This window comes from Bacillus sp. UNCCL81, assembly GCF_900112535.1.
Lineage (GTDB): Bacteria > Bacillota > Bacilli > Bacillales > Bacillaceae_G > Gottfriedia > Gottfriedia luciferensis_B.
This window is the reverse complement of the sequence record NZ_FOMF01000002.1, coordinates 363020-824392: the sequence shown is the minus strand read 5'-3', so window position 1 is coordinate 824392 and position 461373 is coordinate 363020. Positions and strand designations below refer to the sequence as shown.

The 461373-nt window shown below is 31.8% G+C and carries 426 protein-coding genes, 10 pseudogenes and 1 other annotated feature (1 of these 437 running past the window's edge); of the genes and pseudogenes, 171 read left to right on the top strand and 265 right to left on the bottom strand.

Translation table 11 applies throughout. The features are described from left to right. From metA to thrB, 4 genes are all read left to right on the top strand, one after another. On the top strand, nt 1–839 hold the 3' portion of the coding sequence (gene metA, locus BM319_RS04050; RefSeq protein WP_091021373.1) for a homoserine O-acetyltransferase MetA. The gene continues 67 nt to the left of window position 1, outside the view; the window shows 839 of its 906 coding nt (coding positions 68–906); the start codon falls outside the window, past its left edge; the stop codon is at nt 837–839. A 130-nt stretch (nt 840–969) separates the two neighbouring features. Beyond that, nucleotides 970–2274: a homoserine dehydrogenase gene (locus BM319_RS04045; protein WP_069032552.1), complete on the top strand. Its 1305-nt coding sequence runs from the start codon at nt 970–972 to the stop codon at nt 2272–2274. Then, nucleotides 2267–3325 carry a threonine synthase gene (gene thrC, locus BM319_RS04040; protein WP_217492988.1) on the top strand — a complete coding sequence of 353 codons (1059 nt, stop codon included), beginning with the start codon at nt 2267–2269 and terminating at the stop codon, nt 3323–3325. The genes BM319_RS04045 and thrC overlap by 8 nt, the downstream gene beginning before the upstream one ends. Next, nucleotides 3322–4230 carry a homoserine kinase gene (gene thrB, locus BM319_RS04035; protein WP_069032554.1) on the top strand — a complete coding sequence of 303 codons (909 nt, stop codon included), beginning with the start codon at nt 3322–3324 and terminating at the stop codon, nt 4228–4230. Before thrC ends, thrB begins: the two co-directional genes overlap by 4 nt. 354 nt (nt 4231–4584) lie before the next feature. Here the strand turns inward: thrB and BM319_RS24985 are convergent, their stop codons facing one another. Next, nucleotides 4585–4719: a hypothetical protein gene (locus BM319_RS24985; protein ID WP_091021372.1), complete on the bottom strand. Its 135-nt coding sequence runs from the start codon at nt 4717–4719 to the stop codon at nt 4585–4587. 147 nt (nt 4720–4866) lie between these two features. Here BM319_RS24985 and BM319_RS04025 point away from each other — a divergent pair, with 147 nt between their 5' ends. Beyond that, nucleotides 4867–5241 (top strand): hypothetical protein, encoded by a 375-nt coding sequence (locus BM319_RS04025; RefSeq protein ID WP_069032555.1) that lies wholly within the window; start codon nt 4867–4869, stop codon nt 5239–5241. Nucleotides 5242–5253: 12 nt separating this feature from the next. On the opposite strand, the gene BM319_RS04020 is transcribed toward BM319_RS04025, so the two are convergent. Next, nucleotides 5254–5814, bottom strand: coding sequence for a 3D domain-containing protein (locus tag BM319_RS04020; RefSeq protein WP_025671360.1), 561 nt, complete (start codon nt 5812–5814; stop codon nt 5254–5256). Between the two features lie 628 nt (nt 5815–6442). Here BM319_RS04020 and BM319_RS04015 point away from each other — a divergent pair. The 5 genes from BM319_RS04015 (at nt 6443) to BM319_RS03995 (ending at nt 14242) form a co-directional block, all read left to right on the top strand. Next, nucleotides 6443–8224 carry a M3 family oligoendopeptidase gene (locus BM319_RS04015; protein WP_069032556.1) on the top strand — a complete coding sequence of 594 codons (1782 nt, stop codon included), beginning with the start codon at nt 6443–6445 and terminating at the stop codon, nt 8222–8224. Nucleotides 8225–8372: 148 nt separating this feature from the next. Beyond that, the gene (locus BM319_RS04010) at nt 8373–10112 is read left to right on the top strand and encodes an ABC transporter ATP-binding protein (RefSeq protein WP_286143674.1); all 1740 of its coding nucleotides are present in this window, start codon (nt 8373–8375) and stop codon (nt 10110–10112) included. Beyond that, nucleotides 10093–11928: an ABC transporter ATP-binding protein gene (locus tag BM319_RS04005; RefSeq protein WP_091021370.1), complete on the top strand. Its 1836-nt coding sequence runs from the start codon at nt 10093–10095 to the stop codon at nt 11926–11928. The genes BM319_RS04010 and BM319_RS04005 overlap by 20 nt, the downstream gene beginning before the upstream one ends. 11 nt (nt 11929–11939) lie before the next feature. Continuing rightward, nucleotides 11940–12587, top strand: coding sequence for a nitroreductase family protein (locus BM319_RS04000; protein WP_069032559.1), 648 nt, complete (start codon nt 11940–11942; stop codon nt 12585–12587). Between the two features lie 266 nt (nt 12588–12853). After that, nucleotides 12854–14242, top strand: a complete 1389-nt coding sequence (locus tag BM319_RS03995; RefSeq protein WP_069032560.1) for an APC family permease — start codon at nt 12854–12856, stop codon at nt 14240–14242. A 48-nt stretch (nt 14243–14290) separates the two neighbouring features. On the opposite strand, the gene pepF is transcribed toward BM319_RS03995, so the two are convergent. Next, nucleotides 14291–16102, bottom strand: coding sequence for an oligoendopeptidase F (gene pepF / locus BM319_RS03990; protein WP_091021369.1), 1812 nt, complete (start codon nt 16100–16102; stop codon nt 14291–14293). Nucleotides 16103–16319: 217 nt separating this feature from the next. On the opposite strand from pepF, the gene BM319_RS03985 reads away from it, so the two are divergent. The 4 genes from BM319_RS03985 (at nt 16320) to BM319_RS03970 (ending at nt 19557) form a co-directional block, all read left to right on the top strand. Continuing rightward, a complete protein-coding gene (locus BM319_RS03985; protein WP_091021368.1) occupies nt 16320–16841 on the top strand; it encodes a hypothetical protein in 522 nt (173 codons plus the stop codon). 34 nt (nt 16842–16875) lie between these two features. Next, a complete protein-coding gene (locus tag BM319_RS03980; protein WP_069032563.1) occupies nt 16876–17754 on the top strand; it encodes an ABC transporter permease subunit in 879 nt (292 codons plus the stop codon). After that, entirely contained in the window at nt 17751–18806 is a 1056-nt protein-coding gene (locus BM319_RS03975) for an ABC transporter permease subunit (RefSeq protein WP_091021367.1), read from the top strand. Before BM319_RS03980 ends, BM319_RS03975 begins: the two co-directional genes overlap by 4 nt. Nucleotides 18807–19038: 232 nt before the next feature. Beyond that, complete coding sequence (locus BM319_RS03970) at nt 19039–19557, top strand: hypothetical protein (protein ID WP_025569095.1); 519 nt, start codon at nt 19039–19041, stop codon at nt 19555–19557. Between the two features lie 172 nt (nt 19558–19729). Here the strand turns inward: BM319_RS03970 and BM319_RS03965 are convergent, their stop codons facing one another. Then, the gene (locus BM319_RS03965) at nt 19730–20194 is read right to left on the bottom strand and encodes an NUDIX hydrolase (RefSeq protein ID WP_069032566.1); all 465 of its coding nucleotides are present in this window, start codon (nt 20192–20194) and stop codon (nt 19730–19732) included. A gap of 214 nt (nt 20195–20408) precedes the next feature. On the opposite strand from BM319_RS03965, the gene BM319_RS03960 reads away from it, so the two are divergent. Both BM319_RS03960 and BM319_RS03955 read left to right on the top strand, forming a co-directional pair. Then, nucleotides 20409–20849 carry an NUDIX hydrolase gene (locus BM319_RS03960; protein ID WP_025569093.1) on the top strand — a complete coding sequence of 147 codons (441 nt, stop codon included), beginning with the start codon at nt 20409–20411 and terminating at the stop codon, nt 20847–20849. 202 nt (nt 20850–21051) lie between these two features. Next, nucleotides 21052–21555, top strand: coding sequence for a CcdC protein domain-containing protein (locus BM319_RS03955; protein ID WP_025569092.1), 504 nt, complete (start codon nt 21052–21054; stop codon nt 21553–21555). A gap of 134 nt (nt 21556–21689) precedes the next feature. On the opposite strand, the gene BM319_RS03950 is transcribed toward BM319_RS03955, so the two are convergent. After that, nucleotides 21690–22457 (bottom strand): HipA family kinase, encoded by a 768-nt coding sequence (locus BM319_RS03950; protein WP_069032567.1) that lies wholly within the window; start codon nt 22455–22457, stop codon nt 21690–21692. A 221-nt stretch (nt 22458–22678) separates the two neighbouring features. Between BM319_RS03950 and BM319_RS03945 the strand changes: the two genes are divergently transcribed. The 19 genes from BM319_RS03945 to recQ all read left to right on the top strand — a co-directional run bounded on the left by BM319_RS03945 (nt 22679) and on the right by recQ (nt 40598). Further along, entirely contained in the window at nt 22679–23164 is a 486-nt protein-coding gene (locus BM319_RS03945; RefSeq protein WP_025569090.1) for an AraC family transcriptional regulator, read from the top strand. Nucleotides 23165–23594: 430 nt separating this feature from the next. After that, the gene (locus BM319_RS03935) at nt 23595–24278 is read left to right on the top strand and encodes a hypothetical protein (protein ID WP_025569008.1); all 684 of its coding nucleotides are present in this window, start codon (nt 23595–23597) and stop codon (nt 24276–24278) included. 218 nt (nt 24279–24496) lie between these two features. Further along, nucleotides 24497–24871: a DnaJ family domain-containing protein gene (locus BM319_RS03930; protein WP_025569009.1), complete on the top strand. Its 375-nt coding sequence runs from the start codon at nt 24497–24499 to the stop codon at nt 24869–24871. A 168-nt stretch (nt 24872–25039) separates the two neighbouring features. After that, nucleotides 25040–25903 (top strand): AraC family transcriptional regulator, encoded by an 864-nt coding sequence (locus BM319_RS03925; RefSeq protein WP_025569010.1) that lies wholly within the window; start codon nt 25040–25042, stop codon nt 25901–25903. A gap of 76 nt (nt 25904–25979) precedes the next feature. Next, entirely contained in the window at nt 25980–27056 is a 1077-nt protein-coding gene (locus BM319_RS03920; protein ID WP_025569011.1) for a Gfo/Idh/MocA family protein, read from the top strand. A 21-nt stretch (nt 27057–27077) separates the two neighbouring features. After that, on the top strand, nt 27078–27824 hold the full coding sequence (locus tag BM319_RS03915; RefSeq protein ID WP_025569012.1) for a sugar phosphate isomerase/epimerase family protein: 747 nt from the start codon (nt 27078–27080) through the stop codon (nt 27822–27824). A 43-nt stretch (nt 27825–27867) separates the two neighbouring features. Further along, the gene (locus BM319_RS03910) at nt 27868–28584 is read left to right on the top strand and encodes a ThuA domain-containing protein (protein WP_029715355.1); all 717 of its coding nucleotides are present in this window, start codon (nt 27868–27870) and stop codon (nt 28582–28584) included. 24 nt (nt 28585–28608) lie between these two features. Further along, nucleotides 28609–29577 (top strand): sugar phosphate isomerase/epimerase family protein, encoded by a 969-nt coding sequence (locus tag BM319_RS03905; RefSeq protein ID WP_029715356.1) that lies wholly within the window; start codon nt 28609–28611, stop codon nt 29575–29577. Between the two features lie 40 nt (nt 29578–29617). After that, entirely contained in the window at nt 29618–30646 is a 1029-nt protein-coding gene (locus BM319_RS03900) for a Gfo/Idh/MocA family protein (protein ID WP_091021366.1), read from the top strand. A 558-nt stretch (nt 30647–31204) separates the two neighbouring features. Next, nucleotides 31205–32050 carry a protein-glutamine gamma-glutamyltransferase gene (locus BM319_RS03895; RefSeq protein ID WP_025569015.1) on the top strand — a complete coding sequence of 282 codons (846 nt, stop codon included), beginning with the start codon at nt 31205–31207 and terminating at the stop codon, nt 32048–32050. 380 nt (nt 32051–32430) lie between these two features. After that, nucleotides 32431–33387, top strand: a complete 957-nt coding sequence (locus BM319_RS03890; RefSeq protein WP_029715357.1) for a LacI family DNA-binding transcriptional regulator — start codon at nt 32431–32433, stop codon at nt 33385–33387. A gap of 280 nt (nt 33388–33667) precedes the next feature. Next, complete coding sequence (locus tag BM319_RS03885; protein ID WP_353615537.1) at nt 33668–34285, top strand: pyroglutamyl-peptidase I; 618 nt, start codon at nt 33668–33670, stop codon at nt 34283–34285. Next, nucleotides 34278–35021 (top strand): 5-oxoprolinase subunit PxpB, encoded by a 744-nt coding sequence (gene pxpB / locus BM319_RS03880; protein WP_091021364.1) that lies wholly within the window; start codon nt 34278–34280, stop codon nt 35019–35021. The genes BM319_RS03885 and pxpB overlap by 8 nt, the downstream gene beginning before the upstream one ends. Next, entirely contained in the window at nt 35008–35766 is a 759-nt protein-coding gene (locus BM319_RS03875) for a 5-oxoprolinase subunit PxpA (protein WP_091021363.1), read from the top strand. The genes pxpB and BM319_RS03875 overlap by 14 nt, the downstream gene beginning before the upstream one ends. 4 nt (nt 35767–35770) lie before the next feature. Further along, the gene (locus BM319_RS03870; protein ID WP_091021362.1) at nt 35771–36715 is read left to right on the top strand and encodes a 5-oxoprolinase subunit C family protein; all 945 of its coding nucleotides are present in this window, start codon (nt 35771–35773) and stop codon (nt 36713–36715) included. 2 nt (nt 36716–36717) lie between these two features. Beyond that, complete coding sequence (locus tag BM319_RS03865; protein ID WP_049813563.1) at nt 36718–37221, top strand: ankyrin repeat domain-containing protein; 504 nt, start codon at nt 36718–36720, stop codon at nt 37219–37221. Between the two features lie 83 nt (nt 37222–37304). After that, a complete protein-coding gene (locus tag BM319_RS03860) occupies nt 37305–38021 on the top strand; it encodes a pseudouridine synthase (RefSeq protein ID WP_091021361.1) in 717 nt (238 codons plus the stop codon). Further along, a complete protein-coding gene (locus tag BM319_RS03855; RefSeq protein ID WP_025569195.1) occupies nt 38005–38445 on the top strand; it encodes a YaiI/YqxD family protein in 441 nt (146 codons plus the stop codon). Before BM319_RS03860 ends, BM319_RS03855 begins: the two co-directional genes overlap by 17 nt. 41 nt (nt 38446–38486) lie before the next feature. Beyond that, entirely contained in the window at nt 38487–40598 is a 2112-nt protein-coding gene (gene recQ, locus BM319_RS03850; protein ID WP_069032580.1) for a DNA helicase RecQ, read from the top strand. A gap of 65 nt (nt 40599–40663) precedes the next feature. On the opposite strand, the gene BM319_RS03845 is transcribed toward recQ, so the two are convergent. After that, on the bottom strand, nt 40664–42265 hold the full coding sequence (locus BM319_RS03845) for a glycoside hydrolase family 10-like protein (protein ID WP_091021360.1): 1602 nt from the start codon (nt 42263–42265) through the stop codon (nt 40664–40666). Between the two features lie 316 nt (nt 42266–42581). Between BM319_RS03845 and BM319_RS03840 the strand changes: the two genes are divergently transcribed. Next, nucleotides 42582–45752, top strand: coding sequence for an ATP-binding cassette domain-containing protein (locus tag BM319_RS03840; RefSeq protein ID WP_091021359.1), 3171 nt, complete (start codon nt 42582–42584; stop codon nt 45750–45752). A gap of 803 nt (nt 45753–46555) precedes the next feature. Continuing rightward, nucleotides 46556–47137: a MerR family transcriptional regulator gene (locus tag BM319_RS03835; protein WP_091021358.1), complete on the top strand. Its 582-nt coding sequence runs from the start codon at nt 46556–46558 to the stop codon at nt 47135–47137. Between the two features lie 707 nt (nt 47138–47844). On the opposite strand, the gene BM319_RS03830 is transcribed toward BM319_RS03835, so the two are convergent. Both BM319_RS03830 and BM319_RS03825 read right to left on the bottom strand, forming a co-directional pair. Beyond that, nucleotides 47845–48627 carry an ABC transporter permease gene (locus BM319_RS03830; RefSeq protein WP_091021357.1) on the bottom strand — a complete coding sequence of 261 codons (783 nt, stop codon included), beginning with the start codon at nt 48625–48627 and terminating at the stop codon, nt 47845–47847. Further along, nucleotides 48620–49525 carry an ABC transporter ATP-binding protein gene (locus BM319_RS03825; RefSeq protein ID WP_069032585.1) on the bottom strand — a complete coding sequence of 302 codons (906 nt, stop codon included), beginning with the start codon at nt 49523–49525 and terminating at the stop codon, nt 48620–48622. Before BM319_RS03825 ends, BM319_RS03830 begins: the two co-directional genes overlap by 8 nt. A gap of 138 nt (nt 49526–49663) precedes the next feature. Between BM319_RS03825 and BM319_RS03820 the strand changes: the two genes are divergently transcribed. Continuing rightward, nucleotides 49664–50224, top strand: coding sequence for a TetR/AcrR family transcriptional regulator (locus BM319_RS03820; RefSeq protein ID WP_091021356.1), 561 nt, complete (start codon nt 49664–49666; stop codon nt 50222–50224). 966 nt (nt 50225–51190) lie between these two features. Here the strand turns inward: BM319_RS03820 and BM319_RS03815 are convergent. Continuing rightward, nucleotides 51191–52096: a DMT family transporter gene (locus BM319_RS03815; protein WP_069032638.1), complete on the bottom strand. Its 906-nt coding sequence runs from the start codon at nt 52094–52096 to the stop codon at nt 51191–51193. 450 nt (nt 52097–52546) lie between these two features. Between BM319_RS03815 and BM319_RS03810 the strand changes: the two genes are divergently transcribed. Further along, nucleotides 52547–53098 (top strand): NADPH-dependent FMN reductase, encoded by a 552-nt coding sequence (locus BM319_RS03810; protein ID WP_069032587.1) that lies wholly within the window; start codon nt 52547–52549, stop codon nt 53096–53098. A gap of 64 nt (nt 53099–53162) precedes the next feature. On the opposite strand, the gene BM319_RS03805 is transcribed toward BM319_RS03810, so the two are convergent. Continuing rightward, nucleotides 53163–53783: a trimeric intracellular cation channel family protein gene (locus BM319_RS03805; protein ID WP_069032588.1), complete on the bottom strand. Its 621-nt coding sequence runs from the start codon at nt 53781–53783 to the stop codon at nt 53163–53165. 172 nt (nt 53784–53955) lie between these two features. Between BM319_RS03805 and BM319_RS03800 the strand changes: the two genes are divergently transcribed. The 7 genes from BM319_RS03800 to BM319_RS03770 all read left to right on the top strand — a co-directional run bounded on the left by BM319_RS03800 (nt 53956) and on the right by BM319_RS03770 (nt 60511). Further along, nucleotides 53956–55167 carry a serine hydrolase domain-containing protein gene (locus BM319_RS03800; RefSeq protein WP_091021355.1) on the top strand — a complete coding sequence of 404 codons (1212 nt, stop codon included), beginning with the start codon at nt 53956–53958 and terminating at the stop codon, nt 55165–55167. Between the two features lie 199 nt (nt 55168–55366). Further along, entirely contained in the window at nt 55367–55951 is a 585-nt protein-coding gene (locus tag BM319_RS03795; RefSeq protein WP_069032590.1) for a phosphatase PAP2 family protein, read from the top strand. Nucleotides 55952–55978: 27 nt separating this feature from the next. Then, nucleotides 55979–56653, top strand: a complete 675-nt coding sequence (locus BM319_RS03790) for a response regulator transcription factor (protein ID WP_069032591.1) — start codon at nt 55979–55981, stop codon at nt 56651–56653. Between the two features lie 100 nt (nt 56654–56753). After that, nucleotides 56754–57983, top strand: coding sequence for a sensor histidine kinase (locus BM319_RS03785; RefSeq protein ID WP_175495547.1), 1230 nt, complete (start codon nt 56754–56756; stop codon nt 57981–57983). A gap of 29 nt (nt 57984–58012) precedes the next feature. After that, nucleotides 58013–58645 carry a VTT domain-containing protein gene (locus BM319_RS03780; RefSeq protein ID WP_091021352.1) on the top strand — a complete coding sequence of 211 codons (633 nt, stop codon included), beginning with the start codon at nt 58013–58015 and terminating at the stop codon, nt 58643–58645. 157 nt (nt 58646–58802) lie between these two features. After that, a complete protein-coding gene (locus BM319_RS03775; RefSeq protein ID WP_091021351.1) occupies nt 58803–59375 on the top strand; it encodes a hypothetical protein in 573 nt (190 codons plus the stop codon). A 32-nt stretch (nt 59376–59407) separates the two neighbouring features. Continuing rightward, nucleotides 59408–60511 carry an MGDG synthase family glycosyltransferase gene (locus BM319_RS03770; RefSeq protein ID WP_069032595.1) on the top strand — a complete coding sequence of 368 codons (1104 nt, stop codon included), beginning with the start codon at nt 59408–59410 and terminating at the stop codon, nt 60509–60511. A gap of 81 nt (nt 60512–60592) precedes the next feature. On the opposite strand, the gene BM319_RS03765 is transcribed toward BM319_RS03770, so the two are convergent. Then, nucleotides 60593–61294, bottom strand: a complete 702-nt coding sequence (locus tag BM319_RS03765; protein WP_069032596.1) for a polysaccharide deacetylase family protein — start codon at nt 61292–61294, stop codon at nt 60593–60595. 554 nt (nt 61295–61848) lie between these two features. Here BM319_RS03765 and BM319_RS03760 point away from each other — a divergent pair. Together BM319_RS03760 and BM319_RS03755 are read left to right on the top strand one after the other, a co-directional pair. Further along, nucleotides 61849–62169, top strand: coding sequence for a YbjQ family protein (locus tag BM319_RS03760; protein WP_088011817.1), 321 nt, complete (start codon nt 61849–61851; stop codon nt 62167–62169). Nucleotides 62170–62678: 509 nt separating this feature from the next. Beyond that, a complete protein-coding gene (locus tag BM319_RS03755) occupies nt 62679–63590 on the top strand; it encodes a hypothetical protein (protein WP_139226480.1) in 912 nt (303 codons plus the stop codon). An 80-nt stretch (nt 63591–63670) separates the two neighbouring features. Here the strand turns inward: BM319_RS03755 and BM319_RS03750 are convergent, their stop codons facing one another. Next, nucleotides 63671–64060, bottom strand: coding sequence for a helix-turn-helix domain-containing protein (locus BM319_RS03750; RefSeq protein WP_175495546.1), 390 nt, complete (start codon nt 64058–64060; stop codon nt 63671–63673). 302 nt (nt 64061–64362) lie between these two features. On the opposite strand from BM319_RS03750, the gene BM319_RS03745 reads away from it, so the two are divergent. The 14 genes and pseudogenes from BM319_RS03745 (at nt 64363) to BM319_RS03670 (ending at nt 83932) form a co-directional block, all read left to right on the top strand. After that, nucleotides 64363–65076 (top strand): site-specific integrase, encoded by a 714-nt coding sequence (locus BM319_RS03745; RefSeq protein WP_091021349.1) that lies wholly within the window; start codon nt 64363–64365, stop codon nt 65074–65076. A 24-nt stretch (nt 65077–65100) separates the two neighbouring features. After that, a complete protein-coding gene (locus tag BM319_RS03740) occupies nt 65101–66000 on the top strand; it encodes a tyrosine-type recombinase/integrase (protein ID WP_091021348.1) in 900 nt (299 codons plus the stop codon). Between the two features lie 269 nt (nt 66001–66269). Continuing rightward, a pseudogene (locus tag BM319_RS03735) lies at nt 66270–66934 on the top strand (SpoVR family protein); the annotation flags it as partial. 364 nt (nt 66935–67298) lie between these two features. After that, nucleotides 67299–67691, top strand: coding sequence for a hypothetical protein (locus BM319_RS03730; protein WP_091021347.1), 393 nt, complete (start codon nt 67299–67301; stop codon nt 67689–67691). A 65-nt stretch (nt 67692–67756) separates the two neighbouring features. Then, nucleotides 67757–68587 carry a hypothetical protein gene (locus BM319_RS03725; protein ID WP_091021346.1) on the top strand — a complete coding sequence of 277 codons (831 nt, stop codon included), beginning with the start codon at nt 67757–67759 and terminating at the stop codon, nt 68585–68587. Between the two features lie 691 nt (nt 68588–69278). After that, nucleotides 69279–70082, top strand: coding sequence for a DUF2705 family protein (locus tag BM319_RS03715; protein ID WP_091021344.1), 804 nt, complete (start codon nt 69279–69281; stop codon nt 70080–70082). 13 nt (nt 70083–70095) lie between these two features. Next, entirely contained in the window at nt 70096–70746 is a 651-nt protein-coding gene (locus BM319_RS03710) for an ATP-binding cassette domain-containing protein (RefSeq protein ID WP_091021343.1), read from the top strand. After that, entirely contained in the window at nt 70724–71434 is a 711-nt protein-coding gene (locus BM319_RS03705) for a hypothetical protein (RefSeq protein ID WP_091021342.1), read from the top strand. The genes BM319_RS03710 and BM319_RS03705 overlap by 23 nt, the downstream gene beginning before the upstream one ends. A 376-nt stretch (nt 71435–71810) precedes the next feature. Beyond that, nucleotides 71811–72443, top strand: a pseudogene (locus BM319_RS03700) (SpoVR family protein); the annotation flags it as partial. Nucleotides 72444–72973: 530 nt separating this feature from the next. After that, nucleotides 72974–79987 (top strand): DNRLRE domain-containing protein, encoded by a 7014-nt coding sequence (locus BM319_RS03695; protein ID WP_091021340.1) that lies wholly within the window; start codon nt 72974–72976, stop codon nt 79985–79987. A gap of 20 nt (nt 79988–80007) precedes the next feature. Next, entirely contained in the window at nt 80008–80673 is a 666-nt protein-coding gene (locus BM319_RS03690) for a hypothetical protein (protein WP_091021339.1), read from the top strand. 362 nt (nt 80674–81035) lie between these two features. Next, nucleotides 81036–81668, top strand: a pseudogene (locus tag BM319_RS03685) (SpoVR family protein); the annotation flags it as partial. Between the two features lie 224 nt (nt 81669–81892). After that, a complete protein-coding gene (locus tag BM319_RS03680; RefSeq protein WP_175495545.1) occupies nt 81893–82792 on the top strand; it encodes a peptidase MA family metallohydrolase in 900 nt (299 codons plus the stop codon). A 921-nt stretch (nt 82793–83713) separates the two neighbouring features. Further along, nucleotides 83714–83932 (top strand): hypothetical protein, encoded by a 219-nt coding sequence (locus BM319_RS03670; protein ID WP_091021337.1) that lies wholly within the window; start codon nt 83714–83716, stop codon nt 83930–83932. Nucleotides 83933–84334: 402 nt separating this feature from the next. Here the strand turns inward: BM319_RS03670 and BM319_RS03665 are convergent, their stop codons facing one another. Continuing rightward, a complete protein-coding gene (locus BM319_RS03665; RefSeq protein ID WP_091021336.1) occupies nt 84335–85528 on the bottom strand; it encodes a hypothetical protein in 1194 nt (397 codons plus the stop codon). Between the two features lie 247 nt (nt 85529–85775). After that, nucleotides 85776–86909: a nucleoid-associated protein gene (locus BM319_RS03660; RefSeq protein ID WP_091021335.1), complete on the bottom strand. Its 1134-nt coding sequence runs from the start codon at nt 86907–86909 to the stop codon at nt 85776–85778. A 140-nt stretch (nt 86910–87049) separates the two neighbouring features. On the opposite strand from BM319_RS03660, the gene BM319_RS03655 reads away from it, so the two are divergent. The 7 genes from BM319_RS03655 (at nt 87050) to BM319_RS03625 (ending at nt 97477) form a co-directional block, all read left to right on the top strand. Then, a complete protein-coding gene (locus BM319_RS03655; protein ID WP_091021334.1) occupies nt 87050–87259 on the top strand; it encodes a hypothetical protein in 210 nt (69 codons plus the stop codon). Between the two features lie 126 nt (nt 87260–87385). Beyond that, nucleotides 87386–87637 (top strand): hypothetical protein, encoded by a 252-nt coding sequence (locus BM319_RS03650; RefSeq protein WP_091021333.1) that lies wholly within the window; start codon nt 87386–87388, stop codon nt 87635–87637. Nucleotides 87638–88284: 647 nt separating this feature from the next. Further along, on the top strand, nt 88285–88950 hold the full coding sequence (locus BM319_RS03645; RefSeq protein ID WP_091021332.1) for a hypothetical protein: 666 nt from the start codon (nt 88285–88287) through the stop codon (nt 88948–88950). 1035 nt (nt 88951–89985) lie between these two features. Continuing rightward, on the top strand, nt 89986–92040 hold the full coding sequence (locus BM319_RS03640; RefSeq protein WP_091021331.1) for an AAA family ATPase: 2055 nt from the start codon (nt 89986–89988) through the stop codon (nt 92038–92040). After that, complete coding sequence (locus BM319_RS03635) at nt 92037–93338, top strand: HNH endonuclease family protein (RefSeq protein ID WP_091021330.1); 1302 nt, start codon at nt 92037–92039, stop codon at nt 93336–93338. Before BM319_RS03640 ends, BM319_RS03635 begins: the two co-directional genes overlap by 4 nt. A gap of 540 nt (nt 93339–93878) precedes the next feature. Further along, complete coding sequence (locus BM319_RS03630; RefSeq protein WP_175495544.1) at nt 93879–96182, top strand: P-loop NTPase fold protein; 2304 nt, start codon at nt 93879–93881, stop codon at nt 96180–96182. A gap of 239 nt (nt 96183–96421) precedes the next feature. Further along, nucleotides 96422–97477 carry a PM1201 family protein gene (locus tag BM319_RS03625; protein WP_091021328.1) on the top strand — a complete coding sequence of 352 codons (1056 nt, stop codon included), beginning with the start codon at nt 96422–96424 and terminating at the stop codon, nt 97475–97477. 300 nt (nt 97478–97777) lie between these two features. Here the strand turns inward: BM319_RS03625 and BM319_RS03620 are convergent, their stop codons facing one another. After that, nucleotides 97778–98617: an HNH endonuclease gene (locus tag BM319_RS03620; RefSeq protein ID WP_091021327.1), complete on the bottom strand. Its 840-nt coding sequence runs from the start codon at nt 98615–98617 to the stop codon at nt 97778–97780. After that, nucleotides 98610–100109, bottom strand: a complete 1500-nt coding sequence (locus BM319_RS03615) for an AAA family ATPase (RefSeq protein WP_091021326.1) — start codon at nt 100107–100109, stop codon at nt 98610–98612. Before BM319_RS03615 ends, BM319_RS03620 begins: the two co-directional genes overlap by 8 nt. Before the next feature lie 481 nt (nt 100110–100590). Here BM319_RS03615 and BM319_RS03610 point away from each other — a divergent pair, with 481 nt between their 5' ends. Together BM319_RS03610 and BM319_RS03605 are read left to right on the top strand one after the other, a co-directional pair. After that, entirely contained in the window at nt 100591–100815 is a 225-nt protein-coding gene (locus BM319_RS03610) for a hypothetical protein (protein WP_139226478.1), read from the top strand. Nucleotides 100816–102016: 1201 nt separating this feature from the next. After that, nucleotides 102017–102247, top strand: coding sequence for a hypothetical protein (locus BM319_RS03605; protein WP_175403448.1), 231 nt, complete (start codon nt 102017–102019; stop codon nt 102245–102247). 47 nt (nt 102248–102294) lie between these two features. On the opposite strand, the gene BM319_RS03600 is transcribed toward BM319_RS03605, so the two are convergent. Then, nucleotides 102295–103362 (bottom strand): pyruvate kinase, encoded by a 1068-nt coding sequence (locus BM319_RS03600; RefSeq protein WP_069032599.1) that lies wholly within the window; start codon nt 103360–103362, stop codon nt 102295–102297. Nucleotides 103363–103570: 208 nt separating this feature from the next. Here BM319_RS03600 and BM319_RS03595 point away from each other — a divergent pair, with 208 nt between their 5' ends. Next, the gene (locus tag BM319_RS03595; protein ID WP_502686128.1) at nt 103571–104128 is read left to right on the top strand and encodes a class I SAM-dependent methyltransferase; all 558 of its coding nucleotides are present in this window, start codon (nt 103571–103573) and stop codon (nt 104126–104128) included. 68 nt (nt 104129–104196) lie between these two features. Here the strand turns inward: BM319_RS03595 and BM319_RS03590 are convergent, their stop codons facing one another. Then, entirely contained in the window at nt 104197–104613 is a 417-nt protein-coding gene (locus BM319_RS03590; protein WP_091021323.1) for a hypothetical protein, read from the bottom strand. A 175-nt stretch (nt 104614–104788) separates the two neighbouring features. Here BM319_RS03590 and BM319_RS03585 point away from each other — a divergent pair, with 175 nt between their 5' ends. Both BM319_RS03585 and BM319_RS03580 read left to right on the top strand, forming a co-directional pair. Further along, nucleotides 104789–105334 (top strand): GNAT family N-acetyltransferase, encoded by a 546-nt coding sequence (locus BM319_RS03585; protein ID WP_091021322.1) that lies wholly within the window; start codon nt 104789–104791, stop codon nt 105332–105334. Between the two features lie 566 nt (nt 105335–105900). Further along, on the top strand, nt 105901–107346 hold the full coding sequence (locus BM319_RS03580) for a DEAD/DEAH box helicase (protein WP_069032603.1): 1446 nt from the start codon (nt 105901–105903) through the stop codon (nt 107344–107346). Nucleotides 107347–107540: 194 nt separating this feature from the next. Here BM319_RS03580 and deoD read toward each other — a convergent pair whose 3' ends face one another. Next, nucleotides 107541–108251, bottom strand: coding sequence for a purine-nucleoside phosphorylase (gene deoD, locus BM319_RS03575; protein ID WP_069032604.1), 711 nt, complete (start codon nt 108249–108251; stop codon nt 107541–107543). 395 nt (nt 108252–108646) lie between these two features. Here deoD and BM319_RS03570 point away from each other — a divergent pair, with 395 nt between their 5' ends. Together BM319_RS03570 and gpmA are read left to right on the top strand one after the other, a co-directional pair. Further along, on the top strand, nt 108647–109381 hold the full coding sequence (locus BM319_RS03570; protein WP_069032605.1) for a GntR family transcriptional regulator: 735 nt from the start codon (nt 108647–108649) through the stop codon (nt 109379–109381). 170 nt (nt 109382–109551) lie between these two features. Continuing rightward, entirely contained in the window at nt 109552–110343 is a 792-nt protein-coding gene (gpmA, locus tag BM319_RS03565) for a 2,3-diphosphoglycerate-dependent phosphoglycerate mutase (protein WP_091021321.1), read from the top strand. Between the two features lie 46 nt (nt 110344–110389). Here the strand turns inward: gpmA and BM319_RS03560 are convergent, their stop codons facing one another. Beyond that, nucleotides 110390–111739: an MATE family efflux transporter gene (locus BM319_RS03560; RefSeq protein ID WP_069032606.1), complete on the bottom strand. Its 1350-nt coding sequence runs from the start codon at nt 111737–111739 to the stop codon at nt 110390–110392. Between the two features lie 107 nt (nt 111740–111846). Between BM319_RS03560 and BM319_RS03555 the strand changes: the two genes are divergently transcribed. The 6 genes from BM319_RS03555 to BM319_RS03535 all read left to right on the top strand — a co-directional run bounded on the left by BM319_RS03555 (nt 111847) and on the right by BM319_RS03535 (nt 115807). Beyond that, a complete protein-coding gene (locus BM319_RS03555) occupies nt 111847–112539 on the top strand; it encodes an SDR family oxidoreductase (RefSeq protein ID WP_069032607.1) in 693 nt (230 codons plus the stop codon). Nucleotides 112540–112606: 67 nt separating this feature from the next. After that, the gene (locus tag BM319_RS24540; protein WP_175403449.1) at nt 112607–112768 is read left to right on the top strand and encodes a hypothetical protein; all 162 of its coding nucleotides are present in this window, start codon (nt 112607–112609) and stop codon (nt 112766–112768) included. Nucleotides 112769–113027: 259 nt separating this feature from the next. Further along, nucleotides 113028–113960 (top strand): manganese-dependent inorganic pyrophosphatase, encoded by a 933-nt coding sequence (locus tag BM319_RS03550; protein ID WP_069032608.1) that lies wholly within the window; start codon nt 113028–113030, stop codon nt 113958–113960. Nucleotides 113961–114036: 76 nt separating this feature from the next. Continuing rightward, nucleotides 114037–114552: a YfiT family bacillithiol transferase gene (locus tag BM319_RS03545; protein WP_091021320.1), complete on the top strand. Its 516-nt coding sequence runs from the start codon at nt 114037–114039 to the stop codon at nt 114550–114552. Nucleotides 114553–114571: 19 nt separating this feature from the next. After that, nucleotides 114572–114889 (top strand): low molecular weight protein tyrosine phosphatase family protein, encoded by a 318-nt coding sequence (locus BM319_RS03540; RefSeq protein ID WP_091021319.1) that lies wholly within the window; start codon nt 114572–114574, stop codon nt 114887–114889. Nucleotides 114890–115111: 222 nt separating this feature from the next. Continuing rightward, entirely contained in the window at nt 115112–115807 is a 696-nt protein-coding gene (locus BM319_RS03535) for a helix-turn-helix domain-containing protein (protein ID WP_091021318.1), read from the top strand. Between the two features lie 54 nt (nt 115808–115861). On the opposite strand, the gene BM319_RS03530 is transcribed toward BM319_RS03535, so the two are convergent. Then, complete coding sequence (locus BM319_RS03530) at nt 115862–116476, bottom strand: LysE/ArgO family amino acid transporter (protein ID WP_025569135.1); 615 nt, start codon at nt 116474–116476, stop codon at nt 115862–115864. Between the two features lie 112 nt (nt 116477–116588). Here BM319_RS03530 and BM319_RS03525 point away from each other — a divergent pair, with 112 nt between their 5' ends. Continuing rightward, nucleotides 116589–116783 carry a hypothetical protein gene (locus tag BM319_RS03525; RefSeq protein ID WP_025569137.1) on the top strand — a complete coding sequence of 65 codons (195 nt, stop codon included), beginning with the start codon at nt 116589–116591 and terminating at the stop codon, nt 116781–116783. A 173-nt stretch (nt 116784–116956) separates the two neighbouring features. Here the strand turns inward: BM319_RS03525 and BM319_RS03520 are convergent, their stop codons facing one another. From BM319_RS03520 to BM319_RS03510, 3 genes are all read right to left on the bottom strand, one after another. Continuing rightward, a complete protein-coding gene (locus tag BM319_RS03520) occupies nt 116957–117481 on the bottom strand; it encodes a GNAT family N-acetyltransferase (protein ID WP_091021317.1) in 525 nt (174 codons plus the stop codon). A gap of 240 nt (nt 117482–117721) precedes the next feature. After that, complete coding sequence (locus tag BM319_RS03515) at nt 117722–118231, bottom strand: GNAT family N-acetyltransferase (protein WP_091021316.1); 510 nt, start codon at nt 118229–118231, stop codon at nt 117722–117724. A 22-nt stretch (nt 118232–118253) separates the two neighbouring features. Continuing rightward, on the bottom strand, nt 118254–119237 hold the full coding sequence (locus BM319_RS03510; protein ID WP_091021315.1) for a glutathione S-transferase family protein: 984 nt from the start codon (nt 119235–119237) through the stop codon (nt 118254–118256). A gap of 289 nt (nt 119238–119526) precedes the next feature. On the opposite strand from BM319_RS03510, the gene BM319_RS03505 reads away from it, so the two are divergent. The 8 genes from BM319_RS03505 (at nt 119527) to BM319_RS03470 (ending at nt 125157) form a co-directional block, all read left to right on the top strand. Next, nucleotides 119527–120576 (top strand): LLM class flavin-dependent oxidoreductase, encoded by a 1050-nt coding sequence (locus BM319_RS03505; protein ID WP_091021314.1) that lies wholly within the window; start codon nt 119527–119529, stop codon nt 120574–120576. A 117-nt stretch (nt 120577–120693) separates the two neighbouring features. After that, the gene (locus BM319_RS03500; protein ID WP_439097766.1) at nt 120694–121086 is read left to right on the top strand and encodes a cupredoxin domain-containing protein; all 393 of its coding nucleotides are present in this window, start codon (nt 120694–120696) and stop codon (nt 121084–121086) included. Between the two features lie 132 nt (nt 121087–121218). Next, complete coding sequence (locus tag BM319_RS03495; RefSeq protein WP_091021313.1) at nt 121219–121518, top strand: hypothetical protein; 300 nt, start codon at nt 121219–121221, stop codon at nt 121516–121518. 221 nt (nt 121519–121739) lie between these two features. Then, the gene (locus BM319_RS03490; RefSeq protein ID WP_091021312.1) at nt 121740–122906 is read left to right on the top strand and encodes an MFS transporter; all 1167 of its coding nucleotides are present in this window, start codon (nt 121740–121742) and stop codon (nt 122904–122906) included. 77 nt (nt 122907–122983) lie between these two features. Beyond that, nucleotides 122984–123832, top strand: a complete 849-nt coding sequence (locus BM319_RS03485) for a MerR family transcriptional regulator (RefSeq protein WP_069032619.1) — start codon at nt 122984–122986, stop codon at nt 123830–123832. Nucleotides 123833–124126: 294 nt separating this feature from the next. Next, the gene (locus tag BM319_RS03480; RefSeq protein WP_069034026.1) at nt 124127–124495 is read left to right on the top strand and encodes a DUF2089 domain-containing protein; all 369 of its coding nucleotides are present in this window, start codon (nt 124127–124129) and stop codon (nt 124493–124495) included. 2 nt (nt 124496–124497) lie between these two features. After that, nucleotides 124498–124884, top strand: coding sequence for a hypothetical protein (locus BM319_RS03475; protein ID WP_069034025.1), 387 nt, complete (start codon nt 124498–124500; stop codon nt 124882–124884). Nucleotides 124885–124887: 3 nt separating this feature from the next. Continuing rightward, nucleotides 124888–125157: a hypothetical protein gene (locus BM319_RS03470; protein ID WP_091021311.1), complete on the top strand. Its 270-nt coding sequence runs from the start codon at nt 124888–124890 to the stop codon at nt 125155–125157. Between the two features lie 127 nt (nt 125158–125284). Here BM319_RS03470 and BM319_RS03465 read toward each other — a convergent pair whose 3' ends face one another. After that, nucleotides 125285–126439, bottom strand: a complete 1155-nt coding sequence (locus tag BM319_RS03465) for a tyrosine-type recombinase/integrase (protein WP_091021310.1) — start codon at nt 126437–126439, stop codon at nt 125285–125287. A gap of 285 nt (nt 126440–126724) precedes the next feature. Here BM319_RS03465 and BM319_RS03460 point away from each other — a divergent pair, with 285 nt between their 5' ends. Both BM319_RS03460 and ltaE read left to right on the top strand, forming a co-directional pair. Beyond that, complete coding sequence (locus tag BM319_RS03460) at nt 126725–127732, top strand: helix-turn-helix domain-containing protein (protein WP_091021309.1); 1008 nt, start codon at nt 126725–126727, stop codon at nt 127730–127732. A 114-nt stretch (nt 127733–127846) separates the two neighbouring features. After that, nucleotides 127847–128869, top strand: coding sequence for a low-specificity L-threonine aldolase (ltaE, locus tag BM319_RS03455; RefSeq protein ID WP_091021308.1), 1023 nt, complete (start codon nt 127847–127849; stop codon nt 128867–128869). 208 nt (nt 128870–129077) lie between these two features. On the opposite strand, the gene BM319_RS03450 is transcribed toward ltaE, so the two are convergent. Further along, entirely contained in the window at nt 129078–129284 is a 207-nt protein-coding gene (locus tag BM319_RS03450) for a helix-turn-helix transcriptional regulator (protein ID WP_025568359.1), read from the bottom strand. 193 nt (nt 129285–129477) lie between these two features. On the opposite strand from BM319_RS03450, the gene BM319_RS24975 reads away from it, so the two are divergent. The 4 genes from BM319_RS24975 to BM319_RS03435 all read left to right on the top strand — a co-directional run bounded on the left by BM319_RS24975 (nt 129478) and on the right by BM319_RS03435 (nt 131251). Continuing rightward, nucleotides 129478–129609 carry a Cif family virulence factor gene (locus BM319_RS24975; RefSeq protein WP_286143673.1) on the top strand — a complete coding sequence of 44 codons (132 nt, stop codon included), beginning with the start codon at nt 129478–129480 and terminating at the stop codon, nt 129607–129609. Between the two features lie 33 nt (nt 129610–129642). Next, nucleotides 129643–129918 (top strand): nuclear transport factor 2 family protein, encoded by a 276-nt coding sequence (locus BM319_RS03445; RefSeq protein ID WP_175495543.1) that lies wholly within the window; start codon nt 129643–129645, stop codon nt 129916–129918. A gap of 217 nt (nt 129919–130135) precedes the next feature. After that, entirely contained in the window at nt 130136–130513 is a 378-nt protein-coding gene (locus BM319_RS03440; RefSeq protein ID WP_091021306.1) for a DMP19 family protein, read from the top strand. A gap of 258 nt (nt 130514–130771) precedes the next feature. Further along, the gene (locus BM319_RS03435) at nt 130772–131251 is read left to right on the top strand and encodes a PaaI family thioesterase (RefSeq protein ID WP_091021305.1); all 480 of its coding nucleotides are present in this window, start codon (nt 130772–130774) and stop codon (nt 131249–131251) included. Nucleotides 131252–131514: 263 nt separating this feature from the next. Here BM319_RS03435 and dltD read toward each other — a convergent pair whose 3' ends face one another. The 5 genes from dltD to BM319_RS03410 all read right to left on the bottom strand — a co-directional run bounded on the left by dltD (nt 131515) and on the right by BM319_RS03410 (nt 136614). Beyond that, the gene (gene dltD, locus BM319_RS03430) at nt 131515–132732 is read right to left on the bottom strand and encodes a D-alanyl-lipoteichoic acid biosynthesis protein DltD (protein ID WP_025568363.1); all 1218 of its coding nucleotides are present in this window, start codon (nt 132730–132732) and stop codon (nt 131515–131517) included. A 34-nt stretch (nt 132733–132766) separates the two neighbouring features. Beyond that, nucleotides 132767–133915 (bottom strand): D-alanyl-lipoteichoic acid biosynthesis protein DltB, encoded by a 1149-nt coding sequence (gene dltB / locus BM319_RS03425; protein ID WP_025568364.1) that lies wholly within the window; start codon nt 133913–133915, stop codon nt 132767–132769. A 32-nt stretch (nt 133916–133947) separates the two neighbouring features. After that, on the bottom strand, nt 133948–134064 hold the full coding sequence (gene dltX, locus BM319_RS03420) for a teichoic acid D-Ala incorporation-associated protein DltX (RefSeq protein ID WP_141437815.1): 117 nt from the start codon (nt 134062–134064) through the stop codon (nt 133948–133950). Between the two features lie 459 nt (nt 134065–134523). Continuing rightward, entirely contained in the window at nt 134524–135180 is a 657-nt protein-coding gene (locus BM319_RS03415; RefSeq protein WP_025568365.1) for a phosphatase PAP2 family protein, read from the bottom strand. A gap of 171 nt (nt 135181–135351) precedes the next feature. Beyond that, nucleotides 135352–136614, bottom strand: a complete 1263-nt coding sequence (locus tag BM319_RS03410) for a VTT domain-containing protein (protein ID WP_139226476.1) — start codon at nt 136612–136614, stop codon at nt 135352–135354. A gap of 580 nt (nt 136615–137194) precedes the next feature. Here BM319_RS03410 and BM319_RS03405 point away from each other — a divergent pair. From BM319_RS03405 to BM319_RS03395, 3 genes are all read left to right on the top strand, one after another. Further along, entirely contained in the window at nt 137195–138217 is a 1023-nt protein-coding gene (locus BM319_RS03405; RefSeq protein ID WP_483295438.1) for an ROK family transcriptional regulator, read from the top strand. 86 nt (nt 138218–138303) lie between these two features. Next, on the top strand, nt 138304–138684 hold the full coding sequence (locus BM319_RS03400; protein WP_025568367.1) for a VOC family protein: 381 nt from the start codon (nt 138304–138306) through the stop codon (nt 138682–138684). Between the two features lie 121 nt (nt 138685–138805). After that, nucleotides 138806–140047: an MFS transporter gene (locus BM319_RS03395; protein WP_091021302.1), complete on the top strand. Its 1242-nt coding sequence runs from the start codon at nt 138806–138808 to the stop codon at nt 140045–140047. Between the two features lie 339 nt (nt 140048–140386). Here the strand turns inward: BM319_RS03395 and BM319_RS03390 are convergent, their stop codons facing one another. Beyond that, a complete protein-coding gene (locus tag BM319_RS03390) occupies nt 140387–140587 on the bottom strand; it encodes a cold-shock protein (RefSeq protein ID WP_025568369.1) in 201 nt (66 codons plus the stop codon). 283 nt (nt 140588–140870) lie between these two features. Between BM319_RS03390 and BM319_RS03385 the strand changes: the two genes are divergently transcribed. Further along, nucleotides 140871–141338: a CarD family transcriptional regulator gene (locus tag BM319_RS03385; protein ID WP_025568370.1), complete on the top strand. Its 468-nt coding sequence runs from the start codon at nt 140871–140873 to the stop codon at nt 141336–141338. A gap of 236 nt (nt 141339–141574) precedes the next feature. On the opposite strand, the gene BM319_RS03380 is transcribed toward BM319_RS03385, so the two are convergent. Together BM319_RS03380 and BM319_RS03375 are read right to left on the bottom strand one after the other, a co-directional pair. After that, nucleotides 141575–141787 carry a hypothetical protein gene (locus BM319_RS03380; protein WP_025568371.1) on the bottom strand — a complete coding sequence of 71 codons (213 nt, stop codon included), beginning with the start codon at nt 141785–141787 and terminating at the stop codon, nt 141575–141577. 358 nt (nt 141788–142145) lie between these two features. After that, nucleotides 142146–142346 carry a cold-shock protein gene (locus BM319_RS03375; protein ID WP_025568372.1) on the bottom strand — a complete coding sequence of 67 codons (201 nt, stop codon included), beginning with the start codon at nt 142344–142346 and terminating at the stop codon, nt 142146–142148. A gap of 267 nt (nt 142347–142613) precedes the next feature. Here BM319_RS03375 and BM319_RS24970 point away from each other — a divergent pair, with 267 nt between their 5' ends. Next, entirely contained in the window at nt 142614–142793 is a 180-nt protein-coding gene (locus BM319_RS24970) for a hypothetical protein (RefSeq protein WP_286143672.1), read from the top strand. A gap of 15 nt (nt 142794–142808) precedes the next feature. After that, nucleotides 142809–142991, top strand: a pseudogene (locus BM319_RS24965) (DUF1259 domain-containing protein); the annotation flags it as partial. 132 nt (nt 142992–143123) lie between these two features. Here the strand turns inward: BM319_RS24965 and BM319_RS03365 are convergent. Next, a complete protein-coding gene (locus BM319_RS03365; RefSeq protein WP_091021301.1) occupies nt 143124–143459 on the bottom strand; it encodes a YciI family protein in 336 nt (111 codons plus the stop codon). Nucleotides 143460–143696: 237 nt separating this feature from the next. Between BM319_RS03365 and BM319_RS03360 the strand changes: the two genes are divergently transcribed. The 5 genes from BM319_RS03360 to BM319_RS03340 all read left to right on the top strand — a co-directional run bounded on the left by BM319_RS03360 (nt 143697) and on the right by BM319_RS03340 (nt 150475). Further along, nucleotides 143697–144155 (top strand): MarR family winged helix-turn-helix transcriptional regulator, encoded by a 459-nt coding sequence (locus tag BM319_RS03360; RefSeq protein ID WP_025568374.1) that lies wholly within the window; start codon nt 143697–143699, stop codon nt 144153–144155. Between the two features lie 15 nt (nt 144156–144170). Next, nucleotides 144171–146009 (top strand): ABC transporter ATP-binding protein, encoded by a 1839-nt coding sequence (locus BM319_RS03355; RefSeq protein ID WP_254664563.1) that lies wholly within the window; start codon nt 144171–144173, stop codon nt 146007–146009. Between the two features lie 190 nt (nt 146010–146199). Continuing rightward, nucleotides 146200–148815 carry a phosphoenolpyruvate synthase gene (gene ppsA, locus BM319_RS03350; protein WP_091021300.1) on the top strand — a complete coding sequence of 872 codons (2616 nt, stop codon included), beginning with the start codon at nt 146200–146202 and terminating at the stop codon, nt 148813–148815. Nucleotides 148816–148952: 137 nt separating this feature from the next. Then, nucleotides 148953–149570, top strand: a complete 618-nt coding sequence (locus BM319_RS03345) for a LysE family translocator (RefSeq protein WP_025568377.1) — start codon at nt 148953–148955, stop codon at nt 149568–149570. Between the two features lie 176 nt (nt 149571–149746). Beyond that, nucleotides 149747–150475 (top strand): type II toxin-antitoxin system HicB family antitoxin, encoded by a 729-nt coding sequence (locus tag BM319_RS03340; RefSeq protein WP_091021299.1) that lies wholly within the window; start codon nt 149747–149749, stop codon nt 150473–150475. A 71-nt stretch (nt 150476–150546) separates the two neighbouring features. On the opposite strand, the gene BM319_RS03335 is transcribed toward BM319_RS03340, so the two are convergent. The 5 genes from BM319_RS03335 to BM319_RS03315 form a co-directional block, all read right to left on the bottom strand. Continuing rightward, complete coding sequence (locus BM319_RS03335) at nt 150547–150855, bottom strand: CHY zinc finger protein (RefSeq protein ID WP_025568379.1); 309 nt, start codon at nt 150853–150855, stop codon at nt 150547–150549. Nucleotides 150856–150902: 47 nt separating this feature from the next. Then, a complete protein-coding gene (locus BM319_RS03330) occupies nt 150903–152003 on the bottom strand; it encodes an acetyl-CoA C-acyltransferase (protein WP_091021298.1) in 1101 nt (366 codons plus the stop codon). Further along, nucleotides 151999–153465, bottom strand: coding sequence for an AMP-binding protein (locus BM319_RS03325; protein WP_091021297.1), 1467 nt, complete (start codon nt 153463–153465; stop codon nt 151999–152001). The genes BM319_RS03330 and BM319_RS03325 overlap by 5 nt, the downstream gene beginning before the upstream one ends. 49 nt (nt 153466–153514) lie before the next feature. Next, complete coding sequence (locus BM319_RS03320; RefSeq protein ID WP_025568382.1) at nt 153515–154093, bottom strand: biotin transporter BioY; 579 nt, start codon at nt 154091–154093, stop codon at nt 153515–153517. 323 nt (nt 154094–154416) lie between these two features. Continuing rightward, a complete protein-coding gene (locus BM319_RS03315) occupies nt 154417–155493 on the bottom strand; it encodes a DUF3900 domain-containing protein (RefSeq protein WP_069033115.1) in 1077 nt (358 codons plus the stop codon). Between the two features lie 347 nt (nt 155494–155840). Between BM319_RS03315 and BM319_RS03310 the strand changes: the two genes are divergently transcribed. The 6 genes from BM319_RS03310 (at nt 155841) to BM319_RS24535 (ending at nt 161338) form a co-directional block, all read left to right on the top strand. Next, on the top strand, nt 155841–156761 hold the full coding sequence (locus tag BM319_RS03310; RefSeq protein WP_049813515.1) for a DMT family transporter: 921 nt from the start codon (nt 155841–155843) through the stop codon (nt 156759–156761). A gap of 84 nt (nt 156762–156845) precedes the next feature. Continuing rightward, nucleotides 156846–157057, top strand: a binding site (T-box leader). A 147-nt stretch (nt 157058–157204) separates the two neighbouring features. Then, on the top strand, nt 157205–158638 hold the full coding sequence (gene proS / locus BM319_RS03305) for a proline--tRNA ligase (RefSeq protein ID WP_091021296.1): 1434 nt from the start codon (nt 157205–157207) through the stop codon (nt 158636–158638). 41 nt (nt 158639–158679) lie between these two features. Then, nucleotides 158680–159036, top strand: a complete 357-nt coding sequence (locus BM319_RS03300; RefSeq protein ID WP_069033113.1) for a nuclear transport factor 2 family protein — start codon at nt 158680–158682, stop codon at nt 159034–159036. Between the two features lie 83 nt (nt 159037–159119). Then, nucleotides 159120–159350: an excisionase family DNA-binding protein gene (locus BM319_RS03295; RefSeq protein ID WP_025569189.1), complete on the top strand. Its 231-nt coding sequence runs from the start codon at nt 159120–159122 to the stop codon at nt 159348–159350. Between the two features lie 42 nt (nt 159351–159392). Continuing rightward, the gene (gene putP, locus BM319_RS03290; protein WP_091021295.1) at nt 159393–160868 is read left to right on the top strand and encodes a sodium/proline symporter PutP; all 1476 of its coding nucleotides are present in this window, start codon (nt 159393–159395) and stop codon (nt 160866–160868) included. A gap of 320 nt (nt 160869–161188) precedes the next feature. Next, nucleotides 161189–161338, top strand: coding sequence for a hypothetical protein (locus BM319_RS24535; protein WP_175403466.1), 150 nt, complete (start codon nt 161189–161191; stop codon nt 161336–161338). A 128-nt stretch (nt 161339–161466) separates the two neighbouring features. Here BM319_RS24535 and BM319_RS03285 read toward each other — a convergent pair whose 3' ends face one another. Then, on the bottom strand, nt 161467–161718 hold the full coding sequence (locus BM319_RS03285; RefSeq protein WP_069033111.1) for an alpha/beta-type small acid-soluble spore protein: 252 nt from the start codon (nt 161716–161718) through the stop codon (nt 161467–161469). Between the two features lie 132 nt (nt 161719–161850). On the opposite strand from BM319_RS03285, the gene BM319_RS03280 reads away from it, so the two are divergent. The 3 genes from BM319_RS03280 to BM319_RS03270 all read left to right on the top strand — a co-directional run bounded on the left by BM319_RS03280 (nt 161851) and on the right by BM319_RS03270 (nt 164307). Continuing rightward, a complete protein-coding gene (locus BM319_RS03280; protein WP_069033110.1) occupies nt 161851–162258 on the top strand; it encodes a cytosolic protein in 408 nt (135 codons plus the stop codon). Between the two features lie 277 nt (nt 162259–162535). Further along, nucleotides 162536–163441 (top strand): hydroxymethylglutaryl-CoA lyase-like TIM-barrel protein, encoded by a 906-nt coding sequence (locus BM319_RS03275; RefSeq protein WP_175495542.1) that lies wholly within the window; start codon nt 162536–162538, stop codon nt 163439–163441. Between the two features lie 86 nt (nt 163442–163527). Beyond that, nucleotides 163528–164307, top strand: coding sequence for an undecaprenyl-diphosphate phosphatase (locus BM319_RS03270; protein WP_091021293.1), 780 nt, complete (start codon nt 163528–163530; stop codon nt 164305–164307). Nucleotides 164308–164397: 90 nt separating this feature from the next. Here BM319_RS03270 and ypeB read toward each other — a convergent pair whose 3' ends face one another. Together ypeB and sleB are read right to left on the bottom strand one after the other, a co-directional pair. Then, entirely contained in the window at nt 164398–165717 is a 1320-nt protein-coding gene (gene ypeB, locus BM319_RS03265; RefSeq protein ID WP_069033107.1) for a germination protein YpeB, read from the bottom strand. 15 nt (nt 165718–165732) lie between these two features. After that, on the bottom strand, nt 165733–166518 hold the full coding sequence (sleB, locus tag BM319_RS03260) for a spore cortex-lytic enzyme (RefSeq protein WP_439097772.1): 786 nt from the start codon (nt 166516–166518) through the stop codon (nt 165733–165735). A gap of 199 nt (nt 166519–166717) precedes the next feature. Here sleB and BM319_RS03255 point away from each other — a divergent pair, with 199 nt between their 5' ends. Then, entirely contained in the window at nt 166718–167056 is a 339-nt protein-coding gene (locus tag BM319_RS03255) for a DUF3889 domain-containing protein (RefSeq protein WP_069033105.1), read from the top strand. A 1339-nt stretch (nt 167057–168395) separates the two neighbouring features. On the opposite strand, the gene BM319_RS03250 is transcribed toward BM319_RS03255, so the two are convergent. The 8 genes and pseudogenes from BM319_RS03250 to BM319_RS03215 all read right to left on the bottom strand — a co-directional run bounded on the left by BM319_RS03250 (nt 168396) and on the right by BM319_RS03215 (nt 178986). Next, nucleotides 168396–170057 (bottom strand): transglutaminase TgpA family protein, encoded by a 1662-nt coding sequence (locus tag BM319_RS03250; protein ID WP_091021291.1) that lies wholly within the window; start codon nt 170055–170057, stop codon nt 168396–168398. Further along, nucleotides 170054–171271, bottom strand: a complete 1218-nt coding sequence (locus BM319_RS03245) for a DUF58 domain-containing protein (RefSeq protein ID WP_286143671.1) — start codon at nt 171269–171271, stop codon at nt 170054–170056. The genes BM319_RS03250 and BM319_RS03245 overlap by 4 nt, the downstream gene beginning before the upstream one ends. Continuing rightward, entirely contained in the window at nt 171271–172230 is a 960-nt protein-coding gene (locus BM319_RS03240; RefSeq protein WP_091021289.1) for an AAA family ATPase, read from the bottom strand. The genes BM319_RS03245 and BM319_RS03240 overlap by 1 nt, the downstream gene beginning before the upstream one ends. A 643-nt stretch (nt 172231–172873) precedes the next feature. Next, a complete protein-coding gene (lsrF, locus tag BM319_RS03235) occupies nt 172874–173665 on the bottom strand; it encodes a 3-hydroxy-5-phosphonooxypentane-2,4-dione thiolase (RefSeq protein ID WP_091021288.1) in 792 nt (263 codons plus the stop codon). A gap of 3 nt (nt 173666–173668) precedes the next feature. Continuing rightward, nucleotides 173669–174037, bottom strand: a complete 369-nt coding sequence (locus BM319_RS03230; RefSeq protein ID WP_091021287.1) for a cupin domain-containing protein — start codon at nt 174035–174037, stop codon at nt 173669–173671. Between the two features lie 19 nt (nt 174038–174056). Continuing rightward, nucleotides 174057–175619, bottom strand: a complete 1563-nt coding sequence (gene lsrK, locus BM319_RS03225) for an autoinducer-2 kinase (protein ID WP_091021286.1) — start codon at nt 175617–175619, stop codon at nt 174057–174059. A gap of 4 nt (nt 175620–175623) precedes the next feature. Beyond that, nucleotides 175624–176557, bottom strand: a pseudogene (locus tag BM319_RS03220) (sugar-binding transcriptional regulator). Between the two features lie 488 nt (nt 176558–177045). Beyond that, on the bottom strand, nt 177046–178986 hold the full coding sequence (locus BM319_RS03215; RefSeq protein ID WP_069033083.1) for a fructose-bisphosphatase class III: 1941 nt from the start codon (nt 178984–178986) through the stop codon (nt 177046–177048). Nucleotides 178987–179338: 352 nt separating this feature from the next. On the opposite strand from BM319_RS03215, the gene BM319_RS03210 reads away from it, so the two are divergent. Continuing rightward, the gene (locus tag BM319_RS03210) at nt 179339–180133 is read left to right on the top strand and encodes a M15 family metallopeptidase (protein ID WP_091021285.1); all 795 of its coding nucleotides are present in this window, start codon (nt 179339–179341) and stop codon (nt 180131–180133) included. 252 nt (nt 180134–180385) lie between these two features. On the opposite strand, the gene BM319_RS03205 is transcribed toward BM319_RS03210, so the two are convergent. The 19 genes and pseudogenes from BM319_RS03205 to pdxR all read right to left on the bottom strand — a co-directional run bounded on the left by BM319_RS03205 (nt 180386) and on the right by pdxR (nt 197556). After that, entirely contained in the window at nt 180386–181219 is an 834-nt protein-coding gene (locus BM319_RS03205) for an MBL fold metallo-hydrolase (protein WP_091021284.1), read from the bottom strand. A gap of 146 nt (nt 181220–181365) precedes the next feature. Then, nucleotides 181366–181500: a hypothetical protein gene (locus BM319_RS24960; RefSeq protein WP_286143670.1), complete on the bottom strand. Its 135-nt coding sequence runs from the start codon at nt 181498–181500 to the stop codon at nt 181366–181368. 155 nt (nt 181501–181655) lie between these two features. Then, nucleotides 181656–182587 (bottom strand): annotated as a pseudogene (locus BM319_RS03200) (aldo/keto reductase). Nucleotides 182588–182678: 91 nt separating this feature from the next. Further along, a complete protein-coding gene (locus BM319_RS03195; RefSeq protein WP_069033080.1) occupies nt 182679–183101 on the bottom strand; it encodes a universal stress protein in 423 nt (140 codons plus the stop codon). 142 nt (nt 183102–183243) lie between these two features. Beyond that, the gene (locus BM319_RS03190) at nt 183244–184158 is read right to left on the bottom strand and encodes an alpha/beta hydrolase (protein ID WP_069033132.1); all 915 of its coding nucleotides are present in this window, start codon (nt 184156–184158) and stop codon (nt 183244–183246) included. 176 nt (nt 184159–184334) lie between these two features. After that, complete coding sequence (locus tag BM319_RS24315; protein ID WP_139226474.1) at nt 184335–184496, bottom strand: SDR family NAD(P)-dependent oxidoreductase; 162 nt, start codon at nt 184494–184496, stop codon at nt 184335–184337. Between the two features lie 316 nt (nt 184497–184812). Next, a complete protein-coding gene (locus BM319_RS03185; RefSeq protein ID WP_091021283.1) occupies nt 184813–186009 on the bottom strand; it encodes an MFS transporter in 1197 nt (398 codons plus the stop codon). Nucleotides 186010–186238: 229 nt separating this feature from the next. Then, nucleotides 186239–186532, bottom strand: coding sequence for a Dabb family protein (locus BM319_RS03180; protein ID WP_069033078.1), 294 nt, complete (start codon nt 186530–186532; stop codon nt 186239–186241). A gap of 416 nt (nt 186533–186948) precedes the next feature. After that, nucleotides 186949–187860, bottom strand: a complete 912-nt coding sequence (gene pstA / locus BM319_RS03175; RefSeq protein ID WP_091021282.1) for a phosphate ABC transporter permease PstA — start codon at nt 187858–187860, stop codon at nt 186949–186951. Nucleotides 187861–187873: 13 nt separating this feature from the next. After that, nucleotides 187874–188755, bottom strand: a complete 882-nt coding sequence (gene pstC / locus BM319_RS03170) for a phosphate ABC transporter permease subunit PstC (RefSeq protein WP_069033076.1) — start codon at nt 188753–188755, stop codon at nt 187874–187876. 87 nt (nt 188756–188842) lie between these two features. Next, nucleotides 188843–189730 (bottom strand): phosphate ABC transporter substrate-binding protein PstS family protein, encoded by an 888-nt coding sequence (locus BM319_RS03165; RefSeq protein WP_091021281.1) that lies wholly within the window; start codon nt 189728–189730, stop codon nt 188843–188845. Nucleotides 189731–189879: 149 nt separating this feature from the next. Beyond that, on the bottom strand, nt 189880–190533 hold the full coding sequence (gene phoU / locus BM319_RS03160) for a phosphate signaling complex protein PhoU (RefSeq protein ID WP_025568489.1): 654 nt from the start codon (nt 190531–190533) through the stop codon (nt 189880–189882). 25 nt (nt 190534–190558) lie between these two features. Further along, nucleotides 190559–191383 (bottom strand): phosphate ABC transporter ATP-binding protein PstB, encoded by an 825-nt coding sequence (pstB, locus tag BM319_RS03155; protein ID WP_139226500.1) that lies wholly within the window; start codon nt 191381–191383, stop codon nt 190559–190561. A gap of 452 nt (nt 191384–191835) precedes the next feature. Further along, nucleotides 191836–192813 (bottom strand): NAD(P)H-quinone oxidoreductase, encoded by a 978-nt coding sequence (locus BM319_RS03150; RefSeq protein WP_025568488.1) that lies wholly within the window; start codon nt 192811–192813, stop codon nt 191836–191838. Nucleotides 192814–192995: 182 nt separating this feature from the next. After that, nucleotides 192996–193367 (bottom strand): GntR family transcriptional regulator, encoded by a 372-nt coding sequence (locus BM319_RS03145; protein ID WP_025568487.1) that lies wholly within the window; start codon nt 193365–193367, stop codon nt 192996–192998. An 8-nt stretch (nt 193368–193375) separates the two neighbouring features. Beyond that, a complete protein-coding gene (locus BM319_RS03140; RefSeq protein ID WP_025568486.1) occupies nt 193376–194125 on the bottom strand; it encodes an ABC transporter permease in 750 nt (249 codons plus the stop codon). Nucleotides 194126–194192: 67 nt separating this feature from the next. After that, nucleotides 194193–194834 (bottom strand): annotated as a pseudogene (locus BM319_RS03135) (response regulator transcription factor). A gap of 322 nt (nt 194835–195156) precedes the next feature. Next, nucleotides 195157–195828, bottom strand: a complete 672-nt coding sequence (deoC, locus tag BM319_RS03130; RefSeq protein ID WP_025568485.1) for a deoxyribose-phosphate aldolase — start codon at nt 195826–195828, stop codon at nt 195157–195159. Nucleotides 195829–196125: 297 nt separating this feature from the next. Then, on the bottom strand, nt 196126–197556 hold the full coding sequence (gene pdxR, locus BM319_RS03125) for a MocR-like pyridoxine biosynthesis transcription factor PdxR (RefSeq protein WP_025568484.1): 1431 nt from the start codon (nt 197554–197556) through the stop codon (nt 196126–196128). A gap of 430 nt (nt 197557–197986) precedes the next feature. Here pdxR and qoxA point away from each other — a divergent pair, with 430 nt between their 5' ends. The 7 genes from qoxA (at nt 197987) to BM319_RS03090 (ending at nt 204047) form a co-directional block, all read left to right on the top strand. Beyond that, nucleotides 197987–198883 carry a cytochrome aa3 quinol oxidase subunit II gene (gene qoxA / locus BM319_RS03120; RefSeq protein ID WP_025568483.1) on the top strand — a complete coding sequence of 299 codons (897 nt, stop codon included), beginning with the start codon at nt 197987–197989 and terminating at the stop codon, nt 198881–198883. 49 nt (nt 198884–198932) lie between these two features. Further along, on the top strand, nt 198933–200876 hold the full coding sequence (gene qoxB, locus BM319_RS03115; protein ID WP_025568482.1) for a cytochrome aa3 quinol oxidase subunit I: 1944 nt from the start codon (nt 198933–198935) through the stop codon (nt 200874–200876). Between the two features lie 3 nt (nt 200877–200879). Then, nucleotides 200880–201476, top strand: a complete 597-nt coding sequence (gene qoxC, locus BM319_RS03110) for a cytochrome aa3 quinol oxidase subunit III (RefSeq protein ID WP_025568481.1) — start codon at nt 200880–200882, stop codon at nt 201474–201476. Nucleotide 201477: 1 nt separating this feature from the next. After that, on the top strand, nt 201478–201762 hold the full coding sequence (qoxD, locus tag BM319_RS03105) for a cytochrome aa3 quinol oxidase subunit IV (RefSeq protein WP_025568480.1): 285 nt from the start codon (nt 201478–201480) through the stop codon (nt 201760–201762). A 55-nt stretch (nt 201763–201817) separates the two neighbouring features. Further along, nucleotides 201818–201979, top strand: coding sequence for a YtzI protein (gene ytzI, locus BM319_RS03100; RefSeq protein WP_094030738.1), 162 nt, complete (start codon nt 201818–201820; stop codon nt 201977–201979). 361 nt (nt 201980–202340) lie between these two features. Then, the gene (locus tag BM319_RS03095) at nt 202341–203165 is read left to right on the top strand and encodes a YitT family protein (RefSeq protein ID WP_029715274.1); all 825 of its coding nucleotides are present in this window, start codon (nt 202341–202343) and stop codon (nt 203163–203165) included. A 138-nt stretch (nt 203166–203303) separates the two neighbouring features. Then, nucleotides 203304–204047 (top strand): SDR family NAD(P)-dependent oxidoreductase, encoded by a 744-nt coding sequence (locus BM319_RS03090; protein WP_025568478.1) that lies wholly within the window; start codon nt 203304–203306, stop codon nt 204045–204047. An 89-nt stretch (nt 204048–204136) separates the two neighbouring features. Here the strand turns inward: BM319_RS03090 and BM319_RS03085 are convergent, their stop codons facing one another. From BM319_RS03085 to BM319_RS03065, 5 genes are all read right to left on the bottom strand, one after another. Beyond that, the gene (locus BM319_RS03085) at nt 204137–205324 is read right to left on the bottom strand and encodes an MFS transporter (protein WP_025568477.1); all 1188 of its coding nucleotides are present in this window, start codon (nt 205322–205324) and stop codon (nt 204137–204139) included. A gap of 163 nt (nt 205325–205487) precedes the next feature. Beyond that, entirely contained in the window at nt 205488–206807 is a 1320-nt protein-coding gene (locus BM319_RS03080; RefSeq protein ID WP_091021280.1) for an MFS transporter, read from the bottom strand. A 201-nt stretch (nt 206808–207008) separates the two neighbouring features. Then, entirely contained in the window at nt 207009–207713 is a 705-nt protein-coding gene (locus BM319_RS03075; protein WP_025568475.1) for an SDR family oxidoreductase, read from the bottom strand. A gap of 335 nt (nt 207714–208048) precedes the next feature. Further along, nucleotides 208049–208624 carry a TetR/AcrR family transcriptional regulator gene (locus BM319_RS03070; RefSeq protein ID WP_025568474.1) on the bottom strand — a complete coding sequence of 192 codons (576 nt, stop codon included), beginning with the start codon at nt 208622–208624 and terminating at the stop codon, nt 208049–208051. 544 nt (nt 208625–209168) lie between these two features. Beyond that, on the bottom strand, nt 209169–210359 hold the full coding sequence (locus tag BM319_RS03065; RefSeq protein ID WP_286143668.1) for a glycosyl hydrolase family 18 protein: 1191 nt from the start codon (nt 210357–210359) through the stop codon (nt 209169–209171). A 691-nt stretch (nt 210360–211050) separates the two neighbouring features. Here BM319_RS03065 and BM319_RS03060 point away from each other — a divergent pair. Next, complete coding sequence (locus BM319_RS03060) at nt 211051–211974, top strand: LysR family transcriptional regulator (protein ID WP_025568472.1); 924 nt, start codon at nt 211051–211053, stop codon at nt 211972–211974. 64 nt (nt 211975–212038) lie between these two features. Here BM319_RS03060 and BM319_RS03055 read toward each other — a convergent pair whose 3' ends face one another. From BM319_RS03055 to BM319_RS03020, 8 genes are all read right to left on the bottom strand, one after another. After that, nucleotides 212039–216412 (bottom strand): S8 family serine peptidase, encoded by a 4374-nt coding sequence (locus tag BM319_RS03055; RefSeq protein WP_175495541.1) that lies wholly within the window; start codon nt 216410–216412, stop codon nt 212039–212041. 263 nt (nt 216413–216675) lie between these two features. Continuing rightward, nucleotides 216676–218475, bottom strand: a complete 1800-nt coding sequence (gene nagZ / locus BM319_RS03050) for a beta-N-acetylhexosaminidase (protein ID WP_091021278.1) — start codon at nt 218473–218475, stop codon at nt 216676–216678. Nucleotides 218476–219121: 646 nt separating this feature from the next. Beyond that, entirely contained in the window at nt 219122–220261 is a 1140-nt protein-coding gene (locus tag BM319_RS03045; RefSeq protein ID WP_175495540.1) for a Ger(x)C family spore germination protein, read from the bottom strand. Continuing rightward, on the bottom strand, nt 220258–221685 hold the full coding sequence (locus BM319_RS03040; RefSeq protein WP_025569214.1) for a spore germination protein: 1428 nt from the start codon (nt 221683–221685) through the stop codon (nt 220258–220260). Before BM319_RS03040 ends, BM319_RS03045 begins: the two co-directional genes overlap by 4 nt. Then, entirely contained in the window at nt 221669–222766 is a 1098-nt protein-coding gene (locus tag BM319_RS03035) for a GerAB/ArcD/ProY family transporter (protein ID WP_069033060.1), read from the bottom strand. The genes BM319_RS03040 and BM319_RS03035 overlap by 17 nt, the downstream gene beginning before the upstream one ends. Nucleotides 222767–223169: 403 nt before the next feature. Then, complete coding sequence (locus BM319_RS03030; RefSeq protein ID WP_069033059.1) at nt 223170–226433, bottom strand: Ig-like domain-containing protein; 3264 nt, start codon at nt 226431–226433, stop codon at nt 223170–223172. A gap of 932 nt (nt 226434–227365) precedes the next feature. Next, nucleotides 227366–228259 (bottom strand): PIG-L deacetylase family protein, encoded by an 894-nt coding sequence (locus tag BM319_RS03025; RefSeq protein ID WP_084006808.1) that lies wholly within the window; start codon nt 228257–228259, stop codon nt 227366–227368. A gap of 92 nt (nt 228260–228351) precedes the next feature. After that, nucleotides 228352–229431: a bifunctional glycosyltransferase family 2/GtrA family protein gene (locus BM319_RS03020; protein WP_069033057.1), complete on the bottom strand. Its 1080-nt coding sequence runs from the start codon at nt 229429–229431 to the stop codon at nt 228352–228354. 249 nt (nt 229432–229680) lie between these two features. Between BM319_RS03020 and BM319_RS03015 the strand changes: the two are divergent. After that, a pseudogene (locus BM319_RS03015) lies at nt 229681–230069 on the top strand (Lrp/AsnC family transcriptional regulator). Nucleotides 230070–230227: 158 nt separating this feature from the next. Here the strand turns inward: BM319_RS03015 and BM319_RS03010 are convergent. Beyond that, on the bottom strand, nt 230228–231181 hold the full coding sequence (locus BM319_RS03010) for a cation diffusion facilitator family transporter (protein WP_025568831.1): 954 nt from the start codon (nt 231179–231181) through the stop codon (nt 230228–230230). Nucleotides 231182–231548: 367 nt separating this feature from the next. On the opposite strand from BM319_RS03010, the gene BM319_RS03005 reads away from it, so the two are divergent. Further along, entirely contained in the window at nt 231549–232004 is a 456-nt protein-coding gene (locus tag BM319_RS03005) for a DinB family protein (RefSeq protein WP_025568833.1), read from the top strand. 245 nt (nt 232005–232249) lie between these two features. Here BM319_RS03005 and BM319_RS03000 read toward each other — a convergent pair whose 3' ends face one another. The 12 genes from BM319_RS03000 to BM319_RS02945 all read right to left on the bottom strand — a co-directional run bounded on the left by BM319_RS03000 (nt 232250) and on the right by BM319_RS02945 (nt 242575). Beyond that, the gene (locus BM319_RS03000; RefSeq protein WP_091021276.1) at nt 232250–232909 is read right to left on the bottom strand and encodes a peroxiredoxin; all 660 of its coding nucleotides are present in this window, start codon (nt 232907–232909) and stop codon (nt 232250–232252) included. A 264-nt stretch (nt 232910–233173) separates the two neighbouring features. Further along, the gene (locus BM319_RS02995) at nt 233174–233563 is read right to left on the bottom strand and encodes a YidH family protein (protein WP_091021275.1); all 390 of its coding nucleotides are present in this window, start codon (nt 233561–233563) and stop codon (nt 233174–233176) included. 110 nt (nt 233564–233673) lie between these two features. Continuing rightward, nucleotides 233674–233901 (bottom strand): sulfurtransferase TusA family protein, encoded by a 228-nt coding sequence (locus BM319_RS02990; protein ID WP_091021274.1) that lies wholly within the window; start codon nt 233899–233901, stop codon nt 233674–233676. Between the two features lie 26 nt (nt 233902–233927). Then, nucleotides 233928–235055 carry an MBL fold metallo-hydrolase gene (locus tag BM319_RS02985; protein WP_091021273.1) on the bottom strand — a complete coding sequence of 376 codons (1128 nt, stop codon included), beginning with the start codon at nt 235053–235055 and terminating at the stop codon, nt 233928–233930. Nucleotides 235056–235176: 121 nt separating this feature from the next. After that, complete coding sequence (locus BM319_RS02980) at nt 235177–235536, bottom strand: rhodanese-like domain-containing protein (protein WP_091021272.1); 360 nt, start codon at nt 235534–235536, stop codon at nt 235177–235179. Nucleotides 235537–235665: 129 nt separating this feature from the next. Continuing rightward, nucleotides 235666–235926 carry a metal-sensitive transcriptional regulator gene (locus BM319_RS02975; RefSeq protein WP_025568839.1) on the bottom strand — a complete coding sequence of 87 codons (261 nt, stop codon included), beginning with the start codon at nt 235924–235926 and terminating at the stop codon, nt 235666–235668. Between the two features lie 27 nt (nt 235927–235953). Continuing rightward, nucleotides 235954–236301 carry a rhodanese-like domain-containing protein gene (locus BM319_RS02970; RefSeq protein WP_025568840.1) on the bottom strand — a complete coding sequence of 116 codons (348 nt, stop codon included), beginning with the start codon at nt 236299–236301 and terminating at the stop codon, nt 235954–235956. 682 nt (nt 236302–236983) lie between these two features. Further along, nucleotides 236984–238144 carry a murein hydrolase activator EnvC family protein gene (locus BM319_RS02965; protein WP_069033055.1) on the bottom strand — a complete coding sequence of 387 codons (1161 nt, stop codon included), beginning with the start codon at nt 238142–238144 and terminating at the stop codon, nt 236984–236986. Nucleotides 238145–238411: 267 nt separating this feature from the next. After that, nucleotides 238412–239224, bottom strand: a complete 813-nt coding sequence (locus tag BM319_RS02960) for a VOC family protein (protein WP_069033054.1) — start codon at nt 239222–239224, stop codon at nt 238412–238414. Further along, nucleotides 239224–240336, bottom strand: coding sequence for a flavin monoamine oxidase family protein (locus tag BM319_RS02955; RefSeq protein WP_091021271.1), 1113 nt, complete (start codon nt 240334–240336; stop codon nt 239224–239226). The genes BM319_RS02960 and BM319_RS02955 overlap by 1 nt, the downstream gene beginning before the upstream one ends. A gap of 217 nt (nt 240337–240553) precedes the next feature. Beyond that, a complete protein-coding gene (locus tag BM319_RS02950) occupies nt 240554–241942 on the bottom strand; it encodes an aminotransferase-like domain-containing protein (protein ID WP_139226472.1) in 1389 nt (462 codons plus the stop codon). A 165-nt stretch (nt 241943–242107) separates the two neighbouring features. Then, entirely contained in the window at nt 242108–242575 is a 468-nt protein-coding gene (locus tag BM319_RS02945; RefSeq protein WP_091021269.1) for a hypothetical protein, read from the bottom strand. Nucleotides 242576–242770: 195 nt separating this feature from the next. Between BM319_RS02945 and BM319_RS24530 the strand changes: the two genes are divergently transcribed. Continuing rightward, nucleotides 242771–242947 carry a hypothetical protein gene (locus tag BM319_RS24530; RefSeq protein WP_175403464.1) on the top strand — a complete coding sequence of 59 codons (177 nt, stop codon included), beginning with the start codon at nt 242771–242773 and terminating at the stop codon, nt 242945–242947. Nucleotides 242948–243126: 179 nt separating this feature from the next. Further along, nucleotides 243127–243828 (top strand): FHA domain-containing protein, encoded by a 702-nt coding sequence (locus BM319_RS02940; RefSeq protein WP_025568846.1) that lies wholly within the window; start codon nt 243127–243129, stop codon nt 243826–243828. 489 nt (nt 243829–244317) lie between these two features. Here BM319_RS02940 and nagZ (BM319_RS02935) read toward each other — a convergent pair whose 3' ends face one another. The 4 genes from nagZ (BM319_RS02935) to BM319_RS02920 form a co-directional block, all read right to left on the bottom strand. Next, a complete protein-coding gene (gene nagZ / locus BM319_RS02935) occupies nt 244318–245961 on the bottom strand; it encodes a beta-N-acetylhexosaminidase (protein WP_091021268.1) in 1644 nt (547 codons plus the stop codon). 1020 nt (nt 245962–246981) lie between these two features. Continuing rightward, nucleotides 246982–248091 carry a GerAB/ArcD/ProY family transporter gene (locus BM319_RS02930; protein ID WP_029715373.1) on the bottom strand — a complete coding sequence of 370 codons (1110 nt, stop codon included), beginning with the start codon at nt 248089–248091 and terminating at the stop codon, nt 246982–246984. Nucleotides 248092–248111: 20 nt separating this feature from the next. After that, nucleotides 248112–249218 (bottom strand): Ger(x)C family spore germination protein, encoded by a 1107-nt coding sequence (locus tag BM319_RS02925; RefSeq protein ID WP_175495539.1) that lies wholly within the window; start codon nt 249216–249218, stop codon nt 248112–248114. After that, nucleotides 249211–250719, bottom strand: coding sequence for a spore germination protein (locus BM319_RS02920; protein ID WP_025569128.1), 1509 nt, complete (start codon nt 250717–250719; stop codon nt 249211–249213). Before BM319_RS02920 ends, BM319_RS02925 begins: the two co-directional genes overlap by 8 nt. A 301-nt stretch (nt 250720–251020) precedes the next feature. Here BM319_RS02920 and BM319_RS02915 point away from each other — a divergent pair, with 301 nt between their 5' ends. After that, nucleotides 251021–251812, top strand: a complete 792-nt coding sequence (locus BM319_RS02915) for a Cof-type HAD-IIB family hydrolase (protein ID WP_025569129.1) — start codon at nt 251021–251023, stop codon at nt 251810–251812. Nucleotides 251813–252029: 217 nt separating this feature from the next. Here the strand turns inward: BM319_RS02915 and BM319_RS02910 are convergent, their stop codons facing one another. The 3 genes from BM319_RS02910 to BM319_RS02900 are packed head-to-tail and all read right to left on the bottom strand — an operon-like array spanning nt 252030 to nt 254171. Then, a complete protein-coding gene (locus BM319_RS02910) occupies nt 252030–252845 on the bottom strand; it encodes an RnfABCDGE type electron transport complex subunit D (RefSeq protein WP_069032237.1) in 816 nt (271 codons plus the stop codon). Beyond that, a complete protein-coding gene (locus tag BM319_RS02905) occupies nt 252835–253740 on the bottom strand; it encodes an FAD:protein FMN transferase (RefSeq protein WP_069032236.1) in 906 nt (301 codons plus the stop codon). Before BM319_RS02905 ends, BM319_RS02910 begins: the two co-directional genes overlap by 11 nt. Beyond that, the gene (locus tag BM319_RS02900; RefSeq protein WP_091021266.1) at nt 253740–254171 is read right to left on the bottom strand and encodes an FMN-binding protein; all 432 of its coding nucleotides are present in this window, start codon (nt 254169–254171) and stop codon (nt 253740–253742) included. Before BM319_RS02900 ends, BM319_RS02905 begins: the two co-directional genes overlap by 1 nt. A gap of 442 nt (nt 254172–254613) precedes the next feature. Here BM319_RS02900 and BM319_RS02895 point away from each other — a divergent pair, with 442 nt between their 5' ends. Next, nucleotides 254614–255324, top strand: coding sequence for a DUF421 domain-containing protein (locus tag BM319_RS02895; protein ID WP_091021265.1), 711 nt, complete (start codon nt 254614–254616; stop codon nt 255322–255324). Between the two features lie 94 nt (nt 255325–255418). Here BM319_RS02895 and BM319_RS02890 read toward each other — a convergent pair whose 3' ends face one another. After that, nucleotides 255419–255883, bottom strand: coding sequence for a DUF2231 domain-containing protein (locus BM319_RS02890; protein ID WP_091021264.1), 465 nt, complete (start codon nt 255881–255883; stop codon nt 255419–255421). Between the two features lie 283 nt (nt 255884–256166). Here BM319_RS02890 and BM319_RS02885 point away from each other — a divergent pair, with 283 nt between their 5' ends. Beyond that, a complete protein-coding gene (locus BM319_RS02885) occupies nt 256167–256565 on the top strand; it encodes an alpha/beta hydrolase family protein (RefSeq protein ID WP_069032232.1) in 399 nt (132 codons plus the stop codon). Nucleotides 256566–256667: 102 nt separating this feature from the next. Here BM319_RS02885 and BM319_RS24525 read toward each other — a convergent pair whose 3' ends face one another. The 4 genes from BM319_RS24525 to BM319_RS02865 all read right to left on the bottom strand — a co-directional run bounded on the left by BM319_RS24525 (nt 256668) and on the right by BM319_RS02865 (nt 260775). Continuing rightward, entirely contained in the window at nt 256668–256964 is a 297-nt protein-coding gene (locus tag BM319_RS24525) for a L,D-transpeptidase (RefSeq protein WP_286143693.1), read from the bottom strand. A 34-nt stretch (nt 256965–256998) separates the two neighbouring features. Then, entirely contained in the window at nt 256999–258024 is a 1026-nt protein-coding gene (locus tag BM319_RS02875; protein ID WP_091021262.1) for an Ig-like domain-containing protein, read from the bottom strand. Between the two features lie 633 nt (nt 258025–258657). Beyond that, nucleotides 258658–260034 carry a class II fumarate hydratase gene (gene fumC, locus BM319_RS02870; RefSeq protein ID WP_091021261.1) on the bottom strand — a complete coding sequence of 459 codons (1377 nt, stop codon included), beginning with the start codon at nt 260032–260034 and terminating at the stop codon, nt 258658–258660. A gap of 342 nt (nt 260035–260376) precedes the next feature. Beyond that, nucleotides 260377–260775 (bottom strand): DoxX family protein, encoded by a 399-nt coding sequence (locus BM319_RS02865; protein WP_091021260.1) that lies wholly within the window; start codon nt 260773–260775, stop codon nt 260377–260379. 659 nt (nt 260776–261434) lie between these two features. On the opposite strand from BM319_RS02865, the gene BM319_RS02860 reads away from it, so the two are divergent. Continuing rightward, the gene (locus BM319_RS02860) at nt 261435–262220 is read left to right on the top strand and encodes a TMEM164 family acyltransferase (protein WP_091021259.1); all 786 of its coding nucleotides are present in this window, start codon (nt 261435–261437) and stop codon (nt 262218–262220) included. Between the two features lie 85 nt (nt 262221–262305). Here the strand turns inward: BM319_RS02860 and fabF are convergent, their stop codons facing one another. Further along, nucleotides 262306–263538, bottom strand: coding sequence for a beta-ketoacyl-ACP synthase II (fabF, locus tag BM319_RS02855; RefSeq protein WP_091021258.1), 1233 nt, complete (start codon nt 263536–263538; stop codon nt 262306–262308). A 107-nt stretch (nt 263539–263645) separates the two neighbouring features. Here fabF and BM319_RS02850 point away from each other — a divergent pair, with 107 nt between their 5' ends. Beyond that, the gene (locus BM319_RS02850) at nt 263646–264485 is read left to right on the top strand and encodes a helix-turn-helix transcriptional regulator (protein WP_091021257.1); all 840 of its coding nucleotides are present in this window, start codon (nt 263646–263648) and stop codon (nt 264483–264485) included. 188 nt (nt 264486–264673) lie between these two features. On the opposite strand, the gene BM319_RS02845 is transcribed toward BM319_RS02850, so the two are convergent. The 3 genes from BM319_RS02845 to BM319_RS02835 all read right to left on the bottom strand — a co-directional run bounded on the left by BM319_RS02845 (nt 264674) and on the right by BM319_RS02835 (nt 270679). After that, nucleotides 264674–268627: a S8 family serine peptidase gene (locus tag BM319_RS02845; RefSeq protein ID WP_091021256.1), complete on the bottom strand. Its 3954-nt coding sequence runs from the start codon at nt 268625–268627 to the stop codon at nt 264674–264676. 886 nt (nt 268628–269513) lie between these two features. After that, nucleotides 269514–269804, bottom strand: a complete 291-nt coding sequence (locus BM319_RS02840; protein ID WP_069032224.1) for an SAV0927 family protein — start codon at nt 269802–269804, stop codon at nt 269514–269516. 308 nt (nt 269805–270112) lie between these two features. Next, nucleotides 270113–270679, bottom strand: coding sequence for a GNAT family N-acetyltransferase (locus BM319_RS02835; RefSeq protein ID WP_175495538.1), 567 nt, complete (start codon nt 270677–270679; stop codon nt 270113–270115). 170 nt (nt 270680–270849) lie between these two features. Between BM319_RS02835 and BM319_RS02830 the strand changes: the two genes are divergently transcribed. Next, the gene (locus tag BM319_RS02830) at nt 270850–271650 is read left to right on the top strand and encodes a formate/nitrite transporter family protein (RefSeq protein WP_091021254.1); all 801 of its coding nucleotides are present in this window, start codon (nt 270850–270852) and stop codon (nt 271648–271650) included. Between the two features lie 86 nt (nt 271651–271736). Here BM319_RS02830 and BM319_RS02825 read toward each other — a convergent pair whose 3' ends face one another. From BM319_RS02825 to azlC, 10 genes are all read right to left on the bottom strand, one after another. Continuing rightward, the gene (locus tag BM319_RS02825) at nt 271737–272759 is read right to left on the bottom strand and encodes an NADH:flavin oxidoreductase/NADH oxidase (RefSeq protein WP_091021253.1); all 1023 of its coding nucleotides are present in this window, start codon (nt 272757–272759) and stop codon (nt 271737–271739) included. A gap of 167 nt (nt 272760–272926) precedes the next feature. Continuing rightward, the gene (locus BM319_RS02820; protein ID WP_091021252.1) at nt 272927–274561 is read right to left on the bottom strand and encodes a hypothetical protein; all 1635 of its coding nucleotides are present in this window, start codon (nt 274559–274561) and stop codon (nt 272927–272929) included. Nucleotides 274562–274563: 2 nt separating this feature from the next. Further along, nucleotides 274564–275322: an ABC transporter ATP-binding protein gene (locus BM319_RS02815; protein ID WP_254664525.1), complete on the bottom strand. Its 759-nt coding sequence runs from the start codon at nt 275320–275322 to the stop codon at nt 274564–274566. A gap of 275 nt (nt 275323–275597) precedes the next feature. Beyond that, on the bottom strand, nt 275598–277715 hold the full coding sequence (locus BM319_RS02810) for a HelD family protein (RefSeq protein ID WP_091021251.1): 2118 nt from the start codon (nt 277713–277715) through the stop codon (nt 275598–275600). Between the two features lie 290 nt (nt 277716–278005). Beyond that, a complete protein-coding gene (locus tag BM319_RS02805; protein ID WP_091021250.1) occupies nt 278006–279124 on the bottom strand; it encodes a Ger(x)C family spore germination protein in 1119 nt (372 codons plus the stop codon). Then, on the bottom strand, nt 279121–280218 hold the full coding sequence (locus BM319_RS02800; protein WP_091021249.1) for a GerAB/ArcD/ProY family transporter: 1098 nt from the start codon (nt 280216–280218) through the stop codon (nt 279121–279123). Before BM319_RS02800 ends, BM319_RS02805 begins: the two co-directional genes overlap by 4 nt. A gap of 24 nt (nt 280219–280242) precedes the next feature. Further along, nucleotides 280243–281691 (bottom strand): spore germination protein, encoded by a 1449-nt coding sequence (locus tag BM319_RS02795; protein ID WP_091021248.1) that lies wholly within the window; start codon nt 281689–281691, stop codon nt 280243–280245. A gap of 361 nt (nt 281692–282052) precedes the next feature. Continuing rightward, nucleotides 282053–283801, bottom strand: a complete 1749-nt coding sequence (locus BM319_RS02790) for an adenine deaminase C-terminal domain-containing protein (RefSeq protein WP_502686124.1) — start codon at nt 283799–283801, stop codon at nt 282053–282055. An 18-nt stretch (nt 283802–283819) separates the two neighbouring features. After that, nucleotides 283820–284152: a branched-chain amino acid transporter permease gene (locus BM319_RS02785; RefSeq protein ID WP_069032216.1), complete on the bottom strand. Its 333-nt coding sequence runs from the start codon at nt 284150–284152 to the stop codon at nt 283820–283822. Beyond that, a complete protein-coding gene (gene azlC, locus BM319_RS02780; RefSeq protein ID WP_069032215.1) occupies nt 284149–284862 on the bottom strand; it encodes an azaleucine resistance protein AzlC in 714 nt (237 codons plus the stop codon). The genes BM319_RS02785 and azlC overlap by 4 nt, the downstream gene beginning before the upstream one ends. Before the next feature lie 220 nt (nt 284863–285082). Between azlC and BM319_RS02775 the strand changes: the two genes are divergently transcribed. Next, on the top strand, nt 285083–286480 hold the full coding sequence (locus BM319_RS02775; protein ID WP_091021246.1) for an aminotransferase-like domain-containing protein: 1398 nt from the start codon (nt 285083–285085) through the stop codon (nt 286478–286480). Between the two features lie 81 nt (nt 286481–286561). On the opposite strand, the gene BM319_RS02770 is transcribed toward BM319_RS02775, so the two are convergent. From BM319_RS02770 to BM319_RS02760, 4 genes and pseudogenes are all read right to left on the bottom strand, one after another. Beyond that, entirely contained in the window at nt 286562–287041 is a 480-nt protein-coding gene (locus BM319_RS02770) for a GNAT family N-acetyltransferase (RefSeq protein WP_091021245.1), read from the bottom strand. A gap of 788 nt (nt 287042–287829) precedes the next feature. Beyond that, nucleotides 287830–287997: a nucleotide-binding domain-containing protein gene (locus BM319_RS25210; protein WP_353615538.1), complete on the bottom strand. Its 168-nt coding sequence runs from the start codon at nt 287995–287997 to the stop codon at nt 287830–287832. A 58-nt stretch (nt 287998–288055) separates the two neighbouring features. Beyond that, on the bottom strand, nt 288056–289042 hold the full coding sequence (locus tag BM319_RS02765) for a proline dehydrogenase family protein (RefSeq protein WP_069032213.1): 987 nt from the start codon (nt 289040–289042) through the stop codon (nt 288056–288058). A gap of 40 nt (nt 289043–289082) precedes the next feature. Next, nucleotides 289083–289313 (bottom strand): annotated as a pseudogene (locus BM319_RS02760) (L-glutamate gamma-semialdehyde dehydrogenase); the annotation flags it as partial. A gap of 180 nt (nt 289314–289493) precedes the next feature. Between BM319_RS02760 and BM319_RS02755 the strand changes: the two are divergent. After that, the gene (locus BM319_RS02755; RefSeq protein ID WP_069032211.1) at nt 289494–291059 is read left to right on the top strand and encodes a sigma-54 interaction domain-containing protein; all 1566 of its coding nucleotides are present in this window, start codon (nt 289494–289496) and stop codon (nt 291057–291059) included. A gap of 543 nt (nt 291060–291602) precedes the next feature. Here BM319_RS02755 and BM319_RS02750 read toward each other — a convergent pair. Beyond that, on the bottom strand, nt 291603–292823 hold the full coding sequence (locus BM319_RS02750) for a sugar efflux transporter (protein ID WP_069032210.1): 1221 nt from the start codon (nt 292821–292823) through the stop codon (nt 291603–291605). Between the two features lie 141 nt (nt 292824–292964). Then, on the bottom strand, nt 292965–293834 hold the full coding sequence (locus tag BM319_RS02745; protein ID WP_091021244.1) for a Cof-type HAD-IIB family hydrolase: 870 nt from the start codon (nt 293832–293834) through the stop codon (nt 292965–292967). A gap of 205 nt (nt 293835–294039) precedes the next feature. Here BM319_RS02745 and BM319_RS02740 point away from each other — a divergent pair, with 205 nt between their 5' ends. Next, nucleotides 294040–294945: an AraC family transcriptional regulator gene (locus BM319_RS02740; RefSeq protein ID WP_091021243.1), complete on the top strand. Its 906-nt coding sequence runs from the start codon at nt 294040–294042 to the stop codon at nt 294943–294945. Between the two features lie 74 nt (nt 294946–295019). Here the strand turns inward: BM319_RS02740 and BM319_RS02735 are convergent, their stop codons facing one another. From BM319_RS02735 to BM319_RS02650, 19 genes are all read right to left on the bottom strand, one after another. Then, nucleotides 295020–296168, bottom strand: a complete 1149-nt coding sequence (locus BM319_RS02735; protein WP_091021242.1) for a toxic anion resistance protein — start codon at nt 296166–296168, stop codon at nt 295020–295022. Nucleotides 296169–296187: 19 nt separating this feature from the next. Next, nucleotides 296188–297870, bottom strand: a complete 1683-nt coding sequence (locus BM319_RS02730; RefSeq protein WP_091021241.1) for a vWA domain-containing protein — start codon at nt 297868–297870, stop codon at nt 296188–296190. Between the two features lie 8 nt (nt 297871–297878). Continuing rightward, nucleotides 297879–298613 carry a hypothetical protein gene (locus BM319_RS02725; RefSeq protein ID WP_069032205.1) on the bottom strand — a complete coding sequence of 245 codons (735 nt, stop codon included), beginning with the start codon at nt 298611–298613 and terminating at the stop codon, nt 297879–297881. A 303-nt stretch (nt 298614–298916) separates the two neighbouring features. Further along, a complete protein-coding gene (locus BM319_RS02720; RefSeq protein WP_069032204.1) occupies nt 298917–299393 on the bottom strand; it encodes a hypothetical protein in 477 nt (158 codons plus the stop codon). A 71-nt stretch (nt 299394–299464) separates the two neighbouring features. Beyond that, complete coding sequence (locus tag BM319_RS02715) at nt 299465–301960, bottom strand: transglycosylase domain-containing protein (RefSeq protein WP_069032203.1); 2496 nt, start codon at nt 301958–301960, stop codon at nt 299465–299467. Between the two features lie 199 nt (nt 301961–302159). Then, complete coding sequence (locus BM319_RS02710) at nt 302160–303077, bottom strand: alpha/beta hydrolase (RefSeq protein ID WP_091021240.1); 918 nt, start codon at nt 303075–303077, stop codon at nt 302160–302162. A gap of 224 nt (nt 303078–303301) precedes the next feature. Continuing rightward, nucleotides 303302–303424 carry a hypothetical protein gene (locus BM319_RS24955; protein ID WP_286143666.1) on the bottom strand — a complete coding sequence of 41 codons (123 nt, stop codon included), beginning with the start codon at nt 303422–303424 and terminating at the stop codon, nt 303302–303304. Between the two features lie 315 nt (nt 303425–303739). After that, complete coding sequence (locus BM319_RS02705) at nt 303740–304360, bottom strand: ATP-binding protein (protein ID WP_091021239.1); 621 nt, start codon at nt 304358–304360, stop codon at nt 303740–303742. Nucleotides 304361–304382: 22 nt separating this feature from the next. After that, the gene (locus BM319_RS02700) at nt 304383–304763 is read right to left on the bottom strand and encodes a PAS domain-containing protein (protein ID WP_175495537.1); all 381 of its coding nucleotides are present in this window, start codon (nt 304761–304763) and stop codon (nt 304383–304385) included. Between the two features lie 442 nt (nt 304764–305205). Then, nucleotides 305206–305712 (bottom strand): (2Fe-2S)-binding protein, encoded by a 507-nt coding sequence (locus BM319_RS02695; RefSeq protein ID WP_091021710.1) that lies wholly within the window; start codon nt 305710–305712, stop codon nt 305206–305208. A gap of 10 nt (nt 305713–305722) precedes the next feature. Next, complete coding sequence (gene pucD / locus BM319_RS02690; RefSeq protein WP_091021237.1) at nt 305723–307987, bottom strand: xanthine dehydrogenase subunit D; 2265 nt, start codon at nt 307985–307987, stop codon at nt 305723–305725. Nucleotides 307988–307998: 11 nt separating this feature from the next. Next, complete coding sequence (locus BM319_RS02685) at nt 307999–308883, bottom strand: FAD binding domain-containing protein (RefSeq protein ID WP_175495536.1); 885 nt, start codon at nt 308881–308883, stop codon at nt 307999–308001. Next, complete coding sequence (locus BM319_RS02680; RefSeq protein WP_091021235.1) at nt 308876–309523, bottom strand: NTP transferase domain-containing protein; 648 nt, start codon at nt 309521–309523, stop codon at nt 308876–308878. Before BM319_RS02680 ends, BM319_RS02685 begins: the two co-directional genes overlap by 8 nt. Continuing rightward, a complete protein-coding gene (locus BM319_RS02675) occupies nt 309513–310556 on the bottom strand; it encodes an XdhC family protein (RefSeq protein WP_091021234.1) in 1044 nt (347 codons plus the stop codon). Before BM319_RS02675 ends, BM319_RS02680 begins: the two co-directional genes overlap by 11 nt. A 216-nt stretch (nt 310557–310772) precedes the next feature. After that, on the bottom strand, nt 310773–311516 hold the full coding sequence (locus tag BM319_RS02670; protein WP_286143665.1) for an SGNH/GDSL hydrolase family protein: 744 nt from the start codon (nt 311514–311516) through the stop codon (nt 310773–310775). Between the two features lie 810 nt (nt 311517–312326). Next, entirely contained in the window at nt 312327–313070 is a 744-nt protein-coding gene (locus BM319_RS02665) for a hypothetical protein (RefSeq protein ID WP_091021233.1), read from the bottom strand. 315 nt (nt 313071–313385) lie between these two features. Further along, complete coding sequence (locus BM319_RS02660) at nt 313386–313907, bottom strand: DUF4362 domain-containing protein (protein WP_091021232.1); 522 nt, start codon at nt 313905–313907, stop codon at nt 313386–313388. Between the two features lie 82 nt (nt 313908–313989). Beyond that, complete coding sequence (locus tag BM319_RS02655) at nt 313990–314169, bottom strand: hypothetical protein (protein ID WP_091021231.1); 180 nt, start codon at nt 314167–314169, stop codon at nt 313990–313992. A 389-nt stretch (nt 314170–314558) separates the two neighbouring features. Then, nucleotides 314559–315173, bottom strand: coding sequence for a hypothetical protein (locus tag BM319_RS02650; protein ID WP_091021230.1), 615 nt, complete (start codon nt 315171–315173; stop codon nt 314559–314561). Nucleotides 315174–315428: 255 nt separating this feature from the next. Between BM319_RS02650 and BM319_RS02645 the strand changes: the two genes are divergently transcribed. The 4 genes from BM319_RS02645 (at nt 315429) to BM319_RS02630 (ending at nt 319584) form a co-directional block, all read left to right on the top strand. Further along, nucleotides 315429–315584: a XapX domain-containing protein gene (locus BM319_RS02645; protein WP_025671048.1), complete on the top strand. Its 156-nt coding sequence runs from the start codon at nt 315429–315431 to the stop codon at nt 315582–315584. A 100-nt stretch (nt 315585–315684) separates the two neighbouring features. After that, the gene (locus BM319_RS02640; RefSeq protein WP_091021229.1) at nt 315685–316863 is read left to right on the top strand and encodes a NupC/NupG family nucleoside CNT transporter; all 1179 of its coding nucleotides are present in this window, start codon (nt 315685–315687) and stop codon (nt 316861–316863) included. A gap of 503 nt (nt 316864–317366) precedes the next feature. Beyond that, complete coding sequence (locus BM319_RS02635) at nt 317367–318737, top strand: glycosyltransferase family 2 protein (protein ID WP_091021228.1); 1371 nt, start codon at nt 317367–317369, stop codon at nt 318735–318737. Further along, nucleotides 318730–319584, top strand: coding sequence for a polysaccharide deacetylase family protein (locus tag BM319_RS02630; RefSeq protein ID WP_069032188.1), 855 nt, complete (start codon nt 318730–318732; stop codon nt 319582–319584). The genes BM319_RS02635 and BM319_RS02630 overlap by 8 nt, the downstream gene beginning before the upstream one ends. A gap of 122 nt (nt 319585–319706) precedes the next feature. On the opposite strand, the gene BM319_RS02625 is transcribed toward BM319_RS02630, so the two are convergent. The 10 genes from BM319_RS02625 to BM319_RS02580 form a co-directional block, all read right to left on the bottom strand. Next, on the bottom strand, nt 319707–320570 hold the full coding sequence (locus BM319_RS02625; RefSeq protein ID WP_069032187.1) for a COG4705 family protein: 864 nt from the start codon (nt 320568–320570) through the stop codon (nt 319707–319709). Between the two features lie 206 nt (nt 320571–320776). Next, complete coding sequence (locus tag BM319_RS02620) at nt 320777–321277, bottom strand: GNAT family N-acetyltransferase (RefSeq protein WP_091021227.1); 501 nt, start codon at nt 321275–321277, stop codon at nt 320777–320779. Between the two features lie 388 nt (nt 321278–321665). After that, nucleotides 321666–322037, bottom strand: coding sequence for a VOC family protein (locus BM319_RS02615; protein ID WP_091021226.1), 372 nt, complete (start codon nt 322035–322037; stop codon nt 321666–321668). Nucleotides 322038–322236: 199 nt separating this feature from the next. After that, on the bottom strand, nt 322237–322719 hold the full coding sequence (locus BM319_RS02610; RefSeq protein WP_069032184.1) for a heme-degrading domain-containing protein: 483 nt from the start codon (nt 322717–322719) through the stop codon (nt 322237–322239). Between the two features lie 12 nt (nt 322720–322731). Then, entirely contained in the window at nt 322732–323772 is a 1041-nt protein-coding gene (locus BM319_RS02605; protein ID WP_091021225.1) for an oxidoreductase, read from the bottom strand. Then, nucleotides 323759–324547 carry a DeoR/GlpR family DNA-binding transcription regulator gene (locus tag BM319_RS02600; RefSeq protein WP_091021224.1) on the bottom strand — a complete coding sequence of 263 codons (789 nt, stop codon included), beginning with the start codon at nt 324545–324547 and terminating at the stop codon, nt 323759–323761. The genes BM319_RS02605 and BM319_RS02600 overlap by 14 nt, the downstream gene beginning before the upstream one ends. Nucleotides 324548–324733: 186 nt before the next feature. Further along, nucleotides 324734–325144: a hypothetical protein gene (locus BM319_RS02595; RefSeq protein ID WP_069032181.1), complete on the bottom strand. Its 411-nt coding sequence runs from the start codon at nt 325142–325144 to the stop codon at nt 324734–324736. 181 nt (nt 325145–325325) lie between these two features. Further along, nucleotides 325326–325535, bottom strand: coding sequence for a hypothetical protein (locus BM319_RS02590; RefSeq protein WP_091021223.1), 210 nt, complete (start codon nt 325533–325535; stop codon nt 325326–325328). A gap of 639 nt (nt 325536–326174) precedes the next feature. Continuing rightward, nucleotides 326175–327293, bottom strand: a complete 1119-nt coding sequence (locus tag BM319_RS02585; RefSeq protein ID WP_091021222.1) for an RtcB family protein — start codon at nt 327291–327293, stop codon at nt 326175–326177. Nucleotides 327294–327542: 249 nt separating this feature from the next. Continuing rightward, nucleotides 327543–328097 (bottom strand): histidine phosphatase family protein, encoded by a 555-nt coding sequence (locus BM319_RS02580; RefSeq protein WP_091021221.1) that lies wholly within the window; start codon nt 328095–328097, stop codon nt 327543–327545. 202 nt (nt 328098–328299) lie between these two features. On the opposite strand from BM319_RS02580, the gene BM319_RS02575 reads away from it, so the two are divergent. Then, entirely contained in the window at nt 328300–328866 is a 567-nt protein-coding gene (locus BM319_RS02575; protein WP_091021220.1) for a hypothetical protein, read from the top strand. Between the two features lie 123 nt (nt 328867–328989). Here BM319_RS02575 and BM319_RS02570 read toward each other — a convergent pair whose 3' ends face one another. After that, on the bottom strand, nt 328990–329688 hold the full coding sequence (locus BM319_RS02570; RefSeq protein ID WP_175403432.1) for a Dph6-related ATP pyrophosphatase: 699 nt from the start codon (nt 329686–329688) through the stop codon (nt 328990–328992). 255 nt (nt 329689–329943) lie between these two features. On the opposite strand from BM319_RS02570, the gene BM319_RS02565 reads away from it, so the two are divergent. Next, entirely contained in the window at nt 329944–330180 is a 237-nt protein-coding gene (locus BM319_RS02565; RefSeq protein ID WP_069032177.1) for a hypothetical protein, read from the top strand. Between the two features lie 103 nt (nt 330181–330283). Here BM319_RS02565 and BM319_RS02560 read toward each other — a convergent pair whose 3' ends face one another. The 11 genes and pseudogenes from BM319_RS02560 to BM319_RS02515 all read right to left on the bottom strand — a co-directional run bounded on the left by BM319_RS02560 (nt 330284) and on the right by BM319_RS02515 (nt 340216). Continuing rightward, nucleotides 330284–330610 carry a hypothetical protein gene (locus tag BM319_RS02560; RefSeq protein ID WP_139226470.1) on the bottom strand — a complete coding sequence of 109 codons (327 nt, stop codon included), beginning with the start codon at nt 330608–330610 and terminating at the stop codon, nt 330284–330286. A gap of 185 nt (nt 330611–330795) precedes the next feature. Beyond that, nucleotides 330796–331269 (bottom strand): NUDIX hydrolase, encoded by a 474-nt coding sequence (locus tag BM319_RS02555; RefSeq protein WP_091021217.1) that lies wholly within the window; start codon nt 331267–331269, stop codon nt 330796–330798. Nucleotides 331270–331402: 133 nt separating this feature from the next. Next, nucleotides 331403–331764: pseudogene (locus BM319_RS25205) on the bottom strand (formate/nitrite transporter family protein). An 11-nt stretch (nt 331765–331775) separates the two neighbouring features. Continuing rightward, nucleotides 331776–332216 carry a formate/nitrite transporter family protein gene (locus tag BM319_RS25200; RefSeq protein WP_353615536.1) on the bottom strand — a complete coding sequence of 147 codons (441 nt, stop codon included), beginning with the start codon at nt 332214–332216 and terminating at the stop codon, nt 331776–331778. Nucleotides 332217–332232: 16 nt separating this feature from the next. After that, nucleotides 332233–332949 carry a sirohydrochlorin chelatase gene (locus BM319_RS02545; RefSeq protein WP_091021216.1) on the bottom strand — a complete coding sequence of 239 codons (717 nt, stop codon included), beginning with the start codon at nt 332947–332949 and terminating at the stop codon, nt 332233–332235. Between the two features lie 4 nt (nt 332950–332953). Continuing rightward, the gene (gene cobA, locus BM319_RS02540; RefSeq protein WP_069032172.1) at nt 332954–334378 is read right to left on the bottom strand and encodes a uroporphyrinogen-III C-methyltransferase; all 1425 of its coding nucleotides are present in this window, start codon (nt 334376–334378) and stop codon (nt 332954–332956) included. Between the two features lie 3 nt (nt 334379–334381). Next, nucleotides 334382–334699: a nitrite reductase (NAD(P)H) small subunit gene (locus BM319_RS02535; protein WP_091021215.1), complete on the bottom strand. Its 318-nt coding sequence runs from the start codon at nt 334697–334699 to the stop codon at nt 334382–334384. Nucleotides 334700–334725: 26 nt separating this feature from the next. Further along, complete coding sequence (gene nirB, locus BM319_RS02530; RefSeq protein WP_091021214.1) at nt 334726–337125, bottom strand: nitrite reductase large subunit NirB; 2400 nt, start codon at nt 337123–337125, stop codon at nt 334726–334728. 221 nt (nt 337126–337346) lie between these two features. Next, a complete protein-coding gene (locus BM319_RS02525) occupies nt 337347–337736 on the bottom strand; it encodes an iron chaperone (protein WP_091021213.1) in 390 nt (129 codons plus the stop codon). Between the two features lie 19 nt (nt 337737–337755). Then, nucleotides 337756–338994 (bottom strand): MFS transporter, encoded by a 1239-nt coding sequence (locus BM319_RS02520; RefSeq protein WP_217648342.1) that lies wholly within the window; start codon nt 338992–338994, stop codon nt 337756–337758. Between the two features lie 319 nt (nt 338995–339313). Continuing rightward, nucleotides 339314–340216, bottom strand: coding sequence for a flavin-containing monooxygenase (locus BM319_RS02515; protein WP_091021212.1), 903 nt, complete (start codon nt 340214–340216; stop codon nt 339314–339316). A 308-nt stretch (nt 340217–340524) separates the two neighbouring features. Here BM319_RS02515 and BM319_RS02510 point away from each other — a divergent pair, with 308 nt between their 5' ends. Beyond that, a complete protein-coding gene (locus BM319_RS02510; protein ID WP_286143664.1) occupies nt 340525–341052 on the top strand; it encodes a response regulator transcription factor in 528 nt (175 codons plus the stop codon). A 441-nt stretch (nt 341053–341493) separates the two neighbouring features. Here the strand turns inward: BM319_RS02510 and BM319_RS02505 are convergent, their stop codons facing one another. Further along, nucleotides 341494–342171, bottom strand: a complete 678-nt coding sequence (locus BM319_RS02505; RefSeq protein ID WP_091021210.1) for a response regulator transcription factor — start codon at nt 342169–342171, stop codon at nt 341494–341496. Between the two features lie 230 nt (nt 342172–342401). Here BM319_RS02505 and BM319_RS02500 point away from each other — a divergent pair, with 230 nt between their 5' ends. Then, a complete protein-coding gene (locus BM319_RS02500; protein ID WP_069032163.1) occupies nt 342402–343298 on the top strand; it encodes a LysR family transcriptional regulator in 897 nt (298 codons plus the stop codon). A gap of 57 nt (nt 343299–343355) precedes the next feature. Here the strand turns inward: BM319_RS02500 and BM319_RS02495 are convergent, their stop codons facing one another. The 16 genes from BM319_RS02495 to BM319_RS02420 form a co-directional block, all read right to left on the bottom strand. Further along, a complete protein-coding gene (locus tag BM319_RS02495; RefSeq protein ID WP_091021209.1) occupies nt 343356–343784 on the bottom strand; it encodes a protein-tyrosine phosphatase family protein in 429 nt (142 codons plus the stop codon). A 24-nt stretch (nt 343785–343808) separates the two neighbouring features. After that, the gene (locus BM319_RS02490) at nt 343809–344564 is read right to left on the bottom strand and encodes an MBL fold metallo-hydrolase (protein ID WP_091021208.1); all 756 of its coding nucleotides are present in this window, start codon (nt 344562–344564) and stop codon (nt 343809–343811) included. Between the two features lie 850 nt (nt 344565–345414). Beyond that, nucleotides 345415–346965, bottom strand: coding sequence for an acyl-CoA carboxylase subunit beta (locus BM319_RS02485; RefSeq protein ID WP_069032160.1), 1551 nt, complete (start codon nt 346963–346965; stop codon nt 345415–345417). A gap of 8 nt (nt 346966–346973) precedes the next feature. Beyond that, nucleotides 346974–347411 carry a methylmalonyl-CoA epimerase gene (gene mce / locus BM319_RS02480; RefSeq protein ID WP_069032159.1) on the bottom strand — a complete coding sequence of 146 codons (438 nt, stop codon included), beginning with the start codon at nt 347409–347411 and terminating at the stop codon, nt 346974–346976. Then, entirely contained in the window at nt 347411–348430 is a 1020-nt protein-coding gene (gene meaB / locus BM319_RS02475; RefSeq protein ID WP_069032158.1) for a methylmalonyl Co-A mutase-associated GTPase MeaB, read from the bottom strand. Before meaB ends, mce begins: the two co-directional genes overlap by 1 nt. Next, nucleotides 348431–350596, bottom strand: coding sequence for a methylmalonyl-CoA mutase (gene scpA / locus BM319_RS02470; protein ID WP_091021207.1), 2166 nt, complete (start codon nt 350594–350596; stop codon nt 348431–348433). It lies immediately after the preceding gene. After that, nucleotides 350593–352683 (bottom strand): methylmalonyl-CoA mutase family protein, encoded by a 2091-nt coding sequence (locus BM319_RS02465; RefSeq protein ID WP_091021206.1) that lies wholly within the window; start codon nt 352681–352683, stop codon nt 350593–350595. Before BM319_RS02465 ends, scpA begins: the two co-directional genes overlap by 4 nt. A gap of 292 nt (nt 352684–352975) precedes the next feature. Further along, nucleotides 352976–353944 carry a PDR/VanB family oxidoreductase gene (locus BM319_RS02460; RefSeq protein ID WP_286143663.1) on the bottom strand — a complete coding sequence of 323 codons (969 nt, stop codon included), beginning with the start codon at nt 353942–353944 and terminating at the stop codon, nt 352976–352978. Nucleotides 353945–353950: 6 nt separating this feature from the next. Next, entirely contained in the window at nt 353951–354439 is a 489-nt protein-coding gene (locus BM319_RS02455) for a dimethylamine monooxygenase subunit DmmA family protein (RefSeq protein WP_069032154.1), read from the bottom strand. A gap of 6 nt (nt 354440–354445) precedes the next feature. Beyond that, nucleotides 354446–355396 (bottom strand): heme-dependent oxidative N-demethylase family protein, encoded by a 951-nt coding sequence (locus tag BM319_RS02450; protein ID WP_091021204.1) that lies wholly within the window; start codon nt 355394–355396, stop codon nt 354446–354448. Nucleotides 355397–355921: 525 nt separating this feature from the next. Continuing rightward, nucleotides 355922–356218, bottom strand: a complete 297-nt coding sequence (locus tag BM319_RS02445; RefSeq protein ID WP_069032152.1) for a rhodanese-like domain-containing protein — start codon at nt 356216–356218, stop codon at nt 355922–355924. Nucleotides 356219–356234: 16 nt separating this feature from the next. Next, nucleotides 356235–356594 (bottom strand): rhodanese-like domain-containing protein, encoded by a 360-nt coding sequence (locus BM319_RS02440; protein ID WP_069032151.1) that lies wholly within the window; start codon nt 356592–356594, stop codon nt 356235–356237. Nucleotides 356595–356664: 70 nt separating this feature from the next. Then, nucleotides 356665–356925 carry a metal-sensitive transcriptional regulator gene (locus BM319_RS02435; protein ID WP_069032150.1) on the bottom strand — a complete coding sequence of 87 codons (261 nt, stop codon included), beginning with the start codon at nt 356923–356925 and terminating at the stop codon, nt 356665–356667. Nucleotides 356926–357441: 516 nt separating this feature from the next. Further along, the gene (gene lepB / locus BM319_RS02430; RefSeq protein WP_286143662.1) at nt 357442–357978 is read right to left on the bottom strand and encodes a signal peptidase I; all 537 of its coding nucleotides are present in this window, start codon (nt 357976–357978) and stop codon (nt 357442–357444) included. A gap of 144 nt (nt 357979–358122) precedes the next feature. Beyond that, nucleotides 358123–359766, bottom strand: a complete 1644-nt coding sequence (locus tag BM319_RS02425; RefSeq protein ID WP_091021202.1) for an AMP-binding protein — start codon at nt 359764–359766, stop codon at nt 358123–358125. Between the two features lie 213 nt (nt 359767–359979). Then, on the bottom strand, nt 359980–361236 hold the full coding sequence (locus BM319_RS02420) for a cation:dicarboxylate symporter family transporter (protein ID WP_069032148.1): 1257 nt from the start codon (nt 361234–361236) through the stop codon (nt 359980–359982). A 642-nt stretch (nt 361237–361878) separates the two neighbouring features. On the opposite strand from BM319_RS02420, the gene zwf (BM319_RS02415) reads away from it, so the two are divergent. Continuing rightward, nucleotides 361879–363378, top strand: a complete 1500-nt coding sequence (gene zwf / locus BM319_RS02415) for a glucose-6-phosphate dehydrogenase (protein ID WP_091021201.1) — start codon at nt 361879–361881, stop codon at nt 363376–363378. Nucleotides 363379–363461: 83 nt separating this feature from the next. Here zwf (BM319_RS02415) and gnd (BM319_RS02410) read toward each other — a convergent pair whose 3' ends face one another. Next, nucleotides 363462–364868, bottom strand: coding sequence for an NADP-dependent phosphogluconate dehydrogenase (gene gnd, locus BM319_RS02410; RefSeq protein ID WP_069032146.1), 1407 nt, complete (start codon nt 364866–364868; stop codon nt 363462–363464). Nucleotides 364869–365115: 247 nt separating this feature from the next. Between gnd (BM319_RS02410) and BM319_RS02405 the strand changes: the two genes are divergently transcribed. Further along, nucleotides 365116–366225: an AbrB family transcriptional regulator gene (locus BM319_RS02405; protein ID WP_091021200.1), complete on the top strand. Its 1110-nt coding sequence runs from the start codon at nt 365116–365118 to the stop codon at nt 366223–366225. A 32-nt stretch (nt 366226–366257) separates the two neighbouring features. On the opposite strand, the gene BM319_RS02400 is transcribed toward BM319_RS02405, so the two are convergent. Both BM319_RS02400 and BM319_RS02395 read right to left on the bottom strand, forming a co-directional pair. Then, complete coding sequence (locus BM319_RS02400; RefSeq protein ID WP_091021199.1) at nt 366258–367004, bottom strand: SDR family NAD(P)-dependent oxidoreductase; 747 nt, start codon at nt 367002–367004, stop codon at nt 366258–366260. A 106-nt stretch (nt 367005–367110) separates the two neighbouring features. Continuing rightward, entirely contained in the window at nt 367111–367560 is a 450-nt protein-coding gene (locus BM319_RS02395) for a MarR family winged helix-turn-helix transcriptional regulator (protein WP_091021198.1), read from the bottom strand. Between the two features lie 942 nt (nt 367561–368502). Between BM319_RS02395 and BM319_RS02385 the strand changes: the two genes are divergently transcribed. Together BM319_RS02385 and BM319_RS02380 are read left to right on the top strand one after the other, a co-directional pair. Beyond that, entirely contained in the window at nt 368503–370050 is a 1548-nt protein-coding gene (locus BM319_RS02385; RefSeq protein ID WP_069032142.1) for a bifunctional GNAT family N-acetyltransferase/carbon-nitrogen hydrolase family protein, read from the top strand. A 468-nt stretch (nt 370051–370518) separates the two neighbouring features. Continuing rightward, entirely contained in the window at nt 370519–371298 is a 780-nt protein-coding gene (locus tag BM319_RS02380; protein ID WP_069032141.1) for a nitroreductase family protein, read from the top strand. A gap of 85 nt (nt 371299–371383) precedes the next feature. Here the strand turns inward: BM319_RS02380 and BM319_RS02375 are convergent, their stop codons facing one another. Next, nucleotides 371384–371947 (bottom strand): tetratricopeptide repeat protein, encoded by a 564-nt coding sequence (locus tag BM319_RS02375; protein WP_084006714.1) that lies wholly within the window; start codon nt 371945–371947, stop codon nt 371384–371386. A 73-nt stretch (nt 371948–372020) separates the two neighbouring features. Further along, nucleotides 372021–372680 carry a class I SAM-dependent methyltransferase gene (locus BM319_RS02370; protein ID WP_286143661.1) on the bottom strand — a complete coding sequence of 220 codons (660 nt, stop codon included), beginning with the start codon at nt 372678–372680 and terminating at the stop codon, nt 372021–372023. Nucleotides 372681–372912: 232 nt separating this feature from the next. Between BM319_RS02370 and BM319_RS02365 the strand changes: the two genes are divergently transcribed. Beyond that, entirely contained in the window at nt 372913–373494 is a 582-nt protein-coding gene (locus tag BM319_RS02365) for a TetR/AcrR family transcriptional regulator C-terminal domain-containing protein (protein WP_091021195.1), read from the top strand. Nucleotides 373495–373630: 136 nt separating this feature from the next. On the opposite strand, the gene BM319_RS24515 is transcribed toward BM319_RS02365, so the two are convergent. From BM319_RS24515 to BM319_RS02355, 4 genes are all read right to left on the bottom strand, one after another. Continuing rightward, nucleotides 373631–373774 carry a DUF6440 family protein gene (locus BM319_RS24515; protein WP_175495535.1) on the bottom strand — a complete coding sequence of 48 codons (144 nt, stop codon included), beginning with the start codon at nt 373772–373774 and terminating at the stop codon, nt 373631–373633. An 82-nt stretch (nt 373775–373856) separates the two neighbouring features. Then, a complete protein-coding gene (locus BM319_RS02360; RefSeq protein WP_069032138.1) occupies nt 373857–374165 on the bottom strand; it encodes a hypothetical protein in 309 nt (102 codons plus the stop codon). 117 nt (nt 374166–374282) lie between these two features. Continuing rightward, the gene (locus tag BM319_RS24510) at nt 374283–374450 is read right to left on the bottom strand and encodes a hypothetical protein (RefSeq protein ID WP_175403431.1); all 168 of its coding nucleotides are present in this window, start codon (nt 374448–374450) and stop codon (nt 374283–374285) included. 93 nt (nt 374451–374543) lie between these two features. Further along, complete coding sequence (locus tag BM319_RS02355) at nt 374544–374870, bottom strand: hypothetical protein (protein WP_091021194.1); 327 nt, start codon at nt 374868–374870, stop codon at nt 374544–374546. A 182-nt stretch (nt 374871–375052) separates the two neighbouring features. Here BM319_RS02355 and pssA point away from each other — a divergent pair, with 182 nt between their 5' ends. Further along, nucleotides 375053–375544 carry a CDP-diacylglycerol--serine O-phosphatidyltransferase gene (gene pssA / locus BM319_RS02350; RefSeq protein ID WP_069032136.1) on the top strand — a complete coding sequence of 164 codons (492 nt, stop codon included), beginning with the start codon at nt 375053–375055 and terminating at the stop codon, nt 375542–375544. Between the two features lie 83 nt (nt 375545–375627). Here the strand turns inward: pssA and BM319_RS02345 are convergent, their stop codons facing one another. The 3 genes from BM319_RS02345 to BM319_RS02335 all read right to left on the bottom strand — a co-directional run bounded on the left by BM319_RS02345 (nt 375628) and on the right by BM319_RS02335 (nt 377598). Next, entirely contained in the window at nt 375628–375981 is a 354-nt protein-coding gene (locus tag BM319_RS02345) for a hypothetical protein (RefSeq protein WP_069032135.1), read from the bottom strand. Nucleotides 375982–376177: 196 nt separating this feature from the next. Beyond that, on the bottom strand, nt 376178–376780 hold the full coding sequence (locus BM319_RS02340; protein WP_091021193.1) for a hypothetical protein: 603 nt from the start codon (nt 376778–376780) through the stop codon (nt 376178–376180). Nucleotides 376781–377013: 233 nt separating this feature from the next. After that, nucleotides 377014–377598 carry a hypothetical protein gene (locus tag BM319_RS02335; RefSeq protein WP_091021192.1) on the bottom strand — a complete coding sequence of 195 codons (585 nt, stop codon included), beginning with the start codon at nt 377596–377598 and terminating at the stop codon, nt 377014–377016. 326 nt (nt 377599–377924) lie between these two features. Between BM319_RS02335 and BM319_RS02330 the strand changes: the two genes are divergently transcribed. Both BM319_RS02330 and BM319_RS02325 read left to right on the top strand, forming a co-directional pair. Beyond that, nucleotides 377925–378884 carry an AAA family ATPase gene (locus tag BM319_RS02330; RefSeq protein WP_091021191.1) on the top strand — a complete coding sequence of 320 codons (960 nt, stop codon included), beginning with the start codon at nt 377925–377927 and terminating at the stop codon, nt 378882–378884. An 11-nt stretch (nt 378885–378895) separates the two neighbouring features. After that, nucleotides 378896–379531 (top strand): RNA ligase family protein, encoded by a 636-nt coding sequence (locus BM319_RS02325; RefSeq protein WP_091021190.1) that lies wholly within the window; start codon nt 378896–378898, stop codon nt 379529–379531. A 214-nt stretch (nt 379532–379745) separates the two neighbouring features. Here BM319_RS02325 and BM319_RS02320 read toward each other — a convergent pair whose 3' ends face one another. From BM319_RS02320 to BM319_RS02270, 11 genes are all read right to left on the bottom strand, one after another. After that, nucleotides 379746–380060, bottom strand: a complete 315-nt coding sequence (locus BM319_RS02320) for an iron-sulfur cluster biosynthesis family protein (RefSeq protein ID WP_091021189.1) — start codon at nt 380058–380060, stop codon at nt 379746–379748. 22 nt (nt 380061–380082) lie between these two features. Continuing rightward, the gene (locus BM319_RS02315; protein ID WP_091021188.1) at nt 380083–381141 is read right to left on the bottom strand and encodes a lactonase family protein; all 1059 of its coding nucleotides are present in this window, start codon (nt 381139–381141) and stop codon (nt 380083–380085) included. 116 nt (nt 381142–381257) lie between these two features. Then, on the bottom strand, nt 381258–381923 hold the full coding sequence (gene fsa, locus BM319_RS02310) for a fructose-6-phosphate aldolase (protein WP_056465967.1): 666 nt from the start codon (nt 381921–381923) through the stop codon (nt 381258–381260). A gap of 48 nt (nt 381924–381971) precedes the next feature. After that, the gene (gnd, locus tag BM319_RS02305; RefSeq protein WP_091021187.1) at nt 381972–382865 is read right to left on the bottom strand and encodes a phosphogluconate dehydrogenase (NAD(+)-dependent, decarboxylating); all 894 of its coding nucleotides are present in this window, start codon (nt 382863–382865) and stop codon (nt 381972–381974) included. 92 nt (nt 382866–382957) lie between these two features. Next, nucleotides 382958–384952 (bottom strand): transketolase, encoded by a 1995-nt coding sequence (tkt, locus tag BM319_RS02300; protein WP_091021186.1) that lies wholly within the window; start codon nt 384950–384952, stop codon nt 382958–382960. Continuing rightward, the gene (zwf, locus tag BM319_RS02295) at nt 384953–386464 is read right to left on the bottom strand and encodes a glucose-6-phosphate dehydrogenase (RefSeq protein WP_091021185.1); all 1512 of its coding nucleotides are present in this window, start codon (nt 386462–386464) and stop codon (nt 384953–384955) included. 391 nt (nt 386465–386855) lie between these two features. Beyond that, on the bottom strand, nt 386856–388046 hold the full coding sequence (locus BM319_RS02290; protein ID WP_091021184.1) for a DUF445 domain-containing protein: 1191 nt from the start codon (nt 388044–388046) through the stop codon (nt 386856–386858). A 207-nt stretch (nt 388047–388253) separates the two neighbouring features. After that, entirely contained in the window at nt 388254–388679 is a 426-nt protein-coding gene (locus BM319_RS02285) for a GNAT family N-acetyltransferase (protein ID WP_286143660.1), read from the bottom strand. Nucleotides 388680–388769: 90 nt separating this feature from the next. Continuing rightward, nucleotides 388770–389588 (bottom strand): SPL family radical SAM protein, encoded by an 819-nt coding sequence (locus BM319_RS02280; protein WP_091021183.1) that lies wholly within the window; start codon nt 389586–389588, stop codon nt 388770–388772. Between the two features lie 19 nt (nt 389589–389607). After that, nucleotides 389608–390120 (bottom strand): methylated-DNA--[protein]-cysteine S-methyltransferase, encoded by a 513-nt coding sequence (locus BM319_RS02275; protein WP_091021182.1) that lies wholly within the window; start codon nt 390118–390120, stop codon nt 389608–389610. Nucleotides 390121–390709: 589 nt separating this feature from the next. Continuing rightward, nucleotides 390710–391282 (bottom strand): DUF1836 domain-containing protein, encoded by a 573-nt coding sequence (locus BM319_RS02270; protein WP_091021181.1) that lies wholly within the window; start codon nt 391280–391282, stop codon nt 390710–390712. Nucleotides 391283–391423: 141 nt separating this feature from the next. Between BM319_RS02270 and trhA the strand changes: the two genes are divergently transcribed. Beyond that, on the top strand, nt 391424–392071 hold the full coding sequence (gene trhA, locus BM319_RS02265; RefSeq protein WP_091021180.1) for a PAQR family membrane homeostasis protein TrhA: 648 nt from the start codon (nt 391424–391426) through the stop codon (nt 392069–392071). 36 nt (nt 392072–392107) lie between these two features. On the opposite strand, the gene BM319_RS02260 is transcribed toward trhA, so the two are convergent. The 6 genes from BM319_RS02260 to BM319_RS02235 all read right to left on the bottom strand — a co-directional run bounded on the left by BM319_RS02260 (nt 392108) and on the right by BM319_RS02235 (nt 399518). After that, nucleotides 392108–393235 carry a Ger(x)C family spore germination protein gene (locus BM319_RS02260; protein WP_091021179.1) on the bottom strand — a complete coding sequence of 376 codons (1128 nt, stop codon included), beginning with the start codon at nt 393233–393235 and terminating at the stop codon, nt 392108–392110. Then, entirely contained in the window at nt 393225–394328 is a 1104-nt protein-coding gene (locus BM319_RS02255; RefSeq protein WP_217648341.1) for a GerAB/ArcD/ProY family transporter, read from the bottom strand. Before BM319_RS02255 ends, BM319_RS02260 begins: the two co-directional genes overlap by 11 nt. After that, nucleotides 394318–395814, bottom strand: coding sequence for a spore germination protein (locus tag BM319_RS02250; protein WP_091021177.1), 1497 nt, complete (start codon nt 395812–395814; stop codon nt 394318–394320). The genes BM319_RS02255 and BM319_RS02250 overlap by 11 nt, the downstream gene beginning before the upstream one ends. Nucleotides 395815–395991: 177 nt before the next feature. Then, nucleotides 395992–397842: a PTS fructose transporter subunit IIABC gene (locus BM319_RS02245; protein ID WP_091021176.1), complete on the bottom strand. Its 1851-nt coding sequence runs from the start codon at nt 397840–397842 to the stop codon at nt 395992–395994. A 12-nt stretch (nt 397843–397854) separates the two neighbouring features. Beyond that, the gene (gene pfkB, locus BM319_RS02240) at nt 397855–398766 is read right to left on the bottom strand and encodes a 1-phosphofructokinase (RefSeq protein ID WP_069032117.1); all 912 of its coding nucleotides are present in this window, start codon (nt 398764–398766) and stop codon (nt 397855–397857) included. Further along, a complete protein-coding gene (locus tag BM319_RS02235; RefSeq protein WP_069032116.1) occupies nt 398763–399518 on the bottom strand; it encodes a DeoR/GlpR family DNA-binding transcription regulator in 756 nt (251 codons plus the stop codon). Before BM319_RS02235 ends, pfkB begins: the two co-directional genes overlap by 4 nt. 297 nt (nt 399519–399815) lie before the next feature. Here BM319_RS02235 and BM319_RS02230 point away from each other — a divergent pair, with 297 nt between their 5' ends. Continuing rightward, nucleotides 399816–400307, top strand: a complete 492-nt coding sequence (locus BM319_RS02230) for a DinB family protein (protein ID WP_084006711.1) — start codon at nt 399816–399818, stop codon at nt 400305–400307. A gap of 95 nt (nt 400308–400402) precedes the next feature. Here BM319_RS02230 and BM319_RS02225 read toward each other — a convergent pair whose 3' ends face one another. Further along, a complete protein-coding gene (locus tag BM319_RS02225) occupies nt 400403–401188 on the bottom strand; it encodes a DUF4931 domain-containing protein (protein ID WP_439097765.1) in 786 nt (261 codons plus the stop codon). A 442-nt stretch (nt 401189–401630) separates the two neighbouring features. Between BM319_RS02225 and BM319_RS02220 the strand changes: the two genes are divergently transcribed. Then, nucleotides 401631–401783: a YpzG family protein gene (locus tag BM319_RS02220; RefSeq protein ID WP_069032114.1), complete on the top strand. Its 153-nt coding sequence runs from the start codon at nt 401631–401633 to the stop codon at nt 401781–401783. 99 nt (nt 401784–401882) lie between these two features. On the opposite strand, the gene BM319_RS02215 is transcribed toward BM319_RS02220, so the two are convergent. From BM319_RS02215 to BM319_RS02200, 5 genes are all read right to left on the bottom strand, one after another. Further along, nucleotides 401883–402014 carry a DUF4023 domain-containing protein gene (locus BM319_RS02215; protein ID WP_056466015.1) on the bottom strand — a complete coding sequence of 44 codons (132 nt, stop codon included), beginning with the start codon at nt 402012–402014 and terminating at the stop codon, nt 401883–401885. 81 nt (nt 402015–402095) lie between these two features. Then, nucleotides 402096–402419 (bottom strand): DUF2085 domain-containing protein, encoded by a 324-nt coding sequence (locus BM319_RS02210; protein ID WP_069032113.1) that lies wholly within the window; start codon nt 402417–402419, stop codon nt 402096–402098. A gap of 14 nt (nt 402420–402433) precedes the next feature. Next, nucleotides 402434–402637 (bottom strand): hypothetical protein, encoded by a 204-nt coding sequence (locus BM319_RS24310; RefSeq protein WP_139116323.1) that lies wholly within the window; start codon nt 402635–402637, stop codon nt 402434–402436. Nucleotides 402638–402816: 179 nt separating this feature from the next. Further along, nucleotides 402817–403113 carry a hypothetical protein gene (locus BM319_RS02205; protein WP_069032112.1) on the bottom strand — a complete coding sequence of 99 codons (297 nt, stop codon included), beginning with the start codon at nt 403111–403113 and terminating at the stop codon, nt 402817–402819. A 179-nt stretch (nt 403114–403292) separates the two neighbouring features. Beyond that, entirely contained in the window at nt 403293–404048 is a 756-nt protein-coding gene (locus BM319_RS02200) for a sporulation protein (RefSeq protein ID WP_069032111.1), read from the bottom strand. 201 nt (nt 404049–404249) lie between these two features. Between BM319_RS02200 and BM319_RS02195 the strand changes: the two genes are divergently transcribed. Continuing rightward, entirely contained in the window at nt 404250–404690 is a 441-nt protein-coding gene (locus tag BM319_RS02195; RefSeq protein WP_091021175.1) for a cupredoxin domain-containing protein, read from the top strand. A gap of 97 nt (nt 404691–404787) precedes the next feature. Here BM319_RS02195 and BM319_RS02190 read toward each other — a convergent pair whose 3' ends face one another. Next, on the bottom strand, nt 404788–405168 hold the full coding sequence (locus tag BM319_RS02190; protein ID WP_175495534.1) for a FixH family protein: 381 nt from the start codon (nt 405166–405168) through the stop codon (nt 404788–404790). A 192-nt stretch (nt 405169–405360) separates the two neighbouring features. On the opposite strand from BM319_RS02190, the gene BM319_RS02185 reads away from it, so the two are divergent. After that, complete coding sequence (locus BM319_RS02185) at nt 405361–405825, top strand: hypothetical protein (protein ID WP_069032108.1); 465 nt, start codon at nt 405361–405363, stop codon at nt 405823–405825. A gap of 60 nt (nt 405826–405885) precedes the next feature. Here the strand turns inward: BM319_RS02185 and BM319_RS02180 are convergent, their stop codons facing one another. The 4 genes from BM319_RS02180 to BM319_RS02170 form a co-directional block, all read right to left on the bottom strand. After that, the gene (locus BM319_RS02180) at nt 405886–406509 is read right to left on the bottom strand and encodes a histidine phosphatase family protein (protein WP_069032107.1); all 624 of its coding nucleotides are present in this window, start codon (nt 406507–406509) and stop codon (nt 405886–405888) included. A 24-nt stretch (nt 406510–406533) separates the two neighbouring features. Continuing rightward, the gene (locus tag BM319_RS24505) at nt 406534–406686 is read right to left on the bottom strand and encodes a hypothetical protein (protein WP_175403430.1); all 153 of its coding nucleotides are present in this window, start codon (nt 406684–406686) and stop codon (nt 406534–406536) included. Between the two features lie 321 nt (nt 406687–407007). After that, nucleotides 407008–407865 carry an alpha/beta fold hydrolase gene (locus BM319_RS02175; protein ID WP_069032106.1) on the bottom strand — a complete coding sequence of 286 codons (858 nt, stop codon included), beginning with the start codon at nt 407863–407865 and terminating at the stop codon, nt 407008–407010. 117 nt (nt 407866–407982) lie between these two features. After that, nucleotides 407983–408447 (bottom strand): GNAT family N-acetyltransferase, encoded by a 465-nt coding sequence (locus BM319_RS02170; protein ID WP_091021173.1) that lies wholly within the window; start codon nt 408445–408447, stop codon nt 407983–407985. Nucleotides 408448–408665: 218 nt separating this feature from the next. On the opposite strand from BM319_RS02170, the gene BM319_RS02165 reads away from it, so the two are divergent. After that, nucleotides 408666–409493, top strand: coding sequence for a 5'-nucleotidase, lipoprotein e(P4) family (locus BM319_RS02165; protein ID WP_091021172.1), 828 nt, complete (start codon nt 408666–408668; stop codon nt 409491–409493). Nucleotides 409494–409614: 121 nt separating this feature from the next. Here the strand turns inward: BM319_RS02165 and BM319_RS02160 are convergent, their stop codons facing one another. After that, nucleotides 409615–410103: a hypothetical protein gene (locus BM319_RS02160; RefSeq protein ID WP_091021171.1), complete on the bottom strand. Its 489-nt coding sequence runs from the start codon at nt 410101–410103 to the stop codon at nt 409615–409617. A gap of 104 nt (nt 410104–410207) precedes the next feature. Then, nucleotides 410208–410825 carry a hypothetical protein gene (locus tag BM319_RS02155; RefSeq protein ID WP_091021170.1) on the bottom strand — a complete coding sequence of 206 codons (618 nt, stop codon included), beginning with the start codon at nt 410823–410825 and terminating at the stop codon, nt 410208–410210. 418 nt (nt 410826–411243) lie between these two features. Here BM319_RS02155 and BM319_RS02150 point away from each other — a divergent pair, with 418 nt between their 5' ends. Beyond that, a complete protein-coding gene (locus BM319_RS02150; protein WP_091021169.1) occupies nt 411244–411891 on the top strand; it encodes a 2OG-Fe(II) oxygenase in 648 nt (215 codons plus the stop codon). 561 nt (nt 411892–412452) lie between these two features. Here BM319_RS02150 and BM319_RS02145 read toward each other — a convergent pair. Then, nucleotides 412453–413322 (bottom strand): proline iminopeptidase-family hydrolase, encoded by an 870-nt coding sequence (locus BM319_RS02145; protein ID WP_091021168.1) that lies wholly within the window; start codon nt 413320–413322, stop codon nt 412453–412455. 43 nt (nt 413323–413365) lie between these two features. Beyond that, nucleotides 413366–413605, bottom strand: a complete 240-nt coding sequence (locus BM319_RS02140) for a hypothetical protein (RefSeq protein WP_091021167.1) — start codon at nt 413603–413605, stop codon at nt 413366–413368. Between the two features lie 340 nt (nt 413606–413945). Here BM319_RS02140 and BM319_RS02135 point away from each other — a divergent pair, with 340 nt between their 5' ends. Further along, nucleotides 413946–414806 (top strand): alpha/beta fold hydrolase, encoded by an 861-nt coding sequence (locus BM319_RS02135; RefSeq protein ID WP_091021166.1) that lies wholly within the window; start codon nt 413946–413948, stop codon nt 414804–414806. A gap of 107 nt (nt 414807–414913) precedes the next feature. On the opposite strand, the gene BM319_RS02130 is transcribed toward BM319_RS02135, so the two are convergent. From BM319_RS02130 to BM319_RS02100, 7 genes are all read right to left on the bottom strand, one after another. Further along, the gene (locus BM319_RS02130; RefSeq protein ID WP_069032097.1) at nt 414914–415513 is read right to left on the bottom strand and encodes a response regulator transcription factor; all 600 of its coding nucleotides are present in this window, start codon (nt 415511–415513) and stop codon (nt 414914–414916) included. Further along, nucleotides 415510–416646, bottom strand: a complete 1137-nt coding sequence (locus tag BM319_RS02125) for a sensor histidine kinase (RefSeq protein ID WP_069032096.1) — start codon at nt 416644–416646, stop codon at nt 415510–415512. Before BM319_RS02125 ends, BM319_RS02130 begins: the two co-directional genes overlap by 4 nt. Nucleotides 416647–416738: 92 nt before the next feature. Further along, nucleotides 416739–417764, bottom strand: a complete 1026-nt coding sequence (gene desA / locus BM319_RS02120; RefSeq protein WP_069032095.1) for a Delta(5) desaturase DesA — start codon at nt 417762–417764, stop codon at nt 416739–416741. An 815-nt stretch (nt 417765–418579) separates the two neighbouring features. Next, nucleotides 418580–419107: a hypothetical protein gene (locus tag BM319_RS02115; protein WP_069032094.1), complete on the bottom strand. Its 528-nt coding sequence runs from the start codon at nt 419105–419107 to the stop codon at nt 418580–418582. Nucleotides 419108–419466: 359 nt separating this feature from the next. Further along, nucleotides 419467–420156, bottom strand: coding sequence for a response regulator transcription factor (locus BM319_RS02110; protein ID WP_069032093.1), 690 nt, complete (start codon nt 420154–420156; stop codon nt 419467–419469). Nucleotides 420157–420167: 11 nt separating this feature from the next. Then, the gene (locus BM319_RS02105) at nt 420168–421259 is read right to left on the bottom strand and encodes a sensor histidine kinase (protein ID WP_069032092.1); all 1092 of its coding nucleotides are present in this window, start codon (nt 421257–421259) and stop codon (nt 420168–420170) included. 231 nt (nt 421260–421490) lie between these two features. After that, complete coding sequence (locus tag BM319_RS02100; protein WP_069032091.1) at nt 421491–422534, bottom strand: ATP synthase beta subunit C-terminal domain-containing protein; 1044 nt, start codon at nt 422532–422534, stop codon at nt 421491–421493. 376 nt (nt 422535–422910) lie between these two features. On the opposite strand from BM319_RS02100, the gene BM319_RS02095 reads away from it, so the two are divergent. Beyond that, a complete protein-coding gene (locus tag BM319_RS02095; RefSeq protein ID WP_069032090.1) occupies nt 422911–423303 on the top strand; it encodes a transporter in 393 nt (130 codons plus the stop codon). Nucleotides 423304–423473: 170 nt separating this feature from the next. Here the strand turns inward: BM319_RS02095 and BM319_RS02090 are convergent, their stop codons facing one another. Beyond that, nucleotides 423474–424010 (bottom strand): GNAT family N-acetyltransferase, encoded by a 537-nt coding sequence (locus tag BM319_RS02090; RefSeq protein WP_069032089.1) that lies wholly within the window; start codon nt 424008–424010, stop codon nt 423474–423476. A 105-nt stretch (nt 424011–424115) separates the two neighbouring features. Beyond that, nucleotides 424116–425006, bottom strand: a complete 891-nt coding sequence (locus BM319_RS02085) for a DMT family transporter (protein ID WP_286143659.1) — start codon at nt 425004–425006, stop codon at nt 424116–424118. A 155-nt stretch (nt 425007–425161) separates the two neighbouring features. Here BM319_RS02085 and BM319_RS02080 point away from each other — a divergent pair, with 155 nt between their 5' ends. Next, a complete protein-coding gene (locus BM319_RS02080; protein ID WP_091021164.1) occupies nt 425162–426136 on the top strand; it encodes a ring-cleaving dioxygenase in 975 nt (324 codons plus the stop codon). A gap of 202 nt (nt 426137–426338) precedes the next feature. Here BM319_RS02080 and BM319_RS02075 read toward each other — a convergent pair whose 3' ends face one another. The 17 genes from BM319_RS02075 to BM319_RS01995 form a co-directional block, all read right to left on the bottom strand. After that, complete coding sequence (locus BM319_RS02075) at nt 426339–429167, bottom strand: InlB B-repeat-containing protein (protein ID WP_091021163.1); 2829 nt, start codon at nt 429165–429167, stop codon at nt 426339–426341. Nucleotides 429168–429778: 611 nt separating this feature from the next. Continuing rightward, nucleotides 429779–431104, bottom strand: a complete 1326-nt coding sequence (locus BM319_RS02070; RefSeq protein WP_069032085.1) for a GntT/GntP/DsdX family permease — start codon at nt 431102–431104, stop codon at nt 429779–429781. Between the two features lie 52 nt (nt 431105–431156). Further along, the gene (locus tag BM319_RS02065; RefSeq protein WP_069032084.1) at nt 431157–431879 is read right to left on the bottom strand and encodes a GntR family transcriptional regulator; all 723 of its coding nucleotides are present in this window, start codon (nt 431877–431879) and stop codon (nt 431157–431159) included. Nucleotides 431880–431897: 18 nt separating this feature from the next. After that, nucleotides 431898–432911 carry a sugar kinase gene (locus BM319_RS02060; RefSeq protein ID WP_091021162.1) on the bottom strand — a complete coding sequence of 338 codons (1014 nt, stop codon included), beginning with the start codon at nt 432909–432911 and terminating at the stop codon, nt 431898–431900. Continuing rightward, a complete protein-coding gene (dagF, locus tag BM319_RS02055) occupies nt 432904–433656 on the bottom strand; it encodes a 2-dehydro-3-deoxy-phosphogluconate aldolase (protein ID WP_091021161.1) in 753 nt (250 codons plus the stop codon). The genes BM319_RS02060 and dagF overlap by 8 nt, the downstream gene beginning before the upstream one ends. After that, nucleotides 433653–434762, bottom strand: coding sequence for a DgaE family pyridoxal phosphate-dependent ammonia lyase (locus BM319_RS02050; protein ID WP_091021160.1), 1110 nt, complete (start codon nt 434760–434762; stop codon nt 433653–433655). The genes dagF and BM319_RS02050 overlap by 4 nt, the downstream gene beginning before the upstream one ends. Continuing rightward, the gene (locus tag BM319_RS02045) at nt 434740–435843 is read right to left on the bottom strand and encodes an amidohydrolase/deacetylase family metallohydrolase (protein ID WP_091021159.1); all 1104 of its coding nucleotides are present in this window, start codon (nt 435841–435843) and stop codon (nt 434740–434742) included. The genes BM319_RS02050 and BM319_RS02045 overlap by 23 nt, the downstream gene beginning before the upstream one ends. A 340-nt stretch (nt 435844–436183) precedes the next feature. After that, the gene (locus BM319_RS02040; protein ID WP_091021158.1) at nt 436184–436624 is read right to left on the bottom strand and encodes a GNAT family N-acetyltransferase; all 441 of its coding nucleotides are present in this window, start codon (nt 436622–436624) and stop codon (nt 436184–436186) included. 250 nt (nt 436625–436874) lie between these two features. Further along, nucleotides 436875–440972: a S8 family serine peptidase gene (locus BM319_RS02035; RefSeq protein ID WP_091021157.1), complete on the bottom strand. Its 4098-nt coding sequence runs from the start codon at nt 440970–440972 to the stop codon at nt 436875–436877. Nucleotides 440973–441475: 503 nt separating this feature from the next. After that, the gene (gene tsaA / locus BM319_RS02030; protein WP_091021156.1) at nt 441476–441934 is read right to left on the bottom strand and encodes a tRNA (N6-threonylcarbamoyladenosine(37)-N6)-methyltransferase TrmO; all 459 of its coding nucleotides are present in this window, start codon (nt 441932–441934) and stop codon (nt 441476–441478) included. Nucleotides 441935–442046: 112 nt separating this feature from the next. Further along, the gene (locus BM319_RS02025) at nt 442047–442748 is read right to left on the bottom strand and encodes a hypothetical protein (RefSeq protein WP_091021155.1); all 702 of its coding nucleotides are present in this window, start codon (nt 442746–442748) and stop codon (nt 442047–442049) included. Beyond that, nucleotides 442745–443617 (bottom strand): ATP-binding cassette domain-containing protein, encoded by an 873-nt coding sequence (locus BM319_RS02020; RefSeq protein WP_069032075.1) that lies wholly within the window; start codon nt 443615–443617, stop codon nt 442745–442747. Before BM319_RS02020 ends, BM319_RS02025 begins: the two co-directional genes overlap by 4 nt. Nucleotides 443618–443629: 12 nt before the next feature. Further along, complete coding sequence (locus BM319_RS02015; RefSeq protein WP_069032074.1) at nt 443630–444001, bottom strand: GntR family transcriptional regulator; 372 nt, start codon at nt 443999–444001, stop codon at nt 443630–443632. A 169-nt stretch (nt 444002–444170) separates the two neighbouring features. Next, on the bottom strand, nt 444171–444620 hold the full coding sequence (locus BM319_RS02010) for an S-Ena type endospore appendage (RefSeq protein ID WP_091021154.1): 450 nt from the start codon (nt 444618–444620) through the stop codon (nt 444171–444173). Nucleotides 444621–444775: 155 nt separating this feature from the next. Further along, the gene (locus BM319_RS02005; protein WP_091021153.1) at nt 444776–446077 is read right to left on the bottom strand and encodes a BclA C-terminal domain-containing protein; all 1302 of its coding nucleotides are present in this window, start codon (nt 446075–446077) and stop codon (nt 444776–444778) included. Between the two features lie 79 nt (nt 446078–446156). After that, the gene (locus tag BM319_RS02000; protein WP_069032071.1) at nt 446157–446492 is read right to left on the bottom strand and encodes a DUF3992 domain-containing protein; all 336 of its coding nucleotides are present in this window, start codon (nt 446490–446492) and stop codon (nt 446157–446159) included. A gap of 25 nt (nt 446493–446517) precedes the next feature. Further along, complete coding sequence (locus BM319_RS01995) at nt 446518–446895, bottom strand: DUF3992 domain-containing protein (RefSeq protein WP_091021152.1); 378 nt, start codon at nt 446893–446895, stop codon at nt 446518–446520. 330 nt (nt 446896–447225) lie between these two features. On the opposite strand from BM319_RS01995, the gene BM319_RS01990 reads away from it, so the two are divergent. Both BM319_RS01990 and BM319_RS01985 read left to right on the top strand, forming a co-directional pair. Further along, nucleotides 447226–448821 carry a peptide chain release factor 3 gene (locus BM319_RS01990; RefSeq protein WP_091021151.1) on the top strand — a complete coding sequence of 532 codons (1596 nt, stop codon included), beginning with the start codon at nt 447226–447228 and terminating at the stop codon, nt 448819–448821. Nucleotides 448822–448976: 155 nt separating this feature from the next. Beyond that, nucleotides 448977–449318 carry a hypothetical protein gene (locus BM319_RS01985; RefSeq protein ID WP_254664515.1) on the top strand — a complete coding sequence of 114 codons (342 nt, stop codon included), beginning with the start codon at nt 448977–448979 and terminating at the stop codon, nt 449316–449318. 71 nt (nt 449319–449389) lie between these two features. Here the strand turns inward: BM319_RS01985 and BM319_RS01980 are convergent, their stop codons facing one another. From BM319_RS01980 to BM319_RS01960, 5 genes are all read right to left on the bottom strand, one after another. After that, complete coding sequence (locus tag BM319_RS01980; RefSeq protein WP_091021149.1) at nt 449390–449677, bottom strand: hypothetical protein; 288 nt, start codon at nt 449675–449677, stop codon at nt 449390–449392. Nucleotides 449678–449850: 173 nt separating this feature from the next. Beyond that, nucleotides 449851–452934 (bottom strand): MMPL family transporter, encoded by a 3084-nt coding sequence (locus BM319_RS01975; RefSeq protein WP_091021148.1) that lies wholly within the window; start codon nt 452932–452934, stop codon nt 449851–449853. A gap of 21 nt (nt 452935–452955) precedes the next feature. Beyond that, entirely contained in the window at nt 452956–453468 is a 513-nt protein-coding gene (locus BM319_RS01970) for a MarR family winged helix-turn-helix transcriptional regulator (RefSeq protein WP_069032066.1), read from the bottom strand. 213 nt (nt 453469–453681) lie between these two features. After that, the gene (locus BM319_RS01965; protein WP_286143658.1) at nt 453682–454593 is read right to left on the bottom strand and encodes a DMT family transporter; all 912 of its coding nucleotides are present in this window, start codon (nt 454591–454593) and stop codon (nt 453682–453684) included. 14 nt (nt 454594–454607) lie between these two features. Continuing rightward, nucleotides 454608–455162, bottom strand: a complete 555-nt coding sequence (locus tag BM319_RS01960; protein WP_069032065.1) for a GNAT family N-acetyltransferase — start codon at nt 455160–455162, stop codon at nt 454608–454610. Between the two features lie 388 nt (nt 455163–455550). Here BM319_RS01960 and spxA point away from each other — a divergent pair, with 388 nt between their 5' ends. The 3 genes from spxA to BM319_RS01945 all read left to right on the top strand — a co-directional run bounded on the left by spxA (nt 455551) and on the right by BM319_RS01945 (nt 456927). Further along, nucleotides 455551–455946: a transcriptional regulator SpxA gene (spxA, locus tag BM319_RS01955; protein WP_069032064.1), complete on the top strand. Its 396-nt coding sequence runs from the start codon at nt 455551–455553 to the stop codon at nt 455944–455946. A 101-nt stretch (nt 455947–456047) separates the two neighbouring features. Then, nucleotides 456048–456461, top strand: coding sequence for an RrF2 family transcriptional regulator (locus BM319_RS01950; RefSeq protein WP_091021147.1), 414 nt, complete (start codon nt 456048–456050; stop codon nt 456459–456461). A gap of 130 nt (nt 456462–456591) precedes the next feature. After that, nucleotides 456592–456927 (top strand): IDEAL domain-containing protein, encoded by a 336-nt coding sequence (locus BM319_RS01945; protein WP_069032062.1) that lies wholly within the window; start codon nt 456592–456594, stop codon nt 456925–456927. Nucleotides 456928–457130: 203 nt separating this feature from the next. On the opposite strand, the gene BM319_RS01940 is transcribed toward BM319_RS01945, so the two are convergent. The 4 genes from BM319_RS01940 to BM319_RS01925 form a co-directional block, all read right to left on the bottom strand. Then, a complete protein-coding gene (locus BM319_RS01940; RefSeq protein ID WP_084006707.1) occupies nt 457131–458039 on the bottom strand; it encodes an SH3 domain-containing protein in 909 nt (302 codons plus the stop codon). A 217-nt stretch (nt 458040–458256) separates the two neighbouring features. Beyond that, nucleotides 458257–459732, bottom strand: a complete 1476-nt coding sequence (locus BM319_RS01935; RefSeq protein ID WP_091021146.1) for an MDR family MFS transporter — start codon at nt 459730–459732, stop codon at nt 458257–458259. 338 nt (nt 459733–460070) lie between these two features. Continuing rightward, entirely contained in the window at nt 460071–460319 is a 249-nt protein-coding gene (locus BM319_RS01930) for a DUF3243 domain-containing protein (RefSeq protein WP_025671950.1), read from the bottom strand. A gap of 155 nt (nt 460320–460474) precedes the next feature. Beyond that, complete coding sequence (locus BM319_RS01925) at nt 460475–461338, bottom strand: DegV family protein (protein WP_069032060.1); 864 nt, start codon at nt 461336–461338, stop codon at nt 460475–460477. Between the last annotated feature and the right edge of the window lie 35 nt (nt 461339–461373).

Below are 461373 nucleotides of genomic sequence, written 5' to 3'. Positions count from 1 at the left end.
TGACGAAAGAGCGAGCGGAATCACAAGATATAAGACCGCTTCAAATAGGCATTTTAAACTTAATGCCAACTAAAATTGAAACTGAGACGCAATTATTACGTTTAATTGCAAATTCACCTTTACAAGTAGATATCGATTTAATAGGTACTGAATCATACAAGCCCAAAAACGTTTCAGAAGAGCATGTTTCAAGCTTTTATAAAACAATTACACAAATTCAAAATACAAAATATGATGGCTTTATTATTACCGGTGCTCCAGTAGAGACATTGGACTTTGAAGAAGTTGAATATTGGTCGGAACTTAAAGAAATCATGGATTTCACAAAAGAAAATGTAACTTCTACATTGCATATATGTTGGGGTGCACAAGCAGGTCTCTATCATCACTTTGGAGTACCTAAATACACATTAGATAAAAAAATGTTTGGTGTTTTCGCACACTCGGTAGAGGATCGCTTTGTGAAACTAGTACGTGGCTTTGATGACGAGTATTATGTACCACATTCAAGACACACGGAGGTTAAGAAGGAAGACATCGATCAAATAGGGGAATTGAAGATTTTAAGTCTATCAGATGATGCTGGTGTCCATCTTGTCACTAGTGAGGATGGAAAGCAAATTTTTGCAACTGGACATCATGAATATTGTATTAATACTTTAAAATTAGAATATGAAAGAGATGTACAAAGAGGAGCGGAAATTGCTATTCCAAAAAACTATTTCCGAAATGATAATCCCAAAAAACAACCGATTGTACGTTGGAGAAGTCATGCTAATCTCCTTTTCTCAAATTGGTTAAATTATTACGTTTATCAAGAAACCCCTTACAATTTATAGTTTTATATTTTCAATTTCATAATTTTGTCAATTACTAAAAAAAAAATTGGAAAATTTAAAAAAGTGTTTGCTATTTTCATAAAACATTCCCATAATGGTAATATTATCAAATTTTAACGGAGGAGATCATATGAAGGACTGTATATCTATCGGCCTATTAGGACTTGGAACTGTTGGAAGTGGTGTTGTAAAAATTGTTGAAGATCATCAGGACAGATTAGCCCATCAAATCGGTTGTTCTGTTCAAGTAAAAAAGATTCTTGTTAAGGACCTTGAAAAGGAACGCTCAATTTCAATTCAAAAAGATTTATTAACGACTGATGCATATGAAATTTTAGATGATGCAGAAGTAGATGTTGTAGTAGAGGTAATGGGTGGAATTGAAGATGCTAGAAAGTACATACTCCATGCCCTTCGTAATAAAAAACATGTAGTCACAGCTAATAAAGATTTAATGGCTTTATATGGTACTGAATTACTCCGTGTAGCAAATGAGAATAAATGCGATTTATTCTATGAAGCTAGTGTTGCTGGTGGTATCCCTATTATTCGTAGTCTAGTAGATGGTTTAGCTGCAGACCGTGTAACTAAATTAATGGGAATTGTAAATGGAACGACAAACTTTATACTTACAAAGATGAGCAATGAAGGAAAAGCATATGAGGATGTCTTAAAAGAAGCACAGGAACTCGGCTTTGCAGAAGCAGATCCAACATCAGATGTTGAAGGATTAGATGCTGCGAGAAAAATGACAATCTTAGCTAAATTAGGTTTTTCAATGGATGTTGAACTAGAAGATGTGCAAGTACGTGGAATTAGTTCAGTATCTTCAGAAGACATCGATTTTGCTAAATACTTTGGTTATACAATGAAATTAATCGGTTATGCAAAGAGAAACGATAATCGAATTGAGGTTAGTGTTGGGCCAACTTTAATAGCGCATAATCATCCATTAGCATCTGTTAGCAATGAATTTAATGCAGTTTATGTATATGGTGAAGCTGTAGGAGAAACAATGTTCTATGGACCAGGTGCGGGTAGTTTACCAACTGCAACTGCAATCGTATCAGACTTAGTTGCGGTAATGAAAAATATGCGACTTGGTGTAAACGGTACAAGTGCTGTGTTACCACAATATCCAAAAGAAATTAAAGAAGATCATGAAATCTATTTTAAATCTTTCTTCCGCTTTACAGTAAAAGATCAATTAGGTTCGTTCGCTGAAATTACTTCAATTTTTACAGAATCTGATATAAGCTTTGAAAAAATTATTCAAGTTCCATTAAAGCATAAAGGTCTTGCTGAAATCATCTTAGTAACACACCATGCGTCATATTCAGCATACAAAAAAGTATTGGAAAATTTAGAAACATCTGATGTTGTCGATGAAGTACGAAGCTATTATCGAATTGCAGGTGAAGATCTTGATGTATAAAGGATTAATCGAAAAATATTCAAATTTATTACCAATAAATGAAGAAACACCAAAATTAACTTTAAATGAAGGGAATACGCCATTACTATTTTTACCTCACTTATCAGAGGAGTGGGGAATTGAATTATATGTTAAGTTAGAAGGGCTAAACCCAACAGGTTCATTTAAAGATCGTGGGATGGTAATGGCAGTTGCTAAGGCAAAGGAAGCAGGAAGTTCAGCAATTATTTGTGCATCGACAGGTAATACATCTGCTGCCGCTGCTGCTTATGCTGCAAGAGCTGGTATGAAATGTTTTGTTATTATTCCTAATGGCAAAATTGCATACGGTAAACTTGCGCAAGCTGTCATGTATGGAGCACATATCATTAGCATCGATGGAAATTTTGATCACGCATTACAAATGGTAAGAAAAATTAGTGAGTCTGAACCAATTACACTAGTAAATTCTGTAAACCCATATCGAATCGAGGGCCAGAAAACAGCTGCATTCGAAATTTGTGAGCAATTGGAAGAAGCTCCAGATATATTAGCAATTCCAGTTGGAAATGCAGGGAATATTACAGCTTATTGGAAAGGATTTAATGAATACAATTTATCAAAAGGTTATCAATTACCTAAAATGCATGGTTTTCAAGCAGAAGGTGCAGCACCAATTGTTAATAATAAAAAGATTGATAATCCCGAAACAATTGCAACAGCAATTCGAATTGGTAACCCAGCAAGCTGGGATCACGCGGTAAATGCAATTGGGCAATCAAACGGTGCAATCGATAGTGTATCAGATGAGGAAATCCTACAAGCGTATAAATGGATTGCATCAAAAGAAGGCGTATTTGCAGAACCAGGTTCATGTGCAAGTATTGCTGGAGTATATAAACAAGTACAATCTGGTGTCATCAAAAAAGGCTCAAAAGTAGTAGCCATCTTAACAGGTAATGGATTAAAGGATCCAGATATCGCAATTCAATCAAGTAAAATTGAGCCAATCCTGTTACCGAATGAAGAAAAAATTGTATTAGAACATTTACAAGGTGTGGTTTCGATATGAAAAAACTTTTACAAATAACAGTTCCTGCAAGCACTGCAAATGTAGGACCTGGTTTTGATTCGATCGGTATCGCGTTAGATCGATACTTAACAATTGAGGTTTATGATCACGATCAATATAGCTGTGAGGGATTTAGTGAATATTTAAAAGATATTCCACTTGATCATACAAATTTAATCTTAAAAACAGCAATTGATGTCGCAAAAGCAAATCATAAAACTTTGCCAACATGTCATTTAAAGCTTGAAAGTAATATTCCCTTAACAAGAGGTTTAGGAAGTAGTGCCTCAGCAATAGTAGGTGGCATTATACTAGCGAATGAACTTTGTAATCTTCAATTATCTCTAGAAGAACAGCTTAGAATCGCAACTGCAATTGAAGGTCATATGGATAATGTCGGAGCTTCACTTTATGGTGGCTTAGTTATTGGGACTTTTATAGATGGAAAAGCATATATCCAACACTCGACATTAAATAAAGTGTCAGTAGTAGCAATTATACCAAAATACGAATTAGAAACTGTTCATGCAAGAAATATATTACCTTCAACGATTCCTTATAAAGATGCTATACAATCTAGCAGCTTTAGTAATCTGTTAGTATCAGCACTATTAACGGAAAATTGGGCATTAGCAGGCGATATGATGAAACGAGATCTGTTTCACGAACCATATCGATGCAAAATTGTAAAAGAGCTAGAAACCCTAAAACAAATCGAATTACCTGAATATGTACATGGATTCGTATTAAGTGGCGCCGGTCCGACAGTACTAGCATTTGTTTCGATCGAAGGTTGTACTGAAGCAATTGACTATTTTACACGTTTATTTCCAAATTGTGATGTAAGTGAAATAAAAATAGAAAACAAAGGTGCAAAAGTAAAACATTCAATCCACTCGAATTAAAAGAAAGGCACTCAACTATGGAGAGTTGAGTGCTTTTTTATTTTTAAGATTAAATCTGAAGTGCAAATAAACAAGGTAGAGCTGCAAATAAAATCAGTGAAACTGCAAATAAAAAAGGTGAAACTGCAATTAAAATCTGTGGAGCTGCAAATAAAATAGCGGAAACTGCAATTAAATCTGTCAAGATGCAATTAAAAAAGCTAAAACTGCAAATAAAAATTGTCAAACTGCAATTAAAAAAATCGAGACTGCAAATAAAATCACTAAAACTGCAAATAGGAGCATGAATTATGAATAAACTAAGCGAAAATCACGGGAATAAACAATAAATAAGAATAAGGAATCAATAATTCTTTATTTTTCTCGTTCTTTCATATATTTTTCCGCAAGTAATTGTTTAACTTGATTATATGTCAAACCAGAATTTGCATTTTTTCTTTTCACTTCGTTTATGTCAGTTCCAGTTATCGTAAAACGTTTATCTTTCATTTGGTTTCATCTCCAAAACAAAATTATATAATCTTATTATTTATTAGTTAAATGGAAAATATCCAAAAGGATTGATTAAAAGAGCAATTAAATTAATTAGTAAGATATGTTAAAATTATAAAGATAAATAGAGTAGGAGATAAAACCATGCATGAGATTTTCTTTGGGTTATTAGGTTTCATATTTCGCTTAATATCTTGGTTTGTTATCGAAATAATCGCTCAATTTTTCTTTGATTATTTGCCAAAAAAATTTTTTGGTTATTCGTTTTATGAGAAAGATGTGGAATTGATTGAAAAGAGAATTACTATATTGAAAAAAGAAGAGTGGTTTAAACCATATGAAATGTATTTACTAGAAATATCACAAAGAAAGAGTATTCAAAGGTTAATTTTAAAAGCAAATATGCATGAAATTATATCTATTGTTGAAAAGAGAAATGAATTCTTAACTGAATTAGATCGGCGATTATTTGACCTAAATCCAAATGGAAGTAGAAATAGAAAAACGAGCCTAGATTAAAGGCTCGTTTTCTTATTTTTTATAAACTTTTACAGTAACTGTTTTAACTCCCCATTTTTGGGCATTTTTCTGACTTGGGATAAATACATCAATTTTATTTCCTTTTAGAGAACCACCAGTATCTCCAGCAATTGCATAGCCATAGCCTTCTACATATACTTTAGAACCTAAAGGAATTACTTTTGGATCAACAGAAATAACTTTTGCTTTTGGATTCTTTTTTAAATCTATGCCAGTAGCTGTTTTACCACTACATCCTTTACAGCTACCAGTGTAAGCTGTAGCTTTCATTTTAATTACTTTATAAGGTGTAGCAGCTTTAGCTGTTGTTTTTTTAGTTGTTGTTGTTTTTTTCTTAGTTGCCGGTTTAATTTGTAATACTTGATTTACTTTAATTAGGTCTGATTTTAAATGGTTCCAAGATTTAATCTGAGAAACTGTTACCTTTTGTTTTTTTGCGATAGCAGATAAAGTATCACCAGATTTAACTTTGTATGTTGCTGCGTATGTATTTGTCGTAAATCCCATTGTTAGAATAACAGTAGTAACAAAACATGTCATTAATTTTTTCATATTTCCCGCTCCTGTCCATCTTCTATGTATAATACTTTACCATGGGAATGTGACAGTAAGATTTCAGTAGTTTTATTTTATATTACAAATATATTACCTTTTTTTATAATTTTCTATAAATTCTGCATAATAACTACAGTTCATTTCGACATAGTTCCAATTTAAGAATGTTCATCCCTGATTTATGAGCAAAGATCCTTGATTTTAAAGGGCTAAAAGAGGTGAATTGAAAAGTGAATAGGAAGATAGTTAATCAGTAAAAACTGTTCAATCAGGTAATAAATAGTCTAGAAAAACATACTTTTTTAGGACAATTGAGATGGGTTTTATTAATTTAGAATTAAAAACTATGTAACATTTAGTGATGTTTTGTAATATTTGCTTTTAATTTAAGGCTAAACAGAAACTGAATTTTAGTTCTAAAAACTTCTAAATTTTACTAAAAACTAACTCAAACTGAATCGTGCTAAACATTTCTTTCTATTATAAATAGACAAAATGTACGATTACAGCAAAATTCAACAAGCTTGTGTAGGATTTAAAATTGGTAAAAGTAGTATGATTAGACTAAATATTTTGAATAATGTATAATAACAAATGTACTTAAAAAACCAAAAGGTGGGGTCGTATGTCAACAAATACATATTCACTTACATGGGATTTAGATGTTTTCTTTAAAGGAGGCAGTGAATCTCCTGAATTCGCATCATACATAATAGAAATTACCAATTTAGTAGAAAGAATTGAAAAACAAGTTTCTTTGTTTTCTGCTCCTAAAAGTAGTGATGAAGTTGAGGAATTAGCTGATATCATAGGTAATATTGAAGTAATAGGTAAGAAATTATCGCAAGCTAGTGGGTTTGTTAGCTGTTTACAAGCTCAAAATATGGCTGATCAAAAAGCTAATTTATTAAGAGGAAAGTTAACGCAGCTATATGCAACATTTTCTACGTCTTTAACAAAATTCCATAGTCAACTAACGAAAATTGAAGATTCTGTTTGGAAAGATATTTTAGAAACTGATGAGTTTAAGGGAATTTCTTTCGCATTAAATGAGCGTCGTCAAAATGCTAGTGAATTATTATCAGTTGAACAAGAGGCATTAATTACTGCCCTTTCAGTTGACGGATATCATGGTTGGGGCCAAATGTACGATACTGTTGTTGGAAAAATGCAGATCGAACATGATGATAAACTTTTATCTGTTGGTCAAGCATCAAATCTATTTTCTTCTAAGGAACGCAATGTGCGTAAAGAGATTTTTGAAAAATGGGAAGAAACATGGGGAGAAGAGTCAGATTATTTCGCTAAAATATTAAACCACCTTGCAGGTTTCCGTTTAAGTGTATATGGACAACGTGGATGGAATAATGTATTAAAAGAACCATTATCAATCAATCGTATGAGTCAAGAAACACTTGATTCAATGTGGGGTGCGATAATCGACAATAAAGCGCCATTTGTTGAATATTTAGAAAGAAAAGCTAAATTACTAGGCGTAGATAAATTAAGTTGGTATGATTTAGATGCGCCTGTGGCTGATATTGATTCTACCGTTTCATATTCTGAAGGTGCAGAATTTATATTAGATCAATTTGGTAAATTTGGTGAAGAGTTAACTAGTTTTACAAAGATGGCTTTCGAAGATTCTTGGATTGAAGCGGAGGATCGTGCAGGTAAACGTCCAGGAGGTTTCTGTACAGGATTTCCTGAAAGCAGCCAATCACGTATTTTCATGACATATTCAGGTACACCTTCGAATGTTTCAACATTAGCACATGAATTAGGTCATGCTTTCCATTCATTTGCGATGAAAGATGTTCATACACTTAATAAATATTATGCGATGAATGTTGCTGAAACAGCTTCTACATTTGCAGAAATGATTGTAGCTGATGCAGCTGTTAAAAATGCGAGTTCCGATCAGGAACGTTTAGCTCTTTTAGAAGACAAAATTCAACGAAGTGTAGCATTTTATATGAATATTCATGCTCGCTTCTTGTTTGAAACGCGTTTTTATGAAGAGCGTAAAAATGGTGTTGTAAGTAAAAATAAAATAAATGAACTGATGGAAGAAGCTCAAAAAGAAGCGTATTGTGGGGCTTTAGAAGAGTATCATCCACATTTCTGGGCATCAAAACTACACTTTTATATTACAGGTGTACCGTTCTATAACTTCCCATACACATTTGGATACTTATTCTCATTAGGAATTTATGCAAAAGCATTGGAAGAAGGAAAGAGCTATGAACAGAAATATATTGCTCTTTTAAAAGATACAGCTTCTATGACAGTTGAAGAATTAGCTCAAAAACATTTAGGTGTAGATTTAACAAAACGTGATTTTTGGGAGAAGGCAGTAAAACTATCTCTTAAAGACGTTGAAGAATTTTTATCAATCACTGAATGATAACTTTCTATGAGGAGGACTCGTTTAATTACGAGTTCTTTTCATGTTTTAAATGCCTTTATTAACATTTTTGTAGATTTATTAAAAAGAGATAAGAAAATACGGAGGGGTTTTTAATCATTACCTCTTTAGTAGGGGAGTGACTAAAGTGAATAGTTTTAAATTTTTAAAACCATATAAAATAACAATTTTCGCAAGCATAGTCTTTTTACTATTAGAATTAGTCGTTGAATTATTTCAACCATATATTTTATCTAATATCATTAACAATGGAATAGTTCACAAAGACATGGCTTATGTTACAAAATGGGGAATCGTCATGATCGTGTTATCGATCGTTGCTTTTATTGGAGGAGTATTAAATACTTTTTATGCAACTCATATTGCTCAAAGCTATTCATATACGTTAAGGAAAACATTATTTGAGAAAGTACAAACTTTTTCATTTACGACGTTTAGTTATTTACCAACTTCATCAATCATTACTAGATTGACAAATGACGTTTCACAATTACAAAGTGCCGTATTTATGAGCTTAAGAATTATTTTGAGAGCACCATTAATCGTAACTGGTAGTGTCGTAATGGCATTAATTTTGAATTGGAAGCTTTCATTTATTCTATTTTTAATTTTACCTTTTTTATTTATCTTCCTAAATTGGATGGTTAAAAAAGGTAGAAGGCTATTTAAGAATGTTCAAGATAATGTGGATATTGTAAATAGTGTGCTAAGAGAAAATTTAGTTGGAATGAAATTAATTAAGGCATTCGTACGAAATGACTATGAAAATAATCGATTTCAACATATAAATCAAAATTTAAAACAAAAAACCTCAGTTGCTTTACGAACAATGGAAATTACGATGCCAGTCATGCTTCTATTTATGAATGCTGCGGTTTTGATTGTATTGTGGTTTGGAAATAGTAAAGTACATTCACATGAAACAAATATTGGAGATATTGTTGCAATCGTAAATTATATTTCTCGTATTACTTCATCATTTACTGTTTTTTCATTTATTATTAGTGCATTTTCAAGAATGAGAGCTTCTTCTGAACGGATCGATGAAATATTAACGATTGAAGAAGACTTTGTAGAAAAGAATGAAGGAAACCAACTTACAGATCGATTGGAAGGAAAAATTCAATTCCATCAAGTTTCTTTCAGTTATCCTAACTCTGAAAAAGAGGTGTTAAAAAATATTTCATTTGTTGCATATCCTCAAACAACAATTGCGATATTGGGCTCAACAGGGTCTGGAAAAACTTCTTTATTCCAATTAATCCCTCGCTTATACGATGTTAATTCTGGAACAATCTTAATTGATGATCAAGATATACGTAAAATAAACAGTAAGCAACTGAGAGGACAAATTGGATATGTACCACAAGAAGCTTTACTATTTACAGGTACAATCAAAGAAAATTTACTAATGGGTAGAGAAAGTGCATCAGATGAGGAAGTTTATTTAGCTGCTAAACATGCACAAATTCACGATTCAATTTTGACTTTCCCAAATGGATATGAAAGTTTAATTGGTCAAAAAGGAGTTAACCTTTCTGGTGGTCAAAAACAAAGACTTTCGATTGCAAGAGCGATTCTTAGAAAACCTAGTATCTTATTACTTGATGATAGTACTAGTGCATTAGATTTAAAAACCGAAGCTAGTTTGATTGAAGCTCTAAAAAATTACGACTGCACCACATTAATCATCACTCAAAAGATCAGCACAGCAAAAAATGCAGATAAAATATTAATTATAGATGAGGGTGAGCTTGTAGAAGAGGGTACACATGAATCTTTATTAAAAAGTTCAAAATTATATAAAGCAATCTACTATTCACAATATGGAAGGGAGGAAATTCATAATGTTAAAGGAGCTAACTAAACCTTTCCAATATAAACACTTACAATTATCAAAGGAAAAGAAGAAAAAGGAAGCTTCTCGAGCAGATAACGTTTCCTCAACATTGAAAAGAATATGGTCTTACCTAGCATTAATGAAAGGTAAATTAGTTGTCGTACTTTTAATGGTTTTAGCAAGTTCTGTACTCGGTTTATTAGGACCTGTATTAGTTGGCTATTCAATCGACCATTATATTCTAAAAGATAATTTAAGTGGTTTAAGTTGGTTAATCGTTGCTTTAGTGTTTATTTACTTAGGCTATTCAGCATCATTGTTTTTACAAAATTTTTGGATGATCGATATTGCTCAAAACACTGTAACAAAAATGAGGACAGAATTATTTAATATGTTTCATAAATTACCTATGTCATTTTTTGAAAAAAGACAACATGGAGAGTTAATGAGCCGTGTAACAAATGACTTGGAAAATGTAAGTTCGACTTTAAATACATCAGTAATCCAAGTTTTTTCAAGTGTTTTAACTTTAATTGGTACGATTTCAGTGATGCTTTGGTACAGTCCAATCTTAACTTTACTGACTTTATCAATTGTTCCAGTTTTAATAATTGGTATAAAATGGATTACGCACCGTACTGGCCAACTCTATAAAATCCAGCAACGTAACTTAGGTGAGTTAAATGGATTTATTGAAGAAACTGTTTCAGGCCAAAGAATCATCAAAACTTTTTCTCAAGAAGATAAAATGATTCGAGATTTTTTAAATAAAAATGAAAAATTGAAAAACTCAGGATTTTGGGCTTTTATCTTTGCCGGATTTATTCCTAAATTCATGAATGTATTAAACAATGTAAGCTTTGCAATCATTGCAGGTATTGGTGGCTACTTTGCCTATAAAGGACATATCTCGATTGGTACAATTGTTGTATTTACTGAGTATTCAAGACAATTTACTCGACCACTAAACGATTTATCAAATCAGTTTAATACATTACTTTCTGCTATTGCTGGTGCTGAAAGAGTATTCTCAATCATCGATGAAGATATTGAAGCGATTGATGAATCCCACATAATTAACGATCAAAAAGTTATTCAAGGTGAAGTTGAGTATAAAAATGTTAATTTTTCTTATGGGAAGGATTCAAATACATTAACAAATGTTTCATTCAAAGTATCACAAGGTGAGACAATTGCTCTAATCGGACCAACTGGTGCAGGTAAAACTACAGTAGTAAATTTACTTTCGCGCTTTTATCAAATCAATAGTGGTGATATACTCATAGATGGTGTAAGTATTGGACAATATTCTAGAAAAAATTTGAGACAGCAAATGGCATTTGTTTTACAAGATTCATTTTTATTTAAAGGAACAATTCGAGAAAATATTCGCTATGGTCGTTTAGATGCAACAGATGAAGAAGTAGAAGAGGCTGCAAAGCTTGCCAATGCACATAGTTTTATTATGAAATCTTCAAAAGGATATGATACAATCTTAAATCAAGATGATCAGCAAATTAGTCATGGTCAAAAGCAACTTCTCTCAATTGCTCGAGCTATTCTAGCAGATCCTGCAATTTTAATTTTAGATGAAGCAACAAGTAGTATTGATACAATTACTGAAATTAAAATTCAAGAAGCTTTACAAAGACTAATGCAAGGCCGAACAAGCTTTGTCATTGCTCATCGACTAAATACAATTAAAAATGCTAATCAAATACTTGTTTTGAAAAATGGAATGTGTATAGAGAGAGGTTCACATGAAGAACTAATTGATAAACAAGGATTTTACTATGAATTAGTAAATCATCAAGGGATGAGTGAAGATCAGCATATACAATAAAGGGTGGAAGCATGGATTACAATTCGTTTAAAGAAATTATTCACGGAAGAAGAAGTATTCGAAAATTTACTGATCAAGCAGTATCAAATGAAATAATTGAAGAAATTATTGACTGCGCACGTTATGCTCCAAGTGATACAAACTCACAAACTTGGGAGTTTATCATTATTAAAAACACTGACAAAATTAAAAAAATTGAAGAGATGACATGGGATTCTCTACATGAAGTTGCTGAAAAAGCAAAAGAAAAAGGATTAGAAAAAGAAGGTAAACTATTAGTTCGTTCTTTTGGTCCTTATGCAACAGCATTTAGAGAAGCACCAGTTTTAATTATTTGTTTAGCAACACCTTATGAATCAAAATTCAGAACAAAAATATTTGATCCAATTGGCTTTGTTGAAAATGAAGTTTGGAAAGAAGAAGGAATTAAAAGCAGCTGCTTAGCATCACAAAACCTAATGTTAGCAGCCCATGCATTAGGCTTAGGAACATGTCCAATGACAGGTCCAGTCTTACTTGCTCAAGATAAACTAAGAACGTATTTAGAAATTGAGGAAAACCGCGAAATTAACATGGTTATTTCACTTGGATATCCATCTGAACCAGCGAAAAAACTTGCACGTAAAGAAGTTGCAGAAATTATTCGTTACGTTGATTAATAAAATTAAGTAACCCACGAGGAAATTACTCGTGGGTTTTTTGTATTTTTATAGAACAATCGACTGGATATTGAATAGAATATCTCTTCGATTAACAAAGTTCATTGCCTGCTTGATCAATAACTCGCATTTAAAGATGAAATTTTAGATCAATTCAAAATATTATATTAGTATAAAATAACGATTGAATTTATATTAATATATTTGTATAATTACTCAAGTGATTAATAAGTAGAAGAATTTTTTCTGAAAGGTGCAGTATCATCATGAATTCGACTAAAAAATTAGGGGTAATGGGTTTATCATTTTTAAGTATAAATGCAATATTAGGTTTACGTAATATTGCTTTTGCTTCAACAATCGGTCCTTCAGCTTTATTTTATTGGATTGCTGCAGCGTTAATTTATTTTATTCCAATTGGATTGATTGTAGCAGAGTTATCTACAACCTATCCAAATCAAGGCGGAATGGGTGTTTGGGTTCGAAAAGCTTTTGGCGAGAAGGCGTCATTTTTATGTTCGTGGTTTTTTTGGATTGCTAATTTTACGTATTATCCGTCACTTTTATTAACTACAACAATTGCGATTGCATATGGAATTAACCAGCCACAAATGGCAAGTCATCCTATGAAAACAGCTATTATATCTAGTATTATATTTTGGATTGTTACATTACTTACATTAAAAGGTACTAAAATGAGCGGAAGGCTTGCATCGATCGGGGCTCCACTTGGCGTATTAGTACCGGCTATTTTAATATTTGGCTTTGGATTTTATAGTATGTTTAGCGGTGAACCAAGCGCTACCCACTTTACACAAAGTACAATCATGCCAAATAATTTATCATTTGGAACGATCATGTTTTTATCAACACTAATGTTTGGTTTTTCAGGGGCAGAAATGCTAGGAACGATTGCAGGTAATGTAAGAAACCCACAAAAAACATTTCCTAGAGCAATTTTAATTACATCAATTATTATTGCATTAGTATATATACTTGCAACAGTTGCTTTCCAGTTTGTCATTACAATTTCATCTGACCAAACTGCGACGGCACTTTACTTATTTGCGGATAAAATAACTTCACAATTTGGACTGGATTTTTCACTTTCTCAAATTTTAGGAATCTGCTTTGTATTAGCATTTGTAGGATCTCTTTCATTTTTAATTTTGAATCCAAGTGTAATGATTGCTGAAAGTGCAAAAGAGGTACTTCCTAAAAATTTATTAAAAGAAAATAAAGATGGTATGCCATCAATTTTAATATTAGGTCAAGCAGCGGCAGTAACGCTAATTTTAATCCTATCTGCATTTGTACCAAGTGTCTCAAAGGCATTAAATATGTTAATTTTAATGTCAACATTGGCATTTTTTATTCCTTATGTATTTTTAATTAGTGCGTATCTTAAACTTCGTATGACTGATAAAAAAATAAACAGACCGTTTAAAATTAAAAGTAATTCACTAGCCATTTTCGTTGCACTCATTGGAATGATTTCAGTAGTTGGAACAATCGGTTTAACGCTTATTCCAGCTCCAGATACGACATTACTAGAATATTTACCTATCGTACTTGGACCAATTTTATTTGGATGTATTGGATTTATACTTTACACTAATGGAACGAAAGGTAAAAAGAAACAAATGAAAAACTAATAAAAAAACCTAAATTATTTTGAAATAATTTAGGTTTTTTTGATGTTTTTAGAAAAGAGACTCTAATTCAGTCACTAATGAACCAACATACTCAACAGCTTCCTTGATTGGTGCACTTGTTGTTAGATCAACACCTGCCATTTTTAATAGTTCAACAGGTTTTTTCGATCCACCTGTTTTTAATACTTCAATCCATGAATCAATAACAGGTTGGCCTTCTGAAGCAATTCTTCGTGAAATTGCAGTAGATGCAGTCAATCCAGCAGAATAAGTATATGGATAAAGTCCCATATAATAATGAGGCTGGCGCATCCAAGTTAAACTTGCACCTTCATCTATTTCAACAGAATCTCCCCAAAATTCTTTCAGAACATTCCCTTTAACTTCACAGAAGGTCTTCGCTGTAAGAGGCGTACCTTTTTCAGAAAGGTCATAAACTCTTCTTTGGAACTCACCTTCAAGTAAATGAGTTACAAAATTATGATAATAAGTACCTAGTAATTGCAGGATCACCCAACGCTTCATTTTTGGATCATTCGTTTGTTTTAATAAATATTGGCCTAATAACATTTCGTTAAATGTCGAAGGTGCTTCTACGAAATACATAGAAGGACGTGTATTTACAACACGTTGATATTTGTTTGCATAATAAAAATGACCAGCATGCCCTAGCTCATGAGCAAGGACAAATGCATTTCTCATCGTATCCTGCCAGCTAATTAAAATATATGGATGCACTCCATACGGACTAGAGCAAAATGCACCTGTTGATTTTCCAACATTATCGGAATAATCAATCCAACGCTCATCAAACGCTTTTTCCATAATTGAAACATAGTCAGGTCCCATAATTTCTAGTGATTTTAAAATCGTTTCTTTTGCTTCTTCATAAGTAGTGCTTGGGTTGAAATCTGGATCTAGTGGTGCTTTTAAGTCATAGAAATGTATCGTTTCAAGTCCAAGTTGTTTTTTCTTTAAGTTAGCTAGTCTACGCATATGTGGAGCTAATTCCTTAAAGATGATATTTAATTGATTATGATACATTTCTAAAGATACTTTATGATCTTCAAGTAGCATTTGCGTAACTGAGTCATAATTACGTAATTTACTTAATGCGACTTCCTTTTTTACTTGAGTAGCATAAATCGAAGCATATGTATTTTTGTATTGGGTAAGTGTTTTAGTAAAAGATTCATACGCTTGTTTACGCACTGTTTGATTTGGAGAGAATTCATATAAGTTTTCGAACATGGCAAACGAATTTTCTAATTCTTTTCCATTTTCATCTTCAAAGGAATCGAATTTTAAATCAGCGGCCTTACTTGTTTGGTAAATTCGATATGGGGCAGAAGTAACTTCACCAAGCGCAGCTAAAGCCTCTTCAGTTTCAGGGAGTAATATATGTTTTTTAGATGCAATAATTTCTTCTAATAATAATTTAAAGACCTCAATTTCATTTTCTTCCTTAATAAATCCTTCTAACATTTCGTTATTTAAATGTAAAAGCTCTGATTGAATAAACGTTAAAGTTGTATTTGCTTTTGTACTTAAGCTAGAAAATTGTAAACTATCAGATTGATTTTGAGAATCTGAACCATCTCCAGACTGACGTAAGCTTACATATGTACCACAACGAATTAATTGAAGCATAATCGATTCATAAGTTAATAAAGCCTTTTTTAAAGATTCGGCAGACTTAAGGACAGAACCTTTTAGCGATTTCGCCTCTACTAGATCATTTTCAATTAGTTCTAAAGCAACTAGCCACTCTGTACGAGTTGGATATAAATCCTCTAATTTCCATGTCATTTCTGTTGGAACCTCAGCACGTGTTAAACGTTTTACTAACATTTTTTCCATCAAATTGCCTCCTTTATTAGTAGTTGGTACGAATCTATTATACTGTATAAAAACAAATAAATGGTGGAATTATTCGATAAAATAGAAAATTATAACAATTTAACTGCACAAGCCGTCATTATTTTGATAAAATTAATTGTATTTGGTTAAAAATTTTAACTTTTATAAAAAAAAATGGAAATAAATTTTATTCCTTTGAAAGGGGTTTTTTAATCGAATGAAAAAATTTAAAATGGTCTGTTTACTAACCTTGGCAACTATCGTACTTTCAGCTTGTACTATTAAAAAGCCTCCACAAAATTTAGCTATTAAACCACAAGGTACTTATGATTTTAAAACCGTCGGGATTAAAGTAGAATCATCACTTCCTAAAAATGCTAAATTTAATCTTTTGTTTAAAGATGATGATACAAAGAAAGTAATCTACGAAACTACTATTAAAACAGATGAAAATGGTACTGCAAATAAGAAAGTTTTATTAGATACAAAAAATAAAAACCTAACTGTTTTATTATTTTTTAAGCCTGAAAACCAACCAAAAAACATTCAAGACAAATTCGGCAAATATGGTGAAAACATTCGATCCACTACAGAAGGTTATCGAGTTGGGAAAAAAAATAACCAAAAATATATATATATTAAACAGTACGGTACATTTTGGAAATTCGGTAAATTAAGTGATGGAGGTTTTCTAGTATTTAGTAAAGATAAGATAAAGCAAGAAAAGGAGGGGAAATAATACACAATTAGGCGAAAGAGATTGTGTAGAAAACATGATACAAACAAGTAGAATTATATCTAAATATCTTCTTCAGTTTTGTTTAACCATATTCGGAATTGGATTAATTACGGCTACTTCTTTTACTCTATTTTTACCAAAAGGGGAGCGACTGGTTGAGTTTTGGAATCAACTACAAATCTTTTTTTGGAGTTTTTTTTACTTCGATAATTTAGAAGTTTACTTAAAAGAATTTCAATATGCTCCTTTTTCTTCCGTATTTTTAGAGCCATATATTTATTCTTTTACGATTCTTTTATCAGCGTTTTTACTTTCAATTTTCGTGGCATTATTTATTGCTTATATAGTTAATTTAGGCCCAAAATCATTTAGAAAAATAATGAATAGTATCCTATTTTTCCTACAATCTATACCAGATGTAGTAATGATTTGCGTATTTCAAATTTTCTTTTTATGGATTTTTAATAAAACAGGCGTTAAAATTGTGGACCCAGTAAATGGCTTTGAATCGAAAGCTTACGCATTACCAATCTTCCTTGTATCAATCATTCCTACTATTCAACTTTTCCAAATGTTATTTCTAGCAATACAGGAAGAAAAAATTAGAGACTATGTAGAGTATGCAAAAGCAAAGGGACTGTCTAATTCTTGGATTATTATCCGTCATATATTACGAAATGTTGCTATTACTTTATTAAGTAATAGTAAGCTAATATTTTGGATGATGATTTCAAATCTATTAATAGTAGAGAAGTTCTTTAATATGAAGGGCTATTTTTCATTTCTATTTAATAACAGCAGTTCGCCTGAAATCTTTTTTATGGCGCTAGTTTTACTATTTATCCCATTCTTTTTGCTAGAGATTTTGTTTAAACAAATTGTTAATAGAATGAAAGGGGGACAAGCTATATGATAAAAAATAGAAAATATTTACCAATTATAATTGGAAGCTTTATCATACTTGGCTTAATCACCTTTAGTTTTATTTATACTTACTTTATTAAGGATACGATCAAACCAGCCCCTGCTTTGTTATACAATGCAGAAGGTAAATTAGTAGATACATATGGTTATCCTCCAAGTTCGAAATATCTTTTTGGTGTCGACCGATTTGGAAGAGATGTATTTTGGATGGTAATTGATGGTGCAAAATACACTTTATCCATTGCCATCGTTGTAGGACTAATGAGAGTCATATTTGGTAGTTTACTAGGCACATTTTTCGGATTCATGAATCAAAGATTATTAAAAATTATTGAACCAATTTTAAATGCATTTCGTTTTGTCCCAGCTGTAATCATTATATTTCCATTTTTTGTGAAATTAAATGACGTTCCAGAAGCAGCAAAAGAAAAAACGATTGCAATTCAAATAACACTACTAATTATTATTTCAATACCAATATTGATGAATTCAATAGGTGAAGAAGTAAGAGATTTTTTAAAAAATGATTTTATTACTAGCTCTAGAGTCATTGGTGCACGAAATGGCTGGATCCGCCGTAAACATGTCATACCATATTTAAGAAGCCGAATTCTTTTATTATTTGTACAACAGACTATTCAAACTTTATTTTTACTAACCCAATTAGGGGTTTTTAAACTTTTTATTGGTGGTGTAAAAGTTCTCTACTTAGATCTAGGTGTCGATCGGCCGATGTCACAAGCTAATGAATGGTCTGCGATGATTGGTGCTAATTACATCGAGTTATCGATTGATTCATGGGTAATCATTGGTCCAAGTATCGCTTTTATCGTTTCAATATTTGCTTTTAATCTTATTAAATTGGGAATTGAGCGCTTAATGGAAAACCAAACAGTGCAAAAAAAGAAGAAACCTCTCAGAAATGAAAATTTATATCCTGGATTAAATGATTTCGATTTTGTAAATAAAGAAAATTTAGATGAAGTTAATAGGATTTTAGAGGAAGAACCTAAAACGAATGGACAGCTTTTAACAAGATAATAGCTTAATAGAAGGCATTTGTTCTAAATTAAGAATAGAGTGAGTTAATACGAAAATGGAAATAAAGAAAATCCAACTATTGTTTGTGTTCACAGCCTTGCTGGAAATGCAATTTATAGTTTTGAAGAATTAGCAAAAAATCTAGTAAATAAATTTCATTTGATTGTGTTTGATCATTACATTTGTGGAGTTTCTAACTAATCAACTAATTACATAACAGGAGTCTAATTTTATGAAAAAAATAATTCCAGTTTTAATGCTAGTATTAGTCATATTGACTGGTTGTAATTCTGATACTATTTACACACCTCTTTATGATGGGAAAAAATTAATTATTGGTGTTATAGGAAATATTCCGAAAGTAAGAGAAGAGAATGTGAAATTCAAACATATTAATTTGGATAAAATCGAAGAAACTAAGAATCTTTCCTCGGAATTTGATGCCATAATAATAAAGAAGGAACATCTTTCTAAAGCTGCCAATCATAAATATCTAGCTATTTATCAACATTCTGGTCTTCCATTTTTCTTTATGGATTCAAAAAAATCATTTGAATTAATTATTAATGGACAAATATCCTATAAAGATGCGCCTGATATGGTTGACCAATCCTATGCCACGGGTATTTTGGATGAAAATCATTTCTGTGGATATGGACTATACAATGACAAAGTAAACGATCTTAACATAAAGGATGTATATACACGAATTTTTAAAACAATTGATTCTAGCAAATGTTTCAACGATTAAGACATAAAATATGTGAGTTTGTAGGAGTGTATTGAAATAACTACTCTGAAATATGTTAAGTGAAAAAAGCATATAGCATTCTACTAAAAGAGTGAAAAACCCAGATCTTAATTGTTCTGGGTTTTTCACTCTTTATGAATTTCCTATTCCATAAAAGCCTCTGTTGAGTTAATTATTTAATAATTGGATGTCTATTATCTTCTTCCCAATCAATTATGAATGATTTTTGTCGTGGATTTAAGTTAGTAGGAAGCTCTGTCTTTCTGAAAAATCGATGTTCTCTGCTTTCAATATCCTTTTGTTTTAATTCTCCAGTAAATTGTTTAGATAAAAAAATTATTTGAACGCTGAATGCTTTATCTCCATTAGGGTACTGAACAAAGCATTTTTCACCTGAATAGATACCAAACAACTCTAATCCCGTTACAGTAAGTCCCGTTTCTTCAAGAGTTTCCCTTTTTGCCGCCTCCTCAAAAGTTTCTCCAATTTCCATAATTCCACCTGGTATGCACCAATTGTCTTCGTCTGTTCGGTGTTGCAACAATATTTGTTCATTTTCCTCTATAATGATCCCACAACCTATAGTGAATAGGGTTTCGTTTCCAATATATTTCCTCATATTTTTGATATAATCCATGTGAAAATCTCCTTCATCGTACTAATCCTTCAAAATTCGACAGAAGGAATAAAATTTCCTTCTTTTTTAGCTAACCTTCCATTGAGCGGAATAATTGATCATTTCATCCATAGACATAAAAAAGATGCATTTATTTGAAAAAAGGTCTCTTTAAGTTTTAATAGAATATTTAAAAAGTATTATTTAGGAGTTAGATGAAGAAAGGGGAATTCTTTTGTTATCTAAGGAAAAAAATACAGAAAATAAGTTTTCACCACCCAAACATATTATTTCAGCAGCGACAATTGTAATAAATGAACAAAATCAAATTTTATTAATTAAGGGTCCACAACGAGGTTGGGAAATGCCAGGTGGGCAAGTTGAAGAGGGGGAATCATTGAAAGAAGCTGCAATTAGGGAAACAAAAGAGGAAAGTGGAATTGATATTGAAGTTTTGAAATTTTGTGGAGTATTTCAAAATGTTAGTGGATCAATTTGTAACACATTGTTTTTAGCTAAACCAATTGGTGGAAAGTTGACAACATCTTCAGAAAGCATAGAAGTGGGATATTTTCCTATTGAGGAGGCCTTAACTATGGTAACTTGGAAAAATTTCAAACAAAGAATTGAATATTGTTTGAATGAAAACAGCCATCCCTTTTATATAGAGTTTTAATATTCAACTAACAGATTTCATTATTTTAGCATACATAAAATATGACAATATCACTTTCAAAAATAGATCTTTCTCCTAATATATGAATTTCTAAAAGCTTTTCTTAATTTCGTTTTGACTTCTTATCTCTTTATCTGAGGAATATACATTAAAATGTTTAATGTTTTTCAACACTTAAAATATTACAATTGCGGGGGAATATATGAACGCTTCTTCTTTTTATATGATTGTTATTATGGTTGCTGCATTGGTATTATGGCGAAGAACGAGAGCTATGTATCACCCAATTAAAGGAAGAGGAGTTCGCCTTCTTCTCCCAATGCTATATTTACTGATCCCTAGTATTCCCATTGTTTTGAATCCGAATGCTCATGCAGCTAGCTGGGTATGGATTTGTGCACTTCTCTTTGGAGTTATTTTATCTATTCCACTTATTTGGACGACAAATTATGAACTCCGATCTGATCAACAAATCTACGCTACAAAGAACAAAAGTTTCATCGTCGTCTTTGTTATAATCTTTATTATCCGATTTGTACTTCGCGATTATTTAAAGTGGCTCGGCAATGAGACTGAGGCAGCACTTTTTATGACCGTTGCAATCGGATATATTTGCCCTTGGAGAATTATTTCATTTCTCAAGTTTCGTCAAATATATATTAAAAGAAACTATAATAATAAAGAAACCCTTCAGAAAAATATCTGAAGGGTATTTTGGTTTTTTTAATAGATTCACTCCTGATAATGAAATGTTAATAAAAATAGATATGTCTCCGAAATACTGCAGTAAAAATACCCATAATAATCATATTGATAGACGAATAATATCTTCCATCGTAACTAATTCAAATATTTTTTTACAAATGTATAAACTGATTCAGCAAGTGTTTTTTTGCGCTCCTTCAGATATTTAAAAAGTGCTACTTTGTTTTCGTTTGAAACATTCCAGTCTACTGGTATATCCTGAATAACTTCTTCGATTGAGACATCAGATAATGCTAAGATTTTTTCAATATAAGACGTTATGATGTTTAAGTCATTTAACATATCTACCGTCCAAACATGAACGATTGATTCCTTTTTAAACTTTTTGGATTTTTGAAGAGTTTCTGCATTCCATTTGTATCCTCCTGGAAAACATTTTCCATGATCAATCATATGAATGTCATACTGTCCATCTGGGTGTCGTTTTAAAAGTATATTGCTTTTAGTGCGGTCTGCATCATGCACCCAATAATCGAAAACGAGAATTCCAGCCAAAATATGGGGATTATTTAATTCATTTATAGTCGGACGAGGAGGTTTTTTTGCAAGGCCAATACAGTTATCAATAAAAAGGCTAGCAAACTGTTTACCTGGTTGGTAATGAGAAGAAAATTTTTTGGGTATTTGCTGAATTTGCTTTTCAGTCATCGTTACAATTTCAAAAGGTACAACAGGCAAATTCAACAGTTGACCTAATCTAGCGACAACATATTCGTTTACAAGTTCCCTTGTTCCATGGAAATTATTTTTACATTTAACAGCATAACGATTACCATCACTAAACAAAAATAAATGTGCAGCTTTTCCTGGTAGCGTTTCTATATATCTTATCGGTACAATCAATGATATAACTAAAACCTCCTTATTAAGTAGAACATATTACTATATTCTATATAAGTAGAAGGGTATTGGACAAAAGAATTAATGAACTAGAAGAATTTTTTTCTTTTCACTAATTTCATATTCGGTAGATGTATATGCTCTAAATTTAATTTTTGTAAGAAAAGGATTTTAAATAAAGGAAAGAGAATAAAGGACTATATTACCAATTTGGAGTTGAGAAAATGAAAGTTGTAATTAAAGAACTACCAGAATATGAGGTTGCGTTTTTTAGACGTGTCGGATCATATTTTGAACCAAATGGGGAACATTGGGATAAGTTATTAAATTGGGCAATAAATAATGAACTTTTTCCACCACAACAATCTTTCATAGGAATTTCCTTAGATAACCCAGATTTAATAGAAAGTCTAAATTGTCGTCACGATGCCTGTGTTACAATACCTGATGGTTTTGATAAAGAAAAACATGAAAATATCCAATTTAGAAAATTAGATGGAGGTCATTACGTTTTGTATCAATATTATGATTCTCCTAGTATGTTAAATAATGGATATAAATATATGTATGAACAATGGTTACCAAACAGTGAGTTTGAACCTGATTATGACCGCTATAACTTAGAATTTAGTATGAATAATCCTGCCGAAGACCCAGATGGAAAAGCTAAAGTTCATTTATATGTGCCAGTTAAAAGTCGGACAGCTTAAATAAACTAGTTTTTTAGTATTTTGAAAGACCAATTAGTAATAAAGTAAAATGATTTTCTATTAACCTAAACATCTTTTTTCATATACGATGTAAGTATTGTTATTTCTTGGAAATAATAATATAATTAAATAGAATTTAAATTAAAATTATATCCTTTGTGAAAGGGTGTTAGACTATGAATTTCACTATTTACTTTGGAAATCATGAAGATAAAGAAGTACATACAATGGATTGCTATGTAGACATTGAGGAAGAAACTGTTTCTTAAGCTAATGATCAATCTTAATAAAAATTATTTCAAGGATGCGAAAAATTTTCGTATCCTTTTTTCATTTTTAAGATTTACATTTTAAAATTTATTGTGTATGATTAAAATATAAAAGGCGAACTAATGTTCTATGTATAGATTTTAGAAGGAAAGGAACTTGCATGATGAAAAGAAATGGAGCAACTAAAAGGAATTCAAAAACACCTATTATATCCAATACAGGTTTTATAGGAGCAAGTTTCATTGATATGGAAGAATTGCAAGAAAATCAATATTATTTTACAAGGAAACATCCTTTAATTATACATGAAGTATTAAATGGACTATTGCAAGCTGCATGTGCATTATTTCAAAAACAAAAAATTCCAGCATTTATTGCGTGTGAATATTTAAGAGAGGAAAAGAAAATAGGCTTAATCTTATCAAAAAAGCCATTCGAAAAAGAAGAAGGAATTCGTTATTTTATTGAATATCTTCGTGAAATTGGTCACTTAAATAATGACAAAACAATAAGGGCTGAAATTTCAAATACTGGATTTATTGGCGTAATTTTTGTGGATTTATCGTATATTTCAAGGTTTACATTCGATACGGAAATGAAGTTGCTTTCTGCTTTCACTATTAATTTCATGGAACCGTTAAAAGAAATTTATCATCAAAATAAAATTCATTTATATATGTCAGGTGTTGAACTTCAAAAGGAAGATAAGTTAGGCTTTGTACTTTCTAAGAATCCTTATGATGAGCGGAAAGAAGCGAACTTGTATTTTAAGGAATATTTGAGAGAAAGAGGATTGTTAAAAAATTATAAAGAGAATGTGTTTATTCAAAGACATCGAGCATAAATTTTTTCATTATACTTAATTTGGTTTTAAAAATACATATAAAAACTGAGAGGGGCTGGCATGAGCGGTTCCTCTTTTTGTTTATTCAAAAAAAGTTCATAATTTTGATAAAGTTAGAAACTTACTTAAACCATTCGTTTGCATAAAATATAGAAAGGAAATAGTTAGAAAGTAACGAATAGTATAATATAGGACTAACCAAAAAGGTGGCTATAACGATGACGAATAATGGGAAATATGTAGATTGGTTAAGTGAAATTGTTAAACGTCATGAAAAAGAAGGTGGTTTTGAAGATTTACCTGGAATAGGTAAACCATTACCTAAGGAGCTTTTAAAAGATGATTTATTAACAACTGTTATTAAGAAGTCAGGCTATAAACCAGATTGGGTAATGCAACAAAAGAAAATATTCCAGAAGCTTGAAACGATTTTGATGAAGTTAAATTCTGATGAAAATAGTAAAGAAATAGCTAAAATGATCTCGGAAGTAAATGATGAAATTAAGAAATATAACTTAGGCTGTCCTTTTCCGATGCAAAGAAATTATGTAAATAAGGAAAACCTTGAGAGTCAATTGATTTATTGGAAATGAGTTTGTGAAAAAATGAACGAATTCACTATATAGATGTTTATACTTTTTTACTCGGTATAAGCATCTTTTTATTTTCTGACTTTAAAATGGGAATTCTATGAAAAAATCTATATTTAATGTTAATGTAAAATACATACATAATAAAAATAGTTGTAAGGGGGGATAAGAATGAGCGCCACTCTTGAAGTGAGGAGACTAGATCGGAATTTTCCATTTTGTTTATTTTCAAATGATGGATTGACGTTAGTTGGTCATCATTGGCATAAACTCGTAGAAATCATTTATGTACAGAAAGGCGTTTTAAAGATTGGTGTAAATGATGAGTTACTTCATTTAGAAGAAGGCGAATTTTATATCATTAATAGTGGTGATATTCATTATTTTTTATCTTCACCAAATAGTATGAGATTGGTCGTGCAATTTGATTTTACTATTTTCGAAGATGTACAGTTTTTGAAAAAAAATAATATGGAACTAATCGAATTGTTTAATTGTATTCAAAAATCTAGTGTTTTTTGGAATGAAGAAGTTAAACAGAAAATGATTACCTATTTAGAAGAACTTGAATGTGAATATATCGGCAAAAAAGAAGGATATGAATTGGCGATAAGAGCTAGATTATATGATATTTTACTTCTAGTTTATCGGGACCTACCTCATACAGAAAATAATAAACTAAACTATCCAAATAGGAAGGCTAGTTTATTAAAACTAGAAAAAATATTTCATTTTATAGAAGAGAATTATATGAATGATATTACATTAAATGATGTTGCGAATTATATCGGCTTTACCAATTCATATTTTGCAAAGTTTTTTAAAAAATACACTGGTTCTACATTTTGTCATTTTTTAAATCAATACAGAATAACGAAGGCTCAATGGTATTTATTTAATGAAGATTTACCAATTACAGAAATTGCTTATAATGTTGGATTCATTAATGTGAAAACGTTTAACAGATTATTTAAAAACGAAGTTGGTTTATCTCCAACCCAATATAAAAAAAAGACAATATTTGAGAAGTTTTAGGCAAGGTGTAAGGAAGACTCAAATGAATTATTTCTATAAACTGGAAATGTAAATAACATTTCCGGAGGTTTTTATAATGAAATTAAAAGTAGGAATAATCGGTTGTGGCGGTATAGCAAATGGTAAACATATGCCAAGCTTAGCAGTATTAGATCATGTAGAAATGGTAGCTTTTTGTGACATTATTGAAGAACGTGCTATTAAAGCGAAGGCACAATTTGGTGTAGAGGAAGCAAAGACATATACAGATTACAAGGAATTATTAGCAGATGAATCGATAGATGTCATTCACGTTTGTACACCAAATAAATCTCATTCATTTATTACAATTGATTCTTTAGAAGCTGGTAAACACGTTATGTGTGAAAAGCCTATGGCAAAAACTTCAGCAGAAGCAAAAGCGATGGTAGAAGCGTCTAAACGTACAGGAAAAAAATTAACGATTGGCTATCAAAATCGTTTTCGAAACGATTCACAATATTTAAGTGAAGTTTGTAAAAATAATGAACTAGGTGAAATTTATTTTGCAAAAGCTCATGCGATAAGAAGAAGAGCGGTACCTACTTGGGGTGTATTTTTAAACGAAGAAGAGCAAGGTGGCGGACCACTGATTGATATTGGTACTCATGCTTTGGATTTAACGTTATGGCTGATGGATAATTATAAACCTAAATTTGTAGTTGGAAACGTTTACCACGAATTATCTCATAAAGAAAACGCTGCAAATGCTTTTGGTCCATGGGATCCAAAGGAATTTAAAGTAGAAGATTCTGCATTTGGTTTTATAACGATGGAAAATGGTGCAACCGTTATCCTAGAATCGAGCTGGGCTTTAAACACTCTTGAAATAGGTGAAGCTCAAACTACACTTTGTGGTACTGAAGGTGGAGCTGATATGAGAGATGGTCTCCGAATTAATGGAGAAGCATATGGGCGACTTTACGATAAAAAAATTGATATCAACACTGGCGGCGTAGCTTTTTATGAAGGCGCAACCGATTCCGCTGAAGTATTAGAAGCGAGACAATGGATTGATAGTATCATTAATGATACAGAGCCAATTGTTAAACCTGAGCAAGCATTAGTTGTAACTCAAATTTTAGAGGCAATCTACGAATCTTCAAAATCAAAGAAACCGGTATATTTTAACTAATTAGTATAGGAGATGAAATATATGACACTACCAATTGCCCTACAATTATGGAGTGTAAAAGAGGACGCAGCAATCGACTTTTTCGGTACTTTAGAAAAAGTAGCGAAAATGGGTTATGACGGAGTAGAGTTCGCGGGATACTATGGTAAAAATGCTTCGGAAATAAAAGCTGTTTTAAACAAACTAGGATTAAAGATAGCAGGAGCCCATGTAAGTGCAGATCAAATTATTCATTATATTGATGACGTAATAGCTTTCGAAAAAGAATTAGGAAACAAATATGTTGTATGTCCTTGGGCCAATTTTACTAGTTTAGAAGAATGGAAAGAATTTGCGGAACATTTACAACAATCTGGAAACCGATTAGCTGAAGCGGGAATATCGTTAGTTTATCATAATCATGCTCATGAATTAGTCAGATTAGAAAGCGAATATATACTAGATATTTTATTAAACTCAGTTCCAACAAATCTCTTAAAAGCAGAGTTAGATACTTATTGGTTAGAATTTGCTGGTGTAGATGCGGTTGAATATATGAGTAAGTATAAAGGAAGAACTCCATTAATTCACCTGAAAGATATGGCACCATCCAAAGAGGAAAGTACTGAAGTTGGAAATGGAATTATGAATATAAAAGGAATTGTACAACAAGCAAAACTAAATTCAGCTGAATGGTTAATTGTTGAGCAAGAAGCGTTTACGAAACCACAATTAGAAAGTGTTGAAATTGGATTGAATAATTTAAAAAGGATTTTAGCTGAAGCTTAAAACGCTATTAAAATATGTAAAAAAATAGAGATGGGTGAGACATATGGTAAAAGTTACGATTTGGAATGAAAATCGACACGAACAAATTAATCCAGTTGTAAAAAGCATTTATCCAAGCGGAATACACTCAACCATTGCAACGTTCTTAAATGAAGCAGGGTATGATACTACGACAGCTACATTAGAGCAACCTGATCATGGATTGACCAGTGAAGTGCTAGAAAATACTGATGTATTAATTTGGTGGGGACATATTGCTCATAATGATGTGGAAGATCAAATTGTTCAAAAAGTTTATGAAAAAGTATTGCAAGGTATGGGATTAATTGTCTTACATTCTGGGCATTTTTCTAAGATTTTTAAAAAATTAATGGGGACTAGCTGCGATTTAAAATGGCGTGAAGCAGCTGAAACGGAAAGACTTTGGGTTGTCGATCCGAGTCATCCGATAGTAGATGGTATTGGCGAATATATTGAAATTGACAAAGAAGAAATGTATGGCGAACATTTTGATATTCCTACTCCAGATGAGCTAGTGTTAGTAAGTTGGTTTAAAGGTGGAGAGGTATTTAGAAGTGGCTGTACATTTAAAAGAGGGAATGGAAAAATCTTCTATTTCAGACCAGGACATGAAACTTATCCAACTTATCATCATAAAGAAGTTCAAAAAATTATCATTAATGCAGTAAATTGGGCGAATAAATCAAAAAGAAATTATCCTTCATATGGACATAAAGAGGCCATAGAGGCATTAACGTAAATCATAGATTGGAGCGAGAAATCGATGAAATTAGGAGTATTCACAGTATTATTTGCGGATCAATCATTTGAAGAAATGCTTGATAAAGTTGCAGATTCGGGATTAAAGGCTGTTGAGATTGGTACAGGTTGTTATCCTGGAAATTCCCATTGTCCGTTAGACCGTTTAATAGAAAGTGAGCAAGTAAGAAGAGAATATATTGAAAAAGTTGAAAAACGAGGATTAACGATTAGTGCTTTTAGTTGTCATGGTAATCCATTATCACCTGATAAAGAGTTTGCAAAGGAATCTCATGATGTACTTGCTAAAACGATTAAACTGGCTTCGCTATTAAGTGTACCAGTTGTCAATTGTTTTTCTGGAACAAGTGGTGACCATGAAGAAGCAAAATACCCAAGTTGGCCAGTAACTGCTTGGCCAAATGAGTATAGAGATGTACTAAATTGGCAATGGGAAGAAAAGTTAATTCCTTATTGGAAAGAAATGGGCAAATTTGCGGAGGATCATCAAGTGAAAATTGGACTAGAACTACATGGTGGCTTTTTAGTTCATACTCCATATACATTATTAAAGTTACGTAAAGAAACTAGTAATGCAATCGGTGCTAACTTAGATCCTAGTCATCTTTGGTGGCAAGGGATTGATCCAGTAGCAGCGATTAAAATACTTGGAAAAGAAAATGCGATTCATCATTTCCATGCAAAAGATACGTATATCGACCAAGATAATGTAAATATGTATGGTTTAACTGATATGCAACCTTATGGTGAAGTTCAAACTAGAGCTTGGACATTCCGCTCAGTAGGCTGTGGACATAGTTTGAAAGATTGGTCTGATATGATGAGCGCACTACGTACTTTTGGATATGATTATGTTGTTAGTATTGAACATGAAGACCCAATCATGTCGATTGAAGAAGGTTTTTCACGTGCTGTAAAAAACTTACATTCCGTATTGATAAACGAAGAGCCATCACAAATGTGGTGGACTTAATAAAAAATAGGTAACCAATCCAAAAAAAGTTGGTGAAAAAATGGAAAAATTAAGAGTTGCGATTATTGGTTGTGGAAATATATTTTTAATGCATGCACAACCTGCTTTCATAAGAGAAAATGTAGAATTGGTAGCGGTTTGTGATATTAAAGAAAAGCGAGCAAAAGAGAAAGCTGAACAATTCAAATGTACTTATTATACAAATTATCTAGAGCTTTTTGAGAAAGAAAATTTAGATGTTATCCATATTTGCTTACCGCATTATTTACATGCGCCGGTTGCAATTGAAGCTGCAAAGCGAAAAATCCATGTCCTTACTGAAAAGCCAATGTCTATTCATTATTCTGATGCACAAGAAATGGTAGAAACAGCAAAAAATAATGGAGTAACATTAGGTGTCATTTTTCAAAATAGGTATAATCCAGGATCAGTTTTAATTAAAGAAATGTTACAAAATGGTACGCTAGGAAAAATAAAATCTGGAAAACTATCAGTAACTTGGGACCGTTCTGACGCGTACTATTTAACTAGTGATTGGAAAGGGACTTGGGAAAAAGAAGGTGGCGGGGTAGTCATTGACCAAGCGATTCATACGATGGATTTAATGCGATGGTTCGTTGATGATGAGATTGAATATGTCGACGCGACAATTAGTAATAGAGCACATGAAATGATTGAAGTTGAAGATTGTGCAGAAGGTGTTATTAAGTATAGAAGTGGTGTAGTCACTGCCTTCCATACAATAAACTATTATTCTTATGATGCACCAGTTACGATTGAGCTGCATTGTGAAAATGGGCTTGCTAAAATGGTTGCTGACCGTGGAGTAGTCTCTTTAAAAGATGGAAGAGAGTTCGTTGCTGATAACAATCCAAATGAAACCTTTGATTATGGCAATGGCGCGAAGGGGTATTGGGGCGTTAGTCATGTAAAACAGATTAATAATTTTTATGAATCATTGAACGATCATTCTCAGTTACATATAACTGGTGAAGAAGCAATGAAAACTCAAAAGATGATTTGTGCAATCTATGAATCAGGTAAGAAAAAAGAGAGGATTTATTTATAAATAAATCGATTATTTTATCCCCAATAATTTAATAATTAAACTTATAAAAAAGTAAATGACGTAGAGGGTTATGCTACATGTCGTTTACTTTTTTTATTTTTTCACTGTATTCAATGACTAATTGACTAAATTGAATTATAGATCGTAAACAAATGAAGTCCATTATTTAGGAAATGATTTAGATGTAAAAATATCACAATTAATGCAGTTAGCAACGAAGAATCTTTTTATTTCAATAAAAATTTCATTTACCGAATTGAGTATATTTAGAATTACTACAAGAAAAACAAGCTTAGTAACATACTAAGAAAGAAATTAAATCGTTATAAAGCTTAAATGGACAGCGAGTTAAGTTGTCAAGTAACCGTTTTGTTTAATTTTCTTCATAAATTTTAATTATTTATTATTTAGGTTCTTTTCGTTAAGATTTTTGTATTCATGCTAATTAAAAAAGAACCACTAGGAAAGGTCCTTCGACGAATATACACTTAAAAACGATGATTGAATATGATGGGTATACATGGAAAACTAATACTTGATGTTGAAAAGAGGTATATTATGAATCGTTTTTCGGGATTGCCCACTCAACAAATTGACTCGGGTTCGTCTGACAGTAGTGTAAAAAAGATCATTCAACAGATGAATGAAGAACCGACTTTATTTGGATTTCGATCTGTTGAAGAGTATGAGGGGATGTTGCGAAATAACATAATTTTAAGTGCAAGAGCTATGTTTCAAAATAGAATCAGGTTTGCAGTATTTGAAAAATCTTATTGTAATCCAATGTACTGGCAATTAATGGGAACTGGCGGATTCCTATTGAGGAGAGGCGTAAGACCTTCTGACGCAATTAATGATATTTTCATTAATAGTTCATATTATGCGTTTGAATGTGCAACGGCAATGGTCATCATTTATTACCATGCGGTCCTAAATCTAATTGGTGAAAACTTATTTAATCAAATTTTTCAAAACATCTATTTATACGGCTGGCATACTGATTCTGACTTAGGTATAGGTGCCCAGTATTCTAACCGAATTTTACCTGGAGATATCGTATATTTTAATAATCCAGAATTTAATCCACTCACCCCTGAGTGGAGAGGGGAAAATGCGGTAGTTCTAGGTGATGGTACTTATTTTGGACATGGATTAGGAATATTAACAGCCGAACAAATGATTTTTGCCCTGAATAAAATGAGATGGCCAGGAGCATTTCGGTCAGCCTACCTGACTAATTCAGTTACAAGACCAAACTTTAAAAATTTGGCGGCATTATCGAATTGGCAACGAGATCATTCAAATAATAAGCATAGGAATATAGTAATCCATCATAATGAAAGTTCGATTTCATTTGATCATTATATGTATTTGTTAAACTACTTTACGAATCACTTTATGTGATGTTCAATTGTAATAAATATTACTTAAAACTATAAAAAACCAAAGTGAGGTTCTGGCAGAGTGTTTTTATTTGCTAAACCTCACTCTTTTTATAATATTTCCATTAGTTTATGCCCTAATATTCCCAATAACTTTATTACTACTTAATTTTACCATTGATGTAAAAGTGGGCAATTGAAGGTTAAATACTTCAGTGCTCACTTTTTATAAGAAAAATAACATTTCTCATTTAGGTACAAAGAGGGAAAAAAAGTAGAAAAATTTCACTTAATTTTGATAATATTAATCTAAGTTTTATATTTCATCTACATTTAATCTTAACGTAATTAAAAAAAATAGAAAAAATGGCTTTTTGGTATACATAGAATGGAGGATATGGGATGGCGGGAATAAAAGATATTGCCAAAGAAGCTGGAGTTTCCATTTCAACGGTGTCATATGCATTGAATGGTAGTCCAAAAGTAACAGAAGAAACTCGTAGCAGAATCATGAAGATTGCAAATAGATTAGGTTACGTTCCTAATGCTGCGGCAAGGATGTTAAAGGTTAAAGAAACAAAAATTATTGGGGTATTCTTAGCTGATTATGGAGGTTATTTTTACGGACCACTTTTAAGAGGAATGAGACAAGCTTTAAACGATAAAGGATATGAATTAATTGCTTGTTCTGGAGTGCAATCCCATCGACTTTTACTAGAAAAAGTAATTGATGGTGGAATCATATTAGATCAGGCTTTTTCAGATGAAGAACTTTTAGACTATGCAGAAAAAAATTATAAAATGGTAGTGATGGATCGAGAATTACAGCACAATAATATTAAAGGCGTTCTATTAAATAATAATGGTGGAGCTAAGTTAGCGATTAAAGAACTTCTTAAAAATGATGTAAAAAAAGTATATGCGGTAACAGGGCCAGAAGGATCATACGATTCAAGTAAACGTATGGAAGGTGTTAGAGAGGAGGTAGCAAATTATCCTGAAATTGAGTTAATTGAAATCGGTGGAAATTTCATGAAGGATTCAGGAGAATTAGCAGCACAACAAATCTTTTCAAAATATAATGAGCCAAGTTCAATTTTCTGTTTAAATGATGAAATGGCAATTGGGATCTATAACTATCTACAAAATACAGATTATAAAGTAGGGAAAGATGTCTATATTGTAGGTTTTGATAATATTGAATTATCACAATATGTATCTCCAAGATTAAGTACAGTATCTTATTCTACATTTGATTGGGGTTCAATAGCGGCTAAAAATTTATTGAAACTCATATCTAACGAAGTTGTTGAGAATGAGAAAATTGAAGTTTCATTAACTGTTGGTGGATCTTCTTAAGTAAATAATTATATCAGAAACTTAAGTTTTTCTTAAAGTGACTTACATTTCTCTTAAAAAGAGATGTTTAAGTTTCTTTTTTTATGTCTAATAACGAAAATTTCACATACCGTAATAGGACGAACAAAACGAAAAAAAACAGTTTTTAAGAGTAAAATTGAACAAATGACTTAAATAAAAAAGAACATATCTTGGAATTCAACCTCTTTTACTAATATGACAGGAAATTTTACTGGCTTTGTCGAAATATTGTACTATATAAATTCTACCAAAGGACTGAGTGCTTTTGAACACATTATTGTTAACTGGTTTTGAACCTTTTTTGAACTTTTCAATTAATCCTACAGAAGAAATTGTGAAAGAGTTAAATAATCAAGAGGTTGGAGGGTTTCAAATAATTGGGGCAGTTTTAGCTGTTGATTTCAGAACAGCGGGTAATGAGTTAATAAAATTGTTTCATACGTATAACCCATCGGCGGTTATCTCATTAGGATTAGCAGGTGGTCGATTTAAAATAACGCCAGAACGGATCGCCATAAATTGCAATGATGGTGCAGCGGATAATAAAGGTAATAAATATGCAGGGGCTAAAATTGATCCAGAAGGCCCGGATGGACTATTTACAACACTTCCAATTCAAAAGATTGTTAATGAATTAAACAATCACAAATTTCCAGCTGAAATATCCAATTCTGCAGGTACTTATTTGTGTAATAACGTGATGTATCAAATGCTTAATGAATTAAATAAAGTTAATAAGCAAATTCCGAGTGGCTTTATTCATATCCCAGCTTCACATGAAATGGCCGTAATTGATCAGAAATTGCCAAGTTGGTCACAAACTGATTTGACGAACGCTATTAAGCTTGCAATCGAAGTGATTGATCTAAATGACTAGCACCAAATTGGATATATGTCCAGTAGGTTGCTCTGGCTTAGTATGTTATTTAGGTGATTCCATTTCAATGGAAACAAATAAATTAGTACATGCTTTTTCAGAATATCTAAAAACTAAATTATTGACTAAAATAACAGCAGTTGTACCATCTTATCATTCCATTACGATTTTTTATGATTCAATTAACTTTTCATACAAGGAAATATACCAAGAAATAAAAGGTCATTTTAATCGTTATACTAGTTCGAAAATTAACAGAGAACATACAATTTATAAAATTCCAATTTGTTTTAGTTCCACGTTTGGGACAGAACTTCCAAAAGTAGCAGAGCATAATAAACTAAAAACTGAAGAGGTAATTCGACTTTATCTAGAAAAAATGTATCCCATTTATATGATTGGTTTTATACCCGGGTTTCCATATCTTGGCGGGTTAAATCCTAAACTAGCAACTCCTAGGCTAACAAAACCAAAAACAGTTTTAAAGGGTTCGGTTGGGATTGCTGGAAATCAAACAGGGATTTATCCATTTGAATCTCCTGGGGGATGGAATATTATTGGACGTACGCCAATTTCAATATTTTCAACGAAAAATAATGGCACAGAAAACTTTAAACCTGGAGATCTAGTGAAATTTTTTGAGATTAATATCGAAGGATTTAATGAGATTGAACAACTAGTGAAAGAGGACAACTATTCAATTAAAAAGGAAGTGCGTTTTATTGATTCACATTGATTTAAACTGTGATTTAGGTGAAAGTTTTGGAAATTACAAAATAAATGATGAACAAATTATGCCACATATTACTTCTGCTAATATCGCTTGCGGATTTCATGCAGGAGATCCGTTTGTAATTTATGAAACAGTAAAATTAGCAAAGCAATATAATCTATCAATTGGAGCGCATCCAAGTTTTCCAGATTTACTTGGTTTTGGTAGAAGAGAAATGAACTTCAGTGAAGAAGAAATATATAAATTAGTTCTCTATCAGATTGGTGCACTCTATTCGGTTTGCAAAGTAAACCAAGTTGAACTACGTCATTTAAAACCTCATGGTGCACTTTATAATATGGCAGCTACTAATCTGAAACTTGCTTTAGCGATTACAAAAGCAATGAAAAGCTTCGATCCTTCATTAGTCTTATTTGGACTTGCAAATAGCAAATTAATTGAAGCTGCAATCGAAATGAATATTCCTTTTTCTTCAGAAGTATTTGTAGATCGAGCGTATGGTGATGATGGTCTATTAGTCCCTCGTAATCAATTAAATTCGGTTCATAATAATAAGAAAGATGCCATTAATCAAGCACTTCAAATTGTAACAACTAAAACCGTATCGACAATTTCCGGTAAAGATATTCCAATTCAAGCTGATACCATTTGTATACATAGTGATTCTGACATTTCAATTAAATTAGCGATGGAATTACGTAAGGTATTTAGTGAAAATAATATATTTGTTAAGTCTATAGGAGCGTAATACTTTGAAAGAGCTTTTTGAAGTTTTACAAAGAGGTGTATCTATTTCAATTCAAGATAATGGTAGGAATGGATTTAGACATTTAGGGATACCTGTATCTGGTGCGATGGACAAGCTAGCTTATCAAATTGGAAATCTATTATTAGGAAATAAATTTAATGCATCTAGTATCGAAATTGCGATTGGTGGTACAGTCTTAAAAGCATTAAATCAGTGCTCAATCGTCATTACAGGCGGAGATTTGAAACCCACAATTAACGGTAAATTCGTTGACATGTATAAAATAATCGACATAGAAAAAGGAGAGATATTGACTTTTAACGGGGGAAATAATAGTGTTTACTCATATATTTCGGTACCCGCCGGAATTACAAGTGAATGTCACTTCGAAAGTCAGTCCTCGTATGAGCCTGCTTCTCTTGGATTAATTGTTAAGAAAGGTACAATAATTTATGGTTCAAGCACTACATATAAACTAGTAAAAAATGGACTAAAGCATGAGTATATACCAATCTATCATAAGCATAATTTGGTTCATTTTATAAAAAGTAGTCATTTTGAAAAAATACATCACCAGATAAAAACACAAATTTTATCTGAACCTCTTACAGTTGGTATCTTTAATAGAATGGGAATGTATTTAAATTCAAAAAATGCTAATTTAGAACAGTTTGACTCAAATATTTTATCAGAAGGCACTACTTTTGGAACGATTCAAATCCTACCATCTGGTGAACCAATTATCTTACTAGCAGACTCACAAACTACAGGTGGATATGCCACATTAGGTACAGTAATTTATTCAGACCTTTGGAAACTTGTACAAATGCAACAAGGAAATACAATTCAATTAATACCAGTAGATTTAGATGAGGCGAGACTTTTAAATAAAAGGCTTCATTTATTTTTAAATTATTTACAAATTGAATGTAGAAATAAGGAGAGATAAAGATGGAAAATTTACTTGCAAAGTTATTTGATGCTACGGAAAAAGGCGAAAATGAAATTGTAATTGAAATAATAAGTAACCAGCCGAATTTGATTCATGAAGAAAATGAACATGGGCTAACATTACTTGGAATCGCAGCACATTACGGTCAATATGAAGTTGTAAAAACTTTAGTAAAAAATGGTGCTCAGATCAATGAGCTTTCTCACTCAAAGCTTTCATTCATTCCACAAAACACGGCTCTCCATGCAGCTATTGCTGGTGCTAAGTCAATTGAAGTGATCGATTTTCTTTTAACTAATGGAGCAAATCCTAATATTAGCGACAGTGAAGGCCACACTCCTTTACATATCGCAGCATTTGAAGGAAACACTTCTATAGCTGAACGTTTGTTAAAAAACGGTGCTGAAATTAAAACGAATAATTCTGGTAAAACACCAATTGAAATTGCTGAAGAACGTGGTAATTCAGATTTTATCAATTTTCTAAAAGAAGTAACTTTATAAATAATTCGTAGTGTTGTGATGACTGTTCTGTCACAACACTTTTTGTTATGATAAAGGAAAGACTAGTAAAAGAGGAATAAGATTTGAGAATTAATGTTTATATTAGTGCATCAGGGTATTGTTCTAGAAGGGCAGCAGAACGATTGGTAGCTGCGGGACAGGTTAAAATTAACGGACTAACTGCTGAAAAAAACAGCATAGTAGAAGAAAACGATGTTGTACAAGTAAATGATGAAGCTATTTACTTAACGAGTGAAAAAGACTATATTATCCTAAATAAACCAGTAGGAATTACTTGTACAGGATTACAAACCGTAAAAGGGAATATAATTGATTTTGTTAATTATCCGAAGAGGATTTTTCCAATAGGTAGATTAGATAAAGATTCTGAAGGATTAATCATCCTTACAAACGACGGACCTATTGCACATAAAATTTTACATAGTGAACATGGACATGAAAAAGAGTATATTGTTACAGTCGATCAGCCGATTAATGTAGATTTTATTAATGGCATGTCAAATGGTGTACTAATCGGAAATGTTTTAACTAAAAAATGTAAAGTTGAAAAAATAGATGAATTTACATTCCGTATTATTTTAACGCAGGGCTTAAATCGTCAAATTCGGAAAATGGCAAAAAGTTTTGGATTTAAAGTGATTAAATTAAAGAGAATTCGAATTATGAATATCCATATGGAAAATCTAGAAATAGGTAAATGGAGAAAATTAACAGATAACGAACTATTTATTTTAAAAGAACAATTGAAAGAGGAAGAATCAAATGAAAATTTTAATTGATGCAGATGGCTGTCCAGTAGTTTCAGAAACAATTAAAATCGCAGCAGAATTTAAAATAAACGTTCTTTTATTATGTGATACTGCTCATATAATGCAAAGAGAAGGCGCTGAAACGATAGTAGTTTCCCAAGGTGCGGATGCAGTTGATTTTGCATTAGTAAATCGAGTTGTAAGTGGAGATCTCGTAATTACCCAAGACTATGGTCTTGCTGCTATGGTTTTATCAAAGCAAGCTTATGTATTAAATCAAAACGGCTTTCAATATACAAATGAAAATATTGATTCACTATTACATACTCGATATGTTTCAAAGAAAATTCGAAATGCGGGTGGACGAGTGAAGGGACCAAAAAAACGTCAAAAGCTTGATAATGCAAATTTCGAAAACGGCTTAAGAAAATTACTTTCTTCAATTTCTTTATAGTAAAATAGAGTTGTACAAATAAAATAAAAAAGGAGGCAAGCATGTTAACACTTGCAAGAGAAAACTTAAAAAAGTATTTTGGATATGAAAATTTTAGAGCGGGACAAGAACAAATTATTGAACGAGTTTTATCAGGAAAGCACACAGCTGGTATTATGCCAACAGGTGGTGGTAAGTCGATCTGTTATCAAATTCCAGCGACAATTCTCCAAGGAGTTACCCTCGTCATTTCTCCTTTGATCTCTTTAATGAAAGACCAGGTAGATGCATTGCATCAAGTAGGTATTCCTTCCACATTTATTAATAGTTCACTTTCTTATAATGAAGTAAATGAAAGAATGATGGATTTAAGCTATGGTGAATACAAAATCCTATATGTTGCACCTGAAAGATTAGAATCAGAAAGCTTTATCAATGAATTAAAAAGATTGCCGATCTTACTTGTAGCAGTAGATGAAGCACACTGTATATCGTCGTGGGGACATGATTTTAGACCAAGTTACTTACGTATAAAAAACTTAATACAAGAATTGCCTACGAACCCAACAATATTAGCACTTACTGCTACGGCAACTCCTCAAGTTAAATCTGATATATGTAATCAACTAGGAATAATTGAGGAAACGACGATCATTACAGGCTTTGAAAGAGAGAATTTGTCATTTAAAGTGATTAGAGGACAAAATCGATTAGATTATATTTGTAATTACATAAAACAAAATAAAAACGAATCTGGTATTATTTACGCAGCAACTAGGAAAGAAGTAGATAATGTTACCAATAAATTAAAAAACCTAGGCATTTCCGTCGGTAAATATCATGCAGGCTTAAGCGATGCAGAACGTTCAAAACAACAGGATGCATTTTTACAAGATAATATTAATGTAATGGTTGCTACAAATGCATTTGGAATGGGAATTGACAAAAGTAATGTTAGATACGTAATCCATTACCAAATGCCTAAAAATATGGAAAGTTATTATCAAGAGGCTGGAAGAGCAGGACGAGATGGATTAGAAAGTGAATGTATTTTACTTTTTACTGCACAAGACGTTCAAATTCAAAGATTTTTAATTGAGCAATCTACCTTTGAACCTAATCGATTAAAACAAGAGATTTCAAAACTACAATCAATGAAGGATTACAGTTATTGTGAAACATGTTTACAAGCATTTATTTTAAAATACTTTGGGGATGAAAGTGACCACTCTTGTGGAAAGTGTAGTAATTGTATTGACGAACGGACTGCAATAGACATTACAATTGATGCTCAAATTGTTTTATCATGCATTATTCGAATGGGCGAAAGATTTGGTAAAACGATGGTTGCATCAGTACTAACTGGATCAATGAATAAAAAATTAATAGACTTAAATTTTCATACTTTAACGACATACGGTTTATTCAAAAACCGTACATTAAAAAGTGTTGGTGATTTAATTGATTATTTAACATCGGAACAATTTATTGGCGTTACAAGCGGTAAATTCCCACTGTTAACTGTAACAAATAGGGGAAGAGAAGTACTATTAAATAAAATAAATGTAATGAAAAAAGAAGAAATCCAAGTTACTGAAAGTACAAACGTCGATAATCATTTATTTGATCAACTGCGAAGTTTACGTAAAGAAATTGCGACAGAACTTGGAGTACCACCATTTGTCGTATTTGCAGATAGTACTTTACGAGATTTATGTAAATTACTCCCAACTACTGATGAAGAATTCCTACAAGCAAAAGGTGTCGGATTACAAAAACAACAAAAATTTGGTGATCAATTTATAGAAGTGATCAAGAAGTATAAAGAAGAAAACCAAATTGAAGTAGAAACAACAAAACCAAAAGCAACAATTATTAATAAAGTTCCTTCACACAAAATATCATACGAATCTTATCAAAACGGACTTTCGATTTCTGAAATTGCAAAAGAGAGAGGATTAAATACGACTACTGTTGAAAATCATATTTTGCAAAGTGCAGTGGAAGATGATCGTTTTGATTGGGATGAAGTAGTGCCTTTTGATATTGAAAAACAAATTAAAGAAGTAATAAATACAGTTGGAAGTGAAAAACTTCGACCTATAAAAGACGAATTACCAACTGAAATTAGTTATTTTATGATAAAAGCTGTAATTATGAAATCTGCAACATAATATAAACTTTTTACACTAAAAGTATAAAGAGCTTCCTATTTTAAATGGGAAGCTCTTTATATTACCTATTTCTTGCTAGCCTTGACCTGTATTTGATTACTTTCTTTACTTTCATTATGAAGTCGATCGACAGCTGTTATTTCATACGTGTAATCTTTATCTATATTTGCTGTTGTATCTAAATATGTTGTTTTACCATTTTTTGATTTGCGAACAGTAGTTAAGATGTTCCTTGGATCATCAATGCTATCTTTATGTAATCCATCAAAACGGTATACAACATAATATGAAACATCTTGATCATTAGGGTGAGTATTCAATGTAAGTTGGATTCCATCTTTTGTTCGAGAAGCTTTTTCGAATTTTGGTTTCTTTGGAGCTTGGTTATCTAACCACGGCATTGAAGGAATTAATGCCTTTGTTCTATATAAGTCCTGGCTTAAACGATCCTTAATACCAAGTGGATTTCGATTTAAGTCTTTTATTGAAAAATGCATACTTCCTTTGATTTCAGGAATTGTACGATTTAATTCAATTTGTTTTGGTAATTCGTCAGGTAGAGCCCAAGCTGCGTTGTTATCGTTAATTTTGTAATCAGCTTGTCCAATATATAAATCAATATTCTTACCTTTTACTTCCTTCGTCCACCAATTTGCGAGTATATCGTATGCAGCAGGTTCAAATCCTATATTCCAATAGATTTGCGGAGTAATATAATCAAGATATTCTTTATTAATCCATTCTCTAGTATCTGCAAATAAATCATCATAATTTGTTTGACCAGCAGTAGTATTTGAGCCAGTAGGGTCTTTTGCTATATTTCGCCATACCCCAAAAGGACTAATCCCAAATTTGACATAAGATTTTTCTTTCTTTATTGAATTATGAAGTACTTTTACGAACTGATCTACATTGTCTCGTCGCCAATCTTCAATATTATCAAACTTTTGTTTACCATATTTTTCGTACGAAGATTGATCTGGAAATTCTTGACCTGCGATACGATATGGATAAAAATAATCATCCAAATGGACTGCATCAATATCATATTTTTTTACAACTTCCATAATCCCATCAATAATAAATTGACGTGCATCAGGATTACCTGGGTCAAAATATAATTGCTTTCCATATGGGACTACCCAATCAGGATGTTTTCTTGCAGGATGGTTTTCTGCTAAAGTATTTAAATCCTCTAAAGTCGCATCTCCTGGCGCTGTTCGTGGCATTGTAATTCGGTATGGATTGAACCAAGCATGAAATTCAATATTTCGTTTATGTGCTTCTTCAACCATAAATGCAAGTGGATCATAGCCTGGATCCTTACCTTGTGTACCAGTTAAATATTTTGACCATGGACCATAATTAGATGGATAAAAAGCATCAGCGGTCGGCTTAATTTGGACAACGACTGAATTCATTCCCATCATTTCTACATCATCTAATAGTTTAATAAACTCCGATTTTTGTTGCATTTCAGACAAACCAGTAGCAGATGGCCAATCGATGTTTACTACTGATGCAATCCAAGCTGCTCGTAGCTCATGCTTTGGAGGGATAGAGTACTGTGAAGTAGTTTCAGCATGAACATTTTGAATTTGTTGAAATAATAGAGATGCACCTACTGTAGCAGCAATCGCATATTTTCCAAGTTTTCTTTTCTTCATTAGTGTTCCACCTTACTTTCTATTAAATTAGTAGCGCTTACATAATATAAAACTATCAAAAATGGAAAGTATTGTCTATAATTTTTGAAACAAAATTTCAAAAAAATCTAAAAAATCAAGAAATTAAATTTCGATTTATTTGATACTTTTTTGAAATCCCTCAAATATAAATCATTTTATCATTCCCGATTTATAGCTTGGCTTGTCTTAAATTGGTAAAATATTGATTGAAGTATAATTGCATAAATTAAAGGTCATATAAGGAATGAGCATACATAATTTATACAAATATTACGAGACAAGAGAGGATAAGAATTTGAAAATAAGTCAATTAATTGCAAATAATATTAATAAATTAGATGCAATTTTACCTGAGAATCAGTCATTAGGAATTGCTGGATTATCTGGCTCTGGTAAAACTACTTTTTGTCAAACAATTGGTGAGGAGTCAAAGAAACGTCTAGTGTCTTTACTTCCAAAAGCTGAATATCAATATTTATTCCCAAACATAATGGAAACAAATTTTAGTGCGATTAACATGGAAGAAATGCCATTAGTACTTTTCCTAGGCAAATCATCCATTTCTACTAATCCACGTTCAACACTAGGAACACATACAGGTGTTTTTAAAGACATTCGTGTAAGCCTTGCAGAAAAGTTTAATCTTTCTCCAGAAGTTTTTTCGTTTAATAATGAATTAGGTTGGTGTCCGGATTGTAAGGGCCGCGGAATTACAAAAAATATTGAATGTAAAAAGTGTAAAGGAAACCGATATAATCAAAAAATTGAAGAATATAAAATTGAGTTATTTGATCGTCCACATTCTATTTCGGATATTAATAATTTAAGTGTAGAAACAATTTTATCACTAGCAGAGGAATTACAAATTAGTGAAGCTAAACAGCATTTACTAAACAATATAATCAAAATGAATATTGGCTATTTATCCCTAAATCGAATTACTGGAACATTATCCGGTGGAGAAATAACTCGACTTTATTTAGCAGAATTTATGGCAACTAGTGAAAATACTGTTATAATCATCGATGAAATTTCGGTAGGTCTTGACCATGATACTTTAAATAGAATATTAGCCGAGATAAAAGAATTAGGATTTAAAAATCAAATTTGGTTAATTGACCATTCCGATACTGTACTAGATGCAACAGATGATCAAGTGTTTTTCGGACCTGGAAGTGGTAAATACGGCGGAAAAATCGTTGAAGAATCTCCTCGACCTAAACCGATTTATTGGAAAAGAAACGAGATTTTCCCGAATGATTTCTATGAGTTTAAAGATCTTCATTGTCGTAATATCCAAATTCAAGATATACAAATTCCTAAAAATAGACTAGTAACATTTACTGGAGAATCTGGATGTGGTAAATCAACTCTAGTAAATGAATGCATGTCAAAAGACTTTTTAAAACGATACCCAAAAGATAAATTGGTGATGGTAGGTCAGGATCGGAACCAATCGATTACGAGTCGATCAACAGTTGCTACTTTCCTAGATATAAAGAGAAAGTTAACAAAATATAGTGAAGAAATAGATGATATTTTCCTACGTTCAATCGAGGATATCATTGAAGAACTACCGAATGAAGACATTGCACATAAGCGATTAAGCTTATTAATCAAACTTGGGCTTGGCTATCTTACTCTTGAGAGAAAAACACAAACACTATCAACTGGTGAATTTCAATGTGTACATTTAGTTTCTGAACTATTTTCTAATACAAGAAGCCCTCATACATTATTCATTTTTGATGAGCCCTCAAAAGGATTATCACAAAATATATTAAATCAATTTATCGATAGTGTTCGAGAAATTCTAAAAGATGAATCAATTTCTATTATGATGATTGAACACAATGCCTACATGTTAGAAAGCTCGGATTATATTGTTGATTTTGGAAAAAGAAAGATTACTCCCATTGAACATCTCGATGTTGTAAATCATGATGACTATTTTAATCAGATAAAACAGGATCATGAAAAGCCACAGTCGCAAATTTCATCATCACTTAAAATACAAAAGGGTGTTCAATATTTACAAGAAAATAATATAAATTATTTCAAAAATGCAGAAAACATTTATAAAGGCGGAATATTAAAAAGTCTATCATCGATGGCACGACTTATTTATGGAGAATATGAATCTGATGCTATTCTTCCTGTTATTGCAATTGATTTAGAAAGACATTTATACAGTCAATATACATTTTTATATGAAATCGGCGGCCTAATCAATCAAATCGTTGCTTCACATCCGACAAATAAGGACACAAGAAGTTTTGACTTTTATAACCAAGAAAATCATTGTCCTTCCTGTTCTGGCCGTAGAGTAATTGAGAAGTTTGATATTGATGTAGTCTTTCAAGATAAAACAGTACCATTTTGGGAAGGTTTATTACATTCTGATGTAATGGAAGTTTTAAAATATTACCAATATCCTAAATTACAATTCTTATTTGATGAAATAAAAAATGAACTTGGTCAAGACATTAGTAAAAGTTTTAATGAGATGTCAGAAGCAGAAAAACACACTTTTTTATATGGATACTATGAAAAAACTTTTTATGATAAGACTGGAAAGACACAAAGATTATGGGAAGGCTTTAATACGATTATTGGACGATATATGTCAATTTCAAAATCGGCCATCAAAGAACAAATGAAGGCTTCCAAAGAGCAAATTATCTGTCCTATTTGTGAAGGCACAGTTTTAAACCACCACAAAAAATTAATGTTTGGCAAATTAGATATTCGTGAAATCATCAATCAACCTGTAGATCAAGTAATTAATACAGTTGGACAGTTAACAGTCTTAGAAGAAATAAAATCAATTGTTGGTGGAGAAACAGCATTAACTGTAGAAGTTTCTTTACTATCTCGAGAACAACAGGTTGCTTTAAAAATGTTAGAAATAAAACAAGCAAGTTTCGTTGGATATGAAGTTGTATTACAAAATGCTTTACCGTTCTGGGATCGTGTTAAGACAAATATTGAAGAAATAAGCAATAAAAACTTAGTAACGATAACTGATTTTAAAGATATATTGGAGACCAGAGAAGATATCATAGACAAATATTTTACAAATGGTAAATTCAAAAAACTAACATATGTTTATGAAGCATTTGGATATAAAAAAATCGTTACACTAATTAATAAAGTAAAAGCGAGTAACCCTTGTCCGTTCTGTAAAGGAAAAAAAGTAATTTCTGAAGATAATTTACATGACGGTGTATATAAATTAACAATACCATGTGTTAGCTGTTTAGCTAGTGGAATCAATGAGAATGGACGCCAACAGCTTGTTGAGGGAATTGCAGTTCAAACATGGCTCACTGGTAAAGTAAGTGAAATAGTTCCTGAAAATCAATTAACTGAAGAAGTTAAAGATATACCGATATTTAATCGTATAAGAGAACTAAATAAACGTGATATGATGGCAGTTTATCAATGTTTGATTCAAAATAATTAATAAAAATAAAACTCATTTTCAAAGAACTTTTTGAAATGAGTTTTTTATTTTGTGGCTTAAAATATATGTGTCAATATAACAGGTAAAATTGTTGTAAAACTTTCATAGAATAATGTTCACAGTTTATACATGGTATAAAAACAGGATACTTAGTATGATTAATCTGTAGAAAAAAACGAATTTTTTAAAAATATATTTTTAAAATAACAATACTATATTTGAAAGTAGGAGATATAATGAATCATTTAAACTTAGGTAGAAACTTAAAAATATCAGCGGGTTTAACAGTATTTGTAATATTCTTGATGACATATCTTTTAAACTAAAATATTGTATTTTGCATATTAATTTTATCCGAAAACTCATTTGTTAAAAATACAAATGAGTTTTTTTATATTTCTTTTTTTAATAAAGAAATTATTATATCATTTCATTCGTATAATAATAGAACTGTAAATTAGAACAATGCTTTTATCAATATTATACAAAGATAACATGCAAACGAATGTTCATAGTAACTTTGATATTATTGGTTTATCTTAAGCATGCTTTTACAAAATATAAAAATCATAGAACACTATTGAACTTACTGTTTAATATAAATGCGTTTATAAATTACAATAGAAGAAATTAAATAGAGAATCACACTAAAGTAGTGATCCTCTTTTATAAAAATTCATTTATTAGCTCATCAAATCTTTCTCTTTCAATAAACTTTGATGCTAAATTCGATAAACCTTTTAATGCAAAAAGGAGATAGCATGCCAGTATAGAATATAAGCATTGTAAGGAGTGTGAGGGGTATGATAGATGGAGATGTAATAATAACTAGTACTCAAATAAGAGAGCAGTTAGAGTTGAAACCAAGCACCTTCAGAAAATATCAGGACATCTTAGAGAATGTTGGTTATACAATCAAGAAGAATAGTAGAGGACATCGACAATATTCAAATTATGATGTCTTGATCTTCGAAAAACTAATCGAATTAAGTAAGCATGATGGTATGACGTTAGAGAAGTCTGCGAGATTGATAAAAGAGCAAACCAATAGATTAATACCTCATACTGACATGATAGTCGAAGAAAAGTCTTTAAACTTAACGGAGCACCTAATACAAATAAACAATGAACACCAGTTGCATACAATTGAAAAACTAATGAATGAAATGGAAGAAAGACTTTCTAAAAAGATGGATCTACAACATAAAGAAGTATTAAAGCAACGAGAAAAGCAGACTAGCTTACTGATGCAAGAATGGAGAGAACAAAGAAAACAAGATCAACAACTGTTATTAGAAACGGCAGCCACTCAAGAAAAGAATTCATTACTAAAGAAAGTAAGTGAAAAAATGGAAGAATTAAAAAAATGGTATTTTGAAACATGAGCTTATATTACAATCTAGCACTTTCGCAGTGCTATTGTCGTTGGAATAATATTAGCCATTTGGAATTCTACACTTAATTACTGGTTTTTGGATATTCTAATGGTAAAATTAGGTATAGTAGGGCGTGGTAGGTGCCTTTCTTCTTAAAGAAGAAGAGGAGAGTGGTGGTTAGGCCTTGATATACAAGCTTTTTAATTGGTAATTAGTTAATGTAAATTTGATGTAAATCGTTATTAGGCTCACTTTTAGATGTAATTGCTTCAGGATCAAAAGAATTGCCTAATGATAAGTTAGAAGATACTCCACGTGGCTAGTTTTGCTGCTGGGTAGTTCCGAGTGAAAAAGCGATAAAATGATGATATTTACTAAGTAGACCTAAACTGCGCACCTTTCTTTTTTTAAAGAATGTTTTGCGATGTGACTTTACTGATGATGATCGTTCAACTATCACTCCAGATAGTTGAACAATACTGAAATATACTATCAAAAACTTAATATGAATTAAGTTCTTCAATAAGGTGTATTACATCAATAAGTGTTTACTATGTTTTATATTAGTTTTTAGTCGAAGGCTCAGAGAAGTCTCTCTAAGCCATTTTGGTGTAAGATTTGGAAGATTTTTTTGCAATTATCAAGTTTTCAAGTTAGTTCAACGCCTAATTGCTTAAAAATTTTTCATCCCTATTTTTCATTCGTTAGTAGGATATTTATAATGGTAAATCTTTTCGCTTAAAAACAACAACGCCCATGAAATAGAGAAGAAGGCTTAATCCAACAAGTATGAATAATTGACCTCTATAACTTCCGTTTTGAATGATGGCAGTGGAATCATAAAGAGTGATAATACTAACATTTCTAAGGAATTCCAGACTGTCATTCATTCCAGAAAGCATATTCGTTGCATAGAAAAACACTGTAAGGCCTGCACCTAGTGCTAGGGAATAGCTTGAACGGTTGAATAAACAAGATGCAAAAAAAGTAATGCTACTAATGGCTAAATTCAATACTAGAGATCCTAATGTAAGAATGAAGAATTTATTTACAGGTAATTCACCAGGCTGGACTAGCTCCGCCACACCGTATCCTACAACAAATATCAACCCGAACATTACCACTAGTGACAAAACAAAAAAGATAATACTTGTAAAAGTGTATTGCGTTCTTGTGATCGGAGTTGATAAATGAAAGGCCATGCTACCTTTATCTACTTGTTCTGCTATTAGTTTATTTCCAATAATAATCGAATAAATCATGGCAAAGATGAGGACGAAGTTTCCAAAATATTGATTTGCTACAAAGGCAATTAAGGTAGTTATATCACCTAAGGGATTTACAGGAGCATCCATGCTTGTTTGGGCAATATTCTGCATGGTTTCCGGAGTGAAAACACTCATAACAATCACTATTAACAGAGAAAGTGCTCCTGCAATAATACTGAAAACTTTTAAATTTAATTTTACTAAGCGGATAAATAAAGACTTTTTAAACATGCTCTTGATTCTCTCCTTTATAAAAACTCATAAAATGATCTTCTAATGAGTTCTTCATTTCACGAAACATTGTTACCTCTCTTTTAGACAGGGAACGTATTAATTCGTTAATTTGTTTGTCTTCTATCTCTACAGTAACCTGTAAAGTTTCCATATCGTTCTTTTTAATGACAAAATTTTCTTTTAAAATCGATTCGAAGTCTGATCGTTTTTTAAACATAATGATAAATGTGTTTTTACTAAAATGCTTAAAATCTTGAGAGTTCATTACCGAAATGATTTTACCTTGCTTAATCATCGCAATACTATCGCATGTTCCCTCAATCTCCTCAAATAGATGAGAAGACATTAGGATACTTTTACCCTTGTTTTTTTCCTGATGAATTAATTTTACAAACATCGATTGCATTAGTGGATCAAGACCTGTTGTTGGCTCGTCTAGAATAAGAATCTGAGGATCATGCATGAAAGCACAAACAATCCCAACCTTTTGTTTCATTCCTTTGGACATACGTTTTATTTGAGTTGATGGATCTAAGTCGAACATCTCTATTAACTGATTCGCCTTTGTCATGTCACCGAGACCACGCATTTTAGCTGCATGCAAAATAAGTTGTGTACCAGTCATGTTCTCAGGAAAAGCAATCTCTGCAGGTAAATAACCAAGATGTTTTTGAATCTCTTTTGGTTGATTCCAACAATCTAAATTTAAAATTGTAGCTTTTCCACTTTGGGGTTTGATAAATCCTAATAGGTGACGGATCGTCGTAGTTTTACCAGCACCGTTAGGACCTAAAAAGCCAAAAACTTCCCCTTTCTCAATTTTAAGTGATACATCAAAAATACCCTTATTGTTTCCATAATCTTTTGTAAGGTGTTGGATGTTTATTATTGTCATTTAAATCACCACGCCAATTCTGCTTTATTTATCCGACAACATGTCGTATGATGTAAGTTTATTATGGATTACTATCTCTATCAACCGACATTCGTAGTACAACTGTCGGATTTCGAGAGACAAGTTGGAGGGATAAAAATGAAAAAGAAGCCAGAGATAACTGCACAAACAAAACAAAATTTAATAGATGCCTTCTGGGAAATTTATTGCACTAAGCGAATAGAAAAAATTACAATAAAGGAAATTACAACTAGAGCAGGGTATAATCGGTCCACATTTTATGAATACTTTTCCGATGTTTACAATGTCCTGGCACAATTGGAAGACAATTTAATTTTCAAACTACAACAGTTACCTATCCAGAAATTATCCACTTCAGATACATTTCCGTTTGAAGCAATTGTGAGCATGTATTCACATCACCGCAAATATCTCATGGTCCTGTTAGGAGATCAAGGAGACCTAGCCTTTCAAGGGAGAATTAAAGCAAGCATGAAACCCATGATGAAAGAACTCCTAATTGCACGAGGAGCGACAGACAGTTTTAAGCTGGATTATAAGTTGGAATATGCCTTATCCGCTATGATAGGCGTACTAAGCTATTGGTTTAACCAAGAAAATGCTCCATCCATTGAAAAATTGATAGAGTTGTTAGGGGAACTTTCTAGTGAAGGTGTTATGAAGAAGTTAATAGGGTGAAGTTGAGTGGTATTTTTTTGGGGATATTTATTGTTGAATGCGTAAATTAATACACAAAAACATAAATGGAGAGTGTGTGAAAAGAGCAAATACATCTGATCAACAATTTGGTGTTTTTCTAAAAAAAGAAAAGAGACTTGATGCTTTAAGGCTATTATTGTGAGGTAACTCTTATTACGCAGTACGAAACGATAGCGTAATAGACCAAATATACTATATTCTATTTTGGCTATATATCAACAAACGATAATTGTTGTGCTGCTGCAGTTATAGCGTAATTATTTGCCATTCTCCAACATGATGGAAAACCCACTAAAGTGGAGTATGTATAGGAAGAATTGAGAAGACAAAAATTGCATTTGGAGTATTAAAATATTTTATGAGTTCTTAGATTGCCATTGGTATAAAAAAGAAAGCAAAATTTTTAAAAGTATTAACAAAAACAGAACATACATTCTGGTTTTGTGTTATAGATTATGGTAAAATAAGGTAGAGTAGAATTGTAAGTTGCCTTTCTTTGTAATGTAAGTCTATGTAGATATTAAATTAGGAAAACTACATAAAGTTAAAATCAGTAGTATCAAGGCTTTTTTGAAATTATGTAGGAATACTATTTCCTGATAGAAGTAACTGCTAGTCTTTCTTCGCATAGAAGGGAGGTGAGAATGTGACTGGTTATGAGATTGCAAATTTAATTATTCAATGTGTTGGAATAACTGCAACTGTAATCTTAAGCATAATCGGTATTATCATTTCTATTAGCAAAAAAAAATAACCACCCTACCCCTCGAAATGGTTGTGGTGATTATTTCTTCACTGGATCCAAGGAAAGCAACTTTCCAATTACTACTCGGAAGGGGTGTGTTCGCAGCACATCCCTTTTTAGTATATTCTTTATGACTTCATTATAGTCCTTTTAGTATAGTTTGACAATGAAGTTAACGTTCTTTTTAACTGAATGAATCGTTAATTTGCAATTTTTTCATTTGAATTTTGCGACACTTTTTTCGGTGAATTCAGTAGCAGTATTAAAGCGATACCTAAAAATGTCATAAAAATTCCTATTATTTGGGTTGGTGTTGGTTTAAAACCTGTTATGACTGTATCTAATACAATGGCCACTGCAGGATCTAAAAATGTTAATACAGCAATCATATTAGAAGGTAAAAATCGAATATTACCAAAGAATAATGCATAAATAACGCCAGTATGAACAAAACCAATAATCAAAATAAAACTCCAGTTTTCTAAATGCAAGTTTTGAAAAGAATCAAATTTAACAAAAGGAATTAAAAGTAGAAACCCTAATGTAGTCTGAAGTAAGGTCGTAAAATATGAACTTGTTTTTGTAATCCCTTTATTCACAATCATTAATAATCCATAAAAGATTGCCGCAAGAAATGCCCAAATGACACCAGATGAAAGAAATTTATCAAGTGTAAAATCAGAATTAATACCGGATAAAAGAATTGAGCCGATAAAACTACTTAAAACACCAAGTAAAGGAATTACCGTAATTTTTTCTTTATAAATTAAACTACCTAATAAGAATAAAATAACGGGAGCTAAGTAATAAATTGAAACTGAAATTGTAACTGATAAATTTTCAAATGATTTAAATAAAAATACCCAATTCATAACTAATAGGATCCCACTAAATAATGAAAGTGTTATATCTTTTTTATTAAATATTTCTTTTTTAGCTAACCCTGAAAAATACCAAACTGAAAATAAAAAAATAGTTGCAAAAACACATCTAATAAAAACTAAATCAATGGCTTTTAGGCCTGTTTTAGGAGCGACGAAACCTACTGTGCCGAAAGTAGCCATTGCAATAATGATACTAATTGTCGCCTTTTTATTTACTGTCATATTCCCCAATATGTATCACATCCATTTCATGTGTAATTTCAATATTCTGTCAAATAAGTATATACTAAACATTAGGGTTATATCAATCGAATAAATCATGGATAAGGAAATACCCTCCTCATAGGGTATTCATGTAGAAGTAAAAAGGCAAGAAGATGAGATATACTTCCTCAAAGTTTATTCATGAGGAACTAAAATGCCAGAAAGTTGAAATTTACAAGAAATCATTAGTAAGTAATTAGCTAGAAAGCTAATAATTCCTTACTAATAAGATGTTCAAAATAAATATATTTTCCAAGCCATTTAAGATTTTTAAAATCGAAGTTTTCATTAAATTCTGTTTAAATTAATAGGCAAATAAATAGAATTCATTTATACTATTATTTGTAGTTTTAAAGAATTATTGATAAAAATTAGTCAATTAAGTTTTTAATAGTGAGGGGAATTTAAATGAATATCGTAGTAGTAAATGGTTCACCAAGAGCAAATGGTCGAACTAGATTCTTAGCAAAACAAATCGCAGATTCTAATAATTTTACAAATTTAGATTTAGCATTTGAACAAGTTCCTCTTTATAACGGGGAAGCTGAACAAAAAGAAATAGAAGCAGTTAAAGCTATTAGAGAATTACTAGTTAAAGCTGATGGAATCGTTATTTGTACGCCAGAGTACAATAATGCGATGAGTGGAGCTTTAAAAAATCTAGTTGAATTATTAGGCTCTGAGCCATTTAAGAAAAAGCCAATTTCATTATTAGCAGTAGCTGGTGGTGGAAAAGGTGGTATAAACGCTTTAAATAGTATGAGAACTGTAATTCGTGGTGTATATGGAAATGCATTACCAAAACAACTAGTTTTAGATCCAGTTGATTTTGAAAATGATACAGTTGTGAAGCCTGAAGCTTTTGCAAAAGTAGCTGAAGTAATTGATGAATTAAAAGAATATGTACAAAAAGAAATTTTGTATAAAGAATACATAGAATCAAATAGTGTTTCTAAGTAATAAAAATGGTCCTAATCAATTATGGGTTAGGACCATTAAAAATAGCTTAACATCTTTGTTAAGCTTAAAGTAAATTATCATTTACATTTCTAATAGGAAAGTTTACTTTGTATCGTACAGCGATAATTCTAATTGCAGTTGTAATTAGAAAACAAATATACAAAGATTGCAGTTTAGTAAATTCACCATGTGTAAACAAAATTGTAATAGAGCCGATAATTGCTGCTATTGCATAAATTTCTTTTCGGAATACAAATGGAATTTCTCTTGCGAATACATCTCGCATAATTCCACCGCCAATTCCAGTGATTAACCCCATCGAAATAATTAAAAAAGAACCTTTTAAACCATGATCAATTGCCGAATATGAACCAACAGCAGTAAAAACACCTAAACCAATTGCATCAGTAATGATTAAAGTTGATTGGAACTGCATTGTTCGTTGATAAAATAACCATGTTACAATTGAAACGACTGTACTTACGATAAAGTATTGAGGTTTTGCGAAAGCATTCGGTACCGTTTGACCTAAAATAATATCACGTATTAACCCTCCGCCAAGAGCAGTACAAGCTGCTAAAAAAACAACACCGAATAAGTCCAATTTCTTTTGAATACCAACCAAAGTACCAGAAATGCTAGCAGCTATAATCCCTGCATAAACAAAAACCTCGAGCAAAATCATCTATTCTATCCCCTTAATTCCATTTTCTATGATTCATTTTAGCAACAGGTAAGGACTATTACAATATTAAAATAACTTTGAAAACGCTTCATTTAAAAAAATTTTTTTATATGAAAAATTTACAGTATTTTACATGAAATTCACTTGAAATTTATAGATAGGAGAGGTTAAAATGCAAAACAAAATTATACAACATAAAAATAAAATTTTATCAAAAGAAATTCAATTAATAATGGATAAATTTAATATTGTCGGGTTTCAAGCTGCTGCGGTTTTAAAAGATAAACTGATTTGGTCCGATGCTTATGGTTATCGTAATTTAGAAACAAAAGAATTAGTTACAGAAAATACGATGTTTCGAATTGCTTCTATTTCAAAACTTTTTACTGCTACTGCAATCATGCAATTAGTCGAAAGAAAACTAATCGATTTAAATCAAGATATTAGTCATTATTTAGGTTTTAAAGTAAGAAATCCTAAATTCCGTAATTCTTCAATTACCTTGAGACAAATATTAACTCATACATCATCACTTAACTCGGACGATGCTTCAAATAGTGTTTATGCTAAGTACATTAAAGATGGCCATTCAGATTTTTCATTACAACTTACAGAATTAATAGATGAAAATGGAAAGTATTTTACGAAAGAAATATGGGGGGATTGGAAACCAGGAGATCAATGGATGTATTCAAATATTGGTGCGATCATATGCGGTGCAATAATAGAAAAAGTCACTAAGTTACGCTTTGACCAATATATCAAACAAAATATTTTTGAACCTTTAGAAATGAAGAATGTAGCATTTTCGTATGCTAATTTTAATAAAAGCCATGAACTGGCAAACCTTTATGAAAAAAATAAAGATACAAACGAATATAAAGTATCAATTGATGATATTAGGCAGAGTGGATATTCTAAGAATCATTGGGACCAATACATCATCGGTAAACATGGAGGATTATTTGAACCTCAAGGTGGACTAAGGACATCCGCAGTTGAATTAAGTAAGTTTTTACGGGTACATATGTTAAGTGGGAGTTTAAATGGACACCAAATTCTTGAACAAAAAACGTCAAAATTAATGACATCAATTCAATGGTCTAGAGAAGAAAATAATCACTTCTTTAGTAAAATGGGGCTTGGTTTTCATATTAGCCACGACTTTTTACCGGGTTACAAAGAAATGATCGGGCATGCGGGTGAAGCATACGGATTAATCAGCAACTTATATTGGCATGAAGAAAAACAATTTGGAATGATATTTATTTTGAACGGATGTCAGTTTGAATTATCTGAAGATTCAAGATTAGAAGTAGAAAAAGAATTAGCAGAAATAATTTATAAACACATTATTGAAGAACGTTTATTAAATCAGCTGTAAGGTAAATAATAAGAAACTACAATTTTTTCTGTTCCATAGTGGAGTAAAAATTCCTCCATCAGACTTAATCTTGTTAAAAGGATCTATTTATCAATAGGTCTTTTTTTATTTGTAATAGAAAATCCCAATTAAATTTTCATCAATTTTTCATAAAACTTTTATATAATAATTTCCGATCAAAAAAATGGAGGAAATTTTAATGAACTACTCAATATTTAAATTAATAAATAGTTTTGCTGGCAAATGGCCTGCTTTAGATAGTGTAATGATATTTTTATCTAAATCTGCCATTTTAATCGTAATAGGAATTTTATGTTATTTATGGATTCAAAAAGGAACCGAACGTAAGTATACAGCCTTTTATATTGGTTTAACACTTATTTTAGCACTAGGTGGTAACTTTATTATCCACCAATTTTATTACCACGCGCGACCATTCGTTAATCACCATGTGACCAAATTGATTTCACATTCGTCCGACTCATCTTTTGTAAGTGATCACGGGACATTAGTATTTTCTACTGCGCTTATTTTATTGTTTAGAAAAGATCGATTAGGTTTGATTTCATTTGTTTGGGCGATATTAGTTGGTATTTCCAGAATCTTTGTTGGGGTACATTATCCATTTGATATAATTGGTGCATTTATTTTGGCTGGTGTAGTTGCAATTGTTGTTTTAAAAACATCATCGTTAACGGAACCAATAATGAAAATATTATTGAAGTTATATGAAAGAATAATAAAAAAGTTACCAAATAATAAGAAAAAGAATTTGAGTTCCTAATTAAGAACTAAATAGAGGAGACATCTTTTGAAAATTTTATTTGCTGAAGACGATCAAAAATTAGGGAAAATGACGACCCATTTGTTAAAAACACAAACTCCATTTCAAATCGAATGGACTACAAACGGAAAGCAAGCATTGGAATTAGCTATCCACTATGATTTTGATTTACTTATTTTGGACTGGATGTTACCTGAAATTAGTGGTTTAGAAATATGTAAAAAGCTTAGAAGAGATGGATTTAAAGGACCTATCTTAATGTTAACAGCCAGAGATAGTATTAATCACCGTGTTGAAGGATTAGAAGCTGGAGCGGATGACTATTTAATCAAACCATTTGATTTTAGTGAGCTTGCCGCAAGAATTAAAGTACTCAATCGAAGGAATTTTGCACCACTTCAAGATGAAGTCATCACGATTGAAGACTTAACTTATAATCGGACAAATTTTAGTTTAAGTAGAGGCAATGAACAAATTATTTTAACGCAAAGAGAATTACAATTATTTGATTTATTAGTAAAAAATAGAGGGATTGTGCTCACTAGAGAAGTTATTTTTGAAAGAGTTTGGGGAATTGAATCAGAAGTAACAAGTAATGCTGTTGAAGCGTATGTAAAAAATCTAAGAAAAAAAATTGATCTACCAAATGACAGAACTTATATAAAGAGTGTTAGAGGTGTTGGTTATACAATCGAAAAATGAGATTTCATTATTTCATCAAATTAGCAAGCGATTAACATTTTTCAATCTTAGAATTTTAATGATTTTCATTATTTTATTTAATATTTCAGTGGGAATTGTAATGTCGTTTTACATTTACTTAGACCAAAAGAGTGATCTAATCACAGTGTTAAAGCAAGAAATAAAAGAAGTAAAAATGAATGCTACTTCTCTAGGTCCAAATGATGACATTACTCAAAGAAAACATAAACGTAAAAATGTTTATTTTAATTATTTTTTAAATAAAAATAACGGATTTGAAATCTATGATGAAACAGCACCCGGGTATACAAGGGATATAGAAAAAGTTTTAAAACAGATTAATCCTATTCATAATAAAGTCGTTATTAAACGAATTGATCCTCATGATAAAGAAGAACTAAATTTAATGATTGCTGCAGAAAATGTGTATGATTCATCAAACCATTACCTTGGGACAATTTATAGTGGTAAAGATTTATCGTCGGTTATTTATTTAATAAAGCAGTTTATCAGTATCTCATTTTTGCTCTCAATCATCTTTTGTTTTATGGCATACTACTTCGGAAAGAAAATTACAAATCAGGCAATGGAACCAATTATTGCATCTTATAAAGAACAACAAGAATTCGTGGAAAATGCTTCACATGAACTAAGAACACCTTTATCAGTATTACAAGCCGGTATTGATGTATTAAGCGTTGAACAAGATCGCCTATCTGATTTCGGAAAAGAAACCTTAACAGATTTAAAAAAGGAATTAAGTGATACACGTAATCTAGTCCATCAATTACTTTTTCTAGCAAGACTTGATCATAAACAAATCGCCAAAGTGAATAGAGAAGAATTTAGAATCGATGTCTTTTCGGAACAAATTCAAAAAGCATGGCAATATAAGGCATCAGAAAAAAAACAAATAATCAAGCTTTTAAATGAAGAGAAATTTATTGTTAAAACAAATCAAGAAAGTTTAAAACAATTGATTAATATCTTTGTTGATAATGCAATTAAATACTCAAATGAGGACTATACCATTTCATTAAATTACTATGTAAAATCAGAAAAAAAAGCAAACTATTTCTATTATGAAATAAATGATAATGGTATTGGAATTCCAAAAGAGCAACAAGACAAAATATTTAATCGGTTTTATCGAATAGAAGAGCATAGGTCGAGAGATGAAGGAAATACTGGACTCGGTTTATCGATCGCAAAATCGATTATAGAGTCTTTAAATGGAGAAATTATAGTAAATAGTGAATTCGGTAAGGGAAGCAGTTTTAAAATTAAAATTCCGATTTCAAATTTATTTCAAATTAAGACAAACATATAGAGAATGATTTTTAAGGGAGTTAGAGTTATATGGAGATTATTAAAAATATTATTGATCTCATATTGCATTTAGATCAACATTTATTAACTTTTGTGCACAATTATGGGGCAATAACTTATTTCATCTTATTTTTGATTATTTTATTGGAAACCGGACTTGTTGTGACACCATTTTTACCAGGAGATTCATTAATTTTTACAGCAGGTGCACTTGCTTCCTTACATTTATTAAACTTTTTTGGATTATTAGTCCTTTTCATAGTAGCAGCAAGTTTAGGTGATTCTTTAAATTATTTTATAGGTAAGAAATTCGGTAGTAAATTAAGTAAGAGCAAAAAAATAAATACGAAATACATTCATGAAACTGAAAACTTTTACAAACAAAAAGGTCCTAAATTTATTGTATTAGCAAGGTTTATTCCGATTGTTAGAACTTTTGCTCCGTTTGTAGCAGGGATCGGTGAAATGAACTATTCAAAATTTATTTCATATAACATTTTCGGAGCGACGCTTTGGGTTGGACTAATGGTATCGATTGGTTACTTTTTTGGTAATATTCCTTTTGTTAAAAATCATTTTGGGCTATTAACGATTGGGATTATTTTCGTATCAATCATTCCAATATTAATCGATGTAATTAGAAAATTTATTAAGAAAAAATAAATTGAATCTAAACAAATGAATCAATTTTAGGAAAACATAATACTATTTTCATTAAATTTTCACTTTTATTTTGTACATTAGTTTGTATATAAAAGGAGGAGAAAATGGATTATGTGTTTGCTAATATTTTTTCAAAATTTGAAAGGAACAAATCAAAATGATTAGTAATTGGATAAAAAATAAATCTGAGAGAAAATTAATTTATATAGCATTAGCAATTTCAATCATAATTTTTGTCATTGCAGGGTGGAAAGTTTCGCATCGTACTGAATTATTAACGAATATGGGACCTCATATACAAAATGGAATCCAAAATGGTTTTCATAAAATAAATCCTTTAAAAATGTATGCGAAAGATAAAGGTTCCCTTGGAAGAATAGGTGTATTTGCCGCATTTGTTCTCTTTCCGCTTTATTTTTTAATTAGATTTAAAAAATTAAATGACAAAAAACAATTTAAGAAATTCTTAGGTAAATTATTGAAATGGTGCAAGTTAATACATGTCCCAATCGCGTTAATTACTTTTGCTTTAATTACAGTACACTCTGTGATTATGACTTTTTTTGAATGGAAAACAGATGCTGTTTATATTTCAGGTGTTATAACTTATTTGCTACTACTTCCATTAGGAATATTCGGTTTTTTAAGATATAAACGAAAAGATAAAAACTGGCATTACTATCTTTCATTTGCAGTTGTAATCTCAATGTTAATTCATACATTCGTTTAATTAATTTGTCTATTCAAAAGAGGTTGATTAGTATGGTATTGCAACCAAAAATACTTGTCGTTACATCGAGTTTTGGAAATGGGCATAAAGAAGTATCAAAAGCGTTAAAAAGTGAGTTTGAACATATTAACTTTAACGATGTAACAATAATTGATATATATGAAGAAGCATATCCAACAATAAATGTATTTGCAAAAAATATTCATTTGCAATTATTCCAGCATGCCCAAACAATTTATAAATGGTTCTTTTATGGGACTGAGAAATTATTCAGCACAGTCATTTTTGACAGGCTTTTAGAATTATGCGGAAAGAATATAAAAAGTATTCTTCAAAAAGAGAAGCCTGATATTATCATTACTACGTTTCCAGTTGGATCTGTAGCAAAATGGAAAAAATATTCTTCACATCCTTGTAAATTATATACAGTAGTTACAGACTATTATATTCACCGTTCATGGATTCATAATGAAATCGATCGATACTATATAGCGACGGAAGGATTAATACATCAAATGGTGAATTTAGGTGTTTCTCTATCGAAAATATTTGTATCTGGGATACCTCTTCGCCAAGAATTTAAAGAAATAGATTTTTTAAATGAAGGTACAAGTAATTCGAAATCTAACGATCAAATATTAATAGTTGCTGGGGCAGTTGGATTATTAAAGGATGTAGAAAAAATGGCCAAGCAGTTACTTGTTGAAACAAAACTTAAAGTAGCAGTTGTTTGTGGCTATAATCACATCCTTTATAATAAATTAAGTAAGTTAAATGAAGAATACAAAGATCGACTACAAGTATTTGGCTACGTAAATAATATTCGTAATTTGTATAAAAAATCTGATCTCTTAATTACCAAGCCTGGTGGTATTACATTATCAGAATGTATTGCATGTAATTTACCGACAATCCTATATAAACCAACACCAGGTCAAGAAAAAGAGAATTCCCGAATATTTGAAAATGCGGGTGCTTCAGTAACAGTAAAGTCGTTAAATGAATTAACTTTTTATATTAATCGAATTCTTTTCAAATCAAATCATTTAGAACAAATGAAATCATCATTAACTGCATTAAATAAAGGATTTAGTTCTCAATTAATTGTTAATGATATTTTTAGTTCAATTTCTTAAAATTTTATGACTAATAACTTTATAAATATGTAAAAACACCACAAGGTATAGAGTTTCCTTGTGGTGTTTGGGTTTAATTAGCTAATGATCAATCCTAACAAATTGATATTGGTTTTGTAAACAATATCCAATAAATCTCTCTAATGCTTTTATTGTATGAATAGGAGCATCCTCATCTGCACCAAATGTATCTCCATTATCATGTAATAAAATAATTGCTCCTGGTTTCGTTTGATTTAACAAAAGAGAATAAATGCCTTCACTTCCTTTTTTACTACTCCAATCATTTGCCATGACAGACCATAAAATAATTTTAAGCTTTTTCTGAAATAGAAGTGGCAGTGAAACTAACCCCCAAGGTGGTCGATAGTAAATTGCATCACTGTTCGTTATTTTCTTAATAATACTTGCAGTCTTTTCGATTTGATTATTTAAATGTTTTGGACTGAGAAACCAATTACATTTATGTTTATAATTGTGTATTCCGATTAAGTGACCATCTTCATGTATCCTTTTAATGATCGCAGGATACTTTTCTGCCTCTGATCCTAATACAAAAAAAGTTGCTTTAATTGAATGACTTTGGAGTAAATCTAAAAGTAAAGTCGTATAAACTGGATGGGGACCATCATCAAAAGTTAAAGCAATGCGTTTTTGATTATTAATTGAAACTGTATGTATTGAAAAAAATTTAAATAAACGTGTTAGTAAACTCGGGATTGGACCATAAAGGATAAATAATATTACAAGTAAACCACCGATTATGACGAAAATTCTTAGCATAAATTCTCCTTAAACTACCTTTAAATAAAAATGATAATATAACATTATTATAGTCCAATTTACATTTTGTTGGTAATTAAATGTAGAAAATATTATGATGAAATAAGATTTCGCTATGGTTTAAAAGATGAATTAAATCAACTTCGAAAATGCAGATCTGATTTAATTATTTATTTAGATGCTGAATTTGAAACTCTTGAATGAAGAAAACAAAATGATTTGTCAAAAAGAAGAGGTTCATTTGACCAAAATATGAAATTATATCAATATGAAAAAGAGTGGTATAAGCAGTTTAACACTAAATTTATTGATGTAAATGACAAGGCATCAATTGAAGTAGAAAATCACTGTTGGAAATGTTAACGAATAATAATTTTCTAAGATATGAATTTATCTCTAGTATAAAGGGATTAAAACTATTACATAGAATTAATACATTATACGTTTCAAATTTTCCATTTTTAACTAATGAAATTTAAAAATGGGATTGAAATACATTCACAAAATTGAATAAATATATTTGTGTGAAGAATAAAAATTTTGAGGTGAACAATATGATCGTAGTTACAACTGAAAATATTGAAGGGTATAAACTAGTTGAAGTAAAAGGTCCTGTATTTGGAGTAATTGTACGTAGTAGAGGACTGGGTGGCGATATTTTAGCTGGTCTAAAAAGTCTTGTTGGTGGAGAAATCAAACAATACACTGCAATGCTTGAGGATGCAAGAAAAGAAGCGATGGATCGAATGACTAAAAATGCTAGTGAAATGGATGCAAATGCAATTATTATGATGCGCTTTGATTCAGGTGAAATAGGGCAAAACATGAGTGAAATTGTAGCATATGGAACCGCTGTAGTAGTCGAGAAAATATAATAAAAAAACCTTGTAATTTCAAGGTTTTTTTTATTTCACTTTTTATAGAATTAAATATAAATAAAAAAAGTGCGGACAATTTCACGGACAAGTTTACAAGAAAACCGTATGAAAAATCCCCATTAAGAAACGCTTTGCGTATCCAGTAAAAAACAAATCTCATAAAAGAGAATTAGCACTGAATTGCAAAAATAAAATTGTTTATCTAGCTTCAAGGGTTAAACTATATATTCTTTTTTTATAATTTATTAACCTATGATTCTTCCGAATTTCAGATCACCTTTATTATTTAATTAGGAGGAAATAGGAAAATGAATAAGGTAGACCGCATTGAAATTAAACTAAATTCAGAACTATCAAATTGGTTTACAAAGTATTGCAAACTAAACGGGACAAACAAAACCAAAAAAATAGCTTCGTTAATAGAAAATTTTCGAGAAAGAGTTGAAAAACAGGAACTTAAAAGTACACTTATGTACAATGAACCTCCAGATTCAAACGTAGAAGGATTGGAAAACTTATTTAAAGAAGAGGTACTGGTTAATTCTAGGGGACAAATAGATGAAAATAAGCCTATTCAACTTATTGAAATTCCTATTAACAAAGTATTTACAAATAGGGATAAACCTAAATCATTTACCAAAAGTGTTTTAAAAAGATACGAAATTGAGGCAATAAATGAGAAGCATTATCTTTATTGTCCTTTATGTAAATCATGGTTACAAGCCAGAACTTTCCGGCAGTATCACTCCAAAAGAACTCATAAAATGTTGCCCGAATTAATTTATCAGGATAATCTATCCCACATTATTGCGGAATATAGAAAAGCAATTTTAGTAGGATCTATTAATATTTCTTGTGGAAAACTTGTTCAAATTGAACAAAAAAAATCATCCGAAAATTATAGTAAGTTAATAGACCCTATTAAGTTCGAAATTGTAGAAAGAACAAAAATCATTGATCGTATAGGAGTATCAAGAGATACTTTTCATAGTTATGTAAATGCACTTGAAGCAAGTGGATGGGAATTTATTAAAATAGGTCCTTACAGACAATATAATGTTAAAGATTTCAATTTAATGATTGAATTGAAAACTCTTTTTGATTCAGGTAAAGGCAAAAACCAATACTCTAAAAACACTATTTCACTTGAAGAATGTGCCGAAAAGGTTGTCTTAGGTCATATTAGAGTTCACGGTGGGAATAAAGAGAAAAATAAATTAGAAGCACCCTATTCTTCATATAAAAAGTATAAAATAAAAAATTATATCCCATGTCCACTATGTGAAAATTGGAAAAGCTATAGTCATTTTGGTAATCATGCTAAAAAAGAGCATGGTACAACTACTTTAGAAATCTTTAGGGAAAATCGTGAGAAAATCGATGCGATGTATAAAAAGAGAATAATGAAAACCCTCTAGTTAAACTTAGTTGTTAAAAAATTCAACAATAAAAATTTAATACTACAAGTTAAAAAGCTGGACCATGATTGGTCCAGCTTTTAGTTAATTATTGTGTTTTTCTTCTTCTTTCCTCCAAACCTGTAACGGTCAATCCATTTGTTTTTCACATAAACTTCAACTTCATCCCGAGGAAACAACCACTTCCGACCATATCTCAGACTTGGGAATTCTGGATCATATAAGAATTCCTTATCAATGGTTACCCAACATAGTTGTAAATATTCACAAAGTTGTTGGCTATCCATTAGTAAACTTTGGTGCTCTAATTTGTCTAAGCGTTCATTCATTTCTTTTACAAATAATTCTTCCATTTTTTTTTCATCAAAATCAAATTTAAAATTAAACAATGTACCAATCCTTTCCAAAATAAAAGAATTAGCATGGGAAAATATGACTAAAATAATAATCCAATCAAATAAATGGAACACTTATCAATCCAAACCCATGCTTCGCTTGAGTACTAGACCGATAGGCCCTAATATTCAACTTTTTTTCGTTCATAACTTTACTTTTATTTTTCTTATCTTCATCCCTTCGCTAGAAATTACACTATTTATTTTATTGAAAGTTCAGAAAAAATATGACGGTCGAATGGTAAATGTTACAAATTAATAAAGAATTATCTTCTGATAAAATAAATATAACGGATAATCATTTAATAAAGCTTATAATTTGGCAAGTACTATCTATAATCTTGATATGAAAAAAAATCTGGTAAAGGAGATAATTGATGGCGAATATAAGAAAAAGAAATAACACCTATGAATATCGTATCTATTTGCCCAAGGATCCTTTAACGGGGAAACGGAGGGAAATTACAAAAGGTGGCTTTAAATCGAAATCTGAAGCTAAAGCTGCAGCTTTGCAGATTGAGTGGCAGATAGAGAACGGTACTTATTTATCAGAAACAAATGTTACATTTTCACAAGTTTTTGATGATTGGCTTATTTCTTACAGGACTTCTAATGTAAAACCTGGTACTATTCATAGTAAAATGAACATTATTAAAGCACATTTTTTACCCGTTTGGGGTACATATCCAATTCAGAAAATTACCAATAAAATGTTTGATCAAAGAATGAATGAATTGGCAAAAAATCATAAGGTAAGTACTTTAAGAAATATCAAAATTGCGGGAAATTTAATTTTTAAGTATGCACTTAAATATAAAATAATAAAAACTGATCCATCCTCAGGATATGAGTATCCAAAAGAGCAAACTACAGTTGAAGAATTAGAAAAAGATGTGGGGTCCGTTATCTTTTTGGAAAAAGAAGAATTAAATCAATTTCTTGAAACTGTATTTAATTTTGGAGATTACCCTGATTTCCCATTATTTGCAACGCTGGCCTTAACAGGTATGCGAATAGGGGAAATACGAGCTTTAAAATGGACGGACGTTGATTTTATGACACTTAAGTTAAGGATTACCAAATCTATTTAAGATACAGGCAAGTTAGGCGAATATATCATAAATACACCTAAAAATGGGAAATCACGTACAATTGATATTAATGAAGAATTAGTGTCAATTTTACAAAAACATAAAATAGAACAAGATAAAATAAAGTTACTAAATCACCGTGTATACAAGGATAATAATTTTATATTTCCTGACCAGAACGGTTACCCGTTAACATATAAAACTGTCAGGGGGCATTTAAATAAATATATTAAATTAGTAGGGATTGATAAACATATTACACCACATTGCATTCGGCATACGCATGCTTCCTTATGCATTGAAGCTGGGGCAGATTACAAATATATTCAGGAACGATTAGGTCATAGTGATATTACGATTACGATGAACACATACGGACATCTAACAAAAGGATTAGAGGAGAAAGAGTCCGAAAAGGTTTTTAGATTGTTGGAAAGTGTTATACCTGTTCACAGCGATGAACGGAACTCAAGCTATTTAGATAGAGTACAAGTTGCAAAAGAGTTAAAGGTAGGCACAACAACTATTGGCGATTGGTCAGTAGCCTTAGAAAAAAGCGGATGGGAATTTAAAACGATTCGTTATAGAGGGAAAGATAAGAGGTTATATGGAGATGAAGATCTAAAAATCATTACACAAATGAAAACAATTCTTTCAAATGATCGAAGTTTAACGATAAAAGATGTATGTGCCATTGTTGTACAACAGAGGGTTAAAACATCTTCAAATAAATCACTAGAAACAACTGACAACGATAAAGAAGTATCAGCAGAAACTAGTGGTTTATTTCTTGAATTAAAAGAAGTAATACAAAAAATATCTCAGAAAATCGCAAATGGTGAATTGAATTCTGAAGAGATTTACCAATTTAAAAAGCTTCTAACGCATGAGGAAAATAAAATAAAAGGTTATGAACTGGCTTAAACGAGATAGTTTGACTGAGAATATCGTTGGGCATAAAGAAAATAAGTTCTTCTGTGGTATAAAAATATGAGAAAACTCGACTATATAATCGAGTTTTTTTATTTGGAAATTTTTTATCAATTGAAATGATTTTCTGAAATGAGTAAATTTTTTTTTTGCAAGAGGTATTGACAATATTTTTTCTACTTCAATTATATTATTACAGCAGATGAATGAGGGTAGAACATTTGAACAATAATTTAATTTAATTTAATGAGATGAAATGCCTATTTTGGCCACAACTTGAAATGAAATTATGAAACAAGGCTGGGCAAGTTACTGGCATATAAGAATTATGCGTGAACTAAATCTTGATTCAAATGAAGCAATTGAATACGCAAAGCTTAATGCAGGAGTAGTTCAGCCATCAAAAACAAGTATTAATCCGTACTACTTAGGACTAAGAATGTTTGAAGATATTGAAGATCGATATAATAATCCAACGAAAGAAATGAAAGAATTAGGAGTAAAACCTGGTAGTGGTCGAGAAAAAATGTTTGAAGTACGTGAGTTAGAATCTGATAGTTCATTTATACGAAACTACTTAACGAAAGATCTAGTTATGCGCGAAGATATGTATTTATTCCAGCGACAAGGTAAGGAATATAAAGTTACTGATAAGGCATGGGAAAACGTCCGTGATCAACTTGTGGTTAGTCGAGTAAATGGAGGATTCCCATATATCGTTGTTCAAGAGGGGGATTACTTAAAAAATGGAGAGCTTTATTTGAAGCATTCCTATGAACATATGGAACTTGATGTGAAGTATGTTGAGAAGGTAATGCCTTATATTCATCAGTTATGGGGTAGAGGGGTTCATTTGGAAACGAATATAGAGAATAAGTCAGTGTTGTTTAGTTATGATGGGAAGAATATTCATCGGAAGTATATTTAAAGCCACCTTTTTTAGGTGGTTTTCTTTATGTATTAGAAAGTATAGAATTTTTTTAATAAGTGAACCTAATTCAAATACCACGAAAAAACCTCACGAAATTTATGTGAAAAAGTACACAACAAAAAAGTTATCTTTATTTGATTTTTACAAAGCGCCTAACATAAAAAATGGATTAAGAGACACCTGCGATCGATACAGTAAATCCTAGTTTTTATAGTCTACGAACTGAATGACGGAATATTAGTAATATAGTCCTATATTTAGAGTTTTTAAAAAAAAATACTTTTATAATATATGAATATAATTTATTATATTTTAAGACAGCAAATTACCAAAAAAAGGAAAGAATGGGGAAAAATGTAAAATGAATATTAAAAAAATAGTAGTTTCTTCAGTTTTAGTTGGGAGTGTTTTAATTCCAACTGCTGCATCCGCAGCGTACCAAGCTTACGTAGGGTATAGGTTGCCTGCATATTCTGCTAATAACTATACTGGTACTCATACTAAAGTAACTGATGAAAGATACTTACAAAATATTGTAGAAAATACTGATGCAAGTGGTTCAGTAAACTTTTGGGCAACGGATGAAAATCACAATGCAATATCAGCAAAGTATGCTCAGAAAGATAATAATATTTCAACAAAGCTTAATTTTACCACGGCTAACAACAAAGGCGATCAGGTAGCGATGGGTATGGAGAATCCGGACTGGTCAACTCAAATAGCTTTTGTATCTGGTAGAGTAGACTTTAAGTAATAAAACCTAATGGTTTTTTGCTGTCTCTTGAACTACTTAAAATTACTTAAAAAGAGGGAGATTATTTGAGAAACTTGATCTTGATAGAGATTAATAATTGTATTAATAGAAGGGAATTCAAATTCATTTTTGCTATTCTACTAATTTTGTCATGTACTTCTTTCTTTATTGATAGTATTGCTTTTTATGGACAAGACCTTTCTTTTATTAGATCTTCAGCTGAACAGTCATTGATTCAAAGTACATATTCTACCTTTTTGTTAAGTACTTTGTTGATTTTACTTCCTCTTTTATCTTCTAGTATTTATGCAGATTCATATTATACAGATTATAAAAATGGAGTATTGAAAAATATACTTTCCAGGATTGATCATAAAAGTTACATTAAATCAAAAGTAATCGTAATTTTTATAATGACTTTTATAACCTTTTTTATTTCTTTAACTATAAATCAAATTTTAGTAATGATTTCATTTCCCTTAGAAGGTTTCGATAATAAATTCAGCCTACCGGCATATGATTATGGGATACAAAATTATAGCAACCAAGTTCTTTTTGATTTATTAAGGATGAATCATCCATTGCTATATAATTTCTTAAATATATCAATTATAAGCTTATTTTCAGGGATTATTGGGGTGTTATCTTTTTCCATATATTTTATTAATTCTAACAACAGAATCACAAATATTATTATGGTTTTTATTGTATACATTATCTCAGAGCTATTTTTTTCATATATGCATGCTTCATATTTTAGTTTATATAATCAATTAAAACCAGGCTCGGAAAGTTCTATAACTACATTAGTAATATGGTCAATTGGTTTACTGGTTGTAAGTATTTACATACTGTACACAAAAGGTAATAAGCTTGGAAAGGAATTTGGGGATTGAAGACCAAAATAATTGCATACACACCATTCTTTTTGTTAAAGAAGATCATTTTTAATCGAATTTCATATTCATTAATAATACTATTCTTTGCAATTGGAAGTTTTTCAATAGTAAAATTTAGTAATTTAAATCCAATGGATATTTATAAGAGTATGTACAGATTTAATATTTGTTTATTGTTACTTATACCGGGGTTTTTACTTTTAAATAATAGTGTTTCATTTTATTTTAATAATTCAAGGTTTTTAACAAGATATACCAAACTTTTCGAATGGTGGAGAGATAGAAGTCTTATTACCGGGATTTTGGCCTTTTTTTATTCTCTAATTACTACTGCCATATTTTCAATACCAGTACTTTTAAACTCAGAACAGAAAGTTGTAACATTTATTTTTCTAAGTTTTATAATTCAATTTTTTGGTTATGTTTTTTTAGGCATTGTTTATAACATAATTAATTATTATTTGAATATGTATTTTACTCTTTTATTAATATTATTTTGTTTAATCTCACTAAAAATAGTTGAAAGTTTAAACAATAACTTTAATCCGATATACAAAATTATGTACTTAACTTATAAGAATAATTTCATACTAAACGTGAATGATTATTTAAATACAGGTAGTTTGTCGGTGTCGATATTAATTTCTTTTTATGTAGGTTTTTTAGTAATAAAAGATAAGGATATAAAATGGAGGTAATTGATATTAGAAGTAGAGAGTATTTTAACATTAAGACTATTTTAATCTCAATATTAATTGCAACTCTATTAGGTATAAATGGAACTCAAAAATTAGTATTTATGTCAGATAACATTTTTGACCTTTTTTTAATTACCTATGGTTCAGTACAAATTGAAACAATAAAATATGTTGTACCCGTACTTTTTTGGTGTGCACCTCAGCTTTATCTTTTACTACTTCTAGGAAATTTCATTCCAAATAAAATAAATAATTTTGGTATTTATTTATTTACACGTACTACTAAGAGAGGTAGTTGGTTGCATAAACAAATTTTTAAATTATTTTTATATAACTTAGCCTATACCTTTACCCAATTTATAACCTTGTTTATCGTAGGTATAGTACATGGAATGCATTTTGAACAAAGCGAAATAGTAAATCTTTCAGTGGTCTTTTTTACAGTAACTTTTCAGTTTTTTTTAATATTAATACTTTCAAACTATATAAGTATTATATTAGGCAATTTACATGGTATTGTAACTGTTATATCTATTAATATTCTAACACTTTTATTTTCAGGATACTTATTCGAGTTTTCTATTAAGTATATTTATATATTAAAGTATATTCCCTTCACGCAGAGTATTATAACCTGGCACGATGGATGGATTCCTAAGAGCGAAAGAAATGAACTGATAGAATTTTATATTCCAAATTACCATATTACATTCTCGTTTTTTTATATTGTTACATTGGTACTAATACTATTAATTTTATTTACAAAGAAAATTAAAAAAATGGATATAATGTAGGAGTGAAAAACCCTTGAACTATATAGAAGTAAATGAATTAAGTAAAAAAATTAAAAATAAAGTAATTCTAGATAATATATCTCTGCAGTTAAAAAAAGGGGAGATTTATGGTTTTTATGGTAGAAATGGTTCTGGTAAAACTATGTTTTTTAGAACAATATGTGGGCTAATAAAGCCAACAAGTGGATCAATAACAGTTGATGGAAAGACTTTACATATTGACGTTTCTTTTCCAAGTAATTTAGGGGTAATTATAGAAACACCGGGATTTTGGCCATTTTATAGTGCTTATGAAAACCTTTTAATTCTATCGAAAATTAAAAAACTTATTACACCAGAAGAAGTTAAAGATTCTATAGAAAGAGTAGGGTTAGACCCTAACGACCCAAGTCCAGTGAAAAACTACTCATTAGGTATGAAGCAAAGACTAGGGATTGCACAGGCTATTATGGAAAAACCAGACCTGATTATATTAGATGAACCTACTAATGCGTTAGATGAAGATGGTGTTGAATTAACAAGACAAATTCTTTTAAGTGAAAAAGAAAGAGGAGCAACTATATTGTTAGCGAGTCATAACAAGGAAGACTTGAATATATTGGCTGATAAAAAATATAAAATGGTAAATGGGAAGCTATATAATGACTCAAGTGAGGCTGGATAAAAAAATGACTTTTGTTTTAAAACATAAATATACCGTTGCAATATTAATAATGATGATATTAAGTATAGTTTTTGGCATTATGACAAGATTATCATATATTGACAATACCGATTTAAAAGAAATTAGTATAAAGAATGATTACCAATTATCGCTTGATGAAGGTACATTTGCAAATATTTATTTTGATAACAATTTAAGGGAATTAGATCATTATCAACAAAAAGCAGATGCTATTGTCAAAGTAAAGCTATTAGACGAAAGGACTTATAAAAGTCAATCAACATTATCAAAAGTAATTATTGAGGAAAGTTTTAAGAACAGTACTTTAAAAAAAGGCCAATCGATTTTTGTGTATGAGCCTAGCTTTTTTTTATTGGACCGTTATCAATCTCTTGCAGGTTACAATATTATGGAAAAAGGAACTAGTTACATCCTTTTTTTAGAAAAATTGAAAGCCCCTGTTGATTACAATTTTAGTAAGCGTGAAAAAATATCTTTTAAGCCAATTTCCACATATTATAGTAAATTCCCTCTAAAGGAAATGGGAAAAAAGACTGATATATTACCGAATAAAGAATTTAGATATTCAGATATTAAGAGTTATGAAATTCTAACTAAAGATAAAGTGATCTTGAATAATTATATTAAACTTAAGACATCTGTTATTAACAACTATAAAAGAATTTAGTAATATTATTTATGAGTTGATCTTACATTTTTTTATGTTAATTAAACAAAATAAGTAAAAAAATACTTCTATATACTAAATAGTTAATATAATTACTACTAAACTTCCGTGTAACATAGAAAAGAGCGTGCTAAATAAGTCGCAGCCAAACAAAAAAAGTGCCATATGAAATGCACCTCTAATTGTTAGTCGTAACTAACAATTGGAGGTGCATTTTTTATATTTGTTCCAGATCATCGTTGGGAAATAGAATTTTGACTGATGTAGCATTTTCGTTTTTTTCATAGATTATCTAGTTAATCTTGTTCAACTAAACTGCCATTATGTTGAATAAGGAATGGTGAATTTTTATAAAAAAGAAGATCTTTAAGAGAAACAAGGCTGGGCAAGTTATTGGCATATAAGAATTATGCGTGAACTAAATCTTGATTCAAATGAAGCGATTGAATACGCAAAGCTTAATGCAGGAGTGGTTCAGCCATCAAAAACAAGCATTAACCCGTATTATTTAGGACTAAGAATGTTTGAAGATATTGAAGAGCGATATAATAATCCTACGAAAGAAATGAGAGAATTAGGTGTTAAACCTGGCAGCGGTCGAGAAAAAATGTTTGAAGTACGAGAGTTAGAGTCTGATAGTTCATTTATACGAAACTACTTAACGAAAGATCTTGTCATGCGTGAAGATATGTATCTCTTCCAGCGACAAGGTAAGGAGTATAAAGTTACGGATAAGGCATGGGAAAATGTAAGAGATCAACTCGTAGTTAGTCGAGTAAATGGGGGATTCCCTTATATTGTAGTTCAAGAAGGGGATTATTTAAAAAATGGGGAGCTTTATTTGAAGCATTCTTATGAACATATGGAACTTGATGTGAAGTATGTTGAAAAGGTAATGCCGTATATACATCAGTTGTGGGGTAGAGGAGTTCATTTAGAGACGAATATTGAGAATAAGTCTGTGTTGTTTAGTTATGATGGGAAGAATATTCATCGGAAGTATATTTGAATTTCAATTATTGGAAGCAATAAAATGTAAGATCCATCAAGGATAGATAAAATTCAGTATGTAAAGAACTCTCTTATTTAATTGGGTAATTGGTTAAACAAGGGAGTTTTTTTGTGCTTTTTTGTAATTAGATAAGAATATATTCTAAAAATATATGCCCAACTTATCATATCTAATAGTTTCATAAAACAAATTATAAAATGAAGGAATATTAACTTTATATAAAAATTAAAATAATATTAAATTTTGATTTACTCGTTTTAATCATATTTATTTCATATGAATACTAGTTAGAAAGAAATTACATATATTTCTATTTTACTAATATTTCTTCTAGAACACTGGTGTTAATGGTTTTCAAAGAATTACATTCATTTCTGTTAAATTATTACTGTTGTATTAAAAATATTAAAAAAAATATAATGAAAAAGGTTTAAAAATCATTATAGGGGAGTCGGTTGATTATAAGTTAACCTAGATTTTTTGCACTTATATATTATAAATAAAAATTACACCAGGAGAAGAGTGACATGAAGAATTATACTCTGAGAATATTAACAAGACTAGTTCTTGTTGTTTTTATTCTGAGCTCATTACCAATTAAGATTTTAGCAACTGAATTAGATGTAAAAGTAGATGATAATGGATCAAATAAAGAATATTTGATACCTGCAAAAAATGCATATGCAAGTAATATAAAAACTTCTATGGAAGCGCCAACAGAACAACAAACAGGTGAAATAGTAGAAGAACGTACTGAGAATACGAAAACTTTTTATAATGGAAATGGAAAATATACTGAGAAGATATATTTTGAACCAATTCATACAAAAGAATCTGGAGAGAAAACATTTGAAGATATTTCTCCAGATTTAAAAGAAGATGAATTGAAAACAAATATTGTTACAACTGAAAATACTGCTATTGATACAGAATTTCTTCAAAAAATGGATAATGGAAAATATGCAAATTTTTCAAATAAAGGGCATTCTATGTCTTTATCAATTTTGCATGCTTCAGGAGAAAACAAAACAACATTAGACGCTAGTGATGTTGAAGCAACTTTTGTTGAAAATAGTAATAAAATTGTTCACAATGGGATTTTTCCACAAATTGATTTACAAAACTATACATTTAATCAAAATACAAAAGAAGATCTAGTCCTACACAAATATGATGGGTATCATATTTTTACATTTAAGATCCAAACAGACTTAAAAGCTTCGATTGATGAAGCTGGCAACATTCAAATGAAAGATAAAAATGATAAAAAGATTTTCGAATTACCGAAACCCTTTATGTCAGATTCTAACTATAATGAGGGTTCTGGTGATGCGGTGACATCAGACAAAGTAAATTATGACATTAAAGAAACAGAAGATGGTTATATATTAACTTTGAATGCTGATAAAGAATGGTTAGCTAGTCCTGATAGAGTGTTTCCTATTTTTATAGATCCCACTACATCCGTAACGGATTCATCTGATTCATTCGTAATGAGTGCTTATCCTACAACCAATTATTCTAGTACTTCTTCAAAATGGGATTCTGGACTAGGAGAATATATCTTAAAAGTAGGTTATTATGACAGTACAACAGGTACATGCTATGCATTTTTAAATCAGCCATTACCTGAAATTGATGGTTTAACTGTTACAAGTGCAACGTTTAATGCATATGTCACTCATAGTGCCTCTTCGAGTGCAACTGATTTATGGTTAGATCGAATAACACAGTCATGGTCAAATTCTTCAGTTACTTGGAACACTAAACCAAGTTCAACGAATTTAGGAAAAGACACAGTAACAGCGAATTCTTGGGCCAGTTTTGATATCACTGGAACAGTTAAAAGTTGGCAACAGGGAACTTTAACTAATTATGGTCTAAAATTACACACAAACGGAAATGGTCAATCTTACTGGAAAAAGATTGTATCTACTTCAAACTCAAATAATAATCCATATTTATCTGTTAATTACACAATTCCAACACCTGTAGTACCAAAAGGAACAGCTTTTTCATCTGGAAATGGTACTGGTTATGTAAGTTTAGATTGGGACCCAATTCCTGGTGCGACTGGATATAATGTGTGGATTTATAATGGAACAGATTATGAAAAATTTCCTGTAGGAACCGCAACAAGTTTTACTACTAAGGATAAGAATATTTGGCCAACTGCATCATCTGTAACAAGTGGGCGAAGAGCTTTATATCATACCGCAAATTCAGGCGGTCAAGAATTACCTCTTGATCCTTCATACCTTTATAAAGCATCAGGAGGAGCATATCCTACAAATAAAAACTACTGGTTCCGTATTTCGGCAATCTATCCGTTGGGTGAAAGTGTAATGTCTAACCCGTTTACACCAACAATTCCAGATTTACAGGTACCTGCTCCTCCGACGGGAACATCATACTCAAATGGAAACGGAACAGGATATATTGATTTTAAGTGGAATTCGATACCTGGGGCTACAAGCTATAATATATGGCTTTTTAATGGAAAAACTTATGAATCTGTAAATGTAGGAAACGTTACTTCGTGGTCAACAAAAGGGAAGAAATATTGGCCAACTCAAACTGAGATTAACGCAGGGAAATACGGATTACATTTAAGTGATAGTTTAGGCGCAGAATTACCTGTGGACCCATCAAAAACTTATGCAAACGCTGGAACGACTTATGCAACTTCTAAGCGATATTATATAAGGGTTAGTGCAGTTAACTCATTGGGGGAATCCGTCTATTCACCTACGTATTTTGGACCAACAGTTCCTGATTTATTAGTTCCAGCTCCCCCAACTGGAAGAGCATATACAAATGCTACAGATAGTCAAACTGGCTATGTGAACTTAAATTGGAAAAAAATCACTGGAGCGACAGGTTATAAAGTATGGGTTTACAATGGGAAAGACTATGAGTCATACGATGTAGGAGACACAGATTATTGGACTACACAAAATAAAGGAATCTGGCCAACACAAGCTGAAATTGATTCTGGTGTCAAAAATCTTCACCATCCTAAGCAAGCAACAGATCCATTCTATGGTGGACAAGATTTACCACTTGAACCATTTAAACTTTATGCAAAGAATGGTACAACTTATGCTACAAGCCCATATTACTATTTTAGGGTTAGTGCTTATGATGGAAATGGAGAAACAGTATTTTCTTCAACATATTATAGAACCGTTATTGGTCAACAAGTTCAAATGTTAGGTTTAGAAGATTATTGGTCTTACGCTTCCATACCAGGAGGTCAAGTAAATAGTTCGACTGGTAACTTTATTACAACAGATAATGATTTCTCAATAGGTGGCAAAGGGCCGGGTATATCTATTGATAGAACCTATAATAGCAACTCTAAAAGTTCTGGGTTATTTGGAAATGGGTGGCAAAGTAATTTAGATATTTCATTAACAGTTGATGGGAATAATGTACAATATGTTGATGAAGATGGGACATTATTGACATTTGTTAAAAATGGTACAGCATATGATGCGCCTACTGGAGTTTATTTGACATTAAAAGATAATGGTACAAATTTTACACTTGAGGATACAGATCAAACAGTTACAACTTTTGACAAAACAACTGGAAAAGTAATCAAAGTTGAGGACGGATATAAGGTTGCTACAACTTATAGCTATGATACAGATGGAAACTTAAAATCAATTACAGATTCATCTGGTCGCAAACTTGATTTTGATGTACAGAATGGATTAATTAAGTCTATTTCATTACCAGCAAGTAGATTATTAAAATACGACTATGATGAAAATAATAATTTAACACAGGTTACTGGTACTAATGGCGAAGTAACTAAGTATGATTACAATGCTTTAAGTCAATTGGAAAAGATTCATTCTCCAGTTGAAACTGAAGGCCATTCTGTATCATCTTTAATAAATTATATGGGTGACCGTGTATCAAATGTACAAGATGAATTAGGGCATGATTATCAATTAAACTATGATATTACTAATCGTAATTTAACGGTTACTGAACCTGATGGTACGAAGAATCAGTTTTGGTATAACTTAGATGGAAATCCATCATCAGTCATTGAAGATCTTGGTGGGTTAAATATTACCACTAAAACTGAGTACGAAGGAAATAACTTAACTAAGTCATTTGATCCTAATGACTCTAATTCACAAACACCAACTGAATCAAATGTTTATGATGCAAAGGGTAATGTAACAAAATCGACTACTAGTTACGGTACTGAGGACTATAAATATAATAGTAACAATGACGTTACTTCATATACAGATACTGAAAATAAAAATTTCACAACAACATATGATAATCAGGATGCCATTTCAGAGATTGACCAAGGAAATACAGTCGCGGGATACTCTAAATTTGATCAATATGGAAATGTGTTAGAATCTAGCGACGATTTAAGTTCGGGAACAAATTTGTTAACAAATAGTAGTTTTGAGAATGGAATTACTGGCTGGACAGTTGTAAAATCGAATGATAATGGCACAATGGTTAGTGATACCATTGGATCTGGTGGAATTAAGGGTAATAAATCTATTAAACTATCAACAATATCAACTAGCCCAAGCCAGATGGGATTTATCTATGCATACCAAAATGTGAATAATATTAAAGAAAATACTTCTTATACGATAAGTAGTGACATTAAAACTAACTTAACCGATTCGAATGCGTTTTATAATATTTATTTCTATAATGCAAGTGGAACCAAAATTAGTTCAATTGATAATCGTTCTAGTCAGTTAAAAGGGGCTCAAAATTGGACGAATAGACAATTTACATTTAAAACGCCTTCGGGTACAACTAAAATAGGAATATTCTTAGAAATTGATCATTATACATTAGCAGGAACTGGGGATGCATGGCTTGACAATGTTCAACTAGAAAAATCAGAAGTGCAATCGATTTATAATCCTGTGGAAAACGCAGGATTTGAGAATGGAGTTACTAGTTGGACCGGTACTGGCGGAACAAATGATACAGTAGAGCAATTTGAAGAAGATAATTCTTTAAAAATAGTTCGTTCAAGTTCTACAGCTGCTACAAATGAATATAAGCAAACAGTTTTAATCGGTCAGAAATCAAATGATAAACCAATTGCTCTAGCAATCACTGGAATGTCAAAATCAGCAAATGTACTTGTAAATGGTACGAAAGATTCTACTAAATATGCTTTAAAATCTGTTATTCGTTATACTGATGGGACGAGTTCAACAATAACTGCTAGTTTCTTAGATGGTACAAATGAATGGAATAGAGCATATAAAGAAATCAATGCCTCAAAACCTGTATCAAGTGTTGACTTATCTATCGTGTTTGGTGGGAATTTCACAGGGACTGCTTGGTTTGATGGGATAAGATTAATTGAAGGTAAATATTTAACGAATTCAACTTACTATAACGGTGATTATCTTGAAACCAGCACAGATGCAGATAATAATGTAACCTCATTCCAATATGATACGTACGGAAACAAGACAGTAGAAACTGATGCTAAGGGAATTACTAAATCATACGAGTACGATAACGGTAACCAACTTCACAAAGTTTTCTTAAATAATAACACCACTATTATTCAATATGATTACAATTTAGATGGTACCTTAAAAGATAAGCAAATTAGCAATTTTGGTAAAGATCAAAATTATCATTATGAATATGACGATAATGGCAATTTAACTACAACAAAGGGACCTTTGGGTGACATTACTACTAATAAATATGATGATAAAGATCAATTAACTGAAACTACTCTACCGAGTGGTTCAATAATCTCAAAAACATATGACAAAGTAGGAAATGTAAAAACTGTATCCTCAAATAACGAGCTATCTTTTAGTTATGATTATGATAAAAATGGAAACCAATTGACTGTAAAAAACGAAAAAAGTGGGGAAGTTACATCTAGTTTCTATGATACAAAAAACCGTGTTATTAGCCAAACTAAAGGAAGTACAGATCAGACATGGATTTATCCATCTAATTCAGATAAATTATCCAGTACTTCATATTCAAGAAATGAAGTGGTAATTGATAGCACAAGTTTCACTTATAATAGTTTAGACCAGAATACGAAAGTAACGAATGGAACTAGTAGTTATTTCTATAATTATGATGAACTTGGAAATGTGCGTTCTTATTTTTCTGGAAACAATACTGTTTCAAATTATTATTATAATAATCGTAATCTAGTTGATTCTTTAAATATAACTTTAGATAATGGTAATACTTTGTTAAAAGAATCTTACGAATATGATGAAAATGGAAATCGTAAAAAAATTCTTTTGCCAAATAGTCAATCTATTGTTTATACCTATGATTCATTAGACCAACTTAAATCAGAAGAATACCCTGATGGTACTCTAAAAGAGTATATTTATGATGGATTCGGAAATCGTAAGTCAATAAAAGTGACAAAAAGCGGAAATGTTTCTGAAACAATTTCTGAATTTAATGATGAGAATCAACTAATTAAATACGGAAACGATGATATTTATTATGACCTTGATGGAAATAGAAAATCTGATAATAATTATAATTATAAGTGGAATACTTTTGGACAATTAATATCGGTTACAAAAAAATCAGAGACTGATCCATTTGTCACATATGAATATGATGATCAAGGACGTCGCACGAAGAAGACACTAAATGGAACTATAATAAATTACTTCTATGATGGTGATAGTAATAATGTTTTATATGAATCAGATAGTAGTGGAAATATTTTACGTTCATATGTGTATTCAGAGAGTGGCGAACGCCTTTCAATGAAAACTCAGGGACAAACATTCTATTATCATTACAACGCTCATGGAGATGTTATTGCTTTATCTGATGATAATAAAAATGTTGTTGTAACTTATTCCTATGATGCATGGGGGAATGTATTAACATCCACTGGAGCAGGTTTAGCAGCTGAGAACCCTTACGGTTATGCTGGCTACATTTTCGATAAAGAGTTAAAAATGTATTACCTAATGGCAAGATATTATAATCCAGAACAGGGTGTATTCTTATCTCTTGATCCTCATCCTGGCGATGATGATGACTCGATAACTCAGAATGGTTATACTTATGGTGATAATAATCCAGTTATGCTTACGGATCCTGATGGTGATCGAGCGAGATATAACTACGGTGCACACGAGCGTGGTGAAACTGCATTTCAAATAGGTTGTACAATTTGGGATATGAAACAACATCCTGACAAGTACTGGCCTAAAAAAGTAAGTAAAAAAAGAAACCATAGTGTTTATACTTTAGTAGAAGATGGTAAAGTAGTTTATGTTGGAAGGACAAAAAATACAAAAAGCAGAAAAAATGCACATAAAAAAAATCATCCTAATGCTACATTTAATGTGGTTAAATCAGGTTTAAGTTACAAGGAAGCCAGAGGATTAGAGCATCGGCTTTACTTGAAAAATGGTGGGAAGGCCAAATTAAGAAATAAAATTAGGCCAATTTCAAAAAAGAACAAGAATTACTCAACTTATATGCGGGCTTCAAGAGGTGTATATAGATCATTTAGATAATTCTCTGAGGAGTGAATATTATGGATAAAACTGTAGTAAGTGAACTAAGTAAAAAAATTCAACAATTATTAACTTTAGTAGAAGGAGATGAAAAGATAAATTTATTACAAAATGTAATATTAAACTCATTGAATTATGACCAACGAAAAAATAATGGATTAATATTTACTGACGTTAAAATAAAATCAAAAAAACTTCCGAAATATCATAATGAAATATATATTGGACAAGTATATGAGATATTCTTAGAAGATATAGAGAGGTATTCTTATGGTTTGGTCATTAGTGGGAATATAAAAGAGGACAAGTACTCAGATATATTAATTGCTTATATTGATTCTTTTTCAACGAAGCAACTTTCAGTTGATGATATATTCAAACTAATTGAACAGAAAAAATTTATAATGATAGCAAATACTGGCTATCATGCTATTCGAAATTATTTTTGGAAATTAGTTAGTGAATATTCATACTCAGTGTTTACACAAGATGAATTAAAGGTAATACCTTATTCAACAAGATTTATGGATAAATACTACATGAGTATTGGCGTGAGTGATGAGGAAATAGCAAATTGTATTATTATACCAGAGGATGAGGCCCTTAAAATAAAGAATCCTTTGGGAATTATTGGTGATAGAGTGATAACTAAATTATTAACTGAAATATACCAAAATAATTATTAAGAACCATTTTATAAAAAATGTGTTGTATGTTTAAAGGGCTGTCCCATAAGTAGTTTAACTGACATATGGGACAGCCCTTTTGAATACCAAAAATTACAAGGCCATTTTATTAATGGACCTTAACAAATCTGAACTTGAATACATAAAGATAAGAATTATTTGTTTGGATAATAGAGCTTAATTTTACATAAACAACTTAACGCAGGAATAGTTCAGCATTCGAAGAATGCTTTAATAAACAAGCAATGAATTACTGGAACAAAATGTAATAGTTGGCAGTGGTCAAGAAAAATATAACTATACGAGGCAAAGCTGTAGTTTTAAGTTTAAATAGGTTATTAACTGAAGATCTTTGAGAGAAACAAGGCTGGGCAAGTTATTGGCATATAAGAATTATGCGTGAACTAAATCTCGATTCAAATGAAGCAATTGAATACGCAAAGCTTAATGCAGGAGTAGTTCAGCCGTCAAAAACAAGCATTAACCCGTATTATTTAGGACTAAGAATGTTTGAAGATATTGAAGAGCGATATAATAATCCTACGAAAGAAATGAGAGAATTAGGTTTTAAGCCTGGCAGCGGTAGGGAAAAAATGTTTGAAGTTCGAGAATTAGAGTCTGACAGCTCATTTATTCGAAACTATTTAACTAAAGACCTCGTAATGAAAGAAGATATGTACTTATTCCAGCGACAAGGTAAGGAATATAAAGTTACCGATAAAGCATGGGAGAATGTGCGAGATCAACTTGTAGTTAGTCGAGTAAATGGAGGATTCCCTTATATTGTAGTTCAGGAAGGAGATTATTTAAAAAATGGTGAGCTTTATTTGAAGCATTCTTATGAACATATGGAACTTGATGTGAAGTATGTTGAGAAGGTTATGCCTTATATTCATCAGCTGTGGGGCAGAGGGGTTCATTTGGAGACGAATATTGAGAATAAGTCTGTGTTGTTTAGTTATGATGGAAAGAATATTCATCGGAAGTATATTTGAGCCACCTTTTATAGGTGGTTTTCTTTATGTTTAGAAAGTGTAGAATTCTTTTTCGGTAAGTGGACCTTATGTAACTAAATGGCAGGTTAGTTGCATAAGAAAAGCTAGGTAATTCGTTATAATTAACGAAAATCTAGTGCAGGTTATTTAAATTTAATGGTAAAATGGGAATATTCTTACATTTATTAATACTATTATCCCTGAAACTTACGAGGTTTTGCAAAATGAAAAAACTTATTAAAACTTTCAGTATCACTTTATCAAGCATAATACTTATTTTAGTTTTATTTGTCATTGGTGTGGGTGTTTTTATTCACAAAACTTTGGAGAAAAAAACTCATGAAAACATACCTTATATTCAATCGATTAGAATGTTTCTGACTGCGAATTTTGAGGGTAAAACTGAAAAGGCATTAAAAGAAAATAGATTAAAAGAAAAATATCATAATATTACTATTTATTATCCAAATGATTTTTCAGAACTCATTCCAATAACGAACGAAACATTAGATTGGGCGATCAATAAAAACAAAAAAGTCTTTGGAACAGTAGAAGTAAAGCCTGTTGATCTAATCGTATTTAAAGATAAAAAAGAGTTACAGGAGTTAAGTGGTCTTATTGATGTGTCAGGGTTTTATTCGGATTTTGACAAATTAATAGCAATAAAGTACGACGATATAGAATCGATTTTAGAAAGAAACGAAACATCACTATATTTCTTTCAAAAGTCTATCTTACATGAGTACACTCATTATATATTTAGTCAAATGGTAGCAGATTCAAAAGCTGGTGCCTCAGCTTACCCATTATGGTTTAACGAAGGTATATCTGAATATATCGGAAATGATAAAACAATCGTAGAGCCTTCCAATTTCAAAGTAGTATCTTTTGATTCATTATATGATGGGGAACAGTGGCAAACAGCAAGATTTCAAGATGGCACAAATGTATATATGGAAAGTTACTTCGCTATAAAATATCTTGTAGATAACTATGGAGAAGGAATTATAAAAGAAATAATAAATTTAACTAACTCAACAGGGAAATTTGAGGAAAGTTTCGAGAAAACAACAGGAATAACTCTTTTTGATTTGGAAGATAAATTTATGTCATCCTACAAATGAAAGATATGACTCCTTATGTAACTAAAGCATGCATTAGTTGAAGTTTACGAGTTGCTAGCAGCTCGTTTTTTTTTTGAAGTAAATGGCAGTTTAGTCATAATGAACGAAACGGCTCCATTTTGCTTATCGTAGGTTGCACTTGGCAAGAATGGTAGTAATCAAAAAGAATTCGAGGAATGGATGATTGAATATCCTTATTATATTGAACTTTATGATGGTAAATTTTTAGACTCACCTGTATATAACGGGATTACAATGATTGATTTAGTTACTCAATTAAAACATTAGGTATATCCGAGTACTGAAAATAATCCCTCTAAACCAATTGGTGAGATTTCCATGATTCATGCTCAAAAGTCACACCTGCAGATCACCGATACAGCTAGGAGATTCCTCTAAACTCGTTTAGATGAATTATTTGAAATTCACGGATTCACTCAATATGAGTATCAGAAAGTTTCAAAATAGGAATAATACAAAAATGAAAAGGGATATTTTTCATTTTCTTAAATTAATGATACAAAATAAAACTAGTAATTTTGTTACCTTCATTTAAGCATATGTCTAGATAAACGTCATTATTTTTGTGTTGTTCAATGCAGATTATAAAGTAATAAAGACAGAATAATAATCTATTTCCATTATTATGACAGAAGATTTCTTGAAGCATGGTAACATCTTTTGTTTGCTGATAAAAATTGTAACCATAGCTTTTGTGAAGCGTATGTGTTCCAAAAGGTAATTCTAGTAATTGAAGTGGAGAATCAAAAGAATGTAAGTGAAAAAGATATTTCGAAAGAAAAATTGAATGAACTCCAAACAATAAAAGTGATGTGTAATTAATGTTGAAAAAAGTATTCACTTTGAATACTTTTTTTTATAATTTTAATTATCTGTAATTTTATCTAGGAGGAAAGTCTTTTGAATGAGAAAATAATTATAAACGCTATTCTACCTACCCTGGTTAAGGAAACGCTAAACTGGGGTACTCAAAAAATTATTACTATATTTAAAAATTTGAAAGGCAATAAAATAAGCGAAAGCAATTTTAAATATGCAAATTATTTTATTGATTACTTTGAACGTAGTATAGATAGCTATAATGATATTCCTACAATTGCATTAAAAAATTATAAATAGGATTAAAAGATATTTATGTACCATTAACTTTAATTTCATATAGTGAATATCAACGAGGTCATCGAATTGAAGAACGTGTCGATAAATACAATGCAAAATTTTTTAATGATTTTAATCATCAAATAATATTTGATCAGGCTGGAACTGGAAAATCTACATTAAGTAAATTTATTTGTATGAGTGCAATCGAAAGTCAAGGAGATATACCGATTTTAGTTGAACTACGGTCTATCAAAGAAAAACAATTTGAATTCTTAAATGAAAAAAATAATTGGAGAAAGGAAGAGCAATAAGTAGCTCTTCCTTTTTTAGGTTATTCAATTAAATTTTTAAAGCTGATACTACTAGAAAAACGATAAGAATTTCTAAAAACCAAACTACTGAATAAACTACTACTTTATTTTAATGATACTCTATATCTTTTGTAAGGAGTTCATTATTAAAAATTGAATCTAAATCATTATCATCTAATAAATCTTTATACATTCCTTTGATTCTCTTGAATTGTTCAATAAAGCGTTTTTGTTCAATTCTAGATTGATAATATGAAGCAATTAAATACATAAAAGAAATTAATATTAAAGCATATGCAGTATATGTAATATCCTTTGTGAAAATATTTTTGAGTTTACCACTTGATAAAGCATTGAATACAAAAATAGAAATAAAATATGTAAAAAAAAGAAATGAATTTGTTTTTAACGAATTTGCAAAGCTATTGACTAAATCACTAACTCTAATAGATAAATCTAATAAGAACTCTGAAATTTTGTTTTTTATTTCAATGTAACTTTCTACATTTTCTTTTAAATACACTGAGTAACTTGATAGTATTGAGTTGTAGGAATTATCGTCTAAATCAATTTTATTTTCATTAATTGAAATATTTAAGGACAAAATATTTTGTGTAAGCCCAATTTTGTCTTCGATTTGTTCCTCAGAATAAATCCAAAGATAAATTTTAAAAAGTGTTTCAAGACTATTAAATTCAGTAGAATTATAGTTGAATTTAAAATCAATGTGTTTATATCCTTTGATTTTAAATAAAAGTTCTTCGTTCTTAAATTCAATTGAATTAGCTATAAAACTAATTAATGTAATGTAATTTAATTTGTCAAATATAGTATTTAAATCTTCACAATCGCTCCGAGACTTTAAGTGAAAATCCTGAGGTAATAAATAATAATTTGAAGAACTAATTAAATGAACAGATTCATTACGCTTATTAATTATCTTTTCTCTATTAATATTTGAATTTTCATAGGTAAAATCATTTGAAGAAAATATTATGCTTGAACTGAAAAATTCTTGTTTAAATCCATTATCTAGGATTTTAAATAAGATAAAGTCATTATTAGTTAATAAAGAATTAAAATGATCAAGCATATTTACTAAGCTCAAGCTTTGAAGAAATGTTATAAAAATCGATATAGAATATATATGTATTTTATGTCGATTTTTAGATTTATTAATGGTTAATGTCAATGAAAAGTTACTATCTGACTCCTTAAATGCAAATTTGTCATTTAAATCAGACAAGAAATCAACAAAATTTTGCAAATTACTATTTAGTGATATTGGATCGGATCCATCCATAATAATATCCAGTATAACTGTATCATCAGAAGGAAAGAAATCAATGAAACTATGTAATTGTTCTAATGAAGGGAGCTGTAAATCGAGAATTTTAATTTCTAGATTATAGGCTATGAAATTTTCAGTTTGATGATTAATTTTATAATTTAATCCATTTAAAAATGTCTCGATTAGCTTTGTGAGTACTAAAATATTTAACCCCCCTTTATGTCTAATTTTATTCTAAATTGAAATCTTAAGAATTATATCAATTATTTTGGAATTTAAATTGATTAAATACCTTTTCATCAGTTGTTTTTATACAGATTAACATTTCCTGATTATCATTTTTAGTAGAAAATATAGAGTCGGTCATATTTTCAACATGATCAATTAATTTCAGTTCAATTTTAGGGCTAATTTTTATTATCTTTCTAATTTTAGCAGTAATTTCTTTTGGAACAATAATAAATGAAGTATCAAAATGATTTTTTGTTGTAAGTTCTTTCAGTTTTGTTTTTATATTTTCCATATTTAAATTCTCTTCAAGAGGCGGATTAACTCCAAACACATTATTTATCATATTTTCGAATGAAAAATTTTCCTGTGTTCTGTAATAGCCAACAAGATTATTCCTAAAAATTTGATAATCTTGAGGAGAAACGGGTTTTATATTTTTATTTATGAAATGATCAATTGCTTCGAATGATTTTTTTGTATTACTTTCATTTGAATTACACTCTTCAATTTCTAAAAAATCTTTTACCCAATAACTAGAGATTTTGTTGTTGCTATCGGTAACGAAAATTTCATCAACATTTTTGTCCTCGTCAAAAGTAATTAGACATGCTTTTAATGCTTTGTTTTCATATGGTAGTCCTACTTGTGGATTAAAATTATCAGCTTCGATATAATTTTCAAACTCAACTTTTGTAATCAGATACATTAGATTCCCTTTATAATTAATTTGTGTTTGAATTAAAGAGCCTACTTTGATTTCTGTAATTTGTGAATAACGTTGTTGTGTTATGCGTTCTTTTTCTAATAATCTTTTTGCTATTGTTGTTGCTGAATTTTTACTAAGTTCAAGATTAGAAGAAATTGTATTGTCAATATTTATTATGGAATCAATTTGTGTTTTAACCTGACTTGTATTACTTTGGAATTTAAAATACCTTTTATCCTGTTTTTTTAATATTTCTTGTGTTACTTTCTTTACATAATCTTTAATGCTATCGGTGTTTGTACCTTTCTCTACTATAATATTTTCATCTGTTTTAATATGATGAATCATTTCAAAGGATTGTACAAAAAATTCATTTGTAATATTACCTGTTGTCTCGACCACCGTAGAAGTCTCAATGTTTTCATTTTCTATTACTGCATTAATTGTTTCTTCCATTTGTATCCCCCTTTTTTTATTTAATTCGCAATTGTGTTAATTATAACAATTTTCTATAAGAAAATAATAGTGGAGATTTAAGATTATTAAAATTCGAAATTGAATATTTATTTTTTGATACTTGATAATATGAAGGGGAATTGTGGGAAAGGAGACTAAAATCCCGTTACGGTGGATATTTAGAGCATTATCCGAACCTAAAAGAAATACTTTATGCGATTACTATATGGAGAGAGATAAATTATAATCTTGCTCAACAAACTCATGCGTATGAGAAATTGCCTGAACCGACAGATAAGCGAAGTTTGAACCTTTTTATGAATACACTTCCATCAAAAACCGTTTATTAAAAAGATGAATCACTTGATTTGACAGGGGCTTCATAACTCAAACAACATTCTGGAACAGTGAAGAATTCCTTTGACAAATGAGATGGTGAGGATTCGATACGATTAAACCGGGTGTTCAACATCTCATTGTTTCTTGGAGATTCTCTATTTAAAAATGAAGTTGAAAATAAAGCAAATGAATTAGATATATTAGAATGGAGAACTTCAAGTTATTTTGAAGGCACCTTTGTCGCAGTCGAAAATGCAAAGTTAGCTAGTCATTTTTTTGAATTAAATAAGAATACTTTTTCATTTGAAAAAGAGTTCATATTATCGAACAAATATAAGGATTGGAGATTTTATAAAGGAATACAGTGGGTTAAACTTTTTTTCGCATAGCCTGTAGTTCAGACCTTTTGTCGTCCCATCACGGTATTCAATGCAATACACATTTGAATGCGGATGGACGAATACATATTTACATTGTGCTTTAAAAGTACTTCGACCTAGAACTCAAATCTATGTCGCTTTTTGTTTGTGTGTTTCCGTGAAGATGACTAAAAAAGTTAAAACAGAACAGATTAGGTTTTTACTTCTAACTATATTAAAATTTTCTTAAAAATGAGATTTTTATTAAAAAAAGTTGTAGGTTTGTTAGAAAATACCAAATATAATATTAGAGTGTTCTTTATTAAGAATAAATACAATGAAAATGGAGGCAATGCCCAAAAAGTAAATTTACAAGTTTTAATTATGGTCTATGAATATTTTATTTTTTTTTGGCAGTGCAAAAAACAAAGGATTTTGCTTAAATTGGAAATTTACCGATCCGTATTAGCAAAAAGGATGTTGAAAGTAGGATAGATGTTTTATCAGGTTCTTTCCATTAATCAATTAGACAGGAATTACAGGAATTAATTGGGTATCAGTTTAGTAAAGCAACGGTTCGATCATTTAATACTATGGAGACCAATATGGTTGGATAGCCTAGCTTTATTAACATAATAATCTAGATGTAGGTTTAGATCTTAGGGGGAGTATGTTTAATGCAAATGGAAAATTATTTAGTTAGTATAAGATATGCATGCGACAATTTAATTAATTTAATATGGGACACAAGAAAAGAGTATATTTCAGTGAGAACGCGATATTTAGGTATAAAAAAAATGATTGATTTGAGAATGAAGCGAATACAGAATGGAGTACTGACGATCGAAGAGCAAAGAGATTTTAATGAACTAACCCAATTATATGGTGTACGTACTGGAAATACAGGTATTGCAGTAATCTTTGAGGAAAGTAATCTAAGAAGTAAGATTGCGGAATTAGAAAATATCATGACCGCACATAGTGATTCCTATAATATTTTAAGTGGTGCATTGCTCCAAATGGCTAAGCAAGCACTTTCTATTGTCCATGGTGATATTTTTAGAAAACGAATTACAAAGGGTAGGGTAATTTTAGAAGATGGTTCTAATAAAGCGTTTCTTCTCGATTGTATTCAGCATTTCCGAAATCATTCAATTCATTTCGAACAGGGCTTAATTCGCTCGCATGATTCTTACAAATTTTTTAAAGAAAAATTAATTAAAGACAAATTTCCTAACTTTAATGATAAGTCGACAAATTATTCTTTTGAATTCATCAACTTGTTAGGTTGGGATGAATTTAACAAGTTTAAAAATGATTTAAAAAGTATTATTACTAAATAAGGTACAAAAGGCTTATGTAGAAAAATGTAAATAGATTCACGTGAATATACACCTTGTTAATATATATTTGATTTACTAAAGAGGGACGCAATTGGAGGGAGTAAATTTGTTAGAAAATAAATTACAAGAAAAAATATTTAATATGATTTCACAAGGAAAATTATATGAATCAATAACAAATAAAGACAACATCCAGAAAATGGTTATTACAAATATTAAGAACTTCATCCTCAGTTAAGGATTTTTGGTATCCAGGCTTTTTAAAAAATGGCATTTTAGATTTTATTCTCGAGATTGCCAAATCAATAGCTTGTTCCAATTCCGGATTATTATTAAAAAGTTGTACAAAGGTTTCCTCAATTAATGGATCAACGAATGCACGAAGTAGGGCTTCGGCTGAATTGTCGCTTATGGAACGGCATTTTTAGTCGAGAAAATATAATAAAAAAAACCTTGTAATTTGATATTATCCCCTTTAGGTAGACATTTTTGCCTACTTCTACCGAACCAGAATTTATACATAAAGTATTGACACGTGTTTATTGACTTATCAAATTATGAGAATTTTGATATTGATAAGCAATCTATGAAATTTATGGATATTTTAATCAATCGTAAATTTATTTAAAATTAAAAGCTCTTGAAATCTATGATAAGTAAGCTGATTAACGATTAAAACTATTGGCCTAACATGTACATCTTCTCTATTTTATTAAATATTATATAAAGGACCATGTAATACAGATATGTTTAATAATTATATTAAAACAGATAACAAAATGCATTCTTATCTAAATATCATCCAGATACAGCAGAATAGTAGTATAATAATTTTGATTGGAAATATTTACATAATAATAGTTTATAGAGGATGAGAAAAATGAGATCCTGTGCTGTGCAGGTTGTTTTGAAGATTTCTAAATAATTAATAAATAATTGCCAATGGAGCTCATGGTGTCCTTTTGGGGATGGACGGTTATTTCCTCTAAACTTGTAATGATTTCACTAGACTAGTAAATTTGGGGGAATAGAATCATGGAGTTAATATATTTATGGGTTAAGAGCTATGGAGGCTTTAAAGAATCAGATTTTCATTTTCGGAACGATTATCAATTTGTGTATGATCCTATGACTTACTATTTACACATTAAGAATGGAATAGGGGAAAGAATGCCAAATCATTTTTTTGGCCCGAATATATCGAACTTGAGCGTAATCGTAGGTGATAATGGTGCAGGAAAAACTACACTCCTGAGGATGATTTTGAATAACCTCACAACTTTAGAGGATTCATCTACTCCTTTTATTGTGGGGTTCTATGACCAAGAGCAAAATAACTTAAAAGTATACAGTCATATGATACAAATTGAGAAAATAGTGTGCTTCGAAAAGAAAGTGACTCTCATGAAGAAAGGCTCTTTTGAGGATTGGATAAATCAAACAAAATTTGTTTATGTAAATAACGTTTTAGATATTCATGATTATTCACAGGCAAAATCGTCTATGGTACATGATGCATCCGTTGGAGGGCTATTGAGAAATGATTATACAAATGCTCTCCAAAAGAAAAAAATAAGTATAAATGAAAATCAAATTTATCATTATTTTAATAAGGAAATACTTAGACAAATTGATTTCTTATATCACTATAAACTGGGAGAATTTGAGACCATACCGTTCTTTGAAATGTTAAATCTTTTAACAGTTAAGACTGTTGATAATGGTAATAATCGAACTATTCTTAAAGAATCACTAAAGAATGTACTCTATAGGGATAGCCTTAATAAACATGGGAATAGTTATAGAAACTTAAAGGAAGATAGCCTTGAAAAGCTTAAAAGTAGCGATTTAATGGCAATGTGGGATAAAAATATTGAGAAATTACTCTCTATGGTTCAACAATCAATTAAAAAATTTCATTATATTAGTAGTGAGTATCAGATTTTCAGTGTAGAGTCAAAATGGTCATTCCTAGTTGCTGATCATTTGGTTATTAATGCCATTAAATATATTGCAGAGCCTGAGGGTACATTAGACGATAGGTATAAAGAATTGAAATGTCTCTTTGATGCCTATCAACAATATGATAACCAAGATAGTATTATATCGTTTAGCAGAAAATTTTTAGAAAGAGTTCAGAAAAAATTAGAGAAAGCAGGAATCATCAATAAATATGATATTACCCCATATATATCCTTTTTGAAGTGGTTGGAAGATGAGTATGAGTTGCTAGATGTAGAGGTTGACAAAGAATCGGGCTCTACTATTCGAATAAAACTAAACGATACGAACAAAGAACGATTTCGTTCCTTTTTCGAGCTTTATAATAAAACTTGTGATCCTTTTTACTTCCTAAACTTTTCATGGGGATTGAGTACAGGGGAAAATAATTTATTAAGTCTTTATTCTAGACTACATTCAGTGTTAAAACTGGACACGGGGAATATGGCGACAAGCGATAAGGTTTTAAACTATTCCACTGCAGAAATTCAATGTAAAAATGTCATGCTTTTAATTGATGAAGCTGATCTATCTTTTCATCCAAAATGGCAAATTCAATACATAAACCGCTTATTGCACATACTAAAGGTTATGTTCAAATCTTGCGAGGTGCAAGTCATACTAACCACTCATTCTCCGATGTTACTTTCGGATGTTCCGAAGAGTAATGTTATATATTTAAAAGGTGGTATAAATGACTCCTTAAATGACCATTCTGAAACATTTGGGCAGAATGTCTACACTTTATTTAAAGATGCCTTCTTTATGGATCAAACTGTTGGTGAGTTCTCAAATATGATAATTCAAGATGTCGGTTACGGGATAAACAATTGGGTGCAAGCCACAATTTACAATGATTTAGAAAACAATCAGATTTCCCGTCTCAAATATTATGAATATATAACTGGAATAATAGGTGAAAATGTGATTAGAAAGGCATTCGAAACCAAACTCCAGAGGCTTCGAGAGTCATATCAAACTGAAAAGCTAAAGAGTGCAATGAGCCTGTATAGTGAAATGTCGACCGAAGACCGAAATCGTTTGATTGATTACATAATTAAGATTAATTCAAAGGAACAGGAACAATGAGAAAAATAAATCTATCCGATAAAGCTATCTTAATGCATGAGCAGTATTTTGAAAATAATATACTAGTAGAAATAAAGAATGAATACCAAAATTCATCGTACCACCCTTCACTTTCTGAAATAAGGGCATTGAAAAAGAAAGTGGAACCCAAATGGGAGGAAACGAAAATCCGAAAAAAACTAGTAAGACAACATATTTTGTTCCTAAGGTATGTTGAAAATCGGTACAAGATCTTTGCAACGGGAAAAAAAACAGATTTAAAGGAACTAAATGAATTTATAAAGGAAAACTTTCACCTTGTTTATCATTTAATACGAATTGATGTAAAGAATCAAAAAGGAAATAATTACTCTAACCATTTGAATAAAATATTCTGTTATGAAAAGTTTAAGGTAAAAGATTTTTTTTACTACATAAAAAAATTGGCTATTAGAAATTTAAAACTAGATCAAAATTCACGTTATTCACACAAAATTCAAGATGAAATCGTAAACATTTTAGTAACCAATTATCCAAACCATACTAAAGAAATATTCTCTAAACTTGGTAAAGGTGAACTTTATGCTTCTGAGTGTGAAAAGAATTTTAGAGAACTAACTAAACTAAATATCACTATGGATAATTTTAAACAGTTAGATATTTTTCAGAAAGAGTGGAACGATTATCATTTTATATTGGAAAGCAGCATAAGAGTCTGTCCCTATTGTAATCGACAGTACATTACTCCAATTCTATCGGATAATGGAAAGATGCGGGCGGATATTGATCATTTTTTGCCGAAGAATGAATATCCTTACTTCTCAATGTCAATCTATAATTTGGTTCCTGTATGCAAACCATGCAACCAATCGCTGAAAGGTGATCGGAATTTTACTTTTGACAATATCAGTCCTTATGACGATAATATTAGTGATTATTTTAAATTCGAAGCGAATTTAAGTACCTATGAGGTCTCTACGGTAGTATCAAAAGGTCAGGATGCCATATATCGTCATCTGGATATTTTTAAGATAGAAGCATTGTATAATTATCATCAAAATCATGTTGAGGAGCTAGTAAAAAAAAGAATTGCATATCCGGATAAATATATTCAAGATTTATACGAAAAGAACAAAGACTACTTTAACAACGAACTTGAGGTAAAACAAATTATAGTTGGGTATATTCATGATATCAATAGATTAAATGATGAAGCCTTTCTCAAATTCAGGCTGGATTTGGCTCAACAACTTGGTTTTCTAGAAACTTGCGGTCAGGATAGAATTGATAGACTAAAGGAGTTAATCAAGGTTACCTAAACGGCTAATCAATTCCTTGGGCTCCGTGGTGACATTCTTAAAGCGTTATGATTAGAATTATTAAATAGAGGCGATGGAATTCTTGCAATATATAAAACAGGTGATATTTTGCTCCAAAGTAAGGAACTTAATAGGTGTATAAAATTTCCGTTTCAATTAGATTTGACTATAAAAGATATAAAAATTACGTGGTTTTTCTTTAAAATTCTAGTATCCACTTTTGGTTAACAAAGGATAGTAGTTTTTAGAGATTTTTTATTATAGATGTGAAAGCATGATGATGAAACAATTCTACGGGAAATTTGGTATGAAGCTTTGAATCTTTTGACATATATTTAGGCTTTAGTTTTTTACGATAAGTGGAAAAATACTAATAATCTAATAAAATTTTATGGGTAAGTGATTTAATACTAGGTAATTAATTTGTGTCTATAAATTAATCTACCAAAAGGTATAACAAATTGTGATTTAACAACGATATGAAGGGAGTAAGGTGCGTTTCTTTTTTTGAAAGAAAATTTTTTCGAGGAGCTAAAAATCTTGAAAGTATATCTAAAACACTATCTTATAAGCGATTCACCTTATGAAACGGGGGGACAGAATGATTTATTTATAACACAGGATAAAAAATTATTTGAACAAGTTGTACTAGAAATCGTCAATGGAAACTCAGCGAGCTTCTTAATTTCTGGATATAGAGGAGCAGGCAAGACATCATTTATTAACAAGATTAAAGAAAAAAGTTTAGAAAAAGAAAGTGATATGTTGTTTATCTCCCTAAACTTTGGAAAGTATGAAGAGTTCTCAATGATTCTTAGGAAGATAATAAGGGAAGTATATTTAGCTATTGATGATAAAATACTTATTAGCAATAATGGAAAGAAGAATTTACCTAAGAAGTATAAGGAAAAACTTGAAGAGGATAATTCAAGTTTAATAAGGGAATTAGAATTAATTTATGAAAGAACATTTTATCAGATTACGGAAAATCGAAAAGATAGTCTTCAAATAGATAAAAATATTAGTTATAAAATTACTCATAATATTAAGAAAACTGTCATATCTGTTGGACTTCTAATTTTTGCAGGAATTGGAAAGGGGGTTAATATTTTTGAGAAAATGCTTGGATTAAATAATACTTACTTGGACTGGGCTGTTCTTTTGGGAACTTCACTTTGGGCTGGATTTGAAACCTTTAAGCTTACCTTGGAATATAGTAAAAAAAGGACAGAATTAGATGAATTAAGTCGAAGTTCTCTATATGATAACGAGATAGCAGAGTTTCAGCTAAGGAAGATACTTAAGAGGTTAAAAAAGTCGGGACTAAAATTGGTATTTATTATTGATGAACTAGATAAGATTGATGAAGAAGAAAAATTAAACTCATTAATCAGCGAATTAAAGCCTTTAATGTTATCAGGTATAGCTAGCTTTATATTAATATCGGGTCAAAAGTTATACTACAAATATCAAGCATCTCATACTGTTGACGATGCAGTTATCTCTAGTATTTTTTCCAAAACAATTCATATTCCTTTATTGTCCGTTGAGAAGTTTGAGACGCTATTTAAAACTCTATTGGTAGAAGAAAGTGACTACGCTAATACGCTATTACAGGATTATGTAAACTCTAACATACTACAATCCAATAGATTAGCAAGGCGTTTTATAAATCTCATTCGTCAAAATCTATCATGGGAAGAAAAAACTAGTTTTATAGACATAGATGAGAAGCGTGCCAACGGGTTTAAGACAGATACCCTACTTCTAGGAGTGATTAAAGAGATAGAAGAAGAGAATATTAAAGGGGAAAAATTTGCTAATGGGATTAAAGACTTTCTAATAACCCAGCTACATATATGGATCCAAAAAATAAAACTAAATAGATATGTTTCATTTACCATAAATGATATTTATGATTTAGAGCAGTATTCTAAAGAATTGCATTCTAGTTGGTACCTAACAATATTAAATAATTTATCATTAAAACTTCTAGATAATCTGGTCGGAAAAGGGCTTCTAGAAAAAGAAAGTAAGGAGATAGAAGAGGAAACTAAATTTTTTTACAAATGGAAAGATGATTTTGAGGTAATAGTTGATGAAGGAATTAAGCAAGATGATGTTAAATGGATTTTCATGGATAATTTTGTAAAGGTAGAAAAAATGACAAGAAAAATTTACCATGAATTAATTCAAAGTGGAATACTTCATGTAAATCGTCGAAATGTTAGTTTTTGGATAATGATTAGTGAATTAAAAAAGAACGGAATCTTAGAACTTCGAAAAATAGAGGAACTAGCTATACGTGTAAATTCATTAAAAAGCAAGATTTCGCATGGGGAGGACTTGAATGAGAGCGACATGACTTTTATGCTGCTCAATTCAAACCAAGCACTTAATAAAGTTGGTACAACAATTATAGAGCAACTTTTCTATTATTTCATACAAAAGTATACTAATGAAACAAATTTCAAAAGTCACCAAATGGAAAAGAACAAACCATTTAAATTTTTATGTATTGATGAATCAATTAATCTACATATATGTTTTAAGATTATATTACTTAAAAAAGATTTTTCATTTTCTAATTATATAAGAATAACTCTATCTAACTTTAAGAACTATATATCTAAAAACCCAAAGAGTCATCTAGTTTTTTTTATCTATTCTGAGGAAGATATTATTTATCAAGAAAAATTTAAAAGTTCATTTGAACATCATATAAAAGAATATAGTGATCTAAGAGAGCATATTTGTTATTACTATTATAATGATTTAAACATAAACCAGTTAAATGAAGACTTGGCCCAAGTATTACACAATCACTTAGAAGTTTTGCAATAATAATTTTCTCACTATTATTTACAGTTGAGGAGTATCGAAGATTAGTAGCTGCTATTGATGATGAGAATTACGTTGGTTTCGGATCAAAGGTTAAAACGTTTGTTTTTCTAGATACAATGGTATAGTTTTTAATTCCTGAAGGATATTCTAAAATGATTAACGAAATTACTTAAAATACTCTATAATAAGGAAATCCTAACTTACAAAAAATATATTATACTAAAAAAAGGGAAAATTATATGGACAATAGGGATTCTTACATCCAATTTATCGAACATATTAAGCATAAGCAAACATTTTCAATTGAAAATTTTATAGATGAAATGGTGAAAAAAGGATTTATAGAATCGGAACATTCCTTGGAAATAACAAAATTGTATAAAGATGAAAAATCAATTACTATTGATGATCTCACAGAGTTTGGGTTGACACATACAATCTTAATTGATTACTACTTAGTAAAACAGGATTGGGATCAGTTAATTTCTGAAATTAATACTGTAAAACAGACAGCTTATATAAGAGGATATGGAAGAGATTCCAAGAATACTCATAAATTTGAGAAGTTTTATCGTGAAGTTTTTGGTATTACAGTTAAAAAGGATGGAACCAATAATGATAAACCAAAGAGAAGAATCGCAAAGCGATTTAAGGATCAAAGCCAAGATAAATTATTAAATTATCAAGTGTCACATGTATTTGAAAGGACAAAAAATCCTTATGCGTTTTTAGCATTATGGAATGTTACTTATGTACCTAAGTTAATAGATCCATTGACAGGACACGAATCTGAAAAGGAAGATTACAAAACTAAATTTGAAAATGAATGGAAAATGATGATTTACAATAAATATTCTGATCTTATCGAAGAGTTTAATAAGAAAATGGAAGAGAAAAGGGAAGACATTGATAAATATCTTGTTCAGTGGAAAAAAGAACAGCTAATCGAAGTAACCGGAGATTTATTTTATATAAAAGACTCTTTAGATTTTATGGAGCAACATAGAAAATGCCACATTAATTTAATAAAGCATGATCGTTCTTATAGGCATTGTATCGAAGAATTGCGACTATTGAAGTCATCGGAGAGCAGAAAAACAGAAATCAAAAAGATTGATTCAAAAATAAAAAAAGTAGCCAAAGAAATAGATGGAAAAATTAGGCAAGTAAATAAGGACGTAGACAAAGTAAATAAAAAATTAAAAAGACTTGAAGATAAGATACTTAATGATATAAATAGTTTTATTGATGATGTCAATAAGGAAGTAAAACAAATAAAGCCCGGTGATTGGTAAAGTGAAAATCACTGTTTATAGAGAGTTTTTTTTCTAAAGAAAGTTGATAATTGGACCTAAAACGGTCCTTTTATTTTCCTTGTTCATTTATATTAGTGTGGGATGATTATTTCAGGTTCAGCTAAGGTATATAGATTTGATTTTGGACTAAATATTATATTACTTTCCAACATAAAACATGTGAAGAGTTAAGTTAAGAAAAAAAGTATCATATAAAATAAGCAGATAGAATCGTATATTATTAATATTACTATCTGCTTATTAGTATCATTATATTACAATTAGAAATTAGTTGTAGTTCTATAATACGACAACTTGATCATAACATTTCTCAAAAAAATTTGATTCTATTGCCGCTTCATATAACTGAGCTTCCCAGTAATTTATGCCAAATCTTTTTATCAATGAATTAATTCTTCTAGTCAGATTTGCCTTTTGTTCATCTATTGATAGAGTAGTAGCTCCCTCAAGAATCTCATCATAAAGTCCTGAAACTTTGTCATTTATCTGTTTTTCATAACGTTCAAATAAATTTAAATCTCTATAATGCATACAAATAGTTTTAGTTAAATTGCTTTCTTCGTCAAATATCAAGCTATAATTTATAGTTGGAATTGATACACTCCTTTCAAAAATAAGATTTACATGTAGATATTTGTATGTAGGGATATTTTCATTATAAAAACTTATAATTCTTCGAACACCATTTTCTAGCCATTTTTCTCCTTTTTTTCTATTACATGGATCACAACATGGAACTAAATTAGAAGGAAAAACTGAATATTCAGGAAATAAACCTTTTGGCAAATAATGGTCAAGAGTTTCCGGCTCACCTATACCACAGTATGGACATACCGCTTGCATAGCTATAGATTGCATGTTTTGAATTATAGCTACTTGCTTCTTAAATTCAACATTTTCACCATAACAGCTACGTAGGTCTTCTTCATCAGTAGTTGTGAAAGAAGTTGCTACTGTAATATTCTCCAAAGTATGCAAGTTATCATTATATGTATCGTATCTTTCTACTATTATATTCCTGATATTATTTAGTCTTTCTCGCCTATCCAAATTTTTATTTTCAACAATCTTATCGAATAGTGTCAAAGCATCTGCATTTGGTGGAGTTAACTTAATCATTTTCTTTTGAAGAATCCTTTCTTTTATATACCATGTTAAGATATGTCATTGCATTGAAACTGAGATTTTGATTAAATTTATTTAGTACATCATCATATGACATTACTTCAGTCATTCTTTTAAACCAATCTTTGTAGTTACTTTCAGTGTTGCTTACACCAAAGGTCCGATTAGTTATATTACTCAAATTTTCACCAAAGCACTCTAAGTCTAATTTATTTACAAAGGGGGTATCACCAATTCTTTTAATAACATGTACATACTTAGATGGTGTTTCTTGAGTAATTAAAGGTGAGTGGGTTGAGATTATCGCGTAAGATTTAAATTCTTCTAACAATACATAAAACATTCTAATCAAATTTGACATTGCATTTGGATGTAAATGAAGTTCTGGTTCATCAAATAATAATAAAGATTCTTCTTCTATATTTGAAATTACATCAGTTATTGTTGATATGATAATATTTTGTCCTGAGCTAATGTTTACATCAAAATTTCCACACTCTATCTCATCTAGAACGCTCAAGTGTTCATCTTCAATTATTTGATCTAGTATTTTTCTCCATTGTTCTCGTCTATTCTTTTCAACAATTCTATAATATGAATTCATCAAATTATTTTTTAATTCTTCTATGGTATAAACACCTTTTTTTCCTTGTATACCACAATATACGTAACTGAAAACACTCTTATTTTCTTTCCAATTACTATTATGTTTTTTTTCACTTTGACGATTCATTTTCATCATTTTAGTATCTTGGTGTGGTTTTTCAAATTTGTCAAAAGCGCTATATGAAATTGTTATTACTTTACTGAATAAAGGTCGTGAGGGTGAAAATGTACCTTGATCTTGTTTATATCCACTAAGTGAATTAGCTAATCTAGAAAGGATTTGGGTTTTACCTGTTCCATTTTTACCAATTAATACATTTATTCGGTAAGGCAAAAATTCATCTTCGGTGAAATCAAAATCTATGGAATGCTTTGAAGTAGCGTAATCAAGTTTCGTAGTAAAATTAAATAAGAATTGATTATCCTCTTTATTTTCTCCGAAGAATTGAAGCGCTTCATTTAGTGCCTTTTCGGCTTCACTAAACCTTAAAAGTGAGTTAACATATCCATCATCATATTTAAATTTTTCTCTGATTTCCTCATTGATTGCTACATCATTAATAGCTAATAATAATTCTTTGGAAAGTGCACTGCCTAGTTTGTTTATGTTTTCGTAAAACTCTAAATCCTGTCCAAGAGAACAGTATTCGTGCCCGAGTTTTATGAAATTCTTTTTAATTACATGTTTGGTTATCAGCACATCTTTTTTATAAATTTTCACTCTACCAATATTTATATGCTTACCACTTTCATCATGATAGTTAAAGTGAAATAAGGTTTCAAACCTAAAATTATCGTTCCACTTATCGGTTACTAGAACTACACAAGGCAGTTCCGCATCTACTGGTGTTCGGAAATTATCTTTAACATAAAATCTCAAAACAACTCAATCCTCTCAATATTTCAATTGTGTTTTATTCCTACTCATTTATAATATAATAAAAAAATTATTGTTTTATATTATGACCTTATTATAATCGTAGAATGTGAGAATAGTAAGAAAACATTGCAAAAATTTCCAATAATTGATATTTAATTATAAAAAATAGCATTTTTGAAAGTTAATTAACAGCTTGATATATTATTAGATATTGAATTTTCCTTTTCTTAGCATTTATTGGAGTAATTTGGTTATTTCTTGTACGATTTGTAACAGCAAACAAGTTAAAGGAGATGATTGGGCTTTACCTATCTTACATCCTTTCTATGATAATATGGAAGATATTTTAATTTTCAAATTTAATTAAAATAAAAAAGAAATTAGGGCTTGTTCAAAGAGGAAAATTCAATATGAAAAAGTTCCTCGACAAAGAGGAGAAAACTTTATTAGGGTACTTAAATTAAGTAAAGTTTATAAAAAAATGTGGTTTTTGGTTGAAAATGAAAGAAGAGCCATTTTTGAATCGATAGCAGATATGGATATATTTGTTGCAATGGAGAATATCACAAATTCGTCAGAACTCGTGAGCCTTATTAAAAAAGGAGCAAGAAAGCGCGCATGGATGCCAAATGACTTTGTTCAAGAAGAAACATATACTAAATTAAAATCGGACTATTGTTCGGATTTTAGTAGTCAAAGTAATTAAATGCTTATTGAATGGTTATATGATGAATACAGAAAACGGGATTCTATATGAATTACTTAAAAAACATTATAGTAATCAAGATAAATTGATGTTTTTCATAAAATGCTTTAAGAGGTGAGACTATGGTATATGATGGTTTAAAGATTAATAACGGGGAGATAAAATATCTATTTGATTCAATTTTCAAAAAAAAAAAAACAACAGATGAAATTGTAAATATTCACCCTGGTGATAATTCCTTCTAACGGTCACATATTATGCTCCAGAAGTTTAAAATCCAATTTTATTCTGCTGTACAACTTACATATAATATGACAATGAACCCCAGGGGGGCAATATGATTACTAAGATATTGCAACTATTAATTCTACAAATCTCCATCTTTATATAGTGTCTACTTACTTTGTGCATTCAATATTAAGTTTATTTACTATTAAGCAAACTATATTTAGCGAAGATGAATTAGGGATAATGGAAGAGTTTTCCTTCTATCCAAAAGAGAGAGTTGATAACTAGATTTAGTTAATAGGGAATAAAGTTAGAACTGCCATTACTGATTCATACCCGAGGTAACATACCACCTCCATTAATGATACAACAAAGATTTATGGCAAATTCTAAAGACGGAAGATTTTATCTGTAATGTGTTAAAGATGGAAAAGGTCACTTTTTATATTTGTTAAAATAAAATACAATTTCATTTACCGTATGTGAAGGTCAATAGATAAATATTAACGAGTATATAAAGTATAACAAACACCCTTGTAGTTGACCTCAAGCAGTAAATTATTGAGCCGATCCTTATAATAAGCAAATAAAGCAAAAGTAATATTTCGTATTGAAGCATAAAACAAATTCAATTATTTTTTATTCCTAAACATTGAGTGCATAGACCTCTAAAAAAAAAATTGTTATAATCAAATTCAAGGTGATCTGATAATTCTGAAATAAGCTAATAAAACTAATATGCTATTTTTTGTTTGATCATTAAAGTTATGATTATGTACATCAAATTAGTTCATTCCAGATTTTTTTGAGATAATAGTTATTTTACTATCTAACGGACAAAATGACGGACACTTTTTTATGAGTAGCTTGTTTATTATTGTAATAGTAATACTTTTAGGGGGAATGTCTACATGAAGTACAATATGAGTGAAATTGTAGCATATGGAACCGCTGTAGTAGTCGAGAAAATATAGTGGAAACATTTATTTTCGGTTTTTATGGTATCCAAATCTTATTTCTCATTATTTGTTTATTGCTAGGTTATTTTATTTACGATAAACGATTTAATCGAAATCATGGAAACCAAATACCAGAAGGATTTCAACGAACTAGCGAAGTTAATATCGATCCTGTAACAGGGGAGAAAACAAGAGTTTACTATAATCCGGATACAGGTGAACGATTTTATAAAAAAGAAAAGTAATAAATTAAAAACGCCCCTAAAGGGCGTTTTTGTCTTGAAAATCAATTTTATTTAATTGTTGAGTTAATTAATTCAAGCATATCATTAAAATCAAACGGAGATTTTGTTTTTACGGTCTCAGCAAATTGAGATATAATTTTTAATGTTTCAATGCTTTCGATTGGATGATGGCCAGCAGCACTTTCAGCAGATAACATGACGGCATTTGTACCATCCATCACTGCTTGAAATACATCTGTTACTTCAGCTCTTGTTGGAAGTGAGTTATCTATCATTGATTGTAGCATTTGAGTTGCTGTGATCACATATGTCCCATTTGAATTACACTCATGAATCATGGCTCTTTGTAAGAGAGGAATCCATTGATAGGGTAGTTCAACACCTAAATCACCACGAGCAATCATAATTGCATCTGTTTCTTTATTAATTTCTTGGAAATTTTTTATTGCTTCAATCGTTTCAATTTTTGCGATTAATTGAGGTGTTTTATCACTTTTTGAATTCATAAAACTTCTGATTTCTTGTAAATGCGATGACCGCCGAATAAATGAGCATGCAATATAATCTAAACCTTCTTGCAAAATGAATTCGATGTCTTTTCGGTCTTTTTCAGTTATAGCAGGTAAACTTGTAACGACTCCTGGTAAATTTACCCCTTTATGTGAAGAAATTTCGCCACCTGTTTTTACTGAAGTGACAATCTTATTTTGTTCTATTTTTTCAACAATTAACTCCACAGCACCATCATTAATTAATATACGATCTCCTTGTTTCACATCATTTATTAACCCTTTATAATCTACACTTGCTTGATTACGATCACCTGTAATTTCATCAATTACGAGTGTAAAAGTTTGATTAGGTTCAAGATTTATTTTTTCGCCTTCAATTTTACCTAATCGTATTTTTGGACCTTGGAGGTCTCCTAAAATCTTGATTTCTTTTCCTGTCTCTTTCCTGATAGCTTTTATTAGTTCAATCACATTGTGATGACTCTCATGTGTACCGTGTGAAAAATTTAGTCTTGCGATCGTCATGCCGTGTTGAATCAATTCAGACAGTATTTTTTTATCAAAACTAGCTGGTCCAATCGTACAAATTCGATCAATTGTCATTCGATATCGCCTCCATTTACTGGAATTATTATACCCAAGATAAAGTAGAAGAATCTAAATTATTTATGAAGTGTTAATTAAAAAAGAATATCTCAAATAATCTTGATTTCTAAAATTTGACATTTTTCTACGTTTTAAAGAAGGAATTCATGTAACTTTTGTAGAACACTACTAATCGATCAAAATTGAGTGTGAGGTGAATCTACCAGTGATTAAACAAGATGAATTAAAAGTTGTAATTGGAGCAGGTGAATATAACAATAATCCAACATGGATTCAAACTCAGGAAGAAGAACTTAATCTATTAGTTAAGTCCACGTGGGAAAATAAATTTGAGAAAAATTCAATTACAGCTATTTTAGCTGAACATGTTTGGGAACACCTTACATATGATGAAGGTTTAGCAGCTGCTAAAATTTGTTATGATTATTTAAAACCAACGGGTTATATTCGTTGTGCAGTACCAGATGGATTTTTTCAAGACGAAACTTATCAAAGTATTGTTAAAGTTGGCGGACCAGGACCAATAGATCATCCTGCTGCAAGCCATAAAATTGTCTATAACTATAAAACACTAGTTACTATGTTTGAAACAGCGGGTTTTGAAGTTAAACTGCTAGAATATTGTGATGAAGAAGGAAATTTTCATTTTAAAGAGTGGGATGGCAAGGACGGGGTTATTTTCCGTTCAAAAAAATATGATCCTAGAAATCACGGGGAAAAAGTGCTGTTTCCATCAATCATTGTAGATGCAATAAAGCGATAAAATACCAAAAACATCATTTTCTTAACAAAGAACTGAAGCTAAACTTCAGTTCTTTAAAATAGATTTAATTAGTAGATCATTATATCTCTGATTTCTTTCGTTATTCGTTCGATTTGACCTTGAAACATCATAGAAGGTATGAAAATAGATTCTTCGGGATGATTAATTACTAAATAAGCACTATGTGATGGTGTTTCTTTATAGCGATATTGTAAATTAACACGTGTAATATGATGAGCGGGTATCGTTCGCGTAAAACCCCAATGTTCGTATGTAACACCGTGATTGTTTATTCTAATAATCATACTACGAGTATAGCCAATATAAGCTAGAAAGATTAAGAATACCATAGTCATGATCATATATGACTTAATCGTAATAGGAAAACCATGCCTTTGTACATAAAAGATAAAAGTGATTAAACAAATCGTAAACAATATTGCAACTAAAAAATTGGAAAGCCTTCCACTACTTCTAAATTCCACTATTGATACACCTCTTTCATATTAATATAGTTTCGACTAAAAACTTTAACTATTAACATTTGGATGATCTCTTTTAGAATGAATCAATCTATTTTCAATAATCAGGCTTATCCAATCTAATAACACAAATAATCTATCTTCCTATAAAAAAGAATACAAGTGTAAGGAGCTTATGATGAAAATCCAACCTCAGAAATTTACGATAAATGGACTACAATTTATTATTAGACATGCAGTACTTACTGACGCTAAACAATTATCTAGTTTGAGAGTACAAATTGACGGGGAAACAGAAAATTTAGACAGAGAAGCCGGGGAAGCATTTATTGATCCAAAAGGCTTTGAACAATTAATTATCTCAGATATAGAAACGATTAATAATTTATTTTTAGTAGCAGAAGTTGAAGATAAAATAATAGGTTTTTCTAGATGTGAAGGTAATGAATTAAAAAGACTTTCTCATAAAGTAGAGTTTGGAGTTTGCGTCTTAAAAGAATTTTGGGGATACAGAATCGGTAAAAATCTTTTAAAACGATCAATTTCTTGGGCGGATGCAAATGATCTCCATAAAATGAATTTGAGTGTTTTAGAAACGAATGAAAATGCAATTAAACTTTATAAAAAGTTAGGTTTTGAAGTTGAAGGTGTTTTAAAAAACGATAAGGTACTTTCTGATGGGAAATATTATAATACGATTTTAATGGGTAGATTTAATAAATGAATGTTCATTAAAAAGAGTCAGTTAATGCGTCTCCTTTTACAACCATTTGATAAATTAAATTAATAGCTAAGTATTATAAGAGAGGCTAAAATAAAGACATTTTCAATATTATAAAATGAATTTTCTGAAAAATCTAGTGTTTTATGCGTTTACTTGGATTAGAGAAATTAGATAACCCTCTTTTAAATATAAAAACTTTTTGGAGTCCTTTATACGGACAAGTAACCGATAAATTTGGAGTTACATGGTAGGTTTCAACACAGTCAGTTCAATAGATGAAAGATGCTTTCTGTATAACGAATAAATCCGGTAGAATGTGGGGTAACCCTTAAGACTGACACAAATTAGTTTAACGAAAAGAGTTACTTTTGTGACTCTTTTTTTATTTTTGTATCTTTAATCATTAAATTTCCTGCCTATAAAATCAATTACTTTTAAAAATGAAAATAAAAACCTTTTTATCTTCCATTTTTCAAGTATAATGAATCATATTCAATTAATGAATATGATTTTTCTTAGGGAGAATTCTATACATATATCGAAAAAAACAAAAACGAGGTTAAGAAATGACTAAAAGAAGTTATGCGGACTATCATCTAAGTGATGAAATTAAAAGAGCACTTGCTGTATTAAAATACGAAACTCCAACTGAAGTTCAAAGAGAAGTTATACCATTGGCAATGGAAAATCAAGATTTAGTCGTAAAATCTCAAACAGGAAGTGGCAAAACGGCTTCTTATAGTATTCCTGTTTGCGAAATGATCGAATGGGAGGAAAAAAAACCACAGGTTTTAATTTTAACTCCAACTAGAGAGCTTGCGGCTCAAGTCCGTGAAGATATTACGAATATTGGAAGATTTAAACGCATAAAAGCGGTGGCCGTATATGGAAAAGAACCGTTTACGAAACAAAAGGTAGAATTGGAACAAAAAACACATGTTGTAGTTGGTACACCTGGAAGGGTTATGGACCATATTCAACGAGAGACACTCGATCTAGATCAAATAAAATATCTTATCATCGATGAAGCTGATGAGATGCTTAATAGAGGTTTTATCGATGAGGTAGAAGCGATCATTAATCAGCTTCCTTTAAATCGGGTAACGATGGTTTTTTCTGCAACCTTACCTAAAGATGTTGAAAATCTCTGTCATGAATATATGAAAGATCCGATTCATATTGAGATTGAATCAACGGGTGTAACAGCCGATACAATTGAACACTTTTTAATAGAAGTGAAAGAGGAAGAAAAGATTCAACTCCTTAAAGACATTACTGTTGTAGAAAACCCAGATAGCTGCCTAATTTTTTGCCGAACGAAAGAAAATGTAGATACTGTGTATAGTGAACTGGAAAAAGCTAATTATTCATGTGAAAGACTCCATGGGGGACTGGAACAAGAAGACCGTTTTGCTGTAATGGAAGGATTTAAAATAGGGAACTTCCGCTATCTAGTAGCAACCGATGTAGCTGCAAGAGGTATTGATATTGATAATGTAACGTTAGTCATTAACTATGACGTTCCTATGGAAAAAGAGAGCTATGTGCACCGTACTGGAAGAACAGGCCGTGCCGGAAATAAAGGTAAAGCAATTACGTTTTCAACACGTTTTGAAGGAAAGTTTGTTAAAGCAATTGAGAATTATATCGGCTTTGAAATACCTAAAATAGAAGCACCTAGTCAACAAGAGGTGGTTGGTGGAAAAGCTATATTTGAAGAAAAACTTAACAGCAGGCGAATTGTAAGAAATAATAAAACAGCCCGAATTAACCAAGATATTATGAAACTTCATTTCAGTGGCGGAAAAAAGAAAAAAATTCGTGCAGTTGATTTTGTTGGAACAATCGCAAAAATCCCTGGAGTGTCAGTAGATGATATTGGTATAATAACTATTCATGATCAGATGTCCTATGTTGATATTCTGAATGGAAAAGGGTCACTAGTTTTACAAGCCATGGAGAACGCGACGGTCAAAGGAAAAAAATTAAAAGTGAGTAAAGCAATTAAATAATGAAGGATTAGTACTTACTTATAGTGAAATAGGGTACAGATTTAATCTAAGTATTATTCAATACTTACATGCTTAAGTTACTGTAGAACCAAAAAAAGTCGATTTTCCCACCAACGGAAATCGACTTTTTTGGTTCTACATTTATATTCAATAATTTGTGAAAAGGCAGGCGCTATTTTAAAATCAATTTAATTTTATAAACAAGCTTCTAATGCAAGTTTCATCATTTTATCGAATGAAGTTTGTCTAGCTTCAGCGCTTATCTCTTCATGTGTAACTAAAGAATCTGAAATAGTAAGTAAACAAGCTGCATTCTTTCCTAATACTTTCGCATTATGGAATAGTGCATAGCTTTCCATTTCTGTACAAATACAATTATGTTCTTTATAAAAATCAACAAAATTTGGAACTGAACTTTCATAATAAAATACATCACTAGAATGTATTCTTCCTTTAACAATCGGAGTATTAATCTGTTTTGCAGTTTCTTCAATATTGCTTGTTAATGATTCGCAAGGATACTGAATGTCACTTTCTACGCCTGCTTGAGTCTTTGCAAATGTAGATTGACTCCAAGCACTATCTACAAGCACAATATCGTGAATATTAAGTTCATCTGTATAAGCTCCTGCACTACCAACTCGGATAATATTTTCAACATCATAAAATTTATATAATTCGTATGAATAAATTCCAATACTTGGCATCCCCATACCAGATCCCATTACTGATATTTGTTTTCCTTTATAAGTTCCTGTATAGCCAAACATATTACGTACTGTATTAAATTGCACTGGGTTTTCTAGATAATTTTCTGCAATATATTTTGCACGTAATGGATCCCCTGGCATTAAAACTGTTTTTGCAATTTCTCCTGATTTGGCTGTATTATGTGGCGTTGTCATAGTTTTTTCTCTCCATTTCTTTTCTAATAATTTATTTAACTAATCTATACAACTTATATTCTTACTCATTTCACATGTTCATACTTCTTAACATTATCATTCTTTCCTAATATGTTTCCGTTTACAAAATAAAACAAAACAACATAATCAAAATAATGTTAAATTAATACTACGAAGTATAGTTGTATAAGTAGTTGTCTATTTTACTTCAACTAAATTATATTTCAACAAAATAGATAAATCAATAGCAACTTAAACAGACCCAAAATTTATATTAAAAAAATTCTAGGAAGTTTATTTAAAAGAAAAAATGATCAGGTTTGCCGTTCGCACTTTTAACAGACAAGTTTGCGAATAATCCATAACCCGATATAATAATGATAAGGAGTGTTGTTATGTCCGTTGAAAATAAAAAAAAATTGCCACTATACGTAGGGGTTTATGAAAAATTATTTAAATTAATTAATGAGGGAGTCTATCCGATTGGAAGTAAGCTTCCTTCTGAACCAGAACTTTCTAAGATGATGAATGTAAGCAGAATGACGCTAAGACAAGGATTGGGTTTACTAAAAGAGGACGGTTATATTGAAACAATCCATGGACAAGGTAACTTTATAAAACAAAATGTGAATTTAAGAAGTGCCGGATTAGAAAAAATAGATAATACAGTTTATCAATGCTGCACAGAAACAATTGATGATGTAGATGCTTATTTAGAAGTTAGTTTTTCGGATGATTATGAATATGTTAAAAAAATTTTTAATCAAGATTCTGCAGTGTTAATCAGGTTTAATAGATGGTACAAAGCTAAAAGTAAAATTGTCGCACATGCTTATACTATGTTCCCAAGTGAGACTGCTTCCTTATATCAAATGAATCTAGGCGACCATCTGGGTGTACTAAAAATACTTGAAGAAGATATTTATAAGTTAATACACTCATCAACAATCGAAATAAAATTTACAGAATCAGTCCTTCCTTCTTCAAACCATGAATTACGTTCAACGAATAATTTATTCGTTTTACTAATTGAAAATCTATATGACTCAATGGGGAATATTGTGCTTAAAAATAAGATCTATATCCCAATCGAACTTAGCTCAATAAAAATAAATCGTATAAACAAATAGTGGAAAGTGCATTGAATTTTTATAGAAAGAAATGTTAACTAGACGAGTATGTCAGTTTTTAGTTGAGAATTTTAATTACATAAGATTTTGCTCATCCAATCAATTTTGAATCAAATTATGAACATTTCAGCAAACTATATCATATTTAATTGATTTTAAAGGAGAGCAATATGATTAAACTTGTATTAATCAGACACGGGCAAAGTTTATGGAATGTTGAAAATCGGTTCACAGGTTGGACAGATGTTGATTTAACGAAGAGCGGACTTTCTGAGGCAAGAGAAGCAGGTATTATTTTAAGAAAAAACGGATTTACATTTGATGTTGCCTATACATCGGTACTAAAAAGAGCAATTCGTACGTTATGGATTATATTAAATGAGATTGATATGATGTGGATTCCAGTACATAAAACTTGGAGATTAAATGAACGACATTACGGTTCACTTCAAGGACTGAATAAATCCGAAACAGCTAAAAAATATGGTGAAGAACAGGTTAATATTTGGCGAAGATCTATGAATGTTAGACCACCTGCTCTAGAACCAGATGATCCAAGATATGAAATAAATGAACCTCGTTATAAAAACTTGTTAAAAGATGAATTCCCGCTTACCGAAAATCTGGAAGATACAGAAAAAAGAGTTTTAAAATATTGGGACGAAGAAATTGCACCAGCTTTGAAAACTGGCAAAAAGGTTATTATTTCTGCACATGGTAATACGTTGAGGGGGATCGTACAATATTTAGATCAAGTCTCAGCTGACGGAATTGCTTCTTTAAATATTCCAACAAGTATTCCTTTAGTTTATGAATTAAATGACGAACTGAAGCCAATTCGACATTACTATTTAGGTATGGATGGAGAACTTCCACCCGATGTAATCCCAAAACATATCCCTAGCGAATTACTAGACAAATTTGATGATGAACATCCAAATATAACAATACAAGATGATTAAAATAGAAAAAGGATGGGTTTAGCAATCGTGCTTCCCATCCTTATCATTATGCTTCAGATAACTTTATTTTTTTTATTTGTAATTGTACTAATCGGAAAGATAATGTTAGTGCAGACACTCCTAAACCGACGATTAAACCAACCCAATATCCTTTTGCACCAAGATGAGTATTAGAAAGTGCATACCCAACTGGTAATGCGATTACCCAATAAGCTAAAATCATCATAATTAACGTGGCATTCACATCTTTATAACCTCTTAATGCACCTTGGATTGGTGCTGCAATTGCATCAAATAGTTGGAACATGACTGCAAAGATTAAGAATCCGCCAGCCAAAATTTGGACAGATGGGTCATTTGTATACCATCCAGCTACATCATATCGGAATAAATAGATGATGATCCCAAAAAATGAAGCAATTGAAACTGCCATTACTAAACCAATTTTGCTATATTCTTTAGCATTTTGAAACTCTTTCGCCCCAACTTCATAACCGACAGCAATTGTTAAAGCCATCGAAATACTTAATGGAACCATATAGAGTAGACTTGCAAAATTCATTGCCACTGTATGTGCAGCAATCGTTTCAGTATCAAATTCACTTAATAATAATGTTACGACCGAGAACACACTTACTTCAAAAAAGATACTAAGTCCAATTGGAACTCCTAATTTTAAAATACTTTTCCAAGTTGTAAATGAAATTGGAGGAAGTTTTTTAAAAAGATTAAAGCCGCTAAATGGCTTTTTAGTTTTAATAATATAGAAAGCAATTCCAAAAATAATCCAATACGTTATTGCAGATGCTACACCAGAACCTACTCCACCTAAACGTGGAAGACCAGCTTTACCAAAGATAAGGAAATAGTTCAAAATTACGTTAACTGGTACTGAAATAACCGTAATGATCATAGTAGTTCTTGTTTTACCTAAACCATCAATAAACTGACGAATGACTGTATATAGGAATAAAGGTAAAATTCCAAATGATAATGCGAATAAGAAATGAAGAGCAACACGATGAACTTTCGGATCAAGATTCATATGATTTAAGATTGGATGAATTGAAAATATACCAATAATAATAATGACAACTGCAATAATCCCAGCCAAATAAAGTGCCTGCGTAACAAGAGGCGTTATTTTTCCATCCTGTTTTGCACCATTTAAATTGGCAACCATTGTTGTAATTGCGACTAAAATGCCAGTTAACCCTGTACTAATTGGAGTCCAAATACTAACACCAATCGCAACCCCTGCTAAATCCCCTGGACTACTATTTCCAGACATGATTGTATCAAAAAATGACATCGAAAATAATGTCACTTGAGTGATTAAAATCGGAAGTAGTAGTTTAAAAAAGCGTGATATTTTATCCGTTTTAGTAGTATTCAATTTATCGACCTCCTAAACAAACACTTTTACAATTGTATCATGTTTTGGTTTAATAGCTATAATGAAATTATTCGGATAAATATTTTATAAAGAAAGTTGGTCTTAGATTGGGAAATCAAGTTGTTATCATAACAGGCGCAGGAAGTGGATTAGGCGCGTCATTAGCTAAAAAGTATTCTGAAAATGGAGCTCACATTTGTTTGTTAGGAAGAACTGAAAATAAACTTAGAGAAATTGGTAAACAATTACCTAACAATTATTCAATACATACTGTAGATGTTTCAGAACATGAAGATGTAAAAAGAGTTTTCGATACAATCATTCAAACATATGGAAAAGTTGATTTATTATTTAATAATGCAGGTGTTGGAATTTTTGATCTTGCAGAAGAATTAACTGAGGAAGCAGTACATAAGATGATTGACATTAACTTAAAGGGAACTATTTTCTGTTCACAAGAAGTTTTAAAACAAATGAAAAAACAAGATAATGGAACAATCGTCAATATTGTTTCTACTGCAGGTCTAATTGGAAAAGCAACCGAATCAGTTTATTGTGCAAGTAAGTTCGGAGTTAAAGGCTTTACCGAAAGTTTGGTGGTCGAATTAACCGGAACACCAATTTCAGTATTTGCAGCATATATGGGTGGAATGAATACAGACTTTTGGGCCGGTATTTTTGATGAAGATAAAACTTCAAAAATGATGAATCCTGACGATATAGCTGAAATTATTATTGAAAATATAAAACCGCGTAAAAATATAGCCATACCTGAAATTATTATAAAAAACATAAAATAAGTATTAACTAAGCCGTCTTTTACACAAACTAAATCCAAATCATTAAGGACTAAGTGAGGTATAAGAGATGAGCAAATCAAAAAAGAACAAATCAATCGATTCGAATCAAAATAATTTTGATGAATTATTACTTGAAGATCTTAATACTGCAGATGATATTCCAATTGATTGGTTACCAAAAACTGAACCGATTACGGAATCAATGTCATATAAAAATGATGAAGATTAATTAGATTGTTGTTTAAAAAGACTTGCTGCTTGTTAGCAAAAGGATGAATAGGCTTAGTGACATGGAAATTAAGCGCTTTCAATTAGTCTCATTGGCATGTTTTTTTGACTTTGTCAGCAAACTGTAAAGAATAGCCATTTTGGCTATTTTTTTTTATTTTGATATGGTATTATTATTGAAGCGTTTTATATTAAAGCCAATTCCTGGCATTAAAATACATAAAAAAATGAAAAACAAGATATAGTTAGGAGAATTTTTGATGGAAAAAGTACTAGTTTTTGGTCACAAGAACCCAGACACAGATACAATTTGCTCTGCAATTGCATATGCAGAATTAAAAAAGGCTTTAGGTGAAAATGCTGAAGCAATTCGTTTAGGTGAAGTAAGTGCAGAAACACAATTTGCACTTGATACATTTAAATCTGAAGCACCACGCTTAGTAGTAAAAGTTGCAGCTGAAACAAATAATGTTATTTTAGTTGATCATAATGAACGTCAACAAAGTGCTGATGATATCGAACAAGTTCGTGTACTTGAAGTTATTGATCATCACCGTATTGCTAATTTTGAAACTAGCGATCCATTATACTACCGTTGTGAGCCAGTTGGATGTACTGCTACAATTTTAAACAAATTGTATAAAGAAAATAATATCGAAATTAAGAAAGAAGTTGCTGGTTTAATGCTTTCAGCAATTATTTCTGATACTTTATTATTCAAATCTCCAACTTGTACTGATCAAGATGTTGCTGCTGCAAAAGAACTTGCAGAAATCGCAGGAGTAAATGCAGAAGAATATGGTCTAGAAATGTTAAAAGCAGGTGCAAACTTAGCTGATAAATCTATTGAGTCTTTAGTTTCACTTGATGCTAAAGAATTCCAAATGGGTAACTATAAAGTAGAAATTGCACAAGTAAACGCAGTTGATACTAATGACGTACTTTCTCGTCAAACTGAATTAGAAAATGTACTTGAAGGCATCGTAGCTAATAAAGGATTAGACTTATTCTTATTTGTTGTAACAGATATTTTAACAAACGACTCGATCGCAGTTGCAAAAGGAACTGCTACTAATGCGGTAGAAAAAGCATACAATGTAACGTTAGAAAACAACACTGCTTTATTAAAAGGTGTTGTATCTCGTAAAAAACAAATCGTTCCAGTATTAACTGAAACATTTAATACACTTTAATTCGTAATTTAACAACAAAGTCTTTGAAAGGCTTTGTTGTTTTTTTATAAAAAGTTAAAAAAATGGGGGATTTGAAATGGAAAATTTAAAATATCCGATTGGCAGATTTACTTTACCATCAAGCTACACTCATCAACAACGTAAAGAATTTATTAAAGTACTAAAAGATGCACCGATTAAATATAAAGAGGCAATCACATCCCTTACTGAAGAACAATTAAACACACCTTATCGTGAAGGTGGTTGGACACCAAAACAAGTTATTCATCATGTTGCTGATAGCCATATGAATAGCTTTATGAGAGTTAAACTAGCTTTAACTGAAGAAAATCCTACAATCAAAGCCTATGATGAAAATGCATGGATTTCATTAAGTGATTCGAATTTTGATTTTCATAGTTCTTTAAAAATAATCGAAGGTATTCACGAACGTTACGTAGTTTTACTTGAATCACTAACAGAGGAAGAGTTTAATCGCACTTGTTATCACCCTGAACTTAAAATTAATATTAGTATAGATTTCATCTTAGCTTTATACGCTTGGCATAGCGAACATCATTTGGCTCATATTTATTTAGTAAAAAACAATTAATAGTAAGGTGTGAAGAACAATTAAATTATTATTTATTTGTAGCAAAAATCAATGGAGAAGTCCTACAGCAGAAAAGGTTTTTCACTTAAATAATGGCAACCAAGCAAGATCCGCGGGTACTGAAACTGGTGCTAGAATTAAAGTGACCGAGGGACATATTGGTTGGGCTGATATTATTTTTGTAATGGAGAAAAAACATTTAAGAAGAATACGCGATAAATTCGGTGATTTACTCAATGATAAAAAGATTGTCAATCTAGATATAGCAGATGATTATCAGTTTATGGACGAAGAATTAATTGAAATTCTCCGTAATAGAGTATCGGAAATAATTTAGGGTAAATCGGAAAGAAGCGAAAAAAATTTAAAAATTTATAAGATTTTAAGACCCACTCAGCAAAACGAGTGGGTTTAGTTCTTTTTACCTTATGAACGGTTAGATTCTAAGTACTTCCTCTTTTTTTTGAAAATTTCCAAAATAACCCAATTCACAACAGTGTCAAAGTCCATGTTGTACACATAAAAATAAAAGTAGAGCAAAATAGAAAAAGGTGTGAGCATGTACTACAAATTATTAAAGCAATATATTAAAAATTCAAATTTAAGTTTGACTGAAATAGCCAATGAATTAAATAAGTTGGGTTTTTCAAAAGACAAGAGCTATTTAAGCAAATTACAAAATGCGAAATTGACTCCACCTGAAGAGAAATTAACTAGAGCGATTGCTAAAGTGACTGGTGGAAATGCTGAAGATTTAATTTGGTGTGCTTATATTATTAATGCACCTGAAAGATTAAAAACTCCTTTAAGAAATTTATCAGAGGAAGTATTTAATCTTTCACAGATAGAAATGAATAGTAATCTAAAATTTGATGTGATCTATAAAGAGCAAAAGATTGAGGATCGTTCAAAAATATTTGCTGAATTTATAAGACAGTCACGATTACAAAAAAATCTTTCAATCAAATGCCTTGCAAAAAAAGCAAATGTATCCCATTCATATATTTCACAAATTGAAAATGGCAAAAGAGGTATTCCGTCAACAGAAATTATTCGAAAGTTGGCAGAACCACTCGGTGTTCCTGTTATTCAGATGTTTCAATTAGCAGGATATGTACCAATTGATGAAAACGATTGGATAGAAGGTGTGAACCTCATACGTAAAGCTAATTCAATGTTAAACAATGAAGAAAAAGAGAAATTATTGAGGTTAATTGAAGCTTTTCTAACATTGTCTTCTTTACGCTTTTTCTAATTAAATAGAATAAATAAAAGCAGGATTCAGGATTACTCCTTAACCTGCATTTTTTTATCCTTTTAATATGCCTTTAATTAGGTAAATAGCAATACACCAAATGATGATAGCTGATATTTTATTAAGAACCAACATAAATTTACCAGATTGATCAAGTTTTCCTGCCGTTCTTCCTGTTATAGCGAGCGACAAAAACCAGATCCACGAAACTGCAATACACGTTACTGAGAAAGCAACTTTTTCAAGGCCATCATATTGAAGTGAATTTGTTCCAATTACGCCTATAGTATCCAAAATTGCATGAGGATTTAGAAGTGAAACTGATGCAGCAAACAATATTTGTTTTTTTACTGAAAACTGATCCGAATTTGTAGTTACATTTGAAGATTCAGCTTTCCATGTTTGCCAGCCCATATAAGTTAAAAACAAAACGCCAAAACATAAAAGAGCGGTCTTTAAATAAGATGATGTTAATATTAGCACTGAAACCCCTGTAACAGATAAAGTAATTAATAAAGTATCGCAAATCGATGCAGTTATTACAGCAGGAAGTGCATTAATAAATCTTTTTTGAGTTGCACCTTGTTGAAAAATAAAAACGTTTTGAACCCCTAAAGGAAGAATTAATCCAAATGATAATAACGAAGCGTGTAAAATAGTTTGAATCATAGAACCACCTAACTGATCATTTTATATACATTTCAAATCTTTTTACGAATCTTGACTAAATTTGTAAATTTTAGGAAAGGATAGTAAGAAACTGTAAAAGGAAGTGAAGAGTATGTCACAACAATTTGACAATCTACCTGATTATGAATTATTAGCAAATAATCCAGCATTATCTTTACATGAACTGTCATATCATTATGATATGAGTTTTAATGATATCGCTGAAATTAGAGGAATCTCTGTAGAAGATTTAGTAAATTACTATCAGACAAATACTTCTCACGATTCATTATTTTATTTTGAGTAAAATAGACATAAAGCTGACCCAATATCTATTGGAATCGGCTTTTTTTATGTAATCAAACCACCTACTTATTATATTGAAAAAATTATGAGAATACTAGAATTTTAAACAGTCTTAACATGGCGGATTAGGAATTAACCTTAAAAAAAGAAAGTTAGGCCGTTTATGACCTAACTTCATTTTTTCTTCCTTGTCTTTAGTCGCCAATTATTACATACCATAAATTTACCAATTGGATATTCAAAATTACATTTTTTAATAAACTTGAAATTTAATTTTTCACATATTTTATTAGATGGAATGTTATTAGTAGAAGGAAAAGCGTGAATGTATTTATGTTTAGATTCTTTTTGGGCTTTCTTAATAGCTTTTTTTACTGCGATTGTTGCGATACCTTTTCGTTGAAATTGAGGTAAAATGCTCCAACCAATTTCATAAACAAGTTTACCTTCCCATATGCGATCCCAGTAGCCAACAGTTCCTATTTTTGTTCTATAAGGAAGCAAAATGATTACAAACATTTGTCCTGTACCTACTCGGCTCATTTCAAGATAATGCTTATGGCGACTCATAATTTGATTTAAACTTTCTAGACCACCAAGATATTTCATCATATTATTCGTATTCGATGAAAGAAGTAAATTAAGATCTGCTTCGTTCCAAGGCTCGATAAAAATGTTTGATTCATCTATTTTTGACAATTAATACACTCCAAATTTATATTAAAAAGAATCTTAATAAGATTGTATTCCGAAGTGAAGATGATATCTCTAATTAAATAACACAAATTAAAAAGGTGAAATTCTTAACACGATATTCGTTTTATAACAAATATCCATTAAATAAATAGAGAAGTTTAAAAGGGCTGTTTGAAGTTAGAAAACTTCAGACAGCCCTTTTACTGAAGAAGATTAAATTTAATAAGGTATAGTATATATATTTTAAATTTTCATCTGATAAGCTCTGACGATAATCCCATCATTTGCTGGTTCAAAGTCAAACTTTGGTAAACGTTTAAATCCGATACTTTCATATAAACTTATGGCATTTTTCATAAATTCACCGGTATGTAATCCAATTGCATCGAATCCTTTTTCCTTCGTACGATTAATACATTCTGAAATTAGCGCAGAAGCAATTCCTTGACCGCGGTTACTTGAGTCTACAGCAAGCATTCGAATCTCTGGATAATCAAGTTCGTCGATATAATCTCCATAGGCATTTATTTTAGCTGGAAATAAAGCGACACTACCGACAATTTTTCCTAAAACCGTGGCAACAATTATTTCCACGCCTTCTTGTTCATCAACATTTGATAAGAGGGACTTCTTTAAAGCATTCCAATGTTTATCTGGTAATAAGTTGACGTATTCATCATAAGCGTTAATTCTTTGTTCTCGAATAGACTGAAACATCTCTTTTTCAGCATTACAAATTTCTATTTTTACCATTTAGATTGCATCTCCTTTTGCCTTAATGAATGAGGAACTTTTCTTTTTGTCCACTTAAATCTTCTCGATTGTGCTTCGAATTCCAAATCATAAGTTCAGGACCTTTTGGTAAGACTTTTGGTTCTTCTTTATCTGGCGAGATGGTTATTGATAAATGATAATGTCGTTTAATTGCATCAAAATCAGTTGTATTCCCAAACCCAGGTGTTTGATATAAATCTCGAACATAGCCCCATAAGTTTTTATACTCGCGAATTAAATTTCGATTCGTATTAAAGGCTGTAAAGTAAGCAGCATCGAACCGTACTAATGTTGTATATAACCTAACATCAGTATCAGTAATTTTATCACCAAATAAAAAACGTTGTTTAGATAAGCGTTTCTCTAGCTCATCTAGTCTATTAAATAGCGTTTCATAAGCATCCTCATAGGCTTTCTGAGATTGTGCAAAACCACATTTGTATACACCATTGTTTACATCAGTGAATATGATTTCGTTTAGCGCATCAATTTCTTGTCGGATGGAAACTGGGTATAGATCTGGTGCATTTTTTTTATGGTACGGCTTCCAAGCTGTTTCGAAATAATTTGTTAGCTTAAAATAGTCATTATTGACAACCTTACCAGAGCTAATCTCGATCATTGCAGGTACTGTCGGACGTCCTGAATAGTTTTGATCTGATTTATGATAGATTTCACTCATATAGCGAACACTTAATATTGGATCAACTCCGCCTGAATCCAAAGAAAATTCCCAATCCACGTGAGGTAATCTAGGACGCATTGGACTGACAGTTCCTAAACTGATCGCGTTTTCTAAGCCTAAAACTTTTCGTACAATAACAGAACGATGGGCCCATGGACAAGCAGCTGACCAAATGAGTCGATATCGACCTGCTTCAACAGGGAGTTCTTGTGGTTTAGTTCCAAATGGTGTAGAAAAACGATTTAATTGACGTCTAAAGAAACCATCAACTGTTACTTCAGTTGGTTTAGTTTTATTCATACTTAAACATCCTTTCTCACTACTTTGGATAATTACTTTTTGATTAGAATTTATGTAGGTGAACATAGAAGTAATTCTAATACTCTATTATACTCTTAAAATTCAGAAAATGTATTTTTTCTAGTTATACTTATGATGACAATTCTATCATTTACTTGCATTATACTACTTTGTTAGAATTTATCTCGAATTTGAGGTATATTTAAGTTGTTTAATCATTCTAGGAACAGAACCTTATAAAAATGATCATATTTGCTATATAATTACAGAATTTAGGAGGAATAGTTTAATGGAAATAGGAATTAGTACTTTTGTAGAAACAACACCTGATACAAAGACAGGTGTTGTAATAAGCCATGCAGAACGTTTACGTGAAGTGGTTGAGGAGATTATTCTGGCAGATCAAGTTGGATTAGATGTATTTGGAGTAGGGGAACATCATCGTAATGATTTTGCAGCATCATCTCCAGCTGTCGTACTAGCAGCTGCAGCATCACAAACAAATCGTATCCGGCTAACAAGTGCAGTAACTGTACTTTCATCAGCAGATCCAGTAAGAGTATTTCAAGATTTTGCTACGCTTGATGGTATTTCCAATGGTCGAGCGGAAATCATGGCGGGACGTGGTTCATTCATCGAATCATTTCCTTTATTCGGCTATAATTTAAACGACTATGATGAGCTTTTTGAAGAAAAACTGGATTTACTGTTAACCTTGCAAAAATCTGAATTTGTAACATGGAGTGGAAAACATCGTCCAGCCATTAATAATATAGGTATCTATCCACGTCCAGTTCAGGAACCACTGCCAATTTGGATTGGAAGTGGAGGAAACAGTGAGTCAGTCGTTCGAGCTGGTTTATTAGGACTTCCACTTGTACTTGCAATAATAGGTGGACGACCAATTCAGTTCGCACCACTTGTTGAGCTTTATAAAAAAGCAGCTGTTCATGCCGGTCATGATGTAAACAAATTACAAATTGCATCCCATTCACACGGGTTCATCGCAGAGGATAGAATGACTGCAGTTGATAAATTTTTCCCATCAACACAGCAAGTAATGAATAAGCTTGGAAAGGAACGTGGTTGGGGAACTTATGATCGATCTGCATTCGATGCGGCACGAAGCCTTGAAGGTGCACTTTATGTTGGTGATTCTGAAACTGTAGCAAAAAAAATCATCAACCTTCGAAAAAATGTCGGAATCACAAGATTTATGCTTCATGTACCAGTTGGTTCGATGCCACATGCAGACGTAATGAAAGCAATCGAACTATTAGGTAAGGAAGTTGCACCAACCGTTCGAGAAGAAATTAAAAAGTGGGAAGCAAATCAATAACTTAAAATAAATGAAAAGCTGTTTTCTATAAGAGGACAGTTTTTTTTAATGATCAAATAAATAAAATGTGATAATTTTCCATCAAATGGAAAAGAATATTGCATAGGAAAGGAGGGAATGCGAGTGTTAATGAAAAATTGGTTATCAGGACTAATTGTTTTTTTAGCAACGATTGTGTTAATGGCAACACCAGGTAATTTCAAAGCTTTTGCTGAATCTAAGGTTTCAGATGCAAATGATCGTGCGCAAACAATCGTAGTAGAGTTGAATGATGATTATTTTAATCCGAAAAACATCACAATTCCAAATGGTACAAAGACAACTTTATTATTGAAAAATAAAGGAAGTAAACCTCATACTTTTACAGTGAAAATGCTCAATATTGATGTAGAAGTTCAACCAAGAACTGAAAAAACCATTTCAGTGTTACCAAAACAAGCAAATACATACGATCTTACATGTAAGTACCATTTTAATGTAGGTATGGTAGGAAAAGTAATCGTAAAATAAAGTCAGGGCCATTGGGCCTTGTCTTTATTTATGTATTGATAAAGAATTGCCATATGAATTTCTAACTTATAAAGGTATTTCATTACTTTTTAGCAAAACCTCCTCATACAATTAGAATGAGGAGGGATATGGATGCAGAACATCGATTTTCATATACTTCAATGGTTTTTTGGTAGTACACCAATTCTTGGTTTAGCTTTAATGATGTTTATTGCTTCATCACTTGGGAAACGCCCGACTATACCAATAATTACAGTTATTGTAACATCATGCTTGTGGTTTATTTGGAAATCGCTTCCAAATGATATTTGGCATCATATGGGAGCAAACAATAATGTTGGACTTTACCAGCATATAACATTTGCGCTAATCCTTGGTTTTGTCACATCGAGCATTCTCGGAATGTTTCAAAAAACTCTTCACGCTAAATAAGATTCTCATTAAATATATGAAAATTTTAAAGGTTATCCATGATTTTAAATAGATGAATAGAATGAACCAACAACTATGAGCTTCTCTAAAAGAGGCTCCTTTTTTTATTTTAAAGAAATGAAAGCGGATTTATAAAAAAATAATAAAAAAACCAATTGACTCTCCCCTCAGAGGAGGCTTTACATTATGTTTTGTAGAGTTTTAAAAGGAGTTGAGTTTAGATGAAAAAACAAAACATCATGTTATCTTTAGTATTAATGAATTTATTCATTATTTTTTTAGGTATTGGGCTAGTTATTCCAGTCACACCTTCAATTATGAATGAGTTAAATATATCGGGTACAATTGTAGGCTATATGGTAGCTGCATTTGCGATTACACAATTATTTTTTTCACCAATTGCAGGTCGCTGGGTAGACCAGTTCGGACGTAAAAAAATGATTATAACTGGATTAATGATCTTTAGTATCTCAGAGTTTTTATTCGGAATGGGTAAAACAAATGAGGTTCTTTTTATTTCACGTATGCTAGGTGGAATAAGTGCGGCATTCATAATGCCAGCAGTAACAGCATTTATAGCAGATGTTACTACAGTCGATACTAGAGCAAAAGCACTTGGCTATATGTCGGCTGCAATTTCAACAGGTTTTATTGTTGGACCAGGTGTCGGAGGTTTCTTAGCAGAATATGGCCCACGCATACCATTTTTCTCCGCAGCAGGATTGGCAATTTTCGCAGGCGTTTTATCGATTACAATCCTTCCTGAGCCAGAACGAAATCAAGAAAGTATTGAGGATAAAGGACAAAAACCAGGATTAAAACGTATTTTTGCTCCGATGTATTTTATCTCGTTTATGGTTATATTGATCTCACAATTTGGTTTGTCAGCTTTTGAATCACTATTTTCATTGTTCACAAATCATAAATTTGGTTTTACACCAAAAGACATCGCAATCATGATTACTGGCGGTGGTATTGTTGGTGCGATTGCTCAAATAGCATTATTTGATCGTTTAACAAAATGGATGGGAGAAATTCGATTAATTCGATATAGTTTAATCCTTTCAACAATACTGGTGTTTATGATGACAATTGTGAATTCATATTTTATGATTTTACTAGTGACGTTTACAGTATTTTTAGGCTTTGATTTAATGCGTCCAGCTGTTACAACCTATTTATCTAAAATTGCAGGAAATGAACAAGGCTTTGTAGGTGGAATGAATTCAATGTTTACTAGTTTTGGGAATGTAATAGGACCAATAATAGGTGGAATCCTATTTGATATTGACTTAAACTATCCATTTTATTTTGCAACAGTCTTATTAGCGAGTGGTGTTGGTTTAACAATTGCTTGGAAAATGCCAGTATATCGAACAGCATCATAATTCAAAAAAGCATATTCTATATTTTCGAATAAAGAATATGCTTTTTTTGCTAAAATAAGATAGTGGAGGTGATTGAAGTGAAGGAAAAACTTTATACAATAGGTGAGGTATCCAAATTAGTTAATATTTCGATTAAAGCACTCCGATATTATGATAAAATCAACTTATTTAAACCAGCGTATGTCGATCCAGATACGAATTATCGATATTACAAAGATTCACAAATTCATCTTCTCGATTTAATCAAATCACTCAAATATATTGGTACACCATTAGAAGAGATGAAAGAAGTACAGGGGCTAAAAAGGGATGAATTTTTCTCCTTTTTAACAGAACAAGAAGAAATTGTCAGAAAAAAAATAGATTCATTAATTGAGATTGAAAAAATCATTGCAAATGCAAAAAAGGGATTGCAAAAACAGAATGATTATCCTCATTTTGGTGAAGTGTTTTTTTCGTACGAAGAAGAAATGCAAATCATACAAACGAAGGCAAATGGAATTGACCCGAAAAATATTTTAAATGCCTCATACAGTAAATTGAAGAAATTTGCTGCATCCACAGAAGGTTTTAGGAACTATGGTTACGGAGCCATTGTGCCATATAAGTCTTATACACATGTTAGTGAAGTAACCTATCAATATTTATTTACACCCGTTTTAACAAAAAAACAAACTACACTACTATTACCGGGTACAGAGGTTTCAACCATCCCCAAAGGAAAATACATTTGCATTACTTATAAAAGCGTATCATCTGATGATTATTTTACAAACTTACAAAGACTTATTAATTATATAGATACACATCAAATAACGGTTAAAAGTGATATATATGAGTCATTAATACATAATAATTATTCACCGAATCAAAAAGAAGAATTTTTGATTGAAATGAGAGTATTAGTCGATAATGAAAGCGAATAGGTAAAAAATATGATACTTTAATGCTCATAGAGATTTTTTAAAGACTCCTTTAGGGGTCTTTTTTTACTTTTATGATCCAAGCATAAATATATTTAATATACAAATTGAATTATTGAATAAAAAGGTAAACATTTATAAAAACATTAAACATTTGTATTCGGTGAATCAATTTATTTAATGTAATCATTTAATAATTTAATTAAACTATAAATTTTTATAAATAATTTTAAGTTTTTGTTTAAAAAAATAAATATATGGTGTATGATATGATTAAATAAAAGAAAGGAGTACAGTATGACGTATCCTTTACTCACTAATTGTCCTGTTTGCAGCAAGGCACTTAAAATTACTAAGCTACATTGTAATCATTGTCAGACAACAATCGAAAATGAATTTGAAGTATCAAGATTAGCGGCTCTAGGCCAAGAACAACTCCATTTTATTGAGATTTTTCTTAAATGCCGTGGAAATATTAAAGAGGTCGAAAAGGAACTAGGAATATCTTATCCGACTGTCAGAGGAAAGTTAGATGAAATTATCTCTACACTTGGATATTCCACTCAAAAGAAACCAGAAATAGATAAATCAAAAATTGTAACAATGCTAGAAAAAGGCGAAATTACGGCTGAGAAAGCCATTCAATTATTAAAAGAGGGGGAATAATAATGAAAGACGAGATTTCAAGAATCTTAACGTTGATGGAAGAAGGCAAGATTGATAAGGATAAAGCAAGTGAATTAATTAATATTTTACAAGATAAAGAACAGCCCGAACGCGTATCACTAAAAAAAGAACCATACGGAAATAAAATCTTAAAGATTCGTGTTAACTCCGAAGTAGGAGATAATGTTAATGTTAATGTACCGATTAATCTTGTAAAGGCAGTTTTAAAAGTAGGTACAAATATTGCTGAAAAAATTCCTGAGGCTGAAAAATATGTAAAAGATATTAACGTTGATCTGCTAATCGAAGCAATCGAAAACGAAATGGTCGGACAAATCGTTGACATCACTTCATCAAACGGTGATAAAGTTTTTGTTGTGATTGAGTAGATTATGATAAAGGTCAAGTTGAAAATAGATGGAAAGCGATTCTCCATTCCTGTTCCATATACAGTTTTAAATTTAGGTAGTGTGATCATCACATCAAAAGTGCTTAATCGTATAATAAATAAAGCAATTAATGAAAATGGCAGTAAATTCAATTTTCCTAAAATTGATAGAAAAGATTTGAAACCGTTACTACAGGGACTTTCAAAAAATAGTGGACTAATCCTTGTTGATACGAAATTAAAAGATGGAACAGAGGTAGTTGTAAAGCTTTAAGTTCAATCTTTTTAGACACAATTTATATTTTCGCAAATTATTCTATATTTTACTAATAATAATATTATGTAAACTAATATGAAATATAAAAAGAAACCCCTTTTTAAAAGAATGGGGTTTTTTCTTTTTAATAATTTTCATCATCCCAAACATTACTTGCATTTTGTGTTCGATTCATCATTTTTGCTAAATAAAGTTCAGTCGTTTGAATACTTTCATGACCTAAACTTCGACTAACTTGATAAATGCTCGCACCTTTTTCAATTGAACGACAAGCATAATGATGCCGAAAGAAGTGAGGACTAATATTGCTTGATCGATTATGTTCTTTTACAAAAGGTAACCCAGAATCTTTTATCATTTCAATTACATATTTTGATAAATATTTAAACGAATAATGTTGATTCAATTTATTTGGAAAGAATGGACTTGAATCAGTTTTCGAAATGACATTTGAAAGACCACGTCGACTCCTTAGTTTACATAAATCTACAAAAACATGATTTAATAATTTAACTTCACGTTTTTTATTTCCTTTTCCAACAATTTCTAGCCAATAACCGTTTGAATCCTTTGTAACTTTACCCCAATTTGCCTCAGCCAGTTCCCGAATTCGCATACCAGTTGTAGCTAATAATTTGATTATAGTCGTTTTTAAAATATTTCTATTATAAAAATTCAACAATGCTTTAACTTCACTTTCTTCTAAATCGCGATTTGGTAGATCATCCTTTGTAATTTTTGCATTCAATATTCGAGTATATAAAGGTACTTGAACATAATGACTATCAAATAAAAACTTAAAAAAGCTTTTTAATATGACAAGTTTTCTTGAAAGAGTTGTAACACGATATTGTTGATTGTTCGGACCGTATTTATAAGTAGATAGCCATTGTTGATATGAATCAATATGTCTTTGTTTTAAATTTTTGAAAAATGAAGTCTCTATATAAGATTCTACATCCTGTCGCAAAAATTCTTCACTCTTCATCAAATATCGAAAAAACTGCATTAACTCTCTTATGTATTCCATCTTTGTACTATCTTTTCGTTGTTTCGATTTTTGGATATCTTTTCTTTGATGTACAAAGTAGTAGATCATATCTAAATCAGAAAAACCTTCATAGATCATCCGATGATTTTTTTCATTTTCAAACTTTGTTTGTAGAAGAATAGGAAAGTAAGTTTCATCTATTAAATACTCAATTATATTGTCTTCATTTAGATTCGTAGTTGGTAAATGCATTGAATTTGTAATAAGTAGATTTAATTTTACAAACATATTACTCACCTCATAATCTATTATACATAAATCTATGTATTTATAGCATTAATTTGAATACTTTTTCTAATTAACTTAATTTCTTCATTTTTTTATAAATATAAATAAACTAAAAATGATTAAGGTAGAAAAATACAATATTATTCTACTTTAAACAAATCACGTATAATTAATTATTTATAAATAAATAGATTTATTTGTATCTGTTTAATTGCTTTTTAACAATTTGTTGGAAATAATTATGATATAATAAGTCTATAAAACAATAAAAAAGGAAGAATTCAAATGTTAGAACAAGATCAAAAAATGAAAGAGATTGTTACAACAAATGAGGCAGTAGAACTGTTAGGTGTATCGAAACAAACGATTTACAATTATGTGAAGGCTGGAAAACTTAAACTTGTTTATGAAGATTGGCAAATCGATGGGACAATGAGGTTTTATCTAGAGGATCTTAATCTGTTAAAGTCCCAAACTGTAAAACCAGTAGGACTAACTGTTCTTGAAACAGCTAATTTATTAGGAGTATCGAAAGCAACAATTCATCAATATATAAAAAATGGAAAAATTAACGCAAGTAAAATAAATTTTAAAGGTAGACAAACTGTATTTATTCCCGAAGAAGAAATTGAAAATCTAAAATTCTCACAAAAAAATGCATCAAGAAAAAAGTCTTTTTTTACAAAAGACTTAGAGTTTTACTTATTTGGACTTTATGAAATTCCAAACTCGAATGAAAAAGCTCGAATCATCGAACTTGATGAGACCTCTGATATCGTAGCAAAAACGAATATGGGCGAACTTTTAAATAAAGAAGAACTGACAAGCCGTGGATTTAGAAAAGCTTATGAAATGAAAAAAGCGAGTCATAGTACGAAAAGAGGCATGATCTCATTTCAATTTCCAATTCCTCAATCAATTAATGCCCCAATTTTTGGCATTATCGATTCATTTTATAAACACATTGGACATCAAAACATGAATCTTTATCTAATGAACAATTCAATTAAGGTTGAAGTAAAACCAATTAAACTACCATATCTTGATGCCAATATTGAACAAGATTTTGAAATTTTACAAAACTGTTTAATTGATGGTAAGCTTTCTACTAGACCTGGTTTTATTGTGTTTACGAGTAATCAAGAACAACTAACTATTTTCGTGAAAGATTCAATAAAAGAAAAGATTAAACAAATTGCACTAGATCATCATACTGGAATTGAGGATATTACTGAGAAGCTTTTGCTTATGGGTTTAAAGGAATTTGAAAAAAACAACTCATTTAATGACTAAATTTATCCTCCAATTTCCGACAACGAGATGGGTACTTGTATTAGAAATCAAATCTCGATGCGTCTATTAAACTAGTTTAGATAATTCTGAAAACAGTTAAAAAGGGGAATGAAAATGAAGTTTATCGATTTAAGAAGTGACACTGTAACAAATCCTACTGATGAAATGAGACAAGCAATGTTTTTAGCCGAAGTTGGCGATGATGTTTATGGAGATGACCCAACTGTACAAAAATTAGAAATTCTAGCTGCTTCTATGGTTGGAAAAGAAGCTGCTTTATTTGTACCAAGTGGAACATTTGGTAACCAGCTTGCTTTGTTTACACATTGTGATCGTGGTACTGAAGTCATTCTTGGAGAAGATTGTCACATATTCGAACATGAGGTAGGAGCTGCATCAATTATTGCCGGAGTTCACTTAAGAACATTACAAACAACTCACGGTAAGATGGAGATTAACCGAATTAAACATTCGATCCGTCCAGATGACATCCATTATCCAGAAACTTCATTAATCTGTTTAGAAAATGCTTATTCAAGTGGATCTGTTGTTGATATTGACTACATGAAGCAAGTTTATAGCATTGCAAAAGATGCAAATATTCCTGTGCATTTAGATGGTGCAAGGATTTTTAACGCAGCTACTTATTTAAAAACAGATGTTAAAGAATTATCTCAATATAGTGACTCGGTAATGTTTTGTTTATCAAAAGGACTTTGTGCACCTGTAGGTTCAATACTTGCTGGAAGTAAAGAATTTATTGAAAAAGCAAAAAAGAAACGTAAATTACTAGGTGGAGGCTGGAGACAATCTGGATTTTTAGCAGCCGCTGGTCTAATCGCATTAGAAAAAATGACGAAACGATTACAAGAAGATCATGAAAATGCTCAATATTTAGCTAATAGACTTAGTGAAATCCCTGGAATTAATGTTGACACATCTCAACTTCATATTAATTTAGTATTCTTCCAAATGACTGATATGAGAAGAAGTCCCGAGGAAATTGAAGCAATTTTTAAAGAGAACGGAATTATTACTTTTGCGCCGGATGAAGATGGAATGATGCGATTTGCTACACATTATTGGATTACGAAAAATGATATTGATAAAGTAATTGAAGTGATGAAAACAATCTAAATTTCGGATGTGAAATTTTAAAAAAGAGGAGAAATCCTCTTTTTTATTTTGAGGACATTTAAAGTTAATTATTATAACTTCAACTAGTTGGTAGTTTATTAGAATAACGAATTATCAAATAAAGGATTAAATTTTTATTATACATATCATTATATAAGTGGGGGAAATGTTATGAATAATTTAAGATAATAAATCAAATTAGTTTTTTTCATATACTTTCATCCTCCTCATATATAAAGATGTCTTCGATACTCATACCGAAATAACGAGCAATCTTGAACGCCAAAAGAATAGATGGGTTATAACGCCCGTTTTCTAGAGAACCAATCGTTTGCCTTGACACTTCAAGAGCTGTTGCTAATTCCTCTTGCTTAATTCCGCGTTGTTTGCGGATTTCTTCTAAACGGTTAAGCAACGTGTTCCCCCCTTTGCTATGGAAAGTTAACTTTCCATAGAGTAAGTTTATTTTGCAACAAATGTAATGTCAAGCGTACTTTCCATGAGGAGAGCTTTGTTCTAACTCGCAGTTTACTTAAAGAGGGAAAAATGGTTGAATATAGAATTCATCAATAGAAACTATTTTTCCAATTAATAAGGAGATGAATTTAATGACGGGTAGTTTTTTTAAAGTACAGGACGTTCTTGAAAATTATAAATCAGCAGTTTACGAAAAAGATGTTGAAAGATTCATAAATATGTATGCTCCGGATATACATATTTACGATTGCTGGGAGAATTAGGAGTGCAAGGGTATTTCCTTATGGAAAGAAGATGTGGAAGATTGGTTTAATGGATTGAGTGTGGATGGTGTTTTACTTAAAGTAGATTTTAATGACTTACTAGTTGATGAAGATTCAAATCTCGCAATTGTTCATTGTGCTGTTATATTTGCTGCTTATCATGAAGAATCTGGAGAGAAACTTCGTCAAATGACAAATCGGTTCACATATGTTTTAAAAAAAGTGAACGAATCTTGGGTTATAGTTCATCAACATTCATCATTGCCTATAGATATGGAAACTGGCAAGGGGAGTTTTAACCTAAAGTAAAAAATAAAGGGAGTAAACCAAACGGTATAATGTAAGGATCCCAGTTGTTTTTACTGTCCAAATCGTCCAGAAAGGCCACTACCATTTTAAATAGTGTTGTTCAACTATCGCACTTTGATCGGCTATTTAGTCGTTTTTTTTATATGTTAGGATAGTAAAAAAGTCGGATTAGTTTTAAAATTTATAAGCAAATATAAATATCAGGGGAGTTCATCAAATGAAAAATACAGAAGATCTATATTTAGAGATGTCTGATAAAATTTTGGAAAAAGAAAGGAAAAAGGGAGTTGTGGCCCTAAATGAAAATGAAAGAAATTTTTATTTAATAGATAGTCTCTTAATGGAATTGAATAACGGTGGATTTGATCAATATTTCTTAAATTGGACTGGCGAACATTGGCAGGAAACTGTTGCGATCTTAGATAAATTAGAAATAAGTTTCCTATCTAAATTAGTTAAAAAAGCTAATGAAATCTATCGAAGTGGTAAATCCGAAGATGATATTCTTGATGAACTTAATGAATTAGATAATGAATTTTATAATAATTTGAACTATAAAGATATTTATGAAAAAGTAATGAAATTTTCCAACTAATTTTTTCCAAAAAATAAAATTATCAGTAATACAATAAGAAGTAGTTCCAATAGTAATTCTCCTTGTGCATATAATTTTTAGTTAATTGTAAACTTGAAAAATATTACTCTACTTTAAAAGTATAGTTAATATTAACGGAATTATCAGGAAACTATTGTACATAAGTAAGACCTTGTATATATTTAAAGTACAATATGATCGAACGATTGCTCATATTATGATTAATTTTATTTAAAAACCGATTAAGGAGGATGAATGATGGAAGAAGTAATTGAAAAAGCAATTCAAGATATCTACCCAGATGATTTCGCTTGGTGTTATGGATGTGGTCGTTTAAATAAAGATGGTCATCATCTTCGCACTGGTTGGCAAGGTGATAAAACAGTTACGATCTTTACACCTGAATCAAAGTACATGGGCATTCCGGGTTTTATTTATGGTGGATTAATAGCTTCGTTAATTGATTGTCATGGGACAGGTTCTGCCTCACTCGCTTTACACCGTAAGAATGGAAATGAAATAGGAGATGGCACAGTACCACCTAGATTTGTAACCGCTGCCCTTAATGTAGAATATCTTAAACCTACACCACAAGATGTTGCACTAAAAGCAGTTGGAACTGTTGAAGAAATCCATCCTAAAAAATGGAAAGTTCATACAGAATTATTCGCAAATGATATTCTTTGTGCACGTGGAGAGGTAGTACTTGTTGTAATGCCTAGCACATTTTTAAAATAAAATCTTTAAATAAATATCTACTCCGTTCCAAGTCTAAGAGAAAATTTCTTAGCCATTTTAAGTAGGTTATTTAATGTGTAAAGAAATAAAGAAATATGAAGTTATGAATTTATTAATCCATGCGAACGATTACATACATAGAAACTATGGCTGCTTAAAGTAAAGAATTTTAAAAAAAGCTTCCGAACACTCAAATTTTGTGTTCGGAAGCTTTTTTCTATGGCCAATATTTAATCTCATATACACATTTTAATCATGGTCAATCAGTTAACCACTAAGTTTTGAGAATTTTTATTAACTTTTTCTTTATTGTGCAAGAAAGATTCCATTGCTTGATCCACATAAACCCATCCCTTTAAACTTAAATGAAGTGAATCTCTGAAAAAATATTTATCATATTCATGGTTCGATAAGTCTTCAACTTCAAATCCAGAATCACGAATTTCTTTAGATACTTTTTTATAATACAAAGTACGTTCTTCTTTTTTAAAACCAACGTAATCATAAAAGTACCCATTTACTGGAATAGATATGAAAAGTGGTTTTGCGCCAGCGCTTTTTAATAAATCTAATTCCAGTTGTAGGTCCTTATATTCAGGTGATTCTTTATAGGAAGCTGTGGATCTAGAGTTCTTTAATTGACTAATTTTATTAGCAAAATGCAATGTATAAATACTGTTTCTAATATAAAATGGATTATTGGTTGCTGTTTTCTTTCCTTCTTTTTCTGCAATTGCCATCAGCTCTTTATATGATTTATTCTTTGAAGTTGAGTAATTATTTATTTTAATATTACTGATAAAATTAAATTTTGATGTAAGTACGTCTTGTTTATTTATAATTGATAAATAAGGATTGACTAAATTATTAGTAATTAGTTTATTAGTTAGTTTTTCTGTTTTCATTCCAAGTGCCTGCCTCATCAAAGTCGCAAGCATTTTATCATTTCTTACTATTGTATAATCAAGTAATCGATTAATTGCTCTTTCTTTTATATCCATAGGGATTTTATTATTTTTTGCAAATTCAATTGCTTGTAACTTCGAAAAATTCGGGTCAAAACGTTGTTCATCTAATCCTCTTTTATTAAACCATTGTGGTGAAATTATAAAAATTATCTTTTTCCCTTTTAGACTTGAATAGTTAGCAGATAAACTAAGGAAATGTATTAAAGATTGAGTTCCTCCTCTTCCAATTAGGAAAGGTGTATATTTTGGATCATATGCCTTAAAAAAATTTGAAGGATGAAACTGATCAAATCTTGAAAGTTCAGACGAACCATAGATTGGTATAATGGTAGGATCTTTCATAACTTGTTTTTGTACTGTAATACCTTGGAAGATAGCAGGACTAAGTGAGCTAGATTGATGCCTAGCTGTTCGATTTGTAACTAGTGGTGTTAACCATTGCTTTGGAATGGTAATTATTAATATAACAACTATAACAGCCAAAAACATTGGACCGAAAGTAGTTTTTTTCATATCTAATCCCTCATTTGAAGTCTAATTATTTGTTTTAGAATAATGTTCCTGAAAAAATTAAAAAACCAAAACAAATAAAGTGAAATGTAATAATTATTGAAAGTATATCAGTGAATTTTGTTCGCCGAATTAATTTCTTTTCTTTGTTTTTCCTTTCAAATAGATCGTAGCAAATAATTAAAATAGCATGGTAGATACCATAAACAATGAAATGCAACGCAAGTCCATGCCAAAGACCCATTAAAAAAAATAAAGTAAAGTAAGAAATATACGAAATAACATATCGATTTTTTATTATTTTCTTTTTTTGTAAGAAAAAAACTAGCCTCATATAAACATAATCTCTAAACCAAAAAGACAATGTCATATGCCAACGATTCCAAAAATCTTTAATATTTCTACTTAAAAATGGTTTATTAAAGTTCTGTGGTGTTTGAATACCTAATAAATAGCTAACTCCGACTGCAAAAGCACTATAACCTGCAAAATCAAAGAACAAATAAAAACTGTATGCATACATGTATAAAAGTTTTAAGACAAATAGGTCTTCATGTAAATAGACATTTGAAATAATATACAAATTGATAGCATGGGCAATAATATACTTATAAAGAAACCCTCGAAAAATTAAGTTTATACCATTAAATAAAAGAACTTTATATTCCTCAGGTTCAAAGCTATTCTTGAAATCCTTCTCAAATCTTCGATATCGATCAATCGGACCAGACGTAAAAGTTGGGAAGAACAAAAAGAACTGTAGAAACTCAAATAATGTTAACGATTTGATTAATCCATCCCTTATTTCAATTAGTAATTGGATTGATTTGAAAGTTACATATGAAATACCCAAAAATCCAATTATTGAATTTGGAATTAAAAGTGGCTGAACCTTAGTTAAAATTAACGGAAATAACGTTAATACGATTAAAAAATAAAAAACACGAGGATTATTGTATTTCTCACGATACTTTCTATAGTTAATGACCAATACTGATTGGAAAATAGTAAAACATATAAAAAATAACAACTGTTTTATATCGTCTTTAAAAATTAGTAAAATAAGTGTCCAGCCAACAAGCGTATTGTAAAATGTTATCTTTTTTCCTCTTAACCCATAAATAACAATTGGTAAGAATAATAACATCAATAATAAAAAATATAGTAAATTTTCGTATGGTGTCATTTGAATACCTCTATAAATATTAGTTAATAAAATTAAAATTCATTATAAATAAATGTTGATGAGCCAGAGGAATTACAAATGTAAAAATATATTAGCAATATGATGATCATCAAATAATAACTAGTTTTGAAAAACCATTGAAAAATCATTGCATTTTTATAAACTAGTTTTGTTTTCTTTTCTTTCATAGTTAATTCTCCCTTTAATTTCTAAGTTTAAAATTGAATGTTTTAATTTGTTTATAAGTACGTGAAATGTATAGCATTGCTATATAATAGCACAGTAAAAAAGCAAAAAAGATTATATTTTTTTAATCAATTTCACTATAATTTAATGATTGGCTATAAAATTTATTATTGTTTATATTTAGGCATTTTTTTGATTGTATAAGTGGTTAATAATTAAATTGTTTTAATGAAATTTAAAGTGAATTTTCATAATAGAATCTACGAAATTTAACATAATTTTTTGAAGGAATATCATAATATTAAGCAAATGAAAAAGAGAGAGTTACGGCACTCTCTCTTTATTGTTTGTATAATGCAAGGCTTCTCTCATCAATCCGAACAAATATAAAATTTCTTTTTTTACTATAAGTAATAAAACCTTTAAGCGCATTGTTTTCGTTCATATTGCTTTTCTTTATAGCGCTGATAATACCAAATGGCAATACTAATCCAAAATCCTCCAGTAAAGTAGCCAGCAATTACATCGCTTGGAAAATGAACTCCTAAATAAATTCTGCTTATACCAATTAAAAGAATCATTATGAAACTTATTAATATCAATAGAGAACGCCCAGATTTTGTACGAATATTTCTCCACAATATAAATGCTAAGATTCCATAAACTGTCATAGCATTAGTTGCATGCCCACTCGGAAAACTAAATCCACTTATTTCAATTAAACGGTGTAAATCAGGTCTCATCCTATGAAAGAAGAGTTTTAATAAAATACAAAGAATATTTGAGCCAATAAGAGCGGCAATAAATAATATTAATTCAGAACGGTGATCTAAAACTTTATAAAGAAAATATAGAATACCTATAGAAAGTAGAATTATAAATACGCTTGAACCTAAAAAAGTTATTAATTTCATAAAAGATGTCATGAAGGGTGATTCAAGCCCTTGTATAAAGTTGATAACTGTACTATCAAAATGATATATACTATGATTGCTCACTAGTAATACCATGAGTCCAAAACCAAAAAGTGACAAAAGACTAATTAAAAAAGCAATCGACAAAAAATACTTTAAATTCATTTAAAATACCTCAAATTTATAAGATTTAAATTGGATCTTACTAACTATAATACTCTTTCGTAACACTCAGCTAATGTAAGTAGAATGAAGTATTCCATTGAATGATTATAAAAAACATAGGTTATAAATCCATCCTAGCACTCAGATCCATAGATATATATATATTAATGTCTAAATGGCGCGTTTGTTTGGAAATGTCTTATATTGTTGTATGAGACGAAGTATTTCAAGTAGTAATAAGTTTAAAAATAACCATGCTGCTCCAAATGTATATCCTGCTATAAGGTCACTTGGAATTTGAATTGAGAAATAAATATTTGCTACTCCAATTAATATTAAAAGAAATAAAACTAAAATTGGAGTGATTAATTTGATTCGAGTAAAGATATCGTTTTTTAAATGGCGCATCAATACAAAAACAAAATAACCATAGACGACAATTGACATATAAGATTGTTCATTTGGAAACTCAAAGTGTAATAAAGAGCCGGTATTAGGTTTTAAATAATGAAATACATGCGTAATTACTTCTTTAAATATCACACCGCCAACAATAGATGTTATAAAAAATAAGAATTCCAATATTAAATTTCTCTTATTAACAAATAGTAAGATTAAAGAAACCATTGAAATAATAAGCAAAATTAAAGGTATTTGAAGAACAAGTAATCCCTTCATTATGAAATTCCAGTTGTCTCCAAAGAGTTCATTTATTATATATATACTAACTTCATTTAACTCTTTAAACTCATTGTGTAAATATTGTTCACTCAATCCTAAAGTAAAAATAAGCATACTTAAAAACAAAACAGCAAGGCAAATTATAAAAATTTCAATTCTTTTTAATGATAAAAAAAAACGAGTTGAAAATGAAGTTATATAATTATTTAAAAAGTATTTTAAGGATGTTTTGTATCTCCTTAGCATGAATAAAATTACAATAAAACTTAAAAGACCAACTATTCCTATTCCAAGGTATTTACTTGCAGAGTGATGAAATTTCTCCCACTGAGGACCAAGAACCTTACCAAGAGTGACAAAGGTAATAGACCAAAGAAACGCACCAATATATGCATTTCGTGCAAATATTTTAAAAGGTAATCGGGAAATCCCACTAAAATACCCGGTAAAATGGCGAATCCCAGGTATAAAAAAAGCAAATACCAAGAGTTTATTACCATGATGATCAAACCATTTTGCGGTTTTATTATATCGTTCGGGACCAAAGTGTATATATTTTCCGTACTTTAGAATAAGATTATATCCGAATCTATTACCAATCAAATAAGATACAGTAATTCCAATAACAGCACCCAATGTTGCTATGAAAATAGAAAGAATATAACTCATTTTACCTTGGTATATTAGATACCCTGTATAACTCATAGTGATTTCCCCTGAAATAGGTAATGCAATAAGTTCAAGTAGATTCACTGAAAATAACAATAGATAACGATGGTGTACGATTAAGGTAAGGAGTATGGACAAAGGATTTTTCCTTTCTAATTATATAAGTATTTATTTATACTCGTTGCTATATAGAAGTTCATGATTATTAGAATCTATACAAATATTAGAAATGAAAACTATAATATAAATCAATTTTGTTTTGGATTTTATCACAACTATATTAGTATGGTTAAGATATACACTAAAGTCCGTGAATATCTATATTTAGATTAACCAAAATGAAATATTAAATGTACTGGGTTCTATTAGTATTTACTGTAAGTATTGGTATAGATGTGATTTAGAGCAACTGTTTTCAGTTGCTTATTTTTTATAAATGAAATTAAAAGATATGTTACTAAAAAAATAAATAAATCGATTTTCAAACATGCAAATAGACCAAAATCTATACGAAGAAAAAAAGAGATGGAGAACTGCTAAATCATACCACCACGGTTTAATTTCATTTAATTCAATTTCAATTGTTTTAATCAAGTGTATATGGTAAATTAAGGTCATCAACTTATTAAAGGCGTTTAATAAGTTTTTTAAGGCGGTGAATTTAGTGAATGAATTTTTAGCAACTCCAAGCAATATGAAGAAAATGGTTCTTCGTGGTATTCGTACTACGCTCTTAAAATTAGGCAGTGCAACTAAAGTTGAATTAAGTCAAAGTCTAGAAATTAGTTTCCCGACAATTAGTAAGTTTCTAACAGAAATGGAAAAAGAAGGAGAAGTTCTTTTAGTCGGATTAGATCATTCTAGTGGTGGAAGAAGAGCAAAAAGATACTCTTACAATCCTGAACATATGTTAGGTTTAGTAATATTTTTAGAGGGAACTGAAACGAACTATATCATTTTTAATTGTATTGGTGAAGTAAAGGAACAAGGCAAAGCACCGAGTGCATTAATAGATAATAGTTTGCATTTTTTAACGATGACCATTGAAAAGATCATAACTAAATATCCGAAAATCAGTTCAATGTCGATTGGAGTACCAGCGGCGGTTAATAATGGAAAGGTGTTTTATATACCTGGATATGAACAGTTTCAAAACATTAATTTAAAAGAATATTATGAAGAACATTTTTCGATTCCTGTCATAGTAGAGAATGATATGAATGCAGCTGTTTTAGGTTTTCACAATAATAGAGGAATAAAAGATAAACAATCCCTTGTTTATTTGTATTCAGGTCAAAACGGTCCAGGTGCAGGAATTATGGTAAATGGAGATGTTGTAAGAGGAAATACATTTTTCTCAGGTGAGGTTTCATTCGTACCTCAATATGATGAAAGAAATTTTGGGCAGGCATTAGGAAATAGAAGAGGACTTAAAAACCTAATAATAAGTGAAGACTATGAAATTGATGCAATCAGCAGATTAGTCGCCTCATTTGTAGCGATCATTAATCCTCATTTCATCATTTTTTGTAAAGATGAAGTTGAAAACGTAATATTAGATAAAATTAGAATTGCTAGCTCAAATTATATTCCGTCCGAACATCTTCCTGTACTTACGACGAGTGATTGGAAACAAGATTATTTATTTGGATTACAAAGTCTTTGTCTTAAACTTATGATCGATTGAATATTTAAAAGGGAGTCATATAAGGTGGAGTGTGAGTTCATTTAATACTAAAATTTAGAATAAATGATATTGGGGAGTTAAAATAAATGAAAATTGAACATGTTGCTATATGGGTTAAGGATTTGGAAGGGATGAGGGAGTTTTACGAAACATTTTTTAATTGTAAGTCTAACAATAAATATCATAATAGTGAAAAGAAATTTGAATCTTATTTTCTTACCTTTGAATCTGGCGCACGATTAGAAATTATGCGTAAAGAGGGCATTGTTAAGGCTAACCTCGAAGATCAAATTGGTTGGGCTCATATTGCAATCTCCTTAGGAAGTGAAGACGCTGTCAATCAGATGAGTGCCAAATTTAAAAATAGCGGTTATCCTCTTATAAATGGTCCTCGTAGAACTGGTGATGGGTACTATGAGAGTGTAATTAAAGATCCAGAAGGAAATCTTATTGAATTGACAATTTAACTTATTAAAATGGTAATTAGGTAATTGATTCGGTACTTTTTAAACGAGTTTAATAAGTTTGTTTTTTTATACTTTTTAAACACATTTAAAAAGTTTTAACGTTATAACTAGGAGGTTAAATATGGAAACTTTATTAAATAGCCGCCAAATTCAATTATGGCGGGTCGCAATTTATTTTATTTTTGCTCTGACTGGATTTGCATTTGCATCATGGGTATCTCGTACGCCTGCTATTAGAGATGCGCTTGGTTCTACAACAGCAGAGATGGGTGTAATCATATTTGGGCTTTCCGTAGGGTCGATCATCGGATTGATAAGTGCCAGTATTCTTATCGCTCAAAAGGGCGGACGTTTTGTCATGGTTTTTGGTCTATTAGTAGTTTCTATCGGACTTTTAATTGTTGGAATCAGTGGTTCATGGCTGACAAATAGTTTAATTGTATTTATAGGGCTAGTTGTTTTTGGTTTTGGGCAAGGGATATGTGATGTAGCGATGAATGTAGAGGGAACCGCAGTTGAGAAAGCTGCTCAAAAGTCGCTCTTAACTGGTTTTCATGCTGCGTTTAGTTTGGGTACGCTTCTTGGAGCATTGTTTGGTTCGACAATGACTAAGTCGGGAATCTCTGTACCTATTCACCTGTCCCTTACAGCCTTAGTTATCGTTCTGACTGTTTTGTATTTATACCGTTTCATACCTGCTGACACAGGTAGAGAAGCTGCTAGTGACTCTTTTAAAGTAAACAGAACGAAGGAATATATGGCCGTATGGAAAGAGCGACGAACAATCATGATCGGTATTATTGTACTTGGAATGGCTTTCGTTGAAGGATCAGCAAATGACTGGTTACCACTTATTATGGTTGATGGATATAAGGTTACACCAGCTATGGGTTCTGTTGCATATGGTATATTTGTCGGTTCAATGACAATTGGACGTGCGATAGGTGATAAAATATTAGACCGATTCGGTAGAGTTATCGTTTTGCGCGCATCAGCACTTTTGGCTTTTGTTGGACTGATTATTGTTATACTGAGCCATAGTTTCGTAGTAGCAACGATTGGTATTGTTTTTTGGGGGCTTGGGGCAGCATTTGGTTTTCCAGTTGGATTATCCGCTGCTGGAGATGATCCTCACAGGGTAGCTGCAAGAGTAAGTGCAGTATCGACGGCTGGTTACCTCGCATTCCTAGTAGGACCACCATTTTTAGGAATTATTGGTGAACAAGTAGGGCTACTGCGTGCTCTGATTTTCGTACTTATTGCTGTAACGATCTCTGGACTGCTTTCAAAAGCTGCGAAACCGATTGGAAAACAAAATGATTTGGAAATGGACTCAAAAGTATCTAATTCATTAAAATTGTAGTTTGAAAGTATTGATCCTGGAATCAGAACATATTTAAAGAACGAATAGAGGAAAATCATTATACGATTATCCTCATTTTTCTTAATATCATGTTAGAATACAGGTAAACATTAGATAATGATTAAAAAAATGAATAATCTTAATAGTTTACTAACGATGTTCTTTTAGTAGAAATTTGTATATCCATTTTTTATAGGCTATAATACTTTAAACCATTTCTTTACCTGAGCTCCACGTTTAAATTTCCCCCTATTCTTAAATGAATAGGGGGTTACTATTTTTATTAAATAAAAAAAAGTCAGATTCTATTATTAGAATCCGACTTTTTAATTTTTTTAATTATGCTTTTTTAACGTTAGTTGCTTGAGGTCCGCGTTGTCCTTGTTCTACATCAAATGTAACTGCTTGACCTTCATCTAATGATTTAAATCCGTCAGTTTGAATTGCTGAGAAGTGAACGAACACATCATCACCATTTTCACGCTCGATGAATCCAAAACCTTTTTCTGCATTAAACCATTTTACTTTACCTTGTTCCATTTTTGTTTCCTCCTAGTGCGCTTTACACACGTTGTTATAATCCAATCTTAACATTAAATGTAAAGAAAATCAAATCCACCTAAATATTGGTGAAAAATTACATATTTTTTATGATCAATTTTCACTTAATTCTTAGACATTCATTTTAAAAATAAAAACACTAGCTAAAAAAAACATTTACTTATTGACATGACTTATTTAATACTGGTAAAATATTTATTTTGACAAAAAAATAATAAATGTTATGCTTAGATAGGTTCATAATTAAATGGGGGTGTAGATAATGTTTGAAGTTGGTGATAACATCTTTTATCCAATGCAAGGAGCAGGTGTAATCGAATCTATTCAAGAAAAAGAAGTACAAGGTGAAATACAGCAGTATTTTATTATAAGATTACTAATTAAAAAGATGGAAGTAATGATTCCAATTTCAAAAATGAGTAATTCAAGAATTCGAATGGTCGTTGATTCAAATACACTCGACAATATATTAATAAATTTCCATAATGGAGAATCTGATCGATCTCTATCATACAAACAAAGATTCAAGCTAAATACTGAGAAAATGAAAACAGGTAATATTGAAGAAGGCGCAGAAGTAGTACGTGATTTAATGCGTATAGATAAAGAAAAATCTCTTAATTCAAGTGAAAAACAAATGTTAGGTAACGCAAGTAAAATTTTTATAAGCGAACTTGAATTAGTTAAAGGCATATCAGAAAGCCAAGCCAAAGAACTATTATTCGGCTAAAAATCTTTCACTCAACTTACAAAGGAAGATTACAAAAATTAAAATTTTCAAACCGTGTATGAAACGAAACCCCTTTTATAAGACATTAGCAAAGCTCAATTATTGCTAGTGTTCCTACTTTTAAATTCCATTTAGAATATAATGATGCTAATTTAAAATTAATCCATTATATATTGATACTGAAATCGAGTATCTATTTCATATTTAACTTGTTCAACAATAAAAAAACATCCAAATTATTTGGATGCATATTTAAGTATTCCACTTAAAAAGAGTGAATCTTCTAACTGTGTGCACTCTTTTAATTTGATTAATCCATCTAGTTCTAGTTCCTTAGCTAGTTTTTCAATTATATTTGTATCATTTTCCAAGGAATTTTTAATGTCGATTATAAAGAAATTTCCTCTTGTAGCAAGTCGAAGGTTCTTTAAAAGATTTTCCTTACTCATTTTCACATCTCCCTTCTAAATTATATAATTCGACACAGAAGGGGTGTTGTCCTGTAAATTCAATTAAGTTACAAATTATTTGTAGGATGATCGATGATCTTAAGAGTATAACATTAATAATTCTCATACACTTTCAAGATACAAATACACATAATATTGTGAAAAATTAACTTAATGAAGGTATAAAATGAATGTTGTGTATTCATTTTTTATAGGCTATAATACTTTAAACCATTTCTTTACCAGATCTCCACGTTTGAATTTCCCCTTATTCTTAATTGAATAGGGGGTTTTTATTTTTTATTAAATAAAAAAAGTCAGATTCTACAAATAGAATCTGACTTTTTAATTTTTTAAATTATGCTTTTTTTACGTTAGTAGCTTGTGGTCCGCGTTGTCCTTGTTCTACATCAAAAGTAACTGCTTGACCTTCATCTAATGATTTGAATCCTTCAGATTGAATTGCTGAGAAGTGAACGAATACGTCATCACCATTTTCACGCTCGATGAATCCAAAACCTTTTTCTGCATTAAACCATTTTACTTTACCATGTTCCATTTTTACTTCCTCCTTATGTGCTTGAACACATTTAATGTTTATATAATAACAATTTAAATTAAGATAATCAAATTGTCTTACTAAAAAAATAGGTCTTTTCACTTATTTAAATGGAAATTAAAGGATTTTCTTTAATTTTTAATTAGAAATCATTGTGTAGTAGTAGCTATTTACGATGATTAGTTAAGGATTAAGATAGGCACTCGCCCTTCATTTTTTTCATAGGATACTGAGTAAAAAATAAAAAGAATGAAGAGAGTGATGAATATGTCAACTTGTCAAAGACTTGCGGATATGATTGGAGGAGAAGTCGTTCAAGCTACACCTGTATGTGTAATTATGCGTCTACGTGATATTAATGCGACTATTTTAGGTCGTAGGACTCGTTCTCCATTAGCACTTCCTTTCATGTTATCTTTTGAAGATAATGGGTTAAACCTTGGCTAATCTGTTGTCCGTCAGAAAGAGATTAACCCATTAATGACAGCTTTACGAAAAAGAGGAATTATCGTGACAGCAGTTCATAACCATTGGCTGTTTGATAAACCACGTTTAATGTATATGCATTGGGAGAATGTTAATTTAGATCCAGTTGAATTTACAAGAGTTAGTTTTGAAGCAGCAAAAGAAGCAGGTCTTTTTTAAGGATACTTACTTTAAAATAAGTGACTAAAATTATAAAAAGTAAATAAAATAGATGAAATAAAAAAAGCAATTGAACAGTTCACTTCTGATCCGATTGCTTTTTTTATTTCGTTCTTTTTTTCAACAGCTACGTCATAAAGTTTGTTTAGGTAGTACTGCAAGCATCGGATAATATTCCGTTGTCATGATCCCAGCAATCACAGCTGGATCTTCTTCGATAAGTTTTGGGACTTGCGCTTCATTTTCAACTTCAATGATTGCAACTCCATGAGGTGATGAAGGATTTCGAACCGGTCCAAACACTAGAGCAATTCCCTGGTTTTGTTTTCCCGTCCAATAAGCAATATGTTTTCCCATAATATTCCGTTCTTCATCTGTCATGTCCTGTTGAAAGGTTGTTCTTGGGGGAATAGATTTTAGCATAAAATGCATCTTTACTGAGCCATTAATCGGGGTGTTATCTGCCATTCTTAATTAACCTCCATTTTTTCTGACGATCCTTACCTTCAATTATTTCACAAATCACCTTTGAATACACTTCATATAAGATATAACAAATTACTGAATAAATTAGGAAGTGCAGTAGAAAATATCCTATTGTCTTTTTTATTAATAACTTTTAATTGTACAAATGAACAATAAAGATTTATTATTAGTTTACAATGTAAACAGTTTATAAAGTAAACTAATATGAAAGGTGATATGATGCCAAATTTTCAACAAGCAATCGATTTAACAAATTCGTTTGTTTCAATTGCGCGCCAACTTAAAAGAATAAACTTACAAACTGCAACTAAACTTGGATTAACCTTCCAACAGTTAATTATTCTCAATTCAATTCGAAATAATGAAGGGCTCTCACAAAAAGAACTAACTGAACGTATTAGAACTGCTAAAAGCAGAGTGAGTCTTAGTATTGATGAGTTGGAGAAGAAAAATTATGTAAAAAGAGAAACGTCAGCTATTGATCGCAGAGAAACTCAATTATTTTTAACGCCAGATGGAGAAGAATTATGTCAACGCTATCGCGAAGAATCAGAAGCATATAAGAGTTTAGCAAATTCACTGGAACAATTTTCACAGGATGAGCTTACTATACTTATAGACATGCAAAAAAAAATTTTAACTGATTTATCAAATGAACAAACTAATTGTTCGAAATAAGGAGGACGTTTAATTATGTCAGGATGGGGTGGTGGACCTCCGATGGGTCCTCATGGTTTTGGGCGAATGAAATATGATAAAAACGCTCAAAAACCAAATATAACAAAGGCAATACTACTCAGAATTGCAAAATATTTTATTCCATATTGGAAGCAAACAACACTTGTTGTGCTTATTTTATTAGTTACTTCAGTATTAGGCATTTTACCGCCTATCATCATTCAACATATTGTTGATACAGCCTTACCAAATAAAGATTTAAGTCTCCTAATCTATCTCGTACTTGCCTCTCTTAGTACGACGATTATTTCAGAGTTATTGGGTGTGTGGCAAAATTATTTAAATGCATATGTTTCTCAAAAAATTATTTACGATATGAGAAACCAGATGTATCTTCATTTACAACAAATGCCATACCAATTTTATTCAAACGTAAAGCAAGGTGAAGTAATCACCCGAATGACGGCTGATATTTCTGGTGTTAAAGCTGTTTTTGATAGTACGATTGTAAGTTTCGCTAATAATTTATTCATTCTTATTTCTACAGCTACCACTTTGTTAATTGTGAACTGGAGGCTTGGAATACTAGGATTGATTATTGTACCATTATTTATTCTACCGACTCGTAAAATGGGGAATGTTCGTTGGAATATTGCAAAACAGACACAGGAAAAAACAAGTGAGCAAAATCATATTATACAAGAAACATTAAATATTAGTGGTTATTTACTAATGAAGCTTTTTACAAAGGAACAAAGGGAATTTAAAAATTTTGATGAGATTAATGTACAGGCTACTAATCTTAAAATAAAGGAATCTATGGCAGGGCGCTGGTTTATGATGATTTTATCAACCTTTACTAGCATCGGCCCAATGCTCATCTATTTATATGGTGGATATTTATTTATTCATGGTCAGATTACAGTTGGGGCTATTATTAGCTTTGTTGCTTTACTCGGTCGTTTATACGGGCCAGTTGGACAATTAACAAATCTATATGTAAATATTACAAGTTCAATCGCTTTATTCGAACGAATTTTTGAATATTTTGATATGAAACTAACGATTAAAGATCGTGATGATGCGACGGAAATGAATGTTACTCATTTAGATATAGAATTTAACGATGTATCATTTTCTTATCAGAAAGATAAAACGGCTTTGCAGAATATTTCCTTTATTGCTCCATCTGGTACAATGACTGCATTAGTTGGACCTAGTGGCGCTGGTAAAACAACCATTACCAATTTAATCCCTCGTTTATATGACTTCACTTCAGGTTCAATCAAAATTGGCGGTCGTGATATTAGAGAATTCACGCTAGAATCATTAAGGTCTCATATTGGACTTGTTACACAGGATAGCTATTTATTTAATGGAACGATTAAAGAAAATTTATTATATGCAAGCCCTGATGCATCAGATGAAGAGATTACAAATGCTTGTAAGGCTGCATATATTCATGATTTCATAATGGACTTACCAAATGGATATGAGACAATTGTTGGGAATCGAGGAATTAAACTTTCAGGAGGCGAAAAACAAAGAATTTCAATCGCTCGTGTATTATTGAAAAATCCTGAAATCATTATTCTTGATGAAGCAACTTCCTCATTAGATACTTTATCTGAATTTTATATTCAAAGTGCAATACAAGGATTATTAAAAAATAAGACGTCCATTGTAATTGCTCACCGACTTTCAACTATTATGGCCGCGGATCACATCATTGTGTTAAAGGATGGTCAAATTGTTGAGGAAGGCAAAAATGAAGAATTGTTAATGCAAAATGGATTATATAAAGAGTTATATAATAAACAATTTGGAAGAAAAGCAATCGCATCAATTGAATAGAAAAAAGCACAGATTAATTTCTGTGCTTTTTTCATTATGTATAGAAGTTAATTCAATTTTTGTTGTTTTGATTTTGTTACATACTCTTCCTACTTTAATTATACCATAAAAAAAAAGGGTAAAATAGACTTTATCTTCTTATTTTCTACTGATAAAATCAATAGACATTAAAGGTTAGGAGAGATGTGGAATGAATTCTTTAGTTCTCGATTTCCAGGAGATTGATAAAAACCAACTTTTACTCGTTGGCGGAAAAGGCTTAAATTTAGGAGAATTATCAAAAATTCCAGATATAAAAGTTCCAGAAGGATTTTGTATTACAACAGCTGGGTTTCAAAGAGCCATCGAACAAAACGATTCATACCATGCTTTATTGGATCAACTAAGTAGGTTAGATGTAAAAGATCGAGATCAAATTAGTGAGATTAGCAGGAAGATTCGAGAAATTATATTAGAAGCAGTAATCCCTTCCGATGTTGTAAATGCAGTTTCTACCTATCTCTCCAAATTCGGTGAGGAACTTGCTTATGCAGTGCGTTCTAGTGCAACTGCTGAAGATTTACCACATGCTTCTTTTGCTGGCCAACAAGATACTTATTTAAATATTATTGGTAAAGAAAATATCTTACAACATATTAGTAAATGCTGGGCTTCTTTATTTACGGATCGAGCGGTAATCTACCGTATGCAAAATGAATTTGACCACAATCAAGTTTATTTATCCGTTGTTATTCAAAAAATGGTTTTCCCACAGGCTTCAGGGATATTATTTACTGCTGATCCTATTACTTCTAATCGAAAGGTACTATCAATCGATGCAAGTTTCGGACTTGGAGAAGCTCTAGTTTCTGGTTTAGTATCGGCCGATTGTTATAAAGTACAAGGGAATGAAATCGTCGATAAAAGAATCGCGACAAAAAAATTGGCTATTTATGGTCGAAAAGAAGGCGGAACAGAGACACAGCAGATTGATTCCAAAAAACAAATGGCTCAAACACTTTCTGAACAACAAATTTTACAACTTGCACAAATTGGTAGACAAATAGAAGCTTATTTCCGTTTTCCACAAGATATCGAATGGTGTTTAGTAGAAGATATATTTTATATTGTCCAAAGTCGTCCAATCACAACTCTATATCCGATTCCTGAAGTTGATGACAAAGAAGATCACGTCTATCTGTCTGTTGGACATCAACAGATGATGACCGATCCAATCAAACCGTTGGGATTATCGTTTTGGATGTTAACGTCTAGGGCACCTATGCGAAAAGCTGGAGGTAGATTATTTGTTGATATCTCACAAAATCTTGCTTCACCTGACAGAAGAAAAATGTTTATAGAGGCTATAGGAAAATCAGATCCGCTCTTAAAAGACGCTCTATTAAAGGTTGTAGGCCAAGAAGATTTTATCGAATCATCATCACCTGTGAATCAAGCACCGACACCAACTAGAACTGATCAAGCACAATCGTCGTCGAGTTTTAAAGCACTGATTGAAAACGATCCAACAATTGTATCTGATTTGATTAAGAAAAACGAAACCTCAATCGAAGAATTAAAACAAACCATTCAAATGAAATCAGGATCAGATTTAATGGATTTTATTTTAGAAGATCTTCAGAAATTACGAGAGTTATTATTTGACCCACGAAGTTCGGCAGTCTTTATGTCTGCTATGAATGCGACAGAATGGATCAATGAAAAAGTAAACGAGTGGTTACATGAAAAGAATGTAGGAGATATCATTACGCAATCTGTACCAAATAATATTACTTCAGAAATGGGTCTAGCACTAATGGATGTTGCAGATGTAATTCGTCCTTATCCAGAAGTAGTCGATTATTTGCAACATATAGAAGATGATAACTTTTTGGATGAATTGATTAAATTTGAGGGTGGACAGGAAACGAAAGATGCAATCGATGAATATCTGAGAAAATATGGCATGCGATGTACTGGTGAAATTGATCTGACTAGAACTCGTTGGAGCGAAAAACCAACTACACTCATACCAATGATTCTTAGTAACATCAAAAACTTTGAGCCGCATGCAAGTAGACGGAAATTTGAGCAAGGGCTAGAAAAAGCATTGAAAAAAGAACAAGAGCTTGTAGAACGATTGATGGAATTACCAGATGGTAAACAAAAAGCGGTAGAGATAAAGGAAGTTATTAGTCTAATCAGGAATTTTATTGGATATCGAGAATATCCAAAGTATGGAATGATTAGTCGCTATTTTGTGTATAAGCTAGCTTTATTGAAAGAAGCCGAACAACTTGTTAAAAAGAATGTCATTACTGAAGTTGAAGATATATTCTATCTCACATTTGAAGAACTTCACGAAGTCGTTCGTACAAAAAAACTAGATTACCAAATCATTAACAAACGAAAAGACGAGTATAAATTATTTAATAAACTAACTCCTCCACGTGTTATAACATCTGATGGTGAAATCATTGTAGGTGAATACAAACGAGAAAATCTTCCACCTGAAGCCATTGTAGGTTTGGCTGTTTCTTCAGGTGTAATTGAAGGAAGAGCACGTGTAATTTTAAATATGGAAGATGCAAACTTAGAAGAGGGTGACATATTAGTTACTTCATTTACTGACCCAAGTTGGACACCTTTATTTGTTGCAATAAAAGGACTGGTCACTGAAGTTGGTGGACTGATGACACATGGAGCAGTTATCGCAAGAGAATATGGCTTACCTGCAGTTGTCGGTGTAGAGAATGCTACCAAGCTGATAAAAGATGGGCAAAGAATTCGTGTTCATGGAACTGAAGGATATATTGAAATATTATAATTGTTGAATGAATAAGTCGTTTTTCCAAATGTGGAAAGCGGCTTATTTTTATTGAAATTAATGACGATTTAGGCAATTAGTGCAAAATTATGTTGTATAATAGTCTAAATATAAAGTAACGAGGGGAGAAGAACATCATGCTTTCATTTATTTTAGTTGTATTAATGCTATTTTTAATACCAGGACCCGCTGTACTTTTAACATTATCCCAAACAATGAAAGGTGGGAAATGGAATGGCATCTTAACAGGCGTTGGGATTGCTGTCGGTGACTTAATTCATACATGTGCATCAGTATTTGGATTATCAGCAATTTTAATGACTTCTGCATTTGCTTTTGAAATCGTTAAATATTTAGGTGCAGCCTATTTATTTTATTTAGGAATTACTGCAATCATTAAAAAATCGAAAAACAGTAAAAAAGCAACTGAACAAAAAGAAGTAAATAGTAAACTTTCTTTTCGTCAAGCAGTGCTGATCGAAGTATTAAACCCTAAAACTGCACTATTTTTCTTAGCTCTTTTACCTCAATTTGTTCAACACAATGGACATCCGGTATTCATTCAACTTTTAACTCTAGGTTTGACATTTGTATTACTGAGTATTTTGTACACAACTTTACTAGTGCTTTTATCAAGTGTAATCGGTAAAAAAATCTTTAGTAAGAAGACAAAAGGACCAAAATGGATGGGGAAGGCAATTGGTTTAGTTTATATTGGGTTAGGTTTAAGAGTTGCTCTTCAAACGCAATCGTAATAGTTTAATAATATTCAATAGAAAAAGGAGGCCGACTGGCATCCTTTTTCTGTTGCACATAATATTTGTTAAATCAATTTTTTTGTTATCTCAGATAGTAGAATAGTTACCTGAGAAACTATTCTATTTTTTTTCTATTTAAACCTTAGTAATTTTTTGAAAAAAGGTGAGTTCATATGATTAATTTTGAAAAATATAGATATCCAGCAATAATTAAACAAGAAGTAGATGGAGGTTTTGGTGTTTATTTTCCTACTCTTTTCCCTAAACATGGTTGGGAAATTTCCTTATCAAATGGCAGAACAAAATTTGAAGCAATCAAAGAGGCAAAGAAAAAATTAGCATTTAGCTTAGCAGGAATCTTAGATGATAATGAATCACTTCCGAAGCCAATACCAATTCAACTTGAGTCAATTTCAAATGGCATGGAGTTAATTGATATAGAAACCTCTTTTCATCCATATTGCGATGAAATCAAGCGGCATTTAATAGGTCGTCATTGGCATATTACTTTTTTCATAGAAGAATATGAAGAGGAAATTGAGGCGATAGCATATAAAAACAATCAAGGATTATGGGATATTCTTTTTGAAGATTATTCTAAGACAGAGGAAGAACTATTTTTCGATTCTTCGATTAAGAAACATTCAGAAAAGCCTAAAAGCATAATACTTTTTTCAGCCGAATTGCGAAATGAAGCACAAGAGAAATTTAATCAATTCATTCAAAATGTTATCTTAAAATACCGTACTAAAAAAGAATGGGAAGAAAGAAGAAAACTAAGAGTAAAAATGGAACAAAATTTTAAACAATCAATTTTACAAATAATAGATGAAAAAGTAAAAAGCGGTGAGATAACTGAAGATGAAGCTTTAATATTAAGGGAAATAAACAAAAAAAGCTAAAATTACATTAAACAAAAATAAGGAGCTGAATTTTCAGCTCCATAAACATAAACTAATAAAGTATTTCATATTCACTCAAAATACAAATGGTAATGGTTTTTGCACCCTGGATTAAAATCAGATTCACATTTAGGGCATTTGTAGTTACAATCTTGATATTCCCCTATAGTTAATTCCTCATGACAATTACCACAAAGAATTGCTTTTGTTTGCCATTCGTCTTTATTCCATGTTTTTGGTTTATGATTAGTGCTTTCCTCATGGCAATAATAACATCCATAGTACGTATCACAGCACTTGAATTTGATGGCAATGATATCTCTTGCAGTATGGTAATGTTTACAGCGTGTATGTAGATCGATTGAACCAATTACTTTCATATGTTTACCTCTCTTTATACTTCTTACTACTTGATGATTTATTAATTTTATTTTACGACCTCGAACAAGACAGCTAATCCGATTCCACCACCACTTCCAATTGCAGCGACTACATAACTTGATTGTAAGTTTTTTCTTCTTTGTACTTCATAAAAAAGTCTCGTGACCATGATACTTCCAGATGCACCATATGGATGGCCGATCGTTAATGCTCCTCCACAACTATTTAACTTGGAAGTGGGGATGGAAAGTTCTTTTGAACAAGCTATTACTTTTAAAGAAAAAGCTTCATTTATTTCATAAAGTTCAATATCTGCAACTGTTAATTTGTTTCTACTTAATAAATCTTGAATAGCAGGGATCGGTGCTGCACCTGGATAATTAGGATGAACACCCGAAACTTGACTATCCACAAATCGTAAAACTGGTTTAAAACCGTTTTTTATCGCTTCATTTTCTTCCATGATGACAACAGCGGATGCGCCATCATGAATCCCACAACTATTTGCAGCTGTGACTGTACCATTCTTTTTAAATACTGGTTTTGCTCTTTTTAAAAGTTCTTCCATTTTCCTTTTTTTGAAAAATACTTCATCTTGGTCAAAACCACCAACTGGAATAATCTCCTCATTGAAGTATCCATTCTGATGAGATTCCCAGCTTCGTGTATAACTTAATAACGCATATTCATCTTGAGTTTCTTTTGAGATACCATATTTTTCAGCTACATTTTCCGCTGCAATGCCCATATCAGGATCACCAATTTTGTCAGGTGCAAATCTAGCTCTAGCAGGAAATGGGGAAGTACTAGTACTTTCAACACCACCAGCAAGATAGCAATTACCAGCACCACCTTGAACTAAGTAACAAGCCATTCGAATCGCTTCTAATCCTGCACTACATTGACGATCAATTGTAATCCCAGGGACTGAGAGAGGAAGATCCGCTTCTAATGCAGAAACTCGAGCGACATTTCCTCCTGGTCCAACAACATTTCCTAAAATGATGTCATCAATCTTTTCATTTAACCCATCTGCCAAATGCTTGAGCAATGGGGCAGCAAGCTCATGTGGTTGAAAATCTCGTAAAATTCCACCTTTTTTTCCGATAGGTGTTCGCTTTGCTTTGACAATGACAGCTCTTTTAATTGTTAGTCACCTGCATTTCAATTTGTTTAATTAACTCTGCGCGTGCGATCTTTCCACTCGTCGTATACGGCATTTCATTTTGAAAAAACCATTTACGAGGAATTTTATATGCTGATAGTTGTGTCTTACAAAATCTTTTTAGCTCAAAAGAATTACTATTACCTTTGATCACTGCAGCAACAATCTGACCCCAATACGGGTTTGACAGACCAACGACTGCAACTTCCTCAACATCCGGATGAAGAGAAATAACTTTTTCGATTTCTTCAGGAAATATATTAATACCTCCGTATAAAATCATGTTTTTTTCACGACCGTTTATTGTTAAAAAACCGTCTTCATCAATAAAGCCCATATCATGAACTGTAGCCCAGCCGTCATCATCTTGAATTGAATGAATAGTTCTTTCATTTTCTTCAAAATACCCATTTATTAAATATTTACTTTTCACATATATTTTTCCAGTTTCATTCGGTTTAGCAAACTCTTGGTCTGGTCGACGAATTTGTAACTCCACACCATAACAAGGTTTCCCGACCGTTTTTGCCTTATGGACACCATCTTTATCAGACAAAACGGTAATGAAGCTTAGTTCACTAGCGCCAAAAAATTCATAAATCGTCATCGCAGGAAACAAATGACGAAATTCAACTTTTGATTTTTCAGTCCACTTTGCACCAGACGAAAGTATTTTCATCGCTTGATCGATTTGAATACCTTCTTTTATTAACGCTTCAATCATTGTCGGGACAACATAAATTGTTGTAATAGGAAAAGAATTAATTCTTGATATAACGTTTAAAGGAGAAAACTTTTCTAAAAGGTAAACTGTTCCACCTAAATATAAAGTACTAATTGCACCATATAAAAAATGAGAATGAATCAAAGCTCCAGGTATGAGAGTTTGATCAGTTTCATCTAATCCAAAGTCAAATCGATTACAATCAAAGCTAGCAACCCATGAATCTTGAGAACGGATAAATGCTTTGGGGCTACCGGTTGTGCCTGAAGTAAATCCCACATAGAAAGGTAGGTCCTCATTTATCTCCATTGAAGATAAGCTATCAAATAGGGCTATTTCTTGTAGGATATCATCTAAAACTTTCACATTTGGATGGATCGAATGAATCTTATTGTACATTTCTTTTGTTGTAACAATGATTGAAGGATTCGAAAGCTTTACCCTTTTTTCCAAATCAGCAAGATTCCATTTCATATCATAGGGAACAGCGATCCAACCTGCTTTAGAAGCTCCTGTAAACATCTGCAAAAACGAGATACCATTCGGTAAAAGGATACCTATTGTTCTCGAATTTGATCGATAAGAGTGTAGCCAATTAGCCGTTTGATTAATTAATTGATTCCATTCCTTATAACTGATTTGATTCGTACTCGTATGTATCGCAATTTTGTCAGGCGACAAATTAGCGTTTTTCTGATAGGTTTCTGTAATATTTGCCATTTTAAATCACCTCTATAAAAAAGAGACACAACTAGAGTGTCTCAAAGATTTACATATTTTCTGTTGATTGATTTGAATAGTTTTTTGTCAATGTGCTCAAAAAAACTGGTTGCTGTCTTAGTTTGAATACTAAAATTGAAGCAAGAATCGCTTTTAATACATCTCCTGGAATATAAACTAAACTTAATTTAGCCGCTGTCATAACTGGAATTCCCATCATAACCGCTTGAATTGGGATACCGATTAAATAGATTAATAGAATTCCAACAGTCAAGTTAATCAATAAGACATGTTTTAATTTTAACGTTTTAAAACGAGATAATAAATACCCAATTACAAAAGCCGTAATAGGCCATGAAATTAAATAACCAACACTTGGTCCTGCAAATACACTAAAACCACCACGACCACCGGATAGAAGCGGCATTCCAACTGCAACTAGTAATAAAAAGATAGTTTGGCTTAATGCACCTAACCTAGCACCTAAAACACCACCAGTAAGAAGAACACCAAGTGTTTGTAAAGTAATTGGAACTGGTGTAAAGGATAACATAATCGGAGGAACTTGTCCAAGGACACCCATAACTGCTGCAAACATTGCTACAAATGTAATTTCTTTAATCTTCATTTTAATTCTCCTAATGTCAATTTTCTAATAACTTCTTTCATATTAATGAAACTCAAATTATATGTCAACTAAATATTTTAGTTGGTTAACATATATTATAGTAAGATAGAAAACTAGAAAAAACTAAGAAGAGAGAATTAAAGATCAGAGTAGAAATTGGAAGATTTAATAGATGAGAGAGTAAGTAAAATTATAGTTATTGGTTTTGGTGGAGCGAGTAATTCTACTCTAATTGAAATCAAAAAGACAGCCAACTAGTAATAGCCAACTGTCTTTTAATTTTTTACTATATTCATTATTTTTAAATTGAGTTATTCGATCGATCAATAACCTGGAATATTTACTTTCTGACCAATTCGCTCAATTACATCTTCCAATTCGTCCGGCTTCAAAAACTCAATTGGAGAAAATCCCTTTTCAAATTGCAATACATCAGCTTCTAAAATTACGACATATCGACCGTTTACTTTCGCAATATGCAGGTTATCACCAAAATCAGCTAATAATCCTTTTACAGAAAAATGATCCGCTTTAAATGATAATTCAATTTCTGGTGTATGTTCCACGATTTGTGCTGCTGCTTCGATGACTTCATTGGGTGTAAAATGCTCTTGAATTTCACGTTTAGGACTTGCTGCCCATACTTCCATTGCTGCATCAAATTGTTGTCTTTCAACACTTTCCTCTTCAAATACATCTTCAATTTTGTCATATACCATTTCCATTACTTGAGATTTTACAATTTCAGGCATTGATTCAGAATAGGAAACAAATTTTAAAAAGTCTTCAAAATATCTAGCGTGTGATGCCTGATGGATTTTTAATTCACTCTCTGAGATCATCCCTAATTCTTCCATATAAGGGTATTGAATTGATTTCATATTTTTCGTGGTAATTGCCATTTCAACTGTTTTAATGAGTGTTGATTCATCTGAAATGGAGGCTACTTTTGGTTCAAAATCACATTTTAGTACAAATAAGAAAGGGTCATCAAAATATTTTCTTAGTTTCGCTTGAATAACTAGAAATGCTCCTCCGCGAACTGCACTAGTATCAATATAATTAATGACTAAAGTCTCATTTTCTGCTTTAAAATCTTCAATCGATTTTGCATCACGTATACGCTGGAATAAATTATAATTTGGATTTGAGTCTAAAGAATGGCCTTCTTCGACGATAAAGTGACCTAATTTTGTAGGTACAGAATCAGATTTTGGATGTTTTTCAACTTTTCGATTTACAATTCTTTCAAGTTCACCTTCTAAAAAGCCTTTCAATTCGCTTTCTTCAAACATTGATTCATCTAATGTTTGAAAATGTTTATATCGTTTATCAGATTGTTCACCTTTCCCTTCAACAGTTACAACATAAAACGATAAATATGTAATTTCAAAATCCATCCAATCACCTTTTCCTATTTTTCTGTATTTAAGTATATGGATGAGGCTTCAATGAGTCAATCATGAACTAATCAAGTTTTGGGCAAAATTTCCATAAAAACTATCATAAGATAGAGAAATTTTACAGTTATGAGACAAATTGATTACACACTATGATAAAATAAAGATATAATTTAATGTGGAACCAATAAAATTATAGTACTTGGATGTGGGAATATCACATCTTTTTTTCGTTAAGTGGGAAAAATAGGCAGCAATCTAGTGATTTCAGCATAGTCGCCATTTAGGCTCGTCAATCAACGAGTTTTCTTTACTTGCATTTTATGGGACCAACTTAGGGAGAGGGGATGAGAGACCTGAGAATAGAAAGAATAGCTACAATCTCATTAATTATCGTAACATTACTTTGGGGCACAACATTTGTAGTAGTCCAAAATGCGATTGCATACGTTGAACCGTTTGCATTTAACGCATTTCGATTTATACTCGCAACTTTAGTCCTTTTACCATTTTTAGTTAAAAGAAAACAAAAAACTAAATTAACGGTTAAACAAATCGTTATTACTAGTGGTATTGGATTTATGTTGTTTTTAGGGTATTTACTTCAAACATTTGGATTGAAGTATACAACTTCATCAAAATCAGGTTTTATTACTGGTCTATGTGTTGTATTAGTACCTGTTCTTTTATATTTAGTCTATAAAGAACGGTCTAACTGGTCTACTGTAATTGCGTGTTTAATTGCATTACTTGGACTAAGTTTCTTAACTTTAGGTGATTCATTCTCTGTAAATCTAGGAGATGTACTAACACTAATTGGGTCGGTTGCATTTGCATTCCATATTATTTTATCAGGAAAATATACGAAGCAAATGGATCCACTCAGCTTTACAACGATTCAACTAGCAACTGTTGGCATTAGTAGTACGATTTTCTCTCTAATTTTTGAAGATACTTCCGTTTCATTTTCTAAAGAACTTTGGGTCAACCCGACATTCATTTTTGCAGTCATTGTAACAGCAGTATTCTGTACGAGTATCGCATTTTGGGTCCAAATGTTTGCTCAACAACATATTTCTTCAACGAAAGCAGCATTAATTTTTATTTTTGAACCTGTTTTTGCCGCATTTACCGCAGTACTTTTTGCAAATGAAACATTATCGATCCAAACAATTATCGGTGGGACTTTTATTGTAGGTGGTATGCTGCTATCTGAAGTACCCTTACCCAAGAAACGAGCAAAAGAAGTAAAAAATGAGGCAATCTAGTAAGAAATGTAAGAAATTTTAAAAAAATGGGTAGAATTCACATTGACAGATACAATTTGTTCACGTATTATAACTTTAAATTAATAAACGACTTAGAAAAGGAATAGTAAGTTTATAAGCTTTTAAGAGAGGGAATGGTCGGTGCAAATTCCTAAAGCAAGTATTCTGAACCAGCCTTGGAGTCTCTGTACCGAAATAATAGTAGGCTACAGCGGTTTTCCCGTTAAAGATGTTAAGAGATTATGTAGAGCTTTTACATAATAAGTAGGGTGGTAACGCCATGAATGGTCCCTTTTGATCATTCATGGCGTTTTTTGTTTATAAAAATCCGCTTATTTCGTATTTTCTATATAGTAATTAGGGTGGTAACGCCGAGAATGGTCCCTTACAGATTATTCTCGCGCGTTTTTTTTATTTTCTAAAAATGAATAGGAGTAGAGAAAATGACTACAAAAAAATTTGTTGAAGCAATTACAGATATGGATGTTGATTTTGCACAATGGTACACAGATATCGTAAAAAAAGCAGAATTAGTCGATTACTCAAGTGTTAAAGGTTGTATGATTATAAGACCTTATGGTTATGCATTATGGGAAAATATCCAAAAAGAATTAGATTTTCAATTTAAACAAACAGATCATGAAAATGTATATATGCCAATGTTTATCCCTAAATCATTATTACAAAAAGAAGCTGATCATGTAGAAGGATTTGCTCCTGAAGTTGCTTGGGTTACGCATGGTGGGCATGACGAATTAGCTGAACCATTAGCAGTTCGTCCTACATCAGAAACACTATTTTGTGAGCATTTTTCAAAAACAGTTGGAAGCTATAATGACCTACCAAAACTATATAATCAATGGTGTTCAGTAGTTCGTTGGGAAAAAACAACAAGACCATTTTTAAGAACGACTGAATTCTTATGGCAAGAAGGTCATACAGCTCATGCAACCGCTGAAGAAGCACAAGCAGAAACAATTCAAATGCTAAATGTTTATGCTAATTTCTTAGAAGACTTCTTAGCAATTCCTGTTATTAAAGGGCAAAAAACAGAAAAAGAAAAATTCGCAGGTGCAAAAGCTACTTATACAATTGAAAGCTTAATGCACGATGGGAAAGCATTACAAAGTGGTACATCTCATAACTTTGGAGATGGATTTGCAAAAGCATTTGATATTCAATACACAGATAAAAACTCTAAAAGACAATATGTACACCAAACTTCTTGGGGTATGACAACAAGAGTAATCGGCGCTTTAATTATGGTTCACGGTGATAACAGCGGATTAGTATTACCACCAAAAGTTGCTCCAACTCAAGTAATGGTCATTCCAATTGCTCAACATAAAGAAGGTGTGATCGAAAAGGCAACTGAATTAAAAAACCGTATTTCAAAAATTGCTCGAGTAAAAATTGATACTTCAGATAAAATGCCAGGCTGGAAATTTAACGAATATGAAATGAAAGGAATTCCAGTTCGTGTTGAAATTGGGCCAAAAGATATTGAAAAGAATCAAGCAGTTTTAGTAAGACGTGACACGCGAGAAAAAACGATTGTTTCATTAGATGCTTTAGAAGAAAATATTACAAATTTACTTCAAGAAATCCAAACATCACTTTACGAAAAAGCATTAAACAATCGTACAGAAAAAACATATGAAGCTACTTCAATGGAAGAACTAAAACAAATCAGTGACGAAAAACAAGGCTTTATTAAAGCGATGTGGTGTCAGGATCTAGCTTGTGAAGAACAAATTAAAGAAGAAGCTGGTTTAACTTCAAGATGTATTCCATTTGAACAAGAAAAACTTGCTAACACATGTGTATGCTGTGGAAAGAAAACAGATGTAATGGTCTATTGGGGTAAAGCTTACTAATTTGACATCAATCTAAATCAAACTAAGAGGGTGAATGAATAATGGAAAGTTTAGATTTTTTAAAAGAACATCTTTGTATGTTAGAAGAAAAATTACTACAACCAGAAATTCGCACCTCACAAATTGAACTAAAAAAGCTACTAGCCGATGAATTTTTTGAATTTGGTAGTTCAGGAAGGGTTTTATATAAAGAAGATCAATTCGAAACTGGCATTGGAATCGTAAAAATGACATTAAGTGATTTTGAAATTCATCCATTATCAGACGAAATTACATTAGTAACCTATCGAATTTTTAATGAAATAAAAAAACAACATTCCTTACGTAGTTCAATTTGGAAGTTAAAAGATGGTCAATGGAAAATGTATTTTCACCAGGGCACACCAACAGAGATTTAGGTAATGTATATGTATATTAAACAAAAGAACATATTCAAAAAAATAGTAAGATAATGTAAGAATGAGTAGGTAAGGAGAACAAAATGTATTTAACAATTAAAGAAACAGCGGAATACTTAGATCTTGATGAATCCTATATTAACCAGTTAATTCAAGAACGAAAAATAAGAGCAGTCCATGATGGTGAACAATATTTAATCTACAAAGAGCAATTTAATAATCATCTAGAACAAATGGAAAAAGCAAAAAAAATGATTGCAGATTACTATAACGAACCAATTCCTGAAGATATAGATGTAAAGGACGAAGACTAAATAAAATCAGATTATAAGAAGTTGCTATAACGGAGGGATAAAATGGATTCGCAAGTACTCATATCAATTTCTATTTACTTTATTTTTATGTTAGCTATAGGTTTTTACGCTTATAAAAAATCTACTGATAGTTTATCCGAGTATATGCTTGGTGATCGTGGTCTTGGACCTGCAGTTACTGCTCTTTCAGCTGGTGCAGCCGATATGAGCGGATGGATGTTAATGGGATTACCTGGTGCAATGTACGCAACTGGTATCTCATCTGCATGGATTGCTATTGGATTAACGCTTGGAGCATATTTAAACTATTTACTATTAGCACCCCGACTACGTGTATTTACTGAAGTAGCCGATAATTCAATTACAATACCAAATTTCTTTGAAAAAAGATTCCAAGATTCAACTCGAATTTTAAGAATTACTTCAGCTGTTGTTATTATCATTTTCTTTACACTTTATTGCTCAGCTGGTTTTGTATCTGGAGGTACATTATTTGAATCAGCTTTCGGGATCGATTATAAAGTAGGATTAATTATTACAGCTGCGGTTGTAATTGCCTATACATTATTTGGTGGGTTCTTAGCTGTAAGTTTAACAGATTTCGTTCAAGGTCTAATTATGTTTATTGCATTAATTTTGGTACCACTTGTTGCTTTTACAGATGTAGGTGGAGTAAAGCCTGCTTTCGATGAAATTAAAAATATAGACCCTAAGTTATTAAATATCTTTACTGGAACTTCATTTATTGGAATTGTTTCTTTACTTGCTTGGGGATTAGGTTATTTTGGACAACCTCATATTATTGTTCGATTTATGGCGATTTCAACTGTAAAGGAATTAAAGCCAGCGCGTCGTATTGGAATGGGATGGATGATTTTTACGATTGTTGGTGCAACATTAACAGGACTAGTTGGAATTGCATACATTTCAGTTAACAACTTAACATTAGATGATCCAGAAACAATTTTTATCTATTTCTCAGAAACATTATTTCATCCACTAATTACTGGATTCTTGTTATCTGCTATACTAGCAGCGATTATGAGTACTATTTCATCTCAACTTTTAGTAACTGCAAGTGCTTTAACAGAAGATCTTTATCGTATCTTTGGTAAAAAGAATGCATCTGATAAAGAACTTGTTCGTATTGGTAGAATAGCTGTATTAGTCGTTGCGATCGTATCATTACTTTTATCGTTAACACCGAATGATACGATTCTAAATCTTGTTGGTAATGCCTGGGCAGGCTTTGGTGCTGCATTTGGTCCGGCTATATTATTAAGTTTATTCTGGAAAAGAATGACTAGTTGGGGTGCACTTGCAGGCATGGTAGTAGGGGCAGCAACTGTTATCATTTGGATCAGCGTCGATGCGATTAAAGAAGCAATCAACTTATATGAAATGGTTCCAGGTTTCTTTTTCAGCTTACTAGCAGTTATTGTAGTTAGTCTATTAACTTCAAATTCAAATCCAAAAGTAGAAAAGCAATTTGAGGAAATGGAAAAAAGAATAGCATAAAAACAAAAATACATTTTCTAAATTTAATCAGTAGAAATAGGGGGCGTGCTATGCACACTCCTATTTTTTTTTGACAATTTGCAAATGTGTTACTGACGATGCAAATTAGTAAATATTTTCAGGTTCAAGTTCTAAAAAAATAAAATCAGATTGTAGTAGTTGCTAAAGCAAGTTACTTCTTACAATCTGATTTTTTTATCGTTCAAAAAGTAATTTTTATTGGTAAAAATTCACAATTGAATAATACGTACACATTGTATACAATTTTAATATAGTCAGAAAATTAAAATTCAAATGGTACTTTAAGGGGTGTTGTTTATATGAAAAAGGAAGTAATGATTATAGTCCCCATCCTTATATGTATATCAGTTGCATTAAGTATGAATAATGCCTATCACGAAATGGTTTTTACAGGTGTAGGAGAAGGTTTTACTGATTTTGTGAAATATATTATTCATGGACTTTTCTAAAAAATTTTATAAAGAGATACGATCGAAAAAAAACCCTTTTCCTTTTTGGATTCAGGGTTATTTTTTAAAATTTACTTTAATTTAATAGTCTCGAATAGTTAATATGACAATCACATGCTCTAAAACCTTTACCGTTTATTCAAATTCTCCTGCGCCATTCTAACTAATTCTTTTACCATATTGCCACCAATACGCCCACCAACTTTACCGTTTTCATGTGATGTTAAATTGCCATTATATCCTTTCGTTAAAGGAACTCCAACTTCCTCAGCCGCTTCGAATTTAGCATCTTCAGGATTTGTTGTATGCATTACTTTAGCTTTTAGTGCATCGAGTGCTTTTCTAGATTCAGGAACTAAGATTTTATTCTTTCTACTCATCAAACCCACTCCTTTTTACTTATAGATTTCCCGTTTATTGATTTTTTTAATTATGGAAATAATTGCTATAAAATAGGGAATGTTACATAATGAAGACATGCGTTGATCAATCGATATAAAAGGAGAATGATGATGAAATCTTTTAATGTAACATTTCACAAAGAAGATAATGTAGATAATATGTTAATCCAAAAATTGAATGACGAGGAATACCATAAGTCTACTGAAGGTGGAACTAGACATTTATTCGAAATCGATACGAATATAGGCTTTTTTGTGTTTTTAGATTCAGAGGATAATGAAGGAAATGTATCACATTTAGTCCTTCAATATAATGAAGAAGATGAAGAACCAGTTGCTTGCTATTCATTTGCAATGAAAGATTTTTATGAATTCATGGCTTTATATTTAAATGATTTAGAATTCGTTGATGAAACTTCTGAAGAAGAGGAAGTTGAACTGGATGCTTCTAGTTCAATTCATCATTTAGTTCATCTATTATTCCATGTAATTGAAGAAGGCGAAGATTTAGAAGTATAAACTACCAAATAAATGTATATTCTTCCAAAAAATACCGGGTTTAAATCTCTGGAATTGGATATTTATGCAAAATATGGAAATTTCACTAATTTGTTTTGGTTATTCATTTAAAACAATGATTTCGAAAAAGCTCTTGATATTTATCGGGAGCTTTTTTTATTTTTAGAATTCACTTTGTCTATCATAAATAACTTTCGACTAAAGTAGAATTAATACAAGGATATTTTCAGAGGAGCTAGTTTTAAAAAAATAAAAAGTAGAATAGGAGTCGATCATATTGAACTTGCCACAGTCTGTATTCATAAAAGAAATTGGACCTCGTATTAATTTTCAATATGGATCACGATTATCTATTGACCAAAAATTACAATGGATTAACTATCTGATTGATAGTGGATTAAATCACATCGAAGTGTCCACGTTAATGAATTTTCCGGATAAACAACAGTTTAATAAGGCTACCGAATTAGTATTGAAGTTAAAAAGAGAGCATCACATAACATATGGAGTATTAGTACCAAATAAAAGAAGTCTAATGAGAGCATTTGTCGTAGATGCAGATGAAATTAACTTTTTTATCTCAACAAGCGAGTCATACAATGTTAAAGTTAAAAATTGCTCGATCACTCAATCTTTGAAAGATATTAAAGAAATGACAAAAGTAACAAAAGATTATGAAAAGCTTACGCGTGCTTATATTACAACAGTATTTGGCGATCACGATGAAAAAGTAAGTCATCAAAAGGCAATCGACTTGGCATCGCAATTATTAGATGATGGAGTGGAGGAGGTATCATTTGTTGATACGCAAGGCAAAGCAACACCTCATCAAGTTAAGTTATTTTTGGAGGATTTATTAATAAACATTCCTAAAGAGCGTTGCTCAATGCAATTTTATAATACTTTTGGGAATGGCATTTCTAATATCTATACATCACTTTCATATGGGATTCAGCGGTTTGAATCAGCTAATGGAGGGTTTGGAGGTTGCTTTCCATCTAATGAACAAAATCGAATGATTGAAACGGAAGATTTAATTTCATTTTTACATCGACTTGAGATTACTACTGATGTCGACGAAGAAAAACTACTTGCCGCTACAAACTATATTTCAAACCAATTAAATGAAGAGCCTACTAGTAAGTTATTTTCAAGATTACCAACCAAAAAGCATCTTACATGATGCTTTTTTATATTTTTAATAATTTGGACAAGAATTGAATTTTTTTTGCATATAATTTACTAATTTGAATGAAAGGAGAATTGATTATGTCTAACTTTGAAGCAATTATATTAGGCATCATTCAAGGGTTAACTGAATTTCTCCCAATCAGTAGTACCGGTCATTTATATATTGGTAGACATTTATTCGGCTTAGATGAGGCAGGCTTATTATTAGATACGTTAATGCATATTGGTACTTTATTAGCGGTGTTTGTTTTTTACAGTAAAGAATGGAAAGGTTTGATAAAAAAACCTTTTTCAAAATTAACTTTATTGCTTTTTGTTGGCACATTACCCGCAGTAATTGTAGGCTTATTATTTAAAGATTTTTTCGATAAGATATCTGTTTCGGGTAAAACGATTGGGTGGGAGTTTATCTTTACTGGTATTATTTTATTTATTGCTGATAAAAGGAGAAAAGGGAAGAAAACAATGGAGGAGCTAACATGGGTCGATGCCTTATTCATCGGCTCATTTCAAGCACTTGCTATATTTCCAGCGGTTTCTCGTTCAGGATTAACAATCACTGCAGCATTATTTAAAGGAATGGAACGAAAAAGCGCTGCGTATTTTTCATTCTTATTATCTACCCCTGCAATTTTAGGTGGAATCGTCTTCCAGGGAAAAGATCTACTTGGTGGAAACGCGGAACAAATTGCGTTTTTCCCGCTATTTCTTGGTACATTAGCCGCCGCTTTATTCGGGTATCTAGCCATTAGCTGGATGATCAATTTATTGAAAAAACAATCACTGAATATTTTTGGCTATTATGTTATCTTTTTAGGGGTTAGTATCGTAGTGCTTCAGTATTTAAAGATATTTTAAATGTAAATCGATAAAAATTACAAAATGATAAGTTATCGTTTTGTATACAAAAGAGCACAGGAAGTGATTAACCTGTGCTTTTTTGATTACTCATAGTTTTTTAACTTTTTCTTCATCACCAGTCATTGCATTAATAAAGATATCATATGTATCGTGATTATATGTACCTAAAAATTCATAAGTAAGAACTTCTTTATTAAAACTATTTAAGATAACCGCTAGGCGTTCTTCCTCGACTTTAACATTTTTGTTAAGCTTTGCTTTTGCTTGCTCAAGCGTAAGCTTAGGAGTAGGGATTTTACGTACATGGTTTGAAGTAATATAGTTTTTAGCATTAAAGCCGATGATTTGCCCGTTATCTAACGCTACCTTTAATTGAATTGCTTCTGGATAGATGCGTACGTCGTCTATTGCATGAACATATTGAAGCACACCGATTGTATCATATTGAGAGCTATCGTATAATTCCATATCTTTATAGTTTTTAGAATCTAAATAGTTTAGACCTTTTTTTACTGCATCATCTAAGCTAATTTTTTGCTTATTTATTGGTCTATTTGTTATAAAAAAGATCGGTAAACCCTTAGTTTCAGTTATTTGCATATAAGTATCAGCGGTCGGGTTAGTATGAGCCATAGTAACAGCATAAAATGGTTCGAAATTTTTGTTCTCACTTCTAGTAACTTGAGTTTTATTTACATTTTTAAGCGGAACAAATTTTTGGGCTATTTTTTTAGCTTCATCCTGAGAGATTTTTTTACCTGTAAGTTTCTTTAATCCTTTAGATTCTTCTTGCCCATTTGTGAAGGTAGGACCAAAATCTTGGTCAGTTGTTGCTTTTACTTGTTCAATATGTTTAAAACCATCCACGATACTATTGTCTCGAGGCGCTTTTCTTTCTTCAGTCATTTGACCAACATCAATCCAACTTAAGTTTTTATTCATGATGTTTGTTTGTACATTACGGAGTCCATCTTGAATTTTTTCAGCTGTCGAATACATATCACGTAAAGTTTTATATTCCTTTGCAGTTAAAGGTTCTTTATTTAAATCTCGAACCGCTGTTTTATAGCTAAAGTTTCCTACTCCAGTTAAAAAGGCTTGAGTTTTGTCAAAAGGCACAAATTTTAATGGGAGCTGTGCTATGTCAGATTTAGAATGAATCGAAATTCGCCATACATCTGCTAAAGCAGGGGAGAGAGACGTTCTAGAATTCATTGCTAATGTCGTTCCAATTTTATCGTGTAATAAATCAATATCGTATGTTAATTCATTAAAAGCTCTTTGATAATTATTTTCGGCTTTTAAATTCATTTCATTCAATTCACGATGTTGCGTGTATCCCCAATAACCAGATCCGACTAGAGCGGCTGCTAAAGCACCTGCAACAATCCAACTTCCTTTCATAATTACACCTCATTACAATTATTTGCAAAAAATATGTTGACCAATAGTTAAAATAATAGGGCGGCCCCGAATCCATTGGTTTGTTGCTGTTTTAGGATTGTAATAATAAATACATCCAGTGGTTGGATCCCAGCCATTTATTGCATCAATTACGGCTTTTTTAGCCTGAGCATTAGGTGTTAAATTAATTTGACCGTCAGCTACTGCCGTAAAAGCACCTGGTTGATAAATAACACCAGCGATTGAATTTGGAAAAGACGCATTTGTTAAACGATTTAAAATGACTGCTGCAACAGCAACTTGACCGATATATGGTTCACCACGTGATTCTCCATAAACAGCATTTGCCATTAATTTAATATCGTTATCTGTATAACCGTTTGGTGCGTTTGCAATCGGTTTATTATTTGGTTTTGCATTCGAATTATTAGGGTTACTTGTATTTGGTTTAGCCGGTTTATTGTTGTTATTAGAAGTATTATTATTTGATGTATTATTGGCCGTATTACCTTTATAATTTTTAGTTGCTTTTGTCAGCTTTTCTTTTAATTTTGTTCCTGCGACACCATCAACCTTCATACCAAATTCCTTTTGAAAATTACGAAGAGCCCAGTAAGTATTCCAGCCGAAAACGCCATCAGCCTTATCGTCTAAAAAACCTATAAATATAAGTCGTTCTTGAAGTTCCTTAACATCTTGACCTGTTGAACCACGGCTAAGCACTTGACTACTAAATGCATCAACTTGTTTTTTAGGTAAGTAAATATTTAAAGTAATCAGCGAAATACATATTATGCATAAGATAACAAATGCAGTTTTATAGTGAAAATTTTTTTGCAAAATAAATCCTCCTTAATCAAATACATATAGGATTACTATTTGTAAAAAATTTCTTTTTATTAGTAAAAAGCGTAAAAACTGATATAAATTGCACAAACAAGAAGCGAATAGATTGAGTAGAGAGGTCGAATAGTAAAGATAGGAGCAAAAAGGAGGAGGTATTTTGAAAAGAACATTCAGAGCCATTTTCATTTTCTCATTCTTATTTTGTATTTTTTGCAATGTAAACTCAGTTGCTGCAGAACCTGTTTATGAGCCTCCATATGCTAAATGGGGGAAAATTGCAGTTGAAAAAACAATCCAAAAATACCCACAATCGGATGTTATAGATTATTTACACATAGGAAGGGAACAAAAAACACCAACAGTCTCAGTAGAAAAATTCAAATTATGGTTAAGATTAAAAGATGGAAGCAGGGAATTCGGGGTATATGTAAATGTTGAATTTGAACCAAGAACTGAAAGGTACTTAGGAATTACATATATTGAAACAGATCGATAGGTAACTCAATTTAAAAAACATCACAAATTCGTGATGTTTTTTATTGAAACCAGTATTGTGAGAGAAATCACAAAAAAATTAAATGAAGTTTATTAGTTTGAAAAAAGGATATAAAAATTTAAAAAAAGAAAAATTGAAGGTTTCAAATATTAATTTTTAATGATGGAACGGTAATTGAAATCATATAAAAAAATTGCTTAATCAGTGAGTTTAAATAAAGAAAAAAAGTTTGAATTGTTGTAGAAGCTGAAACAAATTAAATTTTATTTTTTATTGAAGAATTTTTATTAATTATTTTTGCTAAATGTTAAATGATTAAATTAATAGATAGAATTTTGGTTTTAATAAATAAGTTACACTTAAACAGAATTTGATATTTTTGATCTAATTATACAAAATGATGATTTTTTCTATTTCATCTCAAAACACTAAGAATACTTGCTAATTGAGATGGATTATAGTGATTTCACCTCAACTTCCTATAATATATATTATGTAAACTAGAAAAAATGAAATAAAATACCTCATCTATTTAAGCTACCCTTCTTGTCCTCCGACACAAATCTGTTACTTTTAGTAAATTATGGAGATTTCATAAAAATTTCTTCTAAAAGCCGAACGTTCGATTATAAATTAGTTACTCCATTTTTTGTTTTCAATTTGAAATAATCATGTTTTTATATACTTGCGACACAAATCTGTTTACTTAATGAAATTTTACGACATAACTCTGTTTACTTGAATAGCAGTTTTGAACACAAATCCATTTACTTACGGCCTTTTTGCGACACAAATCCGTTTACTCGCTTGTAGAGATTTTGTATAAAAAAAAGCAAGTAGTTTACTTGCTATAAATAATCACCAACTACATCACACCACAATTTTGATTTATTAAATTTACCTATGCAGTTGATATATGAAATTTGTTTGTTTTGAAGTTTGCTAATATTTACATAAACGTTCTGAAGGAGCTTTATCGGATTAAACGGAATATTGTTAAAGTAAGTAATTTCATTGTTTTTAGCATTCTTAAAAGTTTCTACCCATTGATAATAATTATTTAGTATTAACTCACATACAACCAATTTCGTATACTTGTTGATAATCGTTGAAAATCTAGGTTAGACGCTCCTTTTTCTTCATTAATAATATTAAAAGCTTTTTCGCATTCTGACTCAAATTTACGCAAGTCTTCATTAAACAGCTGTGAATAATACGCTCTTGGGGTGGTATAATATTTATCTTTCCTTGTTTGTCCATTATGAACATTGTGATATCCATTTGCTCTCTCTATAAATTTTCTCCAGCAAACATATGCATGCGCATGATGACAATATCACTAAAAACTTCCCTTCAATGTAAGATCGCGAATACAGTGCCTGTGCTGTTTTAATTGAGTTTTACGTAACTTACGAGCAATACTTTTATAAATGGCTTTTAGCTCTTTATAAATTTCATTAGATTCATGAAATGGATTTAATTTTAACTGCCAACGTGTTGGTATTCCTATCGTTCTAAGCATTACTGCCATCGATGTTGAAAAATTATTACAATAACCAGCTTTCGTGTCAAATAAAAATTGGTCAACATAATCAACATTTTTACCTGGAAAAGCAACATTCTTTTTAGTATATCTGTATTCATCCCTATCAAAGTAAGTCTCTATTGCTTTCGCTTTGTCATACCAATTTGTTTTTCCTTTTGTTATTTGCTGCGCCAACTCACCTATTCTCTTAGGTAAATTTGCTGGTAATTGAGTATAATTTTGGTAAAAGACAGCATTGATCAAATTTGAATCAAGTTTTACTGTTTTGATTAAATCTTTTGCTTTATATCTAGGTATTTCATATTCTACTTCAAAACTGGCTGGAATCTCTGGAATGCTATTATTGAAATAGCTTATTCTGTCAATGGTTGTATCAAGTTTGAAAACATTTCGATCGGGATTAAAAGGTAGAATTTTTACTACTTTTTTAATTCCTTCAGGATACATAATATAGTTATACTGATAGTTATCATTGATTGTGATCCTTGCTGTTTCGATTTTGGTCTCAATCGGATCTGGATAAGTATTTAACATTACAAAATCCTCTTTTTTTATAGGACGCTGCGTCGATGCAGAATCAACCCAACCTCGACCTGTATAGGTATCTTTAGTCTCCATTTTCCAATATATACTTTGATTTGATTCATATTTAAAAATCGGATCATCATTATCTTTTATAGGTCCACCTAGTTTTGAATCATCGGTGTCGTACCCCACCGTTTTTGTTCCTCCACCGGAACCAACATTGTCATCCTGGTTAAATACTTGGAAAAACCGGTTTGAGGAAATCCAAATTGGTGAAGGCTTAGGGGCCAAAGATCCAATTAGGACAAAAAGAGTAATCATACTAACGAGTGGAACCATCCATTTTTTTACATATTCCGAATAATAATTAACTCTTCCTTTATCCATTAGATTTTCAAAAGTTAATAAACCCATTGTTGTAAAACCAAGTATTACTGTTCGAACAATGACAGGTTTGCCAACGTAATCGGTAAGCGAATCTAAAAGAGAAATATATAAAACTGTCAAAAGGAATAAGAAAAATATCCAATTGCGGTTTAAAAAAAAATTGATGAAATAGGCGATTATAGAAAGTGAAAGTAAAAATAATAATGTCTTGAATTCGTAATTCAATTCATTTAAATGGCCAGTTGTAAGCCAAATAATGTTCTCAAATACATGTTTAATGAAGATTAATATCCATCTAAAATGAAAGAAACCTATATCGTAGTGGAATCGATTAACCAAGATTAAAACTAAGAATATGTTGATAATCCATTGAAGGATTCTTTTTACTTTAAAAAAAGATAATGTAAAAACTATTAATATGTATAGTATGAAGACTTTCATATGATCAGTATTGGGAAAATGATCAATGGGCCATATCCATTCCAATAACAATAAACAGCCATATGAATACAACAAAAATAAGGTGAAATTACTTTTTATCATCGTATATCTCCCCCTGTAAAGGCTGCATTAAAATTACCTTCACGTACAATGATTGTTCTCACCCCGTGTGCATTGGCGATTGAAATGAGTGATTTTTCACTTTCTGATACGACCATAGACTCTTCCTTAATCACAAATATTGTAAATGAGCCTTTTCTATTTTTAATAAAACTAGCTTTTTCGACCAAATTTTTCGATAACCGGGTAGTTATCAGGATATAAGATACACTTTGTTGAATGAAACGAAGTTCTTTTTCTAAAACCATCTCAATTGATGAAGTATTATTTGCTTCTATTTTCGCAAGGTGGTAATAAAGCTTTTGAAAATGTCCTTCTCCCCCTCTAATTGGAAAAGAATCTAGTTTTTTGTTATTTGTTAAAAGCCCAACCTGAATACCCTTTTTCAGTACAGTATGCAGAAAAGATGCTGTAAACGACACAATTGATTCGAAAAGATCATTTTGAGCACAATCCATTATGACAAACAGATCATTAGATTGTAATTCTTCAAACTCTTTTGTCATCATCTCATTTCGTTTCGCGGAAGCTTTCCAATTAATCCAGGAAAACCGGTCTCCAGACTGATATTCTCTTATACCAACAGCCATAGATATATCCCGCTGAAAGTGATGAATCGATACTGTTGAGGCTTGATTATTTTGATGCTCAAGTGAATGATAATAATACTCCGAATATTGGGGATATACTACGAACCTATTAATAATGTTGAACTTTATTTTCGATTCGAAAATACCAAGAGGATCACCAACCTTTATTGTTAAGGAATTAAAAATATACTCCCCTCGTGGTAATTTGTAAATCAAATAATTAAAGGAACATTCCTTTTTAAAGCCGGTTAAAATCAGCTCTTTTGTAAATTTTTGTTGATTAGTAGTTTGTAAACTATTTGAGTAATTTTCTTCTATTAAAAAATAAAATACTGGAAAAAAATTGGACTTTCTCACGGTTAAAATAACTTTTATTGGATCTCCGACCTTGAAACCGTTTTTAGGGAGTTCTCTAGTCACTTTCAGATTTTCCAACGGATAAAATGAAAATGCAACACAGTATAAGATAAAAGGTAGAAAACTATAGAATAAAAACCAACTTACAAATCCCCCTTGAAACAAAGCATTCAAAAACAGTATTGGTAATAGAACATATAACAGTAGGTACTTTCTGGCTTTTTTGAGGAAACGTAAATGTATTTTCATTATAATTTCACATTCCTTTTAACAGGTACAGAAATCTTTTTAACAATATTTTTAATAATTTTTTCAGCAGTAATTCCTTCAAATTTTGATTCTGAATTTAAAATAATTCGGTGGGATAATACAAATGGAGCTAGATATTGTATATCATCCGGTAAAACGTAATCACGTCCGTACATGAATGCATATGCTTGTCCCGCTTTCATAAGTGCGATTGAACCTCTTGGGCTTGCACCCAAATAAATATTTCGGTCCTCTCTCGTACTATTAACAATACTCACAATATAATGCTTAATTGATTCGTCGATATAAACATTCTTCATTTCCTTTTGAAGTGATAGTAAACCATCAATGTCAATGACAGGTTTTAGCTTATCAATTGGAGGGAGATTTTGGAACCTATTTAATATTTCTAATTCTTCAACCATAGTCGGATATCCCATTGTAATCTTTAGCAAAAATCGATCTAGCTGTGCTTCAGGAAGTGGATATGTACCTTCATATTCAATTGGATTTTGAGTCGCCATAACAAAAAAGGGCTTGGGTAGTTCATAAGTTATCCCATCAATTGTTATATTTGCTTCCTCCAAACCTTCTAATAGTGCAGACTGTGTTTTTGGGGATGTTCGGTTAATTTCATCAGCAAGGATAATATTCCCCATTAAAGGTCCTGGATGGAACTGAAACTCCATCTCTTTAGGATTATAAATTGAAACCCCTGTTACATCTGAAGGCAACAAGTCTGGGGTAAATTGAATTCTACGGAAATTTGCATGAATGGATTTGGCAAGTGATTTTACCATCATTGTTTTCCCAACACCCGGCACATCTTCCAATAAAACATGCCCCCCTACAAGAAGGGCTACCAGACTTAATTCGACTACATTTCTTTTTCCAATTATTACATTTTCGATATTTGTAATGATATTTTCAATATCAGGATGTATTTTTTCGTTGACCACGTTTTTAATCCTCCTTAAAGTGTAGTAGTTTGTTAAAATAATAGCTTTTCATTTCATCGTTCGATTCCTACTAGGGATAATATTCAAGGAGTATTTAAAAATAAATAGTTACTTTAAATTTTTCTTCGTTGACAGACTTATTCAATAAAACAATAGTATTAAATACAAATCGTTTGAATTGTATGTCGTTAGAAGCAAAATAATCACTAAACTTCAGTTTTACCATACAAGGTAATATAAAATTACAATTTTCATACTCCAAATAATGATCATGCTGACAATGGGAATCGTTATCTAAAGTATAGTATAATTTAGATAAAATTTCGATATTTTAAAATATTCTAATAAAATATAATCCCTATTTTGTAGTGTAATTGCATTTTCGAGCTACTATATAAACTGGGAAAACAAGTTGCTCGTATCAATCTTCACTTATTAAAACTAACAATCTTTTAAACAAATAAAAAAGTGCAAGAAATTTTTACATCCCTACACTTTTCTTAATTGATTAATTATTTTTGTGATACAGTTATTGTTTTTGGACTTATCGTAACTTTAAAGCCTTGTTTACTAACCACTTCGGCGGATACAGTGTTCGTAACATTAGGGTGGTATGGTAAAATGCTACCTTTTTTTACACATATTAGGCTTTTATTTTTGATGAAGATTCATATAAATCTACCGCTTCATTTACTGTGAATCCTTTATGAACAATAGAATGTATCGCTTGGATCATTGCAATAGGATGCTGAGATTGCCAAATATTTCTTCCCATATCCACACCAGCTGCACCTTGCTCCATAGCATTATACGTAATTTCTAGTGCTTCACGAATTGTATCAAATTTTGGGCCACCTGCAATAACTATTGGAACCGGGCACTTACTCGTTACCTGTTCAAAGTCGTCACAGTAATAAGTCTTAACAATATCGGTTCCCATTTCAGCTAGAACTCTTGAAGCTAATGCTAAGAACCTGGCATCCCGTTTTTCAAGCTCTTTTCCGACTGCGGTAATTCCAAGTACAGGTATTCCGTAATCATGAGCATCAGTTACAACTTGAGCTAGATTCGTTACTGTTTGAGTTTCATAGTCAGAACCGATAAATACCGAAACCCCTACACCAACAACATTATGACGAATTGCTTCTTTTATTGAAGTAACAATCCCTTCATTCGCTAGATCCTTCCCTAACGTTGTAGGACCGCCTGAAACACGAAGTACCATTGGTTTTTCCGTATTTTTCGGAATACATGCTGCAAGTGTACCTCTTGTTAAATATAGCGAATCCGTGTATGGAAGTAAGTCTCTGACAGTTTCCTCAGGCTTTTCTAAACCTCTTATTGGCCCTAAGAAATAGCCATGATCTATCGCAAGCATTACTGCCCTCTTATTTGGTAATATTTTGTTTAATCGATTTTGAAATCCCCAGCTCACTATCTATTCACTCCTTAACTTGATTTCTGGATTCTTTATATTAACAACATCTCTTTCCAAAATATGCGGAGATTTAATGAAGAGGGCTTTAAAGGTTTTGTCAGTTTCATTGATAAGGTAATGAGTATCGCCTGGTCGGCATTGAATCATATCACCTGGTATTGTAGGAACTTTATTACCATTAATATAGAAATCTATCTGCCCTTCGAGGATATAGAAAATTTCTTCGCAAACTGTATGATAATGGTTTTGGAAGTCTTGACCTGGTTTCAATACAACCACACCAAGATCTACGTTCGGACCTTTTGTTAAATATTTCGGCCCGTTGTCGCCAAACCGATAATCAAATTCATTTTCGTGAACTTTCTTCATCCCTTCACCTCCTTTCACATTATTCTAGACCAGGTGCCTTCCACATATGAGTCGTTAAACCACGATCAGCAAGTTGAAGCTGTTTTCGATATACACTTCTCCATTTTTCATAGATTTCTAGGTATTGGTCATGGTTTTCATTGTTAGGTAGGTGTGTCCTCTCCCACTTTACAACTTGGTTAACTGCTTGATGGATATTCTCATAAATTCCTATGCCAATCCCCGCAATTAATGCGGTGCCCAGTGCTGCTGCTTCTTTAACTACAGGTACTTTCACGGGTACTCCAAGGACATCTGCAAGGGTTTGACTCCAAAGCTTTCCTTTCGAAGCACCACCTGTGAAAATAACTTCACTAGGATAATAACCAGTTTCTTCTTCTATAATCTTTAAGTTTCCTAGCGTAATAAGTGCAGCATTTTCTTGAATAGATTTAAACATTTCTTTTTTACCAGTCATTAGTGGGTCTAGAGTGAGGTTAATAAAAGCTGGAGATGCGTGGCGCCAAGAGCTATAATTCATCGTATCTGAAAATATAGGAATAATCCCATTTGCCCCGATTGGAACATTTTTTGACTTTTCCTCTAAAATTTCATACGGGTCTCTACCGGTCACTATTGCCTCTGCTTTTTCCAAATCACAAAATGCATCACGAAACCATCTCATTACAAGCCCAGGGAAAAATGCAATGGTTTCTAGCTGCCATAATTCAGGTACGGCATGGCAGTTAACCCGGATACGGCCACTTTTGTCAACTAAAGGCTGTCTCACATTGACTTCCTGCTGCCAAAATGATCCACCTGACACTACAGTCTGCCCCGCTTTTACCGCACCGACGCCAACTGAAGCCATTTGAGCATCTCCGCCTCCACAAATAACCGGAGTTCCTGAATTCAAACCTGTATACGATGCTACTCCATCCGTCACGTAACCGATAACGGTACCAGCTTCATTTACCGGTGGAAATAAAATATTTTTTAGTCCGCACATTTTTGCTACATCACTTTCCCATTTCCTTTTCTCAATATCAAATATTCCTGTAGTACATCCATTTGAAGGATCCACTTGTAGTTTCCCTGACAATTTATAAAGAATCCAATCATTAATCATAGTCATGTCAGTAGCTTTTTCATAAATCCCCGGTAAATGATTTTTTATCCACAAAAGCCTAGGCAATGCCCCTAATGCAAACATTTGACCTGATAACCTATAAATCTTGTATTCTAATTCAGGATCTAGTTCCTTTAAAGCTTTGACCTCATCCGAAGCTCGAGCATCTACATTTGCACAAGCCCAGATCTCCTTACCCGTTTCATCATAAAGGACAATTCCTTCCCTCATACTCGTAGCACTTATCGCTTTTATTTTTTTTGCATCAACTCTTGTTTCTTCAATAACAGACTTTACACACTGAACGACTAACCTCCAGTTTGTTTCCCAATCAAAATCCATAGATCCTGGATACTTTTCATTTGATAAATGGTTCCATTCTATTTGTGAAAACCCAACTTGATTTCCTAATTGATCAAACAAAACAGCGCGAATACTACCAGTACCAGCATCAATTGCTAGAATGTACGCCATTAATTTATTTCACCTCCATATTGAGTAATGAAATAGCTGTAACTTCATCTGTTATTAATGTCGTAATATACTTACCTTTTAAAGCTCCGTAGTTGGCATCAATTTTTTTCTCTCCACCGGCCACGGCTATAACATTTAAGGCCCTTAGACTCTACAAGTCCGTTCCGATTAACCTTTTACGGTGTGGCAAATCAATAATTTTGCCATTTCGATCGTAAAATTGACCTGAAATATCGCCGACTGCATTCAGATGTTTTATAAATGTCAGTTCGTTCATGGTCATTTTTCTTCCTGAATAATTTTGGCATCTGGATAAATACCGCCAATTCCAACAATGATATATTTTGTGAATTTAGCCAGCTCGAGAACTTCCTTTATTGAAGGTTCAGATAAAAATTTTCCTGCCATTTCTTCAGTTGAAGCTAAAAATGGAGCAGGAATTACATGTATATCCTGGAACTTTTCCAAACCGCCCTCTTTTTGGCGACGATTATGGAGATAGTAATGAACTCCCCCAGTTAAGGTCACAACTGAAATATGACTAAAGGGTTCAATTGTCAATTATTCAATCGTTTTGGAAACGGCTCTTCCCCAAAGCCAACCATATCATTCGGATGCAATTTGTTTTGTAAATACTGAGCCGCTGCCTTTGATAAAGAAACGCTCAAATCCACTATATTTAGAGGGCCTGGTATAATATAGGCGTTTTTTAGATAAAAGGCTACTTTGAATTCTTTTTCGATACTTAAACCATTTTTACCAATCCCTTAAATTTGGAATTGTACAATTCCTTCAGACCTGGCCCACTCCAGCATTCTAACAACCTTGGCCCTGGACAATTCTAGTAAATCAGCTATCTCATTTTGAGTTAAGTTCTCTTTATAGTAGTACCAGGCTACTTTCATCAGCATATTTTCCGTATAATGATCTTGGCTCATCTACTACTACACCCCTTAACAAAAGTTCCCCATGAAAAAAATTGTTCACCTTCATATTAGAAATATATCCGTAATTTAAATAATAAGACCTGACAAAATAAGTTTCCGAACATTCAAAATTCCATTTCCGACTGGTAATACTATTGTAATTTTTGCTGTAATAATTAACTACAGTTGTCTTCAAATACTGAAGAATTAAATCGTAATTTTTTTCGGATAGTTTGTAAGCGTTTCTGAACTTTTTATTGGGGTGTTGACAAAAGTCCAATGAATCGCACTGAAGTGACTCTTCTAGAATTAGATCAGCTCCTAAAATGCTAACCATTAAAATAAAAAAAGAATCAGAGCAATTTTCCTGATTCTTTTTCTACTATTAAATTGCACTTAGGTATGTGAAACAATTAATTTATTCACAATCACCATCTAAAACAAACTCCCCAAATCCAACTGGAATGTTAAAGTTTGATCCTTTTGATAACATATACTCTTCACCACTGTGGATTAGTATAGCGATTTTCCAATAGACTTTTTAAAACAGATATTTCCTGTAATAACCGCTCTCCCACATTGGTTTCTAGAACCTTTTTTCTCTCGAGTTCTTTTTCCACCAATCTCTTTACTGATAAAACATCTGACCCTTTTAGTAGAACATCTTTTTTTGAATTAAATTTTTCATGGGCTACGAGTTGTATACCGCAGGAATTATATAATAAAGTGTAACCAGCAATACCAGTTGTTGATTGATAAGCTTTAGAAAATCCTCCATCAATAACAATCAACTTCCCGTTTGCTTTAATTGGATTCTCTCCTTTTATTTCTTTAACAGGTGTATGGCCGTTTATTATATGGCCTATGTTAGGATTAAGATTCATTTCTGCTAAAATTTTACAGCAGATTTCCTCTTTTTCACGTAAATGATAGTATGGATTCTTAATCTCTTTATGGGTTTCTTTGTCTTTAATAAAATACCTTTCAAAGGTCGTCATTGCTCTTTTCCCAAATAATGATGAAAATTCTCCTGTCCATAAATACCAGACCATATCTGTTGCAAGATCATCTGTCTCTTCAGGATGTGCAAATGCATGTCGTAAATAATGTTCAAAAATATCAAGTAGATCGCGACCTGCATAGGTTTGATTTTCAATCACCATTTTTTCCATATTTCCATTTTCATCAATTGGGATGCATCCATGTATTAATAAATTCCCATTATATTTCAAATAAAGACTGCCTTTCTTCATGAGAAAATTCATATGTCTAGCCAACTTTTCCGAATGCTGGACAAAAAACAATAGTCTGTCCAAGACTTGCTCTTCTTCCTCTATTAATTCACTAGGATTATCTGGATTTATAGTTGCAAAGCAAGAATTTTCTAATGGGTAAGTTTTCCCATTAATTGTTATTTCATTTTTGTCATAATCAATTTTTTCAAGCAAAAGCCTTTCTGACATATTAAAATATGGTCGTCTCTTTATAATTGGCATTTCAAGCTTGAACTGAATAATTGCAATCGCTTGATGGATTTTAGTGATTTGCAAAAGTTCATGATCAGACTTTTTTTTATCCGAATTGCTCTTGGGTCTAAACGCTAGATTGTCCTTATAGTACTTTTCCGCAAGATTAAGAAGTGGTATAAGATTTATCCCATACACATCTTCAATAATACTTAAGTTGTCGTACCTGGCACAGATACGAATAATATTAGCTAGGCAAACCTTTGATCCAGCAAAGGCGCCGATCCATAGGACATCATGATTTCCCCATTGAATATCAACAGAATGATAATTAATTAGAGTATCCATAATTTTATCAGGTTCAGGTCCGCGATCATAAATATCACCCACGACATGTAGATGGTCAACTACCAACCGCTGAGTAGAATAAGCCAGACCTGTTATAAGCTTATCTGCCTGACCAAGAGAAATAATTTGCTGAACGATTTTTGAATAATATGCTTTCTTATTTGTGAATTCATCCGTTTTGTAAAGTAACTCTTCTATTATATAAACAAACTCTTGAGGCAATGCTTTATGTAATTTAGAGCGTGTATATTTAGATGACGAATAAGAAATTAACTTTATCATACGGTCAATGATTACTGTGTACCATTGATGTAATTCTTGTTTATTTACACACTTATCTCTAATTAATTTTAATTTTTCTTCAGGATAATAAACTAACGTCGCAAATTCATTAAGTTCTGTATCAGATAGTTCGTCTTGAAATAGGTCTCTTATTTTCTCTTTTACTCTACCCGAACCATTTCTTAACACATGTTGAAAAGCTTGATACTCCCCGTGTAAATCACTGACAAAATGCTCTGTCCCTTTTGGCAAATTAAGGGTGGCTTCAAGATTAATAATCTCAGTTACCACCTTTTCTTCACTATCATATTTATGTGCAAGTAAATCTAAATATTTTATGTTCAACTTTATGATATCTCCTTCTATTTTCTTCATTTATTTTTCGAGCGAAGATTCGGTTTATTACCTACATGATAAATGTAAACTCGACTGTATTTTATAATAGTAGATTACATTTTTAGAGGAAATCTATACATTGTACTCAACAAAGTGTATTGGGTGATTACAAGGAAGATACAAGTAAATTTACAACTTTGAAACAAGTTGTACCTAAATTCGAAACATCCAGTTCTTATCATTCTCTTATATAGTTCGAGCTTTTTAGACAATAATATAAGGGAGATTTAAAAATGAACAAGTTTTGTATTATTTATCCACAAACTAGTAGACAAAGCCATATCTGGGGGTACTTTCTTTTATGAAATATTTAGTTCTTTCAATTATGATTAGCTTACTATTATCTTTTAATAGTTGTTTTTCCAAAAACAATAATTATAATGATTCTAGTGCAAAAAAAGAGAATCACCAAATAAATATAGAAAACGCTAATATAAAGAAAAACGCAACATTAGATATACCTGAAAATGTAATGAATAAAACGAAGCAAAGTAATGCAATTAGAACTGTTTCACACCCTGATGTAATGACAGTTTTAGTAAACAAAAAATATTTTTTACCTAAAAATTATGTTCCAAAAGATCTAGTTTATCCAAATGTTTCATTCATTTTTAAAGAAAAGCTTGAAAAACGAAAAATGAGAAAAGAAGCAGCAATCGCATTAAAGAAATTATTTGCTGGAGCTCAAAAAGATCATATCTATTTAAGTGGTGTTTCAGGATATCGCTCATATGCGACTCAAAAAGTTCTTTTTAATCGATATGTAAAAGAAGATGGCTATGTTAATGCAAGAAAGTATAGTGCATTACCCGGTTCAAGTGAACACCAATCAGGATTAGCAATTGATGTAAGTAGTAGCACTGGAAAATGTGCGGCTACAAGCTGTTTTGCTAATACAAAAGAAGCTAAATGGCTTGATAAAAATAGCTCTAATTATGGTTTTATTATTCGATATCCAAAAGGTAAAGAGCAGATCACAGGTTACAAATACGAACCTTGGCATATTCGGTATGTTGGCATAACAACAGCAAAACAAATAAAAAAAAGAAACTTAACCTTAGAAGAATATTTAAACGTCTATCCAGTTTCAAAATAAAAAAATCTAAGAACATAGTATCTCTTATTGATAAAAGGCTATGATTAAAATACATAGCCTCTTTATGTATTCAGTTTTATAAATCCTTTCGTTAATTCGTTTAGATTTATATTTTGCCTGAATTAATCTCCATTAATGACTTCCATTCATTTAAAATGAGCTCTTTGCTTTAACCTTAGTCTCCTCACAATTATTATGATAACTTCTACTGCGAGTTGGCCGTCCTTTGTAATTTTTAGTCCTTAATGTCTATTAAAATAGATCAGGTTTACCTACATTATTTTCATTTATTATCGAAGTTACAATGTGTAGTGAATCCCATTCTCCACCTGAAAATTTTATAAGTGGGTATTTTTTTGGAAATAGCTTATTTCGGATATCTTCAGCTAAATACCCTTCTTTATGTAAAGTTAATACATTATGTTTAATAGATAATAAATAGTCTCGTTTTCGTTCAAGCGTTGCACGACCATCTTCTATAAACCCTGCGTGGCTGCAAAATACATCTTGAAAATCATAAGTTAATACTCGCTCTAATGAGTTAATAATTGTAGGGATACATTCTTCTGCTAATACGACTTTTGTCCGCTCATTTACAAATAAATCTCCCGTAAATAATTGACCAGTCTCCTGATTTAATAATGCTTTATGATCATAAGCATGACCAGGTGTATCGATAACTTTCCATGTCGCATTTCTTGAAGTAAACGTTTCAGGTATAGCCTTAGCGTGAAACGGCTTTCTCTTTCCCCAAAAAAGTTGCCTATATAAAGGATAATCTGCATATCTTGCGCAATAATCAATTGTTTTTTCACTTAAATAAATTGGTAGATTCTTAGTTTTTTCAATATAAGCAGCACAACCTGAATGATCTTCATGAGAATGAGTTATCATTACTTGATCAAAATCTGCTTGGTCAATAAAAGATTCGAAATATCTATGTAAAGACTGCGATCCTGTATCAATTAAAACTCCATCCACTAAATAACTGTAAACATTTAATGAAACACTTAGATATTTAACTTCCCCATTCAAGTAGGAGACGCCATTTTTCTCTCCTAAGTTTGAATTTTTCTTTAAAAACATCACCTTTCATCTCCTTAGTATTAAATAATAAAGATATATAATGCTTAAATTTTTTTATACTTTAAATATTCTGATTTTAAATTTAACATTTAAATGAATGAATAGCCACTCATTTTTTTAATTGAACTGAACTGTCATTTAGTACATTAAAAAAGGACTTGATTTAGCTCATTGCTAAGATTTTCACAGCTTCCACGATCGAATGATAATTGGATAATTTGATTTTCTCCTATTTTATTGTGCAATACTTCCTTTGCAGAATCAGTTATTTGAAAATCCATTTATATGCCCTCCTTAAAGTAAAGAAATTGTACTATCAAAAGACTATTTAAAAATTTTATAATAATCATCATAGCTAATGGCTTATAATCTTTTTCTCAGATTAGTTTCATTCCAGATTGATAATTTGTGTTTTCCTGTTTGCATCATATTATTCTTAGGAAAAAATCTGATCAATTTCTTGAATTTCTTCATTCGTTAAATTGACTTCAAGTGTTTTCAGATTTTGCAAGACTTGTTCTGCCCGTTTTGCTCCTGGAATGATGACGTCAATGGCTTCACGGGTAAATACCAGGCAAGAACGACATGGGCAACTTCTGTTCCTTTTTCACCGGCAATTTTACGAACTTTTTCGATTTTTTTCAGGTTTTCCTCAAAAACACCCTCTCGGAATTGCTGGCGTTTTCTCATTTTTTCACTTAAATCGGTATTTTTATTATATTTGCCTGTTAATAATCCTGAAGCAAGTGGGAAGTACGGTATAAAGGAAATGCTATTTGCAGCAACATTGGGGAACAATTCTTTCTCGGCCCCGCGGCTTAGCAGATTATACTCCCCTTGGAAGACATCCACATAACCATCTTTATTGGCTTCTTTCAATTGCTCAATCGAAAAATTGGAAACACCGATTGCTCTGATTTTCCCCTCATCCTTCAATTGTTTTAGGGCTCCGACGGCTTCATCCTTTGGCGTATCCTGATCAGGGAAATGAATATAAAATAAATCAATGTAATCCGTTTGCAGACGTTTTAGGCTCTCTTCGACAGATTGTTTTAAAAAAGCAGGCGAATTATCAATTACAACTTCAGAACCAACAAATTTATGGGCTGCTTTCGTAGCAATTACAATTTCTGAGCGATTACCATTTTCTTTTACGACTTCACCAATGATCTCCTCAGAACGTTTGGGACCGTACATAAAAGCTGTATCTAATAAATTTATCCCGTTTATTAGCCCTGCGCGAACTAATTCCCTACCAGTTTCTTCATCAAGATTATGAAAAAGATTGTGACCGCCTACTGCGTTTGTTCCTAAACCAATTGGATTGACATATAAATCTGTTTTCCCGATTCGAACGTGCTCTGCCATTTAACTTTCAACTCCATTCTAGTATTATTTTTCTTTACGGATACGAACGTCTTTTTTTCTTTTAGTTCTTGAGGTTACAATCACCACATTGTTACTTTACAATCATTACACCACAATGCGCATGCTGGACCACTTTATGGCTTACACTTCCCACGAGCAGTTCTGAAAAGAGGCTAAGTCCCCTGCTTCCCATTACGATTAGGTCGTAATCTCCCTCTTTTGCCTTCTTGCATATCATCTCTGCAGGATCTCCAATATGGTATTCGCAATCGTATTGGATAGATGACCCTGAAAGAACTTGTTCAGATTCCTCAAAAATCATCTTAGCTTCCTCTTCTAGCAATTGTTTAATATCCACTCCGAAAGCAACTGTATTGTAATTGTTACTTGGAATAACGTGAAGAAGCGTTATATGTGCATTTATCCCCATATTTTGCGCCAACCATTCAGCCGATTTCAATGCATGTTTGGAGTGTTCAGACCCGTCAACTGGAACCAAAAACCGTTCATACATGTTCTCTCTCTCTCCTTTTTATATAATGTTATCTTTATAATTAAAAAATGACGTTGATTATCGCTATAAACTTTAGAATAATAACTTTTATATCTGTAGGTGCGAATTATCCCGATGTATTGGAAAAAAGTTTCATTGAAAGTTACTGCCAATTGAACAAATGAGTCTTAAACCATTCCACGGCTTCGCTGCTCGACTGATCGAAATACTTCTTGTATGGGTCAAAATGTCCTCCCGATATCAGCACCAATTTTTTGGGCTCAAGAGCTTGCTCGTAAGCAGCAAGTGACAGATCGGTAGGAGTTATAAAATCGTTTTTTGCAACCAACATTAACAGTGGGCTAGGACTTATATTGGCAATAAAAGCTCCCGGCTCATAACCTCTAGATAACTCAATCGAACGAAGCGTAACTTTGTTAATAAATTTCTCTGAGCCTTTCAAATAGAATTCAATTGCATCCTTCGATTTATATACGCTATTTTCAAATTCTCCTCCTGGTACGACCGAATAATAAACGGGATCTTCACCGCGTTGCCTGTTTAATCTATCTTCTGCAAACGAAGACAACAACTCTGTTAGCGCTTCTCCGTTCACTCTTCTTTGGGCAATTTTCGAGCCGCTGATTGTCGGAACCTGAGATACGATGCATTTTACTCGTTTATCGGTCGCGCCAACTACCAAAACATGTCCCCCGCTGTAGCTTGTACCCCATACCCCGATTGCATTGCTGTCGACTTGAGGTAGCGAGCTTGCGTATGTTATTACATGCCGGTAGTCCTCCAATTGCTGCCAAGGATCTATTTCGTGCCTTGGAGTTCCATCGCTGTCTCCAAAATTCCGATGATCGAACAACAATACAGCAAATCCGTTGGTAGCGAACTTCTCAGCGTAAGGCTCCAAAAACATCTCCTTCAGTCCCGCATATCCATGTGCCATCACAATGGCCGGGATCGGCGTAATATCATCGCGTTGAGGCAAATAAATCCATCCTCTAAGCATGGTTCCTTCAGCATTTATTTCCACATCATTTTTCGTAAAACCCGATTCTTTATTCATTACACGTTTACTCCTTTTATGATCTAAAGGAAGTGTAGACTGCTCCACATTCTTCTCCTTTGAATAATAAATTACATTTCGAACTTTAATTAAATTGAAATGCAGGGAGCTGTCTGCCTGCTTTAAACGATTCAACCGTGGCGGGTAATACCGTTTCAAATAAACGTTATCCTTATTCAAACAATGTGAACACGATCCGGTGCCATTTCTTTAAAATCCTGTATAGATTTAATATTGCGCGCTGTAGCGACCACTTTGTCTCCTGCATTTAGCAGCTGTTGCACAAATTCTCTACCGAATCCTGTTGAAGTTCCTGTAATAAACCATACTTTACTCATCTTTATCATTTCTCCTTTTTTATTAATTCAGATCTAATCCTCTGCTTTAATGACAATACTTGACCTTGACAGTGATCGATCGATTACTTAATTTAATTTGATTATTTTTAATAGTATCCCTTAAAAATTTTCTACTTATTTGCAACCTTCACGTAGTTTGCAAAATCTTAAAGGAGATTCTCCAATCTTTAAACCATATATGCATTTGCTTTAATCACAACAAATAGTTAAACACTTAATTCAAGAACATTCATTCTCAAATAAACAAAAAAATTAAAATTTGTTTGCATTCCCCCTTTCAGTTCTTTACTTCATATTATCTTGATGCTCCTTGATTTGGAACTGTTGTGCTATATGTCTCACGTTTAAATTTAACTGAATAGAACCATATATAGGCAACAATTATCGTTGCAAACAAATTAAGAAATACTAGTGCTAAGTTTAAATTGAAAAATTTTGTAAGTACTCCGACTCCTATAACAGGAACGATAAATCCAATATAAGCAACAAAATAAAAAGCTGATATTACACGAGGTCTAGACTCCGGTTCTGGAAGTTTACCTGCAAAAAATAACGCATTCTGAAAAGTCCATCCTCCACCTAGAGCTTGTGTGAATACACCTATCCAGAGTAAGGGTAAACTTGATGTTTGACCTGAAATAACAATAAGCCACGTACCAACAAGTAGAAACAGTATACCTAATCTGATACGAGTAATTGGATGATTCGGTCTAGGTATGAACTGAGCTGTTGCTGATCCACTTAAAAGGACGAAAAATATTAAACCTGAAATAAAGTGATTCGACGTATGAATTATATTTTTTACAAAAGTAGGAATTAGAGCAAACGCAATTCCTTGTAACGTAAAAACTGTAAAAATAGGAAGTGCTGACATTGCCCAAAAATGTGAACGAATCTTTTTGGGAACACCTAGTGATATCTTGTTTTTTGCACGCTTTTGCTCAGGTGAAACGATATCTTTTGACAACGTTTCAAGAATTATGATTGAAATGATCAAGAAAAAAATCAGAATGTAAAATGGTAATTTTAACGGTTGAACGGGGATATATTGCAACATGAAAGCAGCAATTAATGGTCCAAGTCCAAAACCAACAAGAACTGTAACTCCAGATAGTTTAAGTGCTGTACTTGTGTCTTTTGGAGAAGTATGTTTCATTAAGAAAGCAACTGCAGTACCTGTAAATGCACCGTATGCAATTCCTTCTAATATTCTTCCAGCATATAACATCCACACCCCAGTATTACTTAGCAATAATATGGTAGAAACAATAGAAAATAGGATACTAATACGGATTACTTTTTTTAATCCCCATATGTTCCCTTTTGCTCCAACAATAAGTAAAGTTGGTAAAAGAAAAACAGCATAAATAGCAAATAAAATTGTAATTTGCAAACTACTTAAATGATAATATTCGCTATACAAAGAAAACATTGGCGTAACAAAAGTTGCACCACATGACATCAATAATATAATTAATAACATTCTTTTCATATTTACATTCCTTTCTATTTTTTACTGTTCGTTCTCAAAAAATCAAAAAAATAATTGTGCTAAAAATAATGGAATTCAAATGTTTGTATGTTCACAAACATTTTATCTGTTGCTATTTTAAGAATGTTCATTCTAAAATAATTTTCATTCCTCCTATAGATTACAAATAAAAGTAAAATTTCTCCCTTTATAAAATGCTGATTGGTCATTACTATTGAAGACTAAACAATTAAATTTCAAAATCCACAATAATACTGTCAGTCATACCAGCTTCAATCATGTACGAAACTGCCTTTTGGTGTTCTGGATGTGGACCATAGGCTTTTAGTGCTTCTATGCTTTCAAATCGAACAGTTAAGCCAATATCAAATCCTTGATTCCGCTCGGAAAAATTGTGATTACAACGTAAATCAACAATGCCTGGTATCGAATTTGCCAAACTTTGCAGCTGTTGAATCACATTATCCTTTTGTTCCTTTGTGGTCATTTTATCGAACTTGATGATTACAACATGTTCAATCATGCCGTCACCTCCGTTTTAATAGTTAAAAAATCTTTCATCATTTCTATCTTTTATCTTATAGATTATTAACTCTTTTATCGTTCTCAATTGAAAAACAAATATTCCTTCCGAGACTAACATGTTGATTATTTGGCGTAAAATACTCATTTAATTTTGTTATTCTGTATTTCTATAAATATTGAAATTATAAATATAATTTGGTTACACATAAAAGCATTAGCTCCTTACTTATATATTTAAACATATTGAGAACGAACGGTAAATAATTATTTTTTACCATTTGTTCTCAAATTTCAATTTGATCATTATTATCACAAAGTAATGTACAGCTATTTTTATTTAAATTTCCATACACTTTTTTAATAATTGATGATTCACGAGAATGCGTGGTGAAGAGCATGACAATTGGACCAAAATCACATAATTTCTTTTACTTTCACTTTTCTATTAGTACCTGTGTATCTTCTATGAATAAAATTAGCAATTAATCGAGCTAATAAATTAAATAATAGTACCATAACGATCAACACTGCAGCCGACTTTGCAGCAATTTCGTGAGCGTCTGGAACAATACCTTCAGAATTCAATTTCCAAATATGAACTGCTAATGTTTCTGCAGGACGAAAAATATTAAATGGATTCATTTGACTATTAATTGGAGCAATCGAATTTAAAACTGGAGTTGTTAATCCTGCTGTATAGATTAGCGCTGCTGCTTCTCCAAATATTCTGCCTGCGGATAGAATAATTCCAGTAATGAGTTGTGGAATTGCTGTTGGAATACTAATTTTAACGATTGTTTGCCATTTTGTAGCCCCTAACCCAAAACTACCTTCTTTAATATTTTTCGGAACATCTAGTAGTGCTGTTTCTGATACACGGGTAAGACTTGGTAAATTTAATATTGTAATTGCTAAAGAACCTCCAATTAAAGAATAGCCCCAACCAGTCATTGTAACAAATACAAGTAATCCGAATAAGCCAACTACAATTGATGGTAAAGAAGCTAAAGTTTCTATACAAAGTCTCACAAAAGTTAGAAATTTCCCTGGCTTTGCATATTCTGCCAAATAAATACCTGATCCTAATCCAAGAGGTATAGAAATAGCCAATGTTAATACTAAAATATAAAATGAATTAAATAATTGAGGACCAATGCCTCCCCCGGCTTGCGTATTACTTGGTCTTCCAAATAAAAAGTTTGGGTCCCAAAATCCCCAACCAAATGAAATGATTTCCCATAGTAGATAAATAAGTAGTAAAACAATTAAATATGAAACGATATAGAGAATGATTGTCCATAATTTATCAATACTTCGAGCATTCATTAATCTTGTCCCCCTATCTTTTACCAATTAATCGAATAATTAAAATAAAGAAAAATGAAATGAGTAGTAAAATCATCGCCAATGACCATAACGCATTGTTCCATGGGGTTCCATTCATCGTATTCGCCATATCCATTGTTAATATACCAGTTAATGTGACAGTGGGATCAAAGATGCTTTTAGGGAATTGAAGAGTATTACCAATAACCATCTGAACTGCTAAAGCTTCACCAAAAGCTCTAGCTAAACCTAGTACTACACCAGTCAATACATTAGTGATAGCAGCAGGAACAATAGCCTTAGTAATTGCTTGCCATCGGGTAGAACCTAATCCATAAGAAGCCTCTAAATAATCTTTTGGAACTGCTCTAATAGCATCTGATGCTATACTTGCAATTGTTGGAAGAATCATAATACTCAATACTATTATTCCGGCAATTAAACTAAAACCAACTCCACCAATATGATTCCGAATAATCGGAACTAGAATTGTTACCCCCAGAAATCCGTAGACAACTGAAGGAATACCGACTAGTATTTCTAAAACAGGTTTTAATATTTTATCTCCAAAAATCGGTGAAATATAATTCATAAAAATAGCTAAGGCGATTGCAATTGGTGCTGCAATAATAACTGCCCCAATTGATACTACGATTGAACCAGTAATAAATTTTAATGCTCCAAACCTAGGATTTTGTGCGTCATTTGGGCTCCAATTAGGAGAAAATAGCATTTCAAATAATGAAATATTACTCTGAGTAAATGATTGTATTCCTTTACCTACAATAAAAATAATAATCAAAATCGTGGTAAGTACCATTAAAATACCGCAAAAGGTTACTAATGTTCTTCCTAAGTATTCATTTGCAAAATAATTTTTTTTTCTTATTTTCATAAATAACTCCTAATAATAATATAAGTGCTAATAAAGGGTGCCTAATCAAACTTAATTTGAAATAGAACACCCTTTAGAGTTAGATCATTATTTTAAATTACCCATTTTAGTCATTGGTATATAACCCATTTCTTCAACTTTCGCTGAAAAATCATCGCCTTTAACAAAATCTAAATAACTTTTTACAGGGTCTTTTAAATCGCCTTTTGTAATCATGTACTCGTATGAGTAAAATGGATATTTTCCATTTGTTATATTATCAATTGAAGAATCATTTCCATCAATTTGAACAATTGTTAATGCATTCTTCTTATCTCCAACTAGATATGAATTTGCTAGATATGAAATTGTCCCAGGAGTACTATTAATTGCTTGCTCTACAGCTCCATTTGAATCTTGAACTGTACCCACTGAATCGTTTATTTTCACACCACTCATAACTGTTTTTTCAAAAGCTGCTCTTGTTCCAGAAGCAGCTGGACGATTAATCACATTTATTTTCTCGTCTTTGCCTCCAACATTTTTCCAATTTGTAACTGCCCCTGAAAAGATATCTTGAATTTGTTTTAGCGTTAATGAAGTAACAGTAACATCTTTATTAACAATAATTGAATAACCGATACCTGCAACTTTTGTTTCAACTAAATCTTTTGCAAGTGCTGGATCACTAAGTTTTTCAGCAGCTGGTACATCAGAATTTCCAATTTGAACTGCCCCAGAAGTTACTTGGTTCACTCCAGTTCCACTTCCTCCACCTTGAATAGTAATCGAAACACTTGGATTATTACTCATGAATTCTGTAGCAGCTTCCTCAGCTAAAGGTTGCAAAGCAGTTGAACCAGCCGCTGTAATTGTACCACTTAATTTTCCGCCACCAGTTTGATTCTTTTTATTCGTATTTTTTTGAGTGTTACATCCTACTAAAATGACTGCTACTAATAAAAATGAAAATATCAGTTTAATATTACGTTTCATAACATACCTCCAAAAAGCAATTAGTTAACTTTCAAAGTGTTGCACTTTATATTTACAAAAAATAGTTTGTGTCAAATAAAAACTGCTATTCAATGTAGATTCATTCACTTTAGATTCTTTTATTTTTTAAATTTTTACAGTTTCAAACTTTATTGGTTTAAAAAATAATGTTTACCTTTTACAAGATAATAAATATTCTCAGCAATATTTGTAGCATAGTCTGCAATTCTTTCTAGATATCTGCAAATAAATGCCATTTGCATTAAATTTGTAACGTGATCAGGTGAATCCGCGATACTATTCATTAAAAATTTAACAGTTTCTCCATATAAATCATCTACTTGATCATCGATTTCAGCAATTTCTTTAGCCGCATGTAAATCCTCTGAGCGATAAGCATCCACTGCTCTTGATAACATATCAATTCCTAGTTCATGCATTTTTTCAATATTTTCTAATGGTAAATTTTCTTGTCGATCACGTATCCTAATCGTCGATTTCGCAATATTTACAGCATAATCGGCAACTCGTTCAAGGTCATGTGAAATTTTTATAGCTGTTAAATTCCTTCTTAAGTCTACGGCTACGGGTTGTTGTCTAGTAATGATTACAACGATTAATTCATTTATCTCTTCTTCTAGTTTATTAATACGATCATCTTCATCAATTACTTCTAAAGCTTTTTCAATATCTTCAGCTCGAAATGCAGCCATACTTTTAATTACAGCCTTTTTTGTTTTCTCAGCTAATTCGATGATTAACTCTTGCAAGGTTCTTAAATCTTCTTCAAATTTATGTCTCATAAATAATCACCTCCTAATCCTTCTATTAACCGAAACGTCCAGTGATATAATCCTCTGTACGTTTATCTTTTGGTGTAGAAAATAATTTATTCGTATCAGAGTATTCAACTACTTCACCACTTAAGAAAAACGCAGTTCGATCAGATACACGAGCAGCTTGTTGCATATTGTGAGTAACGATAATAATACTGAATTCTTTTTTCAAATTATGTATAAGCTCTTCCACTTTTAACGTAGATATAGGATCTAATGCAGATGTGGGCTCATCCATTAAAATAACATCTGGTTCAATTGCTAAACATCGTGCTATACATAATCGTTGTTGCTGACCTCCTGAAAGACCAAAAGCATTTTCATGGATACGATCCTTCACCTCTTCCCAAATCGCAGCACCCTTTAAACTTTTTTCAACTATTTGATTTAACTCTTTTTTATCTTTAATACCTTGAATTTTTGGTCCATAAGCTACATTTTCCCAAATCGATTTAGGAAAGACGTTTGGTTTTTGAAATACCATACCAACATGGGTTCGTAATTCTTCAACGGGATAATTTTTATCAAAAATATTTTGATCACGATATAAAATAATACCCTCAGTTCTAACTGTTGGTACTAATTCAACCATTCTATTTAACGTTTTTAAATAGGTGGATTTACCACAACCACTAGGTCCGATTATTGCTGTCACTTCATTTTCATAAATACTTAAATTGATATCTTTTAACGCTTTATCTTGACCATACCAAAGAGATAAATTCTGTGTATCATAAACAATAGGTGTTTTAAAATTAGACTGTTCTTCATTGTTTTTTTTTAGATCATTTTTTTCTTTAATCATTGTATTAGTCATGTATTTTGATACCCTTCCATTTTGAAGTTTTATTACTATACTTGAACTCTTAAATTTCAATTCGCCTCCAGTCGCTAATCTCCCTTATTTTTGCTACATTCGTTTTAATTACTTCGTCTTTACTTCTTGCTTAACAAGCGTCAATTTTACAATCCTATAAATATTAGTTAGATTTCCCTATTAACGAAGTAACATACTAATCAGAATTGTAAAGAAAAACTCACTATTCTAGTTGTAAAAGGAAGCACAAAAAGTCAACCCCCATATTCGAGCAAGCTGCCAACTTCATTTAACTATCATTATCCTTAAATAATAGGAACTTCCGGTACTAGAAAGTGTCCATCGATTTAATTCTTCTCTACAGTCATCAATTTCCATGTATGCTAAACAAAAATATGGACCAGAAATCTGGTCCATATCATATCTTGGTATTTAGGTACATTTGTCATCTATTAGTTTACACGTAAAATGATTTTACCTAAGTTCTTATTTGCTTCCATATGTTTATGAGCATTTTGTATATCTTCAAATTGGAATACTTGGTCAACAATAGCTTTTATTTTGTTTTGAATGAATAACGGCATTGCGTTTTGAACAAATTCTTTTGTTAATTCTTTTTTATACTCATCGCTTCTAGGAGTTAATAGCGTAGCTTTTAATTGAACTCTCTTTTGAAGAAGTTCCATTAAATTCACTTTGTTAACTTCAGACCCACCTAAAATACCTATCATGATCCAACGCCCATCGGTTTTTAAACTCTTTAGATTTCTCTCCCAATAGGATGCCCCAATAAAATCTAGAATCAAATCTACACCTTGGTTATTTGTAGCTATTAATGCTTCTTCTTCAAATGATTGTTCTTTATAATTGATGCAAACATCTGCTCCTAATGAACGGCAAAAACCTAATTTATCTTGTGAACCAGCTGTGGTAATGACTTTTGCTTGAGTCATTTGTTTTGCTAATTGTATTGCTGCAGTACCTACACCACTTCCTCCTGCATGGATCAATACAGTATCTTGATCAGTCAATTCACCTAACCAAAACAGAGTTTGATAAGCTGTTAAGAATACCTCTGGAGTGGCTGCAGCTTCTTCAAAAGAAAGATTTTCTGGAATCTTCATTGCTCTATCGGCTGGCATTACAACATATTCAGCATATCCACCACCGTTAACCAACCCCATTACTCGGGTTCCAACTTCGATATTTGTCCCAGAAGCTACTTCAACAACCTCTCCGGATACTTCAATTCCTAGAATAGGTGTGGCCAGGTAATTAGACTGACCTTCCCTAGCAATAATATCTGATCTATTTATCGCAGATGCCTTTACTTTTACTAATAGATCTCCTATTTGTAGCTTTGGTAAAGGAAAATCCTGAAATTGTAATTGTTCTGGACCTCCGGGTTGATTTACTACGACTGCTCTCATTTTTATGTCTCCTTAATTTGGTTTGAATCTTCCTGGAAATTTGCTCTAAGATATTTTTAAATTACTTGCAAATTATTTGAAGTTTAAATCTTAGAACCATCTATATTTGCAGGGCCTCCATAAACCTTCAATCGCACTATAGAGTAGTTACAATCTTTCACAACAGAAGATAAATTTTTCTATTAATATTGTTTCTCTTCGTAATTTTGCTTAACTGTTTCAAGTAAATCATCTAAAGGTACATTTATAATCTTAATGGAATCTATTAATTCATTTACTAATTCCATAATTAATTCATATCTAATACCATTTATAAAATTTATATCCGTAGTAATTTTACTAGGGGAATTCTTTTCCGTTGTGATCAATCCCTGCTGCTCCAATTCTTTGTACGCTTTCTGTACCGTTTTAGGATTAATATTAAATTGGGCAGCTAGTACTCGCCTAGATGGTATTTCTTGTCCGGCTTCTAATAGATTATTCGCAATTTGTTGCTTAAAATACATTACAACTTGCAAATAAACGGATTCTCGATTATTAAAAAGATACTCCATCTATAATGCTATATACTTTCCTGCTTTAATGCATCAATAATATTTTCTTTCTTTATCTTTGCACTAGAGAATAGCATTGTAGAACTTACAATGATAAACACAGTAGTAAAGCAATAGAAGATATACATCCATGGGAGTGTAAAATTATAACTAAAGGTATTCATCATAGCAAGATGAATCAAATACATGATAACAATGCTAATAGGAAGACCAATAAGCAAGGACTTGATCCCATAAAAGATGCTTTCGTAATGAATCATTTTATTAAAGCCTTTTGGTGTCATACCCACAGACTTCAGCATGGCAAATTCCCGTTTTCGTAGTGAGACAGATGTAGAGATTGTATTAAAAATATTGGCAACGGAAATCAGGGTAATGAGTGTAATAAATCCATACGTAAAAATCGTCAACAGCATGAGCAGCTGTTCTTGCTGTTGTTTGGTTTGAAATCGATTATTAACCTGCATTTTACTGGATTTCATATTCTCAATATCCTGCTGCGTTTTCATTGGGTCCTTGCTTTTTAAGTAATAATATAAGTTGACTTCACCATTGGGATTAAGCGAAATAAGTTTATTCATTACAGGTTCAGAGACAATTAAATTTAATCCTCCTAGTCCTACCGACGATACACCTATTGGAAACTGATCAGTCAAATTCGCAATGGTCACATTGGTTAATGCAGTTTCTTTGCCTGAATCAGAATCTGTATAGACTAGATTTAATCTTTGACCTGGCTTTTTATAAATAGTCTTCATTTCAGTAATCTTATGTGATTTTGGATTCTTACTGATGCACCTGTCAATCACAATACCATTTATTTTCTCAACGTTCAGGATTTTGCGGTGTATCCTCCACTTTTTCCCTCAATCGCTTAATATACACTGTTAAAGTATTATCATTGACAAAGTCCCCAGCTACATCCCACATCTGCTTTAAAAGCTGATTTCTAGATAGAACCTGTCCGATGTGATTAGCAAAAATAAGAAATAGACGGTACTCCATGGCTGTTAATAGAATTTCTTCTCCGTTTTTATACACTTTTCCCTCAAGAGTATTAATCAAAATGTTTTTGATTTCTATATTTACTTTTAATGCCTGCTTTTGATAGCGTCTTAGAACAGTCTAAATCCTGGAAATGAGTTCACGTATACGCAAGGGCTTTGTAATATAATCATCTGCCCCCATATCAAGTCCCATTACCACATTCACCTCATCGTCAATCGCTGTTAAAAAAATGACAGGGATATCTTTTTGAGCTTTAACTAGCCGGCACAAATCATAACCACTTCCATCAGGTAGTGATAAATCAAATAAACATAAATCAATTTGGGCCATTTGTTCTTGCAGAATCTTTTTTGCAGATGATGCATCATAGCAAAGAATGGTCGAAAATTGATCGTTCTGAAGCGAGTACTCGAGTCCTGCGGCGATTATTTTATCATCTTCTACTATCAAAATTTTCATCTATGGATCTCACCAACCTTGTTTTCTTTATAACCAGTTTTAATTACTCTTTTTGCTCCACTTAACCAATCAATTTAAAAATCATAGGATTCTATGATTTAACGAATAGTTGAAAAGAGACTGTCAAATTGACAGTCTTTAAAGAATTGATAAAATACTTTATTAGATGGTTCCTCGGGAATTTTTTATACTCTTCCTGTTTTTAGTTTCATCTCGTTATTTTAAAAGACTAATACTACTCTTCACCCATATAACATATACAACTTATAATCGGCGATCGATACATGGTTAGTTACATTAAATTATTTTTTAATAGTATAATTTAATATTTAATTGAATTAAGAGTAGTATTTTCAGTAAAAATTTGAACAGCTGAGCTTGTACCAATTCTGGTTGCCCCTGCTTCAACCATAGCTTTTATATCCTCTATACTGCGAACACCACCAGATACTTTTACTCCAACCGATTCTCCAACGGTTTCTCTCATTAAGGCAACATCTTTAAGTGTTGCTCCATGTAAAGAAAAGCCAGTCGATGTTTTTACATAGTCAGCCCCTGCTTTTACAGATAATTCACATGCTAATTGTATTTCTTTATATGTTAGAAGACATGCTTCTATAATAACTTTGACTAAAGCTTTTCCACTTGCAGCTTCCACTACAGCATTAACATCTTTTTCGACTAGATCATAATTTTCACTTTTTAATGCACCTATATTTATAACCATATCTACTTCAGTAGCACCATTTTCAATAGCATTTTTAGTTTCAAATACTTTTGTTTCTATTGTATTAGCACCTAATGGAAATCCGATAACAGTACATACGTTAACATCAGATTGTCTCACGAGTTTTGAGGCTAATTTTACCCAAGTTGGATTTACAACTACCGAAGCAAATCCAAATTCCATCGCTTCATTACATAACTTTATAATGGCTACATCATCAGTCTCTGGCGATAATAATGTGTGATCAATAATATTTGTATATTTCATGTATTACTCCACCTTATCAATTAATTTGTGTTTAACACTGTGCTGATTCTAATTGAATCTGACAAATTTTGAAACTTTATATCGACTTCATTTTTTTAGTATGTTAGAAAGTGAAAGATAATTGTGAATCAATTCACTCGATAATAGATCTTAAACCGTTATGAATTCGTGGATTGTTTTCCACCTATTCATTATAAAAAATCTGTAAAAATTTAAACCATCCATTGTGGTACTTTTTACCCCATCCACTTAAAAAATGAATAAAAAAGGAATCATGATTAGTACATGATTCCTAGTTCACATAGATTTTAGTGCTTTAGAAAATCTTTTTATCCCTTCATCTATTGACTCTTCGTCTTCTCTTGCAAAGGTAAAACGAACAAAACCTTTTTTAGACCCCATTGTTGAACCCGGTGCAAAGATTACCCCTCTTTTAATTGATTCTTCTAGTAATTGTACTTCATTAACTTCTTTTTTTAATTTGCACCAAATATGGATTCCTCCTTGAGGCTGAGTAAATTCTACCTGATCCATTAAATAAAATTGAAGACTTTTGACAATTTGATTTCTTCTTTTTTCTAGTTGCTTCACTAAATTTTTAATATGCAAATGAAAATCTTTAGCTTCTAAAAAGTCATTTGCAATCCACTGTGTAAATCCAGAGTGACCAAAATCTATTTGTTGTTTAGCATCAGATAATCTCTCAATTACAGGCTTTGGACCAATAATCCAACCAATTCTTAAACCAGAAGCTACAATCTTTGACAATGAACTTATATATAATACATTTCCATTTTCATCTAGTGATTTTAATGTAGAGATCGTTTCTCCTTTAAAAGACGTTAAACTATACGGATCATCTTCAATGACAGGAATTCCAAGTTCTGAAGATATATCTAATATGGTCTTACGACGTTCAAGACTAAGATTGGTACCGGTTGGATTTTGATAGGTTGGATTTAAGAATATCATTCTGATTCGATGTTTTTTATGTAATTCGATTATGTCGGCTGGGTTAACTCCATTATCATCAACCGGTAATAAATAGGTCTTAACCCCCGCTGATTTAAAAATCGGTAGATTGTATGCATAGGAAGGGTCTTCAATAGCTACTGAATCTCCAGGGTTTAGCAAACATTGAACAACTAAATATAAAGCTTGTTGAGCACCAGATGTGATTAAAATTGAAGAAGATTCCGTTTCAATTTTTCGATATTGTTTAACATGCTTTGCGATCGTTTCTCTTAATATTTTATAACCTTGAGGATGATCATATCCAAGACTTCCAATAAATGATCTAGTTGAAGTAATTTCTCTTAATGATTTTATTGGAAAAAGATCTTCTGACAATTCTCCACTTGCTAAATTAATTAGCTTATCTTCTGCTGTCTTTTGACGAATTCTTTGAGTTACAGGCAAGTTTGGTTGAAAAGAGCCAGCCTCAACATATCTGTTCCAACTTGGTATTCGCTTCTTAGTAATCCCCCAAATATCTTTACTAATTGTTGTTCCGCTTCCTCTATTTCTTTCAATAAGCCCATTTGATTCCAACTCATCATAAGCAGCAACTACTGTGCTTCGATTAATGTTAAATTCTTTTGCTAAATGCCTTTCGGAAGGAAGGGGTTTATCAAGTGGAAAAGTACCGTTAACGATTCCTTCTTCTATGTATTCCGCAAGTTGTTTATAGATAGCTTTTTTCGCTTCACGATCAGGTTTCCATTCCATTGACAATATTCCTCGCAATTTACAAAAATTTATCTTTAATTCTTATTTTTTAAACACTTATGTTATCTATTTTAACGAATTAATAATAATAAAATAATTTAACTATTATAGATTAATTCTCTACTTTCCTACTCATCCAATTATCCTATAGTTTCCCCATCCACTTCACAAAAAAACAAAATTTCTTTAAAAATTAGTTAATTAGACATTCTGAGGAAAACCAGAATTATCAACTGATGATCCTGATTTATGAAATCAAAAATCACTTCAAATACTATTAAATTCACTTTTTTTTTATTGTGAACATTTATTGACAGAAATTGTAATTTCGTTGACTTTCAATATTTATGGCTCTATATTTTAACCAATTGTGAATCAAATTAACTCAATAATGACGTTATGAAAATAAAAATTGAAAAGGATTTTGTTCATGAAGAATAAATGGACCTTACAAACTATTTTTATTTCTATTCTCATTTTGTTATCTGGTTGCGAGCCAGTAAAGGTGTTAGATCCTAAAGGACCTCAAGCTCAAACTCAAGCTAAAGATATTATGTTATCCATTTGGATTATGTCATTTATTGTCTTGGTCGTTTTCCTTATTTTAGGTTATATGCTTTTTAAATATCGTTCCTCTAAACAGAGTAGTGATTATGAACCTCCTAAAATTAAAGGTAGTGTATTGGTTGAATTAATTTGTGTCGGGATTCCAGTATTGATCATTATTTTTCTTTCAATCGTTTCGGTACAAAGCAACAATAAGGTAGAGTCTGCCCCAACTGGATACGCAAATAAAAAACCTTTAATAATTTACGCTACATCATCTGATTGGAAATGGCATTTCAGCTATCCTGAAGAAAATATTGAGACCGTAAACTATTTATATATTCCTACAAATAGACCACTAGAATTTAAATTATATTCAGATGGGCCAATCACAAGTTTTTGGATTCCACAATTGGGGGGACAAAAATACGCGATGTCAGACATGGTCAATACTTTATACTTAGCTGCTGATGTTCCAGGTGAATATATGGGACGTAATGCAAATTTCAGTGGTAAAGGATTTGCTGAAAATACGTTTAATGTCGAAGCGGTGCCTGAAAACAAATTTAATGAATGGGTCAAAGATGTTAAAAAAACAGCTTCACCTCTAACGAAAGAAAAGTTCACACTGTTGTTAAAACCAGGTCACCTTAGTGAATTAACGTTTACTGGAACTCATTTGGAGTACTTACCTCCAAATGAAGGAGGTCATAAACATCACTCTAGTGAAAATGAAATGGACTCTGAAATGGATATGCATTCAAAACACTCTAGTGATTAATCTTTCGGTCATTTTCAAATTTAAATGTAGTTAAAGGAGTTCATATATTATGGAATTTTTCAATCGATTTGCGATTCCACATCCAAATCCTGCTATTTATGCATCGATGATCGCTATTGGGGTAACTGTAATTGCTATTGTAGCTGGTTTAACCTATTTCAAAAAATGGGGTTATTTATGGAGAGAATGGTTAACAACTGTTGATCATAAACGAATTGGGATAATGTATCTACTATCTGCTTTGCTAATGCTTTTCCGTGGTGGTGTCGATGCCATTTTGATGCGGGCTCAGACGGCCGTTCCCGAAAATACGCTATTAGATGCACAGCATTATAACGAAATATTTACGACTCATGGCCTTGTCATGATTATTTTTATGGCAATGCCATTTATCTATGCTCTTATGAACTTTGTTGTACCGCTTCAAATTGGTGCACGTGATGTAGCATTCCCACGTTTAAATGCACTAAGCTTTTGGTTGTTTTTTATGGGGGCGATGTTATTAAATATCTCATTTGTAATTGGTGGCTCTCCAGATGCAGGATGGACATCATATTTCCCACTAGCTGGTAATGAACTAAGTAAATCCGTTGGTACAAACTACTATATGATTGCACTGCAAATTGCTGGACTTGGTACTTTACTTTCTGGAATTAATTTTGTCACAACGATTTTAAAAATGAGAGCACCGGGTATTACACTCTTTAAAATGCCGATTTTTACTTGGTCTGCTCTAACTACAAATGTGATTGTAATATTTGCATTTCCTGTTTTAACAGTGGCACTTTTGATGGGTACTATGGACAGACTATTCGGTACAAATTTCTTTACAACGACAAATGGTGGGATGGACATGCTTTGGGCAAATCTTTTTTGGATTTGGGGACACCCAGAAGTATACATCCTAGTTTTACCTGCTTTTGGTGTCTATAGTGAGATCATCTCCACATTTGCACGTCGAAACTTATACGGATACAAATCAATGGTCTATTCCATGTTAATTATCTCGTTTCTATCATTCTTAGTTTGGACTCATCACTTCTTTACAATGGGTCAAGGTGCATTAACGAATAGTATATTCTCGATTACAACAATGGCAATTGCCATTCCAACTGGAATAAAAATCTTTAATTGGCTGTTTACACTTTGGAGAGGAAAAATCGTTTTTACCGTTCCTATGTTATATTCTGTAGGCTTCATTCCGATCTTTACGATTGGTGGGGTTACTGGTGTGATGCTAGGAATGTCTGCTGCTGATTATCAATACCATAATACGATGTTTTTAGTAGCCCATTTCCATTACACGATCATTCCTGGTGTCGTTTTTGCCATGATTGCTGGACTTACCTACTGGTGGCCTAAAATGTTTGGTTTTATGTTAAATGAAAGAATTGGAAAATGGGCATTTTGGTTTATCGCAATTAGCTTTAACGTAACATTTTTCCCAATGTTCTTTACAGGATTAAATGGGCAAGCTCGTCGTATGTATACTTATTCAGAGTCTACAGGATTTGGTCCATTAAATTTATTATCCTTTATTGGAGCAATCGGATTGGCGATCGGTTTTATCTTACTAGTGTATAACATTTATTATAGTGTTCGTTATGCATCTAGAAAAATTAGCTCAGACCCATGGGATGCTCGTACTTTAGAATGGGCTACTCATAGTCCAGTTCCTTCTTATAATTTCGCCATTACGCCTGAAGTACATTCAATTGAAGCATTTTGGGATGCGAAGAAATTAGGAATACCTATTTTTAAAGGGCATATTGATAAAATTCATATGCCGAATAATAGTGGCGCACCTTTTATCATGGGCTGCATTCTATTTGTTTTTGGATTCTCATTTGTCTTTTCAATGTGGATTCCAGTAATTGTCTCTGCAATAGCAATATTTGTTTGTATGGGTCTTCGTTCCTTTGAAATTGATAAGGGCCACTATATTCCAGTAGAAACAATTAAAGAAAACGAAAATGAATATAGAGGTGCTTAAACGATGAAATTAATAAAATCACTCCCTTTAGAATATAGTACAGAGCAAAATCAAATAAATATATTAGGTTTTTGGATCTTTTTAGGTGCAGAAATCATGCTTTTCGGAACTCTTTTTGCCTCTTATTTCACATTAGTTAATCGTACTGGACATGGTCCTACAGGGGCAGACATTTTTGAAATTACACCTGTATTAATTGAAACGTTTGTTTTATTAGCGAGTAGCTTTGTTATAGGATTAGCAATTCATGCGATGCGTATTGGTCGAAAAAAAGCAGTAATCTCATTTCTTGCAATCACACTGATTCTTGGTTTAGTATTTGTAAGTTTTGAGATATCAGAATTCGCACATTATATGCATATGGGTGCAGGATTACAAACAAGCGCATTTACAGCGATTCTATTAACAACTTTAGGTACACATGGAGCCCATGTAATACTTGGATTTTTTTGGGGATTATTTATCATGTTACAAATTCGAAAAAGAGGAATCACTCCAGAAATTGCTAATAAAACATTTATCTTTTCACTCTATTGGCATTTCTTAGATGTTGTATGGATCTTCATTTTTAGCTTTGTTTATCTGAAAGGATTGATGTAACATGAAAGAATTATTTCCGCTTAAGCAAGTTAAAGGTTTTGCTTTTTCAATGATACTTACTGGCATTGCACTTGTAGTTTACTTCTTTAACTTGTCATTTGCAGTTGGGATGACAATATTGCTTGTAACAGCATTTTTACAAGCGAGTCTTCAATTAGTAGTGTTTATGCATGCAGGTGAAACAAGAGAAAAAGGAGCTATTTATACAAATATCTTTTACGCATTATCAATCGCACTAGTTACCGTATTCGGTACCTTACTCTGTATGGTTTGGGGATATGCCTAATACGATATAAATGATTAATTATCTGGAGCATTAAAATAAACTTGGAGGTAATTTTATGTCAATGACAGCTGTATATGTTATAGGTGGAATCATAATCTTTGTTGTATTCGGTGCTTTTGTTTTAACAGTAAATAAAGGTTATGGGGTAAAACATAAAGTTGATAAAATTGATGATATAAATATTAATAACATTAATAAAGATAAAAATAATAAATAATTAAAACTAATAAATGCCAGCTTTTGTTTAATGTTTTCTATTCAACAGTTTGTTCATAACTAGAATATAATAAATGCTCTTAATAAAGAAAAAGGTTTGATCTAACTAAGATTATTTCAAACCTTTTTCATTTTTTTATATGTTTAATAGGTAAGATTAGTTGTATTATCACTGGAATACTTGCTTTATGTAATAAATCCCCTCTAAATCTTTTTAAAGAAATCCAATTTCCCCTCTCCTTCAGTTTAAGCTGCTTATATCAATTATTTCTTTTTATACTAATTATGCTAATAGATATTTTTATAATTATAAAAACGTAAATTATCCATACTAACTTTAATAGAAACTTTTAGAGGTGTTTATGTTGTTTCGATTAATATATCAAGTCATCTTAATCGGTTTATGCTCCATACTTTTTGGATTTGCCTATAACACTTTTCTTATCCCTCATAAATTGGCATCCGGTGGAGTTACCGGAATTGCATTTATGATTCATCATTTTTTACATGTAAATACTGGTTGGATTGTTTTCATTATTAATATTCCTTTATTCCTATTGGGTATTAAAAATCTTGGAAAAAGATTTATCCTATTTACTATCTATTCAGTTGCTGTTCTATCTTTAAGTTTAAAAATAATACCTATCCATGCAATAAGCAATGATATCTTACTCTCTTCTATTATAGGAGGCGCTCTTTATGGAACTTCTGTCGGTATGATCATCAAGCATGGTGGTTCAACAGGTGGGACGGATATAGTTAGTCTGATTCTTTCTCAAAAAAAGAATATGCAGGTAGGATTTTTGAGTGCATGTATGAATTTATTTGTAGTTTGTGCTTCTGGTTTTATATTTGGATGGACTATCACTTTATATACCATGATCACTATCTATGTAGCTGGTCGTGCAGTCGATATGGTATATACAACCCAAAACAAATTAACCTTAAGAATTGTTACTGAGAAGGGAGACGAATTAATAGACGCCCTTATCCATTTACATCTAAGAGGAATTACAGTACATAATGCTGAAGGTGCCTACTCACATAAACCAAAAAAAGTCCTTACAACTGTCATTACTAGATTCGAATTGAATGAAACAAAACATGCCATCAGAATGATTGATCCGAATGCTTTTGTAAACATCTCACAAACCCTTGAAGTGCTTGGACGGTTCAGGAAAACATAAGTGATTGTTTCTCAAAATGATTGTAGTAAATTGGGAGCGGCAAGGAATTGAATATTATTGAATCCGATTTCAAACTAATAACAAGAATTCATTGTTCGTATTAAATATGACTTTATAAGTAAATGGGTAGTATTTGTAATGAGACTTGAAAACAAAGTAGCAATTGTAACAGGTGGAGCTAGTGGAATTGGAGAAGCAACAGTTCGTCTCTTTGTTGAGGAAGGCGCTAAAGTGATCATAGCTGACTTTTCAGAGCGAGGTAATGACTTATCAATCGAATTAAATTCCAAAGGATATGATACGTTATTTGTTAAAACTGATGTATCAAAAGAAGAAGATATTAAACAGTTGATAAATGAAGCCGTGAATCAATTCGGGAAACTGGATATTATGTATGCTAATGCGGGAATTGCCAATGATGCACCCGCACTTGAACTGTCATTTGAAAACTGGAAACGAATCATTGATATTAACTTATCAGGAGTATTTCTATCTGATAAATATGCTATTGAACAGTTTATTAAACAAGGCACAGGTGGTGTCATTGTTAATGCAGGTTCGATCCATAGCTTTGTGACATTGCCAAGCGTTACAGCTTATTCCTCTTCAAAAGGTGTTGTAAAACTACTAACTCAAAACTTATGTACAGCTTATGCAAAAGAAGGTATTCGTATAAATGCGGTCTGTCCTGGGTATATTGACACACCTCTACTAAAAAGTATTGATCCGCAAAAAAAAGAATATTTAGCTTCTCTTCACCCGCAAGGCAGACTTGGAAAACCAGAAGAAATAGCAAAGGCTGTCTTATTTTTAGCAAGTGATGATGCTAGTTTTATAAATGGTACAACCCTTCTTGTTGATGGGGGCTATACAGCACAGTAATTTTATGGATTAATACTTCCTACTAATATATTTATAATATATTTGAGAATTAACAACAAAAACAATATTGAATTAGTACTACCGGTTGATCAAGCTCCCTTTTCTACTGTAATATCTTGGTTGACTACCTTTTTAGTTAAGAAACGTGATAATCCAAATGTTGTAAAACTTGCAAATACAACACTTACTGTACTAAACCAAACAATTGAAGATAATGATATTTGCCCCACAATTATTCCACCTAAACCTGCACCAACGGCAAAACCTAATTGCATCATCGATTGATTAAGTCCTAACATCACATCTGATGATTCAGGTGAGATCGTTGCTAAATTATATTGCTGAGTTGCACCTAATGACCAGCCTGAAAATGACCATACTACCAAAATGATAAATACTACAATAATTGAATGTGAAACGAATGATAGAGCTACTAGTGATGTTATGTTTACAAGTAACCCTCTTTTTAAGGTGAATATTACACCTCTTTTATCGGCACTTAAACCACCTATTTTTGAACCAAATAAGCTTGCAACTCCAAGAACCAGTAAAGTAATGCTTAAAAGATGATCACTCATTCCTACTGTTTTTACAAGGTATGGTGATAAATAAGTAAAAATAATCCCGTATCCTGTCATTATGAAAAATGTGATTGATAATGCTAAAGCATTTTTGGGTTTTTTGAACAATGCAATTTGTTTCGTTAAAGGTATTGAAACACCACCATTCATTTTTGGTATTGTATTTAAAACAATTAAAATAACAAGTAAAACTAATAATGCGATACCGATAAATACAAATTTCCATCCATAAGTTGATGAAATAAAACGTCCGATCGGAACACCAATAATTAATGACGCTGTAAATCCCATGACAACTGATGCAATTGAACTTGCCTTCTTATTTGCGGGTGCAATTTTTGCCGCAATACTTAAAACTGTAACGACTGCTACACCTGTACTTAATGCCATAATAATACGAGCGATCATAAATAACCAATACCCTGGAACAATGACTGAAAGTAAATTCCCTAAGATAAAAACAAATAAAGTATAGATTAGTAATTTTCGTCTTTCCATTTTGGCTGTTAATACCATTAGGATCGGTGTACCAATTGCATAGGCTAATGTATAAACAGTTATTAATTGACCGGCTGCACAAATTGACACACCTAGAGCATATGCCATTTTATCCAAAATACCTAAAATAATGTATTGAGAAGTTCCTACTAAAAAACTGATCAATGCTAAAATATAAATCTTTGCTGTATTCGACATTCAATATTTCCCCCTAAATATTATTAATTTTAATATTTGCATAGATACCGAAATAAGATTCTGTATTTCTATAAATACTGAAATTTTAATTAAACAACTTTATCTTTAAAGTAAAGTGAAAGATATTGTTTTTCTACCCTTGCTTTTTCAGATGGCTACTTCTTCAAGACTCGGACTGACGGTCAGGTATAACATATAATAGAAGCGTGAATAACGAGATAATGCATACTACAATTAAAATGCCATATACATTTTCATAGTTACTGACCAGCGGATTCTTTTTTTGAAACGCGAGTAACATACCGGAAACCGCAACTGAAAAAGCACCTCCAAAAAACTGCATCAACTGCATGAGTCCCATGCCAGAACCGATCAACTTAGTAGGCAAAATGCGCGTCGTTTCGTAGTTTAACGATGCTAACGTAATAGAAAGCGCTGGCGAGAAAAATAAGTATCCAAACAAGATGACAGTCGGTGATTGACTGAGGTCCGTCCAAAAGACAATCAAAACAAGTGCTAAAATGACATGACCGACAAGTAAAAACCGAACGCTTCCGAACTTGTCGATCCAGCGTCCGACGAACAGCATGAGTAAAGCTGATAAAACGGCTCCTGGTGCGATTGTAAGTCCGATAGCCAACGGAGTTTTTCCAAATAAGTTAGCAAGTGCCAGAGGCATTAAAAACAAATTACCAAGATTCAGAACAAGAATGCTAAAACCAACAAAAAGTAGTTTTCGGTAAGTTGACTTTGTAAAAAGTTCCGGATTGATGAATGATTCTTTCTTGCGTTTGAGATGCCAAGTATGGACTTCGATGGATATCAATCCGATTAGCAACCAAGTAGTTGAGCGCTGCGTAACGGCGGTCAGAAGAGCCACCGCATTAACGACTGTCAGGCTAACACCAGTCAAGTCAAACTGGAAAGGCTTTGGCTCCTCTTTAGGGATTTGGCGTAACAAAATCGGGAGAAGAAGAATTACAATACAAGAAACAGTAAATAACTCGTTCCATCCGATGTACTCGCTTATCAACCCACCGACAATTGGTCCAAGTCCAAATGCCATTGCAGATCCAGCCGAAATCATTGAAATTGCTCTGCCTCGCTTTTCAAAAGGAATATACCTGCTAACTATAACAAGTCCAAGTCCTGGCATTACGCCGGCTCCAGCGGACTGAACAATCCGAACAATAAGCAAAGTTTGAAAATTCGTTGCGAAGATGCCGAAGATGGATGAAAGTCCCATTATTATGAGACCTACTGACAGCATCTTTCGAATGGTCAATACATCTGATAGCCTGCTGTAAATCAGTGTTGATAATGCATATCCTATTGAGTAACTTGAAACAATCCAAGATCCAAGAGACGTCGAAACCCCGATATCTTTAATTATGCTTGGAACAGTGACGTTAAACATTGTTGTGTTCATAACGACGATGAACAATCCAAACGTCCATAACGGCATTACGATTTTGTCTTTCATGGTGTTAACTCCTATCCAAAGCTTTACTCCAATCATTGTTAGATTGGTGGTCTAAGCCCAGTAATTTTACAGTATTAGTCTGATTTCATATCTACTTCATTACAACCTACCACTAAACGTCCCTTAGCAGTTCAAAAGAAATTTGATTCAAACAATCTTTTTGCTTTTTACTCTCTTATACGAAGTCTTACCAATACTTATTTATTGTTTAAATAATTGTGGGTATATCGCTTTTACACCACCAGATAAATTTTGCAGTACCATGTGGCTTAAATCATCTGCTAAAATTTCATATTTATCAGCTTCTATACCGTCTATGGCTATCTTTGCAATATTAGTAGGATTAGCCTTTGGTGCCTTTATGTTCGCTGTCATGTCTGTATCCATATACGCTACATGCAACCCAGAAACATGTATATTTTTAGGAGCTAAGACCAAGCGGAACGTATTCGTCATACTCCATTCTGCAGATTTCGCTGCTTGATAAGCTCCTCCTCCGTCCAAGCTCAACCAAGATAGAACGGATAGAATATTAAGAATTGTTCCTCCTCCATTCTTCTCCATTTTCGGAGCAAATGCTCTTATCATCGAAAGAGTGCCGAAAAAATGAGTGTCCATCTCTAATCGAATTTTATCCATTGAACCATCTAGTAATGTACCCTCAGTATTCGATCCAGCATTATTGATTAGTAATGTAACATCATTAGCAATCTCAGCTGCTGCAGCGATTGATTTTTCATCAGTAATATCAATCTGTATTGGAATGACTCCGGGAAGATTAATTAATTCTGGATTTCTAGCCGCTGCATAAACCTTTGCTCCTCTAACTAGTAGTTCCTGTGCAAGATGACGACCTAGGCCTCTATTTGCTCCTGTAATTAATGCAATTTGTTTCGAAATTTCCATTTTCGTGATCTCCTCATTTTCTATTTTTGTCTAGATAATTAGTAAATAATAATTTCCTTTATTTATTCAAGAACGAACATTCTCAAATGAACAAAAAAAATTTATAGTTTGTTGGATTCTAACTACTCTACAAAAAAAGCGATAAACTATATTTTTCTAAACGTTATAATTTATTTTCTTCTCATGTGTTCTTCTCATGTATATTAATATAACATATTGAGAACGAACGATAAATAATCATTTTTTACCATTCGTTCTAAAATCATTACAAACTGAATAATGAAAAGGTATTAACTGGGATTAGTTAACTCTTTTTATACACTTTAATTAGAGAATTAATCTAATATAGATAGTGTCATATCAATTATATTTTTCAACTTATTTTTATCGTTAGTTGTTTTTGTTAATACTCTTAATCCCACAAAAGAATTATGAATAAACTGAGATAATTTTTCTAAATCATGATGTTTAGCTATTTCACCCGAATTTTGTCCAAGAACTAGTAAATCAAAAATAATTTCTTCAGTTTTAGAAAAGTTTTGTTCAACAATTTCAGCTACAACTTGATCATGTAAACACAACTCAACCGCACTATTCACTGTTAAACAACCTACTGATTTTTTATCATCTTTTGTAATTACTATTTCTAATATACTTCTAATAGCATCTTTTACAGATAATGATTTCTTAGCTTTTAAATTCATATTTTTCATTACATTGTTATTATAAAGTTCTAATGCTTTGATAAACAATGAATGTTTATCACCAAATGTATCATATAAACTTCTTCTATGAATCCCCATATGAGAAACTAGATCTTGCAATGAGGTTTTTTCGTAACCTTGATGCCTAAATAGCTCCATTGCTTTTTGTAAAACTTCTTTTTCGTCATATTCTTTATGTCTGGCCACGTTCGTACCTCCTTTTGAAAGATTATAGCATATTTATAAATAATCTTTGTATATTCAATAAAACAATACTGAAATTTTATAACTAATTACTCATTGTTTTTTAATAAAATGCTTACTATTTTATCTTAATATAAGCATCTATACAGAGGTTCATTACGTTTCATTTTGAGGTTATTAAAAATAATGGACAATTCCATGATTATTATAAAGTTGAGATTTTAATGGGTCAATGGGACGAACAAGACTCACCGAATAATAAGGTACTATAAGTGCAATTACTGATTTATCTTTTTGAAAGCAAACCAACTTAGTACATTGAGCACTTATTCTTATTTGAATAAAAAAATTAAAAAAAGAACTTTATTTAAAAAGTTCTTCTCTAATTTATCATCAATTTGTAAAAATTTCATCGAATCCAGAATTCATTTAATAATATTTCTTCTGTTTGTGGCATTGTTATCCCTATATGCCAGCACCCTAATCCAGCTAAATTAAAATTTTTTACTAGCTGAAATTTTGCAAGTAAACTTCGAGGATCTTCAAACTATACTTCATGTTGTGTTCCTTTATTATCTATATAACGAAATGCTGGTGCCGATGCATCTTGATCATAGTAGACTTGGCTTTTATATTTCTTATATATATTAATCGCGTTTTGTGTGGAAATAGCACTCCCTGTTCGGATGTCACCTGTTATTGGCCAATCGTATGCATATTGAGGAATTCCAAGTAATATTTTTGATTTTGGTACAACACTTGTAGCATATTGTAGAGATTTTCTCACATTTTGTATGGGAGCTATAGGACCGGATGGACTGCTCGACCAATGCCAGTTATAAGCCATTATAAACATCTTATCAACATATTTTCCAAATGTTTTGTAATCATAAGCATAATAATAACTTGGAATATTATCTGCTTCTTTTGGGGGCATCGCAATTAGAAGTTCCATTTTAGAACGATGCAGCTTAACTGATAGTTCTTTAATAAATTGATTAAGGTATACTCGGTCATTAGGTTTAACCATTTCTAAATCCAAATTGATTCCTTTAAGATCATTTCGATCTAATAATGTATAGATATTTGAAATTAGTTTTTTTCGTAAAGTTTTATTACTTATAAGATTATGTAATAAGTTTGGATCAAAACCTTTTTCACTAATATTAGTAAAGGTCGCATAAGGTGTTATACCTTTTTTCCATGCTTGTTTAATCGCGCCATTTTCTTTTACTTTAATCAAATTTCCTTGTTTAGTTGAATGATATTCAAAAATAAAAATACTTGTTAAAGTTTTTTTATAATGGTCAAGCATCCAATTATCCGTTTTTTTATTTTTAGGTATAAAATAAGTTCCTGTCCATATTTTCTTTTTTGAAGTTGACGGAATAAACAATTTTTGTCCAGGACTTATATTATCATTTGTTAACTTATTTTTGGATTTCAATAACTGAACACTAATCGAATGTCTGTAAGAAATATCCCATAACGATTCATTTCCTTTAACATAATATGTTGACCCTGGAATGATCATTGCTTGGCCGATAACCAGTTTATCATTTTTTTCAAGTCCATTTAATTGAGCAAAGTTTTTTACATTTAGTTTGTATTGTGAGGAAACTTTATTTAAACTATCTCCGGGTTTAACTTCATATATTACGAATGCAAAAGTTGTAATGGATGGAAGTAAAAATAAGAGTAAAAAAGTAAATAGTATGATTAAAAATCTTTTACGCATGTATACCACCTTATGACTTATAGAGTTTAGAATAAATTTAAATTTCCATTTTTATCATTAGCTTATTTTCAAAATTTTACTTAATGTATTGGATAAATTTTAAAAGAAGCTATCTTTAATAATTAAATATCTAAATTAGAATCCATTGAAGTAACCAAATCTTTCATTCGTTTTATGGTATTAATCAGGTTGCAATGAAAATCCTAGAACAAATGGTAAAAAGTAGTTATTTACCGTTCATTCTCAAAATGTTATATAATATATATGAGGAGAAATTAAATTATAACCTATAGAAAAATAGAGACTATCGCTAGCTTTTTTGTAGAGGAGTTAGGGAAGATCTCTTATATTAGAACGAAAATTCTCAAAAAAAATATTAAATAACTAAGATTATTAGAAGTTCCTTTATTTTGAACATTGTTGAATTGCATTCCATTTGGCTTATGTTCCTAATAAACACAATCGCCGAAAATTAGTGGATGGGCTAAAAAGTTCCAAAATGGATGTTTTAAATTTTCACAGCATTTTTATAATGAAAATGTGGAAACCATCTTCGAAATCATAACGTTATATGATGGTTTATCGAGTGAGTATCTTGAATTTAAGATAAAAACTTTAGTAAGTTTTATTGTCATAACCTTCTTCATTTAATGTTTCTTTTACTTTATAAAACTAATGAGGAGTAAATTTAATGGAATTAAGGGAAATAGAATACTTTTTGGCTATTTGTGATGAATTACATTTTACAAGAGCAGCAGAAAAATTAGGAATATCACAACCTGCTTTAAGCCGTCAAATGAGAGCCCTTGAAGATAAATTAGGAGTTCGTTTATTTGATCGCTTAGGTAAAAAAATTGCTATTACTGAAGCGGGAAAAATTTTAAAAGAAGAATCCGATAAAATATTTTCCAATATAGAATTTATCTATGAACAAATTGGAGAGCTTCAAAAAGTAAAAAGAGGAAAATTGGTTGTTGGAGTAATGTCTGGGGAGTTAAGTAAGTTGGCTTCTCTAGTATTCTTAGAGCTTCACAGAATGCATCCTTATTTACAAATGAAGATCATTAAGTTAGATAATATTGAAGAAAAAGTTATTCAAAATGAAATCGATATAGCTTTGACACTCTTGCCTTTAGAGAATGAACAGTTAAAAAGTATCCCTTTATATAATGAAGAATTATATTTAGCAGTTTCTTTTGACCATCATTGGGCAAAAAGGGATATTGTTGAATTTGAAGAAATCAAAGATATTCCACTTGTTTTATGTCCAAATAACTACAATTGCCGAAAATTTATTAATGAAGTCGCTACGTCTAAGGGATTTGACATTCAACCAATCATAGAATTAAATGATGCTCATTCTATTTTAAGTATCGTGAAAGCTGGTATTGGAGCTACTATACTTCCCAATGCTCTTCTCGCTTCGGCGAATACTGAATCACTTAAAGTTATTAAAATAGTAAATCCTATAATTAGTAAGGAAGTTGCTATTGTACATCACAAAGAAAAGTATATTGGCGCTGCAGCTAGAAATTTCATAGACTTGTTGCTTTCACTTTTGAATGAAAAAGGTCTTTATGTAGGAGATACTGAAGATTCCTTAATAAAATCCTGACAGCTTATACAAAAAAACATTCCCCACTTCATGAAGTAAGGAATGTTTTTTTTAATGAAGTTTCTTACTGTTGATGTTTAGGTAATTTTAATCGCTGAACACTGCCACCTTGTGTACCGACAAACAAATATTCCTCGTCTGGAGAAAGTTGAAGTGTTATAGCATTTCTATTTTCGAGATCCTTGGAAAGATTTGTCCAAGTTTTTCCTCCATCCACACTTTTTAACACACCTCGACCTCCTTTAAGTAGTCCTGATTCATAAAAAGAACCTGAGGCTGCATAAACAGTATTATGCTGAGTAGGTGAAACGATAATATCATTTACATACATGTTGAGTTCAGCGGTACCCGCACCTTTTGCCATTTCTAAAGTTTTTCCACCGTCACTACTAATATATAGATGGTTTCCTCCGAGTATTAGATGGTTTGGATTGTGTGAATCAATTGCAATACTGCTTATAGGAACGTTTTGAATTTTTTCAAATGTCTGACCCATATCTTTAGACAAGAATAGACCATCGTTTCCACCTGCCCAAATCCTGTTTGGATCATGAGGATCAGCGGATGTTAAAGCTGTAAATTTGTGTTCTTGCTTAATCTTTTTCCAAGTCTCTCCAGCGTCTTTACTAATATAGATTCCTAATTCATTAGTTCCTGGAATTGTATAAGAAATAACGATTTGCTTGGAGTCGGCCGGGTTAATCAGCATAGCAGTTGGGACTCCACTATCTACAAATTTTTGATCCCATTTTTCTCCGCCATCTTTACTTTGATATACATTCATAGTCCCAATCGCACTATAGCGTATTTTGTAAACTACATTCAATTCTGTTGGAGAAGTAGCAATTTTAAACACTTGCTCTCCAAATCTACCTTCACCTTCCGCAGCACCCCATTCTGAATCAATCTTGTTTTGAAGAGGTAATGCTGTCATGTATGTGTTGGAGTCAGTTCCAGCAAGTAACTGATATCCTTTAGAATTCCGTGTAATAGCCAAGTCATAAACCGTTGCCCCAGGAATACCGATTCGTTTATATGATTCACCTTTATCCTGAGTTCCATATATCCCTGCTTGTTCAGAAGATACATAAATTGGTCGGATACCTTTAGGAGAAGATTTACCACCTAACTCAAAATCGATTTCGAATGAGTTATACCCAGGAAGAGGTTTTTTCCATGTTTCCCAAGTTTTTCCTTTATCGTGACTAACCAATATTCCATCATAGGCTGTCCCTACATAAATATCACCCTCAAGAATTTCTAAACGAGATACATTATTAAATGGTAGATCGGAGTGTGTTAGTTCCTTCCAATCTTTCCCATTATTATATGAAGCATACAATCCACCACCGAAAGTACTAGTAACTAAGAGATTTCCATCTCCTACAATCTCTTTTGTAGTTCTATAAGGAAATGGAGGCTGATACAATAGTTCAGATGTAGCTGAACCAGAGAATACATCTTTAAATACGTAAAGCCCTTCATAACCTGTTGAAATATATAAGTTGTTATTTAGTAGTTTAGCTTTAGTAAGCATTCCCCACCAACCAGGTAGCTGCACCCAATTTAATCCTCTGTCCGTGCTGACATATACTTCATTCCTCGAAATAGCAATCAACTTTTGTCCACTATTATCAATTTGTAAATCAGATATTTCTATATCCGGAAAAGATAATGTCTTCCATGATTTTCCTCCGTCTTGGCTGGCTACTATTTTACCAGTATAAGTTAGATCATTGTATTTTGAATTAATTGCCACATATATATTTTTTTCATCAGTTGGATCAACCACTAGATTAGTTGCTACTCCTCCAGCTACAGGGAAATTTCGATACTCATGCCAAGTTTCTGCCTTATCTTCAGTACGGAATAAAGATAAAGTAGATGAAGGTAAAACTGTCATGTTCTTAGCATTTTTCAAATCAATATTCATCAGTCCTGCATTAGAGTATGGCCCAATAGAATTCCAGGATGAAACGTTTTCATTTTCTTTTGGTAATTTTTCCAAAAAGCTAGAACCTATTATTGTTGAATCATCATTTGCAGAATTTTTGACGATCGTACTTGCATCAATTCGATATATTCCTACTTCATTTGTTGGAACATTCGCTTTCCACCAACGGTCATGATCTAATACAGCTTCAACTTCAATTGTTTTCCCTCTTGGAGTATGTACTGTGACATTAGGAGCTTGTGTTAGATTAACCGGGCTGTAAATATAGGCTGTTGTGTCTTTTACTGTTGATCCAACAGGATCCGGTGATGCAGTAATTTTAAAATGTCTTGCAATTAACTTGTATGGCACGCGTATATGCTGCGATCCTTTTACAGATTGGATATTACCTTCTACCCAACCTGAGATATTCGTATCTTGATCCGGACGTTTTAAATTAATATTCAACCCAACATTTACCTGTTGACCTGAATTAATATGAATATGTGAAGGGTTCACAGTTACTTTAGCTCCGGATTTTATATCCTCTTTAATGGAGAAATCCATATCAACGGCTACATCTCCTGGATTATTTAAAGTTAATGATGCGTTTCTATTAATCTCCGAGTCTTTTAAATCAGCTAATCCTAAATTTAATACATTAGGAGAGGCTATTACATTGGTATCCGCTGCCGCCTTTACATCAAGTCTTCCTGTCCCTTGTGTAAGCACATCATATGATGCTAGTGGTTTAGCAGTCTCTTTTAATGCGCCTGAAATTTCACTAGCATTCCATGACGGCTTAAGTTGTTTCAGAAGTGCAGCTGCACCCGCCACATGAGGAGCAGCCATACTTGTCCCGCTTAATCTTGTATAACCTGAATCATTACTATCTGTCTTGATGTAGGTCGAATTAATTTCGACGCCTGGAGCAACTAAATCAGGTTTAGCCCGTAATTCAGAATCACCGCGTGAACTAAAGTTTGCAATTTGATCCGTTATGTCTTTGCCTGAAATCGTAATTTTAACAGGTCCTTTTGTCAAATATGACTTTAATTCACCAGCTTTTGTTCCATCAATTTTCATAGCAACTAACGATTCTAACTGGCCGTCTTCAGTAGAACCTGTCATGAATTGATGTTGTGTTTGTAACTCTTCATAGGAGTTGGATGTATATTGACTTGGAAGTGTATCCCCTAATTTAAAAACGGGTCCAACTTGCTCGGGTTGGAAAAAAATCGCAGCGGCTGCCCCTTTTTCTTGTGCAGTAATCGCTTCTGTACGTCCATCTGAACCTAGTGGTAGTTGAATTAAGACAATCTTTCCTTTTACATCTAACCCGTTATAATTTTCGGTTCCACCATCACCAACATCTATCAAATCACTTGTAATTGCTGTTTCAGATGGATTAGCGGTAAACCCAAGGCGAGTTACAGATAAATTCTCGTCAATTGGTGCTACCATCTTCGCGTCAGGTACTTTGATACCACTTACACTTGCACCGACAGCAAGTACACCTTCAGCCATTGCTGGGGCACCAATAGTACCATATCCAGGTCCTGCATTTCCTGCTGCAGCGACGACAACCACACCGGCATCAACAGCATTTTGAGCAGCTTGTGAGATTGGATCATTTCCATCACCAGGTCCACTTAAGCTCATATTAATGACATCAGCCGGAAATGGATTGTCCGGTGAAATAGCCGCTTCAATTCCTGCAATAATATTAGATGTAGTTCCTGATCCGTTATTATCTAAGACTTTATAGGCTGTGATAGAGGCGTCAGGTGCCACACCTGTCAATTTCCCATGCGCAGCAATGATGCCTGCGACATGGGTACCATGTCCATAGTCATCCATAGGATCATTATCATTGTTGACAAAATCATATCCACCAACTACTTTATGCCCTGGACCAAACGCTCCGCCAAGGTCAGGATGATCATAGTCTACACCTGTGTCAATCACAGCGACTGTGACACCTTTTCCAGTAACTTCTTGATTATTCTGGTCATGCTTAGACCAAACATCAGGAGCACCAATCAATGGGACACTATTGGTTAAGTCTGAGTGATATTGCTGATCCTGATAAACAGCCTTTACACCTGGAAGTAAACGTAGGTCATTCACTTTACTTTTTGGTACTTGTAATGAAACTCCATTGAATGTGAACGTATAGTCGTTAGTCTTTTTGAATGGAATCATTTTTTCCTTTATTTCGTCTAACACTTTCCCATGTGACTGTTTTAAACTTTCAATTTGATCTTTTAACTTCCTTTCTGTTGTCCTGGATAAAGATCCTATATGATCTGATTTCTGCATAATTTGAATCGCAGGGGTATCTTCCATTTCAACTATAACGCGTGTCATCGCATCATCTAGATTAGTCTCTTGTGCCCTACCGATTTTAGGTTCAAAAGTAAATTGGGAATTTAGGACTAATAAAGCTGAAGCAAAAATACAAGTTGAAGTTCCTACATTAAACGACCTAGTTCTTTTTTTCATCGATTGCATCACCTCTAACAAAAAATTCATTTTAGGATAGCGGAATTAAACCTATAAAAATAGGGGAATTTAGACTATTTAAAATGTTAAGATAATTATATAGTGATATATTTTTATGGTAAATGACATTATCGTTATCATAATGATTCATTTTAGTTATCAATAAAAAAGAATGGCAATAAAATTATTTCGGTAAAACAAAAAACCTACTCCGATACAGGAATAGGTTTAAAGACTGCTAGTTTTATTTGATAAATCCAGAATTAATTACTCATATTATTAATAACATTATTTGGATTATATATCGAATAATGATCCACTACAATTTGTTTTTTTAATGGAAAAACAAATTTAAGCTTCTTTGATCCAATTGAATAAGTAAGTATTTTTTCCTTATTTGAGGTAGTAACTTCTGAACTAGGTGAACCAAAATAATTTTTTATATTATTAATAGATAAAGATTTTAATTGAGGATCAAAAGAGCGTAATTCAAATATTAAATGGCCTTTTTGGTAACCAACAACTACATTTCTCTTTGTGTATGTGTTGTATGTTCCTTTAGCGGCCGCCACATATACACTACTGTCCTCTTTTCCCCATTTTTCTCTTACCTGGTCAATATTGGAATTCATTACATTAAATTCTGCATTGATTATTTTTCCTTCATTAGCCTTCGTCGAAATATTTTTCAAAAGTAAGTACTGCTTATTACTAGTCTCATTGTTATAAGTAACAGCTTTCTTAATTTGTTTATTTAAAGTTGTAACATTGACAGGTTGAACTTTATTATTGTTAAGTTTATATTTTTGTTTTAAAGATAGAATTTTATAGACACTTTTATTTATTGTGTCTTCTGATATTTTATGATTTTCAACTGCTGTATAGATGCTATTGTAGATGATTTTAACATTTTCATTTCCATGTCCTATCAAAATAATATTACTACCGGCATTAATAGAGGTAACTGCTGCGTTACTTAAGTTATAGTGTTTAGCTATAGCGCCCATTGACATGTCATCAGTTATGACTACCCCATTATATCCATATTGTTTTCGTAAAAGATCTGTTATAACTGACTTTGACATAGATGCTGGATACTTAGAGTCTACTTTTTTTACTAATATATGGGCCACCATCACCATATCCGCATGATTTTTGATTGCATGATTGAATGGAACTAACTCAAATTTTTTTAAACTTGATAAGTCTTTATTCACTATAGGGAGTGCTAAATGAGAATCTACTGAAGTATCCCCATGCCCAGGGAAATGTTTAATGACAGGAATTGTGTTTCCTTTATGTATTCCATCCATCATTCCCTCACCAATACTTGAAACGATAGTTGAATTTGTACCAAACGAACGATCTCCAATTACTGTATTTTTAGGATTACTTTGTATATCGAAAACTGGTGAAAAATCAGTATTGAATCCAAAAGATGATAGCTCTTTTGAAATCATATTACCTATATTATATGCGTATTGCATATTATTTTTATTTCCAATCGTTCTTGCAGAAGGTGTATTTAAAACTACTGAAGGCATTCGATTTACCCTACCACCTTCTTGATCGACAGCGATAAATAATGGTACCTTGTTATTTTTATTGTAAGTTTTTATTCCATTTGTTAAATTAACTAACTGACTTGGACTTTTTATATTAGTTCCAAATAGTATTACGCCGCCTAATTTATAATTTTTTAAAAGAGTATCTGCATTACTTGATGTTGTTCCGTCAAAACCAGCGATCATCATTTGTCCGATTTTTTCTTTAAGAGTTAATTTATTTAGTTCATCAAGTATTGGATCAGATTTTGAAACATTTACAGTGCTCTTTATATTAGATACTGTATTATTATTTACAGTGGTCACATTGTTATTAATTTTAGATATTGTATTATTATTATTTTCAGTGGCTACATTGTTCTTTATTTTAGATATTGTATTTTCATGGTTTTTAATAACTGTATTATCATTTTTATTTGCTTTAACTTCAATACAACCAGATAATAATATGAAACTACTAATAGCAATCACCGATAATTTTTTAATATTGTTTTTCAAAGTTTCACCTCTAAATTTTTTTCATATGTTAATATTGTTTTCGAAAAAATAATAGATATGTTTTAAAACTATAAACAATTAATAACAAATATACTGATTTAATCTAAGTTTAATATTAAGTAGTAGTTACGAGGTTTTTCTTATACCGGTTAAAATCACTAATTTTTAAAAACTGTCTGACAGAGAATATAATTACAAAACAGTTGATAACGAATGTAAGTATTAAATCGGAAATAAGAGACCGATATTCTTTTTAAACAACATTTGAGAATATTCATTCTTAAATTATTATTAAAAGTCTATTTTTAAGTACAATCAATACTTCCTCACCACCTCTTGTTTACATTTATAACATATTAAGAATGAACGGTAAACAATTATTCTTTACCGTTCATTCTTTTATGTGAACTTCGAAAATACAATATCTTGAATGCAAGGATAAGATTAATACTGATTAACTATCTAGTCAATGACATTTACCAATTTAAAATAGAAAGTAATAATATTACTAACGAATTGAAATAATATTTACACTTTTTTTACTTTAGATTATTTTTAACTAATCCCCTCACTCAACTATATTTTAGTTTTACGATAGTTATGTGAAGGGATTATATCCATAATAAATGAAACAAATAGAAATTCTTTATTCTTTTTCTTCTCGATCAATGACTGTAATCTTTACTTTAATAGTCCCAAGAGAATTGGACGTAAGTGGAAATTTATTATTTTTTTTAATTGATTTCCAGGATTTATAGTTATTTCTAAACAGTTCTTCTTCTAAATGGAATACATCTAAATCTTTACTTAATCCTTTCAAATACGTCTTACGGATTTCCTTTTTAATTTCATTTTCTGCTTTATTTTGTAGTACTCTATTGCTGATTTTGGAATTTAACTGAGATACAGATGCATGTGCTTTAATACTCATTTTAAATTTTGGAACACCTGATTTGTTAACTTTTGACTGAATCTTTATATTTGGCTTCTCAATTGGAAGCAATGCTTTAAGTTTTCCGTTTTTTTCATTTAAAGAGAGAGGCGTCATCACAGTATTCTGATCAGTCCAACGTAAACCTATTAAATCGTCTTTTGAAATCCATTGTGTTTTTTTGGCATTCTGAAACACAAAAGCTCCATTTACATTCATCATCGGCATTTTTTTGGCATCTTTTTTCCACAATTCTTCATTTACCCCAAGTGTTGGAACGATAATTGATGAACTAGGTTCATTATAAAGTCCGGCGAATTCCACCATTTTCATCGGTGAAATGATTGAATGTTCTTCATAATTTTCATTAGGTAAATGTAATAAGCTCATAATTGGTGAATTTGGTAACATTGGTTGCACTGCAAAAATTTTATCAATTGGTTCTTTTGTTGTATAAAGCCAAGGTGTAAGTCTTGCATCTATAAACCTTTCAAATGTATCTAATGATTCGTCTATTTGTTCTTTACCCAAAGCAGATTCCTTAAACACAACCGAACTAATTTGACCAAAGATTGTCCCTTGTTGGATGCTATTATACAAGTCGTTCCAGGCCAGTGAAAATGTTGTTCCTTTCCCTTTACCAACCCAAATGTTAGGGCCTTCTGCTCCACTACTTCCTTGCTCAGATTTACCAATTGTTGTAAAATCTAATACTTGTACATATAAAACATATTCATTATTTACATAATCTACACCAAGAGCCGAGACAAATGTTACTTGATTTATTTGTTTTTGGTCCCAACAACCGGCTAAAAGTAAGATTGGAACAATTAGTAAAATAAGCTTCAGCTTCAATTTGATTCTTCTCCTTGTTTTCGTCCATGTTTCGTATATAAAAATTTTGGTGTTTTTCTCATAAATGGTTTGGGCAATTGAAAAATATCTTTAAGGTAGTCACTATCAATTGGATTTTTAAATGCCGACATGATTGATACTCCGAAAGATTTTAAAGTTGAGAGATAGATTAATATTAAAAAAAGAGCAAGCATTAAACCCGGCAACCCTAATATACACCCCATAATAATACATAAACCTCTCATTAAAATAACGGCACTTCCAAAAGACTGGTTTACAATTAAGAATTGAGCCATCAGTGTAATTGCAACAACGACAACTACATTCGGAGAAGCAAGTCCTGATCGAATCATTGTATCTCCTACTATTAACCCTCCTACCACTGTAACAGTTTGACCTGTTGATTTTGGCAAGCGCAAACCTGCCTCACGAAGTAATTCAAAAAGAATGACCAATAAAATTAACTCCATCCCTGGAGAAAATGGTATACCAATACAATTTAATGCAATTGTTGCAAGTGCTGGAAAAGGAATCTGGTCTAAATGATATGTAGTCATTGCAATGTAAAAACCAGGAAGTAATACTGAAAGTAACAATCCCATATATCTTAGTATCCTTTGAAGTGTAACAAAGTAATAAGGCATGTACATATCTTCAGCAGATTTTAGTAATAAATTTATATTAATTGGAGCAATCAATGCAGCTGGAGCACCATCTATTAAGATACAAAATCGTCCTCTTTGGAGTGATTCGATGATCATATCTGGTCTTGTACTATATGTTAAAGATGGAATAATTGTATATGGCGAGTCTGATAGTAATTCTTCAAGAGGAGAAACTCCATTTAGTATTTCTACTTCAACTGACTTAAGTCTCTTTCTTGCTTCAGCGATAATATTCTCATTTATTACATCTGATAGATAAAGTAAAGAAACGCTAGTTTGACTTCGTGTACCAATCTTAAATAATTCATTACATAAAGTGTTACTAGGTATTCTTTTTCGAAGTAATGCCACATTTGTTTCTAGAGATTCTGTAAAACCATCACGAGCACCTTTAATTGAAACTTCGTAAGTTGATTCCTCAGTTTGACGTTGTGGAATATTTGATATATTGACAGAAAAAATTTCATTTGTATTTTCAAATATTAAAATTAATTCACCAGAAAAAACTTTTAGAGTGATTTGTTGTTCAGTATCCTTTTCACTACTATTTAACGGTATTAGTTGTAAAGTATTATTTTGCAGATTAGGTAATACAAACTGGTTCATATGTATGGTATCAATCATTCCGCTAGAATAGACAAAAAGCACACGTTTATTTCTCGGATTATTATTTAAGTGATGTACTTTTATTTGCACATCTGCACAATTTTTGAAAAGTTTTCTTATTTTTTGTTCATTTACTTTAGATATGGGACTCATCCCCTTTTAGATTCACCTTAATTTTCAAGACAAAGAGTACTATTAAAATTGATATTAAAAAGATAACAGGTACAAATATAGGTACATAATTATGTTTCATAAATGAATGGAGTTTTAAATCCGTTACTGGTATACATACGGCTACTAATAACACAAAACTTAAAGCCCAAAACATTTTTTTTAACCTGCTTTTTGATCTAATATTTAAAATATCTACAAATATGTATATAGTTAAGGATATTCTTATAAAGGAACATGACATAAATTGAAAAACAGAGAAAAAGTCTACGTGTTGAATAAAATGACCAATTCCTAGAAGGCGCCATTGCTCATAAACGGGGTAGCGCATTTTTTCTGATAATTGAGGACCAAATAATGAAATTGAATAAAACAATGGGAAAATTGAAGATATTAACATCAAAATTCCTAAAAAGAATATTTGCCAAAATCTTATTTCCTTGTTAATTCGATGCTGAATTAATAATAAAAACAAAAGTTCGATATATCCTCCAGCAATAAAAAAGCTACCTTTAAAAATTGGATTCCAACCATTCTGTAACATCGGTTTCATCCAATTTATATGCATAAATTGGATATTGGCTCCATTAAGAAAAAAATCAAAAATTAGAATAAAAGGAATAAAAAATACTGATATGACAGCAATGGATGATAATCCTGCATAAGCACAATAAGTGCAGATCATTAATAAACATACTTCAATTACAATTGTAGGTGTTTTCGGTAAATAGATTACTGTGATCCAATATGAAATGGACTTTAAAGTAATGTATGTATTTATCAATAAAAAAGCTAATAATGGAATGACTATTATAGAAAAGGCTAAATTTCCATAGTTCTGTTTTATCAGTAGGGTGACAGATTTTTGTTTCGTTTTTCTCATGATGTAATATAAAATACAAAGCCAGACTAAAAGAAATGGGAGAGCTATAACTACTGATAACCAAGCATCTCTTCCGGCTATGTCAAGTAATGCTGAAATCATTATAAAATGGTTCATAAATAAACTGGAAAGTAGTACGAGGATTAATGCTGCACTTATGAAAATTTTTTCATTATTCATAATTCGAGCAAGACCTCCTTCTCTACTAGTAAATTATTGTATAAACATGTTTATATTTTCCATTGAATGAACAGCTTATTCATTAAAAAATACAGCTATTACACACCAATAACAGTGGTAAAAGCTGCATTAGAAAAAAACTGCCCCGATTTGGATACAGGTTTAAAATAAGATAACTTGCCCTTATAATTATTTTGATAAAAACAATTTAGTATTTTATATGATAATGATTAAGAAATTAGATAATATAAAAGTAATATATAATAGTAGGAATTAGCAATATTCCCCATAAAAATACCCCGTAATTATTGCTAACTTACGGGGGTGGGGTGAACATAAAAACCAGACTATTTTTTATCTTAAAGGTATAGTTTATCTAAACATCAATTATACAAACTATTCTTTAAGGTTTAACGATAACAGGAACAATAATTTTAAATCCATCATATTCCGCAATTATTACTGCGGCTCCTTCAGACTTCGTTAAGATTTTATGATCAGCGGTCACTTCCGCTACTTCCGGATTGGAACTAGTATATTTGACATCAGCTGTAACATCATTTATCGTCCCATCGCTTGACATAGCATTAATAATTATCTCATTTTTTGAACCTGCTGAATTTACGATATAACCAGGTGCAGAACTTATCCCTCTAGTAAATGTAGGATACTTTGCTACAACTTCAACATCAATTGTGGTTGACATTCCAAAAACAGTAGCAGTAATTGTCGTTTTTCCAACAGAGTGAGCGATGAGATGTCCATCAGCAGAAATCGATGCAACTGATTCGTCCGCCACCGTCAATTTTGCTTTGCTATTAAGATTATAACAATCACAATTTCCATCTCTGCGAGGATGGCCAAAAGATCCATTAATTGAGACGTCAGTAGACTTATTAGGTTCTAACATAATATTACTAGTTGTCCATCTATCGTTTTCAGCCCAATATAAATTTACAGGCTTAGTGTTTCTTACCCAAATAGCATCTCTCATATTTCCATAAATGAACCAGATGTATGCTTCACCAGTGCCGACCCATGTAATGACCCCGTTCTGGTCAACAGTTGCTACATTTTCGTCGGAAGATTCCCATTTCCCTTCTGTATCAACCTGAACGATATTATGATCTGTATATTCAGCAAACGCGTTCGCATCAATAGTTCCTGATTCAGGGTGTAATATCATTCCATTTTGCGTACCAGTTATCGCATCTATTATAGATCCTGATTCAGGCTGTAATACCATCCCCGTGCTAACAATTCCTACTAAATTTACTGGTCCAGCTTTATCTTGTACTTTTACTGGAATTTTAATAGTAGAGAAACCTGCAATTGTTGCACTAACCGTCGTTTTTCCAGTATTCATTCCAATAAACTTCCCGTCTTTAACACTTACAACTGAAGGGTTCTCTGTTGTCCACTGGATTGAATTCGATATCTCCCTTTGAGTTCCATCATTGTATTGAGCAAAAACATGTACTGGATAAAGCTTATCTTTTTGGACAACAACATCCAATGAGGAAACGAGTAAAGATTCAATTTTTAAATCTTTAATTGATGCATCATTCCCAGAATGAATTGAAACATTCAAGATTTTTGTGCTTGTGCCATAATCGATCAGTACTTGTGTTGTTCCTGGTGCTACTGCTGTAAGAACACCATTCTTAACTGTAACTTTGTCTGGGTCTAATGAAGTGAATCCTGTGTCTGATGTAACGTCAGTTGTTGAACCATCCTTATATTTTGCTTTTACCGTGAACGAATGCGTGTGCTCAGATAAACTAAAGGAGATGTCATTTTCACTAGGAATCAGATCAACAATTTTATTTACAAAATCTTTAGAAGGTTCATTTGAAACGATAATTGGAACCTGCCTTGAGTTACCTGAGCTATTTACTGTAATATTTGTTGTACCAGTGCCTACAGCAGTAAGAAGCCCATCCTTATTTACCTTAACAACATCAGGATTTGACGATTTATATGTCGCAAATGAAGTTGAATTTAACGTTGTTTTGTCTGAATAGTTCGTTTTTACTTCTAACTGCAGTTGTTGATGTAATACCATATTTTTCATATCTGGTGAAACAGAAATTGATTCAGGGAGTGGAGCCCTCTTCTGATTGACACTATCTTTGACTGCTACAGGGATATCTAAAGTAAAACGACCACCATAATAGATAGCATGCATTTCAGTTGTTCCACTCAATTGACCAATAACCTTAGGTGCACCACCAAATTCTCGCTGAGTGGAAGCTACTTTGGAATTGTCGGAGTAAAATTCAACTGAACCTGAGACATCCTCAATTCTCCCATCACTGTATATTGCATTTATTGTAATAGGCGTTTCCTCACCTGTTCCTAAAGTAAGGTTTGATTGAGAAGCTGCTAAACCAATAACTCTTGGAGTAGCAAGTTTATTAGTAACATTTACTTCAATCTTAACTGGAGGAAGAACATCCGATCGATATGAAGCTGTCACAATTGTTTTACCTGTCTTACGTGCATTGATATATCCTGAATTAGTAACCGTTGCAATACTGTTATCATCGACGGTCCATTTGACATCATAAGGATTTACATTTTCATTTAAATTAATACCACCTTCTGATATTCCATTAGTGAATACTTCGGTTAAATTAACAGGCCAATTTTGATTTGGCAATAATTCAACTGTAGGTTCATCAGTTACAAGCTTTGTAGGCTTAACAACATTAACTTGTACAGCACCAACCAACTTATCATATTTAAAATAGATATATGCTTGGCCTATTCCAACTGGGGTAATCTGACCATCTTTACTTACGGTAGCAACATTACGATTTGTCGTTGTCCAACTACCTGAAGAAGTAACATCTTTCCATGTATATGCTCCATTCCCCCAGGTGTTCTTTATATTGGCATTTACTTGAACCGGCTTATCAGAGGTTTCTAGCCTAAACATGTCAGCCGAAAGGTACAGCTCATCACCATGAGGAATACCTCTTATCGAAGCAAAGAAGTTTATTACTGGAAAATTTGCGTAAGTTACTTTCATTGCAACATTCCCATTTGATAACCCTTTTAATGCACCTTTTTCAACCGATGCAATTGAAGGATCTTGTGATTCCCATTTAGCTAATTTCGTTACATCTTCCGTCGACCCATCGTTATAAAGCGCTTTCAAAGCGATCGGACGCTCTTGCCCTTCATCTATGTATGTAATTTGCTGCGCTTCTAAAACAAGTGATACAATTTTTTTACTTTCTGAAGTAGCTGACAATTGGTTTAAAACTTGTGCACTTTTCTTAATATTTACTTCAACGTTTAAAACTGCATTACCAAGACTAAATTGTACATTTGTAGACCCAACATTTACTGCTGTTAGTCTTCCAGTTTCAACAGTTACAACTTTTTCATTTACGGATGTCCATTTTCCTTCTGCTGTTACATCTGCTTTACTACCATCCTTATATTCTGCTTCAATCTTTAGATCGTGATGACCTTGATTCAGTGAGAGTGAAACTGTTGATTCACTTGGAATGAGTTTTACAATCTCCTTCGATTGTGGATCCTTTCTTAACTTTACTGACTCTTTTGTTGAGGCAAAAGCTAAACTACTAAATAGAGACAGAAATAAAGTTAGTACGAGTGTTAATGAAGTAATCCGTTTTGTCATCATTGTTCTCATTTGTTAACCTCCATAATTTTTTATATTGAACAATCTGTAAATTCAGATTGATAATATCCTCCTTCTATTCATTGCCTTTAGTAAATCGTTTTCTTAATCCTCTTTTAGGTCGTATAAAACTAGTCATAATTTAATATGTAATCCAACAGTTCAAGATAAGATAAATTACATTTTAGGATAACGGGATTAAAAAATAATTTTAATCAAAAAATTAGGACTATTTAAAATGTTAACTTTATTATATGGTGATATATTTTTGGGGTAAATGACATTCTAGTTATCAAAATGATTCATTTCAGTTATTAATAAATAGGATTGGAAATCAAAAGTATGGCATGAAAATAATAAAAAAATTAAAAAAACCTGCTCCGATTTGAGAACAGGTTATTTATAGGATAAATGAACGTTTTAATTACTAATATTATTCTTACATATCAAAATTTGATTAACTTAATGGTTTTCACTAGAATAGCAATATTTTTTGAAGTAACATATTTGTTTCGTAAATAAACGACATAAATATGTTACTTGCCTTTATATATCAACGTTTTTTAATAATTAAGAGTAAACACATTTGTGTCGGTACACAACCATTTACAAATATTCGTTATTTATATATTTATATATCATCAATTGAAGCAATAAACTTGTGAAGTAATTAAATTCGTGTCGTAAAAACCTAGAGAGGATATATATTTATGTCGAAGTTATCTTTAAAGTAATCTTATTTTTGGCGTTAATATTTTCAGGTAATCAAATTTGTGTCCTAATAAATTTAGAAAAACGTAAGTAAATAATATTTGTATAATTGTTCGATTTTAAACGGATATAACTCTCAAATCATAAAAAAAGCTCCCGAAATCAACTTTGGGAGCTTTACTAAACAACAAAAATCATTCACGTCAACTATACAAACAACACAATCCAAAGCATTAATTTTCTTCAGCTAAATAAAAATACTCCCTATCTAGCACCTTAAAATAAATCCAATAAGGAATCTGCCGATGCCCTGGAAGCAATGCATCTACAGCCTGCTGTTGCGTTTTGTATCCCTTTGCTAACTCATCTATTTGCTTACCATAGACTTTAACAATTACAGCATTAGTTGGTGTCGGTGGCCTTTGATTCTCCCTAAGTGGATATTTTTCCCGAAGTTTCTTTCCAAACTTCGAAAGACCATCCCAGACTTTCGGGGGTAGTGTTACCATGTATAATCTTTTAGCAGAAAAAGACGAATCGTCCTTATGCTCACGAAATACTTCTCGAACCATTTTTGCCGCAAAAATATGATCTGGGTGCCCATAATATCCCACAACATCATCATAAGTAAGAATCGTCGTAGGTTTATATTTTTTTATTTGTTGATAAATGTAGTTTTTCAACTCGATTGGATTGACTTCAGAAAGCTTGGCATCTGGGAAAGTTGCTTGAACAGGTGTTACACCTAGCTTTTTTGCTGCAAGCTCTCCTTCTTTCTCGCGTGCTTTTCCGAGGACATCTTTCGAGACTACGCCACCTGTTTTACCCGCTTCACCTTCTGTCAAAACAACCATCGTTACCTTGGCGTTTTTTTCATGAATCTCACGAAAAACTTCTCCAGAAACGGTAATCTCGTCATCTGGATGCGGAAAGATAAGCATCATTCGTTTTGGTGAATCTTTCGGAATCAGAGAATTTGTCACAACTGCATTTTTATCTAAAATTAGGTTATGTACGAACCCGAATCCGACAGTCAGTATTATTAAAATAGTGAACAACACAAACAAAATCCGTCCAATGAATTTATTTAGCATATAACTGTTACCTTTCTTTCGACTTTGAAACATTAATTCAGCGCACTTTTCCAAAGAAATAAGCGAATCGTTTAGCTTGATTCGCCTAATTCATAAAAATTTTTAATCATAGATTCTGAATAATTTTACGTTTTGCTAACTTTTTGACGTTTCTTTGTTTTTTCAAATACCCACTCGTTTTGAATTTTGAAACTACTGAAAGAAAGCAATAAGTCCACAACAATTTTTAATATACTCGCTCCGCCATGGAAGGCATCTTGTAGGAAAGTAACACCATACGCTGAAACGATCATTTGAATCCCTGATAAAATATAGTAGCGTACGACAGACCTTGCAGAAGAATGTTTAAAAACGGTTTTTGCATTTAATATGTAATTAACGATTGATGAAATGACACGTGAGATAATGCCAGCCCATAACACAGCTGCACTTGTGCCAATCCTATGTTCTAATAAATAAATAAATAGCACAAATAACCCATAGTCAACGACAAAAGAAATTAGAGATGATGATAAAAACTTAAAGAACACAAAATAAATTTTAATAGAATCCACAAGAGGATTAAAGTGTGAACTGCTGTTTTTATCTAAATAGATTGTTTCAATCATTGTCTCCTTGATGTCAATCCCCTGCTGTTTACAGCCCAGGAGCATATTCAACTCATATTCAAACCGCGCACCAGATAAATTAAGTAAAAAATTCATATATGAAACGGGAATTCCACGTAAGCCCGTTTGTGTATCCGTAATAGACAAACCTGTTAGATATTTAAAAATTGAGCGAGTTAGTGTGTTTCCAAATCGACTACGGAACGGTATATTTTCTTCAGAAAAATTTCGCACTCCTAAGATTAAATTATCTGGCGATGCCATCAAAGCTCTTGCCACTTGATCAATATCCTTCGGTGTATGCTGTCCGTCACAGTCTGCTGTCACAAGACCAATCGAATTCGAGAAATTTTTTAAAAAATATGAAATCCCTGTCTTAAGCGCCATCCCTTTTCCTAGGTTGTGAGGGTGCTCAAGAACGGTACATCGGTCTAATTGACGTAAGTTCTGAAAAATTCCATTGTACTGTGCATCGCTACCATCGTTAACGACTATAATATGTGGATTAAATTTAGACTTCAATTCCTTAACCAAATGGATCAATCGATCATCTGGACTAAGAGCTGGTATTAAAATAACAGGAAAGTGATACTGCATTGATTCGCGTCCTCTCAATCATTTCCATTAACAATTTTAGTATCTCACACATTTATACTGAATTGAACAATAATTTAATATTTTAAATAAGTTTATCCAAACACAAAACATATAATTAAAAATTTAATAGGTATATATAAATCGATTAGATATTTGGGCACATGAAAGTTTATAGTCTTAATCGGTATCTCTTTTTAAAAGCAATTTTGTTTGCTCCTCAACTTGTCATTTATCCAATATTCTTTGCTGATGCAATCGAGTATGGATATAGCAGAAGCCGTTCACTTATCTTCTCCGTCAGTAATTGAGCGAGTACGGAAATTAGAGGACCAACAAATTATTGAAGGATACTATGCACATGTATCTCTAAAAAAATAAACCGACAAATTTCTGCATTTATATTGTTTAAATCAACAGATTGTAAAGCATTAGCTAACTTTTGCAATAATCATCCAGATGTACTTGAGTGTTACAGAGTAGCTGGTGAAATTAGCTATATTGTCAAATTAGCAACGCATTCTGTAGAAAGTTTAGAACAATTTATTGATGAATCAATGCAATATGGTACACCATCAACGAATATCGTGTTATCTTCTAATGAAAAAAAAATAATTGCTCCTTTTATTAGTGAAGAATAAAAATTCTGGCAAAACATCATTTTCTCCTATTTTGATAAAAGAACTAAAATCATTAAAAGAAATATGTTATACCATGCAAATGAACACTTTACATTAAAAAAGAGCCAATCAAGGCTCTTTTTTATGATCACTTTCCTATTTAAACTTATTTAGTCTCTCTACTTTATAGGAGATAGATATTTATTATGTTCTAAAAATTCCTTTCCATATTGTCCATGCTCATTAATCGAAGGGTGTTCAACTTGAATTGTTGCGTGTACAAGCCCATATTTTTCTTTCAATAAGTGATTGATAGATGAAACGGTAAGAAAGGATTGACAATCTTTTCTTAAAAAAACATGAGCTGTTATACAATAATGTTCTGTTGTAATACTCCAAAGATGCATTTCATGAACATCTTCAACTCCTTCGATTAGTTTTATATCTTGACGTATTAAATCAAGATCAAAATTATTTGGAACTGATTCCATTAAAATTTGATAGGATTCACGTGTAATTCTAATACCACCAATGATGATAACAACACTAATGATCATACTGATAATCGGATCTATAATTGTATAATTTGTAAAATAAATTAATATTGCCGATATGATCACACCGATTGAGTTTAATAAATCACCAATAAAATGCCAAAGTGCACTTTTAACATTCAAATTGTTTTCTACTTTCATGCTCCGAATTAGAATATACGTAAGAATAATATTTATTAGTAACCCAATCGATGAAACGATTAACATGATACGTAAATCAATTACAGTCGGATTGATAATCCGTTTGATCCCTTCAATACAGATACCAATCGAAATAATTATTAAGGCAAGTCCATTTAGAAAAGACGCTATTATTTCAAATCGAAGATAACCATAAGTATATTTCTTATTTGGGTTTTTCGTTGCTAGATAGATAGCAGTAATACTTAATCCTAAAGCGATTACATCAGATAACATATGAGCAGAATCTGATAAAAGCGCTAACGAATGTGAAATGATTCCACCAACAATTTCAACAACCGTAAAAAATATGGTTAGAAAAAAGGTAGTCCATAATGTTTTCTTTGATTTAAGTTGCTCCTTAACATGATTTAAGTGGTGATAATCATAATTATTCACTTAGTTTCTCTCCTCTTTAAGATCTTAGAAAGTATTTTATTTTTCTATTCTTACCAACTTTTATTTACTTATAGTAAACATATGATTATAAACAAATAAAGACTGACCATATAAAATACATCCTTGATCCTCATTGAACTAAACTCCCAGTTACTTCAATAAAAAAATGATATTCTTAAGTTACTTTTTGATTTACAAAAATAGAAATGATTCACATCATACATAAATAAAAGGCTGAATCTTAACCTGGCTTATTTAGTAACATACATTTAGCTATCAATTAACAAGGGGATATTTTTAATGTCTATTTGACACTTCCATTACATCGTAAGTATAATTATCGGATGGAAATAAGGAGGATAATCTTATGCAATCACAAAGTCTAATCAAACAATTTCAATTTGTTCGCATGGGCACACTGAAGAAATTTGATGCCATTACAGAGGAAATGGCAGATGTAAAGTTAGATGGTTTGAATAACACGCTTCGTTGGCAACTCGGTCATATTTATACGGTCACTGAATTGGGAATGCATTTGGGCAGCCCTGAAAAAATGCAACTTTCGGCTCGTTATAAGGAGCTCTTTGGAAATGGTACGAGTCCGGCAAACTGGACAGGCGAAATACCAACATTACAAGAAATAAAAGAACAACTTGAAAGTCAAATGGCACGTGTAGTTGAAGTGGCTAATGAAACAAACGAGGCTGCTGCACCATTCGAGATTGCTAATTTTAAAACAGTAGGCGAAATGGTACATTTCTCTATTAGTCATGAAATGCTTCATCAAGGTCAAATTATCACAATGACAAAATTGACAAAATAAACGATCATCTTTTGAAGAGATTGAAAAAATTGAGTAAAAAAAATGAAATCAAACAAATGATTTCATGGATTTCAAGTTGTTGAAAAACGAATTGGACAAGAAAAAATGCTGCGATTTTCCGCGGCATTTTTCTTTTATGAATTTTCTAATTAAAAACTAAAAGTTGAAATGGATTTTCCCCCTTTGCAACACTAGCTTACAACTTTGAAAGATTCATAATTATCGATTGTTTTCCTTTTATTAAATTACTTTGAACAAAACCACCAATCATAGCATTGAATCTGTCCTTCTTTTGATTGTTCCATACGTTTATTTGCATCCTGAATTGTATTTGGTGGCGGCATAATTAATCGTTCACCTACAAGTTCATTTTCTGGCCAGTTTGCTGGTGTCCCTGCTTTATTTGCATCTGCTATTTGCAATGCTTTTACAGCTCTTATAATTTCATGGATATTGCGTCCAACATTATCTGGATATGTCAATATTAACCGTATTTTTCCTGTCGAATCAACAATAAAAACACTTCGAACAGTTTTTGTGCCAATCGTCGGATGAATCATCCCTAATCTAGAAGCTATTTTGCCAAGGCTATCTGCTATGATTGGAAAAGTTATTTCTACATTAAGATTTTGCTTTATCCATTCAATCCATTTTATATGGGAGTAAACTTGCTCAACAGATAATCCTATTAAATAAGTATTCAACTTCATAAATTCAGGCATCATTTTTTGAAATGCTACAAATTCTGTTGTACAAACTGGAGTAAAATCACCTGGATGACTAAATAATACATACCAATGTCCTTGAAAACCAGTTGGAAGAACTAATTCACCAAGAGTAGTTTGAACTTTTAATTCAGGAAACAAATCACCTATAAATGGTTTTGTAAGCTCATTTTGCTCCATTACTGTACCTCCATTTTAAAGAACTATCTTTGTGGTACTCAAAGCTACTTATTATTTCTTAATAGATTACATTAACTATTCTTTTTTTATTTTTTAAGGAATACTATCATCTCTAATCATATTCATAATGGTTCATTTAATGCTACTAACTTTAAATGCCCTATTAAGTTTTGGTTTGTTACATTATATAGAGATATTTAAAACTATAAAAAAATGACCCTCAAATCGAGGATCATTTTTTAAACCTTAATAATAATTAGGAATTTAAAACATTCCCCAAACATCTATATAATAAACTCCAAAAATTAGAAAAATAAGCACTAATGAAATCGATAAATAAAACACGAGTATCCTTGAAAATCTATATGTTTGATTATTAATATCATTTCCTTTTATAAAATAACTAATAGTTGATATTATTAAAGCGAAAATTCCAACTATAATTGATGATAAACCAATTATCTTTGATAGTGTATCCCCTAAAATTGCACTAGACGATAGAGTAGCAAAATGGAGATTAGTAATTAAAAAACCTACTCCCATAATTGTTATACATGTTCTTACCCATGCAAGATACGTTCTTTCATTTGCCAAATGTTGTTGTATATATTTAGACTCAGTTGTTTCTTTCTGTTTTTTTAATGTATTATCCATGCTTATACCTCTATTTTAAGTAACGTGTTTTACAATTCTCTTTTGCCCTTCGAATAATTTTTTTATATAAAGAAAGGCGCAATTAGCCGTGCGCCTTTTACTTTATTTAATTATCCCTTTCTAATCCAAAATTTAAAAATATTATTATCCTCTTCATATTTTAACAACTCATGGCAACCAGATGTCGCCCATGCTGAAAGATCATTTTTCGCTCCTTTATCAGTAGCATGAATTTCTAAAACCTCACCAGATTCAATTTCATTCATCGCCTTTTTTGATTTTACGATCGGCATGGGGCAAGCTAACCCTTTCGCATCTAGTACTTTTTTACTGTCCATTTTCTATTTCCTCCTAAAAATTATTGTTAGCGAACTGCACATCGATTTGGTCCGTTTTCCATTTCACGTTGTTTCTCAATATTTGGAGTAATTTTCCCCATATTTGTTTCACGAATTTCTTGATATGCATTTGGTTGTGGTGGTAAATTTTCAGTCACAATTTTTCTAAATTCATCTTCATCTGCAATATTTAAACCGTGATTATTTGCAAACAATGTACCTAACTTTTCAGATACACTTCCATCGTCATTAAGCTCATCGATTATCATAAAGTGAGCAGGAAGTACAATTAATTCCTCTGATAATTCTCTATAGCGTTTGTATAAACTTTCTCTTAAATCACCTACCCAATCTTCAGCCATTCCAGCTAAATCTGGGCGTCCAATTGAATCAATAAATAAAATATCTCCTGATAATAAGAATTTTTCATCTACTACAAATGAAGTCGAGCCAATTGTATGTCCAGGTGAGTATATTGCATGAATATTGATTGATGTATTACCAATCATCACATTATTACCACCTTCTAATGGCGAGTAATTAAAAGTAACATCTGTTGCATCTTTAGGTGGTAGCCAATATGTTGCATTTGTTTTTTCTGCAATGATCCGTCCCCCTGAGATATGATCTGCATGTAAATGAGTATCAAATACGTTTGTAATTTTTACACCTTTATTTTCAGCAAAATTTAGATAGATATCAGTCATTCTCGTTGAGTCAATAATAGCCGCCTCTCCATTTGAAATAACCATATATGAAAGACATCCTTTACCGATTCGAACAAACTGATAAATTTCACCACCATCATTTAAGTCCCCAATTTTTATAGGCTCTAAATACTCACTCCACTCTTTCATGCCACCTTTTAAATATGAAACAGTTAAACCTGCATCCGATAGCATTTCTGCAACCATAATTGATGAACCTTCTTTTGCACATACAACTAAAATATCTTTATTAGTGGGAATTCCATCTAAAATTTCATCAACACCATCTAATAAGTCGAAGTATGGTACATTTAAATAGTCAAATTTCTCTCCCTCAACTTTCCAGTCTTGAAAATCAGATTCGTTTCGCACATCTAAAATAAAAAGTTCTTCTTTATTAAAAACTTTTTTAGTTAATTCTTTTGCAGTCATTGTATTTACAACCATTCCATTACCCCAAGTGGTATATTTTTAATTAAAAAAAATTAAAATGAATTTATTTTTTGATAGATTTCTAGAAATTGATTTTGCCGTTATTTCTTTCATTGTAGATCTTCGACTAATGTTTTTATTTCCAAAGACTCATGCCGCCTTTTACATTTGTCACCTGTTTAAAACCGTGTTTTTTAAGCTTTTTACTTGCCTTTTTACTTCTCATTCCACTTTGACAAATCACTACGATTTCTTTGTCCTTTGAAAGTAGGTTAATCTTCGAATCCAATACATGTAGGGGTATATTTTTAAAACCACGAATGCTGTTGGATTTATATTCACTAGGTGTTCGAACATCAATGAATTGTTTATTTTTATTTTTTAGCTCATTTTTTAATTCTGTAATTGAAATCTGTCTAATCCCCTTTATCGGCAGAAAACTCTTTACTACTATTAAGAATAAAAGTCCTGTGATGATATATTTCAAATTTTCCATTTAGACCCACCTTTTTAAATAAATAAATTCACATTTCCTTTTTCTGCATCAGCTAAATAAGCTGCTACATCTGAAAATTATACACATACCCATATGGGTATATAATATTCTAAAAAAAATTAAAGCTTTTTATCTACTTTTCACTAGCATGTTGACTGCTTCTGTCATAACTTCTTTCGTTTTATTACCATTTTTATCTGCTTCTAAAACACATTCAACTAAGTTAGAACTTACTACTACTCCAATCGAACGATCGACTGCTGAACGAATAGCTGATAATTGGGTTACAACTTCTTTACAATCTTTATTTTCATTCATCATTCTTAATATTCCTCGTATCTGTCCTTCAATTCGCTTCATTCTATTTTTCATCTTCTCGTCATATTTCATGTATTTCCTCCTTCCTAACAGTTTGAATTACTTACAATCACAAGTAGTCAATGAATAACCTATAATTTTAAAGCCTTTTTTTCTAAGAAAACGAATACCTAAATTTTTTTCAAGTTTATTTGAAGCGACAATATGAATTTCAATATTTGAAATATCTTTATACGATCTTTTTAAATAGCCTATAGGAATATTCAAAGCATTTATAATAGGCATTTTATTGGACTCATTATAATCTCTTACATCTATAATTTGAGTTGTTGATATTTCACTTGTTATAGATGATGAATCCACACATTTAATATCACGTATTGGAAAGTACCTAATATATAGTTTTCTTAAGCTCAAACCAATTATCAATGTTAAAATTAAAAACAATTTGATACCTCACTTACTAAAAAATATTATGTTACAAAAGTGATTATATACCCTGTGGGGTATATCGTCAATAATTTGTTTTTAATATAAAATGATTTTGCTCCTTAAGCCTACATAGACGAGCGTCTACAGAAGCACCGCCTTATACTCCTTCTACTATAATTATTTTTCATTCATTATTATCCTCCATTATATAAAGTCCGGTTGTAGCATCTTGAGAATTTCATTTAATACCTCTAACTATTTTGAAAATAAAATAAACAATAATAGAAATTACAAAAATTATTATTAAAGCCGGTAAGACTGCAAGCAAATTTTTTCCTCCTAATATTTATTGCTCAGAAGTGTTTAAACAAATATATATTTTATTTTGTAATTTTTTCTTATAAAACAATACTGCAAGAAACTAAAATGGAAGTTAATGATCCCTCCCTCCTCACCGACACTTGTCCCACAAAAAATGGTGAACAACACATTGCTGGATCAAATAATTGAAAAAATATAAAAAATAGCCGAGAATCAACTCGGCTATTTAGATTCATAATATATTTCATAAGAAGTTTGGTTACGAATATCGATTCCTACTTCTTCCTGCATTAATTTCATTTGGATTTACACCATATCTTCTATTCCAGCAGATGTATGAAAATTTATGTGTGTGGAGGAATAGTTTTATAAAATCCTAAAACTTAATATACTTCGCTGGATTTACAGCGTTTGATTTTGCTTCATTCCATTGTCCATCATGTAATTCAAAGTGAAGATGTTGTCCAAAAGAATGCCCAGTATTTCCCATCGTTCCAATTTTTTGTCCTTTTGAAACAGTTTGCCCTGTTGAGACTTGATACTTTTGCATGTGAGCATAAACTGATGTAAATACTTTTCCATTGATATTATGTGTAATAAAGACAACATTACCATAACTAGATGAATGGTAAGCTCGTATGACAACGCCATTTGCTACTGAGACAATCGGTGTGCTTCCATTTTTTGCAATATCTACGCCAAAATGCGTTTCATGATCAAATGAACGATATCCGAAACCTGAAGATACATATCCTTCCGCTGGTCGAGTAAAATCACCACCTGTAATACTTGAAGCGGCTTTTATTGCTTTTTCCTGATCTTTTAATAGGTTTTCCTGTTCTTCTAAACTCAAAATATCTTGTTCCTTTTCATTTACATCATCCTTAAGTTTGCTTAATATTGCCTTCATTTGAGTTTCTTGATTAACAAGTGTAAGTTCTATATTTTGAAGATCTTTTTTATCATTTTCTAACTTATTTTGAGTTAACATTAAGTCTTTCTTTTTTAATTCAACTTTTTCTAAATCGTTCCGTTGGTCCTTAACAATGTCTTGATCTGCATTCATAAATTTACCAATAGCATTTATTCGCTGAACTAAATCACCAAAACTTTTTGCATCAAAAATAACATTTAAATATGAGTTATTTCCACCCGATTTTTGTATTGTAATTAAACGATTATTTATAATTACTTGACGCTGATCTAACCGTTTTTGAAATCCTTCTATTTCAGCTTGTAATTCTTCTATTACTTTTTTACCATTTATTATTTCTGCCTCTTTTTGGCTCATCTTTATTTTTGCATTCTCAATGGATAAGTTAATTGAATCTAAAGAGTTTACTAACAATTTTTGCTGATCTTTTAATTGATCCATCTCATTTTTCGCTTTTTGCGCTTCTTTTTGAACTTTTACTCGTTTATCTTGAATACTCTTAATCTTTGTATTTGGTAAAGTCTCTGCAAGTACACCTTTTGGAAGTAAAGTGAGTGATAAACTTGCAGCTACTAATATTAGTTTATTAATAATTCGTTTCATCGTTTTCTCCCTAAGCTTGACATATACTTATATATGTTAACTTAGAAATGTAACAATTTAATGCAAATTAGACTACACTCTTTTTACAAGTTTTTTACAAGCTCTTTGCAACACTAAAAAAAATAATTAGTAAATCATATAATCATAGTGTACTCAACCTGAGTGATTGAAATCTTAAAAATTTCTAGAAACATAAAAAAAAGCGTCAAACCGCTATCGTTCCAACGAATTTGACGCTAATATGTAATGGGTTCACCTTTAAATAAATTATTGGAACTTCCAATAACCATCCAACATTTCAAAAAAGTGATTTTGATTCGTATGAGAAAGGTTTACTAAAAAAGGTGTCTGCCCTTTTTCTTTTAATACCGTAGCAGCCGGACCATCTCCAATAGGTGTACAAAATAATAAATTAGTTCCGTTCAATTTTAATATTCTACACCGTGCATTGATTTCGGAATCAGTGAACTCTTCTTCTTGTTTAAGGCCAAACAAATTCTCCCAAATTTCTAATGTCTTATCTAAATTATCTACAACAAAACCAATGCTTTCCAATTTGGGTTGACCTATTATATGTGATCCGATAAATCCTTGTTCCTCTAATTCCGAATGCCTTTCTTCATCTGATTTTTCCCATTCAATAAAAAATGGTAACTTAACCTTTTTTTCCGGATATTCTGGGAATAACAATGACCATCTGATTACTTGACCATCAGCACGAACTCTCTCCCCAGTAAGCGGTCCATATACTGTAAGTCCTTTTGCTTTTAGTTTACTTGCTAGTTCATCAATTTGATTCGTTCTAATTGCTACTGTCGCAGGTCCTTCCCGATTTTCTTTTGCTAGCTGTTCTACGATTTGCGTAATTAATCGATTTTCCTCATGTTTTTCAGCTATTGATAAAACTTCAATTCCTAAAAATTCAATATAACTTAAGCCAAAATAAGTTAGGGTATTATATGTACCCCAAGATTCATGACGCCCTCCCTTTACAACATGAATTCCTCTTTCCTTTAAGGGTAAAATTGCATTCTCTGGTTTTTTGAAGAACCAAACTAGGTGATCAAAGTATAAATCCATTATCGTACTCCTTTCAATCGATAGTTAATGATTTCAGCAACCGCCTTTTCAGCTGACAAAAGAGCACCTTCAAGATGTCCACTATAATCTGAATTCGTCTCTGTACCAGCAAATATAATTTTCTTTCCCCACATGCCTTCTACTGAGAGTGGACCATAGCTTTGGTAATTTTTAAGAGGACTTAAGTCCTCCTCAACAGTAGTTTCAGAATCTGTGGACCAATCTTTGTAAAAAATAGCTTTTACGTTTTTAGCTTCACTTCCAAAGAGTTTAACTAATTGGTCAACAACCAATTTTAAAACTTTATCCTGACCCATTTTTTTACGTGCTTCTGGTGGCATTCCAAAGAAACCAAATAATGCACCAGAGCCTTTAATAGGAGAGGCATCATATATTTCTTCTAAGGGACCAACTACACTCAATACGTATCCAGAAAGTCCTAATTCTCTCCAGAAGGGACGATCATAGACTGCTACTACTTTGGCCTGTCCCGCCATCCACGTAGGTTTTTTTACGATATCAGTAATAAGATTTGGATGAAGTGAAGGTGAAAATTCAATGTGTTTCGCCACAAGACGTGGTGGCAATGCCAAAATAACAGCATCTGTAGGAAATTTTTTTCTCATCCCATTAGAAAGCTCTGCTTCAACTGTGATATTACCAGATTCATTCAGTTGAATTTTCTCAACTCGTGTCTCCAACTCAACTATTTCTGAGGGTATTTTGTCTGCTAGAGCATCGATAAGAGACTGCACACCTCCAGTTAATCTAAGCCATTTTTCGTCTGAGTTTTCCTTCAGTACACAGCGTTCTGGTGGTTTTATTTGAAAACGTTCTATTAATATTTCGCCTTTCATATATTGTTCAAATGTTTCTAAATTTAGTTCTTTTACAAGGTTAGCTATATGATTCTCAAACTGTGGCCAAAACCACGTAGGGCCAAGGTCAAATTTGCCTAGGTCCGGTCTGTTTAGATCAGAAGTACTCAAAACCCTACCACCAATCCTATCTCTTGCTTCTAGAACTCTACATTTAATACCTTTTTCAGTAAGTAGTGATGCAGCACGTAGACCACTTAAACCTGCACCAACTATAATTACAGGATTGTCCATATATTGTCCTCCCTCTGACAACGTCAATATTGTATAAACGTAATTTAATCATAATTCTAAAACGATTAATCTCTAACCCGTAACACATTCAATCCACTTTCTAGAAAACTAATTCTACTTAATAATTCTATTTTTCAAACATCTTAACACGCACAAAAAAACCATACAACATTATAATTGTGTGGCAAACAATTTAATAAGTGTATGGTAATTGATACTACTTAAGATCTTGTAGTAATCGTTCAAGAATCATCAATCCATGCTCAAGCTCTTCAAGCGTTTCTGGTGCACAGACGGAAACCCTAACAGCCCGCTCTGGACAACTTTTTCCAACCACAAAGCGTTCCGCCGCATACACTTGTACCCCTTGTTGTGCAGCTAACTTTTCAAATTCAGCACCTGTGAGTTTTCCCGGTAACAGTAACCAATGAAATATACCTGTTTCAGTACCTAAACAGGTATAGTCTGACAAATATTTATTTACGACTTGATTTCTACGAATGGTTTCTTCACGATGAATCTTAATTATGTTTTCAAATTGATTCGATACAATTGTACGTGCCGCTAGTTCTGAAAATAAAGGGGAAACTGATATATTTAGATTATAAAGTGCCTTTGAAATTGCCTCTTTGAATCGAATAGGCACAGCAACATAGGCTAAGCGTAACCCCGGTGCTATTGATTTTGATAAACTCGCAATATAGATACTGTGTTCTTGTGCAAATGATGCTACTGCTGGAATTGGTTTTTCATTAAGGAGATTATATGTCGCATCTTCAATAATGAACTGATTATACTTTTTAGCTATTGCTGCAATTTTTTTACGATTTTCAATAGACAAACAAGAAGCTGTCGGATTATGATAATCCGGAATCAAATAGATGCCTTTAATATTGTCATTTTTACAAGCATATTCAAAAGCATTTGGACTCATTTCATAATTCTCTGACTTAATTGGTACGATTTGTACGCTAAGCATCGCTGCAATCGTTTTTAAGCCAGGGTAAGTATGATCGTCAGCACCAATGCGATCTCCAGGCTTACAAAGACTTGCCAGTGTAGCAGCAATCGCATTTTGACCCCCATTTGCAAATAAAATATGATCAACTGTTGTTTCAAATCCACCTCTTAAGATTAGCTTTATAGCTGCATCCTTTTGCCACAAACTTTCCCCTGCTCTTCCGTATCCAAACCATTTTTCATAATCTGACTCTTGCAGCATGTTTTTCAGTTGAAGTAATAATGGCTCATATGAAGCAATATCAGGAAGTGTCGCACCCATCTCAATTAAATGCTTCGGCTTAGTATCTTCAAGTAAATACGCATTCGATAATGCATCATAAGATACAAATGTCCCACTTCCCACTGTTGCACTTAACAATCCCTTTAACTCGCAGACTTTAAACGCTTTTGAAATTGTACTAAGATTTAGATCTAAATAATCGGCCAGTTCACGCTGTGGGGGAAGTTTAGTCCCAGGTAATAAAACGCCATTTAAAATATCTTTTTCCAATTGCCCTGCTATTGCCTGATAGATGGGCTTTTTATTTTTATCAATCGATGGCTTCCAACTCATCGGATAATTTTCAAAAGAATTAATTGACATAATATGCATCCTTTTTTCACACAATTATATAATTGTGTGGTTTATAAAACAAATATAATTTCTATCGACTTTTATGCAAGTATGCCTTGCTATAGTCTTCAATTCCAACTGATATTATGATATAACCAATATAAAAACTCCCCAACATGGCAAGGAGTTTTTTCTTCATTTATTTCGTTCCAGAAAATCTTTAACTCCTTCGAAATGATGCTTCATTTTTCCATCGATTTTCTCAAGAATAAAATGACCGTCTTTTGCAATGGGACTACTTTGTGTTTGATGTGCATCAATTGAAACAGTATAGTGACTCGAACTCATCTTCATTGATGATAAGTTATGAATATGTTGCCCAACATCATAATACAACCAATCGATTGCATGGTAGTAAGCATTCTCTATGGTCATGAAGACTGGGTGTAGAAAAAGTTTACTTGTTGGAATCAGTAAACCTACTACAACTACTCCGAACCAGACTAGTACCACTTTCTTTCCTATCTCTATGGCCAAATGAGCGAACATGAATCTTGAATCAACAAACGATTGTCGATTTTTCGTTTCCTTTTGAATGAGTTTGTGATGACCCTCGATCACTAATTTTTGTTCATATGGATAATACGTTGCAAAACGTTTCATCAGTGGCATCCTCTCTTCCATAAAACACTATTCATTCATCACGTTTCTCTCTATTAAACGATATGAGACAACTGGTAAAGTATTCTTACAAATGTCTTCACCTCTGCTTTTACTCTTCTGGCATACTCATTTCTTTACATGATTCTAAATAAATACATGAACAAATTCCAATACTAATCTTAAGAGGTGATTTTAATGGGTAAATGGAATGAACAAGCCGCAGCGAATAATAATTTGCCATCTAGCACAATCCGAACATCTGAGCTTCTGTTAGGCAAGAAAGCAGACCATGAATTTTCAGAAGACCTTTCTGATGGCGGAGAAAGAAATGAAAATATTGAAAAGCTGAATAAGAATTCTAAACTGAAATAATTGTAAGTATGCCTCAATTAACAGAAAAAAGAGCTAATCGAATACATGACGATTAGCTCTTTTCAATTTGCATATACAAATTAGAAGACACAATAAACAATCAATTATCTTTACAAATTAGTTGCATATGATATACTCTTTTTTGGTTTAACTAGATTAGTTTTCAAAGGAGTAACTTCATGAGTATTCAAAATGTGTATCTTTCTATAAAACAAGGAGAAACAGCCACAAACCAAAATAGAATTCCCATTTCCTTTAATGAAACGTTGCTAGGTCGTACGTGGGGTGATGATTTCCCAGATATTCCTTTTACAAGTCAATATATTTCAAGAAAACATGCTTTAATTAGTTTCGATAAAGAAGAAAATTACACCATCGTTGATCTCATGAGTAAACATGGAACACAAGTTAATCATATTTCTATAGAGAAAAATAAACCATTTTTCCTTCGTGATGGCGATTGTATAAGTCTTGCAAGTGGTGCCGCTGTACTTATTTTTCATAATCTATCAGAGCAGAACCTTGGAGACACACTTGATATGCCATTAGTTTTAGATAAACAAATAAACGATAGCATTGGAATAACTGTAAATGTAGTTAAAAGAGAAATTTTAATTGACGGCGTAAGAATCCATCTAACTAGTAAAGATACAGAATTATTTTTGTTGTTATATCAAAGAGCCAATAGCGCAGTTAGCTATAATGAAATTAAAATAAATGTTTGGCCGGAACGAATGACGAAAGATATTGAGCAGCCTGATGTAGGACGGGAAGAAATTAATACCCTTTTATATAGATTACGTAAGAAATTAGGTAAATACGGACATAAGATTATATCTGTTCCTCGATATGGTTATATGTTTGAACAAGAGGATATGTAATAGAGTAAAGAGTGTAGTAATTTTAAAAATTCTACACTCTTTTTTTTCAAATTAACTAAAAACAATTACTTATTTTGCGATTATTTATATAGCTTATAATAAATTAGCTCTTACTTTTTTCTCTATAATAGTTAATTCAATATATATTGCAATAAATGAACATAATGAACCAACTACCAGAAATATTGCGCATACATATACAGGTAGAATTAACAGAATGTACGCTAATATAGTTCCAACCACGATTAATAAATAAAACAATACAATTCACCCTTTTTCGCATTGATCAAATTAAATCAAAATCGACTTATAAAAAATTATGTACTCATGTAAAGATATTACTTCATGCTTTCTTACTCAATATCACATTGATAACAAAACACTAACATTTAAAATTACAATTTCAGAAAAAGAAAAAACCTGCTCCGATTCAGGAACAGGTTGATAGTTTGTTATTTTACGTATTTACTAACCACTTAATTACTCATATTATTTATTAACATTATTAGGATTGTAAATTGAATAATGATCCAATACAATATTTGTCTTCTTTAAAGGAAAAACAAATTTAAGCTTTTTTGATCCAATTGAATACGTTATGATTTTTTCATTGTTTGAAGTAGTAACTTCTGAACTAGGTGAGCCAAAATAATTTTTTATATTATTGATAGTTAAAGAGTTTAACTGTGGATCAAAAGAACGTAATTCAAATATTAAATGGCTTTTTTGATAGCCAACTACTACGTTTCTCTTTGTGTAAGTATTATATGTTCCTTTAGCAGCGGCGACATATACACTACTGTTTTCTTTTCCCCATTTTTCCTTTACCCCGTCAATAGTCGAATTCGTTACATTAAAATTTGCATTGATAATTTTTCCTTCATTCGCCTTTGTTGAAATATTTTTTAAGAGTAAGTACTGCTTATTACTAGTTTCATTGTTATAAGTAACTGCTTTCTTAATTTGATTATTTAAATTTGTCACATTTACAGGTTGAACTTTATTATTGTTAAGTTTATATTTTTGTTTTAAAGTTAAAATCTTATAGACACTTTTATTGATTGTGTCTTCTGATATTTTGTGATTTTGCACGGCTGAATAGATACTATTGTAGATGGTTTTAACGTTTTCATTTCCATGTCCAATCAATATTATATTACTTCCAGCATTAATAGAAGTAACCGCTGCGTTACTTAAGTTATAGTGTTTCGCTATAGCGCCCATTGACATATCATCCGTTATGACAACCCCATTATAACCATATTGTTTTCGTAAAAGATCAGTTATCACCGCTTTTGACATAGATGCTGGATACTTTGAATCTACCTTTTTTACTACTATATGAGCTACCATCATCATATCCGCATAATTTTTTATTGCATTATTGAATGGAATTAACTCAAACTTTTTTAAACTTGCTAGGTCTTTATTCACTATAGGAAGTTCTAAATGAGAATCTACTGATGTATCCCCATGCCCAGGGAAATGTTTAATGACAGGAATTGTGTTTCCTTTATGAATTCCATCCATCATTCCAATACCAATATTTGAAACAATACTCGAATTTGTACCAAACGAACGATCTCCAATTACTGTATTTTTAGGATTACTTTGTATATCGAATACTGGTGAAAAATCTGTATTGAATCCAAAGGATGATAGTTCTTTTGAAATCATATTACCTATATTATATGCGTACTGCATATTATTTTTATTTCCAATTGTTCTCGCAGAAGGTGTATTTAAAACAGCTGAAGGCATGCGATTTACCCTACCGCCTTCTTGATCGACAGAGATAAACAAAGGTACCTTGTTATTTTTGTTGTATGTTTTTATGTCATTTGTTAAGTTTACTAATTGACTCGGACTTTTTATATTCGTTCCAAAGAGAATTACGCCGCCTAACTTATAATTTTTTAAAAGAGTATCTGCATTACTTGATGTTGTTCCGTCAAAACCAGCGATCATCATTTGTCCGATTTTTTCTTTAAGAGTCAGTTTATTTAGTTCAACAAGTATCGGGTCAGTTTTTGAAACACTTTCATTTTTCTGAGCCTTAGCTTCTATACAACCAGATAATAATATGAAACTACTAATCGCAATCATTGTTAATTTTTTAAAATTGTTTTTCATATTTTCACCTCTAAATTCAATATGATGTATGCATTATTGACCTTTATCTAATCATAGCAAATAAATGTTTCTAAAATATAAACTTTTTGTATCAAATATATGATTTAATACAAATCTAATCTTGATCCAGTAATAGTTTTATAAATGTTACTCCGACATCAAATCAGCTATTTGAGAATGCTCGTTCTAAACCTTAGAATCTCACTAATTTTCTACAAAAAAAGGAGAATCCGTATTTTTTTCTATATGCTATTAATTAATACAAATATACCCTTCCTGTAAATATTTTTATAATAAGTCGAGAGCAAACACTAATCAGTTATTCATTTTAAATTAGTTCGGTAGAGATAAAGATAAAATAAAATTAATTTAATATGTAAAGTAAAAAAAGCTAACTAATTTGTTAGCTTTTTCAGAGTGTTGAAATATAAAATGATCAATAGGGAAAACGGACATTAAATGAACATTTAATAATGATGAAATTATCATTTTCTGTATGATCTTGTAATGGTTTTAAATGTTAATATGTTCGAGCAATTTTATGATTCCAATAACACTAGACATATTTTTCAGAAGTAAAAAAATTATGAGCTTATTCTTAGAAAAACAAATCATTTGACTAATTTAGTTTAATGTTCGATATTAATAGAACTACAAACTGATTAATAAAAACTGCTAGATTACTCTAAGTAAAGGCTATTTGATTAGGATTTATTGCATACTTTTTTTGATGAAAAAGTTGATTGGAATGGAGGGGTGCTCGACTCCTATGGGATTAGCGGGAAGGCTAAAGACCCCGCAGGCTTGCCGAGGAGGCTAAAGAATCCTGCCCCATGGAAAGCGAGCATCCTGTAATGGAAATCAACATCACTCTACTCCTTTTACGAAAATTTGGTAATTTAATTGACAAGGCTGTTTTTCAACAGCGTGAAAAAGCTAACTTATTTGTTAGCTTTTTACTTATTTGAAGTCCCCAAGTGAATATTGACTCAAAAATTACTATTTACTTTATGTATCAAACTAATTTCTCCCAAAACGATCGGCTTTCTTAAAAGCTTGAAAAACCAAATAAATAATAAACAAAATTGGTATATAAAAATAAAGAAAGCTAGAAGTAGCATATGTCATAAAAGTCCCTATTTTCTCCACATCCAATTTACTTTTGAGACTGATCACCATGATATGAACAATAATTATTGAGAACCATAAAGACTTTCTAGTTTTAAATTGAAACGATTCTTTTAAAATTCGGAACGCTCCCCACAATGCCATACAACAAGGAGGCAGTATTACTAAGAGCCATAAAAAGATATATACATATTCAAATCTTTCGATAAAAGGATAGCGAATAATTTTTGACATCATAAGGGTTGGCCAAGTTATATGTTTAAGTTGTCCATGACTAAAGTAAGCGAATGAAACGAATGTAATAAATAAGTATAAAATGATTGTATACGCTTGTGATATATGTGCCCATTTTTGAGATTTTTGATTATTTTTAATAAACGGAAAGTAAATAAGCAAAAATTCAGGTCCAGAGTACATCAGAATACAATACTTTGCTGAAACGAAATAGTCACTTATACTATGATTAAAAACAGGTAATAAATTCGTCCAATAAGCATATTTCAATGGAAAGTAACATGTTAACAATAAGAGAGAAGGTATTATTACTCCCCAAAAACATATTCCTGTAATGACTCTAAATCCTCCAATGACCAAATATGTGATAACAAAAAGCATAATAAATGATAAGAGCCAAATTGGAAAATATGGAAAAACCCAAGTAATAAGAACTGCTATATAGGACCGAATGATCGTTGTAATGACTAAAAGCATGTAAATATAAAAAAAGGTATTTAATATATTTCCTATCCATTTCCCAAATAATTGTTGGTGTAACGACATAATATCTCCATTATTTGATTTCTTTAACAAATAATACATTATCCAAATAATGATATGTATAGAGATACCAACTAGTAAAACCGAAACCCATGCATCCTGTCCGGCTCCTTTTACTATATTACTTTGAAAATTCAGTAAGCCAACACCTGTTTGGGTACTATGAATAAGAAATAATAAAAAAAAGGGAGATACTGTCAGACTTTCTTTTAATTGTTTACTCATAGACGATCTCCTCCATTTTTTTATTCGCCAATCCCAGATTGAGATAATACTACTTTTACATTCACATCGAATTCAATAGTTGGATACACATTTTCATAAAATTCCTTTTCGTTCCATTTTTTCGAATGTGCTCGTGCTAAATCACCTATACCTAAAGGATCGACTTGATGTTTTTGAAAGGTTAATAATAGATTTTCAAAATCTTCTTTCATCTGTTTTTCCAATTGATTGTTTAAAAATAGATTATTTTTTCTTTTCATTAAATCTAGCCATTCTGGATAATCTTTTACCATCCCATTTAGAGTAATATCAAATTTCATTTTTGTTTTTTTCTTATTGGTTTTAATTAATCTTTTTTCATTCCCATTTAAAATCGTTAATATTGCAACATCAATTTTATTTCCCTTCTGAATATTAAATTCTGTTTGTCCTCTAATTACTCTTCCTCTTAATATTTTATACAGTAAGCTTTCTTTTGGATTTAAGATCAGAGCAAGTTTGTCCTTCTTAAATACAGCTAGTCCGTTCACTTCAATATTCTCGTTTTGATTTATCTTAATATAGGGTACTGAAGCATCTCTACCTTCTCCATAATAATCAAATAAAAAACTATGAAATGTTGGAAGCGGTACAAATTGGTTCTTAAAATTTTGTTCAACCAATTTATAGATATAGTTGCTGTCTTTCTCTTTGTTTTTCTTTAATAATTCTCCTGCTGGTTCTTCTGAAACAGCCAATAGCGCATTGCTTCCAAGCAATGGATCCCTACAAACCGCCTTAACAAAATATGACACCCCATTTTCAGCTAGTTCTTTTCCAAAAATAAGAAGGTTCAACTTTCCAATTTCTATCGGTTTTGGGGATTGTTCATTTAAAGCTTGTTTAATTAATAGGGATTTCTTACCACTTCCCTGTAGGACGGAGCTCCCCTTATTTCCTACATCGGTAAAATCAGAATATAGTGCCGTTCCAACAAAATGATCATCAACCTTATCAAAACCGTATACTGATAGAATTTGTATTTCATCAATAATTTTTTGCCGAGGAAAAGAGCAACCTGACAGTAACAAGGTTAGTAGAAAAAAAGCACAAAAAAAGTATAAATTTTTTCGGTTTATTCTATTCATTATTACGATCATCCTTATCTTGATTAGGATTATATCTTTTTAGTGAAAGAGGTCTTAAAAATCTACTACGAGTCGTTGTAAATTGATATGATGACCGAATAAAACTATCGCCGAAGCTTTTTATTCTAAAAGGATATAAAGGAACCATATACGGATTTCCCAATGATTTAAGCTTTAATAAATGCCCTAGCAAAAGAACAAATCCTATTATTATTCCAAAACCACCCATATAAGCTGAAAGTAAAATAAGTGGAAACCGCAAAAGTCGAATAGCATTTGACATTTTAAATATAGGTGTTGTGAAAGAAGCAAGTGCAGACAGTGATACAATGATCAGTAAAATATTACTCGTTAGTGCAGCTTGAACAGATGCCTGTCCAATTACAATACCACCTACAATTCCTAGTGTTTGGCCAATTTTTGTTGGTAATCGAGCTCCTGCTTCTCTTAACAGTTCAATGGTAGTCTCCAAAAAAATGGCTTCCCATATAGGAGGAAATGGAACATGAGCTCTTGAACTAATGAGGGGTTGCAATAAATCATCAGGTAAAACTTCATAATGGTATGTTAAGATTGCTACGTAAATTGGTGTAGCAAACAAAGAGAAAATTACACTTATAATCCGAATGATTCGAAAAAACGATCCAAGTACCCAATTTAGATAGTAATCTTCAGGAGAAATGAAAAAATCCAATATAGTAGTTGGTCCAGTAATAATGTAAGGTGATCCATTCGAAAGGATAGCAACTTGCCCATTTACCATTGCATATACAACCCGATCAGTCCGTTCAGTAGATAAAAAAATTGGAAAAGGTGTATTTGAGTTATCTGAAATAATTTGATCAATCTGTGAATTATCAAAAATAACATCGAAGTCGATGTCTTCCAATCGTTGACGAACAGTTTGTACATATTCTGGATTCGTAATTCCATCCAAATAGGCAATAACTACTTCTGTTTTAGACATCGAACCTATTTTAATTTCCTCAAAAACTAACTCAGGTACAGCTAATTGTTTTCGAAGTAAATGAAGATTAGTACTTAAATTTTCAACAAATCCAACTTTAGGACCGATAACACTAAATTCATTTTCTGTATCATTATTCTCACGATAACCAAGATTTGCATTTTCTACGCTTATCGTCAAATAGCGTTTGAAATACTTGAATTCAAGAATAACATATCCTTTTATTAATTTTTTTTCGATCTCTAGTGGGTCATTCGTAAATTGGACATCCTCAAAAGGAATCGACTTCTTCACATCATTAATTGTACTAATTTTCTTAATATGCTCTTGTAATGACGGGAGTAAAAGGTTATTTATTTTATCGGCATCTACCATACTTTTAAAGTAGCTAATGGTTAGATCCTGCTCTTCAGATAATGAAAATTGGTAGAAATCACTCGATTTAGCAGCCTGTTGAAATATGGACGTTATTGACTTTTTTTCTTTCTCGGACTCTTGATTATTTAAATTTCGTTCACTTGATTTTAAACGCATTTAGACCACCCAATCGAGTTTGTTTACTAATTTCTAAGTATTAAATATAGTCTGCCTAGAATTTCCATTATATTTCCTACTTTATTTTTTCGTACTTTCTAATTTATATACAATAAAAGCATTCAATTTATATTTAAATTAATTCTCTAATACATCCATGCAATGCTGTGATCACATTTGCGGTTATTCTTTTCTATCTCCTGTTACTCATTAATCTTCAATAAATCTATACACTGAGTTTACTAGGTTTTAATATTCAGATGATATGATGGGTTTAACTTCAAATGAGGGGGCAGAATAAATGAATATTCGTGCATTATTTATCGATATGGATGGTACACTCTTAACAGTCTCAAACAACATTTCTCGCCGAAATATGGAAGCCATTAATAAGCTCATGAATCAAGGAGTCATGGTTTTTCTAGCAACTGGTCGACACTTTGAAGTGACCGCTCCCTACCATAAAGAAATTGGATTACAAACTCCGATGATTTGTTTGAACGGTGCCGCCATTCATGATGGTGAGACAGGAAGAATGATTCAAATGGAAACAGTCAAAGTGAACGAAGAACTACTCCATCATTTGACTGCTGAAGACTCTTGTAATGTTATTATCCATACAGCAAATGGACTTTACTGTAAAGAAACAAATGAAGAAATTGATTATTGGACAAAAGTTGGGCAAATACCACCACGATACATTGGTGACTTAAGACTGGCTAATTATAATGATGTGCTTAAATATAGTGTTCGAACAGATGAACAAAATATATCTGCTTTGTTTAAAGAGGAAGCTGAAGTCATAAATTGGAATGACGGTTTTGAAATGGTTGCTCCAAATGTTTCAAAATGGTCTGCTATTAAAAAACTACTTCGTGCATATCGAATTAATCCAAATGAAGTAGTAGCTATAGGAGACGGACCAAATGATATTGAAATGCTTCGTCATGTTGGCACAGGTGTGGCAATGGGGAACGCTCGCGAAGAAGTTAAAGCAGCATCTGATTTTGTAACTGGACATCATGAAAATGATGGATTAGCTGAATTTATAGAGCGTTATCTGCTTAAATCAACAGAAACATTTGCGATTTAGTGTTCTTTTCTAACAAGTTTAATGAATGTGAGAATCCAAAATCAGTAGTCATAAAAAAGGCTCAGAAAAAATCTGAGCTTTTTTGCTTTGAGATAGAATTTTATTATTGTGTAAAGATGGAACAGTCTTAAAATTATAGATTTCAGAAAAAACGATTCAATTGAAATTTTTCTTTGTTTATAATGGGAAAAACTAACATTATCATTTGTTACTAAAATCATACCTTATGAAAGGTTTGATTCCTTTGTTTGACTTTTTGAATTGAGGGTTTTGGTTTCAATAAATTAAATAAATTGCCTACGATCAAGCCTGTAAATAAATAGGTTAACCCTCCAAATAATGTATAAATAGTTACTCCTACTAGTGCACATATAAAACCGAAAATAACTTGTTGTTTGTCTTTGGCTGGCGATGTAGGAGGATCAGTGAGCATAAAAAATGCAAAGAAAAGCGATGCATTTATAAATGGACTACGAAAAGCATCCGATGCATCTCCAATATGAAACAGATTAGTCAATATTAAGAGAATGAAATAGGTTCCTAAAAATGAAAAAACCATAGGGAATTTATTTACACGACTTACAACCATATACCCAGCGATTAATAAAAATATATTTGTCCAACCTTGAAGATCTCCAAATGCCCCCCACCAACTTTGTTCAGTGTGAAAAAGGATGATAGACATTAATAGACCAAAAACTGCTGGATTAACTATTTGTTTCCTTTTAAAAACAATTATATATTTTGATAGAATTGAAATGATTGTAGTGAAAACAATCACATACCATGCAGTGGTTATACTTAAAATCATCGCGACAATCATTCCAGTAATAACTGCTCCGTATGGCTTAATATTTTTCCTTTTTAAAATTAACAAACAGAATATATCCGTGATTGTTGCCACAAAAACGGCGATCAAACAGTTAATTACTCCTCTACTGGTTTGATAATCAATTGTAGCAATTAAGAGTAAAATCATTAAGGACAGAATCACATATCCTTTTGGTGACTTTATCCATTGTTTAATAGTCAATAGTATCCACTCCTTTATGATAAATTTGTAAATCGGATGAAATTAAAATACCCTCTAAACCAACTTCTTCTAATAGAGTTAGTCCCTTTTTTCTTCCCATTAAAAAACATGTAGTTGAAAATGCGTCAGCCATCATTGCATATGGTGCGATGATACTACAACTAATCAACTCTGTTGGTGATTTTTTATTTTTTGGGTTAATAATATGATGAATTCCTGGCTTTAAACCACTTTTACGCTCATAACTTCCAGAAGTACAAATCGCCATGTTAGAAATTTCTAGTGTGTGAATGATATTTTCCTTATTTTGTGGATGCTGAATTCCTATTTTCCATTTATCACCTAATTCATCTAAACCTCCTGCATAAAGATCCCCACCAGCATTAACAATGAATCCGTCAAATTGTCTCAATTCATTTACAGCAAGATCAATGGCAAATCCTTTGGCAACAGCACCTAAGTCAATCACTAATGGCTTTTTTAAAAGTATTGTTTTATCTTCTTCATTTAAGGAAATATCCGAGTAAGTAACTTTTTTAGATGTATTATTTTGTATGAGCTCTTCTGTTAAATAATGTTGGTTAAACCCAACATTTTCCATTATTTGACCGACCGTTGGATCAAATAGTCCATTTGTCCATTTAGCCACCTCTAACGCGAATTTTAATGGCTCAAATAATAATGGACTAACAGCTACTGGTTTATTAATTTGTTTACACACCTTCATTAGTTCACTATCCAAACTAAATCGACTACATGTCCTTTCAACTTCTCGAAAAAAATCAAATGCACGATTAATTGAAGCTTCCGTTTCCTCTAACGATTTTGATGTGACTACTTTAATATCAACAATCGTATCCATAAATAATTTCGTTTTTCCTATGATTTTCTTCATTATATGTTCCTTGCCTTTAATAGAGCATCTTGAATAGCATCTTTAAAGGCCTGTGTACTATATGTCGCTCCTGACACATTCCGAACTTGTGAACTTTGAACACTTACTACTTCATTTGGTAAATTTACAATATCATTCTCAGAATAATGCATACCATAATTACTTATCTCTACATCTATTATTTTATCTTCATTTATCTTTAAGGCGATTTGAATCGATCCACGACGATTAGAACCCATCCCATAAAAAGTTCCATTTTTATATAAACTTTTTTTTACAATATTATTTTTAATTAACGGTACATTGACCTGTTCAGTTTTTGGCGATGCTACATTCGGATCTTGAATCTCAGTTGTAAAGTAGCCAGTAGCATATATCGCTCCTATTGCAGTTGAACAGATAGTGACCCATTTTTTATTCATTTTGCCCATTTACATACCTCCAGTTCTTATTATCATCTTGTATTATAATGAGTAATTCTTAAAATTCTTTTAATTGCTAAGCAAAATTAATAAAATTTCTAGTATTTTTTTGAAAACTTTTCTTATCAGATAGCTTCATTTTAGAAGCTGAATAAACAGTTTAAGATAAATTTAGATTACTTTTTCTTGTTATTCAAAAAATAGGTAGCCATTTAAAATTTGTTTCTTCTAAAAATTACACTATAAAAGTGAAAACTTGATGAAAATTTTGTGCTTTTTTCATTAAATTACAGCAATGGAGTGCAAGTCTTCAAAGTTGCACAAACTAATTTCTACATCATTAAATTTGTCTATCAATTTAAACCTCTTTTATAACGAGATTACATAAATACTTTAATGATAATAATAATTAAAAATAAATTAAGGTTACTGGTAAAAGGAGTAGTTGCCCATGCCTGAACATTTTGAAATTATTACAAGAACAATGCTAGCATTTTTAATATTGTTCATCGGTGCTAAACTATTAGGAAAACAAATTATTGCTGAGATGAATACCTTTGATTTTATTGCAGCTATTTCAGTTGGGAGCATTATTGCAAATTTAGCTTTTAATTTAAATATAAAAATCCACCATGCAGTATTAGCTTTTTTAATTTTGGTCTTAGTCATTTTACTCGTTAGTTTTATTTCCTTGAAAAGCAGAATAGGTAGAAATATACTTGCAGGTAATCCAACTGTCATAATTGAAGATGGAAAAATTTTAGAGGCTAATATGAGAAAAATGCGCTATTCTCTAGACTATTTAAATCAACAATTAAGAGAAAAAGGAATTTTCAACATAGATGAAGTTCTTTATGTAGTAGTTGAAACAAATGGTAAAGTATCTTTTTTACAAAAACCACAATACAGAAGCGTAACAAAACAAGATTTAAATATACCGACAAAACAGGAAAGTAATTTACCTATTGAATTGATTATGGATGGGGAGATTATCTCAAAAAATTTAAGAGAAAATAATCTGTCAGAATTAAAATTACAAGAAGAGCTAAAAAAACGTAATCTTCAAACGAAAGAAGTAGTGTATGCTGTGTTGGCAGCAAATGGAAATATTTATATCGATACTTATAAAGATCAGATTGCTTCTCCAACTGATCAAGAATGAACGATAAATTTTTTGATAGGATTACTGAATAAGTTCAAATAAAAAAGAGCCAATTAAGGCTCATAGATTATAAATTCATCTTTTAAAAATTCAATTATTTAGGTGGATTTACTAATTTATTATGAACTTTTACATTGATACCATCAGTATAAACCATTTTTCCACCATAATATCCTACTGATAATACTAGAATAAGTGAAGCCAAAGTAAAGATTAAATATAAAAACTTAAGCTTTTTAAATAGTTCTTTTTTCTTGAAATAAGTAGAATAAATTCTAAAAGCTGCAACAATTGTTACTAGCCAGCTTGTAAGTATTGCTAACTGATCGTGTATATGCAAGAAAGTAGTATTACCTCTAGCCATTTCTTCTGGTCCAGTAGAAACTGAAAGCCAAGCGGTAAGTGCTGCAAAAATCCAAAGCCACAAACCACGCTCTGCTTGAAAGTTTACTTTCTTGAAAAAAGCACTCCAAAAATCTTTTAGAACTGCTAAAGTGATAAATGCAATTGGGAAATGAACTAGAATTGGATGAAGATGAGAAGTTACTTCGTTAATCATGTGAAATCCTCCTATTTAAAATAGTTGTGTATTCCCTCAAAGATTACTTTTAATTAGTTTGATTAAAGTGTAAACAAATAATATGAAAATTAAATGAAAAATAAATTAAATTTTCCGAAAAATCAATAAGTGAATTCCATCTTATTTGGAGGAACTCCTCTAATATCTTGAGTGATTTTTCTATTCTTATTCCCTACCCACCTATTAGATACAAAACTACTAATTAGTAGTACGAGTGCTACAAATCCAAGCACGTATTATTTGCAAAAGGATTTAGTTTTAAATGATATTGGCTAAAATGCTTCAATCTACTCATGTCATTACAGAAGGATCAATTGAAAAACGTTTTTTAATTTATGTACACGCAAGACAACAAGGTGAATGGGTTCAAAAGATAACAGGTGTTGATCCATTAACAAATAAAGATCAGCTTCTAAAATTTTGTCCCATAAAAAAAATTACAAAAGATTACCCGCCAACATTATTTTTACACGGAACGAAAGACACAGATGTTCCATATGAACAATCTGTCTTTATGAGAGCTGCACTTTTACAAAAAGGTGTGAAAACAAAGTTCATCACTATTCCAAACGGAGAACATGTATTTGATAAGGAATTCGAACATCCAATCGTTCAAGATTCATTAAAACAGATGATGGAATTTCTCCGACAGTATGTATGAAAATTTGCTGAAATAAAAGACTACTAGCTTTTCTTTGAATGGAAAACTAAAAAAGGATGTCTCTTTGCCGAAAAAACGACGATGAGACATCCCTTTTCTTTATTATGCGATTGAAATACCATAAGATTGGGCAATTTCCCCATTCGAATTTGAAGAATCAGCAATAATGACTGTAGTTCCTACGTTAACTTGCTCAAAAAGCCATTGAATTTCACTATTATGCATTCGAACACAGCCGGAACTTACTGATTGTCCTATTGAACTTTCTTTATTGTTTCCGTGGATACCATATGCAGCACCAACACTTATTCCTAACCAGCGCTTCCCTAGTGGATTCCTAGGATCACCTCCAGGAATATTTCCTTTGTACCATGGGCGGTTCTTAACTTTGTTTGAGATGACAAATTTCCCAGTAGGTGTAGGTGTTGACGACTTACCTGTTGCAACAGTAAAAGGTTTTTACAAGATTACCATTACGATAAAAAGTAAGTTTATTCGTCTTTGTATTAATCATTAGCAATTGACCAGTTGATAACGTTGAACTATTTTTAACTGTACTTCCCACTTGTGAAATATAATGTGATACGCGCAAAGTATATGGTGTACTTTGATTATTACTCTGATCTAGAACGATTACTTTGAGAATTGAATTTGCTTTTTGTTTCCCAATTTTAACAGTGAACTTTCCTGTTGAGCTAACTGTATTATCTCCGATTAGATTTTCGTTCATATATACTTTGACAGTTGCGAAAGGTTCAGATATTCCAGTTACAGTCTGTGATTGATCAGATATTGCAGAAAGAGATGTAATCGATGGTGCAACTGTATCTTTTACACTAACTGTAATTGGTTTACTTTTTAATCCTTCACTCACCCCAATGACACTTATTTTCGTAAATTCTTTCAATGGTTTTATAGCATCATTAAATTCACCTTTATCATTTGTTTCCACGGTATTAATTAATTTAGAATCGGTATACACTTCTACCTTACTATTTGAAAGAAATAGACCTTTAATAGCCGTTGATTGGTTTGTTACTTGTTCGATCGTTGGGGTCGGTAAATCTAAAATTGTAAAATTGATTTTATTTTCAGAGATTACTAGATTTTTATGATTAAATTTAATTGAATCAAGTTTATATTCTCCTTTTGTAAATGAACTTGTAATTTTCATTTTTCCAGAAAAAGAGTTCTTAGATGTTTTAATTAAAGAAATATCTTTTCGATTCGTACCATTTGAAAATGTTAATGTAACTTTTTCACCGCTTTTTTTCGTTTTTAAACCGATCTCAATTGTTTGACCATAAGTAGCCTCTGTCGTTTTTAAGTTCACATGATCTATATAATTAGAGAACTCATTATTGTTAAAATTAAACTGAAATGTAGTCGCATTCGCTTTCGGTATGAGGATAAGGATTACTAACATTCCCAGAAGTATCCAAATAATCTTATTAGACATAAGCTCTCTCCTTATTTATATTAAATTACTTAACTAATAGCTGGCCTTGGATTCTAAAACTAACTAGAAAACTTATATATGTATCATAGTTTTTAAATGTTTCATTTTTTGTCACAGGATGTTTCAAAGTTGTAAACATTTCGTTTGTTGGCTTTAAACATGATAAATAAATTCAAAATAAAAAAGCCAAGAAAAAATTCTTGGCTTTTTTAGATCTATTTTTGGGGGGATATGTAAAAAAGAAAACAGTATTAGTATTTTTCTTTTTTTACATGTAGCTTACTATAAATGGTATAGTGATTACTGTTATTAACATTAAAATCCAATTGTGTTTTTTAAGTTTATCTTCAAATTTTTGCATCTCATCTGCTGAAATTGTTTTAATGGGCTTCAATAAATCCGCCTTCTTTCTGTTTAAGTAATATTTAAGAATAAAATGATTATAATCGATTGATGTGAACTTAATGTGAATTTATGATAACTTTTTTTATAGATCCTCTAAAATCGGTGAAAAAATATTGAAAAGTTAATAGATGTTTAATTGAGGGTATGTGAAAATTGATAAAAAAATCCTGATGATCAAAAGTGGCCATCAGGATTTTTTTTGATTTTATTTTAGTATTCAAAATCTAACTAAATCATATTTTCTGGTCTGATCATTTGATTGAATTCTTCTTCCGATAAATAACCCGTTTTTAAAGCTGCTTCTTTAAGTGTCAAATTTTCGTTAAATGCTAACTTCGCTATTGTTGCTGCTTTTTCATAACCAATATGAGGATTTAATGCGGTTACGAGCATAAGTGAACGGTTTAAATTTTGTTCTATCACTTCTATATTTGCTTCTATGCCTTTTGCACAATGGTCGTCAAACGAGCTGATTGCGTCTGAAAGTAATCTAACTGATTGCAGAAAATTATATATAATGACTGGTTTGAACACATTCAATTCAAAGTTTCCTTGACTAGCAGCAAAACCTATTGTCGTATCATTTCCCATAATTTGTGTTACAACCATTGTCAGTGCTTCAGATTGTGTCGGATTTACCTTCCCTGGCATGATTGAACTTCCTGGTTCGTTTGAAGGAATGCTTATTTCACCTATACCACTTCTAGGACCGCTTGCCATCCAACGGACATCATTCGCTATTTTCATTAAATCTGCAGCCAATGCTTTTAAAGCACCATGAGTATAAACGATCTCATCATGACTTGTTAATGCTTGGAATTTATTTTCTGCAGAAATAAAATGTAGTCCAGTTAACGAACTAATTTCTTCAGCCATCATCGTTCCAAAACCCGGATCCGCATTGATTCCTGTGCCAACAGCAGTCCCACCAATAGCTAACTCAGCAATGAATTTCATACTATCTACTATCATTTCTTCGCTTTTTTCTAGCATACGATGCCAACCACTGATTTCTTGACCAAGTGTTATTGGTGTAGCATCTTGCAAATGTGTTCGGCCAATTTTAATAATTTGTTTAAATTTATTCATCTTTTCGTTTAATGTCATTTTTAAATTTCTTAATGCTGGAAGCAATTGCTCATTTACTGCAAGAGCACTTGAGATATGCATTGCTGTTGGGAATGTATCATTCGAACTTTGAGACATATTAACATCATCATTTGGATGAATTTTTTTATTGTTTCCTTTTTCTGCTAAAAACTCATTCCCACGATGAGCGATTACTTCATTAACATTCATATTTGTTTGTGTACCACTTCCTGTTTGCCAAACAACAAGTGGAAAGTGATTGTCAAGTTTACCTTCTAATATTTCATCTACAGCACCAATGATTGCATCTGCTTTTTCACTATCCAATTTTCCTAGTTTTTTATTAGTAATTGCTGCACTCTTTTTAATTAATGCCAATGCATAAATTAATTGAATAGGCATTTTTTCAGTACCGATTTTAAAGTTCTCAAAACTTCGCTGCGTTTGAGCTCCCCAAAGTTTATTAACGGGTACTTTTATTTCACCAATTGAATCTTTTTCAATTCGATAATCCAATTTTTTGCCTCCTAGATTTTAATTATTAAATCATATGTAAAAAGATGGAATCAAAGTAATAATTTTGACATTAGAATAAGTAGAGTTGAGTTAAGTTTATTTATGTATCATTCGAACTTTGTAAAAAATCCTATCTAAAAGAGTAGTCCTTTTTTATTTTATATTGAAATAAAGTCATCAAAATTTAAAATAAAAGTAAGCTAATCCAACAAGATTCGATTAGCTTACTTTTATTTGACTACATTTTCTATTATTTCTTTTTTTTATGAACAGATTCATTATTTAACTGCACAATTAAACTAATTAGAATTTATTTATAAAATCAATTTATACAGTGGTCAATTAGAATAAAAATGCATCTAACGCATATTTACCAGGTCCAATTAAAGCTATACCAATAGCAACTGACATCAATGTTAAGTTATATTCATATCCATTAGCTGTTGCCCATAAACCATTAGGTCCATGAACTTTAATAATTGCCATCAGCATTGTTACTGCAATCATTATTCCTGCAAGTGGTGTTAATAGACCTAGTGTAAACAAAATTCCACCGATCAGTTCTGCTAACCCTGCGAAAAGTGCAACAGTTACACCTGGTTTCATACCAATTGATTCAAACCATCCACCTGTTCCTTTCAATCCATGACCACCGAACCAGCCAAATAATTTTTGAGCACCATGCCCCACAAATAGTAAACCGATAACTAAACGAATAATTAATAAACCAATATTTATCATCTTAAAATCCTCCTAATTGTTATTTATCTTTAATTCGAGATAATATCTTAAAAAAATTACTGAATTAATTGTTTTTTATACATTGTTTCTAAGACAGAGATTGTGAAATATTTATGTTTTTCTTTATTAACTCATCAAAAAATTCTTTATACTATTGCTTTTAAAGTAAAATGAAAGATATTAGCATTTATTATCCATTATTCACACCTCCAAGTTGTTTCAAATTAAAATATCTTGAATATGAGATAATAATAGTATGAAAAAACTTTGTTGTCAATAATTACAGGAAAAATAATTAAACAATGTTAAACATACTAGATAAGATTCCTGCATTTTTAATTTAAGTTTAAACAAAAAATGAATTTTTGCCTTTCTCAATACTAAAATCAATACTTATTCGGTAAACGATTTGTCACTAATTAATAATGATCCCTTACCATTACCCTCAGTTAACATTTCTTTTTTCGGTACAAGTTTTATTACAAGTTCTTTCTAAAAATTTTTTGAATAAATCAATAGTAGGTATTGATTACTTGATGTCTTTAGTTTGATCGCTTAATGATACGTTTTTTGCTCAAACCAAATTACAATAATAAGTAATGGGGGTAAAGCGCGTTGAAAACAAGTGAATTTTACTACATGAAGGAAAGTATAGTTCAATGACCTTTCAAATGTGGAGTCCATTTCATTTTTTATTTATGGCCAGCCCTTTTCTATTTGTCACTTTGTTTTATTTTCTATTTAGGCGCTTTAACAATCAGACGTTACGATTGATTGGTATGGGTTTCTCGCTTATTGGGATTGCTCTTTTAGTTGGTCGTAATATCGAAATTTATCACAAAGTGAATCAAGTTTCACCTGAAGAAATCCCTTTACAAATTTTTCATTTTGCTAATTTTATTTTATTTTTTGCTTTTTTATATGAAAGTGAATTACTATTTTCAATTGCGTTTTGTTTTAACCTTCCTGCAGCTTTAGTAAGTATTATATTTGCAAACGGGCTTTCAAACTATCAATCTCTCCTAACATGGCAAGGAATCGCGTATCTTTGGGGGCATATGCTAATCGTAGGAATTGTATTGTGGGCATATTTCAATCATATGGTTGTAATTAATTTAAAAATTTCACGAAAAACAATGTCGCTCATTATTTTATTGTACATTTTATCAATCTTTGTAAATAATTGGTTTATGAAATGGATGGAGCCTTTTACATCTAATTACTTTTACACAATGGCACCCAAAAAAGGAACTCCATTAGCCTATTTTTACAATCTGGGTAAAGAAACAACAACTTTTGGACTTCATTACAATCTAATGTATTTATTGATCCTACTTTTAGTTGGGCTTTTTGTTGTATACCTCTTTTATTTAGTCTATCTATTTTTGAATTTATTTAAAAACAGTGCAGTGAAGAATATGAATGAACAAAATCCCATGAATTAGGTAGAGTATTTAAGCCTCTTAAAAATAAAGCCTCTTATTAAAAAGAGGCTTTGAGACAGTTAATATAAAATAATTAGGATAACTTTTAAACGTACTTTTTCAATACAATAGCAGAATTATGACCACCAAAGCCGAATGAGTTTGAAATACCAATGTTTAATTCTTTTTTCCTTGCCACTTGGGGTACATAGTCTAAATCACAATCAGGATCCGGCTGAGTTAAGTTGATTGTTGGTGGAATAATACCTTCTTGAAGACTTTTCACTAAAGCGATCGCCTCTACTCCACCTGCTGCGCCAAGCATATGACCAAGCATTGATTTATTTGCTGTAACTGGAATGTTATAAGCGTGTTCACCAAACAGTTTTTTTATTGCCAGCGTTTCAGATTGATCGCCTAATGGGGTACTTGTTGCATGTGCACTAATGACATCCACATCTTGTAATGCTATTTCAGCTCTATTTAATGCATTTCTCATAGCTAAAAACGCTCCTCTTCCTTCTGGGTGAGTTGCAACCATATGATATGCCTCAGAACTTGCTCCATAACCAATTATCTCACATAAGATGGGCGCATTTCTTTTAATCGCGTGTTCTAATGATTCTAACACTAAAACCCCTGCTCCTTCACTCATTACAAATCCATCTCTATTTGCATCAAAAGGTCGACTTGATGAGGTAGGTTCAGTATTGATGGACAACGCCTTTGCGTTACCAAAACTTGCTAAAGATAATTGAGTTATAGCTGCCTCTGTACCACCCGCAAAAATAACATCAGCTTCTCCGTTACGAATTGTATTGAATGCCTCTCCAATTGATGAATTTCCTATAGAACATGCGGTTACTGGTGATAAAGATGGACCAAGTGCACCTAATCTTATACTTATTTGAGCTGCTGCCGCATTTGATATCATCATCGGTACTAAACTTGGACTAACTCTCCCAGGTCCTCTCTCGTTTAATAAATTTACATTTTCGATAAATGTATTTATTCCTCCAATACCTGATCCAACATAAACGCCTAAACGTTCAAGATCAATTTTTTCTAATTGTAATTGTGAACTTTCTAAAGCTTGTTCAGCAGCTGCTAAAGCAAATTGACAAAAACGATCTAATTTTCTTGCTTCCTTTCTTCCCCATCTTTCTTCGGCATCAAAGTCACGAACAATTCCTGCTACCTTCGTTTTTATATTTGATACATCAATTGTATCAATAGCGGTGATACCTGATTTTCCGTTAATTAAGTTATTCCAAACTGTATCTACATCATTTCCAAGAGGCGAGATAACACCCATACCTGTAATAACTATTCTTCTCATTATAAGTTCTCCAATCGTTTTTTCTTTATTTTAACGCGTATTTATCCTATTACAAGTTGTAGTTTATCCTAGTATAATTTATACTACGTTGAGAAGGGAGTTATAAAATGAATCAAGAAACCCGACTTCAAGCACTGTCAGAATTTCTAAAAATGCAACGGTCTAAAATAAATCCGCAAATGGTTGGATTACCAGTTGGAAACCGTAGAAGAACGCCGGGCCTCCGTAGAGAAGAGGTTGCCGGGTTAGCAGGGGTAAGTACAACATGGTATACATGGCTAGAACAAGGAAGAGATATAACAGTTTCTAATTCCGTATTAGATGCCATTTCAGATGCATTACAATTAAATAAGGATGAGCGAAATTATTTATATGCACTTGCATTACCGGAAGCTGAAAAACGCTCATTTTCAAATGAAGAAGAAACAGTCATTAGTCCAGCCTTGACTAAAATATTAACTGAACTTCGGAACTGTCCGATCATTATTTCAGATCGAAGGTGCCATATCGTTGGATGGAATCAAGCAGCAGCTCACGTATTTTTAGATTTCGAACAAATTCCAAAAGAGGAACGAAATCTTATACATTTACTGTTCTCTAGAAAAGAATTTAAAAGTTTAGCAGTGAATTGGGAGCATTTTGTGAAAGGCTTTTTAGCAATTTTTCGAACTTATTACGGACAATATATGGGAGATCAATGGTACACTTCGTTTATTTATGAAATGGAACAAAATTTCCCTGAATTTCATGAACTCTGGAATGAGAGCGAAGTAAGTTCGGCCCCAGATGTTTTAATTGAATTTCGACACGCAAAAGCAGGAAAAATGCTCTTTAATTTAACTTCATTACAAGTACAAGGTAACATTGATTTAAGATGTAGTGTTTACACCCCTGTTGAAAATACAAATACTGAATCTAAGTTAAGAAAACTGATGAATAATGAGTAGATTTTCTTCTTTTTATATACTCATGGGGTTCTTATGAGGTACTTAATTTCTTATTTTCGCCTTTTTACTTACTCATGAAGCTCTAATGTGGTAAAATTTCACGTATTTAAACTAGTCTAAATTCAAAAAAAATCCCGATTACTCAAAAGAGCAATCAGGATTTTTTATTTTACTAATGCTTATACATATTATTTAACTAAAGAAAACTGAGTTAATTTAAATGAATCAACATTTATTAACTTGTTTGTTGCGGCACTAGATTTTGTACCAGTAGCAACAATCTTAATAGTGTGAGCTTTATTTGCTAGATTTTGTATATCGAATACATTTACTTTATATTTACGGCTTGAAGAGTAAAGGTCAATTTGCTTTATTTTTTTGCCATCAATATAAATATCTGCTCTACCCATATTCTTATCTTTTAAAGCATTTACAGTTATACCCGTACCACTAAAATTGTATTGAAGCGATCCAGTTGATCCTTTTGTTTGATTTATCGTGCCACCAGAAGCGCTCGTATAATTTAACTTACTCCAGTTTCCTGAGTATTTAACATTAGAATCATTGTTCTCTACTGATTTTGTTGTTTGCACTGAAATATTAATACTATATTGGCCAGAGCCTTTTACAGCAGAAGGAACGATATAGTACATACCAGTTTTTGTTGGTTTAAAGACAATTTTTTCAGTAGACGTTGTACTAGCAGACTTTTTCAATTCATTCGTACCATAAATAGTTGATGTACCAATGTTGTATAATGAAAGATCAAAGTTTGCATTAGTCGGACCAGTTAACGTAATTTCATATGTTTTGCCTGCTTCTAAGTTTTTAGCCCAAACATCTTTCAAGTCTTTTGCGTCAGTATTAAGACTGCCTTTTGCAGTACCTGATATATATATTCTTCCTTTAATATCATCATCGTTTACGTAACTAATTGATGTTGAATAAGGTGTCTCAGTTTTATCCTGTGTATTAATTACCACAACATAGTTGTACGTTTTTCCAGGTGACATAGCAGTTGTATCTGTAAATGTCGTTGTTGTAATAGGTGTTTTATTTATTTGTACATAATCAGTTTGTGACGACTCTTTTCGATAAATATTATATGATTCTGCCCATTTAGGAGCAGTCCATGAAATTACTGGATATTTCTTTGCAGTATCAAATGATGTTTTTAATGAAATTGGATTATCTTTAACAATAAATTTATCCAAATTGATTCCTGTAGCAGATTTTCTTGCCATTGGATCACTTTTACCAGTCCAAACAATTCTGATAGAGTGATTGCCATAAGTTGTAAAATCATATTTTAATAAACTTTGATTTGATTTCAACGTACTATTATAAAGCGATAGAGATGGGATCTTATTGCCGTCTATATAAACATCGGCAATTCCTTGTGTTGCATCTTTAAAACCTTGCCATTCAATGCTAGATCCAACAAATGAGAAATTAACTTCACCTCTAGAATTAAGTACTCCTGCCATTTCTTCAGAGAATTGCGGATTAATTACTGCATTCCATTCTCCATCTAACGTCACTGCGTCAGAATCATCTTCATACGATCCACCGAAATTTCCAGAATAAAGTTTGTAGTTTCCTGAACCACTGTAATCGTAGACATTTACAAAATAGATTCCAGTTCTAGGAGCGATAAAGTTAATCTTTTCTTTGGATGAATTTATGTTCTCTGAGTACGCAACCATACCATTCTTATTATTTACACTAGATGAGGATTCATTATAAACATACAAGTCAAAATCGCTTCCTGTTTGCCCGTTTAATGAGAATGTAATGCCTTGGCCTTCTTTTAATGATATTGCATAAACATCGTTTTTGTCTTTTGTAGAATCTAGACTTCCATTTAGTACACTTTTATCTAATGGAATACCTGGTGTATCATTGTCATCAAAGTTATCTAGAGTTGATGATTTAACAATATTTCCAGTGTCTACTAGACCTTTTAGTGAATCTAATTTCGTTCCTTTTGCACTTGTATATAGCTTAAGCATCTCAGGTGACATGTTTGGATGTAAACCTAGTAAAATAGCAGCCGCACCCGTAGTATGTGGAGTTGCCATAGATGTTCCACTATAATAATCATATGCTTGGGTATAATCAGAAACATATTTAGAATTAATGACTGTTTTTGGATCATTCGATGTTACATAATCAGCGATGTAGTATGGTAAATCATATCGGTTTACATCAAATTTAGTATCTTGATAGATTCCACCAGTACCTTCAACATTTAAACTTGGACCCATGTCTGAATAAACATTTAAATGTAAAGTATCTTTTACAAGCGATGATTTCTCTTGTCCACCAAGTACGTTTACACCAGATAATAATAACTTACCGCCATTAGTAAGATAATTTTTTAGTAATTCTGTATCTGATTTTGTTAAAGTAGTACCCTCTTCAGAGTTAATTCCAATACCGTTCCCTGTAAACCAAACTACAGCATCGTATTGTGATAAATCTGTACTGTTCATTGATAAAGAAGAATCAGAACTGATTGTAACCGTATTTACCGAAGAATACTTAGACAACAGTTTTTGATATGTCGGTAAATAGTTTTTAAAGATTTTAGCAAGTTCAGGAATAAAATCTTTTAACAAGTCTGCAAGATCATTTTCATCATCTTGAACTAGTAAAATTTTCTTATTCGTATCCGTTAAATCTAAATAACTTAATGCTTTATCAAAAGCATCCTGTCTTTGTTTTTCAGATATCTTTTCATATCCAATGCCATCAAAGATCGCTTTGTAATTGTCTCCAGCAATTTGAGCTGATGCTCCAGCTTGATCAATTTTTAATGCTTTTGTAATTTCATCGATTGGGTATTTAGGGACTGAACTCATAATGTCAACTCCAGGAGCAGCAACATCTACAGATTCAGCGCCATAATTTGAGAATGGTGCTAAATTTCCTTTATTATCAACTGCAGCAACGGATAATATATTAGAACTTTCAAAACTAGCAGGATAAGAGCCTTCTTCATCATTATCCATTCCGTCATTACCCGCAGCAGCTACAAATAAGCTATTTGAATTTGCAATTGCTTCTTCAAGTAATGGATCGTATTCTCCGCCACCCCAGCTGTTATTTGTGATTTTTACGCCCATACTTTTAGCGTATTCGATTGCTTCGATCGCATCTGCTGATGTTCCTCCATCAGGACCGATGAACTTTAATGGTAAAATCTTTACGTTAGGAGCAACACCTACTACACCTTTATTATCTGATAGATTTGGACCTTCTAGTGCTGCGGCAATTGTTCCAGATACATGAGTACCATGTTCATCTCCATCAAGTGCATCGTAAACAGTGTTATCATCGTTATAAAAATCCCAGCCATTTACATCATCAACATAACCATTATGGTCATCATCAATTTTATTATTAGGAATTTCTTTAGTGTTTTTCCAAATTTTTCCTGCTAAATCCGGATGATTAATATCCACGCCTGTATCGATTACACCAACTACTACTTGCGCTTCAGGTTTTGCAAGTTTTGAACTAAAATTAGTCCAGCTTTCAGGTGCGTCTATATCAATATCTTCTTTTCCTACACTATCATTGACCGTTTGTCCTTTATTATTAAGTCCCCATAATTGTTCATAATAGTCATTCGCATTATTGAAGTCAGAAGCGTAATATTTGTAGTTCGGTTGTACAGATTCAACATTTGGATCCTTTTTTAGTTTCGTTATGTATTCTGAAGTACTTTCGCCTGTTGGAATTTTTACTAACTCAGCATTTAAACTCTTTAATTTCTTAGAAGACTTTAAAGAATATTTTTTCTGTAGTGTAGTGATTTCCCCAGTAGTCACTTTCTTTTTATATTTAACGATTAATTCACCTGTTTGTTCATTATGTTTCGTTACTGATTGTTTATTTTTTAATTTATCTCTTAATTTTGTTTCAATTTTAGATTCTGCCTTTTTAGGGAGTACTTTACCACTTGCTTTTTGCACTTCCTTCATTTGGCTTTTTCTAAGGTTTTTACCAGAGTTTGTCTGATTAGCTACTGTACTATTAGCTCCTGTTACTGAAGCAGCTTGAACTGTTCCAGAATAAATACTTGAAAATAACAGGATTGTTGATACAGGTAAAGCTAAATAATTTTTTTTCTTCATTGTTGAGCCCCTTTTTTAATAGATTCAAAGATTATTAACTAGACAAACATATGTAACAACTAAACATTAATCCATTCATTTAAATGTAAGATTAGAATTATTTAATGAATGAAAACAAATGGATTAAACTTATATGTAGTTACATCATTTACAAATCAAAACTATCAAACCCCTCCTTTCTCTTGGAATTATTTTCTAGTAAACACTCAATAATACCTTTTAGATTACTCAAAAATAGAACTTTTGGATTTGATAATATGAATTTCCGAGGATTTTCAAGGTCTATTTACCTGTAACGTAATTAACAAAACAAGCGTTTTTACTCACTATTAATAGTAAAAGAGATATAATTGTTACAAATTCTTATTAATTGTAAGGTATTTAAAACAAAATTAATATACAATTAATTGTTTTTTAAGAAAAATAGTAAAATTTTCCTTATCCCTATTTTTTCCATAATTGTTTAAACAAAAAATTAGGGTAAAAACTAACCAATCAACAAAAATATAATTCAAATTTTACATACATCATAATTTAGAGTAAATTGGGGGATTTAAGCATGAATGAAAGAACATAAAAAAGGGCATTTCACTTAAAAATATTGTCATTTAAACGATATTTAAAGAGAATCCCAAGTTAATTTGAGGAAATATCAATTCGTTTTATTAAAAAAACATAAATTTTTTATATTGATTTTTTTTATAATTGGGGAAATTAATAGATTAAATGTTTATTTTGTGATGCAACTAAAATTATATGTCGAAATGTATTTTTTAATTCTTTGTTATAAAATAAAAAAGAGGTAGCAAAAAAGCAAACCTCTTCAAAAAAGTACTTTTAAATACAAAATAAAAAGAGCCTCCAAAAATTTGGAGACTCCCACTTTTTAATATTGATCACTAAACATTCGTTGATCCAAAATAGAATGAAAAAATGTTTCAATTTCTTTGATATCTTCAGCTGCAATGCCGAGCTTTTGATCCCAGTGTTCTGGATGGTCAATGTCTTCTCTGCAAAGTAATACCATTCTTCCACTTTGAATAGAGACAACCATTGCTTTACCTAGAAATTTTCCCGAAAAGATAACAGCAAAGTCGTAGCGATGGCTACCTGCAGCGATACAGTAATAATGAATGTTTTGGTTTTCCTTCTCTTCCGATATAATGTAGAAATTCATCCCTACCACTCCTTTTTTTTACCATAGTTTTTACTTTGAGCATCTTACACTTAAATCGAATGATTGCATCGATTATTAAATAGAAAGAGAGTATAAACTCCCTTTCTTATTAATTAGCTAAAATATGCCAATTTTCCTTTATTTTTATTGTTAAAATTTTGTGATAAATTAAAAATTATGTCGTAATGCATCTAATTATTTTCAAACTAATGTAAATTTGAACTTTTTTTAGATATTAAAATTATTTTCTATTAAAAAAAGATAAACAGTAAACTGTCTATCTTAAATTAAACAAAATGTTTATTTTACTAAATTAGCTTTGTGCAACCTTCTTTTGCAAATTCTTCTTCTAAGATTGCCAAACAAACATGATCATACCACTGATCTCTAATTTTTAAGTTTTTTCGATAATATCCTTCCTTCACAAATCCAACCTTTTCAAGGACGCGTAAAGACCCTAAGTTTTCTGGATTAACTTCTGAAGTCACTCGGTGGAACTTCAAATCTTCAAATGCAATTTTCAAAGCAAGTTTCAAAGCTTTCGTCATATATCCTTGGCCGTTAAATTTTTCCCCAATATGGTAACCAACCATACAACTTTGTTTAGGTCCTCGTGTAACAAAAATGAACTGTACTTCGCCAATTAAAGTAAATTCATTGTCTTCTTTAACAAAGATCGCAAAATCATATCTACTATCTTCTGCACTTTTTTCCATAAACTCTTTAATACTATTCATTTGTCCTTCAACTGTATAAAATTCTTCTTTCCTTAATGTAGGAGACCATTTTTCAAAGTGTTCTTTATTTTCTACATGTAATTGTAACTTTGCCTCTGCATCTTCAAATGTATAAGGGCGTACTATAACTTCTTTCAAATTAACCCCTCCAATAAACTTTTCTATATCTACTATTCGTTATCCATCAACTCATTAATAACAGTTGATTTAATTATACGGAAAATTGTTAATAATGAAATTTTACCATAAAATTTTACAAAAATGCTATTTCTTAAACATTTATGGACAAATTAAAAAGGGGTGATTTGATGGAAGTAAAACCGCTGTTAGAAGTTGAAAAGTTAGCCTTAAAGAAACAAAAAATATTTGACCAAAGCCATCTCCGCTACGTATTAAGAAGTATGCTTGCAAGTATGTTTATTGGTTTTGGGGTAATGGTAGCTTTTAAAACAGGGAACGGCTTTTTCTTAGTGAATTCTCCTGTTGCTTACCCAATTGCCGCATTAACATTTGGAGCAGCTATTGTGTTGATTTGGTATGGAGGTGGAGATCTCTTTACTGGGAATACATTTTATTACACTTATGCTGCATTGAGAGATAAAATGAAATGGCCTAAAGTCTTTGAGCTCCTGGTATATAGTTATGTAGGAAATGTATTAGGCGCATGTCTTTTTGCTTTTATCATTTATACTACTGGACTTTTTGATGCTCCTGACTCAAGTGCATTTCTATTATCAGTTGTCGAACATAAAATAGATAATTCTATTTTTCATTTATTCGCAAGGGGGATCTTGTGTAATTGGCTCGTGTGTCTTGCCTTTTTCATACCAATGTCTTTTGGTGAAACTGAAAATCTAACAAAAATTACTGCGATGATGTTATTTGTATTTTGTTTCTTTATGTCCGGTTACGAGCATAGTATTGCCAATATGTGCTCCTTTGCAATAGCACTTGTAATTGATCATCCTACCACTATTTCTGTATCAGGAATTATTCGAAATCTAATTCCCGTAACAATTGGAAATCTTATTGGTGGAGAATTTATGATGGCAGTTATGTACTATTTTGCAAACAAACCATTTTTTGATGAAGAACTAAATTCTAAATAAGACTTTGTTAGAAACTATCCAAGTTTTTTATAGCCTAATTAAAAAAGTACGCTGATTACTCAGCGTACTTTTCTATTATTTTATTCTTAATATGCTCTCTCATAAGGTTTTGGAGTCAAAGGTTTTCCATCAAGAAGGATTGAAGCTTCATTCGCCCAATAAGGATTGCTTAGCATTCCACGACCAACAGCGATTAAATCCGCTTCTTGATTGCCAAGTACAGATTCTGCAAGATTTGCATCATCTAATTTCCCAACTGCAATGACAGGGATTTCTACTTCTTTCCTAATTTGTTCGGCTAATTTGACTTGATATCCAGGATGAGATCCAGGTCTACCTCCTGAACCTATTGGACCTTCACCACCGGATGAAATGTGGAAGATATCCACACCAGCATCACGGAATGCTTTAGCCATTTCGACAGAATAATCTAGTCCATAGCCTCCATCCACGTATTCTAACGCAGAAATTCGCATTATAAGTGGCATGTCAGCTGGCATTACGCTTTTAGCTGCTTTAATAACTTCTTTTCCAAATAAAAATTTATCCTGTCCATATTCATCTGTTCTTTGATTCGTATAAGCAGATGCGAATTGGTGAATAAGATAGCCATGTGCACCATGAAGCTCAATCGTATCTACACCAGCAAGAACTGCACGCTCTACACCTTTTTTGAACTTTTCAACCATTTCTTTTACTTCTATAGTTGTTAACTCATGTGGAGTTTTTGAATTCTCGTTAAAAGCGTTCGGTGAAGAGGACACTGGAAATGGAGCATCTTCAGCTTTACGTCCTGCATGAGCAATTTGAATCGCAACTTTTGCACCATATTTATGGCATTCATCGATAATTCGCTTAAATGCCGGTATATGGTCATCACTCCAAATTCCTAGGCAATAATCTGAAATGCGGCCTCGATCTTCAACATTTGTCATTTCAATAATGATTAAACCCGTACCTCCGATTGCACGGCTAGTATAATGAACGAAATGCCAATCTGTTGGAATCCCATCTTTTAAGTGGACCGAATACTGACACATAGGGGGCATTACAACACGATTTTTTAATTCTAATCCTTTGTATTTGAATGGTTTGAATAAATTAGACATAGTCAACGTCCTCTCACAAACTTTTTATTTAAGCTACAATCCCATATTATCCCAATCATTTTAAAAATTCTATTTAATTGCTCAGTTCACTCATTTATCTTACCCAAGAAATAAAATATAAAAAGTAGAAAGCAATATGCCTTCTACTTTTTTAGTATTCAATCATTTCAAAAATTCCAAATCGTTTTATAAGCTTGCTTCCATGAAAAGAAAGTCACAATAATTAGCAAGACTAAATAAATCATTACACCAAATGGAATAAATGTTACCCCCCAATGAATTAATGCCAATATGCCCCCTAATATTAAAGCAACCATTATTTTGAGACCGGAATTTTGCGTGGCATCCTCAAATGACTCTGAAAATGGGAGCGATCCTTTAAGATAATTTGAGCAAATAACTGTATATAAAATTGAGCTTACAAAAACTACTAATAGATCAGGAATTATTTTTATACCAAAGATTCCGATAAAAATTATACTTAAAATAAAATAGACCGGAAAATATAGATTTGCGATAAATACTTTTAATGTTGCGCTATATAATGGTGCTAGGTTTGATACAGGAGCCGTTTTGTAGATCCAAGCTCCTTTATATTTCCCGGAATATTTTAACATTGCAATCGCATTAGGGATAATTAAACAAGACGTATAAATCGTTAGAAAACTCTTACTTGATACGATATGTTGGTAGGAAGAAATTTGTAATTGATTGAATAAGAAAACGAATGGAAGAACGATGGATAATCCTAATGACGGATAAACCTTTAGTCGGAATTCCCTCTCATTTCGCATCATATTATCTGCAAATCTATAAAATACTTTTTCTTCATTATTATTACAAATTACGTTAGCTAGCCAATTTTTCCACTTACTGTCTTTTTTTCTATTTAAGCCGCTATTATTTGATAATTTTTGAAGATTTTTCTCAAAGGATGGGATCAATAAACTGTAAAACATGATTGCAATAATAGGGATTATTACTGCTAAAATAGAAAATCCAATAAGATAAGTACTTGTATTACGATTTAAAATCAGCTCAAATGGTGCCCCAAACCAAATAGGTGGAATCAGAAAATGGTACCAATTTGGCGAAAATGACATATCTAGATTTACAAAGCTAAATGCTCTACCAACAAGTTGATAACCAACAGCAATTGAAATTGATAGCCCGATTTGAACGTAATTGATAATATCTTTTAACTTTTCACCATCAAAAAATCTTAAAATAATATAATAAATAATTGAAGTTAAAACAACTATAAATAAATTGACGAAAAGAAGCTCTACAATCGCTAAAATTAAAAATAAAAAACCGTGTCTAAATGTCCCAACTATTACTGGCAATGCTGTAATAGATGTAGTTATTAATAAAAGATAGATCGATATATGTACCATTTTAGCAGCAGTAATCGTCTTTTTTCCGATCGGTTTCGTATGAAGAATCCCCTTGTCTTTCACATCAAGTAAGACATTTGAAAAATCTGAGATCATTGATGTCATGATGAGGAACATAATAATGCCAAAAAAAGCGCTCATTTCATATACATAACTTTTTCCAAAAAGCACTAAAGGTATGAGCATTAGACTAAGTAAAGCATACATTCCTAAAGATTTTGTAACTCCATTTTCTTCGTCTTTTTTTGTTTTCTTGTTATTTTGATTAAAAATGGTCGGTGTCCTACGACTATCCATTGTTAATTTAACTGCTAAAATTTTACGCATGATTGGATAATCAACACCAAATAGTTCAAAAAGCGGTCGAAAAAAGTCTAAGATTTTTAACGTAGGGAAATCCTTCACAGTTATCCCCCTTTTACAATGGATACGAATTCCTCAGCTAAAGCTTGATGTTCATTAAACCCTGTAAGCTGATTGAAAATTTGTTCCAATGATCCTTCTTCATTTTGCTCCTTTAATTCTTTAAAACTACCATCTGCAACGATTTTGCCATCATTAATCAAAATAATTCGATTACTTATTTTCTCTACTACGTCCATAATATGTGATGAATAAAAGATCGTTTTTCCATTAGCTGCGAGAATGTCTAGTATTTCTTTAAATACCATTACACTATTTGCATCAAGTCCACTAAGTGGCTCATCCAAAAATAATAGGTCAGGATTATGTATTAAACTTGAAATGATTAGGACTTTTTGCCTCATCCCTTTTGAAAAAGAAGCAATTCGCGATAAATAAACTTCCTCCAAACCAAATACCTTCATTAACTTCATAGCCTTCTCATCAGCTTCATCAAAATCCATTCCGTATAACTCGCCAACGAATGTTAAATACTCTCTGGCTGTTAGATTATCGTATAGTTCGGCAATTTCAGGAACATACCCAATATTCTTCTTATATTCAACATTCTGATCTGAAATTTCCTCTCCAAAAATCTCAACCTTCCCAGAGTAATTCCCTTCTAGTCCTAATAAAATTTTGATAGTCGTGCTTTTACCTGCTCCATTTGGACCAATATAACCAATAATTTGTCCACGATGAACTGTTAAATCAATCCCTTTTAAAACCGATTTTGCACCATAATCCTTTTTTAAATCCTTCAAGCACAATACGACTTCGTGTTTTGTCTCGATGATGATCACCTACTTTTTATTTAATAATTCAATTTTAATAGACTATTAATCTTGTTGTAAGAGCAAGAATTACCATATTTTAGGGATTTTTTTACAATAACAGAAGAATTTTTTGTCTGTTTTAATTTAAAAATGGAGTTTTAGAAAAGTTAATTCAAGTCAATATAAAAAGCATCGATCTATAAAATCGATGCTCTTTTGTAAATTTGTATTAAATCATTCAGTTAAAATAATTAGCATTGTATTTAAACGATCTGAAGTGGTGATTTTCCAATCAGTGGAGACTTGTTTCCAGAGTAAAGTACGATCAAATTGTGTAGTGCTCGAGTACATCCAACATAAAGTAATTTAGCGTCTTGTTTCGTTTCTTCGTAGTGTTCATCATCTACATCGACAAGTAGTACTGCATCAAATTCAAGTCCTTTAGAAAGATACACCGGTACTACCGAAATGCCCCCTTCATATTTTCTCTGTTTTGAATGAATAAAGGATACTTCTTCACCAGCTGCAGATAATTCACTGTGTAAAATTGCACACTCATCCTCAGTCCGACCAATAATTGCAATTGTATCCATTTTATCCTTTTTTAATTGACGGATGGAATTAATGATTATTTCAATCTGATTTGAGTGATCTACTTCTTGTATTTTAACTTTTTCCCCACTTCGAAATACTGGATTTGCTAAGCTAACAGGTATATTTGCCTTTTTTATAATCTCATTCGCAAACTGAATGATTTCCATTGTGGAACGATAGCTTCTATTTAACTCGTAATAGGTTACTTCTTTTGCATTGAATACCTCTAAAAACTCATCCCAATTATTAATACCTTGATACTCGTGAATGGCTTGGGATAAATCTCCGAGAATCGTGAACGAATTTCCAAGCGTCATCTGCTTTAATAGTGCAATTTGGAAAGGTGAAAAATCTTGCGCTTCGTCAACGATTACATGATGGAACTTTTGCTGTGACTCAATTCCAAAAAGACGATTGTGAATATAGACTAGCGGAGCCAAATCCTCCTGATCCATCTCTTTCTTTTTACAATTTAAAGATGTTGATTTAATAATATCTGCTGGTATTTCGTCTACAATAGAAGCACCCTTTGTTGTTGAGAATAGAGATTTATAGAAAGAAAGTGCAGTATGCTTTGGCCATTGTTTCATATAAGAATTTAAATATTGAATAGCTTTTTTCTTTTTCTCTTTTCTTATATTTGTTTCTTCTATAACCTTTAGCTCATTATCAATCCATTTCTTGAGCCTTGCAACAATTCGTTCTCTCCGTTTAGCAAGTGGATAATGTTTATATTCAATACTAAACCAATGTTTAAGTGTTTCTTTATCAATCATTCTTTTTTTCCAAGGTTTGAAATCTTTCTCAGGAACAGCTGAGGCTTCATACATATCCATACATCGATCAATATATGACATAAAATGAGTTGAACCTTTCCATTTACCTGGACTATATTGATTGATTTCAAGACGATTAGCACCAATTGCGAACCATTTGTTTAAGTTTTCTGATGAATCCTTTAATTTTACATCATGGTCGAGAGTATTTAATGCCCAATCTGAAAATGTTGTCTGTTGGATGCCACCTACTCCTAACTCTGGAAGAACGTTAGAAATATAATCTAGAAACATATTATTAGGTGCAAAAATAATCATTTTATCTGCCCTTAATGTTTCACGGTATTGGTAAATCAGAAATGCAAGTCGATGAAGAGCAACAGTTGTTTTTCCGCTTCCTGCTACTCCTTGAATGACTAAAGGTGTATTTTTGGATGAACGAATAATATCATTTTGTTCAGATTGAATAGTAGAGACAATATCCTTCAAGCGATTATCTTTGTTTTCACTTAATCGATATAGAAGAAAATCATCAGTAGTTGATACATCTTGATCGCCTTTTACATATGTATCTACAACGCGTTGGAGATTTTTTTTGCGGATTACTATATTTCGTTTTAAATAGATAATACCTTCGATAATACCTTCAGGCGATTCGTAATAAGCAGGATCGTCCCCTCCAGTAAACGAATAAAACATACTAGCAATTGGTGCACGCCAATCAATTATCAATGGATTTTCTGTAGCTTGTTCTGATATTCCTACTTTTCCTATGTAAACTGGTACCGAATCTTTATGCTCCTCTTGAAAATCCATTCTCCCAAAATAAGGTTCGTTTTTAGCTAAGCGAAGATTCCTTCGATTTGTTTCTCGAATTCCTTCAAGTACTTGTTCGGTTACATCACTTCCAGTGTAAACGGGAATCCCTTCAAGTTTCGTAAGCTGCCGTTCCATTTCAGATAAAATTGTGTTTAAATATAGAAGTTCTTCTTCGAATTGTTGTGTCTTCATTTTTCTAACCTCCCTATATGTAAATAAATAGCCGAATTTTCAGACGGAATGACATTGTATCAAGAAGTTTATTGAAAAGTAAAGAGATTTTAAAAAGAAAATAAAATAATATAAAAAAGATGAAAACTGTTGATACAGAAATCATCTTCTTTCTGAGACTTAACGTTTTCTTGATCTCATCTCCAAAGGGCGCATTTTACAATCTAGACTTTTTTATTTGTTTATAGACAAAAAATCCTGTTTTAATTTATTCTATTTTCAACTTCTTCACACAAAAATCATGATTTTACTTACATTGAAATCCCTTTAGAAACCAAAATAATGTTAACCTTAACTTTAATATTTGATTGTTGAAATGCACTAACCCAATTATTTTCTACTTTTTTCCATTCTGAGTATTTAAATGATCTAGCAAAAAGACCGAGGCCAATTGGATCCAACTTGTCATTTTGGAGGGATTTAACAAAAAGATCTAGTTCCTTTTGTAAATCTTTTTCTATTTCTTTTTCTAACTTTCCTTGCGTATTATCATTTAATTTAATTGGAGATTCTGTAATTGCTACCGGTAATTTGAGATTAATATTAAATTGGTATTTACCATCTCGATATTTTTTTGTTACATTCCTTTTTATATCATTAATATAAAAACTAATTTTGCAATTGGATATTGTATTTTCATTTTTGTTTTGTTGTTTCGCATTTAACCACATAGATAATTGTCCATCATTTTTATCTTGTAAAATTTTTAATAGCAATGTTTCCTTTAATGATAGAGTCCTTCGGTATTCGTTTTGATCGTTTAATAATGTAGTTCCACTGACTTCTAAAACGTTATCTTTTAACGCTAATTCAGGTGCATAAGGAGTAATACCTTTTTCATAATATAATTTGTAATATTTCGCCAATGTAGTTCGCACTGAGACGTTTCTATAATTTGCTGTTTTTATTAACTGTGCTATAAATATAGTTAATCTTGGTTTGTTTTTCGGTCTAAATTCAATAATATCTGAAACAGAACCATTAACAAATACCAGATCAGCGTTAAGGCGCATCTTTGCATCCCGGTAAAATAAATCTAATAAAGAATACCAGTTTTTTTGTTCAGTTACTTTTCTACCGATTAATACAGTTTGAACCTTTCCACCTGCTGTGATGCCTGTTGCTCTTGAATCGATAATATCTCTAGCTTCTCTCAATGATAAACTTTTAACTTTAAATTGTTCAGTTTTTTCTTTAGCATCTTTACTAAAGACTGGACTCGCCATATAAATAATAACATCACCGTGCTTATCAATATCGACTCCGTATAAAAGTGCTATTGTAATATCTTCAATATTAATTTTATCATTACAACCTGATAATCCAATTAATAACATAACACTAAAAAAACATTTAGCAAACTTTTTCATTTTGATGTCACCCTAAACTTATCTTTATTTACGATTCCACCTATCCATAAAATTAAAGGTAATCCTAAAATAACGATAAGTCCTATATAAGAAAGAATTTTTAACTGGATATTAATTACTTTATAGGTTGGAATGAATAGATACGAATAAATTGTGATTATGCTAAAAATAGTTAAAATAAAAAGTGGGAATTTTTTGATTTTAAAAATCTCTTTAAATCCGTCCAACCCTGCCCAAAAATAAGTAACCCATGTTTTAGAAATAACCATAAATAATAATGATAATAGGATTACATCCATTCGCTCTAGAAATTGAAATTCTATAGCACTTAATATAGCAATAACCGGTGTAAGAATATTTACTATTTCATATGGGCTAGCAGCTACAAAACTTATGATCGTTACAAATAAATATGTAAATGTACTCATCGCATTAGCGATCATTACACCTTTCATTGCTTTTTCCTTTTTATCTAAATATGGATAGATTACGAGTATTATTTCAATTCCTAAAAATGACATTATCGTTGTAGGTACAGTTTTTAAAATAGGAAGCCAATCTTCTTTTATAATAGGAACTAGATTTTTAAAGTTTGGGTCTTTTAATGTTAAAAAGAGCATAAGTAGGAAAAATATAACGATAGGAAAGATTGTTTCTATATATTTCGCAATTAATTGAATACCGCCTACTATCAATTGAAATGTTGGAATTAAAAATAAGAATAGTATTACATATGCACCAGTATGTTGAAGCAGATATGATTGAACAAATAATACAGATAACATTAAAACTAAATAACCAGCATATAAGAAAAAGATTGAGATTATTATAAGACATATTTTTCCAAGTATTTTTCCTAATAAAATAGTCATTAAAGACGAAAAATTTTCGTGTGGAACTTTTTGGCTTAATTTAATATAGATCATACTTAGCAATGTAGAGACTAAACCTCCGAATAAAATTGCAATCCAGCTGCTAGTTCCTGATTTTTCAGCTAAATTACGTGGTAGAGATAGCATTCCAATTCCTATTTGTACTCCAAATATTGTAAGAACAAATTGATAGTATGTAATTTTCAATTTGGTACCATTCATTTACTAGTCACATCCAATATTCACTTAATCCTTTTTATTTTGATTTTTCCAAAGATAGTTTAACGGCATTCGTATATATGTATCCTTTAAATGTGTAAAAATAAACGGTGATAATGGTGAAGTATACGAAGTGTTGTAACTCTTTAATGATAATCCGTGTACGATTAAAATCATCGTGCTTACTACAAGTCCAAAAATACCAAATAATGATGCCATTATCATAATTGGAAATCTTAATATACGTATACTTGATGCCATTTCGTATTTAGGAATGATAAAAGAAGAAATAGCTGTCAGTGCTACTACGATAACCATAATATTACTTACAATACCAGCTTGAACCGCAGCTTGACCAATTACAATTCCTCCAACCACTCCAACTGTTGTACTAATTGGTGCAGGTAATCTAATACCAGCTTCTCTAAGCATTTCTAATGTAATTTCCATAATAATTGCTTCAAATAGAGGATCAAAAGGAACTCGTGCACGTGATTCACCAACTGAAAATAGTAATTTTAATGGAATTACTTCATAGTTGAACGAAACGATTGCAATATAAAGTCCAGGTAAATAGAGTGTTATAAGGAATGCCACAATTCTTAGTAGACGATTAAAGGAAGCTACTAAAGTTCTAGAAGAATAATCGTCAATACTTGTAAAAAAAGATATGAACTCCGTAGGTAAAATAATGACTTCAGATGAACGATCTAATATGAGAACGACTTTTCCTTTTAATATAGCTGAAGCCGCTTCATCTGGTCGTTCAGTCGTTAATATTTGTGGGAATGGAGAGAATTGATTTCTCTCCATTAATTGCGCCAATTGATTTGCATTTAGTACTGAATCTACTTTTATTTCTGAAATTCTATTTTCTACTGATAATAGAAGTTTCTCATCAACTACACCATCTAAATAAGCAATTGAAACGATGCTTTTGTTCTCATTTCCAATTTCAGTTTGATTTGTTCGAAAATCCCTATTTTGTATAAACCTGCGGAGTAAGGCAATGTTAGTTTGATACGTTTCAACAAAAGAAATTCTTGAACCTTTCAGCGAATTATCGATATTTGGTGGCATGAATGACCTTTGAGGTGGATTCTCTGTGGAATAAATAAAAGCAGATGAGACACCATCTAAAAATAAAACACTCTTACCATCTAATACTGACTTTTCGATTTTAGCAATTCGAATCGTACTTTCTGTATTATTATTTACGAATATCTCGAAATCTTTTTTTTCCGAAATAATATTATCAATAAATGAATCAATTTTTTGTTCATTTACTAGACCAGATAAATAAATTAAAAGTGCAGGTTTGCCATCAATCATTAGAATTTTTTTTACAAGGTCAGAAGTAGGAAAGATTGATTCGATGATTTCCAAGTTTTCATTGATATTTCCTTTGGGATTAATTGTGAAATTATGGACATTATTTTTCTTATTTTTTTCGTTTCTTCCATTTAAATCATCCACTCACTTTTTCATCCCTTCGCAAAAACTAAGAACTTTTATAGATCAATCATCCTACCATCTTCTACTCTAAAAATTATCTAGATTAGTATGCGCTTTTTTGTTTCTTTTCATTATTGTTAGTCCAAATAAAGCGTAAAAATGAAAATTATATTAAATTTTAGGTTTAATAATTACTAGATAGCATATACTTTTGAATTTCGAATAATTCAATTTTTTGATCGGTTAGTTTTAAATTAAATAATCAAATTCAAACAAATCAAAAAGCATGAATCAGATTAATTTTCGGATTCATGCCTTAGATACAGCTTTATAGTTTACTTTTTTTTTTTAAGATTTTACATTTTTTTCAATGTTATTTCTCTTAATGTACAATTTTCCTTTTTGTTGGTGAAACTAAAATTTCTTTATTTTTCACATCATATAATCCACTTGGAGTTAATCGAATAAATGGTAAATGGGTTGCAGAAAAGAATAATAATGTAAAAGCAGGATCGTCGTATTTATATCCTTTTTCTTTTAGCAATTCAATCATCTTTTTCTCAATTTGGATTAAACTGTCCATTTCTAATTCTGACATGCTACCTTTTAAAGTTAACGATATTTCGTGAACAATTTTGTTCTCTTCAACTAGTACCATGCCACCACCTATTTCTTTCATTCTTTCAAAAGCTTTCAACATATCTGACTTTCTTTTGCCTAAGATTAAAATGTCTCCAGTACCAGAATAAGAACTTGCAAATCCACCCATGTGTTGAGCAAATCCTTTCACTAACGAGTTTAATCTCCAAGAACCATCTCTTCCAACCATTAAAAGAAAACATTCATCATGCTCGTATGATAATTCTTCACATTCTAGATCAATCATACTTTCATATGGTTTTGTAATAACATTATTTATCAAGTTTATACCATATGAATTTGATAGGTTCAGATCCTCTTTATGTAAAGTCCACTTTAAATCTAGTTTAGAAAATTGATATTTCTCCCAATCGATCGGTGAATATTGATTGATAAGGTTCCCGTCTTTCTTGATCCATTTCCCTTTTGCTAAAACACTTTTAGGTGTTGGGTTTTCTTTACTTTCTAGTAAATTAATATTTGCAATTCTTCCCGTGGCGATTGAACCATGTAAATGTTCCAGATTATAATAGCAAGCTACATTATAACTAGCCATATTATATGCTTCAATCAATGGTATTTCGTGACGGATTGCTATTTTTATTAATTCATCAGTCATTCCTTTTTCATAAAAATAAGGATGTGAACCGTCAGTCGTAAAGAAAAAACGATCAAATTTTTGAATGCCGAGTTCTTTAATTTCCTTTAAAAGCACTTCTAAATCGGGTCGTATCGAAGAATGTCTTAATGAAACCATATAGCCCTGCATTAAGCGCGAAAGTACTTCCTTTCCTGTCATTGCTTCATGATCACAATCTGCACCTAATAACATTAATTTAGCTAAAGTGCGTTCTGAAGCTCCAGGAAAATGCCCTTCCACTTTCTTATTTAGCTTCTTTGTCTCCTGTATCCAAGTAAGCATTTGGTTGTCACCATTTAGTAGCTTTGGCCACGCAGTTAGTTCTCCACCTTGTAAAACTAAATCATTTTCAAGCCAAGACATAACATCTTTTGTATTGAATAACTTATCATTATTCGGAAATTCAGTTTGTGCGTCGAAACGACACCACCAATACATGCTTGATGGGATATTTTTAAAATCATTCAATAATTCAAAAGCAGCATGGCTAGGCAATTCTAAGAAGAATTTTAGATTATCGTTTATTAATGTTGTAGTACCGAATTGTCCAGCATGTTTTGCTAAAGTAAGAGGATTATAGAGTTGATAAGGATGAGCATGAGGTTCAATATAACCTGGCACTAAGTATTGCCCTTCACAATCAACCACTTCAATTTCATTTAAGTTTTCCGGAAGAGCCTCTCCAACATAAACAATCCGATCTTGATAAACCCAAATATTTGCATGTAACCATTGATTCAAATATGAATTTAAATACGTTGCATTTTTTAAAATAATATGCGGATTAATTACTCCATCAAGAACACTTACTTGGTTTCTAATTTGTTCATTACTCCATCTATAATTTTTCATCATTTCACCCCTATTTTGTTAAAAAACTAACTGAACAAGAATCATATAAACTATCGTACCTCCCGCAATCGACAGAAGCATCATTCTCTTCCATAAATGGAGAATCGCAACAACAAATACTGACATGAACTCTGGAATACCGTGCGTATGAGAAAGTATATTTACATTTTTAAAGCAATAGATGACCAATAGTCCAATTACCGCAGACGGTAGGACTTTACCTAGATACTGAATATACTTCGGTGTAGCTTTCCCAGGTGGAAAAATGATAAATGGAAGAAATCTTGTAAGCATTGTACCTAAAACAACCATTGATACTGTGATAATTTGCTGTGTTATATTCATCGTCATACTGATACCTCGACTTTCTTAGATGGTTTTCTTCTAAGTACACTAAGAGTAACAAGAATTGAAAGCATCGCAGGAATAATAAAGTGATCCCCACCAAAAATAATTAAACAAATAGTTGAAAGTCCAACCCCTGTTATTGCACTTATGTGTTTTGTCTCTTTTTTCCACTGTTCAATGAATATAACAACAAAAAGGGCAGTCATGACGAATTCAAGCCCTTTAGTATTGAATTTTACAAGTGAACCAAAAATTCCTCCAATTGATGCACCAATTACCCAATACAAATGATTAAGGAATGTAACAAAAAACATAAACCATCTCTTATCCACGCTATCTGGGATATCGGCAGTATAATTTATCGAAAAAGTCTCATCACATAGTCCGAAAATTAGATAGATTTTTTTCTTTCCAGTGCCTTTATATTTATCTAACATTGAGATTCCATAAAACAAATGTCGCGCGTTCACCATTAAAGTTAGTAACAGTGCGTTAATTGGATTGAAACCCATAAGTAATAAGTTTGCTGCAATAAATTCCATCGATCCAGCAAAAATTGTTAGCCCCATCAGAATAGGATAAATGGCACTAAATCCTAAAGAGTTCATAAAAATCCCATATGCTATACCTAAAAATAAAAATCCTGCAAAAATGGGTATTGTGTGCGGAAAAGCAAAGCGAAATGCCATCCAAAGTTTGTTTCCCTTTTTCATAGTTTCACATCCTGTATCGTTAAATTTATTATAATTTAACATAGAGAATCCATACAAAAAATGAAATAATTGTATGGATTACAATTTTCTAAAAATTAAATCAAGTATAATTTAAAGGATATTTATCACTTTCTACTCAATTTAGAATCTATTTTTAATTTTTTGATTTCCATACAAAAATGATATAATTGTATGGAATTAAACAGTAGAGGTGGAAACTATGCCAGTAAATTCATTTGAAAATTACCCAATGTCTTGGAAACCAGACAAAAAGACTTTAAAGCGTCCTTTTTATAATTCCATTGCCCTACAACTTGAACAAGATATTATCAATGGTTTCTTAGCACCTGGTACAAAGTTACCACCACAGCGAGAATTAGCCGATTTTCTTGACTTAAATTTTACGACAATCACTCGTGCCTACAAAATATGTGAAATAAAAGGTTTAATCTATGCGATTACAGGAAGTGGAACTTTTGTCGCTCCAAATGCAGCTCATTCAATCACGATTTCAACAGATAAAACAGCCAATAGTATTGATCTAGGATTTGTGGCTTCTTTTGAACAAACGAATAGTATTGTGACTGAAGCAATTCAAAAAGTAGTCGGTAAAAGCTATTTAGATCAATTATTAAATTACAACGATCCCACCGGTATCCCACATCAAAAAGCAGCAGCACTAAACTGGATGGAAGCTTTTGGTATTAAAGCAAAACAAGATAATATCGCAATTGCGTCTGGTACTCAAAATGCTTTGGTCCTTGCTTTGGCTAGTTTATTTGAACCAGGTAATCGAATTGCAACAGATTTTTACACTTTTTCAAATTTTATTGAGTTGGCCAAAACGTTGCACATTCAATTAATCCCTATTCCTTGCGACCAATATGGAATGTTGCCGGATGAACTTGAAAAGCAATGTAGCCAATTAAATATACATGGCATATTCCTAATGCCTTCTTGTAGTAACCCAACTACTATCATGATTTCTGACTTTCGTAAACTTGAACTAGCTTCTGTAATAAGGAAGCATCGTTTAATTTTAATTGAAGATGATATACATGCATTTATAACTGCAGGAGTAATTTCTGACTATAAACAGCCAATGTATAATCTACTTCCGGAACAAAGCGTATATATTTGTGGTACATCAAAGTCCATCTGTTCTGGATTGAGAGTTGCCTACATGGTTTTTGGAGATGCACTACGTGAAAAAATTTTGAAGGCAATTTTTAATCTTAACGTAAAAACATCATCACTGGATGTGGAAGTAATTACTGAACTGATCTTATCAGGAAAAGCGCATGAAATCGTTCAACAAAAGAAACAGTTGGCTGAAACTGTTAACGATATTTATTCATCCTATTTCCCCGTAAATAAGATTGGCCATCCACTTAGTTTTTACCGTTGGCTTCCTATTCATAGTCATAGTAACGGGGTAAACTTCGAAGCCGATTTGAAAAAACAAGGTGTACGTGTGTTTCATTCTGATCGATTTCTAAGTGGACAGTCTTCTTCTGAAAAATATTTACGTATTGCACTTTCTTCTACCCATTCACTAGATGATTTAGATTCTGGATTGAATGTTCTAGCTCAATATCTCGACAAACAGATGAAATAATTGCGATACAACAAATGTATTTGAAAAAAGGAGCTGAATTACAATCAGCTCCTTTCAGACTATCAATTTATTCTTTTAAATTTAATTAAAACGAGAAGAACTAACCTTTAAGTTATAATCAGTAATCTCAAATCCAAGTTGTTGATAGAGATTCAATGCACCTTGATTATGACCAAAAACGTGTAGGCATACTTCATCTACTCCTAATTCATTAATTTCTTTTATACACATTCTCATCGATTCTTTACCGAATCCCTGACCCCTATATTCTGGATAAATTAGAATTTCATATAAATAAGCATAATTTGGCACTTGTTTTATGTTAATAGAATACCAGATATAACCAATCTTTTCTTCATTTAAAACGATGTTTTTCAAATAGTTAGTTTCAGTATTTTCACCTTCTGGCAATAAAGATTGAAAAGCTGCCTTAGATTGTTCTAAAGCTGTTTCTTCTTTCCAACTTCCATTTTTCACCTTATCATTCGCAAAATTCACGGTTGCTATTTCTAGAAACCTCTGAAAATCTTGGTGATTCATAAGTGTCAAATTTAAAGTCAAATTAGATCATCCTTTTCATTCAAGTAATTTTTAAGCTTAAAGTCCCAATTAAGTATTCAATTTTATATCAGAAATATCCTTTTTTGATCGTCAGACTATGAAAATAGGACGGCACTTTTGGCTATCAGATAGTAATTTCCATGAGGTTTATCCTAAAGATGGGTGAAATTGAGTAAAAGAAGACTATTCAAATGTTTATTTTCAAATCCATCTGTTCAGATAAAATATGAAAGTAAAAAAGACCCTCAATCTATTAAATACAGGTACGAGTCTTAATACTGTAATTATGAATATTTTAGTTCAATTAAGTCCATTAAACCAAGCGGTCGCTGTAATTTTATTCATTTGTAAGTCTTTTAATTCTATTGTCTTCTAAGAAGTCTGTGCAATTTCTGTGCAATCGAAAAGTAACGCTTTATTATGAAGTAGGTTGAATTGCACAATTAAACTATCATGTACACCTGCTTCGATTATGGGAAGCGCTAGAAGAAACTTAGTAAAAATAGACATTACGATCTGACACAATTTGAAAAATCGAGAAAACGCATTTAGATGAAATGAAATAAGCTGAAATAAATTTTTCACACTACGTTCCATTCTTTTATCAAGGTTCTGTTAAAGTAAAATCTTGAAATTTAATATTTGAAAAAGGACTGTCTAAATTTTTGACAGTCCTTTTACGATCTTATTGAAATAATACTAGCGTTAGCTCGATAAGAAAAGCTATGTTTGAACACTGAGAAGTACCTAATCTAATGTAAATTAATTAAGAAATGATGGTAATAAAATCACCTCATTAAACAAAAACGAATACAAATTAATTGTAAAAACAGGGGGAACTCGATCACTAGTTTCATTATATAATAGATTGTTACTGGTATACGATCCCTTGCTACACATTCACCACTTTTTAAAATATAGCACTCTACATAATGATCACAATGAAATCCATGCAAGTTTGTTGTTGTGAATTCAGCCAACTTCGCCTTAAATTATAAAAGCCTTATTTTTTTATTATTTCTGTTTTTTCTTGTTTACTTTAGATAATCTTCCTAATGTAAAGGCACCGACCGCTAAGCCAATCATGGTGTTGTTTTTTTTATTAAAGACCTGTTTTGCTACAAGGTTTAAGTTTTGTGGTCTTTCCGCAAGCCGACGCATAAAGTAACCGTACCAGTCCTGTCCAAATGGCACATAAGTGCAGAAATTGCAGCCTTCACTTGCTAGTTTCAATTGAAGGTCTTTTCTGAAGCCGTACAGCATTTGGATTTCAAATTTATCGTTCGGAATATTATTTCTTTTTACAAAATCTTTAACATGTTGGATAATTTTGTGGTCATGTGTTGCAATAGAAGTGAATTTTCCATTTAACAAGTGCCATTCTATCAACTTAATAAAGTTTTTATCAATATCTTTCTTGTCTTGGTACGCATATTCCTCAGGCTCTTTATATGCACCTTTTACAATACGAAGGCGAAAATCTTTATACTTTTCGAGATTTTCTTGTGATTGATAGAAGTATGCCTGAATAACGGTTCCTACATTATCATACTCCAAAGAAAGCTCATCTAAAAGATCAAACGAAGGCTTTAAGTGTCCATAATCTTCCATATCAATATTAACAAAAATCCCATATTGATGAGCCTGGTGAACAATTTCTTTTAAATTACTCAAACAAAAAGAATACTCAATGTCCAAGCCCAATTGAGTCGGTTTTAACGAGATATGTGCATCTACTTTATTCTTATGAATGGCTTCGATGACTTTCAGAATTTGTTCTCTAGCCTGGATTGCTTCTTCCTTTTTAAAGACAAATTCCCCTAAGTTATCAACCGTACATGAGATCTCATGTTTATTTAGCTCTTTAATGCTTTTAATTACTTCTTCAATATTTGTACCAGCTACAACACTTTGCGCCCCCATTTTTAAACCATACTTTTTAGCGGCACTGTTAAGAAATTGGTTTTGTGATAAGGCCATAAAAAAATCTTTCAATATCATATTGATTCCTCCCATATTTTCCTGCTACCTAAATCTAGTTTGCTTTTTCCGGCAAATCTTTGCTAGCTTTTGAAACAACCCCAACCACTTCATTTTTATTAGCAGGGTTAAATGATGTGATTTTGTGATCCGTTATAATTTTTTCCCCGCCAATGGTTAGGGGATATTCTTTCCCAAGCTGTGAGTTTACAAGATCTAATGCTTGATTAAAAGCATTTATATTCTCCTCTTTTGAAAAGTCTGTAAAAGGTTCGTGTTTATAAGATAGCATGTTTTTACCCCCTCAAATTCTTTGTTGCTTTATTTAAATGCAATTTTTGTGCCAACTTAAAAAACTACTTTATACTTGATTTTTCGAAAATTGTGTAAACTATACATTTACAAAAGTGTAAATGGAGTGTAAAATATAAACACTTTTGTAAACCATTAAACAGTGATAAGGTGATTGGTTATGTTAAAAGAAAAAGTTTCACTTCTGTCCATTTCCCTTCCTTTAGATGAGGAGATTCATACAGAAAAAATAAAACAATTCTCTGTCGACACCTTGCTCTCAGAGGTTGAAGAAATAGTTCTAGACCAAGATATTGTTCTTGTTGATGAAGCTGGAAGGCAAGTGCGCAGGGTCCCTTTTACTACATTAATAAATGCTATTTTTCAAGAGTGGCAAAAGCTTTCAGGTGTTTATCAGACGCTTCTGCGTGCCGTAGATAATGCCATTACAATAGTAGACAACGATGGAAAAGTTGTTGCATGGAATCCTAAGGCAGAAGATTTGTACAAAACTTCTGCTGAAGAAATGATCGGCTCTAAAATTACAAATCGCTTTAAAGAGGATTCAGTAGTTTTAATGTCCACAATGAAGGAAGGAAAAGGGGTTATTCGGCATTATAACCAGCCGCAGGAAGATGTCCATGTATTAATTAACACCTTACCAATATTCATCAGGAATAAGGTGGTAGGTGGGATTTCCGTTGAAAGTGATATTACAGAAATTGTAAAACTAAATAATGAACTTACAACTACTACTGCGTATATTCAAGATTTGGAAAATCAGATTGGGAACAAGGATATTATCGATCCCTTCCACAAAATAAAGGGAAGAAGCCAAGCGATAAAAACTTCCATCTCTTTGTCCAAGAAAGTCGCCCATACAGATGCAACCGTCGTGATTACTGGTGAGAGCGGTGTTGGTAAAGAGTTGTTTGCACAGGCTATTCACAAAGCAAGTCCCCGTTCAAAAGGGCCATTTGTTGATCTTAACTGCGGGGCCATTCCCTCGGCGCTTTTTGAAAGTGAATTATTTGGTTATGAAAAAGGTGCATTTACTGGGGCAATAAAAGAAGGGAAGCTAGGAAAAATAGGGACAGCAAAGGGTGGAACATTATTTCTCGATGAAATTGGGGAAATGCCATTAGAGCTTCAAGTAAAGTTGCTGCGTGTCTTGCAGGAGAAACAATACTATCGAGTTGGCGGAAACCAACCTATTCCAATAGATGTACGAATTCTTTCAGCAACTAACCGGGATTTGGAGAAAATGGTGGAAGAAGGTTTATTTCGTGAAGATTTATATTATCGGTTAAATGTGGTTACGATTCCTATCCCGCCCCTCAGAGACAGAAAGGAAGACCTACCCGAACTTGTCCAATTATTTTTAAAAGAGTTTTCCATCAAATACCGGAAGCCGGTTCCAGTCATTTCTCCGGAAGTGATGGTAACATTCATGCATTTTCCTTGGAACGGCAATATCAGGCAGCTAAGAAATATAATTGAGCGAGTAATGATATTTACAGATGATAATATAATCAAATCTGAACAATTGCCAAATGAATTTTTTAAAAGACACACAAATTCTCAATCGCCTATTCTCGGAGAAGCAGAACTACACGAAGGGGATGAAAAGTCACTAATAATACATGCCCTAAAAGTAACATATGGAAATAAATCAGCTGCTGCAAAAATGCTTGGTGTTTCCAGGGTGACACTTTATAACAAAATGAAGAAATATGGGCAGTTATAATGAGATGTAATTTTTAACAAAAAAAGTGATCGCGCAATAAAAATTTAGCGATCACTTTTTTCAAATAACATCTATTTTCTAGGAAAGGTATTTAGCTCCTTAATTGGGGGAGTACCAGTGGTTGTCACCACCCGCAGTAAGGCAATCCAAATCTCAATGTCTCCACCAGTATTTGATCCCATAACTGCGACTCTTGCACTGAATTTGTAGCACCATTGATACCGCTTCTAAAATCAAATTACTTATATTAATCCACTTAATAAAAAAAGGTTAAGTCCCAATAACGAAGGGAACTTAACCTCTAATCTCAACTATTTGATACTTTATATCTTAGACTTTACTTAAAATTAACACTACCTCTAAAACCATACACATTTCATAAATAATTTATTTTCTTTAAACTCTATAGTAATACTACCATTCGTTTTTTCCATTAACTTTTAGCAATTGGCTAACCAAGGTCTGTGCCTTTTCCTGTTCGAGTATGTTCAGCCAGCTTTATAAAAACGATCAATCATACGTTATTTATGTGTAATTCATCAACTACACAGACTGACTATGACCTGTCGAAATTTCCATTTCCACATTGTTTTTTGATTTCCATAATATAAAGAGTGAACAAATTACAAACAATATACAAAGTAAATAAACATTACGATAACCTGCTAATTGTGCAAATAGACCTCCGCCTAAATTTCCTACTAAACTTCCGATCGTTGAGCAATTCGCATAAATTGAAGCAGAAAATCCCGGTGAATTTGGTAGTAGGTCGTTAAAATAGCTTATACCATTACCCATTACGATAGCAATGTAAGTTGCCTGTAGTAACTGTGCAACGATTAACTCCCATGTATGAGTTGAAATGCTTAAGGTTAAGTAATAGAGTAATCCAATTAAGCAGCCGTAGATCATCAATGCATGATTGGAGATTTTTTTAGAAAGTACTCCCAACACAAGCATGATTGGAATTTCTAAACCTGCACATAAACTTACGACTAATCCAACATCTGTATTAGTACCATGTAACACATTGACGATAAAAAGAGGTGTGTTGATCCAATTTATCGAACTAACTGCAAATAATAAGATAAAAGCTATAAATGGTAATCTAAGTTGTTTTCGTTTAGCGGCTGTGACTTTTGTCTTGTTTTTCTTTTTTATATTGTTCTGAACTGGCTTTCTCTTTTCTAAAAAGAAGAATACTAGAAGTGTAATCAATACATAAATGCTAGATGTTCCCCAAAAAAGTCCATGATAACCTTTTGCCCTTAAAATTAAAGTACCTATTAATGGTCCAATTAAAAAACCTAAAGAAACAAGTGAACGTAAAGTTGATAATGCTAAAGTCTTGTCTTTCGTTAAACTTGCATTTGCCGATTCCTGTGCGGATGCAAAAATTTGTGGCATAGCCGCTGCACCTAATCCATTAAATAAAGCAACAAAAACTAATAATAAATAGTAGTTATGAAATAGTAAATAGGATGCATAACCTATTGCAGATGAAATCATCGCAATCAGAATAATCCATTTTCTGTCAATCCCTCGATCAGAACGTTCAGCAATAAATGTATTAACTAAAACACCACTTAATGAAATCACTGCCATGAAGATACCAAATGCTCCAGAGCTCATCCCTATATATTTTGTTGAATACAGTGATAAATAAGGAGTTGTGATTGAAAGTCCGATCCCTACAAATAACAAACAGATGACAAATAAACTATACCCCTTAATGGCAAATAGATCTTTTATCCGTCTAACCAAATTTTATTCCCCCTTACCTTTCTATATTTTAATCATTTGGTTTAAATAGACAAATAAAAACAACCTTGGATAATGTTATATACTCACACATTTAACCAAGGAAAATATTGCATATTTAGATGTATTTAGATTTCTTTACTATTATAGTACATTAGACTCTTTAAAAATATATTTTTGAAATGCATATGCAACACCATTTTCATCATTACTTAATGTAACAACATCACTTGAGAGCTTTACTTCTTCTTCAGCATTCCCCATGGCTATAGATAATCCGGCTATATTTAACATCGGTAGATCATTTTTTTCATCTCCAATAGCTACTGTATTTTCTATTGGAATATTAAAATATGAGGCCATTGCTTTTAAACCATACCCTTTATTTCCATTTATATGTGTAACCTCAAGATTAAAAGGTGAGGCACTTGTAACAAAAGTCTCATCTATGGATCTTAATTTTTTATCAAGTCTCTCCATTTGTTTTGGTTCAAGGGTTAAAATAAGAAACTTTTGGATTGTCAAATCCTCATTATCAATTATTTCATGAACTTTGTTAAAAAACGAATGCCCATATACACTTGGAGGTGTAGTAAACATTTTGAAGTGTCTGTTTGAAAAGTATTCTTTAGGAACACGCCCAGATGAAACAACTTGTTCAAATCGTTTATGCCAATTACTTGGGGCATATATTCCCTTGTTTGTAGAAATATTGTACGGCAAGTCTTCTCTCTCAACTTCTAAGGCAATTTTTTGCACTTGAGGTCTTCCTATCGAATTTAGTTCAATTAATTTACCATTCACATATAATGCGGTTCCGTTATGGCCTCCAACTGGACAATTTAAGCCATACTTTGAAAGTTCATCATTAACTGAACTTGGTGAACGCCCGGATAAAATCATCACGATATGCCCTGCTGCCTGAGCTTTTTTAATCGAATTTAATGTTTCTACACTTATTATTTTATTAGTGTTGAGTGTTGTACCATCAAGGTCTAATGCAATTAGTTTCATAAGTATCTCTCCCTTAAGGGTTTTAAAATTAATTCCTCATCGATGAAATGATAATATTATAGTTTTGAAGATATGTTTGATATACTTAATTATGCATTAAAATAAGCAGAGTTCGTTAACACATTCCTCCTCAATGATTGCCTAATCCTCTCACAATTACATATCCTATGAAAAATTTTTTAAATTTTAAAGTAAGGAGGACTATATGTCTGAAATTAACGTTTCTTATCTAAGCGAACTAATCCAAATTATTGATCGCAATACTAGTCATGAAGGTGTTAACGAGACCTCAATTAACTCATTATTTTTCATTCGGGAGTCTACGATTACTGATCCTAAATACAGGGTCTATAAGCCGTCACTATGTATAGTTGTTTCTGGTAAAAAGGAATTATTACTAGGTAATGAAAGTTTTAAATATGGACCTGGAAATTATTTAGTAGCATCCGTTGATTTACCAGTTACAGGCCAAGTTATTGAAGCTACACCAAGCGCTCCATATCTAGCTTTAAAACTTGAATTTAATCCAGGGCAAATCTTGGAAATTTTAACTGATACTAAAATTCCCACTAATTTAAAGGAAAATGCTAAACGAGCGATTTTTGTCAACGAGTTAGAAGGTTCAATTTTAGATGCAGTGATTAGATTAGCCCGTTTAATGGAAACACCTGAAGATATCCCAATTCTTGCACCTATTTTTACAAAAGAGATTCTCTATAGAGTATTGCGTGGACAGAATGGGAATATATTGCAACAAATAGCCATCGAAGGTAGCACAATTAATCGAATTAATGAAGTTATTGAACAAATTAAAGCGAATTTTTATAAGTCTTTACGAATTGATGAGCTTGCAGAAATCGCAAATATGAGCGTTTCTTCCTTACATAGACATTTTAAAGACGTAACTGCAATGAGTCCCCTACAATTTCAGAAGCACTTAAGGTTGCAGGAAGCGCGACTTTTATTACTGTCTGAATCTTCAGATGCACAAGAAGTAGCATTCCGAGTAGGGTATGAGAGTCCATCCCAGTTCAGTAGGGAATATTCTCGATTATTTGGTTTTCCGCCAAAAGAAGATCTTAAACGAATGAGAGCGAAAAAACCTAGTTAAAATGGGAAAGCAAAAAACTAAGATTCTATCAATCTTAGTTTTTTTGCATCTTATTTATCTTTTTCCAGTATCTTCTATAATCCGATTCGGTCCCCTTTTTCAAGTCTTTGAATCTGTTGTGAACCGACTTCAGCTAATTCTTGAAATTGTAAAATTGTTTGACGCATTTTTGGCAAAGCTTCTTGTTTAAATGTACTAATCGATTCAAATGCTGATATGACGTTTGTGAATGAGGTTTTTAGTGTTTCAACCGATACCGCTGATTCCATTGCTTGCTTTTGGATTGCAACTCCTTGCTCCTTTAATAATCTAGAAGTACCTTCAATAATTGTATTTGTTGTTTGATTTAAAGCAGTGATTTTTTGTAAAACGATTTTTTGATTATATAGAGCACTTGCTACCGTTACAGCTGTATTCAGTGCGGAAATCGTTACTGTTTTTGCACGTTCAACTCCACGGATTAATTCACGATTATTCCGAATAACAACTTCATATGACATATCTCCTTGGTGATTGACAACTAACATTTGCTGTAGGTCCATGACTCGTTGTCGTAACGGATAAAGAACTTCCTCTGAGATGAATTTAATTTTTTCTTGATCTTCCCCTTCAATTTTTGCTTTTTCAATCTGGTTTTCAATTGACTCATCCATTAATGTTCCAAGTTGGATTTCTTTTTCTAGCGTTTTTGAAAGCATACGAAGTGATAATTGTTCATGCTCTAATGTCGTATTATCATTTTCAAGAATTTTTTTCCCCTTATCAAGAGACTTTACAATATCTGCGATTGCAACATCTGCTTTTTCAAATCTTTGAAAATATGAACGAATAGGATTAAATAACTTACCTAAAAAACCCGACTTTGCAAAATTAATTACACTTGGATCTAAATCTTTTAATTGAACTTGGAGCTCTGATAATCCTTTTGCAACTTGCCCTCCTTCGTCTCCACTTTTAGCAAGTTGACCAAGTGAAACCTTAAGAAGAGAATTTTTATTCGAAGAAGATTTCATTGTCTGTAATCCAAATGATTCGATTGATTGAAGAATTTCCTTTCGTTTTTCGAACGTTTCTTTTGAAACAGTGTCTATTTCCATAATCATCGCTACATTTGCATCCGCTGTTGCCTTCAATTTCATTAATTCCTCTGGCACAGGCTTTACTTGCTCTTCTATTACTGCTTTGATTTCCTCTTCATTTACAACTTGCATAGAAAATGACATGCTTAAATCCTCCTACTAATTAAAGTTGAACATTAAAGAGATTACGAATTTTATAGATTACGTCATCTGAATCTGCATTAATATTCGCAGCTTCGTTAATATTGGAGATACTTTCAAGCGCTTTAATATTGGCGTTATAACCAATCGTATAAATTGGAATTTTATATGCTTTTATAATTCCTTTTACATTTTTTAATGAATTCCCGTGATTGGTCTCCCCATCGGTTAGGACAAAAATAAGCGGTCTTACATTTGGATTTTTTTTCATTTCATCTTTCAGCATATTAATTGCTACTAGGATTCCATCGTTTGTTGCTGTATCTCCACTTGCATCGAGGCTAGATACTGCACCAACAAATTTTGACTGTTGATTTGCATCATATTTTGCAATTGGAAGATTGATCGTAACATCAGCAGAGTATGAGATTAAGCCAATACTATTATCTCTTCCTAAATATTTTTGTCCTTTAAGTAATGATTCTTTTAGCTCATTTAATGGTTTGCCATCCATACTACCTGAAACATCGGCTACAAAAACCGCAGCAATTGGATTTGAAGTATTTTTCTTTCCTTTCCAAAGCTTCTGTGCAGCACTTAATGTATCCCCATCGATCGTTTTAAGCTCTGATTTGTAATTGTTTAACCCATTAAACCCATCTTGTTTCGCAAGTGATTGAAGATTATTTTGACCAGTAAATTCAGCAAATTTTTTCAAAATATCCATTTTCTCTTTTGATAAATTCCCTAAAGCATAAAGTGGACTGTCGTGACGCACTCCAAATGGTATAAACTCGTAACTATTTTTTAAATCTGGTGAATTAACAAATGTTTGATATTCTAAGACAAATGCATCCAGCACGCCCGATTCTGCTGCATCACTCATTTGTAGAGTCGTAGATGCAGTGAACGGTACATTTGCTTGAAAGCGTTCAAACCCTCTCACAGCAGTATCGCTTAATACATCTTTTGAATCAAAAGAATTTAAAGTCGTAACTAAAAAATTTAATCCTGTTGAACTAGTAAATGGATCAGTATATCCCATTGATAGTTCATTTTTTGTCATCGCTTCGATAACGGTTTTCGGATCGACTTTACTGTACTTTTTCATTAACTCATTATATTTTGTTTTTGAAATGACAATTCCAGGAACATTCCCAACTAAACGCGAGGATACGGTTTTTGTTTGAATACCGCTTGCTGTGATCATTTGACCCCAAAGTTCATTTGAAGGTGTAAAGGCATCAGGAACATATTTACCAGTTTTAATAAAATCTGTTGCAGTACCAGATGCAATGTTTCTAATTTTTACAGATACTTGCTTACCGTTTAGATTGAATTTTGCATCATTAAACTTATTTGCGACCTCATTTAGCCAACCATTTTTTCCATCACTTGATTTTTCAGTAGATGAAAAAATTTCAACAAAACTTTCAGTCGTATTGTCTACGGATACAGGAAATTTTGAAATATCGGGGAGTTCACTTGCTACATCAGCTGTACTTAAGTCAATTTGACCTTTAATTGGTTTTGCTTTCGAAATATTTATTTTTTCTATCATTTTAGCTAATTGCTGATTTTTATTTTTATCAGTAATTTTCACAACCTTATCCCCTGAAGTCATATTGACTCCAATATAGACAAGAAGAAAAACTACAACGATCACTGCAATAGATGCAAAAAGAAACTTCCTCATTGTTATCATCCTTTCATTCATTGCCTATAATATTTTGTTTGTTGAATTAACGAATCGATTTCTTTCATACATTCCATTTTTTCAATATCATCGATTCCGATTTCATCAAGTCTTGAAATTTCTAAAATTAATTTATCAATATTAACAAGAATCTCTTCATTCATTTCAATTGCTCTTTTTACGAATTTAATGTATTCATTAAAAAGATTTGTTTTCTCTTGAATTAATGACTTTGAGTACCGTAATCCATCTTTCCCCTTTATTTTTTTATATTCAAGTTCATCAAAAGTACTAATCTTGTTTATGATGTTTCTTATTCTTAAATAAAATAATGTTTCAACCTCGTCCACAACAGATGCAAACTTGTTGTATGTAATTTCGGTTGGAGAAAATCGATCTGCTAATAAGTTATAAAATACGCCTTTTTTCTTTTTCATTCGTTCGATTTGCTCAATTGAAGTAATAATATCTTCTTTTAGTACTTTACTATTTTTATACCGACTTAAAGCAAGAACGAAATCTTCATTTGTTTTTAGCTGTTTAATTGGCTTATCTTTAACAGGCTTGAAATATAGTTGAAACATACTAAATAGAAGTACTAACAAATTCGCTATTATGAACGATATCCCAAATGCAGTTTGAAATGCACTCGCATTAATTAATTGGATTCCGATTAAACCTGGAGAAAATACAATCACGTTCAAAATCGTAATGAAAGCGATTAGCCCCACTAATTTTAATCCCTTTATCATCTTTCACTCCTCCGCTATACTCTATTTATGCTCTATTACTCATTTATATTTATCATTCTGATTTTTTAGTTTAATAATTAATGACTTGGCTTAAATTTTTTTACAATTGATTTTTTTATTAAACAAAAAAAAAGACCGCTAAGCAGTCTTTAAGTTTGTACTAAAAGCTTGTTAGACACCCTATCTCTTCATTTTTTCCCAACCTTTTTTTGTCCTAAGAATATGCTAATTGTAGTTTACTTTATTTAACCACCAGTCCAATAGCTAAATTAATCCCCCGACTTTTCGGGGGCATCAGCATTCTCATTTTTTGTAAATATTTGCATTAAGAATGTTCTTACACTTATTAATCTTTTGTTTAATTTGCATATTATCAAAAAAATATACTTCTGTACCTGACCAAATAAATACCCAACATACTATGCTTAATATGCCTCCGATATAGGCGTGACTTTTTTGAAGCTTTAAATATAAGATGCCGATAATAATACCAAAAACAAATAAAATAATTGTCTTTTTAATATTTCTAGCATAAATCCGTTCATCAGTTTTCATGAGGTTAGAAAAAGAGTTTAACGTCGCAGTTTTTAATGAATGTTCATCAAAATTATTTTGACCACCAAATAGTAGCTCTATATTTTTTCTTTTAGCACTATGTAGTTTAGATAATATAAAATCTTCTAAATCAGAGCTTAAGTGTAAATCGTCTTCGCTATAATAACTAGCGTATGGATTATCCGACTCTTTTAAAAAAATATTAATCCTTATTTTATCTTCCATTTTAAAACTCCTTTAACATGATCACTTTAAAAAAACGCATTGATATTTCTCAATGCGTTTTAATTTTAGATTTAATGTGGATTTTTAGGATTAGGTACGATTGGATTTACAATATTATCTCCATTCGCTCCTCCTGTACCCGGCGTTTGATCACCTGGCTTCGTACCTTCTCCTGTCCCGTTTCCATTCCCTTGCTCATTTCCAGTTCCTTGTCCATTTCCATTTCCCTGTCCATTTCCATTTCCTTGTCCACCTTCATTTACAGGTGGAGTAGTTGGTTGTTCAGGTGAAGATAAATCAACAGTAACTGTAACAGGTCCACTCTTACCTTCAGCACTCATAGCAACAATCGCTATTTTTACAATATCTCCAGGGACAATTCCATTAATACTTGTTGCTGTACCTTGAATTTTTTGAGTTTGTCCCGCTGCACCATTTACAGTATAACTTACTTCAAAAGAGGTTTTTTGAAGCAGATTTGCAGGATACGTCCAATTTAATGAAATATTACTTGTAACAGGATCATAATTCGCCTTAACATTTTTTGCAGACTCAATCACAATATCTTTTGGAATATCATCTACTTTTTCTCCACGAATGTATAATTCATTTCGAATTTCTTCAACCGATGAAGGTTTTCTAAATATTGCGTTTCGATCACCATTTGCAGCTAACATATCTCTTGCAATGTATTTGGCAATATTCGTTGAACCTTTACCAAGAAAGTTATTCTTTTTATTTTTTTCATACCCAGTCCAAACAGCCATTGTAACATCTGAAGAATATCCTATAAACCAACTATCACGAGTTGCGTTATCCGGAAATCCGTATTTTTGTTTTACTTCATCAGAATAGTTTGTCGTACCTGTTTTACCTGCCATATCAAGCCCTGGTACATTTGCTCTCTTACCAGTACCAAGTGGTGTTTTTACTACATCGCGAAGCATATCTGTTACCATATATGCAGTATAATCACTCATTACTTGTTTAGGCTCAGTTGCAAATACTTTTTCAGTTTTATCAGGATAAATAATTTTTTTAACGGAGTGAGGCTTATTATAAATTCCACTATTTCCAAATGCAGCATAAGCTCCTGCCATCTCCATTGCTGATACACCTGTGAATCCTCCAATAGAATAAGATTCATAATATGTATTTTTCGAAAAATTAAACCCTAAACCATTCCCAAATTCTCTAGAGCGATCACTTCCTACAGCCTGGAAAGTCTTTAATGCAGGAATATTTCGAGAATCGACTAATGCTAATCGAATTGAAATATTACCTTTGTATTTGCGATCCCAGTTTCTAATAGGTGTCCCATTAGAATATGTATAAGGTTCGTCAAGAATTTGATGAAAAGTTGACCATTTTAAATACTGAATAGCTGGACCGTAATCAAGTATAGGTTTAATCGAAGATCCCGGCTGTCTTTTAATATCAGTTGCAAAGTTTAAACCACCAGTACTTGTATTTCTACCAGCACCTACTGCTCGAATTTCACCTGATTTCGTATCTAATAATACAAAGCCAGTTTGAAATTCATCACTCGGATAGAAGCTTTTTCCCCTACTTAATATTTCATCAGCTTTATCTTGAGCTTTAGGATCTAATGTAGTTTCAATCGTTAGCCCATCTGTATAAACATTTGCATCACTGTTTTTTTCTACTTCGTTTACGACTACATCGATAAATGAATTGTATTTTGTACCACCAGATTCATGTACCTTTACTAATGATTTCATTGGTATTGCTTTTGCAGTTGTATATTGTTCCTCTGTAATATAACCATATTTTTTCATTTGACTTAAAACCGTATTTCTACGATTTTGTGACTGTGTAGGGTGCTTTGCAGGATTATAGCTATTTGGGGCCTTCACCATACCTGCTAAAGTTGCTGCTTCTGGCAATGTAATTTTAGATAAATCTTTACTAAAATAAGTTTCACAAGCTTTAGCTACCCCATATACTCCTCGCCCTTTAAGACCATTTGAAAAGTAAACTTTATTTAAATACATTTCTAATATTTGATGTTTAGAGTATCTTTGTTCTAATTTAAATGCTAAGTACATTTCCTGAACTTTACGCTTAATTGTTTTTTGAGAAGATAAAAATGAGTTTTTTACTACTTGCTGGGTGATTGTACTTCCACCTTGTGATCCAAAACCTCCAGTAATATTGGCTAAAACTGCACCAAATACCCGTCGAATGTCTACGCCTTTATGTTTATAAAACCGCACATCTTCAGTGGCAATAAATGCGTCCTCTACAACCTTTGGAATTTCATTGTAGGACACTTTTGTTCGTTGTTCTCTACCTAATTCGGCTACTACTTTGCCATCCTTATCGACAATAGTCGAAGATAGCGGTACTTTAAGTTTTGATTCATCTAGTGCGGGTGCTCCGCTAACTAAATATGAAAATATTCCTACACCAATCAGTATGAAAACAATTACGATTGATAATAATGTTACAGTAATTTTTTTCCATAAGCCTTCAGACTTATTGGAAATTTTAGAAGGCTTTTCCAGCCGTTTACGTTCTTCTCGCGAACGATATTCATTTGCCATCTTAGTTCGCCTGCCTTTTTAGTAAAATAGAGCTTTTTGGGGCAAAAATTATACTTTTTATTTAAACCAATTTAGTAATAATAGTATTTTCTACACGCTCTACTTTCATGTACATGTACTGAAGAATATCTTCCTCAAATAAAAAAACAGATAAACCGCTCTTTAAGGTTCATCTGTTTTACAAAATCTAATTAGTTATTTAATTTGCATTAGACGAAAACGTCTTTTCAATAAAATCAATTACTCTCTTCATATATGGTTCAGGTTCTTCAATAAATGTTGTAATATGTCCATGTTCTGTTAGCCATAATGTTTTTTCGTTTTCATTAGGGATTTGTTCATAAATCATTTCACTACTACTGAATGGTACTTTCAAATCATTTTTTCCATGAATTAATAAATAATTTGTAGAATTTCCTTTTTGAACTGATATGACTGGAGACACTTCTTTTGGATCAATCTTTAATAGGTGTTTCATCGAACGTAAAATGATTGAAGTAAACGGTTTTTTAGGTAATTTTGACCAAACACTTAAATTATCTTCCAAATAAGTTTGTAAATCATGAAATGGGCTATCTGCAATAACTCCTTTAATTTGCGGATGAAGACTGCCAACTAATAAACATGTCGCACCACCCATACTCCATCCAAGCAAAACAATTTCAAGTTGATTTCGTTGATTAATCACATATTCGACTGCCGACGATAAATCATGCTGCTCATAATATCCAATTCCTGTTGTTCGTCCACCTGATTTTCCACTATTACGGAAGTCAAACATCAATACATTATACCCTTGATCATGGATTGATTGGACAATTCGAAGACCATTAATCTTTTTTTGACTTCGTTCATCTGTATACCCGTGTGCAGTTATAACAGTTTTAGATGTTGAATTTTTTGCTGGTATCCACCATCCTCTTAGCACAACTTGATCAAGATTACTCTTAAATTCAACCTCTTCAAATTGCAAATTGTAATCGGCAGGGGTTTGTTCGGTTTTTCGTCTAAATGGATGCGTTAAAATTAAACCGACTAATATCGGTATTAGGAAGAATAAAAACGGAGACAAAATTAACATCCAAATTAAAAGCTTATTTATTTTTTTCCGTTCCATCTTGCACACTCCTTTTGTCTGGTAGCCCAATAGAAGTTCTTCTATTTAAAGTATGAAATATGTTAGACTTTGTTAGTCTTAATCAAATTTTATTTATGTATTAATTGTATCTTTTTAAGTTCCTGTTAATCAATAAATAAGGGGTGCCGAAATTTCAGTTACACCGAATTTTTAGGCACCCCATTTAATGAACTTTAGATTAACTTTAAAAATTTACTTACGTGCTAATTTCTGATGTCTTCCATTATACAATCTTGTGGTCCTTGTCTATATGTTAAAATAACTAATGTTGTGATTGCGACTAAATAAAATAATAGCATTGCACAAAATCCGATTACTAAGAACATAAGATTACCACCTTTATATTTGTTATGATTTTCACAAGTTAAATTTAACATATAAAGTTTAGGATTAATTCTCGATATTATGTATTTTCTTGTGATAAAATTCACAAAGTTGCATTTGAGATATCATGGAGCATGAAACAATTAGTTAATACTAAAAAGTGTAATGGCAACAATTACGTTATTTGCCGAATCGTTGCCGTCATCAATTATCTCCAAATTATATATAAATTTATAATTACTTATAGCAACTTATTATGCGAAAAAAGCTATTAATTTATATTTAATTTTAACAAAATTATTTTTAACGAAAAGCACTCATCTATTAAATCTAATATTAAAATTCGTACCATTGTCACTAGTTGTAAAATCAATGGTTGCGTTATTTCGCTTTGCAATCGCATAACAAATTGCTAATCCCAATCCAGTTCCATTTTCTTTTGATGTGACAAATGGTGTGGAAATTCTCTCGATTATTTCAGGTGGAATCCCAGTTCCTTCATCATTAATTGACATAACAATTTTATCGTCTTCAATATAAGTATGTATTTTTACAATTTTTCTAACATCCATTGCATCTAAGGAATTACTAACCATATTTAAAAGTAGCTGTCGGATTTCATTTTGATCAATGATTAAATTAGGAATTTCATTTAGCTCTCTTATAATGAGTTTGTCCTCTTTTAATGCTCTAGTTTCAAGAAATGGATATAAAGTATTTATTATTTGATTTAAATTATGTTCTTCAAGCTTGTTAGGCCTTTTCTTTGCAATATCGAGAAATTCAGTAATAATTGCATTTACCCGATTAATTTCATCGATCATTAATTCAAATATTTGACTATAGCTTTCAAAGTCTTTATTTTGTAATCCTAATTGTAAAAATCCCTTTACTGTAGTAAGAGGATTTCTAATTTCGTGCGCTACACCAGCAGCCATTTCTCCTATTATTTTTAGTTTTTCATCTCTCAGATATATTACTAAAAATAGCTAGTATCCCATTCTGATCGGGTATCACCTTAATTTCATATGGAATAAGTGAATACTCCGTTATTGTTTCAAATGACTGGATTTTTTGTTCATTATAGGCCTTATTGTAATAGTGATAAACATCTGTATTCACATAATTAGGTAATGCATTCCACATACAAACGCCGATTAACTCCTTTTTGGGCTTTTCAATCATCGCTTCAGCAGCCTTATTTATAAAAACAAATTCCATTTTCGAATTTAAATAGTAACATCCTTCCGCCATGTTATTAAAAACTTCATGTAGGTCAACATGATTAATTAATTGATTTTCTTTATTTAATGATAAATTACTATTTGAAACCAAAGTCATCATACCCCTTCCTTTTTTGATGACTAATAAAAAATCTAACCAGTTTATTTTAGAATATCATATTTCTGAATTTTCAGAAATAAACACTTATCCCATTATTCAGTTAGATACAAACAAAATTAAATTTATAATTTCATTACATTACTTAAAAGATACTCTTTTTACTTCTTTCTTTATACTAAATCCAGGAAAAAATCCACCCTTTTGAGGTTCTCTTTATTATGATCATTAGTAAACAATATAAATAGAACAATATATAAAAATTATTATTGAGCACCCGGTTACTTATTATTTTAAAAATGCAAAAAACAACAAATGCACCAAATGGAAATTTAAAATAGCTCAAAACACAAAAAATCCCCTCATATTTTCCCTATGAACAATAGGTGAATTATAGAAGGAAAAGTTTTAAATGAGTATAATTTTTTTACTTTAAAAGAATTTAACTATCATTCTTATTAATGAGTTTAATTGCTTTTTGGATCGACCGTTTTATTCCTGTGTATCCTGTACATCTACATAAATTACCTGATAAAGCTTCATTTATTTCTTCATCTGTAGGATTTGAATTTGTATCAAGAAGCGCTTTTACAGCCATTATCATACCTGGAGTGCAATATCCACATTGATATCCGCCCTCTTCTAAGAAAGATAATTGAATCGGGTGGAGCCCTTTTTCTGCTATTCCTTCAATTGTACAAATTGATGTATTATTTACTTGATAGGCCATCATCAGACAAGAATTAACTAATTTATTATCCATATGAACCGCACATGCCCCACACCGACCAATTTCACATGAGATTTTAGTTCCCGTCAGTTTTAATTCATCTCTTAAAATGTCAATTAGACGTTTGGTAGGTGAAACATATAATTGCTTTTCCTTATTATTTATTTTTAAATTTAGTTCAAGTAAATGAATAGGTTGATCTTGATCATATTTATTCATACCCATTAGCTCATCTCCTTGAATTTATTAATTGCAATAAATATTCTGGGGAAATTGGTAATTTATTGATCCAACATCCTGTCGCGTCGAAAATTGCCCTAGCAATTGCAGGAGCAACAGCAACTGTTCCGATTTCTCCAACTCCTCTAGGTCCAAATGAATCTTCTTCAACAAGATTTTCTATTGGGACTACATTTAATTTAGATGGAACATCACAAATTGTTGGTATTAAATACGTATCAAAGTTATCAGAAATGTATTTACCTTTTTCCATTATCGAATCTTCCATCAATGTATACCCTAATGCCATAACACCTCCACCCTCGATTTGACCTTTATAACCTAAAAGATTGACAACTGGACCAGCAGCAACTACTTGGTCTAATCCAATGATCTTGGTTTTTCCAGTCAAAAGGTCTACTTCTACTTGTGCCAAAACGGATGCGAAAGAATAAAGATAGTGACTACCTCCAACAGTAGCATCAGGACTTATCGGAAAATCAAAAGATGTCTGAACGATTATATCTTGTTTTTGAGGCAATTTTTGAGCAAGCTCTTTATACGTCATAATAAATTTTTCTTCTCTATCGTTAACTTTTAGCCAAATCCCTTTAGGTCCCATTTCAAGAAAGTTAATCGGTAATCTAGTAACCTTTTGAGCTAGTTCAAGAACTTGGATCTTAAATGAAGCTTCCATTCTTTTTAAAGAATGCCACACCATGCTTGTAGCTCTCGATGCTGTAGAAGAACCACTAATTGGCACCAATTCAGTATCACCTATAATAATATTAATATCTTGTTCAGAACAATTAAATTCATCGATTAATAATGTTTCAATTACAGCTAGAATACCTTGACCACATTCTTCAAATCCAAAAGCTGCTTCTATTTTACCTTTTCGAGTAAACGATAACCGACCTCCCGCTGGGTCTATTCTGTCGACCCCAAGTCCCCCACCATGCATTGTGATCGCAATACCTTTTCCATAAACCTTCCAATTCTGATTATGCTCATTTTTATTTAATAGAGGTGTATTACATATTCGATTTAATACATCATAAGCACTGTTTGTTGGTACGATTTTTTGACCTAATGGGCCTAAATCATTTGTTTTTCTTAGATTTATTAAACGAAATTCGATTGGATCCATATTAAGCTTTTCAGCAATTCGTTCGATTTGACCCTCAAGAGCAAACGTAATTTGATTTCCTCCAAATCCTCTAAATTCACCAGCAACTCCATTATTTGTAAATACTGAACACCCTTCAATTTCAATATTAGATATGATATAAGGTCCTGATGCATGTTCAATAGCAAAATCTAATACTGCAGGACCTAATGTTGCGTATGCACCTGTATCAGCAATAATTTTTACTTTATGTGCTTTAATTTCTCCAATTGCGTTTACACCTGTTTTCATTGTAATTTTCATTGGATGTCGTTTTAATCCAGACTTAACAGATTCGCTTCTACTTTGGTGAATTTTTATTGGACATTTAGTTTTTAGAGCTAACAATGCACCGTATGGTTGAATATTTAATTCATCTTTCCCTCCAAATGAACCACCCATTGGGCTAGAGATAATTCGAATTGTTTCTTCTGGCATATTTAGAATCCTGGCCAATTGAAATCGATCTTTAAAACCATGCTGTGTTCCAACATACACCGTTAAATCCCCATTTATTTCAGGGACAATTACTCCACCTTCTGTTTCCATATATGCATGCATTTGCCTAGGTAACTCATATGTTTCTTCAATAATCGTACTACATTCTCGAAACCCCTCGTCAACATCACCTTTTTGATATTTAGACTGATGTAAAATATTTCCTTGTTCATGTAATTTAGGAGCATCAAGGCGAAGGGCCATTTCAGGGCTATCAATAACAGGTAGCTTTCTATATTCCACTTTTATCAACTTTAATGCCTTTTCAGCGATTTCTTCTGAATCAGCGGCGATTGCTGCAATTGCATCACCGATATACCTTACCCGGTCTTTACAAAAAACAGGTTGGTCAGGAACGATCAGACCAAAACCATTTAAACCTGGAATATCCTTATAAGTAACAATAGCTTTAACACCCGAAATTTTTTCAGCTTCTTCAATTGAAATAGATAAGATTTCAGCATGTGGCTCTGTACTTCTTAATACTTTCGCATATAACATTTTTGGAAAGGAAAGGTCCGTAAGATATTTCAGATTTCCGGTCACCTTGTTTAAACCATCAGGACGAATTCTTCTTTCCTTATTGGTAGGGGTCAAATCTTTACGCATTCAATCACCTCTCATTTACTACTTAGTTTAGCAATCTCGGAAACTATAATATTAATTGTAATGTCCTGTTTATAGTTCGAAGATGAAAAATGATCAGAAGGAGGATTGAATTCCTTTTTGATTGACTGAGCTATTTCATTGAATTGAAATGGTGGAAGGAGTAACTCTTTAATAAGCTCTTCTGTACGATTTAACCTTTGGGGCAAAAAAGAGCTACCACTAACTGCTAAGTGAACTTTTTCGATTACCTTTTTTTTGCCGGTTTTGAAATAACCGCAGATACTCACTATACTTTGACAAAAATTCTCTCTTAATCCTATTTTTTTATAGAAATAATTTTCACTAGTTTTCTTTTTTTGAACAGGAATAGTAATACTCACGAGGATAGAATTTAATAAAAAGTTCTTTTCTTTTATACATTCTGTTAATTTTTTTACTTTAATTTTGTCTCCATCATACAATAACAGACTTGCATCCAATACTAATAATGCCGGAATGACATCACCATATCCATTTGCAACATTCCCCCCGATTGTTGCTCTGTTACGAATGGCTGGAGATGCAATATTGCGAACAGCTTCCACTAAGATTGGGACATTTTCAAGGAAGATTGGATTATTCCTACAACAATCTAAAGTTGTTAAAGCTCCAATTTGGATAAAAGATTGCCCATATTTTGTCACTAATTCAATTTCCTTCAATTCTTTAATGTTTTCTATACTTATTATATTTTCCGGACACTGAATTCCCTTTTCCCATTCAGTTTGTAAAAGAGTTCCTCCCGCAATAAGGCATGAATTATAATAATATTGCCGCTTTAATTTGTATGTTTTCTCAAGTGTATCTGGAAACCAAACGGCTTGCTTATTAAGGGTCTCATCTCCTTTTCTAATCACAAATAAAATCAACTCCTTTCGCTACATCATACGCCTCTTTTGTATCGATATCGAAAAAATCCCACTTATTCTCAAATTCAACTAAAAAATCTTCTAGATTAGTATGATTCTGAATAATTGCTCTTGCTCCTTCATCTCCATTTAACATGAATAACTCAGGTATCGTATTTAGCGATAGGATAATAGGGGGTCTAGGAACGCCTTGGAAGCTTGCTGCTAAAAAAGGAATTGTTGAATTCTCACTAACACGATTTAAATAAATTTGATGTAATTCATTAATCGTTTGGATTGATAAAAAAGGTTGGTCTGCTAGGAGGATCATGATCCCTAAAGGCTTTGATTCTAGGGTTTGAGTTACACCACATTTTAGAGAATATGATTGTCCCTTGTTAGCACTTGCGCATGGAACATGTGTCCATAAATCTTTATAAGGTTCTTGAAAAAGATCTTTGCTAATCCAATTTAGTGAATCATCTTCTTTTGTTACGACAAAAACATGGTCAATATTAGAATTGATAAATGTACGTAAACCGATACTTCCAATTGTAGAATTACCTAATGGAAGTGACATTTTATTCTGTCCCATTCTTTTACTACTACCTGCAGCAAGTAAAATTGCAACGATTCTACTATTCTTCATACTTAGATATCTTCTTTATTCTTTGTCGTTGAATTAATTCACCAACAATACTGATTGCAATCTCTTCTGGGCCTTCAGCACCAATTTGCAGGCCAGCTGGACTGTTTATTTCTGTATCTACTTTTTTACCTTCCAAAAGTCGTTGTATTCGTTTTTTTCCACCTAGAACTCCTAAATACTTAAGATGAATATTTAAAATATGATTTACTATTTCCTTGTCTTTTTGGAATTGATGGGTAATGATTATAGCAGAATCAGAAGCAGTCAATTGAAGTCTTGGTATGATTTCGCTCGGAAAGCCCACAAGAATTTGATCTGCGTCTGGAAAGTATTCTTTAGAGCAAAGATCTGCACGCCAATCGGTTATCGTTACAAAGAATCCTGCTAAAGATGCAAGTTTTACTAAAGGAATCGCATCTTTACCTGCTCCGAACACGAATAATCGAGGCTTTGGATAAAAAGTATGTAGATACGTATTAGTTTTAAGCGGTTTAATCATTCGTAACCCACTTTTTTGATTAGTATAATGTAATTCATTAAGAGCACTTTTAACCTGATCTAATTTTCTTTCATTACAATTTCCAAAAAAGGTCTGTTCATCCACGAGGAATAAAGTTTCAACTTCATTACGATCATCAAATAAAATTTTCATCATCGATACACTCATACCATTTAATAAGAATCTTTTTAATTTAGTTAGTAAATTAAACATACTTTCATCAATTGGCTCTAAAAGCACAGTAATAATTCCGTTACACCCTGCTCCATTTCCCCATGTTAAATCATCCTCTGCACTCATGTCATAGGTAACAGTTTGAGGTGTTTTTCTTACTCTTGTTTCTTGAACTCGATATGACAAATCTGCTTCAAGGCAACCGGTACTTAGTAAGCCAACCTCTTTCCCATTTCCCTTAAATAACATAGAAGCTCCTTCTTTCCGGTATGCTGAGCCTTCTACATGAATAATAGTCGCTAATACATCACCCTCTTTAGCTGATGTAATTTCATTTAGTATCTCATGGATACTTTCCATTAGATCACTCCTAAATATAAAATCACTGATTCATAATCCAAACGGCATTTTTTTAGTAAATATTAATATATAGTTCTATGATGAATGTGTTATGTCTCCATACAAAATTAATTAACATAAATAATAACTACAATAAAAAAAGATTAACCATAATCAATGGTTAATCGATAAATTTAAGTAAGTTAAATTGAAAAATATAAACTTAATACAAAATTTTTATTTTTTTATACCTAGCGCGTTCTTTCCAATATTAGCTAGTACAGTTTGTCCATCTTTAGTTGGATGTATATCTCCCTGTCTAACATACGTTGCTTGTTTTTCATCAAACGCAGAAAAAGCATCAGCTATTTTTACATTTTTGTATTTATCTGCAATGCTAGCAATTTTAGGATTAATGATGAAAGATAATATTTGATTTGAAAGTTTATGCATCGGTTGATTATTTACTTGAAATGGATTATAAAAATTGTACAAAACAATCGTAGCATCACTAAGTTCACGAATTTCCTTAATTATTTCATTTAAATTTCCTGTTAATTTTGGCATCATTGAAGCAATTTTAACTGGAAGTTGTTCTAAATGATTACTTTTTTTCAAAGTATGTAACAAATCATTATTTCCTATATCCAAAGTAATATAGTCTGCATGTCTTATTGATTGTCTGAAGTTGATATCATATTTTATTGCTTGTAAAAGATTAGCTGTCGTCCAACCTGGAACGCCTAAATCACGAACTTCAAGGTTTGCGTTTTCACCAATTAGAAATGGGAACGCATAGTTTGATGGTATATTATTATTAGTGCCTAGATTGAAACCAAATGTTATGGAATCTCCAAGACCAACTAGATCAATCTTTTCATAAGTATTAACTTTATCTTCTTTTGCAAGTGCTGTATTTGAAAACAAAGAACCTGCTAATGCAAAAGTAAGAAATGTTATTACAATTTTTTTTCTTTTCAACAAATACGCCCCCTTAAATAAGTGTATTAAGATACTAAACTTCTTTTTATGATTAGTAAAAAGTAGTAATACAAGACTTAAATTACCAATTTTCAGGATTATACTCTAAATATATAGGTATTGTGTTTTATTAAATTATTTGTCTAAAAGAACAAAAACATGTAACCATTTAGCATAGATTTGATAATAAAAGATGAAATTTGAGAAATAAAAAAACTAACTGTATTTATTAGCTTCTTTCACGCTGTTGGATAATAACTTTGTCAATTAATTACCAAATTTTCGTAAAGGAGAAGGGTGTTGTTGATTTCCACTACAGGATGCTCGCTTTCCATGGGGCGAGACCTGAGCCTCCTCGGCGAGCCTGCGGGGTCTCAGGCTTCCCGCATATCCCATAGGAGTCGAGCACCCCTCCGTTCCAATCAACTCATTCATCAAAAAAAGTATACAAAAAAACTTAATCAAATAGCCTTTACTTTTAGTAACTTAAAAGCTTATTAATCAGTTTGTAGGTAAATTAAGATCGAAATTAATTTAAACTAATCAATTGTATTTGTTTTTCTATAAAATTAACTCATAAATTTTTAACCTATGAAAAAACATTACTAGAAATGGTGGAAAAACAGTTTAACATTTAAAACTATAAATAGATTATCCAAAAATGATAATTTCATCTTTAAATAAATGTTCATTTAAAGTTCGTTTTCCCAACTGACAATTTTATATTACAACACTCTTAAAAAGCTAACTGAACTAGTTAGCTTTTTTCAATTCGCAAGTAAATTTGAAACTTCTATTCTTGATCTAAATTTAAATCTCAACAACTTTTGAAGGGTTATTTAGTTTATATTTAACTTCTTTGTTTAGTTTCTTATCAACTACTTTCCCATCAAATTGATAAGATTTACCTACTTCTAATTCAGCTGTTTTTAAAGTTTTGCTTAATGAACACCAAGCATTTCCAATTACTAAATCCTGGTCTCCTTTGACGGCCACGTTTTCCCAAATTACAATCTCTTCTTCACTATCATTAAAATGATTATATTTTGTACTAAATTCTTTAATCGTGCCGTTAAAATGTGATTTATCAGTTGGTAGTGTAATTGAAACTTCCTCTTTCTTTTCAACTTTTTTCTTTGTAGTTGCTTTAGAAGTACTTTCTTTTGACTTTGTTACTGTATCTGATTCTGATTTCTTCTCTTCACTATTCTTCGTATCACTTTCACCAACTGTGTATACTTTCTTAAAGCTTGGAGATTGCATTTCTTTTAAATAAGCAGGATGAATACATGTTAAATTGCCATCTTCAAATTCAATAATTATTGTATGATACTCATCTGTAACCCCATAAGTTTCATAGCCAACAAGCTTTACATTTACTTGAAAGTCTTGACCTTTGAATAAAAAATCATGTTTTGGATTTTTATTAAATAAACCCCAAGATCGTCCTTTTTCTAAATAATCCTCATCAGACAAAAATCTTGTAAATTCTCCTTTTGGAGGTATGTATTTTATTAACTCAGTTTTCTTATTTTGAACTATATTTTCTGTCATTTTATTTACTCCTTTGGTGAATCATTTTTATTTCCAGATTTTCACAGTGGTTTTATTAGTTATATGTAAAAATTATAGTTTAGTTTGGAACTTTTTGTCCATCTTATCGTTAAAAGAAATAATTTAAGGAATATATTACGGTACGTGAAATTTTTGTGATTGAATTGCTGTTGATTCAGTTTTATTAATAATCTTGAATTTAAAGTAGTAAAATTCTTTTGTATATAAATTACGGTGAATGAAATTTCATTTACTATTATTAACTAAAACACAAAAAACGCCGATTTTTTAACCGACGTTTTTTTAAATTTAAAATTAAAATTCCACCTTATCAAAATGATAACAATTTGTTAAATATGAAGTATTTGAATTTACGACCAACTTTTGGCAATAGTCTTCTAATACTTTTGGTCCTGTAACAAATTTACTCATCGCAAATGTACCTTTTCGATATCGGTCTGTTCGATCCCTTGAACTATCAAATCGATAGTATATTAATTTTCCATTATATTGGTATTCGGTAATCACTGGATCACCCTTTGAAGTAAATTCAACAAATCGAATAAAGTCAGGCTTCTTATTTTTTACATTATTAATAAATTTTTGAATCCGTACATTATGGTTAGTTGTTCTTCCTATTATTAATATATCTCCATTTTTTAGCGCATCTTCTTTACTATACGATGCCGGGATTTTGTTAGTTACTTTTTCTCCGTAATTCTCAATTTCTTTTTTTAGCATTTCTTTTGTAAATACACTTGCCTCTGCCACCATATAATGATCGAAGGAAAAACCAAGAACTATTAAAAGCATAAACGATACGATTGATTTATACATTTTGCCCTCCAATAATACAATTAATATTATTGGTTAGTTTTTCCATTCGGTATTAACTTATGCAATTGACAAAAAATCCACCTTAGTAGAAAGGTGGATTTTTACGCTGATGAAAAACAACCTTGTCAATTAAAATACCAAATTTTCGTAAAAGGAGTAGAGTGATGTTGATTTCCACTACAGGATTCTCGCTTTCCATGGGGCGAGATTCTTTAGCCTCCTCGGCAAGCCTGTGGGGTCTCAGCCTTCCCGCTAATCCCATAGGAGTCGAGCACCCCTTTAGTTCCAATCAACTTATTCAATCAAAAAAAGTCTACAATAAACCATAATCAAATTGCCTTTACTTAGAGTAACCTAACTGTAGTATATTAATCTGCTTGTAGGTCAATTAATATCGAACATTAATCAAACTAATCAATATTTAAATTGTTTTTCTAAAAATTAGCTCATAATTTAACTTCTGAAAAAATCATCATTAGAGTTATTGGAATCATGAAAATGGTCAAACATATTAACATATTCCATTCTTAAAACATTCATCAATAATTTCATCATAAAATAACTGTTCATTTAATGTCCGATTTCTCTTTTGACCATTTTATATTTCAACACTCTGAAAATCCACCTTTACGTAGAAAGGTGGATTTTTATTTACGAAGAGTATGAGCTATATGAACTTGAATGTCTACGATGGTGGCGTCTGGACGATGAAGAATGTCTGTAATGATGCCTTGACGATGAGTGGTCATGACGTCTTTTATGTTTTCGGTTACGTCGATGGGAACTTCCAAATAAAGATTTAAAAATGCCTAGCTGGAGAGTTTCTTCTTCAAGAGAAAATCGTCCTACGTCTACAATTCGAACTTCGCCATCATTTGATAACATTAAATTATGATTATGTAAGTCGAATGCATTTAAACCTGCATTTTGAGCATCAAAGATCGCTTGATTAATTTCAGTTTCATATTGTTTACACAAATTTTTACTGTGTCCATCTAATTGATAAAAAGTTTCCCCAAATATTCGATCACTTACCATAAAATCATTCGTAAATGCATGGACTTTTGGATAGTATATACTCCGCTTTAGAAGGTGAAGTTTCATTCCGTCATCTCGACTTTTTCCATCTTCCTTAAATACTTTTATTACATAATTGTCTCTAGCATAAACATCACCATCTTTTCCACTTGCTAAGTATTCAAAATGATCTGCATGTTCACCAAATAAAGTAAAATCATGAATTTCTTTCAACAGCGACTGTTTCATTCATAAGCCCCTTTCAACTTGAAAACATTCTAAGTGATCAAGATTTAAAATTTTCTTTACAAATATATTCTTTAATAACATTCTTTTTACCTACCAACCATTGGATTTGAAAAAAAGTTTACTTTAGTGGAGTAATTTGTATTAGCTATGAATTTTGGGGATAATACCCTATTAACAGAGAAGATTGGCTATCGTCAGTTAGTTAAGTATCAATCGTAATACAAAAAAAGTGTTGAACAAAAGGAGTTTGTAAATATGCATGAAATAATTATGAGCTTAATCGCAGGTTTAATTGTTGGAGTTGTATTTACTCTCATTAAATTACCAATTCCGGCACCACCTGTATTTTCAGCAATATGTGGGATTATAGGTGTGTGGGGTGGCATGAAATTAGTTCAGCTATTTATATAAATAAACCTTACTTTATTTAATGATATTTTTATATTGATTGGAAACAATAAGATTGCAAATTAGAAATTATTCTACGATTTTGTAGTTTGGAGGAAAATAAATGTCATATATTTTCGCAATCATTGGCATTATCTTGATACTTATTATTTGTTGGCTAATGTCTAATGATAAAAAGAACATTAACTATAAAGCTGTTGCCATCATGTTAGTGGTTCAATTGATTTTAGCTTGGTTTATGCTAAAAACCTCAATTGGAAGAACAGTTTTACAAAAGATCGTCTCCTTCTTTAATAAAGTTTTATCTTTTGGTAATGAAGGTATTTCATTTGTATTCGGTGATTTATCGACAAAGGGTTATTTCTGGATTAATGTTTTAATGATGATCATATTCGTATCTTCATTATTATCAATTTTGACTTACACAAGAATACTACCATTAGCAATTAAGTATATCGGTGGTGCAGTTGCAAAAGTTACAGGATTACCAAAGATTGAGTCATTCGTTGCTGTAAATAGTATGGTATTCGGTGATACAACAGCAATTCTTTCTGTTAAAACTGAATTACATAAACTAACACCTAACCGATTATTTGTTGTCGTTACATCTTCGTTAGTTGCGGTATCTTGTTCGATCTTAGGTGCATATATGCAAATGATCCCCCCTGAATATGTACTAGTTGCACTACCAATCAATGTGTTCTCTGGTTTAATTCTTTCTTCAATGGCATGTCCTGTTACATCAGAACAAGATGAAGATATTAATGTCAAAGAAATGATTAAAGAAAAGTCATTATTTGAAGCCATCGGTAACGGTGCACTTGATGGTGGTAAAGTTGCCTTAATTGTAGGTGCAATGTTAATAACCTACATTGGTTTACTTGCAATGATTAATTTCGTATTCAATTCGATTATCGGAATGACATTTACTGAAATTTTAGGATATGTTTTTGCACCTGTTGCTTTTATCATGGGTATACCAACAGATGAATTAGTACGTTCCGGATCAATTATGGGTACAAAAGTCGCTGCAAATGAGTTTGTCGCAATGCTTGATTTCCAAAAAATCATTCCTAATTTATCAACAAAAACTGTTGCGATTGTGTCATCATTCTTAGTATCATTTGCTAACTTTTCATCCATTGGTATTATATATGGTGCAATTGCTGCAATTGATAAAAAACAATCAGAGCTTTTTGCAAAATTTGGATTAAAAGTATTATTAGTTGCTACGCTAGGTTCAGTTTTAACAGGAACAATTGTAGGATTATTTGTTAGATAATACTTATATTCATTTAAAATAACGTATAACAAAACAGCTGAATCGAATTTAGGTTTTCGGCTGTTTTGTTTATTATCTTAATTAATTTCTCGTATTGGTTTTAATTCTCTTTAATCCACTGATACATATAACCAATTTTCTAGATGATAGATGTTTTTCGTCATACACTACAAGGAAATACATTTTAAAAACGATGTCACCTTCATAATAATAATCCCCCATTTAGAGATTAGTGCAATTTTAAGCAATAACCCCCTTCTTTTTCTATCAATTCAAGTATCTTAATTTAATTCTAAACTTAATACGGTATGTGAAATTCCCTCTCATATATAAAACATTTTAATATTTGTATTGTTAGTATTCATTTTGAAATAAATTGTTCAAAAAATAACATATTAAATAAACCAAAATCTCGTTAAAATAATCAAAGTAGAAATCTAATTTTGTTATGTCTAATTGATTATTATCTTTCATAACAATACAAGTTTTAAGGAGATTTAATTATGCAATTTGTTACAATACTCACCCTTTTCTTATGTACCTTCTTCCCAATATTACATATGATTAATGCACTTCCAATCTTTTATAATCGTAAGAAACGAAAACAAAACATTGTACGATCTAATAAAAGCATTAGCATACTCATACCATGTTTTAACGAAGAAAGCATTATTGAAACAGCTATAAAAGGTATTAATAGATTAGATTACTCAGCAAAAGAAGTTATTTATATTAACGATGGATCACAAGATGAAACCATGAAAATTTTGCATAAACTTCTTCGTCTTTCACCAGAAGAGCGAAAAATATCAAATCAGTTAAAGAGTAATAAAATCAATAACTTTTATAAATCGACTATTTACCCTAATGTCTACGTAATTGACAAAGTAAATGGTGGAAAACATGACGCTTTAAACGCTGGAATCGAATATTCAAAAAATGAATTAGTCGTAACTTTAGATGCAGATAGTATTCTTGCAAACGACGCATTGCATGTTTTGAATGAAGTTTTCCAAGATCCAGATGTATTAGCAGCAGGAGGAATGGTGCACCCTCTTCAAGGTGTCCAATTTAATGAAAAAAATATCGAGCGTACTTTATCGGTTAATCATGTCATTCGATTTCAAATTTTTGAGTTCATAAAAGGATTCTATATTAATCGAGTTTCACTTGCGAAATTCGATGCACTATCCGTTATTTCCGGGGCATTCGGGGTTTTTAATAGAAAGATTTTATTTAAAGTTGGTGGATATAGAAAGACTTTAGGTGAAGATATCGACATTACATTAAAATTCCAACAATACATTTTAAAAAATCCTGGTAAGAGAATGGTTTTTGTACCCAATGCTGTATGCTATACAGAGTGTCCAGAAACGTGGAAGGATTTATTTAAACAGAGAATTCGTTGGCAAAAGGCATTTATTGATTGTGTCATTTATTATTTTCCGATGCTTATAAAGACCTTTTTATTTCGCACCGTTTCTTTCTTTATGCTAATCGATTCTTTTATATTAGGTACAGTTGCTATCTATTTTACGCTTTTTAATTTTGGTTATATGTTGTTTACAAATATAGGACATGCTCAAAATCTACTATTATTCTATCTGCTTGGAGTTGTATCTTTAAATTTTATTTATAGTCTATTTGCTATGTATTTGGCTAATTATTATGGCGTTAAATTTAAAGGCAAAGAAAAGATCAGATTGACGGTTACAATTATTTTAGACTTATTTGTCTATCGTTTTGTAACATTATTTTTTGTGCTATTTGGAACTATTTCCTATTTTATAAACCGTAATGATTGGAACAAAGTTTCACGATCCGGAAGGATTTATGAGTTAGAAAAGGATAAAGGAATGAAGAACGTTGGATAAAAAACTTGTTATCGTATATGCTGTTCTAATTTCATCATTTTTGATAGCATATCCGTTTATGAAAAGTAGCGCATCTTATTTGTCAGAGTCTAAACCACAAAATAATTTGGTGCAAACTACTAATTGTAAAAATTTGCAAAGTAAAGTTCAAACACCACAAGAAATACAAAAAAACAAAAATAAAGCTAACATTATTTTTACAATGGATGATGGATGGGAAACGCAATTTACGAAAGGTTTTAAAATCCTAAAGGATAATGATGTAAAAGGAAGTATTGCTGTCATTCCTTCGAAAATAGGTACTGAAGGATACATGTCATTAAGTCAATTAAATACTTTATATCGTTCTGGTTGGGATTTAATGAATCATACTAATACACATCGACATTTAGCAAGTTTAAAAAAACAAGAACAAAAAAGTGAATTAAACGATGCACGTAAATGGCTTGATCAACACTGTTTTACAAGAGCAAGTAATATCGCAGTTTATCCATATGGGTCTTTTAATCAAGATACCTTGAAAACTTTGCAGGAAGAACATTATCGAAGTGCTCGTACCATTAAGGATGGAATACAAACAAACAATATCAAAAAATATGAAGTCCGTACGATTAATTTACTTCCTAGTACCGACATTTCATGGGTTAAAGATCAAATTGATTTAGCAATTAAGACGAAACAATCAATTGTATTTACGAATCATAGATTTGAAAAAAAAGCTGACAAAGCTCAAATGAATTTTGATCCAGAAAAGTTTAAAACGATTGTTAATTATGTCGTAAGTAAAAAAGATGAACTAAACATTTTGACATATTCTGAATGGCTAGATTTAAAAGAGATTAAATAACATTATAAATATTAATTCAAGCTGCTTTGGCAGCTTTTTTCTTCTAAAATAATAATAAGGAGAGTGAGGGGTTCGTTATCTACTTACCTCTCACTCTCCTATTATCTAAACTTTAAAAGAAATTAACTTACTTGAATATCAGATTCATTCATTTTCGATGTGTTTAATTGTGTTTTATTTGTTACAAACTGGATGATTATACAAACTATAAGAACACCCAATAAAATTGCAGATGCGATTTGTGTTCCGTTCTCTAACCCTAATCCGCCTTTTTCTTGAGGTTTAATTAGGAAATCTCCGAATGTTGCTCCAAACGGTCTTGTCAACACGAACGCTATCCAAAATAAAAATACTCTATTTAAATTTGTAAACTTATATGCTAAAAGAATTAATAAAATTAAGCCACCTGTTAGCATAGCCCCCTCGGCTATAGTTAGTCCTAATCCTTGTTCTAGATAGTTACCACCACCTGCTAACGTACTTACTCCATCAGCTTTATGCGATAAAAAATCACCTGCTGCAGTCCCTAATGTATTAGATACAAGAATAGCAATCCAATATAAAACTTCAACTCGTTTTGTTTCAATTTTTTTCACATTTAAAGTTGGCTCTGTAAAATACCAAAAGATAAAAATGATAGCTAGCAAACTTATTAGTATGAGTGAGCCTTTCATATAACCTAACCCTAATGAGCGATCCATATAATCAGAAAATGCTGTTCCCGCAAGACTAGTTGATAGAATAACAGTCCAATAGACAGATGGTACATATCTCTTAACAAATAATTGAATGATTAAAAAGACAGCAAATACTCCCACGAAAAACAGAAATGGAGTTAAATAATTATCCTCTGTTCCAGGTACAGTAACTAAATCACTCCCTGTTTCTCCTAGTGTTGTCGCTGCAATCTTCATAATCCAAAACAAAAAGGTCAACTGTGGAATTTTACTAACTGACGACTTTAAAACTTTTTTTGCATTTGACATTAAAATATCATTCCCTTTCATATGTAATTTAAATACAATTTATAATCCCATACAATTATGAAAGGAAAATGAAAATGGTAATTTTTTGAAAAAAATTCACCTATTCTTTAAAATTTTTCAACTTAACTCTAACTTAAAATTATGAATAGATCTTTACTGTTTTTTCTAATAATCATTGAAATTCACTCCAGCAAAACCATTAGTCATTATAATATCTTAGCCATATAATATTCATCAAAGCTTTTACCATCTATTAGTAAGGAATTTATTTTTGTTCCTTCGATTTGATAACCCATCTTTTTATATAAACCAACTGCTGCTTCATTCTGTTTTACAACAGTTAATTCTAATCTGAATATACTATGATTAATAGCCCATTCTTCTATTGCTTGAAATAATTTTGTCCCAATTCCCTTACCTGAAAATTCCTTTAAAATTCCAATGACAAGATAGACGGAATGTTTTTTCCTTTTTGCAGTACTCCCAATTGCAAAAGCATAGCCGACTAACTTGCCAGAAGTTTCTTCCGCAACAAATATAGTTGAATTTGGGGATTTTTCAATAACTTCTAACTGTTTACGTTGTTTATCAGTTGTTATATTCCTTTCTCCTGGTCCATAAAGCATAAAATCTGCCTTGTTTTCAACTTCTGTTAATAATTTTGCAAAATTTTCCGCATCCACTAGTTTGATTTCTCTAATGTTCACTACTGACCCACCTTATGTATTGATTTTTCCTCAGAATTAAATTGGCAATCAAACAATTAAGAAAGTAAAGATTCTAATAAACTTTGATAGACGAATATCTTCGTTTGTTAAAGGATTCTCGTAATGGCTTGTTCGCACGAATAGCTTTTTAATATTCGATGTGATGGTATTGAATCCCTTTTTTTCAATGAACTTAAACTATATCAATTAGTGTTGATCATGACTCATTTAAAAAAGAAGCCGAAATTTCGGCTCCTTTGATGTTGGCTTTGTTAAATAGTATTATTGTTTTTCAGGCAAAAAATATGGAAACGTCTGATTTAGACGTTCCCCTTTCTTATTCAGTAAAACACTCGAAAATGAAATAAGCTAATTAATTTATATAATCTTACCAGTGTACTTGAAGTTTATTACCATTTGGGTCATAAAAGTGGAAAAAGGCATGACCGTTATCTTCTTTTATTTCCTCTACCTTAACTTGATGATCAATTAAGTGTTGATGAAATTTAGATAATTCTGGACTTGTAAAGCCAATGCTAAATGCTTGTTCATTATCAATTGTAAAATGTACAAATGTTTCATCTTCAGTAGGAACTAAGATAAGTAAGAAAGGTCCTTCATTTACTTTTAAAATCGCAAGTTCCTCATTATTGTTTACTAACTGCAGCCCTAATACATCTCTATACCACCTAGCAGACAGTTTTAAATCATTTACAGGAATTCTTATATAATGTACTTGTTCAATAAATGATTTACTCATAGCCTTTTCTCCTTTATTTAATCTGATCTATGAAATAATTCCCTTTCTATCTACCTTTTTCCTTGTGAAATTGAATTAACTTATCATTGATTTGGCAAATTATGTCCGATAATACCATTAAAACTAATTTGCCCTCAGTTAATTTTACAACCGTTAAAGTAAATCACTTAATACATTATTTTTTAACTAATCTTTAAAATTAAATCCTTTTATTCAGGAATTTAGCTAATGCCTCAACTATCAAATTATGATCATCCTCTTGAGCTAAGCCTGAAACCGTAATGACACCAATTACGCCAGATCCTTCAATTTTAATAGGAAATGCCCCTCCATGTGCAGCAAACTCAGACGGACTGGCCGAGTAAAATTCATTATATGATCTATTTTTCATCTCATTGTAAAGTCTCATATAATAAGAGCTGCAATGATGACGGAGAACAATATTAGCTTTTCGCTTGATCCATAAATCTTGATCTGGTGATGTATGATCCATTGCATAATGAAAAACGCTTTGACCATTTTTCAAAATATTTATAGCAACTGGTTTATCAAACTCTTTAGCTGCTTCAATCAGTAACAAACCAATTTCTAAAGCATTTTTGTTTGAAAAACTTTTAAAGATTAGATTCTCTTCTTGTTTTTTTACCACTTCAAGTTTTTGTTGAATAGTTATCTCTTCCATACGACCCCCAAATTAAAGATAGATTACTTTCTTTTCTTCGCTACTTTTAAGTGCTGCTTCAATTATTTTAATAACAAATAAGCCTTCTATACCTGTAACGGGAGCATCGCAACCATTTAAAATACTTTCAGCAATTTTCTTGTAATATGTTGTATACGAACCTGGTATTGTTTCAATCGTTTCTTCCATTTCTTTTTCGCCGTCAACAGTATAGAGCTTTCCATAGAAATGTGGTTCATCCGTTCCCCATTTTTGTTCAGTAGGCTTTTTACCTTCTTTTAGTGCAGTTTCTTGTCCATCTATACCATACTTTATAAAGCTACCCTTGTTTCCATGAACTTGAAAACGCGGTCCGTTACTTGGAATGATGGAACCAGAGTGCAATATAACACGTAGTTTGTCATAACCTAGGATGATATGGAAATAATCATCTGTTTCTGCATTTTCTCTTTGTGCAAATACATCCGCAAAGATGAATTGAGGTTGTCCAAAAAGGCTTAAAGCTTGATCAATTAAATGTGAACCTAAATCGTATAACATGCCAGAACCAGGACCTTGCTTTTCTCTCCATCGATTTCTTACTTCTGGTCTATATCTGTCAAAGTGAACTTGATATGTATTGATTTCTCCTAATACACCTTCATTTATTAACTTTTTAACTGTTAAAAAGTCGTTATCCCATCTTCTGTTATGGTAAACGCTAAGTAGTAAATTCTTTTCTTCAGCTATCTTAATTAGCTCTTCTGCTTCCCATGTTTCCACTACCATCGGTTTTTCTAATATTACATGTTTACCAGATTCTAAGCTTTGTTTTGCCATTTCATAATGCATTCCACTTGGCGTAGTAATGACAACTAAATCAATCAATTTATCTTTTAATACATCATCTAAACTACTTACTACATGAACATCTCCTAAATCTCTTTGGACATCTTCCTTTTTTGAACTAACAACTTTAGTTAATTCAAATTCATCTAGAACGCTAATAAATGGTGCATGGAACGTAGCTCCTGAAAAACCATATCCAACTAAACCAACCTTAATTTTTTTCATCCGAAACCCTCTCACTTTCCTCTTCTTCTAAACTAATTAAATGAATATTGAATTCGATTATTTTTCTTTTAAATTCTTCATCTGGATCTTTATCTGTAATAATGATGTCGATCCCCTTCATATCACATACCTTGTGCAGAAAAACTTTTTCGAACTTTGTATGATCTGCCAATAGAACTACTTGTTTTGCACAACTGATCATTTTTTTCTTTAAAAACGCTTCCTCTTCATCAGGTGAAGTTATTCCGTCTGTGCTAATTCCACAAGCACCAAGAAATAGCTGATCAACTTTGTAATCATTAAGTGTTTCAATTGTCCTAGGTCCAACTAAATTTCTATTTTTTCGATTAAATTTTCCTGGTAGCATAAAGGTTTGAATTTCTTCATACTCACCTAATAAATCAACTATATCAATTGAATTTGTAATCACATTGACTTGTTTATTCGACATAAATTTCGACATGAGTGCACAAGTTGAAGATGTATCCATCAATAAGTCACTAGTTTCCCGTATAAGTATTGCTGCTCTTTGCGCAATTTTTTCTTTGCCTTCCGTTGCAGTTCTTTCTTTATAATCGGTTAAATTTCGATTACTAGTTGGAAGTGTTGCTCCACCTTTAATTCGAATAATTTCCCCGCGTTCTTCTAGTTTGACAAGATCTCTCCTTGCTGTATCCTTTGAAACGCTAAGCATCGTACATATTTCTTCTAAAGTAATCTCACTATTTGAAGCCAAATACTTTATTATCAAAGTTAATCTTTGTTCTTGATACATCGTTTAGAGCCCCTTTATCTATTTCCTAAATATAATTCTAAAGCTATTATATATAATTAATCTAAGTATTTCTATAACAAAACTTAAAAAACTTAATTTAATTATGTTATTTAAGTTTTTAAGGAGTTATTTATAACATAAAATAAAAAAGACGGTATTTTAACTTAACCGTCTTTAAAAACTGTTTTATAAAAATTTAATTTGGTGGAATTGATGACTTTTTCCATTCCATTCAATTATAAATTCTTCTATCCCTAAAACTGCAGTCTCGGGTTTTGACACTTGATGATCAATCCATTTCTTAAGTTTAGGTAATACATCATTATGAAATTGGGATTTTGCCTTCTCTGGATAAATAGTTTGCGAGATTGGATAGAAATAAATTCGAATATCCTTGTCTCTATTACAAGTAACCGAAGCTACAACGGTACCGCTAATTTGTGGTGGTCTTGCACAACGATTATCAAATTCAAACTTTCTTGTTAGGCCAAATATAACACTGGCCTCTTCTTTACTAGGAAGATTCAACCTTATTTGTTTTCGATTTGCTGCATATGTTTCAATTTTATTGAGATTTCTAAAAAAAACGATCTTCAATTTTGCACCTCCTAATAATAGCCACAACAAATATAATTTCTACTTCATTTAATTTATGCCCCTACTAATAATCATATTGACCTACTTTGAAATAATCACAATAAAAAAAATCGACAAAAATGTCGATTACGTTCAAAGCTAGTAAACTATTTGAATTATGGTTGAATTAAGTAAGAAAAAATTATTTAATATAGTAAACTAGTCCTCCAATACTTATAAAAAAAATGCCAATAACGCCTGACCATATGGAGATTTGATCTTTATTTAAGTGCCCTAACTTAAATAAATCATCTTTCACAACTCTTTGTTGTTCTGGAGCTTGAAACGCACCTATGAGTATTCCAGAAATAAGTATAAAAATTGCACCAATAATCAAACAAATTTTCACCAAATTTATTCCACTCTCCTTTATGAATTATATTCAAAGGAAAAGTACCAAAACCCTTTAATTTTTCCACTTATCTAATCGAATCAACTACTAATCTCCAAAGAAAATTTCCAACCAACAACGACAAGCCAAGATACAGAACAAAAAAGAGAAGTACTACTAAAAACCTCTTAAACTTATTCAGCATAGTAATCCCCCATTATGTAAAAGATTAAGTGTCAAATAAGTAAATTTATATAATTTTATACTGATAATGGGGAGAAAGAACTTAATTGGCTAATATTTTCTTTTAAAAAAACCTCTCAAAATAGAGAAGTTCAGAGTATTAATGTTCGATCTTAATTGACCTACAAATTAATAAACAACTGATAGGATACGCTAAATAAAGGCTATTTGATTAGTTTTTATTGCAGACTTCTTTTTGATGAATAAGTTGATTGGAACGAAAGGGGTGCTCGACTCCTATGGGATAAGCGGGAAGGCTGAGACCCCGTAGGCTCGCCGAGGAGGCTAAAGAATCTCGCCCCATGGAAAGCGAGCATCCTGTAGTGGAAATCAACATCACTCTACTCCTTTATGAAAATTTGGTAAGTTAATTGACAAGGTTGTTTTTTTCAGCGTGAACCTCTCAAAATAGAGAGGTTATTTGTCAGCCTTAAGATTATATACCGGTTTCATAAAAAAATCGATCTCAATCTGTTCCGTAATATTTTCTAATATTAATTTAGGCTTTTTATATACCATTGGTGATTCATCGACTGTATGCTTGTTGACTGATGTAGTATAAACACCCTTCATTGCTTTTTGATAAACATCTAGGTCGACTTTATGGACTGCGTCTGTTCGGCTCATAATTCGGCCTGCCCCGTGTGGTGCTGAATAATTGTAGTCACTTGAACTTTTACCTTTCCCTACAACACAACCATACGCCATATTAAATGGGATAATTATTTCTTCACCTTCACGAGCTGAAATTGCACCTTTTCTTAGAATATTGTTTTGAAGGTCAATATAATTATGTACTGATTCAATTTTTTTAATCGAATCAAAATCGAGTTTAAAATATTTTTCAATGATGATTTTAGCAATCGTTTCTCTATTTAACGAAGCAAAATGTTGAGCAATTGATAAATCTCTTAAATATGCATCTTTGTCTTCTTGTTTGGATAAATATTCGAATCCTTTGTAACTTTCTCCGAATAATTGTTTCATATTTTCTTTAGCAACATTTATATGATGTTTTGCTATTTCAAATCCAAAATTTCTTGAACCTGTATGGATGACAAGCCAAAAATGATTATTCTCATCTTTATCTATTTCTATAAAGTGATTTCCAGAACCTAACGTTGCAATACTGTTCATTACATACATATAGTTCAGATTAAGTCTCTCAATCGCTTCAGCAATCTCTTCCGGCTCAAACACAGGTTCCTCATGGATATTTGAACCAATCGGGATCTGTTTTCGGATGAACTTATCAAGTTTTTCACTCTTTATAGATTTCATTCGCCCTAGATGGTATGCACTAACTCCACATCCAATATCTACACCGACGATTGAAGGGATAATAAAATCATTCAACGTCATCGTAAAACCTACCATGACACCTCCACTAGATATATGGCAGTCTGGCATGACAACAATGTTTGAATTCGCAAAGCATTCAGTATCCAAGATTGTTTTTAATCGTGTAATGACATTTGTATCAACATAATCAAGTAGTATTTTTCCATTATTGTGTTTTCCATTGAATTCTAACATGCGTGATCCTCACTTGTGTTTTTCTAAAACTGTTTTTCATAAAGTCCTATCCACTTAACAATAGAACAAACTTAGAAATATTATACCACCTCTAATTATACGATTCGTTAATTTCCTGAAAAATAAAGCATCATCTACTTCTTTCAACGTATTCTAATAATGCATTTTTTAGTAGAATATCAGTATAAAACTCTAACTCTCCTTTTTACATTTAATACCTCTAATCAAACTATTAGAAGTGTACGTACATTAATTCCATATTCTTTTCACTTCAACTAAAGATTCACCTTCAAAGGTTAATTTATAAATATTCGGCATAGCAAGTTCATTCCAAAAATTAAAATCATATTTTTGATCAAAATAATTCATAATTAGCACCATCAAATTTCCATGTGTACCAATAACAATGTTTTTACCCGAATAATTTTTTAATAGATTGTTTATTGTTTCCAATCCTCTTTTTTGAGCCGTATAATTTGACTCTCCACCATTCAACGAACGCTTAAAGTCCATCCAAACTTCTCTTATTACTTTTTCAAAATCCAGGACAGGCTCTAGTGATAGGAGTCGCTCTTTAAAATTTTCTTCTATTATAATGTCTAAATTTAATGACATGGCTATCTCTTCAACTGTTTGAATTGCACGTTTATATGGACTTGAAATAACGTAGTCAATCTTTTCATTTAATAGTAGTTTAGTAACTATATTTGCATCAGTAAAACCTCTTTTAGATAATGGTCGGCCCATTTCATCAGGAGTATAAGTTGAATGAGCATGTCTTACTAAGTATAAGTTCGTTATCATTTGGCATCACTCCCTTTTCAACATTTTTTACCTATCTTTGAAATTCGACATTTTTTTAGCATTTCCTTGTACTGTCTTCGGTCATTAATAATACTTCAAATACAATGGTATTATCTATGGCTTCAAACATTTTTAAAAGTATAGTTTTGAGTAATTCAACTTAAACTAAAGTAAAAAATTACACAAGGTCCGGTGTGAATAAATGAATAAAATATGTATTACTACCATTTTGAGCACATTCATTTTTTTTAGTTCTTCGCATTTAGCGCTAGCAGAAAAGTTAAATGAAGTTTCTGCAACACTTACAGTCCAAGTAAGCCCAGCAGCAGACCCCTCAGGAGAATCTGGTCAACCGATTAAAGGCGCTAGGATTATTGTAATCAATTCATTAGGTAAAGTTTTAGGTACTGAATTAACTGATTCAAAAGGAATTGCAAAAATAAATGTAACAGTGATGAAGGATCCTCGTTTTACGAAGAAGCAAATGGGAGAGGTTACTGTTATCGCTGTAGCTAACGGATATAATGAACAGATTGACTTTAGTGTGCCAATCAATGAATTCAATGATCATATGGCTAAAGATTCGGTATCACTGATGATTGTGGATCCAAAAAGGAGAAATGAACCACAATTTACTAATGGTTCATATCATCGGTTAACCGTATTTGAAATGTTAGATGATTATGCAAAGCAAATCGGCTTATCGAAACAAAATATTACAATGGATGCAGGAGCAGAGCCGCCTTGGGGACCTAATTTGAAAAAATAGTAAAGACAAATATACTTAAGTTTATCAACTTGCTATTTAAACCTTTCAAATATAAAAAATAGACTGTTTCAATTTAACAGTCTATTTTTTTATAATTTCCATTCAATTACTTAAAACGAAACTTCATACTAGAACTAAATCTGTATAACAAAATCTTGTTTCTCCTGAATAAACATCAGCAGTTAGCTTCTTTTCTCCAATGTTAAAATGAATAGGATTATTAAAAATAGGTCCATCAAATACAAATGAATGGTATTCTCCATTTTCACCACAAGGATCAACTTCTTTTGGAAGATCGTTGATTAAATGATAATCTATTTCTTTACCAGAAAATTCTTCTGATAATCTCGTTAAATCAACACATGTAATAATCGTTTTATAACCTAAAGAAATAAAGCGTTCGATCACATTTGTCGTAGCTTCACCCCATAAAGGAAAAATTGGCTTAATTCCTATTGGTTTAAGCATATCCTCTCGATACTTTCGTACGTCTTCAAGAAATAAATCACCAAATGCAATATATTCAATCCCTTGTTCCTTTAGCTCTAAATTAACCTTAGTCATTATTTCTTGATATTTTTGATTAGAACAATTTTCTGGAATCCAAATTTTCTTTAATGGAAGACCGATTGAATCTGCTTGTGCCTCCAATAATTCAACCCTCACTCCATGAATGCTCGTCCGATTAAATCCTTCGGTTACTGATGCGATTAGTACGACTACTTCAAATTCATCAGAATGCAAAAGATCATGCAATGCCAAAGTTGAATCTTTACCGCTAAAAGATACTGCTACTTTTTTCTTATTAATTGCGATTACCACCCTTATATTAAACTTTTAGGTTCCATCATCTTCCATAAAAAATTATAGCATTTTTTCAATTAATTAATATTCATTTAAATAACATAAAGCCGGTAATATGTCTCATTTTCAAAAATAGATAATAAATTTTTATAAAAAGGCTAATAAATAACGAAGAATGATTCACCGAAAAATAAAATTGACATACAACCATAAGGTGTTATAATTTAAATAACACCTTATGGTTGTATAAATTATTTATAGGAGGCAACAAGAATGGACAAGCAAGGTCAAGAAATGTTTTTAAATTTCATTTTACAAAGAGTTCAAGAGGGTAAGGAAGATGAAGCAAGGGAAATTCTTTTAGAAAACTTCAGAAAACAAGATGAAGGTACTTTTTCATTAGAAGAAGTTCAACAATTTGTTCCTAAGATGATTACTTTATTAAAGCCTGATAAACTTGAAGAAGTTAAAGCAGTTGTAATGCAATTCGCTGGAAACTTTGGTAAATAAAAAGAAAAAACTCTGTCAATCAGAGTTTTTTCTTTTATTTCACTATTTATTTAAACTTCCCACCAAATGACTACTTTAGCAGTTTCATCTTCAATCAATACTTCTACTTCTCTAGATGTCTTTCAAAAATAAAAAATGAATATAGTCGATACAATATTGCGATCAGCGCTAAAACTGATAAATAGATCATAGAATTATCATCAATAAAAAATGAAGCGATAAAAACCGCAAATGCTAGTAATGTTAAAAAGTTCCCAGAAAAACCATTAATTGGTTGATTGTTTAGAAAAAGTGTTTTGGCACCTTTTAAATCTTTTGCATAACAATCCTCATGATAAGGAACGACTTGAAAAAACATCGTAGCAGTAACGAGATCTCCCCTGATCCTAATTTCCTTTAAACACCGATCGCAATGCACTGTTTTAGCCAAATTAGTCACCCCATAAACTCTAATTCTACTTTATTTTATTTATTCTATTTTTTCCAATAAATTCCTAGTAAACTATGAACATTTCTTCAAAATAAAAAATAAGAACTTTCCTCGACCTATTTTATTTCTTTTACCGAAAATAATTTGAATTCGCTCTTCTTGTTTTACTTGCTATTTGACGTTGGTCATTCGTACCCCAATTCAGGGTAAAATTTTGTTAAAAATTCATTTAAAATAACCTTGTGACTTTTCACAATATTATTTGGTAGTTCATTTGGATAAAAGAACTCAAATTTAATAGATTCCGAATCATTAACACTTAATATTCCTTTATAATCTTCTGTATAATAAGCAACAGTAATTACGAAAAATTCATCTCCGTTTTCAGCTTTAACGAAGTTTTGTGGTCCTGAATAAACATTTATTAAATTCAAATGATCCACAATTAGTCCCGTCTCTTCAAAAACTTCTCTCTTGGCAACATCTTCAGTTGATTCCCCTAACTCCATCAGTCCACCTGGTATTCCCCAATATCCATTTGGAAATTTTCGAAGTTGTAATAATAATCTACCGGATTGGTCAATGATGATTGAAACTGCGCCTACAAATATTAAAGGTCTATGTCCAACAATACTCCTTAACTCTTCTATATATCCCATTTTTACGCCCCCTTATTATTACTATATTTTACCAGAAGGAATGATCAAAGTTCCTAAAAAAAGAAACAACCTATTTAGATTTATAATCCAAGATTGTTTCTTTTAGTTTTATGTTGTTTTAGAGTAGATTTAATTAAGATGCAACTTTATTATCATTTATTTTATCATTTGAAACTTTTTTATTTATTGCACCAGAACTTGAAACCCAGTAAGCTGCTCCAACAAATAAACTACCGCCAATAATATTTCCAAGTGTAACCGGAACTAGATTCGAAACCATTCCGGCTAGTGTTACTGTTTCTGGATGTTTAATAAGTAATGAGATTGATAATAAGGTCATGTTTGCAATACTATGTTCAACCCTGAAGTAATAAATGCAAACAGGCACCAAAATACCATGATTAATTTTCCTGTTTCAGATTTCATTTTGAATGAACACCACAGCGCTAAACAAACAAGTATATTACAAAGAATTCCACGTACTAGTAATTCCATAAATGGTGCATTCATTTTTGCTGAGGCTCATTATTAATAAAATCTGCCACACCACCATTAGCTAGCCCTGAATAAGCAAATAATAACGCCACTAATACCGAGCCAAATAAATTTCCTAAATAGCTATATCCCCATACTTTCGTAGTATCAATCCAATTAACTTTTTTTTCTAACATACCTATAGACATAATCATATTATTTCCGGTAAATAAATCCGCTCCTGCCATAATGACTAAACTTAAGGCAATCCCAAATGAAACACCCATTATAATTTTCGTACCAGCAAAACTAGTTGGTGCGAGTAATCCACCAATCGTAAAGATTAAAATAATACCTAATCCTACAAAAAATCCTGCCATCATTGTAGGAACCATATATCTTGATTTACTTTCTTTGATTTGGTTTGTCTTCGCGATGGCTATATTCCCAATTGAATTAATAACTTCTTTCATATTGATCACCCGATATTTAGATTTTAAGCTTCTCTTGAATTCGCTCGATCAGTGCATGGCTCATCAATTCATCGAACTGTAAATTCTCACATAGATAAAATTTTTCATTTTCATTGGAAATTCGTTTCTTAATTTTTTCAAGAAGTAATCCTGTAAATAATAAATATGGCATTACAAAAATACGTTTAAATTCTTTACTCATATTTTTAATGGTATCTTCTAATTTTGGATTACCCGCGGTTAAAAAAGCTACGCGAACAGGGACATTAATTCGCGACTCAACAGCATTTCCAATTTGTTGAAGCATTTCGATTGGGTCTTTGTCGCTACTTCCACGACCTACTAAAATGATTGCAGCGTTACTAGTTCCACATGCAGCTTGTACACGCTTTTGAACAAGCTGAATCATTTTTTCATGAATACCAAATGGCTCAGTTATCGTAATATTTACATGTGAAAATCGTTTTAAAATACGATTTAATTCGACTGGAATATCGCGTTTATAATGTCCAGCTGCAAATAATAATACTGGTACAACTACTATATTTCTCGCACCTTCTACGATCATTTTTTCCAAAGTTTGTTGAATAGTTGGCTCAACTAGTTCTAAAAATGCATATTCTTGTTTTTGAATAGGAATCTCTTTGATTACAGATTGAATATAGTGTATAAATTGTTGATTACCTTCTTGCCTTCGACTTCCGTGTCCAATATAGACAACAGCATCGAACATAATCTCACTTCCAATCACCTAGCATTAATTCCTTTTGTAATTCTTCGTCAACTTTAGTAAACCCGCATTTAATTGCATATTCTTTAACTGATTCACCAATATATGCAAATGGTAAATCCATTAAATGACTTACCTTAGTATTCTTTAATTCTTTTATAAACCAATCAACAGATGAACGATTTGGAAAAATAATTGATTCCCATTTTGTTTCTTCAATCATTCTTTGATTGATTACATCAAATCTAGAATCTGCAATAGTTTCATGTGTAGCCAGAAATTTTGACTTTGTTGGTAATTGTGTCTCTTTGTCTACCGAACCAATAAAAATTGCATCGTTTTCATGACGGCTAACTTTTTCTGCCAATATTCCATATTTATCAAGCTCTTTGCTCGTTTTCGGTGATATATACTTAATTCGATTAGGCAGTTTACGAATATCAATCTTTGATTTAAACATATTTGTAAAAAATAATTGCACACTTTCTGGTGAACAAAAAACGATTTTTTCATGACTTAGTGCTTCAACTAACTGATCCTGTTGTATAGGAAGATGAACTGATTTAAGAGTAGGAAAAGCGTAAACCTCAGCACCGTTTTCTGATAAATAAGTTTCTAATCCATTCTTCTCTACTGATGCAGTTCCTTTAGCCAATAAAATTTTTCTACTAAAATATTTTTTCTTTTCAAACCAAGAAATAGTTGAGCGTAATTTGACAACATCTCCAATAACTGTCATTGCAGGATTTGTCATTTCTTCTTCCTCAATAACAGATACAATTGTTTCGATCGTTCCCTCAACAACTTTTTGTTTTCCAATTGTTCCCCACTGAATTACGGCCACTGGTGTATCCTTTGATTTACCAATCTTTATTAGGTGCTTACATATTTTAGGTAGATTACTTACCCCCATATAGTAAGCAAGTGTATCCCCTAATTGGTCAGAACAATTCGATTCAATAAGATTTTCATTCTCCATACATTTATGGCCTGTTCTTAAAGTAAAACTTGTACTATATTCTCTATGTGTAACTGGGATCCCAGCATATGCTGCTGCAGCAATGCTAGATGTAATCCCCGGAATAATTTCAAATGGTATATTATGCTTTGAAGCTTCCTCTGCTTCTTCACCTACTCGACCGAAAACGGATGGGTCTCCTCCCTTTAATCTAACAACATATTTCCCGTCTTGGGCGAAAGTAACTAATGTCTGATTAATCATTTCTTGACGCATTGTATGTCTGTCAGGAAGTTTCCCACAGTAAATAAATTCACAATTTTTATTCGCTTCACGAAGTAATCTTGGATTAGCAAGTCGATCATATAAAATGACTTCAGCTTCTCGAATACATTTCATTCCTTTTTCTGTAATTAAGCCTAAATCCCCAGGCCCTGCACCTACAAATGAAATAAATCCAGATTTTTTAGTCATACGTTACACCGTAATATAAACAGAACCGTCAATTACTTCGGTTTTATATGTTTTTACAATGCCATCATCTGGTTTTTGAACTTCACCCGTTATTAATGAAATTTTCCAATCACGTAGAGGACAAAAAACATATTCACCTGAAACAATCCCTTCAGCAAGTGGTCCATTTGTCCCCGGACATTTACTTTCAACTGAACGAACATCTTCATTTGATAAACGGAATAATGCGATTGATTCCCCTTTAATTACTACTTCCTTTCCAATTTGTATAGGTAATGAGGCAAGATCAATAATCTTAATTTTCTCTGGTGTATTGGTCATTTTGATTGCTCCTCTCAAATTTGAAATTATTTTCTAATAACCTCATATAGGTCTAATTGATTCTTAAGCGCTTGGCTCCATGCTTCTTCATAAGTAGATTTTGCTTGATTAAACTTCTCTACTAAAGCATTTTCTAATTCTTTGTTTAACAATACTTCTTTAATTACTTCAACTCCTGTTCGCTCTACCCAAGGAGCAGTACGTTCCCCGTAAATACCCGTTTCGCGATAGTATTGAACATAAGCTTTTGCCATGTGAACTACTTCTTCTTCTGTTGTTACAGTTGTTAAAAGATCACATTCTCGAACCGCTGTCCCACCATTCCCACCAAAATATAGCTGGAATCCATTTTCGACACATATTACCCCAAAGTCTTTAGTTAGCACTTCAGCGCAATTTCGAGGACATCCTGTAACACCCATTTTCATCTTGTGAGGGGTGTCAACCATTTCAATCGCTTTTTCTAATTCGATTCCTAAGCCTAGTGAATCTTGTGTTCCAAATCGACAAAATCGATTTCCGACGCAAGACTTAACATTTCTAAGTGATTTTGAATAAGCATAACCTGAACGCATCCCTAATTCTTTCCATATTTTAGGTACGTCTTCTTTTTTAACACCATATAAACCAACACGGCTCGCACCGGTAACTTTTACTAAAGGTACATTGAATTTATTTGCTACTTCACCAAGTTTAATTAATTCATCACCAGTCGTAACTCCCCCATACATTCGCGGTACGATTGAGAATGAGCCATCATTTTGGATATTTCCTTCCATTCGTTCATTAACGAAGCGTGATGATTTATCATCTTGATAATCATTAGGATACATCATTCTTAAATAATAGTTTAGAGCTGGACGGCATTTTGAACAACCTTCTTCATTTTCAAATCCTAATACAATTCGAACCTCTCTAGGAGTTTGTAATCCTTTTTCTTCAATTTCATTTATCACTTCATCACGAGATAATTCGGAACATCCACACATACCAGGCTTTGCAGCATTGGGATCAAATGTATCACCTAATGTAGCCGCTAAAATACTTTCAACCATTCCTTTGCATTTTCCACATGATGCGCCTGCTTTTGTGCAATTTTTCACATGTTCAAACGTTGTAAGCTCTTGTTCTAAAATTGATTGAACAATTGTGCCTTTCGTAACACCATTACATCCACAAACCGTATCATTAGCACTCATACTAAGAACAAAATCTTCACCAGCGTCCTCTCCTGATTTATGGAGAATAGAAGCACTAGTATATTCCTTTATATTTGTTTCATTTTTTAACATGTTGAATAATCGATTTCCATCTGATGCATCACCATATAAAACTATTCCAACAACTTTTTCATCTTTCACAATTACTTTTTTATATAGTCCAGCAAATTGGTCATTTACAATGATTGCTTGCATATCTTCTCCTTCATGGATTAATCCACCAGAGAATAAATCACAGCCAGATACTTTTAATTGAGTTGATAAAATGCTTCCTTTATATCCTTTCGTGCAATTACCCGTTATATGTTCTGCTAGCACGATCCCTTGTTCATATAGCGGTGCTACTAACCCATAAGTAGTTCCGTTATGTTCGGCACATTCACCTACAGCATAAATTGATGGTTCCGATGTTTGCATTATATCGTTAACAATGATTGCACGGTTTGCGTCGATTCCTGCTTCTTTTGCTAAAGAAATATTTGGTCTAATTCCAACAGCCATTACGACTAAATCACATTCTAATGAAGTTCCATCCGAAAAACTGATTCCTTCAACACGATTCGTTCCATTTATTGAAATCGTTTGTTTCTCCATTAAGAAATTCATGCCCTGTGCTTCTAAATCTTTTTTTAACATTTTCGCGGCCGTTGCATCTAATTGTTGTTCCATTAATGTAGGCAATAAATGTACAACATGAACTTCCATTCCTCGGTCAATTAAACCTCTTGCTGCCTCTAAACCTAGTAGGCCTCCCCCAATTACAACAGCTTTTTTATATTTTTTTGCATAATCTATCATTAATTCAGTATCTTGAATTGTCCGAAAACCGATTACACCTTGTAGATTATTTCCTGGGATAGGGAGTATAAAGGCACTAGATCCTGTAGCTAAAATAAGCTCATCATATAAAAGCATTTTTCCTTTTTCAGTTTCAACTATTTTTTCTGTAGGGGATATTTTTGTAACTTTTTCGTTTGTAAGTAATGTAATTTGATTCTCTATATACCAATTCCAATCATTAATATTAATTTCATCAAAGGTTGTTTTACCTTGTAATACGTTCGATAACATGATCCTGTTATAGTTTGGATAAGGTTCATCCCCAATTATTGTGATTTCAAATATATTTTTATTTATTTTTAGTATTTCTTCTATACAACGAACTCCTGCCATTCCATTACCAATCATCAATAATTTTCTTTTCATCTCTTCTGTCCCCCAAATACAAATTGTGAACTTTTTCACATATTTTGCTAAAAAAATCAACTTCATCATTCATTACTTGTTTTTTCCTCTAAATACAAGTTTAGTATAACGGATAAAGTAATTTATTATTGGAAAATATTTGACAATATTTTGAACAAAGCCATCAGTCCTTTTTACTAAAAAAACCTCCAAAACTAAAATTAGCTCCAGAGGTTTTGATCTTATTTTTTCTTTTTTAATTTTTCTTCCGCTTTTTTAATATCCTCAAGTTCCCTATACTTTACAATCTTTTTTATCAAATCAAATGGAAGTGGGTCGTTTATTGGAAATTGCACAGATCCTTTAGCGCCTTTATAAACGGATAATTCTTGTTTAAATGCTGCAATTCCGCTTGCGCCAGGGTAAAATCCAATATGATTTTTAAATGCAGCAAAATGTACTAAATTTTTATTTAGCGCAAAAGTAGGCATTTGATAACTAATTCTCTCTACAGCATTTGGTACAACTTCTTTTACAGTCTTTCTTAAAGATTGTAATTTTTCTTGAACATCAGGCTGAAATTGTGAAATATATTCATCAATCGTTTCAAATGTTTTTTTAGTATTTTCCATAAATCCTCCTTTAACAAATTTATCCTGCTTTTTCTGTTTTATCTCCAGAAAGTGAATTAATTCTTCTAAGTGAAGGGAATAAATACATCCAAAGTCCAGCAACTAATATCGTTCCAAGTCCACCTACAAAAGCAGCTGGTACGGCACCAATTAATCCAGCCATTGTTCCAGATTCAAATTCCCCAAGCTGATTCGAAGTTCCAATAAATAGCGAATTTACAGCATTTACTCTTCCTCTCATATCATCCGGTGTCTGTAGCTGAACGAGCGAAGAACGTATTACTACGCTGACCACATCTGAAGCTCCAATTATAAATAATGCAATTAATGAGATGACTAAGTTTGTTGAAATTGCAAATAGCATTGTTGCTAATCCAAAAATACCTAACGCTGCAAATAATATCGGCCCAAAAGATTTTTTAAGTGGAAAATAAGCTAAAATTAGAGACATTATTAATGCTCCAACAGCTGGTGCAGTACGCATCAGACCTAAGCCCCAAGCGCCTGTATGTAAAATATCTTGGGCATAAATTGGTAAAAGTGCTGTAGCTCCACCAAGTAAAACGGCAAACAAATCAAGTGATATAGTTCCTAAAATAATTGGGTGTTTATAGACAAATTCTAACCCCATAAGCATTGTACGTAAAGTTACTGGCTCTGCTTTACGAATAAATTCACTATCTAATTTTATAAAAATTGTTAAGATTGATGAAAGTAATAAAGCAATTGCTGAAATTGCATATACGTATGCTGGTCCTACTGAAAATAATACACCACCAAGAGATGGCCCAAGTATTTGTGCTGTTTGACCTGCAGATGTACTCCAAGAAATAGCTTGTTGTAAAATAGATTTTGGCACAACTTGAGGTAGTAACGCCGAAGAAGCAGGTCCTTCAAATGATCGACATGCACCAAGTATAAAAGCTGCAATTAATATTTCCTCTCTGCTAAGCCAGTTAGCAAAATTACCATATAAAAGAAGTCCTGCTATTAAAGCTTCTACCATTTGGCATATGAAAACAATTTTCCGACGATCAACTCTATCAGCAACTTGACCTACTACTAATGTAAGTAAGACCATTGGAATAAATTGTGCTAAACCTACTAGACCTAGACTAAACGCGTCATGTGTCAAATCATACATTTGCCATCCAATTGCTACTGATAGCATCTGAAATGAAGTCGAAGTAAACATTCGTGAGACCCAGAAATTTGTAAATGAAGTCCCTTTAAATATAGATTTTTTTGATGCAGACAAATTAAAACTCTCCCCTTTTTAACTCTAACAAATAGAAAAATGAATATTTATACTATTAATGAAATTTAAATACAAATCATTATACTATTTTCACTCTGAATTTGTGGATTAATTCAACTTACATTAAATGATTTTTAATAATTGGAGAGCGCAATTCTATTCACACTTTAACCATTTATGAATGGGATATTTACATTCTTTTTTACGTTTTTACTTACTTAGAAGCCACCCCTTGAACTATGAGTTACTATACTTTATTTCAACATGTTGAAAAACACTTCTCCAAATAAAGAAGTGTTTTTTCGGATTGTATTCTAGTTTAATGAACTGCGGTTAAAGTTAAAACAAATCCTTCATATCCATTTGTAGCTATTTCATCGCATTTTTTGCGATATGCCCCTACACCTCCAAGGTAAATTTGAAATCCTCGTGGTTTTCCTTTAATATTTGCTCCGGTGTACCATGAATCTGTTTTTGTGAATAGTGTTGCCTCTGCAACTTCCCTGCAATGTCGGCTCCAGTCATTTTCTGCATCAACATTAGCTTCAATCACATCAACATCATTTGTACGTAAGAACTGGATACAATCTGCAATCCATTCTACGTGTTGCTCGATTGAAACAGGCATATTGCTTAGTACTGAAGGACTTTCTGGCCCAGTAATCATAAACATATTAGGGAATCCAGCATTTGCAATTCCAAGATATGTTCTTGTTTGTGCTCCTCCGTCCCATTTTTCTTTCAAACTAATTCCATCTTTTCCTTTAATATCAATCTTCATTAATGGTCCAGTCATACCATCATACCCAGTTGCAAATATAATCACATCTAATTCATATTCATTGTTTTTAGTTTTCAACCCATTAGGTGTAATTGATTCAATTGAATCGTTTTTAACATCAACTAAAGATACGTTTTCACGGTTATATGTTTCGTAGTAATTCGTATCTATAATTGGACGTTTTGTACCATAGTAATAGTATGGCATTAATTTTTGGGCAACTTCAGAATCATGTACAATTTTACTAATTTTTGATCTGATGAATTCAGCAACTGTTTCATTTGCTCTTTCATCAATTGTAAGATCAGTGAAGGCCCCAAAAAGTCCGAGTCCACCATTTTTCCAACTATCTTCATAAATTTTGTTTCTTTCAATTGGATTGACATCTAAAGCAGATTGTGTTGGTGGAACAACCGGTTGGCCCCCGATTGATTCTCTCATCTGTTTTTTAATCTCTTTAAAGTTTGCTTTCGTTTTTCGTACATACTCCGGGTCATAAGGATGATTTCTTGCTGGTGCACTATATTGAGGTGTACGCTGGAATACAGTCAGATGACCCGCCTGTTCTGCAATAACTGGTATAGCTTGTACACCGCTCGAACCAGTTCCAATAATTCCAACACGTTTCCCTTTAAAATCAACTTCCTTATTTCTTGGCCAGTGACCAGTATGGTACCATTCCCCTTCCCGTTCGAAATGCTTATTTATTTCGATATTCTCCTTTTGGATTTTTAGGCGAAGGCATTATTTTGATTACGAATGATGGATTAACACATATACGAGAGATCAGAGATGATATTCGTTCGCTCCCAATCATCTTTACAGCAATTTGTGAGCGAAAAGCAAAGTTCTGTTCAGGCATTGAATACTTAAAACAAACGAGTAGTAAATATATCTTCCCTTCTAGTGTTAACTCTATGATCGCTGTACCAATCTGCTTCGGTTCAGTAGTTGTTGGTTATATTTGTTCAACAGAATTTAAAGATCATCTTAAAATGGATGATAAACTCCTCTCTTCATTTACATATTACGGTAAGTTAATTGGAAAATTTTTAGAAAATACAACTGGGGCGTATGATTCAATCATTTTAAGCAAAAGAGAATTAGAGGTAATGAAACGAATTGCTTGGGGCGAAAGCACAAAAGAGATGGCAGATTCCATGAATATTAGTGAACTTACAGTAAAACAATATGTAAAATCCGCTATAAAAAAACTCGGTGCAAACAATCGCTCTCATGCGGTTGGTGAATTAATTCGAAAAGGAATAATATCTTAAAAACTTTTTTGAATGTTCACTATAAAAAAAGTAAATTAACTTGGTGGGAAAATCGTTTTATCGTAAAGTGGATGGTAAAAGTGTTGGATAATTGGATGAGTAGTTACAAAGGTAATTAAGCTATACTAAATGGAGAATTACATTATTACTTGAGTATTTTTTTCAAAACAATGAGGTATATAAGATTTTTTTTTGAGTCGAAGCTAATGTTCGTAAGAATTTTGGCATGTAAATTGTTTAATATTAGAATTATTGAATGTAACTGGCTATTTTATGTTTTTTAAGTAATCTTGGTTTGATGAATAGTTATATTGGAACGCAAAGATGCTCGACTCCTATAGGAGCGAGCATCTTTAGTGGAAATCAACAATACAATACTTATCTTTTTTTCAATTGGATAACACTAATCCTTTTAAGTAATAGATTAGTGTCATTTGTTAATTAGTCAAACGAAATCCAATTATTTTTGATTGCAGAAATCACAGCATTTAATCGATCAGATACCTGTAATTTTTGAATTATATTTGAAACATGATTTTTAACAGTTTTACTCGAAATAAATAATTCAGATCCTATTTGAATATTGGAAAATCCTTGAGCTAAAAGTTGTAAAATTTCAATTTCTCTTTTCGTCAAAAGATTATTCATCGCTTCATAATCTAGTTCTTTCTTTTTATTTCCATTCTCAAGTAGTCGTTTATTTTCTTGAATGATTAAATTTGTTAATCGAGAATCTAAGAAGAATTGACCATTTTGAACTTGTCTTACAATATGAAGTAAATATTGTTCATCAATGTCAGTTAAGCAAATTCCATTTACCCCAATTTTCATCAAACTCTCAATTTCATTATAATCTATATTATTTTTAATGATTACTATATTAATGTTCTTATCAATTAACTTTAAAAGCTGAGATTTTTCTTCCATCTCTTCATTTTTCACATGACAAATAAAAAATGATTCATTTAAATCGTTTGTATTAATTTCATGGAAATCTATTTTTCTAGCATCTAGATTATGATGTACTAAAATTGTACAGATTCCAGATACGAAAAGAGTATTTTCAACAAAAATAAATGTTTTATTTTCGTGGTGATTAAACTCATTGTAAGTAAACATTTTTATTCCCAACTTTCAACAGTAACTAGATTCAATTACTGATATTTCATTGCTTAATCCTAATTATTCCTATAAAATTATATGGAATTAAGTAGTATTTTACATTGTTTACGACAGAAATTATATTTCATATATGTTAAGCTATTGTTAAGTAATACTTAACAATGTAAAGCACATAAATATATTAAACTATTGATAGGGAAAGTTAGTTTTTATATTAGGAGGTTAATATGAACTTTGAACAACTAGAATACGTTGTAAGTATCGCGAATGAAAAGTCGATTTCAAAAGCAGCGAAAAAATTGCATATTTCTCCTTCTGGGGTTAGTCAAGCCATTAGTCAACTTGAAAGAGAATTAGAAATAAATATATTTAATCGATCTAGAGGTGGAATTACCTTAACTATTGAGGGAGAGTTAGTATTATCTAGGTCAGTTGAAATTTTAAATAATTTAAAAGAATTAAAAGAACAGCTTTCGGATTTTAAGGAAACTAGAGTAAAACATATGAAAATTGCATGTGCACCGACTTTTACTTATACAATTCATGATGTTTTAAAAAAATACTCTGGAAATAACAATGGAGCGACTATTGAATTAATTGAACAAGGTACACCTCAGATTATTAACAATTTAACAAAAGAGGACTATGACCTAGCGTTAGTTGTATCTTCTAAAGCGGAATTAGAAAAGGAAAATAATATTAATTTCGAATTCTTAAGTAAAGGAAAAGTGTGCATTATAGTAGGCAAAAATTCTCCTTTATATGAATTAGATTATGTTACAGCTGAAGACTTACTTTATCAAAAGGTCGTAATGTATACTTTTTCGAATAAAAATTTTCTGCAATTAGCTAAAAAATTTAAAAATGAGATCGTTCTTAAATCAAACCGTACTATGACACTTATTGAAATTATTAAGGAAGGACGCGTATTTACTTTTGTGCATAATACAACTTTAAAATATTTTCCCGAAGTATTAAGTGGCGAATTAAAAATAATCCCAATTAAAGAAACAGATTATTTTTATCAAGACTTTTGGGTAATATCTCCAATTACGAAAGAAAATACAAGTGACAAAAATGAATTCATAAAGTGTGTAAAAGATCATTTAAATGGTATATTTTAATAAAAAACGCTAAATGATACAAACCAAAATTGTATAATTAGCGTTTTTTATATTTATTTAAGCATTAGGAAAAATCTTTTTTAAGGATTCCTTCATATTAGGATTCGATTTAATTGTTGGACGGATTGATCTAGCCATTTCTTCAGCTTCTTCAATTGTTTTAGCTTTATTTAGTGCAATTAATGCTCCCATTGCCACTGTACCTGCACGTGTATTGCCACCACCACAATGGAAATACACTTTTTGATCATTTTGATAAGCTTCTACTACATGATCAATCGCTCTTTTAAGTGTTTCTGCTTGTTCTTCTTTGTCATCAACAATCGGACTATGTACACGGTTAATTTGAGGGTCAACCTCATATTTTTTTACTCTTAGATCAAAAACAATATTTGCATTTTCATTTTCCATCATGTCTTTTACGTCATCTGCCCCACCGAAAAAAACACGATCTTTTATTAATTCATGATAATTCTTGTTACTCATTTTTTTGCCTCCAAAAACGATTTTTTAAAATTTTAATCGAATGATTTCACTTAATCTTTCTTTTATATTCCCCTCAAAAAGTCCACCATGATAACAGATCACTTTTTCAATATCAAATGACAATAAAGCCTCAAGTGATTTTATCGATTGTTCAATATCATATGTGTATTGTGGGTTTGAAGGGTTTAATTGATCATTTTCAATTATTAGTGCATCACCTGCAACTAATGTTTTCGACTCCTTATGATAAAAGCTTATATGCCCTGGTGTATGTCCAGCAGTATCAATTACAGTAATACCACCACAAATTGTCAAATCATTTCCAGGGGTAACAATATGGTTAACTTTACCTTTTGGTGGGTTTTCTAATCTGTTTTTAAATGCTTTTCGAAAGTCATCTGTTGTATCCGCTGGTAAGGACGCTACAGCTTTTGCAATTTTTTCGGGTGTTATTTTTATAAGCAACTTTTCACCTTGAATATACGGTTTTTCTATTTCACTCGCATAGACTTCAATTTCGTTTGTAGACTCTTCTACAATCACAGAAAGACTTCCAATATGATCAATATCTTGATGAGTAAACAGTATTTTATTCAGTTTTTCAAAAGGTACACCAAAAGTTTCAAAGCAATTTTGAAATTCGTTTAATTGTCCTGGATAACCTGTATCAATTAATACGACATCTTCTTCATCCCAAATTAGTGTTGGATGAATTGTATTTGTCATACCATTTGAATTCAACGTAATGCTTAACATTTGGATCTTACTTTTACCAAGCATAAAATCACTCCCGAACTATTTTGTGTAATCATTTCCAAGTACTATCGTACTGATTACAGTTCATTCAGTCAATAACAAAATATTTTATTATAACATAAATAATTTTATTTGTCAATAGGTTGGTTGATTTATTAAAATGTAATTTTTAACATTTTCTCACAAAAAAACTAGATATACTAATCTTATAGTATATCTAGTCACGCCGTTGAGAAACAAGCTTGTCAATTAAATTACTAAATTTTCGTAAAAGGAGTAGAGTGATGTTGATTTCCATTACAGGATGCTCGCTTTCCATGGGGCGAGATTCTTTAGCCTCCTCGGCAAGCCTGTGGGGTCTCAGCCTTCCCGCTAATCCCATAGGAGTCGAGCACCCCTCCATTCCAATCAACTTATTCACCAAAAAAAGTTTGCAATAAATCCTAATCAAATAGCCTTTACTTAGAGTAATCTAGAGTAACCTAACTGTTGTGTAATTATCAGCTTGTAGGTCCACAAATATCGAACTTTAATTAAACTAATCAATTGAATTTGTTTTTCTAAAAATTAGTACATAATATTTTCAACTTCAGAAAAAAATCATTACTAGTGATTATTTGAATCATGAAATTGCTCAATATATTAACATTTAACTCCATTAATAAATCATCAAAAAGATCATTTCATCATAAATAAGTTCAATTTAATGTGCGATTTCCATATAGACCATTTTATATTTCAACACTCTGACTAGATATACTAATCTTATAGTATATCTAGTCATTCTGTTGAATTAAGGTCTTTTTACCTCGATCAAAATATTCTCAATATAGTCAATTTAGTAACGTTGTTTTCCATTACAATCCACTACATTTTAAAGCGGGATATTTCCATGTTTCTTTTTAGGTCGTGTTTCACTTTTTGTACTTAACATTTCTAAGGATTGTTTTAAGACTTTACGTGTTTCTCTTGGATCAATAACATCATCGACCATGCCGTGAGAAGCTGCAACATATGGATTTGCAAACATTTCTCTGTATTCTGAAATTTTTTCAGCTCGAGTTGCAATTGGATCGATACTTTGATTAATTTCTTTTGCAAAGATAATATTTGCTGCTCCTTCTGGTCCCATTACGGCGATTTCTGCATTTGGCCAAGCGTATACTACATCTGCACCGATTGCTTTAGAGTTCATTGCTACGTATGCGCCACCATATGCTTTTCTTAAGATTACTGTAATTTTTGGAACTGTAGCTTCTGAATATGCATATAAAATTTTAGCTCCGTGACGAATAATTCCACCATGCTCCTGGTTTACACCTGGGAAGAAACCTGTTACATCTTCAAATGTAATTAAAGGAATATTAAATGAATCACAGAAACGGATAAATCTTGATAGTTTATCAGAAGAATTAATATCAAGTCCACCTGCCATTACTTTTGGCTGATTTGCTATGATTCCAACACTGTGACCATCAATTCGACCAAATCCAATAACAATGTTCTTCGCAAAGTTTGGTTGTACTTCCATGAAGTCTCCATTATCAAGAATTTGCTCAATTACTTTTCTTACATCGTAAACTTTCGTAGATTCGATTGGAACTAAGTCAATTAGATCTTCTCTCCAATCATCTTTTTCAAAGAATGGAACTCCTTCTGGTTTTTCATTATTATTTTGAGGTAAAAAGCTAATTAATCTGCGTACCTGTTCCAATATTTCTGGTTCTGATTCTTCGGTAAAATGAGCTACACCGCTAATCGAAGAATGAACTTTTGCCCCACCAAGATTTTCCGTTGTAATTTTTTCTCCAGTGATTGTTTCAATTACTTTTGGACCTGTAATAAACATTTGACTTGTCTTTTCAACCATAAAAACAAAATCAGTAATAGCTGGTGAATAGACTGCTCCACCTGCACATGGTCCCATAATGACTGATATTTGCGGAATAACGCCAGAGTAGATCGAATTTCGATAAAATACATGACCGTAACCGTCTAATGAAACTACTCCTTCTTGTATTCTAGCACCACCAGAATCGTTTAATCCTATAATCGGAGCACCTACTTTTGCAGCTAAGTCCATAGCTTTTGCAATTTTAATAGCATGCATTTCACCTAATGCTCCACCAAATACTGTAAAATCTTGTGCAAAAACATAGATTAAACGTCCATGGACTTTACCGTAACCTGTGACTACACCTTCACCTGGACTATCCATTTTATCCATTCCAAAATTAGTAGCGCGGTGTTTAATAAAAGGATTTAATTCGACAAAAGTATCTTCATCTAATAAAAGATTAATACGTTCTCTAGCAGTTAATTTCCCTCTATTATGCTGTGAATCTATTCGCTCGTCTCCACCGCCTAGTTCAATTACTCTCTTTCGGTCCATTAATTCATTAATTTTCTCATAAGCTGTCGTCATAACTTTATTCAACTTCCTTTCTTAGTAGCACTAGATGATGGTTGGCATAGCTCAAACAATACTTTATTCGTTGAATTTGGATGAAGGAAAGCGACTAGGCTATCATGCGCCCCCTTTTTTGGAACTTCATTTATAAGTTTAATTCCGTGTTCTTTCATCATTTCAAGCTGTTTCTCACAGTTTTCTGTTTCTAATGCGATATGGTGAATTCCTTCGCCTTTTTTCTCAATAAACTTTGCGATTGGGCTTTCTGGACTAGTTGCTTCTAAAAGTTCAATTTTCACTTCTCCGATTTCGATAAATGCTACTCGTACTTTTTCACTTTCAACTGTTTCAATTCCTTTAAGTTTTAAGCCAAGTACATTCGTATACAATTGAATAGAAGTTTCTAAATCTCTTACTGCAATTCCAATATGATTAATTTTTTTTGGACTAGTCTCATGCATTACAATGGCTCCTTCCTATTGCTTTCAAAAATGGATAATAAATAGTTTGCAGCTGAAGTTGCTGTTAATTCTCCATTTACAATTGAGCTTTCAATCGATTTTAAATTTAGTTTTACACTTTCATGATTCATAAAACTTAGTTTCAACTGTTCAAAAACCATGTTGTACATCCAATCAATCATTTGTTTTTGACGGCGCAAAGAAAAATAGCCAGATTCAGTTGTTAAATTTTTAAACGCATTAATTTCATTCCATATTTCTTCAATACCTTCACCTAGTAACGCGGAAGCTGTATATGCTTTACTAGACCAACCTGGAGTGGAAGGCTGTAATAAGTGAAGTATTCGATTAAATTCAGCCTTAGCCGCTTTGGCCTTTAATTTGTTTTGTCCATCGGCTTTATTGATAACAATTGAATCTGCAAGTTCCATGATGCCTTTTTTAATTCCTTGTAACTCGTCTCCAGCCCCAGTTAGCATGACTAAAAGAAAAAAATCTACCATTGAACGAACCTGTACTTCACTTTGTCCAACACCGACAGTTTCGATTAAAATCACGTCATAGCCTGCTGCTTCGCACACTAGCATAGATTCTCGTGTTTTACGTGCAATCCCACCAAGAGAACCACCTGATGCAGAAGGCCTAATAAATGCATTCGGATTCTTTGAAAGTGAATCCATTCTTGTTTTGTCTCCTAAAATACTACCTTTTGTAATTGTGCTACTTGGGTCAATTGTTAAAACGGCTACTTTATGTCCTTGTTCACACAAATATGTTCCAAAGCTTTCTATTAAACTACTTTTACCGGCACCTGGAACCCCAGTTATTCCAATCCGGATCGAACGACCTGAATGAGGAAGTAACCTAGTCAACACATTTTGTGCAGAATTCATATGTGCTGACGAATTACTTTCTATAAGGGTAATTGTTTGGGCTAAAATAGTTCGATTGCCTTCAAGTACTCCATTTACATAGTCGTCTTCTGAAAGCTTTTTCTTTCTTTTGTTTTCGTGATCCATTTAAATCGAATCCTCAAGTCGGCGATTAATTTCTTCAATAACCTTTTGTGCCGCAACTGGGATAACAGTACCTGGTCCGAAGATTGCTGCCGCTCCGTTCTTTAATAAAAACTCATAATCTCCTGCAGGTATTACCCCTCCAGCAACAAGAACAATGTCTGGTCGACCTAGTTTTTTTAATTCTTCCATTAATTGTGGAAGTAGCGTTTTATGGCCTCCTGCTAAAGAGCTCATTCCGATAACATGAACATCATTTTCTACTGCTTGAAGTGCCGTTTCCGCTGGTGTTTGGAATAGCGGACCGATATCTACATCAAAGCCTAAATCAGCAAATGCTGTAGCAATTACTTTCGCTCCACGATCATGACCGTCTTGTCCTAGTTTAGCAATCATAATACGAGGACGACGACCTTCTTTTTCTTCAAAATCATCAGCCATTTTACGTACAATTTCTATTTCATCTTTTTCACCGTATTCCGCACTGTAAACGCCCATGATTGAACGAATAACAGCTTTATGTCTCCCTACTACTTTTTCATAAGCATCTGAGATTTCACCTAAAGTTGCACGTGCTCTAGCAGCCTCAATTGCAAGCGCTAACAAATTACCTTCCCCAGACTCCGCTGCCTCAGTAATTGCGGCTAATGTTGACTGAACTTTCGCTTCATCTCTAGTTGCTCGAAGCTCTTGTAATCGCAAAATTTGCGCTTCACGAACAGCAGTATTGTCGACTTCTAAAACATCTAATGGATCTTCTTTTTCAAGACGGTATTTATTAACGCCAATAATTGTTTCTTTACCTGAATCGATGTGAGCTTGACGTCTTGCTGCTGCTTCTTCGATTCTCATCTTTGGTAAACCAGTTTCAATCGCTTTTGCCATACCACCTAATGATTCAACCTCTTTAATATGTGCCCAAGCTTTTTGAACTAATTCATTTGTTAACGATTCTACGTAATATGAGCCTCCCCAAGGGTCCACTACTTTACAAATTCCAGTTTCTTCTTGTAAATAAAGCTGCGTATTTCGGGCAATACGAGCAGAGAAATCAGTTGGTAATGCAATTGCTTCATCTAAAGCATTCGTATGAAGTGATTGCGTATGTCCTAACACAGCAGCCATCGCTTCAATACATGTACGAGTCACATTATTAAATGGATCTTGTTCAGTTAAACTCCAACCGGATGTTTGTGAATGTGTTCTTAGCGCCATAGATTTTTCTTTCTTTGGATCAAATGATTTGATCAATTTAGCCCAAAGTAGACGTGCTGCTCTCATTTTTGCAATTTCCATGAAATAGTTCATTCCGATTCCCCAGAAAAATGATAAACGAGGTGCAAACGAATCAATATCGATTCCCGCTTTTAAACCAGTTCGAACATATTCCAGTCCATTTGCCAAAGTATAGCCTAATTCGATATCTGCAGTAGCCCCTGCTTCTTGCATATGGTAACCAGATATACTGATGCTGTTGAATTTTGGCATATGTTGTGAAGTATAAGAAAAAATATCAGCGATAATACGCATTGATGCTTCTGGCGGATAAATATAAGTATTTCTCACCATATATTCTTTCAAAATATCGTTTTGAATCGTTCCTGTAAGCTGTGATTGATCTACCCCTTGTTCTTCAGCAGCAACAATATAAAATGCTAAAACAGGAAGTACTGCACCATTCATTGTCATTGAAACTGACATTTTATCTAAAGGAATACCATCAAATAAAATTTTCATATCAAGGATTGAATCAATTGCAACCCCTGCTTTTCCAACATCCCCTTCAACACGAGGATGATCTGAATCATATCCACGGTGAGTGGCTAAATCAAACGCAATCGATAAACCTTTTTGACCAGCAGCTAAATTTCTTCGATAAAATGCATTACTTTCTTCTGCAGTTGAAAAGCCGGCATATTGACGAATTGTCCAAGGCTTGTTTATATACATCGCAGGGTAAGGTCCACGTAAAAACGGAGCAATTCCAGAAACGTAACCTAAATGTTCCATCTGATTTAGATCAGTCGAATCATATAATGGTTTTACATCTATTTGTTCTAAAGTTTTCCAATCATCATGATTAACTTGCATCGGTTTAGGAGGTGCTATATTTGGTGCTGAAAATGTTGTATTAAATGGCATCTTTGTAAAGTCTGTTAGTTTGTTCATTTCGTAATCCCTCCATCCTTTTGAAGATTTTGCAACTTCTCGAAATTATTTACATTAATATGAATGAAATCATCAATTCCAACTTCTTTATATAATTTCATATCATCGATCGACGGCTTCCCTGCTAAAAGTACTTTTGCATTCGGATTAATTGTTTTAATCTGATTTGTTATAGAAGGTACAACTGCTGAATATTGATCATCAGTTGAACAAATGACAACAATTGTCGATTCTGATTTTTTAAATGAGACAATTATTTCATCAATTGATGCAAAGCCTTTATTTTGAAGCACCTTAAATCCTCCAACTTCAAAAAAATCAGTTACAAAGTCCGTTCGAGGTTTATATGCTGCAACTTGTCCAAAATTAGCTACAAATACAGTTGGAAATTCACCTGTACTATTTTTATAGCTTTGAGAATTTTGGCGCAATGATTCATAAGGTTGTGCACCACGATGTATGTTTAATTGATTAACGCTAGGAAGTTCTGATTCTATTAAATTCATTGCATTTAAAATACTCGTTATTGTTGCGCCATTACTTGCTGCATCAATGATATCTTCAACTGAACAACCACTTTGTAAGATAAAATGATCTGAACTGCTCTCGAAGTTTTCTTTATTCCCCTCAACTTCTCTATGATCCAATTCTTTTTTCTCTAACCCTGTTTCATTCAGATTTGGATAGATATTAGTCCCAATAAATTTATCTTTTCTATTTTTTATGTTGCCCGACTTTTCTTCTGCAATCTGTCTAACTAAAGCTTGTGGGAAGCCTTCTTGTATTGCCTTTACCATTCCACCTTTTTCTTCAATTTTTTGGAATAGTTCCCATGCTTTTTCAGCCAAAGAGTAAGTAAGTGATTCAATATACCAAGAACCACCAGCTGGATCAGTGACTTTTGATAAATTTGATTCTTTTTCAAGAATTAAATGTGTATTTCTTGCAATACGTCTAGAAAATTCATCAGATGATTTAATCGATTCATCGAATGGTGAAATATGAAGTGAGTCAGTTCCTCCAATTACTCCTGCAAAAGCTTCAACAGTTCCTCTAAGTATATTGACATAAGGATCATAAATCGTTTTCGTCCACGTCGATGTACGAGAATGAATAGTCATTTTTTGGGAAGCTTCATTGCCACCTAATTCTTTCATCATTCTTGCCCAAATCATTCTAGCTGCTCTTAATTTTGCTATTTCCATAAAGAAGTTCGATCCGACAGAAAACGAGAAAAGTATTTTCGTCGCTGCATCATCAAGCGGAATTTGTTGGTTATCCATTTCACGTAGATACTCTAATCCAGTTGAAATAGCAAATGCTAATTCTTGCACTGCATTTCCTCCAGCATCGTGATAAGGATGTGACTGCACTAAAATATTTCTTAAATTTGGCGTATGTCTAACTGACCATTTGGTGATCTCAGCCATCATTTTGTAAGCATTTTCAATAGAATACGGAAGTGTCCCTTCTTTCACTAAATGACTGATCGGATCCATTCCAATAAATCCATTTATTTTATTAAAATCGTAATTTTGTTGTTGCAAATATGCGATAAATGATCCAAAAAATGCTTGCCCGCCGTTAACTGTTTCAATATATAAAGGAACTTCCTCTAAATTTATATTTTGAAAGGCTACTCTAACATCATTAATAGATGTTAAGATTAACCCTTTATTTAAATCATTATTTGTTTGGAAAGATTCGTTAAGTTGAATCTTTAACATCGTTTGCCCTTTGTCTAAATCATGTTTAGCAATACGGTTGAACTCCTCAGGCGTTGAACAATCTAATTCCTGACTAATTTCCCATGGTTTTTCTAGATAACCTTGTTCACTTGTACCTCTAACATAAGGAAATTCTCCTGGTTGAGCGTTTAAATAAGGAAAGTTAGCAATATCTTCTTCCCCATACATCGGCTTCAAAATTATTTCTTCATACGTTTTTGTTACTAGCTTTTCCTCAATAGTGGCTCCTTTTAAGGATTTTTCAACAACATCTCTCCACTCTTGTACAGTAGGCTTTGGAAATTCAGCAAATAAATTCTCTTCCAAGTTATGGTTCGAAGTTTTCGTATTTTCTGACATGTATAAAGCCACTCCTTTCTTTAACTCTTAATTTAATAAGATGTAAAAATAAATTAGATCATCGAATTTATCTATGTAATAAAGTCGATTTTTCTTTTCATTAAGAATATAAATGCAAAGAATAATTAAAATTTCGACATACTCTTTCAAAAATCCTCTAAAATTATGAAAATTACGTATTTTTTAAATGCTCTTACTTGTAAATATATTTTGACATTATTTTTTACTAAAAATAAAACAGCTAGTCTACCCAATTAAATAGGTAGTCTAGCTGTTTTACTAAAATTGAACGCTATATCTCAAGGATTATTTGATTTGATTTTGCCCTAGAGACACACGTTAAAATCGTTTTATTACTTTTTCTTTGATCCTCATCCAATAAGAAATCGTGATGCTCAATTTGACCATCGATTACATTAACTTCGCATGTCCCACATCTACCAACTCTACAGGAATAGGGTACTTTTAAGCCCTCATCAAGTAAAACATCTAATAAAGTTTTATCGACGGGAACTTGTTTTGTAGTACCATTCGAAAGTACTATCTCAAAAGGTCTAGAGCTAGCCAATAATTGTGGTGTAAAAACCTCAATATGGACACTTGATTTCGGATAGCCAAATGCATAAGCTGATTCATTAAATTGAGAAATGAACCGATTAGGACCACAAAAATATACATGAGTACCGATTGAATGGTCTAAAAGCGTTTCAACTTTTATCCGACTAGAATTAAGCTCTTTCGTAAAGTAAAATGTAGTCTCTTCTTTATAAAATTCATTTAAAAAGTCATAAAATGCACTACTTGATTTTGTTGCCGAAGTATAGTGAAGTTCAAAAGACTTATTTTTACTTTTTAATTCTTTCATCATCGATAAAAATGGCGTTATCCCAATACCCGCTGCATAAAACACATGATGTTTTGCTCTTAAACTTAATGGAAAATGATTTTTTGGATAGCTAATCCGTAATCGATCACCTATTTTAATTCGTTCATGCCAATATTTTGAACCGCCCTTTGATTCCGAACTTAAATGGATGGCGATTTTATAGGTGTTATCAATAAGTGAATGATGAACTAAAGAATAAGGTCTGCAAATAATCTCATTTTCTGTAGCAACATATGTATTAATATGAGAACCTCCACTAAAAGTTGTAAGATTAAATTCATCAATTGGAATAAAACTAAACTCTTTAACCTGTTGTGTTATTTGCTTTATTTCATTAACACGAACTAGTATCGTATTCTCAATCAATCCATTCACTCCCATCTACAATTTAGCGATATTTCCTAAATATGCGTCATAATGAACAGAATAATGGTCAGAAACTGAAAGTAATAAATGACAGTTTTGACATTGAACTTCTTTCCCAATTTCTAAATTTTTTAATTCAGTTAAACTATGACATCGACAACAAAAAACCTTCGAGTTCAATTCACCATAACCAACATATTGTACTTCATCCTCAAAAAATCCAACATCCTCTATAATCGGCCGTAAATTTTTAAGCTCTTCTTTACTAAGTGCTATATATAAATAGCTACCCATTTTCTGACTTTGCAACCAAGTTTTAAGATTATTTTGCAATTGTTCAGGACTTGAATCAAATCCGATGAAGACAAAATCAAAAGAATAATTTTTCTCAAGTAACTTTTCTAAAATTGGCTGGATTAACGCCCTCCCTCTATGATTCGAACAGATTAAGTATTTTCTTTTTCCATCTATAAAACTAGCTTCTTCAACTATTAAATTATTCATCGCATTCTACCCAACTTCATCAAGTTTATTTTTTAAATATGTTATTACTTCTTTTTTATATGAAGAGATTCCTTTATAATCTAAAATGAAATCCGGTAATTCACATAGAATTTTATAAAATTGCTCTAACCATACCTTATTTAAAGTTAATTGCTCTAATGGTAATAAGTGAGTATGAATCGTAAAAAGGAGCCCATTACTAGCAGCCAGCCTAAATAACTTTTGAACTTCAACACGTAAGTGAACAAAACTCCCTACATTATCAGCTGTAACTTTTTGTCTATCTTTCCCCCATAGATCAAATGTTTCTAACGAAGTATCTAATCTTTCCCCTGCCATTAATGACCAATTTTTACGAGTCCAAGGAGCTCCTTGTTCAATATTTTTTAAGAAACGCAGAATTCGATCATCCAATGATTTTTCACTAAACATAGGGATTGGCTGATGAATCTCTTTAAATCTCATCCCTAGTTTAAAAGTAAGTGACCAATTAGAAGGGAAACAAAGATGTCCAGCATCTAAAAATAAATCGCCATCTCGTTGACTCATATAAATTAAATCCTCTTGTACGTGCCTACCTATGAAATTCAAAGGCTTTCCTAAAACAGAAGTTCGATCCCCAAAGCTAAATCGTTCCTCCTCCATCAGAAGCTTATTATAAATAGTCCAATATTCATGCCCCTTATGAACTTCAAAATAGTTTGGATAGTACCTTATTAAATGATCTAAAACTAATTCTACAATTTCCCATTGCCCATCAAAACTAGTAGGAAGTGCCTGATAACAATGGTTAGGTGAATTGTGTAATAAGCTTCTTTTTAATTTTATTTCATTCTCATATTTAGGAGTAATCTCGATGCTTACAGGTGGATCTAATAGAATAGAATTATTAGAGTAACGATAAAACTCCTCTTTAAACGGATACGGAAAGCTTTCTAATTCATTAACTTGATTCATCTGAACACCCTTTTTAGTAGATTAAAAGTAAATCGTTCAAATAAGTTAAACGAGACAAAGGTAAACTTTCTATTAATTACTGTTTTTTGTTACATTAGATTTTAATTAATTATAAGAATATTCTGTTTTTTATGTCAATAGCTAGTCCGATTTATTGTGTATTTTAATAAAAGTTTATGAAAGAATCATATGAGGTACTATAGCATAGCTTTTTCACTTTTTACTTCCTCATGAACCATATATGAGGTACTATATCTCTGCTTTATCTCTTTTTACTTCCTCATGAACACCCTATAAGCTATAAGGTACTAAACCTCAGTGTCTTGCTTTTTAAATACCCATGAACCCTTTATAAGGTACTATTACTCAGTTTCTGGCTATTTTACTTACTAATGAATTCTTATGCATAGATATTTACATCCTTTTTCACTTTCTCCTACAAATAAACCAGTGTTTATTCTGATCTATCCATACATATAAAAAAAATTGCCTATATTCTTTTATAAGCAATTTTGATCAAATCGTTTATTCAATTTCGCCTGTCCAAGCAAGCATACCGCCAGTCATATTCACAACATTAAAACCGTGACTTTCTAAAAACTGTACTGCTCGACTACTTCTGCCACCAGCATGACATACAACGATGTATTCATTATTTTTATCTAGATCTGCCATGCGAAATTCGATTAAACCAAGTGGAATATGCGTCGCACCTGGGATCATTCCGTTAGCTACTTCATCCGCCTCGCGAACATCAATAATATTAAGTGAATTTCCATTCTTTAATAACTCTTCAAGTTTTTCTGCTGTCATTTCTCTCATTATTTATTCTCCTTTATTAAGACCAGGTACTCATTCCGCCTTTTACATTTGTAATATTGGTATAACCCATTTTTTTAAGAACTTTACATGCTTTTTTACTTCTCATTCCACTCTGGCAAATAATAATTGTTTCTTTATCTTTTGATAGATGATTTATATTTTGCTTTAACAAATGCAATGGAATATTTTTGAATTCTTTAATATGTCTGCCTTTATATTCTGCAGAGGTTCTAACATCAATGAATTGTTTTTCCTTACTTTTCAATTCATTTTTTAATTCATTTGTTGATATTTGCTTAACCCCTTTGATTGGAAGAAAAGTTTGTACTAGAAAATAAGCAATTAATACGATGATTAGAATATTTAAAAATTCCATTAAAGTCCTACTTTCAAGAAAATTGATGTTCAGAAATTTTTTGGCCAGTGATCAGTTTTACGAAAGTTTTTTATCTACTTTTTACTAATAAGTTAACTGCTTCTTTAACTAGCTCTTCTGCATTTTCTCCATTTTCATCAGCAAGCCTTACACATTCAATAAGATTCGTACTTACGATTACTCCAATTGTACGATCCATTGCCGCTCTTACTGCTGATAATTGAGTGATAACATCTTTACATCCTTTATCCTCATCCATCATTTTTAAAATGCCTCTAAGCTGCCCTTCAATTCTTTTTACTCTATTTTTTATTTGATCATCATAAGACATAGAAATCTTTCCTTTCTTAGTAAAATTTTTACATTAGTTAATTTGAACTATATACCCAGATAGGTATGAAGTCAATTAAATTGTCGTCCATTTAGATTACTAGAAAAAGAAGATTAAGGGCCTTAAAAACATGAAATTACTTATTTCATAGTCAATTTCCTTTTAAACAGCATAAAAGCCTGGTATCTAGCTAATCCAGGCTTTACTTCATTACATGTTAATTACTAAAAAAGGTATCGTGATGATCGCTACGATCATTAATAACCAATTATTCTTCTTTAATTGAGAAATTTCTTCCTCTAATAACAGCTCTTCACTTTTTTTCATTATATATTCCTACTTTCAGTTTTGATTAATTTATTCTTATATTTAAGATTTATTTCCTTAAATAAAGCTTAAAATACCTGTAAGTATTAATTTTGTTACTTTTTTACTTTATATAATGAAAATGAAAATTTAATGAAAAACCTTTTTTCTAATTCAATGATCCCTATTTAATCCATTTTATTTTTCCATTTATTGCATTATTCTTACTCGATTAAAAGGGAAAAAAACTCCTTCAACTTTACCGACTATTTCAGACTGTTTAATATACCCTAAACCATTTCTGCTATCTTTACTATTTAGTCGATTATCCCCCATGACTAAATAGGACCCGCTAGGTACTTTAACTTGATTAAATTGAAGATATTCTTTGTAGACATTTTTTAAATGGTCATTTAAATAGTTTTCAGATATATGTTTTCCATTAATATATAGGAGTCCATTCGTTAAATTAACGTTGTCACTTGGCAAACCAATGATTCTTTTGACATAATATTTAGGGTCATTTTGTTTTTTTATAATGACAACTTCGCCTCTATTTATTGATGAAATATGAAATGAGGCTTTGTTAACAAACAAATAATCATGATTATGTAGGGTCGGTTGCATCGAAGCACCTTGAACAATAAAGGGTGAAAAAATAAAAATCTTAACAATTAATGCGATTGTAAAAGAATAGACTATTATTTTAAAAGTTTGCCATGAAGATTCCTTTTTTCGTATTTTCAAATTTGTATCCCCTTTAAATTTATTGTCTCCACATTTTACCATAATCCAATTAATTATTTGAATATTCCTTACAAATATTTAATGAAAAAATAGCAAAGCTTTCTATTTCACTTTGCTATTTCTTCAATGATGTAATCAGCTGAATTAAACTTGTTTTGAGGCAGTTTCTACTGCTTGCTCTCTAAGTCGGAATTTCTGTATTTTTCCTGAGGCAGTCATAGGATACTCTTTTACAAATTCTATATATCGAGGAATTTTATGTTTTGAAATTCTTCCCTTACAGTACATTCGGATATCCTCTTGTGTAATTTTAATTCCTTCTTTAAGTATAATCCAAGCCATTACTTCTTCCCCGTACACATGATCAGGTACTCCAACAACTTGAACATCTAACACATCTGGGTGAGTATATAAAAATTCTTCAATTTCACGAGGGTAAATATTTTCCCCACCACGGATAATCATGTCTTTGAGCCTACCTGTAACTTTGCAATAGCCATTCTCATCCATGATCGCTAAATCTCCAGTATGTAACCATCCATCTTCATCAATTGCAGTACGAGTAGCTTCTTCATTTTTGTAGTAGCCTTTCATTACATGATAACCTCTAGTACAAAGTTCACCTTGTACCCCACGTGGTACTTCATTAGAAGTGCCTGGTTCTACTATTTTCACTTCAACATTTGGTAATGCCTTACCAACCGTTTCAACACGTACCTCAATTGGATCATTCGTTCTAGTTTGTGTGATAACTGGAGAAGACTCGGTTTGGCCATATGCAATTGTAATCTCTGTAATTCCCATTTTTTCGATTACTGCCTTCATAACTTCAATTGGACAGTTTGAACCTGCCATAATTCCAGTTCGTAATGTTGATAAATCATATTTAGAAAAATTAGGTTCATTTAATTCCGCGATAAACATTGTAGGAACTCCATGTAATCCAGTACATTTTTCATCTTGTACTGTTTGAAGTACTCTTTTTGGACTAAAGTCTTGAACAGGTACCATCGTTGCTCCAACAGTAACACAAGCCATGGTACCTAAAACACATCCAAAACAATGGAAAAATGGCACGGGTATGCATAAACGATCTGCCTTTGTTAATTCCATACAATTCGCAATATTAAACCCATTATTGACGATATTTGAGTGTGTAAGCATTACACCTTTTGGGAAACCAGTCGTTCCAGATGTATATTGCATGTTGATTACATCATACGGACTCATTGATGCAATTCTCTTATCTAACTCTAAGTCTGATGTATTTTTTGCCATGGAAATAAGCTCTTCCCATGAGAATGTTCCAGGGTATTTTTTCTCACCAAGAACAATTACGTTCCGTAAAAATGGCAGTCGGCTGCTATGAAGTTCTCCAGGAACAGCATCCTTTAATTCTGGTATAATTTCATAAAGCATTTCAATATATGAAGAATCTTTATATTGATCCATTAAAATAATGGTTGTTGAATCAGATTGCTTTAACAAATATTCTAGCTCCGCTGTACGATAATTCGTGTTTACTGTAACAAGAACTCCACCCATTTTACCAGTTGCAAATTGTGAAGTAAGCCATTCTGGTGTATTTGAAGACCATATTGCAATATGATCACCTTTTTGAATTCTAAGACTCATCAAACCTTTTGCTACTTCTCTACAGTGGTTTTCAAATTGTTCGTAATTCATCCTTAAACCTTTATCCGCATAGACAACAGCCTCATGAGTAGGATGTAATTTCGCTTTTTCTTCTAATAGTTTCCCTATCGTAATATCTAGTAAATTTGTCATCTTATCCTCCTTAATTGGTTCCCTTCCAAAAGGACGCGTAATTAGAATTTAAATTAAACACAATTAAGAATATTCTATGTTTTTAGACTTTTTCCTTTAAAAAAACTTCTGTAAAAATAGAAAAGCCACAAGGAATCTCTTTTTCCTTGTGGCTGTTGATTATAGTTAATTTATTTGAGAGTTAAATTTAAAATATCTTTCCTATATTATACGTTACATAGCAACGTTATTATCATTCTTCACCACTTCTGGTTTAAATGCGCGTTCCCATTTAGCAATTACTACTGCTGCTAAAGAGTTACCTACTACGTTTACTGCAGTTCTAGCCATATCTAGAATACGGTCAATACCTGCAATAAATGCTAAACCTTCAACTGGAATTCCAGCTGTACCTAATGTTGCTAATAATACAACAAACGATACGCCTGGTACACCTGCGATCCCTTTTGAAGTGACCATTAGAACTAACATAAGTGAAATTTGATCAGTGATTGATAAATGAATACCATACATTTGGGCGATGAAAATTGCTGCTAATGCCTGATATAAAGTTGATCCATCAAGATTGAATGAATAACCAGTCGGAATAACGAACGAAGAAATTGATCTTGGTACTCCGAATTTTTCTACTTTTTCCATAATTCTAGGTAAAACTGTTTCAGAACTAGCAGTAGAATATGCTAAGATCAGTTCATCTTTAATTAATTTAATGAACTTAAATATATTAACTCCTACCATTTTAGCTACTAAGCCTAATACTACTACGATAAAGAATGCCATTGTAATATAAACAGTTATGACTAATTTTCCTAATGGAATTAAAGATTCTAATCCAAACTTTGATACTGTAACACCGATTAATGCAAAAACACCAAATGGAGCAAATTTCATAATTTGATTTGTAATGTAAAACATTGTATCAGCTGTTCCTTGGAAAAATGCTAATACTGGCTTTCCTCTTTCTCCTACCGCTGTGATCCCAAGACCAAACAGTACTGAGAAAAAGATAATTGCTAACATGTTTCCTTCAACAAAAGCTGAAAAAATATTTGGCGGTACGATATTTACAAATGTATCTGCAAAGCCATGACTTTTCACTTCTTTTGCTGTTTCAACATAAGTATTTATATCAGTTTTGTGAAGAATACTCATATCTACACCAGCGCCTGGTTTAACGATATTCGCTACTAGTAATCCGATTAAAATTGCAACTGTTGTAATAATCTCAAAGTACAGAATCGTTTTTCCGCCTAAACGGCCAAGTTTTTTTGTGTCACCAACACTAGCAACACCCACAATAATACTTGAAACAACGATTGGTATTACAATCATTTTAATCAGACGTAAAAAGATGTCTCCAATTGGTTGTAAATAGTCAGCAACCTTTGGATTTCCATAAAAAATTGCGCCTACAATGATCCCGATAACAAGACCAATTAATATTTGCCAAGCTAAGCCAATTTTTTTCATAATAAAAGTCCCCCTTGTAGTAGAATTTTGCCAAGTTTTTTAATTTACTAAAAATAACAAAACCATTTAAATTTTTTTTAAATGGTTTAAGCACTACTTGGCTTATTAAGATATCGATGGAACTCTCATAAATTACCCATCATTTCCATAATTTACTTTTTGATTATATTCTGAATTTACAATCAAAAAAGGTTATAAAAAACAGTATAACAGAAATCATTACGATTTCAATTTTACTTTATTTTCCAAATGTCTATTAAGGTACATTACAATTCTACTAAAAAACTGAGATTTTGACAAATTCCTCTTACTTTTTTTTAATTATTTTTTAATTTTTAACCAAATAATTACATATAACTATTTAAATTAAGAAAAAACTTGCATTATCCAAATCATTTAAAACCCCTTTGTTTACAAGGAATAAAGAGAAAAAAGTTAAATATTATCAAGACTCTTATTTACGAATCTGTTCGTTTTGTTTATGATATAAGATGAATAATTTGGAAATTTAATTTATTTTTTAATAATTAATGAAAATGCTTTCAAATTTTTTTGAAAGCGATATTACATATTTTGTATAATCAACCTTGATTATTACTAAAATAAGTTAGTAATTTATGTTTAAGAAGTGAGGTAAATTAATTGAAAACTAAAGTAAACCCAAAAGCAGTTATTGTTATTTTCGGAGCAACAGGAGACCTAGCAAAAAGAAAGCTTTTTATTTCAATATATAGATTATTTTTAAGTCAAAAAATTGATGAAGGTTTTGCAGTTGTCGGTGTAGGTAGAAGACCTTGGTCAAATGATGAGTTTCGTGAAACTGTAAAAAAATCAATTCAATCTATTGCTTCAACTGAGACTGAGATTGAAAGCTTCTTATCTCATTTTTATTACCATCAATTTGAAGTATTAGAACCGTCTTCATATATAGAATTAGGAAATTTATTAACAAACTTGGATAATCATTATTTAATTCCTGGTAACCGTGTTTTCTTCCTTGCAATGGCACCTGAATTTTTCGGAACAATTGCTAAACAGTTAAAACAAAATGGATTGGCTGATACAGAAGGTTGGAGTCGAATTGTCATCGAAAAACCTTTTGGACATGATTTACCGAGTGCAATTGAATTGAATGATGAAATTCGTGAAGCATTTTCAGAAAATCAAATCTACCGTATCGATCATTACTTAGGTAAAGAAATGGTTCAAAATATTGAAGTAATCCGTTTTGCAAATGCAATGTTTGAACCACTATGGAATAATCGATTTATTTCAAATATCCAAATTACTTCTAGTGAAATTCTTGGTGTTGAAGACCGTGGAAAATACTATGAGAATTCGGGAGCTTTAAAAGATATGGTTCAGAATCATATGCTTCAAATGGCGGCACTACTTGCTATGGAGCCTCCGATCAAATTAACAACTGAAGAAATTCGTAGTGAAAAAGTTAAAGTATTTAAAGCTCTTCGTAAAATTGATGAAAATGAAGTAAAAGATTACTTTGTTCGCGGACAATATGATGCTGGTGTAATGAATGGTGAAGAAGTTCCAGCATATAGAAACGAAAACAATGTAGCACCTGAGTCTCAAACTGAAACATTTGTAGCGGGCAAACTTTTTATCGATAATTTTAGATGGGCTGGTGTACCATTCTATATTCGAACAGGAAAAAGAATGGCGACAAAATCTACTAAGATTATTGTTCAATTCTCAGATATACCAATGAATCTTTATTACAATACAAAAGAGACTATGTCTCCAAATTTATTAATTATACATATTCAACCAGATGAAGGAATTACATTGCAATTAAATGCAAAAAGATCTGGTTCAGATGAAGGTTACACTAAGCCAATTCAATTAACATTTAATAATAATTGCGTTGATTGTATTAATACACCAGAAGCATACGAGCGATTAATTTATGATTGTATGTTAGGTGATGGAACAAACTTTACTCATTGGGATGAAGTAAAATATTCTTGGAGCTTTGTTGATGTCATCTCAAAAGCTTGGGACAATAATTTAGCACCACTCACAAATTATAGATCTGGTTCAATGGGTCCAAACGAAGCTGATACTTTATTGACAGTTGATGGTCATAAATGGTGGCCTGTTACTGATCGATTAAATGAAAATTAAGAACGATTTATATAAATAAAAAGTTACCTCCTCAAAATATCGAGGGGGTAACTTTTTTATATTTTTAAAAACAAATTTAAAAATTATGTCCACTGAGTATGGAACTTACCTTCTTTATCAATTCGTTCATAAGTATGTGCACCAAAATAGTCTCTTTGTGCTTGAATTAAATTTGCAGGAAGTGTTTCTGTACGATAGCTATCAAAATAAGCTAAAGCAGCAGAGAAACATGGAATTGGTACACCAGCTTCAATCGCTACTACACTAATTTTTCGTAAAGCACCTTGATAACTTTCTACGATTTCTTTGAAATATGGATCAAGTAAAAGGTTCGAAAGATTAGCATCTAAATCGTAAGCTTCTTTAATTTTTTGTAAGAAAGCCGCTCGAATAATACATCCACCTCTGAAAATCATTGCAATATCACCATATTGTAAATCCCAGTTATATTCATCAGATGCAGCTCTTAATTGAGCAAATCCTTGAGCATATGAACAAATTTTACTCATATATAGAGCTTTACGCACGTCTTCAATCAGTTGCTCTTTATCACCATTATATGTACTAGTTGATGGACCTGATAATAATTTACTTGCTCTTACTCTTTCATCCTTCATTGCAGAAATAAAACGTGCAAATACAGACTCAGTAATAATAGAAGTAGGAACGCCTAAATCTAGTGTGCTTTGACTAGTCCATTTTCCAGTACCTTTTTGTCCTGCTTTATCTAAAATAACATCTACAAGTGGTTTACCTGTTTCTTCGTCTGTTTTAGTAAAGATATCCGCTGTAATTTCAATTAAATAGCTATCAAGTTCACCCTTATTCCAATCACTAAATACATGGTGTAATTCGTCTGCAGTTAAGCCAAGTACATTTTTTAATAAAAAGTAAGCTTCTGAGATTAATTGCATATCACCATATTCAATTCCATTATGAACCATTTTTACGTAATGACCAGCACCATCTGGTCCAATATATGTTGTACAAGGTTCATTATTAACTTTTGCAGCAATCGCTTCAAAAATAGGTTTTACTAGTTCAAATGCTTCTTTTTGTCCACCAGGCATAATTGAAGGTCCTTTTAAAGCTCCCTCTTCTCCACCTGAAACACCTGTTCCAATAAAATGAATTCCGCTATCAGATAACATTTTATTTCGTCTTTGAGTGTCTTTATAGTATGTATTTCCACCATCAATTAAAATATCACCCTGATCAAGATGAGGTAATAGCATTTCAATTGTTGAATCAGTTGGGCCACCTGCTTTTACCATTATTAGTATCTTTCTAGGTGTTTCAAGAGAATTTACAAATTCTTCAATTGAAAATGTTCCAACTACATTTTTACCTTCTGCTTCTTTTAAAAATTCTTCTGTTTTTTCTACTGATCGGTTATAAACAGAAATTGAGAAACCTCTACTTTCAATATTTAAAGCTAGGTTTTTTCCCATTACTGCTAAACCAATTACGCCTATTTGTTGTTTAGCCAATTCAATTAGTCCTTTCTAATTAAAATTTGCAAGGGTTTTCAAATTAAAAATTGTAAACTATTTACTATCTTTAATATATCCGCTGATTAGTTTCGCTATCCTGTTAAATATTCTAAAAACTAACCGAGCAAAATCCTTGCATACCATAAACTTAATGTCAATAATGATATTAACATAACAAGCGCGATGAATAAATGTAAACATGATCTATACATTAAAATTTTATAATTTGAAAAGAAGTGAAACGATGGTAATAAAATACAACGATAACAAATGGATTCAACTTTTATTTACTTTCATTATTGCAATTATTGGTGGATTTTTATTTCAATTGATTAAACTACCAATCCCATGGCTACTTGGACCAATGTTTTTTGTACTTATACTTTCTAAATTTAAAGGGATAAAATTGCATTGGCCAAGTAAAATTCGAGATACAGCCATGATCATAATCGGCTACACAATTGGGCTATCATTTACATCTTCTACGTTTATTCAAATCGGACATCAATTATCTTCTATGATATTGATGACCTTTCTACTCATCCTTTTTACAATAATCATTTCGATCGTAATCTCTAAAGTATTTAAAATACATTTTCCAACAGTTTTATTAGGTAGTATTCCTGGTGGTCTAAGTCAAATGATTACTCTTGCAGAAGAGATTAAAGATATTGACTTTACAATTGTCACTTTCTTACAAATTTCCAGGCTTATGATGATTATTTTTATGGTTCCATTATTAATCTTCAGTCCATTTTTTAATGTACATAAAAGTTCGATCTCAGAAGCCATTCACCACTCATCAGCAAGCTGGCATGGCTTATTTCCAAACATCATTATTTTTGCTATTTTCTGTACACTACTTGGAGTTTTAGGTAAGAAAATAAATTTTCCTACTGCATTGCTATTAGGACCAATGATCGCTACCATTATCCTTAATTTATCTGGATTACATGGACCTGCATTACCATCTGTGATTTTAGATTGCTCTCAGCTAATGATGGGAAGTTATATCGGCTTATTATTGAAACCAGAAAACTTAACTAACAAATTAAAAATAGTTTTAGTTTCAGTCTTAAGTGGAGTCGTTTTATTAACATTTTCGCTTTTATCTAGTATATTTTTAACACATATTCACACGATTGATCATATTAGTGCCTTACTAAGTTTAGCCCCTGGTGGAATGGATCAAATGGCATTAATTGCAAAAGAAGTAGACGCAGACATAACTGTCATTATGTGTTATCAACTATTTAGAACACTATTCATATTTATTGTTGTACCATATTTATTAAGATATATTTTTAGAACAAGGATACAAGAAAGTAAGGTAAAACGAATAAGTAACGAATAAAAAAAGCAAGGAAATTTAATTTCCTTGCTTTTCTACTCTTCATAGATCATCTTTCTAGTCATGCCACCATCAATGATGATATTTTGACCATTGATAAAGTTATTTTCTGGATCAGCTAAATAAATACAAGCTTTAGCAATATCTTCAGGCTTGCCTACTCGATTCGACCAATGTTGAAGATGATCAGTTTCTTTTAATTCTTCATTCTGATCAACTTGAATCCATCCTGGACTAATACAGTTTACTGTTATACCATTTGGCTGAAGCGATGCTGCTAATGAATGGGTAATTGATACAATTCCACCCTTTGATGCTGCATAAGCTTCTGAATTTGGTTCCGACATAATCGCTCTCGTTGATGCCATATTTATTATTCTTCCACCATTTTTCATCACTTTAACAGCTTCTCTTGATGAAATAAAAACGCTTCTCAAATTAGTATTCATTACATGATCCCATTCATCTGTTGTTAAACTTAAAAATGGCTTAAAAGAGGAAATTCCTGCATTATTAACTAAAATATCAAGTTTACCAATTTTATCAATGACATTGCGAATAAGATTTATGATGTCTTCCTCTTTACTAACATCAGTCTTAAGGAATATTGCTCTGCCTCCATTTTCTTCAATTTTCTGTACAACTCTATTACCTTTTTGTTCATTCACATCAGCTATAAAAACAATTGCACCTAATTTTCCAAATGCAAGTGCAATACCCTCTCCAATTCCATTCGCACCACCTGTAATAATAATTGATTTCCCTTCAAACTTTACTTCCATCTATTTATCCCTCTTCTTACAATTAGTCTATTAATATTATTTCCACTCTAAAAAAAAAGCCGTCAACCGACAGCTTTTAATCCAATTTAGTTCGAATTAATTTATCTCAACATTGAGGTTGATTGTTGCTTAATCCGATCTTTTTTAATAAATAGATTAACATATCTTTTTCCACTGAATTTAATTGAGAAAATAAGTTATGAATCATTTCACTATGAGCTGGAAAAATGCAACTAATTACACTTCTCCCCTCTTCAGTCAAAGCAGCATAAATGACTCGTCGATCTTTTGGACAATGAATCCGTTTAATATATCGTCTTGCCTCTAATTTATCTAAAACATACGTCATATTTCCACTTGAGATTAATATCCTTTTTCCAATTTGTTGAATTGGCTGATCTCCTTTATGATAAAGCAATTCTAAGACTGCAAACTCAGTTAAATTCAAACCAAAACATTTAATATTATTAATAGAAGCATCAGTCAAAAATCGATTTGCTTTACAAATTTCAGAATATAACTGGAGCGAATTAGTTGAAATTTCATTTTGATTCAATTCATATCAACCCCTTTCAACTATCTTGAATTAAAGATAATTTTAAAGCATTTTTTGTATGTAGTCAATGTCCTACGATTAGTTAAATAGTGAAATGAAGTTAATGTAGGTTATTTAGTTTACATAATAATATTATTGATTTTTATTATTTACGTATGAACTTTTTATGGGTTAGATATTTTCAGATTTTTGCTGTTTTACTTCCTCATGAACCTCTTATGAGTAACTATATCCCAGATTCATGCTGTTTTATTTACTCATGAACCTCTCATGAGTAACTATTTTTCACATTTTTGCTGTTTTACTTCCTCATGAACCTCTCATGAGTAACTATATTCTAGATTTTTGCTGTTTTACTTCCTCATGAAGCTCTCATGAGTAACTATATTCTAGATTTTTGCTGTTTTACTTCCTCATGAACCTCTCATGAGTAACTATATTCTAGATTTTTGCTGTTTTACTTCCTCATGAACCTCTCATGAGTAACTATTTTTCACATTTTTGCTGTTTTACTTCCTCATGAACCTCTTATGAGTAACTATATTCCAGATTCATGCTGTTTTATTTACTCATGAACCTCTCATGAGTAACTATTTTTCACATTTTTGCTGTTTTACTTCCTCATGAACCTCTTATGAGTAACTATATTCCAGATTCATGCTGTTTTATTTACTCATGAACCTCTCATGAGTAACTATTTTTCACATTTTTGCTGTTTTACTTCCTCATGACCCCTTATGAGTAACAATTTTTCACATTTTTGCTCTTTTACTTCCTCATGAACCCCTAACATTAAATCAGTTGTATTTAAAAATAAAACCTCTTCTCTTTTTAAGATCATATTGAAAAGGTAAATTGTGGGTATCCTAACTGTGAGAATCGAAATGCTATAGACCATATGGCCCCTTAGCATCGAGACATTTATATTTAGGACGTGAGATTATGTCAGAGACAGATATGTCAAAATATGAGAAGAAAATTGAAGTTCGAAATATACGTATGGAAGATATAAGTGAAATTATGAAGTTATCAAATCGTTGTTTTCCTGGTATGGAAGGATGGAAACGTGAACAATTAGAAAGTCATATTCGCATTTTTCCAGAAGGCCAGTTTTGTGTAGAATATGAAGATAAAATTATTGGTTCTTGTTCAAGTTTAATGGTTGACTTCGACGAATATGACGATCAGCACACTTGGAATGTCATAACTGATAATGGTTATATTACAAATCATGATCCGAATGGATTTAATTTGTATGGTATTGAAGTTATGGTTGATCCAGAATACCGTCGTATGAAAATTGGTCATCGTCTTTACGAAGCGCGAAAGGAATTAGCTCGACAATTAAATCTTCAAAGCATTATCATTGGTGGTCGAATCCCAAATTATCATAAACATAGAGATGAAATGTCACCACGTGAGTATGTAGCTGCAGTAGAAAAACACAGTATATATGACCCCGTTTTATCATTTCAATTAATGGAAGGTTTTACTATTAAACGTATTAATACTCGTTACCTACCGGATGATAAAGCATCAGATTCATTTGCCACTTTGATGGAATGGAGTAATATTGACTATCTTCCAAAATCTAAACGTGTTTATCGTGCTTCATTTCCGGTTAGAATTTGCGCAATACAATACATGATGAAAAAAATCGATTCATTCTCTGATTTTACGAAGCAAATCGAGTATTATGTTGATGTCGCCGCCGACTTCGGTTCAGATTTTGCTGTTTTCCCAGAGTTGTTTACAACACAATTGATGTCTTTTCTGGAAGAAAAACGTCCTGATCAGGCTGTTCGTAGGCTTGCAACTTATACTGAGCAATATATCGAACTGTTTACAGAACTTGCTGTACGCTACAATGTCAATATTGTTGGGGGATCTCACTTCGTTGAAGAAGACGGTAATATCTACAATGTTGCTTATCTATTTAGACGTGATGGTACGATTGAAAAGCAATTAAAAATTCATGCAACTCCTAATGAGCGAAAATGGTGGGGAATTTCAGAAGGAAACGAAATCCATGTTTTTGATACCGATTGTGGAAAAATCGCTATCCAAATATGCTACGATATCGAGTTTCCAGAACTTGCTCGTATTGCAGTCGATCAAGGTGCAAATATCATTTTCGTTCCATTTTGTACCGATGATCGCCAAGGTTATCTCCGTGTTCGATATTGTGCTCAAGCAAGAGCGATTGAGAACCAAGTATATACTTGTATCGCAGGAACAGTTGGGAACTTAACACATGTACAGAACATGGACATTCAATATGCACAATCTGGTATTTTCTCCCCTTCTGATTTTGGCTTCGCAAGAGATGGCATTGTTGGTGAATGTGATGCAAATGTTGATACTGTCGTAGTCGGAGATGTTGACCTTGAAAAATTAAGACGTTCACGAAATACGGGATCAGTCCGTCAATTACGTGATCGACGTCGTGATTTATATCGAATTGAATTTAAGAATTTAAAGTTAGAATAAAAAACTTGATTGATAAAAAAGTTGAGAAAATAAGTTCAGTATAAAATAGTATGCTGAGCTTACTTTCTTTTTTATATTCAATTTATTTCCTTAGCTTCCTAATCATATAGGCACATCTATTACTAGTTTCTACCAATTTTTCTAAAGTCATATCGTTTATATTTTAATTAATCAATTTACTCATTAATTTAATAAATCATTCTATTAACCCTTAATCTACTTAGCAATATTTTTTGACATATTTAGACATTGTCCCAAACCTCTACTATTCTAAAAAAATGTTAAACTGAGTAATTTTTACTAAAAATTTTTAAAAAGCACAAATTTATGTACGGTAGCGTTTTTTTATGATATGTTTACTTTATAATTTGATTATTCAGAAATAATTACAAATTCATATTATTTGTCGAAACTTTGTATATTTTTATTATTTCTAATGAAATCTTTTTAATATGAGGAGTGAAAGCTTTGGAATTTACCGATGTACTACATGGGCACAGATCAATACGAGAATATGAAGATAAGGAAGTAAGCCAAGAACTGTTAGATCAAATATTAGATGCAGGAATTCGTGCGTCTTCAAGTGGCAATATGCAATCTTATTCGATTATTGTTACAAAAGACAAGGAAATTAGAAAGAAATTATATTCTGCTCATATGGAGCAATCAATGGTTATTGATGCACCTATACTTTTAACTTTTTGTGTGGATTTTAATCGAATGAGAAAATGGCTTACGCTTAATGATGCACCTGTACATTTTGATAATTTCATGAGCTTTATGATTGGTGCCATTGATGCTACATTGGCATCTCAAAACTGTGCATTAGCAGCAGAGAATGCTGGTCTTGGTTTATGTTATATGGGCTCTACACTTGCAAATTGCAATCAAATTGGAGAAATACTTAACTTACCACCAAATGTAGTACCAGTTGTAGGATATTCATTAGGCTATCCTAAAGAAAATCCAGCTTTACGTGACCGCCTTCCAAGACAAGGTCTAGTACATTATGAACAATATAATGATTATTCAGATGAAGATATTCTTGAAATCTATAAAGAAAGAAATGAAAAAGGCTGGCAACGTTACATGGACGTTCCAAAGCTTAAAGAAATGACAGAACGACTAGGATTAAAGAACTTAGCACAAATTTATACGATTGCAAAGTATACACAAGAATCTCATCATGAATATTCTCAAACAGTTCTAGAATATTTAGAGAAACAAAATTTTATGAATAATAAATGATAAGTAATATTAAAAAAGTCGATTTCCACCTAAGGAATCGACTTTTTATAATTTTCTCTATTAAAATGGAATTCTACTAGTAAAATTAAGTTAATAATTGATCCATTATAGGCTGCAACCTTTTGAATTTTTTATTGTAAGATTGTCTTTCTAACAATTCTTCTACTAATTTTATTGCATCTTCTTTTCGATTTGCTTTTACGTAGCAATCAATCATTACTTTATATTGCTCATCGTAAGGTATTTTTTCTAGTTTAACTAGCTCAAAAGCTTTATCGAAACTGTTGGTAGCATTTTCATAATCTTTTAAATAAGAATATGTTCCACCATTACCAACATATAATTCTGCACGTTGTAAATCAGATAGTGAGTGCAAATTCAGAGCTTCTTCTCTTATTTGGAGAGCTTTTTCATATTCTTTTCTGTCATCACAATTTAAAGCCTCGTTATGGAAATGCTTAAATTTTGTTAAGCTTTTTCTAGACTTTTTTGTTTTTAATAAAATCAAAATAATAAATAAATCGATGAAGATTGAAATAGTATCAAAACCTAGAGTTTGCGTTTTATTCTCTCCCCAAGCCTTATATACTAAATGAATGAGATCCCATGTAAGCTTAAAATACAAAATATAAAGAAGATATTTTCTCAAACCGATTCCAACTTTCTAAGATACTATCTGTTTATTATATCAATCTAGAATTTAAATGGGTAAATAAACCTGATCATTTAGAAAGATATACATATAAGCTAATATCCTCTTGCTTAATGTGATAATTCTTAAATTCAGTTTCATTTAAAAACATCTCAAAATTTTCTTTTGTATACGCACCTTTTTTCAAGAAAGTTTTAAATGCAAATTTTACAAAATACTTATCAAACCCCTTCATTCCAGTTTTTCTAATTTCACCTTCAATATCTTGAGCAGTTGCGTTAAAATTCATATCAATTATAAGTGACGTACCACCTGGCTTTAATACCCTGTACATTTCTTTAAGTGCCTTTAATGGATCCATAAAATTCTTAAATGCTGCACTGCAAACAATAAAATCAAATGTGTTATCTTCACATGGTAGATTTGATGCATTACCTTCTTTAAAATCTACTAAAACATTTGCTTCCTTTGCATTATTTTTTTCAATGTTAACAAAATCTGGACTTAACTCTACTCCTGTTACATCAAAACCCATTTTTGCAAGCTCAATAGATAGATATCCTGGTCCAGGAGCTACTTCTAAAATCCTAGCACCTTCATGAACTAACGATTTAATTTCGGTTGCATATTCTTGCATTTGTGCTAGACGACTTTTTCGAGAATTTTTATCATACCATTTTGCTGTAAAGCCATAAATACCAACATCTTTTTTCTTGCGCATATTTTTCATCATCATATCCACCCTATCTCTTTTTAATGTTATCAATCATTGTTCACAGATCTTATTATTTAAATTTATTTGATTTAGCAAATAGGTAATTTGTTTGAGCTTTAAAGTAGTTACTATTTCTAGTACAATAAGAGAACAAATACGTCTAACAACGTTAGTTATCTAACATCGTTAGATTAACATCTAACACTGTTAGAGTCAATGACAATTATTAAATTTTTGGAGAGAATTTATGGCGATAACAAAAGAAGCAATTGTAAAAGCATCACTTGATATTTTGAATCGTGACGGAATAAGTAATTTATCGATGCGCACTTTGGCAAAGGAACTTGAGATCAAAGCCGCGTCCCTATATTGGCATATTAAAGATAAACAGGCTTTATATGATTTAATTGCTGAGCACCTAAATAATGAAATTGTCCTTCCTGAAGAATTAGATGATGCAAAAGAAGCTTTAACAGCTCTTGCATTTGAAGTACGTAGAGTTTTATTAAAGACACGAGATGCAGTAGAAGTTTTTGCGCAATCAATGCCAACTACACCGAGTAGATTAAAAGCAGTCAAATTCACTTTAGAAAATTTGACTAAATATGGTGTATCTGATAAAAACTGTTTAATTGCTGGTAACCTTTTTAACAATTATGTTTTGTCATTTATAGCAGATGAACATCGTGCAAAACAGTTTACATACACTCCAGAGGAAGTAACTGCATTTACATCATTTTTTGGTGAACAGTATCATTATAGTTTTGATTTTGAAGAACAATTTCTATATGGATTAAGGGTAATATTTGCTGGATTGCATATTGAATAACAAAAAGAGTCACATCATCCTTTTGATGTGACTTTTTGAAATCAAATTTTAATACGTTAAATTTCTTTGTAAACGTTGGTCTATAAACTAATATGTACATGTTTAAAACGAAATAGAGCTGAATCCTAATCAGCTCCTATTCCTTTTCATTCTTTTCTTTTATGACTGGTTTCCCGTCCTTATCCAAAAATGGAGTAAGTCCTCCAGCATAGCCATGCCAACTAAATAAATAATGTATTTCTGTCTCTTTATCTTCTATTATTTTTACGCCAGACGTCATTTTACCTTCTTAATAAGTTACATTAAATCTATTATCTGGATCTTTTTTTTAGACATATGTATTCCTCTTAACATTCGTTTAATTATTCATTAAAATCCAACCGTACTGTCTCAATACCATCAACTATATCCTCTAATTCAGTTAGGAAATTTAATTGTACTGGACCTGGAATTTGCTCCATCCACTTTTTAACTTCAGGTAACTCCTCAGCATCTTCTATATTTGTAGGTTTTGGATCAAGCGTTTCCCACCATTTCTTCACTTCATCAATAAATTCATAGAAGTAGCGTTCGAATCGTTCTGCCCATTCTGCTCCTTCATCATCAGTCGTTTTTTGCATCATACTCCAAGCTTCCATTGCTGTTTCAAAGTATTCATCAATCTTTTTCATGGTATTTTCCTTTCTTGGTAAAGTACTACTTTTTCTTTTATATTAACTTTTTCAAGCTTCTACGTCATTTGGAAATTAGTACAATTATTTTTCAATTAATTCAACCGCACCCATGATTTAAAATCTTGGTCGATCATTGTTATGTGTCTGTCTCGTAATTTCTTCATGCAATTTTTGACTTTCCGTTTTATCAGGTGCTTTTGTTCCAAATTTTTTTTGCATAAAAAAACCAAATGCAATGGCAACAACAAAAAATCCCCAAAATAGATAGCCAAATAGTGTCAATTCAATCACTCCTAGATTCAATTGTATAGACAAAATAAAAATCGACTAATCGTCGATCTTGTTGTTTTCTAAGTAACTGCTATATTAACTTTTTTACAACCTATGAATTACTTCATTTATGCCAGGTATTAATATCATAATGATTGAGCAAGAAATTAACAGTTTTGTGACTATTTTAGTTAATTTCTCCCTTCCTTTTCCATTATACCATCCACTGAATTGTAATTTATTTCGATAGATGACAAAAATTAAAACAAGTATACCAAAATAACACCACCATCCAGTATGAGTAAGATTTACACCAATTTCATTATATGTTTTTGATACAACAGTTGAAAATAAAGCACCTAGTAACCCGAAAATCGCTATTATTCTAATCACTTCTAGAAATAGTTCAAGTGAAACGGATAATGCCTTCATTTAATGCCTCCTAAAATCTTTAATCTTATTTTAACTTGATCCTATGTATTTATTATTCGGTATTTGGTATTTTTCCCCTTTTTTAATTTTACAAACTTAATAAATAACTATGTATGATTTAAGAATAAAGTGTAAAAAGTTAGAAAATACTATTGAAAGGTTTTTATGTCAGGGGGGATACTTTGTTTAGTCAGGTCGTAAAATCTATACCCAATTTACTTACAATCGGAAATTTAGTATGTGGTGTTCTATCGATCACGCTTAATATGAGTGGTTTAATCATGTTATCCTCAATTTTTATTTTCATCGCTGCTATTTTTGATCTTCTTGACGGAAGAGTGGCTAGGAAACTAAAAGTGAATAGTGAATTTGGTGTAGAGCTAGATTCTTTAGCGGATATTGTTAGTTTCGGCGTTGCCCCTGCGCTTTTATTTCATTCCATTTCGGCACCATCAATCTTAACATCACTTGCATTTATCCTTTTTCCTACGATGGGGGCATTAAGATTAGCAAAATTTAGTGCTAAACCTACCATAGGTTATTTTAAGGGTTTACCTATTCCTGCTGCTGGTTTACCTTTAGCTGGTATGGGAATGTTTTTTTATAGTAATGCATGGATTACTTTAATTCTTGCTTTCTTAATGGTAAGTCCAATTAGGTTTAAAAAACTTTAACAAACTTCAATCTTAAATGCTATTACCTTTCTTAGAGGAAATAGCATTTTTAATTTTTATTGGAATAATCTTGACACATTTTATTACTTATTATTAAATGAAATGATTGCATTTTTTAAAGTGTAGAGTTTTGCTGTGAAAATATAAAGTTCATTATAGTTATTTTCCACGTATTCATCAATAATGCTTATTCCTTTTATAAAGTTCTCAATCAATAAATATGTATATTTTCCATCCCACGCAAACCGATTAATTCTGAATAGTTCATCTGCCAATACTTGAAATCTAAATTCTTCAATTAGTAGTTTTATTTGATATATTTTGTCTTTATTATTAGTAGACGTGTATTTACTATTTTCATAACTATTATGTACTAACTTAACAAAATCATTTATATCTTCAGCCAACATATTCGCTTTTTGCATCTCAAATTTCATTTCTCCATCCCCTAAAGTGTTAAAAATATACATCACTAGAGTGTATGTTTTTATTTTAAATCATATCACAAACAATCTAATTTATCCCGTATACTACCCTTAATGGAAAAAGTGTTTCAAATAATATAAGAGCCACTATTGTGACACTTTACTATTCAACTTATTGGAATTGGTAGAATCAAATATAAGAAAGGACTCATATTTTTCTACTTTTCCCTTTAGAGATGATCATCATATGTACTTCTGTTGTTTCCCCACTATCAACATGATTTTTAATGGTTGATACATCAATATCTGTTTCAATTTTTACAACCTTACTCTCATTTCTTCCTAATTTTACTTTATATGGGGCATTTTTTTTCATGAGTGATAACATGGCCCCTTCGTCCTCAAACGGATATTTATTATAAAAATCAATCGTAAAAAGCACATCACTATTACGATAGTTTTTAAAAGGAAGTTCACATTCTGCATGTAATATTGTTTCATTTTTCATTTCAAAATTACACCTACTTTTACTCCGCTCATACGAAACTGCATAAATATCAGTAGCCATTGTCTTTTGATATGCATTTGCAAGAAAAGATGGAGTAATCACTGAAATGAATAAAGCAATCAAAATAATCCGTACCCTAAATTTTTTAAATGATTTTGATAGAAAATAAAAGCTAGCGATCAATAATAGTATCGATGTAATTCCTACATAATTTAGTCCAGTTTCTTTTGTAATCGGTATATTATTTACTGAAAATTTCGCACCTAAAGTTTCATCATTGGGAAAAGTAAAATTAAATGCCACAGATATCATAAACAGTATGATTGAAATATAAAAAAACTTTTTATGCTTTAACGTTTTGACTCACTCACCTTTTTTAATCCCACACTTTTTCATATATTCTTCTTCACCAGCATGTCCTAGCTCCATCTCACTGCCAAAACCAATATGTGAATCAACATCCGAAAATAAACCCTTTACATCCTTATGGCAATCTTATTCGGAATATATATTAAGCCTCGATGTTTACCTATTAATTAATCAATCTGTTTTCCATGTTCATCAAAATACCTTTTTTCTAAACTAAATGCATTTGTTGCTTTGTACATTGTAATGATTTTAGCGGTAGGTTTACCAACCTTTATTTCAACTTTTTCAGTGCTCCCAGTAGCATTCACAAGGCGAACGCTTAATTTAGAGACAGTATTAAAATGATTTGTGATGACTAAGATTTTCAAAGGTAAAGGCTTGTCATTTTTATATTTGATCGGCAAAGCAAAGTCTTGTAAGTTTGAATTTATTTTATTTTCATTATTTATGTCACTTTCATAGTTCGATCCAAACTCAGCATTTAGAAATTTATAGTTTCCAATATTATCTTTTTTAAAATGAATGTACGACGGAGTATTGTTTTGCAAATAGGCAACAAATCGATCATTTCCAATATCTAAAATTTTAATAATATCAATAGTTTTTGCCCCATTGGTTACTGAATGGATTGTTGCTAGTATATTTTTTTGATTGTTTCCATTCATCTGTAAAGTAGGCATAAGGAATTTGTAACAGATGAAGACAAAACACAAGAGAAACAATAGTGTGTATTTTATTTTCTGATTGATCACATTCGACCTCCATTGACTATATTTGATTCTATTGTTATTAATTATCCATTACACCAAATAAACCGTCAATCGGGTTATTTTCCGACTATTCAAATATTTATCCAACTCTATTTTATTCACTTTAAAAGAGTAGCTTAACCTTTTATTAAATCGTTTAAATTTGCTATATTGTTGAAAAAATTAATATTTTGCTATCAGTAGCTTAAATTCGTATATATAATAGAAATTGCGGAAGTATTTGGTATTTTGAATTCGATTTCCAACTTTCGCTCCATCAAATCGTAATTCCTTTATTTATCTGCCTTAAGATAAAGGAGGAAGTTAAAATGCAAAAATTGATTTATATGATTGGAATTCCTGGTAGTGGGAAAAGTGAAATGGCTAAACAAATCGCCAAGAAAGAAAAAGCCATTATTTTATCCACTGATGAGTTACGTCAAACACTGTTCTTTAATGTAAATAAGCAAAAGAGGACGAATCTTTTGTATATGGAATTATACAAAAGAGCCAATCATTTACTTGCTGAAGGGAAAAGTGTTCTCATTGATGCAACAAATATTGAACGTGAAAGACGAATGAAAGCATTAAATAAATTCGTAAACGTTCAGAAAGAGTGCTATTACATGGATGTGCCGTATGAAGTTTGTGTAGACCGAAATAACAAGAGAAAGCGTGTAGTAGAAGATCGAATTCTTGTTAAGATGAGGAAAAGTCTTGATTTCCCTTTAAAAAATGAAGGATGGGATGTCATCCACACAATACATGAATCATATTCTTATGAAATGTTGAAACATGAATTAACTTACCTACTAGTGAATGAAGTTTCTTATGAAGAGTTATTCGAGAAGCTCACTTGTGTACCATTTTTTCAAGCTATGAAGGATTTTAATCAAGAAAATCCGTTTCATTCGCTGACATTATGCCAACACACATACGGAGTTATTGAGTACATTAATGAAATGTACGAAGAAGAAGATAAACTTATTCTGCAAATGGCAGCTCTTTTTCATGATGTTGGGAAGGTATTCTGTAAGACGTATAAAGTAACAAAAGGTTATTATTCATACTTTGGTCATGAAAAAGTTTCTTCACAAATTGCATTTCATTTTTTAACTGAACTTGGTTTTGAAGATGAATTTATTCAAGCCGTAGTTGGGATCATCGAAATGCACATGTTAATTAACTACGGTGGAAACGAAGGAGCAACTGAAATTTATCATTTACTTGGTGATGAATTACTCGCAAAACTTTATTTCTTTCGTGAAGCAGATACGTTTGCGAAGTGAGGTGTTAGTATATGAAAATTAAGTATCCAAAGACATTTCATTTACCTTGGTCAGAATCTAAAACTTCTGATGATAAAACGCTTCATACTATTGAACATTTTATTGGAAAAGAAGTTGTTGTAACGGAAAAAATAGATGGTGAAAATTGCTCGATTTATCGGGATGCGATACACGCAAGATCAACTGATAGCCTAGACCATCCATCCAGACATTGGGTTAAAATGCTACAAGCAACGATTGGTTACCAAATCCCCGAACATTGGCGAGTTTGTGGAGAAAATGTATATGCAATGCATTCGATCCTTTATGAGGAACTAGATAGTTATTTTTATATCTTTTCAATATGGGACGAACAAAATAAATGTCTATCGTGGGAAGAGACGATTATATGGTCTGAATTATTAGGTCTAAAAACGGCACCGGTTTTATACAAGGGTGTCTTTAATGAAGAAGCTATAAAAGCTTGTTATACAAAAAAGTCAAATTTAGGCGGGGAACAAGAAGGATACGTTATACGATTAACTGATGGATTTCAATACAATGATTTTAAATACTCGGTTGCAAAGTTTGTTCGAGAAAACCATGTGCAGACAGATAAACATTGGATGACTAAACAGATTCAAGCAAATCGACTAAAACATGAATAGTAGAGATTATTTTTCACCTATAAAACTAATTTAAATTTATTGAAAGGAATGAGAACAATGTAATTTGTTAATTTTGTAAAAATTTATTATATAAGTAATAAGTATCCCCCTCTCTTTTCATAAATCAAAAAAAAGAGACGCTAATCCCTCAAAGAATCGCATCTCAAAAAAATTCTTCTCTCGTTATCATTTAAGTAACACTGTTAATATAATCCTATTTAATATAAGTTAATCCGATTCGATTATTAAAAATTTGATTTCGATTTTTGAAAACAAATGATCCATTAACATAATCGATTACTAGTTGGTCTTCGTATACATCTTCAAAATTTTTATTTACCATAAATTCAAACTGGTCACCAATTATCATTTTTTCATTAGGACCACATTCTCTTTTATTAATAACTTTTATCTCATAAATGTTATTTACTACATCACAGCTTCCACGGTCAAATTCTAATTGAAGTATTTTATTTTCATCTACTGCGCCAAGTATTTCTTTTGCTGCATCTGTTATTTTAAAATCCATCTTAAAAGTCTCCTAATTTAGATTAAACGTTTAAAAATTTTACACATACTGCTTCAGGTACTTGTACGTCTGATTGAAGCACTGTTAATTTTCCAGTCGTTTTATTTCTTGCATATAAAACTAGATTCCCTGACATTTCATTTGAACCAACTAAATAGTTCTCAGATGGATCTAAAACGAAATCTCTTGGCCAATTACCCTCACTTGAAGTAATTTCCACTAATTCAAGCTTACCAGTATCTTGATTTACACTAAATACTGCGATACTATTATGACCACGATTTCCTGCATATACGAATTGACCGTCTTTTGAAATATGGATGGCACTTCCTTGATTGTTTTCAGTAAAATCGCTAGGGATTGTAGAAATATATTGTAAATCTGTAAAGCTTCCATCTTCATTTAATTGTAGCGCAATTACTTCCGAACTAAGCTCCGTCATAATATAAGCGAACTTTCCATTCGGATGGAATGTGATATGACGTGGTCCACTTCCAGGTTTAACAGATAGACTGCTTACTTCAATTAAAGAATTGTTTTCAATTTTATAAGTAATTAATTTATCGATTCCTAAATCTATTGCAGCAACATATTTTTCATTTAATGTATAACCAGAAAAATGGGCATGAGGTTTTTCCTGACGTTCTTTATTCGGACCTGTTCCTTCATGCTGCATAATCGATTTAACATCACTAGCAAAACCATTTTCTTGATTGATTTTATATAATTCAATTGTACCTTTATGATAATTTGCTGTAACAATATTTTGCTTAGATGAGTCAATGCTAATATGGCAAGGTGAAGCGCCTTCATTAAGCTGTTCATTTAATTTTTTTAGCTCACCACTATTTTCATCGATCGAATAAACAGCAATACCACCTAAGTTCCCTTCTTTTACAACAGCATATAGATTCTTATTGTCTTCACTAATTGTTAAATAAGTTGGATTTCCTAGTTCAGCAACCGGTTTAACATTCGTTATTCTTTCTTTTTCTGTATCAAGCGTAAATTGATAAATACCTTTACTTTCGCTTTTTGTATATGTACCTACATAACCAACAAATTTCTGATTCGAATTCATTCCTATTTCCTCCTCTATTCCTTGATTTTATGTAAATACCCCCAATTCATAGCTACAAATTGTGTTTCAATGAATATGGGGGCTTTGTACTTATTTAATTTAAAGTGTCTTACAAATTATAATGAAGTTTTTGCCCAGTCAGCAGCAAATTTTTCAATACCTTGATCTGTTAATGGGTGTTTAGATAATTGCTCAATAACACTGTAAGGAATTGTTGCGATATGAGCTCCAGCTAATGCTACACGAGTAACATGGTCTGGGTGACGAACTGATGCAGCAATGATTTGAGCGTCCATATTATGAACTTTGAATAATTCAGCAATTTTAGCAACTAATAATACGCCATCTTCAGAAATATCGTCTAAACGACCTAAGAATGGAGATACATAAGTAGCACCTGCTCTAGCTGCTAATAATGCTTGGTTAACAGTAAAGATTAATGTTACGTTTGTTTTAACACCTTTTTTCGTTAAGTAGCGGCAAGCTTCTAAACCAGCAAGTGTCATTGGTAATTTAATTGTAATATTTTTATCTCCACCGTTTATTTTAATAAGCTCGTCAGCTTCAGCGATCATTTCTTCAGCAGATACAGCATTTGGCGTAACTTCAGCAGAAACTGATTCTACTTCAGGAACTAATTTTAAAATTTCTTCGATACGGTCTTCGAATTTAACTCCTTCTTTTGCTACTAAAGATGGATTTGTAGTTACTCCAGATAATACACCCATTTTATAAGCTTTTTGGATGTCTTCTACATTAGCTGTGTCAATAAAAAATTTCATTTTTAAATTCCTCCAATTTTTAGGGATATTTCCTATTTTATACTTTATTTATTTCTTTTCAACTGCATGTCCACCAAATTCATTACGAAGAGCCGCAACAACTTTACCTGTGAACGTATCGTTATCTAATGAACGGTAACGCATTAATAATGACATTGCAATAACTGGAGTAGCAGCTTGAAGGTCTAGAGCAGTTTCAATTGTCCATTTCCCTTCACCAGATGAATGCATTACGCCTCTAATTTCATCAAGCTTAGCATCTTTTGAGAATGCATTTTCAGTTAATTCCATTAACCAAGAACGAATTACAGAACCATTATTCCATACTTTCGCAACTTTTTCATAATCATAATCAAAGTCACTTTTTTCTAGTACTTCAAATCCTTCACCGATTGCAGCCATCATACCGTATTCGATACCATTATGAACCATTTTCAGGAAATGTCCACTACCAATTTTACCAGCATATAGGAAACCATTTTCTACTGAAGTATCTTTAAAGATTGGTTCTACGATATCCCAAGCTTCTTGGTCTCCACCAACCATATAACAAGCACCATTACGAGCGCCTTCCATACCGCCTGAAGTACCAGCATCCATGAATCGGATACCATGTTCTTTTAACTCATCATAACGTCTAATAGACTCTTTATAATGTGAGTTTCCTGCTTCAATGATAATATCCCCTTCTGATAAGAATGGTTTCACTTCATTAATTACAGAATCTACAACACCATGTGGTACCATAATCCAAAGAACTCTTGGCGTATCAAGATTTTTTACTAATTCTTCTAAGCTTGAAGTACCAACTGCACCAAAGCCTTTCATTTCTTCTACTGCTGCAGTATTCAAATCAAATGCTACTACTTCGTGATTATGATCCATTAAATTTTGACCTAAGTTTAGACCCATTTTTCCTAATCCAATTAAACCAACTTTCATTACGTTATCCTCCCATAATATCTACAGTAATATTAATGTTTTTCTCTAAGTAAAAATTTTTATGATAAAAAAATAAATAAAATATTATTTGATCAAGAATTTAATAAAGTTTTGCTTACGTTAACTACATTCTTTGTACTAAAACCAAATAATTCCATTACTTCATTACCTGTTCCAGATGCTCCAAAAGTCTCGATTGAGATTTTTTTACCTTTGAAACCAACATAGCGTTCCCATCCAAGTGAAATTCCCATTTCAATTGAAACACGGTTTAATACGTGTGATGGTAAAACAGACTCTTTGTATTCATCTGATTGTAGATCGAATAGCTCCCAACTTGGCATTGCTACTACACGAATTGATAAGTTTTCTTTTTCTAACTCAATTTTACTATTCACTGCAAGTGACACTTCTGAACCTGTAGCGATTAAAATTAAGTCTGGTTGATCATTCGTTTCTGTTAAAACATATCCACCTTTTGAAAGATTATCTAATCTAGATGCTGTTTCTTCAAATACAGGTAAATTTTGACGACTTAATACTAAAGCGATTGGTCCATTTGTATTTTGTAACGCATATGCCCAAGCATTAGCTGTTTCATTTGCGTCTGATGGACGAATAACTGTTAAACCAGGGATCGCACGTAAAGCTGCTAAATGTTCAACTGGCTCATGTGTAGGGCCGTCTTCACCAACTGCAATTGAGTCATGAGTGAATACATATGTTACTGGTAATTTTTGTAATGCTGCTAAACGAATTGATGGACGTAAATAATCATTAAATACGAAGAACGTACTTACAAAAGGCTTAACTCCACCGTGTAATGCCATACCATTTGCAGCTGCACCCATCGCATGCTCACGTACACCAAAATAAATATTGCGTCCAGCAAATGATTCTACAGCAAATTTACTTTCATCTTTAATATCTGTCATTGTTGAATGAGATAAATCTGCGCTTCCACCGAAAATTTCAGGAACTGTTTTAATGTAGTAATTAATTGCTTCTCCACTTGCAACACGTGTAGAGATTGTTTTATTCTCGTCAAAAGTTAATAAATCTTCTGTTTCGATTAAAACTTCACCTTTAATTGCTTTTTCAAGCTGAACTGCTAATTCTGGGTAAGCTTCACGGTAAGCATTAAAAACTTTATTCCACTCAACTTCTTTTTCGCTGCCTATTTCTTGTATTTCTTTGAAATGACATTTAACTTCTTCTGGTACAAAGAAATCTTCTTCGTAATTCCAAGCATATGCTTTTTTCGTTTCTTTTGCTTCTTCAAGACCTAATGGATTACCATGGGCTTTATTTGTACCAGCCACTTTTGGACTTCCGTAACCAATAATTGTTCTAACTTCAATGATTGTCGGTTGGTCTGAGTTTTGTTTAGCTTGTTCGATTGCTTTCGAAATTTCTACATGATCGTTTCCATCTTCTACTCTTAAATATTGCCAGTTAAATGATTCAGCTCTCTTTTTCATATCTTCTGAATAAGAAAGATTTAATGTACCATCTAATGAAATATCGTTTGAATCGTATAATACAACTAGTTTTCCAAGTTTCATGTGACCAGCAAGTGACATAGCTTCGTATGCAACACCTTCCATTAAATCACCATCACCAACTAATGCATAAGTATAGTGATCAATAATAGAAAGGTTATCTTTGTTAAATTTACCTGCTAAATGAGCTTCAGCCATTGCCATACCAACAGCAGTAGCAATACCTTGTCCTAATGGACCAGTCGTAGCTTCAACACCATCAGTGTGTCCAAATTCAGGATGTCCAGGTGTTTTACTATTTAGTTTACGGAAATCTTTAAGGTCTTCGATTGAAACATCGTAGCCTGCAAGATGTAGTAAACTATATAACATACTTGAACCATGACCAGCTGATAATACAAAACGGTCACGGTCAAACCATTTTGAACTTTTTGGATTATGCTTTAAATGATCTGCCCAAAGTGCATATGCCATTGGCGCTGCACCCATTGGTAAACCTGGATGACCAGAATTAGCTTGGTTAATCGCATCAATTGAAAGTGTGCGTATTGTATTAATTGATAATGTAGAAATCGAACTCATAATTTAAATACTCCTTTTTAGATCTGTTTTGTTGTTTTCATTTTCTTGTACAAAATCTGTATCTAACCACCATTTGAAACCATCTTCTGCTAATAATTCATCAGCAGCCTCTGGACCAAATGAACCGGATTTATAAGTATGAAGTGGTACTAAATTTTCTTCAAATGCTTCTAAAATTGGTTGAACCCATTGCCATGATAATTCTACTTCATTCCAATGAGCAAAAAATTTCGAATCGCCGCGTAACGCATCGTATACTAATAACTCATACGCTTCTGGACGATCTTCTTTATTCGCAAAATACTCAGCTTGTACAGGTTCAATATTGCCCTCTACGTTTTTGCTATTTAAATAGAAAGAAACTCTTTCATTTGGATTAATTTCAATAACCAATAAATTTGGTCCATTATTAATGCTGTTCTTTTTGGCAAGATTTTGAATCGGACTTTTGAATTCAAAAACGATTCGAGTAGATTTTTCTTTCATTCTTTTACCTGTACGGATATAGAATGGAATTCCCTTCCAAAAATCGTTTTCGATTAATACTCTAGCTGCTACGTAAGTATCATTTTGTGATGAAAATTCAATTCCTGGTTCTTGTCTATATGCAACTACTTTCTTACCATTTTGTTCACCTGAACCATATTGACCACGTACTACATGAGAAACTACTTCTTCTTTTGATAGAGGTCGAAGAGATTCAAGAACCTTTTTCTTCTCAGCTCTAACATCACTAGCCGTATTTTGGTTAGTTAAATGCATAGCAGACATCATTAACATTTGTAACATATGATTTTGGAACATATCTCGAATTGCTCCAGATTTATCATAATAACCCGCTCGTTCTTCAACTCCGACTGTTTCACTTGCGGTAATTTGAACATTTGCGATATATTGATTGTTCCATAATGCTTGTAAAACTGGATTAGCAAACTCTAAAGCTTCTAAGTTTTGAACCATAGGTTTACCTAAGTAATGATCAATTCGGAAAATCTCATCTTCTTTAAATGACTTACTTAATTTTTCATTTAAGTCTCTAGCCGTTTTCAAGTCACGTCCAAAAGGTTTTTCAATGATTAGACGTTTCCAACCTTTTGTCGTACCAAGTCCACTTTCCTTAATATTTGATGCAATAACTTCAAAAAATTCTGGTGCTACAGATAAATAAAATAATCTGTTTTCAGGTAATTGTAATTCCTGTTCTCTTTCTTTGACTAAATCTAATAAATCAACGAATCCTTCTTTATTCGTGATATCTAGCTGTTGATAACGAATTGAATCTAGAAATTCTTGGACCATTTTTTGATCCTCTAAAGAACGTCTTGAAAAAGTAATGAGTGATTGCATTACTTGATTCTGAAATTCATCATTTGAAAAATCTTTTCTACCAATCCCAATGATTGAAAAAGACTCTGGCATCTTTTGATCTATAAATAAATTATATAAAGCAGGAAAAATTTTTCGTTTTGCTAAATCGCCTGTGGCTCCGAATAATACAAATGACATAGAATCCATTAACTAAACCTCCTCTTACTCGAACTTTTAACTAGTTGATAATAAAAAATATATTTCAAACGATCTTTAATTTTTATTTAGAGCTAATGTTAGTTCAAATAATTCATCCCAATTATCCATTCGGAAAATATTTTTTACCCAAACCTATAATACATGAAAAAAATTTTTCTTTCCAATAAAATGCTTATGTTTCTATTTATTGGATTTTTTTAATTTATTGACGAGACTTCAGACGAAGACAGAAAAGTAGTTGCACTTATAATTAATTCCAAAAATTGGAAAACGCGTCGATTTTTCTTCCCTGATGCCAATTTAAACTTTCATTATATAAAAAAACCTTAATTAACTTTTTACGTTAATTAAGGCTTTTGTAGGAAGTAATGTTTAAATATTATGTAAAAATCAATCTTAGACTAGTCAGTACTAAACCAATAATAAATCCACAAACAGCTCCATTGACACGAATCCAAGTAATATCCTTACCAATTTTATTTTCCAATAAATCAGTTATCTCTTCAGTAGATAATTTTTCAATATTGTATCTTACTAAACCACTAATTTTATGGTGATATTTTTCAACTGTATTTGTTAATAGTTTCTTAAAACTTTGCTCAACAGTATCAATCCAATTAGAATTTTTAATGAAGCTAATAATTTTTTGGATCGCATTAAAAATAAACTCTTCATCATTAATTTTTGTTCTAAACATTTTAATTGCTTGATCTACAATATATTCATAGCCTTTATTTTTCCATTCATCTAATTGGCGAATAATGTTTTCATTCGATTTAGTTTTATCAGCTTCCATTCGAATAAACGATAAAATGAAATTCCTACGATCACTATTAGGGTGTTTTAATTCCGTTAGTAAATCGATTAATCCGCTATGTATAAATTCTGTTATTTTCTCTTCTCCAATCATTGGTAGAAAAGCTTTAATCATAAAAAACTTTCGCTCGATAAACTGTATAACTTCTTTACCGATTAATTCCTTAATATGTGGTAGGCTAACAGTTTCTTCGATTTTATTAATTAAAAATTCATATGTCTTTGCATCCCATTCTTTTTCAATAACGGTATCGACAGCTTTACTTAATAAATTCTGAGATGATATGGAATCAATTGTTGGTTTAAATGTATTTAATAAAAATTTTTTGATTGTATCATCCTGAATAGATGCACCAAACTGTTTGATTGAATGAACCATTTTATTTCTTGATTCATCATTTTCAAGCATCTTTTCAAAAGCATTAATACCTTGATTAACCCAGTCACGTTCTTCTACCTTTTCAATTAAACTTTCCTTACTTAGCCATTGATTATTAAGTGTATTTAAAATCCCCTCAGTAATCTTCTTTCTATTTTTAGGTAATAAAGCTGTATGTGGGATCGGTATACCAAGAGGATGACGAAACATTGCAGTTACAGCAAACCAATCCGCAAGACCACCAACTAAAGCTGCCTCAAATCCACCAGAAAGGATTTGAAATAATTTAGATTGAAACGGCATTGTTGCAGCGAAACCACAAGTTGCCACGATTAGTGAAATATTGGCTAGCCGTTTTGAATTCTTTTCTTTCATTTAGTAAAAGCCTCCTGTATCTATTTGAAAATAGTATATCATTCCTTTAATCTATTTTCTAAAATCAATTCTAATAAATAATAAAAGATTTGGTCCGTAAGCATAATTGTAAAGTTTTTTAAATTTACTATCAAAAAAGAGACTGTTTTCACAGCCTCAATGTATTGAGTATCGATCTGCTAACTAATTTTGAAGCAGTTGAGTCAGTTAAAAATTCAATTGAAAATGATGACATGTAATATTTAAACTATTTTTAAGATAAAACCTATGAGCATCGTAACGTTGTACCCCAGAATCTAGATGAAATTGTTCACAATTATTTAGTTTTGCTTCATTAATTAACCAATTCCACAAAATTTGTGCATAGCCCTTTTTACGATGATTTTCACTTGTAATTAAGTCGTCAACATAAAAGTATTTCCCCCATGCTAATGATTCTGTTATACGATAACCAGCAACAGCTGTTACTTCATCATTTTCGATCACGGCTACAAGTTGATAATGATTTGTGTTGATTAATCTGTTAATCGTGTTAACAAATTCATCTTCTCTTAAATGTGGACGTAATTGACTTACTGTTTGAAACGTTTTCAAAATATCCGAACTACTATTCATTATTTTTACTTCTGCCAACTTTTATCTCTCCATTCATAAAAAGGTTCTACTTTAAAATACCACAATTTTCTATTTTTTTTTATGAATTGATGTTTTTAAATTTTTGGTTTATGGTTCAAAACCTTTTTGACTAATAAAAAGCTGATCCTCAGAAAAATATTTTTTAAATCGTTGATAAACGATATGATAGGCATCTGGACCATACCAATCTTCTAAATTACGCTCAGCATATTTTTTTTCAATACCAAGACGACCAGTTCGTTTTCCTCCGCTTCCGTCACCCATAAAAAAATCATCGATACAGATTCTATGAACAATTTCCGATAATCTTTTTGGGAAATTCTCGCTACTAGGGAGAATAGGAGCGATTGTAGCTTGGGTTGGAATTCCAGCATTTACAAGCTCTTCGATGACTTTAAGTCGTGCATTAATAGGAGGTGCATATGGTGAGAAAAACTTTCTTATTTCATCCAAGTCTGTTTCAATCGTCATACTTACTCGTACTTTCTCCTTAAATAGCTTTAAGAGATCAATATCTCTTTTTACAAGCGGACTCCGAGTTTGAACGAATAAAAAATCTGGTTGATTTTGCAGCATGACTTCTAATAGACTTCTAGTCAATTTTTCTTTATATTCAATCGGTTGATATGGATCTGTGCTAGATGACATAAAAATGGTTACTTTATCTTTGCTTTTTGCCTTTTTAAATTCTTTCTCTAGAATAATAGGGGCACTCTGTTTAATATCAACCCAACTACCCCATTCTTTTTTTCGAAAAAGTGAAACAGGCATTTGTCTTACATAGCAATATGAACATGCATATGAGCAACCAGTATAAGGATTTAAAGAGTGAGTATATCCTGAGAGAAAACCTGTACCTTTATTTAGAATGGTTTTTGGATTTTTATAAAATATTTCACTTTCCATCCAAACACCTCCTAATTAATTAGTTTCTAGTTTCAATTTTTAAAAGACTTTTTTTCATTTCTAAACCACCACGATAGCCAGTTAATGATCCATCCTTTCCAATTACGCGATGACAAGGAATAATGATCAATATTGGATTTGCACCAATTGCTCTCCCGACTGCTCGAACAGATTTTGGCTTATTTAGGTAACTCGCAATGTCTGAATAAGTTTTAGTTTCTCCATAACCGATCGAGCATAGCGCACTCCAAACTGAATTTTGAAATGCAGTACCACGAAAATCAAGTCTACTATTAAAATTAGTCCGCTCGCCCTCTAAAAATTCAATAATCTCTTTTTTATAAGCTACTAATATTGTTTCATCTTCTTCCATTTCAATTCCAGGAAAGTATTTATCCTTAAATAAAATTAATTCTTGAATGGGTCCACATTGTGAGCCTACGAAACATAACCCTTTTATTGTTGCAGCAATATGAATCTTCCATTTTTTATGTTCAATTAAAGTCCAATATAGTTTTTCAGTTGAATGCAATTTAAATCACCCCTTGCTCTTCATGGTCTTATTTAAATTTTATTATAGACTTAATTAAGAAAAATGGACTGATATTAGAATGAAAGAGCAAGAATTTGAAAAATATTTTAAATTGAAACTGCAAATAAGTGCTGGATAACTTCATTATGTTGTCCTTGTGACTTGAAAATGGGGAGTCAATCTGTGCAAATAAAAGTGTACTGCAATTAAAATCTGAAAATCGCAATTAAAAACCCCTAAACTGCAATTAAAATTAGAGAATAGCAAATAAAATCAGCTAAACTGCAATTAAATTCAAAAGAATAGCAAATAAAACAAAAAATTACCCATACCAGTTAAGGTATTACATCCTATAGATTGTACAATCGTGAGTAATATTAAGTGAAAAGCTAGCAATTTTACTCTAAACCTTTTTAGAATGAAAAAAAATTGATGTATATAGGCATATTACCTGCAAAGAAAGGTCATTTCCATCAAGAATTCCCTAATGCCTCGTACATTCTACTAAACATTAGGCGGGGCCACTTTAAATAGCAACCTACTAAATTAAATAGCCCCTTTCCGATCGACAAAGCTCAAAAAATGTATTTTATTTCTGCTTCTCAATCATATCCATTACTAATTTTTCAGCTGCATTTTTATATAAATTACTCATATTAACGAAAGAAGTAATTAAGAGTAATTTCTCAATATATTCTTTACTTTCATCATCAATATGTTCAATTTCTTTGTTTACATTTTCACTAGATTGTTGCAGTTCAGTTTTAAACTTTTCAGCGTTTAGTTCATTTAAATGTAAAAAACTTGAATATATATCATCAATATTAATTTCATTGTTTTCAAGTATTCTTTGATTTAACCCATTTAGAGTTTCTTTAATATCATTAATCGAAAGTGCACCTTTTAAATGATAAATTAAACTGATTAAAATGATGTGATTCTTTGTGTATTTCTTATTTTTTATTGGGAAAAGCAATTTAGCTTTAGCGTAATTATTAATCATTGTTTTTGTCATTACTTTTTCATTAGAATTTGGTTTCGCAAATTTATTATCAAATAATTGGATTACTTGATCCATATATAGATCAAGATTAGGGATATCATCTAATAAGATTTTTTTATCTAAATCTATTTGTTCAATTAATTCATTAATTTTTTTCATATTTCGTCCTCTTCTTATGTAATTTACGGGTTAATTTTATCATAAAAAAATTGTTCTTTAAACACTTGACTATATAATGTCGTTGATGATAACTTTATATGTAGTTATCAAAACTACATAACATAGTTGGAGGAGATATACATGGGGAACTTTATGCGTGAACCTATTAATTCCATGACACACTTAGTTGGTGCTGTCTTATCCCTATTTGGGTTACTAGCGATGGTTTTAAAGTCTACTTTTTCTGGTGGAAGTGTATTACAAACATCTGCGGTTATTGCATTCGGTGTAAGTATGATTCTTCTCTATTCAGCTTCAACGACCTATCATATGGCAAAAGCTAGCGATAAAATAATCGCTTTCTTAAGACGGATGGATCATTCAATGATCTTTGTCTTAATTGCAGGTACATATACTCCTTTTTGTATTATTAGTCTAAAAGGTACATTGGGATGGATCATCTTTTCGATTGTATCTTTCATTGCTTTTTGTGGTGTTTTGTTCAAGTTGATATGGTTTAGTTGTCCAAGATGGTTATCAACAGCCCTTTATATCGCTTTAGGATGGGTCATTATACTTGCTTCGGCACCTTTATCTGATGCGATTAGTATGAAAGGAATGTTCGCACTAATCTTAGGTGGAATTTTCTACACGTTTGGTGGTGTGATTTACGGAATTAAGCCTAAATTTTTATCTTTTAAAAATTGGGGATTTCATGAAATTTTTCATATTTTCATTATGCTTGGAACACTTTGTCATTTCTTCTGTGTTTATTATTTTGTAATCTAAATAAACAAAAAACCATCCTCAATGGATGGTTTTTTGTTATTTTAAGATACCTGTTCCGACAATTTTCACTTCAACTTTTGGTTTAATTGTAATTTTAGCATAGTCTTTGTCCCAATCCAGTTTTTTCCACACGTCAGGATGAAATGAAATTAACTGTCTGCCAATTCCTAAAGCATCACAATTTGATTCTTGAACTGTTTTAATGATTTTTTCAGCTTTTATTGTTAATTGCTTTGAAATTTTTTTATTTAACATATCAATTTCTTTTTGGGAAGCTAAATCATCATGTGCGTACTCAAGTGTATCAACGTCCAGTTTAAGATTTAAATTTACGGTTATTTTATTGTCTTTTGAAACTTTAATTTTCATTTTTGGCTTGTTTTTTTTCACTTGAATCGTTATATACCGTTCCCTAATATCTTTTTCTTTCGGAATAACTTCTAAATTAAATCTTGCGTACTTCTTCATTTGATCTTTAAATAAAAGCAACATAGTAGGTTCATCACCTAAAAGATTATACCCTGTATATTTCTGATCGTTAAATAATGCTACCCCAGAAATATCAATCAATTTATCATCATCTTTTTCAATTAGCGGTAAAAAAATATCTTCACCTGGATCGAACATAATTGTACAAATCGTTTGGACATTTTCAATAGGAATCATCGTATGGCTTTCTGCGTTAGTTATTAGATCTAAAATTTCTTCACTTACAAGGGTTTCCTCTACTTTGCTTAATTTTAAAACATCTACCGCTCGGCCCTTAGTAATAATAACTTTTGCACCTAATGAACTTCTTGGGTCTCTATATATAACATCGAATATAGGATAAATAGCCTGTTTAGACAATTCATCTCCAAGTAATAAAACCCTTGTTTTATTAGTAGCATAATCTCCTGCTACTTTTCGAGTAAATTTTATTCTTGAAGCATTTGTTGTTTTTCCTGTAGTAGTAATAATGACATTTGTTGTTTTAACTTGTGAAGGATCACTTCCGCCTTGACTATTTGTTTTAATGACTGCAGTTACTTGCATATTATTATCCTCTGCTAAGTCAAATCCAGCACTATAAACTAGCCTAGACTCCTTTAGTAATCTTTGATCCCAACAACTAGTTAAAGGCAAAATACAAATTAAAGAGATCAATACCATTTTATATTTCATATGAATTACCGAGTTCTTTCTTTTTTCTAATAAGCGAAACAATTAATAAAATTAAAGGTAATACAAAGATAAAAACATAACTTGTAAAAGAAAGAATTGTCCCAAATTTCATTATAAATTCTTCACTATTTGGTAAAAAAGTACAGATAATCGCCATGACAATTCCTATAAAAATAGTTGTTTTACTATGGCTTTTAAACTTTAAGAGTTTGCTGATTCCGAAACTAGTTAAATATAAGTAGGTCACAAATGAAGTTAAGATTGGTACAACCCAAATAGATAGAAAGACAAGGTCTAATCTTTCAATTACTTCATATGATAATGATTTTAGTAAATATAAGATTGGCTCAGGTATGATTTCAATTTCTGCTTTGCTAAAACTCATATAACTTGTAATTAAAAAAAATGTATACAAGAGGCTTACAAAACTAATAGCGATCGTTCCTGCTTTTAATATTTTATTTGGCTTTCCTTTTACATACGGAAATAATACTAAAATGAACTCAAATCCCATCATTGAGATTAAAGCATCATGTGCTCCTATAAAGATGTTTTTTACACCCGCCTGTCCAATTGGAAATAAATAGCGGTAATTTACATTATTGTAAGAACAAAATTCAAAGAAAATTAAAAATAAAATTAGAATACAAACGAAAGTAAAAAATCGTGCGATTACTTTCATATTTTCTTTTGCTAAATAAACCCCTGTACCAACTATAAAGATGATTAATACATAAGGTGGAGTAAATGTAAGAATCCACTTTTTTAGTACTGAAATGGTGATGATTACCACATAAATCGCAACAATAAAGAAAAATAAGATATAAAGATACGAGACTACAATCCCAATATATTTACCGACTATTTTCGTTGTATAATCATAAATCGTATCTTTCGGAAATCTCGTACCAAGTAACCACATTATAAGTAATAGTAAAAACACTCCAACACCAGCAACTAATGTTGAAATCCAACCATCGTGTTCTGCATGTTTATGGACTACATATGGTAGTGAAAGTAATGCCACACCAATTTGAGCTTGAATGATGACGAATGTGAATTGCGTTATTGAAAGCATCTTTTCATTTTTCATCATTTTTCCATCCTCTAGAATTATTTTCTCGTTTAAAATTCTTTGGTAAAGGTGCAAACGGTCGTTTTTTCATTTTCCATGATGGCGCACGAACAACTGTATCTTTTAGGTCTGATTTTCTAAATGGAGCAAATGGCGCAAAATATGGTGACCCAAACGATTCAAGTTTACATAGATGGATTAGGATAATACTAAGACCAAAAACAATTCCTATTAATCCTATTAATGATGCTGCAAACATTAAAGGAAAACCCAGTAATCGAACAGATGTTCCCATTTCATTGTCCGGTACAACAAATGATGCAATTGCAGTAAGTGAAATAACGACAATCATCGTATTTGAAACTAAATTTGCCTGTACAACAGCAGTTCCAATAACTAAACCTCCTACAACACCTATTGTTTGGGCAATTGGATTAGGTAACCGTATTGCTGATTCTCTAAGCAATTCTAACATTATTTGCATTCCTAGAGCTTCAATTAACGGTGGGTATGGAACGTTTTCTAATGAACTTTTTACATTAAATACTAGATCTATTGGAATAATTTCAAAGTGAAAAGAAACTAATGCAATATATAAAGCAGGCAATGATATAGAAATTAAAAAACTAACCAATCTTAAAATACGTGCAAATGAAGCGACCATCCATCGGCTATTATAGTCATCTGGTGATTGATAAAACGTGAAAAAAGTAATTGGTAAAACAAGTGCTGAAGGGCTACCATCTGTTAAAATAGCAACCTTTCCTTCCATTAAGTTTCCAGCTATTCGGTCAGATCGCTCAGTTGTTAATAATTGCGGAAAAGGTGAATAAGGGTCATCTTCTATGAATTCCTCAAGATTACCTGGTGAATGGACATAATCAACATTAATATATGAAAGTCGTCTATGGACTTCCTTAACTAACTCCTCATTTGCAATCGTATCAATATATATAACTGCTACTCGCGTGTCAGATTCTACCCCTAATGATAAAGTTTTTACAACAAGATTAGGATTACTAATTCTTCGTCTTATTTGATTGATATTTGTCAGTATACATTCTACTAATCCGTCATGGGAGCCCCTGATCGTTTGCTCACTACTAGGCTCTTGAATAGATCTATTTTGATAGGAAGTAGTTTCTAAAATTACTACATTTTTTTCAAATTCTGTGAAAATGAGCGTGTTTCCTTTTACAATACTGAGAATACATTCATCAAATGAATCCGAACTTTTAACATCATTAATTGCTACTGTATTCGGAATCGTATCCTTTGGATTATTAATAATTTGTTGAATAATTTGGACTTCAAGAGCTTCCCTACCTACAATTGTACTAATATAGACAACTACAATCTTTTTATGATGAAACATTAAATGTCTGATTGTTAAATCACTCGTATTTATTAGTGATTTTTTTACATTTTCTACATTCTGATCCAAATTTCCACTAATTTCGATGATTGAACTTCGATTATTTTGGTTATGTTTATTAGAACGCATTATGCATTTCACCTAATTTCCAAACTCATACAATAAATTAGATTTATTTTGCGTTAAATTAAGGTTATTATTCACTTGTAAATCCCAGTATTTGTAAAAATGTTAACATTTTAATAAAAAAAGGCGATCCTATAAGTCAAAATAATGACTTTAAGGTCGCCTTTTTATTGTACTTAATTATTCATTTACTCTTTTTTTCCAAATTCCAAGCATGATCGCTGTGATAATCGAGCCAATTAAGATAGCTAGTAAATACAATACTGGTTTATTTACTAACGGAATTACAAAAGCTCCACCGTGTGGCGCAGGTAATGTAATACCAAATGCCATTGCAAGTCCACCAGCGATTGAAGAACCTACAACAGAACTGACAATTACCCTTACTGGGTCTGCCGCAGCGAATGGTATCGCTCCTTCTGTTATAAAAGAAATCCCCATAATATAGTTTGTAATACCTGATTTACGTTCCATTTCAGTAAACTTTGATTTGAAAAGTGTAGTAGCTAAAGCAATACCTAATGGAGGTACCATACCACCTGCCATTACAGCAGCATGTGGTGCAAAGTTATTTGCTGCAATTGCAGCGATACCAAATGTGAATGCAGCTTTATTTATAGGGCCACCCATATCTACTGCCATCATTCCACCTAAAATTAATCCTAACAATACAGCGTTTCCACCATTTAAACTACTTAACCAATGTGTTAAAGCTGAATTTAAATATGTTACAGGAGGATTTACAACTAATTCCATTAAAATACCCGTAATTAATAATCCAAATACTGGATATAATAGAACCGGCTTAATACCTTCTAATGATTTAGGTAACTTAGAAAATATTTTCTTTAGTCCAAGTACAACATAACCTGCTAAGAAACCAGCTATTAAACCACCTAAGAATCCTGCGCCAGCACTTGAAGCTAAAAATCCACCAACAACCCCTGGTACAAATCCAGGTCGATCGGCAATCGAACTTGCTATGAAACCGGCTAAAATAGGAACCAAATAACTAAAAGCACCAGTTCCTCCAATTTTCATTAGTAATTCAGCAACTGGACCTTTTGTATGAATTCCTCCAAAAGCAAATGCTAACGCAATTAGAATTCCTCCACCAACTACAAAAGGTAACATATTACTTACACCATTCATTAAGTGCTTGTATATTCCCGAACCTTGATTTGTTGAAGAACTGCCACCACCATTTTGATTAGCATGAAAAATTGGTGCATCTTGTTTAACAGCTCTTTCAAGCAATTCCTTTGACTTACGAATACCATCTGCTACTGGAACTTGGATGACATGCTTTCCATCAAAGCGATTTACTTCAACTTGTTTATCCGCTGCTACGATTATAGCTGCTGCTCTATTAATCTCGTCTTTTGTTAATTCATTTTTTATTCCTGTTGATCCATTCGTTTCAACTTTTAAATCAATATTTAATTCCTTTGCTTTTGCCTTTAAAGCATCAGCCGCCATATAAGTGTGAGCAATACCTGTTGGACAGGCAGTTACTGCAAGGACTAGTGGACGTGAAGAATCTTCTATAACTGGTTCTACATTCTCATCATTTAACGATTTTTCTTTTAGATCGATTAATTGAATAATTTCATTTGCATCTTTTGCACTTAATAATGAGCCTCGAAATTCTTCATCCATCAATAGTGAAGATAATCTAGATAATGTTTCTAAATGCGCATTATTTGCTCCTTCACTAGCTGCAATCATAAAAAATAAATGAGCTGGTTGACCATCAAGTGATTCATAATCAATCCCATTTTTTGATCGACCAAATGCAATTGCAGGAGTCTTAACCGCCGCAGTCTTAGCATGTGGAATTGCAATACCTTCTCCAATTCCTGTAGTACTTTGACCCTCACGTGTTAAAATCGCTTCTTTAAACTGTTGTTGATCGCTTAATTTCCCTGCAACATCTAAAACATGTATTAATTCATCAATTACTGACATTTTTGATGATGAATTCAAATCAATGAGAACTGTATCTATTTTTAATAATTCTGTGATTCTCATATTTCGTCCCCCCTAATCTTTTTCAATCTTTACTTGATTAAGTAATTCTTCAATTTTCTCTCTTTTTGTTAAATCCTCTGAAAAAGCGGTCGCACTACCTGATGCAACACCTACTTTAAATGCCGTTTCAATATTATTTGTTTTTACATAAGTACCAACAAAACCAGCCACAAGTGAATCACCTGCACCAACTGAATTAATTACTTCTCCCTTTGGAACATTTGAAACATAAACGGAAGACTCTGTAATTAGAATCGCTCCATCACCTGCAAACGATATTCCTACATTTTGAGCACCTAATTTAACTAACTTTTTACCGTACGGGATTGCTTGTTCAATTGAAGTAATTTTGACATCAAATAGGTCACCTAATTCATGATGATTTGGCTTGATAAAAAATGGACGATGTTTAACTACATCTAAAAGTACTTTTCCACTTGCATCAACAATGATATGAATCCCATTTTCTTGTCCCCACAAAGTCAATTGTTCATATAAATCAGATGGTAATGTATTAGGGATACTACCAGCTAATACAACATAATCACCTTTTTTAATTTGTTTTAGTTTATAAAAAAATTGATCTAATTTTTCCTCGGAAATTGCAGGTCCTTGTCCGTTAATTTCAGTTTCTAATTGAGATTTTAATTTTATATTAATTCTAGAATCGCCTTCCACTTGAACAAAGTCAGACGTAACTCTTTCATTTTCCAACACATTTTTAATAAAATCTCCTGTAAAACCTCCAACGAAACCAAGTGCTATGCTTTCGACATCTAATCTTTTCAAAACTCTTGAAACATTAATTCCTTTACCACCAGGAAATTTATTTTCCCTTTTCATCCGATTAATTTTTCCTAACCCGATATCGTCAACTTCAACGATGTAATCAATTGAAGGATTAAGTGTTACTGTATAAATCATGATTTCACTACCTTTATCAAAGATGTTTTTTCCTCTAATTGTTTAGCTAGTACATCATCTATTTCGTCCGTTAAAATAATCGCTTCTTCAATTTCACCAATCTTTGCAAAACTTGTTTCGCCAAATTTACTATAATCAGCTATTATAAATACTTTCTCTGAAATAGAGATGGCTGTTTTCTTAACAAACGCCTCTTCAGGATCTGGCGTAGTATAACCAAACTCGGGATGGATACCGTTCGCCCCAATAAAACATTTATCAAACCGATAATTCTTTAGACTTTCAGAAGCCATACTCCCAATCAATGCTTTTGTATGCCCTTTCATTTTTCCACCTATAAGATATGCAGACACTTCATTTTCAAAAAGTGCTTCAACATGCATTAATCCATTCGTAACGACTGTTACATCTAACCCCTTTAATAAAGGAATCATTTCAAATGTCGTACTTCCAGCATCTAAATATATACAATCGCCTTCATTAATTTGAGTTACTGCAAGCCCGGCGATTAATTTTTTACTTTGAACGTTTTTGGATGTTTTTTCAGTCATACTCAACTCAGTGGCTTTGCTATTGATTGAAGCTGCACCACCATGAACTCTTTTTAAGAGATTAAGAGACTCAAGCTCAACTAAATCACGTCGTATTGTCGACTCAGAAGTATTTGTAGCCTCTACGATATCCCTCAATTTCACAATACCCATTCTCTTTATCATCTCTATAATGAATTGTTGTCTTTCCGGAGTTAACATAAAATTCATCCTTTCATAAAACCAAGTATAAGACACCAAAAATAAAAAATCAATCATTTTCTTCCAAAAACATTCAATAACAATCTAAATCATTCAAACTCATTCAAAACCGTTCAAATTTGTAAAAATTTACAAGCTACATTAAATTAAAAATAAGAATTACTATTTGTTTTTTATATTATTTCTTATGATTACTCATAATATTTATCTAAATAAGTAATACTCAAATTTTAGATTCATAGAGTCTTGTAAAAAATTTTGGTTTACAATTATTAAAATAGAAATGGGGAATATCTTTTGAAGGAAAATATCCAAATTCGTGAAGAACTGATGGAAGTTATTGAACATTTATCAGATGAACAGTTAAATAAGAAGGTAAATAATGAAAAATGGTCCATTATGCAAGTTCTTGACCATTTATACTTAATGGAATCTAAATTAGTAAAGCTAATGACACGAACATTTAATGAAGCACCTAGTGAAGTTATTCCAGATAAGCCAATTCACCTAGTAACTGATCGTACTAAAAAAATAACCTCTCCACCTCATTTTGAACCAATTGATCAATTCATTACTAAAATGGAAATGACTGAGAAATTGAACCAATCTAGAAAATCACTACATGAATTTGTTGAACTAACTAAAGATCATAAATTGGATGATAAAGGCATACCGCATCCCATCTTTGGACAAATCAATTTAAAACAATGGATTCCTTTTATAGGTGTTCATGAAAAACGTCATATTGAACAAATTAGAGAGTTAAAAAACGAATTATTCATTAAATAAACATATTATAGATACAAGGAAGTTGATCTAGGCAAGTTCTACTAAAAAAATCTCAACAATATAAAAAAGAGCTTACAACAACGCGTAAGCTCTTTTTAAATTGAAGATAATCCCTCTAATTCTTTTTGGTAAAGACTAAGTATTTGATCTTTATGTACTTCTAACTGGTTAGACACTTGAGAAATTGAATACCCGATAAATAATGGTGAAACAACAAATCTAGGAATAATTTTACAAATAATTTTCCCTTTCCATTTATAAAAGAATAAATTATAGCTTTGAAGTCCTTTATAAAAATGGTTAAGTAAATAATGTGTAACCGTTTGTAAGTAGACGGCCATTTGTGGAATAAATTTCTGATCATCAATTAGTATATTGAATTCTCTAAATCCCATAATTGGATGAGTAGAAATGTTTAATTCATATCCATTATCCGACGAAATGGTAATCCCTTCGAAATACACATCTGTTACCTTTTTGTTGTAATCAATATTTTTCAAGCCAACAATTTGCATATGTGGATGAGTTAGTGTACCCCCAGATAATGGGCCATGATTTTTATATAAAATAACAGATTTGTATTCTCCTGTCGATTCCATATCACCCCATTTATCAATTGCAAAGACTAATAATTCTGTCAAATGTGTTAACGAATATTTCGAAGGATCTCCTTCACAATCATCGCTTTCAATAATAACAGTTTGAAAAGTATCTTCTAATGTTGGAAATTTATTTTTTAAAAAAATGATTGAGCCAGAAGTATCGATAATATCCGTTAAGTTTTCACGATCACAAAATGGGCATTTAACTTCTTTATTTTTAATACTATCAGGTTTTTTAACACCTATATCCATTTTAAATTGTAAGACCTCATTTTGAATATCCATCCCGGTTTCCCCTTTGAATAAATTGAAAAAAATATTTCTAAATTTAAATAATCTCCTCTTTGAAAATACATCATTGTTTTAGTTAATACATTAGTGTTTAATTCTAATTGAAAATTGCCTTCATCTTTCAGCAACTTAACAAAATGTTTTTTTCTATTACTTAAAATAATAATAAACGATACGATGGATAATCAATTAAAACGCTCATTAATTACCATTAAATTTTAGATTTAACAATTTTCTTAAATGAAATTCTATTTTCACCTAAAAATATGAAGTTAATTTATATTCTTAATTTCAATATCTCATCTTAAATTAGATCTAAATAATTTTAGTGTTTTAAAATAGTATCTTTTTCAACTAATTTTCAAATACTAACAACGATATTCAATTGAATATCAAAGATATCCTAAATTATCTTAGAGGTGAATCAAACATGACATTAAAAAATCATTTAGATCCTCATTCTCAGAAATTTTACCACAATTGGACTAGACCTAAACATGCTAAATCACAAGTCAATGGACATACTATGGAGTCTCAGAACACGATCATTTTAAGAAGCAACGCTAAGGCACATAGATGGTAAAAAAGGATAATTAAGGAGTAGGAAGACATTTAGATGTCTTCCTTTCTTTTAACAAAATAAAACTAGCCATGTTAATTACCACGGCTAGTAAAACATTTATTATTTATTTGTTCCATGTTGCTTAGTAGGTAATTTTTCATTTGGTGTTCCATTACCTTGGTGTTCTTTATTTTTTTGGTCTTTTCTTTGTTTTTCATGTAATTTTTCGACAAATTCATGTGTATCTTCCATTTTTTAATCCTCCTTAGTAAAGAATCTAAATGTTACTTTAACCAATCAGGTAGAAAAAAATTCATTAGCTTGATAAAGAAGTTATATAAGAATTTTTATCAAAAATAAAACAGACCTTACAATCAACATTGTTTGAGCAATTCCAAATAAGAATCCTGTTATGAAACGTAAGGAATTATTACTTTCTCTCCATTTCCATTTCTGTGTATACCCATCAATCAATAACGGAGTCATTAAAATAGGAATGTACCACCAAAGTATAAAGGAAGAAATCATAAATAGAAAAGGAAGAAACAAATAACCTAGAAGTATGGCAGTACACCTTGCACAAAGTGGAAAAGTATAAGAGCCTATATGAAATGACCTTTCTTTTTTACGATGACATGGTATCCAATTCAAAATCAAAAATAATCCCCCTATTAGCTTGGACAATCTGGGCTACAATCACAATCAGGTGCACAATCCGGTGTGCAATCAGGCATGTGATGATGACAATCAGGCAAGTCACAATCTGGTATATAACCAAAATCACCGCAATCACACCAATCGAATCTCCTATTCTGTCTTCTCCGTTCATAGTAAATAATCATAATAATTCCAAAAACGATACTTATACTAATCAATATTAGTCCTTTTACTAAAAAACCCTTTATTATTAAAACGATTCCTAGAATAAGAAGAATGAAAAAACCACTGATTAAGAAAAAGACCAACTTTATCACTCTTTCTTAAAAATAATGAAAGACTAACCTGACGTTAGTCTTGTTCTTAGTTACCAATTATATCTTACTTATAAATCACTCTATTTTGAACGTTGAGTCGCTGCACCAATTAAAATAAAAATGGCTGATAGAATATGCAAAATCATACCTAATATCGGAATCCATGCAAGACAAGAAGTTATGATCCCAAAAATATTTCCAATCGCAGAGACGCCAGCCTTTTTCGCTAAAACGAGTGTAATAATGTGGAGGATTAAAGCTATAAATAATGGCGTATAACCAAAACCAAAAACGATCCAGCCACCTAAAACAGGTATCCCGAGTAATGCTTCAAAACCACCTGAAATCCATTTCATATTTTTAACGTTAGACTTCATAAAATCTCCTTTTCAACATAAAAATGTTAATTTTTTCTAATAAATACTATTGTATTCTATAAATTCTTTTACGGATAGTTTTTATTAAAAATTCCATTTAAATTCAGTCTAAAGAATGAGAATTTATGATAATGTAAAAATTTAAAAGCAAGAGACAAAAACTCTATTTTACTTTTTTATCAATTATATTGTTGTAAAAACGCCCTAACCGAATTTGCAACTGATTGTACATCTTTAAGTTGCTCATTTTTAAAACTAAGAGATGTTTTCTTTTCATCTAACCCGAATGACTCTTGTAGTAAGCCTGTTAAACCACGATATGAACCAGCTTTATCTACTGCTATCATCATAAACAGTCCATCTTTATTCGGTTCGATCATACATTCAATTTCATCAAATCGCCATTCTCTTTTAGAGTTAGGAACAAACTCCCACTCTTGATAGAATCGACCTTTTTGAGACTCCACCTCGACCTGACGTAAACGGAAGCCAAGAATTTTAAATGCTTCTACAAAGTTTGCTAATTCTTCATGTGCAAGAACCTTTAAGAAATCAGTATCTGTTGGGTCAATACTTAAATCGATATCTAAATCAGTTTCAATCCAAACCTGGCCATGCCTTATTGTAATCGGTGTGTAAAATGGCAATTGGAACGAAAAAGGAATTACTTTTTCTTCATTCGCTTCAATTTTCATTTTTCCAGATACACGTTCTTCATGCAATTGAATTTTAACGTTTACCTCATCGTCTCCACTTTTCTTTTTAGCATATGATTTTAACTTAAGCCCAATATGATTAATTTCTTGTGCAACTGAACCACCCTTAACTTCAACTACACCTTCAACATTTTTTCCTGGAAATAAATCTCTTGTATGAATAATTGTATTTACCGAAGCTGCTCCAATTCCTAGTCTAGCTAGTACTTTTTTAAACATCAAATCCCCTCCAAAAAAATTACTATATTTCCATTATATAGTAGATTACCATTCTTGAATAATCCAAATTTAGTAATGAATCCCTTCTATACATTATGAAAAATAGAAATAATTATGTAAATTATGAATGTAGAATTAGTAGACAAGTTATTAATAGGATAAGCATATTTTATAATATGAAATTAATTTTGGAGGTGTCTTATGCACTTTATTTTTATTAAGAAAAAATGGTTATTAATTTGCTTTCTCCTTGTAGTAATTGGATTAAGTGGTTGGTATTACTTAACACCAAATTCAGTTCAGACTGCAGTAGAGCAGCAACACGTAAAAACAATAGACATCGATATGATTACAGCCGAATTCAGTACAAAGCTAGATGATGGAACGGAAATTGAAGCTTATAGATGGGATCCAGGTACGATCGTTGTTGAAAAAAACCAAAAAGTAAATCTAAAAATTCATGGAATAAATGGAAAAGAACATAGTTTCCATATCGAAGGAACAAATATCACCGGTGTAGTTGTTAAAGGTAAAACGACTGAAGTACCTTTATTCTTTAAAAAAGAAGGTACATACCGATTAATTTGTGATACTCACTCTCATGATGGAACACCAATGATTGGTTATATTGTTGTAGATTAATTATTTAATAATAGAAGCAGGTAACAATCTGGCATTCAAAAAAAGATAGTAAAAATAGTCTAGTTTACTAAATTTACTATCTTTTTCTTATTTTTCTTTATTTAAATGTTACTTTACGTTCATTTTTACCCTTTTTTAAGATAATTTGTTTACTCCAAGTACCTTCCATCGGCAGTTCCAAGCTCACTTCATATATACCTGTATTTATTTTCTTCATACTCGCTTCAACATGATGATTCATACTTTTCATTTCCATTTTAAAATTAATCGAATCTACATCTACTTCTTTACCATCTGAATCTACTAAATTTACTTGATACACATGAGTATGTTTTTTATTTGTTAATTTTTTTTCGTTAATTGAAAATTGAATATGATCTAAAAAAGGGCTCGATTTAATTTCAGCCTTTTTTCCACAGCCAGAACAAACTAGTAAAATAAATAACATAGTTATGAATATGTAAAAGAATTTCTTCATTAACATCACTCCTTTTTAAATAAAATCCTCACCCTTACTTTACTTAAAACGGTTAATTAAATTTGTGATATAAATGTAAAAGCATAAATAAAATTATTGAAATCTCATTCATACAATTAAGCTTTTTCAACATATAATTGAACGTTATAACTCAAACAACTAAGAATCCTACATAGGGAGGAGTTTAACTTAATGTTCTTAGAATGGGCTAGCATTGTCTTAACTGTACTACTTTCATCATATGTCATCTTAATCGCAAATAGAAAAAAAGAAAAACTTTCTTGTACAGCCGGAAAAATGATCAGTATGACGAATTCAATGATGACAAGTGTTACAATTGGTACAATCTTTGGTATTATTTTTCGGAATACAGATTTGACCATTCCTACAATTATTTCAATGACTGCAGGCATATTAATAGGATACTTAACAGGTAAACCATTATCATTAATGGCTGTACTAGAAGGTATAACTGCGGGAATTATGGGTGGTATGATGGGAGCAATGCTTGGCATTATGCTACAGGAAACTTATTTAAACTTATTAATCTATTTTATAGACGTTATTTTTGTATTCGTTACAATCCTATTAATTAAGGTGATTGATCAAGAAGTTAACAAATTCAATAAAAATGAAAAATCTTTCCAATCAATTTAATCATTAAAATAGCCTACCTATATTTTAAATTAGGTAGGCTAACATATTTTAGTAAAAACATTAAATACGATCTAAATGAGTTGTATCGCAAAGTACTTTAAATTCCAACTCTTTATCTTCATCAAAATTAATAACCGTTAAACTTGTTCCATGGACATAAGGTAGATCCCATAATTTTTCATTTGGTGATTGCTTTAAATGAGCTACAATTGTCGCCAATACAACTGCATGTGTAACAATTAATATATTTCCTTCTTCATTTGAATTTAAAATATTTTGGATAACATTACCTACTCTTGCTCTTAAGTCTAGTAAACTCTCACCTTGATGTGGACTATGATCGTATAAATGTGGTGTTTTCCATAGCGATTCGAATTCATTTTCAAAGCCCGCATTAATTTCTTGTTTCGTTTTCCCTTCCCAATCACCAAAATTAATCTCTTTTAAATCATCTTCTTCAATAATTGGAATTGTGGGATTGTTTTTTAAAATATTTGCAGTTGTTACTGCACGTTTACTCGAACTAGTATATATTTTTCTAAAATTCACTTTTGCTAATTTTTCACTTAATAATTTAGCATCACTAATCCCACTAGCAGTAAGTTCGGAATCTTTTGAGCCTTGTAATCGATTTTCGATATTCCACACCGTTTCACCATGTCTTGTTAAATAAATGGTTAACAACTTTAGTCCTCCAGCTTTTGTAAATTATTCATTAACTTGTTTTTCTTCTCTTCGTTCATATAATATACCTGCGATTAAGGCTAATAAAACATTTGTTATTAATAATGGGCTAAATCCAGAACCACAGACTAATGATAGAACTAACGCAATAATAGCGAAAAGGATTGGTAAATTCATTTTGTATGCTCCTTAAATATGAAGTTAATTATTTTCAAATACAAATATTAATAATTTATATTAAAAATATTTTACCATGAATTAACCTTTTTTTAACAATTCAAAAAAATAAAAAACGATTCATTTGAATCGCTTTGGAATCATGATTGGGCTGATTATTAACTAAAATTTCTGTATTCCTTAATTTAGTTAATAATCTTCTGTCGCTTCCCCATTCCTATACCTACTTGCTTAATTTAACTAGGGTATAATGAGGTTGAAAGAAATCATTAAATTGCTATATATTATTTGTACTTATTTTGACTTCATTTAAACATTCTTTCAACTTCTTACAGTCGATTTTTTAATAAATTGTTTTACTACCTTAAAAAATAATTCCTTCTCTTCTAAAAATGGATAATGATTACTTTCATTAAAAATGACTAATTTCGAATTTTCAATTCCTTCAGCCATTTCTTCTGAATATTCGATTGGGCATTGTACATCATGTTTGCCACAAATGATTAAAGTTGGACAGCTTATTAATGCTAACTTTTTTGTTACATCGTATATTTGATATTCCCGATTAAAATAATTAAGTCGAATTGCTGACATTTTTTTAGAGATTGGTAAATTAAAATAGTCATAATATCGTTCAGGCTTATGTAAAGAAAGCTTTGTCCGCTCAATTGATAGCGCTTTTCTTTCTTCATTAGATAATTGGTTACTTTTTAGTCTTTCAATTAATTCTTGCATATTATTATATTGCGGATGAGCCCTGTTATAAATACAGTTTTCTGAAAATGTTGCATAGTCTCTTGCTGCAGCCCCAACAATAATATTATGATTTAAAGAATTTGAAAAATAGATCCCATAAATAATTCCAAGCATTCCACCGGTAGAATGTCCAGCAAAACTCCAGGACGAATAACCTAACGCTTTCCTAATTTCTTCTAAATCAAAAATCGTTTCTAACATACTTAATTCATAAGGAAAATGTGCTTTTTCAGAATTACCCGTTTCTCTTAAATTTATTAAAAATACTTTAAATAATTTTGTAAATGAATTTGCAAAATAATCTCCAATATCATTGAATTCAGAGTAATTATGTGTGACACATAAAGGCTCTCCCTCACCTTTGCAAAATACTTCAAATGTACCTCGTTTCGTATTAATTAGTCTTCGTTCCCATTTCTCCATAACGTGAAAATCCCTACTTTTTGACATACCCTACTATTTCTTGAAAATAGCTACTAATTCCTATCATTTAAAAAATTGTTCACATATTATTCAAAATTAATCATACGTAAAATTCAGTTATCTCTGAACAATGTAATACCAAACTGCTTCTTCTCCAAAGTAGTCACCAGTCGGATTAAATCCGGATTGCTTATATAAATTCATAGCTAATTTATTATCTTTATGAACTGTTAAGCGAATCTCATTGCATTGCTGAAATTTATTCACAATCCATTTAATCATTTCAGCAAATGCTAATTTACCATAACCTTTACCCTGAAACTGTTTATCAACTAAAAAACCATTTATCCAATAACTATTTGTTGTATGTTCTTCATAAGCATGCATAATAAATCCGACCATTTTCTGATCATCATAAATGGCAAATGGGATATATTCCACTTTTTCACCATCTGGCTTTATATATACTTTTGCAATGGATACTGCAACCGAAGGAACAAAATTCAATTGTTCTCTATCTACTTCAAGTTTTAAAGCTTCTTCCCAATTTTCTCTTGTTACGATTTCTAAATGAATAGTCATCGATAGCCTCCATTCAAATTTAAAATTGAATTCCCTTATATCATATCACTTTCTTTACTGAATTCAGAAATTTCCGAAATTACGGTAAATGAAATTTTCATTATTAGGCGAATATTTTCTAGACTTTAGGTAATAACAACCTTGAAAAGCAATTTTTCATATTTACTACCTAATTTTTATTTAGCTAGTACATTTAATAAATATGAAAGGAAATTATTATGAAAAAAATTGTTATTATCCTCTCTATCTTATTTGCATTTGCATTTGGTTCATTGGCTGGCATTGGTTTTAGTAAAGCTGAATTGGCAAGAAGCACACAAGAACATAATGTTATGTCTACTAATTGGTTTCAATCCTCTGCGGAAAACAAGGCTTTGCAAATTCAAATTTATAATCAGGCAAAAGAAGAGCTTGCAGAAACAATGATTAAAAAGAAAGCAAGTGATAAATTAAATAAAAACGCAAAACCAGCCGCAGTTGTTTTAGACATTGATGAAACAATCCTTGATAATTCCCCAGATACTGCTTGGTCCATTAAAAATAATACTTCTTACCCACAAGGCTGGGATGAATGGATCCATATGGCAAAAGCTGAATTAATCCCTGGTGCAAAAGATTTCCTGCTCGCAGCGAAAAAAATGAATGTAGATGTTTTTTATATTACAAATCGTCCTGAAAAAACACGAGATGACACAATAAAAAATTTGAATCTACATGGATTACCAAATGTTGACTCAAAACATTTATTTTTAAAAACAAATACTGCTCAAAAAGGTCCGAGACAAGCAGAGATTGCAAAAACCCATGAAATTGTTATGTTAGTAGGCGATAATACAAACGATTTATCAGATATCTTTTATAAAGCGGATTTGAAAACTCGAAAAGATAATGTCGATAAAATTGCAAAGGACCTAGGTATAAAGTATATCCAATTACCAAATCCGATGTATGGAGACTGGGAAGATGCAATCTATCATTACAAAATGTCAAAAACTGCAGATGAAAAAGCAGTCGATCGATATAAGGCTTTACAACCAATGAAATAGATAGCTTAAAAGGTTAGATGAGTTAGTTTTGACTTATCTGACCTTTTTCTTTTATAAGTTGATTTGAAATAATTGACCATCTAATTAGCATCCCTTGAACATATTATTAGCAATATTTAAGTTAAATTTCTACATTGTAAAGGTTTAAATCCTTCCACCCTTCAAATGCATTTCTAAAGATTCTCGATATATTTTCATCTTTACTAATTAATAAATTATAGGACGAGTCCCAAAATACTATTTCAAATAAAGCCTTTGGATGTTGAGTTTTCGGATTTGGTACCCAAAAACTTGGGTTACCATCTGCAAATGGAATGATTTCTAAATTACTTAGTTCAATCTTTTCATTTTTAGGGAAAGCTGAAAATACACCCCAAGATAAACCAAAATACTTATGTTCAGTAATCTTTGAAATGTTTTTATGTGGTATCCAATATATTTCTAAAATGTCATTATCACTATTTTTTATTTGATAGTTCTCAATTGTTTCACTAAATTCTTCAAAATAAAAATCTGTATCAGTTATTAGCCAGTTATATTCATCTTGAAGTGCACTGAGTGCTTGAAAAACTTCATATGGAGAATAAAACACTTCAGTTATTGTATTCATTTATTTACCCCGTATAGTATGTTTAATTAGCTTTTTCCTGTTAGTATTTATGCAAGTTTAAGTCATTAAAACTAAAGATCCGATTTTAGTTAACTTTACTAAATCTACAACATTTTATTTGCGATATTAATGACATATTGTTTATTCTTTTCAGTATTTTCAATATTTGAAACATAAGTAAGTTCATAATAAATACCTTTTTTATTGAAAACAAGCGTATTTTCTTCTGTATCAAAATCTTCTTTATTGTTATCAAGTTTATATGAAATACCTAAAGTTGAATTTCCTGTATAAGTACCAAGTACCCCACCCTTTAATTCAACAATTTCATTCGATTCATTTTCTTCTACCTCAAGTTCAGGTTTATAATTATGAACTATAACAAGTACTATAAATAGGGTTGACTTATCAATATGAGAAAGACTATATTGTACATCTAATTTCTTTCCTTTATGATCGATATCATTTATAGATAATGTTTTAATAGGATCGAATTCAAGTGGAAAATTATTAGGAATCTTCAATTTAAAAGGAAGTGCACTTAAACCTTCTTCGATCGAAGAGGATTTATAAGTAACAGGTAATATTTTTCTTTGTTCTTTTGTAAGTTCTAGTTGTTCAAACTTTTTTAATTTTGAAGTATCTAGCGATGGAATTTTTTCATTTTCACAACCAAATGGTATTAATAATGACGTTAGACCAATAAATAGTGATTTTTTCATTTCATGCTCCATTAGATAATTTAATAGGATAATATTTTCATATTATAAAATTATATCATTTCTATTTTTATTTAACTTAAACTTCTCCCCCTCACTATCAATACGATGGGTTTTCAACACATGAAAATCGACAAAACTCCCGAATTACCACAAATTAAATACCCTAAAATTTATTTCGAAATTTTCTTTAAACATTAGTCTGATAGGCATTGATTTAAGCAGGAAAATAACATCACAATGAGGAATTTAATCTAAAAACAAATTTTTTATCTACAGGTATTTTAGCATTGAATCAAAAAATCCAAATTTCAGTTTTTTCTTTTCTACAAAAATGATTTGCGAAATTTATTCAAATCAATGTGCTCACCAATTTTTCCTAGGATTTGTATTAGTGAAATAGACAAGGAGATGTGACAAAATGTTAGAAGTAGGCAATTTAAAGGAAACTGAACAAACCATTTTTAATCACACTGGTCCGTTTATCCAAACAATTGATCGCGAGATTGAGATTCATACTCGGAAAGAAGAACCATTAGTTGTCTTACTTAATAATGTTTTAAGTGATGAAGAGTGTGATGAGCTAATCAACCATGCGAAATTGCGCATGAAACGCTCAAAAATAGGGTTATCTCATGAAGAAAATGAGATGCGAACAAGTAGTGGCATGTTTTTTGAGGAAAGTGAAACGGAACTTATTAAACGTATTGAAAATCGAATCGAAACGATCATGAATATTCCAATCGAACATGCAGAACCATTACAAGTTCTTCATTACGAACCAGGGCAACAGTATAAACCACATTTCGATTACTTTTCTAATCATAGGACAAAAAATAATAGGATTAGTACACTCATTCTCTATTTAAATGATGTAGAAGAAGGCGGAGAAACGATTTTTCCTGCACTTAATTATTCTGTCGCCGCTAAAAAAGGCACTGCTTTATACTTTGAATATTTTTATCAGGACGAAGCAATCAATGAACTAACGATTCATGCAGGTAGCCCTGTTAATAGTGGAGAAAAATGGGTTGCGACTCAGTGGATGAGGCGACAACGTATTCGCTAGTTATAACGAAATAAATAGATAGTTTAATAGAAAATTTTGCATATTTAGGACCTGATATTTCAGATAATTCTAATAATATTTGGTCCTATTTTATGTATGGTGTTTTCCTTTTTGCTTTTTCAGTAACTCATGAGCATCTTATGAGTTACTACAAATCTATTTTTTCCTTTTTAACATACTCATGAACCCCTTGTGAATTACTACAAATCTCTTTTTTCCTTTTTACCTTACTCATGAACCCTCTATGAGTTACTAAAAATCTCTTTTTTCCTTTTTAACTTACTCATGACCCTCTATGAGTTACTTCAAATCTATTTTTTCATTTCTAACTTACTCATGAACCCTCTATGGGTTACTATAAATAAATTTTTTTCCTTTTTACATACTCATGAACTCTCTATGAGTTACTATAAATCAATTTTTCTCCTTTTTACTTACTCATGAACATCCTATAATTTACTAAAACTCATATTCCCCCTAATTCCCCGCCTCATACCCTCAACGAAATCCACCATCAAAAAAAACGCAAGGTAACAACCTTGCGCTTCACAATTTAATTGTTTATTCAACTTCCTTCAAAAAGCCTTCAACTACTCGAATATACTCTTCTGGTTCTTCAATGTAAGGCATATGTGCACTTTGCTCAAATACGTGGAATTTTCCATTTGGCGTTAACTCGCTGAAATATTCTGTTGATTTAGGTGTTGCTTCGTCGTATCTCCCACAAGTATACATTGTTGGGACTTGAATATTTTTTAATTTCGAAGTACAGTCAAAATCCTTTAAGTTTCCAGTAACGTGAAACTCTGATGGACCCCACATTATATTGTAAACTTCAGGATTTCTGTAGTGTTTTCCTTTTTTCAGAAATTCTGGATATGGGTCTAATCTGCAAACAAAATGCTTGTTAAATACAGCATTAGCATTTTTGTATTCTTCTGAATCTGTTGTTCCATTTTCCTCGCACTTTATTAATGTTTCTTGTACATCAAGCGGGAGTAGTTTTCGATTATGGTCCTGGTCCTCAGCCCATAACGGGGCACTTAAACAAGGGCTAGAAAAAATTATACTTTTCACTCCAACTGGTCTTGATAAATAATAAGCTGCAGCAAGTGTTGTTCCCCATGAATGACCGAGGATATGAAACTCATCAAGCGAAAACGCTTCTCGGATTTGCGCTAATTCTTCAACGAATCTATCAATATTCCATAAGGAAGTATCTGTTGGACGGTCAGACTTTCCACAACCTAACTGATCATAAAAAATAACTGGGCGATCTTCTGCTAATACGTTTAGACCTTGCATCGAATAATGCGAAGATCCAGGCCCTCCATGTATAACAACAACAGGGATTTTAGATGAATGCTTATTATGATACTGATACCATACCTTCCCGCCTGTTACTTCAATAAAACCCTCAATCACATTCATTTATTTCTCTCCTTTACATTCAAATCAGAATATTAAACCCATCTCAAACATTGTTTTTTTTAATAATATAAGCAAGTACCAATGGAATCAATGGAAGAAATACAACCATCCTAAACCAATTCTCTGCGCCACCAAAATATAGTGTTGGTAGTATTAAAGCAACTCCGCTCACTATTAATGTTTTCCAGGATTTTTTCCATAATCCCAAAAATAAAAGAATGAATCCAGAACTAATTAACAACCAAAAGATTAAACCTATCCAATAGAATCCAGCATGTTCCATTTAAATCACACCCTAGTCAGTTTTATGTATTACAGGAAATTTTTTTTAAGGATCATTCCAATAAAAAATAAACGATAGGTATTATTTCATAATGTATGCTTGGATAATTTCTATATTTATCTGAATTTTACCACATTTTTATTTTAAATAGAAAAACATTATGTAATTACAAATTAATCCTTATGTATACAATTTCATAACATGAATGTAATAAAGTGATTTAAAACGTTATTTTTAATTAAACTGTCTTATTCAAAGAAATTGTGAATAGTCATGAATTATTATGAGATGAAATAATATAGGAAAGTAAGACATTTAAAAGCCAATGGGGGCGATTAAATTGGCATATGTAGAACTTGATTCTCATACAAAGCTCTATTATGAAGATCATGGAGAAGGTCAAACTGTTATTTTTGTTCATGGAGTTATGATGAGTAGTAAGTTTTTTCATAAACAAGTACCGTATTTTAGTAAAAATTATCGCGTCATTACTTTAGACTTACGTGCACATGGGAAGTCCTCAAAAGTTCAATATGGGCATACAGTTGCACAGTACGCTCGTGATTTAAAATGCTTTATCGAAAAACTAGATTTAAAGGATATAATTTTAGTTGGTTGGTCAATGGGAGCTTTTGTATTGTGGGATTATGTTAATCAATTTGGGTGTAAAAATATTAAGGCGCTAACAGTTGTTGATCAATCTGCATCCGATTATATATGGCCAGATTGGGAGTTTGGAGCATTTGATTTTACGATTTTAAAAAATGTAATGCAATCGATCCAAGAAGACCAAAACAAGTTTAATAGTGATTTCATATATGGGATGTATAAGGATCAACCTGATCCAAAAGAATATAAATGGATACTAAAAGAAATGAATAAATTACCTGCAGCAATTGCAAGTACAATCGTATTTAATCAAACGGCTGTAGATTATCGGGATACTCTTTGTAATGTTGATATTCCAACATTAATATGTTTTGGTAGTCATGGATTTTTCCCATTAGCCGCTGGTGAGTTTATTCAAAAAAATATAAATGGTTCAAAATTTGTTCCTTTTTATAATAGTAGTCATCTATTATTTTTGGAAGAAACAGATAAGTTCAACCAGGAGCTAGACGAATTTTTTAAGGAAGTACACAAATCTGGAAAACGAAAAACAAAATCTAGAAAAAAAGAAAAAAGAAAAGCAGGAAACTAAATGGTGAACAAGGAATGCAGGATTTAGGCGTTAAAGGATTGAAAAATTTTGTTTTCAATTCTTTCCCTACTTGCTTTTCTTGTTTTTTATTCTTCCTGCCATTAACTTCACTTAAACCAACCTTTTTCTTTTGATTGTTTTATAGCTTCGATTCTATTTTTAACTTCTAATTTATCCAAAATCATAGATATATAATTTCTAACTGTTCCTGTTTTTAGACTCAATTCATCCGCAATTTCTTGTGTGTTCTTACCATCGGCTACTAGTTCTAAAACTTCTTTTTCTCGGTCAGTTAACGGATTTTCCTCGGCGTATACATCATCCATTAGTTCCGGAGCATAGATTCTCTTCCCGGAAATTATACTTCTTATTGAGCTTGCTAACTCTTCACTTGGACTATCCTTTAATAAATAGCCCTTTACACCCGCTTTTAATGCTCTTTGAAAATAACCAGATCTAGCAAAAGTTGTTAATATAATCACTTTACAATTTAAAGGTTTTAATTCTTCTGCGGCCTCAAGTCCAGTTTTACCAGGCATTTCAATATCCATTATGCAAACGTCAGGTTGTAATTGCTTGACTAGTTTAACTGCTTCTTCTCCGTTTGATGCTTGACCAACAACTTCCATATCATCTTCTAGATTAAGTAAAGAACCAAGAGCACCTAATAGCATTCGTTGGTCTTCAGCAATTACGATCCTAATCATACTAGTTCCTCCACTTCAATTTGTTTAACATCGATTGGAACTGTCATAATTAAAGTCATTCCGTTTTCACAGCTTATCTCTAATGTCCCATTCACAAATTCGAGTCGTTCCTTCATTCCAATTAACCCATAACCGGTTGTAAACTTATCCGATTTACAACCAACTCCATTATCTATTACCGAAAAAATTATTTCATTTTTCATTTGTTTAATAGATATTTTACATAAAGTGGCATTACTATGTTTTACTACATTTGTTACGGCTTCCTTTAAGCACATACTAACAATATTTTCTGTAAGTAAGGAAACATTTGAAAGTTGAAAGTTTTCGTTACATTCAACTGTAATTTCAGCCGCATGTAGAATTTGCTTAATCCTTATTAGTTCATCTTTAATTCGAATTCCTCTCATTTGAGAAACGATTTTTCGAACCTCATTTAAAGCTGTTCTGGCCGTTTGTTGTACATCTTTTAATTCATTTTGAGCTAAATCCGGATCCTTTGTAATTAATTTTCTAGCTAAGTCACTTTTTAAGCCAATCAGTGAAAGTTTTTGACCTAGTGTATCATGTAAATCACGAGCAATTCTTTGACGTTCTTCTAGTTTTACTAGATCTGATATACGTTTATTAGCATCTACTAGCTTTTCTTCCAATTGCCCTCTTTCATTTCGACTGTAGAGACTAAATGGTAATAAAATAACGCTAATCCAAGTGATGATAATAAAAGGAAGCTGCCTAATTATTAATTCTTCTTGAAGGATAATCGTGATGTTGATTGATATTGTAGTGATGACTAAATGAAGGATATATAAAGTTAAAAATGTAGCTCGATTTTTTCTCTTTCCAATCATATAAGCTATAAAAAATGCAAAATATACATAACTAAAAAGTATATTCATTGAAGTGGAAATGATGATTAAGATTGATGACCACAGAAAAATTGACCACCCTTTAGATATGTACGCCAATCGATAGATTATAAAAAATGATATTGTTAGTAAAATTCCTATTATGATTCTTAAAGTGGAATGAGCAGAAAGAAAAATAAAATAAAATGGCGAGATTCCTAAAACTGTCCAAATATATGGTGAGATTCCGGTACTTCTTAGGAAGCCTAAATATCTTTTAAACATAAATTTACCTCATTATTCAAACATTTTGTGACCTTCTTTAACAATCTTATCATATTTTAGCAAAGTTATTCTTTATAAAATACATCGAAAGTTCAGACAGTGTCTGAACTTTCGCGATTTACTTTATAGATTGATTTTATATCTTTAAATCCTACAAATTGCTTTGTTTCTTCATCCCATAATTTGAATTTCAAAGATGTTAAACTTGTTTTTAGTGTAATCGTCGGTACATTTTGTAATGGAAGCGTATTATTATGAACTGACTCTAAATTATAATTTGGTACCCTTGGACTTAAATGATGAACATGGTGGTATCCAATATTACCAGTAATCCATTGCAATAATTTTGGAAGTTTATAAAAAGAGCTTCCTTCAACTGCTGCTTTTACATATTCCCAATTCGTATCTTCTTCAAAATAAGTGTCTTCAAATTGGTGCTGTACATAGAAAAGCCAAATTCCTAATACTGCAGAAATGAAAAAGATCGGACCTTCCACTAATAAATAATTTTCCCAACCTATTGTATAGCAAAATAACGCTGATACCCCAACAATTAAAATATTAGTTAAATAAGTGTTTAGTCTTTCTTTTAATTTTGCATCTTTTGTATTGAATCGATTTGAAATTAATACGATATAAATTGGTCCTAAACCAAACATGATTAATGGATTACGGTATAGACGATATTGTATTTTTGTCCAGGATGATGCTGCAACGTACTCTTCAACAGTTAAAACCCACATATCTCCAATTCCGCGCTTATCTAAGTTACCACTTGTCGCATGATGAATCGAATGACTATGCTTCCACTGGCTGAAAGGAAATAAGGTCACAACGCCTGTAATTGTGCCTAGAACTTTATTTGCTGTTTTATTCTTAAAAAATGATTGATGACAACAATCATGGAAGATAATAAATATCCTGATTAGGAATAGTGCAGCAACAATATCAATAAAAATTGTTAATACTACTGAAATAGAAATACTTTTATAAGCAAGATACCATAAAAAGATAAATGGAATAAAAGTATTAATCATTTGCCAAATACTAGCTTTTAAATTTGATTTTTCATAAGGAATAATTTGTTTTCGTAAACTCTTTTGATTTTCTTTTGACATTTAGAAGTTCCTTCCTAATGTTGTAACTTTTCATTATTATTTTATCCTAATTATATAAGTTATTTTTCCAAGTGGTAGTAGCAGGCGTCATATGAAAAAGATGACAAATGTCATATTAAATTAAACGCTTACTTTCAATCTTGGCTCTATAAAAACACATTAATTAGAATGTTACATTTTTTGGTAAATATGATAGTTTTTTCATAAAAAAAAAGTAATACTCAAATAGTATTACTTCTTCAGAATGTTTAAAATATAAAATGGTCAATTAGGAAAACAGATAATAAATTGAACTTATTTATGAAAAATCAATTTTTAGATGATTTATTATGGTTTTAAATGTAAATATTTTGAGCAATTTTATGATTCTAATAATCACTAGTAATTATTTTTTTCAGAAGTTAAAAATATTAAATGCAAATTTTTAGAAATCAAATTCCGTTGATTACTTTAATTAAAGTTCGACATTAGTTGACCTACAAGATTTTTATTACACTCTATTAAGGTTATTTTAAGTAAAGGCTATTTGATTAGAGTTTATTGCAGACTTTTTTTCGATGAATAAGTTGATTGGAATGGAGGGGTGCTCGACTCCTATGGGATTAGCGGGAAGGCTGAGACCCCGCAGGCTTGCCGAGGAGGCTCAGGTCTCGCCCCATGGAAAGCGAGGATCCTGTAATGGAAATCAACATCACTCTACTCCTTTTACGAAAATTTGGTAATTTAATTGACAAGGTTGTTTTTCAACAGCGTGAAAAAGTGATACTCAAATAGTATTACTTCTTAATCAGTTAGAAATTTATAAAAAATAATTTTTATTGTGTTGCCACTTTTTTATTTTTTTTAATTTTACCAAAAGGTTTAAAATACGTAATGAATGTCATGAATGCTAAGCAAGTTAAGTTAAAGATTCCAGTTATTATAATTGATAGCCAGGTTGATTCAAATTTATTTTGATTAAGTGCACTCGCCCCTAATCCTTCTGCGGTTTTTACTAAATATACGAACCAATCATTAATCAAAAAGATGCCAATCAGAATAATTAAGAAAGTTAAAACGAGTTTTATAACAACCCAATAATGCTTTACTAATCCCCACTGTGTCCAAACAGAAAGTAAAATGCCAGTAACTAAAGTTGCAAGTGCAGGATATTTTAATAAATTTTCATCAATGATCTGCATACTCGATAATGTATAAATAAGCTGATCTGAGTTTTGCGCATTTTTTAAATAGAAACCTAATATTATTAAACTTAATGTACCTCCAAACCAAGCACAAACTGCTAAAACATGTACACTAACTAATATATTTTTTTTCGTTAAATTTAATTTCTTTTTAGCCACTACTCTGTTCCCTCCGTTTTCATTAATTTTATACTTTTCATCATAGTGGCTAGATATAAACTTACTATTATCAATTCCTTAAATATTTCTTAAATCATTTCTTCAACGAAACTGCATTTTGATTGGCGATGGTTTACAAATAGGGAAAGGACTTATAAGGGTATGAGGACAACTAATAAATTTGTATTTTTGGGGTAACGTTGTAATTTACTTAAATAACTTTAAAGAGCACAAACAAAACTCACAAATAAGACTTGTAAATAACGAATAACACCTATGTAAGTAAATAAAAAAGAGTCATCCCTTAAGTCAGCACTACTAACTCACCAGATAACCCTTAAATTGATAAATATTTAAATTTAATCTTTAAACCGATATCCCGCTCCCCATATCGTCTCAATATAATTCGGGTTGGATGGGTCAACTTCTATTTTTTCTCGGATTTTTCGGATATGAACAGTTACAGTAGAAATATCTCCGACCGTTTCAAATCCCCAAATTCGATCAAATAGTAATTCTTTACTAAATACTTTATTTGGATTTGAAGCAAGAAAGATAAGTAGGTTAAACTCCTTTGTTGTAAATATTTTTTCTTCTCCATTAACAAGAACTTTTCTAGAATCTTTTTGAATTGTAAGTCCCCTTACTTGAAGTTCTTCTTCATTCATTTGACCTTTATTTGCTAAACGTTGATACCTTGAAAGATGAGCTTTAACTCTGGCTATTAATTCACTTGGACTAAATGGTTTCACGATAAAATCATCGGCCCCTAGACCAAATCCTCTAATTTTATCAATATCTTCTGTTTTTGCTGAAACAATTAAGATCGGGATGTCTTTACTTTCTCGGATTTTTTTACATATTTCAAAGCCATTTAATTCTGGTAACATTAAGTCAAGTATGATTAAATCATATTCCTTCGATAAAGCTTTTTGAAGTCCGCTTTTACCATTTGATTCTATTTCAACTTCAAAATCATTTATTTCTAAATAATCTCTTTGTAATAATGCGATACTTTGATCATCTTCAATAATTAAAATCTTTTTCATTTTGTCACCTTTTAGTTTGATTTCTTATTTAATGAAAGATAAATGTTTGTATATTCACCAATTTGACTTTCTGCCCATACTTCTCCACCGTGCTCTTCTATGATTCTTTTTGCAATGGCCAGCCCGAGTCCCGTCCCACCAGTTGATAGATTTCTTGATGGATCGGCTCGATAAAAACGATCAAAAATAAACGGAAGTGCCTCTTTCGAAATCCCCTTACCGTTATCATGAAATGTTATCGTTATTTTTTCTTTGTCATCTATTAATTTTATAATAATTTGTTTTTCATCTTTATCCATGTATTTCAAACTATTTTGAATGATATTTGTCATTACACGTTTGAATTGTTCTCGATCTATTAGTACTATACTATTTTCTCGATCCACATTCTTACGATAAGTAATACTTACATTTATCGGTTCTAAATCAAATTTCAATTCCTCGATCCGATCCACTAAATAATCATGAATATTTACTTCTTCAAAATGAAAGGGTACTCGTTTTAAATCTAACTTCGAATAAAGGAATAGCTCATTAATCAATTGATCCATATCCAAAGTTTTCATATAAATTGTTTCAATATATCTTTCCATTTTTTCTGGTGTGTTCGCTACGCCATCTTTAATTCCTTCAATATATCCCTTTATTGATGTAATTGGCGTTTTTAGATCATGTGAAATATTAGCAATTAATTCTTTTCGATTTTCTTCGTATTTTTTCTGTATTTCAGCTGACTCTTTTAGATTTCTTCTCATTAATTCAAAGCTAATAGCTAATTGACCGAGTTCATCATTACTAAGTGGTTTAACTTCAAAATTTAAATTTCCTTCACTAATTTGTTTAGCAGCATTAGTAAGATTTTTTACTGGTCTTAGTATAGTTCTTGAAACTAAATATGATAGCACTCCATTTGTAATTGCAAAAATAGGGACAATGATTCCGAATCGAAAAAAATAAAACGAATGTGGTGGATGATCATTAAATTTAGGCACAAAAACTTTATAGTAAAACAGACCGAGTAAAATCTCGATGAGGATAAAAGAAATGATTGGAATAACAATCATAGCAATATTAGATAAGATTAACCGTTTTCGAATCGACAATATATATTCCAACTTTCAGGCGAGTGATGAACTATTATAATATTTCATTTTTGTTACTTATTTTGGCATAGTATAATTTAGAAAAATTAATTGCCTATTATTAAATTCTTAAATAATTCTTAAATTTTATACTACCATTCGCCAGAAAACTAAATTTAGGTAAATATTAAAAAAGGTGTGACACAAGCATAAGCGTCACACTGTTCATTAAAGTAATGATGTTTTACATTTCTACAGGCTACCAATAAAATTCATTTTATCTACTTCCATCAAGTCGTAAGCACCATCAATTAGTTTTCGAACATCTTGTAAAGTATTTTGCAAATTAACAGATGCTCCTTTTGTACCTGTGAATTCTTCTGCTACGAAAAATGGTTGAGTTAAATAGGCTTCTAATAATTCACCCCGTTTATATGTTAATTTTTCATTTTCGGCTAATGAATCTAATCCATGTACTGCAACAAACGATCTCAACTCACGATATCGACGTAGTAATTTCTGAGCTGCTTTTTGCACTTGGTTGTGGGTATGGTCTGGTTGATTATCTTCTAAAACTGTAGATGTCGAATGAATAGGATTAATTGCAGGGTATTTATGTCTGAAAGCTAAGTCTGCATCAAACTGCCATAATGTTTCTAAGGGTCCGTAAGGGAAATCTTCATCCACCGCTTCCCCTTTTAAATCAACTAAAAAAGTAGTTACATCTTCAATACCGATATCTGCTAATTTTTGTTGGAGACGGTTTATATCACCAGTAATGACGTTTGAACGATCGGCTGCGAAAGCAAACTCAACATTTTTTCCCGCTTTTGCAATCGCTTCATAAACCTCATCAATTGAATAACATACTAAATTTACATCTGCTAAAATATCGTCAATTTCAGGATGCTCACCTTCTGGTTTTAGTAAAATCGTAAAATATGAATCATTCTTTAATTTATATAACATTTCAGCTAATACAACTAATTGACCCATGCCTGGTCTTGCAACTAACCCGACTGTACCACCTTTTACTAATGGAGCAAATAAATCAAGCGTTTTTATACCCGTTTCAATCATCTCAATCTTCTCCCCTCTAATAATCAGTTCATCCAATGTACATTCTGCTAAAGCGGCTAATGCGACTAGTGTTCTTACTTCTGAGCGACCAATTGGAATTTTACCAGTACATAAATTTGAAACAGTTGCTGGTCGAAGTCCAACAGATTTCGCAGAAGTAGTCAAATTCGGTACTCTACGGCGTAATAATGCGACATTCAAGCGTAAATTTTCCATTTTTCTCCTCCTTTAAGTTTAATTTATTCGAATTTACAGAATTATGCAAGTGTTTTTTACTTTATAGAGTAATTTTTTTACTTTTAAAAGTAAAAATAGGTGTTATTAACTAAAAGCGCTTTATATTTTAGAAAATAATTGGTTTACAGTAGAACTAAGAATTTCCTATCTATGAACATTAAAAAAGAGAAGTGGATCAGTCTTCTCTTTGATGTGTTTCTATATGAAATGATCATTCTATAAACCTTCATAATAATAATCTTCTTTCTATAATACCAACATCGCTAATTAAAATGGATATTTAACTATCAGCCCAAACAAATAACATTAATTTTCATACTTTAATAAGGATTAAACTAAAAAAGGAGTTGATAAAATGAACTTTTTCCCTCAATATCGGACATTTCCAGGATTTCCAGGACAACCGGGCGGATTCCCAGGGCAACCAGGTGGATTCCCAGGGCAACCGGGTGGATTTCCGGGACAACCGGGTGGCGGAGGTCAAGGCACGGCTCAAGGTCAACCGACTGCACCACCGCCTTCATTCACTCCACAAATGTCTCAAGCTACAGCATTCGCAATAGATCCAGGTGCAATTGCTGGTTGTCGATTTAGAAATACTTATGTTTGGTTGAATAATGGAGAACAATTTTGGTACTTTCCAACCTTCGTGGGCAGACAATCAGTTGCAGGCTGGAGATGGATTGGCTGGAGATGGGTTTTCTTTGGAATTGATACAAGACGAATTAGATCGTTTACGTGCTTCTAAAAACTATCGCTACTATAGCAAAAAGCCTTGTGATTAATTATCACAAGGCTTTTTAACGAAAGTCATTTCTAACTTACTAGAATATACGTTTACTTGATTTCTACCATTCATTTTAGCCAAGTACAGAGCTTTGTCGGCAAAATTCTATTATAGAAGATTAATTTTCAGTACTATTTAAGAAATAAGCCCATCATTAAAGTATTACAATACTTTCCGTTTAGATAAGTATCTTCTTTCATTACCCCTTCAATTTCAAATCCTAATTTTTTATACAATTCAATGGCTTTAAGATTATCTTCATTCGTAACTAATTGAATTTTTCGAGTTAGATCATTTTGTTTAGCCCAATCAATTAAAGATTGCATTAATAATTTCCCAATACTTAATCCCCAATATTCTTTTTTAACTACTATACCTAGCGTACCAACATGCTTTGTACGTTCCTTTTGACTGGAATTGATGGAACCGATACTTATTATTTGATCATTGTTGGTAACTAATAAAATAATTGAATTTTTTTCTTCGAATGTATCTTCTAAATATGTCTTATATTCAGCTTCATTTCTTTTAAACTCGTTTCCTCCGAATGATAAAAAATTCGTTTCTCCACCTACGATGTTATAAAATTCTATCATTGATTTAGCATCAGTTCCTGTTGCTTGACGTACTTTTACTAGATCTCCATTTTTTAAGTTTAATTCAAACATACTATTTTACCCCTTTACAAATTAAAAAATAGCTGCATAAGCAGCCATCTTTAACATTTACATTTTATTAAACTAAGATTCTAAATACAGTTTATCATATACCATTTAAAAATCCATTTTATTCTCAACTATCTTTCTTTTCTCACTAGTAAGAACAACTAATAGCGCTCCACCTAGAACAATAGTCCCACCTATTATTTGCAGTAAACTCATATTTTCATGGAATAGAATGGTTGAAAATGTGATTGTTACTACTGGTTCAACCATACTTAATACTGCTCCTTTTGTCGGTCCTATTCGTTTTACACCAGCAAAAAATGTCCCCATTGAGATAACACTTGATATAATCGAAATACCTAAAATTGATAGCCAACCAATCAATTTAAAGTGAATATGTATTGTGCTTGTCGATACGCCTACTAGTAAAAATGAAATGCTTGCAAATAAGGAAATATATGCACTTGTTACTAATGGAGGTACATGCATCGAGATCCTCCCACCAACAATTATGTATATTGAGTAAACAATTGCTGCAGCTAATGCTAATATGATACCGAATGGATTTATATTTTGCGCTGGAGCTCCCAACACTAGTACAATTCCAGCCAACGATAGTAAAATCGATATCATTATATTTTTTGTTAATTGCTCTTTGTTTACTAAAAATGATAGAATTGCTACAAAAATGGGATATAAATAGAGAATTAATGCTGCTAATGAAGCAGGAATATATTTTACTGAACTAAAATAAAAACTTGATTGAAGCATATACAATACTCCACCTAGTAAAACAAACAATCCTAATTGTTTTTTCGTAATTTTAACTAATTTTTTTCGAACTACTAAGTAACTAAAAAACATAATTGTCGCAAATGTAAACCTTAAAAATAATAATGTATTCACACTTACATTTTGATCATAAGCATAAAGCGCAAAAATAGGCATTAATCCAAAAGCTATTGCAGATATTAAAATTAATAAATAACCGAAATACAAAGTATTTTCCCCTTTCTGTATCATTTATCTGAATATTATAATTAATAGATATCAGTTTAACATAAATCGCTATTTCAATCTCTAGCCATTTACACTATGTACATAAAAATTATGCAAGTCATAATTTAATGATAAATTTTAAGGGAGTGATGAAAGTGGAATTATTGGGAATTCATCATGTTTCACTACTTACTACAAAGGCTGAAAAAAATTACGAGTTTTACACTAAAGTTTTAGGGATGAGGCTTGTTAAGAAAACAGTAAATCAAGATAATACTTCTAGTTATCACTTATTTTACGGTGATGCAAAAGCAAATCCCGGGACAGAAATAACCTTTTTTGATATCCCTCATCTAGGAACTACATATCCAGGTCACTCGATCGTATCTTCAACTTCATTAAGAGTTGCCACAACTGAGTCACTTCATTATTGGAAAAATCGCTTTGAAGAGCTTAATATTTCACATGATAAAATAATTAAAAGAGCAAATCGAGATACACTCGCATTTCAAGATTATGAAGGTACCAGATTAATTTTAGTAGCAGATAATGGTGAAAAAGGTGTTGCGCCAGGTACTCCTTGGAATAAATCAAATATCCCAACCGAGCATGGAATACTTGGCTTAGGTCCAGTGACACTTACCGTAAAAGATTCGATTCCTACAAGTAAAACTTTAACGGATGTTTTAGGTTTTAGACTAGTTGGCACTTATCCTTCTATTGAAGAGAATTTTGCAAGTATAGAAGTTTACGAAACCGGACTAGGTGGTGCTGGAGCAGAAGTTCACTTGGAAGTAAGACCAGACTTACCGAGAGCTAGACCTGGACGAGGTAGTGTTCATCATGTAGCTTTTAGAGTACCGAACGAAGAAGAATATAATAAATGGGCTGATAAATTAAATTCACTAGGGATTACGAATTCTGGAAAAGTAGAACGCTACTATTTTAAAGCGCTCTATTTCAGAGAACCAAATCATATTTTATTCGAATTATCAACGGATACCCCTGGATTTGATGTAGATGAAAATATTGATGCTTTAGGTGAACGGTTAGCATTGCCTCCATTTCTAGAGCCTAAACGCACTGAGATCGAAGCTAGTTTACGGCCATTAGATTTTAATGAACATTAATTTGAGACATGGGCAACTGATTTTAATATGATTTTACTTTTAATTTCAAAAGTCATTTAGCATGCTAGACTAATTTGCAAGTAAGTTGCAACTAAAAATCAATCATCTAAATTCGCAGAGTCCCATAACAAAAAAGCGCTCAACACGAAGGTTGAGCGCTACTATTCATGACTTGTTCGGTTTTCCCATCTTTAAGTGATGCTTACAGTTTTGCGGATCGGATGACTGACCACCCACTGTATACTTTTTTCGTTCCCACTAATTTGTAAGCCCTCACCTTGTAGTAATACGTAGACCCTCTTTTTAAATTCGAGTTCGTCACTTGAACAGATGTTGTTGATTTAATTAGCGTATAGGAGCCACTACTTTTGGTTGCTCGATAGAGTTCGTATCCCGAAGTGCCTGTTACCTGACTCCAAACGATTTTGAGACTGGTTGAACTGGATTTTGTCACCACGATACTTTTTGGTGTAGGTGGTGTCGTGACTGTCCATTTCGCATAAAGCATCGTATTCGTTGTGACTTTATTACTTGAAAAATTCCACGGTGTTTTCAAGCTTGCCTCTTTGTACCACCCACCAAACGTGTAACCTGTTCGTTTGGGTGCTGTTGGCGCTGTGATCGTGGTGTTGTAGTCTGTTGTTTTCGCACTAACTTTACTTCCACCATTACTATTAAAATTCACTGTGTACTGATTAACTGTCCATTTCGCATAGAGCGTTGTATTTGCTGTGACTTTATCACTTGTAAAGATCCACGGTGTTTTCCCACTTGAATCTTTGAACCACCCACTAAATGTATAACCTGTTCGTTTTGGTGCTGTTGGAGCGTTAATGATTGTGTTATAGTTTGTTGTCATCGAATTAACTTGACTTCCACCAGTGCTGTTAAAGCTCACTGTGTATCGATTCAACGTCCATTTGGCATACAATATTGTATTCGCTGTGATTTTATCACTTGAAAAAACCCACGGTGTTGTCCCGTTCAATTTATACCACCCTGCAAATGTATAACCTGTTCGTCTAGGTGGTGTAGGCGCCGTTATGGTCGTGTTTTCGTAAGCAGTGGTCGGACTTACTAGACTTCCACCCGTACTATTAAAGTCCACTCTGTACGATCGAATGTTCCACTTCGCATACAGTGTCGTATCTGATTCGACTCGATCACTAGATTCGTACCATGGTTTTGTAAGATTTTCATCCTTATACCATCCACCAAATACATACCCAGTCTTCGTCGGCTGCGGTATATCTAGTCGATCAAAAAGACTGCCTTCTTCATAATATCTGTCCGAAACGAACGAACCTCCATTGCTATTGAAACTCACTTTATGATACGGAAGAGATACGATAACGAGTACTCTTGCTTTGTACTCACCAACCTCTGAGGTCGCTGTAACTGCAACCTTTCCTCTTTGAATAGCTGTTACATTCCCATTTGAATCAACGGTTGCAACCGACGGATTACTCGATGACCAATGGATGGTTTGATTAGACGCATCAACTGGTGTCACCTCTGCTGTTAGTTTCCCTGTTGTACCGATTGTCAAATACAGTGGGTCCTCAGGCAGTGTGACTTTGACATAATCGTTCACGACGATTGGAATTGTCAGTTTCTCTTCATTATTTTTCGTGGATACCCCTTCTAATACCGCTGAACCGGGACCTATCACACTAACTCCCCCGTTATAATAGGAATAGACTATTGACTGATTCGAACTGGTCCAATGAAAGGTTTCACTTGCATCCGCCGGATTAACGGTAACTAACTGGAAATCCGTACCGTAATCGACTGTTAGTTGTTGAATTTGATTAAGTGGACGAAGATCAAGTATGATGGCATAATCATCAGAAGCAGCAGAACCGACCGCTAGAATTCCGTGTTCATTTGTTGTGACACCGTTAAATTCATCATAAACCGAGCCACCAATGGTTTTTTTCCACACAACGTTACCATCACGGTCATATTGAACGAGTAATGCATCTTCTCCATCCGTATTGAGATGGTCCAAATCACCATCATTCGAGAACGCACCACCCGCAGCTAGAAACCCATCACTTGTTGGTGTGACTGCGTTAAAACCATCTGATCCACTCCCCCCGAACGTTTTCTTCCATACAACGTTTCCGTTTACATCATATTTTATAATTAATGCATCAGACGAAGCTTTTCCTGCGATGATAACTCCATCATCTGTTGTTATGATGCTATTGTACGAAGAAAAAAGGCGACCACCATATGCTTTTTTCCAAATGACATTCCCTTCTACGTCGTATTTCACGATGAATCCAGTCGGAAATCCTTCGGTCAGACCTGTTACATCTCCATCTTCTGAGCTTGTTTCTCCTACCGCGATATAGCCATCACTTGTTGTGATAACTGAGTGAAACATATCAGATTCACTACCACCAAATTTTTTAAGCCAAATTTGGTTCCCATTGTTATCATATTTGACGATAACCGCATCGCCATTCAAATAACCAGCAGTGATAAACCCATCACTTGTTGCAGTGACGGAGTTAAATGAATTTTTACTATTGACACTTCCTAGTTCATTTTTCCACTCAACGTTCCCATCACGGTCATATTTCACGATGATGGCATTTATATAACCCTCTTTTAGGGTTAAATCACCATCATTCGAAGCGGCATAGCCAACTGCTACTGTACTATCACCTGCTGTTGTAACTGCATTAAATGCATCACCGCTACTACCACCAAACGTTTTTGTCCACTTGATGTTCCCATTCGGACCATATTTCACGATGATGGCATCTTCGTACCCTTTATTAAGGCCCAATAATTCACCTTCTGTTGAGTCCGAATAACCTACTGCCACATGATCATCGCCCGTTACGGTAACAGAGTTGAAATGGTCACGCTCACTATGACCATCACCAAACATATCTAGTTTGCCGAGCATTCTTGACGGTTCATTCGCTGCTTTAACAGTTTGAATGAAGGAAGTTAAGTTACTAGTTGAAAAAAACAATAAGCAGATAAGGACAATTTTAAAAGTAGTCTTCATCATTCACACACCCTTCTAGATCGACCAACGATGTCATCGAACTTCTATTAGACAATTATATAATTGTTCAGACTATCTTGATAGAGTTTTTCTACCAATTCCTTCCTTTGATTTTTTCGAGTCTTTAAAGTTGAAACTTAGGGGTGAAACAATGCAGTTAGATGAAGAAATGCTAGAAAAGAAGATTGGACTGCAATTAAAATCCGAAAATAGCAAATAAAAATTGCAAATCTGCAATTAAAACTTGAAAACCGCAAATAAAATTAGCAAATCTGCAATTAAAAATCAAGAATCGCAAATAAACTGAATAATTACCTATGCCAGTAAGGGTATTACGAGTTAATAATTTTACAATACTAGCAACTTTGAATTGGCAAACTACCAAATATGCTCTAACACATACAAAATAGTATAAAATTCTTCTAATAACCAAAATAAAGTACGATTTTATTAACTATAGATGAAAATTATTATGAAATACCCCCACTACTTTAGATCACCAAAGCTCTGGTAATAATATCTGATGTTCTAAAAAGCGTTCTTATAAATATTGAAAAAAGAGGCGCCTTTCGTGTCAGTTAACCTGACTTTTGAGACAGCCTCTTCCTTTATTCTTAAATAAAAATATCTAATACTAATGTAAGTCCAAACGCTACAAACGAAAGAAGTGTTTCCATTACTGTCCATGTTTTGAATGTTTCTTTGACAGTTAATCCTAAGTATTCTTTTACTAACCAAAAACCTGCATCATTTACATGTGAAAACATTAGTGAACCGGCGCCAGTTGCAATAACAAGTAATTCTAAGTTTACACCTGTCATATGTGCTACTACTGGTGAAACAATTCCAGCAGCTGTTGTTAAAGCAACCGTAGCAGAACCAGTTGCTATTCTTATTAAACCTGCTACCAAGAATGCAAGTACGATTGGTGATAGTGACATTTGTTCAGCCATAGTTGCAATGGCAGTACCAACACCGCTTTCAATAAGAATTTGTTTAAATGCTCCACCTGCACCGATGATTAAGATAATTGAAGCTAAAGGTGTTAAACATTCATCCGTTAATTTTTTGATTAAAGTTTTGTCCATTCCTTGGCGATACCCTAATAAGTAATATGCTGCAAAACAAGAGATTAATAGAGCAATTACAGGGCTACCAATTAAAATGAAGAATTTAGCGATTGCACTAGGTAGGGATAAGTATGGTGTAATTACCGTTAACACCATTAGTAAAACTGGAAGTAAAATAATGAAAAATGATACTCCTGTACTTGGTAAAGCATTCGACTTCGTTTCAACTCGAATTAATTCTGGTTCACCAATTGGCGTTACACGTTTGTGAATCCATTTTGAAAAGATAGGACCTGCAATAATTGCAGTTGGAAAAGCAATGATTAATGAATAAAGTAGGACGCGTCCTAAGTCTGCATTATAAATACCAATCGCTGTCATCGCACCAGGATGTGGTGGCACTAAACCATGTACGATTGATAAACCAGCAAGTACTGGGATACCAATTAATAGAATATTTGAATTGGTAGATTTACGAATTGATATAACAAGAGGTAACAAGATTACTAGACCTACCTCAAAAAATACTGGAATTCCAATAATAAATCCTGAAAGCAACATTGCCCATGGAAGGTTTTTTACGCCGAATTTTTTGATAAAGAAATCAGCTACTTGCATTCCTGCTCCAGAATCTGACATCATTTTTCCTAAAATCGTACCTAAAGCTAAAATCCCAACAAGATGGCCGAGAACAGCGCCTACTCCTGTTTCATAAGCAGTTACAATTTTATCCATTGATACGCCAGAAAAAACGGCTAGGAAAAGGCCAGCTACTGATAAACTAATAAATGCATGCCATTTCCACCACGATACTCCTAATATAACTATAACGATTGCTACTAATGTAATTCCTATTAAATATAAATCCATTATTTCACACTCTCCCTTAGTAATCGCTTACATTTTATATAATGAAGATACATTACTGCGTTGAATCATTGTAAGTTACAACGTAATTTTGTTTGGCCGTATTATAGTACCCTTCACTGATTTCTAAAACATTTCCATCTTCATCACTAGAACGACGTATTCTTTTTAATGTGGTTGTGCCTTTTTCTAAATTTAGAATCTCACAAACATGATCCGGAGCGACCGCTACTGCAAATTCATCTCGGAAAGATTCTAATCGAATATTATTTTCTTCTAAGAAACGATATAAGGAACTGATCTGTATGTCTTCTATTTCTTCTTCTGTGACATCAATTGAAATATAGTGTGTAAAGTGAATATATGGTTCATTTTCCAGTAAATAAATCCGCTCAATTTGGACATATTTATCACCAAATACAGAATAAGGAATAGAATCCGCTGTTATTTCCGGCTTTTTTATACTCAGTACTTTTTTAGTAATATGATGTCCTTCCTCTACTAGAATTTCTGTAAAACGTTTCCCTTTTGAAAGTTTTGCGCTCGTTACATTCGCAATAACCTTTGTTCCTTTACCACTTTTCTTTTCTAAGTATCCTTCTTGAACAAGTTCTTTTATAGCATTTCTAATCGTAATTTTACTAACACTAAACTCTTCTTCTAACTGAGGTTCAGAGGGAATATTTGTGTGAATTGGATAAACTCCGTGTAAAATTCGATCCTTTATCATCTCTTTAATTTGTAAATATAACGGTCCTTTTCTACGATTCACACTCATTCCCTTACCTCTCCTTTTTTAGCGCTTAATATCATCAATTGTCCCAGCCATAGCTGATAAAATTTCTGCTTCAGTTGACATTGGAGTATCTCCAACAATCGTACATGCTAACATACCCGCTGTTTGAGCAAATTGAACGGTTTTTTCTGGTGAAAACTCAGTTAACACACCATGTAGTATACCGCTAGTATAAGCATCTCCAGCACCAATTCGATCGTATACGGAAAATGAAGTATTTTCCGAGAAGTGAAACTCTCCATTCGTGTAAATATATCCACGTAATGAATGTGAATTATCACTATTAATTGCTCGGTGCGTTCCAGCAATAGTTTGTATGTTATATTGTTTTGCAACTTTAGGAATAAGGTCTTTCAGTTGTGTTTCCCGGGAAGTACCTTCTGTCTCCATTCCTAAAACATACATCGCATCTTTCTCATTCATCATCACGATATCAGCTAAAGCTAGCATTTCTTCATAATGAGGTTTTGCTTTACTATATCCTCCATCCCATAAAGAAGGTCTGTAATTACAATCGAAACAAACTAATCCGCCATTTTCTTTTACTTTTTTCGCGAGCATTTTCATTGTTTCTCTGACATCATCTGTCATCGCTAGTGTAATACCACAAAAATGGATCACATCTGCTTGTTTTGCAATTAGATCAAGATCATAATCGATATAAGATGCAGTATTAAAGCTACTTTCTAACCGATTAGTATAAGTCACACGACTGGAGCGCTGTCCGAAACCATTTTCTAAAAAATACAGTCCAAGATATTTACCGCCTCTAGTTATATAATTTCGATTAATTCCTAATCGCTGTAAGAAAGCAACCGCAGCATCTCCTAATGGATTGTTTGGCAATTTTGTTACCAAATAGCCTTCATGACCAAGTTTAGTCAACGCAGAAGCAACATTTACACCAGTTCCCGAGAAAGAATATTGTAATGCGTTTGCTTGTGCCAGTAGTTCATACCCTGGCACTTGCAATCGCATCATTACTTCTCCGAAAGCAACAATTTGTTTACGCATATTTTTCAACCAAACTTTTAGTGATTGCTAATAATTTTCTTACATCTTCAGGATTAGTTTTTCCAGTTTCTTCATTAATAATTGAAGAATATACATGTGGGATAATTTTAGGTACTTTTTCTTCCAATGCAATTTCTAAAATCTCTTCAAAATTCTCTAAATCAATACCACCTGTAGGCTCTAGGGCAAAACCTTCTTCACCACATGCTTTTGCTACAGCACGGAACTCTTCTACGTGTTTTAAACCTTTCATTGGGAAGTATTTTAATGCATTTCCACCCATGTCACGAACTAAGGCAATCGCAGATTTGATTGGTACAATCGCTGTTTCGCTAGCAGCACTTACAGGTCCAGTAGAAATATTTACATAGCCTACTTTTCCAGTTGGAGATACAAGGGAATTGATCCAGCTATCTTTTTCACCTAAGTTAGCGCGAGTTGCTCCTACTGCAGGAAATACTTGATTAATATGACTTCCTGGATAATGTTTAGCGATTTCTGCAACAACTGCTGCTTGTTTGTTATCACCAGCACCAAGTCCAATCGATACTGCTTCATCAATTGCTGCACCGTATTCTTTCATTGCTGTAACTGCAGCCTCTACAGTTGGGTAATCTTTAGAAAGAACACCTACTAATACATGACCTTCTGCAGCTTCAAAAACTTCAACTGCATTTTCAATACTATTAGCTAAAACATTTAATGCTACTCGGTTGTTATAAAAACGTTTTTCAATTTTTGTCATTGTTCAGTTCCTCCTAATATTGCTCTAAGTTGTGCTTCTATTACGTAAATATCATCTGATTGTAGTGGTCGTGGATCAATATCAAAAAATCCTTGACGAACTCCGTAATCACGAGTGTAAATCGCGATACTACCATTCTTTAATTGATCATTTACATCCTTTGCTGTAGTTTTCGTTACAACAGGATCAATTTGGATTCGAGCTCTAAAAATAGCTCGTCCCGCTTCATCTTGTACAATCGTGACTTTTAAACCATCGATCGATTCTAGTGATTTTAAAACTTCTAAACTAGCTTTTTCATTTTCACTATTATCTTTTTTGACAAAATATTCATCCAAAGCCTGCAGCAGACCAAAAGTGGTTTCTTTACCAACTTTCATACTTCTACCGATACAATATAATTGTACTTTTAACCATTCGATATATTTTTCCTTACCAGCAACAATACCTGAAGTAGGTCCTTCAATCGCTTTCGAACCACTATATATTGCTAAATCAGAAAATTTGACATATTTTTGCAAATCTTCTTCAGCAGCAGCATCTATAATGAAAGGTACATTATTTGCCCGCGCTACTTCCCAAGCTTCTTCAACTGAAATCATATTTTTTTGAACAGCATGATGAGATTTCACATATAAAATTGCAGCTGTTTTTTCATTAATAGCATCTGCAATATGCTCAACTTTCCCTTCATTTGCATAACCGACTTCTACTAATTTACCTCCACCAAGGAAAATCATTGTTTCAACTGGAGCACCATACTGTACGTTGTGCCCCTTTAACATAATGATTTCATTTTTATGAATTGGTTCTTGGTGTAATCTTTCGCTTTTACGTCTGTTTCCTTCAGTTACAATGGCCGCTACTGAAAGTGCAATTCCACTTGAAGCAGAGTTAACAACAACAGCTGACTCTGATTTAAGAAGACCTGCAATATGAATTCCAGCCTTATCAACTAAGTCCGAAATTTCAACGTAATTTTGACCACCTATTTTCATCGCTTCCATTACAGTGTCCGTAGGAGCAGAAACACCTAATATACTCATCCTACCGCTTGCATTAATTACCCTTTTCAAACCATATTTAACATTCAACGTGTTCTCCATTAATAACCACTCCTTTTACTACGATTTTTTGTTCAGCTTTACGCTTGTCTCCTTCAGAATCAAGTAAGGTTATCACTTCATCTTCAATAGTAAATAAAGTGAGGTTCGCAATATCTCCTACTGAAATTCTTCCAAGTTCCGGTTTATTAAGCCACTTAGCCGCATTAACGGTAACAGCATCAATAATCTCTTCTAGTGAATAACCTAAGTATAAAAATTTTGATAAAACATGTGACATACTATAGACTGGTCCATTCAATCGATTTTTCCGATAAATATCAGTACTAATCGTATCGAATTTAATTCCATGTTCTTTAGCTTGCAAAGCCGTTTTAAACGAAAAACTTGCATTGCCATGCCCAACATCCAAATGAACACCTCGATTAATTGCATCTAGAAAATTTGGAAGAGGTCTTCCCATTTCATCAAATAAATTATTTGCTTTCCCATTTAAGTAGTGAGTAATAATATCTTTATTTTCAAGTAGGTTTAGAACATCATTAATATCTGGAGGTCCTGAACCTATATGAACCATAAGTGGTAAATCTGTTTCGTTAGAAAACTTACGCGCTATTTTTAAAGGTTCGACACCATTTTCACCTACTACACTTTTGCTAATCCTTGCCTTCAGTCCGATAATAAAATCTTTATGCTCTGCAATCGTATTTTTGAGTTGATCCTCATCTAACCAAGACAAATCAGATAACTCATCAATTCGTTTTAAGCCAATTCGCGAAATATTTAAAAATGCGAAAACATTTGTTTTTGACTTTTTACAGCTACTAACCAATTCGGACAAATTATCAGCACCAGTGCTACCCGCATCAACAATTGTAGTAACACCTGTTTTATAACCGATCTCGTCGACATCATCACCATATGGCTCAAATTCTGCATATGCATGGACATGCAGATCAATCCAACCACTAGAAACAAATACATTATGCTTGTAATCTACTATTTTCTCACCATTACCAGTTCCAGCAGCTACAATGTCTATAATCTTTTTATTTTCTACTATGATATCTACAGAACTTCCGTCTATCATTTTTACATTCTGTAGTACGAAATGATCCTTCATTTCCCCTCATCCTTTTCAGTAAACAAAACTAAATTGATTAATGTATTCGTTTACATCAATCTTGTTTATTATTCCAATGTAGAATAACATCTAAATTCGAGTTAGTCAATATAACGTTATAATGTTTAAATATTTTTTTATCCTTTTACTTAAAACCAATCACGAATAACATGTGTCATCAGATGCTCTATTCATCACTTTCATCCTGCTTACTATTTGCTATTAAAATTTTTTTATTATACAAAAAAAGCTTGTAAACATGGAGGAAACTCCAATTGTTTACAAGCTTAAGCGAAGTGAATTTACCAAATTCGTTTTCATAATCAGTAATATGATACTTTTAGTATACAATTAATTCTTTTTTAAATACTTTTTGCGATTTTGTATTTTTAAACCCAATCTTTTCATAAAAAATAAGTGTCTCTAATCTAGTTTCATTTGTCCGTACTCGTATTTCTTTAAATCCCGATAATTTTGACCATTCTTCGCATCTTTCCACTAGTAACTTACCAATTTTTTGACCCCTATATGTACTGTCAACAATCAAACCATCAATTTCAACATATGGTGGAGACTCAATCAAATATCGTCCGTGAGCATGAATCCATCCAATAAGTTGACCTTCAATTTCTGCTACAATGACAACATGATCATTCTGACCTAATATTTTATTTAATCTTTCAATGACTTCATCTTTTTCAACATTGTAACCCAATTGACCTGATAATCTAGCAATTTCTGAACTATCATTTGTTGAGGCAATTCTATATTTAATTTCCATACTCCACCTCGCATTTTATTTTGTATTTACAAATTGTTTTTTATTTAATACTTGTACTTCTCTAACTAAGACTTTGTTATTTGAATCATAATACAAAATGTTAGAGCATAAAAGCTAAAGGAGAAACATTCTGAATTTTCGTCTTTTTCTATCGAATTAAAATTGTTTCAGATTCCATTAACATTTTTATTTAATCAATCAAGAATATCAACAATCTAAAAAACCTATCCAATTCGGATAGGTTCAAAACCTAATTGATTCCTAAAGACTTCTTAATCGAATCAATTGTTTTTCCATTATACTCCTTAACACCAGTAGGAGTATCTAATACATAATCATTCTCTTTTAAATAATTTGGTTCAAGTAACTTGAAATCCAATGAGTCAACTTTACCATCAAAATTAATATCAGCATTACGGTTATTCGAACCCCAATTTTGTTCGAGTAGTATTACATCATAAATATCAACTACATTATCTTTATTAAGATCCCCAGTATTTTCTCTTACAGTAGGATAAGAGATACTTTCACCAATAAAAATATCACGATCTTTTCGACCAATTTCCATAGGTGTGTAAGTAGTAAAATGACCTGGGACATCTATGATGACTGTATATAATTGTTGCGTAATTGGAAGTTTACTGAATACTATGTTTCCATTCTTTTGAATTTCACCAGTATAATATTGACCATTGGAGTCTCTTGCTTTTGCTTGTGCACCGATAGTAGTGTAATCAATTGCAAAGTTAAAACTGCCATTTGCATTTAACAATCCTGCTGCGTTGATTTTTGCAGTAGCATCTGAATAAGCTGAGTAGCTTGGTAAATATCCAACTTGAGTATACGGGTTTACTGTTTTACCATTTAGATCTTTATACGAAGATGAAGTGATATAGAAAAAAGTAGTATTAACGTTTACAAAAGTATCTCGGTTCGTCTCTACTTGCATATCAAACAATGGCGTATCACCAGTTATACCATCACCTGGTGCCTTTATATTAATTGTATTTGATTTGCTGGTAGTTCCTGTTGAAGTAACTGTAAATTGAGTATCATCAGATAAAGCCTTATTTTTATTAAATCCGACTGAGTTAAAAAATCTTGAAGTGTAATCGAATTTAAGTGTTAGATCTTTTGCATTTTGCAAACCGTGAGCATAGAACGTATAAGTTAATTGATCACCCATTGTAAAGGATTCTTTATTTGGTTTGGCATAGATATATTGTGTTCCTGGTTTCATATAGTAAACTACTTTCGCCATCGTTGAATTACCCGCTCTGTCCGACGCTACAAATTGGAGCATATTGACTGGATTTGGAGAATCCACAGATATTTCTTTGGAAAACTTACCATTTGCATCAGTAGCAATACCAATGGCCGGAGCGTTTGGTCCATACCAAGCTTTATTAGTTGCTTGTGTAACATTCATACCGCTATTTTCCATTTCCGTTGCTTCATTATCTATAATATTTCCAGATAAAGTAACTTTTTTTTGGCCAGGTGCTAATTCAACAAATGGAAGATCACCTTTAGGTAGTGCATTTGTATCATCTAATGTGAATGTTGGACGGTTATTATCGATATATACTTGGTCTGTTTTGGTGTACTGTTTTCCGTCTAAATTTGTACCAATTACTTTCATTTTATATATTCCTTGTGTTGCTTGAATCGATGTGTAGCCAACTGGTTTCTTAGCATTACCTGTAAATGGAAAATATCGACCAGTAAAGGCTTTTTGAATATAGAGATCCTTATCAACTCCTGCACTTGACACATTAATTGTACCAATTATTCCTAAATCTTTATTAGTTTTTGGATCTACTAAAATAAAATCTAATGTTTTCATCGGTGAATTTAATTTAAAATCTAAATCAGACGCCTTAAAGCTATATGGTGCATTATCACGAGTTGTAGAGATGCTTGGCGAATGAACTTTGAAATATTCAAAGCCTTCTTCTACTAAACGGAATCCAAATGGAATTTGATAATGATCGTCTGGATCTTTTTCATTCACAACATGAATATAGCCCTCATATGTTCCTTTACTAGCAGTTGTTGGGATCGTAAGTGTTGCAGGAATCATCTCCTGGCTATTTTTCTTCATTTTAAGATCTTTAGGTAATGTTACACTTACCCCGTTTGATTTAGCATCCAAAGATCCACGTGTACCGATGTTATATTCTACCGAAATATTATATTTTTGCATTTTATCAGTATGATTTGTGATTAATATATTTGTAGTTTTGGAAATAGCCTTATTATCTACAGGAATAAAACCATAACTAATACCACCAGTTTGCTCATCAATATTTACTTTTTCATTATTTTTAATAAATGGCGTTGTATCTTGAACGCCTAGTTCGATACGTGAATAAATCGCTTCATAAGGATCTACTCTTCCTGCCCCAACTTCAAACACGCTGTATTTACTTCTTAAAGGATCCGCTGTATTCATCAAGACGGTTTTAATATCAGCAGGTGTATAATCCGGATGAGCTTGTAATAATAATGCAGCTATACCAGTAACATGTGGAGTTGCCATTGACGTACCAGACATTCGCATATATGCAGAAGAATAATCTGTTGAATCATTTTTGTTATTGATATATGCAGGAACAGTCGATAATACATCTACACCTGGTGCTGTAACTTCGGGTTTAATATCATATAAAGTTCCTGATGGCCCCCTAGAACTAAAGCTAGCTAAATCATCACCAGGAATTACATCTTCACCAATATTACCTAATGTAACTGATGGTGTACCATTACTAAATAAATCGCTAACCGCTAAGCCATCTTTATTTGTCATTGAAAATACCGGGATATTATCATTGCTTTCTCCCAAATAATACGGGATCTGTCCCTCAGTGGCATTATTGTTGTATATAATTACCCCTACAGCTCCATTTTGCTTTGCATAGTTCATTTTATCAACAAGTGCATACGTCCCTCGAGCAACAAATGCAATCTTACCTTGAACATTTTTTCCTGTGTAATCTGTTGGACCACCTTCTCCAACATTTACAATTTCAAATGTTTTTCCAGACATTTTAGTAAAATCATCTGTCCATTTTTTTGTCATTAATCGAAGAGTACTATCCGTATCTTGACCGTTTACTAAAAATTTACTTGCGAATGTAGTAACTGCAGTTGGTACAGAACTCGCACCTACCGTTAATGCAAGTGCTGCTGCACCTGGAGAGCCTAGTGTGTACATACTATCTCCAGCGTTTCCTGCTGCAACGACAGCTGTAACACCATTTAAAACGGCATTATCAATCGCTAAGCTTGTTGCTTCTAATGGATCGTTTATGGAGGCTCCAAGCGAAAGATTAATTACATTCATCCCATCGGCTACCGAACGGTCAATTCCTGCAATTACTGCAGAATTAGAACCTGAACCATAAGGTCCCAATACGCGGTATACATATAAGTCTGAATCAGGCGCTACTCCGGTTACTTTATAATCAGAATTATTTTTCCCTCTTCCAGCAATCGTTCCGGAAACATGCGTACCGTGATCAGTATAATATGAGCTGCCATTAACAAATTCAGCTTTTTTAGAAGCTTTCCATTGATCGTATGTTGCTTCCATTGGATCATTATCATTATCTACGAAATCATAACCACCTTTGTATGCATCTTTTAAATCAGGATGGTTATAGTCAATACCCGTATCGATAACACCAATCTTAATATTTTTACCTGTAAAACCTTCCGCATGCAATTTATCAATCTTTAAAAATGGTAAACTATCAACCTTTGTTTGGTCCTTTTCGACTGGTTCAACCGGTGGCTTAATTTGTATTGTTGAATCACTATAAACAGCTTTAACTGTATCCAAATCTAGTAAATCCTTAATTTGATTTGCTGGAAGAGTCAATGAAACGCCGTTAAACGCATTCTGATATGTATATTTAATTTGAATTCCTTCATTAGTTGCTTTCTCTTTATTTCCTAATTTTTCTTGTAATTCTTGTTTAAAGTGAGCATGCGACTTAGTTACATTTTCCTTCGCCTTTTCTAATGAAATTGACTCCCCTTCAACAGCCTTCTCTAACTGTGCTACTTTAGCCGGAAGTTCTTTAAATTCAACAATTACAGAAACATCTTTATCACTTGATAGGTCGATATCATCTGATAATTGCAAACCTGTTTTTGAATCAGCAAGATCTAACTGATTCAAAGCCTCTCTTTGTTCTGGTGTAAGTGATTGTAGAATGCTTTCTGCTTCACTTGAGTTCGCATATGCTGGCTTTTTACTAATCATAGTCGATCCCAAAATTGTACTGCTAGCTAAAACTAGTACTGATGTGGTTTGAAAAAATTTACTACTTAACCCCTTCATTTAATAACCTCCAACTTTTTCTTAATTAAAAGATTCTAAAATAAGAAAGAATATATGTGATTTTTCAGAAAAATCACTTAACTTAGATTATAGCTAGAGTTTTTCTTGAAAAGTATTGGGGGAATTTTCATGAATGAAGGAAATTATAAAATAAATTAACTGTCGATATTAGTAAAATTTAGTAAAAAAATAAAGTATTACATTTACTTAAATGTAGATTTGTGTAATTTAATGTAAAATTCCATTAAAAAACTTGGGGGAAATTCACTAATAACGACTTATATTATTGTCTTACTAAATTTTAAATTAAAAATTTTTAACTATTAGTACAATATAAAAATGATCAGAGCAAGGGTGTAAGTGAGTGGCATCTTAAATACATTGTCATCAATTGTTTTTATAAGGAAATAATCAAAGTAGGATTTAGTCGTTTATTATATAAAAACAAAAAAGAGTTTCCCCAAAAAAACTTTTGAGACAACTCTTTATCTTTTTTTAATTTTTCACCAATATTTTTCCATTAAAGCCTTTGACCATTCTGCTTGTTTGATCTCTCCTTTTGGAAGAAATTCTTTCATAATTGGTTTGATATCAATGATTGGCGTTCCATCGATCGCATCTAATCCTTTTACTGTAAGAATGCGGCCACTGTGTTTTAAAAGTTCTACTGTTGTTAGCCCTAATTTATTTGGTCTGTTTTTACCCCTTTGAGCAAAAATTCCAACCTTTGGATAATGAATATTATTTCTAGGATGTCTAGCATTATATTGAATCATTTCATCAGTTACTTTATCGAAATAAAAAATTATCTCTAAATGTGAAAAATCACTTATTCCACTTAATGCTTCTTCATTAAACTCCTCGACTAACTCAATTTCAGAAATAATTGAACCCCAGTGATCGTCTTTAATTTCTTTTCTTGAATTTTTAATAAACGCAATTGGATTAATGGTAAATGTCATCAATTCATCTCCTAACTTATTATATTTCGTCTATATTATACTGAATTTTTCGTTAATAATTTATAAAAGAAAAAGTATGCATTCTATCCACATACTTTTTCTTGAATCGGTTTTAACTTCTACCTCTCATTTTTAATGGTGCATTGATCATCATTGGAAATGTTAATAATTGAAGCACTATTCCTACTAATCCAATTAAAGTAAACAAATTGAGCGGATTAATATTAAAAATCATAGAATAAAAGTCTGAACTTATTCCATTGATTGATAAAAAGGTCATTAAAATACTAACTAAAACTAGTGTTAGTAGAAAATAGAGGATCCCCAATCTTCTAACTAATACAGCAATAAAAGAAGAAAGCCCTAGTATAATAAAACCAACCATTAGGTCGACCCAATAATACGTAAAGAAATGATATTCTGAGGAAACTAAATCTGCAGGATGGTAAAAGTGAAAACTATTTATTCCTTTGTCTAATAATATTTTCATAATGTAATACATTATATTTAAATAAGTAATACTTGAAATAACCATTAATACTGACATTACATTATAAGATTTTAGAAACTGTCTTCTTGTACTACCTAATCCAATTGCAACTTGGAAAGGAATGACCAATCCTGCAACCGCGAATGTACTAATCCCCCCATAAATCGGTCCAAACAAAGCTGCACCACTTTGTAAAGGGATTTTAAAAATTAAACTAACGAGTACGTAAACAACTGATAATAACAAAGTAATTAAAGAAAATATTTTAAAATACCATTTCAATTCATCGAAAACTAGTTGATAAGTGCCTCTTATCGAGTTCATCTTTTCACCTCTTTGTTTTTTGTTTTATTTATTAAATAGTCTTGTAGAGTTGCTTTTTCAATTTTAAGATGATGATCTTCAGCGATTTTTTTCCATTCATTTGTAAATAACTCATCGATCATTACTTTTTTAGTCGAACTGATTTTTGAGGATTCAAGTATAGAAATATTTTTCGTTACATGTTCTATTGAATCTATATTGCCAGAAAGAATAATACCTTTCTCCCGCATAACATCCATTTGTTCATGAAATAGTACTTTTCCATCATTTACTACAACGATCGTTTCACATAATGGTTGAATTTCTTCGATATGATGTGTTGATAGTAATATGAGTCTTGGATTTTCTTCATAGCTTTCCAATAATGCATCATAAAATAGTTTTCTTTTCACTGCATCTAGTCCATTAGTTGGCTCATCGAGAACTGTTATTTTTGCGTTACTAGCTAATCCTAAAATGATTTGCACTGCCGTTTTCATTCCTTTTGAAAACTTAGTGATTTTTTTATTCATTGGTAACTCAAAAACTTGCACTAAATGTTCAGCAAATTCTTGATCCCATTCAGGATGAAAGTACCTTCCGTATTTTAATAAATCGTCTATTCTCCAATTATGACCAAATGGATGATTTTCTTGGATATAACAAATATTCTCAAGAACATTTAAATTATTATAAGGTTCTTCCCCTAAGACTTTTATTGAACCTTCGTTTGGTTTATAATGGCCAGCGACTAAACTCATCAAAGTTGTTTTTCCTGTACCATTTCTTCCCCATAATGCAATAATACTCGGTTCTGTTTCAATTAAATTGAAATTCGTTAAAACTGGTGTATGCTTATAGCCATATGTCAAATTTTTAATTTCGATCAATTTTTACCCCTCCTAATTCGAGTCGTTTTTTCTCTTTATTAATTCAATTACCATTTCTTCATTTAAATGAATTCTCTTGGCTTCTTTAAGTAAAGGTGCAACATAATCTTCATAAAACTGCTGTTTTCGCTCTAAAAGTAACTTTTCTTTTGCTCCAGTAGAAACAAACATACCTACACCTCTTTGTTTAAAAATTATCTCCTTATCAACTAATGCTTGAAGTCCTTTCCTTGCAGTTGCAGGATTAATATTAAAAAAGCGAGATAATTCATTTGTTGAAGGCACTTGTTCACCCTCTTTAATTCTTCCGTCTATAATTTCGTCCATAATCATCACCGCAATTTGTTGAAATATTGGTTGTGATTCATCTAATGTCGGTTTCATTAGCACCTTCCTTTCTGGTTAGTTATTTAGTTAGTTACTCATGTAACTAACCATACTACTCCTTAAATCATATGTAAAGTGTTTTATTTAAGTACGCCTATTTTTTAGGAAATAAAAAAAAGCTTAATGCGATTATGCAATAAGCTTATGTTTAAATACTATGTGTTTATTATTTTTCAATAATTTTACCAGTTATACAATATTTTCCTTCTAAATAAATTGGAGATTGACCTGAGTGTAGTATGGTCACAGTTTTTATATATTGACTAGTATAGCTACTCGTATTACCTGGTAACACGGAAATTATATGACAGATATTGCTACTTACTTCGATTGTAATCGGTCCAGTACTGCCTTCGCTATTATAGACTGAAATCGTTGCTAAAGCAGTTAAATTTCCACCTAAACTCCACAGTTCAACTGGTTTATCAAGATTATCTTGAATCATAATATTGCCAAATAGATCAATTGGAATACATGGATCACATTTTGTTGGCGGAGGTATTGGTGTTGGGGGGGTAGGTGGTGTTGGTGGAGGTACAGGTGGTAATAGAGTTGGAGAAGAAACTGGTAATTTAATACTAGGTAAGTTTGGTATATCTGGTCTTTTTTGTTTCAATTTTTATCCCTCACTTATTATAGTTAATATCCTATGTATCTAAAATACTGAAAAGCCATTATTTTTAGTATTAAATAAAACATAAAAAGAAAAGTGACCACTATTAATCTTACTCATATAACTTGTAGTCACTTGTTGAATTAAAATAATATTTATTAACCTACTCTAACAATGGAAATTGTCGCAGCGGTCGTACCAGCTGCTAACGATACTGTAGCGGCTAAAGTAGCAGACACCATTACTTGCATCGTATCACCTGCATTTATATTAATAATCACTTGATTACTGACTAAACTTAATCCAACTGCAGCAGAAATATTTGTACCTGCAACTCCAGTCCCATTTCGAAATAACTGAAAAGTCGTTAATAAAGATAATGTAGGATACACTTGATAAGTTATTAGATATCTACCACTTGTGTTAATCGTAAAAATGGTAGCTGTTGGGTTGTTCACTGTTATATCTGCTGATAAATTTTGCGCGTTCGGAAACGGTATCGGTGAAGGGCCTAAAAGTGTAATCGCAATTGTTGCTCCAGAGGTATTTGCTGCCGATCCAGAAGTATTAAAACTTGATCCGGTTGATCCTGTTGCCCCAGTTGCGCCTGTTGAACCGGTTGGACCTCTATCTCCGACACCAGTTACTCCGGTTGAGCCGGTTACTCCCGTCGCACCCGTTATTCCAGTTGGGCCGGTTACTCCAGTCGTTCCCGTTATTCCCGTTATTCCCGTTACTCCAGTTACTCCAGTCGTTCCCGTTATTCCCGTTTCTCCAGTTACTCCCGTCGTTCCCGTTGTTCCGGTTACTCCAGTCGTTCCCGTAATTCCGGTTGACCCAGTTGGCCCGGTTACTCCGGTTGATCCTGTAAATCCCGTTGATCCGGTTGCTCCTGTCACTCCAGTTGAGCCCGTTGATCCTGTTACTCCGGTTTGGCCAGTTGATCCTGCTGTTCCCGTTATTCCGGTTAGACCGGTTGGCCCCGTTGCTCCGGTGGGGCCGGTTGATCCCGTCACCCCAGTTAAGCCAGTTACTCCGGTTACTCCCGTTATTCCGGTTGGGCCGGTTACTCCTGTCGCTCCCATTATTCCACTTGGCCCGGTTGCTCCTGTTAATCCTGTCACTCCAGTTGAGCCCGTTGATCCTGTCACCCCAGTTGAGCCCGTTTCTCCTGTTTCTCCGGTTGATCCTGTCGTTCCCGTTATTCCCGTTGACCCGGTTAATCCTGTTATTCCGGTTGGACCGGTTAATCCAGTTGCTCCTGTTTCTCCTGTCGTTCCCGTTATTCCACTTGGCCCGGATACTCCTGTCACCCCAGTTACTCCTGTTGGACCAACTTTTTTAATCCCATTACATGAAAAACTATTACAACAACTACATTTATTCGAATTGGAATTGAATCCTTTTACGAAAGAAATTGCATTACCATTCTCATCTTTATTATTCATAAAAGAATACATTAATTATCGTTCCTCATTTCATTACATAGGACTGTTCAAAAAATTATTCTGAACAATACTATTTAGATAAAATGAACTATTACATTGAATATCTAACCGTTAAACAAAACTCACCCTCTACTACCCCGGTTAAACCTGTAGTATCAATTTGAATTTCATCGAATAGCTTTTCTGAGAAAGCTACACTACTTTGAGGTGGGACAGTAAGGGTATCAATTACATTTCCTCCTCTTAAAAAGTTAACAACGATATTATCTGTTCCTGTATCATTTTTTACATAGCCTGTTGCGGAAATAATTGGAGCGATATTATTTGTAAAGATTGTGATAATACCGGGTGTATTCACTTGCCAAGTTATACAAACTTTGTCTTGAAAAATATTTTTAGTTGAGCAACAACTTAATCCATTACACATTTGCTTTTCTCCTCATTTTCTTCAATTAAACAGAATATCGTGTTGTTATACAAAACTCACCTTGAAATAGTATACCTGCTCCAATGGGAATAACGGCTTGTATTACATCAAATCTTCTAATTGTAAATGCCAAACTAGAACCTAATGTTACAACTTCAGAATTAATCGTGCCTCCAGCAGAGTTTAAAAATAAAATCTGTATTGGTGTTGCAACAGAACCTACCTCATACTTCACAAAACCAGTTCCTATAATATTTTGGTTAAAATTATTTTTAAAAAGTGGAATTGTTACGGTTGTTGCATCTCCTACTGCTTGCCATGGTGTACATACCTGGTCTTGAACAAAAACCTTTTCAGGACAGCAAGTTAATGTTGATGTTGAACAATTACATGATGATGCCATTTATGGTTACTTCCTTTCTTTCATTAAAATGAATCATTATCATATAGTAATCAAAGTGTCCTGAACATGCTTGTACATTTGTCATAAAAAAAGGAATCTATCACCCATAACTAGGAGATAGATTTAGCATTTAAAAGATTGATAAAAAAATGAATGTTATATGAAAAATTACAAAATAAAACGAAAAAAGAAAATTCTTATTTCATAACTTGGAAATACTTTGTATATAACTTAGTTACTAAATGTTTCATCAAACGCTGAATTCTAGTATAATAGATAAGATGTAAAAATTTGTTTATGATCTTTGATTTAGAAAGGACTTTATAATAGATGGCAAATAAAGAATTAATCACTCAAGTTGCTAAACGCCGTATTTTTGGGATCATCTCTCACCCTGATGCTGGTAAAACAACTTTAACTGAAAAATTACTACTTCATGGTGGAGCTATTCGTGAAGCTGGTACTGTAAAAGCTCAAAAAAATTCAAAATATGCAAAATCTGACTGGATGGAAATCGAAAAACAACGTGGAATTTCTGTAACTTCCTCTGTTATGCAGTTTGAATACGATGAAAAAATGGTATCAATTATGGATACTCCTGGTCATAATGATTTTGGTGAAGATACATATCGTGTGCTAACTTCTGTTGACTCTGCAGTCATGGTAATTGATGCTGCAAAAGGTATTGAAGCACAAACTAAGAAACTTTTCCAAGTTTGTCGTTTACGTGGTATTCCTATTTTTACCTTTATGAATAAATTAGATCGCCAAGCTAAAGATCCATTAGAATTAATGGAAGAATTAGAAGAAGTTCTAGGTATGCCTTCTGTTGCAGTTACTTGGCCAATCGGTAGTGGAATGCAATTTGAAGGGGTTTATGATCGATTAGAAAATGAAGTTCATCTTTTCCGTAAAGATGAAGTTATTAAACTTGGTCAAGATGGCGTTCATGGTCCTGAATTAGAAGCACATTTAGAGCCTTCAAATTTAGAAAATTTACGAGATGAAGTTGATCTTTTAGAAGGTGCAGGAAATGAATTCAATTTAGACTTAGTTCGAGCTGGGGAACTTACTCCTGTTTTCTTCGGTACAGCATTAGTCGATTTTGGTGTAACACCATTTTTAAATCATTTCTTAGATATGTCACCTGCACCAGGACCTCGTAAAACAATTAATGGTGAAGTTAATCCAACAGATGAAGTATTTAGTGGTTTTATATTTAAGATTCAAGCTAATATGAATCCTGCTCACCGTGACCGTATTGCATTTCTACGAATTTGTTCTGGTGTATTTGAACGAGGAATGAACGTAATGCTTTCTCGTACAGGAAAACAAATTAAATTAAGTCAATCAACTCAATTGATGGCTAATGACCGTGAAACGATTGACAGAGCATATGCTGGTGACGTAATTGGTATTTACGATTCAGGTACTTATCAAATCGGAGATACAATCACATCTAGTAAGCAAAAATTATTCTTTGAGCCATTACCAACTTTCCCACCTGAGTTATTCTTACGAGTTAGCCCAGTTAATTCATTAAAATCTAAGCACTTCCATAAAGGTGTTGAGCAATTAGCTCAAGAAGGTGCAATTCAAGTTTATAAAAATGAATTTAATGAGGTTATTTTAGGTGCCGTAGGTCAACTTCAATTTGAAGTATTTGAATACCGCTTAAAAAATGAATATGGATCTGATATCCGTAAGGACCATGTTGATTACAATATTGCTCGATGGGTTAAAACTGATGACGTAAAAGGACTTAAGAAATATCAAGACATGCGTAACATGCTAGTATATGACCGTTTCGAACGTCCTCTATTCTTATTCGCAAACGAATTTACGTTCAATCGTTTTAAAGAACGTCATGAGGAATTAGAATTAGTTGAAGCTCTTGATGTTAACAATGAAATACAAGTTGATTAATTGACGTAGAAGACCGATTTTTTCGGTCTTTTTTTGTTGGTTTTTGACGAGGTTCTTCTTACTTATTTTATAAGTGCGCTTTTCTTCGTTTAAAGGATAATTGATGAACTAGTCGAATAGTATTGGGATATATGGAAAATATTAGGAGGTTTAAGATGAAAAGAACGATTAGAGGTATCTACTTAGGGACCGCAATCGCTACCGGATTAATTGTCTTTAGTGGCTGCTCGAATTCAACTGAATCGCATGAAGCTACAGGTAAAGCCGTTATCATAACGAAGGCAGAGTTCGATAAGATTCAAAACGGTATGACATCGAAGCAAGTATTCGAAATTATTGGCGGTAAAGGCGAGGTAATGAGCGAAGCTGGCGAGAAAGATAAGCCAGGATATACGATTCTTTATACATATAACGGTAAAGGTTCAACGGGAGCTAACGCTAACTTTACGTTCCAAGACGATAAGTTAATGGCGAAGGCTCAATTCGGATTAAAATAACAAGTGAATTGCGCCTTAATTAGCGTCTTTTTTATGAAGGCGTATCATTGACAATAAAGATGATTTACACTTTATTTCGCGTTTATCCATAATTTGGCTATAACTAAATAAATTAACCCTCGGGATTTCGCCAGGGTTTTATTAAAAAAAACAATTACACCGTATGCCATACCAAGAAACGCTTTATCTTTATCATTTTGTTGTTGTGAATTTGCTACTTGCTCAATTATAAGCTTATATAATTCTTTTCTTTGTTCAGTTGTGAAATCATTATACTTTAACTCTTCCTCATAAATTGAGAAAGTTTTTAATAATGTCGTTAACATTTTGACTAGAAGAACTAGAGGTTTTAGTAGCATTAATAAACATTTCTTTAATATACATGTTTGTTCTCGTGCAAATTATACTAATATCTCGGATCGTTATCATTATCAACATTTACCTTTATCTGAACCAGAATCTTAATTAAAAAAAGCCGACCCCACTATTATTTCAATAGTTAGTCGGCATTTTCAAATAACCTATTATTCTATTAAATTACATGTTTTTCTGTATCAACATTAGCTTCCTTGTTTCTTGAAAATAAATTAGCCAATGCTTCTGGCAATGCGATCATTGCTGGTAAAAAGATCGGTAATAATATAAAGCAAAGGACTATTAGACCTGTTATTACCGCTATTGCTAATTCAAACAATAAAAGGATTCCAGATGGCATAAGTGTAGCAAATGTACCTCCAAGTATGATTACCGCTGAGATAATTACTCCACCAGTATGCTTAGATGCTAATACGATTGCCTCTTTCGGTGACAAATGAGTATATTCCTTAAATCTCATCATTAGGAAGATACTATAATCCACACCTAAAGCTACTATAATTATGAAAGAGAAGAACGGAACAAAAGATGATATTCCTTCATATCCTAGCAAATCTATGAAAATATAATTGATCATAAACATAGCACTGTAGTATGCTCCTAAAAGTGATGCGGTGATAAATACTGGTGTCCAGAATGATTTTATCACTAGGAATAATACAAGTAATACCCCAATTATAACAATAGTTGTTGTTTTATTTAGGTCACTACTCAAAATATTGTTCATATCATTTGTTGTTGCACTCGGACCTGAAACACCTGACTTAGCATTTGAAAGTTCTGTGCCTTTAAGTCCACTTTTAACAGCTGAATTTATTTTATTGATCGTATTTAAAGATTCTTTTGAATATGGATCGTTTTCCAAAACAATCGTTAGCTTTGTAATCTTTTTATCTTTTGACATAAACATGTCGATTGATTTTTTAAAGTTCTCGTCAGCCAATGCTTCTTTTGGAATAAAGAAAGTTTTATTCGAATTATACTGAGTTAAGAAATCATTTGTCTTTCCTAATCCGTCAGATATTTTTTCTAACCCACCGTTTACATCTGATAGTTTTTCCCCGAATATACTAAATCCATTGATGCCAGATACTAGCTGTTGCTGACCTGATTTCATTTGACCAAGTCCATTTGATACTTTATTCATATTTGTGACAATTTTTCCGATTCCAGATGATGCATCACTTAAGCCACTTTCAAGTTTTTTCAAACCATCAGCCATTTGAGTTAAGCCATTACTCATACTAGAAAGATTACTGTTTGCGGTAGCAAAACCTGCAGTTACAGCATTATAATTATCATTTAATGCTTTGATTCCTTCTGGTGTAATTTGATTTAATGAAGCAACTGTTTGATCAATTGTTTGCTTTAATGATTGGTAATTTACATCATCTTTTGAATTCGAATAACTACTACCAAGTGCTGTCACCATTGATTGCATTTGAGAAATTGCGCCTTTTAGACCAAGCAGTGCTTGTGCTGATTCTTGGTAATGACTTCCTAATTCTTTATAACCTGATTGCATTTTCTCATAATTTTTTGCTAATAATGATACGCCACTACTCATTTTTCTTAGATTTATTTCGAGTGTTGCTATACCACTAGAGATTGTTTGAGAATTACCAGAACCATCGCCAATCCCTGCTTGAATTTGTTTTAATCCCCCACTTAAAGCTGTCACACCATTTTGTAGTTCCGTTGTTCCATCTACCATTTGGTTAACCTTTGAAAAATCCGCTGATCCTAGTTTATCTTGAGCTAAAATTAATCCGTCATGTATTTCGTTAACTCCATCTTTTGTTTTTGAAATACCATCAGTCACCGTACCCATTTGGCTATCAACATAAAAACTATCAATTTGTTTGCTTTCAGGTTGTGTTACTGAAGATACTTGCTTAACACCTTTTATGTTCTTAAGTCTTTCAGTAACATTATCAATTACTGCAAGTGATTGATTATTATCAAGCGCTTTGTTGTTTTCAATCACGACTGTTGCAGGCATTGCCTGACCTTTACCAAAATGATCTGAAACGATATTAAATCCTTTTGATGAAGGATATTTATTTCCTAGTTCTCCAATTGTATCAAAGTTTAGCTTTTCTTTATGGAAATAGACCATTGGAGATAAAATCAATAATATGACTACTATTGTTATAATCGGTTTCTTTATAGCAAAAGCAGACGAATTACCAAAAAATTTGTTTTCTTTATGTCCACTAACATTTTTAGATGGCCAGAAAAGTTTTTTTCCTAATACTTTCATAATAAATGGTGTTAACGTTAAAATTTCTAGTAATAATATGCATACACCTATTACAACTACTACACCTGATTTATAAATTGGAGATTCTGCGAATACAAGTGCAAGGAACGCAATAAACACAGTTAAAATACTATAGGCAATTGTTTTACCAGCCGTTTTATATGTGTTTACAATTGATTCATCAACTGAATGTCCAAGTGAGAGTTCTTCTTTGAAACGATTAAAAAGGAGTATGTTGTAATCAGTACCAACCCCAAAAAGAATAAGTACTAGCAGCATTTGAGTAAGACTAGTAATTGGAAATCCAGCTTTATCGATTAATTGGGCAGCTATTCCCATTGAACATAGGTAAGAAAATGCAACCGCAATCAAAGATACAAATGGTGTAACGATCGATCTAAACGCAAGAATAAGTACTACTAAAATAAAAATAACTGTTAGAGCAGCACTTTTTTCTACTCCCGCTTGTGAAGCTTTTAAATAATCATTATTGATAAAATCTTCACCACTTAGATAATATTCGACTGGTACTTTACTTAATTTATTATCTATTTCCTTTTTAATATCATCTATTTCTCTTCCGTTCTTATCTAGCTTATAGCTCACCATTAGTGTGGTGCCATCTTTTGAGACTAATGAACTTTTTGCATTTGGAATACTAAAAGGATCAATAATTTCCGAAATTCTAAGTTCTTTACTACTATCACGTATTCCTTTAACAGCATCTCCGATTTTTTCCATTTCGTCATTCGAAATTTTATTTTTATCATAAAAAACAATCAGATTATTCGTTCCTTTTGAAGTATCCATTTTTTTGAGGATATGATCTGCCATAACAGAAGGTGAATTACTATTCGCTCCTTCTTGCCCCTTATTCCGTAGAATTGCATTTATATCAGGCTGAAGAACTGTTAACAATACTGTTGCAATTAACCAAATTGAAAAAATGATCCAACGACCCTTTATGATTTTGTTCACACGGTCCCCTCCTTCATTAATTTATTTCTCTTTTTTTTCTTTTTCCTCATCAAGAAAGTACAATACATCAAAGAATTCATAATTATCCATTCCATCTGTCTCCATCTTTTTCTTAACAGCTGTAACTAATAATTTCATTCCTTTCTCTACAATCTCTTGTTCATCAGAGTCTAGAAGACTTAGTGCACTATTTAAGGACTTATTTGCAATTTCAGTAATGCTATCATGTATTTCTTCTGCAATATTTTCAGGTAAAGAAATCTCCACGAAACGTTTATCTTTTGGATTGGGTGTTTTCAATAATAGGCCTTTTGTAGTCAGACGCTCAACGATATCAGATACAGTACTTTGCGTCATTTTTAGATTTTTAGAAAGTTGTTTAATGCTCATTGTTTTATGAGCATACACTTCGCCAATAACTCTTGCTTGTGGAATTGTAACTCCATGTTCCTCCGAATGCTTTTGAAGGCTTTTCATTAAAAAACGCTGTAAAAAATCGATTGATTCACGAATAAATTCTGGTCGTTCTACCATTTAATCACTCCAACATAATTCTTCTAATTAAAATACATCTTATACGATGTATCGCACAAGATTTATATTATTTGTCCTAACTGCATTTGTCAATTTAAATACATATAACAGTCTGTATTCAAAAATTCATTCCATCTAATCTTAAAATTCGTATATCTATGTAAATTAGCCAATAAAAAAAGCAGTCGAATAGTTCAACTACTTTTAAATGTTTCACGCTTTTTTAGAGTTATATTGAAGGTTCGTTTTCTGATTAGGTTCTTTAATCGATAAATACACAGCTACAACAATTAGAATACTTCCAATGAAGAAAGAAGGACTAATTTCTTCATTTAATAAAAAATATCCAAATATCGTACCAATTAATGGTTGTAAAAAGAAAAATAATGATCCAGTTGAAGTATCAATATATTCAAATCCTTTGTTCCAAAGATAAAAGGCACCTGCTGTTGAGATTGTTCCTAAAAATATGACCCCCATCCAAATCCAACCATTTGTTGGTAAATGAGTTATGTGTTTACTTTGTTCAAGAAACGTAAATGGTAATGTAAAAATTACGCCAAATACTGTCGCCCAAGTTGTTACGGTTAATGATGAATATTTACTAGTCTGAACTTTACTTAGAACTGTATATAGCGCCCATGTAATTGCTGCACCTACTAGTATGAGATTTCCAAAATATGCGCCTAAATTTGACCCACCTTTTGGTAATCCGATTACAACGATTACTCCAATCGTTGCTAAAATTAACGATACAATCTTACGGCTATTAATTTTTTCTTTTAAAATAAAAAATGCAAATAATGATATTAATGCAGGTGAAGCTGAAGTAATTAAAGAGCCCATTGCTGCGCCTGAAAGCTTTGTACCAACAAATTGAAAACCAATTGAGCCAGTATACCCGACTAAAGCAATAACTGCGAGAGGAACCAAATCTTTTTTATTAATTTTCCAGCTTTTTTGGAAAAGACTGATTATCCCTAATGTTAATAAAGCTAAAAGAAATCTCATTTCTAGTAATAACCATGGAGAAATGCTATCTAATACTACTTTACTGACAACATAAGTCATACCCCAAATACTTGCGGCCAATGATAAATACAATGCTCCTTTAAAGAAATTCACTTATTTCCCAACTCCTACCTTTTATTCCAATCATTTTTCGAAAGTCCAAACATAAATTCAGTTACATATTGGCCTTTAAAAAAAGAATTTTCTATTATGTTCATTTCATGAAATCCTAATTTTTTTAGTAATTTAATTGAAGATGAATTTTGTTCTACTGCTATTGCGTTAATTTTTTCTTTATTTAATTCGTTAAATAAATAATCAAGAATCCCTTGTAATGCTTCAAAGGCATATCCCTTATTCTGGTACACTGGCTCTAATGTAAAACCGACTTCAACTTGATTTTTAGGATTTGATAAAGTGTGTACTCCAATATCCCCTATTAGTTGACCATCCATTTTATTTTCAATCGCTACTTGAACCCATGAGTTAGGAATATTCATTACAGCTGACTTTTGCTTTTCGATAAAATTAATCGATTGTTCGTATGTATAATTTTCCCAGCCTTGATAAATCGCCACAGCTGGATTTGAACGATATTTATAAAAATTGCTAACATCTTCATCTTTAAACCTTCTAAGCTTTAATCGACTAGTCTCTATTTCAAAAAATTCTAGTTTGCTCATATTCCACCTCTAAAAATTCTCATTCTATTTTAATTGTACTTTCTATTATACTTAGAAATTTCAAAATAAACTAACTTTTTACACTTTACTTTTTTAATTCTATCTATCGTAATTCCTATAATTCGTTGTAGAAATCTTTTTTATAGTAATAAAACATCTATATATAATAAAGTTTATTTTTGTAATTCAAACAAGTATAAAACACACTCCATCATTTAAACTCAAAATATAGTTGACATATTTAACTGTAAACAATAAAATTACAGTATACTCATATCAATTGAGTAAGAAAAAACCTAATTTGTTTTATTCGATAGTACATTTTTAACTATTTTTTTATTTCAACTGTAATTTTTTTTATTACATTTTATAAGGAGTGTGTAATAGAATGGTGAATCTATATGTAACACCAAGTTGTACATCCTGTCGTAAAGCAAAAGCTTGGCTAGATGAACATGATATTGAATATAGTGTGAAAAATATTATGAATGAATCACTTACACTTGAGGAGATTAAATCGATTCTTCGCATGACAGAAACTGGTACTGAAGAAATTATTTCAAATAAATCAAAAACGTTTCAAGAATTAAATATAAATATTGAATCGCTGCCACTTAATGAATTATATAATTTAATCATAAATAATCCAAAAATGTTGCGCATGCCAATAATCCTAGATGAAAAGAGATTGCAGGTTGGTTATAATGAAGATGAAATTCGTAGTTTTCTTCCGCGTAAACTACGAACATTCTCATACATTAAGTCACAAAAAGTAGCTAATTAATATTTTATTATTTAAACTGTCAGTTCGCTAACACATTTTATTACCGAACTAAATGTAAACACGAAAAATAGAAAGAAATTAACGATTTTAGGAGGCAGACCATGAATAGTGACTTCACTCTTGCCATTCATAGTTTAACGTATCTTGTGCTGCAGCCGGATCGGATGTCTACTAGTGATGCAATATCAGAGAGTGCCTGTGTCCATCCAGTTCGAATTCGAAAAGTGCTTAGTTTGTTAAAAAAGCATGGATTTATAAAATCGAAGGAAGGATCGGGCGGTGGATTTATTTTCGCGGTAGATTTAAAAGAAGTTAATCTATGGGACATTTATCTAATCACCTCTGAGGGGGCACTGCAACCTAAGTGCCCTGAATCAAATGATAAGTGTGTTGTTGGGGCAAATATGCAAAATGTTCTTTTTACTATTTTCTTAGGTGCAGAAAAACATCTTGGGGGATATTTAAAGCAATACACTATTGGGGACATAGTCGATCATATCAAAAGTGATAAGTGAGCAGCTAAATAAAAAGAAGGCTCTGCCTTCTTTTATCCAAAGTGTAATAAAAATAATTACAGTTCGTTTTAAGGGCTGTAATGATCACTAGTTTTTTAACTAGTAACTCTAAATAAGAAGGTGGAAAAAAATGAATTTAAATAATGATTCTATTTTAAAAATAGGTGACTGGGTTAAAGGTATATCATTGCATGGAGAATTAGTAATAGGTTATGTTGATTCACTTACTATTCTTGATGAAGTAGTAAAGGTAAATGTCATAACTTCAGATAATAAAACGACTGTTGGAAAGACCATTCAAATGCTAAATAGAAACGTAAAGAAAATGCCTGATTCGAAAGTGACAAACAAAGAACAGATTCACTTTCTAATTGACTTGGCCCTCTCAACGGGAGATGAGGATTGGTTTAATGAGCTATCTTCACAATTAAACTCAATGAGGCAACTTGTTAATAGCGTAAAATAAAGCTTATAAAACAGTAGTAATAAAAGTTCCTAAAGGTTGTCTATTTAGACAGCCTTTTTTAGTTCAAAAATCCTTTCAGATACCCTCCTTCTCTCGAACGATAAACAAGACGGTCCTCTTTAAAATTAATCATCATGACTCCTGCGAGTAAAGTTTGAAACGTAAAAAAACTGATCAAATCATTGACCAGTTTCAGGATCATATTAATATTGCGTTAATTTATTCAATGGTGTTTGAATAATTAGTGGTTTTTTTGCCGGATCTAACCATTTTAAAATGGATACTACATTTGTTTTAGATGTAGCTGTACAGCCTGCCGTATACCCTGAAGTACCAGCTACGTGAAAAAAGATTGCACTACCTTTTCCTGGGGTTCTCGCAGTATTGTAGTTAATAACAAAACCATAATCATATTGAGAAATATTCATCTTTTCGGCCGTTTTCCATCTACCGTTATTTTCTGATGCCAATTGCCAAGTATTATATAATTTACTATTTGAATCATCTACATATACATCATTTGAAGTAATTTTACGGTATGTCATTTTTGTACCTGGATTTGAATATCTACCGAATGCTGTTGTAATTGTATATTTCCCTTCAGGTGTTTCATAATCACCCTCATGCTTACTACTAATCATGCCGTTTTTCCCGATTACACCTGAATATGTATGTAATTTTTTCCAACTAGTACCGCTTTTTTCAAATGTTTCAATTAATGCATTTCTTGTACTTTCATTTGCAGCTGACACAATGATTAATTGCTTTGAAGTACCTAAAGTTTTCATTTTATTTACGGTTGTGGCAGAAACTGTCGTTGGGGCTTTTTTAATATATTTACTTGAAACCCATCCAGTTTTTGTTCCACTTGTTATTTTATACCAAGATCCACTTGTGCTTGTTATCGTAACTTTCGCACCCTTTTTAAGTGTGCTAATTACTTTATAACTAGTACTAGGACCGCTTCTTACATTTAAAACTGATGCAGTTACTGTACCGCTTATCGTAGCAGCTTCCACGGTCTTAATTGAACTCGGAGTACTATTTCCATAGAATAAACCTCCAGTTAAAATTGATAGTGCTAAAGTTGTTTTGCAAATACTTTTAATCATTAAATCAGCTCCATTGTAAAGTAAATCGATATTCGAGCTTTAATTATACATAACTAACCTTACATAATAAGGACATTTTTATTACAATTCAATTAGTTTTATAACAGTTCTCTTAAAATTGTAGAAATTATAAAAATTCTTTCGATACTATTTAAATTATAATCAAAAATGACAAAAAAAGAAGCCAATTTTTTAATATTGGCTTCTTTTATATATATTAATGTCCTACCATCATTGAAGATTTTGACTCGTCAAGATCTGCTTTTGCCGCATCTGTATCTTGCACTTTTGGTTTACGTAAAATAATTGCTAATAACGCTCCTACTAATGCGATACCTGCTGCTAGTAAGAATGTATCACCAAATGCTGAAATCATTGCATTTAGTGGATTCGTTGTTTTTGTCATATAATCCTTTGTACTAGAAGTTAAAAATCCAGCCATACCTGCTACTGCAAATGATACCATTACTTGCTGAGCTGCTGCAGTTAAAGGCGTTACACGACTTACTAAATGTCTTGGTGCAGATTGTAATACGTGTGTATTAATTGGCATCATTGATAATCCCATTCCAGCACCCATCATAGCAAGTGTTAACATAATAAATGTATTTGATGAGTCCACTGAAATTTTAGAGAAAATGAATAGTGCAGATGTGATAATTGTTAAACCAACTAACGCCATCGGTCTAGCACCAACTTTATCATACATTTTACCACCAATTGGCATCATTAAAGCAGATGCTAAAGCTTGAGGTAACATAATTAAGCCCGTTTCAAATGCCCCATATTGTTTAACTGTTTGTAAAAATAATGGAACAATTAAGAAAGAACCGAATAAAGCAATTTGCATAATCCACGTAATTAAAATACTTCTAACAAAATCAGACGATTTAAATACACGTAATTCAAGTAAAGGTTGTTTTAGGCGAAGCTCAACAAAGATAAATAGTAATAAAGCAACTCCACCAACAATTAAACCTGTTAATGTTCCTTTTGATGTCCAACTTGTTGAACTTTGACTAACTCCGTATGCTAACATTGAAAAAGCGATTGGAGCAATGATGATTCCTAATCCGTCTAAAGCAGGTACTGATTTAGATTCAAAATTAGGTAAGAATTTAGCTCCAATTATTAAAGCGATAATACCGATTGGTAAATTAATTAGGAAAATCCAATGCCAAGTAGAATACTCTACGAACCATCCTGAGATAACCGGACCTAAAGCAGGTGCAAGTAACATCGGTATTCCAAGCATCCCCATAATTGAACCGATCTTTTCTGGAGGAGCTAATCTAAAGATAATTGCCATACCGATTGGAGCAACCATTCCTCCACCGATTCCTTGTATTACTCGAAATAAAATTAACTGTTCAGGTGTTTGTGCTACAGAACAAAGAACTGAACCGATTGTAAAAAACAAAATCGTAAATAAGAAAATTTTCTTAGCTCCAAAACGATCACACATCCAGCCTGCAAGTGGTATAACAGCTGATAATGCCAATGTATATCCAGTAATCGTCCACTGCATTTTTGTTAAATCAGATTTAAAATATTCGGTAATTCCAGGTAATGCTACATTTACTACCGTACTATCTAAAATAACCATGATCATCCCTACGATTACAGCCATCATTGGACCAATAATCGTTTTTACGCTAAACGGCGTGTCAGCCGAGTTTTGCTGATTATTCATATATTATCCCCATTTCTTCTCTTTTTTTGTAAAGCTGTATTGAAATTCGTTCAAATTTTCTATTCTATTTATAAGTGCAAAAAAACATTTTATGATAAAAGCGAAATTTGAACAGAAAGTCTATCATACAAAAAAACAATTAAAATGTAAATAGTAATTGTCCTTAATCCGAAAACAGTACTCACAATAAGTACAGTATAAATTAATCAAATGTCCATTTCAAGTTTAATTTTTAATTATTTTTGTTGATTCTTTGTTAACATACATTGTTGCTTACAAATAAAAAATAGCCCTTATGATTCTATTCACTGGGCTATTTTTTAATCACATTATTTTAATTATTTATTTTTAACATACTTCATCATTAGAGCAGCAATTGTATGTTGCTCTTGTTCATCTGCAACATTCCAGAGGTCTTTTAAAATTTGTTCTTCTGCATTTTTTGGTTCTACTTCATTTGCTAAGTAATTTCCTAAGCGATATGCCATTTCATTAATAGCACCTTCACCTACACCTTTTTCACCTGTTGCTTCTAATCGATCACCTAAAAAATCTTTCCATTGATCCCAGTTATCTAAAATTGACATCGTTTTTCACCTCATAATAATAGTAGTTGAAGATTACATAAATACTATTTACTTTTTTTGAAGAAATTATGTATGAATTAATATCCAGGTGACATTATCAGAAAATTAAAATAAAAAAGCTAATTAATTTTGCATAATTAGCTCTTTTTATCATATTATTTTTTATTTTCGTTCATAAAAAATATTGCTAAAGTACCAGGTCCTGCATGAGCACCTATAGCAGAACCGATTGAATTAATGACAAACTCCTTACATCCAAATGTCTCTGCCATCGCATTTTTAATTTCAATTGCTTTGTCTAAATCGTCACCGTGAGAAATACCAATTAATTGAGTTGATAAATTTGTCCCTCGGGATTCCATAATTTCGAGAATTCTTTTTATCAATTTTTTTGAACCTCTAATTTTTTCAAGTGGAATTAACTTTCCATCTTCAACATGTAAGATCGGTTTAATATTTAATAAATTACCTACAAAACCAGCCACTTTACTTAAGCGACCTCCACGTACCAAATATTGTAGGTCATCAACTGTAAAGATATGTTCAATATGACCGATGCTATGTTTTATATTATTAATAACCTCTTCTTTTGTAGCTCCGTTCATTGCAAGCTTTGCAGCATTAACAGCAATTAGCCCTTGTCCGATTGATGCACTTTTTGTATCAAATATCTCTAAATTAAAATCAGGAAGTTCCTCGTCAAACTCATTTTTTACCATTACTGCTGATTGATATGTACCTGAAAGTTCAGAAGAAAACGCAATATAAATACATGGTGTATTTTCTTTTGCATATTTAGCGAAGGTATTATAAATATACTCATATGACGGAAGAGACGTTTTAAATACCTTTCCATTACGCATTTCATTGAATAAAGTCTTTGAATCCAAAGTTAAACCATCAAAATATTCTTTTTCATCTTCTGAATAAACTCGTAGTGGAATGACATCAATATTATATTGTTCAATGATCTCCTTTGGTAAATCAGCCGCACTATCCGTAATTATTTTTAAATTCATCTAATCATACCTCTGTTTCAAAAAATTGGTTTATT

Coding starts and splice junctions, on each gene's coding strand:
- BM319_RS04045 (WP_069032552.1), top strand. CDS start 970: ATGAAGGACTGTATATCTATCGGCCTATTAGGACTTGGAACTGTTGGA.
- thrC (WP_217492988.1), top strand. CDS start 2,267: ATGTATAAAGGATTAATCGAAAAATATTCAAATTTATTACCAATAAAT.
- thrB (WP_069032554.1), top strand. CDS start 3,322: ATGAAAAAACTTTTACAAATAACAGTTCCTGCAAGCACTGCAAATGTA.
- BM319_RS24985 (WP_091021372.1), bottom strand. CDS start 4,719: ATGAAAGATAAACGTTTTACGATAACTGGAACTGACATAAACGAAGTG.
- BM319_RS04025 (WP_069032555.1), top strand. CDS start 4,867: ATGCATGAGATTTTCTTTGGGTTATTAGGTTTCATATTTCGCTTAATA.
- BM319_RS04020 (WP_025671360.1), bottom strand. CDS start 5,814: ATGAAAAAATTAATGACATGTTTTGTTACTACTGTTATTCTAACAATG.
- BM319_RS04015 (WP_069032556.1), top strand. CDS start 6,443: ATGTCAACAAATACATATTCACTTACATGGGATTTAGATGTTTTCTTT.
- BM319_RS04005 (WP_091021370.1), top strand. CDS start 10,093: ATGTTAAAGGAGCTAACTAAACCTTTCCAATATAAACACTTACAATTA.
- BM319_RS04000 (WP_069032559.1), top strand. CDS start 11,940: ATGGATTACAATTCGTTTAAAGAAATTATTCACGGAAGAAGAAGTATT.
- BM319_RS03995 (WP_069032560.1), top strand. CDS start 12,854: ATGAATTCGACTAAAAAATTAGGGGTAATGGGTTTATCATTTTTAAGT.
- pepF (WP_091021369.1), bottom strand. CDS start 16,102: ATGGAAAAAATGTTAGTAAAACGTTTAACACGTGCTGAGGTTCCAACA.
- BM319_RS03985 (WP_091021368.1), top strand. CDS start 16,320: ATGAAAAAATTTAAAATGGTCTGTTTACTAACCTTGGCAACTATCGTA.
- BM319_RS03980 (WP_069032563.1), top strand. CDS start 16,876: ATGATACAAACAAGTAGAATTATATCTAAATATCTTCTTCAGTTTTGT.
- BM319_RS03975 (WP_091021367.1), top strand. CDS start 17,751: ATGATAAAAAATAGAAAATATTTACCAATTATAATTGGAAGCTTTATC.
- BM319_RS03970 (WP_025569095.1), top strand. CDS start 19,039: ATGAAAAAAATAATTCCAGTTTTAATGCTAGTATTAGTCATATTGACT.
- BM319_RS03965 (WP_069032566.1), bottom strand. CDS start 20,194: ATGGATTATATCAAAAATATGAGGAAATATATTGGAAACGAAACCCTA.
- BM319_RS03955 (WP_025569092.1), top strand. CDS start 21,052: ATGAACGCTTCTTCTTTTTATATGATTGTTATTATGGTTGCTGCATTG.
- BM319_RS03945 (WP_025569090.1), top strand. CDS start 22,679: ATGAAAGTTGTAATTAAAGAACTACCAGAATATGAGGTTGCGTTTTTT.
- BM319_RS03935 (WP_025569008.1), top strand. CDS start 23,595: ATGATGAAAAGAAATGGAGCAACTAAAAGGAATTCAAAAACACCTATT.
- BM319_RS03930 (WP_025569009.1), top strand. CDS start 24,497: ATGACGAATAATGGGAAATATGTAGATTGGTTAAGTGAAATTGTTAAA.
- BM319_RS03925 (WP_025569010.1), top strand. CDS start 25,040: ATGAGCGCCACTCTTGAAGTGAGGAGACTAGATCGGAATTTTCCATTT.
- BM319_RS03920 (WP_025569011.1), top strand. CDS start 25,980: ATGAAATTAAAAGTAGGAATAATCGGTTGTGGCGGTATAGCAAATGGT.
- BM319_RS03915 (WP_025569012.1), top strand. CDS start 27,078: ATGACACTACCAATTGCCCTACAATTATGGAGTGTAAAAGAGGACGCA.
- BM319_RS03910 (WP_029715355.1), top strand. CDS start 27,868: ATGGTAAAAGTTACGATTTGGAATGAAAATCGACACGAACAAATTAAT.
- BM319_RS03905 (WP_029715356.1), top strand. CDS start 28,609: ATGAAATTAGGAGTATTCACAGTATTATTTGCGGATCAATCATTTGAA.
- BM319_RS03900 (WP_091021366.1), top strand. CDS start 29,618: ATGGAAAAATTAAGAGTTGCGATTATTGGTTGTGGAAATATATTTTTA.
- BM319_RS03895 (WP_025569015.1), top strand. CDS start 31,205: ATGAATCGTTTTTCGGGATTGCCCACTCAACAAATTGACTCGGGTTCG.
- BM319_RS03890 (WP_029715357.1), top strand. CDS start 32,431: ATGGCGGGAATAAAAGATATTGCCAAAGAAGCTGGAGTTTCCATTTCA.
- pxpB (WP_091021364.1), top strand. CDS start 34,278: ATGACTAGCACCAAATTGGATATATGTCCAGTAGGTTGCTCTGGCTTA.
- BM319_RS03865 (WP_049813563.1), top strand. CDS start 36,718: ATGGAAAATTTACTTGCAAAGTTATTTGATGCTACGGAAAAAGGCGAA.
- BM319_RS03855 (WP_025569195.1), top strand. CDS start 38,005: ATGAAAATTTTAATTGATGCAGATGGCTGTCCAGTAGTTTCAGAAACA.
- recQ (WP_069032580.1), top strand. CDS start 38,487: ATGTTAACACTTGCAAGAGAAAACTTAAAAAAGTATTTTGGATATGAA.
- BM319_RS03845 (WP_091021360.1), bottom strand. CDS start 42,265: ATGAAGAAAAGAAAACTTGGAAAATATGCGATTGCTGCTACAGTAGGT.
- BM319_RS03835 (WP_091021358.1), top strand. CDS start 46,556: ATGATAGATGGAGATGTAATAATAACTAGTACTCAAATAAGAGAGCAG.
- BM319_RS03830 (WP_091021357.1), bottom strand. CDS start 48,627: ATGTTTAAAAAGTCTTTATTTATCCGCTTAGTAAAATTAAATTTAAAA.
- BM319_RS03825 (WP_069032585.1), bottom strand. CDS start 49,525: ATGACAATAATAAACATCCAACACCTTACAAAAGATTATGGAAACAAT.
- BM319_RS03820 (WP_091021356.1), top strand. CDS start 49,664: ATGAAAAAGAAGCCAGAGATAACTGCACAAACAAAACAAAATTTAATA.
- BM319_RS03815 (WP_069032638.1), bottom strand. CDS start 52,096: ATGACAGTAAATAAAAAGGCGACAATTAGTATCATTATTGCAATGGCT.
- BM319_RS03810 (WP_069032587.1), top strand. CDS start 52,547: ATGAATATCGTAGTAGTAAATGGTTCACCAAGAGCAAATGGTCGAACT.
- BM319_RS03805 (WP_069032588.1), bottom strand. CDS start 53,783: ATGATTTTGCTCGAGGTTTTTGTTTATGCAGGGATTATAGCTGCTAGC.
- BM319_RS03800 (WP_091021355.1), top strand. CDS start 53,956: ATGCAAAACAAAATTATACAACATAAAAATAAAATTTTATCAAAAGAA.
- BM319_RS03795 (WP_069032590.1), top strand. CDS start 55,367: ATGAACTACTCAATATTTAAATTAATAAATAGTTTTGCTGGCAAATGG.
- BM319_RS03785 (WP_175495547.1), top strand. CDS start 56,754: ATGTCGTTTTACATTTACTTAGACCAAAAGAGTGATCTAATCACAGTG.
- BM319_RS03780 (WP_091021352.1), top strand. CDS start 58,013: ATGGAGATTATTAAAAATATTATTGATCTCATATTGCATTTAGATCAA.
- BM319_RS03775 (WP_091021351.1), top strand. CDS start 58,803: ATGATTAGTAATTGGATAAAAAATAAATCTGAGAGAAAATTAATTTAT.
- BM319_RS03770 (WP_069032595.1), top strand. CDS start 59,408: ATGGTATTGCAACCAAAAATACTTGTCGTTACATCGAGTTTTGGAAAT.
- BM319_RS03765 (WP_069032596.1), bottom strand. CDS start 61,294: ATGCTAAGAATTTTCGTCATAATCGGTGGTTTACTTGTAATATTATTT.
- BM319_RS03760 (WP_088011817.1), top strand. CDS start 61,849: ATGATCGTAGTTACAACTGAAAATATTGAAGGGTATAAACTAGTTGAA.
- BM319_RS03745 (WP_091021349.1), top strand. CDS start 64,363: ATGGCGAATATAAGAAAAAGAAATAACACCTATGAATATCGTATCTAT.
- BM319_RS03730 (WP_091021347.1), top strand. CDS start 67,299: ATGAATATTAAAAAAATAGTAGTTTCTTCAGTTTTAGTTGGGAGTGTT.
- BM319_RS03715 (WP_091021344.1), top strand. CDS start 69,279: ATGGAGGTAATTGATATTAGAAGTAGAGAGTATTTTAACATTAAGACT.
- BM319_RS03705 (WP_091021342.1), top strand. CDS start 70,724: ATGACTCAAGTGAGGCTGGATAAAAAAATGACTTTTGTTTTAAAACAT.
- BM319_RS03695 (WP_091021340.1), top strand. CDS start 72,974: ATGAAGAATTATACTCTGAGAATATTAACAAGACTAGTTCTTGTTGTT.
- BM319_RS03690 (WP_091021339.1), top strand. CDS start 80,008: ATGGATAAAACTGTAGTAAGTGAACTAAGTAAAAAAATTCAACAATTA.
- BM319_RS03680 (WP_175495545.1), top strand. CDS start 81,893: ATGAAAAAACTTATTAAAACTTTCAGTATCACTTTATCAAGCATAATA.
- BM319_RS03665 (WP_091021336.1), bottom strand. CDS start 85,528: ATGGATGGATCCGATCCAATATCACTAAATAGTAATTTGCAAAATTTT.
- BM319_RS03660 (WP_091021335.1), bottom strand. CDS start 86,909: ATGGAAGAAACAATTAATGCAGTAATAGAAAATGAAAACATTGAGACT.
- BM319_RS03645 (WP_091021332.1), top strand. CDS start 88,285: ATGCAAATGGAAAATTATTTAGTTAGTATAAGATATGCATGCGACAAT.
- BM319_RS03640 (WP_091021331.1), top strand. CDS start 89,986: ATGGAGTTAATATATTTATGGGTTAAGAGCTATGGAGGCTTTAAAGAA.
- BM319_RS03635 (WP_091021330.1), top strand. CDS start 92,037: ATGAGAAAAATAAATCTATCCGATAAAGCTATCTTAATGCATGAGCAG.
- BM319_RS03625 (WP_091021328.1), top strand. CDS start 96,422: ATGGACAATAGGGATTCTTACATCCAATTTATCGAACATATTAAGCAT.
- BM319_RS03620 (WP_091021327.1), bottom strand. CDS start 98,617: ATGATTAAGTTAACTCCACCAAATGCAGATGCTTTGACACTATTCGAT.
- BM319_RS03610 (WP_139226478.1), top strand. CDS start 100,591: ATGTGGTTTTTGGTTGAAAATGAAAGAAGAGCCATTTTTGAATCGATA.
- BM319_RS03600 (WP_069032599.1), bottom strand. CDS start 103,362: ATGACAATTGATCGAATTTGTACGATTGGACCAGCTAGTTTTGATAAA.
- BM319_RS03585 (WP_091021322.1), top strand. CDS start 104,789: ATGAAAATCCAACCTCAGAAATTTACGATAAATGGACTACAATTTATT.
- BM319_RS03580 (WP_069032603.1), top strand. CDS start 105,901: ATGACTAAAAGAAGTTATGCGGACTATCATCTAAGTGATGAAATTAAA.
- deoD (WP_069032604.1), bottom strand. CDS start 108,251: ATGACAACGCCACATAATACAGCCAAATCAGGAGAAATTGCAAAAACA.
- BM319_RS03570 (WP_069032605.1), top strand. CDS start 108,647: ATGTCCGTTGAAAATAAAAAAAAATTGCCACTATACGTAGGGGTTTAT.
- gpmA (WP_091021321.1), top strand. CDS start 109,552: ATGATTAAACTTGTATTAATCAGACACGGGCAAAGTTTATGGAATGTT.
- BM319_RS24540 (WP_175403449.1), top strand. CDS start 112,607: ATGAGCAAATCAAAAAAGAACAAATCAATCGATTCGAATCAAAATAAT.
- BM319_RS03550 (WP_069032608.1), top strand. CDS start 113,028: ATGGAAAAAGTACTAGTTTTTGGTCACAAGAACCCAGACACAGATACA.
- BM319_RS03545 (WP_091021320.1), top strand. CDS start 114,037: ATGGAAAATTTAAAATATCCGATTGGCAGATTTACTTTACCATCAAGC.
- BM319_RS03535 (WP_091021318.1), top strand. CDS start 115,112: ATGTACTACAAATTATTAAAGCAATATATTAAAAATTCAAATTTAAGT.
- BM319_RS03530 (WP_025569135.1), bottom strand. CDS start 116,476: ATGATTCAAACTATTTTACACGCTTCGTTATTATCATTTGGATTAATT.
- BM319_RS03525 (WP_025569137.1), top strand. CDS start 116,589: ATGTCACAACAATTTGACAATCTACCTGATTATGAATTATTAGCAAAT.
- BM319_RS03515 (WP_091021316.1), bottom strand. CDS start 118,231: ATGGTAAAAATAGAAATTTGTAATGCTGAAAAAGAGATGTTTCAGTCT.
- BM319_RS03510 (WP_091021315.1), bottom strand. CDS start 119,237: ATGAATAAAACTAAACCAACTGAAGTAACAGTTGATGGTTTCTTTAGA.
- BM319_RS03505 (WP_091021314.1), top strand. CDS start 119,527: ATGGAAATAGGAATTAGTACTTTTGTAGAAACAACACCTGATACAAAG.
- BM319_RS03500 (WP_439097766.1), top strand. CDS start 120,694: ATGCGAGTGTTAATGAAAAATTGGTTATCAGGACTAATTGTTTTTTTA.
- BM319_RS03495 (WP_091021313.1), top strand. CDS start 121,219: ATGCAGAACATCGATTTTCATATACTTCAATGGTTTTTTGGTAGTACA.
- BM319_RS03490 (WP_091021312.1), top strand. CDS start 121,740: ATGAAAAAACAAAACATCATGTTATCTTTAGTATTAATGAATTTATTC.
- BM319_RS03480 (WP_069034026.1), top strand. CDS start 124,127: ATGACGTATCCTTTACTCACTAATTGTCCTGTTTGCAGCAAGGCACTT.
- BM319_RS03475 (WP_069034025.1), top strand. CDS start 124,498: ATGAAAGACGAGATTTCAAGAATCTTAACGTTGATGGAAGAAGGCAAG.
- BM319_RS03470 (WP_091021311.1), top strand. CDS start 124,888: ATGATAAAGGTCAAGTTGAAAATAGATGGAAAGCGATTCTCCATTCCT.
- BM319_RS03465 (WP_091021310.1), bottom strand. CDS start 126,439: ATGTTTGTAAAATTAAATCTACTTATTACAAATTCAATGCATTTACCA.
- BM319_RS03460 (WP_091021309.1), top strand. CDS start 126,725: ATGTTAGAACAAGATCAAAAAATGAAAGAGATTGTTACAACAAATGAG.
- ltaE (WP_091021308.1), top strand. CDS start 127,847: ATGAAGTTTATCGATTTAAGAAGTGACACTGTAACAAATCCTACTGAT.
- BM319_RS24975 (WP_286143673.1), top strand. CDS start 129,478: ATGACGGGTAGTTTTTTTAAAGTACAGGACGTTCTTGAAAATTATAAA.
- BM319_RS03440 (WP_091021306.1), top strand. CDS start 130,136: ATGAAAAATACAGAAGATCTATATTTAGAGATGTCTGATAAAATTTTG.
- BM319_RS03435 (WP_091021305.1), top strand. CDS start 130,772: ATGGAAGAAGTAATTGAAAAAGCAATTCAAGATATCTACCCAGATGAT.
- dltD (WP_025568363.1), bottom strand. CDS start 132,732: ATGAAAAAAACTACTTTCGGTCCAATGTTTTTGGCTGTTATAGTTGTT.
- dltB (WP_025568364.1), bottom strand. CDS start 133,915: ATGACACCATACGAAAATTTACTATATTTTTTATTATTGATGTTATTA.
- dltX (WP_141437815.1), bottom strand. CDS start 134,064: ATGATTTTTCAATGGTTTTTCAAAACTAGTTATTATTTGATGATCATC.
- BM319_RS03415 (WP_025568365.1), bottom strand. CDS start 135,180: ATGAATTTAAAGTATTTTTTGTCGATTGCTTTTTTAATTAGTCTTTTG.
- BM319_RS03400 (WP_025568367.1), top strand. CDS start 138,304: ATGAAAATTGAACATGTTGCTATATGGGTTAAGGATTTGGAAGGGATG.
- BM319_RS03395 (WP_091021302.1), top strand. CDS start 138,806: ATGGAAACTTTATTAAATAGCCGCCAAATTCAATTATGGCGGGTCGCA.
- BM319_RS03390 (WP_025568369.1), bottom strand. CDS start 140,587: ATGGAACAAGGTAAAGTAAAATGGTTTAATGCAGAAAAAGGTTTTGGA.
- BM319_RS03385 (WP_025568370.1), top strand. CDS start 140,871: ATGTTTGAAGTTGGTGATAACATCTTTTATCCAATGCAAGGAGCAGGT.
- BM319_RS03380 (WP_025568371.1), bottom strand. CDS start 141,787: ATGAGTAAGGAAAATCTTTTAAAGAACCTTCGACTTGCTACAAGAGGA.
- BM319_RS03375 (WP_025568372.1), bottom strand. CDS start 142,346: ATGGAACATGGTAAAGTAAAATGGTTTAATGCAGAAAAAGGTTTTGGA.
- BM319_RS24970 (WP_286143672.1), top strand. CDS start 142,614: ATGTCAACTTGTCAAAGACTTGCGGATATGATTGGAGGAGAAGTCGTT.
- BM319_RS03365 (WP_091021301.1), bottom strand. CDS start 143,459: ATGGCAGATAACACCCCGATTAATGGCTCAGTAAAGATGCATTTTATG.
- BM319_RS03360 (WP_025568374.1), top strand. CDS start 143,697: ATGCCAAATTTTCAACAAGCAATCGATTTAACAAATTCGTTTGTTTCA.
- BM319_RS03355 (WP_254664563.1), top strand. CDS start 144,171: ATGTCAGGATGGGGTGGTGGACCTCCGATGGGTCCTCATGGTTTTGGG.
- ppsA (WP_091021300.1), top strand. CDS start 146,200: ATGAATTCTTTAGTTCTCGATTTCCAGGAGATTGATAAAAACCAACTT.
- BM319_RS03345 (WP_025568377.1), top strand. CDS start 148,953: ATGCTTTCATTTATTTTAGTTGTATTAATGCTATTTTTAATACCAGGA.
- BM319_RS03340 (WP_091021299.1), top strand. CDS start 149,747: ATGATTAATTTTGAAAAATATAGATATCCAGCAATAATTAAACAAGAA.
- BM319_RS03335 (WP_025568379.1), bottom strand. CDS start 150,855: ATGAAAGTAATTGGTTCAATCGATCTACATACACGCTGTAAACATTAC.
- BM319_RS03325 (WP_091021297.1), bottom strand. CDS start 153,465: ATGGCAAATATTACAGAAACCTATCAGAAAAACGCTAATTTGTCGCCT.
- BM319_RS03320 (WP_025568382.1), bottom strand. CDS start 154,093: ATGAAGATTAAAGAAATTACATTTGTAGCAATGTTTGCAGCAGTTATG.
- BM319_RS03315 (WP_069033115.1), bottom strand. CDS start 155,493: ATGGATTTTGAAATTACATATTTATCGTTTTATGTTGTAACTGTTGAA.
- BM319_RS03310 (WP_049813515.1), top strand. CDS start 155,841: ATGAGAGACCTGAGAATAGAAAGAATAGCTACAATCTCATTAATTATC.
- proS (WP_091021296.1), top strand. CDS start 157,205: ATGACTACAAAAAAATTTGTTGAAGCAATTACAGATATGGATGTTGAT.
- BM319_RS03300 (WP_069033113.1), top strand. CDS start 158,680: ATGGAAAGTTTAGATTTTTTAAAAGAACATCTTTGTATGTTAGAAGAA.
- BM319_RS03295 (WP_025569189.1), top strand. CDS start 159,120: ATGTATTTAACAATTAAAGAAACAGCGGAATACTTAGATCTTGATGAA.
- putP (WP_091021295.1), top strand. CDS start 159,393: ATGGATTCGCAAGTACTCATATCAATTTCTATTTACTTTATTTTTATG.
- BM319_RS24535 (WP_175403466.1), top strand. CDS start 161,189: ATGAAAAAGGAAGTAATGATTATAGTCCCCATCCTTATATGTATATCA.
- BM319_RS03285 (WP_069033111.1), bottom strand. CDS start 161,718: ATGAGTAGAAAGAATAAAATCTTAGTTCCTGAATCTAGAAAAGCACTC.
- BM319_RS03280 (WP_069033110.1), top strand. CDS start 161,851: ATGAAATCTTTTAATGTAACATTTCACAAAGAAGATAATGTAGATAAT.
- BM319_RS03270 (WP_091021293.1), top strand. CDS start 163,528: ATGTCTAACTTTGAAGCAATTATATTAGGCATCATTCAAGGGTTAACT.
- BM319_RS03250 (WP_091021291.1), bottom strand. CDS start 170,057: ATGATAAAAAGTAATTTCACCTTATTTTTGTTGTATTCATATGGCTGT.
- BM319_RS03245 (WP_286143671.1), bottom strand. CDS start 171,271: ATGAAAATACATTTACGTTTCCTCAAAAAAGCCAGAAAGTACCTACTG.
- BM319_RS03230 (WP_091021287.1), bottom strand. CDS start 174,037: ATGAAGAAAGTTCACGAAAATGAATTTGATTATCGGTTTGGCGACAAC.
- lsrK (WP_091021286.1), bottom strand. CDS start 175,619: ATGGCGTACATTCTAGCAATTGATGCTGGTACTGGTAGTATTCGCGCT.
- BM319_RS03210 (WP_091021285.1), top strand. CDS start 179,339: ATGAAATATTTAGTTCTTTCAATTATGATTAGCTTACTATTATCTTTT.
- BM319_RS03205 (WP_091021284.1), bottom strand. CDS start 181,219: ATGTTTTTAAAGAAAAATTCAAACTTAGGAGAGAAAAATGGCGTCTCC.
- BM319_RS24960 (WP_286143670.1), bottom strand. CDS start 181,500: ATGGATTTTCAAATAACTGATTCTGCAAAGGAAGTATTGCACAATAAA.
- BM319_RS03195 (WP_069033080.1), bottom strand. CDS start 183,101: ATGTATGAACGGTTTTTGGTTCCAGTTGACGGGTCTGAACACTCCAAA.
- BM319_RS03190 (WP_069033132.1), bottom strand. CDS start 184,158: ATGAATAAAGAATCGGGTTTTACGAAAAATGATGTGGAAATAAATGCT.
- BM319_RS24315 (WP_139226474.1), bottom strand. CDS start 184,496: ATGAGTAAAGTATGGTTTATTACAGGAACTTCAACAGGATTCGGTAGA.
- BM319_RS03185 (WP_091021283.1), bottom strand. CDS start 186,009: ATGAAAAGAATGTTATTAATTATATTATTGATGTCATGTGGTGCAACT.
- BM319_RS03180 (WP_069033078.1), bottom strand. CDS start 186,532: ATGATTGAACATGTTGTAATCATCAAGTTCGATAAAATGACCACAAAG.
- pstA (WP_091021282.1), bottom strand. CDS start 187,860: ATGAATGCTCGAAGTATTGATAAATTATGGACAATCATTCTCTATATC.
- pstC (WP_069033076.1), bottom strand. CDS start 188,755: ATGAAAATAAGAAAAAAAAATTATTTTGCAAATGAATACTTAGGAAGA.
- BM319_RS03165 (WP_091021281.1), bottom strand. CDS start 189,730: ATGAAACGTAATATTAAACTGATATTTTCATTTTTATTAGTAGCAGTC.
- phoU (WP_025568489.1), bottom strand. CDS start 190,533: ATGAGACATAAATTTGAAGAAGATTTAAGAACCTTGCAAGAGTTAATC.
- pstB (WP_139226500.1), bottom strand. CDS start 191,383: ATGACTAATACAATGATTAAAGAAAAAAATGATCTAAAAAAAAACAAT.
- BM319_RS03150 (WP_025568488.1), bottom strand. CDS start 192,813: ATGAGAGCAGTCGTAGTAAATCAACCCGGAGGTCCAGAACAATTACAA.
- BM319_RS03145 (WP_025568487.1), bottom strand. CDS start 193,367: ATGGAGTATCTTTTTAATAATCGAGAATCCGTTTATTTGCAAGTTGTA.
- BM319_RS03140 (WP_025568486.1), bottom strand. CDS start 194,125: ATGAAGACTATTTATAAAAAGCCAGGTCAAAGATTAAATCTAGTCTAT.
- deoC (WP_025568485.1), bottom strand. CDS start 195,828: ATGAAATATACAAATATTATTGATCACACATTATTATCGCCAGAGACT.
- pdxR (WP_025568484.1), bottom strand. CDS start 197,556: ATGGAATGGAAACCTGATCGTGAAGCGAAAAAAGCTATCTATAAACAA.
- qoxA (WP_025568483.1), top strand. CDS start 197,987: ATGAAGAATAAATGGACCTTACAAACTATTTTTATTTCTATTCTCATT.
- qoxB (WP_025568482.1), top strand. CDS start 198,933: ATGGAATTTTTCAATCGATTTGCGATTCCACATCCAAATCCTGCTATT.
- qoxC (WP_025568481.1), top strand. CDS start 200,880: ATGAAATTAATAAAATCACTCCCTTTAGAATATAGTACAGAGCAAAAT.
- qoxD (WP_025568480.1), top strand. CDS start 201,478: ATGAAAGAATTATTTCCGCTTAAGCAAGTTAAAGGTTTTGCTTTTTCA.
- ytzI (WP_094030738.1), top strand. CDS start 201,818: ATGTCAATGACAGCTGTATATGTTATAGGTGGAATCATAATCTTTGTT.
- BM319_RS03095 (WP_029715274.1), top strand. CDS start 202,341: ATGTTGTTTCGATTAATATATCAAGTCATCTTAATCGGTTTATGCTCC.
- BM319_RS03090 (WP_025568478.1), top strand. CDS start 203,304: ATGAGACTTGAAAACAAAGTAGCAATTGTAACAGGTGGAGCTAGTGGA.
- BM319_RS03085 (WP_025568477.1), bottom strand. CDS start 205,324: ATGTCGAATACAGCAAAGATTTATATTTTAGCATTGATCAGTTTTTTA.
- BM319_RS03080 (WP_091021280.1), bottom strand. CDS start 206,807: ATGAAAGACAAAATCGTAATGCCGTTATGGACGTTTGGATTGTTCATC.
- BM319_RS03075 (WP_025568475.1), bottom strand. CDS start 207,713: ATGGAAATTTCGAAACAAATTGCATTAATTACAGGAGCAAATAGAGGC.
- BM319_RS03065 (WP_286143668.1), bottom strand. CDS start 210,359: ATGCGTAAAAGATTTTTAATCATACTATTTACTTTTTTACTCTTATTT.
- BM319_RS03060 (WP_025568472.1), top strand. CDS start 211,051: ATGGAATTAAGGGAAATAGAATACTTTTTGGCTATTTGTGATGAATTA.
- BM319_RS03055 (WP_175495541.1), bottom strand. CDS start 216,412: ATGAAAAAAAGAACTAGGTCGTTTAATGTAGGAACTTCAACTTGTATT.
- BM319_RS03040 (WP_025569214.1), bottom strand. CDS start 221,685: ATGAGTCCCATATCTAAAGTAAATGAACAAAAAATAAGAAAACTTTTC.
- BM319_RS03035 (WP_069033060.1), bottom strand. CDS start 222,766: ATGAATAATGAAAAAATTTTCATAAGTGCAGCATTAATCCTCGTACTA.
- BM319_RS03030 (WP_069033059.1), bottom strand. CDS start 226,433: ATGAGAACAATGATGACAAAACGGATTACTTCATTAACACTCGTACTA.
- BM319_RS03025 (WP_084006808.1), bottom strand. CDS start 228,259: ATGTTTCAAAGTCGAAAGAAAGGTAACAGTTATATGCTAAATAAATTC.
- BM319_RS03020 (WP_069033057.1), bottom strand. CDS start 229,431: ATGCAGTATCACTTTCCTGTTATTTTAATACCAGCTCTTAGTCCAGAT.
- BM319_RS03005 (WP_025568833.1), top strand. CDS start 231,549: ATGCAATCACAAAGTCTAATCAAACAATTTCAATTTGTTCGCATGGGC.
- BM319_RS03000 (WP_091021276.1), bottom strand. CDS start 232,909: ATGGAGCAAAATGAGCTTACAAAACCATTTATAGGTGATTTGTTTCCT.
- BM319_RS02995 (WP_091021275.1), bottom strand. CDS start 233,563: ATGGATAATACATTAAAAAAACAGAAAGAAACAACTGAGTCTAAATAT.
- BM319_RS02990 (WP_091021274.1), bottom strand. CDS start 233,901: ATGGACAGTAAAAAAGTACTAGATGCGAAAGGGTTAGCTTGCCCCATG.
- BM319_RS02985 (WP_091021273.1), bottom strand. CDS start 235,055: ATGGTTGTAAATACAATGACTGCAAAAGAATTAACTAAAAAAGTTTTT.
- BM319_RS02980 (WP_091021272.1), bottom strand. CDS start 235,536: ATGGAAAATTTGAAATATATCATCACAGGACTTTTATTCTTAATAGTA.
- BM319_RS02975 (WP_025568839.1), bottom strand. CDS start 235,926: ATGAAATATGACGAGAAGATGAAAAATAGAATGAAGCGAATTGAAGGA.
- BM319_RS02965 (WP_069033055.1), bottom strand. CDS start 238,144: ATGAAACGAATTATTAATAAACTAATATTAGTAGCTGCAAGTTTATCA.
- BM319_RS02960 (WP_069033054.1), bottom strand. CDS start 239,224: ATGGATTTATACTTTGATCACCTAGTTTGGTTCTTCAAAAAACCAGAG.
- BM319_RS02955 (WP_091021271.1), bottom strand. CDS start 240,336: ATGGACAATCCTGTAATTATAGTTGGTGCAGGTTTAAGTGGTCTACGT.
- BM319_RS02950 (WP_139226472.1), bottom strand. CDS start 241,942: ATGTCAATTAATTCTTTTGAAAATTATCCGATGAGTTGGAAGCCATCG.
- BM319_RS02945 (WP_091021269.1), bottom strand. CDS start 242,575: ATGAAACGTTTTGCAACGTATTATCCATATGAACAAAAATTAGTGATC.
- BM319_RS24530 (WP_175403464.1), top strand. CDS start 242,771: ATGGGTAAATGGAATGAACAAGCCGCAGCGAATAATAATTTGCCATCT.
- BM319_RS02940 (WP_025568846.1), top strand. CDS start 243,127: ATGAGTATTCAAAATGTGTATCTTTCTATAAAACAAGGAGAAACAGCC.
- nagZ (WP_091021268.1), bottom strand. CDS start 245,961: ATGAAAAACAATTTTAAAAAATTAACAATGATTGCGATTAGTAGTTTC.
- BM319_RS02930 (WP_029715373.1), bottom strand. CDS start 248,091: ATGAGTAAACAATTAAAAGAAAGTCTGACAGTATCTCCCTTTTTTTTA.
- BM319_RS02925 (WP_175495539.1), bottom strand. CDS start 249,218: ATGAATAGAATAAACCGAAAAAATTTATACTTTTTTTGTGCTTTTTTT.
- BM319_RS02920 (WP_025569128.1), bottom strand. CDS start 250,719: ATGCGTTTAAAATCAAGTGAACGAAATTTAAATAATCAAGAGTCCGAG.
- BM319_RS02915 (WP_025569129.1), top strand. CDS start 251,021: ATGAATATTCGTGCATTATTTATCGATATGGATGGTACACTCTTAACA.
- BM319_RS02905 (WP_069032236.1), bottom strand. CDS start 253,740: ATGAAGAAAATCATAGGAAAAACGAAATTATTTATGGATACGATTGTT.
- BM319_RS02900 (WP_091021266.1), bottom strand. CDS start 254,171: ATGGGCAAAATGAATAAAAAATGGGTCACTATCTGTTCAACTGCAATA.
- BM319_RS02895 (WP_091021265.1), top strand. CDS start 254,614: ATGCCTGAACATTTTGAAATTATTACAAGAACAATGCTAGCATTTTTA.
- BM319_RS02890 (WP_091021264.1), bottom strand. CDS start 255,883: ATGATTAACGAAGTAACTTCTCATCTTCATCCAATTCTAGTTCATTTC.
- BM319_RS02885 (WP_069032232.1), top strand. CDS start 256,167: ATGATATTGGCTAAAATGCTTCAATCTACTCATGTCATTACAGAAGGA.
- BM319_RS02875 (WP_091021262.1), bottom strand. CDS start 258,024: ATGTCTAATAAGATTATTTGGATACTTCTGGGAATGTTAGTAATCCTT.
- BM319_RS02865 (WP_091021260.1), bottom strand. CDS start 260,775: ATGATAAATATTGGTTTATTAATTATTCGTTTAGTTATCGGTTTACTA.
- BM319_RS02860 (WP_091021259.1), top strand. CDS start 261,435: ATGACCTTTCAAATGTGGAGTCCATTTCATTTTTTATTTATGGCCAGC.
- fabF (WP_091021258.1), bottom strand. CDS start 263,538: ATGAGAAGAATAGTTATTACAGGTATGGGTGTTATCTCGCCTCTTGGA.
- BM319_RS02850 (WP_091021257.1), top strand. CDS start 263,646: ATGAATCAAGAAACCCGACTTCAAGCACTGTCAGAATTTCTAAAAATG.
- BM319_RS02845 (WP_091021256.1), bottom strand. CDS start 268,627: ATGAAGAAAAAAAATTATTTAGCTTTACCTGTATCAACAATCCTGTTA.
- BM319_RS02840 (WP_069032224.1), bottom strand. CDS start 269,804: ATGAATTTCTACATTATATCGGAAGAGAAGGAAAACCAAAACATTCAT.
- BM319_RS02830 (WP_091021254.1), top strand. CDS start 270,850: ATGGAAGTAAAACCGCTGTTAGAAGTTGAAAAGTTAGCCTTAAAGAAA.
- BM319_RS02825 (WP_091021253.1), bottom strand. CDS start 272,759: ATGTCTAATTTATTCAAACCATTCAAATACAAAGGATTAGAATTAAAA.
- BM319_RS02810 (WP_091021251.1), bottom strand. CDS start 277,715: ATGAAGACACAACAATTCGAAGAAGAACTTCTATATTTAAACACAATT.
- BM319_RS02805 (WP_091021250.1), bottom strand. CDS start 279,124: ATGAAAAAGTTTGCTAAATGTTTTTTTAGTGTTATGTTATTAATTGGA.
- BM319_RS02800 (WP_091021249.1), bottom strand. CDS start 280,218: ATGAATGGTACCAAATTGAAAATTACATACTATCAATTTGTTCTTACA.
- BM319_RS02790 (WP_502686124.1), bottom strand. CDS start 283,801: ATGAAAAATTATAGATGGAGTAATGAACAAATTAGAAACCAAGTAAGT.
- BM319_RS02785 (WP_069032216.1), bottom strand. CDS start 284,152: ATGACGATGAATATAACACAGCAAATTATCACAGTATCAATGGTTGTT.
- azlC (WP_069032215.1), bottom strand. CDS start 284,862: ATGAAAAAGGGAAACAAACTTTGGATGGCATTTCGCTTTGCTTTTCCG.
- BM319_RS02775 (WP_091021246.1), top strand. CDS start 285,083: ATGCCAGTAAATTCATTTGAAAATTACCCAATGTCTTGGAAACCAGAC.
- BM319_RS02765 (WP_069032213.1), bottom strand. CDS start 289,042: ATGATATTGAAAGATTTTTTTATGGCCTTATCACAAAACCAATTTCTT.
- BM319_RS02755 (WP_069032211.1), top strand. CDS start 289,494: ATGTTAAAAGAAAAAGTTTCACTTCTGTCCATTTCCCTTCCTTTAGAT.
- BM319_RS02745 (WP_091021244.1), bottom strand. CDS start 293,834: ATGAAACTAATTGCATTAGACCTTGATGGTACAACACTCAACACTAAT.
- BM319_RS02740 (WP_091021243.1), top strand. CDS start 294,040: ATGTCTGAAATTAACGTTTCTTATCTAAGCGAACTAATCCAAATTATT.
- BM319_RS02735 (WP_091021242.1), bottom strand. CDS start 296,168: ATGTCATTTTCTATGCAAGTTGTAAATGAAGAGGAAATCAAAGCAGTA.
- BM319_RS02730 (WP_091021241.1), bottom strand. CDS start 297,870: ATGATAACAATGAGGAAGTTTCTTTTTGCATCTATTGCAGTGATCGTT.
- BM319_RS02725 (WP_069032205.1), bottom strand. CDS start 298,613: ATGATAAAGGGATTAAAATTAGTGGGGCTAATCGCTTTCATTACGATT.
- BM319_RS02720 (WP_069032204.1), bottom strand. CDS start 299,393: ATGGAAGATAAAATAAGGATTAATATTTTTTTAAAAGAGTCGGATAAT.
- BM319_RS02715 (WP_069032203.1), bottom strand. CDS start 301,960: ATGGCAAATGAATATCGTTCGCGAGAAGAACGTAAACGGCTGGAAAAG.
- BM319_RS02710 (WP_091021240.1), bottom strand. CDS start 303,077: ATGGAACGGAAAAAAATAAATAAGCTTTTAATTTGGATGTTAATTTTG.
- BM319_RS24955 (WP_286143666.1), bottom strand. CDS start 303,424: ATGTTCTTAGTAATCGGATTTTGTGCAATGCTATTATTTTATTTAGTC.
- BM319_RS02705 (WP_091021239.1), bottom strand. CDS start 304,360: ATGGCTGCTGGTGTAGCGCACGAAATTAGAAATCCTCTTACTACAGTA.
- BM319_RS02700 (WP_175495537.1), bottom strand. CDS start 304,763: ATGACTTTGGTTTCAAATAGTAATTTATCATTAAATAAAGAAAATCAA.
- BM319_RS02695 (WP_091021710.1), bottom strand. CDS start 305,712: ATGAATAAATATGATCAAGATCAACCTATTCATTTACTTGAACTAAAT.
- pucD (WP_091021237.1), bottom strand. CDS start 307,987: ATGCGTAAAGATTTGACCCCTACCAATAAGGAAAGAAGAATTCGTCCT.
- BM319_RS02680 (WP_091021235.1), bottom strand. CDS start 309,523: ATGAAGAATAGTAGAATCGTTGCAATTTTACTTGCTGCAGGTAGTAGT.
- BM319_RS02675 (WP_091021234.1), bottom strand. CDS start 310,556: ATGGAAAGTATCCATGAGATACTAAATGAAATTACATCAGCTAAAGAG.
- BM319_RS02665 (WP_091021233.1), bottom strand. CDS start 313,070: ATGACAGAAAATATAGTTCAAAATAAGAAAACTGAGTTAATAAAATAC.
- BM319_RS02660 (WP_091021232.1), bottom strand. CDS start 313,907: ATGTATAAATCAATCGTATCGTTTATGCTTTTAATAGTTCTTGGTTTT.
- BM319_RS02655 (WP_091021231.1), bottom strand. CDS start 314,169: ATGGGATTAGCGGGAAGGCTGAGACCCCACAGGCTTGCCGAGGAGGCT.
- BM319_RS02650 (WP_091021230.1), bottom strand. CDS start 315,173: ATGAAACAGTCGCTGTTGAAAGAAATTCATGATTTTACTTTATTTGGT.
- BM319_RS02645 (WP_025671048.1), top strand. CDS start 315,429: ATGCATGAAATAATTATGAGCTTAATCGCAGGTTTAATTGTTGGAGTT.
- BM319_RS02640 (WP_091021229.1), top strand. CDS start 315,685: ATGTCATATATTTTCGCAATCATTGGCATTATCTTGATACTTATTATT.
- BM319_RS02635 (WP_091021228.1), top strand. CDS start 317,367: ATGCAATTTGTTACAATACTCACCCTTTTCTTATGTACCTTCTTCCCA.
- BM319_RS02625 (WP_069032187.1), bottom strand. CDS start 320,570: ATGTCAAATGCAAAAAAAGTTTTAAAGTCGTCAGTTAGTAAAATTCCA.
- BM319_RS02615 (WP_091021226.1), bottom strand. CDS start 322,037: ATGAGTAAATCATTTATTGAACAAGTACATTATATAAGAATTCCTGTA.
- BM319_RS02610 (WP_069032184.1), bottom strand. CDS start 322,719: ATGGAAGAGATAACTATTCAACAAAAACTTGAAGTGGTAAAAAAACAA.
- BM319_RS02605 (WP_091021225.1), bottom strand. CDS start 323,772: ATGAAAAAAATTAAGGTTGGTTTAGTTGGATATGGTTTTTCAGGAGCT.
- BM319_RS02600 (WP_091021224.1), bottom strand. CDS start 324,547: ATGTATCAAGAACAAAGATTAACTTTGATAATAAAGTATTTGGCTTCA.
- BM319_RS02585 (WP_091021222.1), bottom strand. CDS start 327,293: ATGTTAGAATTCAATGGAAAACACAATAATGGAAAAATACTACTTGAT.
- BM319_RS02580 (WP_091021221.1), bottom strand. CDS start 328,097: ATGATAACGAACTTATACTTAGTAAGACATGCTCATTCAACTTATACT.
- BM319_RS02575 (WP_091021220.1), top strand. CDS start 328,300: ATGAATAAAATATGTATTACTACCATTTTGAGCACATTCATTTTTTTT.
- BM319_RS02565 (WP_069032177.1), top strand. CDS start 329,944: ATGGACAAGCAAGGTCAAGAAATGTTTTTAAATTTCATTTTACAAAGA.
- BM319_RS02555 (WP_091021217.1), bottom strand. CDS start 331,269: ATGGGATATATAGAAGAGTTAAGGAGTATTGTTGGACATAGACCTTTA.
- BM319_RS25200 (WP_353615536.1), bottom strand. CDS start 332,216: ATGAAAGAAGTTATTAATTCAATTGGGAATATAGCCATCGCGAAGACA.
- BM319_RS02545 (WP_091021216.1), bottom strand. CDS start 332,949: ATGTTCGATGCTGTTGTCTATATTGGACACGGAAGTCGAAGGCAAGAA.
- cobA (WP_069032172.1), bottom strand. CDS start 334,378: ATGACTAAAAAATCTGGATTTATTTCATTTGTAGGTGCAGGGCCTGGG.
- BM319_RS02535 (WP_091021215.1), bottom strand. CDS start 334,699: ATGACCAATACACCAGAGAAAATTAAGATTATTGATCTTGCCTCATTA.
- nirB (WP_091021214.1), bottom strand. CDS start 337,125: ATGAAAAGAAAATTATTGATGATTGGTAATGGAATGGCAGGAGTTCGT.
- BM319_RS02525 (WP_091021213.1), bottom strand. CDS start 337,736: ATGGAAAATACTAAAAAAACATTTGAAACGATTGATGAATATATTTCA.
- BM319_RS02515 (WP_091021212.1), bottom strand. CDS start 340,216: ATGAGAGAATCAATCGGGGGCCAACCGGTTGTTCCACCAACACAATCT.
- BM319_RS02505 (WP_091021210.1), bottom strand. CDS start 342,171: ATGTTTACTTACAATGAGTTTAATCACCACGAAAATAAAACATTTATT.
- BM319_RS02500 (WP_069032163.1), top strand. CDS start 342,402: ATGAACTTTGAACAACTAGAATACGTTGTAAGTATCGCGAATGAAAAG.
- BM319_RS02495 (WP_091021209.1), bottom strand. CDS start 343,784: ATGAGTAACAAGAATTATCATGAATTAATAAAAGATCGTGTTTTTTTC.
- BM319_RS02490 (WP_091021208.1), bottom strand. CDS start 344,564: ATGCTTGGTAAAAGTAAGATCCAAATGTTAAGCATTACGTTGAATTCA.
- BM319_RS02485 (WP_069032160.1), bottom strand. CDS start 346,965: ATGACGACAGCTTATGAGAAAATTAATGAATTAATGGACCGAAAGAGA.
- mce (WP_069032159.1), bottom strand. CDS start 347,411: ATGCATGAGACTAGTCCAAAAAAAATTAATCATATTGGAATTGCAGTA.
- meaB (WP_069032158.1), bottom strand. CDS start 348,430: ATGGATCACGAAAACAAAAGAAAGAAAAAGCTTTCAGAAGACGACTAT.
- scpA (WP_091021207.1), bottom strand. CDS start 350,596: ATGAACAAACTAACAGACTTTACAAAGATGCCATTTAATACAACATTT.
- BM319_RS02465 (WP_091021206.1), bottom strand. CDS start 352,683: ATGTCAGAAAATACGAAAACTTCGAACCATAACTTGGAAGAGAATTTA.
- BM319_RS02455 (WP_069032154.1), bottom strand. CDS start 354,439: ATGAATAATTTAATAGTTGAAGAAGCTAGTTTTATAGATGGAAAAAGA.
- BM319_RS02450 (WP_091021204.1), bottom strand. CDS start 355,396: ATGAATCAAGTTAATGAATTAGAAAGCTTTCCGTATCCGTTTAAAGAG.
- BM319_RS02445 (WP_069032152.1), bottom strand. CDS start 356,218: ATGAGAGAAATGACAGCAGAAAAACTTGAAGAGTTATTAAAGAATGGA.
- BM319_RS02440 (WP_069032151.1), bottom strand. CDS start 356,594: ATGGAATTTTTAAATATTCTAATCATCGTATTAATTGCTTATTTTCTA.
- BM319_RS02435 (WP_069032150.1), bottom strand. CDS start 356,925: ATGTCTTATGATGATCAAATAAAAAATAGAGTAAAAAGAATTGAAGGG.
- BM319_RS02425 (WP_091021202.1), bottom strand. CDS start 359,766: ATGACAAATTTACTAGATATTACGATAGGGAAACTATTAGAAGAAAAA.
- BM319_RS02420 (WP_069032148.1), bottom strand. CDS start 361,236: ATGAAAAAAATTGGCTTAGCTTGGCAAATATTAATTGGTCTTGTTATC.
- BM319_RS02405 (WP_091021200.1), top strand. CDS start 365,116: ATGGTAATAAAATACAACGATAACAAATGGATTCAACTTTTATTTACT.
- BM319_RS02400 (WP_091021199.1), bottom strand. CDS start 367,004: ATGGAAGTAAAGTTTGAAGGGAAATCAATTATTATTACAGGTGGTGCG.
- BM319_RS02385 (WP_069032142.1), top strand. CDS start 368,503: ATGTCAGAGACAGATATGTCAAAATATGAGAAGAAAATTGAAGTTCGA.
- BM319_RS02370 (WP_286143661.1), bottom strand. CDS start 372,680: ATGAAAAATATGCGCAAGAAAAAAGATGTTGGTATTTATGGCTTTACA.
- BM319_RS02365 (WP_091021195.1), top strand. CDS start 372,913: ATGGCGATAACAAAAGAAGCAATTGTAAAAGCATCACTTGATATTTTG.
- BM319_RS24515 (WP_175495535.1), bottom strand. CDS start 373,774: ATGACGTCTGGCGTAAAAATAATAGAAGATAAAGAGACAGAAATACAT.
- BM319_RS02360 (WP_069032138.1), bottom strand. CDS start 374,165: ATGAAAAAGATTGATGAATACTTTGAAACAGCAATGGAAGCTTGGAGT.
- BM319_RS02355 (WP_091021194.1), bottom strand. CDS start 374,870: ATGAAGGCATTATCCGTTTCACTTGAACTATTTCTAGAAGTGATTAGA.
- BM319_RS02345 (WP_069032135.1), bottom strand. CDS start 375,981: ATGAAATTTGAGATGCAAAAAGCGAATATGTTGGCTGAAGATATAAAT.
- BM319_RS02330 (WP_091021191.1), top strand. CDS start 377,925: ATGCAAAAATTGATTTATATGATTGGAATTCCTGGTAGTGGGAAAAGT.
- BM319_RS02325 (WP_091021190.1), top strand. CDS start 378,896: ATGAAAATTAAGTATCCAAAGACATTTCATTTACCTTGGTCAGAATCT.
- BM319_RS02320 (WP_091021189.1), bottom strand. CDS start 380,060: ATGGATTTTAAAATAACAGATGCAGCAAAAGAAATACTTGGCGCAGTA.
- BM319_RS02315 (WP_091021188.1), bottom strand. CDS start 381,141: ATGAATTCGAATCAGAAATTTGTTGGTTATGTAGGTACATATACAAAA.
- fsa (WP_056465967.1), bottom strand. CDS start 381,923: ATGAAATTTTTTATTGACACAGCTAATGTAGAAGACATCCAAAAAGCT.
- gnd (WP_091021187.1), bottom strand. CDS start 382,865: ATGAAAGTTGGTTTAATTGGATTAGGAAAAATGGGTCTAAACTTAGGT.
- zwf (WP_091021185.1), bottom strand. CDS start 386,464: ATGGATTCTATGTCATTTGTATTATTCGGAGCCACAGGCGATTTAGCA.
- BM319_RS02290 (WP_091021184.1), bottom strand. CDS start 388,046: ATGAAAGAAAAGAATTCAAAACGGCTAGCCAATATTTCACTAATCGTG.
- BM319_RS02280 (WP_091021183.1), bottom strand. CDS start 389,588: ATGGAAAGTGAAATATTTTATAAAAATCCAAAAACCATTCTAAATAAA.
- BM319_RS02270 (WP_091021181.1), bottom strand. CDS start 391,282: ATGAAAAAAATTAATGAATTAATTGAACAAATAGATTTAGATAAAAAA.
- trhA (WP_091021180.1), top strand. CDS start 391,424: ATGGGGAACTTTATGCGTGAACCTATTAATTCCATGACACACTTAGTT.
- BM319_RS02260 (WP_091021179.1), bottom strand. CDS start 393,235: ATGAAATATAAAATGGTATTGATCTCTTTAATTTGTATTTTGCCTTTA.
- BM319_RS02255 (WP_217648341.1), bottom strand. CDS start 394,328: ATGAAAAATGAAAAGATGCTTTCAATAACGCAATTCACATTCGTCATC.
- BM319_RS02250 (WP_091021177.1), bottom strand. CDS start 395,814: ATGCGTTCTAATAAACATAACCAAAATAATCGAAGTTCAATCATCGAA.
- BM319_RS02245 (WP_091021176.1), bottom strand. CDS start 397,842: ATGAGAATCACAGAATTATTAAAAATAGATACAGTTCTCATTGATTTG.
- pfkB (WP_069032117.1), bottom strand. CDS start 398,766: ATGATTTATACAGTAACACTTAATCCTTCAATTGATTACATCGTTGAA.
- BM319_RS02235 (WP_069032116.1), bottom strand. CDS start 399,518: ATGTTAACTCCGGAAAGACAACAATTCATTATAGAGATGATAAAGAGA.
- BM319_RS02220 (WP_069032114.1), top strand. CDS start 401,631: ATGACATTAAAAAATCATTTAGATCCTCATTCTCAGAAATTTTACCAC.
- BM319_RS02215 (WP_056466015.1), bottom strand. CDS start 402,014: ATGGAAGATACACATGAATTTGTCGAAAAATTACATGAAAAACAAAGA.
- BM319_RS02205 (WP_069032112.1), bottom strand. CDS start 403,113: ATGAAGTCTAACGTTAAAAATATGAAATGGATTTCAGGTGGTTTTGAA.
- BM319_RS02200 (WP_069032111.1), bottom strand. CDS start 404,048: ATGTTTAAAAAAGTACTAGCTAGACTAGGAATTGGAGCAGCTTCGGTA.
- BM319_RS02195 (WP_091021175.1), top strand. CDS start 404,250: ATGCACTTTATTTTTATTAAGAAAAAATGGTTATTAATTTGCTTTCTC.
- BM319_RS02190 (WP_175495534.1), bottom strand. CDS start 405,168: ATGAAGAAATTCTTTTACATATTCATAACTATGTTATTTATTTTACTA.
- BM319_RS02185 (WP_069032108.1), top strand. CDS start 405,361: ATGTTCTTAGAATGGGCTAGCATTGTCTTAACTGTACTACTTTCATCA.
- BM319_RS24505 (WP_175403430.1), bottom strand. CDS start 406,686: ATGAATTTACCAATCCTTTTCGCTATTATTGCGTTAGTTCTATCATTA.
- BM319_RS02175 (WP_069032106.1), bottom strand. CDS start 407,865: ATGGAGAAATGGGAACGAAGACTAATTAATACGAAACGAGGTACATTT.
- BM319_RS02170 (WP_091021173.1), bottom strand. CDS start 408,447: ATGACTATTCATTTAGAAATCGTAACAAGAGAAAATTGGGAAGAAGCT.
- BM319_RS02165 (WP_091021172.1), top strand. CDS start 408,666: ATGAAAAAAATTGTTATTATCCTCTCTATCTTATTTGCATTTGCATTT.
- BM319_RS02160 (WP_091021171.1), bottom strand. CDS start 410,103: ATGAATACAATAACTGAAGTGTTTTATTCTCCATATGAAGTTTTTCAA.
- BM319_RS02155 (WP_091021170.1), bottom strand. CDS start 410,825: ATGAAAAAATCACTATTTATTGGTCTAACGTCATTATTAATACCATTT.
- BM319_RS02150 (WP_091021169.1), top strand. CDS start 411,244: ATGTTAGAAGTAGGCAATTTAAAGGAAACTGAACAAACCATTTTTAAT.
- BM319_RS02145 (WP_091021168.1), bottom strand. CDS start 413,322: ATGAATGTGATTGAGGGTTTTATTGAAGTAACAGGCGGGAAGGTATGG.
- BM319_RS02140 (WP_091021167.1), bottom strand. CDS start 413,605: ATGGAACATGCTGGATTCTATTGGATAGGTTTAATCTTTTGGTTGTTA.
- BM319_RS02130 (WP_069032097.1), bottom strand. CDS start 415,513: ATGATTAGGATCGTAATTGCTGAAGACCAACGAATGCTATTAGGTGCT.
- BM319_RS02125 (WP_069032096.1), bottom strand. CDS start 416,646: ATGTTTAAAAGATATTTAGGCTTCCTAAGAAGTACCGGAATCTCACCA.
- desA (WP_069032095.1), bottom strand. CDS start 417,764: ATGTCAAAAGAAAATCAAAAGAGTTTACGAAAACAAATTATTCCTTAT.
- BM319_RS02110 (WP_069032093.1), bottom strand. CDS start 420,156: ATGAAAAAGATTTTAATTATTGAAGATGATCAAAGTATCGCATTATTA.
- BM319_RS02100 (WP_069032091.1), bottom strand. CDS start 422,534: ATGGAAAATTTACGCTTGAATGTCGCATTATTACGCCGTAGAGTACCG.
- BM319_RS02095 (WP_069032090.1), top strand. CDS start 422,911: ATGAACTTTTTCCCTCAATATCGGACATTTCCAGGATTTCCAGGACAA.
- BM319_RS02090 (WP_069032089.1), bottom strand. CDS start 424,010: ATGTTTGAATTAAACTTAAAAAATGGAGATCTAGTAAAAGTACGTCAA.
- BM319_RS02075 (WP_091021163.1), bottom strand. CDS start 429,167: ATGATGAAGACTACTTTTAAAATTGTCCTTATCTGCTTATTGTTTTTT.
- BM319_RS02070 (WP_069032085.1), bottom strand. CDS start 431,104: ATGGATTTATATTTAATAGGAATTACATTAGTAGCAATCGTTATAGTT.
- BM319_RS02065 (WP_069032084.1), bottom strand. CDS start 431,879: ATGAGTGTGAATCGTAGAAAAGGACCGTTATATTTACAAATTAAAGAG.
- BM319_RS02060 (WP_091021162.1), bottom strand. CDS start 432,911: ATGCGTAAACAAATTGTTGCTTTCGGAGAAGTAATGATGCGATTGCAA.
- dagF (WP_091021161.1), bottom strand. CDS start 433,656: ATGACAAAAATTGAAAAACGTTTTTATAACAACCGAGTAGCATTAAAT.
- BM319_RS02050 (WP_091021160.1), bottom strand. CDS start 434,762: ATGGAGAACACGTTGAATGTTAAATATGGTTTGAAAAGGGTAATTAAT.
- BM319_RS02045 (WP_091021159.1), bottom strand. CDS start 435,843: ATGAAGGATCATTTCGTACTACAGAATGTAAAAATGATAGACGGAAGT.
- BM319_RS02040 (WP_091021158.1), bottom strand. CDS start 436,624: ATGGAAATTAAATATAGAATTGCCTCAACAAATGATAGTTCAGAAATT.
- BM319_RS02035 (WP_091021157.1), bottom strand. CDS start 440,972: ATGAAGGGGTTAAGTAGTAAATTTTTTCAAACCACATCAGTACTAGTT.
- tsaA (WP_091021156.1), bottom strand. CDS start 441,934: ATGACATTTACCATTAATCCAATTGCGTTTATTAAAAATTCAAGAAAA.
- BM319_RS02025 (WP_091021155.1), bottom strand. CDS start 442,748: ATGAACTCGATAAGAGGCACTTATCAACTAGTTTTCGATGAATTGAAA.
- BM319_RS02015 (WP_069032074.1), bottom strand. CDS start 444,001: ATGAAACCGACATTAGATGAATCACAACCAATATTTCAACAAATTGCG.
- BM319_RS02005 (WP_091021153.1), bottom strand. CDS start 446,077: ATGTATTCTTTTATGAATAATAAAGATGAGAATGGTAATGCAATTTCT.
- BM319_RS02000 (WP_069032071.1), bottom strand. CDS start 446,492: ATGTGTAATGGATTAAGTTGTTGCTCAACTAAAAATATTTTTCAAGAC.
- BM319_RS01995 (WP_091021152.1), bottom strand. CDS start 446,895: ATGGCATCATCATGTAATTGTTCAACATCAACATTAACTTGCTGTCCT.
- BM319_RS01990 (WP_091021151.1), top strand. CDS start 447,226: ATGGCAAATAAAGAATTAATCACTCAAGTTGCTAAACGCCGTATTTTT.
- BM319_RS01985 (WP_254664515.1), top strand. CDS start 448,977: ATGAAAAGAACGATTAGAGGTATCTACTTAGGGACCGCAATCGCTACC.
- BM319_RS01980 (WP_091021149.1), bottom strand. CDS start 449,677: ATGCTACTAAAACCTCTAGTTCTTCTAGTCAAAATGTTAACGACATTA.
- BM319_RS01970 (WP_069032066.1), bottom strand. CDS start 453,468: ATGGTAGAACGACCAGAATTTATTCGTGAATCAATCGATTTTTTACAG.
- BM319_RS01960 (WP_069032065.1), bottom strand. CDS start 455,162: ATGAGCAAACTAGAATTTTTTGAAATAGAGACTAGTCGATTAAAGCTT.
- spxA (WP_069032064.1), top strand. CDS start 455,551: ATGGTGAATCTATATGTAACACCAAGTTGTACATCCTGTCGTAAAGCA.
- BM319_RS01950 (WP_091021147.1), top strand. CDS start 456,048: ATGAATAGTGACTTCACTCTTGCCATTCATAGTTTAACGTATCTTGTG.
- BM319_RS01945 (WP_069032062.1), top strand. CDS start 456,592: ATGAATTTAAATAATGATTCTATTTTAAAAATAGGTGACTGGGTTAAA.
- BM319_RS01940 (WP_084006707.1), bottom strand. CDS start 458,039: ATGATTAAAAGTATTTGCAAAACAACTTTAGCACTATCAATTTTAACT.
- BM319_RS01935 (WP_091021146.1), bottom strand. CDS start 459,732: ATGAATAATCAGCAAAACTCGGCTGACACGCCGTTTAGCGTAAAAACG.
- BM319_RS01930 (WP_025671950.1), bottom strand. CDS start 460,319: ATGTCAATTTTAGATAACTGGGATCAATGGAAAGATTTTTTAGGTGAT.
- BM319_RS01925 (WP_069032060.1), bottom strand. CDS start 461,338: ATGAATTTAAAAATAATTACGGATAGTGCGGCTGATTTACCAAAGGAG.